The 451,550-nt window shown below is 61.3% G+C and carries 443 protein-coding genes, 2 tRNA genes, 2 other RNA genes, 8 pseudogenes and 2 riboswitches (2 of these 457 running past the window's edge); of the genes and pseudogenes, 206 read left to right on the forward strand and 249 right to left on the reverse strand.

Annotated features, from left to right (window positions below; all coding sequences use genetic code 11):
- A protein-coding gene (locus CUJ84_RS13600) for a FecCD family ABC transporter permease (protein ID WP_105006608.1) crosses the window boundary here: on the reverse strand, positions 1-621 show its 5' portion. The gene continues 420 nt to the left of window position 1, outside the view; 621 of the gene's 1,041 nt are visible here — the first part of the coding sequence; it begins with the start codon at positions 619-621; its stop codon lies beyond the left edge, outside the window.
- Positions 618-1,634 (reverse strand): ABC transporter substrate-binding protein, encoded by a 1,017-nt coding sequence (locus tag CUJ84_RS13605; protein ID WP_105006609.1) that lies wholly within the window; start codon positions 1,632-1,634, stop codon positions 618-620. Before CUJ84_RS13605 ends, CUJ84_RS13600 begins: the two co-directional genes overlap by 4 nt.
- A 175-nt stretch (positions 1,635-1,809) precedes the next feature.
- A riboswitch (cobalamin riboswitch) is annotated at positions 1,810-2,066 on the reverse strand.
- A gap of 227 nt (positions 2,067-2,293) precedes the next feature.
- Here CUJ84_RS13605 and CUJ84_RS13610 point away from each other — a divergent pair.
- Positions 2,294-2,788 (forward strand): tetratricopeptide repeat protein, encoded by a 495-nt coding sequence (locus CUJ84_RS13610; RefSeq protein WP_105006610.1) that lies wholly within the window; start codon positions 2,294-2,296, stop codon positions 2,786-2,788.
- A 66-nt stretch (positions 2,789-2,854) separates the two neighbouring features.
- Here CUJ84_RS13610 and blh read toward each other — a convergent pair whose 3' ends face one another.
- Together blh and CUJ84_RS13620 are read right to left on the reverse strand one after the other, a co-directional pair.
- On the reverse strand, positions 2,855-4,135 hold the full coding sequence (gene blh, locus CUJ84_RS13615; RefSeq protein ID WP_105006611.1) for a bifunctional sulfur transferase/dioxygenase Blh: 1,281 nt from the start codon (positions 4,133-4,135) through the stop codon (positions 2,855-2,857).
- Between the two features lie 182 nt (positions 4,136-4,317).
- Positions 4,318-4,686, reverse strand: a complete 369-nt coding sequence (locus CUJ84_RS13620; RefSeq protein ID WP_105006612.1) for a DsrE family protein — start codon at positions 4,684-4,686, stop codon at positions 4,318-4,320.
- A gap of 90 nt (positions 4,687-4,776) precedes the next feature.
- Here CUJ84_RS13620 and CUJ84_RS13625 point away from each other — a divergent pair, with 90 nt between their 5' ends.
- From CUJ84_RS13625 to CUJ84_RS13635, 3 genes are all read left to right on the forward strand, one after another.
- Positions 4,777-5,775, forward strand: a complete 999-nt coding sequence (locus CUJ84_RS13625; protein ID WP_105006613.1) for an AraC family transcriptional regulator — start codon at positions 4,777-4,779, stop codon at positions 5,773-5,775.
- A 126-nt stretch (positions 5,776-5,901) separates the two neighbouring features.
- Positions 5,902-7,374: a sensor histidine kinase gene (locus tag CUJ84_RS13630; protein ID WP_105006614.1), complete on the forward strand. Its 1,473-nt coding sequence runs from the start codon at positions 5,902-5,904 to the stop codon at positions 7,372-7,374.
- 1 nt (position 7,375) lies between these two features.
- Positions 7,376-7,720: a response regulator gene (locus CUJ84_RS13635; protein WP_105006615.1), complete on the forward strand. Its 345-nt coding sequence runs from the start codon at positions 7,376-7,378 to the stop codon at positions 7,718-7,720.
- 107 nt (positions 7,721-7,827) lie between these two features.
- Here the strand turns inward: CUJ84_RS13635 and CUJ84_RS13640 are convergent, their stop codons facing one another.
- From CUJ84_RS13640 to CUJ84_RS39370, 3 genes and pseudogenes are all read right to left on the reverse strand, one after another.
- On the reverse strand, positions 7,828-8,310 hold the full coding sequence (locus CUJ84_RS13640; RefSeq protein WP_199788711.1) for a cupin domain-containing protein: 483 nt from the start codon (positions 8,308-8,310) through the stop codon (positions 7,828-7,830).
- 45 nt (positions 8,311-8,355) lie between these two features.
- Positions 8,356-8,735: pseudogene (locus tag CUJ84_RS13645) on the reverse strand (VOC family protein).
- Between the two features lie 158 nt (positions 8,736-8,893).
- A pseudogene (locus CUJ84_RS39370) lies at positions 8,894-8,974 on the reverse strand (DUF1127 domain-containing protein); the annotation flags it as partial.
- Here CUJ84_RS39370 and CUJ84_RS13650 point away from each other — a divergent pair.
- From CUJ84_RS13650 to CUJ84_RS13660, 3 genes are all read left to right on the forward strand, one after another.
- Complete coding sequence (locus tag CUJ84_RS13650; protein ID WP_245457479.1) at positions 8,970-10,121, forward strand: tetratricopeptide repeat protein; 1,152 nt, start codon at positions 8,970-8,972, stop codon at positions 10,119-10,121. The pseudogene CUJ84_RS39370 and the gene CUJ84_RS13650 sit on opposite strands and share 5 nt — an antisense overlap.
- Before the next feature lie 108 nt (positions 10,122-10,229).
- Positions 10,230-10,766: an ATP-binding protein gene (locus CUJ84_RS13655; RefSeq protein WP_105006617.1), complete on the forward strand. Its 537-nt coding sequence runs from the start codon at positions 10,230-10,232 to the stop codon at positions 10,764-10,766.
- Positions 10,767-10,942: 176 nt separating this feature from the next.
- Positions 10,943-11,929: an aldo/keto reductase gene (locus CUJ84_RS13660; RefSeq protein ID WP_105006618.1), complete on the forward strand. Its 987-nt coding sequence runs from the start codon at positions 10,943-10,945 to the stop codon at positions 11,927-11,929.
- Positions 11,930-12,072: 143 nt separating this feature from the next.
- On the opposite strand, the gene CUJ84_RS13665 is transcribed toward CUJ84_RS13660, so the two are convergent.
- The gene (locus CUJ84_RS13665; RefSeq protein ID WP_105006619.1) at positions 12,073-12,492 is read right to left on the reverse strand and encodes a hypothetical protein; all 420 of its coding nucleotides are present in this window, start codon (positions 12,490-12,492) and stop codon (positions 12,073-12,075) included.
- 69 nt (positions 12,493-12,561) lie between these two features.
- Complete coding sequence (locus CUJ84_RS13670) at positions 12,562-13,032, reverse strand: hypothetical protein (RefSeq protein WP_105006620.1); 471 nt, start codon at positions 13,030-13,032, stop codon at positions 12,562-12,564.
- 145 nt (positions 13,033-13,177) lie between these two features.
- Between CUJ84_RS13670 and CUJ84_RS13675 the strand changes: the two genes are divergently transcribed.
- On the forward strand, positions 13,178-13,846 hold the full coding sequence (locus tag CUJ84_RS13675; RefSeq protein WP_105006621.1) for a response regulator transcription factor: 669 nt from the start codon (positions 13,178-13,180) through the stop codon (positions 13,844-13,846).
- Positions 13,843-15,219 carry a sensor histidine kinase gene (locus CUJ84_RS13680; protein ID WP_105006622.1) on the forward strand — a complete coding sequence of 459 codons (1,377 nt, stop codon included), beginning with the start codon at positions 13,843-13,845 and terminating at the stop codon, positions 15,217-15,219. Before CUJ84_RS13675 ends, CUJ84_RS13680 begins: the two co-directional genes overlap by 4 nt.
- A 59-nt stretch (positions 15,220-15,278) precedes the next feature.
- Here CUJ84_RS13680 and CUJ84_RS13685 read toward each other — a convergent pair.
- Positions 15,279-15,651, reverse strand: a pseudogene (locus CUJ84_RS13685) (phosphodiester glycosidase family protein); the annotation flags it as partial.
- 84 nt (positions 15,652-15,735) lie between these two features.
- On the opposite strand from CUJ84_RS13685, the gene CUJ84_RS13690 reads away from it, so the two are divergent.
- The gene (locus CUJ84_RS13690; RefSeq protein WP_105006623.1) at positions 15,736-16,344 is read left to right on the forward strand and encodes a hypothetical protein; all 609 of its coding nucleotides are present in this window, start codon (positions 15,736-15,738) and stop codon (positions 16,342-16,344) included.
- 465 nt (positions 16,345-16,809) lie between these two features.
- Positions 16,810-17,829: a cell division protein FtsZ gene (ftsZ, locus tag CUJ84_RS13695; protein ID WP_105008187.1), complete on the forward strand. Its 1,020-nt coding sequence runs from the start codon at positions 16,810-16,812 to the stop codon at positions 17,827-17,829.
- Between the two features lie 119 nt (positions 17,830-17,948).
- Here the strand turns inward: ftsZ (CUJ84_RS13695) and CUJ84_RS13700 are convergent, their stop codons facing one another.
- Positions 17,949-18,161, reverse strand: a complete 213-nt coding sequence (locus CUJ84_RS13700) for a hypothetical protein (RefSeq protein ID WP_003560596.1) — start codon at positions 18,159-18,161, stop codon at positions 17,949-17,951.
- Positions 18,162-18,451: 290 nt separating this feature from the next.
- Between CUJ84_RS13700 and CUJ84_RS13705 the strand changes: the two are divergent.
- Positions 18,452-18,571: pseudogene (locus CUJ84_RS13705) on the forward strand (cell division protein FtsZ); the annotation flags it as partial.
- A gap of 109 nt (positions 18,572-18,680) precedes the next feature.
- On the opposite strand, the gene CUJ84_RS13710 reads toward CUJ84_RS13705, so the two are convergent.
- Both CUJ84_RS13710 and CUJ84_RS13715 read right to left on the reverse strand, forming a co-directional pair.
- Positions 18,681-20,222, reverse strand: a complete 1,542-nt coding sequence (locus tag CUJ84_RS13710; protein WP_105006624.1) for an Ig-like domain-containing protein — start codon at positions 20,220-20,222, stop codon at positions 18,681-18,683.
- Between the two features lie 334 nt (positions 20,223-20,556).
- Complete coding sequence (locus CUJ84_RS13715; protein ID WP_097619014.1) at positions 20,557-21,381, reverse strand: helix-turn-helix transcriptional regulator; 825 nt, start codon at positions 21,379-21,381, stop codon at positions 20,557-20,559.
- A gap of 91 nt (positions 21,382-21,472) precedes the next feature.
- On the opposite strand from CUJ84_RS13715, the gene CUJ84_RS13720 reads away from it, so the two are divergent.
- A complete protein-coding gene (locus CUJ84_RS13720) occupies positions 21,473-22,363 on the forward strand; it encodes an SDR family oxidoreductase (protein ID WP_105006625.1) in 891 nt (296 codons plus the stop codon).
- Between the two features lie 100 nt (positions 22,364-22,463).
- Here CUJ84_RS13720 and CUJ84_RS13725 read toward each other — a convergent pair whose 3' ends face one another.
- Both CUJ84_RS13725 and CUJ84_RS13730 read right to left on the reverse strand, forming a co-directional pair.
- Positions 22,464-22,673: a hypothetical protein gene (locus CUJ84_RS13725; protein WP_105006626.1), complete on the reverse strand. Its 210-nt coding sequence runs from the start codon at positions 22,671-22,673 to the stop codon at positions 22,464-22,466.
- A gap of 1 nt (position 22,674) precedes the next feature.
- Entirely contained in the window at positions 22,675-22,875 is a 201-nt protein-coding gene (locus tag CUJ84_RS13730; protein ID WP_018242661.1) for a hypothetical protein, read from the reverse strand.
- Positions 22,876-23,070: 195 nt separating this feature from the next.
- On the opposite strand from CUJ84_RS13730, the gene CUJ84_RS38325 reads away from it, so the two are divergent.
- Positions 23,071-23,241 carry a hypothetical protein gene (locus tag CUJ84_RS38325; RefSeq protein WP_018242662.1) on the forward strand — a complete coding sequence of 57 codons (171 nt, stop codon included), beginning with the start codon at positions 23,071-23,073 and terminating at the stop codon, positions 23,239-23,241.
- A gap of 184 nt (positions 23,242-23,425) precedes the next feature.
- Here the strand turns inward: CUJ84_RS38325 and CUJ84_RS13735 are convergent, their stop codons facing one another.
- Positions 23,426-25,855 (reverse strand): VCBS domain-containing protein, encoded by a 2,430-nt coding sequence (locus CUJ84_RS13735; RefSeq protein ID WP_105006627.1) that lies wholly within the window; start codon positions 25,853-25,855, stop codon positions 23,426-23,428.
- Positions 25,856-26,087: 232 nt separating this feature from the next.
- Between CUJ84_RS13735 and CUJ84_RS13740 the strand changes: the two are divergent.
- A pseudogene (locus CUJ84_RS13740) lies at positions 26,088-26,405 on the forward strand (3-beta hydroxysteroid dehydrogenase); the annotation flags it as partial.
- A 272-nt stretch (positions 26,406-26,677) separates the two neighbouring features.
- On the forward strand, positions 26,678-27,610 hold the full coding sequence (locus CUJ84_RS13745; RefSeq protein ID WP_105006628.1) for a hypothetical protein: 933 nt from the start codon (positions 26,678-26,680) through the stop codon (positions 27,608-27,610).
- 46 nt (positions 27,611-27,656) lie between these two features.
- Here the strand turns inward: CUJ84_RS13745 and CUJ84_RS13750 are convergent, their stop codons facing one another.
- The 3 genes from CUJ84_RS13750 to CUJ84_RS13760 all read right to left on the reverse strand — a co-directional run bounded on the left by CUJ84_RS13750 (position 27,657) and on the right by CUJ84_RS13760 (position 29,683).
- Positions 27,657-28,100 carry an SRPBCC family protein gene (locus CUJ84_RS13750; protein WP_105006629.1) on the reverse strand — a complete coding sequence of 148 codons (444 nt, stop codon included), beginning with the start codon at positions 28,098-28,100 and terminating at the stop codon, positions 27,657-27,659.
- 218 nt (positions 28,101-28,318) lie between these two features.
- Positions 28,319-28,732 (reverse strand): GFA family protein, encoded by a 414-nt coding sequence (locus CUJ84_RS13755; protein WP_047623313.1) that lies wholly within the window; start codon positions 28,730-28,732, stop codon positions 28,319-28,321.
- Between the two features lie 258 nt (positions 28,733-28,990).
- Complete coding sequence (locus CUJ84_RS13760) at positions 28,991-29,683, reverse strand: type 1 glutamine amidotransferase domain-containing protein (protein WP_105006630.1); 693 nt, start codon at positions 29,681-29,683, stop codon at positions 28,991-28,993.
- Between the two features lie 222 nt (positions 29,684-29,905).
- Here CUJ84_RS13760 and CUJ84_RS13765 point away from each other — a divergent pair, with 222 nt between their 5' ends.
- Positions 29,906-30,328: a TetR/AcrR family transcriptional regulator C-terminal domain-containing protein gene (locus tag CUJ84_RS13765; RefSeq protein WP_245457480.1), complete on the forward strand. Its 423-nt coding sequence runs from the start codon at positions 29,906-29,908 to the stop codon at positions 30,326-30,328.
- A 236-nt stretch (positions 30,329-30,564) separates the two neighbouring features.
- Positions 30,565-31,035 carry a DUF4168 domain-containing protein gene (locus CUJ84_RS13770; RefSeq protein WP_105006631.1) on the forward strand — a complete coding sequence of 157 codons (471 nt, stop codon included), beginning with the start codon at positions 30,565-30,567 and terminating at the stop codon, positions 31,033-31,035.
- Positions 31,036-31,158: 123 nt separating this feature from the next.
- On the opposite strand, the gene CUJ84_RS13775 is transcribed toward CUJ84_RS13770, so the two are convergent.
- Complete coding sequence (locus tag CUJ84_RS13775; protein WP_105006632.1) at positions 31,159-31,545, reverse strand: ectoine synthase; 387 nt, start codon at positions 31,543-31,545, stop codon at positions 31,159-31,161.
- Between the two features lie 130 nt (positions 31,546-31,675).
- On the opposite strand from CUJ84_RS13775, the gene CUJ84_RS13780 reads away from it, so the two are divergent.
- The 7 genes from CUJ84_RS13780 (at position 31,676) to CUJ84_RS13810 (ending at position 39,457) form a co-directional block, all read left to right on the forward strand.
- Positions 31,676-32,554: a LysR substrate-binding domain-containing protein gene (locus CUJ84_RS13780; RefSeq protein WP_105006633.1), complete on the forward strand. Its 879-nt coding sequence runs from the start codon at positions 31,676-31,678 to the stop codon at positions 32,552-32,554.
- Positions 32,555-32,777: 223 nt separating this feature from the next.
- Positions 32,778-34,433: a putative bifunctional diguanylate cyclase/phosphodiesterase gene (locus tag CUJ84_RS13785; protein ID WP_105006634.1), complete on the forward strand. Its 1,656-nt coding sequence runs from the start codon at positions 32,778-32,780 to the stop codon at positions 34,431-34,433.
- 75 nt (positions 34,434-34,508) lie between these two features.
- On the forward strand, positions 34,509-35,018 hold the full coding sequence (locus tag CUJ84_RS13790) for a hypothetical protein (protein WP_105006635.1): 510 nt from the start codon (positions 34,509-34,511) through the stop codon (positions 35,016-35,018).
- Positions 35,015-36,187: a class I SAM-dependent methyltransferase gene (locus CUJ84_RS13795; protein WP_105006636.1), complete on the forward strand. Its 1,173-nt coding sequence runs from the start codon at positions 35,015-35,017 to the stop codon at positions 36,185-36,187. Before CUJ84_RS13790 ends, CUJ84_RS13795 begins: the two co-directional genes overlap by 4 nt.
- A complete protein-coding gene (locus CUJ84_RS13800; protein WP_105006637.1) occupies positions 36,184-38,547 on the forward strand; it encodes a SpoIIE family protein phosphatase in 2,364 nt (787 codons plus the stop codon). Before CUJ84_RS13795 ends, CUJ84_RS13800 begins: the two co-directional genes overlap by 4 nt.
- Positions 38,548-38,550: 3 nt before the next feature.
- The gene (locus CUJ84_RS13805) at positions 38,551-39,111 is read left to right on the forward strand and encodes a slr1658 superfamily regulator (protein ID WP_105006638.1); all 561 of its coding nucleotides are present in this window, start codon (positions 38,551-38,553) and stop codon (positions 39,109-39,111) included.
- Positions 39,112-39,118: 7 nt separating this feature from the next.
- Positions 39,119-39,457, forward strand: coding sequence for a slr1659 superfamily regulator (locus tag CUJ84_RS13810; protein ID WP_105006639.1), 339 nt, complete (start codon positions 39,119-39,121; stop codon positions 39,455-39,457).
- A gap of 164 nt (positions 39,458-39,621) precedes the next feature.
- Here the strand turns inward: CUJ84_RS13810 and CUJ84_RS13815 are convergent, their stop codons facing one another.
- A complete protein-coding gene (locus tag CUJ84_RS13815; RefSeq protein WP_105006640.1) occupies positions 39,622-40,059 on the reverse strand; it encodes an Lrp/AsnC family transcriptional regulator in 438 nt (145 codons plus the stop codon).
- A 139-nt stretch (positions 40,060-40,198) separates the two neighbouring features.
- On the opposite strand from CUJ84_RS13815, the gene CUJ84_RS13820 reads away from it, so the two are divergent.
- The 6 genes from CUJ84_RS13820 (at position 40,199) to CUJ84_RS37965 (ending at position 47,097) form a co-directional block, all read left to right on the forward strand.
- Positions 40,199-41,254 (forward strand): ornithine cyclodeaminase, encoded by a 1,056-nt coding sequence (locus CUJ84_RS13820; RefSeq protein ID WP_105006641.1) that lies wholly within the window; start codon positions 40,199-40,201, stop codon positions 41,252-41,254.
- Between the two features lie 8 nt (positions 41,255-41,262).
- Positions 41,263-42,195, forward strand: a complete 933-nt coding sequence (gene ctlX, locus CUJ84_RS13825) for a citrulline utilization hydrolase CtlX (protein WP_105006642.1) — start codon at positions 41,263-41,265, stop codon at positions 42,193-42,195.
- 155 nt (positions 42,196-42,350) lie between these two features.
- Positions 42,351-44,552 carry a M48 family metallopeptidase gene (locus tag CUJ84_RS13830; RefSeq protein ID WP_105006643.1) on the forward strand — a complete coding sequence of 734 codons (2,202 nt, stop codon included), beginning with the start codon at positions 42,351-42,353 and terminating at the stop codon, positions 44,550-44,552.
- 191 nt (positions 44,553-44,743) lie between these two features.
- Positions 44,744-45,391 carry a hypothetical protein gene (locus CUJ84_RS13835; RefSeq protein WP_105006644.1) on the forward strand — a complete coding sequence of 216 codons (648 nt, stop codon included), beginning with the start codon at positions 44,744-44,746 and terminating at the stop codon, positions 45,389-45,391.
- 916 nt (positions 45,392-46,307) lie between these two features.
- The gene (locus CUJ84_RS37960; RefSeq protein ID WP_027683919.1) at positions 46,308-46,568 is read left to right on the forward strand and encodes a hypothetical protein; all 261 of its coding nucleotides are present in this window, start codon (positions 46,308-46,310) and stop codon (positions 46,566-46,568) included.
- 292 nt (positions 46,569-46,860) lie between these two features.
- Complete coding sequence (locus CUJ84_RS37965) at positions 46,861-47,097, forward strand: hypothetical protein (RefSeq protein WP_158686935.1); 237 nt, start codon at positions 46,861-46,863, stop codon at positions 47,095-47,097.
- A gap of 182 nt (positions 47,098-47,279) precedes the next feature.
- Here CUJ84_RS37965 and CUJ84_RS13850 read toward each other — a convergent pair whose 3' ends face one another.
- The 5 genes from CUJ84_RS13850 to CUJ84_RS13870 form a co-directional block, all read right to left on the reverse strand.
- Positions 47,280-49,412, reverse strand: a complete 2,133-nt coding sequence (locus tag CUJ84_RS13850; protein ID WP_105006646.1) for a beta-galactosidase — start codon at positions 49,410-49,412, stop codon at positions 47,280-47,282.
- Positions 49,413-49,429: 17 nt separating this feature from the next.
- Positions 49,430-50,575, reverse strand: a complete 1,146-nt coding sequence (locus tag CUJ84_RS13855) for an ABC transporter ATP-binding protein (RefSeq protein ID WP_105006647.1) — start codon at positions 50,573-50,575, stop codon at positions 49,430-49,432.
- 46 nt (positions 50,576-50,621) lie between these two features.
- Complete coding sequence (locus CUJ84_RS13860; protein ID WP_105006648.1) at positions 50,622-51,473, reverse strand: carbohydrate ABC transporter permease; 852 nt, start codon at positions 51,471-51,473, stop codon at positions 50,622-50,624.
- Positions 51,473-52,357, reverse strand: a complete 885-nt coding sequence (locus CUJ84_RS13865) for a carbohydrate ABC transporter permease (protein ID WP_024320897.1) — start codon at positions 52,355-52,357, stop codon at positions 51,473-51,475. The genes CUJ84_RS13860 and CUJ84_RS13865 overlap by 1 nt, the downstream gene beginning before the upstream one ends.
- A 132-nt stretch (positions 52,358-52,489) precedes the next feature.
- Positions 52,490-53,764, reverse strand: coding sequence for an ABC transporter substrate-binding protein (locus CUJ84_RS13870; RefSeq protein ID WP_105006649.1), 1,275 nt, complete (start codon positions 53,762-53,764; stop codon positions 52,490-52,492).
- 195 nt (positions 53,765-53,959) lie between these two features.
- On the opposite strand from CUJ84_RS13870, the gene CUJ84_RS13875 reads away from it, so the two are divergent.
- The 3 genes from CUJ84_RS13875 to CUJ84_RS13885 all read left to right on the forward strand — a co-directional run bounded on the left by CUJ84_RS13875 (position 53,960) and on the right by CUJ84_RS13885 (position 56,470).
- Complete coding sequence (locus tag CUJ84_RS13875; protein WP_105006650.1) at positions 53,960-55,177, forward strand: ROK family protein; 1,218 nt, start codon at positions 53,960-53,962, stop codon at positions 55,175-55,177.
- Between the two features lie 114 nt (positions 55,178-55,291).
- On the forward strand, positions 55,292-55,678 hold the full coding sequence (locus CUJ84_RS13880) for a cupin domain-containing protein (RefSeq protein WP_105006651.1): 387 nt from the start codon (positions 55,292-55,294) through the stop codon (positions 55,676-55,678).
- A gap of 264 nt (positions 55,679-55,942) precedes the next feature.
- A complete protein-coding gene (locus CUJ84_RS13885) occupies positions 55,943-56,470 on the forward strand; it encodes a cupin domain-containing protein (protein ID WP_105006652.1) in 528 nt (175 codons plus the stop codon).
- Between the two features lie 76 nt (positions 56,471-56,546).
- On the opposite strand, the gene CUJ84_RS13890 is transcribed toward CUJ84_RS13885, so the two are convergent.
- Positions 56,547-57,284, reverse strand: coding sequence for a phosphotransferase family protein (locus CUJ84_RS13890; protein ID WP_105006653.1), 738 nt, complete (start codon positions 57,282-57,284; stop codon positions 56,547-56,549).
- 593 nt (positions 57,285-57,877) lie between these two features.
- Here CUJ84_RS13890 and CUJ84_RS13900 point away from each other — a divergent pair.
- Positions 57,878-58,492, forward strand: a complete 615-nt coding sequence (locus CUJ84_RS13900) for a 3'-5' exonuclease (protein ID WP_105008189.1) — start codon at positions 57,878-57,880, stop codon at positions 58,490-58,492.
- A gap of 18 nt (positions 58,493-58,510) precedes the next feature.
- Here CUJ84_RS13900 and CUJ84_RS13905 read toward each other — a convergent pair whose 3' ends face one another.
- A complete protein-coding gene (locus tag CUJ84_RS13905) occupies positions 58,511-59,374 on the reverse strand; it encodes a DMT family transporter (protein ID WP_105008190.1) in 864 nt (287 codons plus the stop codon).
- 102 nt (positions 59,375-59,476) lie between these two features.
- On the opposite strand from CUJ84_RS13905, the gene CUJ84_RS13910 reads away from it, so the two are divergent.
- Complete coding sequence (locus CUJ84_RS13910; protein WP_105006655.1) at positions 59,477-60,886, forward strand: PLP-dependent aminotransferase family protein; 1,410 nt, start codon at positions 59,477-59,479, stop codon at positions 60,884-60,886.
- A 267-nt stretch (positions 60,887-61,153) separates the two neighbouring features.
- Here the strand turns inward: CUJ84_RS13910 and CUJ84_RS13920 are convergent, their stop codons facing one another.
- Positions 61,154-61,555 carry a response regulator gene (locus CUJ84_RS13920; RefSeq protein WP_003560657.1) on the reverse strand — a complete coding sequence of 134 codons (402 nt, stop codon included), beginning with the start codon at positions 61,553-61,555 and terminating at the stop codon, positions 61,154-61,156.
- Positions 61,556-61,565: 10 nt separating this feature from the next.
- Positions 61,566-63,311 carry a sensor histidine kinase gene (locus CUJ84_RS13925; protein WP_105006657.1) on the reverse strand — a complete coding sequence of 582 codons (1,746 nt, stop codon included), beginning with the start codon at positions 63,309-63,311 and terminating at the stop codon, positions 61,566-61,568.
- Between the two features lie 85 nt (positions 63,312-63,396).
- Here CUJ84_RS13925 and CUJ84_RS13930 point away from each other — a divergent pair, with 85 nt between their 5' ends.
- Positions 63,397-63,933 (forward strand): GNAT family N-acetyltransferase, encoded by a 537-nt coding sequence (locus CUJ84_RS13930; RefSeq protein ID WP_105006658.1) that lies wholly within the window; start codon positions 63,397-63,399, stop codon positions 63,931-63,933.
- Between the two features lie 174 nt (positions 63,934-64,107).
- Positions 64,108-64,479 carry a COG4315 family predicted lipoprotein gene (locus CUJ84_RS13935; RefSeq protein ID WP_105006659.1) on the forward strand — a complete coding sequence of 124 codons (372 nt, stop codon included), beginning with the start codon at positions 64,108-64,110 and terminating at the stop codon, positions 64,477-64,479.
- Between the two features lie 582 nt (positions 64,480-65,061).
- Here the strand turns inward: CUJ84_RS13935 and CUJ84_RS13940 are convergent.
- The 3 genes from CUJ84_RS13940 to CUJ84_RS13950 form a co-directional block, all read right to left on the reverse strand.
- Positions 65,062-65,976 carry a phosphotriesterase family protein gene (locus tag CUJ84_RS13940; RefSeq protein WP_105006660.1) on the reverse strand — a complete coding sequence of 305 codons (915 nt, stop codon included), beginning with the start codon at positions 65,974-65,976 and terminating at the stop codon, positions 65,062-65,064.
- A 216-nt stretch (positions 65,977-66,192) separates the two neighbouring features.
- Positions 66,193-66,849 (reverse strand): Vgb family protein, encoded by a 657-nt coding sequence (locus CUJ84_RS13945; protein ID WP_105008191.1) that lies wholly within the window; start codon positions 66,847-66,849, stop codon positions 66,193-66,195.
- A 45-nt stretch (positions 66,850-66,894) separates the two neighbouring features.
- Complete coding sequence (locus tag CUJ84_RS13950; protein ID WP_105006661.1) at positions 66,895-68,115, reverse strand: helix-turn-helix domain-containing protein; 1,221 nt, start codon at positions 68,113-68,115, stop codon at positions 66,895-66,897.
- Positions 68,116-68,233: 118 nt separating this feature from the next.
- On the opposite strand from CUJ84_RS13950, the gene CUJ84_RS13955 reads away from it, so the two are divergent.
- Together CUJ84_RS13955 and CUJ84_RS13960 are read left to right on the forward strand one after the other, a co-directional pair.
- Positions 68,234-69,031 (forward strand): DUF899 domain-containing protein, encoded by a 798-nt coding sequence (locus CUJ84_RS13955; RefSeq protein ID WP_105006662.1) that lies wholly within the window; start codon positions 68,234-68,236, stop codon positions 69,029-69,031.
- A gap of 5 nt (positions 69,032-69,036) precedes the next feature.
- Positions 69,037-69,399, forward strand: a complete 363-nt coding sequence (locus CUJ84_RS13960; RefSeq protein ID WP_105006663.1) for a hypothetical protein — start codon at positions 69,037-69,039, stop codon at positions 69,397-69,399.
- Positions 69,400-69,482: 83 nt separating this feature from the next.
- Here CUJ84_RS13960 and CUJ84_RS13965 read toward each other — a convergent pair whose 3' ends face one another.
- Positions 69,483-70,130 carry a metallophosphoesterase family protein gene (locus tag CUJ84_RS13965; protein ID WP_105006664.1) on the reverse strand — a complete coding sequence of 216 codons (648 nt, stop codon included), beginning with the start codon at positions 70,128-70,130 and terminating at the stop codon, positions 69,483-69,485.
- 371 nt (positions 70,131-70,501) lie between these two features.
- Between CUJ84_RS13965 and CUJ84_RS13970 the strand changes: the two genes are divergently transcribed.
- Positions 70,502-71,524, forward strand: a complete 1,023-nt coding sequence (locus CUJ84_RS13970; RefSeq protein ID WP_105006665.1) for an LLM class flavin-dependent oxidoreductase — start codon at positions 70,502-70,504, stop codon at positions 71,522-71,524.
- Positions 71,525-71,673: 149 nt separating this feature from the next.
- Here the strand turns inward: CUJ84_RS13970 and CUJ84_RS13975 are convergent, their stop codons facing one another.
- Positions 71,674-72,123: a potassium channel family protein gene (locus CUJ84_RS13975; protein WP_105006666.1), complete on the reverse strand. Its 450-nt coding sequence runs from the start codon at positions 72,121-72,123 to the stop codon at positions 71,674-71,676.
- Positions 72,120-73,226: an AI-2E family transporter gene (locus CUJ84_RS13980; RefSeq protein WP_105006667.1), complete on the reverse strand. Its 1,107-nt coding sequence runs from the start codon at positions 73,224-73,226 to the stop codon at positions 72,120-72,122. The genes CUJ84_RS13975 and CUJ84_RS13980 overlap by 4 nt, the downstream gene beginning before the upstream one ends.
- A gap of 180 nt (positions 73,227-73,406) precedes the next feature.
- Between CUJ84_RS13980 and CUJ84_RS38785 the strand changes: the two are divergent.
- Positions 73,407-73,520, forward strand: a pseudogene (locus tag CUJ84_RS38785) (LLM class flavin-dependent oxidoreductase); the annotation flags it as partial.
- A 45-nt stretch (positions 73,521-73,565) separates the two neighbouring features.
- Here CUJ84_RS38785 and CUJ84_RS13985 read toward each other — a convergent pair.
- Positions 73,566-74,390, reverse strand: coding sequence for a helix-turn-helix transcriptional regulator (locus CUJ84_RS13985; protein WP_105006668.1), 825 nt, complete (start codon positions 74,388-74,390; stop codon positions 73,566-73,568).
- A gap of 97 nt (positions 74,391-74,487) precedes the next feature.
- Here CUJ84_RS13985 and CUJ84_RS13990 point away from each other — a divergent pair, with 97 nt between their 5' ends.
- Positions 74,488-75,411, forward strand: a complete 924-nt coding sequence (locus CUJ84_RS13990) for a phytanoyl-CoA dioxygenase family protein (protein ID WP_105006669.1) — start codon at positions 74,488-74,490, stop codon at positions 75,409-75,411.
- Positions 75,412-75,606: 195 nt separating this feature from the next.
- Positions 75,607-76,542 carry a LysR family transcriptional regulator gene (locus CUJ84_RS13995; RefSeq protein WP_105006670.1) on the forward strand — a complete coding sequence of 312 codons (936 nt, stop codon included), beginning with the start codon at positions 75,607-75,609 and terminating at the stop codon, positions 76,540-76,542.
- Here CUJ84_RS13995 and CUJ84_RS14000 read toward each other — a convergent pair.
- The 3 genes from CUJ84_RS14000 to CUJ84_RS14010 all read right to left on the reverse strand — a co-directional run bounded on the left by CUJ84_RS14000 (position 76,529) and on the right by CUJ84_RS14010 (position 79,605).
- Complete coding sequence (locus tag CUJ84_RS14000; RefSeq protein WP_105006671.1) at positions 76,529-77,773, reverse strand: MFS transporter; 1,245 nt, start codon at positions 77,771-77,773, stop codon at positions 76,529-76,531. The two genes, CUJ84_RS13995 and CUJ84_RS14000, sit on opposite strands and share 14 nt — an antisense overlap.
- Positions 77,770-78,414: a winged helix-turn-helix domain-containing protein gene (locus CUJ84_RS14005; protein ID WP_105006672.1), complete on the reverse strand. Its 645-nt coding sequence runs from the start codon at positions 78,412-78,414 to the stop codon at positions 77,770-77,772. The genes CUJ84_RS14000 and CUJ84_RS14005 overlap by 4 nt, the downstream gene beginning before the upstream one ends.
- 72 nt (positions 78,415-78,486) lie before the next feature.
- Positions 78,487-79,605 carry an adenylate/guanylate cyclase domain-containing protein gene (locus CUJ84_RS14010; RefSeq protein ID WP_105006673.1) on the reverse strand — a complete coding sequence of 373 codons (1,119 nt, stop codon included), beginning with the start codon at positions 79,603-79,605 and terminating at the stop codon, positions 78,487-78,489.
- A gap of 284 nt (positions 79,606-79,889) precedes the next feature.
- On the opposite strand from CUJ84_RS14010, the gene CUJ84_RS14015 reads away from it, so the two are divergent.
- The gene (locus tag CUJ84_RS14015) at positions 79,890-80,114 is read left to right on the forward strand and encodes a hypothetical protein (RefSeq protein ID WP_011652655.1); all 225 of its coding nucleotides are present in this window, start codon (positions 79,890-79,892) and stop codon (positions 80,112-80,114) included.
- A 115-nt stretch (positions 80,115-80,229) separates the two neighbouring features.
- On the opposite strand, the gene CUJ84_RS14020 is transcribed toward CUJ84_RS14015, so the two are convergent.
- Together CUJ84_RS14020 and CUJ84_RS14025 are read right to left on the reverse strand one after the other, a co-directional pair.
- The gene (locus CUJ84_RS14020; RefSeq protein WP_105008192.1) at positions 80,230-80,538 is read right to left on the reverse strand and encodes a GCG_CRPN prefix-to-repeats domain-containing protein; all 309 of its coding nucleotides are present in this window, start codon (positions 80,536-80,538) and stop codon (positions 80,230-80,232) included.
- 232 nt (positions 80,539-80,770) lie between these two features.
- The gene (locus CUJ84_RS14025) at positions 80,771-81,217 is read right to left on the reverse strand and encodes an SRPBCC family protein (protein WP_105006674.1); all 447 of its coding nucleotides are present in this window, start codon (positions 81,215-81,217) and stop codon (positions 80,771-80,773) included.
- Positions 81,218-81,459: 242 nt separating this feature from the next.
- A riboswitch (FMN riboswitch) is annotated at positions 81,460-81,602 on the forward strand.
- Positions 81,603-81,680: 78 nt separating this feature from the next.
- On the opposite strand from CUJ84_RS14025, the gene CUJ84_RS14030 reads away from it, so the two are divergent.
- Complete coding sequence (locus tag CUJ84_RS14030; RefSeq protein WP_018242719.1) at positions 81,681-82,115, forward strand: 6,7-dimethyl-8-ribityllumazine synthase; 435 nt, start codon at positions 81,681-81,683, stop codon at positions 82,113-82,115.
- Between the two features lie 175 nt (positions 82,116-82,290).
- Complete coding sequence (locus tag CUJ84_RS14035; RefSeq protein ID WP_105006675.1) at positions 82,291-82,980, forward strand: VOC family protein; 690 nt, start codon at positions 82,291-82,293, stop codon at positions 82,978-82,980.
- A gap of 142 nt (positions 82,981-83,122) precedes the next feature.
- On the opposite strand, the gene CUJ84_RS14040 is transcribed toward CUJ84_RS14035, so the two are convergent.
- Entirely contained in the window at positions 83,123-84,007 is an 885-nt protein-coding gene (locus CUJ84_RS14040) for a LysR family transcriptional regulator (RefSeq protein ID WP_105006676.1), read from the reverse strand.
- A 122-nt stretch (positions 84,008-84,129) separates the two neighbouring features.
- Here CUJ84_RS14040 and ampC point away from each other — a divergent pair, with 122 nt between their 5' ends.
- Positions 84,130-85,287 (forward strand): class C beta-lactamase, encoded by a 1,158-nt coding sequence (ampC, locus tag CUJ84_RS14045; RefSeq protein WP_105006677.1) that lies wholly within the window; start codon positions 84,130-84,132, stop codon positions 85,285-85,287.
- Positions 85,288-85,410: 123 nt separating this feature from the next.
- On the opposite strand, the gene CUJ84_RS14050 is transcribed toward ampC, so the two are convergent.
- Together CUJ84_RS14050 and CUJ84_RS14055 are read right to left on the reverse strand one after the other, a co-directional pair.
- Positions 85,411-86,187: a DUF1194 domain-containing protein gene (locus CUJ84_RS14050; protein ID WP_027683875.1), complete on the reverse strand. Its 777-nt coding sequence runs from the start codon at positions 86,185-86,187 to the stop codon at positions 85,411-85,413.
- Between the two features lie 113 nt (positions 86,188-86,300).
- A complete protein-coding gene (locus CUJ84_RS14055) occupies positions 86,301-87,203 on the reverse strand; it encodes a LysR family transcriptional regulator (RefSeq protein WP_105008193.1) in 903 nt (300 codons plus the stop codon).
- Between the two features lie 192 nt (positions 87,204-87,395).
- On the opposite strand from CUJ84_RS14055, the gene CUJ84_RS14060 reads away from it, so the two are divergent.
- Entirely contained in the window at positions 87,396-88,121 is a 726-nt protein-coding gene (locus CUJ84_RS14060) for an SDR family NAD(P)-dependent oxidoreductase (protein WP_105006678.1), read from the forward strand.
- A complete protein-coding gene (locus CUJ84_RS14065; RefSeq protein ID WP_105006679.1) occupies positions 88,115-88,603 on the forward strand; it encodes a RidA family protein in 489 nt (162 codons plus the stop codon). Before CUJ84_RS14060 ends, CUJ84_RS14065 begins: the two co-directional genes overlap by 7 nt.
- A gap of 159 nt (positions 88,604-88,762) precedes the next feature.
- Here the strand turns inward: CUJ84_RS14065 and CUJ84_RS14070 are convergent, their stop codons facing one another.
- Complete coding sequence (locus tag CUJ84_RS14070) at positions 88,763-89,302, reverse strand: Pycsar system effector family protein (protein WP_018482908.1); 540 nt, start codon at positions 89,300-89,302, stop codon at positions 88,763-88,765.
- A gap of 128 nt (positions 89,303-89,430) precedes the next feature.
- On the opposite strand from CUJ84_RS14070, the gene CUJ84_RS14075 reads away from it, so the two are divergent.
- Both CUJ84_RS14075 and CUJ84_RS14080 read left to right on the forward strand, forming a co-directional pair.
- Complete coding sequence (locus tag CUJ84_RS14075) at positions 89,431-93,147, forward strand: FecR domain-containing protein (RefSeq protein WP_105006680.1); 3,717 nt, start codon at positions 89,431-89,433, stop codon at positions 93,145-93,147.
- A complete protein-coding gene (locus CUJ84_RS14080; protein ID WP_105006681.1) occupies positions 93,147-95,129 on the forward strand; it encodes an adenylate/guanylate cyclase domain-containing protein in 1,983 nt (660 codons plus the stop codon). Before CUJ84_RS14075 ends, CUJ84_RS14080 begins: the two co-directional genes overlap by 1 nt.
- A gap of 108 nt (positions 95,130-95,237) precedes the next feature.
- On the opposite strand, the gene CUJ84_RS14085 is transcribed toward CUJ84_RS14080, so the two are convergent.
- The 3 genes from CUJ84_RS14085 to CUJ84_RS14095 form a co-directional block, all read right to left on the reverse strand.
- Positions 95,238-95,624 (reverse strand): hypothetical protein, encoded by a 387-nt coding sequence (locus CUJ84_RS14085; RefSeq protein WP_105006682.1) that lies wholly within the window; start codon positions 95,622-95,624, stop codon positions 95,238-95,240.
- A gap of 177 nt (positions 95,625-95,801) precedes the next feature.
- A complete protein-coding gene (locus tag CUJ84_RS14090) occupies positions 95,802-96,338 on the reverse strand; it encodes a GNAT family N-acetyltransferase (RefSeq protein ID WP_105006683.1) in 537 nt (178 codons plus the stop codon).
- A 44-nt stretch (positions 96,339-96,382) separates the two neighbouring features.
- Entirely contained in the window at positions 96,383-97,135 is a 753-nt protein-coding gene (locus CUJ84_RS14095) for a nucleotidyltransferase domain-containing protein (RefSeq protein WP_105008194.1), read from the reverse strand.
- A gap of 284 nt (positions 97,136-97,419) precedes the next feature.
- Between CUJ84_RS14095 and CUJ84_RS14100 the strand changes: the two genes are divergently transcribed.
- Complete coding sequence (locus CUJ84_RS14100; protein WP_105006684.1) at positions 97,420-98,115, forward strand: fumarylacetoacetate hydrolase family protein; 696 nt, start codon at positions 97,420-97,422, stop codon at positions 98,113-98,115.
- Positions 98,116-98,125: 10 nt separating this feature from the next.
- Positions 98,126-98,656, forward strand: a complete 531-nt coding sequence (locus tag CUJ84_RS14105) for a gamma carbonic anhydrase family protein (RefSeq protein ID WP_105006685.1) — start codon at positions 98,126-98,128, stop codon at positions 98,654-98,656.
- Positions 98,657-98,696: 40 nt separating this feature from the next.
- Here CUJ84_RS14105 and CUJ84_RS14110 read toward each other — a convergent pair whose 3' ends face one another.
- Together CUJ84_RS14110 and CUJ84_RS14115 are read right to left on the reverse strand one after the other, a co-directional pair.
- Positions 98,697-99,407 (reverse strand): methyltransferase family protein, encoded by a 711-nt coding sequence (locus tag CUJ84_RS14110; protein WP_105006686.1) that lies wholly within the window; start codon positions 99,405-99,407, stop codon positions 98,697-98,699.
- A gap of 225 nt (positions 99,408-99,632) precedes the next feature.
- Positions 99,633-100,034 carry a hypothetical protein gene (locus CUJ84_RS14115; protein WP_105006687.1) on the reverse strand — a complete coding sequence of 134 codons (402 nt, stop codon included), beginning with the start codon at positions 100,032-100,034 and terminating at the stop codon, positions 99,633-99,635.
- Between the two features lie 331 nt (positions 100,035-100,365).
- Between CUJ84_RS14115 and CUJ84_RS14120 the strand changes: the two genes are divergently transcribed.
- Positions 100,366-100,737 carry a hypothetical protein gene (locus CUJ84_RS14120; protein WP_105006688.1) on the forward strand — a complete coding sequence of 124 codons (372 nt, stop codon included), beginning with the start codon at positions 100,366-100,368 and terminating at the stop codon, positions 100,735-100,737.
- 93 nt (positions 100,738-100,830) lie between these two features.
- On the opposite strand, the gene CUJ84_RS14125 is transcribed toward CUJ84_RS14120, so the two are convergent.
- From CUJ84_RS14125 to CUJ84_RS14145, 5 genes are all read right to left on the reverse strand, one after another.
- Positions 100,831-101,223: a DUF5071 domain-containing protein gene (locus CUJ84_RS14125; protein WP_105008195.1), complete on the reverse strand. Its 393-nt coding sequence runs from the start codon at positions 101,221-101,223 to the stop codon at positions 100,831-100,833.
- A gap of 5 nt (positions 101,224-101,228) precedes the next feature.
- Complete coding sequence (locus tag CUJ84_RS14130; protein ID WP_105006689.1) at positions 101,229-101,645, reverse strand: ester cyclase; 417 nt, start codon at positions 101,643-101,645, stop codon at positions 101,229-101,231.
- Positions 101,646-101,913: 268 nt separating this feature from the next.
- A complete protein-coding gene (locus tag CUJ84_RS14135) occupies positions 101,914-102,312 on the reverse strand; it encodes a Fur family transcriptional regulator (RefSeq protein WP_018074265.1) in 399 nt (132 codons plus the stop codon).
- Positions 102,309-103,124, reverse strand: a complete 816-nt coding sequence (znuB, locus tag CUJ84_RS14140) for a zinc ABC transporter permease subunit ZnuB (RefSeq protein ID WP_105006690.1) — start codon at positions 103,122-103,124, stop codon at positions 102,309-102,311. The genes CUJ84_RS14135 and znuB overlap by 4 nt, the downstream gene beginning before the upstream one ends.
- A complete protein-coding gene (locus CUJ84_RS14145) occupies positions 103,117-104,016 on the reverse strand; it encodes an ATP-binding cassette domain-containing protein (protein WP_105006691.1) in 900 nt (299 codons plus the stop codon). Before CUJ84_RS14145 ends, znuB begins: the two co-directional genes overlap by 8 nt.
- Before the next feature lie 102 nt (positions 104,017-104,118).
- Between CUJ84_RS14145 and CUJ84_RS14150 the strand changes: the two genes are divergently transcribed.
- The 3 genes from CUJ84_RS14150 (at position 104,119) to CUJ84_RS14160 (ending at position 106,680) form a co-directional block, all read left to right on the forward strand.
- Positions 104,119-105,156, forward strand: a complete 1,038-nt coding sequence (locus CUJ84_RS14150; protein WP_105006692.1) for a zinc ABC transporter substrate-binding protein — start codon at positions 104,119-104,121, stop codon at positions 105,154-105,156.
- Between the two features lie 142 nt (positions 105,157-105,298).
- Positions 105,299-106,504, forward strand: a complete 1,206-nt coding sequence (zigA, locus tag CUJ84_RS14155) for a zinc metallochaperone GTPase ZigA (RefSeq protein WP_105006693.1) — start codon at positions 105,299-105,301, stop codon at positions 106,502-106,504.
- Positions 106,501-106,680 carry a hypothetical protein gene (locus CUJ84_RS14160; RefSeq protein ID WP_105006694.1) on the forward strand — a complete coding sequence of 60 codons (180 nt, stop codon included), beginning with the start codon at positions 106,501-106,503 and terminating at the stop codon, positions 106,678-106,680. Before zigA ends, CUJ84_RS14160 begins: the two co-directional genes overlap by 4 nt.
- Positions 106,681-106,834: 154 nt before the next feature.
- On the opposite strand, the gene CUJ84_RS14165 is transcribed toward CUJ84_RS14160, so the two are convergent.
- A complete protein-coding gene (locus CUJ84_RS14165) occupies positions 106,835-107,146 on the reverse strand; it encodes an RcnB family protein (protein ID WP_003560769.1) in 312 nt (103 codons plus the stop codon).
- Positions 107,147-107,513: 367 nt separating this feature from the next.
- Here CUJ84_RS14165 and CUJ84_RS14170 point away from each other — a divergent pair, with 367 nt between their 5' ends.
- Both CUJ84_RS14170 and CUJ84_RS14175 read left to right on the forward strand, forming a co-directional pair.
- Positions 107,514-107,897: a VOC family protein gene (locus CUJ84_RS14170; RefSeq protein WP_020050706.1), complete on the forward strand. Its 384-nt coding sequence runs from the start codon at positions 107,514-107,516 to the stop codon at positions 107,895-107,897.
- Between the two features lie 242 nt (positions 107,898-108,139).
- Entirely contained in the window at positions 108,140-109,471 is a 1,332-nt protein-coding gene (locus CUJ84_RS14175; protein WP_027683853.1) for a hemolysin family protein, read from the forward strand.
- A gap of 99 nt (positions 109,472-109,570) precedes the next feature.
- On the opposite strand, the gene chrA is transcribed toward CUJ84_RS14175, so the two are convergent.
- Positions 109,571-110,992 carry a chromate efflux transporter gene (gene chrA / locus CUJ84_RS14180; RefSeq protein WP_105006695.1) on the reverse strand — a complete coding sequence of 474 codons (1,422 nt, stop codon included), beginning with the start codon at positions 110,990-110,992 and terminating at the stop codon, positions 109,571-109,573.
- Position 110,993: 1 nt separating this feature from the next.
- Entirely contained in the window at positions 110,994-111,809 is an 816-nt protein-coding gene (locus CUJ84_RS14185; protein ID WP_105006696.1) for a chromate resistance protein ChrB domain-containing protein, read from the reverse strand.
- Between the two features lie 328 nt (positions 111,810-112,137).
- Between CUJ84_RS14185 and CUJ84_RS14190 the strand changes: the two genes are divergently transcribed.
- Positions 112,138-112,446, forward strand: coding sequence for a hypothetical protein (locus CUJ84_RS14190; protein ID WP_105006697.1), 309 nt, complete (start codon positions 112,138-112,140; stop codon positions 112,444-112,446).
- A gap of 242 nt (positions 112,447-112,688) precedes the next feature.
- On the opposite strand, the gene CUJ84_RS14195 is transcribed toward CUJ84_RS14190, so the two are convergent.
- From CUJ84_RS14195 to CUJ84_RS14220, 6 genes are all read right to left on the reverse strand, one after another.
- The gene (locus tag CUJ84_RS14195) at positions 112,689-112,991 is read right to left on the reverse strand and encodes a hypothetical protein (protein ID WP_105006698.1); all 303 of its coding nucleotides are present in this window, start codon (positions 112,989-112,991) and stop codon (positions 112,689-112,691) included.
- Between the two features lie 176 nt (positions 112,992-113,167).
- Positions 113,168-113,464, reverse strand: a complete 297-nt coding sequence (locus CUJ84_RS14200) for a hypothetical protein (protein ID WP_105006699.1) — start codon at positions 113,462-113,464, stop codon at positions 113,168-113,170.
- Positions 113,465-113,587: 123 nt separating this feature from the next.
- Positions 113,588-113,663: transfer RNA gene (locus tag CUJ84_RS14205), tRNA-Lys, on the reverse strand.
- A gap of 231 nt (positions 113,664-113,894) precedes the next feature.
- Positions 113,895-114,806, reverse strand: a complete 912-nt coding sequence (locus CUJ84_RS14210; RefSeq protein WP_027683847.1) for a PhzF family phenazine biosynthesis protein — start codon at positions 114,804-114,806, stop codon at positions 113,895-113,897.
- Positions 114,807-114,971: 165 nt separating this feature from the next.
- Positions 114,972-115,745 (reverse strand): DNA mismatch repair protein MutT, encoded by a 774-nt coding sequence (locus CUJ84_RS14215; protein WP_105006700.1) that lies wholly within the window; start codon positions 115,743-115,745, stop codon positions 114,972-114,974.
- The gene (locus CUJ84_RS14220) at positions 115,742-116,851 is read right to left on the reverse strand and encodes an endonuclease/exonuclease/phosphatase family protein (RefSeq protein WP_105006701.1); all 1,110 of its coding nucleotides are present in this window, start codon (positions 116,849-116,851) and stop codon (positions 115,742-115,744) included. Before CUJ84_RS14220 ends, CUJ84_RS14215 begins: the two co-directional genes overlap by 4 nt.
- A gap of 198 nt (positions 116,852-117,049) precedes the next feature.
- On the opposite strand from CUJ84_RS14220, the gene CUJ84_RS14225 reads away from it, so the two are divergent.
- Positions 117,050-117,418, forward strand: coding sequence for a DUF4189 domain-containing protein (locus tag CUJ84_RS14225; protein ID WP_105006702.1), 369 nt, complete (start codon positions 117,050-117,052; stop codon positions 117,416-117,418).
- A gap of 546 nt (positions 117,419-117,964) precedes the next feature.
- Here CUJ84_RS14225 and CUJ84_RS14230 read toward each other — a convergent pair.
- The 3 genes from CUJ84_RS14230 to CUJ84_RS14240 are packed head-to-tail and all read right to left on the reverse strand — an operon-like array spanning position 117,965 to position 121,651.
- Positions 117,965-118,984 carry an ABC transporter ATP-binding protein gene (locus CUJ84_RS14230; RefSeq protein ID WP_105006703.1) on the reverse strand — a complete coding sequence of 340 codons (1,020 nt, stop codon included), beginning with the start codon at positions 118,982-118,984 and terminating at the stop codon, positions 117,965-117,967.
- Positions 118,972-120,666: an ABC transporter permease gene (locus tag CUJ84_RS14235; protein ID WP_105006704.1), complete on the reverse strand. Its 1,695-nt coding sequence runs from the start codon at positions 120,664-120,666 to the stop codon at positions 118,972-118,974. Before CUJ84_RS14235 ends, CUJ84_RS14230 begins: the two co-directional genes overlap by 13 nt.
- A 7-nt stretch (positions 120,667-120,673) precedes the next feature.
- Positions 120,674-121,651 carry an ABC transporter substrate-binding protein gene (locus CUJ84_RS14240; RefSeq protein ID WP_105006705.1) on the reverse strand — a complete coding sequence of 326 codons (978 nt, stop codon included), beginning with the start codon at positions 121,649-121,651 and terminating at the stop codon, positions 120,674-120,676.
- 105 nt (positions 121,652-121,756) lie between these two features.
- On the opposite strand from CUJ84_RS14240, the gene CUJ84_RS14245 reads away from it, so the two are divergent.
- The 3 genes from CUJ84_RS14245 to CUJ84_RS14255 all read left to right on the forward strand — a co-directional run bounded on the left by CUJ84_RS14245 (position 121,757) and on the right by CUJ84_RS14255 (position 124,252).
- Positions 121,757-121,987, forward strand: a complete 231-nt coding sequence (locus CUJ84_RS14245) for a hypothetical protein (protein ID WP_105006706.1) — start codon at positions 121,757-121,759, stop codon at positions 121,985-121,987.
- Positions 121,954-123,012 carry an aldo/keto reductase gene (locus tag CUJ84_RS14250; protein ID WP_105006707.1) on the forward strand — a complete coding sequence of 353 codons (1,059 nt, stop codon included), beginning with the start codon at positions 121,954-121,956 and terminating at the stop codon, positions 123,010-123,012. Before CUJ84_RS14245 ends, CUJ84_RS14250 begins: the two co-directional genes overlap by 34 nt.
- A 202-nt stretch (positions 123,013-123,214) precedes the next feature.
- Positions 123,215-124,252, forward strand: coding sequence for a DUF2278 family protein (locus tag CUJ84_RS14255; protein WP_105006708.1), 1,038 nt, complete (start codon positions 123,215-123,217; stop codon positions 124,250-124,252).
- Positions 124,253-124,279: 27 nt separating this feature from the next.
- Here CUJ84_RS14255 and CUJ84_RS14260 read toward each other — a convergent pair whose 3' ends face one another.
- Entirely contained in the window at positions 124,280-125,500 is a 1,221-nt protein-coding gene (locus CUJ84_RS14260; RefSeq protein ID WP_105006709.1) for a PLP-dependent aminotransferase family protein, read from the reverse strand.
- Positions 125,501-125,800: 300 nt separating this feature from the next.
- Between CUJ84_RS14260 and CUJ84_RS14265 the strand changes: the two genes are divergently transcribed.
- The 5 genes and pseudogenes from CUJ84_RS14265 to CUJ84_RS14285 all read left to right on the forward strand — a co-directional run bounded on the left by CUJ84_RS14265 (position 125,801) and on the right by CUJ84_RS14285 (position 128,521).
- Positions 125,801-126,901 carry a branched-chain amino acid aminotransferase gene (locus tag CUJ84_RS14265; RefSeq protein WP_105006710.1) on the forward strand — a complete coding sequence of 367 codons (1,101 nt, stop codon included), beginning with the start codon at positions 125,801-125,803 and terminating at the stop codon, positions 126,899-126,901.
- 92 nt (positions 126,902-126,993) lie between these two features.
- Positions 126,994-127,250: pseudogene (locus CUJ84_RS38790) on the forward strand (PIN domain-containing protein); the annotation flags it as partial.
- A 123-nt stretch (positions 127,251-127,373) separates the two neighbouring features.
- Positions 127,374-127,625, forward strand: coding sequence for a ribbon-helix-helix domain-containing protein (locus CUJ84_RS14275; RefSeq protein ID WP_003560816.1), 252 nt, complete (start codon positions 127,374-127,376; stop codon positions 127,623-127,625).
- Positions 127,609-127,944: a type II toxin-antitoxin system RelE/ParE family toxin gene (locus CUJ84_RS14280; RefSeq protein WP_105006711.1), complete on the forward strand. Its 336-nt coding sequence runs from the start codon at positions 127,609-127,611 to the stop codon at positions 127,942-127,944. Before CUJ84_RS14275 ends, CUJ84_RS14280 begins: the two co-directional genes overlap by 17 nt.
- The gene (locus CUJ84_RS14285) at positions 127,934-128,521 is read left to right on the forward strand and encodes a class I SAM-dependent methyltransferase (RefSeq protein WP_105006712.1); all 588 of its coding nucleotides are present in this window, start codon (positions 127,934-127,936) and stop codon (positions 128,519-128,521) included. The genes CUJ84_RS14280 and CUJ84_RS14285 overlap by 11 nt, the downstream gene beginning before the upstream one ends.
- A 49-nt stretch (positions 128,522-128,570) precedes the next feature.
- Here CUJ84_RS14285 and ilvC read toward each other — a convergent pair whose 3' ends face one another.
- A complete protein-coding gene (gene ilvC, locus CUJ84_RS14290; RefSeq protein WP_105008196.1) occupies positions 128,571-129,590 on the reverse strand; it encodes a ketol-acid reductoisomerase in 1,020 nt (339 codons plus the stop codon).
- A gap of 49 nt (positions 129,591-129,639) precedes the next feature.
- Entirely contained in the window at positions 129,640-130,305 is a 666-nt protein-coding gene (locus tag CUJ84_RS14295; protein WP_197727754.1) for a TetR/AcrR family transcriptional regulator, read from the reverse strand.
- Positions 130,306-130,446: 141 nt separating this feature from the next.
- On the opposite strand from CUJ84_RS14295, the gene CUJ84_RS14300 reads away from it, so the two are divergent.
- Positions 130,447-130,926, forward strand: coding sequence for a hypothetical protein (locus CUJ84_RS14300; RefSeq protein WP_199788712.1), 480 nt, complete (start codon positions 130,447-130,449; stop codon positions 130,924-130,926).
- A 22-nt stretch (positions 130,927-130,948) separates the two neighbouring features.
- Complete coding sequence (locus CUJ84_RS14305) at positions 130,949-131,314, forward strand: DUF4087 domain-containing protein (RefSeq protein WP_105006714.1); 366 nt, start codon at positions 130,949-130,951, stop codon at positions 131,312-131,314.
- An 11-nt stretch (positions 131,315-131,325) separates the two neighbouring features.
- Here the strand turns inward: CUJ84_RS14305 and CUJ84_RS14310 are convergent, their stop codons facing one another.
- The 3 genes from CUJ84_RS14310 to CUJ84_RS14320 form a co-directional block, all read right to left on the reverse strand.
- Positions 131,326-133,008 carry a hypothetical protein gene (locus CUJ84_RS14310; RefSeq protein WP_105006715.1) on the reverse strand — a complete coding sequence of 561 codons (1,683 nt, stop codon included), beginning with the start codon at positions 133,006-133,008 and terminating at the stop codon, positions 131,326-131,328.
- A complete protein-coding gene (locus CUJ84_RS14315; protein ID WP_105006716.1) occupies positions 133,008-134,063 on the reverse strand; it encodes a glycosyltransferase family 2 protein in 1,056 nt (351 codons plus the stop codon). Before CUJ84_RS14315 ends, CUJ84_RS14310 begins: the two co-directional genes overlap by 1 nt.
- A 91-nt stretch (positions 134,064-134,154) precedes the next feature.
- Positions 134,155-135,063 carry an AraC family transcriptional regulator gene (locus CUJ84_RS14320; protein ID WP_105006717.1) on the reverse strand — a complete coding sequence of 303 codons (909 nt, stop codon included), beginning with the start codon at positions 135,061-135,063 and terminating at the stop codon, positions 134,155-134,157.
- Positions 135,064-135,268: 205 nt separating this feature from the next.
- Here CUJ84_RS14320 and CUJ84_RS14325 point away from each other — a divergent pair, with 205 nt between their 5' ends.
- Complete coding sequence (locus CUJ84_RS14325) at positions 135,269-136,315, forward strand: NAD(P)-dependent alcohol dehydrogenase (protein ID WP_011652713.1); 1,047 nt, start codon at positions 135,269-135,271, stop codon at positions 136,313-136,315.
- A gap of 104 nt (positions 136,316-136,419) precedes the next feature.
- Here the strand turns inward: CUJ84_RS14325 and CUJ84_RS14330 are convergent, their stop codons facing one another.
- The 4 genes from CUJ84_RS14330 to CUJ84_RS14345 all read right to left on the reverse strand — a co-directional run bounded on the left by CUJ84_RS14330 (position 136,420) and on the right by CUJ84_RS14345 (position 141,627).
- Positions 136,420-137,502: an acyltransferase family protein gene (locus CUJ84_RS14330; RefSeq protein WP_075224068.1), complete on the reverse strand. Its 1,083-nt coding sequence runs from the start codon at positions 137,500-137,502 to the stop codon at positions 136,420-136,422.
- A 129-nt stretch (positions 137,503-137,631) separates the two neighbouring features.
- Positions 137,632-139,578, reverse strand: coding sequence for an elongation factor G (locus tag CUJ84_RS14335; protein WP_075224069.1), 1,947 nt, complete (start codon positions 139,576-139,578; stop codon positions 137,632-137,634).
- 210 nt (positions 139,579-139,788) lie between these two features.
- Entirely contained in the window at positions 139,789-141,054 is a 1,266-nt protein-coding gene (locus tag CUJ84_RS14340; RefSeq protein WP_075224070.1) for an NAD(P)/FAD-dependent oxidoreductase, read from the reverse strand.
- A 108-nt stretch (positions 141,055-141,162) separates the two neighbouring features.
- Entirely contained in the window at positions 141,163-141,627 is a 465-nt protein-coding gene (locus CUJ84_RS14345) for an Lrp/AsnC family transcriptional regulator (protein WP_075224071.1), read from the reverse strand.
- Positions 141,628-141,784: 157 nt separating this feature from the next.
- Between CUJ84_RS14345 and CUJ84_RS14350 the strand changes: the two genes are divergently transcribed.
- The 5 genes from CUJ84_RS14350 (at position 141,785) to CUJ84_RS14370 (ending at position 146,011) form a co-directional block, all read left to right on the forward strand.
- Positions 141,785-142,504 (forward strand): aspartate/glutamate racemase family protein, encoded by a 720-nt coding sequence (locus CUJ84_RS14350; RefSeq protein ID WP_075224148.1) that lies wholly within the window; start codon positions 141,785-141,787, stop codon positions 142,502-142,504.
- A 218-nt stretch (positions 142,505-142,722) separates the two neighbouring features.
- Complete coding sequence (locus CUJ84_RS14355) at positions 142,723-143,640, forward strand: bifunctional helix-turn-helix transcriptional regulator/GNAT family N-acetyltransferase (RefSeq protein WP_075224072.1); 918 nt, start codon at positions 142,723-142,725, stop codon at positions 143,638-143,640.
- 61 nt (positions 143,641-143,701) lie between these two features.
- Positions 143,702-144,325 carry a TetR/AcrR family transcriptional regulator gene (locus tag CUJ84_RS14360; RefSeq protein WP_075224073.1) on the forward strand — a complete coding sequence of 208 codons (624 nt, stop codon included), beginning with the start codon at positions 143,702-143,704 and terminating at the stop codon, positions 144,323-144,325.
- A 110-nt stretch (positions 144,326-144,435) separates the two neighbouring features.
- Entirely contained in the window at positions 144,436-145,644 is a 1,209-nt protein-coding gene (locus tag CUJ84_RS14365) for an MFS transporter (protein WP_075224074.1), read from the forward strand.
- A gap of 133 nt (positions 145,645-145,777) precedes the next feature.
- The gene (locus CUJ84_RS14370) at positions 145,778-146,011 is read left to right on the forward strand and encodes a DUF6429 family protein (RefSeq protein WP_075224075.1); all 234 of its coding nucleotides are present in this window, start codon (positions 145,778-145,780) and stop codon (positions 146,009-146,011) included.
- Positions 146,012-146,059: 48 nt separating this feature from the next.
- On the opposite strand, the gene CUJ84_RS14375 is transcribed toward CUJ84_RS14370, so the two are convergent.
- The gene (locus tag CUJ84_RS14375; protein ID WP_018074220.1) at positions 146,060-146,476 is read right to left on the reverse strand and encodes a winged helix-turn-helix transcriptional regulator; all 417 of its coding nucleotides are present in this window, start codon (positions 146,474-146,476) and stop codon (positions 146,060-146,062) included.
- Between the two features lie 123 nt (positions 146,477-146,599).
- On the opposite strand from CUJ84_RS14375, the gene CUJ84_RS14380 reads away from it, so the two are divergent.
- The gene (locus CUJ84_RS14380; protein WP_075224076.1) at positions 146,600-147,505 is read left to right on the forward strand and encodes an SDR family oxidoreductase; all 906 of its coding nucleotides are present in this window, start codon (positions 146,600-146,602) and stop codon (positions 147,503-147,505) included.
- A 357-nt stretch (positions 147,506-147,862) separates the two neighbouring features.
- Here the strand turns inward: CUJ84_RS14380 and CUJ84_RS14385 are convergent, their stop codons facing one another.
- On the reverse strand, positions 147,863-148,615 hold the full coding sequence (locus CUJ84_RS14385) for a pyridoxine 5'-phosphate synthase (RefSeq protein WP_075224149.1): 753 nt from the start codon (positions 148,613-148,615) through the stop codon (positions 147,863-147,865).
- Between the two features lie 450 nt (positions 148,616-149,065).
- On the opposite strand from CUJ84_RS14385, the gene CUJ84_RS14390 reads away from it, so the two are divergent.
- Positions 149,066-149,758: a MerR family transcriptional regulator gene (locus tag CUJ84_RS14390; protein WP_018074217.1), complete on the forward strand. Its 693-nt coding sequence runs from the start codon at positions 149,066-149,068 to the stop codon at positions 149,756-149,758.
- 117 nt (positions 149,759-149,875) lie between these two features.
- Here CUJ84_RS14390 and CUJ84_RS14395 read toward each other — a convergent pair whose 3' ends face one another.
- Both CUJ84_RS14395 and CUJ84_RS14400 read right to left on the reverse strand, forming a co-directional pair.
- Positions 149,876-151,003, reverse strand: a complete 1,128-nt coding sequence (locus CUJ84_RS14395; protein ID WP_018074216.1) for an ATP-dependent DNA helicase — start codon at positions 151,001-151,003, stop codon at positions 149,876-149,878.
- Between the two features lie 73 nt (positions 151,004-151,076).
- Positions 151,077-152,000: pseudogene (locus tag CUJ84_RS14400) on the reverse strand (LysR family transcriptional regulator).
- A 131-nt stretch (positions 152,001-152,131) separates the two neighbouring features.
- On the opposite strand from CUJ84_RS14400, the gene CUJ84_RS14405 reads away from it, so the two are divergent.
- The 4 genes from CUJ84_RS14405 (at position 152,132) to CUJ84_RS14420 (ending at position 155,547) form a co-directional block, all read left to right on the forward strand.
- A complete protein-coding gene (locus CUJ84_RS14405; RefSeq protein ID WP_105006718.1) occupies positions 152,132-152,584 on the forward strand; it encodes a carboxymuconolactone decarboxylase family protein in 453 nt (150 codons plus the stop codon).
- A gap of 85 nt (positions 152,585-152,669) precedes the next feature.
- Complete coding sequence (locus tag CUJ84_RS14410) at positions 152,670-153,425, forward strand: SDR family oxidoreductase (RefSeq protein WP_075224079.1); 756 nt, start codon at positions 152,670-152,672, stop codon at positions 153,423-153,425.
- Between the two features lie 69 nt (positions 153,426-153,494).
- A complete protein-coding gene (locus CUJ84_RS14415) occupies positions 153,495-153,911 on the forward strand; it encodes a cupin domain-containing protein (protein ID WP_018074212.1) in 417 nt (138 codons plus the stop codon).
- A 154-nt stretch (positions 153,912-154,065) separates the two neighbouring features.
- Positions 154,066-155,547 carry a cyclic nucleotide-binding domain-containing protein gene (locus CUJ84_RS14420; RefSeq protein WP_105006719.1) on the forward strand — a complete coding sequence of 494 codons (1,482 nt, stop codon included), beginning with the start codon at positions 154,066-154,068 and terminating at the stop codon, positions 155,545-155,547.
- 17 nt (positions 155,548-155,564) lie between these two features.
- On the opposite strand, the gene CUJ84_RS14425 is transcribed toward CUJ84_RS14420, so the two are convergent.
- Both CUJ84_RS14425 and CUJ84_RS14430 read right to left on the reverse strand, forming a co-directional pair.
- Positions 155,565-156,053, reverse strand: a complete 489-nt coding sequence (locus CUJ84_RS14425) for an RrF2 family transcriptional regulator (RefSeq protein WP_075224081.1) — start codon at positions 156,051-156,053, stop codon at positions 155,565-155,567.
- A 133-nt stretch (positions 156,054-156,186) separates the two neighbouring features.
- Entirely contained in the window at positions 156,187-156,780 is a 594-nt protein-coding gene (locus tag CUJ84_RS14430) for a MarR family winged helix-turn-helix transcriptional regulator (RefSeq protein WP_075224082.1), read from the reverse strand.
- A gap of 144 nt (positions 156,781-156,924) precedes the next feature.
- Here CUJ84_RS14430 and CUJ84_RS14435 point away from each other — a divergent pair, with 144 nt between their 5' ends.
- The 5 genes from CUJ84_RS14435 to CUJ84_RS14455 all read left to right on the forward strand — a co-directional run bounded on the left by CUJ84_RS14435 (position 156,925) and on the right by CUJ84_RS14455 (position 159,597).
- Positions 156,925-157,260: a cupin domain-containing protein gene (locus tag CUJ84_RS14435; RefSeq protein ID WP_105006720.1), complete on the forward strand. Its 336-nt coding sequence runs from the start codon at positions 156,925-156,927 to the stop codon at positions 157,258-157,260.
- A gap of 45 nt (positions 157,261-157,305) precedes the next feature.
- Complete coding sequence (locus CUJ84_RS14440) at positions 157,306-157,722, forward strand: VOC family protein (RefSeq protein WP_075224084.1); 417 nt, start codon at positions 157,306-157,308, stop codon at positions 157,720-157,722.
- Positions 157,723-157,887: 165 nt separating this feature from the next.
- A complete protein-coding gene (locus CUJ84_RS14445) occupies positions 157,888-158,268 on the forward strand; it encodes a COG4315 family predicted lipoprotein (RefSeq protein ID WP_075224085.1) in 381 nt (126 codons plus the stop codon).
- 34 nt (positions 158,269-158,302) lie between these two features.
- Positions 158,303-158,818, forward strand: a complete 516-nt coding sequence (locus CUJ84_RS14450) for an RNA polymerase sigma factor (protein WP_020397660.1) — start codon at positions 158,303-158,305, stop codon at positions 158,816-158,818.
- The gene (locus CUJ84_RS14455; protein WP_075224086.1) at positions 158,815-159,597 is read left to right on the forward strand and encodes an anti-sigma factor family protein; all 783 of its coding nucleotides are present in this window, start codon (positions 158,815-158,817) and stop codon (positions 159,595-159,597) included. The genes CUJ84_RS14450 and CUJ84_RS14455 overlap by 4 nt, the downstream gene beginning before the upstream one ends.
- Here CUJ84_RS14455 and CUJ84_RS14460 read toward each other — a convergent pair.
- From CUJ84_RS14460 to nthA, 3 genes are read right to left on the reverse strand one after another with little or no spacing between them, the layout of a single operon-like run.
- Positions 159,592-159,969, reverse strand: coding sequence for a nitrile hydratase accessory protein (locus CUJ84_RS14460; protein WP_075224087.1), 378 nt, complete (start codon positions 159,967-159,969; stop codon positions 159,592-159,594). The genes CUJ84_RS14455 and CUJ84_RS14460 overlap by 6 nt on opposite strands.
- Complete coding sequence (gene nthB / locus CUJ84_RS14465) at positions 159,956-160,615, reverse strand: nitrile hydratase subunit beta (protein ID WP_003541276.1); 660 nt, start codon at positions 160,613-160,615, stop codon at positions 159,956-159,958. The genes CUJ84_RS14460 and nthB overlap by 14 nt, the downstream gene beginning before the upstream one ends.
- The gene (gene nthA / locus CUJ84_RS14470) at positions 160,612-161,265 is read right to left on the reverse strand and encodes a nitrile hydratase subunit alpha (protein ID WP_105006721.1); all 654 of its coding nucleotides are present in this window, start codon (positions 161,263-161,265) and stop codon (positions 160,612-160,614) included. The genes nthB and nthA overlap by 4 nt, the downstream gene beginning before the upstream one ends.
- Positions 161,266-161,362: 97 nt before the next feature.
- Here nthA and CUJ84_RS14475 point away from each other — a divergent pair, with 97 nt between their 5' ends.
- Positions 161,363-162,637: an SDR family oxidoreductase gene (locus CUJ84_RS14475; protein WP_105006722.1), complete on the forward strand. Its 1,275-nt coding sequence runs from the start codon at positions 161,363-161,365 to the stop codon at positions 162,635-162,637.
- Complete coding sequence (locus tag CUJ84_RS14480; protein ID WP_105006723.1) at positions 162,637-163,113, forward strand: DUF2269 family protein; 477 nt, start codon at positions 162,637-162,639, stop codon at positions 163,111-163,113. The genes CUJ84_RS14475 and CUJ84_RS14480 overlap by 1 nt, the downstream gene beginning before the upstream one ends.
- Here the strand turns inward: CUJ84_RS14480 and CUJ84_RS14485 are convergent.
- Positions 163,105-163,698, reverse strand: a complete 594-nt coding sequence (locus tag CUJ84_RS14485; protein ID WP_018074200.1) for a LysE family translocator — start codon at positions 163,696-163,698, stop codon at positions 163,105-163,107. The two genes, CUJ84_RS14480 and CUJ84_RS14485, sit on opposite strands and share 9 nt — an antisense overlap.
- A gap of 244 nt (positions 163,699-163,942) precedes the next feature.
- Between CUJ84_RS14485 and CUJ84_RS14490 the strand changes: the two genes are divergently transcribed.
- Entirely contained in the window at positions 163,943-164,791 is an 849-nt protein-coding gene (locus CUJ84_RS14490; RefSeq protein WP_018074199.1) for an aldo/keto reductase, read from the forward strand.
- A gap of 100 nt (positions 164,792-164,891) precedes the next feature.
- On the opposite strand, the gene ilvN is transcribed toward CUJ84_RS14490, so the two are convergent.
- Together ilvN and CUJ84_RS14500 are read right to left on the reverse strand one after the other, a co-directional pair.
- Positions 164,892-165,464 (reverse strand): acetolactate synthase small subunit, encoded by a 573-nt coding sequence (gene ilvN / locus CUJ84_RS14495; protein WP_003541288.1) that lies wholly within the window; start codon positions 165,462-165,464, stop codon positions 164,892-164,894.
- Positions 165,465-165,547: 83 nt separating this feature from the next.
- Positions 165,548-167,338 carry an acetolactate synthase 3 large subunit gene (locus tag CUJ84_RS14500; RefSeq protein WP_018074198.1) on the reverse strand — a complete coding sequence of 597 codons (1,791 nt, stop codon included), beginning with the start codon at positions 167,336-167,338 and terminating at the stop codon, positions 165,548-165,550.
- 323 nt (positions 167,339-167,661) lie between these two features.
- Between CUJ84_RS14500 and CUJ84_RS14505 the strand changes: the two genes are divergently transcribed.
- Positions 167,662-169,686 carry an ATP-binding protein gene (locus tag CUJ84_RS14505; RefSeq protein WP_105006724.1) on the forward strand — a complete coding sequence of 675 codons (2,025 nt, stop codon included), beginning with the start codon at positions 167,662-167,664 and terminating at the stop codon, positions 169,684-169,686.
- On the opposite strand, the gene CUJ84_RS14510 is transcribed toward CUJ84_RS14505, so the two are convergent.
- Both CUJ84_RS14510 and CUJ84_RS14515 read right to left on the reverse strand, forming a co-directional pair.
- Positions 169,671-170,597 carry a dihydrodipicolinate synthase family protein gene (locus CUJ84_RS14510; RefSeq protein ID WP_105006725.1) on the reverse strand — a complete coding sequence of 309 codons (927 nt, stop codon included), beginning with the start codon at positions 170,595-170,597 and terminating at the stop codon, positions 169,671-169,673. The two genes, CUJ84_RS14505 and CUJ84_RS14510, sit on opposite strands and share 16 nt — an antisense overlap.
- A gap of 21 nt (positions 170,598-170,618) precedes the next feature.
- Positions 170,619-171,233, reverse strand: coding sequence for a LysE family translocator (locus tag CUJ84_RS14515; RefSeq protein ID WP_105006726.1), 615 nt, complete (start codon positions 171,231-171,233; stop codon positions 170,619-170,621).
- A gap of 148 nt (positions 171,234-171,381) precedes the next feature.
- Between CUJ84_RS14515 and CUJ84_RS14520 the strand changes: the two genes are divergently transcribed.
- On the forward strand, positions 171,382-172,890 hold the full coding sequence (locus CUJ84_RS14520; RefSeq protein WP_105006727.1) for a PLP-dependent aminotransferase family protein: 1,509 nt from the start codon (positions 171,382-171,384) through the stop codon (positions 172,888-172,890).
- On the opposite strand, the gene miaA is transcribed toward CUJ84_RS14520, so the two are convergent.
- The gene (gene miaA, locus CUJ84_RS14525; RefSeq protein ID WP_105006728.1) at positions 172,887-173,783 is read right to left on the reverse strand and encodes a tRNA (adenosine(37)-N6)-dimethylallyltransferase MiaA; all 897 of its coding nucleotides are present in this window, start codon (positions 173,781-173,783) and stop codon (positions 172,887-172,889) included. The two genes, CUJ84_RS14520 and miaA, sit on opposite strands and share 4 nt — an antisense overlap.
- Here miaA and serB point away from each other — a divergent pair.
- Complete coding sequence (gene serB / locus CUJ84_RS14530) at positions 173,782-174,672, forward strand: phosphoserine phosphatase SerB (RefSeq protein WP_105006729.1); 891 nt, start codon at positions 173,782-173,784, stop codon at positions 174,670-174,672. The two genes, miaA and serB, sit on opposite strands and share 2 nt — an antisense overlap.
- A gap of 333 nt (positions 174,673-175,005) precedes the next feature.
- Here the strand turns inward: serB and CUJ84_RS14535 are convergent, their stop codons facing one another.
- The 5 genes from CUJ84_RS14535 to CUJ84_RS14555 all read right to left on the reverse strand — a co-directional run bounded on the left by CUJ84_RS14535 (position 175,006) and on the right by CUJ84_RS14555 (position 180,452).
- The gene (locus CUJ84_RS14535; RefSeq protein ID WP_105006730.1) at positions 175,006-176,736 is read right to left on the reverse strand and encodes a Do family serine endopeptidase; all 1,731 of its coding nucleotides are present in this window, start codon (positions 176,734-176,736) and stop codon (positions 175,006-175,008) included.
- A gap of 198 nt (positions 176,737-176,934) precedes the next feature.
- Entirely contained in the window at positions 176,935-177,891 is a 957-nt protein-coding gene (gene hflC / locus CUJ84_RS14540) for a protease modulator HflC (protein WP_105006731.1), read from the reverse strand.
- Between the two features lie 3 nt (positions 177,892-177,894).
- The gene (gene hflK, locus CUJ84_RS14545) at positions 177,895-178,977 is read right to left on the reverse strand and encodes an FtsH protease activity modulator HflK (RefSeq protein WP_003560923.1); all 1,083 of its coding nucleotides are present in this window, start codon (positions 178,975-178,977) and stop codon (positions 177,895-177,897) included.
- Positions 178,978-179,125: 148 nt separating this feature from the next.
- On the reverse strand, positions 179,126-179,644 hold the full coding sequence (locus CUJ84_RS14550; protein WP_105006732.1) for a dihydrofolate reductase: 519 nt from the start codon (positions 179,642-179,644) through the stop codon (positions 179,126-179,128).
- 13 nt (positions 179,645-179,657) lie between these two features.
- The gene (locus CUJ84_RS14555; protein ID WP_105006733.1) at positions 179,658-180,452 is read right to left on the reverse strand and encodes a thymidylate synthase; all 795 of its coding nucleotides are present in this window, start codon (positions 180,450-180,452) and stop codon (positions 179,658-179,660) included.
- Between the two features lie 111 nt (positions 180,453-180,563).
- On the opposite strand from CUJ84_RS14555, the gene ssrA reads away from it, so the two are divergent.
- From ssrA to CUJ84_RS14575, 4 genes are all read left to right on the forward strand, one after another.
- Positions 180,564-180,926: a transfer-messenger RNA gene (ssrA, locus tag CUJ84_RS14560) on the forward strand.
- Positions 180,927-181,053: 127 nt separating this feature from the next.
- Complete coding sequence (locus tag CUJ84_RS14565; protein WP_003541317.1) at positions 181,054-181,569, forward strand: SspB family protein; 516 nt, start codon at positions 181,054-181,056, stop codon at positions 181,567-181,569.
- Positions 181,570-181,619: 50 nt separating this feature from the next.
- Entirely contained in the window at positions 181,620-181,814 is a 195-nt protein-coding gene (locus tag CUJ84_RS14570; protein WP_027683783.1) for a DUF4169 family protein, read from the forward strand.
- Positions 181,815-181,965: 151 nt separating this feature from the next.
- The gene (locus CUJ84_RS14575; protein WP_105006734.1) at positions 181,966-182,190 is read left to right on the forward strand and encodes a ribbon-helix-helix domain-containing protein; all 225 of its coding nucleotides are present in this window, start codon (positions 181,966-181,968) and stop codon (positions 182,188-182,190) included.
- A 105-nt stretch (positions 182,191-182,295) separates the two neighbouring features.
- On the opposite strand, the gene CUJ84_RS14580 is transcribed toward CUJ84_RS14575, so the two are convergent.
- The 3 genes from CUJ84_RS14580 to CUJ84_RS14590 all read right to left on the reverse strand — a co-directional run bounded on the left by CUJ84_RS14580 (position 182,296) and on the right by CUJ84_RS14590 (position 188,818).
- Positions 182,296-186,006 carry an AsmA family protein gene (locus CUJ84_RS14580; RefSeq protein ID WP_105006735.1) on the reverse strand — a complete coding sequence of 1,237 codons (3,711 nt, stop codon included), beginning with the start codon at positions 186,004-186,006 and terminating at the stop codon, positions 182,296-182,298.
- A gap of 202 nt (positions 186,007-186,208) precedes the next feature.
- The gene (locus CUJ84_RS14585; protein ID WP_105006736.1) at positions 186,209-187,621 is read right to left on the reverse strand and encodes an FAD-binding oxidoreductase; all 1,413 of its coding nucleotides are present in this window, start codon (positions 187,619-187,621) and stop codon (positions 186,209-186,211) included.
- 162 nt (positions 187,622-187,783) lie between these two features.
- Complete coding sequence (locus tag CUJ84_RS14590) at positions 187,784-188,818, reverse strand: aldo/keto reductase (RefSeq protein ID WP_105006737.1); 1,035 nt, start codon at positions 188,816-188,818, stop codon at positions 187,784-187,786.
- A gap of 92 nt (positions 188,819-188,910) precedes the next feature.
- On the opposite strand from CUJ84_RS14590, the gene CUJ84_RS14595 reads away from it, so the two are divergent.
- Positions 188,911-189,813: a LysR family transcriptional regulator gene (locus CUJ84_RS14595; protein ID WP_105006738.1), complete on the forward strand. Its 903-nt coding sequence runs from the start codon at positions 188,911-188,913 to the stop codon at positions 189,811-189,813.
- A 252-nt stretch (positions 189,814-190,065) separates the two neighbouring features.
- Positions 190,066-191,160 carry an AbrB family transcriptional regulator gene (locus CUJ84_RS14600; RefSeq protein ID WP_105006739.1) on the forward strand — a complete coding sequence of 365 codons (1,095 nt, stop codon included), beginning with the start codon at positions 190,066-190,068 and terminating at the stop codon, positions 191,158-191,160.
- Positions 191,161-191,219: 59 nt separating this feature from the next.
- Here the strand turns inward: CUJ84_RS14600 and CUJ84_RS14605 are convergent, their stop codons facing one another.
- The gene (locus CUJ84_RS14605; RefSeq protein ID WP_105006740.1) at positions 191,220-192,134 is read right to left on the reverse strand and encodes an AraC family transcriptional regulator; all 915 of its coding nucleotides are present in this window, start codon (positions 192,132-192,134) and stop codon (positions 191,220-191,222) included.
- Between the two features lie 45 nt (positions 192,135-192,179).
- Between CUJ84_RS14605 and CUJ84_RS14610 the strand changes: the two genes are divergently transcribed.
- A complete protein-coding gene (locus CUJ84_RS14610) occupies positions 192,180-192,587 on the forward strand; it encodes a DUF2000 family protein (RefSeq protein WP_105006741.1) in 408 nt (135 codons plus the stop codon).
- A 49-nt stretch (positions 192,588-192,636) separates the two neighbouring features.
- Here CUJ84_RS14610 and CUJ84_RS14615 read toward each other — a convergent pair whose 3' ends face one another.
- From CUJ84_RS14615 to CUJ84_RS14665, 11 genes are all read right to left on the reverse strand, one after another.
- Complete coding sequence (locus CUJ84_RS14615) at positions 192,637-193,302, reverse strand: OmpA family lipoprotein (RefSeq protein WP_012758248.1); 666 nt, start codon at positions 193,300-193,302, stop codon at positions 192,637-192,639.
- 275 nt (positions 193,303-193,577) lie between these two features.
- Complete coding sequence (locus CUJ84_RS14620; RefSeq protein WP_105006742.1) at positions 193,578-194,576, reverse strand: flagellin; 999 nt, start codon at positions 194,574-194,576, stop codon at positions 193,578-193,580.
- 314 nt (positions 194,577-194,890) lie between these two features.
- Positions 194,891-198,046 (reverse strand): efflux RND transporter permease subunit, encoded by a 3,156-nt coding sequence (locus CUJ84_RS14625; RefSeq protein WP_105006743.1) that lies wholly within the window; start codon positions 198,044-198,046, stop codon positions 194,891-194,893.
- The gene (locus CUJ84_RS14630) at positions 198,043-199,254 is read right to left on the reverse strand and encodes an efflux RND transporter periplasmic adaptor subunit (RefSeq protein ID WP_105006744.1); all 1,212 of its coding nucleotides are present in this window, start codon (positions 199,252-199,254) and stop codon (positions 198,043-198,045) included. The genes CUJ84_RS14625 and CUJ84_RS14630 overlap by 4 nt, the downstream gene beginning before the upstream one ends.
- A 267-nt stretch (positions 199,255-199,521) precedes the next feature.
- Positions 199,522-200,436 carry an adenylate/guanylate cyclase domain-containing protein gene (locus tag CUJ84_RS14635; protein WP_105006745.1) on the reverse strand — a complete coding sequence of 305 codons (915 nt, stop codon included), beginning with the start codon at positions 200,434-200,436 and terminating at the stop codon, positions 199,522-199,524.
- 177 nt (positions 200,437-200,613) lie between these two features.
- The gene (locus tag CUJ84_RS14640) at positions 200,614-201,027 is read right to left on the reverse strand and encodes a type II toxin-antitoxin system VapC family toxin (RefSeq protein ID WP_105006746.1); all 414 of its coding nucleotides are present in this window, start codon (positions 201,025-201,027) and stop codon (positions 200,614-200,616) included.
- Positions 201,024-201,287: an antitoxin gene (locus CUJ84_RS14645; protein WP_105006747.1), complete on the reverse strand. Its 264-nt coding sequence runs from the start codon at positions 201,285-201,287 to the stop codon at positions 201,024-201,026. Before CUJ84_RS14645 ends, CUJ84_RS14640 begins: the two co-directional genes overlap by 4 nt.
- A gap of 127 nt (positions 201,288-201,414) precedes the next feature.
- Positions 201,415-202,962, reverse strand: a complete 1,548-nt coding sequence (locus CUJ84_RS14650) for a SpoVR family protein (protein WP_105006748.1) — start codon at positions 202,960-202,962, stop codon at positions 201,415-201,417.
- Positions 202,959-204,233 carry a YeaH/YhbH family protein gene (locus CUJ84_RS14655; protein WP_105006749.1) on the reverse strand — a complete coding sequence of 425 codons (1,275 nt, stop codon included), beginning with the start codon at positions 204,231-204,233 and terminating at the stop codon, positions 202,959-202,961. Before CUJ84_RS14655 ends, CUJ84_RS14650 begins: the two co-directional genes overlap by 4 nt.
- 12 nt (positions 204,234-204,245) lie before the next feature.
- Positions 204,246-206,189, reverse strand: a complete 1,944-nt coding sequence (locus tag CUJ84_RS14660) for a PrkA family serine protein kinase (protein WP_018242831.1) — start codon at positions 206,187-206,189, stop codon at positions 204,246-204,248.
- A gap of 410 nt (positions 206,190-206,599) precedes the next feature.
- Entirely contained in the window at positions 206,600-207,076 is a 477-nt protein-coding gene (locus CUJ84_RS14665) for a VOC family protein (protein ID WP_105006750.1), read from the reverse strand.
- Between the two features lie 246 nt (positions 207,077-207,322).
- Between CUJ84_RS14665 and CUJ84_RS14670 the strand changes: the two genes are divergently transcribed.
- Complete coding sequence (locus CUJ84_RS14670) at positions 207,323-209,800, forward strand: ATP-dependent helicase (protein ID WP_105006751.1); 2,478 nt, start codon at positions 207,323-207,325, stop codon at positions 209,798-209,800.
- Positions 209,801-209,826: 26 nt separating this feature from the next.
- Here the strand turns inward: CUJ84_RS14670 and CUJ84_RS14675 are convergent, their stop codons facing one another.
- A complete protein-coding gene (locus CUJ84_RS14675) occupies positions 209,827-210,174 on the reverse strand; it encodes a hypothetical protein (protein ID WP_003560970.1) in 348 nt (115 codons plus the stop codon).
- Positions 210,175-210,572: 398 nt separating this feature from the next.
- On the opposite strand from CUJ84_RS14675, the gene CUJ84_RS14680 reads away from it, so the two are divergent.
- The 3 genes from CUJ84_RS14680 to CUJ84_RS14690 all read left to right on the forward strand — a co-directional run bounded on the left by CUJ84_RS14680 (position 210,573) and on the right by CUJ84_RS14690 (position 212,800).
- Positions 210,573-211,070 (forward strand): EF-hand domain-containing protein, encoded by a 498-nt coding sequence (locus CUJ84_RS14680; RefSeq protein WP_105006752.1) that lies wholly within the window; start codon positions 210,573-210,575, stop codon positions 211,068-211,070.
- Between the two features lie 338 nt (positions 211,071-211,408).
- Positions 211,409-212,035, forward strand: coding sequence for a bifunctional nicotinamidase/pyrazinamidase (pncA, locus tag CUJ84_RS14685; RefSeq protein WP_105006753.1), 627 nt, complete (start codon positions 211,409-211,411; stop codon positions 212,033-212,035).
- A 99-nt stretch (positions 212,036-212,134) separates the two neighbouring features.
- Positions 212,135-212,800, forward strand: coding sequence for a dihydrofolate reductase family protein (locus CUJ84_RS14690; protein WP_105006754.1), 666 nt, complete (start codon positions 212,135-212,137; stop codon positions 212,798-212,800).
- Positions 212,801-212,900: 100 nt separating this feature from the next.
- On the opposite strand, the gene CUJ84_RS14695 is transcribed toward CUJ84_RS14690, so the two are convergent.
- Complete coding sequence (locus tag CUJ84_RS14695) at positions 212,901-213,164, reverse strand: DUF2164 domain-containing protein (RefSeq protein WP_105008197.1); 264 nt, start codon at positions 213,162-213,164, stop codon at positions 212,901-212,903.
- Between the two features lie 131 nt (positions 213,165-213,295).
- Here CUJ84_RS14695 and CUJ84_RS14700 point away from each other — a divergent pair, with 131 nt between their 5' ends.
- On the forward strand, positions 213,296-214,027 hold the full coding sequence (locus CUJ84_RS14700) for an AzlC family ABC transporter permease (RefSeq protein ID WP_105006755.1): 732 nt from the start codon (positions 213,296-213,298) through the stop codon (positions 214,025-214,027).
- A gap of 3 nt (positions 214,028-214,030) precedes the next feature.
- On the forward strand, positions 214,031-214,339 hold the full coding sequence (locus tag CUJ84_RS14705) for an AzlD family protein (protein ID WP_105006756.1): 309 nt from the start codon (positions 214,031-214,033) through the stop codon (positions 214,337-214,339).
- A 30-nt stretch (positions 214,340-214,369) separates the two neighbouring features.
- Here CUJ84_RS14705 and CUJ84_RS14710 read toward each other — a convergent pair whose 3' ends face one another.
- Positions 214,370-216,205, reverse strand: a complete 1,836-nt coding sequence (locus CUJ84_RS14710) for an aminopeptidase P family protein (protein WP_105008198.1) — start codon at positions 216,203-216,205, stop codon at positions 214,370-214,372.
- Positions 216,206-216,484: 279 nt separating this feature from the next.
- On the opposite strand from CUJ84_RS14710, the gene CUJ84_RS38330 reads away from it, so the two are divergent.
- The gene (locus tag CUJ84_RS38330) at positions 216,485-216,658 is read left to right on the forward strand and encodes a hypothetical protein (protein WP_012758267.1); all 174 of its coding nucleotides are present in this window, start codon (positions 216,485-216,487) and stop codon (positions 216,656-216,658) included.
- A gap of 259 nt (positions 216,659-216,917) precedes the next feature.
- On the opposite strand, the gene CUJ84_RS14715 is transcribed toward CUJ84_RS38330, so the two are convergent.
- Positions 216,918-217,796, reverse strand: coding sequence for a 50S ribosomal protein L11 methyltransferase (locus CUJ84_RS14715; protein WP_105006757.1), 879 nt, complete (start codon positions 217,794-217,796; stop codon positions 216,918-216,920).
- Positions 217,797-217,864: 68 nt separating this feature from the next.
- The gene (locus tag CUJ84_RS14720) at positions 217,865-218,467 is read right to left on the reverse strand and encodes an SCO family protein (protein ID WP_105006758.1); all 603 of its coding nucleotides are present in this window, start codon (positions 218,465-218,467) and stop codon (positions 217,865-217,867) included.
- 324 nt (positions 218,468-218,791) lie between these two features.
- Here CUJ84_RS14720 and CUJ84_RS14725 point away from each other — a divergent pair, with 324 nt between their 5' ends.
- Entirely contained in the window at positions 218,792-219,262 is a 471-nt protein-coding gene (locus CUJ84_RS14725; protein ID WP_003541378.1) for a chemotaxis protein CheW, read from the forward strand.
- A 109-nt stretch (positions 219,263-219,371) separates the two neighbouring features.
- Here the strand turns inward: CUJ84_RS14725 and CUJ84_RS14730 are convergent, their stop codons facing one another.
- The gene (locus tag CUJ84_RS14730) at positions 219,372-219,866 is read right to left on the reverse strand and encodes a CreA family protein (protein WP_027683758.1); all 495 of its coding nucleotides are present in this window, start codon (positions 219,864-219,866) and stop codon (positions 219,372-219,374) included.
- A 76-nt stretch (positions 219,867-219,942) separates the two neighbouring features.
- Positions 219,943-220,533 (reverse strand): 3'-5' exonuclease, encoded by a 591-nt coding sequence (locus tag CUJ84_RS14735; RefSeq protein WP_018494798.1) that lies wholly within the window; start codon positions 220,531-220,533, stop codon positions 219,943-219,945.
- Positions 220,534-220,816: 283 nt separating this feature from the next.
- Between CUJ84_RS14735 and CUJ84_RS14740 the strand changes: the two genes are divergently transcribed.
- The gene (locus CUJ84_RS14740) at positions 220,817-221,353 is read left to right on the forward strand and encodes a GNAT family N-acetyltransferase (RefSeq protein ID WP_105006759.1); all 537 of its coding nucleotides are present in this window, start codon (positions 220,817-220,819) and stop codon (positions 221,351-221,353) included.
- 31 nt (positions 221,354-221,384) lie between these two features.
- Here the strand turns inward: CUJ84_RS14740 and ligA are convergent, their stop codons facing one another.
- The 10 genes from ligA to aqpZ all read right to left on the reverse strand — a co-directional run bounded on the left by ligA (position 221,385) and on the right by aqpZ (position 234,229).
- The gene (ligA, locus tag CUJ84_RS14745) at positions 221,385-223,541 is read right to left on the reverse strand and encodes an NAD-dependent DNA ligase LigA (protein WP_105006760.1); all 2,157 of its coding nucleotides are present in this window, start codon (positions 223,539-223,541) and stop codon (positions 221,385-221,387) included.
- Between the two features lie 127 nt (positions 223,542-223,668).
- Positions 223,669-224,196 (reverse strand): DUF6886 family protein, encoded by a 528-nt coding sequence (locus CUJ84_RS14750; protein WP_105006761.1) that lies wholly within the window; start codon positions 224,194-224,196, stop codon positions 223,669-223,671.
- 98 nt (positions 224,197-224,294) lie between these two features.
- Positions 224,295-225,968 carry a DNA repair protein RecN gene (gene recN / locus CUJ84_RS14755; RefSeq protein WP_105006762.1) on the reverse strand — a complete coding sequence of 558 codons (1,674 nt, stop codon included), beginning with the start codon at positions 225,966-225,968 and terminating at the stop codon, positions 224,295-224,297.
- 5 nt (positions 225,969-225,973) lie between these two features.
- Positions 225,974-226,843, reverse strand: coding sequence for an outer membrane protein assembly factor BamD (locus CUJ84_RS14760; RefSeq protein ID WP_027683752.1), 870 nt, complete (start codon positions 226,841-226,843; stop codon positions 225,974-225,976).
- Between the two features lie 257 nt (positions 226,844-227,100).
- The gene (gene lpxC / locus CUJ84_RS14765; protein ID WP_003561008.1) at positions 227,101-228,057 is read right to left on the reverse strand and encodes a UDP-3-O-acyl-N-acetylglucosamine deacetylase; all 957 of its coding nucleotides are present in this window, start codon (positions 228,055-228,057) and stop codon (positions 227,101-227,103) included.
- A 263-nt stretch (positions 228,058-228,320) separates the two neighbouring features.
- The gene (gene ftsZ, locus CUJ84_RS14770; protein WP_105006763.1) at positions 228,321-230,039 is read right to left on the reverse strand and encodes a cell division protein FtsZ; all 1,719 of its coding nucleotides are present in this window, start codon (positions 230,037-230,039) and stop codon (positions 228,321-228,323) included.
- Between the two features lie 55 nt (positions 230,040-230,094).
- Positions 230,095-231,426, reverse strand: coding sequence for a cell division protein FtsA (gene ftsA, locus CUJ84_RS14775; RefSeq protein WP_003561012.1), 1,332 nt, complete (start codon positions 231,424-231,426; stop codon positions 230,095-230,097).
- The gene (locus tag CUJ84_RS14780; RefSeq protein ID WP_105006764.1) at positions 231,423-232,355 is read right to left on the reverse strand and encodes a cell division protein FtsQ/DivIB; all 933 of its coding nucleotides are present in this window, start codon (positions 232,353-232,355) and stop codon (positions 231,423-231,425) included. The genes ftsA and CUJ84_RS14780 overlap by 4 nt, the downstream gene beginning before the upstream one ends.
- Positions 232,343-233,269: a D-alanine--D-alanine ligase gene (locus CUJ84_RS14785; RefSeq protein WP_105006765.1), complete on the reverse strand. Its 927-nt coding sequence runs from the start codon at positions 233,267-233,269 to the stop codon at positions 232,343-232,345. The genes CUJ84_RS14780 and CUJ84_RS14785 overlap by 13 nt, the downstream gene beginning before the upstream one ends.
- A 273-nt stretch (positions 233,270-233,542) precedes the next feature.
- Positions 233,543-234,229, reverse strand: coding sequence for an aquaporin Z (gene aqpZ, locus CUJ84_RS14790; RefSeq protein WP_028732837.1), 687 nt, complete (start codon positions 234,227-234,229; stop codon positions 233,543-233,545).
- Positions 234,230-234,449: 220 nt separating this feature from the next.
- Here aqpZ and CUJ84_RS14795 point away from each other — a divergent pair, with 220 nt between their 5' ends.
- The gene (locus tag CUJ84_RS14795; RefSeq protein WP_105006766.1) at positions 234,450-235,763 is read left to right on the forward strand and encodes an MFS transporter; all 1,314 of its coding nucleotides are present in this window, start codon (positions 234,450-234,452) and stop codon (positions 235,761-235,763) included.
- A gap of 114 nt (positions 235,764-235,877) precedes the next feature.
- Positions 235,878-236,807 carry an NAD-dependent epimerase/dehydratase family protein gene (locus CUJ84_RS14800; protein WP_105006767.1) on the forward strand — a complete coding sequence of 310 codons (930 nt, stop codon included), beginning with the start codon at positions 235,878-235,880 and terminating at the stop codon, positions 236,805-236,807.
- A gap of 3 nt (positions 236,808-236,810) precedes the next feature.
- On the opposite strand, the gene murB is transcribed toward CUJ84_RS14800, so the two are convergent.
- The 18 genes from murB to CUJ84_RS14890 form a co-directional block, all read right to left on the reverse strand.
- Complete coding sequence (gene murB, locus CUJ84_RS14805; protein WP_105006768.1) at positions 236,811-237,785, reverse strand: UDP-N-acetylmuramate dehydrogenase; 975 nt, start codon at positions 237,783-237,785, stop codon at positions 236,811-236,813.
- Positions 237,782-239,197 (reverse strand): UDP-N-acetylmuramate--L-alanine ligase, encoded by a 1,416-nt coding sequence (murC, locus tag CUJ84_RS14810; RefSeq protein WP_027683743.1) that lies wholly within the window; start codon positions 239,195-239,197, stop codon positions 237,782-237,784. Before murC ends, murB begins: the two co-directional genes overlap by 4 nt.
- On the reverse strand, positions 239,194-240,318 hold the full coding sequence (murG, locus tag CUJ84_RS14815; RefSeq protein WP_105006769.1) for an undecaprenyldiphospho-muramoylpentapeptide beta-N-acetylglucosaminyltransferase: 1,125 nt from the start codon (positions 240,316-240,318) through the stop codon (positions 239,194-239,196). The genes murC and murG overlap by 4 nt, the downstream gene beginning before the upstream one ends.
- Before the next feature lie 6 nt (positions 240,319-240,324).
- Positions 240,325-241,479: a putative lipid II flippase FtsW gene (ftsW, locus tag CUJ84_RS14820; protein WP_018242862.1), complete on the reverse strand. Its 1,155-nt coding sequence runs from the start codon at positions 241,477-241,479 to the stop codon at positions 240,325-240,327.
- A 1-nt stretch (position 241,480) separates the two neighbouring features.
- Positions 241,481-242,893 carry a UDP-N-acetylmuramoyl-L-alanine--D-glutamate ligase gene (murD, locus tag CUJ84_RS14825; protein WP_105006770.1) on the reverse strand — a complete coding sequence of 471 codons (1,413 nt, stop codon included), beginning with the start codon at positions 242,891-242,893 and terminating at the stop codon, positions 241,481-241,483.
- Positions 242,894-242,900: 7 nt separating this feature from the next.
- The gene (gene mraY, locus CUJ84_RS14830; RefSeq protein WP_027683740.1) at positions 242,901-244,001 is read right to left on the reverse strand and encodes a phospho-N-acetylmuramoyl-pentapeptide-transferase; all 1,101 of its coding nucleotides are present in this window, start codon (positions 243,999-244,001) and stop codon (positions 242,901-242,903) included.
- Between the two features lie 22 nt (positions 244,002-244,023).
- On the reverse strand, positions 244,024-245,457 hold the full coding sequence (locus tag CUJ84_RS14835) for a UDP-N-acetylmuramoylalanyl-D-glutamyl-2,6-diaminopimelate--D-alanyl-D-alanine ligase (RefSeq protein WP_105006771.1): 1,434 nt from the start codon (positions 245,455-245,457) through the stop codon (positions 244,024-244,026).
- Positions 245,454-246,974 carry a UDP-N-acetylmuramoyl-L-alanyl-D-glutamate--2,6-diaminopimelate ligase gene (locus tag CUJ84_RS14840; RefSeq protein ID WP_105006772.1) on the reverse strand — a complete coding sequence of 507 codons (1,521 nt, stop codon included), beginning with the start codon at positions 246,972-246,974 and terminating at the stop codon, positions 245,454-245,456. Before CUJ84_RS14840 ends, CUJ84_RS14835 begins: the two co-directional genes overlap by 4 nt.
- A gap of 6 nt (positions 246,975-246,980) precedes the next feature.
- The gene (locus tag CUJ84_RS14845) at positions 246,981-248,741 is read right to left on the reverse strand and encodes a peptidoglycan D,D-transpeptidase FtsI family protein (RefSeq protein WP_105006773.1); all 1,761 of its coding nucleotides are present in this window, start codon (positions 248,739-248,741) and stop codon (positions 246,981-246,983) included.
- Positions 248,741-249,268 carry a cell division protein FtsL gene (ftsL, locus tag CUJ84_RS14850; protein WP_105006774.1) on the reverse strand — a complete coding sequence of 176 codons (528 nt, stop codon included), beginning with the start codon at positions 249,266-249,268 and terminating at the stop codon, positions 248,741-248,743. Before ftsL ends, CUJ84_RS14845 begins: the two co-directional genes overlap by 1 nt.
- 1 nt (position 249,269) lies before the next feature.
- Positions 249,270-250,295 (reverse strand): 16S rRNA (cytosine(1402)-N(4))-methyltransferase RsmH, encoded by a 1,026-nt coding sequence (rsmH, locus tag CUJ84_RS14855; RefSeq protein ID WP_105006775.1) that lies wholly within the window; start codon positions 250,293-250,295, stop codon positions 249,270-249,272.
- Positions 250,296-250,312: 17 nt separating this feature from the next.
- Positions 250,313-250,750 (reverse strand): division/cell wall cluster transcriptional repressor MraZ, encoded by a 438-nt coding sequence (mraZ, locus tag CUJ84_RS14860; RefSeq protein WP_245457482.1) that lies wholly within the window; start codon positions 250,748-250,750, stop codon positions 250,313-250,315.
- A gap of 410 nt (positions 250,751-251,160) precedes the next feature.
- Positions 251,161-251,558: RNase P RNA component class A (gene rnpB / locus CUJ84_RS14865), an RNA gene on the reverse strand.
- A gap of 156 nt (positions 251,559-251,714) precedes the next feature.
- Positions 251,715-252,890 carry an NAD(P)/FAD-dependent oxidoreductase gene (locus tag CUJ84_RS14870; protein ID WP_105006776.1) on the reverse strand — a complete coding sequence of 392 codons (1,176 nt, stop codon included), beginning with the start codon at positions 252,888-252,890 and terminating at the stop codon, positions 251,715-251,717.
- Positions 252,891-252,995: 105 nt separating this feature from the next.
- On the reverse strand, positions 252,996-254,186 hold the full coding sequence (locus CUJ84_RS14875; protein ID WP_105006777.1) for an NAD(P)/FAD-dependent oxidoreductase: 1,191 nt from the start codon (positions 254,184-254,186) through the stop codon (positions 252,996-252,998).
- Positions 254,187-254,284: 98 nt separating this feature from the next.
- Complete coding sequence (locus CUJ84_RS14880) at positions 254,285-254,812, reverse strand: lytic transglycosylase domain-containing protein (protein ID WP_105006778.1); 528 nt, start codon at positions 254,810-254,812, stop codon at positions 254,285-254,287.
- Between the two features lie 261 nt (positions 254,813-255,073).
- Positions 255,074-255,835, reverse strand: a complete 762-nt coding sequence (locus tag CUJ84_RS14885) for an N-acetylmuramoyl-L-alanine amidase (protein ID WP_105006779.1) — start codon at positions 255,833-255,835, stop codon at positions 255,074-255,076.
- Complete coding sequence (locus CUJ84_RS14890) at positions 255,832-256,539, reverse strand: J domain-containing protein (protein WP_018242874.1); 708 nt, start codon at positions 256,537-256,539, stop codon at positions 255,832-255,834. The genes CUJ84_RS14885 and CUJ84_RS14890 overlap by 4 nt, the downstream gene beginning before the upstream one ends.
- A gap of 409 nt (positions 256,540-256,948) precedes the next feature.
- Here CUJ84_RS14890 and CUJ84_RS14895 point away from each other — a divergent pair, with 409 nt between their 5' ends.
- The 3 genes from CUJ84_RS14895 (at position 256,949) to CUJ84_RS14905 (ending at position 259,904) form a co-directional block, all read left to right on the forward strand.
- Positions 256,949-258,160 carry a pyrophosphate--fructose-6-phosphate 1-phosphotransferase gene (locus CUJ84_RS14895; RefSeq protein ID WP_105006780.1) on the forward strand — a complete coding sequence of 404 codons (1,212 nt, stop codon included), beginning with the start codon at positions 256,949-256,951 and terminating at the stop codon, positions 258,158-258,160.
- Between the two features lie 57 nt (positions 258,161-258,217).
- The gene (locus CUJ84_RS14900) at positions 258,218-258,853 is read left to right on the forward strand and encodes a LysE family translocator (protein WP_027683729.1); all 636 of its coding nucleotides are present in this window, start codon (positions 258,218-258,220) and stop codon (positions 258,851-258,853) included.
- Between the two features lie 115 nt (positions 258,854-258,968).
- Positions 258,969-259,904, forward strand: a complete 936-nt coding sequence (locus CUJ84_RS14905) for a lytic transglycosylase domain-containing protein (protein ID WP_105006781.1) — start codon at positions 258,969-258,971, stop codon at positions 259,902-259,904.
- 29 nt (positions 259,905-259,933) lie between these two features.
- Here CUJ84_RS14905 and CUJ84_RS14910 read toward each other — a convergent pair whose 3' ends face one another.
- Complete coding sequence (locus CUJ84_RS14910) at positions 259,934-261,358, reverse strand: serine hydrolase domain-containing protein (RefSeq protein ID WP_105006782.1); 1,425 nt, start codon at positions 261,356-261,358, stop codon at positions 259,934-259,936.
- A gap of 220 nt (positions 261,359-261,578) precedes the next feature.
- Here CUJ84_RS14910 and CUJ84_RS14915 point away from each other — a divergent pair, with 220 nt between their 5' ends.
- The 5 genes from CUJ84_RS14915 to CUJ84_RS14935 all read left to right on the forward strand — a co-directional run bounded on the left by CUJ84_RS14915 (position 261,579) and on the right by CUJ84_RS14935 (position 266,751).
- Positions 261,579-262,823, forward strand: a complete 1,245-nt coding sequence (locus tag CUJ84_RS14915) for a DUF3419 family protein (protein WP_105006783.1) — start codon at positions 261,579-261,581, stop codon at positions 262,821-262,823.
- Positions 262,820-263,494: a class I SAM-dependent methyltransferase gene (locus CUJ84_RS14920; RefSeq protein ID WP_028732849.1), complete on the forward strand. Its 675-nt coding sequence runs from the start codon at positions 262,820-262,822 to the stop codon at positions 263,492-263,494. The genes CUJ84_RS14915 and CUJ84_RS14920 overlap by 4 nt, the downstream gene beginning before the upstream one ends.
- A gap of 125 nt (positions 263,495-263,619) precedes the next feature.
- A complete protein-coding gene (locus tag CUJ84_RS14925) occupies positions 263,620-264,417 on the forward strand; it encodes a glycoside hydrolase family 25 protein (RefSeq protein ID WP_018242881.1) in 798 nt (265 codons plus the stop codon).
- A gap of 81 nt (positions 264,418-264,498) precedes the next feature.
- Positions 264,499-265,716, forward strand: a complete 1,218-nt coding sequence (locus tag CUJ84_RS14930) for a lytic murein transglycosylase (RefSeq protein ID WP_105008200.1) — start codon at positions 264,499-264,501, stop codon at positions 265,714-265,716.
- A 129-nt stretch (positions 265,717-265,845) separates the two neighbouring features.
- Entirely contained in the window at positions 265,846-266,751 is a 906-nt protein-coding gene (locus CUJ84_RS14935) for a DMT family transporter (protein ID WP_105006784.1), read from the forward strand.
- Between the two features lie 480 nt (positions 266,752-267,231).
- Here CUJ84_RS14935 and metF read toward each other — a convergent pair whose 3' ends face one another.
- The 4 genes from metF to CUJ84_RS14955 form a co-directional block, all read right to left on the reverse strand.
- The gene (gene metF, locus CUJ84_RS14940) at positions 267,232-268,134 is read right to left on the reverse strand and encodes a methylenetetrahydrofolate reductase [NAD(P)H] (RefSeq protein WP_105006785.1); all 903 of its coding nucleotides are present in this window, start codon (positions 268,132-268,134) and stop codon (positions 267,232-267,234) included.
- Position 268,135: 1 nt separating this feature from the next.
- Positions 268,136-269,161: an ArsR/SmtB family transcription factor gene (locus CUJ84_RS14945; RefSeq protein WP_020050858.1), complete on the reverse strand. Its 1,026-nt coding sequence runs from the start codon at positions 269,159-269,161 to the stop codon at positions 268,136-268,138.
- A 166-nt stretch (positions 269,162-269,327) separates the two neighbouring features.
- Positions 269,328-270,977, reverse strand: coding sequence for an energy-dependent translational throttle protein EttA (gene ettA / locus CUJ84_RS14950; RefSeq protein WP_012758311.1), 1,650 nt, complete (start codon positions 270,975-270,977; stop codon positions 269,328-269,330).
- 98 nt (positions 270,978-271,075) lie between these two features.
- A complete protein-coding gene (locus tag CUJ84_RS14955) occupies positions 271,076-271,816 on the reverse strand; it encodes a ribonuclease T2 family protein (RefSeq protein ID WP_018494817.1) in 741 nt (246 codons plus the stop codon).
- Positions 271,817-271,974: 158 nt separating this feature from the next.
- Here CUJ84_RS14955 and CUJ84_RS14960 point away from each other — a divergent pair, with 158 nt between their 5' ends.
- From CUJ84_RS14960 to CUJ84_RS14975, 4 genes are read left to right on the forward strand one after another with little or no spacing between them, the layout of a single operon-like run.
- Complete coding sequence (locus CUJ84_RS14960; protein WP_105006786.1) at positions 271,975-272,904, forward strand: alpha/beta fold hydrolase; 930 nt, start codon at positions 271,975-271,977, stop codon at positions 272,902-272,904.
- 33 nt (positions 272,905-272,937) lie between these two features.
- Positions 272,938-273,894: a DMT family transporter gene (locus tag CUJ84_RS14965; RefSeq protein WP_105006787.1), complete on the forward strand. Its 957-nt coding sequence runs from the start codon at positions 272,938-272,940 to the stop codon at positions 273,892-273,894.
- Positions 273,895-273,911: 17 nt separating this feature from the next.
- Positions 273,912-275,114 carry a CaiB/BaiF CoA transferase family protein gene (locus tag CUJ84_RS14970; protein ID WP_105006788.1) on the forward strand — a complete coding sequence of 401 codons (1,203 nt, stop codon included), beginning with the start codon at positions 273,912-273,914 and terminating at the stop codon, positions 275,112-275,114.
- Positions 275,115-275,127: 13 nt separating this feature from the next.
- Positions 275,128-276,786, forward strand: coding sequence for a thiamine pyrophosphate-binding protein (locus tag CUJ84_RS14975; protein WP_105006789.1), 1,659 nt, complete (start codon positions 275,128-275,130; stop codon positions 276,784-276,786).
- Positions 276,787-276,832: 46 nt separating this feature from the next.
- On the opposite strand, the gene CUJ84_RS14980 is transcribed toward CUJ84_RS14975, so the two are convergent.
- The 3 genes from CUJ84_RS14980 to CUJ84_RS14990 form a co-directional block, all read right to left on the reverse strand.
- Positions 276,833-277,177: a RidA family protein gene (locus tag CUJ84_RS14980; RefSeq protein ID WP_003541466.1), complete on the reverse strand. Its 345-nt coding sequence runs from the start codon at positions 277,175-277,177 to the stop codon at positions 276,833-276,835.
- A 72-nt stretch (positions 277,178-277,249) separates the two neighbouring features.
- Positions 277,250-277,588 (reverse strand): TIGR01244 family sulfur transferase, encoded by a 339-nt coding sequence (locus tag CUJ84_RS14985; RefSeq protein WP_018074112.1) that lies wholly within the window; start codon positions 277,586-277,588, stop codon positions 277,250-277,252.
- 71 nt (positions 277,589-277,659) lie between these two features.
- Positions 277,660-278,499 (reverse strand): aldose 1-epimerase family protein, encoded by an 840-nt coding sequence (locus tag CUJ84_RS14990; protein ID WP_105006790.1) that lies wholly within the window; start codon positions 278,497-278,499, stop codon positions 277,660-277,662.
- 358 nt (positions 278,500-278,857) lie between these two features.
- Here CUJ84_RS14990 and CUJ84_RS14995 point away from each other — a divergent pair, with 358 nt between their 5' ends.
- From CUJ84_RS14995 to CUJ84_RS15010, 4 genes are all read left to right on the forward strand, one after another.
- Positions 278,858-280,258 (forward strand): L,D-transpeptidase, encoded by a 1,401-nt coding sequence (locus tag CUJ84_RS14995; RefSeq protein WP_105006791.1) that lies wholly within the window; start codon positions 278,858-278,860, stop codon positions 280,256-280,258.
- Between the two features lie 236 nt (positions 280,259-280,494).
- On the forward strand, positions 280,495-281,463 hold the full coding sequence (locus CUJ84_RS15000; protein ID WP_105006792.1) for an aliphatic sulfonate ABC transporter substrate-binding protein: 969 nt from the start codon (positions 280,495-280,497) through the stop codon (positions 281,461-281,463).
- A 21-nt stretch (positions 281,464-281,484) separates the two neighbouring features.
- The gene (locus CUJ84_RS15005; protein ID WP_105006793.1) at positions 281,485-282,324 is read left to right on the forward strand and encodes an ABC transporter permease; all 840 of its coding nucleotides are present in this window, start codon (positions 281,485-281,487) and stop codon (positions 282,322-282,324) included.
- Between the two features lies 1 nt (position 282,325).
- Positions 282,326-283,081 (forward strand): ABC transporter ATP-binding protein, encoded by a 756-nt coding sequence (locus CUJ84_RS15010; RefSeq protein ID WP_105006794.1) that lies wholly within the window; start codon positions 282,326-282,328, stop codon positions 283,079-283,081.
- A 58-nt stretch (positions 283,082-283,139) separates the two neighbouring features.
- On the opposite strand, the gene CUJ84_RS15015 is transcribed toward CUJ84_RS15010, so the two are convergent.
- The 6 genes from CUJ84_RS15015 to CUJ84_RS15040 all read right to left on the reverse strand — a co-directional run bounded on the left by CUJ84_RS15015 (position 283,140) and on the right by CUJ84_RS15040 (position 290,776).
- Positions 283,140-283,838 carry a ParA family protein gene (locus tag CUJ84_RS15015; RefSeq protein WP_105006795.1) on the reverse strand — a complete coding sequence of 233 codons (699 nt, stop codon included), beginning with the start codon at positions 283,836-283,838 and terminating at the stop codon, positions 283,140-283,142.
- Between the two features lie 229 nt (positions 283,839-284,067).
- Complete coding sequence (locus tag CUJ84_RS15020) at positions 284,068-285,219, reverse strand: iron-containing alcohol dehydrogenase (RefSeq protein ID WP_105006796.1); 1,152 nt, start codon at positions 285,217-285,219, stop codon at positions 284,068-284,070.
- Positions 285,216-286,601, reverse strand: a complete 1,386-nt coding sequence (locus CUJ84_RS15025) for an aldehyde dehydrogenase family protein (RefSeq protein WP_105006797.1) — start codon at positions 286,599-286,601, stop codon at positions 285,216-285,218. Before CUJ84_RS15025 ends, CUJ84_RS15020 begins: the two co-directional genes overlap by 4 nt.
- Positions 286,602-286,809: 208 nt before the next feature.
- Positions 286,810-288,177 (reverse strand): glutamine synthetase family protein, encoded by a 1,368-nt coding sequence (locus CUJ84_RS15030; RefSeq protein WP_105006798.1) that lies wholly within the window; start codon positions 288,175-288,177, stop codon positions 286,810-286,812.
- 145 nt (positions 288,178-288,322) lie between these two features.
- The gene (locus tag CUJ84_RS15035) at positions 288,323-289,885 is read right to left on the reverse strand and encodes an amino acid permease (protein WP_024320756.1); all 1,563 of its coding nucleotides are present in this window, start codon (positions 289,883-289,885) and stop codon (positions 288,323-288,325) included.
- A 120-nt stretch (positions 289,886-290,005) separates the two neighbouring features.
- Entirely contained in the window at positions 290,006-290,776 is a 771-nt protein-coding gene (locus CUJ84_RS15040) for an N-formylglutamate amidohydrolase (protein WP_105006799.1), read from the reverse strand.
- A gap of 179 nt (positions 290,777-290,955) precedes the next feature.
- Between CUJ84_RS15040 and CUJ84_RS15045 the strand changes: the two genes are divergently transcribed.
- The 6 genes from CUJ84_RS15045 to CUJ84_RS15070 all read left to right on the forward strand — a co-directional run bounded on the left by CUJ84_RS15045 (position 290,956) and on the right by CUJ84_RS15070 (position 296,449).
- Entirely contained in the window at positions 290,956-291,828 is an 873-nt protein-coding gene (locus CUJ84_RS15045; protein ID WP_105006800.1) for a MurR/RpiR family transcriptional regulator, read from the forward strand.
- A 190-nt stretch (positions 291,829-292,018) separates the two neighbouring features.
- Positions 292,019-293,122, forward strand: coding sequence for an ABC transporter substrate-binding protein (locus CUJ84_RS15050; RefSeq protein ID WP_024320753.1), 1,104 nt, complete (start codon positions 292,019-292,021; stop codon positions 293,120-293,122).
- A gap of 71 nt (positions 293,123-293,193) precedes the next feature.
- On the forward strand, positions 293,194-294,087 hold the full coding sequence (locus CUJ84_RS15055; protein WP_105008201.1) for an ABC transporter permease: 894 nt from the start codon (positions 293,194-293,196) through the stop codon (positions 294,085-294,087).
- Positions 294,084-294,872, forward strand: coding sequence for an ABC transporter permease (locus CUJ84_RS15060; RefSeq protein WP_026171051.1), 789 nt, complete (start codon positions 294,084-294,086; stop codon positions 294,870-294,872). Before CUJ84_RS15055 ends, CUJ84_RS15060 begins: the two co-directional genes overlap by 4 nt.
- Before the next feature lie 12 nt (positions 294,873-294,884).
- Positions 294,885-295,946, forward strand: a complete 1,062-nt coding sequence (locus CUJ84_RS15065; RefSeq protein ID WP_105006801.1) for an ABC transporter ATP-binding protein — start codon at positions 294,885-294,887, stop codon at positions 295,944-295,946.
- 197 nt (positions 295,947-296,143) lie between these two features.
- On the forward strand, positions 296,144-296,449 hold the full coding sequence (locus CUJ84_RS15070) for an NIPSNAP family protein (RefSeq protein WP_012758329.1): 306 nt from the start codon (positions 296,144-296,146) through the stop codon (positions 296,447-296,449).
- 74 nt (positions 296,450-296,523) lie between these two features.
- Here the strand turns inward: CUJ84_RS15070 and CUJ84_RS15075 are convergent, their stop codons facing one another.
- From CUJ84_RS15075 to CUJ84_RS15095, 5 genes are all read right to left on the reverse strand, one after another.
- A complete protein-coding gene (locus tag CUJ84_RS15075) occupies positions 296,524-297,525 on the reverse strand; it encodes an ABC transporter ATP-binding protein (RefSeq protein ID WP_017988986.1) in 1,002 nt (333 codons plus the stop codon).
- A 10-nt stretch (positions 297,526-297,535) separates the two neighbouring features.
- The gene (locus CUJ84_RS15080) at positions 297,536-298,549 is read right to left on the reverse strand and encodes a Gfo/Idh/MocA family protein (protein ID WP_245457560.1); all 1,014 of its coding nucleotides are present in this window, start codon (positions 298,547-298,549) and stop codon (positions 297,536-297,538) included.
- Between the two features lie 47 nt (positions 298,550-298,596).
- Entirely contained in the window at positions 298,597-299,436 is an 840-nt protein-coding gene (locus CUJ84_RS15085) for a carbohydrate ABC transporter permease (RefSeq protein ID WP_027683700.1), read from the reverse strand.
- A gap of 9 nt (positions 299,437-299,445) precedes the next feature.
- A complete protein-coding gene (locus CUJ84_RS15090) occupies positions 299,446-300,393 on the reverse strand; it encodes a carbohydrate ABC transporter permease (protein ID WP_003561123.1) in 948 nt (315 codons plus the stop codon).
- 215 nt (positions 300,394-300,608) lie between these two features.
- Complete coding sequence (locus CUJ84_RS15095; RefSeq protein ID WP_105006803.1) at positions 300,609-301,868, reverse strand: ABC transporter substrate-binding protein; 1,260 nt, start codon at positions 301,866-301,868, stop codon at positions 300,609-300,611.
- Between the two features lie 524 nt (positions 301,869-302,392).
- Between CUJ84_RS15095 and CUJ84_RS15100 the strand changes: the two genes are divergently transcribed.
- Both CUJ84_RS15100 and CUJ84_RS15105 read left to right on the forward strand, forming a co-directional pair.
- Positions 302,393-303,277 carry an N-acetylglucosamine kinase gene (locus CUJ84_RS15100; protein ID WP_105006804.1) on the forward strand — a complete coding sequence of 295 codons (885 nt, stop codon included), beginning with the start codon at positions 302,393-302,395 and terminating at the stop codon, positions 303,275-303,277.
- Positions 303,274-304,038 carry a GntR family transcriptional regulator gene (locus tag CUJ84_RS15105; RefSeq protein ID WP_011652849.1) on the forward strand — a complete coding sequence of 255 codons (765 nt, stop codon included), beginning with the start codon at positions 303,274-303,276 and terminating at the stop codon, positions 304,036-304,038. The genes CUJ84_RS15100 and CUJ84_RS15105 overlap by 4 nt, the downstream gene beginning before the upstream one ends.
- A gap of 134 nt (positions 304,039-304,172) precedes the next feature.
- On the opposite strand, the gene metH is transcribed toward CUJ84_RS15105, so the two are convergent.
- The gene (gene metH, locus CUJ84_RS15110; protein WP_105006805.1) at positions 304,173-307,946 is read right to left on the reverse strand and encodes a methionine synthase; all 3,774 of its coding nucleotides are present in this window, start codon (positions 307,944-307,946) and stop codon (positions 304,173-304,175) included.
- A gap of 271 nt (positions 307,947-308,217) precedes the next feature.
- Between metH and CUJ84_RS15115 the strand changes: the two genes are divergently transcribed.
- Positions 308,218-309,477 carry an AGE family epimerase/isomerase gene (locus CUJ84_RS15115; protein ID WP_105006806.1) on the forward strand — a complete coding sequence of 420 codons (1,260 nt, stop codon included), beginning with the start codon at positions 308,218-308,220 and terminating at the stop codon, positions 309,475-309,477.
- A gap of 9 nt (positions 309,478-309,486) precedes the next feature.
- On the opposite strand, the gene CUJ84_RS15120 is transcribed toward CUJ84_RS15115, so the two are convergent.
- From CUJ84_RS15120 to CUJ84_RS15155, 8 genes are all read right to left on the reverse strand, one after another.
- Positions 309,487-310,110, reverse strand: coding sequence for a DUF2799 domain-containing protein (locus tag CUJ84_RS15120; RefSeq protein ID WP_105006807.1), 624 nt, complete (start codon positions 310,108-310,110; stop codon positions 309,487-309,489).
- Between the two features lie 132 nt (positions 310,111-310,242).
- Positions 310,243-310,740 carry a heme-degrading domain-containing protein gene (locus tag CUJ84_RS15125; RefSeq protein WP_027683693.1) on the reverse strand — a complete coding sequence of 166 codons (498 nt, stop codon included), beginning with the start codon at positions 310,738-310,740 and terminating at the stop codon, positions 310,243-310,245.
- 191 nt (positions 310,741-310,931) lie between these two features.
- The gene (locus tag CUJ84_RS15130) at positions 310,932-311,543 is read right to left on the reverse strand and encodes a flavin reductase family protein (protein WP_105006808.1); all 612 of its coding nucleotides are present in this window, start codon (positions 311,541-311,543) and stop codon (positions 310,932-310,934) included.
- Between the two features lie 4 nt (positions 311,544-311,547).
- A complete protein-coding gene (locus tag CUJ84_RS15135; RefSeq protein ID WP_105006809.1) occupies positions 311,548-312,291 on the reverse strand; it encodes an aspartate/glutamate racemase family protein in 744 nt (247 codons plus the stop codon).
- A gap of 1 nt (position 312,292) precedes the next feature.
- Complete coding sequence (locus tag CUJ84_RS15140) at positions 312,293-313,114, reverse strand: ABC transporter permease (RefSeq protein WP_105006810.1); 822 nt, start codon at positions 313,112-313,114, stop codon at positions 312,293-312,295.
- A gap of 1 nt (position 313,115) precedes the next feature.
- Entirely contained in the window at positions 313,116-314,030 is a 915-nt protein-coding gene (locus CUJ84_RS15145; protein ID WP_018242921.1) for an ABC transporter permease, read from the reverse strand.
- Between the two features lie 274 nt (positions 314,031-314,304).
- A complete protein-coding gene (locus tag CUJ84_RS15150; RefSeq protein WP_105006811.1) occupies positions 314,305-315,603 on the reverse strand; it encodes an ABC transporter substrate-binding protein in 1,299 nt (432 codons plus the stop codon).
- A gap of 52 nt (positions 315,604-315,655) precedes the next feature.
- A complete protein-coding gene (locus tag CUJ84_RS15155) occupies positions 315,656-316,744 on the reverse strand; it encodes an ABC transporter ATP-binding protein (protein WP_105006812.1) in 1,089 nt (362 codons plus the stop codon).
- Positions 316,745-317,011: 267 nt separating this feature from the next.
- Between CUJ84_RS15155 and CUJ84_RS15160 the strand changes: the two genes are divergently transcribed.
- Positions 317,012-317,722, forward strand: a complete 711-nt coding sequence (locus CUJ84_RS15160; protein ID WP_027683687.1) for a GntR family transcriptional regulator — start codon at positions 317,012-317,014, stop codon at positions 317,720-317,722.
- 63 nt (positions 317,723-317,785) lie between these two features.
- On the opposite strand, the gene CUJ84_RS15165 is transcribed toward CUJ84_RS15160, so the two are convergent.
- On the reverse strand, positions 317,786-318,199 hold the full coding sequence (locus CUJ84_RS15165; RefSeq protein WP_105006813.1) for a DUF4174 domain-containing protein: 414 nt from the start codon (positions 318,197-318,199) through the stop codon (positions 317,786-317,788).
- A gap of 199 nt (positions 318,200-318,398) precedes the next feature.
- Positions 318,399-318,782 (reverse strand): hypothetical protein, encoded by a 384-nt coding sequence (locus CUJ84_RS15170; protein ID WP_018446599.1) that lies wholly within the window; start codon positions 318,780-318,782, stop codon positions 318,399-318,401.
- Positions 318,783-319,136: 354 nt separating this feature from the next.
- On the opposite strand from CUJ84_RS15170, the gene CUJ84_RS15175 reads away from it, so the two are divergent.
- Both CUJ84_RS15175 and CUJ84_RS15180 read left to right on the forward strand, forming a co-directional pair.
- On the forward strand, positions 319,137-319,343 hold the full coding sequence (locus CUJ84_RS15175; protein WP_105006814.1) for a hypothetical protein: 207 nt from the start codon (positions 319,137-319,139) through the stop codon (positions 319,341-319,343).
- Between the two features lie 24 nt (positions 319,344-319,367).
- Positions 319,368-319,607 (forward strand): DUF2934 domain-containing protein, encoded by a 240-nt coding sequence (locus CUJ84_RS15180; protein ID WP_105006815.1) that lies wholly within the window; start codon positions 319,368-319,370, stop codon positions 319,605-319,607.
- A 97-nt stretch (positions 319,608-319,704) separates the two neighbouring features.
- Here the strand turns inward: CUJ84_RS15180 and CUJ84_RS15185 are convergent, their stop codons facing one another.
- Both CUJ84_RS15185 and CUJ84_RS15190 read right to left on the reverse strand, forming a co-directional pair.
- Entirely contained in the window at positions 319,705-321,630 is a 1,926-nt protein-coding gene (locus CUJ84_RS15185) for a DUF5054 domain-containing protein (protein ID WP_105006816.1), read from the reverse strand.
- Positions 321,631-321,969: 339 nt separating this feature from the next.
- Positions 321,970-322,164 carry a hypothetical protein gene (locus CUJ84_RS15190; RefSeq protein WP_003541553.1) on the reverse strand — a complete coding sequence of 65 codons (195 nt, stop codon included), beginning with the start codon at positions 322,162-322,164 and terminating at the stop codon, positions 321,970-321,972.
- A 123-nt stretch (positions 322,165-322,287) separates the two neighbouring features.
- On the opposite strand from CUJ84_RS15190, the gene CUJ84_RS15195 reads away from it, so the two are divergent.
- From CUJ84_RS15195 to CUJ84_RS15205, 3 genes are all read left to right on the forward strand, one after another.
- Positions 322,288-323,013 carry a LuxR family transcriptional regulator gene (locus tag CUJ84_RS15195; RefSeq protein WP_027683682.1) on the forward strand — a complete coding sequence of 242 codons (726 nt, stop codon included), beginning with the start codon at positions 322,288-322,290 and terminating at the stop codon, positions 323,011-323,013.
- 291 nt (positions 323,014-323,304) lie between these two features.
- The gene (locus tag CUJ84_RS15200; protein WP_105006817.1) at positions 323,305-323,970 is read left to right on the forward strand and encodes an acyl-homoserine-lactone synthase; all 666 of its coding nucleotides are present in this window, start codon (positions 323,305-323,307) and stop codon (positions 323,968-323,970) included.
- Positions 323,967-324,170 (forward strand): hypothetical protein, encoded by a 204-nt coding sequence (locus tag CUJ84_RS15205; protein ID WP_012758356.1) that lies wholly within the window; start codon positions 323,967-323,969, stop codon positions 324,168-324,170. Before CUJ84_RS15200 ends, CUJ84_RS15205 begins: the two co-directional genes overlap by 4 nt.
- Positions 324,171-324,292: 122 nt before the next feature.
- On the opposite strand, the gene CUJ84_RS15210 is transcribed toward CUJ84_RS15205, so the two are convergent.
- On the reverse strand, positions 324,293-324,661 hold the full coding sequence (locus CUJ84_RS15210) for a response regulator (protein ID WP_105006818.1): 369 nt from the start codon (positions 324,659-324,661) through the stop codon (positions 324,293-324,295).
- A 199-nt stretch (positions 324,662-324,860) separates the two neighbouring features.
- On the opposite strand from CUJ84_RS15210, the gene CUJ84_RS15215 reads away from it, so the two are divergent.
- Both CUJ84_RS15215 and CUJ84_RS37970 read left to right on the forward strand, forming a co-directional pair.
- Positions 324,861-324,936: transfer RNA gene (locus CUJ84_RS15215), tRNA-Ile, on the forward strand.
- A gap of 456 nt (positions 324,937-325,392) precedes the next feature.
- Complete coding sequence (locus tag CUJ84_RS37970) at positions 325,393-325,905, forward strand: hypothetical protein (protein WP_158686936.1); 513 nt, start codon at positions 325,393-325,395, stop codon at positions 325,903-325,905.
- Between the two features lie 62 nt (positions 325,906-325,967).
- Here CUJ84_RS37970 and CUJ84_RS15225 read toward each other — a convergent pair whose 3' ends face one another.
- The gene (locus tag CUJ84_RS15225) at positions 325,968-326,285 is read right to left on the reverse strand and encodes a hypothetical protein (protein ID WP_105006820.1); all 318 of its coding nucleotides are present in this window, start codon (positions 326,283-326,285) and stop codon (positions 325,968-325,970) included.
- 834 nt (positions 326,286-327,119) lie between these two features.
- On the opposite strand from CUJ84_RS15225, the gene CUJ84_RS38795 reads away from it, so the two are divergent.
- Complete coding sequence (locus CUJ84_RS38795) at positions 327,120-327,314, forward strand: hypothetical protein (protein WP_105006821.1); 195 nt, start codon at positions 327,120-327,122, stop codon at positions 327,312-327,314.
- A gap of 102 nt (positions 327,315-327,416) precedes the next feature.
- Here the strand turns inward: CUJ84_RS38795 and CUJ84_RS15235 are convergent, their stop codons facing one another.
- The gene (locus CUJ84_RS15235; protein WP_105006822.1) at positions 327,417-327,608 is read right to left on the reverse strand and encodes a hypothetical protein; all 192 of its coding nucleotides are present in this window, start codon (positions 327,606-327,608) and stop codon (positions 327,417-327,419) included.
- 254 nt (positions 327,609-327,862) lie between these two features.
- Between CUJ84_RS15235 and CUJ84_RS38335 the strand changes: the two genes are divergently transcribed.
- The gene (locus tag CUJ84_RS38335) at positions 327,863-328,009 is read left to right on the forward strand and encodes a hypothetical protein (protein ID WP_003561157.1); all 147 of its coding nucleotides are present in this window, start codon (positions 327,863-327,865) and stop codon (positions 328,007-328,009) included.
- A gap of 100 nt (positions 328,010-328,109) precedes the next feature.
- Here CUJ84_RS38335 and CUJ84_RS15240 read toward each other — a convergent pair whose 3' ends face one another.
- Complete coding sequence (locus CUJ84_RS15240; protein ID WP_105006823.1) at positions 328,110-328,556, reverse strand: GNAT family N-acetyltransferase; 447 nt, start codon at positions 328,554-328,556, stop codon at positions 328,110-328,112.
- Positions 328,557-328,753: 197 nt separating this feature from the next.
- On the opposite strand from CUJ84_RS15240, the gene CUJ84_RS15245 reads away from it, so the two are divergent.
- Positions 328,754-329,494 carry an SIMPL domain-containing protein gene (locus tag CUJ84_RS15245; protein ID WP_105006824.1) on the forward strand — a complete coding sequence of 247 codons (741 nt, stop codon included), beginning with the start codon at positions 328,754-328,756 and terminating at the stop codon, positions 329,492-329,494.
- A gap of 639 nt (positions 329,495-330,133) precedes the next feature.
- On the opposite strand, the gene CUJ84_RS15250 is transcribed toward CUJ84_RS15245, so the two are convergent.
- The 7 genes from CUJ84_RS15250 to CUJ84_RS15285 all read right to left on the reverse strand — a co-directional run bounded on the left by CUJ84_RS15250 (position 330,134) and on the right by CUJ84_RS15285 (position 334,975).
- Positions 330,134-330,493 carry a hypothetical protein gene (locus CUJ84_RS15250; protein WP_105006825.1) on the reverse strand — a complete coding sequence of 120 codons (360 nt, stop codon included), beginning with the start codon at positions 330,491-330,493 and terminating at the stop codon, positions 330,134-330,136.
- 177 nt (positions 330,494-330,670) lie between these two features.
- Positions 330,671-330,976, reverse strand: a complete 306-nt coding sequence (locus CUJ84_RS15255) for a hypothetical protein (protein WP_105006826.1) — start codon at positions 330,974-330,976, stop codon at positions 330,671-330,673.
- Positions 330,977-331,184: 208 nt separating this feature from the next.
- Entirely contained in the window at positions 331,185-331,607 is a 423-nt protein-coding gene (locus CUJ84_RS15265) for a secondary thiamine-phosphate synthase enzyme YjbQ (RefSeq protein WP_105006828.1), read from the reverse strand.
- 135 nt (positions 331,608-331,742) lie between these two features.
- Entirely contained in the window at positions 331,743-332,096 is a 354-nt protein-coding gene (locus tag CUJ84_RS15270) for a DUF1428 domain-containing protein (RefSeq protein WP_105006829.1), read from the reverse strand.
- A 116-nt stretch (positions 332,097-332,212) separates the two neighbouring features.
- A complete protein-coding gene (locus CUJ84_RS15275) occupies positions 332,213-332,884 on the reverse strand; it encodes a DUF922 domain-containing Zn-dependent protease (RefSeq protein WP_199788713.1) in 672 nt (223 codons plus the stop codon).
- Positions 332,885-332,887: 3 nt separating this feature from the next.
- Entirely contained in the window at positions 332,888-334,108 is a 1,221-nt protein-coding gene (locus CUJ84_RS15280) for an MFS transporter (RefSeq protein ID WP_105006831.1), read from the reverse strand.
- A gap of 147 nt (positions 334,109-334,255) precedes the next feature.
- Entirely contained in the window at positions 334,256-334,975 is a 720-nt protein-coding gene (locus CUJ84_RS15285; RefSeq protein ID WP_105006832.1) for a Crp/Fnr family transcriptional regulator, read from the reverse strand.
- Between the two features lie 133 nt (positions 334,976-335,108).
- On the opposite strand from CUJ84_RS15285, the gene CUJ84_RS15290 reads away from it, so the two are divergent.
- Positions 335,109-335,354 (forward strand): DUF6894 family protein, encoded by a 246-nt coding sequence (locus CUJ84_RS15290; protein WP_012758369.1) that lies wholly within the window; start codon positions 335,109-335,111, stop codon positions 335,352-335,354.
- 166 nt (positions 335,355-335,520) lie between these two features.
- Here CUJ84_RS15290 and CUJ84_RS15295 read toward each other — a convergent pair whose 3' ends face one another.
- From CUJ84_RS15295 to dnaG, 17 genes are all read right to left on the reverse strand, one after another.
- A complete protein-coding gene (locus CUJ84_RS15295; protein ID WP_105006833.1) occupies positions 335,521-335,754 on the reverse strand; it encodes a DUF6894 family protein in 234 nt (77 codons plus the stop codon).
- A gap of 189 nt (positions 335,755-335,943) precedes the next feature.
- Entirely contained in the window at positions 335,944-336,342 is a 399-nt protein-coding gene (locus CUJ84_RS15300) for a DUF427 domain-containing protein (RefSeq protein WP_105006834.1), read from the reverse strand.
- A 99-nt stretch (positions 336,343-336,441) separates the two neighbouring features.
- Positions 336,442-337,134, reverse strand: coding sequence for a B3/B4 domain-containing protein (locus CUJ84_RS15305; RefSeq protein WP_105006835.1), 693 nt, complete (start codon positions 337,132-337,134; stop codon positions 336,442-336,444).
- 3 nt (positions 337,135-337,137) lie between these two features.
- Positions 337,138-338,034, reverse strand: a complete 897-nt coding sequence (locus tag CUJ84_RS15310; RefSeq protein ID WP_105006836.1) for a DMT family transporter — start codon at positions 338,032-338,034, stop codon at positions 337,138-337,140.
- Positions 338,035-338,117: 83 nt separating this feature from the next.
- Positions 338,118-338,924, reverse strand: a complete 807-nt coding sequence (locus tag CUJ84_RS15315) for an AraC family transcriptional regulator (protein ID WP_105006837.1) — start codon at positions 338,922-338,924, stop codon at positions 338,118-338,120.
- A gap of 79 nt (positions 338,925-339,003) precedes the next feature.
- Positions 339,004-339,801, reverse strand: coding sequence for an APH(3') family aminoglycoside O-phosphotransferase (locus CUJ84_RS15320; protein ID WP_105006838.1), 798 nt, complete (start codon positions 339,799-339,801; stop codon positions 339,004-339,006).
- 89 nt (positions 339,802-339,890) lie between these two features.
- Positions 339,891-340,052, reverse strand: coding sequence for a hypothetical protein (locus tag CUJ84_RS38340; protein ID WP_199788714.1), 162 nt, complete (start codon positions 340,050-340,052; stop codon positions 339,891-339,893).
- 109 nt (positions 340,053-340,161) lie between these two features.
- A complete protein-coding gene (locus CUJ84_RS15325) occupies positions 340,162-341,244 on the reverse strand; it encodes a DUF930 domain-containing protein (RefSeq protein ID WP_105006839.1) in 1,083 nt (360 codons plus the stop codon).
- A gap of 35 nt (positions 341,245-341,279) precedes the next feature.
- On the reverse strand, positions 341,280-342,017 hold the full coding sequence (locus CUJ84_RS15330) for a DUF930 domain-containing protein (RefSeq protein ID WP_105006840.1): 738 nt from the start codon (positions 342,015-342,017) through the stop codon (positions 341,280-341,282).
- Positions 342,018-342,192: 175 nt separating this feature from the next.
- Positions 342,193-342,486: a GYD domain-containing protein gene (locus tag CUJ84_RS15335; RefSeq protein WP_064651886.1), complete on the reverse strand. Its 294-nt coding sequence runs from the start codon at positions 342,484-342,486 to the stop codon at positions 342,193-342,195.
- Between the two features lie 320 nt (positions 342,487-342,806).
- Positions 342,807-344,864, reverse strand: a complete 2,058-nt coding sequence (gene rpoD / locus CUJ84_RS15340; RefSeq protein ID WP_017989039.1) for an RNA polymerase sigma factor RpoD — start codon at positions 344,862-344,864, stop codon at positions 342,807-342,809.
- Positions 344,865-345,434: 570 nt separating this feature from the next.
- Positions 345,435-345,782 (reverse strand): GFA family protein, encoded by a 348-nt coding sequence (locus CUJ84_RS15345; protein ID WP_105006841.1) that lies wholly within the window; start codon positions 345,780-345,782, stop codon positions 345,435-345,437.
- A gap of 9 nt (positions 345,783-345,791) precedes the next feature.
- The gene (gene tdh, locus CUJ84_RS15350; protein ID WP_105006842.1) at positions 345,792-346,829 is read right to left on the reverse strand and encodes an L-threonine 3-dehydrogenase; all 1,038 of its coding nucleotides are present in this window, start codon (positions 346,827-346,829) and stop codon (positions 345,792-345,794) included.
- Positions 346,830-347,017: 188 nt separating this feature from the next.
- Complete coding sequence (locus CUJ84_RS15355) at positions 347,018-348,205, reverse strand: glycine C-acetyltransferase (RefSeq protein WP_105006843.1); 1,188 nt, start codon at positions 348,203-348,205, stop codon at positions 347,018-347,020.
- Positions 348,206-348,371: 166 nt separating this feature from the next.
- Complete coding sequence (locus CUJ84_RS15360) at positions 348,372-349,100, reverse strand: class I SAM-dependent methyltransferase (protein ID WP_105006844.1); 729 nt, start codon at positions 349,098-349,100, stop codon at positions 348,372-348,374.
- 171 nt (positions 349,101-349,271) lie between these two features.
- On the reverse strand, positions 349,272-351,140 hold the full coding sequence (gene recQ, locus CUJ84_RS15365) for a DNA helicase RecQ (RefSeq protein ID WP_105006845.1): 1,869 nt from the start codon (positions 351,138-351,140) through the stop codon (positions 349,272-349,274).
- Positions 351,140-353,149, reverse strand: coding sequence for a DNA primase (gene dnaG / locus CUJ84_RS15370; protein ID WP_105006846.1), 2,010 nt, complete (start codon positions 353,147-353,149; stop codon positions 351,140-351,142). The genes recQ and dnaG overlap by 1 nt, the downstream gene beginning before the upstream one ends.
- A 670-nt stretch (positions 353,150-353,819) precedes the next feature.
- On the opposite strand from dnaG, the gene CUJ84_RS15380 reads away from it, so the two are divergent.
- Positions 353,820-354,710, forward strand: a complete 891-nt coding sequence (locus CUJ84_RS15380) for a hypothetical protein (protein WP_105006847.1) — start codon at positions 353,820-353,822, stop codon at positions 354,708-354,710.
- A 3-nt stretch (positions 354,711-354,713) separates the two neighbouring features.
- Here CUJ84_RS15380 and CUJ84_RS15385 read toward each other — a convergent pair whose 3' ends face one another.
- Positions 354,714-355,169 (reverse strand): GatB/YqeY domain-containing protein, encoded by a 456-nt coding sequence (locus tag CUJ84_RS15385; RefSeq protein ID WP_012758386.1) that lies wholly within the window; start codon positions 355,167-355,169, stop codon positions 354,714-354,716.
- 273 nt (positions 355,170-355,442) lie between these two features.
- Between CUJ84_RS15385 and carA the strand changes: the two genes are divergently transcribed.
- The gene (gene carA / locus CUJ84_RS15390) at positions 355,443-356,648 is read left to right on the forward strand and encodes a glutamine-hydrolyzing carbamoyl-phosphate synthase small subunit (protein ID WP_105008202.1); all 1,206 of its coding nucleotides are present in this window, start codon (positions 355,443-355,445) and stop codon (positions 356,646-356,648) included.
- Between the two features lie 128 nt (positions 356,649-356,776).
- Positions 356,777-357,097: an antibiotic biosynthesis monooxygenase family protein gene (locus tag CUJ84_RS15395; RefSeq protein ID WP_105006848.1), complete on the forward strand. Its 321-nt coding sequence runs from the start codon at positions 356,777-356,779 to the stop codon at positions 357,095-357,097.
- A gap of 10 nt (positions 357,098-357,107) precedes the next feature.
- Here the strand turns inward: CUJ84_RS15395 and CUJ84_RS15400 are convergent, their stop codons facing one another.
- The 3 genes from CUJ84_RS15400 to CUJ84_RS15410 all read right to left on the reverse strand — a co-directional run bounded on the left by CUJ84_RS15400 (position 357,108) and on the right by CUJ84_RS15410 (position 360,948).
- Positions 357,108-358,511, reverse strand: a complete 1,404-nt coding sequence (locus tag CUJ84_RS15400; RefSeq protein WP_105006849.1) for an MATE family efflux transporter — start codon at positions 358,509-358,511, stop codon at positions 357,108-357,110.
- Between the two features lie 142 nt (positions 358,512-358,653).
- Positions 358,654-359,898 (reverse strand): TCR/Tet family MFS transporter, encoded by a 1,245-nt coding sequence (locus tag CUJ84_RS15405; RefSeq protein WP_105006850.1) that lies wholly within the window; start codon positions 359,896-359,898, stop codon positions 358,654-358,656.
- Between the two features lie 138 nt (positions 359,899-360,036).
- Positions 360,037-360,948, reverse strand: coding sequence for a LysR family transcriptional regulator (locus CUJ84_RS15410; protein WP_105006851.1), 912 nt, complete (start codon positions 360,946-360,948; stop codon positions 360,037-360,039).
- A gap of 110 nt (positions 360,949-361,058) precedes the next feature.
- Here CUJ84_RS15410 and CUJ84_RS15415 point away from each other — a divergent pair, with 110 nt between their 5' ends.
- Positions 361,059-362,054: an aldo/keto reductase gene (locus tag CUJ84_RS15415; protein ID WP_105006852.1), complete on the forward strand. Its 996-nt coding sequence runs from the start codon at positions 361,059-361,061 to the stop codon at positions 362,052-362,054.
- A gap of 56 nt (positions 362,055-362,110) precedes the next feature.
- Here CUJ84_RS15415 and ypfJ read toward each other — a convergent pair whose 3' ends face one another.
- Positions 362,111-363,031 carry a KPN_02809 family neutral zinc metallopeptidase gene (ypfJ, locus tag CUJ84_RS15420; protein ID WP_105006853.1) on the reverse strand — a complete coding sequence of 307 codons (921 nt, stop codon included), beginning with the start codon at positions 363,029-363,031 and terminating at the stop codon, positions 362,111-362,113.
- Between the two features lie 77 nt (positions 363,032-363,108).
- Positions 363,109-363,639, reverse strand: a complete 531-nt coding sequence (locus CUJ84_RS15425; RefSeq protein ID WP_105006854.1) for a DUF2306 domain-containing protein — start codon at positions 363,637-363,639, stop codon at positions 363,109-363,111.
- Positions 363,640-363,686: 47 nt separating this feature from the next.
- Between CUJ84_RS15425 and CUJ84_RS15430 the strand changes: the two genes are divergently transcribed.
- Positions 363,687-364,463, forward strand: a complete 777-nt coding sequence (locus CUJ84_RS15430; protein WP_105006855.1) for a LytTR family DNA-binding domain-containing protein — start codon at positions 363,687-363,689, stop codon at positions 364,461-364,463.
- Positions 364,464-364,836: 373 nt separating this feature from the next.
- Positions 364,837-368,325 carry a carbamoyl-phosphate synthase large subunit gene (gene carB, locus CUJ84_RS15435; protein ID WP_105006856.1) on the forward strand — a complete coding sequence of 1,163 codons (3,489 nt, stop codon included), beginning with the start codon at positions 364,837-364,839 and terminating at the stop codon, positions 368,323-368,325.
- A gap of 76 nt (positions 368,326-368,401) precedes the next feature.
- On the opposite strand, the gene CUJ84_RS15440 is transcribed toward carB, so the two are convergent.
- Together CUJ84_RS15440 and CUJ84_RS15445 are read right to left on the reverse strand one after the other, a co-directional pair.
- The gene (locus tag CUJ84_RS15440; protein ID WP_105006857.1) at positions 368,402-369,856 is read right to left on the reverse strand and encodes a UdgX family uracil-DNA binding protein; all 1,455 of its coding nucleotides are present in this window, start codon (positions 369,854-369,856) and stop codon (positions 368,402-368,404) included.
- Positions 369,856-371,088: a putative DNA modification/repair radical SAM protein gene (locus CUJ84_RS15445; RefSeq protein WP_105006858.1), complete on the reverse strand. Its 1,233-nt coding sequence runs from the start codon at positions 371,086-371,088 to the stop codon at positions 369,856-369,858. Before CUJ84_RS15445 ends, CUJ84_RS15440 begins: the two co-directional genes overlap by 1 nt.
- A 253-nt stretch (positions 371,089-371,341) precedes the next feature.
- On the opposite strand from CUJ84_RS15445, the gene greA reads away from it, so the two are divergent.
- Both greA and CUJ84_RS15455 read left to right on the forward strand, forming a co-directional pair.
- A complete protein-coding gene (gene greA / locus CUJ84_RS15450; protein WP_003541639.1) occupies positions 371,342-371,818 on the forward strand; it encodes a transcription elongation factor GreA in 477 nt (158 codons plus the stop codon).
- A gap of 27 nt (positions 371,819-371,845) precedes the next feature.
- Complete coding sequence (locus CUJ84_RS15455; RefSeq protein ID WP_105006859.1) at positions 371,846-372,904, forward strand: glycosyltransferase family 4 protein; 1,059 nt, start codon at positions 371,846-371,848, stop codon at positions 372,902-372,904.
- 73 nt (positions 372,905-372,977) lie between these two features.
- Here the strand turns inward: CUJ84_RS15455 and CUJ84_RS15460 are convergent, their stop codons facing one another.
- Positions 372,978-374,312, reverse strand: coding sequence for a dicarboxylate/amino acid:cation symporter (locus CUJ84_RS15460; protein ID WP_027683619.1), 1,335 nt, complete (start codon positions 374,310-374,312; stop codon positions 372,978-372,980).
- Positions 374,313-374,538: 226 nt separating this feature from the next.
- On the opposite strand from CUJ84_RS15460, the gene CUJ84_RS15465 reads away from it, so the two are divergent.
- On the forward strand, positions 374,539-376,407 hold the full coding sequence (locus tag CUJ84_RS15465) for a sensor histidine kinase (RefSeq protein WP_105006860.1): 1,869 nt from the start codon (positions 374,539-374,541) through the stop codon (positions 376,405-376,407).
- Between the two features lie 4 nt (positions 376,408-376,411).
- Positions 376,412-377,758, forward strand: coding sequence for a sigma-54-dependent transcriptional regulator (locus CUJ84_RS15470; protein WP_105006861.1), 1,347 nt, complete (start codon positions 376,412-376,414; stop codon positions 377,756-377,758).
- A 30-nt stretch (positions 377,759-377,788) separates the two neighbouring features.
- Here the strand turns inward: CUJ84_RS15470 and CUJ84_RS15475 are convergent, their stop codons facing one another.
- The gene (locus CUJ84_RS15475) at positions 377,789-378,256 is read right to left on the reverse strand and encodes an Lrp/AsnC family transcriptional regulator (RefSeq protein WP_105006862.1); all 468 of its coding nucleotides are present in this window, start codon (positions 378,254-378,256) and stop codon (positions 377,789-377,791) included.
- Positions 378,257-378,487: 231 nt separating this feature from the next.
- Here CUJ84_RS15475 and trxB point away from each other — a divergent pair, with 231 nt between their 5' ends.
- The 6 genes from trxB (at position 378,488) to CUJ84_RS15505 (ending at position 384,425) form a co-directional block, all read left to right on the forward strand.
- Entirely contained in the window at positions 378,488-379,462 is a 975-nt protein-coding gene (gene trxB / locus CUJ84_RS15480) for a thioredoxin-disulfide reductase (protein WP_003541649.1), read from the forward strand.
- Positions 379,463-379,484: 22 nt separating this feature from the next.
- Positions 379,485-380,381: a LysR family transcriptional regulator VtlR gene (locus tag CUJ84_RS15485; RefSeq protein ID WP_018446649.1), complete on the forward strand. Its 897-nt coding sequence runs from the start codon at positions 379,485-379,487 to the stop codon at positions 380,379-380,381.
- A gap of 553 nt (positions 380,382-380,934) precedes the next feature.
- Positions 380,935-381,228 (forward strand): ArsR/SmtB family transcription factor, encoded by a 294-nt coding sequence (locus tag CUJ84_RS15490; protein WP_018484589.1) that lies wholly within the window; start codon positions 380,935-380,937, stop codon positions 381,226-381,228.
- A 1-nt stretch (position 381,229) separates the two neighbouring features.
- Positions 381,230-382,396, forward strand: coding sequence for an MFS transporter (locus CUJ84_RS15495; RefSeq protein WP_105006863.1), 1,167 nt, complete (start codon positions 381,230-381,232; stop codon positions 382,394-382,396).
- Positions 382,397-382,421: 25 nt separating this feature from the next.
- Positions 382,422-383,546 (forward strand): alkene reductase, encoded by a 1,125-nt coding sequence (locus tag CUJ84_RS15500; RefSeq protein ID WP_105006864.1) that lies wholly within the window; start codon positions 382,422-382,424, stop codon positions 383,544-383,546.
- Between the two features lie 78 nt (positions 383,547-383,624).
- A complete protein-coding gene (locus tag CUJ84_RS15505) occupies positions 383,625-384,425 on the forward strand; it encodes an aminoglycoside phosphotransferase family protein (RefSeq protein ID WP_105006865.1) in 801 nt (266 codons plus the stop codon).
- On the opposite strand, the gene CUJ84_RS15510 is transcribed toward CUJ84_RS15505, so the two are convergent.
- Positions 384,422-385,444 (reverse strand): NAD(P)H-binding protein, encoded by a 1,023-nt coding sequence (locus CUJ84_RS15510; protein ID WP_105006866.1) that lies wholly within the window; start codon positions 385,442-385,444, stop codon positions 384,422-384,424. The two genes, CUJ84_RS15505 and CUJ84_RS15510, sit on opposite strands and share 4 nt — an antisense overlap.
- A 94-nt stretch (positions 385,445-385,538) precedes the next feature.
- Between CUJ84_RS15510 and CUJ84_RS15515 the strand changes: the two genes are divergently transcribed.
- Entirely contained in the window at positions 385,539-386,438 is a 900-nt protein-coding gene (locus tag CUJ84_RS15515; RefSeq protein ID WP_105006867.1) for a LysR family transcriptional regulator, read from the forward strand.
- Between the two features lie 95 nt (positions 386,439-386,533).
- A complete protein-coding gene (locus CUJ84_RS15520; RefSeq protein ID WP_105008203.1) occupies positions 386,534-387,049 on the forward strand; it encodes a GrpB family protein in 516 nt (171 codons plus the stop codon).
- A 2-nt stretch (positions 387,050-387,051) separates the two neighbouring features.
- Here the strand turns inward: CUJ84_RS15520 and CUJ84_RS15525 are convergent, their stop codons facing one another.
- The gene (locus CUJ84_RS15525; RefSeq protein WP_017965291.1) at positions 387,052-387,333 is read right to left on the reverse strand and encodes a DUF2188 domain-containing protein; all 282 of its coding nucleotides are present in this window, start codon (positions 387,331-387,333) and stop codon (positions 387,052-387,054) included.
- 231 nt (positions 387,334-387,564) lie between these two features.
- Here CUJ84_RS15525 and CUJ84_RS15530 point away from each other — a divergent pair, with 231 nt between their 5' ends.
- A complete protein-coding gene (locus CUJ84_RS15530) occupies positions 387,565-388,662 on the forward strand; it encodes a calcium:proton antiporter (RefSeq protein WP_105006868.1) in 1,098 nt (365 codons plus the stop codon).
- A 109-nt stretch (positions 388,663-388,771) separates the two neighbouring features.
- Here the strand turns inward: CUJ84_RS15530 and CUJ84_RS15535 are convergent, their stop codons facing one another.
- From CUJ84_RS15535 to CUJ84_RS15545, 3 genes are all read right to left on the reverse strand, one after another.
- On the reverse strand, positions 388,772-389,641 hold the full coding sequence (locus CUJ84_RS15535) for a 3-deoxy-manno-octulosonate cytidylyltransferase (RefSeq protein ID WP_105006869.1): 870 nt from the start codon (positions 389,639-389,641) through the stop codon (positions 388,772-388,774).
- Between the two features lie 47 nt (positions 389,642-389,688).
- Entirely contained in the window at positions 389,689-390,594 is a 906-nt protein-coding gene (locus tag CUJ84_RS15540) for a glycosyltransferase family 8 protein (protein WP_105006870.1), read from the reverse strand.
- Positions 390,595-390,864: 270 nt separating this feature from the next.
- The gene (locus tag CUJ84_RS15545) at positions 390,865-392,067 is read right to left on the reverse strand and encodes a pyridoxal phosphate-dependent aminotransferase (protein WP_027683605.1); all 1,203 of its coding nucleotides are present in this window, start codon (positions 392,065-392,067) and stop codon (positions 390,865-390,867) included.
- A gap of 384 nt (positions 392,068-392,451) precedes the next feature.
- On the opposite strand from CUJ84_RS15545, the gene CUJ84_RS15550 reads away from it, so the two are divergent.
- From CUJ84_RS15550 to CUJ84_RS15560, 3 genes are read left to right on the forward strand one after another with little or no spacing between them, the layout of a single operon-like run.
- A complete protein-coding gene (locus CUJ84_RS15550; protein WP_105006871.1) occupies positions 392,452-394,839 on the forward strand; it encodes a marine proteobacterial sortase target protein in 2,388 nt (795 codons plus the stop codon).
- Complete coding sequence (locus tag CUJ84_RS15555) at positions 394,829-395,602, forward strand: class GN sortase (RefSeq protein WP_105006872.1); 774 nt, start codon at positions 394,829-394,831, stop codon at positions 395,600-395,602. The genes CUJ84_RS15550 and CUJ84_RS15555 overlap by 11 nt, the downstream gene beginning before the upstream one ends.
- A gap of 58 nt (positions 395,603-395,660) precedes the next feature.
- Positions 395,661-396,803, forward strand: coding sequence for a PQQ-dependent sugar dehydrogenase (locus CUJ84_RS15560; RefSeq protein ID WP_105006873.1), 1,143 nt, complete (start codon positions 395,661-395,663; stop codon positions 396,801-396,803).
- 104 nt (positions 396,804-396,907) lie between these two features.
- Here CUJ84_RS15560 and CUJ84_RS15565 read toward each other — a convergent pair whose 3' ends face one another.
- Both CUJ84_RS15565 and CUJ84_RS15570 read right to left on the reverse strand, forming a co-directional pair.
- Positions 396,908-397,294: a hypothetical protein gene (locus CUJ84_RS15565; protein ID WP_105006874.1), complete on the reverse strand. Its 387-nt coding sequence runs from the start codon at positions 397,292-397,294 to the stop codon at positions 396,908-396,910.
- Between the two features lie 143 nt (positions 397,295-397,437).
- A complete protein-coding gene (locus CUJ84_RS15570) occupies positions 397,438-397,908 on the reverse strand; it encodes a DUF3052 domain-containing protein (protein ID WP_105006875.1) in 471 nt (156 codons plus the stop codon).
- A gap of 104 nt (positions 397,909-398,012) precedes the next feature.
- Between CUJ84_RS15570 and CUJ84_RS15575 the strand changes: the two genes are divergently transcribed.
- From CUJ84_RS15575 to CUJ84_RS15585, 3 genes are all read left to right on the forward strand, one after another.
- A complete protein-coding gene (locus CUJ84_RS15575; protein ID WP_105008204.1) occupies positions 398,013-398,903 on the forward strand; it encodes a DMT family transporter in 891 nt (296 codons plus the stop codon).
- Positions 398,904-399,391: 488 nt separating this feature from the next.
- A complete protein-coding gene (locus CUJ84_RS15580; protein WP_003561293.1) occupies positions 399,392-399,607 on the forward strand; it encodes a cold-shock protein in 216 nt (71 codons plus the stop codon).
- A 141-nt stretch (positions 399,608-399,748) separates the two neighbouring features.
- Positions 399,749-400,222: a BA14K family protein gene (locus tag CUJ84_RS15585; RefSeq protein WP_199788715.1), complete on the forward strand. Its 474-nt coding sequence runs from the start codon at positions 399,749-399,751 to the stop codon at positions 400,220-400,222.
- Between the two features lie 147 nt (positions 400,223-400,369).
- On the opposite strand, the gene CUJ84_RS15590 is transcribed toward CUJ84_RS15585, so the two are convergent.
- On the reverse strand, positions 400,370-401,263 hold the full coding sequence (locus tag CUJ84_RS15590) for an oxidoreductase (protein WP_105006877.1): 894 nt from the start codon (positions 401,261-401,263) through the stop codon (positions 400,370-400,372).
- 34 nt (positions 401,264-401,297) lie between these two features.
- On the opposite strand from CUJ84_RS15590, the gene CUJ84_RS15595 reads away from it, so the two are divergent.
- Complete coding sequence (locus CUJ84_RS15595) at positions 401,298-401,756, forward strand: winged helix-turn-helix transcriptional regulator (protein WP_105006878.1); 459 nt, start codon at positions 401,298-401,300, stop codon at positions 401,754-401,756.
- Between the two features lie 101 nt (positions 401,757-401,857).
- Here the strand turns inward: CUJ84_RS15595 and CUJ84_RS15600 are convergent, their stop codons facing one another.
- The 3 genes from CUJ84_RS15600 to CUJ84_RS15610 are packed head-to-tail and all read right to left on the reverse strand — an operon-like array spanning position 401,858 to position 404,452.
- Positions 401,858-403,234, reverse strand: a complete 1,377-nt coding sequence (locus CUJ84_RS15600; RefSeq protein ID WP_105006879.1) for an ATP-binding protein — start codon at positions 403,232-403,234, stop codon at positions 401,858-401,860.
- Between the two features lie 24 nt (positions 403,235-403,258).
- A complete protein-coding gene (locus CUJ84_RS15605; RefSeq protein WP_003581129.1) occupies positions 403,259-403,960 on the reverse strand; it encodes a response regulator in 702 nt (233 codons plus the stop codon).
- Positions 403,961-404,452 (reverse strand): MarR family winged helix-turn-helix transcriptional regulator, encoded by a 492-nt coding sequence (locus CUJ84_RS15610; protein ID WP_027683597.1) that lies wholly within the window; start codon positions 404,450-404,452, stop codon positions 403,961-403,963. It lies immediately after the preceding gene.
- A 297-nt stretch (positions 404,453-404,749) separates the two neighbouring features.
- On the opposite strand from CUJ84_RS15610, the gene CUJ84_RS37975 reads away from it, so the two are divergent.
- Genes CUJ84_RS37975 through CUJ84_RS15620 form a run of 3 tightly spaced genes read left to right on the forward strand, consistent with a single transcriptional unit; the run spans position 404,750 to position 405,576 of the window.
- Positions 404,750-404,971 (forward strand): hypothetical protein, encoded by a 222-nt coding sequence (locus CUJ84_RS37975; RefSeq protein ID WP_158686937.1) that lies wholly within the window; start codon positions 404,750-404,752, stop codon positions 404,969-404,971.
- Positions 404,923-405,216 (forward strand): hypothetical protein, encoded by a 294-nt coding sequence (locus tag CUJ84_RS15615; RefSeq protein WP_105006880.1) that lies wholly within the window; start codon positions 404,923-404,925, stop codon positions 405,214-405,216. Before CUJ84_RS37975 ends, CUJ84_RS15615 begins: the two co-directional genes overlap by 49 nt.
- An 18-nt stretch (positions 405,217-405,234) precedes the next feature.
- Positions 405,235-405,576, forward strand: a complete 342-nt coding sequence (locus tag CUJ84_RS15620) for an aminotransferase class IV (RefSeq protein ID WP_210208129.1) — start codon at positions 405,235-405,237, stop codon at positions 405,574-405,576.
- A gap of 38 nt (positions 405,577-405,614) precedes the next feature.
- Here the strand turns inward: CUJ84_RS15620 and CUJ84_RS15625 are convergent, their stop codons facing one another.
- Positions 405,615-405,884: a hypothetical protein gene (locus CUJ84_RS15625; RefSeq protein ID WP_003541697.1), complete on the reverse strand. Its 270-nt coding sequence runs from the start codon at positions 405,882-405,884 to the stop codon at positions 405,615-405,617.
- Between the two features lie 182 nt (positions 405,885-406,066).
- A complete protein-coding gene (locus tag CUJ84_RS15630; protein ID WP_026188479.1) occupies positions 406,067-406,684 on the reverse strand; it encodes a DUF1236 domain-containing protein in 618 nt (205 codons plus the stop codon).
- A gap of 287 nt (positions 406,685-406,971) precedes the next feature.
- Here CUJ84_RS15630 and CUJ84_RS15635 point away from each other — a divergent pair, with 287 nt between their 5' ends.
- Positions 406,972-407,667: an MBL fold metallo-hydrolase gene (locus tag CUJ84_RS15635; protein WP_105006882.1), complete on the forward strand. Its 696-nt coding sequence runs from the start codon at positions 406,972-406,974 to the stop codon at positions 407,665-407,667.
- 81 nt (positions 407,668-407,748) lie between these two features.
- On the opposite strand, the gene CUJ84_RS15640 is transcribed toward CUJ84_RS15635, so the two are convergent.
- From CUJ84_RS15640 to CUJ84_RS15655, 4 genes are all read right to left on the reverse strand, one after another.
- Positions 407,749-408,090, reverse strand: coding sequence for a tRNA-binding protein (locus tag CUJ84_RS15640; RefSeq protein WP_105006883.1), 342 nt, complete (start codon positions 408,088-408,090; stop codon positions 407,749-407,751).
- Positions 408,091-408,100: 10 nt separating this feature from the next.
- Positions 408,101-408,928, reverse strand: coding sequence for a pyrroline-5-carboxylate reductase (gene proC, locus CUJ84_RS15645; protein WP_105006884.1), 828 nt, complete (start codon positions 408,926-408,928; stop codon positions 408,101-408,103).
- Between the two features lies 1 nt (position 408,929).
- Positions 408,930-409,430, reverse strand: coding sequence for a YbjN domain-containing protein (locus CUJ84_RS15650; protein WP_003541709.1), 501 nt, complete (start codon positions 409,428-409,430; stop codon positions 408,930-408,932).
- Positions 409,431-409,819: 389 nt separating this feature from the next.
- Positions 409,820-410,080, reverse strand: a complete 261-nt coding sequence (locus CUJ84_RS15655; RefSeq protein ID WP_105006885.1) for an accessory factor UbiK family protein — start codon at positions 410,078-410,080, stop codon at positions 409,820-409,822.
- A 202-nt stretch (positions 410,081-410,282) separates the two neighbouring features.
- On the opposite strand from CUJ84_RS15655, the gene lgt reads away from it, so the two are divergent.
- The 6 genes from lgt (at position 410,283) to CUJ84_RS15685 (ending at position 416,265) form a co-directional block, all read left to right on the forward strand.
- Positions 410,283-411,131, forward strand: a complete 849-nt coding sequence (gene lgt, locus CUJ84_RS15660; RefSeq protein ID WP_105006886.1) for a prolipoprotein diacylglyceryl transferase — start codon at positions 410,283-410,285, stop codon at positions 411,129-411,131.
- Positions 411,132-411,150: 19 nt separating this feature from the next.
- Positions 411,151-412,251, forward strand: a complete 1,101-nt coding sequence (locus tag CUJ84_RS15665; RefSeq protein WP_105006887.1) for a class I SAM-dependent methyltransferase — start codon at positions 411,151-411,153, stop codon at positions 412,249-412,251.
- Positions 412,252-412,362: 111 nt separating this feature from the next.
- A complete protein-coding gene (pgeF, locus tag CUJ84_RS15670; RefSeq protein ID WP_027683589.1) occupies positions 412,363-413,157 on the forward strand; it encodes a peptidoglycan editing factor PgeF in 795 nt (264 codons plus the stop codon).
- A 5-nt stretch (positions 413,158-413,162) separates the two neighbouring features.
- On the forward strand, positions 413,163-414,314 hold the full coding sequence (locus CUJ84_RS15675; protein ID WP_105006888.1) for a M24 family metallopeptidase: 1,152 nt from the start codon (positions 413,163-413,165) through the stop codon (positions 414,312-414,314).
- 91 nt (positions 414,315-414,405) lie between these two features.
- The gene (locus CUJ84_RS15680) at positions 414,406-415,227 is read left to right on the forward strand and encodes a hypothetical protein (RefSeq protein ID WP_105006889.1); all 822 of its coding nucleotides are present in this window, start codon (positions 414,406-414,408) and stop codon (positions 415,225-415,227) included.
- Positions 415,228-415,332: 105 nt separating this feature from the next.
- A complete protein-coding gene (locus CUJ84_RS15685; protein ID WP_003561319.1) occupies positions 415,333-416,265 on the forward strand; it encodes a ribose-phosphate pyrophosphokinase in 933 nt (310 codons plus the stop codon).
- A gap of 324 nt (positions 416,266-416,589) precedes the next feature.
- On the opposite strand, the gene CUJ84_RS15690 is transcribed toward CUJ84_RS15685, so the two are convergent.
- The gene (locus tag CUJ84_RS15690) at positions 416,590-418,137 is read right to left on the reverse strand and encodes a hypothetical protein (protein WP_105006890.1); all 1,548 of its coding nucleotides are present in this window, start codon (positions 418,135-418,137) and stop codon (positions 416,590-416,592) included.
- Positions 418,138-418,519: 382 nt separating this feature from the next.
- On the opposite strand from CUJ84_RS15690, the gene CUJ84_RS15700 reads away from it, so the two are divergent.
- The 5 genes from CUJ84_RS15700 (at position 418,520) to CUJ84_RS15720 (ending at position 423,684) form a co-directional block, all read left to right on the forward strand.
- The gene (locus tag CUJ84_RS15700; protein ID WP_105006892.1) at positions 418,520-419,128 is read left to right on the forward strand and encodes a 50S ribosomal protein L25/general stress protein Ctc; all 609 of its coding nucleotides are present in this window, start codon (positions 418,520-418,522) and stop codon (positions 419,126-419,128) included.
- 184 nt (positions 419,129-419,312) lie between these two features.
- Positions 419,313-421,664, forward strand: coding sequence for an EAL domain-containing protein (locus CUJ84_RS15705; protein ID WP_105006893.1), 2,352 nt, complete (start codon positions 419,313-419,315; stop codon positions 421,662-421,664).
- A gap of 25 nt (positions 421,665-421,689) precedes the next feature.
- Complete coding sequence (locus CUJ84_RS15710; RefSeq protein WP_105006894.1) at positions 421,690-422,403, forward strand: substrate-binding periplasmic protein; 714 nt, start codon at positions 421,690-421,692, stop codon at positions 422,401-422,403.
- Positions 422,404-422,495: 92 nt separating this feature from the next.
- On the forward strand, positions 422,496-423,227 hold the full coding sequence (pth, locus tag CUJ84_RS15715; protein ID WP_105006895.1) for an aminoacyl-tRNA hydrolase: 732 nt from the start codon (positions 422,496-422,498) through the stop codon (positions 423,225-423,227).
- 4 nt (positions 423,228-423,231) lie between these two features.
- Entirely contained in the window at positions 423,232-423,684 is a 453-nt protein-coding gene (locus CUJ84_RS15720; protein WP_105006896.1) for a GNAT family N-acetyltransferase, read from the forward strand.
- Between the two features lie 31 nt (positions 423,685-423,715).
- Here CUJ84_RS15720 and clpS read toward each other — a convergent pair whose 3' ends face one another.
- Positions 423,716-424,027, reverse strand: a complete 312-nt coding sequence (clpS, locus tag CUJ84_RS15725) for an ATP-dependent Clp protease adapter ClpS (RefSeq protein ID WP_105008205.1) — start codon at positions 424,025-424,027, stop codon at positions 423,716-423,718.
- Between the two features lie 265 nt (positions 424,028-424,292).
- On the opposite strand from clpS, the gene ychF reads away from it, so the two are divergent.
- A complete protein-coding gene (gene ychF, locus CUJ84_RS15730; protein WP_105008206.1) occupies positions 424,293-425,396 on the forward strand; it encodes a redox-regulated ATPase YchF in 1,104 nt (367 codons plus the stop codon).
- A gap of 194 nt (positions 425,397-425,590) precedes the next feature.
- On the opposite strand, the gene CUJ84_RS15735 is transcribed toward ychF, so the two are convergent.
- A complete protein-coding gene (locus tag CUJ84_RS15735) occupies positions 425,591-426,688 on the reverse strand; it encodes a hypothetical protein (RefSeq protein ID WP_105006897.1) in 1,098 nt (365 codons plus the stop codon).
- Positions 426,689-426,769: 81 nt separating this feature from the next.
- Here CUJ84_RS15735 and CUJ84_RS15740 point away from each other — a divergent pair, with 81 nt between their 5' ends.
- Positions 426,770-427,261 (forward strand): MaoC family dehydratase, encoded by a 492-nt coding sequence (locus CUJ84_RS15740; RefSeq protein ID WP_027683577.1) that lies wholly within the window; start codon positions 426,770-426,772, stop codon positions 427,259-427,261.
- On the forward strand, positions 427,258-427,725 hold the full coding sequence (locus CUJ84_RS15745) for a MaoC family dehydratase (protein ID WP_105006898.1): 468 nt from the start codon (positions 427,258-427,260) through the stop codon (positions 427,723-427,725). The genes CUJ84_RS15740 and CUJ84_RS15745 overlap by 4 nt, the downstream gene beginning before the upstream one ends.
- A gap of 24 nt (positions 427,726-427,749) precedes the next feature.
- Here the strand turns inward: CUJ84_RS15745 and CUJ84_RS15750 are convergent, their stop codons facing one another.
- From CUJ84_RS15750 to petA, 4 genes are all read right to left on the reverse strand, one after another.
- Positions 427,750-428,292 (reverse strand): adenine phosphoribosyltransferase, encoded by a 543-nt coding sequence (locus CUJ84_RS15750; protein ID WP_003541749.1) that lies wholly within the window; start codon positions 428,290-428,292, stop codon positions 427,750-427,752.
- A 115-nt stretch (positions 428,293-428,407) separates the two neighbouring features.
- Complete coding sequence (locus CUJ84_RS15755) at positions 428,408-429,292, reverse strand: cytochrome c1 (RefSeq protein ID WP_105006899.1); 885 nt, start codon at positions 429,290-429,292, stop codon at positions 428,408-428,410.
- Positions 429,293-429,317: 25 nt separating this feature from the next.
- Complete coding sequence (locus CUJ84_RS15760; RefSeq protein WP_105006900.1) at positions 429,318-430,586, reverse strand: cytochrome b; 1,269 nt, start codon at positions 430,584-430,586, stop codon at positions 429,318-429,320.
- Positions 430,587-430,600: 14 nt separating this feature from the next.
- Positions 430,601-431,179, reverse strand: a complete 579-nt coding sequence (petA, locus tag CUJ84_RS15765) for a ubiquinol-cytochrome c reductase iron-sulfur subunit (RefSeq protein ID WP_003561343.1) — start codon at positions 431,177-431,179, stop codon at positions 430,601-430,603.
- Between the two features lie 284 nt (positions 431,180-431,463).
- Between petA and CUJ84_RS15770 the strand changes: the two genes are divergently transcribed.
- Positions 431,464-432,396 (forward strand): endonuclease/exonuclease/phosphatase family protein, encoded by a 933-nt coding sequence (locus CUJ84_RS15770; RefSeq protein WP_105006901.1) that lies wholly within the window; start codon positions 431,464-431,466, stop codon positions 432,394-432,396.
- Here the strand turns inward: CUJ84_RS15770 and CUJ84_RS15775 are convergent.
- Entirely contained in the window at positions 432,352-434,265 is a 1,914-nt protein-coding gene (locus CUJ84_RS15775) for an ABC transporter ATP-binding protein (RefSeq protein WP_105006902.1), read from the reverse strand. The genes CUJ84_RS15770 and CUJ84_RS15775 overlap by 45 nt on opposite strands.
- A gap of 162 nt (positions 434,266-434,427) precedes the next feature.
- Between CUJ84_RS15775 and CUJ84_RS15780 the strand changes: the two genes are divergently transcribed.
- Positions 434,428-434,658, forward strand: a complete 231-nt coding sequence (locus tag CUJ84_RS15780) for a CopG family ribbon-helix-helix protein (RefSeq protein ID WP_003561346.1) — start codon at positions 434,428-434,430, stop codon at positions 434,656-434,658.
- 112 nt (positions 434,659-434,770) lie between these two features.
- Here CUJ84_RS15780 and CUJ84_RS15785 read toward each other — a convergent pair whose 3' ends face one another.
- Positions 434,771-436,627 carry an ABC transporter ATP-binding protein gene (locus CUJ84_RS15785; RefSeq protein ID WP_105006903.1) on the reverse strand — a complete coding sequence of 619 codons (1,857 nt, stop codon included), beginning with the start codon at positions 436,625-436,627 and terminating at the stop codon, positions 434,771-434,773.
- 385 nt (positions 436,628-437,012) lie between these two features.
- Here CUJ84_RS15785 and CUJ84_RS15790 point away from each other — a divergent pair, with 385 nt between their 5' ends.
- Both CUJ84_RS15790 and CUJ84_RS15795 read left to right on the forward strand, forming a co-directional pair.
- Positions 437,013-437,474, forward strand: coding sequence for a tRNA (cytidine(34)-2'-O)-methyltransferase (locus CUJ84_RS15790; protein ID WP_027683570.1), 462 nt, complete (start codon positions 437,013-437,015; stop codon positions 437,472-437,474).
- Between the two features lie 216 nt (positions 437,475-437,690).
- Positions 437,691-439,337: a Na/Pi cotransporter family protein gene (locus CUJ84_RS15795; protein ID WP_105006904.1), complete on the forward strand. Its 1,647-nt coding sequence runs from the start codon at positions 437,691-437,693 to the stop codon at positions 439,335-439,337.
- A 3-nt stretch (positions 439,338-439,340) separates the two neighbouring features.
- On the opposite strand, the gene CUJ84_RS15800 is transcribed toward CUJ84_RS15795, so the two are convergent.
- Positions 439,341-439,601 carry a hypothetical protein gene (locus CUJ84_RS15800; protein WP_003561352.1) on the reverse strand — a complete coding sequence of 87 codons (261 nt, stop codon included), beginning with the start codon at positions 439,599-439,601 and terminating at the stop codon, positions 439,341-439,343.
- A gap of 178 nt (positions 439,602-439,779) precedes the next feature.
- On the opposite strand from CUJ84_RS15800, the gene hemF reads away from it, so the two are divergent.
- From hemF to CUJ84_RS15815, 3 genes are all read left to right on the forward strand, one after another.
- A complete protein-coding gene (hemF, locus tag CUJ84_RS15805) occupies positions 439,780-440,691 on the forward strand; it encodes an oxygen-dependent coproporphyrinogen oxidase (protein ID WP_105006905.1) in 912 nt (303 codons plus the stop codon).
- Positions 440,692-440,794: 103 nt separating this feature from the next.
- A complete protein-coding gene (locus CUJ84_RS15810) occupies positions 440,795-441,064 on the forward strand; it encodes a hypothetical protein (RefSeq protein WP_003561356.1) in 270 nt (89 codons plus the stop codon).
- A 114-nt stretch (positions 441,065-441,178) separates the two neighbouring features.
- Complete coding sequence (locus CUJ84_RS15815) at positions 441,179-441,364, forward strand: DUF1059 domain-containing protein (protein WP_027683567.1); 186 nt, start codon at positions 441,179-441,181, stop codon at positions 441,362-441,364.
- On the opposite strand, the gene CUJ84_RS15820 is transcribed toward CUJ84_RS15815, so the two are convergent.
- From CUJ84_RS15820 to CUJ84_RS15830, 3 genes are read right to left on the reverse strand one after another with little or no spacing between them, the layout of a single operon-like run.
- The gene (locus CUJ84_RS15820; RefSeq protein ID WP_105006906.1) at positions 441,365-442,618 is read right to left on the reverse strand and encodes a CCA tRNA nucleotidyltransferase; all 1,254 of its coding nucleotides are present in this window, start codon (positions 442,616-442,618) and stop codon (positions 441,365-441,367) included.
- The gene (locus CUJ84_RS15825) at positions 442,615-443,265 is read right to left on the reverse strand and encodes a CoA pyrophosphatase (protein ID WP_033180167.1); all 651 of its coding nucleotides are present in this window, start codon (positions 443,263-443,265) and stop codon (positions 442,615-442,617) included. Before CUJ84_RS15825 ends, CUJ84_RS15820 begins: the two co-directional genes overlap by 4 nt.
- Positions 443,262-443,885, reverse strand: coding sequence for a DUF1285 domain-containing protein (locus CUJ84_RS15830; RefSeq protein WP_105006907.1), 624 nt, complete (start codon positions 443,883-443,885; stop codon positions 443,262-443,264). The genes CUJ84_RS15825 and CUJ84_RS15830 overlap by 4 nt, the downstream gene beginning before the upstream one ends.
- A 158-nt stretch (positions 443,886-444,043) precedes the next feature.
- Between CUJ84_RS15830 and CUJ84_RS15835 the strand changes: the two genes are divergently transcribed.
- The 5 genes from CUJ84_RS15835 to CUJ84_RS15855 are packed head-to-tail and all read left to right on the forward strand — an operon-like array spanning position 444,044 to position 451,290.
- On the forward strand, positions 444,044-445,054 hold the full coding sequence (locus CUJ84_RS15835) for an AAA family ATPase (RefSeq protein WP_003541786.1): 1,011 nt from the start codon (positions 444,044-444,046) through the stop codon (positions 445,052-445,054).
- Between the two features lie 13 nt (positions 445,055-445,067).
- Positions 445,068-445,988 (forward strand): DUF58 domain-containing protein, encoded by a 921-nt coding sequence (locus tag CUJ84_RS15840; protein WP_105006908.1) that lies wholly within the window; start codon positions 445,068-445,070, stop codon positions 445,986-445,988.
- Positions 445,985-448,798, forward strand: a complete 2,814-nt coding sequence (locus CUJ84_RS15845; RefSeq protein WP_105006909.1) for a DUF4159 domain-containing protein — start codon at positions 445,985-445,987, stop codon at positions 448,796-448,798. Before CUJ84_RS15840 ends, CUJ84_RS15845 begins: the two co-directional genes overlap by 4 nt.
- Before the next feature lies 1 nt (position 448,799).
- On the forward strand, positions 448,800-450,869 hold the full coding sequence (locus CUJ84_RS15850; RefSeq protein WP_105006910.1) for a hypothetical protein: 2,070 nt from the start codon (positions 448,800-448,802) through the stop codon (positions 450,867-450,869).
- 4 nt (positions 450,870-450,873) lie between these two features.
- The gene (locus CUJ84_RS15855) at positions 450,874-451,290 is read left to right on the forward strand and encodes a GNAT family N-acetyltransferase (protein WP_027683561.1); all 417 of its coding nucleotides are present in this window, start codon (positions 450,874-450,876) and stop codon (positions 451,288-451,290) included.
- A gap of 205 nt (positions 451,291-451,495) precedes the next feature.
- Here CUJ84_RS15855 and CUJ84_RS15860 read toward each other — a convergent pair whose 3' ends face one another.
- Positions 451,496-451,550: the 3' portion of a GNAT family N-acetyltransferase gene (locus CUJ84_RS15860; RefSeq protein ID WP_105008207.1), read on the reverse strand. 509 nt of this gene lie beyond the right edge of the window; only the last 55 of its 564 coding nucleotides appear in the window; the start codon falls outside the window, past its right edge; the stop codon is at positions 451,496-451,498.

The raw sequence follows: 451,550 nt of genomic DNA on the forward strand, positions 1-451,550 counted from the left end.
ATCGGGCCAGCGCACGCCGCTGAGCGAACCCAGCAGCCAGAACAGGATGCCGCGCGCCTGCTCGGCATTCGCCGATGTCGTCACGATGTAGGAGGTCAGCGCATTGAAGAGCTGCGAACCGGCGACGCCGCACAAGATGATGCGCTCGCCGGTTCCCCCCGCACCCGTCGCCAGGATGCCGACCAGCAGAAAGGCAATGACCGCACCGATAAAGGCGCCGCTCGACAGGCCGAGAACACCGTAGCCGAAGCCGAGGATCATCACGCAGACGGCCCCCGTCGAGGCGCCGGCGGAGATGCCAAGCACGTAGGGTTCGGCCAGCGGATTGCGCAGCAGCGCCTGGAGGATCGCGCCGGAAAGCGAGAGCGACGCGCCGACGCTGGCCGCGACGAGCGCGCGGCTCAGACGATAATCCCAGACGATGCCCTGGTGGATGCGGCTGAGCTCGAAATCCGTTCCGAACAGGCGGTTCGAAACCGCCTCCGCCGTCGTCGCAAGCGGGATGGCGATCTCGCCGATCGAAACGGCAAGACTGATCATCAGCCCGAGCATGAGAAGCGCGGCCATGGTGAGCGCAGAAAGCGCCCACCATCCCTGTTGCCTGACCGATATTGCCTTCACTGCGCCAGGCCGAAGGACTTGATGCCGTTCGCCAATGTCTCGATACCGTCGATCGTGCGGATCGTCGGGTTCATCGACTGCGCGTCCATCATCACGAAGTGCTTGTTTTTGACCGCGTCCAGCTCCTTGGTCACAGGATCATTCTCGAGGAAATCGACCTTGACCTTGGGATCGTCAGCGGCGTAACGGCGACGGTCCATGGTCGCCAGCACGATCACGGTAGGGTTCGCCTGGGCGATGGTTTCCCAACCGACCAGCGGCCATTCCTCTTCGGTGGTGACGACGTTCTTCGCACCGATCGTCTTCAGGATATAGGCGGGCGCGCTGTTCTTGCCGGCAATGAAGGCGTCGCCGTTGACGTCCTTGCTGGAGAACCAGAAGACGACGGGCAGGTTCTTGCCCGACGCGCCTGATATCGAAGCGACGGCATCCGCCTCGCGCTTCTTCAGCTCCGAAATCAGCGCATCGCCGCGCTCCTTCACGTCGAAAATCTCCGAGAGCTCGGTAATTTCCCGGTAGATCAGCTCCATCGTGAACAGCTCCTTGCGCACGCCGTCGCCACCATCGGTGTTGACCTTGGCGACGCAATCGGCCGGCGCGAGATAGGTATTGATCCCGAGATCCTCGAACTGCTCCCGCCTGCCGACGGAGCCTTGCGCGCCGACATGCCATTCGAACTCGGCCGCGACTAGGTCGGGCTCCTGCCCGACGACGGATTCGAAGCTCGGATCGTTGTCGGCAAGCCGCTTTATCTTGCTGTTGGCCTCGGCATATTGCGGCAGGACTGGACCGACCCAGACGGCCGTTCCGGCGATCTTGTCGGCAAGGCCGAGCGAGAAGAGAACTTCCGTCATGCCCTGGCCGATCGAAACGATCCTCGCCGGCGCCTTTTCGAAGGTCACCTGCTGGCCGCAATTGGTGATGGTCAAGGGATATTGGGTCGCGGCAAGGCTTGGTGCCGCAAGGCCGGCGAGCCCGAAGGCAAATGTCATGGTGGCGAGAATCTGGCGCATGGAAAACCTCGATGAGGGGAAAAATCACGGCCGTTCCGCGCATGTGCGCGGACCGAAAGCACGCTTAGGCGCACTAGCCGCAGGAGGCCCAATCGAGACGGATGCATGCCGGAATTCGGCGAAGGTTCAGCAGGTCAATCATATCTGTTCCTTTCCGAGCATCCCCGCCCGGTTGATTGGATCGTGATTGACGGCAGGTCTCCTGGCTTGCGGATATCTGTCGCTTCATCCGCCTTCCCGCGCGATAGTTCGCAGTGGCAGGCCATAGGCCCTTCAGAGATGGCCAGTCGCTGGCCATTCCTGAGATGATCGACAATCCGCTTACAGTTGCGGGGGCAGCCACGGTCTCGGTCCCTACTGGGTAATCCTCACCGTGTTCCCTATTAATCCCCTTGGAGTCATCTTCAGGGAACCGTCGCACCCAGTTACGTTGCCTGCCCGCCTGACGTCAATGATTATTGCGGAGGATCGTGCCGGCCCACCGCGGCCAATTGCGAGAGCTCGAAGCAAAACTCGCGAGCGCCGTCGCGCAAAAGCTATCGTCTGCGGCGCTGACGCCAGCGCCGGGGCATCCGTCGGCGTGCGTCACGACGGATTGCGGAAGGCAGGCCCACGACATAGCTTTGGCGCCACCGATTTCAACGAGGTCTGATGTAGCAATGAGCAATCCGGATAGCGCCGATCTCGCCGCAGCCAGGATAGACGCAATTCGCCAAGCAGCCGAGCAAGGCGATGCACAAGCACAATTTGAATTAGGCCACATCACCGCACGAGGTGAAGGTGTCACCGGGGATAAAGCCGAAGGCGCAAGCTGGATTCGGAAAGCCGCCAGTCAAGGCCATGCCGACGCACAGTATTTATTGGGCTTGATGAGAGAAGACGGCAACGGTTGCGATATCGATCCAACAGACGCCGTGAGATGGTACGGCCAGGCCGCAAATCAGGATCATGCCGGTGCACAATACAGGCTAGCCCAAATGAAAGAGCACGGCGTGGGCTGCGAGATCAATTTGACAGAGGCTTTCAAATGGTACCGTCGTGCAGCGCTTCAGGATTACCCTGATGCAAGAGAAGATCTGCTCGATTTATGTCGTGCACATCCAGACCTGCCGCTTCCAGTATCAGAATTGCTCGATGGCAAAGGTCGTTCCTGATACCCAGCCCTTTGTCCGGCGGCGCAATCGTCCAGACGCCGTCGCCGCCCGCTATTCACTCCGCCCCTACAACGCATCCAGCGGAATCTTCAAATACCGCCGGCCGTTCTCCTCCGGCTCGGGCAACCGCCCGCCGCGGATATTCACCTGTAGCGCGTGCAGCATCAGCTTCGGCTTCGGCAGCGTGCGGTCGCGCGCCTGGCGCAGCGCGACGAAGCCCGCCTCGTCGATGCCTGCGATATGAGGATTGGCGCTTTTCTGGGCGGTCACCGTGCTTTCCCAGCGCGGGTGGCGGCCGCCAGGCTGGTAGTCGTGGCCGGAAAAGAGGCGGGTCTCCTCGGGTAGCGTCAGGATCGCCTGGATCGTGTGCCAGAGGGCGCTAGCACTGCCGCCCGGAAAATCGGTTCGCGCCGTGCCGGAATCCGGCGTGAACACGGTGTCGTGCACGAAGGCGGCGTCGCCGATCACATAGGTGATCGAGGCAAGGGTATGGCCGGGCGAAAACATCACGCGGGCTTTAAGCGCACCGATCTCGAACGTGTCGCCATCGGCAAACAGCCGGTCCCATTGCGTGCCGTCGGTCGCGAGCGCCGGCCAGTTGTAGATCTCCTTCCAGAGCGTCTGCACGTCGGTGACATGGGCGCCGATCGCCGTCGGCGCGCCGGTCTTCTCATGCAGATAATGCGCGGCGGAGAAATGATCGGCATGCGGATGCGTGTCGAGGATCCACTCGACCGTCAGCCCTTCACTTTTGATATGAGCGAGGATTGCGTCGGCATTGGCCGTTCCCGTCGCCCCCGACATCTCGTCGAAATCGAGCACCGGGTCGATGATGGCGCAGCGTTTCGTTGCCGGGTCGGAAACGACATATTGCACGCTGCAGGTGCGGGGCTCGAAGAAGGCCTTCACATGGGCCACCTGCCCTGACCGCTTTTCCAGCCAGCGGCGCGCGCCGGCAAGATCGAAACCGAGGTTTTGACCGAAGGCCTCGACATCTCCGGGCTTCATCCGCCCGTCGAGCACCTCGCCCAGCGCATAGAGCGTCAACGCCCGCGTGCCGCTCTTGCAATGGGCGACGACCGGTCCCTTGGCCTCGGCCATCGCCGCCTGGAAGGCGCGAATATCGGCCTCGGTGATCTCGGCCCCCTTCACCGGCACGAAGCCGTAGGCGAGCCCGGCGGCAGCGGCGGAAGCCTTTTCCGCGGTATTGCCCGGCTGCCCCGGCTCCTCGCCATCCGGCCGGGCATTGATGACGGCGGCAAAGCCATCAGCCGCGAAGGCGGCAAAACCTGCGGCGTCGGGCTGCCCCGCCACCGATATCAGCTCATTGACCCTCACGGATGTCATCGAAGCCCCCGCGCTGCCCGCACCAGGCATTCTCGCACGTATATCGATACAATCTCACAAGTATATTGCCGAACGCAAGAATAGGCGGCTGGTATTCCTCTGCACCCCTCGCCGATCCGCAAAGCCTGACGAAACCTGCGGGAGACGCTGCCCAAACTCCCGCCCATCCCGACGGCGTATCGTCAAAACGACAGCGTCGCAGCACCTTCCTTGATCTCGGCATGCATGGCGCTGGCGCCGACGATGACGACGCCGTCGAGCAAGTCTTCCTGCGTATACCCGCGTGAGGTCACGCAGGGCGGACAAACCCAGATCGTGCCGCCGCGCTGCTGAAAATTCTCGATCAGGCTCGACAGCGGATCAAGCGGCGGCACATGCGTCATGCGCTGGCCGCCCTTGCGCACTAGGTCGATCCCGGTGCTGGTGAGGAATATCGAGACCTTCAGCCCGGCGGTGATGCCGCCATTGGCAATGGTGAAGGCGACGGAGGACAGTTCGGATTCGATGCCCTTGGTGACGAGCACGAGCAGTTTGTCGCTTTGAGTTTGCATAGTATTCTCCCGTTTGTCAGGGTGAACGGCGTTCGCCCGGTTTGAACGAGATGATGATAGGAGGGTGCGCGGGGCGCGTATTTGGCCGGAATGCGTGAAGCCTTGTCCGAAAATCCAGACTCTGCGGGCGGTGTCGCGCGCGACGACGTGCTGTCGGCGCTGCTGTCGACGATCCGCCTTTCGGGATCACTGCAGTTCTGCTTCATGCCGACGGGCGAGTGGCAGACCGATGCCACGCCGGCCTTAGCGAGCCTTTCGGCGAAGGCTTCGGGCACGATGCCGTTTCACATCGTTGTGGAGGGCCACTGCTGGCTGAAGACGGAAGGTGAAGAAACCGATCTCGAGGCCGGCGACGTGCTGGTCTTTCCCTTCGGCACCGGACATCAGCTCGGCGCGGGAAGAGACGGGAAGCTGGTGCTGCCGACCCGCGACCTGCCGCAAAAGCCGTGGCGTGAGATTCCCGTGCTCCGCTACGGCGACGAGACACAAGGCGTACGGCTGCTTTGCGGCTATCTGCAATGGGATGGCCTGAGCTTCGCGCCGCTGCGCCAGGCACTGCCGAGGCTGATCCATGTGAGGACACGGGCCGCCAATGACGGCGACTGGCTGCGCGCCACCATCCGCCAGATGATCGAGGAAGTCGACAGGCCCCGCGCCGGCGGCGTCTCGATGCTGCCGCGGCTGACCGAAATCATCTTCATCGAGATCCTCCGCCATCAGATCATGATGGCAGAGCCAAGCTCGGTCGGCTGGCTGGCAGCCCTCGCCGACCCCTCGCTCTCGCGATGCCTTTCCCTCATTCACGACGATCCCAGGCGTGGTTGGTCGCTGGAGCAGTTGGCGGCGGCCTCCGGCCTGTCGCGCAGCGCCCTTGCCGAACGCTTTCAGGCAATGCTCTCGACATCACCGATCCGCTATATCAGGGACTGGCGGCTCTACCTCGCAAGTGTCGCACTCGCCACATCAGGCCGGCCGATCGCGGCGATCGCTTACGAGGCCGGCTATGCCACCGAAGCCGCCTTCAACCGCGCCTTCTCCCGCGCCTTCGCCACCCCGCCGGCCGCCTGGCGGGCGATGGCGCGAGCGTAGAGGGGTGATCGGCTCAATAAGCGCCAATGCTCAAGAGAGGTTGGTAGGAAGATGCCGCGACATCCATGGGTGGAAAAAATCAAAGGATGCGCTAATTATAAAGACCATCAAAATTTGGAGCGAGCCTTGGATTCCGAATCCCCTCAGCCACTCACAGCTCGCTTTCCTGTCGGTGGCGGGGAAATTGGCCGGCTGATCCAGACTCGCGACTGGAGCAAAACATCGCTCGGTCCGCTCGACCTCTGGCCGCAAAGTCTGAAAACGGCCACCAACATGCTCCTGCTTTCACCCGTGCCGATCGTTCTTCTCTGGGGCGAAGACGGTGTGATGATCTATAACGATGCCTACTCCGTGTTCGCCGGCAGCCGTCATCCGGATCTTCTCGGTTCCAAGGTCCGCGAGGGCTGGAGCGAAATTGCCGACTTCAATGACAATGTGATGAAAGTCGGACTGTCAGGGAAGACACTTGCCTACGAGAATCAGGAACTGACGCTGTTGCGCCACGGCAGTCCGGCTCCTGCCTGGATGAACCTCGACTATTCGCCCGTCCTCGACGAAAGCGAAAAACCCGCCGGCGTGATCGCCATCGTCGTCGAAACCACGAAAAGCGTCCTTGCCCAGCGTCGGCTGCGCGAGAGCGAAGAGCGGTTCAGGGCGTTCACAACAGCGACGACCGACATCGTCTACCGGATGAGCGCCGACTGGAAGGAGATGCAGCAGCTCGACGGACGCAACGTTCTCGCCGACACGGCCAATCCCACTGTCGCCTGGCAGGAGGCCTATCTGTTTCCCGAGGACATTCCCGCAATCGAGGCGGTGATCGACGAGGCCATCGCAAGCAAGGGTGTTTTCGAATGCGAGCACCGCGTCCGCCGCGCCGACGGCAGCACCGGCTGGGTTCTGTCACGGGCCGTTCCGGTCCTGAACGACGCGGGCGCCACCGTCGAATGGTTCGGGGCCGCGACCGATATCACCGAGCGGCGACGCAAGCAGCAACAGCTGGAACTCGTCGTTCATGAGCTCAACCATCGCGTCAAGAACAATCTGGCGATGGTGCAGGCCTTTGCGTACCGCACCTTCCGGGACGCCGAAGACATTCCTCGCGCGCTGGACAGTTTCACCGCGCGGCTGGTGTCACTCGGCCGCGCCAATGATCTGTTGACGGGAGAGCTGTGGAGCAGCGCCTCCTTGAAACAGACGCTCGACCAGGCGACCGTTCCGCATCGGCCGGACGGCGGGCGATGGGAGCTCGCCGGAGACGATATAAGGGTGTCCGCAAAGACGGCGCTGGCGCTGACCATGGCCTTTCATGAACTCGGCACGAATGCCGTGCGCCACGGCGCATGGTCGAATGATGGCGGCGCCGTCCGCGTCAAATGCTCCCTCCAAATCATCGACGACGGAACGCAACGCTACCGCATAGATTGGGACGAACATGGCGGACCGCGTGTCGAGCAGCCGAAGAGGAAGGGATTCGGCACGGTCCTCATCCAGCGTGGCCTTGCCGCGGAGACCGGAGGCAGCGTGGATATCTCGTTCGCCGAAACGGGTTTTTCCTTCCGTCTCGACGCTCCGGCAGACCGTCTCCGGAATGAATGACATGGCCAAGCGCGTCCTTGTCGTTGAAGATGAAATGACCATCGCCATGATGATCGAGGACATGCTCATGGACCTCGGTCACGAAGTGGTGGCAACAGCCGCGCGCTTGCCCACGGCGCTGGAGGTTGCCGGCGACGGTCATCTTGATTTCGTCATTCTCGATGTGAACCTCGCCGGGCATCAGTCATTCCCGGTGGCGGCAATCCTTCAGCAGCGCGGTATCCCGTTTGCCTTCGCAACCGGATATGGGCCAGCGGGTATCGATCCCGCCTTTGCCGGCCGACCGGTGCTGACCAAGCCGTTCACAACTGCCGATCTTGCCGCAGTCATCGAAACTGTCGGCTGAGACCCAAGAGGGCCGACGCCCAAGTCCAAGAGCCGCCCCAATGAGACGTGTTGTGGCGGGCGATGGCGCAGGGCTGAACTGGATCCGATCGACACCCTGATGATCGATCAGCGCGGTTGCGGGCCTGTCAATCCGAGCGCCAGCGTGATGTCGTTGATGATCCCCAGTCGCGCTTCGATCACCGCGATTTTCTCAGGCGTATCGGCACCAAAAGCCTCGATATCGATGAACATTTGCTCGCAGCCGCCTGGCGTGACCGTGCCGAACATCTGGCCGGGTTCGTCGCCTATGTTTCGCCAGCTGTGCGGTACATGTGGCGGCAGAACGACGACGGTTCCCACAGGCGCGTCGAACGCCTCGTCGCCGCATTGGAATCGATAGAGCCCGCGGATGACCCGAAAGACTTCCGTCTCCCGGGTGTGCGTGTGCGGAGCCGGACCGTGACCGGGCGGCGTGAAGGTTTCCCACATCCCGAGCGCGCCGCCGGTCTCGGCGGCCGTGGCATGGATGACGATCCTCGCACCAAACGGCGTCCTCGCCACGCGCTCCTTGCCGGGCAAAGAGACGACGACGTTCCTGAAACTCGACATATACACCTCCCTCTTGATTACAGGCTTTGGGCCACGCTCACGTCGTCACCCCTGCGGCGCCGGCACGTCGATCATGGCTTCGATATTGTATCCGTCGGGATCGAGAACAAAGCAGGCATAATAGTTCTCGCTATATTGCGGCCGCGGGCCGGGCGCCCCATTGTCCACAGCACCGGCTTCGAGCGCGGCCCGATAAAACGCGTCGACCTCCGCCCTGCTTTGGACCCGGAAGGCAACGTGCAGACGCTCAGAGGCGGCTTGTCGTCGGTGTGCTGTATCTCGAACAGGCTGCCGCCGACATCGAAGGCCCAAAACACGCCCTCCTTTCCGAAGGAGAGGCGATACCCCAGAGGTTCGAAAGCGCGCTCATAGAACAATTTGCTCTTCTCAAGGTCACCCACTGCGATGGTGATATGATCGATCATGCCGTGCCCTCCCTATCGTTCCAGCGCCCCATCATAGTTGAATCCCGGCAGCGCAAAAACAGACAAAACCACTCGATATCCTGCCAACGCCGCCCGCCGTGAGCTCTTTCCGGCCGCTCGACCAGCAGCCGGTGCGTCCGCGCGGTGGTACGTTCCGACTATCGCATCGACATCAACTTCGTCATCAGCCCTGCCTTGATTTCGAGCACGGGTCGATTGACCTGGGGATGACCGATGTCATCCCGGGGAGCCGACGGCATCGTCGAGGACATCACCATCGCGCTTGCTCAATTCCGCCACCTCTATGTCATCGCACGGAATTCGAGCTTCACCTACAAAGGTCAGGCGGTCGATATAAAGCAGGTCGGGCGTGAACTGGACGTACGCTATGTTGTCGAAGGAAGTGTGCGCCGCACGGGTGACCGTCTGCGCATTGCCGGGCAGCTCATCGACACGTCGGCCGGTACACATCTTTGGGCCGATCGTTTTGACGGAACCCTGGCGAATGTCTTCGATCTTCAGGATCAGGTCGCCTCGAGCATCGTCGGCGCCATAACGCCAAAAGTGGAGGAGGCTGAGATCGAGCGTGCCAAACGCAAGCCGACCGAGAGCCTCGACGCTTACGACTACTATCTCCGCGGCCTGGCGGCCTTCGACCGGACGATCACCAACAGATCGGTCATCGACGAGGCCTTGCGGCTTTTCATGAAGGCGATCGAGCGTGACCCGGAGTTTGCCATAGCCCATGCACGGGCGGCACGCTGCTACGCTACGCGAAAAAGCAACGGCTGGATGCTCAATCCCGCAGACGAGACTGCCGAAGCCACCCGGCTGGCGAGGAGAGCGGTCGAACTCGGCTGGGACGACGCGGTTGCGCTCACCTACGGCGGATATGTCATCGGTTATGTCGGCGGCGACCTCGACGACAGTGCGGCCTGCATCGATCGCGCAGTCTTTCTCAATCCGAACTTGGCGGCGGCGCTCGGCGTCAGCAGCTGGGTGAAGGCGTGCCTCGGCGAGCCCGATAAGGCCGTCGAACACGCAGCCCTTGCCATGCGCCTCAGCCCTTTGGATCCACGCCTGTTTGCCTGGCAGTTCAACACCGGGCTCGCGCATTTTTGCGCCGGTCGCTATGAAGATGCTGCCGCCTGGGCAGGAAAATCGCTACGGCACCAGCCGAACTACCCGAGCGCGATGCGCGTGATGGCGGCGGGCCAGGCCATGGCCGGGCGGCTTGCGCAAGCCCGCGAAACCATCGCCCGCCTGTGCCTGATGGACCCCGCCCTCCGACTTTCCAATCTCGCCGACGTACTGCCACCATTCCGGCGACCGGACGATCGCAATCGATATATCGAGGCTCTCAGGATGGCGGGACTGCCGGAGTAGCTGCCGCTTCAGCGGCTTCTTCAGAACGAAGGGGGTCATGCCGGGTTATTGCCGACCCCCTATCGGCTAATTGCGAGACGATGCTGCTTCGTGCGAAATTGCCATGCTATGAAACACACGGGCGAAGTTCTCATTCTCACCGGGCCGCCGGGCTCCGGAAAAACCACGACGGCCGAGGCGCTCGCCAGCGAGCCCGGCTCGCCGAAGGTCCATCTTCATTCCGACGACTTCTGGCATTTCATCAAGAACGGCGTGATCCCACCCTATCTGCCGGAAGCACATGAACAGAATATCGTTGTCGTCGACGTGTTGACGAAGGCGGCGGCAGGCTATGCCGGCGGCGGCTACTTCGTCGTCGTGGACGGCATCGTCGGGCCGTGGTTCCTGGAACCGTTCCGGAAAATCGCGGCACCCCTCCACTACGTGATTCTGCGTCCGCCGCTCGATGTCGCCATCCGGCGCTGCCGGGAGCGTGGCGGCAACACGCTGACCGATCCCGGCCCTATTGCAGAGCTCCATCGACAGTTCTCATCGCTGGGTGCGTTTGAGAGACATGTTCTGTCGACGGATGGGCAAGACAGGAAAGAGACACTGGGCGCGGTTATCGAAGCCGTGCAGAGCGGAGCCTTCCGGCTGGCGTCATGACGTCAAGCCATCGGCCTTCAGCGCAAACGGGCGCTCGCAGCCCCTTGCAATTCGCCGCTTCCCAGTTCACCGGGAGACATTCATGAGCCCAACTCATAAGCCTATGCCGATATCACCGGCTAATCGATGCCAGCCTTTGCCCTTAGGTTACGATCAAACCTGAGGAGGACATCCGCATGATCAAACGCAAGCTCGGCCAAAGAGGCCCTGATGTATCGGCGATCGGTTTCGGCTGCATGGGGCTGAACTATCATCGCGGGCCGGCGATGGAGCGCGGCGACGCCATTGCGCTCTTGCGGGCCGCGCATGAGCGAGGCGTAAGCTTCTTCGACACGGCAGAAGCCTACGGGCCGTTTACCAACGAGGATCTCGTCGGCGAGGCGCTGGCGCCGATCCGTGATGGGGTAGTGATCGCGACGAAATTCGGCTTCAAGGAGGGCCGGCCGGAGGTCGGCCTGGATAGCCGGCCGGCTCGCATCCGTGTGGTCGTCGAAGAAGCCCTCAAGCGGCTACGCACCGATCGCATCGATATCTTCTACCAGCATCGGGTCGACCCTGCCGTGCCGATCGAAGAGGTGGCAGGCACGGTCAAGGATCTGATCGGCGCCGGCAAAGTGCTGCATTTCGGCCTATCCGAAGCTGATGCCGGTTCCATCCGCCGCGCCCATGCCGTCCAGCCGGTCACCGTCTTGCAAAGCGAATATTCGCTCTGGTGGCGCAACCCGGAACGGGAAGTCCTGCCCGTCGTCGAAGAGCTCGGGATCGGCTTCGTGCCCTATAGCCCGCTCGGCCGCGGCTTCCTCGCCGGCAAGATGGACGAGAACACCAGTTTCGAAGGCGGCAACGACCACCGCAAAACCAATCCGCGCCTCTCGGCCGAAAATCGCAAGGCAAACCAGCCGGTGGTCCATGCGATCGAGGCGATCGCCGCTCGCAGAAACGCGACCGCAGCCCAGGTCGCTATCGCCTGGCTGATGGCCCGCAAGCCCTGGATCGTCCCCATTCCCGGCACCACCAAGCTGCACCGGCTGGAAGAGAATATCGCTGCCGCCGACATCACCTTCACATCGGAGGAACTGACCGAGATCGATGCGGTCTTCTCAAACATCGAGATTCACGGCGACCGCTACTCGGGAACATCGGCAGCCCGCGTCACGCGGTGAGCCGACGCCCCTCAGTCGCCGACCGTAAACCCCATGGTTTGACTTCGACGGCGGTGTCACGGCCCCGAGAAACCCATAAAACCGCCCGCGAGAAAACGCGGGCGGCTGCATCATCGTGTGGCACCCGCCTCAAGCGCGGATGATCAGTCCTGCCCCTGCAGGCGGTCCATCACCTGCAGCAGCAGATCGGCGCAGGCCTTCATCGGTTCGTCCTCAGCACATTTGAGATCGATCCGGGTGTTCCCATCCTCGATCCGGAAATGCGCTGCCTTGGACGGCGGTGGCGGTGGCGGGCGATGACCACGGAAGCCCATGTCGCCACGGAAGCCCATGTCGCCTCTCCGACCATGCCAGCGGTAATCGGGGCGATCTCCCGGCCGCGCATCCGGCCCGCCCATCATCGGCCCGTCGTCATCAGGAGCAGACGGAGACGGCGGCGGCGGCGAGCCGGGTTCGGCCGCTTCGGGCGGAGTGCCGGCGGATGGCGGAGCGGGCGGCTGTTGGGCGAAGGCGGTGCCGGCCAGTGCGGCAAGGGCAAGACCTGATAGGAGAAGTCGTTGCATGGGAAGCGTTCCTTTCGGAGTTATAGGGCGTGTCTGTAAACACCGCAGCGCGGCTTTGGTTCATGCCGGTCAGGGCCTGTGATCGAAATCTGCAAACCGTCTGTGCGGCGGGCCTTTCGGCGGACGCAGCGCTTCGGTGCGTCCGTCCTGGCGAACGAGGTAGCTCGCATGCACGAAGCCGTCGTCGAAGCGTCCCTGGACGGTGACGGCTTCATCCCGGGTGACGAGAGCGCCATCCTCGCCGGCCCGGCCGGTTTCAACAAGCGCCTTGCCGCTCTCGTCCTGCAGCACGAACTTGTTGCCGTAGATCTCTGCGACCTTGCCCTTGATGGTGACGAGGCTGGTGGCCGGCATCGCCGAAATCGCCACCGGCGTCAGCGGCGCCATTTCGGGCGTGGGACGCATCATCTTCACGGCGCTCGCGCCCCCGGCCGCACCGATGACAAGCGCCACGGCCGCGGCGATCACGGGAACCGCCAGCCGGCGCCGCACGGGCGTTGCGCGCTCGGCATGTTCGTTGTCCTGGTCTTTATCAGGCATATATCTGCTCCTTGCTTCAGTAATGGCGGCAATCTAGCCGCCCCGCCCCCTCGCCTGCCTGAACCTCTCCGTTCAGATTGAGTTAAGCTCGGCCCGATAGTTTTGACCCGTCCCCAGAGATACCCTTCGATGAAAGCCCTGCCCCATGCGCGTACTGCTCGTCGAAGATGACGAAGACCTGAGCGGCCGGATCGCCGCCGTGCTGCGATCGGAGAATTTCGTCGTCGATATCGCTCGCAACGGCGAGGGCGCTCTCCATGCGGGCCTGACCGAACTCTTCGATGTCGCCATCCTCGACCTCGGCCTGCCGAAGATCGATGGCGTCAGCGTGCTGAAGGGCTGGCGCGAGGGCAACCGTAACCTGCCGGTTCTGGTGCTGACGGCGCGCGACGGCTGGCCGGATAAGGTCTCGAGCTTCAAGGCCGGCGCCGACGATTTCCTCGCCAAACCGTTCAAGGTGGAGGAACTGGTGCTGCGCCTGCGCGCCCTGGTGCGCCGGGCGTCCGGTCACGCCGCCGCGCGGCTTACCTGCGGCGCGCTGGTCTTCGATGCGCAACTCGGCACCTTCGAGCTCGACGGCCTGCCGCTGAAGCTGACGGCGCTGGAGTGGCGGGTGCTCTCCTGCCTGATGCTGCGCAAGGAGATGATCGTCGACCGGCGCGAACTCACCGAGCGCGTCTATGACGGCAATGCCGAAGTCGACTCCAATTCCATCGAAGTCATCATCGCCCGCCTGCGCAAGAAGCTCGGGGCCGATCGGATCGAGACGGTGCGCGGCCGCGGCTATATGCTGACGGCAGCAGCGGCGCCATGAAGGCTCCCTCCCTCAAACCGAGATCGATCGCCGGCCGGCTGCTGATGTTCTCGGGCATCTTCGTGACTCTGGCGCTCGTTATCGCCGCCATCGTGCTCTGGCTGGCGCTCAAAACGGTGGTGCGCGAGCAGGTCGACCAGCGCCTCGACACCCAGATCGGCGCCCTTGCCGGCGCAGTGACGCGCGACGCTGAGGGACGGATCGCCCTGTCCGCGCCGCTCGATGCGCCGCCCTTCGATCGCCCCTCATCCGGCTGGTACTGGCAGATCGACGACGGGCAGCAACGCCTGACCTCCCGCTCCCTGATGAACGGCACGATAGACGCACCGCCGCCCCGGCAGGATCTGCGCCATGTGCTGATGGGCATGCCGACATCCGGCAGGGGCGGTGATCGCGGAAGAGGACCGCTCTATCTTCGCCAGGCCATCCGCAGCATCGACGGCATGACGCTGACGATCACCGCGACGGCGCCGATGATTGCCCTCGTCGGCCCGGCGTTCCGCGCACTCTTCTGGCTGGTGCCCTGCATGCTGCTGCTCGGCCTCGTGCTGATGGCCGGCACGCTCTGGCAGATCCGCTTTGGTCTCAGACCGCTGAAATCCATGGCGGCCGACATCGATGCCATCAACCGGGGAGAACGCGCCCGCCTGCCGGATGAAGCGACCGTCGAGCTTGCGCCGCTCTCTCTGAAAACCAATGCGCTGCTGGTGTCCAACGAAGAGAGGCTTGCGGCGACGCGCATGCAGTTCGCCAATCTCGCGCATGGCCTCAAGACGCCGGTGGCGAGCCTGCGGCTGGCGCTCGACGAGCAAAACGATCCCGAAGGCGCATTGCGTAGCCTCGCAGCCCGGATCGACAACAGGATCAAGCATCACCTCGCCGCCGCCCGCCGGGTGATGGCCTCATCGGACAATGTCGCCAGCACCGACGTGGCAACATCGGTCGCTGATCTCCACCGGGCGATCGGCCAGATTCATGCCGAACGCAAGATCGCCTTCGACACCGATATATCAGAGGGCCTGCGCGTCGCCTGCGACGAAAGCGATGTCGAGGAAATGCTCGGAAACCTGATCGACAACGCCTTCAAATGGGCCGCCTCCCACGTCACCCTCCGCGCCCACCGCGACGGCCCAACCGCCCGCATCACCATCGAGGACGATGGGTCGGGAATACCGCCGGATCGGCTGGACGCCGTACTGCTGCCGGGTGTGCGGGAGGATGAGCATGTGCCGGGCAACGGGTTCGGGCTGAGTATCGTGAGCGAGCTGGCGGGTTTGTATGGTGGGTCGCTGGTGCTGGAGGCGAATGGGGCGGTGGGGTTGCGGTGTGTGTTGTGTTTGCCGGTGGCGGCGGGGTTGGTTCCTGCGAGATGACGACAAGCTAACAAATGGCATCATTCGTTCAGATGAGCTCCACCCGTGACAATGCTGTAGAGGAAGATAGGGTTCAGCTTGTTGCCGATGACGAGCATCGGGCCGGACTGGGTGGCGAAGCGGACGCTCTGCCTACGCTTCAGAAATTCATCGGTCGGCAGTATCGAAGCGCCCGCGTCACCGATAGAGAATATGCCGTTCGGCTTCTTGAAGAAATTCGGGACCTGGCCGGCGGAGCCTTCGGGCTTGGCCGTATCGGCGTTCTTCCAGAACAATCTGAGGTCGGCTTTGTCGGCGTCCACGGTACAGACGATGTATCCCGCCCCTTCGAAGGTCTCCTGCTCGCACTGCGCGGCATCGGCCTGACGCAGGGATGTCATCGTTATGGCCAGCATCACGGCCGCGATCAGCTGGCCGTTTCAGATAGGTCAACAGTGCCACCCCTCTTCTTCAAATCGCCATCTATCCTGCGTGTTATTGTTGATCAGGGAATCAAAAAATGACCGGTAGCTAAACGTGGCAGAATCGGAAAAACGTGATGACAAGTTTACGTGGACATATGCAATCTGGTTTTTGCCGTACCTGGCGCAAATTTGGCTATGGTGGCTGGCCCCCAAATGGGACTGGTGGATCATCGGCCTTATCACTCTCGCGCTGACCGTGATCGCCATCGCCGGTTCCATCTGCATCAACTTGGCGCGGCGGCGCTGGTGGCGTGTCGTGTCGCTCTTGATCACACCCCTTCCGTGGCTAGTCATTTTTTACATCGTTGCTGTTACCGGCATAACGCCCGACAGCGTTCGATTTGCTTTGAACAAGCAAGCGTATCTGGCAGAGATCGAACGAACCGATGTGACGAGCGGTGAGCCGCGATTCAGGACATTTGCATTGGACAGTATGTTCAAGGCGACAACATCCACGACGCTTGTGTACGATGAGAGTGATGAGATTGCCCTGCCCAGCGGCGAGCAATCCGCCGCCTGGCAACAGCGAACCCAAAAATTGTGCTCGGAAAAGAAAGAATGCGTCAATCTCTATCCTGGTTCGGACTGGCCTTTCAGCGTCAGCAAGGTTGGCGAACACTTCTATATTGTGTATCAAAACTTCCTTGACGCGTTTCCCTAGCGACCGATCGTCATTGCCGGGACAAGGCCGGCTGTCCTGCGATCGGCGTCCTGTCATCGGTGCTTCTGCGTCTTCCAGTTTTGCGCTTTCCACCGCGGGTCGGCTCGCGATCGCGAGGAAGCCGTCGCAAAGACGCGCGCGAGAAAAGCGGTCCGGTTCGCGTAAGGGAGTCCTGTCACGGCCGCCACCTCGCCGATGGGGCAGGAAACGCACGATAGCGTTTTATCTCGATGGGATGCCCGCTTTTGGCGCAAGGCTGCTTTCGCGACCTATCCCTGAAGCGTAATTCTCAGCTCCCGGCATAATGCTCCCTTCCTCAAAGCCACAACCAAGCCCCCTTCCCGATAACCGCTCCCACCGACACGTCTTTCGCCTCGCCTCTGCCTTGTTGCTCGCGTATCCTGACGCCCGATTCGCCGTCCGCAAACGAGGGTGGGCATGAACGAAGCATCAAAGGAGAGCGCGATGACGGACGCCAAGAGCGGCATTTCTGGACTACGGCCGCATATTACAGTCATTGGCGTCGGCGGCGGTGGTGGCAATGCGATCAACAATATGATCGCGGAAAAGCTGGCGGGCGTCGAATTCGTCGCTGCGAACACGGATGCTCAGGTGCTGGCCACCTCCAAGGCGACGCGCCGCATCCAGCTCGGCGCGAATGTGACGGAGGGTCTCGGCGCCGGTTCGTTGCCGGAGGTCGGCCATGCGGCTGCCGAAGAGTCGCTCGATGAGATCATGGATCACCTGGCCGGCTCACACATGTGCTTCGTCACCGCCGGCATGGGCGGCGGCACAGGCACGGGTGCTGCACCTGTCATCGCCCGCGCTGCGCGTGCCGCCGGCATCCTGACGGTCGGCGTCGTCACCAAGCCCTTTACCTTCGAAGGCAACCGCCGCATGCGGATGGCGGAAATCGGCATCGAGGCGCTTCGCCAGGCCGCCGATACGGTCATCGTCATTCCCAATCAGAACCTCTTCCGCATTGCTGATGCGAAAACGACGTTCGCCGATGCCTTCATGACGGCCGACCGTGTGCTCTATGCGGGCGTCGGCTGCATAACCGATCTGATCGTCAAGGAAGGCCTGATCAACCTCGATTTTGCTGACGTGAAGTCGGTCATGCAAGGTATGGGCCGCGCCATGATGGGCACTGGCGAAGCCTCCGGTGAGAGCCGCGCGATGAAGGCGGCGGAAGCAGCAATTGCCAACCCGCTTCTCGACGATATCTCGATGCGGGGCGCCAGGGGCGTGCTGATCTCAATTTCCGGTGGTTCGGATATGACGCTATTCGAAGTTGACGAGGCGGCAAGCCGCATTCGTGACGAAGTGCAGGAAGACGCCGATATCGTCGTCGGCGCGATCTTCGACCGCAGCCTCGACGGCAAGTTCCGTGTCTCGGTGGTAGCGACCGGCCTCGAAGGCGCACCGCTGTCCGCATCCGCGCCTCACGCCGCCGAGCAGGTTCAGACGCGCACGCTGCAGTAGCGCAGCGGCGCGATCCGAGCACGACAGCCTGCCGCGTATTTTCAGACGCGCGGCGCTGTCGTGCTTCAATGTCCTGCGCTCCGGGGAAATCGCCGCCATCACCGGTCGTTGATTCGCGATCACCTGTCGTTGATCGTGGGAAGGTGCGTTTCGACCTCTACGCGGCGCTTGTCATCCAACGGCTCAATGTGCTTCTGCCAGAAGGCCTCGGCCTCCGGCGTGTCATCATCCCAGTGGCGGATCTTGACGATATTGTCATCGATCTTGGCCAGCCGTTTGCCGCCAAGCCGCAGGTATTCGTCCGCCAGTTCTTTCGATCGGGTCGTTTGCATGTCGTGCTCCTCCATAGGCGAACCGAAAGGCCGATCGTCATTACCGGGTTGGCCGGCAATCGGCATCCCCGTTATCGGCGCTTCCGCGCCTTCCAGGTAAACAGTACGGCGGGTTCATGGTTCCAATTCATCGGCCGAAACCGGTCCACTCGGCCGGCTGAAGGCGTCGGCCGCCATCCATGTTCCGCACGGCCCACCGCTCTTGCTGCCGGAACAGCCGGAGACGCCTCGTACTGGCTGGAGAGCGGCCTTGTCCGAAACGGCAAGACTGCATACGTCGGGGCGATCTCGACCGCAGCCTCGACGGCAAGTTCCGCGTTTCAGTGGTAGCGACCGGCCTCGAAGGCAGCCCTCTGCCCGCATCCGCGCCTCACGCCGCCGAGCAGATCCAGACGCGCACGCTGCAGTAAGCGCAGCTGCAATTCTGCTGAGTTGTGTTTACGAAGGCTCCGGCCAGCTAAACGCCCCGCCGTAAAGAGAACGGGCGGGGCGGCGTCGGCATTCGGCCAGCAAAGACCGTCAGGCGAAGAGTATCTCCGAGATATTGTGCACCACGGAGATTTCGTCGATCCCGGTGTTGGTGATGTAGAGATTATCCGCCGCTGAGTCATAGACCACGTTGGTGATCAAGTCGTCTCCCGGTATGGCGATGTTGACGTCAACCGTTGTCTTGACCCCGGTTTCGAAGTCGAAGGCCGTGCCGATATGCTCGCTGCTGGAGGAATCGCCGAAGAAGAACGTGCCGTCGACGGCAAAGCCGTATCCGAGCCCGCCCGCCGCGAAGGTCTTGGATTCGATCGGGCTCAGCGTTTCGGGATCGATTTTGGAGACCTGCCAGGTGGAATCATTGATGCGGCCGACGACGTAGATGCCGGTCGAATCCTGCATCGTATTGACGGCCGTGAATCCACCCCAGTCGAACGTACCCGCCCCATTCTCGCCGATAAGACCCGGGATCGGGTCGCTCCGCTGATCGAGCGATCCGTCGGCGGCATCCCATTTTGCGAGATAGGTCTGATCGGGGAAAGGGTCCTCCTCGCCTCTCGCCTCGTTGGTTCTTCCGACGATCTCGCCGCCGCGGACCGAAAAATAGGTTCCGCCGATGTCATATTCGCCCTTGTCATAGTCGCCGAGAGAGATGGCGCCGCTGGCGTTGTCGGCTTCAAATGCCGCGGCGTTGTCGTAAATGCTCACCATGGAATCATCTGGGAAACCATGGCCGGAACTGACGTAATACTTGCCGGTTAGCGGATCGATCGCGACCCCCTGGAGTTCGTAATGGTCCAGGAAGGGGCGCACCACATCCGCCTGGGCCTCGACATGATTGGTGTTCAACGACTTTCCGTCCGTCACGCCGTCGACGGTCAGGGTGATCACGCCGGCATCCGCGTGACCGGCGCCGTCAGAGACCTTGTAATATTGGAGTTTCTCGGTGACATGCTCGCCATCATCGAGGCCCGCCTTGACGGCCGGATTGAGATCGTAGGTGAAGCTTCCATTGCTTGCGAAATGGAAGGTGCCGAATTCACCCGCCACGTCGGTCGTCTGCCCTTGCCCCTGACCGGCAGGAATGCTGGTGCCCTCGACCGAGCGCAGGAAGAGCGTGCCCGCCTCTCCCGCGTGATCATTGGCGAGCACGTTGCGGGCCATCTCGCTTCCTTCGCGGAAGGAGAAGGCGTCGTCGACCGCGACCGGCGGGCTCGTGACCCCGTGAATGTCGAGCGTGAAATGGCCGACATCGGTGTTGCCGGCGCCGTCGGAGATCTTGTAGCCGATCGTCTCCGTCAACGTCATTCCGTCAACGAAGCCCGCCTTGGCGGCCTCGTTCAGCGTATAGGTATAAGAGCCGTCGGCCTTGACGTGAAACGTGCCGTATTCACCCTCGATATCGGTGATCTGCCCGGCCGTCTTGGCGAGAACCCGCTCGCCATCGAAGAAGTTGAGGAACATGTTGCCGGAGCCCCCGGCCAGATCATTATCCAGCAGATTGCCCGAGATCACGTCATTCTCGGAAGCGCTGCTGACATCATCGACCGCCACAGGTTTTGTAAGAACTGTCATGGATATCTCCTTCAAGATCCATTCGCCTTGGTCTATCGGGAGGAAAGCAGCTGACACCGGCACGGTCAATGAATTTTCTAGCAGGAGTAGTATTTTAGCTTTTCACAGCTTTGTCATGCCTTGGGGGTTCGCCCCAGGCGGATGCCGCCGACGCAGACAGCACCATCAAGACCGACGCGGCGACCAAGACCGCGGCACGATATGAATTCATTGAAATCCCCCAACCCCCGCGCAGCATCAATCTTGCGCGCGTCGATGCACAGGATGACGGCAGATTTGTCCGGTTTGAGGCGATGATGACCGCTATATCATCGATCAACCAATTGCCCTCGTCTCAGCCCACCAAGCCCCTGATCTTCGCCGCATCCGCGGCCGTCGCCGGGTTGTATACCACCATGCTGAGATCCGGCCGGCCATCCACCTGGAAGGCGGAATATTCGAAAGCGAGTGGGCCGAGGATGGGGTGTTTGATGTGCTTGGCGCCCTCGCCGTGGCTACGCACGTCGTTGTCGCGCCACATCGCCAGGAATTCGGGGCTCTTGCGGCAGAGTTCATCGACGAGGGGCTCGACTTCAGCTGCCGCCCCCGCGCGGGCCGCATCCACGCGGAAAGCGGCGACGACGAAGCGGGCGACACTTTCCCAGTCGTATTGCGCGGCGCGTACGCGCGGATCGAGGAAGATGAAGCGCAGCACGTTGCGCTCTTCCGGCGGCAGCGCTCCGTAATCGGTTAGAAGCACAGTCGCCGCCCTGTTCCAGGCAATGACGTCCCAGATGGCGTTGCGGATCAGCGCCGGGCTCGGGTCGAGGGCATCGAGCACGCCCTGCAACCTCGGCGTCACGCCTTCTTGCCTGTGGTAGCGCACCTCGGGCGGCCGGCCGAGGCCGATGAGGAAGAGATGCTCGCGCTCGACATCCGTCAGCATCAGCGCGCGAGAGATCCGGTCGAGCACGTCGGCAGACGGCGCACCGCCGCGCCCCTGCTCCAGCCAGGTGTACCAAGTCGGGCTGATATTGGCGCGGCTCGCCACCTCCTCGCGCCGCAGACCCGGCGTGCGCCGCCGCTCCCCCGCAAAACCGAGGGCCGCGGGATCGAGCCTGACGCGGCGACCCTTCAGATAGGCGCCGAGCCGGTTATCCGAGGTGACGAATTCACCCATCCTGTTAGCCTTTATACCATGATAATATCACTACTTTACCATGATACAGGCAGAGCCGATATGTGTCTCCGGCAAAAACTGGAGATATCACATGCGCGTATTCGTCACTGGAGCCACCGGCTGGGTCGGCTCGGCCGTCGTCAATGAATTGATCGCCGCCGGCCATCAGGTGCTCGGCCTCACCCGCTCGGACAAGGGAGCGGATCAACTGGCGGCAGCCGGTGCTGCGGTCCATCGCGGCACGCTCGATGACCTGGAAAGCCTGAAGAGCGGTGCGGCCGAGGCGGACGCCGTGATCCACACGGCTTTCAACCACGATTTCTCGAAATTCGCCGAGAACTGCGCCGCCGACCGGCGCGCCATAGAGGCGCTCGGCGAAGCCCTCCAAGGCTCCAATCGTCCGCTGCTGGTCACGGCCGGCCTCGGCTTTGCCCCCGGCCGCGTTGGCACCGAGAAGGATCCGCCCATGCCGACGTCGGAGACCTACCCTCGCGCCTCAGAAATCACCGCGGTATCGCTTGTCGCCCGCGGCGTGCGCGCCTCCACCGTCCGGCTCCCGCCCTCGGTGCATGGCCATGGCGATCACGGCTTCGTGCCGATCCTGATCGATCTGGCCCGGCGCAAAGGCGTCTCGGCCTATATCGGCGAAGGGCAAAACCGCTGGCCGGCCGTGCATCGGCTCGATGCCGCCCGCGTCTATCGCCTGGCGCTGGAGCGCGGCGCCGTCGGCGGCCCGTTCCTGGCAGTCGCGGAAGAGGGAGTTCCCTTCAGGCAGATCGCCGAGGTCATCGGCCGGCGGCTCAATGTGCCCGCCGTCTCGCTCTCACGGGAAGAAGCGGCCGAGCATTTCGGCTGGTTCGCCATGTTCGCCGGCTTCGACATCCCGACATCGAGCGAGCATACCCGCGCGCTGCTCGGCTGGCAGCCGCAGCAGCCCGGCCTCCTCGCCGATATCGACCATCCGGCCTATTTCGGTGGGTAGCGTAACCGTGCCCGCATATAAAAATGGAGCATTTCCGTGACTGGAGAAAACGGAAATGCCTGCCGGCTTGGCTCGTGAGGAGAACCAGCGACAGCCCGAGCTAGTGCGACCGGCTCTCGTTCCTATCGGCGGGATCGTAATTAATGTCCCAATCCTTCTCAGGCTTTTTCTTGCCGGGCGGGTTCTTGTTTACCGTCGCATCCTCGGAGCCGGTGATGACGGTCGGCTTGGCGCTGGCGACGCCGGTGCTCTTCCGGTCGGCCCGCGACGTGGCGAACTGGCCGGTCGCGTCTTTCTCGGGGTTGGCCATGTCAATCGCCCTTCTGCTTCAGCGCATCGCCGAGATCTCTGGTCTCGGGGTCGCGATTGTTTTCGCCATGCGCGTCACGGTCGCGATCCGGATCATCCTTGGCCTTCATGTAGCCGCGAGGCTTATTCCCCCTCGGCCCTTCCCAGCGGGGTGACTGGTCGGTCGTGCCGGGGGCGCCGTCTTTCGGTGTCGTCATGCCCATGTTCGTTTCTCCATGTTGAATTCGAACAACAGGCAAAACCCCGAACTGTTCCCGCCCAGCCTCACAAATGCCAGCCAGTCGGCCGATCTTTTGCTCTCACCGAACAGCCAGCCCCGGCGGTTGGCGCAGAAAAATATGGAACAGTGTCGGCCTCCATCGGTTGACCACAGGTCGACCTCAAATATGGAGCCGAAAATGAGCAAGACCAACGCCCGTGAACTTCAGAAACGCGCCGAACAGCAGGTCAAGAACACCAGCGCCGGCGGCCACCTCGGCGGCACCTATTTCGGCCAACAGCCGGACGGAAAAACCGCCTCGGACAGCAGCAATGACAGCGCCAAGGCACGGCCCAACGACGGCAATTGAGGTCGGCAGGCTGCCGCAACGCGTGTGACCTGATGCTATCCACCACCCGATGAATCCGTCGCGCCCAGCGCGCGGGGCGCACAAACGTCCGGGACCTCCCCGTCAGGCCCGAGTACGTACGCCGCAGGCGAGGTCTCCATTGGGCTGCGTCTGCGGTGAATGCTGGTCGTGATCACAGACCGCCTCAGCTAAACAAGAAGTCGCCCGAGTTGAAATTTGTAAGCCCGCTGAGGGTGGTGATGTTGTCGAATTCAGCAACCAGCACCGCGCCGCCGGCTGAACTTGGGTTCTGATCGTAGTAGACCGCCGCATGGCCGAGATCCGTGTTGTGGAACACGAACAATGCCCCTGTGGTTATGTTGCTGTAACCATTGATGGTGCTCTGGACGGTTGCGTTCGTGACGCTCACGTCCGTTTTGACGGCAACCTCCGTTCCGGCAACATTGATCGTGCCGTTGTTTCCCACCTTCACATTGTCCACGCTTGTATTGTTGTTGCCGACGGCGAACTCGAACGTGCCGCCTCCGACGTCCAACTGGAACCTGTCCACGGTTGTGCTATTCGTCCCAGCGTTAAAGTCAGTCATATGGTTCGTGGTGGTGGCAAACTTTTGGAAAAAGAAGGTATCATTTCCCACGCCCCCGGTCAGGGTGTTGTTGCCAGCACCACCGTTTAGGGTGTCGTTGCCGTCTTGGCCGAAAAGAGTGTCGTCACCTCCGAGCCCGAACATCATATCGTTACCGCCACCGCCGTAGAGCATATCGTCGCCCGTTCCACCGGTCGGATTGTCCACTGAGTTGCCATTGCCACCGGTGATAATCGTGAACGTCTCGGTCTTTTCGAAGGCCGGGCCTATAGGATCACCGGTCTGCGTTGCCGTTACCGTCACTGAAAATGTACCGTTCGTCGATAGCGCATCCGAATGAAGCGTATTGCCGGTAATCGAAAACAAGCCCGGATTCGACTGCGAGGCAATGCTGAAGCTGAATCCACCTGCGTCGGGATCAGTCGCCGTCAGCAGCCCACTGAACTCAAAACTATTGAAGTTAACGCTATCCGCCGGAACGACAGGCGTCAGCTTAATGTCGGTCGGCGCCTGCCTAGCTGGACCATCATCTGCGCCGGTGATGGCGACGACGATGTTGTGGCTGGCCGTGCCGTCGAGCGAGCTGACGCTCAGCGTGTCGCTGACGGCGTCGCCCTGGTTGAGCGCCTGCGTCGCGGCCCGGTTATTGTCGAGCGTATAGGTCCAGCTGCCGCTGGCGGCATTGAAGGTGAAGCTGCCATAGATGCCGTTGAGGGAGGCCGGGGCGGCAAACGCCGCCTCGCCGTCGTCGACATCGCTGACCGTCAGCTTGCCGGAGGCATTCGGATCGCCGCTGCCGGCCGCACCCGCCTCGACCGTCGCCCGATCGTCGGTGACCGTCGCATCGACGACGATCGAAGCCGCATCGTTGGCGCCGGTGATGGCGACGACGATGTTGTGGCTGGCCGTGCCGTCGAGCGAGCTGACGCTCAGCGTGTCGCTGACGGCGTCGCCCTGGTTGAGCGCCTGCGTCGCGGCCCGGTTATTGTCGAGCGTATAGGTCCAGCTGCCGCTGGCGGCATTGAAGGTGAAGCTGCCATAGATGCCGTTGAGGGAGGCCGGGGCGGCAAACGCCGCCTCGCCGTCGTCGACATCGCTGACCGTCAGCTTGCCGGAGGCATTCGGATCGCCGCTGCCGGCCGCACCCGCCTCGACCGTCGCCCGATCGTCGGTGACCGTCGCATCGACGACGATCGAAGCCGCATCGTTGGCGCCGGTGATGGCGACGACGATGTTGTGGCTGGCCGTGCCGTCGAGCGAGCTGACGCTCAGCGTGTCGCTGACGGCGTCGCCCTGGTTGAGCGCCTGCGTCGCGGCCCGGTTATTGTCGAGCGTATAGGTCCAGCTGCCGCTGGCGGCATTGAAGGTGAAGCTGCCATAGATGCCGTTGAGGGAGGCCGGGGCGGCAAACGCCGCCTCGCCGTCGTCGACATCGCTGACCGTCAGCTTGCCGGAGGCATTCGGATCGCCGCTGCCGGCCGCACCCGCCTCGACCGTCGCCCGATCGTCGGTGACCGTCGCATCGACGACGATCGAAGCCGCATCGTTGGCGCCGGTGAGCGAGATCGAGACATTTGCCTCGCTCAGCGTGCCATTGCCGAGCCGTATCGCGTAGACGAAACTATCTTTGAGGATTTCACCGGCAGACAGCGTGTTGATATCCGCGCCCGAGGCCGCGATGCCGCTTCCATCGCTAAGACGGTATTCAATCTTTCCATTATTGATCCTGACCCAATTGCCGAGCAGGGTCTTCTCCCAGGCAGATGCCCCATTCGCTCCGACGTCTTTCGCAAGAAGCTCGTAGTCGGTGGTAATTGGATTGCCATCTCCGTCGTCGATCGAGAAGAGGGATTTGGCATTCCCGCCAAGATCATTCGACATCACGTCGAGGGTTATGGTTTTGGTGGCCGCATTGTAGAGCTGGAGACTGAGCAGTTGGTCTTCTGTCCAGATGTAAGAGTCATCCTTCGCCTGCGGCGTATTGGAGAAAGAAGTCGTGCTGCCGCCGCCGGTGCTTTGCGTACCCATCAAAATAACCCCCCATAATACAAAACAAGTAACCCGGCATTGATTCAAGACTAGTAAACCAGCATGACACGAGTTGAACATGCTGTCGTGCCGATATTATCGGCAACAATGCCCATTTTTCTTAAATCAGAACCGGAATACTCCCCATCCCTAATAAAGTGTTAACACATATACTGTGAAATGAAAGACGATTTTCTTGCGATGGTAAATTTATCCAGGAATTCGCTGCGAGAGACGCGTGCGCGCCTCCACCGTCCGGCTCCCGCCCTCGGTGCATGGCCATGGGGACCACGGCTTCGTGCCGATCCTGATCGATTTGGCCCGGCGCAAGGGCGTCTCGGCCTATATCGGCGAAGGGCAAAACCGCTGGCCGGCCGTGCACCGGCTCAACGCCGCCCGCGTCTATCGGCTGGCGATCGAGCGCGGCGCCGACGGCGGCCCGTTCCTGGCAGTCGCGGAAGAGGGAGTTCCCTTCAGGCAGATCGCCGAGGTCATCGGCCGGCGGCTCGATGTGCCCGCCGTCTCGCTCTCACGGGAAGAAGCGGCCCAGCCGCCATCTCGGCGGCACATATTTCGGGCAGCAACCGGACGGAAAAACCGCCTCGTCGACCAACAACGATAGCGCCAAGGCGCGGCCGAACGACGGAAGCAAATAAGCGCCGCAGACCTTACCTCACCTAGCTCCTGCGCCCAGGGATCTGGGCGCCTCCTCTGCTTGAGCCATCCACCTCGCTATTGATCGGCGACGCCTCCGCGCTAGCTTCTGCTCGCGGGCCGAGCAGCCGCGGGGGATACGATCTTTGGGCGAAGGCGGAGGGCGACGTGGCATCCTATTCGATTGACGATGCGATCCGGGAACTTGCGCCGGCTCTCGGCAAGGCGCCGGCGGGCGCGGTCAGCGGCGAATGGACAGCCACCACGATGCAGGCGGGGCATTCCTCCCGGACGGGCGGTTACCGCGATGCCGAAGGAAACTATGTCCCGGAGGCATCCCGGCATCCACTCGATATCATCTCCGATGTCGTCGAAAAGCTGGGTGCATCAGGGGTGCCCCCCTTTAACAAGGTGATAATCCGCTGGAAGAAGCCGAAGTTTCCATTCATGCGGGGAGAGATCACACTCGAAACCGATTATGATCGAACGATCGTGCCGCGCGGCCCCGACGACCCGATCTACGAAACCGCAGCCGCTGCGCGGCGCGTCTTCTGGCAGAGCCACGGTACAGTCCAGGAGGACTTTGCCGCTGAGCGCGGAACGGCCAACATTCACGCCCAGACGAAATGGTTCGGCCCGCATCGCCGCATCCTCGCCATCCATGCGCCGGGAAGGCTGACTCTTGCCACCGACGGGCTGTCGACCCCCTGGGCCGGCATATCCGAGCCGGAGAACGGCGTCGAGTGCGAGCTTTTCATGGAATTCGACGCCGCGAGACTGGATGCGGCCGGAATCGAAAACTGGGCGAACCTGTTGATCAACATCGGCGACCTCGTGGCAGACGGTTATCGCGTCGCTCGCGATGTCGAGAAGCACGGCGCCATCCTGTTCTGCCGGCTGACCGAAGATTACCGCCCGATGACCCGCATCATGCTCAGCCGCGACGCAGGCCGGATCGACAGTCTGCCTTTCGGCTCCGTACCGCTGATCCGGGCAACGCCGATCGCGGAAAGCGAAATCGAGGGGCAGGACCTTTCCGACGACTGGGGCGCTGCAGCCGCCCGCAAAGCCCTGGCCAAACGCGGCATCGGCAGTAGTTGATGTCGCCGATGCCGGACGGTTGTCGTCCGGCCGGCGCGATCTTGCGCTATTCCTGGATGTCGGGTTCGACGACCCTGGCGAGGTTTCGCAGCGACTCCTGCCAGCCGAGATAACAAGCCTCGGGCGGAATGACATCAGGCACACCTGCCTGCACGATATCCACCTCGGTGCCGACCGAAACCTTCTTCAGCGTCACGCTGACTTCCATTTCGCCAGGCAGGTTGGGGTCGTCGAACCTGTCGGTGTAGCGCAGGCGTTCGCCCGGGACGAGCTCGAGATATTCGCCGCCGAACGCGTGGCTATTGCCCGTCGTGAAGTTGCGGAAGGACATTCTGAATGTGCCGCCGACAACCGGCTCCGAATGGTGCACGGTGCAGAGGAAGCCGTTCGGCGGAAGCCACTTGGCAAGCGCGTCCGCCTCCAGGAATGCGCGATAGACTTTCTCCGGGGTGGTAGCCAGAACGCGGTGCAGGCGTATGGTACTCGGCATGGTCGTGATCCTTTTTGGATTTACGGAATGGACGAACCTAGGACGGGCGTGGCTTGGCCGATCCGACACCGGATCGAATTTTTCTTCAAGAAAAATGCTTAACGCGTGTCGCGCAAAACTGTGCAGCGGTTTTGCGATAACGATATGCGTGGAAACAAAGACCTAAAGCGCAAGGAGCGAATCTGAAAGATTGCGACGCGCATTAGGTCTATCGCGGCTCAGCCAGGCATGCCATCGAACTGCGGAAGATCGAGCGGCCTTGCCCAGGCCAGCCGGCGCCGGGTGAACATTTCGACCCCAGGCTTGATCAACTCGGGCCGGTCGAGGCTGCCGAGCGTCACGAAGACGAGGCCGGGGAAGCTCTCGAGGTTGCTGCTGAATAACCTCGCGCCGCAATCGGGGCAAAAGTTGCGGTCGAGCCCCTTGCCTGAATCGGCGATGTAATGAAACGCTTTCGGGCTGCCGCTGATCACGGTGAAATCTTCCTGCGGCACGGCGAAGAACGTGGCGGCCTCGCCGCCCGTTGCCCTCTTGCAATCCAGGCAATGGCAATTGGCGACAAAGTTCGGGTCCGTGTCGAAGGCAAATCTCACCGCGCCGCAGGCGCATTGCCCGGTATATTTCCTGGTCATGTCAGATGCCTCCCATCCCGTGTTCGAACGTCGTGCAATTGGCTCTCCACCGCCTTAGAGCGCCTTTCGGACGCACAAAGGACGCCTAACTCTTTAACTCTTTCAATCCTCGCATCGTGCTTTCCGACAATCGATTTTCGGGCCGATGCGCTGGTGCCGCAGACGTCGTCGAAACCCGCCTGCGGCCGGCGTCGGCACAAGCCGAATGAAGAGATCTCGACCTCCCTGGGCAGCAATCGTGCCCAGGGGCTGAAGTGCTTAAGCCGCGGCTTGCTTTCCCAAGGCATCAAGCAGCGTTCGGGCGCCCTGCTTTGACGAGGCCGGGTTTTGGCCGGTGATCAGCAGGCCATCCTGGACGACATGCACGCCCCAATCCGCCGTCTTCGAAAACTTTGCGCCCTGCTCTTTCAGGACGTCCTCGAGCAGGTAGGGAACGACTTCGACCAGGTGCATGGCCTCTTCTTCGGAATCGGTGAATCCCGTGACGGCCCGGCCCTTGGCGATGGGCTTTCCATCCGGCGCTTTCACATTCGTCAGGATGCCGGGTGCATGGCAAACGAGCGCCACAGGTTTTCCCGCCGAAAGCATGTCCTCGATAAGCGACAGCGCATTGCGGTCGTTCGTCAGATCCCAAAGCGGGCCGTGCCCGCCGGGGAAGAACACGCTGTCATAGTCCGCCTGGTTGATGTCGGACAGCCTCAGCGTGTTGGCGAGCGCACCCATTGCGGCCGCGTCTCGTTCGAACCGTCTCGTGTCTTCCGTCTGGAAGGCCGGCTCATTGCTCTTCGGATCGAGCGGAGGCTGGCCGCCCTTCGGCGAAGCGAGTGTGATATCGACCCCGGCGTCGCGGAAAACGAAATAAGGAGCAGCAAGCTCCTCGAGCCAGAATCCCGTCTTCTTTCCAGTGTTTCCCAACTGGTCATGCGATGTGAGAACCATGAGAATTTTCATTGCTCAGCTCCTTCAAGCCGGCCGGCGGACAACGCCATCGGCACCCGGATTTACGGTGAATACTGCCTGCAGATCTCATGCTGAAACCGGAGAGGACATAGAGCGGCTGCGCTGCGAAACAAGCTCTCCCGCACGGTGTTTGCTAGAATTGCTTTAGCCGAAGCCTAACCAGACAAACAGAGGTCGCGCGCGACATCCGTTCCCTGGGCTGAGCCGACAGATGTGTCAAAGGCATTTGAAAAGTCTGACCGGCTTTCCCGGCCCACGCTGGATGATGCGCTTGGCTTCCAGATCCAATTGAACAGCCTTCAACCACCATCCTGTTCTAAATTAAATAGTTGGAGCATGTTGTCGTCCGAAAACCGATCACACTTTTCGGCCAAGGTGCTTTACGCACGCGGCCCCGCACGGGCGCTCGAGGTCATGGGCAGCGCTTTCGAACAATTTGCCGGCAAGAAACTGCTGCAGCTCTCCGATTCAACCGTCGCCGCGTCACAGTTCAACTGGCTGGTGATGGCCGATCCCGTTAACCGGGTGATGATGCTGGGCGATGCGACCATTCCGACGAAGCAGGAGATTCACCGGCACGCCGAGGCCGCCGTCGCCACGTTCCTGGCGGCATTTCTGCATCCAGATCAGCGATGAATGTCGCCCAGGTCCAAGCATAACAGAATCCGGCAATGACTGGAATTTCCTGCACCACTCGACATGCCGACGGTCACAAAGCTGCCGCTCAATCGTCAGCAAATCGCCCCCTTACCGCCGCACCGTGCCCTCTTAAAGGTTCCATCGTCGCGACCTCGCTTGGCCTTCGAGGGCTGAGCGATTTGACCGAGGCGGTCCTGCTGCCAACCAAATCATGCACTTGAAGAGGAACGAATATGATCACTCGTTACACATCTGTCGCAACATTGAGCGCTGCGGCCTTCAGTCTGCTTGCTTTCAGCCCGGCATCCGCTGTCGACATGGCCCAGGCGCAGCAGCAGCCGGCACAGACGCAGCAGCCGGCGCAAGGCCAGACGCCGATGCAGGGACAGCCCGGCGGCAGCGGTGCGACAGCAGCCGTCAGCGATCAGAAAATCGAGGCCTTCGCCGTTGCCTATCTGCAGGTCGACAAGGTGAGGCAGGAATATTCGGCCAAGATCGGCGCGACGAAGGACGAGACTGCCAAGCAACAGCTGCAGGAGGAGGCCAAGAAACAGATGGTCGACACCGTGAAAGCTTCTCCCGACATCTCTGTCGAGGAATACTCGTCGATCCTGACGGCCGCGCAGAGCGATCCGGCTCTGGCCAAGAAAGTTCTGGAAAAAATCGGCACTCCGCCGCCGGGCCAGCAGCAGCCGCAGCAATAGGCTGCGCGCGGCGCCGTAAGTCGCCACGAATAGGCAGCGGACGCCTGGCCGTTCGCGCCGGAAGCAGAGCCCGCCATTTGCCGGGCTCTGCTTTTCACCTCGCTACATCGACGACGGGATCACTCAATATTCTGAGCCGCTGTTGTTGTTCAGATCGTGCCGTTCGGTTCCCGCCAGCGGAGGATTGAAGATGCTGACGAGAATAAGGTCCTGATCCTTGCCGCCGCGCAGATAATGGCGGTCGTGCTTGTCCAGCACATAGATATCACCGGCGCGGATCGGAAAGACGTTGCCGTCCATATCCTCCACTTCGCCCTCGCCCTTGATGCAATAGCAGGCCTCCAGGTGATTGCGGTATTGAAGCAAGGCCTCGCTATTGGCGCGAACGACGGTATGGCAAACCGTAAAACCCATGCCGTCGTCTTTGGTCAGCAAGCGGTGGCTCGTGCCGTTGCCCCAGTCGACGAAACGCTCGGTGAGCTCCACCTCCTTCAGATTTCTGACGAACATCGCCTATTCTCCTGATAAATTATTGAAGATGTAGCGATGATTCATTTTTATCGCTCACGACAATTAGCTATTGAAATAGCTGATATTTTCAAATGATGATTCTTGCGTCATCTGTGAGGAAATTTTACAAATGCAATTGCCGCCATTGAACGCCCTGCGCGCCTTCGAGGCCACGGCCCGCCTGATGAGCCTTTCGAAAGCGGGTGACGAGCTGCACGTTACCCATGCGGCGATCAGCCATCAGATCAAGCATCTGGAGACCTGGCTCGGCCGCAAGCTGTTACAGAAATCAGGCCGCGGCGTTGCGCTGACCGCAGCCGGCGGCGAATATTACCGCGCCGTATCGGGATCGCTGGCGGCGATCGCGCATGCGACCGGCAACTTGCGGCGCGATCACAACATGCGGGCCATCACCGTCGGCTGCATTCCCTCGATCGCATCTCGCTGGCTCGTCCCGGCCCTGCCCTCCTTCCAGGAGAGCGACCCCGATCTCGACGTCAGGATCGTCTACGCGCGCGCCGAAGACCGCTTCGACGACGAGAGCCTGGACGTGCTGATCACCATGGGCGAGGATCTGAGCGGCGGCAGGGAAAGCCGCCTGCTCTTCTCCCGCCGCAACCAGCCCGTCGCCAGTCGCCATTACCTTGCCAAACGCAACTGGACGATCGACGACGTCTCGCTCGCCGGCGCCGATCTGCTGCACGACGAATCCGTCGACGGCTGGAAGGAATGGTTCCGCAGGGCCGGCCAGAAAGCGCCGGAGCCGCTTCGGGGGCCGATATTCCAGGATTTCAACATGCTGGCGACGGCCGTCATCGCCGGCCATGGCGTGGCGCTCTGCCCTGTCGAGGTGTTCCGCCGCGAGATCGAACGCGGCGATCTGCTGGTGCTTTCCGACATCGCGACGGCAGAGAACCAGGGCTATTACGTCATATCGAACAGCTGGGCGAAAAAGCCAGTCCGCCGCTTTATCGACTGGTTCATGACTGAGTGCGGATCGGGCGTGTGAGATCCCCTGCCCGCAGTTCGTCGAAGGGTCGCAGCCGAGACGATGGATGCAAATGGGTCGCGGTAATAAAGACGTTGCATAAGCCCATCCGAGCGCGAGTTGGGCAGAGGTTGGGGATTGTTAATCAGAAATGCCTAATGTAAATCTTGGCGTGCACAAGTTGTGCGGGAGCTGATTTGCTACAATATCTGGTTATGACATGAGACTAGGGAGGGCCTCGGACATGCAGAAAATTCATGCGGCCCCCTCGGCGCTCGGACAAACAGAGGCAAAAGCTTCGAGCTCGATCGACCGGCTTTTGTTCTTTGACCGCGATTTCAATCCCGTCGAGAATTTGCTCGGCAATGAGCTGCCTGCTTCTGTCAAACCAGCTGCGTCGTTTTGGGAGCATTTTCCAGAATTGGACAAATCGGCAATTACGCTCGCCCTCCGTTCATTGGGCGACAGTGCCCAGCCTTTGCAAATATCGGGGGATCTTGGCGCGCCAGCGTCGCACGGACTGACGATCTATCGGATCGGAGATCTGTTTGCCGTGGTTCGGTCCGAGGAATCTGCCGACGATGAGCGCGCAACCCTTTTGCATCTGGCCACCCACGATCCGCTCACTGGATTGCCGAACCGACGCCAGTTCAGCGAGGACCTCGCTGTGTTGTTACGGGAGACCGCAGGCTCGAACGAGACTCTGTCCCTGATGCAACTCGATCTGGACGATTTTAAACCCGTTAACGACACGCTTGGGCATCCGGCCGGCGACAAGCTTCTTCAGCTCGCTGCAAGCCGCATTCAAGAGTGCCTTACCAGCGACGACAGAGCCTATCGACTGGCGGGTGACGAATTCACCGTCATATCAAGGGGCCTGGGACATCCCGCCAAAGGGCATCGGCTAGCAGAAGCTTTGGTTGATGCATTCAAAAAGCCCTTCACGATAGATGGCATCGCACTATTTGTCGGTACCAGCATCGGCATATCTGCTGCTCCACCGGACGGTACAACTCCGGAGCAGCTGATGAAGGCGTCCGACGTCGCACTCTACGCCGCGAAAAAGGACGGGCGCGGTCGCGCAAGACCCTTTGATCCGTCAATGCTTGAGTTGCTGGAACAACGCGAACTGCTGCGCCGCAGCCTTCGCATGGCCTTGGTCCAAGAACAATTTTCTATTGAGTACCAACCCATCGCCGAGGGCGGCAGCATTGTCGGCTTCGAAGCATTGCTCAGATGGAACCACCCTCTACTTGGAAAAATCCCGCCAACGGCATTTATTCCGATGGCCGAGGCCGATGGAATGATGCCGGAAATAGGTGCATGGGTTTTGGAGCAGGCATGTCGCGAGGCAATGAAGTGGCCGCAGAATTACATCGTCGCGGTCAATTTGTCGGCGGCTGAATTCTTGACAAGCGGACTCACTGATCGGGTATCCCAAACGCTAGACTTGATCGGGTTGCCGCCCGACCGTCTAGAGCTTGAGATAACCGAAAGCGTGCTCCTTGAGCGGACCGTCAACAATATCGACACCCTGAATACTCTCAACGTGCTAGGGATACGAATCTCGCTTGATGATTTCGGGACCGAATATTCTTCCCTGAGCTATCTGAAGACATTCCCTTTCGACACGATCAAAATCGACAAATATTTTATCACCGACCTCGAAAGCGATCTGAAAGGCCAGGCAATCGTCCGCTGCATCGTCAACCTCGCGCATGACCTCGATATGCAGGTGACGGCCGAAGGGGTTGAGACGCCAGGTCAGGCGGAATGGTTGCGCAGTGTAGGCTGCGACAGACTTCAAGGCTATTTGATTAGCAGGCCGCTTCCGGTCGAGGCGATCGGCGAGTTCATCACCCGGGCGGAAACATCCGTAAGCCCTGCGCTACCACAGTGAACAACCGATTTTCGCCGCGCCTTTAGCGATTGCATGCATCAACCTGACGCCCCAGGCAAAAGAAGGGAGGCTGTATTGGAACAGGAAGCAGCTAGCTTCGATGACCATGCTTTTGCGCCGATGGTATCGCTGGAACTGAACGTTGCCATGTTCAAATCCCGATGGCAGTTTTGCGACAGGATTACGGAATATCTCTCAGACATTCTCGGCCAAGGTCACAGCGATCCCGCTCGATATTCCAATTTTCTTTCCATCGCGACGAACGAGCTCATCGAACTTGCTTTCCGTTCAACGAGCGAGCCGGGAAGGATAAGTTTCAGTCTCTATCGGAGCGCCACAGTCAATCGGCTGAGAATTGCGTTTCCTGGCGAGGAAACATTTGGCCGCAAGCACGCCAATGCAAGATCAAGCGAACGCCAACCTGTCCCCGGCGCCGGTTCTGGATACTTGGTGATGAAGTCCGACGGGACGGTTTTGCTCAGTGATTTGGCCGCAATATTCCGCGCCACGATCCGAATTGAGAAAGACGGCGGACAAGGGATACAAATCATTGCGGATTTCCCCTCGGCTGAGGACTTCCGATGAGCCTGCTTCCCCTGCCCTTCACTGTTCATTTCGATCCGACAAATCAGGAGCTGTTGCTGTCTGGCAAGATGCGGCCCGAAAGCGCCGCTGAGATCGCCGATGCCCTCAAGCTGGTGCAGCAAAGTTTGGAAAAATACAGCGGGGTCATCTACCTCAATGTCAAACGTCTGACGCACATCAACATGACTGCCTTCGCCACTCTGTCCGATATCCTCACGGCAAGCTGCCGGACCAGGCCGGAGCGGAAGATTGTCATCATCACGTCGAGTGTGGTGGCATGGTCGACCTCTTTGTTCGAGACGCTGGCGGCATCACAACCAAACTTGTCGGTTGAAGTCTACGATTCGGCATTTTATCCGGGCCAGAGCTTTGTCGAGGACGAGACTTTCATCCCCATTCTGCGCACCCAGACGAAAATGACATGGAGGCACGAACGTGAACTGTTGCCTCACCACGGCCTGCGCAACGGTCTTGTCATTGCGGATATCTGTTGCGGAATTGGTGATTTCGCGGCCTTGGTTCAAAGGGAATTCAAACCGGCACGCCTTGTCGCGCTGGATCATTCCGTGCGCAGCCTCGAATATGCTCGCAGGGTCGCTGCCGACTTCGATCTACAGGGAATCGAGTACACCTATGGTGACGCCTCCCAAATGCTGCTGCGAGACAATCAATTTGACTTTGTGACCTGCCGACATTCGCTGCAGATTTTCAACCGTCCCGAGATGCTGCTGCGGGAGCTCTATCGCATCTGCAAGCCTGGCGGCCGTGTCTACATCACGAACGAAAAAAATTCGCATTGCCTGGGCGAACCACATGCTGAAACAATAAGATGGACTTACGAGGAGGTCGCCAAACTGTTCAGGTACTTCGACATGGATGTCGAGATGGGGCCGAAAAGCCGCCATCTCCTCGCCGACGCGGGGTTCGATAGTATCAGGGTCGATTCCTTTATGGTCACGAACCTGGACGAGGATCCCCAAGACTTCGCAGACATCATCGAAGCTTGGGAAAATGTCTACGCAGGTGAGATGGCCGTTCGAAGGGGTGACTCATTGGATTTCATTCGCAGGTTCCGGCAGGGATTCAAAGATCATGTCTTTGCTGCTCTTCACCCTAAGGGTTATGCAGGCTGGCCGATCTGGGCAGCTTCCGGCCGAAAGCCGCTGTGATGGACAGAAGCTCATCGAAAAGACCGGCAAGACTAGGTTCGTTTCGGGCAAAGTTCATCTTGGTTGTCGGTGGAGCTGTCCTCTTTGATCTGCTGGTCAGCGGCGGACTAGCACTTTGGAATGTTCAGAGGCTGTCGCGCGACGCCACCCTCGAAGTCGGACAGGGTCTGGAAGCAGCAAGCCAGGAATACATCCGCACATATGCCGATTCCACCGCAGCCCAGGTGAGTTTGCTCCTGCGGCAGGTTCATAGCGACGTCGGCACCTTGGCAGGTGTGCTCCAGGCGCAAATCGACGATCCCGAGCGTAATTCCGATGTCGGCGCGGCGATCGCGCGCACATCGCCTGGCAGCGTCAGCCTTGTTTACGACGAGAAGGGAAAATGGTCTCAGAACCTGCCCGGCTCCGCTTCGGTTGTGAGCGTCTGGGGTTACTTGCTTGGACCTGACCATCGGCCGAAACCCGACATCCAGCGCGATCTAGAGACGAGCGCGGTTCTCGACATCGTTGCGCCGAGCCTGCTGCAGCACGGCGCTTCCAAGCTGCAGATGTACTACATCGGACCGAAAGAACGGCCAATCTTCAGGACGGCGCCTTACACCGACCAGGCTCAGACCTTCGATCGCCTTTATTCGGGGCACAACGAAGCCGATTTCTGGGACTTCTTTTTCCCCGGGCTTTACGAGTCCTGGCAGAGCTGGGCCAAGGACGCGAAAACGCGGTCGGTCGCCGACGATATCACGCAGACCGCTCCATATACCGATGCCATTACCGGAAAGCTGATCGTCAGTTTCTTTCATCCATTGTGGACAGCCGACCGGCAGGATGTCGCCGGGACGGCCGGCGCGGACATCACACTCGACCAGCTCGCGCAGATTGTTGAGAATGTGAAAGTGGCCCAGTCCGGCTTTGGATTTCTCGCAATGTCCGACGGAAACGTTGTGGCGATCAACAGCACAGGAGAAAAAACCCTCGGTCTGCGTTCTGCGAGCGATGCGAGCGGAGCCAGCGCCTTGACCGGCCTGGAGCGCTCCCTAAAGGGAAGCTCCCAGCCTGCCATCGCCAAACTGGCTCTTGACCGAGAACAGGGCATTCAGCACCTGCTGTTGCAGCAGGACGGCAACGAGGTCCCCTATATCGCTATCGTCAAGAAACTGCCGGCGACCAATCTCTGGGTCAGTGGCCCGGTTCGGCAAGAGGCGATGTTGCTGGGGGTGGTTGTGCCCGAGCGAGAAATCGATGCCTCGCTCTATGCGGCCCAGGCCAAGATTTCCGAAGCGACGAACCGGATCGTGCTCTACCAAATTCTGGCGATCCTGATGTCCCTGCTGATCGTGACGATCGCGGTCTTTGCGGCCTCGAAACGAATAACCAGCGGAATCAGCGCCCTGGCAGGGGCCGCCAAACGGATTCAGGCGAAGGATTATTCCGTCAGAGTGGCCATCACAAGCAGGGACGAAGTCGGTGAGGCCGGTGAAGCCTTCAATCGCATGGCCGAAGAGATCAGCTATCACACCGAAAATCTCGAGCAGCTCGTCGAAGAGCGAACCGCTCAAATCGAAGATGCAAAGGAAGAGATTTCGACCCTGAACGCGCAGCTCCAGCGTGAAAATCGACGTCTCGGAACAGAGCTGGCCGTCGCCGAGAGAATCCAGCTCATGGTTCTTCCGCTGCATCAGGAGCTTGAGGAGTTTCAGGCCCTCGAGATCGCAGCCTATATGAGACCGGCGGAAGAAGTCGGCGGCGATTATTATGACGTGTTGAAAAGCGGAAATCGGTTGAAGATTGGCATCGGCGACGTCACCGGACACGGGCTCGAAAGCGGCGTCTTGATGTTGATGGTTCAGTCCGTCGCCCGCGCCCTGCAGGAAGCCGGAAACACCGATGCAGTCAAATTTCTCACAGACCTGAACAGCGCCCTGTTTAAAAACATAGTGAGGACGAAAATCGATAAGCATCTCACTCTGGCGTTTCTTGACTACGATGGAAAAGAGATGATCCTGTCGGGACAACACGAGGAAGTTGTCGTCGTGCGGGCGAACGGCAAGGTCGAGCGCATAGACACCATGGATTTGGGCATACCGATCGGGCTGGAAGCCGATATTTCTGCCTTCATTAAAACCCGTGAAATAGCGTTCGAGAAGGGGGACCTCATACTCCTGCATACGGACGGCGTAACAGAAGCCGAAAACGACGCGGGAGAACTGTTCGGCATCGAACGTCTGTGCCGCGAAGCACTTCGCCTGAAGGATCAGAGCGCTGAGAAAGTCGTTTCCGGAATTATAGCGACATTAATGCTCTTTATCGGATCGCAGAAGATTTACGACGACATCACGCTTCTCGCAGTGCGACATAGGTGAGACATGACGCCAACGGTATACGGTATGGAATCTCTGGCGGGCATAAGCCTGGGTTCGGGCACTCGCCTCACGTTAAGCGATGGACCGCTTCAGCTTGGATGGAAGCACTCAGGAATGACTGCGGACTTCATAGCGGAAGTCATGGCCCTGCCCTATTCACGGTCAAGGAAAGACTACGTGCAGGCGCATCATGACATCGGATATCTCAGCAATGAGTTGATCGAAAATGCCGTTAAGTTTCGACAGCCTGGGGAGATCCTCATTGAAGCCGGCATATTCGACGGAACCTTTTTAATAAGGGTCAAGAACACGATCGATGGCGTGACATCATCTCGCTTTCAGCAACTGCTGGATCGCCTTCAGTCGAAGGATCCGGGGGAACTTCTTCTTGAGCAAATCGAAACCAATGCCATATCGGCAGCAAGCGGTTCGGGCTTGGGCTTGCTCACTCTTCTGAGCGACTACGACGCAAAAATGGCATGGGCATTCGAAGGGAATAATGATCAGCGTATCGTACTGACGACGACTGCAGCTGTGGCGATGCCGCCCTCCTCCAATCTGTGAGCGAAGAATGGAAATCAGCGACGAAAACTTCCGCGTATGGGATGAGAAAAACGAGGTGTATTTCGATGGCGTATTCCGGCTGGCGGGACCGGACGCCTATGCGCCGATTTACTCATTGGTATTCGGCCTGCTCCATGAGGGGCACAAACAGGTGACGTTCAACCTGACGGGTCTCGAATTCCTCAATTCCTCTGGCATAAATCTCTTGGCTAAGCTGACTATTGAAGCCAGAAAGATGGGCGACCTCCTGCTCGTTGTCAAAGGCACCAATCAATATCCTTGGCAAGCGAAGTCCCTCCCGAATCTCAAGAAACTACACCCGCTTCTCGATTTGCGCTTGGCATGATCCTCTTTCGGGGGGGAAGAGCCAATTCACACCTCGACGCGCCATCATAAATCGAAGTCAACGCCACCAGCCGCCGGATTTGAGCAGCATCCTTCGGCTTCTTCGCCATCCCCCGCAGCGCCGGCCCGTCGTGATGGCGTTCCCCGCGGCCCGCTCGGCAGCCCTCAGACGCTGCTGAGGAGGAGACTGGTCTCGCTGTTTGCGACACCGTCGATCATGCGCACCTCGCGCAGAACCCGGTCGAAGTCGGCAAGGCTTGCGGCCCGGATATCGGCGACAAGGTCCCAGTTGCCGTTGGTCGTGTGCAGCGCTGAAATCTCCGTCAGGCCACGGAGCTTTCGTATGACCTGGGTCGTCGATTTGCCGACAACCTCGACCATCATCACGGCACGCACGGCATTGACGTCGTAGTCCTCCCGCACCCGGACGGTGAAGCCGAGCAGCGTACCCGTCTCGATCAGGCGATCCAGCCGGTTCTGAACTGTGCCGCGTGCGACGCCGAGTGCATCGGAAAGCTTGCTTAAGGAAGCGCGCCCATCGGCGCGGAGGTGAGCGATAATCCGGCGATCCAGATCGTCGGGTGCGTATTTCGCGATGGTCATATTGCCTCCTTGATAAATTCGCGCAAATGGGCTGAACGAATTGTACAATTTCCTGCCGGAATTAGCACAGGTTTGAGCTTTCGGCCAACATGTGGGGCGGTTAGTCTTTCTCCTCGAGCATATGCAGGAGGAACTCAGCATGTCGTCGCCCCTTCCATCGGAAAAAGCTCTCGTACCCTTCGTCAGCGTCGAGAACATGATGCGTCTTGTCCACCATATCGGCATCGAAACCGTTTTGACCGAACTTACCGACGTCATCGAGGCGGATTTTCGCCGCTGGGGATCCTTCGACAAAACCCCGCGCGTTGCCTCTCACTCCGGCGAAGGTGTGATCGAGCTGATGCCGACCTCGGACGGCGAAATCTACAGCTTCAAATATGTGAACGGCCATCCGAAGAACATGGCGCAAGGCCTGCAGACCGTGACGGCTTTCGGCCTTCTGGCGGAAGTTTCGACCGGCTATCCGGTGTTGCTCACCGAAATGACCCTGCTGACGGCGCTGAGAACCGCCGCGACTTCAGCCATGGCCGCGCGGCACCTCGCACCCAGGGGTGCCCGCACGATGGCCATGATCGGCAATGGCGCCCAGGCGGAATTCCAGGCGCTTGCCATGAAAGCCGTCTGCGGCATCGATCACATCAGGCTCTACGACATCGACCCGCTGGCGACGGAAAAGATGGTCCGCAACCTTACAGGCACGGGGCTGATGGTGACCGCCTGCAGCTCGTCCCAATCGGCTATCGAAAATGCCGATATCATTACGACCTGCACCGCCGACAAGCAGTACGCGACGATCCTGACCGACAATATGGTTGGCTCCGGCGTCCACATCAATGCCATCGGCGGCGACTGCCCGGGCAAGACCGAGCTGCACCGCGACATCCTGTTGCGCGCCGACACCTTTGTCGAATATCCGCCACAGACCCGCATCGAGGGCGAGATCCAGCAGATGGATGCCGACTATCCCGTCACCGAACTCTGGCAGGTTGTGACGGGACAGGCGACCGGTCGCCGCGATGCCAGTCAAATCACCCTGTTCGACAGCGTCGGTTTCGCGATCGAGGATTTTTCCGCTCTTCGTTATGTCCGTGACAGGCTCAGGGGGACCGGGCTTTACCAGGACCTCGATATCATCGCCGATCCGGACGATCCGCGCGACCTGTTCGGCATGTTGCAGCGAGCAAGGCAGGCATAGGAGCACGGATGATGCCGAGACACGTCACATATTCCGTACAGGCGCCCACTGCAGTCGTCATGGTCCGGCCGCACCACTTCACCGTGAATACCGAGACCGCCATCGACAACCTGTTCCAGTCCAGCCCGGATACGACGGAAGACCTTTCAATGGCGGCCTATGACGAAATCACCCGGGCGGCCGATGTGCTCAGAAGCCATGGCGTGAACGTGCATCTCTTCAACGACACCAGCACCGAGACGCCGGATTCGGTTTTTCCCAACAACTGGTTTTCCACCCATGCCGGCGGTCATGTGGCGATCTATCCGATGAAGGCCGTCAGTCGCCGGCGCGAGCGGCGCTACGACGTCATCGAAATGCTGAAGAGCCAGTATCGGGTGCAGGAGGTGATCGACTATTCGGGCATCGAGCCGGACGGACTGTTTCTCGAGGGCACCGGCGCCATGGTTCTCGATCACATCGATCGGGTGGCCTATGCCGTCCGCTCCGATCGCACCGATCCGATCGCGCTGGAACGCTTCTCGACCCACTTCAACTTCGAGCCGATGGTATTCGACGCACGCGATGGAAACGGCGTCGCCGTCTATCACACCAATGTCCTGATGTGCATCGCCACCGACTTCGCCATGATCGGACTGGAGATGATGACCGATGCGGCAAGACGGCGGGAGGTCGTTCTAAGACTGGAGCGCTCCGGCCGCGGCGTCATCGCACTTACCAACGATCAGATCGCCTCTTTCGCCGGTAATGCTCTCGAACTCCAGGGAAAGGCGGGGCGCATCCTTGCGCTCTCAACCACGGCGCTTGCATCGCTGAACCGGGATCAACGCGGGACGATCGAAGAAAGTGCCGAACTGGTCGCGCTTGATATCCCTACCATCGAGCGCGCCGGTGGATCGGTCCGCTGCACGCTCGCAGGCATCCATCTGACGCCACGATGATTGCGTGATAGCGCTGGAAATTTTGCGACAGTCGTTTGACACTCTCGTGAAACTCAGCGAGGCATCTTGCATGAGGTCGACATCCTTTCGATAGCGGGCGCGCGGCCAAGTTTTTGACCTCGCAGATGGGGGAGGAAAATTTGGGGGGAACACGCATGGGCCAAACCAGCCGCCAACAAGGAACCCGCAAAATTGCAAGCCTTGGCTTGGCGGCATGGGTGCTGCTGCTACCGATCGCACTGGTCTCTTTGGGGCTTTGGCAGACACAGCGTGCAGCCGAAACGCTTGAACATGCGCGCCGTTCTTCGGTCGAACTCTCGACGACCCTGGCTCAGGTGAAAAACATCGCGGCATCCGATCCAACAGCCATTCTGACCTTCCAGGGAGCGGGCGAGCCCACCTCCATTGCCGCCCTGGTCGCCGTTTCTCAAATCGAGGAAGCCCTTTCTCAAGCTGACGAGGAGCTGGAAATCTCCCAGATCCGTCGGCCACTGGTTTGGGGAACGATCGGCGGAGCCGGGCTTGCGTTTTTTGGCGGTGCGTTTGGACTGATGGCGGCCGGCATTTCCGGGATCCGCGCGCGCGCCTCCCAACGCCAACTGATCACGAGCTTTCAACGTCTGCGGTCGCTCCTTCCGTTCATTCTTGCGACCGTTGTGATCGGGTTTTCTATCGGCGTCATTTCGGCGACCCTCTTCGAAGCAGTCAGCATGGGCCTTTGGGCCGATTTCACCACGGGCAGTGCCAAGCTTTTCGCGGTCGCCGTCGTCCTCGCCGTCATCGCAGCCTACAGCGCCTTCATGGCGCTGCGCGGCTTGAAGAATGTCTTTGCCCTGTTCACACCCGAGCCGCTTGTCGCCTCGGGACGAGTCATCGAAGAAACGGAGGCTCCGAAACTTTGGCGTTTCGTGCGTAGCCTGGCCGAGCGGCAAAAGGCTTTGTTGCCTGACACGATCATCGTCGGCCTCAGCCAGGGCTTTTTCGTAACGGAGAGCCAGCTGCGTCTCTGGCCTGAGGACAGGCTGGTGACCGGACGGTCGCTCTATCTGCCTGCGGCCTATCTTGATCTTCTCGACCAGGCCGAAATCGCGGCAATCATCGGCCATGAGCTCGCCCATTTTTCCGGCGAAGACACCACCTACAGCCAGCAGTTCACCCCGATTTATGCGGGCCTCTGGCGTGCTCTTGCAGCTCTTGGACGCGCCGACGGTGGTCGCTTCGTCCTGTATCCGGCGGTGAAGCTCGGCTTTCACGCCATGCAGCGGTTCGATCATGCCGTCGCGCACTGGAGCCGGCTGCGAGAATTCGATGCTGACCGTAGCGGCAGCCTGCTGGCGACGCCGGCGAACGCCGCCTCGGCTCTCATCCGCACGGGGACTATCGCTCCGGCCGTCGCCTATGTTCTTGATCGCGCATATGCCGGACCGGATGATAACGATTCCGATGATGCCTGGCCTGACCTCGTCGCACAGACGACGGAACTGGTCACCACCAATGGATGGAGCGATCCGATGCCCCTCCTGGAAGATCGGCAACCGCACCCGACCGACAGCCATCCGCCGACGATCCAGCGGATATCGGCCCTTGGCGTGGAAATTGGCGATAACCTCCTGCAACGAGCGATGCGTTCGCCGGAGCCTGGCGCTCGCTCCTTTGCGGACGATCTGTTTTCGAATTGGGCCGGACTATGTCGTCTGTTGAGCAGGGATTTCATCGATGACGCGCGCATGATGCGTGACCGGCGGCGCGAAGTGCTCGAAAAGGTGGTTGCCGGGGTCTCGCAGGAAACTGTTGTCTACGACAACATCAAGCCGATGATCTGGACGATGGTGATCGTCGCCATGATCTTCGCCGGATTTGGCCTGACAGTCGTCTTTCTCAGCGGCCAATTGGGCCTCGGCTACGATGAATTCGCCCAGTCACTGATCGCCGCGATCACCGCCGTCGGCGCTGTCACCTCCCTTCTCTATGCGGCCTTTCTCTATCGGAGCGCGGCACGACCGCTCATGGTGCTGACCCCGGATGCATTGTTCGCCTCCAGACTGGACCAGCCGATTGCCTGGACGGATGTTGCCGGCTACGCGGTCCACGCATCGGGCCGTTTTGCCCTGCGCCTCTGGCTCAATCAGGATGCGCCACTGCCAAAAAAAGATTGGCGTGCGATCTATAGTAAAATCGACCGTCGGCAGCGCATCATCACCCTGGGTGCCTTGGGAATTAAAGGAATGAAGGCGGCCGATTTCAGCACACTCGTCGGCCGGTATCACGAAGCTGCCTACGCCCGACAGGAGCTCGCCGCCGCTACGTTGCACCCGTCCCGCGATGCGTCCGCAGACGAGACAGTCGGAAAACACTGAGCAGCAATCAGCTCAACCGATGGCCGCTTCAGGCGAAGAAGGAATCGTTAAGCATTTCAGGTCGTCTAAGACCATTGCCGGGGCCGGCATCGGACCTCGGTCCGATGTGCAATGGGCGATCACCGTCTAACCTCTCGTATCTACTCAAGCCGTGTATCCGCACGGCGCTTGATCCGACTTGGAGGAAAACAATGCGGATAGCAACCTTAGCGTCCCTGGCCGCGCTCTCGCTGGCTCTTGCAGCAAGCCCGGCAACGATTGCCGGAATCGATATGACCGCACTGGCAAAGAGCGGTGGAAACGGTGGCGGCAACGGAGGGGGCAATGGCGGCGGTCACGGCGGCGGCAGTGGAAACAGTGGCAACCATGGCAGCAGCAGCCAGGGTGGCAGTTCGACCCACGGCAACTCCAAATCTCAAGGCGTGAAAGGCAAATCCACCGAGGCGGCAAGCAAGTCGAAGTCCGCGAAGGCCGACGAGACTAAAATCGGCACGAAAGAAAAAAACCTGTCGGCGCAGCTTGCGGGTCTGAACTCCTTGAAGCGGAACTATAAGGCACTGATGCATACGTCGGATCCCCGCATGACTGCCATCGCGGCCTATGCCGTGGCTTATGCCCAGTATGAACTCGACAACGGAATCGAGCCTGCAGCCGATGACCCTCTGTTGGGGGATCAGGCGCTGGAGGACGCATTGGCTTCAGCGACGAAAACCGGTGAAGTCAGCCCGGCGGTTTTGGACGAAGCCAAGACCATCTTGGGGGTTGGCGACGCAAACGGGAAGATCGATCAAATCCGCACCTCTCTGGAGAACGCCGCGCCGGCGACATCAGACGAATAGCCGAGAATTCAGTTGCGAGCGGTGTGGAGCTGACAAGTATGGCTCCGCACTAAACTACGAAGAGCATTTCCGTTTTGTTTGAGTACGGAGATGCTCTTTTTTTGGCAATTTCAGACGCAGAACCCTCTGCTGGAACTGCCCAAGACGTCGCTACCTTCACAAATTGATAGATTGCTCGAGAGCGGAACACACGGTGTCCCCGTTAGGGGTGGCGGGTGTGCCCGAGGTTCCGGCAGCGCTCGCTTCTTTTGTTGCCGCTGGACATGCTGCGCCTCTATCGAAGGCGAACGGTTTTTTTCGGCGCGTTCTGCGATTTCGCTGATCGTATTTTTCTCGAAGGTGCGTCTGGTCTTCTCAAGCGCATCGCGGCCGGATATTTTGGCGTTTGAACGTGTTGAATTCCAACCTTTCGGTTGAGAGCCAGGTGAATTGTTGGCAGAATTAAATTATAATACTATTACACTCGGAATACAATTGATTGAAAAAGGATGTATTATTTGGAGATTTTATCCATTTTAATTTCGCCTGGCTCGATAATTTCAATATTTTTATTTATTAACGCTTACTAATACCTACGTGAACGCATAAAGAACTTTCGAGCATTCCTGACGTCGCGAGCTGTGTTTTCTAGACTTCACGCCTGATTTGGAACGAAGGCGGATCAAAACGAGTTCCAAGAACAGCTGAGTTGACGCCGGTTATGGCTCTGCCTCACCATCCCCCGTCTCCACGGCGGAATATTATCGAGTGGCGCCCTGGTCGCTCTCGATGCATCGTCGGCGGCGTGATGCCACGTTCGCCGCTGCGGGCATCATTGCAAACTGCAGCTATCGTAACCACGTTAGAGGTGACGGCAGCCATGTCACGGGCGCTGCTGTTTGAGGGCAATTACCCTAGCCCCAGGAAGGAGGACGTCATGTCTTCCACTCATTTGTCAGAAATTGATGATCCAACCAACATCGGCCTTATCAGGACGGTCCTTCGAAGTGCCGGCTTTCGGGGCAGCCATGCTGTTGCAGACCCGGAAGAAAAGCGTGCCGCGCTTACCTTTCTCAAATCGGAATTTCGAAATGGCGTATCTTCGGAAAACGAATTGTTGTCTGCGCTGAAACGTCGAGACGATCTTTTGCCACCGGCACTTCGCCGAATGCAGGGGATATCGCAGACGGCGTCGTGATCGCCTGAAAAACAGGCGGTGACGAGATGACCCTGTCGTTTCCAAATTCGGCGCGCGGTTACGACGAGACGAAGCAGCGCATTCGCTTCTGTCGGCCATGACCGCAAGTTTCAAGCGAGCGTGCAAGCATGAGCGTGCACGGAACCGCATTCGAGCAGGCAGCAACACGCTCCCTGCCGGTGCGACCGCTCGACCTTTCGTAAACACGGAGCTTGTGAAGGCGCGCGAAGCACTCATGAAGCCGCATTTAAACTATCTCAGTTTCGATCTTCGGACTGTGCTATGATGAGCAATGGCAGAGTTCTCCGCACTTGAAGCAGCCACACGGCGGGTCACCGATGATCGAATCCAGATCGCGGCCCAGGAAGCCGAAATTGCCGGGGGCGTTCTCCGGGGCGAACCTACGTCTTTGGCTCGAGAAAAGCTCAAGAGCTGTTTGCAAAATCTTCGATTTCACATCTTTGCGCGTGACCTGATCCAAGCAAGGATAAGCGTAGATCAACACCTGCCGCCCATTGCGAGGACATGAGTTCCACGAAACTGCATTAAACGACGACCTGTAAATTCATTGCGTTCCCGCCTTCCTTCCCCAGACTGGTGCTCCACGATGATGACCGGTATGGAGCCGAAGGGCCTCAGGCACGTTCCCTCGCCCCATAGGGGAGAGGGTTGGTGTGAGGCAGCTCTCGGGCTTCGACGGCGCGCGCAAGCTCATCCCTCCAGTTCGACGATCGCACAGCCATAGCCTTCGAGATCGAGCCGGCCGGCAACTGGCTTTTCGTCATTTAGGAGATCGCGCCCGGAGGGGACGCCGCCGATGGCGGCCGGCTGGTCGGTGTAGTTCTGAATGAAGAGCAGCCGGCGCTCATCACTTATCCGCATGGTCACCTCGACGCCCTCGGGAAGTTCGCCGATCAGCGGCTCGATGCCGACGGGTGCAAATAGCCGCCCGGCAAGCGCTGCCGTCAGATCCGGCGTGAGATAGGTGCCGACATAGACCACCTGCCCCTTACCGACCTTGCGCGACGTCGCCATCGGCTGGCACTCGGCATAACGGTTCGACCAGGCCGCGACCACTTCGACATCGCCGTCGGTCGCAAGGTTTTCATAGAAGTAGCCGGCAGCCAGTTCGCGGTTGCCGATCTTGAAGCGGCGTTCGCGCCGATGTGATTCCGCCGGCTTGTTCGGTGGAATGACAAGCCCGCCCGAACGTTCCATCACATCGAAGAGCCCGTTGGCGCCGGGCGCGACAAGACGGCCGAAATCCTCGACGCGTACGCCTGTGAGCTGCGACAGCGAGGTGCCGGGCGCCGTCTCGCGGATGACGTGGTTATCCTCGTTGCGGGTACCGGTGCGCGCGCCGATGACGACGGTGCCGCCCTGTTCGGCAAAGGATTTCAGCCTTTCGGTCCATTCGTCCTTCCACATCACCCAGTGGGGCACATAGAGCAGCTTCAGCTTCGAGAGATCATCCTCGGGATGAATGAAGCCGCAGGCGATACCGCGATCGTAGCAATATTGGTGCAGCAGGATCGCATCGTCCTGCGGGCTCGGCAGGCCGATCGGATAGGTCTTGTGGGCTTCCTGATTGTCGAAGTCGGAGCCGGCGATGCCGACATCCATGCGCACATAGGTGCCGAGGATCTTGGGCGCCAGCGCGGTCATCTCGGTGGCGAAGCGCTTCGCCTCGTCATAACGGTGGCGGGCGATGTCGTCATGGTCGATGATGCCCATCCAGTAGATCTCGGCGCCGAAATGCGCCGGGCGCCAGCGGAAGAACATCAGACCGTCAGCGCCATGGGCGACAGAGGAAAGTGCCATGCGGCGCAGTTCGCCCGGCTCCGGCGTCAGCGTGCAGAAACCCGGCTGGCTGCCGAAGCCCGATTGCTGCTCGGGAACGATGTAGTTGCCGGAAAAACCGCGGCAGATATCGAGGTGCAGCGCCTGGACCTTGGCGTGGTTTCCAAGCCGCTGGAACTCGTCATAGAGCATCGGATAGATATCGTAGCCGACGAAATCGAGATCGGTGGTGAACTGGCCGCGAAAGTCGATATCCCTGAGGCCCCCGAGATTGTGGAAGACGAACCAGGAGGGTTTCACGGCGCGCAGGATCTCCACCTGGTCATGCTGGAAGCGCGCCGTCGAAAAGGCCAGGAAGCGGTGATAATCCTGGAGGTGGCCGGGGCTCGGGAAGGTCGGGCCAAACTCGATCGGCAGCACCACCTGGTCGAAGCTTTCATAGGCCGTCGCCCAGAAATCGCCGCCCCACGCCGTGTTGAGCTTGCCGATCTCGCCATATCTGCCGGCAAGGAAGGCCTGGAATTCGGTGAGCGTCGCCTTGGAAAAGCTCTCCGGCATGCTGGTGTTCAGCTCATTGTCGGTCTGCCAGCCGACGACAAAAGGATTGTCGCGATAGTGCTCGGCCATTGCCCGGGTGATACGCCGGCTGTGCTCGCGAAAGACGGGGCTCGCCGTGTCGCAATGCTGGCGCGAGCCATGGCTCATCGGTCGGCCCTTGCCGTCGACCCTCAGAATCTCTGGATGCGCCACGGTCAGCCAGCGCGGCGGCGTTGCCGTCGGCGTGCACATGATCGTGTCGATGCCATAGCGCCCAAGCATGGCAATGGCGCGGTCGAACAGATCGAAATCGAAGGTGCCGAGCTTCGGCTCGAGAATATGCCAGGCGAATTCGGCCATTCTGACCACGTTGAAGCCGGCCTTCGCCATACGCTCGGCGTCGCGTTCCCAATAGCTTTCATCGACATGTTCGGGATAGTGCGGCGCGCCGACGAGAAAGCGGTCGGTCTTGACGGGGTTCCATACGGAGAGGGTCTTGTCGGACACGGTGGTCTTTCCTGTGTTTATCTTTCGAGGATGGTCTTGCGGGTGCTGATGGTGCGTCCGTCGTCGGACGAAAAGAGATAGAGTTCGCTGGCATCGAGCTTCAGCGCCACGTTCTGGTCAGTGGCAAAAGGCGCGACGTAGCTGAGCTGCACCGTGATGTTGCCGGTGCCGCTTTCCGACGCGATGGTCCTGAGATTTCCGGCATCGATGTAGAGAATGGTTTCGCGCCCGAGATGCTCGACCAGTCGGACCGCACCGTTGATCGCCCCGCCTTGGGCAGCGTCAGCGACCACCGATATGTTTTCCGGCCTTACACCGAGCGTCAGGCTGGCGCCTTTCGGCAGCACTGCGGCCTCCGCCAGTTCGACAGTCACCGGCACCAGGCCCGGCGCCGAAACTGTGATATTGCGGCCGGACACCTCATCGACGGTAACGCCGAGGAAGTTCATTCGCGGGGCACCGAGAAAGCCCGCGACGAAGAGGTTGTCAGGGTTGCGGTAGAGTTCGAGCGGTGCGCCGACCTGCTCGATTACTCCCTGGTTCAAGACGACGATCCGGCTCGCCATGGTCATGGCTTCCACCTGGTCGTGGGTGACGTAAACCATGGTGGCGCCGAGTTCGGCATGCAGGCTGCTGAGCTCGACGCGCATCTGGGTTCGAAGTGCGGCGTCGAGGTTCGACAGCGGCTCGTCGAAGAGGAAGACGTCGGGCGAACGGGTGATTGCCCGGCCGATCGCCACGCGCTGTCGCTGGCCGCCGGAGAGCTGCTTCGGCCGCTTCTCCAGCTGGTCGGTGATCCTCAGGATCTTGGCGGCGCGCGCCACGGCCGCCTCGATCTCGGCCTTCGGGCGCTTGGCCATGCGCAAACCGAAGCCCATGTTCTCCGCTACCGTCATATGCGGATAGAGCGCGTAGGACTGGAAGACCATGGCGATGCCGCGGTCCCCAGGCTCCTGTTTGCTGACGTCGCGGCCGTTGATCAGGATCTGGCCGGAGGAGATCTCCTCCAGGCCGGCGATCGACTTCAAAAGCGTGGACTTGCCGCAGCCGGAGGGGCCGACCATGACGATGAACTCACCCTGCGCCACGGAAAGATCGATGCCGCGCAGCGCATGATAGGCGCCGTAATTCTTGTTGATCTGTCGGAGTTCGAGACTGGTCATACGTCCTGGCTCTCTGCTGTTGAAACTTGGAACTTTAGGAGATCGCTCATCCCTTCACCGCTCCCATCGTCAGACCAGCGATGAAGTGGCGCTGCATCAGGAAGAACATGACGACGGGCGGCACGGCGACGACGATGGTGCCGGCGGAAATCAGGTTCCACGCCGACACCCATTCGCCGCGAAGATTGGCAAGGCCGGCGGTAACAGGCTTGACGGAGTCGCTGACGGTCAGCACCACGGCCCAGAAATAATCGTTCCAGATGAAGGTGAAGATCAGGATGGCGAGTGCGGCAAGCGCCGGCCGCACCAGCGGGATCGCCACATGCACCAGCGTCTGAAAGGGAGATGCCCCCTCGGCTCGCGCCGCCTGGAACAGCTCGTCGGGCAGTGCCGCGATGAAATTGCGCATGAACAGCGTCGCAAAGCCCGTCTGGAAGGCGACGTGGAAGATGATCAGCGCCGCCGTGGTATCGATCAGATCAAGCCGGACCATCAGGTCGCGCACCGGGATCATCATGATCTGGTGCGGCAGGAAATTGCCGCCGACAAACAGCGCGAAGATCAGCATGTTGCCGGGAAAGCGGTAACGCGACAGCACGTAGCCGGCGAGCGTGCTCAGCACCAGGACGCCGATCACCGAGGGAATGGTGATCGTCAGGCTGTTGAGGAAGTAGCGAGCCATCGGTGTCTGCGTGAAGACCGCCGTATAATTGTCGATGACGCCGATGCCGGTCGGCCATCCCCACAGATTGCCGCCCATAACATCCTCGGTCGAGCGGAACGAAGTGAGGATGATCGCAAACAGCGGGCAGAGCCAGAGCAGAAGGACGATCACGACGGCGAACACATAGAGGCGGCGCTGCCAGATGGCGGCATCGGGAATGGGACGAGGATACATCAGCCTCCCCTTTCTTCGGTATGGATAATGCGGCTGAGGTACCAGACGATGAAAGCGGCCATGATCACGAACAGCACGGAGGCGATCGCCGCGCCGTAACCGAAGCGGTAGGAGAAGATCGACTGTTCGAACATCTGGTAGGCGAGAACCGAGGACGAACCGAAAGGGCCGCCGTTCGTCATGACCGACACCATGTCGAACGAACGCAGGGCGCCGACGACAGTGACGGCAATGGCGATGAAAGTGACTTGGGTCAGCTGCGGCAGCACGATGTGCCACAGCATGTTCCAGCCCCTCGCCCCGTCGACGCGCCCGGCACCGATCAGCTCTTCGCTGAGATTGTTGAGACCGGCGAGATAAAGCACCATGCAGAAGGTGATCTGCGGCCAGAGTGCTGCAATCACGATGGCGAAAGTGACGAAATGCTCGTCGGAGAGAACAGCCGGCGCCGTCGCCCCGAAGGCCTTGAAGATCAGCGCAAGCAACCCGAACTCCGGCGTATAGACCCAGGTAAACACCACGCCGACCGTCACCGAGGCGAGCACCAGCGGAATGAAGAACAGCGACTTCAGAAAGCGCATGCCGCGGATTTTCTGGTTGACCAGCAGCGCAATGGCGAGCCCGATCGGCGGTGCCGCCATGAACATCACCAGCCAGATCAGGTTGTTCTTCAACGACACGTAGAATTGCGGGTCGTCGTAGAGTTCGACGTAATTGCCGAAGCCGATCCACACCATCGGGCCGAAGCCGTCCCAGTCGTGCAGGCTGATCCAGAGGCTCCTGACGGCCGACAGCAGGATGACGGTGAAGAACAGCAATATCGCCGGCGCGATGAGTAAAGTCGGGGTGAGCCACCAGCGCTGGCGGCGCCATAACATCAACATCTCGAGAACCTCATTAATACAGGAGCAGACTCATGCGTGCTCCGGGAGCAGAGGCGCACCTCCCCAAGGGGTGGAGGCATACAGCCTCCACCCCTTGGAAGCAGCGGTTCGCCGCCGCCCCTGGGAGAGCTGCTAGATCTTGTAGATGCGCTTGCGCGTGCCCTCGAGGCGCGTCAGGATGGCCTTGCGCCGGTCGGGTTTGGCCATGAACTCCTGGAAGCCGACGAGGCCGGCCTGCGCCATATCGGGATCGCTGTCGCGGTCGTAATATTGCGACGTGCCCTGCACCGTCTTCATCGTCTCGACAGCGACGTTAACCAGCGGGTCCTTGCTTGGCGGCAGGTCGTGGCGCGGCGGCACATTGCCGCCCGGCTCCAGATAGGCCGCCAGATTCTCCGGCTTGTAGAAGTAGGCGAGGAATTCGCGCGCGCCCTGCTTGTTCTTGGCCTTGGCGGGAATGTGGATCGAGTTGACCGAGAATTCCTCGTAGTGGCCGACCTTGGCGTCGAGCACCGGGAAGGTCGCGTAAGAGAGCTGTGGCAGATCTTCGGCGGTGAAAGCTGAGCGCAGGAAAGCGCCGAGGTTCATCATGCCGGCCTTCTTCTGCGCCAGCAGCGCTGCAGCCTCCTGCCAGCCGAAGGACGTATGGTTCTCCGTGAAGAACCCCTTCGAAATCATCGCCTCCCACTGGTCGAAAACCGCTGTCAGCGAGGGATCGAGATAGCTCATCTCGCCGTTCATCAGCGCCATATGCTTGTCGAGGCCGTTGATGCGAAGATTCATCTGGTCGAACCAGCCGGCCGCCGGCCATAATTCCTTGGTGCCGATCGCGACCGGCGTGATGCCCGCGGCCTTGCACTTGTCGCCATAGGCTATGAACTCTTCGGCCGTCGTCGGCACGGTTAGGCCATGCTGCTCGAACACATCCTTGCGATAGAACATGCCCCAGAGCGTGCCGCCGGTGGGGAGGCCGTACTGCTTGCCGTCTTCGGTGACGGCCCCTGCCGTCGCGCCGAGCACGTCCTTATATTTCTCTTTCTCGAAAAGGTCGGAGATATCGTCGAAGAGGCCGCGCTTGACGAAGGCGCGCATGCGGTTGCCCGAAAACCAGGAGCAGACGTCGGGCGCGCCGGCGACGAGATAGTTGCGAATGGCCGTCTTGTGGGCCTCGTGGTCCATATTGTTGATGACGACGTTGACGCCGGCTTCCTTGCTGAAGCCCGCGGCAATCGCCTTCAGCGCATCGAGTGCGGCACCATTGTTTTCGGCGGAGATCATCGTGACCTCCTGGGCCTGCGCGATCGCCGGGATCGGAAAGCTGCCGGTGACCGCTGCGGCGGAAACCAGCCCCGCGCCTTTCAGGAAGCGTCTGCGGGTGGTCGACGGAAATTGCTTCAAAAATGTCATTGAATTCCTCCCAGTTGATCGATCAACATCTCCCGACCGTCGCCTCCTCCATGAAACGACCGACCAGGCATTCAACGCTACGATCCGCTCGGCGATTCCAGCGATAATCCGCTTGGCTGAGTTGATCCGCGGCCGAACTTATGCATAGATCTTTGCAGCTCGCAATAATTAATTTACAAAATTAAGGAATGCATCGTGAAGTTAAAAGGCGACCAGACCACGGCGAGAGCCATGAACCGACGCCTCATCCTCAACCTTCTCCGGCGCGAGGGGCCGAGGAGCCGTGCCGACATCGCGACGGTGATTGGTTTAAGTCCTGCGGCCGTCACCTTCGTCGTCGCCGACCTTCTGGAGGAAGGCATCGTCATCGAAGGGAAGACCGTACCCGGCCTCACCGGCCGCCGTCCGATCCCGGTGGATATCAACTACGAACACGCGCTTGCCGTCGGCTTTAAGCTGATGGTCGATTCGCTAGAGTGCGTGGCGACCGACCTTGCCACCAACCCCGTCGCCGCCATGCGGGTAAGCCTCGACGGCCATGACCCGGATAAGGTGGCCGACCTGCTGGCGGGCACCGTTCCCGAACTGGTGAAGCTCGCCGGCCGGCCCGACGCCAAGCTCGCCGGCATCGGCATCTCCATGCCGGGCGTCATCAACCACGAACAGACGGCTTGCGTGCGCAGCTACCGATTCAAATGGGACAATGTCCCTCTCGCCTCGCTCGTCGCCAGCCGCGTCCATGTCCCGGTCTGGCTGGAAGACGACACCAACGCCTATGCCATTGCCCAGCAGCTCTTCGGACTCGGCCGCCAGCATCGTAACATGGCCGTTCTCGCCGTCGGCGTCGGCATCAGCTGCGCGCTTGTCATCGACGGCAAGCTCTATCGCGGCGCCAATGGTGCTGCCGGCAAATTCGGCCACACTCTCTATGAGGAGAATGGCCGGCTCTGCGAATGCGGCAAGCGCGGCTGTCTGATGGCCTATCACTCCCAAATCTCGATGCTCCGGCGCTGGCGGGAGGCGACCGGCCGCGAGGAACTCGGTCTGCCGGAATTGTCGGGCGCGCTCGCATCAGGCGATGCCACCGCCCTCGCCCTCGTTGCCGATTCCGGCCGCGCCCTCGGCACCGCCCTTGCCAATCTCGTCAACATTACCGATCCCGAAGTCATCGTCGCCGGCGGCGAAGCCGTTTCGCTCGGCGACCCTTTCCTGACGCCGCTGCGCGAAGCGCTTTCCGCCCGGACCTTCCGAACCGCCCCGCCCCTCTTGCCCGACTGGGAGGACAATTCCTGGGCTCGGGGTGCCGCCGCCCTGGTCACCCAGAAAATATTTGACTTCGAATCCTCCGGCGGCATCACGGACATCGCCAGTCTCGTCGGCGTCAGAACCGCGGGCTCATCATCGGCGGCGTAGTGATACACTGGCTTACAAAAATGCGGGTTTGCCGACACATCCCTGGTTCAATCATCGACTTAAATCCCGATACGGCCAACCGGTCGGAAATGGTCAATCAGGAAGGATGACGACATGAAAATGATCCAGGCTATCGCGCTCGCCCTTGTTCTCGGCGGCGCAGCCGCAGCACACGCAGAACAGCCGCTGCAGCGCACCGATCTCATCAAGAACGATATCGATGTGCCCGGCCACGAGGCCGTTCAGGTGCGCGTCGATTTTGCGCCCGGCGTTCTCGCCCCCAGTCACACGCATCCCGGCGAGGAGATCGCCTTCGTCATCGAAGGAACGCTGGAATACCAGCTCGAGGGCAGGCAGCAGGTTACCCTTAAGGCCGGCCAATCCTTGTTCATTCCCACCGGCGTCGCTCACTCTGCGAAGAATGTCGGCAGTGGCAAGGCGTCGGAACTGGCAACCTACATCGTCCGCAAAGGCGCGCCGCTGGTCGTGCCTGCCAAGTGAGCCGTTCGTATAACCAGTGATCAGGCTGAGCACCACCTTTCTTGCCATTCCTGTTCTCGCAGGAATGGAGGAAACGTGGGTTTGGCTGCCCATTGATAAGAATTCGCTTTGCCGCGCCACCCTTCGGACCCCGTTTGCCGGGAGAGGGTTACCAACCATGCTACTTGCGTGCGAGCCGCCGTTTCGCCCTTGCGGTCGCCTTCCATTCACGGCAGCATGTCCGTGTCCTCAATCATCTGAAGCTCTCACATCAGGAGGATTACCATGGCAACGTCTGAGCGCCCCTCCTTTGTCGTCCACTGGAGCGAGATCGAACAGCCTGGCGACTCGCATTATGACGATGACGACGAGTTGATGAGCATCGGTGCGCCTTTCGGACGCTATTTCGGGCTGGCGAAATTGGGCATTCATCACGAGCGCTTGCCGCCTGGCCGGCGCACATCCTTTCCGCATGCCGAGAGCGCCGAGGAAGAATTCGTCTATGTTATCGAAGGCGCGCCCGACGTCTGGCTCGATGGCCACCTGCATCGGCTGAAGCCCGGCGACGCCGTCGGATTTCCTGCCGGCACCGGGATCGCCCATAGTTTCCTCAACAACACGCAAGCCGAAGTGCATCTCCTCGTCGTCGGCGAGCGCCATAAGGCCGAGAACCGCATTTTCTACCCGCTCCACCCTCACCGCAGACCGCTGCATAATGATTGGTGGGATGACCATCCCACCCATGCCCTCGGTCCGCACGATGGAATGCCGGATCTGGTGCGGGAAGCAAAGGGCCGAGGAAACAGCGGATAGATCAGCCGGGCCGATAGCCGGCCGCAATAGCGCTTCGCGCAAAGCGGAGAGCAACGCTTGGCTGGAACTTCGACAATTATGGGCTAAGGCCAGCCAACCGCAACAGCTCGTCATTTTCGTGCGCAACGCCTTCCGTCAGCCGGGCGGCGGCAATCGGGGGAAGCCAGGCCAGAATGTTGCTGACCTCCGATCCGGTGACCGAGGCGTAAGCTTCGACATAGCCCATCGCCCGGTCCGGCATCGCATGGTGCAACAGGACGTATGTTCGGCAAACATCGGCCAGAGGATTGCCACAGCAGGCGTCGAGCCAGTCGACGATCATAAACCCCTGCCCCGACCCGTGAATATTCCAGGGGTGAAAATCGCCGTGACACACCCTGTCGCCATCCGGAAGGGTATCGAGTTCCAACAGGAGCCGCTTTCTGGACGCAGCATCCAGCCCCTCGGCTCGCCGGATCCTGGCAGAAAGCCTGGCCATGAGAGACGGCAACCCGTCGCCGGGTTTTTCGTGAAGTCTTCGATGCAGTTGCGCCATGTCTTCAAGCGGCGCTCTTCCTGCCGTCGAGACGAATTGGTCGGCAAAACAGGAGCTGGGCGCGCGATCCATCAACACGCCCCAGCGCCCATCGAATTCGCCGACCGCGTGGACCTTGGGCGCCGGCAGCGCGAGCCTCTCAAGGATCGACAGGTTCGCGGCTTCCCTGAATGACGACGCCGTGGAGGCGGCTCGCCTGTACAGCTTCAGCGCCAAGGCGCCATATTCGAAGACCTCGGCCTCTTTACCCGAACCAAGGAGCCGACCGATTTCGGTCATTGCGGTGCCTCAATTTCTGATTTCAGCAAGATTGCATGGTGATCTCGCGAGAAATGCCGCGATCACTGCCATCGCAGTTTGCCACGGTCGACCAAAACAGGTGAGCGAAATTGCCGAGGCAGCACCTGCAGGTGGCACAGTTGGCCAGCGACTATAGCTTTCGGAGAGATGCTGGGCCGCTTGCGTGAGTTTACCGCCACGCTGCAGGATAGCGTTGCACTGGCCGCCTCGGCCAAAGTCCCGTCATTTGCATAGTCAGGCTGGTTGGATAAACTCCACGCTCGGGACCACTATCCAGGAGGGACAGTTCGTGATTTGGCTCATCGTGTTGCCCTTCGCAGGAGTCTTTATCGCCGCCTTGATCATGAAGCGAGGGATCAGACTTTGGATATCCATCGCAATCGCGAGCTTAGCAATATTGGTTGGGGTGATCTGCCTACACACCTTCGCCGTCGAGCCAAGCTGTCGGATTGATGAACAGGAATGTGTGGGAGCGACGGCGATTGCGTGGCTCATAGCCTTTATTTGGAGTGCTCCATGTGTTGGATTCCTCCTTAAACTTATCGGCCAAATTCGTGAGGGTAATGTCGCCGATGAAAACCGCCATCATATTCGACTGTGAATTTCTTTGCCTGGAAGGCTCACAACGCAGATTTTGGTGCGCGGCCCACGATCCCGATCCTGTCATTGCGCAGATCGGAGCTATCAAGCTCGGCCTTGAGGGCGAGTTTCCGATCCTCGATACGTATAAATCCTACGTCCGACCCATCGATCGCTTCGGCGAGAGGTATCCACTCGATCCTTATTTCACCAATCTGACCGGTATCACCGAAGAGGATATCGACGCCCATGGCGTGGCGTTGCAGGATGCCCTTTCCAGCATCGACAGCTTCTCGGGCGGCGCCCGGTTTTGGTCGTGGGGCAAGGACGAGCTGAACATGTTGGCCATCAGCTGCTATGTCGCCGGCATTCAGCCTTCCATCCCCGCCCGCCGCTTCGACAACGCCGTCAAGCTTCTCGTCGCTGCGGGCATGCCGATCGAGGATTTGGCAAAGACGCCCAGCAACAAACTGGCCGACTATTACCAGGTCGAACATCCTCCATTGCGGGGACATGACGGGCTCGACGACGCTCTGTCGATATCATACACGCTGCAGCATCTGATGAAGATTGGGAAATTGCTACCCGAGGTTTTCGACCGAATCTGAGGACAGAGAGAGCTTCACCTACCGCGCAAACTTGCGGGCGCCGGCGACGCAGAGGATGACGGCAACGGTCACGGCGAGCATGGCCCAGGTCACGGGCTCGTGCAGCAGGGTTGTGGCGAGCGCCAGCCCGAAGAACGGTTGGAGCAACTGCAGTTGGCCGACGGCAGCGATGCCGCCCTGCGACAGGCCGCGATACCAGAAGATGAAGCCTATCAGCATGGAAAACAGCGAGACATAGGCAAGGCCGAGCAGCGCCGGCGCTTCGATGCCCGAGAAGGTCTCCGGCCGATGGAAAAGCGCGACCGCGACCGTCACCGGCAGCGACAGCACGAGCGCCCAGGAAATCACCTGCCACCCGCCGAGGGTGCGTGAAAGCCTGCCGCCTTCGGCATAACCGAGGCCGCAGACGACGACGGCCGCCAGCATCAACAGATCGCCGACCGGCGAGGCCGTCAGGCCCTGCGTCAGTGCAAATCCCGCCACCAGCGCGCTGCCGAGGACGGAAAAGAGCCAGAATGCCGGCTTCGGCCGTTCTCCGCCACGGATCACGCCGAAGATCGCCGTCGCGAGTGGCAGCAGGCCGATGAAGACGATCGAATGGGCTGAGGTGACATGCTGCAGCGCCAGCGCCGTCAGCAGGGGGAAGCCGACAACGACGCCCAACGCCACGACGGCCAGGGAGAGAATATCACCTCGGCTCGGCCGCTTCTCTCTGAAAGCAATCAGCAGGCCAAGGGCGAGGAAGCCGGCGATCGCCGCGCGCGCCACGGTGAGAAAGACCGGATCGAACTGCATCACCGCCACGCGCGTCGCCGGCAGCGATCCGCTGAAGATCACCACCCCGATAAAACCATTGATCCATCCCGATGCCATGCGGTCCAACTCGCGCTCCATGACGCGCTGCACTCCTTCATTCTCTAGCTCTTATCGGCCAACACGGATGGTTATGACAGTCACAGTCTGATACAATTTCGCGAAACTGTAATGGTGCAGGAAGCAATACGGATGAACGAAGGACGCACGCGCGTGGAGATGGTCGCCGCGACGATCAGGCAGCGCATCGCCGGGCGCAGCCTGACGCCGGGCGCAAGGCTACCCTCTGTTCGAGGGCTGGCCGCGACGTTGAAGCTGTCGACATCGACAGTCGTCGACGCTTATGAGCGGTTGGTCGCCGAAGGCGCGATCCTGGCAAGGCCGGGCTCGGGATTCTACGTCGCCAACCAGGCAGCGCCCTTTGCGCTTGCCGAGGCCGGGCCGAAGCTCGACCGCGCCGTCGATCCGTTCTGGATATCGCGGCAATCGCTGGAGGCTGATGAAACCGACCTGAAGCCCGGCTGCGGCTGGCTGCCGCCCTCCTGGCTGCCGGGGGACGGCATGCGCCGCGGGCTGAGAACACTTGCCCGAGCCGACGGGCCGGCGCTCGCCGATTACGGCTCGCCGCTCGGCTTGCCGCAACTGCGCCAGCTAATTTCCCGCCGCATGGGTGAACGCGGGATCGAAGCCTCTCCCGACCAAATCATGCTGGCCGATTCCGGCACGCAGGCAATCGATCTGCTCTGCCGTTTCCTGCTGGAACCCGGCGACACCGTGCTGGTCGACGATCCTTGCTATTTCAATTTCCATGCGCTGCTGCGCGCCCATCGGGCAAAGATCGTCGGTGTGCCCTACACGCCGTCCGGTCCCGATATCGAGGTGTTTGCGCAAGTCGTCGCCGATGAGCGTCCGCGGCTCTACATCACCAACTCCGCCATCCACAATCCGACCGGCGCAACGTTGTCTCCCGTTACGGCCCACCGGGTTCTAAAACTCGCCGACCAGTTCGACTTGACCATCATCGAGGACGATATCTTCGCCGATTTCGAATATACGCCGGCGCCCCGCCTTGCCGCCTTCGACGGGCTCGAGCGGGTCATTCACATCGGCAGCTTCTCGAAGACCCTGTCGGCCTCGGCCCGCTGCGGCTTCGTCGTGGCGAAACCGGAATGGATCGACGGCCTGACCGACCTGAAGATCGCCACCTCCTTCGGCGGCGGCCGGCTGACGGCGGAACTGGTGCTGAACGTCTTGAGCGACGGCAGCTATCGCAAACACATGGAGACGCTGAGACACCGGCTCTCCCGGGCGATGAGCGAGGTCTCGGCCCGGCTGAAGAATCTCGGCATAACGCCCTGGCTGGAGCCTCAGGCCGGAATGTTCCTCTGGTGCCGGTTGCCCGATGGCATCGATGCGGCTGACGTGGCGCGCGCCGCACTGGAAAAGAGGATCGTTTTGGCTCCCGGAAACGCATTCAGCCTGTCGCAATCGGCAACGAATTTCATGCGTTTCAACGTGTCCCAGACACTCGATCCAAGGGTGTTCGAGGTGCTGGGCGATATCCTGGCAGGAAGAGGATAATGGAAGGTGGGCCGTCGCGGATCGAGCGCGCTCTTCTCGCGTCGTCCAACCCCTCTTTTGAGGGCGTTATCCAGCAAGGCTGACTGTTTAGGAGCGGCATTCACCAACGACCCTCATCCTGAGGCGCGTAGCCCACGGGGCGAAGCCTCGAAGGACACGTCGCAGCGCTGCTCCTTGCATCCATCTGACGTTTGCGCACCCGCCTCGCCCTTCGAGGCCCGTGCGGGGCGCCTCAGGGTGAGGCTCTCTTGATCCCGCCGTCGATCATCAGAACGACCGGTGGACCGCCTTGTCGTTGGCAAGACGCGTCACGCAGCCTTCGAGCTTGGCGAGCAGCAGATCGAAGTCGAGCGGCTTCGTCAGATAGTCCGCCGCTCCGCCGCGCAGGCCGGCCAGCGTGTTTTCCCGGTCGGTCAGTGCCGTCAGCAGGATGAAGGGAATGTTGGAGAGCTCGGGGTGGTTGATCTGAATTTCCGCCAGAAGCTGGTGCCCGTCCATGACCGGCATCGAAATATCGCTGATGACGATATCGGGCCATTTCGACAGGATCATTTCCAGTCCCTCGGCGCCGTTCGAGGCCTCGAGTGTCTTGTAGCCGGCTTCGCTCAATTCTTCGACGAGCAGGTTCCGGATCTCGACTTCGTCTTCTATGCACAGGACTGTAACCATGAGCTCTTCCTTAAGCTGCGACTTGTTGATCCGACAATAGAAACTCTATTGGCAGAAGAATGGTGAATGTTGTGCCTTTGCCGAGCTCGCTCGTCACCTCGACGGTGCCGCCATGCAGTTCGACGACCTGCTTGACGACGTTGAGGCCGATGCCCGTTCCGGCAATGCCCGTCGCGCTGCGGGCGCGATAATAGGGCTGGAATAGCTTTGGCAGATCCTCCGCATCCATACCGATGCCACTGTCGGAGATGGCGATCTCCACCGTCTTCTCGTCGGCCCGGGCGCGAACATGAATGTCAGGCGCGTTGGGCGAATATTTGACGGCGTTCGAAATCAGGTTGGTGAAGACCTGCTCCATGGCGCTGCGGTCAAACGTCAATACATCCGGTATCGGCGCGAGATCGAGATGGAACACATGCGAGCGGCTGAGGTGGCGCTGCCTGTCGCAGCAGCTGACGAGCAGGGCTTTCAGATCGCCTTCGCTGCGCTTTAGCGTGATCTGTCCGGTTTCGAGCCGGCCGCTGGCGAGAATACTCTCCATCAGATCCACCATGCGCACGACCGCACTGCGGATCACGCCGGCTTTTTCGTGAACGTAATCACCGCTGACGTTGGTCGTCGAGCGGCAGAGCCGCTGGGCAGCGGCGTCGATGATGGCGAGCGGGGTGCGAAACTCGTGCGAGGCCATGGCGACGAACTGCCGCTGAAGCGCATTCACCTGCCGTTCGTGCACCAGCAGGCGGTCCAGTTCCTCTCTCTGCCTTTCGATCTCGGCCGTTCGATCGGCCACCATCTCTTCCAGATGGTCGCGGTGGTGGGTGAGCTGCGCCTGGCTGTCCAGCAGGGTCAGCGAGGTGCGATGCAGACCTCGTCCAAGCCAGAACACGACGGTGATCAGCAGCGCCAGGCAGCCGAGCCCCGCCGGCGCGATCTGCTGCAGCAGCATGAAGCCGGGCCGGATAGGCGGCCACACGAAATAGCCGATCGTGCCGCCGTCATGGGACGACACAGGCACTTGCGCCCGCTCGTCCTCACCTTTCGAAGGCGCGAAATGCAAGCCTTCGAGCAGCGCGTGATGCGCGATACTTTCAGCGGTCTTTCCATCGATGAACTTGACCGAGATGGCGATGAATTCCTGGCCCGCCTCGATCTGCATCCTGGCCGAGCTCGGCAGAATGGGACGCGCGCTTGTTATCGCCGGCCTGTTGCCGATCATGATCGTCCGAACCGTGGCCAGTTGACCAAGTGCTTCGGCGCCGGGTTTTGCAGCCCGCTCAACGAGAGCGGCGCGCATCTCTCCGGCAAGAGCGGTCATTTCATGGCCGTCGTCGTCACCGAGCCGCGGCGGCGTGGCATCCGCGCCGTCACGGAACGCAAACATCAGGCGATTGGTATCGTCGAAGATATAGGTTCTGTCGTGCCCGAAATACTGGCTCGTCCACCGACCGACATTGTCGAGCAGCCATTCATGGTTTCGCTGCTTGGCATAGAGGAAGGCATCATCCCATTTGGTGACGCTTTCCTGCTCCCGGGGAAGTGCCGCGATCTGCTCTTCCAGTCCCTGCCGAACGAAGTCGGCCTGCCGGCGCAACGAGAGATCATCGACCTTCACCGCGGCGAGCCACGCAAATCCGCACAGCAACACAGCCGCCGCGCAGGTGAGCGTCACCAGGACGAATGTAATGTGGGATGTGAGCCCGACCTTCAATACCTGCAACCTTTTGATGGCGCCCGCTGCCGAGAAGTTGACACGCAAAGGTTGACGGACCGTGAATTATGCGCTCCCGTGCGGGTCTGCGGCAGGTCTCCCATAGGCATCGCAATCGTTGAAGGAGAAGCACATGAATGCAGCAGCATCGTCGGATAAGTCAGGCATCAGAATCGAGCCGATCGCTGCCGCCCATATCGACAGCTTTCATCATGCGCTCGACGTCGTCGCGCGAGAGAAAAAATACCTGTCCATGCTGGAAGCGACTCCCCTGCCGCAGACGCGTGAGTTCGTGATGGGCATGATTGCAAAAGGCAATCCGCAATTCGTTGCCACCGCTCAAGACCAGGTCATCGGCTGGTGCGACATCAGCCGGCATTTTTTCCCATCGCACGCCCATCGCGGAAACCTCGGAATGGGGATCCTTCCCGCATATCGGGGCAAGGGTCTCGGACGCATGCTCATCGAGACCACATTGAGAGCCGCGCAGAAAAGCGGTTTTGCAAGGGTTGAACTCGATGTTTATGAAGACAACGCCCGTGCTATCGCTCTCTACGAAAAGATGGGATTTGCACGCGAAGGCATCGTCCGACGTGCGGCACGCATCGACGGTCGGTTCATCGATGCGATCAGCATGGCGCTTTTGTTCGACGAGCGCGGCGCAGCATAGATCCAGGTATTGCCGAGAATTTTTGAACGAGTCCAACTGACTCCCGTGCCCCGGATGTTTGGCCTGTCGTGTTCGTCCCCCCGTGGATGGAACTGCTTTCATAGTTGGGCGTTTTTGTCAGTTAGATCGGGAACTGCTGGCATTCCGCCGGCACTGCCGAATGGGAGAAAAATCATGAGAACGATATTGATCGCGATAGGTGCGTTAACTGCTTTAGCCGGGTCTGCTTTTGCGGCCGAGCCTGCCACGACGGTAGACACGAAAATGGGCAAGGTCCTGGCTACTGAAAAGGGCATGGTCCTTTACACCTTCGACAAAGATACAAAAGACAAATCCAACTGCGATAAGGATTGCCTGAAGAAGTGGCCGGCGTTCCACGCCGGAGCCAAGGCAAAGGCAGAAGGCGAATGGACGCTGGTCAAAGCTGCGGATGGCAAAGAGATGTGGGCCTACGAGGGCAAGCCGCTCTACACCTATGTCGAGGATAAGAAAGCCGGTGAAGCCAACGGCGATGGCGTTGGGGGAGTTTGGCACGCGGCCAAATAGCTGAACCGGCGACCGTTTGAACGGGCGGTCGTCGGATCGCCTTGAACCGCAAGACCGACCTCTGGAACTACATATCCCTTCTCTACGGCTTTCGCCGACAAACCCGGCCTCCGCCGAATGCTGCACCATTCCTCGCGACATCATCCACTAGATTCCAAATGCTGGTCAGAAGCAGAGATCGGGGACGCAGATAGTATGCGGTCTTTAGTTTGCGCTGCAGCCCACTCGAGAAAAAGGTTGTAGCAACCGCCAACAAGGTCGGCTCGGCGATCGGTAATCCGCTGAAACGCAGGGACAGCCTTATGGGCCGCGTAGTCCATCCATTCATTTAGATTTATGTCCACTCGCCAAAGTTCTCGGAATTGCTTGTAGAACTCGCGGCGAATGTCGTGCTTGTGGCCTGGCCGCTTCGATTTATTACCAGAGGAATGCAGCTCACCTTCATAAAACCACCTAAATCTCACTTACCAGCCCTCCCATCCTATTTATCTTTCTTGAGGCACAACCAGCTGGGACGGAGCCGCCAACGCGCTGATTTCGAATGCTGATATAGTGCGGGCCTCTTTCGCCCGGCCCCTCGCTCTATCGGGCGAAAGCCTCGAACGGATTGTCGTGGGTCAGGCGCATCAGGGTTCCGTCGTCTATGCCGCGCCGTTTCAGCTCGGGCAGCAAGACTGTGGAAAGATGGGTGTACGGTTTGGGTATCCCGCCCATCGGCAGCGCCGGATCGAACCAGCCCCGGTCATGGCTCAACAACAGGCGATCGCCGCAGCCCGCCTCCAGCGCCTTTATCACCAGCTCTGCTACCTCGTTGTCTCCGCCCCGGCCGACATGGTCATACTCGATCCAAGCGCCTCGCTCGGCGACGGCGACATTAAGGGCGAAGTCCTTTTCTTCCTGCGTGTGGATGGAGATGAACCTGTCGGCCTTGTAACCTTCCGCCTCGATGACATCGAGCTGATCCATGACGACCCGTCCCCTGATCGTATGACTGCCGATGACGGCGCCTGTCTGCTCTGCGGCGCGCGCGGCTGCCCGTAAGATTTTCGTCTCGAGCGCCGTCATGCCGTCATCGCCGGCGCTGAGCTTGATCCAGCCCGCCTGGAACCCGGCCTCGTCGATCTGCTCCGTCAGCTCGCGAAGCATCCACGCTTCCAACTCTTTCTCGGAAGCCTGGCGGACCCATTCGGGAATCCAAGGCTCGCGGTAATTGCCGGTGGGAACGACGATCGGAAAATCCGTCGCGAGCGATACGGCAAGATCGATATCCGCACGGCGTCCAACGCCGCCCGTCGAGCATTCGACCAGTGCCGTCACCCCGAGCTTCTTGATCCGCTCGATCTCAGGGGCCATCAGCCGGACGACGTCTTCGATGTCTGCTTCGGCATAACCGGGCTGGTCCGGCGTCCTGAGGTCGACGAAGACGTGCTCGTGCGGGAGGATCATCCCAAGTTCGGATTTGCTCTTAGGCCCGAGCGTCGTGCGCAGATATTTCAAAGTCTCTCCCCCACGATCATACCGGCTTTGCGTAAAGGCCTCGACCGACACTGCCGCGAAAATAGATCGTCACGTACCGAAATCAATCGCTCACTCGGTTGAAATTCCCACAACTTGCCCCTTGGTGTCGACTTCCAACTTGGCGCCCGGATTGTTGGCGAGCAGACTGTCACTGGGGAGAGATATGCCGCATCGGCCTCTTCGGCGTCGCATCGGCTACTTCCCCTTCCCCTCCTTGCCCTGCGCCGGCCGGCTGATCGCCCGCACCTTGCCGCTGCCGCCACCGCCGCAGAAAAAGCAGTCGCCGCCGTCGGATTCGAGGCCGGAGACGCCGGTACCCTCGGGCATCTCCAGCCGCTCCAGCACCTCGCCGGTTTCGGGGTCGATGCGCCTGACGTCGCTGTCGTCGCCTTCCCAGGTGCCGTGCCAGAGCTGGCCGTCGACCCAGGTGACGCCTGTCACGACGCGGTTGGATTCGATGGTGCGGAGGATCTTGCCGGTTTCCGGGTCGATCTGATGGATCCTGCGGCCGCGGTGCTGGCCGACCCAGAGCGAGCCTTCGGCCCAGGCAAGGCCGGAATCGCCGCCATTGCCGGGCGCCGGGATGGTAGAAAGGATACGGCCGGTCTTCGGGTCGATCTTGTGAATGACATCCTCGGCGATCTGATAGAGGAACTCGCCATCGAAGGCCGTGCCGGCATGGGATGCGACCTCGATCGAGCGCACCACCTCGCCGCTTGCGGGATCGAGCGCATTCAGCCTGTCGCCCGAGGCGAACCAGACGTGTTCACCGTCGAAGGTGACGCCGTTGACGCGCTCGGCACCGGGAAAGGGTCCATATTCACGGATGATCGTCGCAGCCGATTTTTTCATCTCTTCCATCCTCAAAACGCGGGTCATCCCGATCGTTGGCCTATACTAATCACTGGGCAGCGGTCCCGGGAGTAACAAGATCGTCGGGAAACCGGGTAGTGGCGGGCTCATCCAGCGCCGCGCCCGCCCGCGCCCGAAGAATTGCACCTTGCCCTCTCCGGCAAGTGAATCCAGCGCCCGCTGTACCGTGCGCGGACTGGCGCCGAGCGCGATCGCCAGCGCCGAACTCGACCACGCCTCGCCATCGGCGAGAAAGGCGAGCACCGCCCCATGCTGGCCTTCCACCAGCGGCGCCAGCACGGCGGTCTCTCCGGCACGGCGCGGCGAAAGCGCAAAGCCGCGTTTCGTCGCCGAGACCTCCGCCAGTCCCCGCAGTTCGGCACGCAGCCGGCCGATCTCGACCCGCAGCCGGGCACGATGCGATTCATCGGCATGTTTGCCGCGGAAGGCGCGCGCGATGAGCGTGCCGCGTACCACATCTGCGGGCCAAGCTTCGGCAAGCGTCCGGGCGAGCGTGAAGAGCACCGGCCGCGTTGCCAGCGACACCGAAAGCTGATCGTCGCGCACGATATGGCGGCAGGCATCGACGACGAGCGTGCCCGAAGCTAGCAGCTCTTCCACCTCCTCGAGCAGCAGCGGGCTTTCCCGCCAGCGCGAGATCAGCCGCGCCACCGGCGCGTTGAGCACCTGGGCGGCATTTTCCACCTCCGCCGTCAATACGGGCATACCGGCCTCGTGCGCCGCCTGCCTCGCCCGATCGAGAGCCTGGTGCGCCGCTTTCGTCTGCAGGCGCCGGATCGCGATGCCCGCGACCACCAGCTCATGAGCGGCCCTTGCCGCCGGCGGCAGCGGCGTCGGATCGAGTATTTCGAGCGCCCGCTCGGCCTCGTCGAGCCGGCCGATCAGCACCAGCCGGCGAAGCTCGACATTCCTGGCATGGGCGGCATTGACGCTGTCGCCATGCGCTTCGAGCACCTTGCGCGCCGCCTCCAGCGCCTTGGGTGGCCAGGTGAGATCGCGCGAGACGAGCGCGATCTCGGCCTCGGCGACCACGCAGCGGGCCCGCGCCATCGCCTCCCGCGGGCCGAAGGCGCGCGCCGCACTCTTCAGCAGCGTCTTGGCGCGGACGAGATCGCCGAGCTGCGCCATCGCGATGCCGCGCAGCGCCAACGCCGGCGCATCGTCACGCAGCGCCACCCGCTTCAGCGCACCGAGCGCATCTCCCACTGCCAGCGCCCGCGCCGCCGCCGTGATCAGCGAGTCCATTCAAATCCCGTCACACTTGTCACTCCCACCATTCCCCACCTGGCCTTAGATTTGTCGTCGACCGGCAAGCAAGCCTGCGCCGGATGCTACGACGAGAGACAGGCAAAGGAGAAGACCCATGACGGCACAGCTGAACGCAACACGCCAGCAGTGGCTGGCAGCAAGGCTCGATCTGCTTGAGGAGGAGAAGGAACTGACCCGGCAGAGCGACGCGCTGGCGATGAAGCGCCAGCAATTGCCGCGTGTGAGGATCGACAAGCAATATCGCTTCGACACTGACGGCGGCAACGTCTCGCTGAAGGATCTTTTCGGCGGCCGCTCGCAGCTTCTCGTCTATCACTTCATGTTCGGGCCGGATTATACCGCGGGATGCCCGTCCTGTTCGTCGATCGCCGATGGCTTCAACGGCTTCTTCGTTCACCTGGAGAACCACGATGTCGCCTTTTGGGCGGTCTCCCGCGCGCCGTTGGCAAAGCTCGAAGCATTCAAGCGACGGATGGACTGGAGCTTTCCCTGGGCGTCGTCCTTTGGCAGCGACTTCAACGGCGATTTCAGCGTCTGGTTCTCTGCAGAGCAGCAGCACCAGGGCGAGGTAGACTATAATTACCGCCGCGAACCACCCGCCCCCCAACCGCTCGCCGCAAGGACTGTCCAGGAGTGGCAGCCCCGCGACAGCGAGGCGCCGATCACCCAGATCGCCGCCATGACCGGCACCGATGTCCCCACCTATACCCGCGACCGCCCGGGTGTCAGCGCCTTCGAGCTCATCGACGGCGCCGTCTACCACAGCTATTCCAGCTATGCGCGCGGACTGGACGGGTTATGGGGCATGTATCAATGGCTCGACCGCGCCCCCAAGGGCCGCAACGAAACCGGCATCTGGTGGCGCCACCGCGACCGGTACGGCAAGGAGTGACGCCGATGCTGCTCTCCGCCCACACTCCAAGCAGAGGAGACGGCTACGCCGCTCTCAACGCCGCCGAATGGCTCTCGCTGGCTGCCGCCGCAGACGGATCAGCTGGTAAGCCGAGCGGTGGCATGGGTAGCCCAGGCGGCCGGATCGCCGGCCGCGTCGCCGATTGGCTGTCGCTCGCAGCCGCTCCGACATTCGTGATCATGGCGGTGCTGACAGCCACGACCGGCAGCGCCGACATGATCTGCATGACGACGCCGGATGCCTTCCCGATCGGCGGAATGGTGCCCATGTACCTGCTGATGAGCGGCTTCCACCTGGCGCCCTGGCTGCGGCTCGCCGCCGGCTGGCGGGGCTTGAGCCGGAGGTGATGATGCCAAGCGCCGCCGGATCTCCGCTCAGCCGCGCTCCGCACCTTCGTCTCCGGCTTGCGTCCCGACCAACGCGCCCAAGTTCATGCCCTCACCTTGATAAAGTCGATCGGCCCGCCGGCAATCTCGTCATCGAACACCGCGCAGGAAAGCTTGCCGCCGAAGACGCAGCCGCTGTCGATGTTGGTGCGGTTTCCTGTCGTCACCGGGTTGGACAGCGACGGCGTATGGCCGTGGACCAGGTGCTTGCCCCAATAGTCGCTGGACTCACCGGGAGGGAACCGTAACCAGAGAAGATCGTGCTCGCTCTGCTGCTCCAGCGGAAATGCTGGATCGACGCCCGCATGGACGAAGATGCGATATCGATCAACGTGCGTGAGGGGAAGATCGGCCGCCCATTGCAGATGCTGAGGCAGAACTCTGCCGCCGTAGGACATTTCGGTTTCAAGTCCGCCGATGCCGATGCCGATCCACACGTCTCTGCTGTCGCTATCGGCATAGGCAGCGACCATCAGGTCCTCATGATTGCCTTTCAGGCAGATCCATCGCCACGGGTCCGATGGACCGGCGATGATCCGGTCGAGGACGCTTTTGCTGTCAGGCCCGCGATCGACATAGTCGCCAAGGAAGACGACCGTCCCTTCAGGCGCATAGGCCGCGATCCGATCGATCATCCTGTTCAGCGGATCGATACAGCCGTGGATATCGCCTATGGCAAACGTGTAGCCCATGTTTCAAGCTTCTTGATTGCAATGCGACGGCCCGCGGCCAAGGTTGAGACGATGCGCCAGGACTTGGGCGGAGGCTCACGCCGCTCGCCGTCCGCCGCATCATAACAAACGAAAGCTCGCCGCCATCGCGAAAACCGACTCGTTCTCAGGCATTTATAGCGATTGGCTCTCCCTTGGCTTGAGTTCGGATATGGTCATCGCAGGCGATTGTCTCTGCTTCCGCTTGAGGAAATCGGCCGGCGGGGGTCATCATTCAGCAAGTGTCCAGCCCGGCTGGCGCGCGCACCCATCCGGTTACGATTGTCTTCCGGGCCGAAACTGTGCGATGACCGGTCGACCCCAGACACAACGGATCAAGGTGTGGCATCGGTATGAAGAAGATCGGTTTCCTCTCGTTCGGGCACTGGACGCCCTCGCCTCAATCGCAGACGCGCTCGGCCGGCGATGCGCTGCTGCAGTCGATCGACCTTGCGGTGGCGGCCGAGGAGCTCGGCGCAGACGGGGCGTATTTTCGCGTGCATCATTTCGCCCGCCAGCTGGCCGCACCCTTCCCGCTGCTATCAGCGGTCGGCGCTAGAACCAATCGGATCGAGATCGGCACTGCCGTCATCGACATGCGCTACGAAAACCCGCTCTACATGGCCGAGGATGCCGGTGCGGCCGACCTCATTGCCGGCGGCCGCCTGCAGCTCGGCATCAGCCGCGGCTCGCCCGAACAGGTGATCGATGGCTGGCGCCATTTCGGCTATGCCCCACCCGAAGGCCAGAGCGAGGCCGACATGGCCCGCCACCACGCCGAAGTCTTCCTCGAAGTGCTGCGCGGCGAAGGTTTTGCCAAACCGAACCCGCGGCCGATGTTTCCAAACCCGCCCGGCCTCTTGCGCCTCGAGCCGCATTCGGAAGGCCTGCGTGAGCGGATCTGGTGGGGCGCAAGCTCGAATGCCACCGCCGTCTGGGCGGCCAAGCTCGGCATGAACCTGCAGAGCTCGACGCTGAAGGACGATGAGACGGGGGAGCCCTTCCACGTCCAGCAGGCCGACCAGATCCGCGCCTATCGCGAGGCCTGGAAAGAAGCCGGCCACACGCGCCAGCCGCGCGTCTCGGTCAGCCGCAGCATCTTCGCGCTGGTCGACGACCGCGACCGCGCCTATTTCGGTTACGGCAACGACGAGGGCGACAAGATCGGCTTCATCGACGAGAAGACCCGGGCGATCTTCGGTCGCAGCTATGCCGCCGAACCCGATGCCCTGATCAAGCAGCTCACCGAAGACGAGGCGATCGCCGGGGCCGACACGCTGCTGCTCACCGTCCCCAACCAGCTCGGCGTCGAATACAACGCTCATGTCATCGAAGCGATCCTGACCCATGTCGCGCCTGCGATGGGTTGGCGTTAGTGTCCCTTCCCGGCAAGCCGTCTTCGTCGGCAAGGCTCCAGCACTCTAAAGCGCGTCGCGTTCGACCGGATTCATGCGACGCGCTTTAGATCTTTATTTTTATGCATGTCGTTGTCCCAAAACCGCTGCACACTTTTAGGCGACCTGCATTAGGGCTCATGCGCGGTTCGATTTGTCGCTGTCAATTTCCCCGTGGCGTGTTGGATAGCCGAGAAAAACAGGGCCGTCGTGATCCCGAACATCATGAGCCCATTGGCTGCCTGCAGCGGCCCAAGCAGCCGGATACGGCCATCAAGCACCACGTCGCCATAACCAAGCGATGTGAAGGTGACGCCGGAAAAATACATGGCTGTTTCGAAGTCCTCGAAGGCGCCGAGCGCACGATATAACAACGCCCAGAAAACGACCTGGAAGATATTGCCCAGCATGAGCACGATCATCAGAATCGAGAATTGCAGGAAGATCCTTCGCCAGGGCTTTCGGCCGATGGGTTGCGTGCGCGCATGAGCAAAATAACGCGCGGCCAGCACTGAAGCCAGTGCCTGGAGCGCGAGGCATATCGACATCGCAAGCAGGCCGAGACCAATAACTGTGATCATGGGGCCGAACCTTCGATCTGGGGTCCGTCCTCGGCCGGGCGCTGTTGCAGCCATTCCATCAGCAGCACGAAGCCGACGGCCAGCAGCACGGGGCCGACAAATATACCGAGAAGGCCGTCGGCTATCATCCCTCCGATGACACCGACCAGGATGACCGGCATTGGCACGTCCGATCCACGGCCGAACATCAATGGTTTGAGCAAATTGTCGCTCAGCCCGGCGACCAAGGACCATATGGCGAAGATGATTGCCGGTGTTGTCGCTTCCGTGGCAAAAACATAGGCCATGACGGGCAATGTTAGCAGCAGCGGCGGTATCTGCACGACTGCCAAGAGAAACGTGACGAGCGTCAGAGCGCCGGCCGCCGGAACGCCGATGGCGAAGAAGCCAATGCCAACGAGCATCGACTGGATCGCCGCCACGCCGACCACGCCGACCGCCACGCCTCGGATCGTTGTGGCGGTCAGGTGGATGAGCCGGCCCCCCCGCGCCTTGCTGTTGGTGACGAGTTCCAGCAGACTGAGGGCGAATGCCGCAGCACCGCTGGCGTAAGCGACAAGCACGGCGGCGATCGCAATGGAAAGTACGAAGGAAAACCCGCCGGCGGCCAGGCCGCCAGCGAAGGATGCGAGCCACGCAGCAGGCTTGCTCAATATCTGGCCGTATTGGCGGAGCGCCGAAGGTAGGTTGGCGACAGCGAGCAACCAGCCCTCTGAAAACTTTGCTCCGATCACCGGCAGGTCGGCAAGCCACGTTGGAGGCGGCGGAATTGTCAGGCTGTGGTTCTGCAAGCCGGAAACAAGCGAATAAATGGAAGACCCAAGCGATGTGACGACGAGGAACATGGGCACCAGCACGACGGCAACGCCGACCATCCCGATGAGAAATGCCGACCAGCGATTGCCGAGCCGGCCGGACAGGCGCAGATGCAAGGGATGAAGCATAACCGCCAAGATTACCGACCAAAGCAGAATGCCCATGAACGGCAAGATGATCCTGGCACAGACATAGACCAGAAAGGCGACCAGTCCCAGTTGAACCGCCGCATGGATGACGGACGGTCTCGACGGCGCAAGGTCGACATGCGAGGCGCTGGAAGCCATTTTCCCCTCCCGGTCCGGAACCTCCGCGAATGAGCGAAGCCGGACGTTCACGGATCGGACAACGAAACCTTCCACCCGGTATCGGGCCTGCACTTAATGGTGCGGCGAAATTTTTGCCTAAGCGATGAAAGATCCTCTCCAACCCTTCGTCATCATACATGACTTCGTGAACACAGGATACGCCGGCCGCGCGTCTCGGTCTGCCGCAGCATCTTCGCGCCGTTCGACGAAGGCGACCGCGCCCATTTCGCCTGCGGCAACGACGATGGCGACAAGATCGGCTTCATCGATGAGACATTCCCCGGCGCTCGGCTGGCGCTGACGCCAGCTGCCGGACTCTCAAACCCGCGGATGCCTCGCGCGGAATTCGCGAGGACTGCAGCCTTCGCGTTCGTGAAAGACACGCGAAAAATAAAACGGATCATCCAGGCCGATCATGGCGGCCACCGTTTCGATCTTTTCGTCGGTGGTTGCCAATAGGTGTTTGGCATGGTCCATGCGCGCCCGAAGCTGAAATGCCTTGGGAGGCAATCCGGTTTCGAGCGTGAACCGCCTGCGCAGCGTGGCCGGCGACATCCCGTGCTCGGCGGCAAAGGCTGCGAGGTCCAACGGTTGCATCGCCCGCCGCCGTAGCGTTTCCACTATGCCGGCCATGTCGGGCCTGTCCTGGTGTCGATCGGCCGCGCCGCTTGCCTGTCTGGCGGCTGATATGACGATATGATGCAGCATCAATGCCGCCGATGCCTGTCCGAGATTGGTATCGTCCAGCAGATCGGCATGAAGCTTGCCGAAAAGCCGCACCACCTCATCGAGATGATGCAAGGCGACGACGGGATGTCGCTCCGAGATGATCCTCAGCCTCACGAAGTCCCGCATGAAAGATCCTTCGAAAAGTGCCCAGCGCTCGTCCCAGCCGCCCGCGTCGGGGCCATAGGAATGCACGCGGTTCGGAAACAGCCAGAATAGTGCAGGTCCGGTCAGGCTCAGGCGGCCGCTGGCGGCGGTTTCCAGCCAGCCCTGCCCGCGCTCTACCAGAACGACGGCGAAACTCGGTAGTTTCCGCTCCGTCACCACGCGGCGGGCCTGCTGCCTGCCGCTGCCGGTGACAGCAAGTCCGCCGGCAGCGGCAAGCGGCGTTCTATAGATGGCTTCGGTGTCTCTCATGATGAGCGAAAAGTCCAGTTATGAATTTTCCCTATGTCGGTTGGCCCGCCGGATCAGGTAATTGATGACAAGCCAACTCAAGCGACGGAGGAGTGAAATGTCAATTGCTGCGGAGGTCATGCAGGTCAGAAAGCCGGAATTTTCCCTTGCCGCCCATGGCAAAACCTTGCCCGTGGAGCGGATGGGCTGGCTCACGCCGACCGATCCCGCCATCGGCGTCGACGCCATCCGCCGCCGCTACCAGGACGATGGTTATGTCTGGCTGAAAGGTCTTCTGCCGCGGGCCGATGTCATCGATTTCCGTCGCTGGGTCTTCGAACATCTCGCCGAAACCGGACTGGTCGAGCCCGGCAGCGATTTTTCTCTGGGCATCGCGTCTACCGGTGGCTTCGACAGGAGCCTGGCGGACCGGCGCCTGATGTCGCTCGTCCGCTCAGCCGCCTATGAAGGCTTCTGTGCGCAACCGCCGCTCGCCCGCTTCATGGACGATTTCCTGCAGGGCATCTCCTATCTGCACAAGCGCAAGCTCATGCGTTTCGTCCAGCCGGGATCGCCGACGGCCACGCCCGCCCACTATGATCTCGTCTATCTCCGCGGCGGCACCAGCCGCCTGGTGACGGCCTGGATTCCAATCGGCGACATCCCCACTGAGATGGGCGGCCTGGTTTACCTCGAAGGATCGCACGCGCTAGGCGTCAAAATGGAAGCCGAGTTCCAGGCCACGAGTGGCGATCTTTCTCCGGAAGAGCGGATCAATGCCTATAACAGCCACATGGCGGAAGGCGGCTGGGTCTCGAAGGATCTCCCTGATATGGCCGAGCGCTTCGACACCCGCTGGCTCGCGGCCGATTATGAGGCCGGTGACGTGGTGCTCCACTCGCCCTACATGATCCACGCCTCGACCACCAATCAGGACCGCAGCCGGCGGCTGCGCCTCTCCACCGACATAAGATATCAGAATGTCGACGACGAGATCGACGTCCGATGGAACAACCACTGGAGCCTCGGCGACATGCTGTAGCCCGGCTTTCCAGCGCCCATCTTTGACCTGCGATCCGGTACGATGGCTGTTATCGCAGGTTGATTGGCGAAGGGACGTCTACATAAAAGCGAAGCGTGGGGACCTTACTGCCCCGATGGGCGTTGATGGTCCGGGCCTTGAACGATCCCATGACTGCCCGACTTATTGACGTAGCCAAACCTCTCGAGTTGCCTCATGCCGCGTACGAACCTGAACGATATCCTGATCTTCATGGCCGTCGTCGATGCGGGGAGCTTTATCGCCGGCGGCCAGGCCATGGGCCTGTCCCGTTCGGCGGCAGGCAAGGCGGTCATCCGCCTGGAAGACCGGCTCGGCGCGCGCCTGCTCAACCGCACGACGAGGACGCTGAGCCTGACCGACGAAGGCCGGATGTTCTACGAGCGCGGGCTGCAGATCCTTGCATCGGTCGACGAGGCGGAGGCGAGCGTGGCAGGGCAGAACAGCACGCCGCGAGGCGTTCTCAGGCTCACTGTTCCCGATGCCTTCGGGCGGCTCGTCATGCTGCCCCTGCTTGAAAAATATCTTCGGGCCTGGCCCGACATCCAGGTCGAAGTGAGCTTCACCGATCGCCCGATCGACATCGACAAGGAAGGCTTCGACCTGGCGATCCGGATCAGCGCGACGACGACGTTGGATACCCGCCTGGTCTCGCGCGTCATCGCCAGCTACAAGGCGCGGCTCTGCGCCTCGCCGTCGTACCTTGCCGAGCGCGGCGAGCCGGGCGATATCGACGATATCGCGGCCCACGACTGCCTGATCTTTGCCAGCCGCAATCAAAGGCAGGGCTGGCGCTTTCGCGGTGAAGGCGGTCCCTGGGTCAAAGCGCAAGGGCGCAGCCGTCTGAGGCTCGACAGCCTAGAGGCGATCCGCGACGCCGCCCTGGCGGGACTGGGGATTGCCCTCCTTCCCGATTTTCTCGTCGCCGACGATCTCGTCGCCGGGCGCCTCCGGCAGGTCCTGCCCGGCCTCGAAACTGACGACGCAAAGATCGTCGCTCTCTATCCCGACAAGCGCCTGCTGGACCCACGTGTCCGCCGCTTCATCGATCTGATGGTCGAGGAGCTTGGGGACCAGGGCCAGGCACGCAACCGCGACGCTAGCTCTGGGTGATAGGCTTGTCGAAGCCGCGGAAGCTCTTCAGCGCCAGGGGAAAGAGGGTTGCGGCGAGATAGGCGAGCCCAGTGAGCGAGAGCGCCGCGGCGAGGCCGATCATGCTGATCAGGGCGCCGCCGACGAAGCCGCCGAAGGGGATGAGCGCGAAGCAGAGGGCGGCGTTCATCGCGGTGACGCGGCCGGTCAGCGGCTTGGGGATGCGCTCGAAGATCACCGCCGACAGGATCGGGTTGAGGAAGCCCGAGGCAAATCCTGCGATTGCCAGGGTGAGGAAGATGAGGGGGAGTGGCGCATCCAGCGCAATAACGAGAAAGCGCGGAAATCCGGTCAGCAGGAAGGCCACGGTATAAACCATCAGACGCGGCATCCGCTCGCCGATCGCAGCGGCAATCGCAGCGCCTGCGATCGAGGCGCCGGTGAAGGCCGAAAACATCGCCCCCAGCAATTCCGGGCCATGGCCTGAGCTCTGCGTCCAGACGGGCAGCAGTACCGCGTGATAGGCCTGGTCCAGCAGGTTGGTGGTCGCCACCATGATGACGATGCTGACGAGCACCGCATCGCCGCGCAGAAAGCGCCAGCCTTCCCTGAGGTCGCCGAGATAGGAGGACATCCCGCCCGGCCGGGCCTCGGGCATGCCGAGCGGCTCGGGGACGCGCCGCAATCCGGGGATGCCTACTCCCACAATCAGCGCAGCAGCGGCGAAAGTGACGGCGTTGACGACCAGCGCCTGGCCCGAGCCGATCAGGCCGATCAGCGCGCCGGCACCGGCCGCACCCGCCGTCGAGGCCAGCCGCTCGATGGCGCCAACGAGGCCGGTCACCCGCTCGAGCGGCACGGCCGCCAATTCGGCAATATCAGGCACCATCGCCTGTTTGGCAGCATCGGATGGACCGCGCAGCACACCCATGGCAAAGACGACAGGCAGCAGCAGCGGCATATCAAGCAGGCCGAGCCAATCGAGGAGCGGCACCAGCATCACCACGGCCACCGAGGCGGTGTCGCAGACGACAGCGATGCGTTTCGGGCCGACGCAGTCGATCAACGGGCCACTGAGCGCCTTGGCGGCGACATAGGGCAGCATCTCCATCATCGCGGTCAGCCCGGTTAAAACGGGGCTGCCCGTCGTGCTCAGCACCAACCAGGGAATAGCGATGGTCGACAGCCGCGTGCCGGAAAGCGAAAGCGTCTCGGCCGCGGCAAGCGCCAGGAATGGCCCACCCTTCCTCATGATCCATCATCCCCCTCGCGATGCGGGAGCCGGCCCGGATAGGGAAAGGCGTGCAGCATGATCGAGAAGGGAACCATATCCGGGGGTGTCAGCTCCCCCAAAGGCGGAGCCACCCGCATCGCTTCGAGAATGATATCGGTCAGCCGCCTGGTCAGGGCTTCGGCCTGTTCCGCCGTCATCGGGATGATGATGTCGCTGGCCGTACTCGCCTTGCGCCATTCCGCCGGCAGCTCGGCATATTCCTCCAGCGCCTGCTGCATCTGGCCGACCTGTAGGGAGAGTATCGCCTGGTTGAAGGCGAGATCGAGATCCAGCGCTTCGCCCTCAACCTCGCTTGCCGGCACCGAGGTGAGCTCGTGGCTGGCGCGCCACCAGCGGTCGCGCCGCGAAGCATGCGGCGCTTCCTCGATGAAGCCGTACTGGGCGAGCTGACGCAGATGATAACTGGTCGCGCCGCTATTCAGCCCGAGCCGCGCCGCAAGCTGCGTCGCCGTGGCGGGTCCATCGACCCGCAGCATGCCGAGCATGCGCAGCCGAACAGGATGCGTCAGCGCCTTCAGCGCGGTGGGATCGGGCACGACGCGGTTGACAGTGCGGGGTGCGGTGGCGGACCGAGCAGGCTGCGGGCGCGGATTTTTCATGCCGCAAACCTACTATTGCAAAGATATCTTTGCAAATCTTTCTTTGCATAAATGCAGGCGCCCTGCGGCTGCTCAGTCCCCCGGCAGGGTGAAGACCGCGCAAGGGTCGGCGATGCCGCGCAAGGTGTGCTCTCCGAGCGGCATCAGGGTCGCCGCGGTATTCGCCGCCACCGCGCCCGAGATTAGCACGCTTCGGCCGAGCGGCTTACACAGCCCTTCCAGCCGGCTGACCAGATTGACGGCGGAGCCGATGGCGGTAAAGTCCAGCCGGTCGGCAGCGCCGATATTGCCCCACAGGATCTCGCCGAAATGCAATGCTGCGCCGAAGGGCAGCGGTGCCAGCCCCTGCGCCTGGCGCACCTGATCGAGATGGGCCATGCCGGCGCGGCTGGCGGCGACCGCGCGCAGCGCGGCCTCGCAGGCCTCGCGATCCCCTCGGGCTGCGTCGCCCTCGCTCGACGTAGCCGTGACCGGAAAGATCGCAAGCACGCCGTCGCCGATGAACTTCAGCACCTCGCCCCCGAAGGCATGCACGGCGCCTGCGACACGGTCGAACCAGGCATCCAGTGCGGTGATCATCAGGTGAGGCTCGGTCACTTCGGAGAGCGCGGTGAAGTCGCGCAGATCGGCGCAGAGAAGGGCTGCGCGGATGGTCTCGCCGGTGCCGCGGGCAAGCGCGCCGGCCTGCACCCGGGCAGCGCTGCGCCGGCCGAGATAGGCTTCAAGCAGCGCGGCCCGCGCCTCCCGCGCCGCCAAGGCGGCAAGCGGGGCTGCGGAAAAACGCGCGACTTCGTGCAGCAGGCCAGCCTCGGCCGGGCCGAATGCGCTGCCCCCTGCCCCGTTTGCAACCCCTGCCCAGCCGAGCAGCGGGCTGTCCAATGCCTGATTATCCCCCGCAGGCCCGATCCTGGCCTCCCATACCGGCCCGAGCCCGGCCAGCCACTCGCGCCCAGCCTCGCTCTGCGGCGCCGCGGCAAAGGCCAAAGCCTCGATGACAGCACCAGTCTCGGCCCGCCACAGCCAGGTGCGCCGCGCGATGATTGGATGCGGCACCGAAAGTGTCAGCGCGCCGCCGGAAATCGGCAGGCCATCCGCCAGCAGCCGGCGCCCGAGCTCGGCGAGAAACCGTTCGGGACCAGACGAGGCGCCGGCCTCGTCAACCAGCCAGGCAAGGGGGGATGGCAGATCCATAGCTTAACATCGCACGCTCGCCGGGGCGGCCGCAAGGACATCCCCGGAATGACCGCTTGCGGTCATTCCGGGTTCGACAAGCCGATATCCCGCCTGTCCTCACGGACATCCCGCGGGTGTCCGTGAGGACATTCCCATCGACTCAACCTGCCCCCCCAAAAAGGACGTCCACTCCCTGTCGAAAAACCATTCGCAGTGGTGGAAAACAGAAAATAAACACTTTAAACTTGCGCGACTTTAATTCCATTATAGGGCCGTTCGTCATCGTGTGATTGAGGGGTACGATGGGCACGATATTCTGGCCGAAAGATCCGCTGGATGGGAATGACATGACGCTGCTGACGTCGATCCTTCGGCGATGGTGCGAAAGGTATCAGGTCGAGCTGACGGCGGAGGAGAGCAGCCGCAAGGCGAAAGAACTCGTCGAATGGTTCGAATTCGGCGTCAAGGATCCCGTCGAGCTCGAGGAATTGATCGACGACAAGCACTGGCTGGTCAGCAGGATCTGATCCTCTCGGGGAAATCGGGAAAACGCTGGCTGTCGGCGTCGGCGAAGCTGTTTCATGAGAAAAGGCCGGGCGAAAATCGCTCCGGCCTTCGTCCATCTACATCTAAGCGAGACCTTTAGTCATCATCCCGCCAACGCCGGTCGCGATCCCAGCGCCTCTCATGGCGCCAGCGCGGGCCATCCCAATCCCGGTGACGCCGCTCCCAGCCCCAGCGGGGCGGACCACCGTAGAAAGCTACCGGCGGCGGGCGTCTCCAGTTTCGCCGGCATTCACCCCAGCGCGTCAGATGCCATCCGCGACCGCAGGCGTAGTCGACCTTGGTGACATTGCTCTGAACAGTGATTGTCCCCATCGGCATCGCCTCAGCTGTGCCGATCGAGAGGCCGCCAACGAGCAAGGCGGCCGCGATAGAAAGTGCTTTCATCGAGAACTCCATTTTCAATCCAGCCGTCCCCACTTTATGGCCGCTAAATTGAACTGGAGATGAACTGCGTGTTCATGTTTGATGCCAGAGCATGGCGCCGAAAAGCATGAGCCGTTTTCGGACGACATCATGCTCTAACTCGTTAATTTAGAACAGGATTCAGATTTTAGGCCGACTCGACATAAAATCATCCTGTTCTGTCAGCACGCAATCTCGAAGGCGGAAAAGCCGGCTACGTCCTGCCGTAAAAAGGGTCGGGACCTGGATTGCGCCCGGCGGCGACTTCGGTCAGCCGCCCGAGGTAATGCGCCCAGCCTTCCGCATGGCCGGCGCATTGATCGGCGCTGGGCAGGCCGCTATGGGTGAGCCGCAGCAGCGTTCCGCCGCCCTGCTCGATCAGGTCGATCTCGACCAGGCTCGACCCCGGCGGCACCACTTCGCTGCCGTCCCAGCCGAAGCTGTAGGCAAGGCGGTGAACCGGAACCACCTCACGAAACGAGCCGCGCGCAAAGCGGGCGCCGGTGACGTTGACGAGATAGAGCCCGCCGGGTTGCGGCTCGACCTGCGCTTCCGTTCCCATCCAGCGCAGGATCTTCTCCGGATCGGTCATCAGCGCAAACACCGCAGCCGGCGGCGCGGCGATATGCGTCTCGCGGTGCACGACGAAAGATTCTGGCATCACTCTCTCCCATGGTTGCCACGGCCCCGCGCAGGCGGAGACAGCGCGTCCTGTCTTGTCGTGGCATTCTGACCTGGATGTCCTCACAGAGAGCATGTAGGCGCAAGCCCCTCCTCCGCAAGAGGGATTGCCCATTGGCATCGGCGAACGAGCGAAATCGCCGCTTGCGGAGCCCTGATCCAGCCCCGGCCGCGAAAGCATTTCGACCTATTGCCAGCCCGTCACCTTCCCCCTATTGTTCGCGCCGTTCTCAGGGCGGGGTGAAAGTCCCTACCGGCGGTATGCAATTTTGATTGCCAGCCCGCGAGCGCCTTCTCAGGAAGGGTCAGCAGATCAGGTGAGATGCCTGAGCCGACGGTCATAGTCCGGATGAAAGAGAACGTGCGTTCCTGCCGCCCTTGCGGCTGTCGGGAACGTTCGTGATCGCCTTGGGTGATGTGTCTGTTCGCCAAAGGAGATTACCGTGACACCCACCCGCTACGCCTTCGTCAAAGCCAGCTGGCACGCCGACATCGTCGACCGCGCCCTTGATGGCTTCTACCAGCTCGTTCCGCCCGAGCAGGTCGACGTGTTCGATGTTCCCGGCGCATTCGAGATGCCGCTGCTTTCCCGCGATCTTGCGGCAACCGGGCGTTACGGCGCCGTCATTGCCGCGGCCTTCGTCGTCGACGGCGGAATCTACCGCCACGAATTCGTCGCCCAGGCCGTTGTCGATGGGCTGATGCGCGCCGGCATGGATACGGGCGTGCCGGTACTGTCGGTGTCACTGACGCCGCATCAGTATCAGGAAACCGAGCACCACAAGCAGATCTACCGCGCGCACTTCGTCGAGAAAGGCCGTGAAGCGGCAAAAGCGGCTCTGACGATCGGGAAAACGCGCGCCGCTCTTGCCGCGTAGTCAGCGGTTCGACGAACAGAAGACGGCGGGAACAGTCCCGCCGCTTCGATACAAATCCGCTACACGGGCCAAATCAGACAGAATAATTGATTCGACGGCCTCCCCGCGCTGTGGTCCACTGGCCACTGACATGTATCGCCATTCTTAACGCATCCAAAACCCCAAGGAGCTGAAGATGAGCAATGCAATGCGCAGTGAACCCCCAATTGAAAATTCGAGAACACGGCCCGTCGACACCAAGCTCGAGGTGGTCGTCATCCCCGTTTCCGACGTCGACCGCGCCAAACGTTTTTACGACGGCCTGGGCTGGCGGCTCGACGCCGACTTCGCCAATGATGCCGATTTCCGTGTAATCCAGTTTACCCCGCCCGGCTCCGGCTGCGCGATCATCTTCGGCAAGAACGTCACCGCAGCAGCCCCCGGTTCCGCCCAGGGGCTCTACCTGATCGTCTCCGACATCGAGGCCGCCCGCCGCGATCTTATCGCCCGCGGCATCGAGGTCAGCGAAGTGTTCCATGACGCTGCCGGCGTCTATGCCGGCAAGGACGAACCCTATCTGTTCGGGCGACTGCGGATCGCTGGCCGCGATCCCGATCACCGCAGCTATCGCTCCTTCGCCTCATTCAAGGATCCCGACGGCAACGGCTGGCTGTTCCAGGAAGTCACCACGCGGCTGCCGGGGCGCATCGACGCCGACGAGACCAAATTCACGACGTCGACCGAGCTTGCGTCAGCACTGCGCCGTGCGGCAACCGCCCACGGTGAACACGAGAAGCGAAACGGCGGCAAGCACGACGAGGGCTGGCCGGACTGGTACGCCGAATACATGGTCAGCGAACAGGCCGGCAAGCAGCTGCCCTTATAGGTAAAGGCGGCGACATCCTCTGAGAACCAAGGCGTTTCCGTATGGCGCGCCATACCGAAACGCCTCCTCGTGTCTCTGCCTCACCAATCTCACCGATCTCCTTGCCGACGTCAGGTCGAGGACCGGGATCCGCCAGACGCGGTTATTGAGATGTGGAAGACATCTGCGACCTTATCCAATCGGAAAATGCGAGCATGGCTGCTGTTGGCGGCCTTGATTGAAGTCGGGTCAACCAATAGCTCCCCAATGATATGGTCGTGGGAAAAGGCTGTCTTATAGCCCCTGATGACAGATGCCTGGCAAACATTGACGGTGGCGCCAGAGCGATTCCCAGTCCCTGCAGAGCCGCCTCCATCATGGCGACGGAAGAGTCGAAAACGATACCTGCGTTGACCTGCGTCGCCGGAGGAACATCCGCTGCCTCGAACCAGGTACTCCACTCGTCCGCCCTGTAGCTCCGCAAAAGCGTCGCCTCGACCAGGTCAGCAGGCGATCTTAAACGATCCGCCAGTTTGGGGATGCACAGAGGTGAAAGCGGAGCGTCGAACAGACGCAGCGCTTCTGTGCCATGCCAGGAGCCGCTGCCGAAGCGAATGGCAAAGTCCAGTCCCTCAGCGGCCATGTCGACGCGATTGTTGTTTGTCGAAATGCGCACATCGATGAACGGATGCTGCTGTTGAAAATCTAAAAGCCTTGGCAACAACCAGCCGACAGCAAACGTTCCAACCACGCCCAAAAACAGCAATTCCCGAACCTGCCCGGCTTCAATCCTGTCCAGCGTGACCGCCATTTGATCGAAGGAATTGGTCAAGGTCGGCAAAAGAGCTTCGCCTTCCGCGGTGATTTTCAAGCCTCTCGGGAGGCGCTGGAAAAGGGCAACCCCCAATCGCTTCTCCAGGCTTTTCACCTGCTGGCTTACAGCGGCCTGGGTAACGCAAAGCTCGATCGCGGCGCGGGTGAAGCTGAGATGTCTCGCCGAAGCCTCGAAGGCCCGCAAACCATTCAAAGGGAGGAATTGCCGAACCATCTTAGCCCTAGATTTTCTTTTATCTCCTCCGAGATATCATCGTTTGCGGCCGCAAAACAGTGCCATTAAATGCCGTCCTCATGCGCTCCAGCGCTGACTAAGCTGCTTCTAGAGGATCAAAAATGAAGCGTGATTGGATAGGAATTTTATCGGCGGCCCTGGTCGCGACATGCATCTCCACAAATGGCTTTGCGGCTGACGAGCTGAAACTGAAAGCCATCTCGGACAGCGCGATCAAACCGGCCATGGATAAATACGGCATCCCGGGCATGGCCGTTGCTATCACCGTTGACGGAGAGGATCACATCTTCAACTACGGCACCGTGTCGAAGGACACCGACAAGCCCGTCACTGCGGCCACCATGTTCGAACTCGGGTCAATCAGCAAAACGTTTACAGTGACCCTCACATCCTATGCTGAGGTGACCGGCCGACTTTCGCTGTCGGATAAGGCAAGCAAATATCTTCCATCGATGAAGGGAAAGCCGTTCGGCGATGTCACGCTGATGAATTTGGGCACGCACACGGCTGGCGGATTTCCGCTGCAAGTTCCCGATGACGTCAAAACCGAAAAACAACTGATCGACTATTTTGAAGCCTGGCGTCCTTCACACGAGGCTGGAACTCATCGAACTTACGCCAATCCAGGCATTGGGATGCTTGGCTATATAACGGCGAAAAGCATGGGAGATGGTTTCGTTGCCTTGATGGAAGGCAAATTGTTTCCCTCCCTTGGATTGAAAAGCACGTTTATTGATGTGCCGAAATCGCGGATGGCCGACTATGCCCAAGGCTACAAGCGAAGCGGTGAGCCGGCTCGCATGACACCTGCCATTCTTTCGTCCGAGGCCTATGGAGTGAAATCCACAGCAAGCGACATGATCCGGTTCATCGACGCGAACATGGGTCTGATCGAGCTGAACGAGAAGCTCCAGCAGGCGATCACGAATACGCACAGGGAATACTTCGATGTCGGCGCAATGACCCAAGACCTTATTTGGGAGCAGTATTCCTATCCCGCGACGCTGACGACGTTGATGGAAAACAATTCCAGCGCGATGCTGAAGACCATTCCCGTCAAGCAACTGACGCCCGCAATGGAACCCCGCGACGACGTATGGATCAATAAAACCGGCTCAACGAATGGTTTCGGCGCATATGTCGCGTTCATCCCGAAAGAGCGAGTTGGCATCGTCATCTTGGCCAATAAAAACTATCCCAACGAGGATCGCGTCTCTGCCGCTTACCAAATACTGACTGATATAACTTCGGCGCGCTGACCCGGTAGAGCATGATGCCGAAAAGTGTGCGCGGTTTTCGGACGACATCGTGCTCTAACTATGTAATTCAGAACAGGATTGAGATTTTAGGCCGACCCGGCCTAAAATCATCCTGTTCTGGCATCAGCGGTCGAAGATGTCTCGCCACTGCTTCTCACCGATCAGGCAGTCAGTGCCCGCCTCAGCGCCGGCGATCTTCTGCACCATCGCCGGCTGGGAAAGGTCGCTGATCTCCAGCACCAGCTTGCGGCGCACGGCAACGGCGAAATCCTCGATCTTGCGGACCGGCAGCACGAAGGCGCCGGGACCGCCGATCACGCAATCCGCATAATATTTGTCGAGCCCGTTGGGCGCATCGGAGGGCCGCAGCATGATGGCGAGGCCGTTGATGATCATGCCTGCTTCCACCGCCTTGTCGCGGGCGGGGGTGACGGGATCGCCGGAATTGTTCGGCCCATCGCCGGAGACATCGATCACCTGCCGCCTGGACTGAAAGGGACTGGAAACGATCATGCTGGCGCCCTGGGCGATCGCGGTGGAGATCGATGTGCGCCGTTGCGTGGCAATCGGTCGGGCTTCGAGCTTGTCGGCAAAAGCGATCGCATCCCCTTCGGTCTCGATCACCTGCCAGTCGATCACGGAATCCTGGACGACATAGCCTGCCCATTCGAAATAGCTGATGGCGATGCGGCCGGTCAGCCCGCCCTTCACCGCGTCGATGAATTCCTTGTGCTTGAGCGCCTCGACATAACCTTCGCGCTGGATGCCGATCTCCTCGAAATCCATTGACCGCGAGGTGTCGACGGCAAGCACGAGGGTCACGTCGACCTCGCTTCCGCCCGCCTGCGCGGCCGGGGTAATACCTGTAAGCCCCATAAGCACCGCAAGTGTCGTCAGCATTGGCCATCCAATCCCTGCGCCATCCAAGCCAGCAAACTCTAACACAGCTTGGCCGACGCAGGATGCTCGCCCGCGCGCACGGCTTCAATTTTCGGTGATGGATTGGAAGGCCTTCAATGCAAGCGAAGCCACAAGGGGGTCTTCCATGCCTTCAGCGCATCGAGAAAGACCTGTAATCGGGAAGGCAGGAAGCGGCGCGTGGGATAGACGGCGTGCACGAAAATTTCCTCGGACGACCAGTCCGGCAGCAGGCGGATGAGTTCGCCTCTTCTGATCTGTTCGTCGCAATAGGTCGAAGGCAGCAGGCCGATGCCGTGTCCACGATAGGTGAAGGCGCTCACCGCATCGAAATCCCGGCTCGATACCGGCCCCGACACATGCAGGCGAACCGTTTTGCGCCCGCTCACCAGATGCCATTCCGCTTCGCCGTTGCGGCCGTTCAAGAGAACGCACTGATGATCCTTCAGGTCTTCGGGCTTCAACGGAAGCACCCTGCCCTTCAGGTAGTCCGGTGCGGCGACCAGATAGCGCACGCTCTTGCCGAGCCGCTGCGCGACGATGGTCGAATCCTTGAGATCGCCGAAGCGGATGCCGAGATCGATGTTCTCCGCGATCAGATCGAGGAACAGGTTGGTGACGAAGAGATCGACCTGGATCTTCGGATAAGTCTTCAGGAAGGCCGAGACGAATTCGTAGAAGACTTCCTGCCCGAAGATGACGGGCACGGAAATCTTCAGCAGACCTTCCGGCTTTCTCTGTGTCTCGCTGAGCATCTGTTCAGCATCGAGGAGATGGGCGAGCGGCTCGCTGCACCTGTTGCAAAAGGCCAGGCCCTGCGCGGTCAGGCTCAGCTTGCGGGTCGTCCGCTGCAGCAGCGTCACGCCCAGTTGCTCCTCCAGCGACGTCACCTTCCGGCTGACGGTCGATACCGGCATGCCGAGGGAATGGGCAGCGCGGCTGAAGCTGCCGTACTGCGCCACCTTTACGAAAACGGCGATGTCGTTCAGATCAGCCATGCGGGATTTTTGCATGCATGCAAAAGAGAATCCAGATATTTCCATCTAATCGGGTAATGGAGTTTTCGCCATATTCACCTTGCGAAAACAAGACAATCCGATGGAGGCGCATTCGCAGCAGCCCCATCTCGAGCGACCCAGCCTTCGCAAATGCAAGGCCCGCGTTGCCCGAACCAGTGTATGGAGATCAGCATGACTACGAAAAAAACAGTCATCGTCACGGGCGCCTCGCAGGGTATCGGAGCCGGCCTCGTCAACGCCTTCATCGAGCGCGGCTATAATGTCGTCGCCACCTCGCGGCAGGTCAGCGCTTCGAACGCTTTCCAAGCCTCCGACAGGCTGGCGCTCGTCGACGGTGACATTGGCGATGCCGAAACCGCAGCGTGGGTGGCAAGGACCGCAATCGACCGGTTCGGCTCGATCGACGGCCTCGTCAACAATGCCGGCATTTTCTTGGCCAAGCCGTTCGTCGATTTCACCATGGACGACTTCAAAAAGTTGTCCTCGACCAATCTCGAGGGCTTCATCCACCTGACCCAACTGGTCGTCGGACAGATGCTCACACAGAAAACCGGCGGCAGCGTCGTCAGCATCACCACGCCATTGACCGATCATCCGATCGCCGGTTTCTCCGCTTCGGTGTCGATGATGACAAAGGGCGGTATCAACGCCATCTCCAAGAACCTGGCGATGGAATATGCGAACGAAGGAATTCGCTTCAATATTGTAGCTCCCGGTGTGGTGGACACGCCGCTGCACAAGGACAATCCGAAAGATTTCTTGAAGACGCTGTCGCCGATGGCAGGCATATCAAACGTCGAGGAGATCGCCGACGCAGTCGTCTTCCTCACCGAAGCGCCGCGCGTAACCGGGGAGGTGCTGCACGTCGACGGCGGCGCACATCTGGGCAGATGGTAGACCATGCGAAAGCGCAGGCAGCCGGCACGGAACGACGGCTGCAGGAACTCGGCATTACGCTTCCCCCGCCGCCGACACCCTTCGGGGCATATGTCGAAGCGATAAGGACCGGCAACCTGGTCTTCTTCAGCGGGATGCTGCCGGTCGTCGGCCATGAGCCGCGCTATATCGGCCGCGTCGGCGGTGCTCTGACGGCCGAAGACGGCAGGAAGGCGGCCGAAACGGCAACGCTGAGCGCGCTCGCAGCCGCCAGGGACTATCTCGGTTCACTGGACAGGGTCGTCAGGGTCGTCAAGCTCGGCGTCTATATTGCGACCGAAGGCGATTTCCGCGACCATCCGAAGGTTGCGGACGGAGCATCTGAAATGCTGCTTGCGGTCTTCGGCGAGGAAAAGCTCTCAGGCCGCGTCGTGCTCGGCGTAGCCAGCCTGCCCCTCGGCCTGCCGATCGAACTTGAGCTGGTCCTCGAAGTCGAGGATTGAAAGTAGCAGGGCGCGCTTCGGCCCGCCCTGCTCACCGCCCCTGCATTCTTGGCTTCGCTTGCGCTCAGCGCATTCGCGGCTTTGCCGCTCACCCCCTCATCTGCGACGGACGCCTTGAGCGGCAAGCGAAAGGCAAATGAGGGTGTTAACAACCCACCCTCACACCGCCACCAACAGCAGCACGTAAGCGATCACACTCACCATCAGCCCGCGGAACGCGAAGGTAACGCAGCGATATTTGTTGCGGGCGATGGTGGAGAGGATGTTGGCGTTTTCGAGATATTGGTCGAAGAGATAGCGCTCGTCGCGCCTGAGTGCCGCCTCGAAGAACATGTCGCGATGGCCGGGCCAGGCGCCCCAGAACAGCGAGGTCGAGCTGTCCAAACGGCGCGGCAGCACGACGAGAATGGCCGACAGGATGGAAAAGACCGAAGCTGCGGCAAGCAGGCCCGAGAACAACATGCCACCCGGCGTCCCGCCGATATAACGTGCCGGGCTGAAAACCGCCCTAACCTCGCTTGAACTCACCAGGAAGGCGAGCATAAAAGTAAAGATATAGGCGGCCTTTTGATCGGAAATCTTGATCTGATCATAAAATATGTCATTGATTTTCTTGATATGGTCGAAATACTCGACACCAACATCCATGCTCGACGGCTTGCTCAGCATGATCTCAGTTGCACTTTCGAAGTCGCTCACGTGATTACTCCACCCTCAAGTGTTTCCCTGATATTACACTTGGATAGGAAAGCAAGAACACGTGTGCAGCGCGCTTGACTTTTCTTTTCTACACGGACAAAGGGGAAGCGGGGTATGGGGTTGAAGTCATGCGGGGGCATTCCAAACACATCTTTCGCGCAGGGGTGGCGCTGGCGCTTGCTCTGCCTGCTTTCGGGCCGCCGGCAATGGCCGATCCCGTGCAGCGCGCGACCCCGGTCGCCGGATCCGTCATCGCCCGCAAGACCGGCGAGGAAGTCCGCTTTATCGACGTGTCGAACTGGCGCGTCGTTGATATCCATCAGGATCTCCTGACCGGCGACGTGCTGCGCACCAACGCCAATGGCCAGCTCGCCATCGTCTTTTCCGACCACACCCAGGTCCGCCTCGGCCGCAATTCCTCGCTGCAGGTCAAGAAGATGGCCGCGAGCGGCGACACGACGCTGGAACTGCAATCAGGAACGATCTGGGCGCGCGCCGAGCGCGGCGGCCAGGGCCTGACGGTGGAGACGCCGGCGGCGGCGGCCGCCATCCGCGGCACCGACTGGACCATGACGGTCGAAGGCAACAAGACCTCGATGATCGTGCTCGAAGGCCGCGTGGCGCTCACCAACCCGCAGGGCAGCGTCGAGGTGAACGAGGGCGAAGGGGCGGTCGCCACGATCGGCCAAGCGCCGAGCAAGATCATCAGCGTCAATCCCGATGACCGCCAACAGATGCTCTTCTATCTGGACCTGCGCGACGGCTTCGACTTGATGCCGACTTCGCCTTTGCGGGCCGACCGGATGGCGACCGAACGTCGCCGCCTGCTGGCGCTGCTGCCGGAGCGCCGCACCAACGAAGATTGGCTTGAACTTGCCGAAGTGCAGAGCGCCTTCGATGGCCGCCAGGCTGCAGCCGCAACGCTGAAGAATATCCGCGGCCGCAAACTGACAGCAGCCCAGCAAGCGCGCGTCGACCTGATCGACGCCACCATCGCCGGCTCGGAAAAGCGTTATGGCGATGCCGCCAGGCTCTTCCAGAAGGCCCTGCCGCATCTCGACCCGACACGCCGCAATTTGGCGCAATATGGCGGCTATTTCGCCCGTTCGCTGGCCGATCCCGCCCATGCCGAACCGCCGCCGGCTAACACCACCGGCCCCTATGGCGCGATCATGGAAGCCTATACGACAGGCTTCCTGAAAAACCCGCGCGCAGCGCTCGAGATCATAAAGAAAGCGGAACAGCGCTATCCCGATGATCCGACCCTGCCGGCGGTCCGCGCCCAGTTGGCGGAACTCACCGACGACCGTGAGCAGATGAAGGAAGCGATAGAACGCTCACTGGCGCTCGACCCCGACCATCCGATGGCGCTCTCCGCCCGCGCCGGCTACAAGGCAACCTATGAAAGCGATATCAACGGCGCTCTCGCGGACCTGAACCGCGCCATCGCGCTTGCCCCCGGCGCATCAGGCACGCTGAATTCGCTCGGCCTGCTGCAGAGTTCGCGCAATGCCAATGGCGAAGCGGAAGAGGCCTTCAAGAAGGCAATCGAGCTCGATCCGCAGGACCCGCTGCTGCACGCGAACCTGGCGATCCTCTATCTCGACCAAGCGCGCATGAAGGAGGCCAAGCGCGAAATCGACACCGCGATCGCGCTCGATCCGTCTTTCGATCTCGCCCTGCTTGCCCGCGGCCGCTACTACCTGCAGTCCGGCGAGCGCGACAAGGCGCTGGCAGACCTGCTCGCCGCCAGCACCGCCAATCCCGCGCATTCGCAATCACAGTTCATGCTTGCCGCCGCCCATTACGAAAAGGGCGACCGGCTTCCGTCCGAGCAGGCGCTCGACAACGCCAACCGTCTCGACGATGACGATCCGGTCATCTCGTCCTTCCGCACCGCGATCGATATCGACGACTACGATGCGGATGGCGCGATCCGCAACGCGCAGGAATTCCTGCGCCGCTCGCGCGCCCGCGGCGGCGATTACAGCGGCCTCGGCGCCAATGCGAGTGCCGGTTCGACACTGAACGACGCCTTCCGCCTGCAGGGATTGGATGCCTGGGGCCGCTATTACGGCGATGCCGTCTTCGATCCTTTCAACGGCACCGGTTATATCGATCAGTCGATCAAGGGCAGCATCTTTCCTTTCGTCAACGCGACCAGCTTCAGCGACGACAATATCATCCAAAACCGCGGCAACGCGTCGAGCTACTCATCCTTCATCCAGGGCCTGTTGCTTTCGCCGCACATGCTTTCCGGCCGCTCGCGCTCGGTAACCCTGTTCGATGTGCCCTTCATCGAAGGCTCGCTCGGCGGCGGCATCAACAGCGTCGACGGCCACACGAGGCGCATCGGCGAAGCCGATATCCAAGGCTATTCGAACGAGACCATTCCGATCAGCTTCTATGGCAACCTGACCTGGGAAGAGCTGGCGCTCGACCGCGATTATCGGGATTTCGGCGGTGTCCAGACGGATAACAAGCTGCTGAGCGCCAACGGTTATCTGACGGCAACGGTCACGCCTGATGATCGCGTGGTAGCCTTCGTCAACCACGGCAAGAATGACGGAACTCTAAACGCGTTATCGTCAAACACCGGCTTCATGGAACTCGTGTTCCGTGTGCCTGTCCCGCTGCCTCTCTACACAACAGAGGAGACGGTACGAGAAAGCACATATGCCGGCATCGGCTGGAGCCACACGTTTGCCTATGAAAACGTGTTGAATGGAGCACTGCTTTATTCAGGAAGCAAATCGAATACGAGCAGCGTGCTTGATGTCGACCTGGACCCAGTGTTTATCGGCAGAGGGGTTCCCTTTATCATACCCTTTACCAACGTCACTCAGAAGACCGAATCCCAAACCTACATCGGCGCGTTGAGCCATTCCATAGGTGCCGGACCGTTGACATTTCGCTACGGCATCGAAGGCGGCTGGATGGATGCCAACAGCACCGTCGATGCGACACTCCTGGGCTTGACAGCTCCTCCCGATCGTACCGAGAACACCATCGATATCGGCCGCGGCTATCTCGATGTGCTGCATGAGATCACGCCGGACCTCAAGGGCGAATACGCCTTGTTCGCCACGCGCCTGGAGGGCGACGGCATCGATATCAGCCGGCTGGAGCCGCGCTTCGGCCTCGCCTGGGCGCCGGTTCAAAACCACTGGCTGCGTGCTGCCTTCATGCGTCAGAGCTTTGATATTGGAATTCCGACCCTTGCCCCCATCGGCGTCCTCGGGCTTCAGGCCAACCAGTTTTCCGCCAATCCGCAGGGCTACACGGATACGGTCGCGCTGCAGTGGGATGCCGAATGGACCGACCGCTTCTTCACCTCCGTCGAGTATCAGCACCAGGAACTGCATGATTTCTCGATCGATTTTCCGCTGATCTCGCTTCCCTCAGACACCAGCCTGCCGATCTCGCGCGGCAGCATCGATCGCGCTGCCGTCACGGCAAACGTCGTGCTCGGCCATGGCTTCGGCCTTTCGGCTACCTATGCCTATATGGATTCGGAAAACAGGGATCCGCTCGAGCCGATCTATGGCGGCCCTCTTCCCTTCATACCGCAGAATTCCGGACAGATTGCGCTGACCTGGGTCAACGAAGCCAAGGTCAAGGCGACGGTCGCCGCCAACTATATCGGCGAGCGCGACGGCAATCGGTTTGGCACCAAGCTCGACGATTACTGGAGCCTTGACGCCCACCTGGTCTGGGAACCGTTCGACAAGCGCATCGAGCTGGAGGCGGCCGCCTATAACCTGCTCGACGAGGACTTCGAGATCACCCCCGGTGTTCCCGGCTGGGGCCGCGCCTTCAAGGGCACGCTCAAAGTCCGCTTCTGATGCGGGCGCAGAAAAAGCCTCGGCAGCTCAGACCGGCCGGCGGACAGGCCGAAAGCCGCCGCCTCCGTCTGCTGGTGCTGTCGCTTACCGTCCTGGTCGCCATCTCGCTCCTGTCGCGCCTGCCTGCCTGGTCGCTGCTGGAGCTCAGAAGCTTCGACTATCTCTCGACCATCGATGATCCCCGTCCGCCACCCGGCGGACCCGTCATCGTCGCGATCGACGAACCCTCGCTTGCCGACATCAATGCGCAATGGCCCTGGCCGCGCAGCCTTCACGCCCAACTCGTCACTCAGCTGCGCGCCGCCGGCGCCAGCGTCATCGGCCTCGACATCATCCTGGCCGAACCCTCGACCCCGGAGAACGACAACGAGATCACCGGCGCCGTAGGCCCGGATGTCGTCCTGGCCGGCGACGAGACGTTGATCGAGACGCCGCAGGCCTCGCAACTGATCCGTGCGACACCGCTGCCGCAGCTGACCGAAGCAGGTGCCGTGACTGGCATCGCCTCCGTCGAACTCAGCGGCGACGGCACCTTCCGGCGCATTCCGGGCTATGAGGACGGCTTTGCCGCCATGCTGGCCAAGGTCGCCGGCGTGGCCCCCGAGACTCTGCCCGCTGGCCGGCTCATCCAGTCCTTCGGCCCGGCCCGCAGCTATCCCACCGTCTCCTACTACCAGGCGCTCGACCCGCAGAACCTGCTGCCGCCGGATTATTTCAAGGACCGTGTCGTGCTCGTCGGCCTCAGCCTGCAGAATGCGCCGGCGATCGACAAGGGTGGCGTCGATGCCTTTGCGACGCCCTACACCGTTCATACCGGCAAGCTCGTCTCCGGCGTCGAGATCCAGGCGACGATCTACGACAATATCCGCAGCGGCCTGTCGATCGCGGAAGCCCGGCTGCCGACGGTCGCTGCCTGCATCCTGATATCGGTGCTGCTGGCCGCCACCACCGTCTGGCGCTCGACGGGATGGCTGACGATCGTGACGAGCGCGGCGGCGCTGCTCGCCTTCGCCGCCGTCAGTGCCGCCGGTATGCGGCTAGCCCATATCTTCGTCTCGCCGCTTGGCCCGACGGTCGCCTATATCTCTGTCGTCTTCGGCCAGGCCGCCTTCGATTTTGCCGAGGAGCGCCGCAACAAGCGCCAAATCACCCGCGCCTTTGCCCAATATATCTCGCCCGATCTCGTCAGGCGCCTGTCGAGCGATCCCTCGCAGCTGAAGCTCGGCGGCGAGCGGCGCACCCTCTCAGTGCTTTTCTCAGACGTACGCGGCTTCACCACCATCGCCGAGACGCTGAAGGACGACCCAGAGCAGCTGACCGGCCTGATCAACCGGCTGCTGACGCCGCTTTCCGACGTGGTGATGGACCATGGCGGGACGATCGACAAATATATGGGCGATTGCATCATGGCCTTCTGGAACGCGCCGCTCGACGATCCCGATCATGCCCTGCACGCCGTCAAAGCCTCGCTTGCCATGCAGGCGGCGATATCGAGCCTTAACCGCGAGCTCGAGCAAGAGGCGGCAGCGCGCGGCGGCAGGCCACATGTGTTGAAGATGGGCGTCGGCATCAACACCGGCGAATGCATCGTCGGCAATATGGGCTCGACCCGCCGCTTTGACTATTCCTGCCTCGGCGACAGCGTCAACCTCGCCTCCCGCCTCGAAGGCGCCTCGAAGAATTATGGCGTGGCGCTGCTGCTCGGCGAGGAGACCGCAAGGCTGGTCGCCGGCACCTACATCGTGGTCGAACTCGACCGCATCATCGTCAAGGGCCGCACCGCGCCCTCGCCGGTCTATACCGTCGTGCACAAGGCCGAAGCCGAAGCCCTCGCCGCCCACCAGTCCTTTATCGAAGCCAAATATGCCGGCACGCTGACGCGGCTCGACCTCGCCTTCAACAGGCTGGCGGCCGAGATCCCCGAACTTGCCCTCTACTACGCCATCGTCCTCGATGCCCTGGCTGCCGACGGCCAGGAATGACGGTCATCGGCTTTCTGCCTGCCCAAAACGGCCACTGATGTAGGCCTTTAGGAAACTATGGCCACTCAACTTCCGTGAGAGAATGCCGCTCTTTGGTGCCGCCTCGGGCTATTGAGAGTCATGGGACCTAACTTCGAGGATCAACTTTCCGGAAACCAATTTTTCGATCGCCTCCATGCTTTCAACGCCCGTTGCGCTTGCCGGAATTGCAATGTGAAGCGGCTGTCCAGAAAATAGAAACGGGTCATTGATGTGTGGCGATACGACAACGTTTTTGTTGATTAGGACATCTATGTCCTTACCGACGTGGCGCACGGTGAACTCAGACAAATCTCTGGAGCTGTCCGACATAAGATTTAGCCAAATTCGATCCCCTTGGCTTGACGGCGCAGCTATCTCTCCACCCGCGACCTGCAGCTTAACCGTTTCTGCTGTCGCCAAACTCGACCATGAGATTGAGCACGAAAAGACTAGCGTGGCTATAATTGCCTTCATTCCATCTCCCACTTCAAGCGGTGTCTCAAGCTCGCGCTACACAACTTGAAACAAGCAAACTGCTTCATAGAAGATCGTTCGTGTCGAACAATCTGGCTTGCGAGCTATCACGATGACCGCAAATGGCGCGACCCGCCATCCCAAACCGTGCAAGGAAGGGCTGGAGGCGTTTGGTGGCTAACTCCGAAATTCCCCGAGGGCGTACATGTTGGTCGGCGCGCCATGCAGGATCACCTCCCGCTCGAAGTTGAAGCCACATTTCTCGAGAATGCGTATTGAAGCGGCATTGGCGGTACGAAACAATCCGATCACCCGCTCCGCATGCAGATCATCAAAGGCAAACACCAGGGCTTCCCTCACCAATTCCGTGGCATATCCCTGCCCCCAGCTCTCGGGTTGCAGATGATAGGAAAGGTTGAGGCCGTCGAATTCCTTGGAAACGGTCACGCCGCCGAAACCGATCAACGCACCGTTCGCCTCAACGGCCCAGCGCCCAAACCCGTGATCTTTCCAATGCCCGATGTCGCGCGCAAGCCGCGCTGCACTTTCCTCCGGTGAGTCCGGGCGCGGCACCGGTCGGTGTGCGACCAATTCCGGCCGCGAAAAAAGTCGGTTCAGGAAATCGATATCCCGTTCCACGGGAATTCTGAGGCGCAACCTGGCGGCACGCCTTACCGCCGACGGCAAGGCACCCTTGAATTCGTTCTCAAGCATCTGCCATCCAATTTTCAAAACGCGGCAATGTGACTGATACCAAATTATTCCAGGCGGCGCGCTTCCAGCGGCGCATCCTGCCTGTATCCCTCGAAATAGCGGCCGCCATGTAGGGCAAGCTCCCGATCGGCCAAAGCCAGAAGTCGGATGCCATCCCCCGCTGCCGCCAGTCTGAACGCCGCGTTGAATTCGGCTGCCAGTTGCGCGTCGAGCTTCTTCATCATGCGCGGCGCCCACTTTCCCCGGCCAGCCCACGCGCCACGCCCGAGGAGGATCAGGTCGGCGAGCTTCTGATAGAGCAGCGCGGCGATGGCGGCGATCTCTTCGGGCGGGCGCGTTCCGCGCAGATCGTCGGCCAGATCGGTGACCTGATAGCGCAGCAAGTCGTAGTCTGCCCCGGCAAGAGGCTTGGGTCCGGCCGCCAGCATACTTGCCGCCTTTGCCTGGATGATGCGCGCGCTGTCGATATCCGATCCCATTATACAGCCCGTCGCGACCATGTTGGCCATGATCGGATAGCCGCTCTCGGCATCCTGATGGAGATAATGCGCCAGCGTCTGCGGATCGTGGACGAAGGCCTCGACCGGGAAACCTTCCTCAGTGAACGATTCCCGCCAGGCTTTTTCGAGCGACGGGAACACGACAACCAGATCGATATCCGAAAACGCGGTCCCTTCGCCGCGCATGATGGAACCGGCCACATAAGTGAAAGCAGCCCCGGCAAAGCGGCTGGCGACACAGCGGCGGGCAGCGGCCAGCGCCCGCTCCGCAAGAATATGCTTCTGGATATCGTCCACGATCTCGTCCTCGAATGCGGACACGGGCGGGAACAAAAAACCCGCTCGTCTCCGGCGGGTTGGTCTTAGCAGCGATGAACGGATTTCAGTTCACGCGTCTACCACCCACCGTGGCGCGGTGGTCGTAGACGTCATCGAAACTACAAAAATCCTGCTCATGGCCAAGGTTAACCCGCGACCGCGACAGCGTCAATGCGCCGAAGCCGGACGCCAAGGACGGCTTTCCCGCCGCGATGTTTTGCGTCTAAGATGGCGCAAGACTCGTAAACAGGAAGAACCCACCAATGTCCGATCCCGTCACCGTCATCCCGCTTCCGCAACCGGTGTTGCTGCCGGTCGAGGGCAGCGCCGAACGTTTTCCGGTGCGCCGCGTCTATTGTGTCGGGCGTAACTATGCCGACCATGCAATCGAGATGGGCCATGATCCCAGCCGCGAGCCGCCCTTCTTCTTCCAGAAGAATGCCGACAACCTGCTGCCGGCGGGCAAGGCCTTTCCCTACCCGCCGCTGTCGAACGACGTGCATTACGAGGTCGAGTGCGTGCTGGCGCTGAAATCGGGCGGCGCGAACATTAAGGCCGCGGACGCGCTCGACTGCATCTACGGCTATGCCGTCGGCATCGATTTCACCCGCCGCGACCTACAGGGCGAGGCAAAGAAGCTCGGTCGTCCCTGGGAGGTCGGTAAGGCCTTCGAACATTCCGCCCCTGTCTCGTCGATCATCCCCGCAAGCCGCCTCGGCCACCTCGCTCAAGGCAAGATCTGGCTGGAACAGAACGGCAAGCGCGTGCAGGACGGCGATCTCAACCAGATGATCTGGAAGGTACCGGAGATCATCGCCGAACTGTCGAAGCTTTTCACCCTCGCGCCTGGCGATATCATCATGACCGGCACGCCCGCCGGCGTCGGCGCAGTCGCCAGGGGCGATCGCATCAATTGCGGCATCGACGGCGTCGCCACCCTATCGGTCGAGGTCGTCTGAGGAGAAAGCGATGCCCGTCTACGCGCTTGGCGGATCGACGCCGAAACTGCCCGCCGCCGGCCTCTATTGGATCGCACCGGACGCCAATATCATCGGCCAGATCGAGCTCGGCGAGAATGTCGGCATCTGGTTCAGCGCCGTGCTGCGTGGTGACAACGAGAAGATCACCGTCGGCGAAGGCACCAACATCCAGGAAGGCGTGATGGCCCATACCGACATGGGCTTCCCGCTGACGATAGGCAAAGACTGCACCATCGGCCATCACGCCATCCTCCACGGCTGCACCATCGGCGACAACACGCTGATCGGCATGGGTGCGACCATCCTGAACGGTGCGAAGATCGGCAACAACTGCCTCGTCGGCGCCAATGCGCTGGTGACGGAGGGCAAGGAATTCCCCGACAACTCCCTAATCGTCGGAGCACCTGCCCGCGCAGTGCGCGTGCTCGACGAGGCGGCAATCGAAGCCATCCGTCGCTCGGCAGAAAACTACGTCGCCAACTGGCAACGCTTCGCCAGGGATCTCAGGCAGATCGGGTGATTGGGTAACTCGGCGGCGGGTGGCGAAGCACCCTCTCCGCTCACCAGACTCCCGGAATCCACCGCCAGCGCACACGCGCCATATAGTCCGCATAACCTTCGAGGCCCTTACGCAGTTCGGCTTCCTCGCCGAGCGTACGGCCGAAGAGGACAATGATGAGCAGGCCGGCGGGGATCAGCGCGTAGAGCGATCCAAGCGACAGCGCCATGCCGACGCTGAGCACAATAGCGGTTGCGTATCCGGGATGGCGGATGGCGGCGTAGGGTCCGGTGTCGATGACCTTGTGGTCGCGGTCGGTCTGGATGCGCACCGTCGGCTCGAAATGCCGGTTGACCGATTGCGCCCAGGTTAGGCCGAGATAACCTGATGTCATCAGGAGATAGCCGATGAGAACGACCCAACCGGGTTGCGGTGCCCAATGGAAACGCCCGTCGTCGAACGCGCCGACCGGAAGAATGGCGGCAAAGAGAATGATTGTCAGCGTCGCCACCACGGCGTCCCAGGGCCTGGTGCCTTTCTGATATCGGCTGCGCGCCGCAAACAGCTCCGGATTTGTCCGCCAGATCCAGATGAACGCGACACATGTCAGTGCAAGGAAGAGGCCGAGAAAGATCCAGCCACGCGGCCAGTCAAGCGTACCGGCCGGCCAGAATAGCGCGGCAAACATCACGGCAATGGTGACGGCGAGCGAGCCGAGCGATGGCGCCGCCGCTGCGAACAAGTGATTGGGCCGAGTGTCTCGCTCTGTCATGACCGCTCTCCGTTCACCAGGAACGAGCTGTCCGCTCCCAACGGATGGCGCCGAAGTCTAATACGACCGCACCGGGTTGAAGAGACGGAACGCACCCCAATGGCAGCGTAGCGAACGAAAGCTGCCCTTGATCGCAGCGACGCTTTTGAATCCAGCATTCGAGATATCGGAGAAATTCTGCCGTCGCAGCAATGATGGCTGAGGGCAGATTTCGGTAAGAACCGCCTACTCGGCGGCTTCCAGAAACTGGCTGTTTCGCGAGGATGAGGCAAGAGCCTGAACCCTGGCTTCGGCCTTGGCGATCAGCTGATAGAATTCGTCCTGTGCTTCGACATCCAGCTGAATGACGGCATTGACGTCATCCGGCGTATCGCAAACGCAGGCGACCGCCGAAATGGGACAGATGCCGCCGGGATAACGCTTGCCGGTGCCCGTATAGGCGCGGCGGGCCCAACGCTCGGAATAGACCGTCTCTTCCCGCTCGAGATGCAGGATCGTTCCCTTGCAGGCGGTCACGATAGCTGCCTTGCCGTAAGCGAACCAATGATAGTTCAGCCTCCGGAGAATATATTTGCCGGTGATATCCTCGCCAGCCAGTTCGGCAGGGTTTTCAATCATTCTAATCATGACGGCTTCCTCAACGTTTAAACAATATCCGTCATGTCTTCGCGCGCAGCAAGTCAAAAAACGCTGCTTTTGGAGACACTTAGTCACAAAGTGTTTCCGATTCTTACATTAACCACGCGTCGAGCACCCCCTTGCGCGCACAATTCTTCGTCGAGTTTCCCGCAACCTGCTACCGATTTCGTCATTGTCCGAGGTGGCGGTCACGTCGATGTCCCCTTGTGTTTTTCGGCGCGGGCTCGATATGTCTCCCTGATTGGTCCGAAGACCGCGCCGTTTTTCATCCCACGAAACGGCCGGCTGTTTCGCCAGTTGGTCACCGCAGGAGAATTTCATGGTCGACGCGATCAACCCCATCTCCGCCACCGCGCCGTCCGAACCCACCAAGGTCGGCACCAGCACCTCGATCGGCTCCGAACCGGACAATGCCTGGGTCGCCGCCCGCCAGTCGCAGATCACCGCCGATCAGTTGGCAGCGAAGAAAGCCGCGGAGAAGGAAGCCGCAACCGGTCTCATCCCGCACGCGGATCTGATCGTCGAAAACGAGGAGAATCCGCAAAAGCGGCACGGGCATGCGGCATCGAAAGAAGGGGAAGAGCCCGGCGAACGGGCGGAACAGCCGGTCTTGTCAGGCGAAAGCGATCGGATCGGCACCCGCAATTTCGACGACGATACGCCCTTCGGCGAACGCGTCGCCATCATCTGATCAAGAGCGCACCAAAATCGCGCCTCCAAATCAGATTGATGGCATTCATCCTCAACTTGGCCTGAGAAGACAAAGCAAAAGCGCTGCTAGACGCTATAAATACAAGCGCTGCAGCGCTTCACGGGCCAACTTGTCCACCCCTTCCAACTGGTCCGTCTTGCTCGGTCGATCTACCAGCCTCTGGAGGTCGTTCTCAAGCGCTCGAAGAACTTCGACCGACAGTTTTTCGACAATCAGTTGAAAGCAGAAATACTTTTGAGAGGAATCCTTTCCTCGGAGAACACGCAACAGCGGATCAACAATTGGCTCTCCAAGTGTGACGAGAAAACGAGCCAGGGGTTGGGCAATAGGCCAGTTACCGTCCGCGGTCCACGCCAGCAAGTCATCAAGGATCGGAGCGATCGCAGGATAACCAGCGCTCTCGATACCAGAAAGAGCGGCAATGTCGTGCTTATCACGAGGGACGAGGCTCTCTGCATCGAACACGACAATCACTCCATCTCGTTGGGCCTCTGCCCACCTCGAAGCTGGGCTTCGATTGCCACTTTGTCGATGACCGACCAGACCTCGACGATCCTACCGCCGCGAAATTCGTAGATGACGTTCTCGGTGAAGGAAAGGCGCCTGCCGTTCACATCGAGGCCGAGGAATTTTGCCTTCGGCCTGCAATCGAAGCCGAGCCGGCAGGCGATGTATGGCGGATCGCAAAGGAGCATCAGCACCTTGAAATAGAGATCGGGAATCTCATCGAAGTCCCGCTCGAGCATGGCGACGTAGCCCGACAGCCCAAGGCGCCGACCGTTATGAACTGCATCGTCGCCGACGAACTGCCCGAGATTGGGCCAGTCCTGCCTGTTCAGGCAGGCAATGTAGCCGCGATATATCTCCGCGAGTTCGGTTTTCGTCACGCGATCGTCCCTGGCTTTAGTTCTGCGGCAAAGATAGCGCCGGGATCTGCACTTGCCAGCGGCGAGCGTGCCGCCTCGAGAGTTTCAGTTCAAGAGAACTCGCCTGCACGCCCGGCAAGGGCGGCAATGACGGTTCCGGCAAGGGCGGCTCTGAATCTAAGCCGGACTAACCCGATCGCTTTGTGATCGCTCCTAATACCGTCGGGACCCGGCGGGCTCTGCCATCGCAATAGTCCGCGAGGCGATCGTCTAGCGAACGCGAGGAAGCTTACGCCGCGCAGGCCTCACACAAACCGCGGATCTCGATCGTCGTCTTTTCGGGCTTGAACTTCTGGCCCCGCACCCATTCCATCAGCCGGTGGTCGACCTCGTGGTCGTGGAACTCCATCACCTGGCCGCAGCTTTCGCAGATGGCGAAGGCGACGATGCCGTGGCTGTGGCAGTCGTCGCCCGGATGGGCGCAGGCGACGAAGGAATTGATGCTTTCGAGCCGGTGCACGACGCCATATTCGAGTAGCTTCTCCAGCGCCCGGTAGACCTGCAGCGGCGCGCGAAAACCGTGGTCGCGCAGCTTATCGAGGATGGTGTAGGCGCTGAGCGGCCCTTCGGCCTTTTCGAGTACGTCGAAGACCAGCGACTGGTTCTTGGTCAATTGCGGTGTCGTCATGAGCCTTGTCCTTGCATGACCGCGCGGTGGCGCCTGACGGGAAGCAGGCTGAGAATGAAGAGGATCAGCGCCGCGACCACGATCGAGGGCCCCGACGGCGTGTCGTAGGTGAGCGAGCCGAACAGCCCGCCGACGACGGCGACCGCTCCAATCAGCGAGGCGAGCACCGCCATGATTTCCGGCGTCGGCGAGAAGCGCCGCGCCGCAGCCGCCGGAATGATCAGCAGCGAGGTGATCAGCATGATGCCGACGATCTTCATGGCAATGGCGATGACCACGGCCATCAGCAGCATGAAGAACAGCCGCGCCCGCTCCGGCTTCAGCCCCTCGGCCTCGGCGAGCTCGGCATTTACGGTCGCGGCCAGGAGCGGCCGCCAGAGCCAGGCCATTGCCACGAGCACGAACAGCCCGCCGCCCCAGATCAGCGCGATGTCGGTCGTGGAAACGGCAAGGATATCGCCGAACAGGAAGGCGATGAGATCGATCCTCACCCAGCTCATGAAGGCGACCATGACAAGGCCGATGGCCAGTGTGGCATGCGAGAGGATGCCGAGCAGCGCATCGGCCGACAGCGCCTGGCGCTTCTGCAGGAAGAGCAGCAGCACCGACACAAGGGCGGCGACGGCAAAGACAGCCAGCGTCAGGTTGAGTTCGAAGAGCAGCGACAGTGCGACGCCGAGCAGCGCTGAATGGGCGATCGTATCGCCGAAATAGGCCATGCGCCGCCAGATGATGAAGCAGCCGAGCGGCCCTGTCGTCAGCGCCAGACCAACGCCGGCAAGGATGGCGCGCACGAAGAAATCGTCAAGCATGGCGCTCTCCCTCCGCATGCGTGTGCGGATGGGCATGGTCGGCATGATCGTGACCATGTTCATGACCGTCATGCGCATGATGGCCATCATCGGGGTGGCAATGATCGGTCACCGTGCCGTCGGCATGTTGCACACGGCCGTCCGGCAGATGCGTATGATCGTGGTGATGGCTATAGACGGCAAGCGTCTGCGCCGCCCGGCTGCCGAACAGCTGCACATATTCCGGGCTGCGGCTGACGGCTTCGGGTGTGCCGCGGCAGCAGACATGACCGTTGAGGCAGATGACGGTGTCGGTCTCGGCCATGACCACGTGGAGATCGTGTGAGATCAGCAGGATGCCGCAGCCAGTCGCATTGCGGATCGACTTGATGAGGTCGTAGAGCGCGATCTCGCCGGAAAAGTCGACCCCCTGCACTGGCTCGTCGAGCACCAGCAGATCGGGCTTTCGTGCAATGGCGCGCGCCATCAGCGCCCGCTGGAATTCGCCGCCGGATAGATGCTGGACCTCGGCATCGAGCATATGGGCAATGCCGGCGGATTCGAGCGCCGAGAGCATATCGCGCTCCGGCAGCGGTCCTGTCAGCGTCATCAGCCGGCGCACCGAAAGCGGCAGCGTCCAGTCGATCGACAGCTTCTGCGGGACATAGCCGACCTTGAGGCCGGCCTTGCGCTCCACCCTGCCCTCATCAGGCTTCAACACACCGATCGCTGCCTTGGCGCTGGTCGACTTGCCCGAGCCGTTCGGCCCGATCAGCGTGACGATCTCGCTGCGCGCGACGGAAAAATCGACCCCCCGCACAAGCCAGCGGCCGTTGCGCAGAATGCCGACATCTTCAAGCGAAACCAGCGGTTCGGCCCTGATACCAGCGGGGGTCTTTGCGGGAGAGAGCATCAAATTTTCCGAAAGTGCTGTTGCGTCCTGCTATTGCACACGTTATAGCATAACGCAATTGATGTAATAACATAACAATTGTAATTCAAGCGGAGCCTGCTGATGAAACGTGCCTTGGGGCCTGCCCTTAGAATCCTGGCCCTCAGAATGCCGGCCCTCGCAATCCCGGCCCTCGCAATCCCCGCCCTTCTCTTCGCCGGCATTATGCGAGCAGCCGACGCGCCTGTCGTCGTCACCTCGATCAAACCGATCCATTCGCTGGTTTCGGCGATCATGCAGGGGGTCGGCGAACCCGAGTTGATCGTCGATGGCGCGGCCTCCCCGCATACCTACAATCTGAAGCCATCGAATGCCCGCGCCCTGCAGGAGGCCAAGGTGATCTTCTGGGTCGGCCCCGGCCTCGAGGCCTTTCTCGAAAAGCCGCTGCAGGCGCTCGGTCGGGATGCCAGCATCGCCGAACTCGACAATGCCCCCGGCCTCGTCAAACTGCCCTTTCGCGAAGGCGGCGCCTTTGAGCCGCATGACGACGGCGACGAGCACGACAGTGCTTCCGCCACCCCAGAGCACGAACACGATCACGCCGAAGCCACGCATGGCGCCGAAGCTGACCACGACCACGGCACATTCGACACGCATCTCTGGCTCGACCCGATGAACGCCAAGGCCATGGCGGCGATGATCACCACGACGTTGGTCGCCGCCGATCCTGCCAATGCACTGACCTATCAGGGCAACGCCAAGGCACTGGACGACAGGCTGGATGCGCTCGACACCGAGATCAAGGGTGTCGTCGCTCCCGTCAAGGGCAAGCCCTTCATCGTCTTCCACGATGCCTACCAGTATTTCGAGCACCGCTACGGCATCCGCGTCGCCGGCTCGATCACCGTCAGCCCGGAAACCATTCCCGGCGCCGAGCGTGTTTCGGAAATCCACCGCAAGGTCGGTGAACTCGGCGCCACCTGCGTCTTTGCCGAACCGCAGTTCGAGCCGCGCCTCGTCAATGTCGTCATCGAAGGCACGCGCGCCAAGTCAGGCGTGCTCGATCCCGAAGCGGCAACACTGAAGGCCGGTCCCGATCTCTACTTCACCCTCATGCGCGGCATCGCCAACAGCATGAAGGACTGCCTCTCCAGCGCATGACTCTTGCGCCGCTCCGCGCGTCCTGCCGGACACGCGACGCTCCGGAGAGCTGAGGCGGAAAGAGGCGGACAACCCCGTTCCGTCTTTTTTCGGCACAATGTATGTAATGATATAACATTAATTAAGATCTTATGAGGTTCTCATGGATAACAGACTTCCCGTCACGGTGCTTTCAGGCTTCCTCGGCGCTGGCAAGACGACACTGCTCAACCATGTGCTGACCAATCGCGAAGGCTTACGCGTCGCGGTTATCGTCAACGACATGAGCGAGGTGAATATCGATGCCGCCCTGGTGCGCGACGGTGGCGCCAATCTCTCCCGCACCGAGGAGCAGCTGGTCGAAATGACCAATGGCTGCATCTGCTGCACGCTCCGCGACGACCTCTTGAAGGAAGTCCGCCAGCTCGCCGATCAGGGCCGCTTCGATTACCTCTTGATTGAATCGACCGGCATCGCCGAACCCCTGCCCGTCGCCACCACCTTCGAATTTCGCGACGAGAATGGCCAAAGCCTTTCCGACGTCGCAAGGCTCGACACCATGGTGACCGTCGTCGACGCTGCCAATCTGCTTGCCGATTATGCCTCGGCCGACTTTCTCGCCGACCGCGGTGAATCGGCGGGCGAGGGCGACAACAGAACCATCGTCGACCTGCTGGTCGAGCAGATAGAATTCGCCGATGTCGTGGTGCTGAACAAGATCGGCACGGCAGCCAAGGACGAGCGCGACGCCGCGCGCAAGATCGTTACCGGCCTCAACCCGGATGCACGGCTGATCGAGGTGGATTTCGGCAAGGTCGGCCTGAAAGACGTGCTTGGCACTGGCCGCTTCGATATCGACAAGGCCGAGACCCATCCGCTCTGGTACAAGGAGCTGCACGGCTTCCGCGACCACGTGCCGGAGACAGAGGAATACGGCATCCGCTCCTTCGTCTATCGTGAGAAGCGGCCCTTCCATCCGGCAAAGCTGCAGGCCTTCCTCGACAGCCCATGGCCAGGCGTCGTGCGCGCCAAGGGCTTCTTCTGGCTGGCGACACGCCCGCACCATGTCGGCGAGATCAGCCAGGCGGGCGCGATCGTGCGCACCGGCAAGATGGGCCTCTGGTGGGCGGCAGTGCCGCGCGAACAATGGCCTGAGGAACCGGCCTTCATGCGCGCCATCGGCCCCTATCTCGACCCCGTTTGGGGCGACCGCCGCCAGGAAATCGTCTTCATCGGCGCCGATCCGATGGACGAAGCCTGGATCAGGAAAGAACTCGATGCCTGTCTTGTCAGCACGGATACCTTCGCGCCCGAGCGCTGGCGCGACCTGCCCGATCCTTTTGCCAGCTGGGCCAGGCAGGCGGCATGAAGGCGAAGGCAATCAAACGCTATTTCTGCGTCTGCACCGAATGCGAGCCGCTGCCGCCGATCGAAGGGCTTCATCCGCTGACGCACGGGCAGGACACCGACGCTGAAGTCGGAAGACCAAGAGGTTCTCTCGGCATCATTGCCGAACGGGTCATGCCTTCAGGCAGGCAACCCTAAAGCGGGTCATAACCGCCGCCGGCTCTTCCTCCTCTCCTTCATTCCTATGCTCGTCACAGGAGTGAAGGAGAGGAGGAAGGGTGCGAAACGGCTAGGCGCCCCTCCCAGAGTCAAAAAAGCGGCCGAAGCCGCCCTTTCCTCATTTATCGACCGCTCAACGGCCGGCAATAATGCTGGAGATGATGCCGCTGGTGACGCCGATCAGCAGGTAGTCGTTATCGGCCCGCACCCAACGATAACCGCGGGGCGGAGGCGCCAGCCGGTAGCGGCGGTAGTCGTTGACATCGGAGAACCGGCGACGTTCGCTGGCGTTGACGCGGTATCCCTTCTTCCAATGCGACCGGACGACCACCTTCTTCTGCACGACGACGTGGGGACGGCGATGATCGTCGGCGCTGGCCTGGGAAACAACCATCGGGGAAAGAAGGAAGGAGGCCGAAAGAAGAGCTGCAAAAATCTTTTTCATGTGGGGTTCCTCGTGTTGGGCACGAGACCAAACTAGGGCCGAAAAGATGAACTGAAACTGAAATAAAAATTAAACTTTTGTAATGGAATCCGATAGCTACGGGTCGAAGTTTATATTTTAGATTAAACTTATACACGGTGATCGAGGTTTTGGCTTCCTGCTGCTGGCGACAGGCGGCATGCTCTCGATTCGATCTAGTCTCGCCTAAAGGTGCTCAGCGATTTGGCATAACGAGATACATAAAAAAACTTGAAACGGGCGCATAATCGAGTTTCGAAGCGACACATCTTGGGAACAGGAGAGTTCAGGATGTCCCCCGCGAGGGGACGATCAGATCAACACAACGAAGACCACAATGGAGGAAAACATGCCCGGTATCAGCATGCGCTACATCGTCGACGACGTCGACGCGGCAGTGGAATTCTACACGAGACATCTCGGCTTCTCCGTCGCACTTCGTCCCGCGCCGAGTTTCGCCATCCTGACCAAGGACGGTTTTCGTCTGTTCGTCAGCGGCATGACGGGACCCGGCGGAGCATCTCAAGCAATGCCCGACGGGCGAAAGCCGGAGCCTGGCGGATGGAATCGTATCCAGATCGAGGTCGGAGACCTGGAGGCGAAAGTCACCGCACTGCGCCAAGCCGGTGCGCGCTTCCGCAACGAGATCGTGCAGGGCATTGGCGGCAAGCAGATCCTGCTCGATGATCCGGCCGGGAACCCGATCGAACTCTTCGAAGCGCCCAAGAGGTGAATGGGGCGACGTCGGTCATGCGGTTCACCAAGCGTTTTACGCTTCGCATCGGTGAACCGCACGCATGATCTCGGTCATGCGGTTTGCCACGCATTTTGCGGCCAGCATCGCAAACCGACGCAGTATTTCGATTGCGGCAGCCCGGCTTCGGCATCTCTCGCCCCAGGACTAGCCGGAACGCCTTGCCACCGGTGTGCGAGCGTGTAGTTTCGGATTCCCATCAATTCGAAGGCAGGGAAAACATGTCCGATTCCGCCGGCGGGCTCTCCGACTATGTTGGGATACTAGCCGTGTTTCTTCTCGTCGCCGCCAATGGCTTCTTCGTTGCCGCCGAATTCGCCCTGGTGTCGGTCAGGCGTAGCCGCGTCGCCGAACTCGCTGCGGCAGGCCGCATGAACGCCTCGGCACTTCAGCGCGCCGTCGACAATCTCGACTCCAACCTTGCAGCCACCCAGCTCGGCATCACCATCTCGTCGCTCGCCCTCGGCTGGGTTGGAGAACCGGCGCTTGCGCACTTGATTGAGCCGCTGCTGTCCTGGCTCCCCGGGCAATGGGCGACGGCGGGCGCGCATACTGTTGCCGTCGTCATCGCCTTCGTCATCATCACGGCCCTGCATATCGTGCTCGGCGAGCTCGCGCCGAAGAGTCTGGCGCTTCAGCGCAGCGAGGCCACTTCGCTTGCCGTGGTGCGCCCACTCGGTCTGTTCCTGGTGCTGTTCAAGCCGGCGATCTTTGTCCTGAACGGTATGGGCAACATGGTGCTGCGGGGTGTGGGTCTTCGCGCCGGAACCGGCGAATCGTCGTTCCATTCGCCGCAGGAGCTCAAGCTGCTGGTCGCCGAGAGCCAGGAGGCCGGCCTTCTCAACCAGGTGCAGCAGCAGCTCGTCGAGCGGGTGTTCAATATCGGCGACAGGCCGATCTCCGACATCATGACCCCGCGTCTCGATATCGAGTGGTTCGACGCCGACGACAGCGAGGCCGAAATCCTGAAGACCATCCGCGAATGCAGCCACGAACAATTGCTGGTCGCCCGCGGCTCGATCGACGAGCCGATCGGAATGGTGTTGAAGAAGGATCTTCTCGACCAGGTTCTTGATGGCGGCAAGGTCCGACCGATGGAGGTGATCAAGCAGCCGCTGGTGCTGCATGAGGGCACCTCGGTCGTCCGCGTGCTCGACAGTTTCAAGGCCTCACCCGTTCGCCTCGCCATCGTCATCGACGAATATGGCAGCCTGGAAGGCATCGTCACCCAGACCGACCTGCTCGAAGCCATCGCCGGCGATCTGCCGGGATCCAACGAAGAGCCCGACATCGTCGTCAGGGAAGACGGGTCGCTCCTGATCGATGCGATGATGCCGGCCTTCGACGCCTTCGAACGGCTGGGCCTGCGCGATCGTCCGGATGCCGATTTCCATACGCTGGCGGGTTTCGCGCTGCATCAACTCCAGCACATCCCCGAAGCCGGCGAAACCTTCGTCTTCGACAACTGGCGCTTCGAAGTGCTCGACATGGACGGCATGCGCATCGACAAGATGCTCGCGACGCGCATTCCCGCAGATGGGGCGGAGGCCTAGCACATCGGCCCGAAAATCGGAAGCGATTTTCGGAAAGCACGATGCGTAGATTCAAAGTGTTAGAGCATCCTTTGTGCGTCCGAAAGGACGCACAGCGCTCTAATTCACCGCCAGCGTCCAGATCATCCCTGCGGCCGCGCAGGCTAGCAGCGTCGCGATCACGGAAGCCTTAAAGCGGAAGATCGCGACGGCAGCGGCGGCAGACAGCGCCATTGCCGCCGGCACGGCCGATTGCAGCACGGGGATATCGAGCCGCAAGCCGCCCAGGGGGACGGTCGCAACCTCGGCAAACAGCGTATGCAGGGCAAACCAGATAGCGAGGTTGAGGATGACCCCGACCACCGCCGCCGTTATGGCCGACATCGCGCCGGCGAGCGCGATGTTGCCGCGCAGTTTTTCGATGAACGGCGCGCCGAGGAAGATCCACAGGAAACAGGGCACGAAGGTGACCCAGCTCGTCAGTATCGCCGCAAGCGTTGCAGCAAGCATCGGGTTCAGCGCTCCCGGATCCCGGTAGGCACCCATGAAGCCGACGAACTGGACGACCATGATCAGCGGCCCCGGCGTCGTCTCGGCCATGCCGAGACCATCCAGCATCTCGCCAGGTTTCAGCCAGCCGAAATGCTGCACGGCCTCCTGAGCGACATAGGCAAGCACGGCATAGGCCCCGCCGAAGGTGACGACCGCCATCTTGCTGAAGAACAGGCCGATCTCGGTAAAGACGTTGTCAGCACCGAAGGTTGCGTAGAGCGCCGCGAGTGGAGCGAGCCAAAGGGCGATCAGCACGGCCGAGATACGCAGTGACCAGGCGAGATTCGGGCGCGCATGCGCCGGTATGCCTTCGCCGAGCGCCGACTCGGCATCCGACAGCACCGCGCCGCTTCCGGCCTTGTGGCCGCCGCCCGTCTGGAAGGCGGCAAGCCCGAACCTGCCGCCGAGGAAGCCCGCAATGCCGGCGGCGAGCACGATCAGCGGGAACGGGACATGGAGAAAGAAGATGGCGATGAAGGCCGCGGCTGCGATACCGATCATGACGCGATTCTTGAGCGCACGGCCGCCGATGCGGATGACGGCCTGCACGACGACGGCGAGCACCGCAGCCTTCAGCCCGAAGAAGAGGCCCGCGACGATGCCGACGTTGCCATAGGCGGCGTAGATATAGCTGAGACAGAGGATCGACAGGAACCCAGGCAGCACGAACAGCAGGCCGGCGACGAGACCGCCCACTGTCCGATGCATCAGCCAGCCTATATAGATGGCGAGCTGCTGCGCCTCGGGTCCGGGAAGCAGCATGCAATAGTTCAGTGCATGGAGAAAACGGTGCTCGCCGATCCAACGCTTCTCATCGACGATGATCCGGTGCATGACCGCGATCTGGCCGGCGGGGCCGCCGAAACTCAGGGCGGCGACGCGCAGCCACACCCTGAAGGCCTCGCCAAACGAGACGCCGTGATGATGCCCCTCTCCCGCGTCTTCCTCGGCCATTTTGCCGCCGGGAGCACTATCCGTCATCTCGACCATCTCATGCCCTCTTCTTTGGCGCGGGCCAATTGTGGGTTTCCTCGGTCGCATCGCGGCACCAGCGGTAAAAAGCGTCGTAGAGAAGCATCCCGGCCTCGAGCTGCTCCAGATCGTCGGAATACATCCTTGAGAGGCCGAGCGATGCCGCAAGCAGACCCCCCGCCTCAGGCGCGAGGTCGAGCCTTGCGGTATCTGCCGCTCTGACGATCTCCGCCAGGCGCAGAAGCGGTTCCGACGCCAGTCCGAACTCTTCGATCATGACATCGAAAGTGCAGAATTCGCCGCGATGGCTCCAGAACACGTCTTCGATATCGAAGGGCGTCGCCCCGAAGCGCTCGCCGACGGCCAAAACCTCGGGTGCCGGCACGAACAGGAACACGGCGTTCGGATCGACGAAGCGCCGGATCAGCCAGGGACAGGCGATGCGATCGATCTTCGGCCGCGCCCGCGTCACCCAGACGGTACGCCCCTCCATGTCGCGACGCGGCAGCTTTTCCTCGGGCACGGCCGGTCCGCCTGCGATCCAAGCTTCGAAGCCACCTTCGAGGCTCTCGGCGTCGATCCCGGCATGGCGGAGATAGGCGGCGACGCCATGGCTGAGCTTGCTGCCCTTCTGGCAGACCACGATGACGGCTTCGGCATCGACGCCGCCAACCCAGGACGCGACGTCGGCATGGGCGCGCCGGATCGAGCCCGGCACCAAACGCGGATCGAGCGCAAAGTCCTCCTCAGTGCGAACATCGATAATACAAGGCGCACCGGGGGTTCCGATGAGGCGGCTGAGCTTGTCGGGAGAAATTTCGAGAAATGACGGCATGACGCGTCCCTCCGTTGATCGGTTTTACTGGACGCGATTCTTCAGCATGACGCCTCGTGGGGTGATCGCGACCCCATGCAGAAATCATGCGCAAACAGACCCCGTCGTGTCAAGCGCACGCTTGCATCGAACGGGCACGCACAATGTTGATGTCGAGACGCAATTTACTTCCGTGGGAGGCCCTTCGCCTCGGGGGCCGAGCGGCATTGGCTGCCGATTCTGGCCGGCGGCAGCCCGGAAATCCCTGATAACAACCGCTTCCCTGCACCCATATGGAACAAAAAGCCCGCTTCGCCATTATTGTTTCACCGAAAGAGGAGAAAGTACCATGACGTACGACCCCAATAATGCCAACGACCCGAACCGCCCGCTGAACCCAAATCTGGATCTGCGCACCACGCCGAGCACGCGCAGCAATAATACGTGGGTTGTCTGGGTCGCTGCATTGGCCGTGATCGCTGTCGCTGCATTCGCCTATTCGCAGTGGAGCACCCCCGGCACTTCCCCGGACACGACAGCCTCCACGACCCAATCCGAGCCGGCGCCGGCCAAGCCGATCGCTCCGACCGACAACAGCGCAACGCCCGCACCGGCACCGGCACCGGCCACTCCGCCGGCTGCCCCTGCCCAGCAGTAACACCTGCTCGGTCGAAGGAAGCCGGCCAGGTGCTGGCTTCCTTCCTGCTGCGAGCTCTTGAATATGTTTAAGCAAACCCTATTTAAGGGATACTGAATCTGTCTCTAACGGCTGACCACGGAGGTACTGGCAGCCGTTATCGAGACCGGTCGAGGAAGGTCGGTGCGAATTTCGCCCGGCCTTTTTTCTTGACCTCGTCATCCATGCCGAACAGCCGTATTGGCAACGCCTGGATCGGGATATTATTTGGGAATCCTGTTATAGAAGGACTGCGGATCGTAGACGCACTCGTAGTCGAGTAGGCAAAGCTTGCCATTGGCATCCCTCACCCGTGCGGTGTCGTACTTGTCGCCGAGATTGCATCTGGCCGGCGGATAACGGAAGCTGCGGCCGCCAAAGCCCATCCGCACAAAAACCGCCTTGTCCTCGCGGATGATCTGCGCAAGCTCTTCGCAACTGTGATCCCTCGCATTGACCTCCACCGCCTCGACGGCAAGACCTGCGGACGGAAACAACACTGCGACGGCCAGAACAACGCTTTTCATGGAAACTCCTGAATGTGAGAGAGCGAAGTTAGGGCATCGCACCCGATGCCGCCAGTCCGGAAACCCTACGAACTGTACGCCTGAGCACAGCCGCATGCACTTCCCGCTCGCTGCCTGTCTCAACCGGAAGCGCATCGTGCTTTGTGCGTCCTTTCGGACGCACAAAGCACGATGCGCTAGGGAAAATTATAAGGCGACGCGGGGTCAAAGACGCAGGCATAATCAAGGATGCACTGCTTTCCACCTGCATCGCGCAAACTGGTTGTGGTGCGCTTATCGCCCATGCTGCATTGGGCGGGCGGATAACGGAAGCTGCGACCGCCCAAACCGACGCGGACAAAGACCTTTTTGTTCTGGCGGATGATCTGCGTAAGCTCGCTGCAGCTATGCTCGCTCGCTTTGACGTTCATGACGCCTGCGCCAAAGGCCGGTAACGGCAGAGACAAGGCAACGATTAGAATGACGCCTCTCATGGGACCCTCCCAGCGCGCAGATCACTGCGGCCAGCCCTTTGGGCAAGGCTAGCGATGCCGCCTGCTTCCAGCAGGCCGGAAAATCCGGCCTGAATTCGAATACATCAATCTTTTCAAGAGATTTGGTGGGTGATGTAGGGCTCGAACCTACGACCCGCTGATTAAGAGTCAGCTGCTCTACCAACTGAGCTAATCACCCGTTCGCGCTTGGCTGCGCGGTGTGACGGGGCGTATAAACAGGATCGGCAGGCTTGTCCAGCGCATAGGCGAAATTTCTTTGGTTAATCGCGAAGATTTTTCGGCATGGCTGAAATGCAGCACATAACCCGAAAATCGGAATCGAATTTCGGAAAGGATTATGCGCCGATTCAAAGTGATAGCGCGTCCTGTCGGACGCGCGGCCTATCCGACGCGCGGCGGTCTAGTGAAATCAAAGGTCGAGCGTGCCGCTGGCCAGCCGCACTGCCTGGCCGCCGATCCGCGCGTTGGAGATCGCCCCGCCTTCGACATCGATATGCAGGTGGATGAAGGATGGGCGGCCCATCTCGACGCCCTGCTCGATCATGATCGGGTGATGCCCGTCTGTCAGCCGGTCGAAATGGTGGATCGCGCCGGAGAGTGCGGCCGCCGCCGAGCCGGTGGCCGGATCTTCGACGATGCCCATGCCGCTTGCGAACATGCGCGCATGGAACTTTGCCACGTGGTTGACGCCGCCGCGGCAATAGACATAGGCCGAGGCAAGCGCGCCATCGACGAAGGGCACGATCTTTTCCCAGAGCTGCGGATCGAATTCCACGCGCTGCGTGGCTCCGACATCGTGCACCGGAATGAGCAGGAAGGGAACGCCGGCGCTCCAGACCGACGGGACGTGATTTTCGAAACCGATCTCGGTCACCTTCAGCGATAGCGCATCGGCGATGCCGAGCTTGTCGAGCGGCATGATGGCCGGCTGCGATTTGCGCGGCAGGTCGAATTCGGCAAAGCTCGCCTCGCCCTCTCTCAGCCGCACCGCGCAACGCACCGGCCCGACATTTTCCTCCAGCACCGTGACGAGATCGCGCGTCGCAGCACCGTGCGCCCGTTCGGCCAGCGCCACCGCCGTGCCGACCGTGGGATGGCCGGCAAACGGCAGCTCGCGCCCAGGCGTGAATATCCTCAGACGTGCCGCATAGGCGGGGTTGGTCGAAGGCTGCACGAAGACCGTCTCCGAGAGATTGATCTCCCGGGTGATCGCCTGCATTGCCTCGTCGCTGAGATTGTCTCCGTCGAAGATCACCGCCAGCGGGTTGCCCGCAAGCTTTCGATCGGTGAACACGTCATAGACGCTGTAGCTTCGCGCCACATCGGCCTCCTTGAATCGTCATCGCGCCGCCAACCTGCCCGACCGGGCGAGCGAGTGCAAGGCGCTAAAACGCGTCATGTCAACCGGATTCACATGACGCGCTTTCGATCTTTACGTGATGCATGTCGTTATCCCAAAACGCTACAGGGTTTTAGGCGGCATAGATCAACGCCGCTCGGCCTTGCCGAAATACCAGTCGATCACGGGCAGCATGGCGATATTATAGGGGTGCGCCGCGTGATCGGCCGAGCGGATTGCCGCCGCACCCGCGATCTCCTTGTCCTCGGCGACGTGCATGTGGCTCTCGATCCGTTCGACCATCTCGTCCGCCGTCATATCGAAGCGGAAGAGCCGCAACAGCGTCACCGTTCGGTTGGAATAACTGGCGAAGAGCCCTTGCCCCGCCACCGAACGGCCAAGATCCAATCCGGTTTCCTCATGGACCTCGCGGCGCATGTTCGCCTCGATGTCGCAGCGCCCGTCGACGATATCCTCGGGCTCCAGCGAGCCGGCGGCGAAATAGACCTGGCCGGGATTGGCGGTATGGGCACCCATGCGGATCGCCACCAGCGCGCCGTCCGAGGTTTCGAGCACCGGATAGGCGAAGATGTGAACGCCGCCCTGACGCTGCGGCTGTCGGCGCCACCACATGAAGGCGGAAAAGGGAATGACGTGGCCCTCGCCCGCAATCCCGTTTTCACTGAGGGAGAGCCGTTGCTGAAACACCATGCGCCCGTCGAACAGCGCCGAATTGGCGGCAGTCTCCCGCGCCCAGTTCTCGCGGATCGCTGCTTCCTCGGCGGCGACCAAGGGATGGGGACCGGGCAGGATGCGCAGATCCACGCCGGCAATGGGGAAGACCGTGGCCTCCGGCGGCCAGCCGGTGAAATCATCGGAAAAATTGCTGTTGGTGAAATTCGCGTTCAAATTCGCATTCATGGGAGATCCAGTGTCATGACGACGGGGCAGTGATCGGACGACTTCGGCCTGTCCCAGCCGGTGCGCGGGTAACGCTCCACCTCCTGCCCCGGCGGGAAGATGGTGCGGTAAGGCTGGCCACTGCGGATGATTTCCGGCAGGCGGCCGACATTGTGGGCGGCGAGTGCTGGCGAGAGCCAGAGATAATCGAGTTGGCAAAGCCACTGCTCCTGCGGCCCGCGCGCGTGATAGAGCGTCCAGCGGTCGAGAGCCGTGCGGCGGCGCACCACATTTTCGGCAAAGCCATCACGGCTGAAAACGTCGAGTGCGCTTTCGGCCTCATCCTGATGCTCGAAACGATAGCCGGCGCCCCGGCGGCCGATGACATCGACGCGCTCCTGATAATCGTTCATGTCGCCACAGATAGCGAAGCTTTTCGTGCCGGCCTGATCCGCCCCGAAGCGGGCCTCGATGATGCGGCGAACGGCGCGCGCCTCGGCGCGGCGGATCGGCATGGTCGATTGCCGCCCGTCCAGTCCGTCGCGCGGATTGCCCATGGACTTGAAATGCACGACGTAGAGCGAAAAAGGCCGGCCGCCGATCAGAAGATCGAGTTCCAGGCAATCGCGCTTGAAGATCTTGTCGTCGATGCGGTTGGTGAGTGCCAGCTCCTCGTCGAAGAGATCGAGATCGCGATAGGTCGTCATCGCATGGCTTTTGATGTCCCTGAGCTCGATTTTCTGGCCGTCACGCGTTTCCTCGCGCATCAGGACGGCAACATCGATACCGCGGCTGTCATTGCCTTCGACAAGGTATTTCTGCCGGTAACCATTTCCGACCATCCGGAAGAGATAACCGTATTCGAAGGCCTGAAGGGCAGCCATGTTGTCGATTTCCTGCAGGCAGAGGATATCGGCATCCGCGTCGGCGATTGCGAGCGCCGTCATCTGCCGCGTGTCGTCGGTCGCCGCGATCACGCGGGCCTGCTCGAGCTGCTGGTAGACGCCCTCGCTCGACACCTGGAAAAGCTTGATGACCCGGTCCTGGCGCAGCTGGTTGCGGAAGCCGGTGAAATCGAAGCGGGTCAGGAGATTTTCGACATTGAAGGTGGCGAGGCGAAGCGACATGGGAAGGATCCGGTTGCGGGGAGTACCTTAACCAGCAGAAGCCGCAGGAAAAGATGGCAGGGCCAAGAAATATGCGGACAACCACCCCTCTTGCAGCCCCGGACGCGATTGCCTGTGACTTAGGCCGCTGACATTCTCCCGCAAGCCCCGAATAATTCGTCCCAGACGACATTCACCAGTTCCGGCGCGGGGCATTTCATGAAACGGATTTCTGCATCGCTTGCGATTGTGACTGTCCTCGCCGGCGCCGGCCCGGCACTTGCCGACAGCTATGGTGCCATCGCCTATTCGCCATCAACAGGCGCTCTCGGCTGGTCCTATGCCCATGACAATCGCGGCGACGCCGAAACCGTTGCTCGGCGCAATTGCGACAGCAGCGCCAATGACTGCCGGATCGCCATCTGGTTCCGCAATGCCTGCGGCGCGGTGGCCGTCGGCCATCGCGGCGGCTGGGGCTCCGGCTGGGGTTACGACAACCGTGAGGCCCAGCGCCAGGCAATCCGCAGCTGCAGAAAGCAAACCGGCAGCTGCCGCGTCATCCGCTGGCAGTGTTCGGAGAACGAATAAGCCGGCTAAGCCAAAGCAATGGCTATCCGAGCCACAAGGCAAGGCACGCCGACGAACAGGTCGCCTCGACGCGTTTTTCAGCGGCGCTTAGATCCCGCCGGGCGGGCTTGAGGTGGCGCCATCGTGAGGTTGGCTGTGCCCGCCATCAGAACTGCTCGACGAGCTCCCGTTGCTCGAACCGCCATGTAATTCACTTGGCCTAAATGTCGGGGTTTTCCATTCGTCGCCCCGTTTCTGCCGCTCTAAAGATGGGCATCCCTGAAGAACGCTCGCCGCAGTTAAAAGGACCGCCGAAAGCACGAAAACGGATCGGATACGCCTTACTTGAATTGGCATGCGAGTATGGTCCCTCAATAAACGATTGTCGCGCGGGCTTTATTTGACCCATAGCGCTCGTAGTAATTTAGCCGTTTGCTTCCATCACGGATTACTAGAACGGAGATATTCAACTTTTTGGCGATTCGAAAGAAGGCACCGGCGACTTTCAACCTAATATCGTCGGGCTTCAACTGGAGCGGCACCGTAAAAGTGTAGCGCCCGCCTCGATCAAAGCCGCCACCCGCCGCGGATGACAACACGAACCGCCTCGCCCGGCACGACAGCCACGCGGCTGAAGGCGCGCAGTGTCTGGCTGTTGCCGAGCGTGAGTTTCACAGCATAACGCTCGCCCTCGAAAAGCACGGATTCGACAGCTGCCGGAGCCCCCTCGCCGCCGATGATCACATCCTCCGGCCGTACCAAGATATCGGCGCCATCGGTATTGGCGGCCTGCAGCGCATCCTGCAGTTCGTCCCACTCCAGATGGCGTTCACGGTTCACAACCGGCAGCGTGAGAATGGCCCCTCGCCCGATCAGCCCACCAACGACGCGGCCTTCCGGCCGGGCATAGATTTCGGCGGGAGCCGCCACCTGCAGCAGCCGCCCTTCCGACATGACCGCAACGTCGGTCGCAAGCGCCATCGCCTCGCTCTGGTCGTGGGTGACGTAGATCATCGTCGCGCCCGAACGCTGGTGGAATTCGCGGAAAGTCTCCTCCATCTCCTGTTTCAGGTGCCGGTCGAGATTGGCAAGCGGCTCGTCGAGCAGCACCACATCAGGCGACGTCACCAGGCAGCGGGCGAGCGCCACGCGCTGACGTTGGCCGCCGGAGAGGTCGGCCGGGCGCCGTTCGGCATAATCGGCAAGCCGCACCGTGCCGAGCGCGTCACGCACCTTCGTCCGGTAGGCCTCGCCCGAAATGCCGCGCACCTTGAGGGGATAGCCGACATTGTCGGCAACGCTCATATGCGGCCACAGCGCATAGGACTGGAAGACCATCGCCATGTTGCGCCTTTCCGGCGGCAGCGACTGCGCGGCATCGGCAAGCAGCCGCTCGCCGAGATGGATCGAACCGTCGCTCGGCGTTTCGAAACCGGCGATCATGCGCAGCACCGTCGTCTTGCCGCAGCCGGAAGGCCCAAGCAGCGCCAGGAAGCCGCCCTCGCGCACCTCGAGCGAAAAACCGCTGACGGCGGCCCGGCCTGTACCGAAATCCTTGCCGAGCTGGTTGAGGATCAGCCTCGCCACGGGACCACTCCTTTCGGCAGTCGTTTGGCCAGAAGCTCAAGCAGCAGCATCAGCGCGACGACCATGATGACGACGAGCACCGAGAGCGCCGAAGCAAGGTCGGAACTACCGCTGTCGTCGAGATTGTAGATGGCGACGCCGAGCGTCTGGGTGCCGGCCGACCAGAGCAGCGCCGAGATCGTCAGCTCGTTGCAGGCGATCAGGAAGACCAGGATGACCGAGGCGCCGGCGGCCGGCGCAATCAGCGGAACGATGATATCGGCAAGCCGGCGGAAGAAGCCGGCGCCGGAAAGCCGCGCCGCCTCCTCGAGCGCCGGATCGAGCTGATGGAAGGCGCTGACCACCGGCTTCAGGCTGACAGCGAAGAACGAGGAGAAATAGGCGATCAGGATGATCCAGATCGTGCCGTAAAGCGAGATGTGCAGGATCGGGATGGGTGCAGCGAACACCAGGATGAAGGAAACGGCCATGACGATGCCGGGCAACGAATAGGGTATTTCGATCAGGCTGGAAACGATGCGGGAAACCACATCCTTGCGCCGCGTCAGCGCATAGGCCGCAAGCACTGTCACCACAAGGAGACAAAGCGCAGTGGCGCCGGCAAGCGACAGCGAATTGATAAAGGCGGTGCGCGTCACCGCCTGCCGGAACAGGATCTCTTCAAAGGCATGCAGCGACATCGTCTTGAAGGTGAGCGGCACGCCATAGGCCGGCACCAGCGCGCCGGCAACGAGCGCGAAGAATGGCGCGGCCAGCATGAAGAACAGGATCGCCCAGACGAGCGGCGTGAAGGCAAACCGCCAGGCGCCGAGTTCGAAGGCGGCACTCGCCCCGGATAGCCCGATGACGCGGTAGTCACGACCGCGCAGCGCCCGGTCCTGGATCATCAGGCCGACGACCGAGATGACGGCGATGATCGCCGAGAGCACGGCGACGTCGCCGAAGGTACGGCTGGTGAAGGCGGAAAACTTGGTGAAGATCAACGTCGGCAGCGTGAAGATCGAGGCGGGAATGCCGAGAATGGCGGGAATGCCGAAATTGCCGGTGCAGGAGACGAAGGAGATCGCCGCTCCCGCGATGATGCCGGGCAGCGACAGCGGCAGGATGATGTCGCGAAACACCCGCAGGCTGGAGGCGCCGGAAAGCCGTGCTGCCTCGACGCCGTCGCGGGGCAGCGTCATCAGCCCGGCCCGAAGCGCCAGGAAGACCAGCGGCGCATGCTGCACGCCATAAAGCAGCGCGATGCCGCCCACCGAATAGAGCGGCTGCGGCGAGCCGAGCGGCGGGGCGATATGCAGCGCCTTCAGCAGCGGGCTGGAGGGGCCGGACATCTGCACCCAGGCAAGCGCCGTCACCTGCGGCGGAATCATCATCGGCAGCACGAAAAAGAAGCTCAGCGCCCCCTTGGCGCGGATATCGGTCAGCGTCAGCAGGAAGGCGAAGAGGCAGCCGATGACAAGCGAGATCACCGTGCCCAGAATGGCCGTGATGACGGTGTAATAGGTCGCCGACCACAGCGAGGCTTCGCCGAGAACCGTCACCACGCCGCCATCGGCAAAGGCCGCTATCCCGACCATGGCGAGGCGGGCGAGCGGCAGCACGCTGAGGATCAGGACGACGATGACGACAAAAGGAAACAGCCAGACGGGCTGGCTGTTTCCGGTTTTGATGTATCCGTGCATGAAAGGATCAGTTCGAGCCGTAGATGCCCGAGAAGGTCTTGAGATCCTGGTCGGTATTCCTCAGAGCGTCTGCGGCCTTGATCGGCAGGACCTTGATGGTGTCGCGCGCGGGGAAGCCTACCGGCAGCTTCATGCCGTTGCGGGCCGGGATGTAGCCGAGCTTCAGGAAGCCTTCTTGACCCTTTTCGGAGAGCACGTAATCGACGAATTTCTTGGCGGCATCGGCGTTCTTGGTGCTGGCGAGGATGCCGACCGGCTCGGTGACGGCCGAAACGCCTTCGCTCGGGAACACGAATTCGACGGGCGCGCCCTTGGCCTTCTCGCGGATCGGCAGGTAGTCAACGACCATGCCATAGGCCTTTTCGCCCGAGGCGATCGACTTCAGCACGGCGCCGTTGCCGCCGGCAGCGATCGCACCGTTTTCGGCAAGCGACTTGTAGAAGTCCCAGCCGAGGCCGGGAACGGCGGCAAGCGTCTGGGCGTGGATAAGGGCCGCACCCGAGGCAAGCGGGCTCGGCATGGTGACGAGGCCCTTGGCTTCCGGCTTCGTCAGGTCCTTCCAGCTCGCAGGCTTCATCGCGGCCGAGGTGTTGTACATGATGCCTGTGGTGATCAGCTTGGTCGAGTAGTAATAGCCGTCGGCGTCATAGAGGGCCGCATCGTACCCTGCTGCTTCCGGCGACTTGTAGGCGAGGAGCTTACCGTCTTCCTTGAGGCGCTCCAGCGTCACCATGTCGGCGATGAGGAGAACGTCAGCGACCGGATTGCCGGCATGGATCTCGGCCTGGAGCTTCGCCATGATCTTCGGCGTTCCGTCGCGCACCCAGTCGACCTTGATATCGGGATTGGCGGCCATGAAGCCATCGACCGTTGCCTGCGCGTCCTCGTTCGGCTGGCTGGTGTAGAGAACGAGGTTTGCGGCCGAAGCCGGAATGGCAAACAGGCTCGCAGCGACAAGTGCTGCGGCGGAAACGATCGTTTTCATGGGAAGGATCCTCGATTTCGATACCCCTCCCTTATTAGGGGTCCTTTACAGAGATGTGACAGCGCGCCGCAGCCCACCAGAGCCCCGGTTTCACAACCTTCCGTGATGTCCACCGGCTTTGCCGACAATCGGGCCGATCGCCTTTCCCGCAATCTCGCCGGCGTCGTCTTCAACCCTGTGAAAGAGCCGATCATCTGGTATCCTCGCGAGCAAGCGATCTCACGCAGGCGTGAACACCCGGCAATTTGCCATCGCCTGGCTTTGCGCTACGTCAATCACGTTTCGATGAAGGAGGAATTTCAATGGAATATCGTCTGCTCGGCCGTTCAGGCCTGAAGATTTCGACTTTGACCATGGGCACGATGACCTTCGGTGGCGTCGGCTGGGCAAAGACCGTCGGCGATCTCGGCGTTTCCGAGGCCCGCAAGATGATCGATATGTGCATCGATGCCGGCATCAACCTGATCGACACCGCCAATGCCTATTCCGACGGCGAATGCGAAAACATCATCGGCGATGTACTCTCCGGCAAGCGGCCGCAGGGTGTGCTGCTCGCCACCAAGGCCCGCTTTCGCATGGGCGACGGCCCGAACGACCAGGGCCTGTCGCGCTACCACCTCATCCGCGAATGTGAGGCGAGCCTCAAGCGCCTGAAGACCGATGTCATCGACCTTTATCAGGTGCATGAATGGGACGGCCAGACGCCGCTGGAAGAGACGATGGAAGCACTCGACACCCTGATCAGGCAGGGCAAGGTGCGTTACGTCGGCTGCTCGAACTATTCCGGCTGGCACATCATGAAGGCGCTTGGCATCGCCAATGAGCATAGGTACCAGCGCTTCGTCAGCCAGCAGATCCACTATACGCTGGAAGCCCGCGACGCCGAATACGAGTTGCTGCCGATCTCGATCGACCAGGGCCTCGGCGTGCTGGTCTGGAGCCCGCTGGCCGGCGGCCTGCTGTCAGGCAAGCATCGTCGCAACCAGGCAGCCCCCGAAGGCACACGCCAGTTCGCCGGCTGGACCGAACCGCCGATCCGCGATGAGAACCGCCTTTGGAACATCGTCGAGACATTGGCCGCGATCGGCGAAGAGCGCGGTGTCTCGGCGGCACAGGTGGCACTCGCCTGGCTCATCGGCCGCAAGGCGGTAACCTCGGTCATCATTGGCGGCCGCACCGAAGCCCAGTTCCGCGACAACATCGCTGCCGCCGAGTTGAAACTCACGGGCGAGGAGCGCAAGCGCCTCGACGCGGTCAGCTTGCCGCCGGTGATCTATCCCTATTGGCACCAGTTGAACACGGTTAGCGACAGGCTTGGTGAAGCCGATCTCGAGCTTTTCGGTCCGCATCTCCAGCAATAGGCGATAGCAGATCAAGCATTGCACGGCGGAAGACAAAGCATGTCGCGCAAAAGTGCAGCGGTTTTGCGACCACGACATGCTCAAATCAAAGACCTAAAGTGTGGCAGGCGAATCTGAAAGATCGCGTCATACTTTAGCCGTCATAAAAGATGCACTTTCGCCGTGTTATCGTCAAACCCCGCTACCCGCCGCGAGGTTCTCGATGCTGAAGAATTACAAGGTCCTGAAGGGTACGGCGAGCGCCCTTGCCCTCGACGACGACATCGATCCCCATATCGAAATCCGCATCGAGGCGAACGGCGTCAGCTACCGTATCGCGCTCAACGTCCGCTCCAAGGAATCGCCGCACGACCTGCTCTACGCCAATGTCGTCGATTTCAAGCATCCGGCGTTGACGGAGGCGCTCGAAGCTCTGCCGATGGGCCTGACCGACATCCGCAAGGACCGTCCGGAGCTTGCAATCGATTATGTCCGCGGCGGGTTGATCGAGCGCGAAGACATGAATGTCGCGCCCTTCCAGCTCTCCGGCCCGAAGAACGACCTGCGTGATTTCATCGAGCCGATCGTCCAGGAAGGCATTACCGATTCCGACGTGCATTTCTACGCCTTCGGCGAGGCCTGGGGGCCTGAGAACAACAAGCCCGACCAATATTTTCGTTTCGAGCCGGGCAACGGCATTCACGACGTCCACATGAACCAGGGCGACGGCGGCAGCTTCAAGGCCACCAACGGCCCGAACCAGGACGGCGCCCTGCTCGTTCATTTCAATGATACCGACGAATGGGCGGCGATCTTTCTCTGCTTCCAGTCGCAGAACTGGAACACCGATGCGGCAACCGGCCATCCGGTTTCCGACAGCCGCGGCGGCCAGGGCCGCGGCGAAGGCACGCGCCGACCGCAGCCGATCGTCGCCTCGTCGCTGCGCATCGTCGCTGCGCTGATCAACCCGGTGAACGGTGAAGGCGGCACCGAGGCCGAAACGGTGACGATCATCAACCGCTCCGACATGCAGGCGTCACTCGACGGCTGGAAGCTGGAGGACGAAAACGGCAGGACCCAGACGCTATCGGGATCGCTGAGCGCGGGCGAGCTGCGCACCATAGCGCTCAATGCCGCGGGCCTGCAGCTTGCCAACAGGGGCGGCGACATCATCCTGCGCAATGCCGAGGGCGCCGTGGCCGACCGGGTCGGCTACGGCAAGAGCGAGACGGCGAACGAAGGCTGGACGACGATCTTCTGATCGGCGCCCGCCCCTCGCCAGCCTGGATCAGCTGCCGATTTCGGCCGAGATCAGCGCGCTCAGGCGGCCGATGCCATCCTCGATCATCTGCTCGTTGGCGCAGGAGAAGCTGACACGGAAGGTGTTGGCGCCGGAACCATCGGCGAAGAAAGCCTTGCCGGGCACGAAGGCGACCTTGGCGGTTTCGAGCGATTTCGCCAGCAGCTTGGCGCCGTCCATGCCCTCCGGCAGCGTGATCCAGATGAACATGCCGCCTTCCGGCTTCGTCCAACTGGTGCCTTCAGGCATGTATTTCTCAAGTGCGGCCAGCATGCAGTCGCGGCGTTGGCTGTAGGCGGTTTTGATCTTGGCGACCTGCGCATCGAAGAAGCGCTCGGCGACATCTGATATCGCCATCTGGTTGATCGTCGAAGAATGCAGGTCGGCTGCCTGCTTCATCAAAACCAGCTTGCGGATGACGGGCGCATTGGCGACGATGAAGCCGACGCGAAGGCCGGGCGCCAGCGTCTTCGAGAAGCTGCCGCAATAGATCGTGCGCGTATCGTTGATATGGCCCTTCTCGGCGATCTCGAGCGCCAGGATCGGCGGGATTGGATCGCCGTCGTAACGCAGCGACTGGTAGGCCGCATCCTCGATGACGGCGATGTCGAGATCTTCTGCCAGTGCCAGGACCTTATTGCGGCCGTCGAGATCGACGGTTTCGCCGGTCGGGTTGGAGAAGTCGGCGGAGAGATAGGCGAACTTCACCTTGCCGCCGGCAGCGGAAGCGGCCGCACGGTAAGACTCGGGCGTCCGGTTGCCGTTCGGCGTCAGCTGATCGTAGGCCGGTTCATAGGCGTTGAAGGCCTGCAGCGCGCCGAGATAGGTCGGCCATGTCACGAGCGCGGTGTCGTTTGGTGATAGGAAGAGTTTGCCGAGATAATCGAGGCCCTGCTGCGAACCGGAGACGATGAAGACATTGTCGAGTTCGCAAGGGATGCCGAGAGCGGCCATCTGCCCGAGCAGCCATTCGCGCAGCGGCTTGTAGCCTTCGCTGACCGAATATTGCAGCGCCGAATTGACGGCAGCACCGTCAAAGATATCGGCATAGGCCTGCTTGAACTCCCGATCCGGAAAGAGCGCCGGATCCGGAATGCCGCCGGCAAAGGAGATGATGTCCGGCCTGTCGAGAAGCTTCAGGAGCTCACGGATTTCGGATGCGCGCATGCGCGACGAGCGCGACGCAAACATGGTGTCCCAGTTCAGCATGGGGTTTCCTCGTATTTTCTATACCGTCGACAAACCATGCGGCAGAAATTATGTCAATAATGCTGACCTATTTTCTTGTCATGGTGACAAGTTGGAAATCTTATATTCCAAAGCTTTGGTGCGAGATTAGCGAACGTCTTTGCGACGGCGCTCGATCCCGAATTTGCTGCTCGACGTCAGCCGCATCGAGCGATTATTCCTCTGGTCAAAGCCGAAACCGGCTGATTCAGACCTTTCCAAGACCAGCACGGCGGCGGTAGTGTCGCCGCCACTATTCAATTTACTATCAAGGTGCCAGCAATGACCGTGACGTCGGCCTCTCCTGAAATCAAAATCGAACTCCACAAGTCTCCCGTCTCGGACGCCGATCGAATCCAGGCACTGGAGACGCCCGGCTTCGGCAAGGTCTTCACGGATCATATGGTCCTGGCACGATGGACCGCCGACAAGGGCTGGCACGATGCGAAGGTTACGCCGAGGCGCCCCCTGGAGCTCGATCCTGCGAGCGCCGTGCTGCACTACGCTCAGGAAATCTTCGAGGGCATGAAGGCCTACAAGGCAGACGATGGCCGGATTCTGCTCTTTCGGCCTGAAGAGAACGCACGCCGCTTCGCGCAGTCGGCGACCCGCATGGCGATGCCTCCAGTGCCCGAAGAACTCTTCCTGAAGGCGGTCGAAGAACTGGTCCGCGTTGACAAGGCCTGGATTCCGTCCGGCGACGCCAGCCTGTATCTTCGCCCCTTCATGTTCGCCAATGAGGCGTTTCTCGGCGTTCGTCCGGCTCAGGAATATGTCTTCTGCATCATCGCCTCTCCGGTCGGCGCCTACTTCAAGGGTGGCGCGAAGGCCGTCTCCCTTTGGGTCGAGACCGAATACACCCGTGCAGCCAGCGGCGGCACCGGCGCTGCAAAATGCGGCGGAAACTATGCAGCCAGCCTCGTGGCGCAAGCCGAGGCGTCGAAGAAGGGTTGCGATCAGGTCGTCTTCCTGGACGCTGCAGAGCATCGCTGGGTCGAAGAACTCGGCGGGATGAACGTCTTCTTCGTGATGAACGATGGATCAGTGGTGACCCCGCCCCTTGGCGGCACGATTCTGCCGGGCATCACCCGGGCCTCAGTCATCGTGCTCGCCGAAGAAAGGGGCTTGCGCGTCGAGCAGCGTCCCTACTCATTCGCGGAATGGCAAGACGACGCTGCCAGTGGCAGGCTCGTCGAAGCCTTCGCTTGCGGCACTGCCGCAGTCCTGGCGGGCATCGGCCTGGTTCGACATGCCGGCGGCGAGTTTCTGGTCGGAGATGGAGAGACCGGCAAGTTGACCAGCGAACTGCGCCAGCAGCTCGTCAGTCTGCAGAAGGGCGTAACGAACGATGAGCACGGCTGGACCCGCCTCATCCCGACCTGAATTCCGGACGTTCCACGCGAACGGCGGCGTCAACACCGACATGGTGGGCGCCGCTCTCCGCCTCGCCCGCAAAGCCGTCGGGCTGGCGGTATATTCCGCTTGAGCTTTCCAAATGGCTGGCACGCGAAAAAGACGAGGAAGCCGTCGACAGCTTCATCGCTTATACTGCGACATATATGGTTGTTTTGCTCGACACGACGCCCGCCGTGCTGCCGAAATATCGGCAACTCATAAACTCGCCACCGCCGATGCGATCATATATGCGACCGCGGAACGCCATGATGCCGATATCCTGACCTGCGACGCCCATTTCAAGGATCTCGAACGCGTCATCCATATCGATAAAAAGACTTATCCGTATGTGACCCAAGCCCTCGACGGCAGAGCACAACGCTTCTATCACAAACTGGGAAATGATAATCTGGCATCTGGAATGGCTGAAAACCGGCATGTGCAGGCGGCACCGAATCCAATGGCGAAAATGACGATCTCGCTTCCGGATAATCTGGCGGAATACGTCGAAAACCGTGTCGCAAGCGGCAGATACAGCAGTGCCGGTGCGTTCCTGGCGGAGCTCATTCTGAAGGATCAGCTCCATCACAAGCTTGACGACGAAGAACTGCGCAACATCCTGAGGCAGGCTGAGGAAAGCGGCCCGAGCGATCGACGCATTCCCGACATCCTGTCGGAAACAAAGGCGAAGCTGCGTGATAACAACCTATAGGCTGACCCGAACCGCGGACGCCGTGCTATCAGGCATCGACGAATATGCTTGCCTCAACTTCGGCGAGGCGCAGGCAGACGCCTATCTTTTCGACTGGGACAGGATTTTCGTACTTCTTTCCCACGCTCCTTCTATGGGAGAAGAGTGCGACGAACTCGGCGCTGGCCTTCGCCGCCTCCTCCACATGCGCCACGTCGCCTTCTACCGGGTGACATCGGAAGGGATTGTCGTCATTGATATCATCGACGCGGACCGGCTTCCCGAAAGACATCTTCAATCCCACCGACACCCGCGATCGGCCGAACAGCATGCCTCTTGACTGCACCCCCACCTTCTACGAGGAAAATGCCGAGACATATGCCAACCGGCCGCGCAGCCTGCCAAAGCAGCGGCTCGATGCCTTCCTCGCCGGGTTTGCGCCGGGCGCGGCAATTCTCGAACTCGGCTGCGGCGGCGGGCAGGACAGCGCCTACATGCTGTCGCAGGGTTTCGACGTTATGCCGACGGATGGCTCGGCCGAGCTTGCAAGACAGGCAGAAATGCTGATCGGCAGGCCGGTCAGGGTCATGCTGTTCCAAGAGCTCGACGCCGACAGCGCCTTCGACGGCGTCTGGGCGCAGGCAAGCCTTCTCCACGTCCCGAGGGCCGAGTTGCCCGATGTCTTCGCCCGCATCCGGCGCGCCCTGAGGACGGGCGGCATCATTCATGCGACCTTCAAGGCAGGCGATGCGGAAGGCCATGACGGCTTCGGGCGGTATTACAACTATCCCTCCGCCGAATGGCTATCGGAGCTTTTGACGAACGGCGGCTGGCGGAACATCGCCATTAGCGAGAGCGACGGCGGCGGCTATGACGGCAAGCCGACCCGCTGGCTTATCGTGAGCGCAGAACGGTAAAGGCCGGAGCTTTCGCCCCGGCCTTAAACTGCAACAGCTCAAAAGCCGCTTAGTTGACCGACTTGTCGACCAGCTTGTTCTTGCCGATCCAGGGCATCATGCCGCGCAGCTTGGCGCCGACTTCCTCGATCTGGTGGCTGTCGTTCAGGCGCCGGATGCCCTTGAAGCGCGAGCCGCCGGCGCGGTATTCCTGCATCCAATCGGACGTGAACTTGCCGGTCTGGATGTCCTTGAGGACGCGCTTCATCTCGGCCTTGGTCTCGGCGGTGATGATACGCGGGCCGGAGACATATTCGCCCCACTCGGCCGTGTTCGAGATCGAGTAGTTCATGTTGGCGATGCCGCCTTCATAGATCAGGTCGACGATCAGCTTCACTTCGTGCAGGCACTCGAAATAGGCCATCTCAGGCGCGTAACCGGCTTCAACAAGCGTTTCGAAACCGGCGCGGATGAGCTCGACCAGACCGCCGCAGAGAACGACCTGTTCGCCGAAGAGGTCGGTTTCGCACTCTTCGCGGAAGTTGGTTTCGATAATGCCCGAACGACCGCCGCCGACGCCGCAGGCGTAGGAGAGCGCCAGTTCAAGCGCATTGCCGGAAGCGTTCTGGTGAACGGCAACGAGGCAGGGAACGCCGCCGCCCTTCTGGTATTCGCCGCGAACGGTGTGGCCCGGGCCCTTCGGTGCGATCATGACGACATCGACCGTGGCCTTCGGCTCGATCAGGCCGAAGTGAACGTTGAGGCCGTGGGCGAAGGCGATCGCCGCGCCATCGCGGATATTCGCCGCGATTTCCGACTTGTAGATGTCGGCCTGCAGTTCGTCGGGCGTTGCCATCATCATCAGGTCGGCCCAGCCGGCGGCTTCGGAAACCGTCATGACCTTGAAGCCATCGGCCTCGGCCTTCTTGACGGTCGGCGAACCGGCCTTGAGCGCGATGACGACGTTCTGGGCGCCGCTGTCCTTGAGGTTCAGTGCGTGGGCACGGCCCTGCGAACCGTAGCCGATGATGGCGACCTTCTTGGCCTTGATGAGGTTGAGATCGGCATCACGATCGTAATAGACGCGCATTTGAAGTTCCTTCCCTTTGCTTGTCTTGTTGACTGTCATTAAAGCGGAATCAGCCGAGAACCGGCATCTCCGCCAGAACCTTGTCCGTGCCATAGAGCCTGAGGAAGGCGGTCACCGCCCTCTCCGCCTGGCGCGCGGTATCCTTGAGGCCTGGCTCGCCGAGCAGCATGCGCACATGCAGGTCGGAGACGATCAGGCCGTAAAGCGTGTGATAAGCCTCGTCGGCATCGGAAAAACGCAGGAGCCCTGCTCTCTTTCCGGCATCGATCAGCGCCATGGCGCGCCGGTCGATCTGGCGACGGCCGCGCTCGAGCAGCAGCTTGCCGAGCTTCGAACCGTCGCGGTTCGACTGGCCGATCGCCAGCCGGTTCAGCGCCAGCGAGACGTCGCCGGCGAGCACTTCCAGCAGGTCACGCGCAAAAATGACGACATGGTCGTGCAGGCTCGCCGCCGTCAGCCGCTCTCCGTTGCGTTCGAAGGTGCGCACCTTACTGGCCTGATAGGCAATCATCGCCGATAGCAGACCGTCGCGATCGCCGAACCACTTGTAGAGGCTTTCCTTCGAGCAATTGGCGGCACGCGCGACGCCCGAAGTCGTCAGCGCCTTCTCGCCGCCATCGACGAGCAGTCGCAGCGCCTGCTCCAGAACGGCGTTCTGGCGCGGCGAAAATTCGCTCGGCTCTGCGGTATCGACGGACACGATCATGGCTCCCATATACGTACCGTACGGTACGGTTCGTGAGGTTTATGCGATAAACCGATCAGGTCGTCAAGAAGTCCAGATAGATTTTTTTAATACGTGAAACCGCGATGAAACACCAGAATTGGATAGGCGCGAATCCTCGGCGATCGCATAATGTCGCGCTATAGCATTTGCCCGGAGGCTTCGATGTCACGCCTGTCTGCAGCTCTTCTCCTGCTCGGAGCAATCCTCCTTGACGGCTCAAGCGCTCTCGCGCAGGCCGACAGCGATGTCTATAACCGCATCGAGGAACTGCACGGCGATGCCGCAGGCTTCGACCGGCCGCTGCGTCAACTTGTTCGGGCGATGCGCTCAGGCGACGCCGAAACCATCGCCGGCCTTGCCGAATACCCGCTGACGGTCAAGGCCAACGGCGAGACCTACGACGTCGAGAATGCTGAGGATTTCATTGACAATTTCGACGATCTCGTGACGCCCGAGACGCGCCGCGCCGTAGGACGCCAGCAATACGAAGATCTCTTCGTCAACAGCGACGGCGTCATGCTGGCCGGCGGCGCCGTCTGGATGGGCGCGGTCTGCGACGACACCGCCTGCGAGGCGAGCCATTGGGCGATCATCGCGATCAATAACTGAAATCTGGCGATGAGGAAAGCAGATGAAATACCCGATAACAGCCGCAGTCATCACCGCAGCTCTCACCATCGCCGCAAACGCACAGGCGGCCGAAACGCGCTGCGGCTGGATCGAGAATCCGACGCCCGCCAACTGGTGGCTGGAGGACGCGGAGAACACCTGGACGATCATGACCCAGGGCGACGATGCCGGCGAGGTGGAAGGCATGGAGCTGATCTCCGACATCTCCGAACATGAGTATGTGAGAACCAACGGCAATTACGGCTACGCCTGCGCCTGCATGAGTGTGGAGACGGACGGCAAGGAGCGCATCACGAAAATCCTCTCCTTCCGCCAGCTAAAGCTCGCCAAATGCCGTGCCGACAAGGCGCTGAAATTCCCCGGCTGATGAGCCGCGGCTTATAACGCCGTGGCGCAACCTGCCGGGATGGCGAAAGGCTCTGCCGGCACCGCCTTGTTGATCCTGTAAAGCTTGGCGAATCCGGTATCCTCGACGAGCGCCAGGCCGGCCGGCATGAAGGTGCCAACATAGCGGTCGGGAATATCGGCGTTGGCGACGAGGACGAAATCGAAACGACTGCCCCAATCCGACAGATAGGGTGTGAAGTCTCGATATTGCTGCATCATAGTCGGGCATGAAAGCACACCAATCGACAGCAGATTGCCCTCGGGAACCGCGATCTCGGACCAGGGCGACAGAACGGAAAGCGGCTGTTTGCCCTTTGCCGTGAAGAGCGTCGGAACGAAAGCATGCGAGAAAGGCACGGCAAGCGTCGGCAGGTGCCGGAAAGTATCCAGTCCCCAGGCAAAATGCCGATTGGAGTGGGCAAGACCGCTCACCGTCTCGGGTTCGTGTCCCAAAGGCAGCACGGCGGCACCGGCCGGCACCCTTTTGAGCACAGCCTCGACGGCAGCAACATCCTTCTGTGCCAGCCACCAGTTCCAACCCACCCAGCCAGTGCGGCCGAAGACCGCGAAATTGATGACGAGCGCTAGCAGCAGCGCATGCCGGCGTGTGAGATTGGCAAACGGGCACATCATCGCCATGGCGACCAGCGCCGTCATGATCGGAAAGCGCCAACTGATCCATCCAGTGCCCAGCATGTGGCGCGGTGAAACACAGGAGAGCAGCAGCAGGCAGCAGGCGGCGACGGCAAGCCCCGCATGGATGCGGATATCACCCGCACGTATGGCGCGTGTGCAGATGAGGATCAGCGGTAGAATCAGCACGACATCCACTACCGGGACATAGGTCGTGATGGCGGAGAACAGATTCATGAGGATCAGTACGACGCCGTCGTTCCAGACAAGGCCAAGGCCGTTGCCACCGGCGTTGGGCAAAGCTGCCGTGTGAAGGTAGAGCGCGAGCGGCGGCAGGACGCAGGCGCCAAGCGCCAGCACCAACCGGCCGGCGAGCCTCATCAGACCCGGCTTCGATCGCACTATGTCGATGCGCCAGGAAAATTCGAGGCCGCAGACGATCGCCATATAGAAGCCAAGTGCGAAGATGTGCATCACTGTGAACAGCAGCGCGGCGGCGAGCCGCCAGGCAAAAAGCAGGGCGGGATTTCTACCCTGCAGACGGAGATCGATGCAGGCAAAGCCGAGCGCCATGCCGAGACCGATCTGGAAGTTGATGAAGCCACCGATCATGGTGGCGCACCAGCCGAGCGACAGCATCGCGGTCTGCCAGTGGTGCCGACCACCGAAAAGCGCGCGGTGCAGGCCGATCGCCCCGAGCGGCGGCAGCACGATCGCCAGGAAAAGCAAAACCCGCGCAAGCCTGTCGGCGCCGACAAGCGGCCCCAGCCAGGTGGCCAGAACGTCGATCCCGACATTGGTGAAGGTGCGGTTCCAATCGACCGCATAGATCTCAGGAAACGGTTGCTCGTCTATCCCGCCCGAAAGGAGCCAGATACGGGCGTAGTGATTGGCGTAATCGAGAACCGGTGGAAAGGGAAACAGGAGGACCAAAGCCGCGGCAAGCCCGACGAAAGCAACGATCGCAACGGTAGAGTCCTGCCTGGCAATCAATTTCTCAGGCCCCACAGCGGCCAAAGCAGGCGCAGCAATCCGGTCCATTATCCGATCCGACTGCTCCTTTGCGACCGCGGCTCACCGGATGCAAAGGCCGCATCCAGCGCCGTGCGCCTGTCGCTGGCGCTCATCTCCGAGAAAGCGATCGACAGTTCTGCGTGTTCACTGCCGCGCACGATCGTCTCGACCATGAACATCGGCCGCTTCTTGCTCTCCTGTACCAGACGACCGAGATACTCGCCGATGATGCCGATGCAGATCAGCTGGATGGCGCTGAAGGCGCTGACGGCGGCCATGATCGACGACCAGCCGGTGACCGTTTCGCCTTCGAGCCAGCGAACGAAGGTGTAGACAAGCAAGGCGATCGCGACGCCCGCGCTCATCATGCCAAGCCATGTGCTGATGCGCAGCGGTGTCGTTGAAAAGCTGGTGATCGCATCCAGGGCAAAATTGATCATCTTGCGCAGAGGATATTTCGTCGTGCCGGCAAAACGGGCGTCACGCTCGTAGGGAAGAGCCACCTGCCTGCCGCCGATCCAGCTGACCATGCCACGGATAAAGCGATCGCGCTCCGGCATCGCCAGCAGGATATCGACGACGCGCCGGCGCATCAGCCGGAAATCACCGGTATCACGCGGGATGGTCACGGAAGCGAGCTTGGACAAAGCGCGATAGAAAAGCGAAGCGGAGGCCAGCTTGAACCAGTTTTCGCCCTGGCGGCGCGTGCGCTGGCCGTAAACGACGTCGGCGCCGCGCTCCATGATCGGCATCATCATCAAGAGCAGCTCGGGCGGATCCTGAAGATCGGCATCGATCAAAAGCACGCGCTCGCCCCGCGACGGGGAAAGACCCGCCGTCGATGCCAGCTGGTGGCCATGATTGCGCAGAAGACGAACGCCGAGCACCTGCGGCACATCAGCCGCCAGATCCGAAATGATCTCCCAGGTGCGGTCGGAGGAGCCGTCATCGACGAGAATGAGCTCGAAGGCATCGCCGGCAACGCTATGAGCGGCGGCGGCAGCGCGGCGGCAGAACTCGCGCAGCCCTTCTTCCTCGTTGTGACAAGGCGCGACGATGGAAAGAAATGGGACTTGCGCCATGCTGACGTCGGTGCCTGCTTGATGTTTGGCGCCAGACTAGCGACGAAACGTCAAACATCCTTTAACGATTGGCTACCGGTCGCAAGGCCGACTATTCCGCCGCCATGACGTCGCGGGCGCCGTCGACATCGCGGGCCGGCGAGGCGCCGTAGAGGCGGCTGTATTCGCGGCTGAACTGCGACGGGCTTTGATAGCCGACGCGGTGACCGGCCGTGCCCGCATCGAGCCGCTCCACGAGCATCAGACGGCGCGCCTCGTGCAGGCGAAGCTGCTTCTGATACTGCACCGGCGTCATCGCCGTGACCGACTTGAAGTGATGATGGAAGGACGACACGCTCATGCTGACGCGGTCGGCAAGGTCTTCGATGCGCAATGGCCGCGCGAAATTCTCCTTCAGCCATGCGACGGCGCGCGCGACCCTGTTGCTGTGGCTGTCTGCAGTGGCGATGTTGATCAGCCGCGCGCCATCCGGCCCGGTCAGCACCCGGTAGAGGATTTCCTGTTCGATCAGCGGCGCCATGGCAGGAATGTCGCCTGGACGATCGAGCAAGCGCAGCAGGCGGACGGCAGCATCCAGGAGCTCCGGCGGAGCGACGTTCACCGCCATCCCGCGCTGCCCGTCAGTATCGGCGGCCGGGCGCGGAATATCGATGCGGCTGAGCAACTCCAGCAGCTTTTCGGAATCGATTGCCAGTCCCAGGCAGAGATGCGGAACCTCAGGGCTCGCCTCCGTGACGCGCCAGGCGACCGGCAGGTCGAGCGAGGTCAGCAGATAGTCCCCAGTCCCGTAGCTGATAAGTTCCGTGCCGAGGCGCAGGCTCTTGGCTCCCTGCAGTACAAAGGCAAAACACGGCCGGTAGCTGCTGTGCAGCGGATCGCTGGGCTTGGAGCGACGGCTGATGTGAAGATTGCCGATATCAGTCGCGAACTCGCCGTCACCAGCCGCGAAGCGCATCGCGATATCGACAATTTCCTGATAGGGGCTGAAGGGCAAAGTCATGCGGCAACTCTTTCTGTCAACTGTCTGACGCCGGCGATACCGTTCTTATCTAGAGTGCCTTGGCCATTTCGCAAACAGGCTGGCGTCTCACTTTTGCAGGATCGTGCAAAAAGCTGAGAGGATCGCTCTAACCCTCTGCCGCAGTTCCGGGCAATAGTCCACCATCTCTTTCAACCCCCGCCCACAATCGAAAAGGATGGTTCCCATGCCTATTGCAAGAGGCTACGCCGCGACCGACGCTTCCAAACCGCTGACCCCTTTCACTTTCGAACGCCGCAACCCGAACCCCGATGACGTCGTTATCGACATCAAGTTTGCCGGCATCTGCCATTCGGACATCCACACTGTCCGCAACGAATGGAAGAACGCCGTCTATCCGATCGTGCCGGGCCATGAGATCGCCGGCATCGTCTCGGCTGTCGGTTCCGATGTGACCAAATTCAAGGTCGGCGATCGCGTCGGCGTCGGCTGCTTCGTCGATTCCTGCATCGGCTGCGCCGAGCGCGACCTTGATCGTGAACAGTATATGCCGGGGCTCGCCGGCACCTACAACGACTTCGAAGCCGACCGCAAGACACGGACCCAAGGCGGTTATTCCGACTCGATCGTCGTTAGGGAAGGCTATGTCATGTCCATTCCGGACAATCTGCCGCTCGATGCCTCCGCGCCGCTGCTCTGCGCCGGCATCACGCTCTACTCGCCGCTGCGCCACTGGAATGCCGGCCCCGGCAAGAAGGTCGCGATCGTCGGTATGGGCGGTCTCGGCCATATGGGCGTCAAGCTCGGCGCCGCCATGGGCGCCGATATCACCGTTCTCTCCCAGAGCCTTTCCAAGAAGGAAGATGGGCTGAAGCTCGGCGCCAAGGAATATTACGCCACCAACGACCCGGAAACCTTCACGAAACTCGCCGGCACTTTCGACCTGATCATCTGCACCGTCAGCGCTGAAATCGACTGGAATGCCTATCTCGGCCTCCTGAAGGTGGATGGCTCCTTCGTGGTGGTCGGCGCGCCGGAGAACCCGATCCCCGTACATGCGTTCTCGATCATCCCCGGCCGCAAGAGCATTTCCGGCTCGATGATCGGCTCGATCAAGGAAACCCAGGAAATGCTCGACTTCTGCGGCGAGCACAACATCGTCTCCGAGATCGAGAAGATCAACATCCAGCAGGTCAACGAAGCCTATGAACGCGTCCTGAAAAGCGACGTCCGCTACCGCTTCGTCATCGACATCGCCTCGCTGGCGGCTTGAAAAACGAGAGGCGGCTCCTTCGGGGGCCGCCCACCCGTTCCAGGGTGCCTGTGACGTCGGCCGTGTCGAAGTGCGCGTAGTCCCCTGTTGTAAATCCTGGGCGACTAGATGGGCCTCCAACGAAGCCACAACTTTCGGCCAGGCGACTGTATCGAGATGGCAATGAGGTGCGCCATCATCAATGACAGGGGCAGAACGAATACCACCAACGGAATTGCGTCTCGGTGGCATTCACCGCCCCAGGAGGTATTTCCGAGCCCCAGATAATTGCGCAAAGCAAAGCAGTCGCCCACTCCATACGTTGCGAGAAGAATAAGCAGCGGTACGTGCACGAGGTAGAGAGGATAGGATATCTCTCCCATCCAAGTGGCGATGCGTTCCCACCGTGCATTTCTTGCCAGACCCAAGCCAAACCAGATAATCATTGGGTGAGCGGCAAATGTCAGGAGCAGATAGTATTTTCTCTCGGTGAGGACGAATTCCGAATAAAGCGCCGTGAGAGCGGCCACCAAAATCCAGCCGGGCCAGGCAGCAAGCCTGATGCGGAAGCCTCGTCGCCAAAGACAACTGATAAGCACTCCGCCATAGAAAGATGCTAGCACCCGGGGAAAGCCCCCGACAATATCGCCCCAAACAGAGCCCGGCGGGTACCGAAAGTACCACAACGCAACGACGAACGCCGGCGCCGATAACACGACAATAGAAACGGTCAACCGAAGACGAGCCGCAGTGAATAGAAAGACCGCGTTGGCCACGACTTCAAAGAACAACGACCATGCCGGGCCGTTCAAGGGCAGAATGCCGAGAACAGTATCTGACGGCGCTGGAAGGATGAGCAGGCTGGTAACGGAGGAAACGGCAAAAGCGCTGACGCTCCAGTTCTCAAGATGACCAATCAATGGGAAAACCGAAACAGCGCCTAGTAATGTGCAAACCAGGTAGACGGGATACAATCGCGCAATACGGTGACTAATGAAATTTCGACGGCCGCCCGCCTGTGACAGGCTCTCGCCGTATCTTTCCGCCAAAACGAAGCCGCTCAACATGAAGAAAAGATCGACAGCAGCATAAGCGACGGGAAATACATTACTGCAATGATAGACGAGTACGAGTATTGCAGATGCCCCGCGCAACAAATCGAGCATCCAGAAACGATGCTTCTCCTCAGCGGATACGTCACTTGTCATGCAAATATCTCACGCTCTACTCCAAGCTGGCGAGCTACAATTATTAGATGCAGAGACCTTTGGCGAGGGGATAGCTCTGTATCGATGTTCACTATACACCGTCAGACCAGCTGAGGACGAGGGCTGTACTTAATTGGGGACGCCCCGCAGACGCAGCAGATATTCGGTACTGTTAAACGGATCGGCGCCGGAGCGCCAGCGCAAGCGCGGCTCGCCGGCGACCGGGGCGTAGTGATCGAAGGAGGTTTCCATGGTTCCCGCCCCACTCGTCAGGCCCGGCAATTGCCGCTGAACGCTTTGGATGACCTGAGACGCCATGGTGCCCTCGAGCCGGGCGACGCCATCGGCGATCACCGAATCCATCGTCGTCGCTGCCGATTTCGCAAGCAATGTAAGCACACCGCTCAAGCTCTCCATGGGCGTTTCGAGATGAAAGCGGTCGATCGGCTCGCAGAGGACGGTCTGCGCGGCCGATAGCGCCATTGCCAGCACCCATGGCGTCAACTGCCGGAAATCGGCGGCGGTGCTTGCGGGCGAGCTGTGCCGGGCTGCCGTCATCGCTACGTGGCAATCGATGACCTGCCAGCCGAAAATCCCCTGCTTCAGCGTTTCGAACACCGTCTCCTCGACCGCTCGATAGAAGGCTACAGGCATCTGGCCGACATCCACTTCGAGCGCAAAGCTGTTGCCCGCCCCGGGAGGGCGCGGCTCGATGCGCAGGCCGACGGTTGCCAGGAAGGGATTGGGCTCCTTGAAGAGGATCTGCAGGCCGGCCCCGGTCCCGACGGGCCTCTCGACCAGGATGACAGTGCTTTTCTCGAACCTTGCCTCAAGGTTGAAATCCGTCAGCAGGGTCGATTGGATAACCTCCTTCTGCACCTCGCCGTAGAGCGACACGAAGACTTCGTCCGCCTCCTCGTTCCGGCGCAGATTGATCAAGGGATCCTGTTCGGCCATCTGGTTCAGCGCCAGCCAGAGCGCCGCCTTGCCGGAAGGCCTTCGGGCAAGAACCCGGGTTTCGAGCGTAGGTGGCGCGAAGTGGGCCTGCCCGCTGGCGGGATCTCCGCCCACCGCATCCCCGATGCGGGCACCGGCAAGGCCGCTGATGCGCGCAATCTGCCCGGCGCGGAGGCTCTCGGCGCCATGAACCCGGCCGGCCTCGAACACATGGATCGCGGTCACCCGTTCCGGGCCTCTGGGCAGGTCCAGATATTGCCGGAGCCGCACCGTGCCTGAGGCCAGGTAGATGTAGGAGAGCTTTTCCCCGCCCCAGCCGCGTTCGATCTTGAAGATCTTGCCCGCGACCGGACCATCTGGATTGGGGCGCCGCTCGGGCAGGATCTTCGCAATGGCCGATGCCAGGGCGGGGATGCCGACGCCGGTCATCGCGGCTCCTGCGAAGACGGGATGCACGAGGCCGCTCGCCACCTGATCGGCCAGGCAGCGCCCGAGCCTTTCCTCCGTCAGCCAATCGGGAGCGAGTACATAGTCATCGAGCAGCGCCTCATCGTTTTCCCCGAGGGTCTCGCAGAGCGCCGAAAAGAGTGGCTCGTCTCCCAGAGCAAGCGTCTCCACCCGGACAAGCTTGGCTCCCGCATCGATGACCGAAGACATGGCGATGGGGCGGACCGCCAGCTGCGCGGCAAGGGCCTCGACAACCTCTTGATATCGCGCGCCGAGACGATCGACCTTGTTGACGAAGAAGATGAAGGGAACGCCAAGCCGCCGCAGCGCCCGCACCAGCACCCGCGACTGGGCCTGTACGCCTTCGACCGCCGAAACGACGACGACAGCGGCATCCAGCAATCCGAGCACCCGCTCGACCTCGGCGATGAAATCCGGGTGACCGGGTGTGTCGATGAGATTGACGATCCTGTCGCCGATCGTGAACGACACCACCGCGGCTCTGATCGTGATGCCGCGTTGCCGTTCGAGCTCGAGAGTGTCCGTCTGTGTATTGCCGGTATCGACGCTGCCAAGCTTGTCGATGACGCCGGCGTCAAAAAGCAGTCTTTCGGTAAGGCTAGTCTTGCCTGCATCCACATGGGCGAGGATGCCCAGATTCAAAGTGCGCATGAACCACCAACTTCTCAGAATTTCGAATGTGATTTTCGTGAGAAGTGAATCGGCGCATTGGAACCTCTACTCGCTGTAGCTACGGCTGGATGCGTAACCCCCGGTGGTATCCGGAAGACGCCGGGCAAACCCTAAGGGCGGATCCGAAGATATGTCAAGTTTGGCTATATCGCTGCTTCGAGGCTTAGCCTCTGGTGGACCGAGAAGAGCCTAGCTCTCCTCCCGCATCGTCTCCCGCTGGGTGATCAGCCGGGCGCTGTGCTGGCCGCTCAGATAGATCCACAGCCAGCTCCAGGCGACGGAGAAGCGCGAGCGGGTGCCGATCAGGAAGTAGATATGGGCAAGACCCCAGATCCACCAGGCGATCCAGCCCTTCAGCTTGATCGGACCGAAATCGATGATCGCCGCACTCTTGCCGATCGTCGCCAGGCTGCCCTGATGCCAGTAACGGAAAGGCGTCGGCGCGGGTTTGCCGGATATGCGGGCGCGAATGACCTTGGCGACGTAACCGCCCTGCTGCTTGGCGGCGGGCGCAATGCCCGGCACAGGCTTGCCGTCCTCGCGCATGACGGAGGCGGTATCGCCGACGACGAAGACGTCGGGCAGACCCGGCGCACTCAGATCCTTCTCGACCACGACGCGCCCTGCCCGGTCGGCGGCAACGCCGAGCCACCGCGCCGCCGGCGAGGCGGTGACGCCGGCTGCCCAGACGATCGTCCGGCTGGCAACGAAGGTCTCGCCGATCTTCACGCCGTCGGCGTTGCATTCGGTCACCGGCTTGCCGAGATGAATCTCGACCCCGAGTTTCTCCAGCGCCTTCTGAGCATAGGCCGAAAGCTCTTCGGCGAAGGTCGGCAGCACCCGCGGCCCAGCCTCGACCAGCACGACGCGGGTCTTGCGCGTATCGATGTTGCGGAACTCCTTGGGCAGCGTGAAATGCGCAAGCTCGGCAATGATGCCGGCCAGCTCGACACCGGTCGGCCCGGCCCCGACGATGGTGAAGGTCAAAAGCGCATCGCGCACGGCCAGATCGCTCTCCATCTCCGCCTTCTCGAAGGCAAGCAGCACCCGCCGGCGGATCGTCGTCGCATCCTCCAGCGTCTTCAGGCCGGGCGCCACCGGCTCCCATTCGTCATGGCCAAAATAGGCATGCGTCGCTCCGGTCGCCAATACCAGCGTATCGTAACCAAGGGTCATGCCGTTGCGCAAGAAAACAGTCTTCGCGCCACTGTCGACGCCCGTGACCTCGCCGAGCAGCACCGTCACGTCAGGCCGGTCGGCATAGAGGCGGCGGATCGGCCAGGCGATCTCGGAGGTGGAGAGAATGGTGGTCGCCACCTGATAGAGCAGCGGCTGGAAGAGATGGTGATTGCGCCGGTCGACCAGCGTGATCTTGACGCCGGCACCTTTCAACCCGTTGACGAGCTGCAGCCCGCCGAAACCGCCGCCGACAACGACGACATGATGATCGCTCATGACCTACCCCTTTGCGCCATTTCGCTCAAAGCCAATGTGGCCTTCGCCGCGAAGGTTGCAACTGTCGTTTCGGCATACCTCCCCTGCATCCCGGTCGGTGGAACTGACTCAATCGGCATACCCGACGGGGATCGCCGTGCCGCCCTTCAGAAGCTCCATCGAGATCGAGGCCGAGACGTCGAAGAGCTCGATCTTCCGCACGATCTGCTTGTAAATCACATCGTAGTGTTCGACGCGCGGCAGCACGATCTTCAGGATATAATCGTGATTACCGGTCAGACGGTGCGCCTCGACGATCTCGGGAATGTTACTGATGATCCTGCGGAAGCTTTCCGTCCATTCGTCGGAATGGTGCGCCGTCTTGACCAGAGCGAAAACTGTCGTCGGCACGCCCATCTTTTCCCGGTCGAGCACGACGATACGCCGGGCGATATGGCCGCTCTCCTCCAGCCGCTGGATGCGCCGCGAACAGGCCGACACCGAAAGAGCCACGCGCTCGGCAAGATCGGTCACCGATATGCCCGCATCCTTCTGCAACATGTCCAGAATGCGTCTGTCGCGATCATCAAGCATGTGTGGAACATAATCCTCTCGCCTCTTTTTTGCATGATTTCATAAAATGACGCAAAATCCCATCACCAATCTGACACGAGAGACAAACAACGCAAACACGCCGCGCCGGGATTGCGGCATCATTTTCGAAGTTCAGAAGCATGGAGAGCATGAAGAAATGGAAACGATCGGCCTTATCGGCGGCATGAGTTTCGAAAGTTCGGCGGTCTATTACCGTGTCGTCAACGAGATGGTGCGTGACCGCAAGGGTGGCCTCGCCTCGGCCGAGCTCATCCTCCATTCGGTGAACTTCGAGGAGATCGTCGCGCTTCAGAAGGCCGGTGACTGGGATATGGCCGCCCGTCGCCTCGCCGACGTGGCTCTGCGCCTGCAGATCGCCGGCGCCGGCTGCATCCTCATCTGCACCAACACCATGCATCTGATTGCCGACAAGGTCGCAGAGAAGATCTCTGTGCCACTGATCCACATCATCGACGAGACGGCGAAATCGCTGCATGCGGCCGGCCGGAAGCGCCCGTTGCTGCTCGCCACTCGCTACACGATGGAGCACGGCTTCTACAGCGACCGCATGAAGAGCCATGGTGTTGATATCATGGTGCCAGATGCTAGCGACCGCACGGCCGTGCACGACATCATCTTCAACGAACTCTGCGCCGGCAAGGTGCTCGACAGCTCGCGCGACAAGCTCATGGCGGTGATTGCACGCGCCATCGACAACGGCGCCGACAGCATCATCCTCGGCTGTACCGAAATTTGCCTGATCCTCGATCCCGACCATTTGCCGCTGCCAGGCTTCGACACCACGGCGATCCATGCGCGAGCGGCGGTCGATTTCGCGCTCGGTGCAGACGAGACCGCGGAAGAGGAAGCGGCCTGACATCACCGAATTAGTTGACTCAGTCCATTAAATGCAGGACAAGAACTCCATCTGGAGATTCTTGTCAGCTTGTTGACAAACCTCGCTCTTGACTCGGCGTCATCCTCGGCCTCGTGCCGAGGATCTGCTGCAGATGCTCGGGACAAGCCCGAGCATGACGAGAGAGTAGTTGGCCGACTTTATCAGCGGTCTGACAAGATCTCCATTTGGAGATCATCATGTCTAACCTATCGCTCATCGAAACCGCCCGCGATTTCAACCGCTTCTATACGAACTTCCTCGGCCTCCTGAACAAGGCCTATCTCGACACGCCCTTCACGCTGACCGATGCCCGCATCCTCTTCGAGATCGGCTCGCATGAGGGCATCAGCGCTGTAGCGCTTGCCCGCGACCTGCAGCTCGACGCGGCCTATCTCAGCCGCATCCTAAAGCGTTTTCGCGCCGAAGGGCTGATCGAAACCAGCCCCGATCCGGCAGATCTTCGCAGCCAGGTCATCATTGTCACCGATCAGGGACGAGAGACGTTCGAGGAACTCGGCCGACGCTCCAATGCGCAGATCGCCGCCCGTTTCGATCGCTTGGCGGCTGGCGAGCCGGAGGCCGCCGTCTCCGCCATGCACACGATCCGCGCGCTGCTCGATCCGGCGGCGAAGCCCGCGCCGGCCATCATCCGCGCCCACCGCGCCGGCGATATCGGCTGGATCGTTCAGAGCCAGGGCCGCTTCTACGCAGAAGAATATGGCTGGGATCTGCGCTTCGAGGCGCTGGTCGCCGAGGTCGCCGGAAAATTCCTCGCCAATTTCGATCCGGCCAAAGAATATTGCTGGATCGCCGAACGCGGCGGCATCAATGTCGGCTCGGTCCTCGTCACCAATGGCGGCGACGGCATCGCCAAGCTCCGCCTGCTCTATGTCGACAAATCAGCCCGCGGCCTCGGGCTCGGCAAATTGCTGGTCGACGGATGCATCCACTTCTCCAGGGATAAAGGCTACCGTGAACTCTCGCTCTGGACCAACGACATGCTGGAGACCGCCCGCGCCATCTACGTCAAGGCGGGCTTCCGGCTTGTTTCCGAGGAGGGACATCGCATGTTCGGTCCCGAGGCAAACGGCCAGAACTGGGTGCTTGATCTCTGAATTTGCTGCGTCGCAAAAAATTCGCTTGATTTGGAAACGAACATTTCCTAATTAGGCAACCATGAACACGGCGACCATTAAAGATCAAGAAAAGACCCGCGGCCGCGGCCGGCCCCGCGAATTCGACGCGGAGGCGGCCCTCGATGCCGCCCTTCGCGTTTTTTCCGAGCGTGGTTATCATGCCGCCTCGATCAGCGAACTGACCGAAGCCATGGGCCTTGCCGCCGGCAGCGTCTACAAGGCGTTCGGGGATAAGCGCGGCATCTTCCTCGCCGCCTTCGACCGCTATCGCGCGGTCCGCCGCGGCATGCTCGATGCCGAACTCGCCAAAGCCGAGACCGGCCGTGACAAACTCCATGCGCTAATCGCCTTCTTTGCGGCCTCCTCCCACGGCGAAACCGGCAGGCGCGGCTGCCTCGTCGTCGGCAGCACCGGCGATCTCGCCCTCTTTGATGGCGAGGCGGCCGAGCGTGTTGCCGCCGCCTTCATGGCTGACGAGGCCCTGCTGGCCGATCTGATCCGCCTCGGCCAGTCCGACGGCTCGATTTCTCCAGACCTCGATAGAGCAGCCACCGCGCTTGCACTTCTCTGCATCACCAAAGGCATGCGCGTCATCGGCAAGGTGGATCGCAGCGGCGAAGAAATGGCGGCCGTCGCCGAAGCCGCGATGAGGCTGGTGACCTGACATTAAGCCACTCTCCCGGAGCGGTAAGTCGCTGCACGGCCCGAAACGGGTGGCCGGAGGCAAGACGATTTGAGATCATTCCTTTCAATCTTTGAATACCGGAGTTTCTGATGAGCATTTCAGCCACCACGCCGGATGAGGCCATTCCCAGGGCGCTATCCCCTTGGCTAACCTTCCTTTTCGCCGCCGCCTGCGGGCTGGTGGCCGCCAATCTCTATTACGGCCAGCCGCTGGCCGGCCCGATCAGTGCCGATCTCGGCTTCACGCCTGCCGCCACCGGTCTGATCGTCACGCTGACGCAGATCGGCTACGGCCTCGGCCTGCTGCTGATCGTGCCGCTCGGCGACCTCACCGAAAACCGCCGTCTGGTGTTGATGCTGATCGCCGTCTCCGCAGTCGCGCTCATCGGCGCGGCGCTGTCATCGACGCCCACGGCCTTCCTCGTCGCCTCGCTCTCTATCGGTCTTTCATCGGTCGCAGTTCAGGTCCTGGTTCCCTTCGCTGCCAACATGGCGCCGGATGCAACGCGCGGCCAGGTCGTCGGCAACGTCATGAGCGGCCTGCTCTGCGGCATCATGCTCGCCCGCCCCTTCGCAAGCTTCGTCGCCGAGGCCTCGTCCTGGCACGTGGTCTACTACGTCACCGCAGCGCTCATGCTCGTGCTCGCCGTCGTCTTGCGCATCAACCTGCCGGTTCGCCTGCCGAAAACGAAGCTGCGCTATGGCGAGCTGCTCGCCTCGATGGGCCATCTGGCGCTCACCTCGCGCGTGCTGCAGCGCCGGGCGCTCTATCAGGCCGGCATGTTCGGCGCCTTCAGCCTGTTCTGGACGACGACGCCACTGCTGCTCGCAAGCCCAACCTTCGGCCTGACGCAGAACGGCATCGCCCTCTTCGCCCTCGCAGGTGCTGCCGGCGCCGTCGCTTCGCCAATCGCGGGCCGGCTTGCCGACCGCGGCATGACAAAGATCGCCTCGACGATTGCCATGCTGCTCGGCATGGCCGCCTTCCTGATCAGCCATTTTGCAACAGACGGCTCGCTTGCCGCCCTGCTGCTTTTGACGGCAGCGGCGATCCTTCTCGATTTCGGCGTGACCACCAATCTTGTCTGCGGCCAGCGCACCATCTATGCGCTGAACCCGGAACACCGCAGCCGGCTCAACGGGCTGTTCATGGCGACCTTCTTTGCCGGCGGCGCGCTCGGCTCGGCGCTCGGCGGCTGGGCCTATGCGACCGGAGGCTGGACGATGACAGCGTGGATTGGCTTCTGCTTCCCGGCGCTGGCCTTCCTGCTGTTTCTGACGGAAGGACGCGGCAAGTAAAGCGCCATCAGAATCCAGGATCGAACGTCTAAAACCTTGACAGAGCCAACTTATAGATGACCACATCCAGGAAGCAGCGTATGCATCCGTTTGAGAGCCGCAGAATTTTCGCCTTTTTGCATGGGATTCCGGCATGGAGATAGACGAAGAGAAAATCGACGATGCTGTGCTCGCATTGTTATGGCTGACGCTGCATGACGGAGACCACGCATGGAAGGGTTTTGACTGGGGCGTGATGGACCGTTTGCATCAGAAGGGTCTGATTGCAAATCCCGCAGGCAAGGCCAAGTCTGTCGTTCTGAGCGACGAAGGTTTGCGAAGATCGGAGGAATTGTTCCGCGCTCTCTTCATGCGGCCGACGGAATAATCGCTGTTTCCGTTTCCAAAAACGCGGAATTCGCCTTTATCAACGGTACTAGCCGCTGACGGAATCGAAATGTGAACGGGCGGCGCGAACGGCATCGTGGTTTGCTTCCGCCCAGTTCAGAAGCTGCGAGAGCGGCTGGTAGAGCGAACGTCCGAGTTCGGTCATCGAATATTCGACGCTCGGCGGCTTGGTCGGGAATACCTCGCGGTCGATATAACCATCCCTCTGCAGGTCGCGCAGCGTCTGCGTCAGCATGCGCTGCGAAATATCGGGGATCATCCGCCGCAGCTCGCCAAAGCGATAAGGCCGATCCGCCAGCACCTCGAGTAGCAGCGTCGACCATTTGCCGCCGATCTGCTGCATCATGTCCCTGACCGGGCAATTGCCGAAATCGAGGCCGGCGAGATCGATCTCGCGCCGCGCCCCCGGCACCCTGTTCTTCAGACTAACGACCGCACCGCTCATCTGCTGGTTCCCTTTTGGTAACGTAGAGCTGAAAAACTGCCTCCTTTACACTGCCTAGTCAATTCCTATTCTAGTGTTACTCTCTTTTCGAGACCACCTGCACACCACAGAAGGAAACGACGTATGAGCGAAATCATCCTGGTCACCGGCGCTGCGGGGCAGCTCGGCCAGCGTGTCATCCATCACCTCATCGAGACCTACAAGGTTGCCCCCGGCAACATCGTCGCGGCGACGCGCAGCCCGGAAAAGCTCTCCGAACTCGAAAAGAAGGGCGTCGTCACCCGCAAGGCCGATTTCGATGACGCGGCAGGCCTGGAGAAGGCTTTCGCCGGCGTCGACCGGCTGCTGATCATCAGCACCGATGCGCTGGACACTCCCGGCAAGCGCCTCGCCCAGCACAAGGGCGCCGTTGCAGCGGCCGTCAAGGCTGGCGTCAAGCACATCGCCTACACCTCGATGCCGGCGCCGGACGATTCGCTTGTCACCTTCGCGCCCGATCATCTCGGCAGCGAAAACGCCATCAAGGCAAGCGGTATCGCCTATACGATCATCCGCGATGCCTGGTATCACGACAACTATCTGCACGGCATGCCTCACAATCTGCAGGGCGGCAAATGGTACAGCGCCACGGGCGACGGCAAGATCTCCACCATCTCGCGTGACGACTGCGCCCTGGCGATCGCCGCAGCCCTTGCCTCCGGCACATCCGAGAGCGCCACCTATACGGTGACCGGCACCCAGTCGCTGGACAGCCGGCAGATTGCCGCCATCGTTTCCGACGTCGCCGGCAAGCCGCTCGAAGTGATCGACGTCACCGACGAACAGCTCGGCCAGGGCATGCGCGGCGCCGGACTTCCCGGTTTCGTCGCCGATATGCTGGTTTCTGCCGACGCCAACACCCGCGCCGGCAAGTTCGACATCGTCACCGAAGACTTCACCAAGCTGACCGGCAAACAGCCGCAGCCGCTGAAGGATTTCTTCGTGGAGCACAAGGCGGCGCTGACGACTTCAGGCAATGCTGCGCATTGAAGCCTTTCGCTGTGTCCCTGCGCTAGTCGCAGGGATGAGCGAACTTCGATTCTGGATTCCTCATCAGGTCAGATGAGTCGCTCACGGCGCAGCCGCGCCGTGGCTGGATTCCTGTGACAGGCACAGGAATGAGGGAGGGTGAATTAAACGCCTTCGCCAAAATTTCCCGTCGACATTGAGACAACGGTTGATGGGAAGCGCTACCTCTCCCATCCTCATTCCTGTGCCTGTCATAGGAATCCAGCGCGCCCAAGTCCTTGGGCGCGGGAGACTCTTCCTTCAAGACGCACTGTCTGACTCAGGGCCCAAAACGTAATAACCCGCTTCCAGTCAAAGCGTTGAAGAAAACGACCTTCCTCAAACCACCTGCCCGCAAGCCCGGCAGAAGCGCCGCACCGTTTCCGCCATGCCGTATTCCAGCGCATCGGCGGTCAGCCCATGGCCGATCGAAACCTCGGCAAGAGCGGGAATGCGCTTCACCAGCGCCGGCAGGTTTTCCACTGTCAGATCATGGCCGGCATTGACGGCGAGGCCGATTGCGACGGCTGCATCCGCGGTCCGTCCAAGCGCTTCAAGGATCGGGCCTGCCCGCTCCGGCGCATCGAAGCAACCGCCATAGGGGCCGGTATAGAGTTCGATCCGATCGGCGCCGACCGCCTTGGCGATCTCAACCGCCTGTGCGTCCCCGTCACCATCGGCAAACAGCGACACCCGGCATCCCATCGTCTTCAGCCGCGCGACGGCATCGGTCAGGAACGCCTGGTGCCTGCGGAAATCCCAGCCGTGATCGGAGGTCGCCTGGGCGGGATCGTCAGGCACCAGCGTCACCTGCTCGGGTGCCGCGCCGGCGCAGAGTTCGAAGAATTCCTCTGTGGGATAGCCCTCGATATTGAACTCGGCCTTGGGGAATTCGTCGTCGATCAGGTTGCGGATCACAGGCAGGTCGGAAAAGCGGATGTGCCGCTGGTCGGGGCGCGGATGCACCGTCAGCCCGCTCGCACCGGATTTCAGCGCGATACGCCCGAGCGCTTCGACGCTCGGCCAGGGCAGGTCGCGCCGGTTGCGCAGCATGGCGACGGCGTTGAGGTTCACGGAGAGCTTGGCGGGCATGGCGAGATCCATCGGTCACGGAAATGGGAGGCCTGCTTTTAAGCCAAGTGCTCCGCGATGGCCAACGAGATTCACAAATGGATGCGATGCCAATCGCTGATGGGCACCGAAATTACGCTGGGCATTTGCCGCACGCCTACCGCAGATAGTAAATCCCGTCACCTTTGAAGAGGACCGCGAGATCCCGCAGTGCAGCACATGTTTTTGTGCAACACACCCAAGAACCCGGCAAAATATGCCGGTAAAGTTGCTATCCCATTTAAAAGAGATTATTTTTAGCACTTATAAAAAAGATCGTTCACGCATAACGTGGACATCGTATCGCGTAGAGTACGCCGCGTACTGCTTCTTTCCCACTGAGAAGAACGCCTAGAGGAAACCCCACTCGCCGCGCATGGGAAGCAACTGGCAAAACCGCATGAGGTGCAACAACATGCCCCAGGAGGGTTCATGCCAGACGGTTCCAAACGCCTGTTTGCCACCGCCGGTATCGCTTCGGAGGCCCGATCGAAATATCGGTTCCTGCCTTCGGCCGCGCTACCGCCGGATCTACCGGACGGTCCGGTGCCCATTGCCGACATGGCAAACGCATTCGGCGTCACACACAGGACACTGCATTTCTATGAAGAGAAAGGGTTGATTTCAGCCAACCGCATCGGTCTGATGCGGGTCTACGGACAGGACGACGTGATGCGCATGGCCGTGATCACGGTCTGCCGCGATACAGGCATGCCAATCGCCGTCATCCAGGAACTGATGGACGAACTCCGCAACGCTGATTCGCAGGAAGCGGCCGAGACGATCTTCCGCGAGGCCCTGCAGGTGCGCAAGCGCGAACTGACGGCCGAGATGTCGACGCTGCACCGCCAGCTCCAGCAGGTCGGCGACCTCCTGGATTACGACGGCAGCATCGAGGAGCCGCCGCTGAACGACAATCAGGACAGCGCAAGCCTGACCCCGCAGGAGCGGCGTTGCCTGGAACTGATGGCGGAGGGTTATTCCACCCAGCGCATCGCCCGGGCGCTCGACCTGAAACATGACGAAACCCGTGACCTGGAGGCCGGAATCATCCTGAAATTCCGCGCCAACAACCGCTTCCAGGCCATCGCCAAGGCAGTTCTGCTCGGCATCGTGCAGGCCTGAATCACGCCCCCGACGGCCGCCACCGTCTCCTCTTTCTTCTGCCCGATCAGCAGATACGATCTGGTCACGGGTGCGACCGGGATCACGAGTGTGATCGAGATCCCGGATGTGATCGGGTCAGCGGACGATCGTCAGCGTCTCCGCCGCGCGCGTGATCGCAGTGTAAAGCCAGCGTTCCCGGGTATCGCGAAACGCCCAGCTCTCGTCGAAGAGCACGACATCATTCCATTGCGAACCCTGCGCCTTGTGAACGGTAAGCGCATAGCCGTAGTCGAACTCGTCATAGCGCTTGCGGGTGTTCCAGGGGATCTCACCTTCGACATCCTCGAACGCCTGTTTCAGCAGCTTGATCTTGGCAGCTCCCCGGTCCATGTCATCGTCTTCGGGGCGGACGAGCAGATTGATGCCGGGCTTCGTCGTTTCCTTGGATGAGGTCATCACCTGCCAGAGCGAACCGTTGAGCAGGCCCTTGGCCGGATCGTTCCGCAGGCAGACGAGCTTGTCGCCGGTCTGGGGATAATCGGCATTGAAGCCTTTCAGCTCGCGCAGGCGCTGATTGTAGCGCCGACGCGTCCTATTGGTGCCGACGAGCACCTGATCGGCGTCGAGGACCAGTTGCTGCGTCACCTCGTTCTTCGAGATCACCTTGGCCGTGCCGTAGTCGCCGTACATCACCTCATTGCCTTCGCGCACCTGCATGGCGAGCTTGATGATCGGATTGTCGCGCGCCTGGCGGTGGATATCGGTGAGCAGGTAGTCCGGCTCCTGATTGGTGAAGTAGCCGCCGCCTGTCACCGGCGGCAGCTGGCCTGGATCACCGAGCACCAGGATCGGCGTGCCGAAGCTCATCAGATCCTTGCCGAGTGCTTCGTCGACCATCGAGCATTCGTCGACGATGATCAGCGCCGCTTTCGCGACCGGGCTTTGCCGGTTGATCGAAAACATCGGCGCAATCGACGTCTTGCCTGTTTCCTCGTCTTCCACCGCCTCCTCGCCGCGCGGCCGATAGATCAGTGAATGGATTGTCCGGGCGTTGGAGGCGCCGCGCGAGCGCAGCACCTGCGCCGCCTTGCCGGTGAAGGCAGCAAAAAGCACGTCACCGTCGACGTTCTCGGCGAAGTGCTTGGCAAGCGTCGTCTTCCCTGTCCCGGCATAGCCGAACAGGCGAAAGAGTGGCGAGCGCCCTTCCTTCAGCCATTTCGAAACAGCCTTCAGGGCTTCGTCTTGTTGCGGCGCAAATTGCATGATCGCAGGACTTGGCAGGATTCGCGGGATTTAGGCAAGGCGGAAAACGGCAAATCGCCCGGCCAGTCGATCATCAGTTCCACTGCGGGTCCGCGCCGCTCGCGCACATCGACTGGTCCTGCCCAATAGCGTCGATGAGAAAATCCAGAACCGTCTTGACGCGCAGCGGCATGTTGCGCCGCGAGGGATAGACGACGGTAACCGGCAGCCGGCTCGGCTGGAAATCCTTCATCACGAGGACTAGCCGGCCGGCGGCGATATCGGGCATGGCGATGATGTGCGAAAGCACCGCAAGACCCGCTCCAGCAAGGGCTGCCCGGTGAATGGCGACGGCATTGCAGGCGGTCAGCCGCGGCGAGATCCGGACCGATATGTCTTCCGAACCGTTCGAGAACGACCACGAACAGGCATCGCCGGCTCTGCTGTAGCACAGGCATTCATGGTCTTTGATCTCCTTCGGCGTCCTCGGAGGCGCCTTGCGGGCGAGATAGGCGGGCGAGGCGACGAGGAAAGCCGTCGTCTAGCCGATCCGCCGGCAAACGAGACTGCTGTCTGCGACGGAACCCAGACGCACCTCAAGGTCCATTCGCTCCTCGATCATGTCGGAGCTTTGCTCCCTGAATATCAGCTCCACCGAGAGTTTTGGATGGACGGCGAGAAGAGCGCCCAGCCGATCGCTGAGATAGAGGCCGAGCGGTGCTGGAACGCTCAACCTGACCTTTCCGGAGGCCATGGCACCATCCGATCCGGCGGCATCGCCGAGCTCCTCCACCGCTTCGAGAATTCTCATCGCCATCGGCAGCATCCGTTCGCCCTCCGCCGTCAGCGACAGGCCGCTCGTCGTGCGATGCAGCAGGCGGGTGGCGAAATGGCCCTCGAGGGCTGCGACCTGCCGCGAGACCGCCGGCTGCGTCACGTCGAGATCATGCGCCGCCGCCGAGAACGAACGCGTCTCCACGACGCGCTGAAAAGTCCGCAATGCCGAAACGATATCCATCCCCTGTCCCTCATACTTTTGCGCATAGGCTTTATGCGGCCAGACTAAGCGAGAATGGCTTTACAGTCCAGCAATTAAGGATATCTTTTATCCATAAGGATACTAAATATCCTTAATTAAAGGAGAGACAGATGACCCAGCGACTGAACTACGCCCAGCAGTCCCCCGAGCTTTTCAAGAAATTCATGGAATTCAGCATGGCGCTGAAGAGCAGCGTGATCGACGAGAAGCTGCAGGCCCTCGTCGAGGTCCGCGCTTCGCAGATCAATGGATGCGGCTTTTGCCTGGATATGCACGTGAAGCAGGCCAAGATCCTCGGCGAAACCGAACTCCGGCTTTATCACGTCGCCATCTGGCGGGAATCGACCCTGTTCATCCCCCGCGAGCGCGCAGCGCTTGCCTGGACGGAGGCTCTGACGAAGTTGCCGGAAGGCGGCATTCCCGATGAGATTTACGAACGGGTTCGCGGCCAGCTTTCCGAGAAGGAAATCTCGGACCTGACTTTCGTCGTCATGGCGATCAATGCCTGGAACCGCGTCAATGTCGGCTTCAAGACCGTACCCGGCGCGGCCGACAAGGCTTAAAGGCCGGCCTGAACTAAACCGCGCAATTCATTGAGAAGATTCACCTTTGACGCTGCCGCACCGCGGCAGCGAACGGAGATCTGTTATGAAAATCGTTGTCATCGGCGGAACCGGCCTCATCGGTTCGAAGACTGTCGAACGCCTGCGCAAGTACGGCCACGAAGTGATCGCCGCCTCGCCGAACTCCGGCGTCAACACGATCACCGGAGAAGGATTGGCGGAGGCGCTCTCGGGCGCCGAAGTCGTGCTCGACCTCGCCAATTCTCCGTCCTTCGAAGACAAGGCCGTGCTCGAATTCTTCGAGACCTCGGGCCGCAATCTTCTCGCTGCCGAAAAAGTGGCCGGCGTGAAGCATCATATCGCCCTTTCCGTGGTCGGCACCGGGCGTCTGCAGGAAAGCGGCTATTTCCGCGGCAAGCTCGCCCAGGAAAAGCTGATCAAGCAATCCGGCGTTCCCTACACCATCGTTCACTCGACGCAATTCATGGAATTCCTCGGCGGCATCGCCCAATCGGGGACGGTCGGCCAGACGGTCCGCCTGTCGCCGGCCTATGTGCAGCCGATCGTTTCCGACGACGTCGCCGATGTCATGGCGGATGTGGCTCTCGCACCGCCCACTAATGCGACGATCGAGATATCAGGTCCGGAACGGGCGCGCCTCAGCGAACTCGTCGCCCGGTATTTGAAGGCCATGAAAGATCCGCGCACCGTCGAGGCCGATGCGGAGGCGAAATATTTCGGCGCGAGACTCAACGACCAGTCGCTCGTTTCGGACAACAACCCGCGGCTCGGCTCGATCACCTTCGAGCAGTGGTTCGCCAAGTCCGCCCAGCCGAAGTGATCCGACTTGCCCTTAGGACGCGGCCGCTGGGGCGCGTCCTGCCCAAACCCTGCAACCATGGAGATTCCGATGATCAGAACATCATTCCTCGCCGCTGCGCTCGCCCTTCTGGCAGCCACGGGCGCCAGCGCCGATGAGAGCAGCAAAGCTGCCAAGGTGACGCTCGTCTATGAACACGAACTTCCGAACGTACCGGGCAAGAGCATCAAGGGCGTGCTGGTCGAGTACGGCCCAGGCGGCTTCTCCGACGGCCACACCCATCCCGATACGGCCTTCATCTACGCCACCGTGCTCGAAGGAGCGATCCGCAGCCAGGTCAATGACGGTCCCGTCAAGGTCTATCATGCCGGAGAGAGCTTCTCCGAAATGCCGGGCGACCGCCATGGTGTCAGCGCCAACGGCAGCGAGACGAAGCCCGCCCGCCTGCTCGCCGTCTTCGTCGTCGATACCAAGCAGAAAGAGCTGACCTATCCGCTCAAGAAGTGATGATCCGCTTACAGCGCCGCGCGTCTTTTCAGACGCGCAAAGGACGCTGTAACACTTTGAATCGATGCGCTAGCCGCCTGCGCAGGCCTGATGCTTGCGCGGGCGGTCGAGATGCTGAATCATGGGCGGCTCGCCCGATTCCGGAGACAGAGAGATGATTGACGACGTGCTCTTCGGTAAACCGCTGATATCCCTCATTACAGTTGGATTCGCCGGGATCATCGTCTGGTATCTTCTCTCCCGCCAACGGCCGACGACGCGACTGGTGGTGCAGATCCTCTTCTTTGCGGTAATGACGTTGATCCTCGTCATCAGCGGCATCGAACCCCACCGGTTTCAAGGATATGAGTCCGAGGACCCGAAGGCCCTGCTCGTCATCGTCGCGAAATCGCTCTGGTGGATCCATCTGGCATGGGCCGTCATCGGTTTCATCAGGCTGTATCTGGTACTGGAGGGCAGTCCGCGAGAAGCCCGACTGCTCCAGGATCTCGTCATCGGGGTCGTCTATATCGGCATGGCCCTATCGGTTATGGCCTTCGTCTTCGGTGTGCCGATCGGCACCCTCGTCGCGACCTCGGGCGTGGTCGCCATCATTCTCGGTTTGGCGCTCCAGAATACGCTGGCCGACGTCTTCTCCGGCATCGCGCTGACACTCGGCCGCCCATACATCATCGGCGACTGGATCCTTCTCAGCGACGGCACGGAGGGGCGCGTCGTCGAAAGCAACTGGCGCGCGACACACATTCTGACCAGCGCAAACAATGTCGTCGTTCTGCCGAACAGTTTTCTGGCAAAGCTCGGCCTGACGAATGTAAGCCGGCCTGACGAGACCCATCTCCTGGTCCTCACCATCCGCATCGCCCCGACGCGGATGCCGGCATCGGTCCGGAACGTCATGGCAACGGCGCTTGCGAGCTGCAATTCGATCGTGCGCGAGCCGCCGCCGGTCGTGGCACTGAAGGGGCTGGATGCCACGGCGCTGGAGCTCGAGTTGCAGTTCCGGGTGACGAGCCCGAGCCAACGGGTGACGGCACGAAACGAGGTACTCGATCTCGTCTATCGTCACTGCAAATCAGCCGGCCTGCTTTTGGCTGTTCCGGCGGCGGCCTCAATCCTGGCGGGCGATCTGCCGACCGAAGAAAGCGCACGGCCGCCCCGTGTGACGCCGCTCGAACTGATCGAGGCCATTCCAATCTTTGCGACGCTGACATCAGATGAAAAGCAGAAACTCGCCGAGACCACGGCTGTGCGGGAATTCCGCAAGGGCGATGTCATCGTGCGGGAGGGCGAGATGCTCCCGTCGCTGATGATGGTGCGGGCAGGTATCGTCGCGGCGCGGCACGGAGATGAGGAACGCGGACGGCTCGCGCCGGGCGATTTTTTTGGAGAGACCGGACTACTCGCCGGCCTGCGGGAAGTCTGCACCCTGGAGGCTCTGACCCCCGTGACCGCGTATGACATCGATCAAGAGGCCTTCGCGCCGCTGCTAAGCGAACGCCCCGCGCTGGCGGAAGAAATCGCCGACCACCTCGCCAGCCGCGCCGAGCGTTTCCGCAACGGCACCTCTTTGCCCCCGGAACATGCCCGCAGTGCACATGCCATCCTGAAGACCATCAGGACCATCTTCAAGGCGTAGAGATCGGCACCCCCCGCTCAGCCGGCGCGCTTGAGCACCCATTCGAACGTGCTCCGCCAAATGTCGGACGGCACTTCCTCGGACAAGGTGCCGACCAGATCGGAAAGCCGGACGCGCCTTAGCGTATCCCGCCAGGCCTCGTCGGCCTCCCACATGATGCGCGCGACCGCGCATGGCTTGCTGTCGCAATATCCTTCCGGTCGGCAGGGATTGTTCGCCCGGATGTTCGTACAGGTAAAGCTGCGGGCCTTCCCCTCGACCGCCTCCACGATCTCGAGAAAATTGATGTCCGAGGGGGGCTTGGCAAGCCTGTAACCGCCACTTGGGCCGAGCGTGGTCTCGACAAGCGATGCTTGCGAAAGGCTCTGCAGTGCTTTGGAGAGATATTCCTTCGGCAGACCATGAAGCTCCGCGAGCGCCTTGGTGGAAAGATACCTGCCCTCTGGCAGGCCCGCGAGAATGGCGCAGCAGTGAAGCGCCCACTCGACCTGGCTTTTCAGGATCATTCAGCAACTCGTGTGATGGCTGGCTCTGCCGATGGAATTAAGGATATATCATATCCGAAAACGAACTCGATGTAAACGAGCTGCAAAGGTAGCGTGTTGTTGCCTGAACGGCGATGCGGGCTCCGATCTCCCCTCAGCTCGCGTTCTCGTCCTCCCCGCGCGCCTGCTCATTTTCAATTCCGGCGATCAGCTTGCGCAGCAGCGCAGCGAGCGCCTCGCGCTCGTTTCCGTCAAGAGCCTGCAGAAACGAAGCTTCGCTCGCCATGTCGGTGCGGAAGGCCTTTTCGGCGAGTGCAGCACCCGCCTCGCTCAATGCCACCAGCACGCTGCGCCCATCGCGCGGTGATTTCTCCCGGCGGATCAGTCCCGCCTTCTCCAGCCGGTCAAGCCTGTGGGTCAGGCCTCCCGAGGAGATCATCAGCGCCGAATACATCTCCGTCGGGGTCAGCCGGTAAGGCGCTCCGGAACGGCGAAGCGTTGCGATCACGTCGAACTCGCCGCGGTCGAGGCCAAAATCGGCAAATGTCGCCTCGATGCTGGGGCGCACCAGGTTCGACAGCCGAAAGGCCCGCCCCAGGATCGCCATCGGCTCGGTGTCGAGGTCGGGCAGTTCCACCGCCCATTGCCGGCGCAGCCGGTCGACATGGTCATCCCCGGAGCGGTCACCGTCCCTGGGGCGGTCGCGGTCCCCCCGGCGGTCGCGGTCCCCTTCAGTCCCATTCATCATTCTCTGCCTCATATGCCACCACAGCCGAGACATACACCTTCCATTCGAGTCAAGGAAGATATCTTGACAGGAAGATACTTTTAAGAATATATCTTCTCACGAAGATACTTTGCATTCGCAAACGGCACGAGCGGGAGGCACGTGATGTTCAGGATAGTTCGCCACCAGGAGCCACAACCCTATCAGAGCCGGACGGTCCGCTTCGAGGGCCGCGACTACGGCGGCGAGATCTCGCTCTTCATTGTTGACAAAGAACCGGGTCAGGGGCCGGGCCTGCATGTCCACCCCTATTCAGAGACCTGGGCGGTCAGGAAGGGCGAGGCCGAATTCACCGTGGGTGAGACCACGACCCGCGCCTTTCCAGGCGATATCGTCGTCGTGGCCGCCAACGTTCCGCATCGTTTCGAGAATGTCGGCATGGGACGGCTCGAAATCGTCTGCATTCATGCCAGTGACACGATCGTGCAAGAGTTCTTGTGAGGCGAGACTGTCCCCTGGAAAACAACCGAAGAGGAGGAAACTGCAATGCCCAAGATGATCTTTGTGAACCTGCCGGTGAAAGACATTGCTGCTGCGACCCGCTTCTACGAAGCGATCGGATGCACGAAGAACGAACAGTTCAGCGACCATCAGGCGTCGAACATGGTGTGGTCCGACGCCATCATCTTCCACTTGCTGACGCGCGATTTTTTCGCGACCTTCACGCCGAAGCCGGTTGCCGAAGCGCAGAAGACCAGCGAGGTCCTATTAGCCCTGGCACAGGACAGCCGCGAAACGGTGGACGCCATCGTCGAAGCGGCAGCAACCGCCGGCGGCAAGGCCGATCCGCGCGCCCCAACCGACATGGGCGGGCTCTACAACCGCGCCTTCGAGGATCCCGATGGCCATATGTTCGAGGCGGTCTGGGTCGACATGGCGGCAGTGTCCACCACCGGAGAATAGCGGCAACACCGGCCACATTGATCTGCGGCATGGCATCAGGTGCGGCGGGCTTCCATCCGCCTCACTCGTCTTAAAAACTTTTCCCACCCATGGAATAAAACCGCCTCGGCTCGTGTCTCATGTCAGGTATCGCAAGACTGCGTGCCCAATCTGAGGAGAGACACCATGAAATCCGTGAAATTCCTGTCCGTCGTGGCGGCTGCCGCCTTTGCCGCGACCGCTGCTTTTGCCGCCCCTCCTGTCAAAACGGTCGAATCCGAAAAGGGCAAGGTCCTTGCCGGCGAAAACGGCATGACGCTCTACACCTTCAAGAAGGACGTGAAGGGCGTTTCCAATTGCAACGGCGATTGCGCCAAGAACTGGCCTCCGCTGATGGCTGCTGGTGATGCCAAGGCCGATGGTGCATATTCGATCGTCGATCGCAAGGATGGCATGAAGCAATGGGCCAAGGACGGCATGCCGCTCTATTTCTGGGTCAAGGACAAGAAGATGGGCGACATCACCGGCGATGGCGTCGGCGGCAACTGGGATCTCGCCAAGCCTTGATCGCCAAGACCCCGATCACAAGCGAGTTGCCGGCGTGAAAACACCCGCACCCGAAACTTTCGAGGGCCAGATCCTGGCCCTCCTGCCCTCGCTCAGACGCTATTCGCGCAGCCTGACGCGCTCGGATGCCGATGGCGAGGATCTGCTCCAGGATTGCGTCGAGAAGGTTCTCACGCGCCGCAGCCAGTGGCGTGGCCTCAACCTGCGCGGCTGGGTCCTGACCATCATGACCAATCTCTATCGCAACGGCCGGCGCGGCAAGGCGCGCGACAGCCTCGTCGAACTCGACGCCGCAGTTGACCTGGCCGCGCCTGAAGTGCCGGCCGATCCGCAGGAGCGCGCGCGGCTGGACGATGCGCTGAACAGCCTTTCGGAGGAATACCGCGCCGTGCTGATGCTTGTCGTTATTGAGGGATACACCTACAGCGAGGTCGCAGCCGCGCTCGATATCCCCATCGGCACCGTCATGTCCCGCCTGTCACGCGCCCGCCAGCGTGTCGCCGAGCGGCTGAAAGCCGACAATATCATTACGCTTCGGAGACCGAAATGAACGACACCAACCCGAGCGTAACCGAAGCCGACCTTCACGCCTATGCCGACGGCCAACTGCCGGAAACGGCACGCGCCCGCATCGATGCCTTCCTGGCAGACAATCCCGACGAGGCGGCGATGGTCGCCGAATGGCAGGCGCAGAATACAGGCATCCGATCGCTGTTTGCAGGCTATGAAAAAACAAAGGAAACCGATGCTCTCCTGGTTTCGCCGCCGCGCGGCATCTCTTCCGGGCGGAAACGTGCGGCGATCGCCGCAGCCGCCCTCCTCGTCTTCGCGCTCGGCGCCATCAGCGGCCATTATGGTCCGGCCCTTCTGGAAAAACCGGAGCTGCAGCTTGCCGGCTCCGAAACCCTGCCCAAACAGGCTGAGGCCGCCTTCATGGTCTATGCCGCCGAGGTTCGCCACCCCGTCGAAGTCTTCGCCAACGAGGAGGCCCATCTGGCCACCTGGCTCGGCAAACGCCTGGCGATAGAGAATCTCAAGATCCCGAACCTGCAGTCGCTCGGCTTCAAGCTGGTCGGCGGCCGCTTGCTGCCGGTCGATGGCAGGCCGGGCGCCATGTTCATGTATGAAAACCAGGCCGGCGAGCGACTGACCGTCCTGGTCGGCCGCAACACGGAAAATCGCACGACGAGTTTCCGCTTCGCCTCATCCGACAATCTCGAGACCTTCTACTGGATCGACGGCGAACTCGGCTACGCCGTCACCGGCGAAATCTCCCGCGAGACACTGCGGGAGGTAGCCGAGGAGTGCTACAAGCAATTCCCGTCATGAGGATCCGCGCGAGGGATCGTTGCCGAGCTCGATCGGCCGTCCGTGCGGTGTCGCTACCGCCGCCCGCTGCCAACTCTGTTGCAGTGCCAGGATCGTTTCCACATCGGCGATGCCGTTGTCGACGATGAGGTCGGAGAGTGCCGCCACCCAGCAGTCAAAATAGTCGCTGCCATCTTCAGCCCGGCCAGGCTTGTGCAATTGCGCGGAAAGCGTTTCAGCCCATTCGCTCCAGCTGAACAGGCCCTTTGCATGCAGGTGCACGGTCATGGCAAAGGCTTCGGCGGCCCATGGCTCGGGAAAGACCGGCTCGCCCTCCGATGACCTCGGCAGGCTGGGCGATTGAGTCAGCGGCGACATTTCATGCAGGCTCAAGATAGCTCTCCCAGGCATCGATCGACACGGTCAGCGTCCGATCGGCATCCTCGCCCCAGATCTCCGCGCCATCGAAAACGACCGTATAGAGCCATTGCGGGCTCTCGCCCTTGCCATGCGCGTTGTCGTCGGGAAAGACGAACGAACCCTGCACCGCCTCGACCACACCGGTCCTGGCCCTGGCATAACGCGGCAGGCGCGTATGCGTCGCCGGATTGAAATTCTTCGTCCTCACCGTCTCACCGACCACGAAGAGCGGCGCTGCCTCGACGGGACGATCGCAAGGCCCACCCTTGGCCAGCACGGCGGGCACCATGTCCGCCTTCAGCACCCGCTTCGGCACCGCGCCGTCTTGCAGCTTCCGCCCAGAAAGCAGCTCCTCATGCGTCGCAAAGCCGTGCCGTTCGAGCAGCTTGTCGATGCCGCGGATCCAGATCTCGTAGTAGCTGGCGGCGAGGTAATCGGCCGGCGGAATATTCTCGCGCGCATGCCGGCTTTCATCGATCGTCCATGCGCCGAAAGCGCCGCAGGAAAGGGTAATTCCGAGCGCCCGCTTTTCCCATTCGGCATGGAAATAGGGCTCGTCCTTTTCCGGCGCGACAGGACCGAAGCCCATCTGCCCGCCGAGATCGTGCGGTCCGTTCATGTGGCGCTCTCCGGCTTGCGGGCAACGGCCGTGCCGATCATCGCATCGCGGCTGACGAGGTCGGCGAGCGTCTGCTCGTCCATTCCCTCTGTCCCTTCGGGCCGCTCGGGAATGACGAGATAACGCAGCTCCGCCGTCGAATCCCAGACGCGGACCTTCTTGTCCTCCGGCAGCGTCAGCCCGAATTCGGCCAGCACGCCGCGTGGATCGATGACGGCGCGTGAGCGATAGGCCGGCGCCTTGTACCAGACCGGCGGCAGGCCGAGCACCGACCACGGATAACAGGAGCAGAGCGTGCAGACGACGAGGTTATGGGTCTCGGCCGTGTTGAAGACGGCGCGCATGTGCTCGCCCTGCCGGCCGGTGTAACCGAGGCTTGATATCGCCGCCGTCGCATCGCGCTTCAGCCAGTCGGCGAAATCGGCATCGCTCCAGGCTCTGGCGACGACATGGGCGCCGTTTCTCGGTCCCACCTTCGTCTCGTAGGTCTCGACGATGGCATCGATTGCCGCCGGATCGATCAGCCCCTTCTCCGTCAGCAGCGTTTCCAGCGCTTTCACGCGCGCCTGCATGTCGGAATAATGATTGTCGTGATCATGCCCGTGGGCGTGCTCATCTCCGTGAGCATGGTCGTCGTCATGGTCGTGCAAGGCGAAGCCCTCCCGAAACTGCCCGCTCTTTCTAACATATGCTGCAGGCCCGCCAAGCCATTCTATGTCTCATGCGCTTTTCCGCTAATCTCCTGCCATGAACATCCTGATTCTCGGCGCAACCGGCTTTATAGGCTCCGTCGTCGCGGCCCGGCTCGTTGCCGACGGCCACGTCGTCACCGGACTCGGCCGCAATCCCGGACGTGCCCGTTTGAAACAGCCGGCAATCGACTGGCGGCGCGCAGATCTCTCGCACATGACGAAACCAGCGGATTGGGATGATATCCTCAAGGACCAGCATGTCGTCGTCAATTGCGCCGGCGCCCTGCAGGACGGCCTGTCGGACGATTTGTCGGCCACCCAGGCTGAGGCGATGTTGGCGCTCTATTCCGCAGCCAAACGCTCATCACGCCCGCTCGTCGTGCAGATATCGGCACGGACGGCGGGAGCGGCTAGCGATCTTCCCTTCCTCGCCACCAAGCGGCGGGCCGACGAGGCACTGGCTGCAAGCGGTCTGGCTTATCTCATCCTGCGCCCTGCCCTCGTTCTCGGCCGCAATGCCCATGGTGGCTCGGCGCTGCTGCGGGCGCTTGCCGCCTTTCCCCTGGCGCTGCCGCTGGTTCATGCCGAAAGTCCGGTCGAAACACTTTCGGTGAACGATGTGGCGGAAGCCGTGTCGCGGGCGGTCTCCGGCGGCATCTCCGGCGATATCGATCTTGCCGCCAACGAAGTTCTGACGCTCGCCGAGCTCGTCCGTCTTCACCGCCACTGGCTCGGCCTGCCGCCCGCCCGCGTGTTCCCTCTTCCCGGCTGGCTTACCAGGCCGGTGACGTGGCTGGCCGATTTGTCAGGCCTGCTCGGCTGGCGTTCGCCGCTGCGCTCGACAGCGATGACAGTGATGTCGGAAGGTGTGCAAAGCTCGAAATCAGGAAGCAGCCTTGCTGCGACATCCGCGGTCGCAGCGCTCTCGGCCAATCCCTCCGGCGTGCAGGATCTCTGGTTTGCCAGGCTCTATCTTCTGAAGCCGCTCGTCATATCAGGCCTGTCTGGCTTCTGGCTGCTGTCCGGTCTGATCCCGCTGCTGGCGCTGGAGAAGACGTCCGCTCACTTCCTGCCGTTCATGGCTGAGGCCGCGGCAACGGTGCTGACGCTTGCAACCTGCCTGACCGACATCGCTCTCGGTGCTGCCGTCCTCCTTCGCCCGCTGGCGAAACGTGCCCTTCTCGGTATGCTGGCCGTGTCGTTCGCCTATCTTGCCGGCGCCAGCCTGCTCGAACCCGCACTCTGGCTCGACCCGCTCGGTCCCCTCGTCAAGGTGCTGCCGTCGATCCTGCTGACACTCACCGCACTTGCCACCCTGGATGAACGCTGATGCTTGAGCAATGGCTGCTGCTTGCTCATGTCATCGGTGCGACCGTACTCTTCGGCACCGGCACCGGCATCGCCTTCTTCATGGTGATGGCGCACCGAACGCGCGATCCCCGGTTGATCGCCCATGTCGCCAGCACGGTTGTCATCGCTGACACGATCTTCACCGCCACCGCAGCCCTTCTCCAGCCGGCAACCGGCTATCTGTTGGCCCGGTCGATCGGCTGGGACCTGTCGGAGGGATGGATTGCGCTGTCGCTGCTGCTTTATGTCGTGACCGGCCTGTTCTGGCTGCCGGTCGTCTGGATCCAGATCCGGCTGCGCGATCTCGCCCGGGCCGCAGCGGCGGCGGGAAAAGCCCTGCCACCGGCCTATTTCAGCCTCTACCGCATCTGGTTCGCCTGCGGCTTTCCGGCCTTCTCAGCCGTCATCGGCATTCTCTGGCTGATGCTAACGAAGCCGTCGATCGCTCTATTTTAGCATCGGCCAGAGGCTTAGCACCAAGAGTGTCGCCATGCTGATATTGAACCATTTCAGCCGCACCGGATCGGAAAGCCACTCCCTCAGCGCCGAGCCGAAGCCTGCCCATGTCGAAACGCTGGGCACATTGACCGCCGCGAAGGCGAGACCGACGATCAGCACGCTCACGAGGTAGAGTTGCGGATTGGTATAGGTCGCCATCGCGGTGACCGCCATCACCCAGGCTTTCGGGTTGACCCACTGGAAGGCGGCCGCCGCGAAGAAGGACATCGGCTCGACGCCGCTCCTGCCTTCGCTGAGTGAGCGCGACGAGGCGATCTTCCAGGCGATCCAGACGAGATAGGCACCGCCCGCAAATTTCAGCGCCGTATAGACCATAGGCACCGTGTGCAGCAGCGCGCCGAGCCCAAGGCCGACGCCGATGAGCAGTGAGAAGAAACCGACGCCGATGCCGAACATATGCGGGATCGTCCTGCGGAAGCCGAAATTCACGCCCGATGCGAAGAGCATCATATTATTCGGCCCCGGCGTGATCGAGGTCGTGAAGGCGAACAGAACGAGGGCGAGAAATGTATCCAGCGGCATGCGACCTCCCGAAGCCAGCTTTTCCGCGGCCCGTTTATTTAGGTCAGGATAACTGTCCTAAACCGCCGATACCATTGCGTCATTGTCATGGTGACAGGATTACTTGAAAGATGCAGACCCGGCCCAATCTCTTGCCGACTGCATAATTCCCTAAATCGCCATCGATTTAAGGATAAAATCATGCAGCCATTCAAAGTGCTACAGCGTCCGTCTCAAGGACGCGCGGCGCTGTAGGAAGAAACCCATGCAGAACGACCCGATTCCATCGATCACATTTCCGAACGGCACTGAGGTGCCGGCGCTCGGCCAGGGCACCTGGGCCATGGGCGAGGATGCCGGCCATGCCAAGGCCGAAATCGAAAGCCTCAAGGCCGGCATCGATCTCGGCATGACGCTGATCGACACCGCCGAAATGTACGGCGACGGTGGCGCTGAAGAGATCGTCGGCCAGGCGATCAGGGGGCGGCGCGACGAAGTCTTCATCGTCAGCAAAGTCTATCCCTGGAATGCCAGCCTGAAAGGCACGATCGAAGCCTGCGAGCGCAGTCTCGAACGGCTCGGCACCGATCGTATCGATCTCTATCTGCTGCACTGGCGCGGCAACTATCCGCTCACTGAGACTGTCGCGGCCTTCGAAACGTTGAAGGCATCGGGCAAGATCGGCGCCTGGGGCGTCTCCAACTTCGACACCGACGATATGGAGGAATTGCTTAGAGTGCCCGATGGCGCCAATGTCGCCGCCAACCAGGTGCTCTACAATCTCTCCCGCCGCGGCATCGAATTCGATTTGCTGCCCTGGTGCCAGAGCCGCGGCATTCCCGTCATGGCCTATTCGCCGATCGAACAGGGAAATATCCTGCACCATCCCGAGCTGATCCACATCGCCAAGGCCTATCAGGCAACACCTGCCCAACTGGCGCTCGCCTTCCTGCTGGAACGCGACGGCGTCATCGTCATCCCGAAGACCTCGAATGCCGAACGCGCGGCGGAGAACCGCGACTGCGTCTCGCTTGATATCACCGACGACGACTGGGATGCCCTCGACGCCGCCTTTCCGCCGCCCACAAAGAAAAAACCGCTGGAGATGCTCTGACCTTCAGCGGCTTTCCCGATTATTGCAGCATCGGACTTACATGCCCAAGCTGTAATCTTACATGCCTTGGCGGTAATCTTACATGCCCGGGCTGTAATCTTTACATGCCCTGCACGCCGCGATTCATCGCCGCAATGCCGGTACGGCACACCTCGATGAGGCCAAGCGGCTTCATGATCGCCACGAACTGGTCGATCTTCGACGATTTGCCGGTGATCTCCAGAATGAAGTGACCGACCGTCGCATCCACCACCTTGGCATGGAAGGCATCGGCAAGGCGCAGGGTCTCGGCGCGCATCTCGCCCTCGCCGATCACCTTGATCAGTGCCACTTCGCGCTCGATCGGCCGGTCCTGGCCGAGTTCGCGGGCACGCACCGTCAGGTCGACGACGCGATGCACCGGCACGATGCGCTCGAGCTGCGCCTTGATCTGTTCCAGCACCTGCGGCGTGCCGCGTGTGACGACGGTGATGCGGGAAAGATGCGCCTGATGCTCGGTCTCGGAGACCGTCAGGCTCTCGATATTGTAGCCGCGGCCGGAAAATAGGCCGATGACCCGGGCAAGAACCCCCGGCTCGTTGTCGACGAGAACCGAAAGCGTGTGGCTTTCGACGGCCGCCGTTTCCGGCGAGATGAAGTAAGCGGAGCCCGTGGGCTGTAGGTGAGCGTTCATGGTCCTGAGTTTCCTCTTCCCTGCCGCATAACCCCGAAAATCGGAAACGATTTTCGGAAAGGATTATGCGCAAATTAAAAATGTCAGACGAGCGCGCGACCCTTGGCATCGATCGCATTGGCGACCGCTTCGTCGGTGGCTTCGTCCGGCAGCAGCATTTCGTTATGGGCCTTGCCCGAGGGGATCATCGGGAAGCAATTGGCGAGATTGGCGACGCGGCAATCGAAGATGACAGGCTTTCTGACCTCGATCATCTCCAGAATGGTGTCGTCGAGCGCATCCGGCTTTTCGCAGCGCAGGCCGACGGCGCCATAGGCTTCCGCCAGCTTGACGAAGTCGGGCATCGCCTCGGTATAGGAATTCGACAGGCGGTTGCCGTGAAGCAGCTGCTGCCACTGGCGCACCATGCCCATATACTGGTTGTTCATGATGAAGATCTTGATCGGCGCATCGTGCTGGATCGCCGCCGACATTTCCTGGATGCACATCTGGATCGAGGCGTCGCCGGCAATGTCGATGACGAGGCTGTCGGGGTGGGCGATCTGCACGCCGAGCGCTGCCGGCAGGCCGTAACCCATCGTGCCGAGACCGCCCGAGGTCATCCAGCGGTTCGGCTGCTCGAAACCGAAGAACTGCGCCGCCCACATCTGGTGCTGGCCGACTTCGGTGGTGATGTAGGTGTCGCGATCCTTGGTATGCGCAAAGAGCCGCTCCAGCGCATATTGCGGCATGATGACGTCGCTGCTCTTCGTATAGGCGAAGGAGTTGCGCGCGCGCCAGCGGGCGATATCGGTCCACCAGTCTTCCAGGCGACCCTTCTCCGGCTTCTTCGGCAGCGCCCGCCACAGGCGGACCATGTCTTCGAGGACATGGCCGACATCGCCGCGGATGCCGATATCAACACGGACGTTCTTGTTGATCGAGGACGGATCGATATCGATATGGATCTTCTTCGAATTCGGCGAAAAGGCATTGAGACGGCCGGTGATGCGGTCGTCGAAGCGGGCGCCGATGCAGACCATGACATCGCAGTCGTGCATCGCCATGTTGGCCTCGTAGGAGCCGTGCATGCCGAGCATCTTCAGCCAGTTCTTGCCTGAAGCAGGATAGGCGCCGAGGCCCATCAGCGTCGAGGTGATCGGGAAATCGGTGAGCTCGACCAGCTCGCGCAGCAGCTTGGAAGCCTCGGGGCCGGAATTGATGACGCCTCCGCCGGAATAGATGATCGGACGGCGCGCATTCGCCATCAGTTCGATCGCGGCATGGATCTGGTTGAGGTCGCCCTGGATCTTCGGCTGGTAGCTCTTCTGGATCGCGTAATCGGCGGGCGGTGTGTAGGTGCCGGTCGCAAACTGCACGTCTTTCGGAATATCGACTACGACGGGGCCCGGACGGCCGGACTGGGCGATGCGGAAGGCCTCGTGAATGACGGCGGCAAGCTGGTTGACATCCTTGACCAGCCAGTTGTGCTTGGTGCAGGGCCGGGTGATGCCGACCGTATCGCATTCCTGGAAGGCGTCGGAGCCGATCAGTGGGGTCGGAACCTGTCCGGTCAGGCAGACGAGCGGGATCGAATCCATCAGCGCGTCCTGCAGCGGCGTGACCGCATTGGTAGCGCCCGGACCCGAGGTCACCAGCATGACGCCGACCTTGCCGGTGGAGCGGGCGTAACCTTCGGCCGCATGGCCTGCCCCCTGCTCGTGGCGGACGAGGATGTGCTTGACATCCTCCTGCTGGAAGATCTCGTCGTAGATCGGCAGGACCGCGCCGCCCGGATAGCCGAAAATATGTTCGACACCGTTGTCCTTCAGCGCCTTGAGAACGATCTCCGCTCCCGTCATCCGATTGCCTGCCGCCTGATTGTCCGTGCTCATCTGTCTGTTCCGTTTGATGCTGGGATTGCGTTTGTGGCCGGAAGCCCGAATTTCGGGCATAAAAAAAGGCCCCTGAGGAGCCTGTCATCTAGCGCATGGGTGGCTATCGCCGGATGGTTACACCATCCTGCCCATGCGCTTTCCCACCACGATAAGAGCCGTTGCGATTTTCATGGTCGGAAGTGATAGACAGAAAATTTCGCAGCGTCAACGCATGCCGCAATAAAAAACTGCCCCACGCCTGCATCCCCGAAAATCGATAGGATGAAGGATTTGTTAAAGGATCGACTTTATTCTTCTACGCTACCGCAGGGAGTAGCCCTTTGCTCAACAACGACTTGCGCACGCCTGGCAAGGCAGGCGAGCATGATCGCCGCGATGGCCATGCGCCGGGAAATCGCTTTCTCGGCCGCGTCGTCGCATGCAGCGGTTCGCGGGCGACGATTGCCGCCGTTGCCGAACAGGGCGGCACCGACCTGACCGAACTCTGGTCCGTGGGGCGGTTGATTTCGATCAGCGTCGGCCGCAACCGCGTCGTCGCGCTCGTCTATCAGATGAACACCGGCAGCCATGCCTGGGGCGAAGGCGAAGACAATATTTTCAAGATCGAGACCGAGCTGCTTGGCGAAGTCCGTGTCGACGAGGACGGGCGCGAGGAATTCTCGACCGGCATCTCGCGTTATCCCTATCTCGGCGCCATCGCCCACCGTATCCGTTCCGCCGACCTGATGCGCATCTACGATGCCGGCGAAGGTACAACCGCCGTCATTGGCAAGCTGACGCAGGACGAAAGCATCGATGCGGCGATCCATATCCCCACGATGCTCTCCAAGCATTTCGCCGTCGTCGGCTCCACCGGCGTCGGCAAGTCGACGGCCGTGTCGCTGCTCCTGCACAAGGCAATCGCGGCGGATCCGAAGCTGCGCGTCCTGATCCTCGATCCGCATAATGAATTCGCCGCCGCCTTTCCCGAGCACGCCGTCACCATCGATACCGATACGCTCGACCTGCCCTTCTGGCTGATGCGGCTGGAGGAATTTGCCGAGGTCGTGTTTCGCGGCCGCCCGCCGGTGCCCGAAGAGCTCGACATGCTGCGCGATATCCTGCCGGAGGCCAAGCGCGCCTTCCGCGGCAGCGACAACTCGCTGGTGCGCCGCACGACGGAAAAGAGTTCGATCACCGCCGACACGCCGGTTCCCTACCGCATGGCCGATCTACTGGCGCTGATCGACGAGCGCATCGGCCGCCTGGAAGGCCGCTCGGAAAAGCCCTTCCTGCGGTCGCTGAAGATGCGCCTCATCGCTGCGATCAACGATCCGCGCTATCACTTCATGTTCTCCAACAATACGATCAGCGACACGATCACCGAAACCATCGCGCAGATCTTCCGCATCCCCGGCGAAAACCGGCCGATCTGCACCTTCCAGCTTGCGGGCATTCCCTCCGAGGTCGTCAATTCGGTCGCCTCCGTGCTCTGCCGTATGGCCTTCGAGGTGGCGCTGTGGAGCGACGGCGCCATCCACATGCTCGTCGTCTGCGAGGAAGCTCACCGCTATATCCCCTCCGATCCGAGCCTCGGCTTCGTGCCGACGCGCCAGGCGATCGCCCGCATCGCCAAGGAAGGTCGCAAATACGGCGTCTCGCTCGGCATCATCACCCAGCGCCCCGGCGAGCTCGATCAGACGATCCTGTCGCAGTGTTCGACGCTCTTTGCCATGCGCCTTGCCAACGACCGCGACCAGGAAATCATCCGCTCGGCCATTCCGAACTCGTCGATCTCGACGACCAGCTTCATCTCCTCGATCGGCAATGGCGAAGCGATCGCCTTCGGCGAGGCGATCAGCGTGCCGATGCGCATGCGCTTTTCCCGCGTCGACGAAAAGCTCCTGCCGAAGGCGAGCAGCGCCAACAGCAAGAACAGCGAAGAAGATCCGGATACGGTCGATCTGCGCAAGATCGTCACCCGCATGCGGGCGGTGACCGTCGGACCCGACATTTCGAATTTCCAGCAGAGCTATGCCGCGTCCGCGGCAGACTTCGACGAGGCTGATCCAGCCGACGAGGATCTCGACGCGAAGCAATACACGCCGCCCGTCTCTTCCGCCGCGCCGCTCGAATCCTACCGCCGCGAACTGCTGCCGCAAACACCGCGGCTGGACCCCGCCACGTCACCCGCGATCGATCCCAGGCTGGACGCGCTCCGTCGTGAGATGCGCCGCGATGAGCCGGTCTTTGCCCGGCCGGCACCGCCGACGGATCAGCCCGCAGTCTCCCGCCGGGAGCCCGGCACATCGCTGCGCGAAAGCATTCTGAAAAAACCGCTGAGCAGCCTTTACAACAAGGAATAAGCCTTCCACTCACTCTCCAGTGCGATCAGAGGCTCGACGGCCTCGAGCACCCTTTGCCGGTCCATCGGTCCGAGCGGCAAGAGAGGGCGTGGGAGCTCTGCCCTGGCGAGTGAGAGAAGGTCGATCAGCGTATAGATCACGCGAAGGCTTCCGAACGCCTTGAACGTTTGCCAGAGCGGCTCGAGAAGACCATCGAGCCGACGCACTTCGCCGTCCTCGCCTGCAATCGCGGCCTTGGTCAGGGCAGAGGCTACGCGCGGAAGCAAGCCGCCGATGACGCTGTACCAGGCGTCGGCACCTGAAAGCAGCGCTTCGGCAGCGCCCCAGTCGCCGCTGTAGCCGATCGCAAGCTTGGTCTTCTCACGCAATGTCGCCAGTTCGCCTGCGCAATCGCCGTCAACTGGCAGAGGCATCTTCACCGCCCTGATCGTCTCGATGTCAGACAGGCGCTGCAGAAGATCCCGGCTGAAGGTGAAGTGGGTCGTGCCGGGATTGTTGTAGATGCAAAGCGGCAGCTTCGCCGCATCTGTGACGGCAAGAAAATGCTGATAGGCCTCTTCCTGAGTAAGCGGCGTGTAGGACACCGGCGCAAGCAGAAGCGCATCCGCACCAGCGGCCTCCGCATCCCTCGCCAGGGCCTGGGCGTGGTCTGTCCTCAGAGCACCGACACCGACGACGATCGGAACGCGACCGCGCACGCACTCGACCGCAGCCTGAACGGCTCGCCGTCGCTCCTCGCATGTGAGAAAGGCGTAGATCCCGGTACTGCCGAGAAGACCTACCGAAGCGACGCCGGCATCACACAGGCGTTCCAGCAGGCGGCAGAGAGCTTCGGTATCGACCCGGCCGTCCCGATCGGCGGGCGTTGGCGGAAAGGCCGAAAGACCATGAAACGGAGAGGCGACGGACATGATGCGATCCTGAAAAGACGGTCAATGTGAGAACAGCAGACGCGATCCGGCGCCCGCGAAGAAGACGGCGAGACTTCCCTCGATCCATCGCCGCGCACGGGCGTAGCCGCGCACCATCGGCGCCGTCGAGAAGAGCACGGCATAGCCGGTAAATATCAAAACTCCGAGCAGCACGCAGCCGCCGAAAGCTGTGACGGCCATCTCCGGCGAAGCGCCCGGCTTGAGGCCGAGCGACATGATCGCGACCCAGGCCAGAACCGCCTTCGGGTTGCCGAGATGCATCAGAACGCCACGACGATAGAGCATGCCGAGTTGCGCGGCGGATCGAACGACCTCGCTTGCCGGCATATCCGACGTAGCTGCCGAGCGGGCCGCCCTCCAGGCGAGCCAGAGGAGGTACAGCCCACCTCCGATTTTGAGAAGCAGCAGGGCATGAGCATAGCGGACCAGGAGTGTCGAGATGCCGGTGACCGCGACCAACCCCCAGCATGTCGACATCGTGATAACCCCGGCGGCAAGAACCAGCGCCGGTCGACGCCCTTGCCGCATCGCCACGTTCATGATGGCCATGTTGCTTGGTCCAGGACTGCCTGCAGCGATTGCGTAGGCGATGTAGACGACGAGAAGATCCTGCATTTACCTGTTTCCAGAAGTTTGCGCACACGCACGGCACACCCGAAGACGAAGAGTGCGCCATCGCGAAGCCACCAATTCGCTTCCTTTTCCTCAATAATTGGTCCATCATGAAGCGCCATTTTGAAGAATTTCAATAGACCATTTTGCGATGTCCAAACGGCGCAGCATCATCGAGATACCATCGCTGAACGCGATCGATCGAACGGCTAATGTCGGTCGCCAGCTTGCGCAGGCCCTGCGGAACGCAATCGCCCGCGGTGAGCTGAGGTCGGGAGAACGCCTTCCTTCGACGCGTAGCCTTGCGACTTCGCTGAAGATCGCGCGCGGCACCGTCGTCGAGGTGTTCGATCAGTTGACCGCCGAAGGCTATCTCGAAGCGCGGGTCGGAGCCGGAACCCGTGTTGCCGCTGATCTGATGGACGCCACGCCAGCGCCCCGGCCTGCACCGGCAGCGTCGTCAACCGCGGATGCTGTCGATCTGCCGTCCCAGGTTGGCCGGCTGATCGCCATCGCCCGTGCGCTCACCCCGCACCCGCCCGTTCCCTTTGCCATCGCCGTCCCGGCTTCCGGCATTGCGCCGGACGACAACTGGCGCCGTCTCGGCAACCGCGTGCGCGCGTCGCGACAGGCCGCACCTTCGGGTTACCACGACCCCATGGGCTTGCTCGAATTAAGGCTTGCCATTGCCGACCACGTCCGGCGCGCGCGGGCCGTTCATTGCGAGCCGGAACAGGTCATCGTCACATCAGGCACCCAGCAAGGCCTCTATATGGCGGGCCGGGTCCTTCTCTCGCGTGACGATCCGGTATGGGCCGAGGACCCGGCCTATCCCGGCCTGACGGCCGTGCTCGACGATCTCGGCGTCCGGACGCACCGCCTGCCGGTCGATGCACAGGGAATGAACGTGGAACGCGGCCTCGAGCTATGTCCGCAGGCGCGCGCCGCATTCGTGACCCCTTCGCACCAATATCCGATCGGCATGCCGCTCAGCATGGCCCGGCGCAATGCCTTGATCGCCTGGGCCGACCAAAATCGCGCCTGGATTGTCGAGGACGACTACGACAGCGAGCTGCGTTATGCCGGACACCCATTTCCCTCTATGCAGGGATTGCGTCCGTCACGCGTCATCTATCTCGGCACGTTCAGCAAGGTGCTCTTTCCTTCCCTGCGCCTCGGCTACGTCATCGCCCCTCCTCCGCTCGCAGAAGCCTTTGCCGGCGCCCGCGCCATTCTCGACCGGCATTCGCCGATCGCCGAACAGCACGTTCTGGCGGCCTATATGCGGGAAGGCTATTTCGAAGCGCATATCCGGCGCATCCGTGGCCTCTATGCCGAACGCCGCGCTGTTCTGCTTTCGGCGCTCGAGCGGGCCTTGCCTGAGGGCTGCCGCGTTCAGGAGAGCGACCAGGGCATGCATATACTTCTATGGCTGCCCGAAGAGGTCGACGACATGCAACTCGCCGCAAGCGCCCTGTCGGCAGGCCTCGCCGTGCGTGCGATCTCTCCGATGTATGCCGCGCGGCCGGCGCGCCCCGGCCTGATGCTGGGCTTCGGCGGATTTCTGCCGGACCAGCTACAGGCGGCGGTTGGCGAACTCGTCAAACTGCTGAGCCTGCAGATGGCTGGAGCGGGAGACCTGCAACAAACTGAAGCCTAAACCGTCAGCCGTTCCCAGCTATCGTCCATCTGGTTGCGGAACCATGTCATTTGCCGCTTGGCATATTGCCGCGTCGCCGCAGCCCCCTTTTCCAGCACCTCGTCGCGCGTCATCTCGCCCCGGACCATCGCCGTAATCTGCGACACGCCGATTGCCTTCATCACAGGCGCCTCGGCCGGCAGATCGAGCGCAAGCAGCGCCCTTACCTCATCTTCCGCGCCTTGCTGCAGCATTTTTTCGAAACGCCCGTTGATGCGCTGATGCAGTACCGCCCTATCCGGCAGCACGACGATCTTGCGGGCCTCATCGGCGTCGATGATCACCGGTCCCGACTGGCCCTGGAAATCGGCGATCGACCGCCCCGTCGCCTTCACCACCTCCAGCGCCCGGACGATCCGCTGCCCGTCCTGGCGGTTGAGGCTTGCCGCCATGGCGGGATCTGCCGCGGCGAGTTCGCCATAGAGCCCGTCCGGGCCCTCCTCCAGCAGCCGCGTCCTGAGGGTCTCCCGCAGCGCCTCCGGTATCGCGGGCATATCGGAGAGACCACCGGTCAACGCCTTGAAATAAAGCCCTGTGCCGCCGACGAAGACCGGCAGCCGCCCGGCGACCCTGAGCGCCGGCAGCAATGCCGAGACATCCCGCAGCCAGGCGCCGGTGGAATAGGCCGCACCGGCCGGCACGTGGCCGTAGAGATGATGCGGCACGCCCTGCATCTCCTCTTCCGACGGGCGCGCGGTGAGCACCCGCAGCGTGTCGTAAACCTGCATGCTGTCGGCGTTGATGACCGCGCCGTCATGGCGCTTGGCCAATTCGACGGCGAGCGCGGACTTGCCGCTGGCGGTCGGCCCGGTTATCAGGATCGCGTTCACTGTGCTCAGAAGGTTTTCCATCATGGCCCTCGTTGCCACGCTTGTTGCCAATCCGTCAAATCCCGTGCTGACACCCGCGATCGCCGAACAGGCGGCGGAGGCCGTGAAGGCTTCCGGTCTCTACTGGCTGGCTGATGGCATAGCCTGCGACATCGCGCTGCGCGACGGCACCGATGCGCAAGCGGCAGAGGCCAATATCCTTGCCGTCATATCAAACGCGCCGATCGACCTCGTCATCCAGGAGCAGGAGACCCGCCGCAAGAAGCTGCTGATCGCCGACATGGATTCGACGATGATCGGCCAGGAATGCATCGACGAACTCGCCGCCGAAGTCGGCCTGAAGGAGAAGGTCGCGACCATCACCGCCCGCGCCATGAATGGCGAGATCGCCTTCGAGCCTGCCCTGCGTGAGCGTGTCGCCCTGCTGAAGGGCCTGCCGATATCGGTCGTCGACGAGGTGATCGCCAAGCGCATCACGCTCACGCCGGGCGGCCCGGAACTGCTTGCCACCATGAAGTCTAAAGGCTATTACACCGCGCTTGTCTCCGGCGGCTTCACCGTCTTCACCAGCCGCATCGCTGCTACCCTCGGCTTCGATGAAAACCGCGCCAACACGCTGCTCGAAGACGGCGGCATTCTCTCCGGCTTCGTCGCCGAACCGATCCTCGGCAAGCAGGCGAAGGTCGATGCGCTGAACGAGATTTCGGCTCGCCTCGGCATTTCGCCGGAAGAAGCGATCGCCGTCGGTGACGGCGCCAACGATCTCGGCATGCTTCACCTCGCCGGCGCCGGCGTCGCCCTCCACGCCAAGCCGGCAGTCGCTGTCGAAGCACAGATGCGCATCAACCACGGCGACCTGACCGCCCTGCTCTACATCCAGGGCTACCGGAAGACGGATTTCGTGACGGCTTGAAAGCGATACCAGCGACATTCCCGAAATCGGGGCTGATCGCTGGTGGCTCGTACGGAAGGGCAACCTCCATAAACCTGCCAAAGAGCCTGTCACCTCCGGACCGCTAGGCCAACGGTCCCGTTTCGAAAGGCCGCCCGGCGCACCCTCTCCGCCCTCATTCCTGTGCTCGTCACAGGAATCCAGCCGCCGCGCGTCTGCGCGGTGAGTGACTTACGTCAGGAGAGAAGGGTCTTCTGCGCCCAAAGACTTGGGCGCACCGGATTCCTGTGACAAGCACAGGAATAAGGGAGAGTTGGAGACCACAGCGGCAAATTCACTGCCGCCGTAGCTCCCTTATTCCATCGGCACAGCCACGAACCGCAGATCGCCATTCGCCGATGCGATCATCAGCTGGGCGTTGCGGCGGCCTTCCTGTTTCAGCGCCTGCACCTTGGCGGCGACGGCATCCGGTGACTTCATGAACTCCTGCGCCACCTCGACGATCACATCGCCGGGCTTCAGCCCCTTTTCGGCCGAGGCGGAGCCGGGCGTCACCTCTGTCACGACGACGCCGTCGACGCTCTCGGCGATGCCGAAGGCCTTGCGCGTCTCAGCGCTCAAAAGCGACAGCGACAGCCCGAGCACGTTCTTCGGCGTTGCCGCATCCGGCGACACCTGGCCCTTATGCTGGTCGGGCGTACCCGGTGCGGGTTGGGCCTGATCGCCGGTGTCAGGCTGGTCCATGTCGTTGTTCTCGCCGGGATCCGGTGTGATGACGCCGTCATCCTGCGAGCCATCAGGCGCCGCATCGTCGGATGCAGCCGCCTGGTCGCTGTCCTCAAGCCGGCCAAGCTTCACCTTGACGGTCTGCTCCTTGCCGTCGCGCAGCACCACCACGTCGACTTCCTTGCCGACCGTGCTTTCCGCCACGACACGCGGCAGGTCGCGCATTTCGCTGACGGTCTTGCCGTCGAATTTCAAAATGACGTCGCCCGCCTTGATCGAGCCGTCATCAACCGGTCCACCCTTGATGACGCCGGCGACCAGCGCTCCCTTTGCAGTGTCGAGCCCGAGGCTGTCGGCGATATCGTCTGTCACCGGCTGGATGCGCACGCCGAGCCAGCCGCGCCGCGTCTCGCCATATTCGCGCAGCTGATCGACGACGCCGGAAGCAAGCTCCGACGGCACCGAGAAGCCGATGCCAATCGAGCCGCCGCTCGGCGAAATGATCGCCGTGTTGATGCCGATCACTTCACCCTTCATGTTGAAGAGCGGGCCGCCGGAATTGCCTTTGTTGATCGCCGCATCCGTCTGAATGAAGTTGTCGTAGGGGCCGGCATTGATGTTGCGGCCGCGCCCGGAAATGATGCCGACCGTCACCGAACCGCCGAAGCCGAACGGATTGCCGATCGCCATCACCCAGTCGCCGATGCGCATCGTGCTGGAATCGCCGAATTTCACGGATTTTAGCGGTGCCTTCGGCTCAACCTTCAGCACCGAAAGATCGGTCTTCGTATCGGTGCCGATCAGCTTCGCCTTAAGCTTCGAACCATTGGCGAAATTGATCTCGATGTCGTCGGCGCCCTCGATCACATGGTTATTGGTGACGATATAGCCGGCAGGATCAATAACGAAGCCGGAGCCGAGCGAGCTGACATTGTGGTTGCCGCCCTTGTTGCCCTGCTGCTTGTTGAAGAAATCGTTGAAGAATTCCTGGAAAGGCGACCCGTCGGGCGCGCGCGGCGCCGGGCCTGCGCCCTCATCGTCCTTCACATTCTGCGAGGTCGAGATGTTGACCACCGCGTCGAGCAACCCCTCGGCAAGGTCGGCGACCGAAGCCGGGCCGTTATTGGGCACGACGGCCTGGGTCGGGGCGGCCTGCTGCGGTGCGGCGGGTGCGGCAGGCGTAGGAGCGGGAGCAGCCGTTTCCGGAGTAGCCGGAGCGGGCGCGGCAACCCCGGGCGCTGTCGTCTCAGCTGCGGTTTGGGCGTACGCGACCCCGTTCATGCCGGCATGCGCAAGAATTGCAGCGCTGGCCATAAGCGCGAGCGTTCGTCTGAAGGGCGAGCGAATCGTGGGGGCCATCAAGCTTCCTCATAAGGGGTACATGCGCACATTGAGCACCAGCATAAGGCGGAATGATGGAGGGCGAAATCACCTTTTCGCGAAATCCCCGTGCAATGTGACGTGCCCTCGCAAAAGCCTAATTATCGCGACCATTCCACGAAAAAAGGGCCGGCACTCGGGCCGGCCCTTTCAGTATTATCGGGGGTATCCCCTACTTCAATTCGTCGGCTGGGCAGGTGCCCCAGGCGCTGCCGGAGCCGGTACTGCCGGGCTTGCTGGCGACGGATGCAGGGTGCCGGCGGCATTGTCGAAATAGCGGAAAAATTCCGAATTCGGCGACAGCACCAGCGTCGTGTCCTGCGACGAGAGAGCGGAGGAATAGGCCGCCATCGAGCGGTAGAACTCGAAGAAGGCTGGATCCTTGCTGAAGACCTCGGCGAAGACGCGGTTACGTTCCGCATCGCCCTGGCCTCGAAGGATTTCCGCATCGCGCTGCGCGCCTGCGGTGAGCTCGACAACCTGACGGTCGGCGACGGCTCGGCGCCTCTGGCCTTCCTCATTACCCTCGGCACGGATGCGCTCGGCCTCGGCAAGGCGTTCCGAACGCATGGCATTATAGGTGTTCGGCGCAACCTCCGGCGAAAGGTCTGTGCGGCGGATGCGAACGTCGTCTATATGCAGGCCGAGATTTTCGGCATCTGTGCGCAGATCGTCGCGAATCTCCAGCATCATCGCGACACGCTCTTCCGAGAGCGCCGCATTGTAGTCACGCAGACCGTAGACGCGGCGAAGCGATGAATCGAGCTGCGCTCTCAACCGCGCTTCCGCAGCTTCGCGATCGCCCGATACCGTTTCGCGGAAACGGCGGACATCCGAGATGTTGTAGATCACGAAGGCATCGACGTCGAAGGTCTGGCCGTCCTGGACCTGAACCCGGATATTGTCGAGATCGAGCCTCAGCGCCTGCTTTTCGACCAGCTGAACGCGGTCGGCATCCATGAAGCCGAAGGGCAGCTTGAAATAAATGCCAGGCTCGGTCTTGACCGACTGGATCTGGCCGAAACGGACGACAATGGCCTGCTCACGTGCATTCACCACGAAGATGGACGAATAGAGCCCGACCAAAACGATGGCGAGGATGAGAAGAATGATGGGAAGTCTGTTCGATGTCATGACTCAACCTCCCTGCTGCGCCGGTTTGCCGAGCTCATTGAGCGGCAGATAGGGCAGGACGCCCTGCTTCTCGTCGATGATGACCTTCCGGGAATTCTTCAGCACCTGCTCCATCGTTTCCAGGTACAACCGCTTGCGGGTCACGTCGGGCGCCTTGGAATATTCGTCGTTGATCGCCGTGAACCGCTGCGCTTCACCTTCCGCTTCCTTCACGACACGGTCCTTGTAGGCGGCTGCATCTTCACGGATTCGCGCCGCATCGCCTCGCGCCTGGCCGAGCTTCTGGTTGGTATAGCGATTGGCCTCTTCGATCGTGCTATCGCGGTCACGGCCGGCACGCTGCACTTCTTCGAAAGCATCGGCGACTTCCCGCGGCGGCGCCACGTTCTGGATCGTCACGCCGGTGACGGTCACGCCCGCGCCGTAGCGGTTCATCGTGTCCTGCAGGATATTGAGCACATCCACTTCGATCGGCTGGCGATTGCTGCGGAAGGCGTCCTGCGCCGGACGCCGGCCGACGATTTCACGCATCGCACTGTCGGAAACCTGCTGCAGCGTCTCTGCCGGATTTTCGACGTTGAAGAGATAGGCCTTCGGATCGCTGACGGTGTAGAAGACAGCGAACTGCACGTTGATAACGCTCTTGTCGCTGGACAGCATCAGGCCGTTCGAAGACGATGCCGAAGTCGCCCCGATGTTCAATTGCTGTACGGTCACCTTGACCGTCTCCACGGTCTCCATCGGCCACAGGTGGAAATGCAGGCCCGGCATCGAAATCTCGTCCTTCGGCTTGCCGAACCGCAGTTCGACGCCGCGTTCGTCCGGCTGCACGACATAGATGCACTGGATCAGCCAGAAGACGGCGACGATCGCCGCGACGATCACTGCCACGCCGCCATTGAAGCCGCCGGGAATGATGTTGCGCAGTTGGTCCTGGCCGCGCCGGATGATATCTTCCAGATCAGGCGGTCCGCCCTTGCCGCCGCCACCGCGCGGCCGGTTCGGCCCCTGTCCCCATGGTCCCTGATTATTACCGCCGCCGCCGCCCCAAGGGCCGCCGCCGCCATTCTGATTGCTCCAGGGCATCAAAACCTCGTTGTTCGTTAAGTCTCGACGCATCCGAAACCGTGGGGGCTGACCGGCGGACGCGTTGGTGACCGTTATAGGTATCGCCGCATCGGCTTTCAACGCAGCGTGAGAAACTTGGTCAATTTAATTGGAAAATAGTTCATTTTCAGGCGTGACGGCGTTCGTAGACGACGAAACGCGTGGGATAGCTGTCCTTTTCGCCGGCCGGAACCGCGATCGCCTCCCCCGCCTGCCAGATATCGGGATCGATCGCGGGAAACGCCGCGTCTCCGTCGAGATCGGCCTCGACATGCGTGATGCACATCCGGTCGGCAAGGCCGATCGCCTGGACATAGACCTGCCCGCCGCCGATAATGCAGATCTCGTCGACGCCGGTTTCGAGCGCCAGCCTGTCGACTGCCGTCATCGCCTCGGGCAGCGAATGGGCCATGGAGACATCAGGATGGTCTATCGCCGCCTGCCGCGAGATGACGACGTTCGGCCGTCCCGGCAGCGGCTTGCCGATCGAATCGTAGGTCTTGCGGCCCATCACCACAGGCTTGCCCAATGTCAGCGCCTTGAAGCGTTTGAGATCGCTCGAAAGCCGCCACGGCATGTCACCGTCACGGCCGATAATGCCGTTGCGAGCAACGGCGGCGATAATGGTCCTGCGGATCTCGGCCATGGAATATCCTGGATCAGACGGCGATCGGCGCCTTGATGCTGGCATCGGCCTCGTAGCCGATCAGCTCGAAATCGTCGAAGGTGAAGCCGAAAATGTCCTTCACCTCAGGACTGATGCGCATGAACGGCAGCGGCTTCGGCCGGCGCGCAAGCTGCAGCTTCGCTTGGTCGAAATGGTTGTGATAGAGATGGGCGTCGCCGAGCGTGTGGACGAAATCGCCAGGCTTCAGTCCGGTCACCTGTGCCACCATCATCGTCAGTAGCGCGTAGGAAGCGATATTGAACGGCACGCCGAGGAAGATATCGGCCGAGCGCTGGTAGAGCTGGCAGGAAAGCTTGCCATCAGCCACATAGAACTGGAACAGGCAATGGCAGGGCGGCAGCGCCATTTCGTCCACTTCGGCCGGATTCCAGGCCGAGACGATGTGGCGGCGCGAATTCGGATTATTGACGATGCCTTTGACGAGATTGGCGATCTGGTCGATATGGCCGCCGTCGGGCGCTGGCCATGAGCGCCACTGAGCGCCGTAAACGGGCCCGAGATCGCCGTTTTCATCGGCCCATTCGTCCCAGATCGAAACGCCGTTCTCCTTGAGATAGCGGATATTCGTCTCGCCCTTCAGGAACCAGAGAAGCTCGTGGATGATCGAGCGCAGATGCAGCTTCTTCGTGGTGAGGACGGGGAAGCCCTCTTCCAGGTCGAAGCGCATCTGGTAGCCGAAGACCGAGCGTGTGCCGGTGCCGGTGCGGTCGCCCCGGTCGGAGCCCTTTTCCATCACATGATTCAAGAGATCGAGATATTGCTTCATGTCGCGCTGATTCCGTTTTGGCTAATTTAAACCTTCGACAGCGGGAAACCAATCACCGCCGGGCATTTTCCTAATGTTTCTGATGGGTCGCATAACGCTTTTATGACGTTTGCCCTTTCCTTGGGCCGAGGAAACCACTATATCACCCATGCCGGCTTTCGGGCCGGCTATGGCGATAAATGAGCGGTGTAATAAACCTATTGGACCCGGGGGCGGTACCCGGCGCCTCCACCAAAAACCGGCGGTCTCGAAGGCCGGCTTTTGATGGGGGCGAAACAGGATCGACAAGGGTGTAAAGATCGTCTTTTTGCTCGGCATTGTACCGCCGTTATCGGGCTAAAATTGTAGTTGCAAACGACAACTATGCGGAAGCTCGTCTCGCTGCTTAATCGCGGTGTGACACTTCAATCAAAGTCCTAGTGGTTCGCACCTCTAGGCGGGGTCCGAAGGCACCTGGCAACAGAAGCCTTCACCTTCTCCCTGCCGCCGAAATCATGTATGCTGCTTAAAAACGTGACTCGGCTCCGGTCTTTCCCAAGGCGCCCGGACGTGGCATACAACCTTGTGAAAAGACTCCGAACCGACGAAAGACAGGAAAAGCATGGGGCAGGATCATATCCGCTACGACATTCTGGCACAGGATGCACTTCGCGGCGTCATCCGCAAGGTATTGGCGGAAGTCGCAGCCACGGGCCGCCTGCCCGGTGATCATCACTTCTTCATCACCTTCCTCACGGGCGCGACCGGCGTGCGCATCTCCCAGCACCTGAAGTCGAAATACCCCGAGCAGATGACTATCGTCATCCAGCACCAGTTCTGGGACATGAAGATCACCGAGACGCATTTCGAGATCGGTCTTTCCTTCTCAGACGTTCCGGAAAAGCTGGTCATCCCATTCAATGCGATCCGCGGCTTCTACGATCCCTCCGTCAACTTCGAGCTCGAATTCGACGTGCCGCTCGCCGATGGCGAGGAATTGCCGTCCGGTGAAATCACCGCCTATCCGGTGGATGCGGCTGGAAAGCCCGATGACGCCGCGGGCGCAAAACCCGCCGACGGCGAGGAGAAAAAACCGGGCTCCGTCGTGTCGCTCGACTCCTTCCGCAAGAAACAGTGATTTGAAGGGAGGCCGAGCCTCCCTTTTTCATAGGGAATTCAGGCAAACGCATGAGCGCCGAAATCATCAATCTGCGCCAGTTCCGCAAGAAGCAGGCTCGCTCCGAAAAGGAAAAGCAGGCCGAACAGAACCGCATCTCCTTCGGCCGCGCCAAGGCCGAAAAGCAACTGACCCGCAGCCTGAACGACAAGGCCGAGAAGGCCCATCGCGACGGCCGGATCGAGACCGATGACGACGGCGCGTGAGGGTTTCACGCAAAGCTTGAAATGCCGGAATGGATTCTGCGATCAGCCACTTGCGCGGTTTCCCTGAATCGATCTGCCAATCCACGCATGATTTGACACAATGTCCTGAGCGCGTCCTCGCGGCGCTCTAACCGGGATGTGAAGGCGCTCCATGATCCGCAAGCATTCGGCGACATTGCACGGTCATCGCACCAGTTTCTCGCTTGAAGACGAGTTCTGGGCCGAGCTGAAGATGATTGCCGCAGGCCGTTCGATACCACTCGCCGCCCTGATCTCCGAAATCGACGACCACCGCCCGCCGGATAGCAACCTGTCCTCGGCGCTGCGCTTGCATGTGCTTTCCTGGCTGAAGGCCGGCGGCGACCGCCGGCCGTGACCCGGGCCTGATGCATGTTTCACAAATCCGCGGGGCGATTTGGGACGCAAAGTCAATGAAAACAAAGATCTGAAGCGCCTTGCATGAATCAAATTCTATGCAATCTCACTGCGCCTGAACGCCCGGCAACTGGTCGAAATTGAGCGGACCCGGCTGTGCTTGCCCGCTGCGCCGTGCCGCTTCCGCCTCGGCGGCAGCCCTCGCCTGCGCATCCGCCTTCGCTTTGGCTTCCGCCGCGCGTGCAGCCTCTGCCTCGGCAACAGCTTTCTCAGCGGCTGCTTGCTGCGCCAGTGCACGCAGCCGCGCTTCCTCCGCCTGCCGTTGTTTCTCGAGCTCGGCCGCCTTGATGCGCTCGGCGTCGTTGAACCGGTAGAGCGCCACCTCGCGGCGCAGCCGCTGTTTTTCGAGCACAATCGCCTGCAGCCGTTCGACCCGCCGGCGCTCGCGCTCAAAAGCGCGCAGCGACAGATAGCTGGTGATATCGGTCACATCCATCGTCTTGCCGGGTGACGGCAGCATGCCGGAAAAATTCAGCTTGAGCGCCGGCTCGGCGCCGGAAAGCGCTTCGCTGCCCGGATTGAACCCGACACCCAGGGTCGCGCTGACCCGCTCTTCCGGCAGCGCGATCTGCGCATCGGCGGTGATGCGGGCGAGATCGTTGGCGACGGTGACATTCTGCACCCTCAGCGTCCCGTCAGCGATGTTGAAGGGGACGCCGAGCGGCGGCAGCTTCGCCTCGCCGTTGCTGAGCAGCGTCTCAATGATCGGGTGCACCTTGCCGGCATTGATCTGCTCCTGCATCGTATCGGTCGCGGCAAGCAGCGGCGGAAGGATGGCAAGGTTCAGCCCGCGTATGCTGGTATCGCCAAGCCTCAGTTCGCCCGAACCATTGAGCGAGCTGGCGATCTCGCCGATCGTCTTGCCCGAGGCCTCCATCGACAGCGACAATCCGAACTTGCCGTTGGCGATCGGCGCACCGTCGCGCAGCCAGACGACGCCGGAAAGATCGGAATCGGCAAGCGCAAGCTTCGTCTGCAGGAAACCCGTGCCGTTGGCATTGGTGAAGAGCAGGTTGCCGGAAAGCTTTCCGCCGTCCCAGTTGCCCGCCATGTCGTTAAGCTGCAGCTCGTCGCCCTTGTAGGCGACGTTGCTGGTGAAGTCGGACACCGCCGTTTCCGGCAGGCCGGGCCAGAACTCCTTGGCCGTCAGCTTCACGTTGACGTCGAGATCCTTGAAGATGGGCAGCCCCAGCGGCGCCGTCGTCAGCTGACCGTTGGCGGGATCGACGATCTGGCCGAACACCGCCTCGCCGAGCCAGCCGGCATCGGCCTTGGAGAGCGTCAGCCCGCCGCTCGCGGTCGTCTTCGCAGCTTTCCGGTCGAAGCTCAACGCGCCTGAAAATTCGTTGTCGGCCGCATGGCCCTTGAGATCCGAAAAGGCGATCTTGTCGCTATCGACGGCGGCATTGACCTGCAGGCCGAACGGCAGCCCGGTTCCGGTCTGCGGCAGGGCGATGCCGTTCATGATGAGATAGGGGTCGATATCGGCACTGTCGAGCGAAAGCGCGATCTGACCGTTCATAAAGGTCTCCGGCCGGACATCGACCTTGCCGTTGGCGGTGAACGAGGTCCGGTCGGTTGCAAAGCTCAGCGCCGCATCGGCGGGATCATTGCCCGATACCTTCACCTTCAGCGTCAGGCGGCCGTTGGCCCCGACATCGACTGGCAGCGGATCGAGTCCAGCCTGGCCGAACAGGATGGACGGCACGGCATTTTCGAGCGTCGCCTCAAGGCTCGTCGTGCCGTTGCCGGTCAGCGCCAAGAGATCGGACATGCGGTAATCGAGATTGACGCGGCTGCCGTTCGAGACACCGGCAAGCGTCACCGTCAGCGCGTTGCCCTCGTCGCCGCCGAGCGTCAGCGCGCCGCGAAGCGCCGTATTGCCGTACCACCCAGCATTGCGCACCAGCCGGTCAAGCACCGGGTGATGCGGTAGGTGCTCGCGCAGCATGGTAAAGAAGCCGCCGGGGTCGGCCGATTTGAAGGTGATTTCACCCGCGCCCTTGTAGTCGAGCAACGAGCCTTCCGCCCTACCCGTCGCCGTCAGCTCTGCGCCTGCGATATTCTTGATCGACAGCCGGTCGACGGCAAGCGCCCCATCGGCAATCGTAAAGGTGGTCTCGACATTCTCGGCGTCGACGCCGAAGGCCGTGAACTTATCGGCCTTGAGCTGGGCAGCGATCTTGTGGTCGAGCACGTTATCGCCGGCATCCGGGCCGGTCATGAGCCCGCTCAGCGCCTGCAGCGCGTCCAGATCGAGCGTATCGCCGTTCAGCGCCACCGACAACGTCGGCGTCTGGCCGGAGATCGCCTGGCGCTCCAGCCGACCCTTCAGCGTCGCCGGTCCGATGGCAATCTCGAGATTTTCAAAACGCTGCAATTCGTGCGTCAGGCTGACATTGGCGGAAAAGCCCGCCTGCCGCAATTGCCGGATGGCCGGATCGACCGAGCCGGCAAGCCAGGAGGCAAGCCCCGTCGGCTGGCTGGAGGCCACCACGATCTGGCCATTAAACGAAGCTTCGCCCTGAAGCAGCAGCTTGCCCTTGCCTTCCACCTGCGTGCGCCCCGGCAGCGTGCCGGTGGCGCTATCGATCATCCAGCCAGTGCCGGCCGGTTCGAGCTCCAGCTGCACGTCGCGCAGCGTCGTATCGCCGGCGACGATCGCCGGCAGTTTGACGCTCGCCTTGCCCGGCACCTGCGGGATCGGCACCTGCCGGACGACATCGATCAGCGAATTCAGCCGTTGGCGCGCCGAAACAGCGGGATCCCGTGTCGTCTTGCCCGCCGAGCCCTGGTTGCCGATGCGGTTGACGTCGATCTGCTGCCCATCGGCGGTCAACAGGAACTCCGGCGCATTGCCGGTATCGAGCGTCGCCTCGCCGGTTATGACATAGGGATCGTCCGTCGGGCCGATCTCCATCCGGTATTCGGGAATGCGGATGCGTTCATTGGTGAGCTCGAAGCGGCCCTTGACGCGCGGCGGCTGCTCTTTTTTGTTGGCGGGCTTGGCGCTGTTGCGGGTCTCGATCGCTGCCGAAAGCTGGCCTTGATAATTCGGCTTGCTGTCGACGAGCTTCAACTCACCGTCGAGATCGACGCTGACGGGATGCTCGTCCGGCGAAAGCCTCGTGCGCATGCGCAGCACGCCCTTCTCGTCCGGCTGGCTGCTCGAGATCGAGAAGCCGCCATGCTCGCCGTCAAGCGCAGCGTCGCCCTCGATGCGCCAGGGGCCGGCCAGCGACTTTGCCGACATTTCCGCATTGAGGCCGGTGATACGACGCGAGCGGCCCGACTGGTCGTCGATGAATTCGACCTCGCCGCCGCTGACATGGACGTTTTCGAGTACGACTGTCCTTGCCGGTATTTCCGCGCGGCTGCCGCGCATCCAGTCGAGCGTGCCGTCCTTCAGCAATCTCAAGCGCACCTTCGGATTGACGATGCGCATGTCGAAGATCAGCGCTTCACCCGACAGGAATGGTGCGAGCTCAGCATCCATGGAGAACTGCTCGACCTTGACGATCGGCGTACCGTCAGCTTCCTGGCCGACGCGCACGTCATGCAGCGTCACCGATGGAAACGGCAGCAGGCGCGCATCCACCGTGCCGTAGACCGTGACTTTCTTGCCAATGATGCGGCTTGCCTGATCCTCGAAATTCTTGCGGAAATCCGTCCAGTCGATGAACAGCGGCGCAAGCAGCGCCACAAACAGCACTACGACGATCACTCCCCCCAGAAAGACGAGGAACCGGCCTACCAATGCAAAGCGTCTCCATTCGGGATTCTGTTGCCGACACTAGAGCATGATGCCGAAAAGTGTGAGCGGTTTTCGGACGACATCATGCTCTAACTCTTTATTTGAGAACAGGATTCAGATTTCAGGTTGAGCCGGCGCAACATCATCCTGTTCTAGCGCTATTCATGCCGGGGGCAAGGCCCAAGTTCATGAGAATATTCCGTTTTCAGCCATGGTGGAAAATCTTGCCGGGATTGAAGATATCGTCTGGATCGAGCGCCTGTTTCACCTGTCGCATCAGATCCACCGCGCCGCCGAGCTCCTGTTCCAGAAACGCCATCTTGCCTTGCCCGATCCCGTGTTCGCCGGTGCATGTCCCGTCCAGGTCGAGCGCCCGCTGGTTGAGTCGCTGCACGAAGCTCTCAGCCCTGGCGATGTCTTCGGCACTCCTGTCGTCGAACAACAGCAGCACATGGAAGTTCCCGTCGCCGGCATGGCCGACGATCGGCCCCAACAGCCCGTGCTCCTCGATATCCGCCTGCGTTTCGGAAACACAATCGGCGAGCCTCGATATCGGAACACAAACATCGGTCGAAAGTGCGGCAAGCCCAGGCGCCAGCGCCCTTGCGGCCCAATAGGCGTCGTGGCGCGCCTTCCAGAGCTTCGTCCGATCCTCGGCATTGGCCGTCCACAGGAATTCGCCGCCGCCGCATTCCGCCGCGATCTCGGCAAAGGCTGCCGATTGCAACGGCACCGTCTCGTCGGTGCCGTGGAATTCGAGGAACAGCGTCGGGCTTTCGGCATATGAGAGCTTGGAATAGGCGTTGCAGGCCCGCATCTGCACCGTATCGAGCAGCTCGATGCGCGCCACCGGAATGCCCATCTGGATCGTCATGATGACGGCATCGCAAGCGGCCTTGATGCTTGGAAAGGCACAGGCCCCTCCGGCGATCTTCTGCGGAATCGCCTGCAAGCGCAGCGTCACCGAAGTCAGGATGCCGAGCGTGCCCTCGGCGCCGACGAAGAGCCGCGTCAGGTCGTAGCCCGCCGAGGATTTGCGGGCGCGCCGGGCCGTGCGGATCTCCTCGCCATTGGCGGTGACCGCGGTGACGGCAAGCACATTGTCCTTCATCGTTCCGTAGCGCACCGCATTGGTGCCGGAGGCCCGCGTCGAGGCCATGCCGCCGATCGAGGCGTTGGCGCCGGGATCGATCGGGAAGAACAGGCCGGTATCGCGCAAGTGGATGTTCAGCGCCTCGCGTGTCACACCCGGTTCGACGGTGCAGTCGAGATCTTCGGGATTGACCTCGAGCACCCGGTTCATGCGGCTGAAATCGATCGAAATACCGCCATTGGCGGCATTGACCTGGCCCTCCAGCGAGGTGCCGACACCGAAGCCGATCACCGGCACCTTGTGGGTCGCACACACCCTGACCGCTACCTTCACGTCCTCGGCGCTCTCGGCGAAGAGCACACCGTCCGGCAGCTGCGGCGGGATGTAAGTGGTCGTATGGGCATGCTGTTCGCGGAAGGACTGGCCGGTCTGAAAACGTTCGCCGAAGCTCTGCTTGAGAATACCAAGCACCGCGGCAATTCCGGCCTCGTTGCGTGTGCCCGCCTTCGCGTCCTTCAGCGCCATCCCTTTGATCTCCCTGCCATTCCGCAGAAACCATATCGTGTTCCGCAGCTCAGGCTGGGTATGCGGCAAGTCAAAGCGGCTGTCCAGTTAAGATTGGCAGAAGATTTCATTCCCCTTTTGTTATAGGCCGGTGGCTATAGCCAGATCCGCCGCCCTCGCACCTCAGACAATCGGCGGATTGAGCCGCGCAAAACCCTCCTGCCGCCGATAGGGAAAATAGGGATAGGGCGCAGTGACAGTGCTGACCGCGTCGAGCCTTTCGATCTGCTCCTTCGACAGGCTCCAGCCGCTCGCGTCGAGGTTCTGCCTGAGCTGTTCCTCATTGCGGGCGCCGATGATGACGCTCGATACCGTCGGCCGGCCGAGCAGCCAGTTGATGGCGATCTGCGGCACCGTCCGGCCGGTTTCCAATGCGATGGCATCCAGAAGCTCGACGATGTCGAATAGTTTCTCGTCGTCGACAGGCGGGCCGTATTGCGCCGTCTCGTGCAGCCGGCTTGCCTTGGGCAGCGGCTGGCCGCGGCGGATCTTGCCGGTCAGCCGGCCCCAGGCAAGTGGGCTCCAGACGAGGGCTCCCACACCCTGGTCGGCACCAAGCGGCATCAACTCCCATTCGTAGTCTCGCCCCGCCAGCGAATAATAGACCTGATGGGCGACATAACGCGGATAGCCCCAGCGCTCGGCGGCGGCAAGCGACTTCATCAGTTCCCAGCCGGCAAAATTGGAAACGCCGACATAACGGATCTTGCCTGCAGCGACGAGCCCGTCGAGCGTCGACAGCACCTCCTCGACCGGCGTCGAGGCATCGAAGGCGTGAAGCTGCAAGAGGTCGATATAGTCGGTCCCGAGCCGGCGCAGCGCATCCTCGGTCGCGCGGATCAGCCGCGCCCGCGACGTTCCCCAGTCCTGCGGCCCCTCGCCCATTGGCAGCGCCGTCTTCGTCGAGATCAGCACAGCGTCTCGCCGGCCTCGGATCGCCTGGCCGAGCACCTCCTCGGAAGCGCCGGCCGAATAGACGTCGGCCGTGTCGAAGAGATTGACGCCGGCTTCGAGGCAGATATCGACAAGCCGCCGCGCTTCCTCGGCATCGGTATTGCCCCAGGCGCCGAACAGCGGCCCGCTGCCGCCGAATGTGCCCGCGCCGAAGCTCAAGACCGATACTCTGAGGCCGGAGGCACCGAGATTTCTGTAGTCCATGGATCTGTCTCCTGTATTTCCTATCAGATAGACCTCGGTCGCCCGATGATATAGATTGCCTAAAAGCAAATCATCTGTGACTTAAATTCATCATGAGCCGTCAGGACATCAATCGCTCCGGCGAAATGGAAGTCTTTGTCAGCGTCGTCGAGCGCGGTGGCTTTTCCGCGGCCGCCACGGCCCGGCGCATGACGCCGTCGGCTGTCAGCAAGCTCGTCGCCCGGCTGGAGACCCGCCTCGGCGCCCGCCTCGTCAACCGTTCGACCCGCAGGCTGCAACTGACGCCGGAAGGCTGCGCCTTCTACGAGCGCAGCATCGCCATCCTTGCCGATATCGCCGAGGCTGAACGTCAGGTCTCGACAGGCGAACAGGCCTCAGGCCGCATCCGCATCAACACCAGCGGCTCCTTCGGCAACCATGTGCTGGCGCCGCTCGTGCCTGCCTTCATGGCGCTTCATCCGGCCGTGACACTGGATATTTCCCATACCGACAGGATAGTCGACCTGATGGAAGAACGCGCCGATGTCGCGATCCGCGCCGGCCCGTTGAAGAATTCCAGCCTGATCGCCCGCAAGCTTGGCGCCACCAGCAGGATCATCGTCGCGTCGCCGGATTATCTATCGCGCCACGGCGAACCACGCTCGACCGCCGATCTCCGCCGCCATTGCCGCATCGGCTTTTCCTACGCCCGCGCCGTAGAGGGCTGGCCGCTGCGCGAGGACGGCGAAACGCTGATGATCCCGATCACCCCCGGCGTGCAGGTGGGAGACGGCGAGGCGATGCGCCACCTCGCTTTATCAGGCGCCGGCCTTGCCCGCCTTGCCGCCTTCACCGTGCGCCCCGATATCGAAGCCGGGCGCCTGGTGCCGGTGCTCGAAGAGGCCAATCCCGGCGATCTCGAGGAGTTTTACGCCCTCTATATGGGCCAGGGCGGCCTACTGCCGGCGCGTGTACGCGCCCTGCTTGATTTTCTTGCCAGCCATGTGCGTTTCTGACGATACCCCGCCCAAACCGTGCAGCGGCTTCGGAGGGAGACATACAAAACAATGGCTTAGAGCGGCCGCATGAATCAAATTCGCATTCCAGGGCGCTGGGAAGTCAGATTTCGCAATTGACCGCCCGTCTTCCACCCGCCTATACCGGACCCGCGCCAGCCGGCTCTTGTAGCCGGCCTTTCTTCGTCATGCCGGAGCCCCTCCCATCTTCAGCCTCAGGGCTTGGCGCCGGCCAGGAAAGACACGGGGATCATGTCATTCAGCGACGCAAGCCGCCTGCTGCGGGATGCCGGCCTGCCGAAATGGGCGCTGCTGCTCGCGCTTTCCACTGCTCTCGTCGTCTTCCTCCAGCTCTTCGCCCTGCCGGCCTCGCTGCTGATCGGACCGATGGTCGCGGCAATCGCACTGGCGCTGACTGTCGGCAAGGGAAAGCTTCGCGTGCCGTTCTGGCCGCTGCAGGTCGGCCAGGTCCTCGTCGGCCTGATGATGGCGCGCACCATCACCCCTGACATTCTCGGCACCATGGCGAAGGACGCGCCGCTCTTCCTGCTGTTCATCTTCTCGGTCATCGCCATCGCCACCGGCCTCGGCTGGCTGCTGACGCGCTGGCAGGTGCTGCCGGGCACGACCGCAGTCTGGGGCTCCTCGCCGGGCGGCGCCTCCGCCATGGTCATCATGTCGGAAGCCTATGGCGCCGATGGCCGTCTCGTCGCCTTCATGCAGTATCTGCGCGTCGTCTTCGTCGCCGTCGGCGCCTCGGTGATCTCGCGCCTGTGGGTGGCAGCCGACGGCACCGAGCCGCCGCCGCTTGTCCTCTTTCCCGAGATTGACTGGCCGGCCTTTGCAGCGACGATGGCTTTTGCGGTCTTTTGTGCCTATGGCGTTTGGCGCCTGCGCCTCCAGGGCGGCACGATCATCGTGCCGCTCTTTCTCGGCGCCTTGCTGCAGGGCATGGGCCTCCTGAAGATCGAGCTGCCGATGTGGCTGCTCGCCATCGCCTATGCGCTGGTCGGCTGGAGCATCGGCCTGCGTTTCACCCGCTCGATCCTCAAGCACGTGGCGCGCGCCCTGCCGAGGGTATCGGCCTGCATCGTGCTGCTGATGGCGCTCTGCGGCTGTATGGCGGTGGCCCTTCACGTCTTCGCCGGCATAGATCCGCTGACCGCCTATCTCGCCACCAGCCCCGGGGGCGCCGATTCCGTCGCTATCATCGCCGCCTCCAGCGATGTCGACGTGCCCTTCGTCATGGCGATGCAGACCGGCCGCTTCCTGGTGATCCTGATGATCGGCCCGATGCTCGCCCGTTTCATCGCGCGCCGTTCCGGCCTTGCGGAAAATCCCGCCTGATGCATGTCGCCCAAAAGTGCGATGCGGTCTTGGGATAACGACATGCGTAAATCAAAGACTTAAAGCGCGTTGCATGAATCCGGATTGACGTGAGGCGCTTTAGAGCGCGGCGCCGAGTTATGCGCGAGCGCTGCCCATTGGCCGGGGGTCATGCCGTAGGCCTTCTTGAAATGGCGGTTGAGATGACTCTGATCGGCAAAGCCGGTCGCCGCCGCCACATCGGAAATCCCCTCGCCCGCGCCGATCATCGCCCGCGCCCGCTGCAGCCGCCGCATCAGCAGGTAGCGATGCGGGCTGGTGGCGAAGGCCGCCCGGAAATGCCGCGACAGCGCGAAACGGTCGAGCCCCGTTACCGCTTCCAGCTCTAGAGAATGCACTGCCCGGGTCGCATGCGCCTCAAGATAATCTCGCGCCGTCTGCGCCTGCCGCCAGGCGATACCGCCGAGCGGCCGGCGCGGCATACGCGCATGCCGCGACAGCCCGCCGGTCACTCGCGATACGAAATCGTCGACGAAAAGCTCGTCCAGTTCGCGGTCGAGTTCGCCGAGTGCTGCCAGCAGCACGCCCGCCAGCGCGGGATCGCCGATAACGGGTTCATCGACAAAAGGCAGGCCGACGCCATCCGCTTCCAGGCATTCAAGAAGCAGCGACGGCTCCAGATAGAGCATGCGGTACTGCAGCCCGTCCTCGGTCCCCGCCCCGCCGTCATGCTCCTCATCGGGATGCAGCACGATCACCTGCCCCGGCATGCTGAAGCGCCGCTCGCCGCGATAGCGGAAGGTCTGAACCCCCTTCAGAGTCACGCCGAGTGCATAGGTATCGTGTCGGTGCGGCTCGAAGGCATTGCCTGAGAACTGCGCCTCGATGCGCTCGATGCCGGGAAAGGCCGGCGCAGCCAGGATGGCGTTGCCGGTTGGTCCCGCGCACAAACGTTCAAGACCTTCGAAGACCTGCGGATGTAAATCCTGGTTCAACGCGCCCGATACTCCATAACCCGTAAATAGGTGAAAGACCGTCTCATGTTTGATACCAAAATTGCCGTCGTCCTGCGAAACAATCTTGCCGGCTGGCAGAAGCTGAACGTCACCGCCTTCCTGATGACAGGCATCGCCGGCCGACATCCGGAGATCATCGGCGAAGCCTATCGGGACCGCGCCGGTAATCTCTACAATCCGCTATCGATCCAGCCGATCATCGTGCTCTCCGCCGACGAGGCGACCATATCAGCCGTTCATCACCGGGCGCTGGAGCGCGATATCACCAGTTCGTTGTTCATCGAGGAGATGTTTGCGACCGGCCACGACGCGGCCAACCGCGCCGTCTTCGCCGAATTTGCGCCCGAAGATGCCAAGGTGGTCGGCATTGCGCTGCGCGCCGAAAAGAAGATCGTCGATAAGATCACCAAGGGCGCGACGATGCAGCATTAACAAAAACGGCCGGGCTAAGCCCGGCCTCTTCAAAGGCAGACAATCGGGTTCAGCCCTGCGTGATCGGTGCGATCTGGATCTCGACGCGGCGGTTCTGCGCGCGGCCGGCCTCGCTCGCATTGGATGCGACGGGTTGCGACGGGCCGAAACCGACCGCGGAGACGCGGCGCTGGTCGATGCCCTGGCCGCCGAGATAATCGGCAACCGACAGCGCGCGGCGCTGCGACAGATCCTGATTGTGCTGCAGGCTGCCGGTTGAATCCGTATGGCCGTTGACGTCGATTAGCGTGCGGTTGAACTTGCGCAGCACGATCGCCACCGAATTCAGCGTCGGATAGAAGCCCGGCTTCACCGCGTCCTGGTCGACGTCGAAGGTGATGTTCGAGGGCATGTTGAGGATGATGTTGTCGCCGTTGCGGGTCACCGAAATGCCGGTGCCTTCGAGCTGGGCGCGAAGCTCGGATTCCTGCTGGTCCATGTAATTGCCGATCGCACCGCCGGCGAGAGCCCCAACGCCCGCACCGATCAACGCCGCATTGCGCTTGCCGTGGCCGCCGCCGCCGACAGCCACGCCGACGAGCGCGCCGCCGAGGGCGCCAAGCGCGGCGCCGCCGGCCGTATTGGAAACCTTCTGTTCACCGGTATAGGGATCGGTCGTCGTGCAGGCGCTGAGATAGCTTGCGGCAATAGCTAGAAGTACGAATTTCTTGATCATGGACAGGACGGTCTCCGTTCGACTGATCCGAGCAAATGGCAAGGATTGCGGCAAGAAAATGAAGATGTTCCCTTGATAGGGGAATTTCAGGCGCCGAAACAGAAGCGATGTTGCGGGAATGCGCAGATATCACCAGTTTTAGCGAGTAGTGCGCCTTGCGCGACGGTATGGCAGAACGATAGCCTCTGCGGCCAGCGCGACAATCCGCCCTCATGGTCAGGAGGCCGAAAGGGCCGTCTCGAACCACGAGGGCGCATGGCTGGGTGATCGCACTCTTAGAAATTCTGGAAGAGCTGCCGCACGGTGTCGTAAGTTGCGTTGGCGATGTTCAGCGATCGCAGGCCGAGCTGCTGCTGCGTCTGCAGCGCCCTAAGCTTGCTGGACTCTTCCTCCATGTCGGCATCGACAAGCCGTCCGATGCCGGCGGTGATGTTGTCATGCAGTTTGGTGGCGAAGTCGTTCTGCAGGTTGATGCGCTTTTCCAGTGCGCCAAAGGCCGAACCGACCGTCGTCAGCTGCGTCAGCGCTGCATCGACGACGCTGATCATTTCGCTGACCTGTCCTTTCGTCGTGCCGGCCGAGAGCGAAATCACCACCTGCCCAGTGGTCGTGCCGTTCTTGCTCTGCATCAGCACATAGTCCTGCGAGGAGCCGAGCTCGGTGGCGAAATAGGCCGATGTCAGCACACCGTATTCGCCGGAACCGGTGGCGCGATCGTCGATCAGGTAGCGCGCGTCCTTGGAGGACGTGCTCCCGGTCGGCGTCGTGTCGATATGGTAGCTCAGCATGCCGACCGAGATCGTGCCGTCGGCGTTGCGGATGAAGGAGGCCGGGATCTGGCGCGGCTGCGTCGGCGTCGCGTCGTTGTTGAGAACCACCCAGTTGTCGCTATTGAAGGTCGCCGCCTCGGAGACACTGCGCAACTGCTCCTGCAACTGCTTGATCTCTTCGTTGACCTTGTTCTTGTCGACCCCGTCTTCGGTCGCTGCAACCAGCTTGGCTTTGATCTCCGAGACGACGTCGATGACGTTCTGGACGCCGGTATAGGCCGTACCCATCGTCGCCGCGGCCATGCCGAGCGCATCCTGGATTGCCGAAACCGCCTTATTGTCGGTTCGCGCAGTGGTGGCGATCGACCAGTAGACGGAATTGTCTCTGGCCTCTGCGACACGCATGCCGGTGGTAATGTGGTTTTGCGTGACGGCCATGTTCCGATTGATATCGCGCAGCACATGAAGCGCCGCGTCTACGGAAACGCGCTGATAAATACTCACAGGAACTAGACTCCAAAAACACAACAGACGCAAACTGTACAAAAATGAACCGTCCGCGCGGACTCTCATGTCCGGGGTCGCTGGAATTCCAGCGCGTTGCGGCCTCCAAGAAACGAAGAAGACCAGTCGGTTACTGATAACAATCATTGCCGTTTATGCTTAACAAACGGCTAAACTTCAGAAGTAATTTAGCTTATTTCGCAAGGTTTCATACACCAAGAGAAACGCCACCGGATTACAGCGCCGCGCGTCTTTTCAGACGCGCAAAGAACGCTGCAGCAGGTTCGAGCAGCGTTCAAAATCGGATGAAAGCCTTATTCGGCGGCCTGTAACTGCTCGTCGTCGGGCGCAGCGCGCGCTCGCGTGGCGACCGACATCTCTTCGTGCAGGCGCGCCTCCTCATGGGCGTGCGGCTTGGCGAAGCGGGCAAGCAGCAGATAGGCGACCGGCGTGATGAACAGCGTCACTAGCGTCGCGAAACCGAGACCGCCGACGATCACCCAGCCGAGCGCAACACGCGCTTCGGCGCCCGCGCCATGGGCAAAGACCAGTGGCACGCCGCCGAGGATGGTGGCGATCATCGTCATCATCACAGGGCGAAGGCGTAGCGCACAGGCCTTCTCGATCGAGGACCGCACATCCTCGCCCCGGTCGCGCAACTGATTGGCGAATTCGACGATCAGGATGCCGTTCTTCGCCATGACGCCGACCAGCAGCACGAGGCCGATCTGGCTGTAGATATTGAGGCTGGAGCCGGTGATGATCAATGCGAAGACGGCGCAGGCAAGGCCGAGCGGCACCGTCGACATGATGATCAGCGAGGACAGCACGCTTTCGAACTGTGCGGCCAGCACCAGGAAGATGATGACTATGGCGAAGCCGAAGGTCAGCGCCATGCCGCTCGAATTCTCTTCGAGCGTTGCGGCTTCGGCGAGCGGCAGCAGGCGTGAGCCCGGCGGCAGCAGCGGCTCGGCAAGTTCCGTCACTTGCTTGACGGCATCGCCGAGCGACATGCCGTCCGTCACACCGGCGGTGATCGCCACTGAAGCGAGCTGCTGCTCGCGGTTGAGCTGCGGCGCGACCGAACCTTCCTTCATCGAAGCGATGACCGACATCGGCACGATCTTGCCGTCGCCGGTTTTCAGGAACACGTTTTCGAGGTCGGTCGGGTCGTCGATCGGCCGTGTCGTTGAGGTCAGCAACACCGGATAGGATTCGCCGTCGACGAAGACGTCGACCACCGAACGCCCTTCGAGCAGCGACTGGATCGCCGTCGAAAGCCCTGTAATATCGATGCCGGGATCGGAAGCGCGCTCGCGGTCGATCGTCACCGACACCTGCGCCTGGCTGGGCTCGTTGGTCAGGCGCGGCGTGTTGTATCGGCCGGTGGCTTCGAGCGCCTGCACCAGCTTGGCGGCCGCCGCCGTCAGCGCCTCGTGATCATTGCCGATCAGCGCCATCTGCAGGCCGCTGCCGGCGCCGCGGATGCGCAGGCTGTTGGAGGAGATGGCGTTGCCGCGCAACGCCGGCACCCGGGAGGCCGCCTGGTTGATGTCGCCGACGATCTCGGTCTGCGTCCGCTGGCGCTCTCCCCAGGGAGCAAGCGTCAGCACCATGAAGCCGCTGTTCAGCGAACCGCCCTGGCCGGAGATCGAGAAGACGTTGCGGATGTCGCCGCTATCGACCATCGGCTGCAGATATTCCTCGACGAGCTGCATCTTGTCGCGGGTATATTCGAGGCTCGATCCCTGCGGCGTCGTCAGCCGCATCATCACCATCGACCGGTCCTCTTCAGGCGTCAGCTCGCTCTTGACGGTCGAGAAAGCGACGAGTGCCGCACCGGCAAAGATCACCGAGAACAGGATGACGACGAAGGGCGCGTTGAGACAACCGCGCAGCGCCCATTTGTAAAGATTGGCAAGCGCTCCGCCGAAACGGCCCAGCACGCCGTGATCCTCGAGCATCGGCTTGGTCAGCATGCGCGAGGCAAGCATTGGACACAGCGTCAGCGCCACGATCGACGACAGCCCGACCGAAAAGGCGAGCACGAAGCCGAATTCGCGGAAGAGGCCGCCGACCTGGCCAGGCAGGAATGAGAGCGGAATGAACACGGCCGCCAGCGTCGCCGTCGTGGCGACGACGGCGAAGAACACTTCGCGCGTGCCGAGCACGGCCGCAGCCCGTGGTCCCATGCCCTCGGCGCGCCGGCGCACGATATTTTCGAGCACCACGATTGCGTCGTCGACAACAAGGCCGGTCGCCAGCACGATCGCCAGCAGCGTCAGAATGTTGATCGAGAAGCCGACCATGTAGATCGCCGCCAGCGTGCCGATCAGCGCCACGGGCATGCTGACCGCCGGGATCAGCGTCGCCCGCCAATCGCGCAGGAAGAGGTAGATGACGGCGGTGACGATGACGGCGGCGAGCACGAGCGCCAGCACCACCTCATGGATCGCGCCCTGGATGAAGACGGCGTCATCGCTGGTGATGGCGATCGTCGTGCCCTCAGGCAGCGTCTTCGACAGCTGGTCGACGGCGGCCTTGACGCCGGTCGAGATATTCAATGTGTTCGATTGCGCCTGGCGGATGATGCCGAGGCCGATGCCCGGCTTGCCGTTGGAGCGCAGCGCCGTTTCGCCGTCGCGTGGGCCGAGCGTAACGGTCGCGACATCGCCGAGCCGGACGCGGTCCTGCAGGATGACGTTGGAAAAATCGGCCGGCGTCTGCAGGTTGGCGGTGGCGCGCACGACGATGTCCTGCGTGTTGCTCTTCAGCGAGCCGGCCGGCACGTCGAGCGCGGAATTGTCGAGCGCCTTCGTCAGGTCGCCGATGGTCAGCCCGCGGCTGGCGAGCGCGCCCTGGTCGACGTCAACGCGGAAGACCTTCTCCTGGTCGCCATATTCCTCAACGTCGGCAACGCCATCGACGGAGGCGAGGCGATCGATCACCTCGTTTTCGACGAGTTGGGTCAGGTCGTCCATGTTGAGCTTGGTGGAGGTGACGGCCAGCCGCATGATCGCCGAGGAATCCGAATCCGCCTTGACGATCTGCGGCGCATCCGCCTCGTCGGGCAGGTTCTGGGTGATGCGGCCGATTGCGTCGCGCACGTCGTTGGCGGCGACGGCGAGATCGATTGCATCAGAGAATTCGAGCGTCACCCGACTCTGGCCGAAGGAAGAGGTGGACGAGATCGACTTCAGGCCGCTGACGCGGGCAACGGCGCCCTCGATCACCTTGGTCAGTTCCTGGTCGATTGTCTGCGGCGATGCGCCGTCAAAGGTGGTGCGCACGGTGACGACGGGACGGTCGACATCCGGCAGTTCGCGCACCTCGACGCCGACATAGGCGGCAAGGCCGGCAACGACCATCAGCGTGTTGAACACCAGCGCCAGGATCGGCCGGCGAACGAAAAGTGCGGTGAAGCTTTGCTTGCCCGAGGCCCTGTCCTGATGAATCTCGGTCACGCTCATTGGGTGGCGACCTCCGCAGTCGCGGCGACGTCGGCGCTCACACGCACCGCCCCGCCCTCACGCACGCGCTGCAGGCCCTGCGTCACGATCTTGTCGCCGTCCTTGAGGTCGGCTTTAACGAGCACGAAATCCGGATTGCGCTGCACGATGCTGACCCGCACCTTGCGCGACTTGTCGTCATTGACTTGCCAGACGAAAGACCCTTGTGAATCCCACTGCACGGAGACCGGATCGACCGCCGGATATTTGTCGCCGGCAAATTTCATGCTGACGCTGAAGGACATGCCGGCGCGCAACTCATCCGAACCATTGTCGATCTTGGCGCGCAGGCGAAGCGTACGGCTTGCCGCGTCGATACGATTGTCGACGGCTTCGACCACGCCGGAAAACACCTGTCCCGGCCGTGCCACCGACATCGCCTCGACCGGCTGACCGACCGACACAGTATTGGCGAAACGCTCCGGCACCCAATAATCGACGAGGATTTCCGACCGGTCGTCGAGCGTGACGATCGGGATGCTCGTCGTGACGTTGTCGCCGATATTGACCGGCACGATGCCGACGATGCCATCGATCGGCGCGGTGATGTTGCGCCGTGCGAGATTGAGCTCGGCGGCCTGCAGTTGCAGCCGCGCGCCCTGCTCGGCAATCTCGGAATCGAAGACGTCCATGCGCGACACGCTGGACTTGATATTGTGATAGAGGTTGGACTTCTCGACGGCGGCCTTGACCGCCACATCCGCCTGGCCGCGGGCGATCACCTGCTCCTCGCTATCGAGCTTGGCGAGCACCTGCCCGGCCTTCACCCTATCGCCCGACTTGATGAGGATTTCGCGGATCGTGCCCGACGCCTGCGGCGTGACCGCCACCGAGCGGATCGCATCCCCCGTGCCGATGGCGTTCAGTCGGTCGTTGACGACGCCCTGGACGACGGCCTGCGTGGCGACGAGAATGGCGCTGTTGCGCCCGCCGCCATTGCGGCGGTTCTGTCCCTGACCCTGTCCTTCGCCGCGCTGCTGCCCTTGCGCCCGGGGAGGAGCGTCGGCATCCGCCGTCTCCTCAGCCTTCGGCGCGATCTTGGAAACGATGCTGTCTGGAATACCTGCATCGCGCATCGTATCGCCGGCGCCGGGCACAAAGAAAACCCACGCGGCAAAGCCGGCAATAATGACGATGAGCGACAGTATAAACTGCTTCCAAAAGGCCATTCACGTCTCCAGAGGGACTCGAGGTTGGACCAGGGTCGGTCGAAAGAGGCGCTGCGGGATCAAGATTCCCGTCTGATGCGACAATATCGCGCGTTTACAGCTTACCGGCAAGCATAAGCAGCCGGCATTACCGATTTGTAATATCAGCAAAGAATGGAAATAACCCGGCCGCTCACTTTTGCTTGAACGGACACTCGCCCATGTCTTTGCACTGCCGATTATCGGGCGAGATATCGCACAAAATCTTTGACGATGCGGGTTGGATGTCTATCGGCGCATCGACCATCGCACGCCCATGACCGCCGCAATGCCCAGTATCGGCCACATCGCCCAGAACTGCCCCGTCCAGGTGAAGAGGTTGATGCCGGCAATGCCGAGCGCCACGATCGCCAGCGAGGTGATCCTGCGGTTGAACTGGGTCTGGTCGCGGTTCCAGGCGAGCGCCGCGACGACGGCCAGTGCAAGCACGGGAAAGCGCGCCCAGAAAACGCCCTGCCATGACAGCAGATTAATGCCGATCAGCACAGCGGCGATGACGGCGAGTACGCCATACAGCCTGCGTCCGCTGGGTGCCGGCCTTGCCTCGGCCACAGTCGCCGCCGGCTGCGGCTGCGGCCGCGCGGGGCCGGATCGCTGAGCAGACGGCGTCTCGTCTTTGGCATCGCCGATCTTCACCGCATAGCTCGGCACGCCTTCATCGACGTTCTTCACCATCAATGGTCCGAGAAACTCGAAACCAACAGCCACCTTGTTGCGGACCTGGTCGTAGACGGTACTTGATATGACGATGCCGCCGGCCGCAGCCGACGCCTGTAGCCGCGCCGCAATATTGACGCCGTCGCCATAGATGTCGTCACCTTCGACGATCACGTCGCCGAGATTGATGCCGATGCGGAAGAGCATGCGCCCGTCGGCCGGGCGGCGGGCGTTGAAACCCGCGAGTTCGTTCTGGGTGTCGACGGCTGCGCGCACCGCCTCTACCACGCTCGGGAAATCGGCGATCAGCCCATCGCCCCAGGTATTGATGACGCGGCCGCCATGGCTTTCGATGAGGCGCCCCATCGCCTCCCGGCAGCGCTTCAGGCTCGCAAGCGTCCCCTCCTCGTCAGCCCCCATCAGCCGCGTATAGTCCTGCACGTCAGCACAGAAGATCGTCGTCAGCTTGCGCCGCGTTTCACTCATGGTCTCTCGTCTCCGCGCTATCCGCCCCCGGGAAAGATCGCTGCAAAGGCTGAAACTGGTCGAGATCAAGTGGGCGATTGCAACGGCGGTAAACTACTAAGGCTTTGTGTTCGTTACCACCGATAATTGCTGATCGTCGACCCGCGTTTTCCGGGCATGAGAGGCGGCGTGGACGATTCAGCTTCCTTCATTCGTCCAGTCATCGACCTTCAAAGGCTCCGAAACGCGAGCAAAAGCCTTGTCGCGCGTGACGAGGGTTGCGGCAGTTGCAACGGCATGAGCGGCAATCATCATATCGAGGGGCGCCAGAGTCACCCCTTTGGCTTCGCAGGCAACGCGCAGGTCGCCATAAGTTCGCGTGACATCGTGATCCCAAGGGAGAACGTCGACCCGGAGCAGGAATTGGCTGATCCGTTCTGACAGCGCCTTCGGATAGCCTCGCTTAGCAAGACCGTAGAGCAACTCCCCTTCGGTGATCGATGAGATGACGATGTCTTCCATCGGAAGCGCGGCCAACCTTTCGATGATCTCCGGCCGATCGCCCTTGATGACATGGCTCACCATATTGGTATCGAGCATCCAGGCTGTCATTCCTTCCAGCCCTCGAATGGATCACGATCATGCGAAGGCTGGCGACGGTCGTCTGGCCCCAGGAAATCGTCCGGAACCTGATCCTTGCCATAGAGTTCAAAGAGGCCATCCCATGAATCCGGCTTGCGTGACAGAATGACATCGCCAGTCTTCGGATCACGACGGACGAACACCTCGCTCCCCTCGAAGCGGAACTCCGCAGGGAGCCTGACCGCCTGGCTGCGGCCGGTCGTAAAAATCTTGGCTGTTCTCGTTGCCATGATGGCCTCCGCGTCGCGATAGCTATCATGATATATAGCGCCAGTCGACAGCGAGCAAGAGCATCACCCGAACCAACTAACAATTCCCGAGCCCTCTAAGTCCGGCGCTTAAAGAAACGCTGGATCACTAAACGATCTTGCGCGGGCTCGCCGTGTGTTCTCTCGCCACCGTGCTGGAACTGTCGATTTCCTGAAGCAATACGTCATAGCCCCAGAGATCGGCGAGATGCTGCAGGACGAGCTTCGTGTCATTTTCCTGAAGATAGCAGCCATTCATCATGATGTGTTGCAGCAACAGTCGGCGGTCGCCGGCGAGATCGACATCGACAATATCGATTGCCGGATCGGTCCAGCCGATATCATATTCGCGGGAGAGCTGGCGGCGGATGCGCAAGTATCCACGCTCATTATGGATCGCCGAAACCAGCACCCCCTCGGTCTGTTCCGGATCGTCGTAGAGATGGAACAGCCGCAGCTGCCGGATCAGGTTCGGGCTCAGGAACTGGCTGATGAAGCTCTCGTCCCGATAATTGGCCCAGATATCGCGCAAGACCGCCATCGCATCGCCTCGTCCAGCGATATCGGAAAACCATGTGCGGTCCTCTTCCGTCGGCTTCGTGACGATCCTCTCGATATCCTGCATCATCGCGAAACCAAGCGCATAGGGGTTGAAGCCCGAGAATCGCCGGTCGTCATAGCTTGGCTGGAACACGACGTTAGCGTGCGACTTCAGGAATTCGAGGAAGTTTCCGTCGCTGATCTGCCCCCGCTCGTGAAGCCGGTTCATGATCTGGTAGTGGACGAAAGTGGCGGTTCCCTCGTTCATCACCTTGGTCTGCCGCTGGGGATGGAAATATTGCGCGACGTGGCGGACGATGCGAAGGATCTCGCGCTGCCACGGCTGCAGCCGCGGCGCCGATTTTTCAAGAAAATAAAGGATGTTGTCCTGCGGAAGACCGAGGGCGGCGCGGCGCTTTTCCAGGCCGATGTCACCCGCTTTGCGGGCCTTGCCGACCGGAACCGTGCGCCATAGGTCGTTGAACATCTGCTCCTCGTGGGCGCGGCGCTCCTGCTGCCGCTTCTCCTCCTGGCGAAGATCGATCGTGGTCTTGCCCGCGTATCGATGCACCCCGTGCGACATCAACGCATGGGCTGCGTCGAGCGTTCGCTCGACGGCCGTTTCGCCGTAACGTTCCTCACAGCGGGTGATATAACCCTTGGCGAAATCGAGGTAATCGAGGATGCCCTCCGCATCGGTCCAGAGCTTGAAGAGATAGTTGTTCTTGAAGAAGTGGTTGTGGCCGAAGGCCGCATGCGCGGTGACGAGCGTCTGCATCGTCGCCGTGTTCTCTTCCATCAAGTAGGAGATGCAGGGCGAGCTGTTGATGACGATCTCATAGGCAAGGTCGCGCATCCCGCGGCGGTAGAAGGTTTCGTGATGCGCGAAGTGTTTGCCGAAGGACCAATGGCGGTAAAACAGCGGCATGCCGGTCGAGGAATAGGCATCGAGCATCTGCTCCGAGGTGATGACTTCGATCTGGTTCGGGTAGACGTCGAGGCCGAGTTCGTTAAGTGCAATGTCCTCGCAAGCGTCGTGGATGCGCTGGAGTGTTGAAAAGTCCCAGTCGGCACCCTCGAACAAAAGCCGCTCTCTTGGTCTCATCGTCGTGGTCATGGCGTCACCTTCGACTGTGCGTCACGTTTCTGGAAGAGATCATGGAAAACAGGGAAGATTTCGTTTCGCCGGCAGACCTTGCGCATCGAAAGCGGCTGCTGCTCGGAACGGATCCCGTCATAGAGCATCCAAAGCGGTGAGCGAGATATTGAGGAGTCACCGCCTTCTTCGCCGACCTCGATATAGGCGAAATACTGGCACAGCGGCAAAATCTCCCGCAGCAGCTGCCCGCTCAGGTTTCCGTCCGAGTGGGCGTTGTCGCCGTCCGAAGCCTGAGCACCATAGATATTCCATTCCGCCGGATCGAAACGCGCCGCGATGATCGCCCGCATTGCCGCAAGGGCGCTGGAGACCAGCGTGCCGCCCGTCGCCGGACCATAGAAGAACGTTTCCTCGTCGACTTCCTCGGCCTTGTCGGTATGGCGGATGAAGACGATCTCCACTTTCTTGTAGCGCTTCGACAGGAAGAGGTAGAGCAGCAGGTAGAACCGCTTCGCCAAGTCCTTCATGTGTTCCGACATGGAGCCGGAGACGTCCATCAAGCAGAACATCACGGCCTTCGCCACAGGCTTCGGCTCGTTTTCGAAGCGGCGATACCGCACGTCAAGCGGATCGATATAGGGAATGCGCCGGCTTTTTTCCGTCAGGGATTTGAGTTTTGCCTCAAGCGCCAGACGGGTCTCGTCGTCCTCGCATTCCTCGATCTGCCGCTGCAGGGCTTCGATCTCTTCGCGGCGCGGACGGCCAAGCGCGACACGGCGCATCATCGCAAGCCTGGTCGTGCGACCGACGGCGATGTTGGACGGCGATCCCGACACGGAATAGCCGGCACGGAAGGGAGTTTCCTCCTCGGTTTCGGCCAGACGCCGCTTGGCAAGGTCGGGCAGTTCCAGATCATCCAGGAACACATCGAGGAATTCCTCGCGCGTCAGCACAAAACGGAAGCCGTCTTCGCCGTCGCCTTCACCCGCATTCTTGGGTTTTCCGCCCCGACTCCCCGGCGGGCGCGGAAGAATGTCGCCTTCAACGAAGGCCCTGTTTCCAGGCAGGATATGATCGCGGATGCCGCCGTCGCCCCTTCGCAAGCTCGGTTCGGCCATTCCATCGATCGGCAGGCTGATTTCCCCGCCGTCGAGCACATCGCGAATGTTCCGGTTTTGCAGAGAACGCTTTACCGCTTGCTGCACGGCGCCTTTCATGCGCCGAAGAAACCGTTGCCGATTTTCCAGACTTTTACCGCGCGGATTTAGCCGACGGTCGACAATGTGCATATTGGCTCCACATTAACTTGCCTGTTTGACGCGCATGTACCATTCGACGAGGCGCCGAACCTGCCTCTCCGTGTAGCCCCGCGCAGCCATGCGCGAGACAAACTCGCTGTGTTTCTTTTCTGTTTCCGAATCCTTCTTCGAACCGAAGGAAATGACCGGCAAAAGATCCTCGACCTGCGAGAACATTCGCTTTTCGATGACTTCCCGGATCTTCTCGTAGCTCGTCCATGACGGATTCTTTCCGCCGTTGGCTGCCCGCGATCTCAAGCAGAACTTGACGATTTCGTTGCGGAAATCCTTCGGATTGGCGATTCCCGCCGGCTTTTCGATTTTCGTCAGTTCCTGGTTGAGGAGCTCACGATCGAGAAGCTGGCCGGTATCGGGATCCTTGAAGTCCACGTCTTCGATCCAGGCATCGGCATAATCCACGTAGCGGTCGAACAGATTCTGTCCGTAATCCGCATAGGACTCAAGATAGGCCTTCTGAATCTCATTGCCAATGAACTCTGCGTAACGTGGCGCAAGATCGGCCTTGATGAACTCCAGATATCGCTTCTCGACATCGTCGGAAAACTGCTCGCGGCGGATCGACTGCTCCAGCACATACATCAGATGAACCGGATCGGCGCCAATATCCGTGGTGTCGTGATTGAAGGTGGAGGCGAGCACCTTGAAGGCGAAGCGGGTCGATATGCCGTCCATGCCTTCGTCGATGCCGGCGGCGTCCCGATATTCCTGGACACTGCGGGCGCGCGGATCCGTCTCCTTCAGGCTCTCGCCGTCATAGGTGCGCATCTTCGAGAAGTACGTCGAATTCTCATGTTTGCGCAGACGCGAAAGCACGGAGAAGCGGGCCAGCATTTCGAGCGTCGCGGGGGCGCATGGCGCATCGGCCAGTTCCGATCCCTCGATCAGCTTTTCGTAGATCTTCTGCTCTTCCGTGACGCGCAGGCAATAGGGCACCTTGATCACGCAAATACGGTCGATGAAGGCCTCGTTGTTCTTGTTGGCCTTGAAGGTTTGCCATTCCGCTTCGTTTGAATGTGCAAGGACGATGCCGGAGAAAGGTATGGCGCCGATATTCTCGGAGCCGATATAGTTCCCCTCCTGCGTCGCCGTCAGCAGCGGATGCAGCATCTTGATCGGCGCCTTGAACATCTCGACGAATTCGAGCACGCCCTGATTGGCGCGGTTGAGGCCGCCCGAATAGCTGTAGGCATCGGGATCGTTCTGGGAATAGGTCTCCAGCTTGCGGATATCGACCTTGCCGACCAGCGACGAGATATCCTGATTGTTCTCGTCTCCAGGCTCGGTCTTGGCGATAGCGATCTGGCGCAACCGCGAAGGCTGTACCCTGACGACACGGAAGCGGGAAATATCACCCCCGAAATCGTCGAGCCGCTTCAGGCACCACGGGCTCATCAGTCCGCTCAGGCGTCGCAAGGGAATGCCGTATTGCTCCTGCAGGAGCGATCCCATCGTGTCCGGGTCGAACAGATTGAGCGGACTTTCGAAAACGGGGCTGATCTCGTCACCCGCCTTCAGCACGTAGATCGGATGAAGCTCCATCAGCAGCTTCAGCCGCTCCGCCAGCGATGACTTGCCGCCGCCGACCGGGCCGAGCAGATAGAGGATCTGCTTGCGCTCCTCGAGCCCCTGCGCCGCGTGCCGGAAGAAGGAAACGATGCGTTCGATTGTCTCTTCCATGCCGTGGAAGCCGACAAAGGCCGGATAGATCCGGATGGTCCGGTTCATGAATATCCGACCGAGGCGCGTGTCCCTGGCGGTGTCGACCATCTGCGGTTCGCCTATCGCGGCGAGCAGGCGCTCGGTCGCATTGGCATAGGCAAGCGGTTCCTTTTTGCAAAGGTCGAGATACTCCGCGATCGACATATCGGTTTCGCGACGCGCATCATAGGTGCGGGTGAACGCATCAAATACGGATTCACTCAGCATGGGCCCTCCATTCAAGGTTAATGCCACAGGCTCTAGGTCGTCATACCAAGGAGATGGACACGACATTCCTAAGAATCAATAGTTTCGCAGGTATATTCCACGCTCACCGGCTGTTTCTGGCAATGCACAAAAACGTGCATGCACCGGTTATTTTTTTACTCTCCGAAACTGTTGCTTATTGTAGTTGAGAAGGGTGCCATCGCGGTATCAGCACATTTCGCGACGTGACAGAAAGATGAAAAAGGTGTGCAATGTCGCCCGTGATTCGAGCACTGGAGAAATCGACGATTGGCAGCCAATCTGCGCAAAGTCGATGCAGGACAGCGTGTGCCGATCCGCTCCAGACATGATGGAAACGGACGCATCGCGACTATGCGCCCGTCATCGTGATCATGCGCTACCGGCGCGACTCAGCCGTTGAATGCCTTCTCCAGAGCGGCGACATCGATCTTGACCATGCCAAGCATCACTTCGGTTACGCGCCTGGCCCGCTCGCGGTTGCTGTCGGCGATCATTTCGGACAGCATGCGCGGCACGATCTGCCAGGAGAGACCCCAGCGGTCCTTCAGCCAGCCGCAGGCCTCCGGCGTGCCGCCATTGGTGAGGAATGCCTCCCATATCCGATCGATCTCGGCCTGGCTTTCCACGAGAATCGCGATCGAGAAGGAATGGTTGAAGCTATCGAGCGGGCCGGCCTTCATCGCCAGGAAGGCCTGGTCGGCGAGCGTAAACTCGATCAATTCGACACTGCCGGGAGGCCCGCTCGGCGTTTCCGCCGGCAAAATGGTGGTGCGGCCGATCCTGGAGTCCGGGATAACAGACACATAGAATTCGACGGCTTCGCGTGCTTCCTCGGCGAACCACAGATTTGAAACGACCTTCGGCATGAAACGGCCTCCTTGTTGACGGTGTTGATCCGGACTGCTGTCCGATGACCCAAGGACGCCCCACCGGCGCTTGTTCCGACAGGCCGCGATCCGAAATTTTAGCCCCGCTCGCCCGCGTGACGACCATAGCCGCGCTCTGCGGCGGCATTGGTGCCCGCAACCTACCGCCCGGGATAGCGGCGGCTCGGGAATGAAAGCAGAACATCTTTTCTGGTCTTTCCTTCCCGAATCACTACATTACGCGCCATGAGCAATAGTTTCGACGATATGCCCTTCTTCGACGAAGAGCCGGGCGAGATGGCGCGCAAGCCGCAGCCGCCTGCCGCACCCGCCGAAAGAGCGCCCGTCGCCAGCGGCATCGCGGCGCGCGCCATGGCGGCTCGTGACGGCGGCAAGCGGCCGGATTACCTCGCCGGGCTGAACCCCGAGCAGACCGAGGCCGTCGAAACGTTGGAAGGCCCCGTCCTCGTGCTGGCCGGCGCCGGCACCGGCAAGACGCGCGTACTGACGACCCGCATCGCCCATATCCTCAACACCGGCCGTGCCTTCCCCTCGCAGATCCTCGCCGTCACCTTTACCAACAAGGCGGCCCGCGAGATGAAGGAGCGCATCGCGCTGCTCGTCGGTGGCGCCGTGGAAGGCATGCCCTGGCTCGGCACCTTCCATTCGATCGGCGTCAAACTTCTGCGCCGCCACGGCGAGCTCGTCGGCCTCCGCTCCGATTTCACCATTCTCGACACTGACGACGTCGTCCGCCTGATCAAGCAGTTGATCCAGGCCGAAGGCCTCGACGACAAGCGCTGGCCGGCCAAGCAGTTCGCCGGCATGATCGATACCTGGAAGAACAAGGGTCTCGGCCCCGCCGATATACCCGAGGGCGACGCCCGCGCCTTTGCCAACGGCCGCGGCCGCGATCTCTATGTCGCCTATCAGGCCCGCCTGACGACGCTGAACGCCTGCGATTTCGGCGATCTGCTGATGCACCCGATCGCGATCTTCCGCAAGAATCCCGACCTCTTGAAGGAATATCACGGCCGCTTCCGCTATATCCTCGTCGACGAGTACCAGGACACCAACACTGCCCAATATATGTGGCTCAGGCTTCTCGCCCAGCGCCCCAAGGGCGAGTTGCAGAACGTCTGTTGCGTCGGCGACGACGACCAGTCGATCTATGGCTGGCGCGGCGCGGAGGTCGACAATATCCTGCGCTTCGAAAAGGATTTTCCCGGCGCCAAGGTCATCAAGCTCGAGCGCAACTATCGTTCGACCGAACATATCCTCGGGGCCGCTGCCCATCTGATCGCCCATAATGAGGGCCGCCTCGGCAAGACGCTGTTCACCGACCGCTCCGATCCAGACGACGCCAAGGTGCAGGTCCACGCCTCCTGGGATTCGGAGGAGGAAGCCCGCGCCATCGGCGAGGAGATCGAGCAGCTCCAGCGCGGCAAGCATCTGCTGAACGACATGGCGATCCTCGTGCGCGCCTCCTTCCAGATGCGCGAATTCGAAGACCGCTTCGTCACCCTCGGCCTCAACTACCGTGTCATCGGCGGCCCGCGCTTCTACGAGCGCCTGGAAATCCGCGATGCCATGGCCTATTTCCGCCTGGTCGCCCAAGCCTCCGACGACCTCGCTTTTGAGCGCATTATCAACACGCCGAAGCGCGGCCTCGGCGATACGACGGTGCGCGCGCTGCACGACTATGCCCGTGCTCGCGACATTCCGATGCTTGCGGCTGCAGCCGACATCATCGAGACGGACGAGCTGAAGCCGAAAGCGCGAAAAGCCCTCTTCGACGTGATTCAATCTTTCCGCCGTTGGCAGGAACTGCTTGAAAACACACCGCATACCGAACTTGCCGAGCAGATCCTCGAAGAGTCCGGCTATACCGATATGTGGAAGAACGATAAGAGCGCCGAAGCGCCCGGCCGCCTTGAAAACCTCAAGGAACTCATCCGCTCGATGGAAAGCTTCGAGTCGATGCGCGGCTTCCTCGAACACGTCTCGCTCGTCATGGATGCCGAGACCAACGAGAACCTCGACGCCGTCTCGATCATGACGCTGCACTCGGCCAAGGGCCTGGAATTCGACACCGTCTTCCTGCCCGGCTGGGAGGAAGGTCTCTTTCCGCACCAGCGTTCGCTGGATGAGAGCGGCCGCGCCGGCTTGGAGGAGGAACGCCGCCTCGCCTATGTCGGCATCACCCGCGCCAAGCACCGCTGTCACATCTGGTTCGTCTCCAACCGCCGCATCCATGGCCTCTGGCAATCGACCCTGCCCTCGCGTTTCCTTGACGAACTGCCGGTCACCCATGTCGAGGTCGCCGAAATGGAGCAGAGCTACGGCGGTTACGGCCGCGGCGGCTACGGCCAGTCGCGCTTCGACAAGGCCGAACCCTTCGCCAACTCCTATTCCACCCCCGGCTGGAAACGCGCCCAGGCCAACAAGACCGATGCTACCCGAGACAACTGGGGCACCCGCTCCGGCCACGCCGTCGAACGCATCGGCTACGGCGAAAGCGGCCCGAAGGGGCGCACGATCGAAGGCGAGCTGGTGGCGAAATCGACCTCATCGGAACCGTCGAGGTTCACCCTCGGCGACCGCGTGTTCCACCTGAAATTCGGCAACGGCAACATCACCGGCATCGAAGGCAACAAGCTGACGATCGAGTTCGACCGGGCGGGACAGAAGCGGGTGCTGGATGGGTTCGTCGAGCGCGTGTGACCTCGCGTCAGCACGACGCGAAACGCTCACCCAAGCATCCGCATCCTTCCGAGCCCGAGAATATCGTTGACGAGGGCGATGCCCATTCCCGCAGCGACTATCCCCAATCCGATCAGAAAGAGCCGACGCGACCGATCATATTTGACGGCGATGAGTGAGTCGCGCGCCAGCAGATCGGCGAAGACCTTCACCTGGATGGCGATGCCGACGACGAGGAACAGCATCGGCAGGATATCGATGCGGCTCCAGTCGTTGGGATTGGAAACCCAGACACTGATAAAATTAAGGGAGAAACCGAGGATGATCCCGGCCGCCGTCAGCGATCCGTTGCGGAACGTCGCATCGATCTTTTCGTCTGGATCTGGCTCGGACATGGCTTCGCTCCGGCTTGCTGCTGAGGCAAGAAAGGCAGAAATCGCGGCAGGGAGCAAGATCGGCTTGGCATAGCGCTTCGGGAAGGCGGACGAAATGCCGCAGCGGCGGAGAGCTGGTATATCGCCCATCGCCCCTTCCGCAAGCCGCGCCGGCGCGATCTCCTGCTATCGCAGGCATGCGCTTCCGCTCGCCGGAACCCATCGATCGCCAAAAAAGCCAATAATTCCAATGAAACAGTTTTGGTAACCGAAAGGTTAACGTGCGTCGCCCCGTGCCGTCAATCGCACTTCTGCCCTGTCAAAACGTCGCTTTGACGCCTTGCGCAAATCAGCTTAGCCCAAAGGCTGCCCGCCCATGAAAGGCAGGCTTCACGACGAACTTTTCAAAGGAGGTTCAAGTGACCAGTGTTTCATCTCTCGGCAGCACAGTAACCCAGTACCAGTCTCCGCTTTCCAGCCTCGACAAGAATGGCGACGGCGTCATTTCGGCCGACGAGTTGGCCGCCGCCTCGCAGTCCTCGACATCGGGCACGGCGTCGACCGACAGCGACGACAGCAGCACCGACATCGTCAAGAAGATCACCGCCGACATTCTGTCGCTGATGCTGTCCATGCAGAAAACCGACAGCAGCGACGATCAGGGCGACGGCAGCGATCAGAGCGACGACGATTCCAAGGGCGTCTTCGCTGCGATGGATACCAATGGCGACGGCAAGTTGACCGAGTCCGAATTCCTCGCCGCCGATCCGAACAGCATCAAGACGTCAGGTGATAGCGATCCGCTCCTCACCAAGGTGCTGAGCGACATGCAGACGGCCCTTCAGGCCTACCGCAATACCTACGGCGCTTCCGCCGCAGCAGGCGATTCCGCAGCCGAAGACGCGGCGGCGGTCTAGCCGGCCGAGATCCGGGCTCTGCCGGGGGAGCCTCGATCCATTGATGTCGCGCAAAAGCGTCCTACGCAGGCAGATCGATTTGCCGGCAATTGCCACCGTCGCGGGCCGTGTCTGCGATCCGGAAATCATGCTCGAGCCGTCCCCATCCCTCCGCTCCATTTCAACACGAGAACCGCCGCCAGCTATCGCAATGATTGCATTAGAGCATTCTGTTTCAACGACTTACTACCGCTAGTGCCAGAATTAACACTTGCGCGTCCGCGCCTGGAAATCCACTAGTTGATCCATTCAGTGTGCTTGGCGTCTTACACTGCAATAAAACGAAGGGATTGGCCTTGATGAAAGCGCTGCTGCTCGTCGATATTCAGAACGGCTTCTGTCCGGGCGGCAATCTGCCGGTGCCAGAGGGCGACAAGGTGGTTCCCGTCGCAAACAGGCTGATCGACAGCGGCAAATACGATTTGATCGTCGCCTCGCAGGACTGGCATCCGCCTGGACACGGCAGCTTTGCCTCCGCCCATCCGGGTGCCGCCCCCTTCGAGATGGGGGAACTGTCGGGCAAACCGCAGATGATGTGGCCCGACCACTGCATTCAGGGTACGCTTGATGCCGAACTGCATCCCGAGCTCAAATCCGAAGAGATCGACCTGATCCAGCAGAAGGGCGAGAATCCCTATATCGATAGCTATTCGGCCTTCCGCGACAATGACCGCGATGCCTCGACCGGCCTTTCCGATTTCCTCGAGGACCAGGGCGTCACCGACCTTGACGTCTGCGGACTGGCAACCGACTATTGCGTCAAATTCTCTGCGCTCGACGCGCTGGAGATGATGCCTGGTGTCCACGTGCGCTTCATCAAGGATGCAAGCCGCGGCATCACACCCGAAGGCGTCACCGCCGCCATCGAGGAAATGCGGGCGCATGGCATCGCGATCATTGACAGCGCCAGGGTCCTCGCCGGCTAGTTTAGCTCGGATAACGCCCGAAAAAATCGCATCGAATGTCGGATCGGTGCAAGTCAATCCGTCCTTGGCTCTGAACGCACCAATAGTGGGAGTTGAGAGATGAGAAAGTTAGTTGCTGCCGCCTTCGTGAGTTTGGACGGCGTCATGCAGGCGCCCGGCGGGCCGCGGGAGGATCCGACCGGCGGCTTCACTCAGGGCGGCTGGACTGTCAACTATTGGGACGAGCCGATGGGCCAGTTCATGGGCGGGATCTTTACCGACCCCTTCGAACTGCTGCTTGGCCGCAAGACCTACGAAATCTTCGCCGCGCACTGGCCCTTCGTCGGGAAAGACGATCCGATCGGCAAGGTCTTCAACGCCGTGACCAAATATGTCGCGACCACGTCCACGCGGCCGTTCACCTGGGCAAATTCCGTTGCCCTGCGCGGCGATGCAGCTGCCGAAATCGCCCGGTTGAAGCAGCAGGATGGCCCCGTCCTCCTGACACAGGGCAGCAGCGGCCTGTTGCAGACCCTATTGGCGCATGACCTGATCGACGAGCTCCGGCTTCTGACTTTCCCGCTCGTGCTTGGCCCGGGCAAACGCGTGTTCGGTCAAGGCGCCAAGCCGGAGGCGCTGAAGCTCACCGCCACCACGGTATCGACGACAGGCGTCATCATGAGCGTCTACGAGCGTGCTGGCGCAATCAAGACAGGCTCGTTCGAACTGGCGCAGCCCTCGGAGGCCGAAATCGCCCGCCGGGAGCGGATGAAGCGCGAAGGCTGAATGCCTCTGCATTCTGCGATTGCTGGCCGCGACGCCACCGCGTCCCGTTATGGGCTGCAGCGCAGCGCGCCCTTTTTAATGCGCAAGGAACGCCGTAAACCTATGCAGCAGTGCCCTTGTTCTTGTCGTCTCGCTCCAGCAGATAGATGTCCTCGGCCAGGTCCTCCATCTTCCTCAGAAGCGCGGCATGCGCATCGCGAAGGCCCTGATTGTAATAATGGGCGCCGATCTCGTCCGCGAAGAAATCGAGCAGGAATTCCGCCGGCAGCACGCCAATCGGCTGGTCGAGCTCGGCCTCGAAATAGCGGCGAATGCTGGCAACGATCGTCGCCTTCGCCTCCTTCGAAAATTCGATCTTCTTCATCATTGCCTCTTTGCCAAATGCGATCGGGACTTTGATGGTTCAGCAAAATCGATTGGTCAATCAAGGAAATTCAATTGCCGTTGAAAGCCATAGACCATAAGGGAAACCTGAATTCCAACAGGAAAGATCGTATGAATCGCGCCGACTTTGTTGAAGGTTTGCGGGGTGGCTCCGCCGTTGCGCTGGCATCCGCGCCCTTTGGCGCTCTCTTCGGAGCGCTTGCGGTCGAAAACGGCTTGTCGCTCTCCGAAACCGCCTTCATGAGCGCCACCGTCTACGCCGGCGCCAGCCAGATGGTCGGCATCGAACTCTTCGGTCACAATGTCCACGCCTGGCTGATCGTGCTGTCGATCCTCGCCGTCAATTTCCGCCACGTGCTCTATTCGGCGGCGCTGGCGCGCTACATCGGCCATTTCACGCCGGTACAGAAATTCTTCACCTTTTTCCTGCTCGTCGATCCGCAATTCGCCGAAGCGGTAAAGCGCGGCGAGTCCGGCCGGCAACTCACCTTCGCCTGGTATTTCGGCTTCGCCATCATCATCTACATTCCCTGGGTGCTGATCAGCGTCGCCGGCGGCATGCTCGGCGGCTTCATTGGCGATCCCAAGGCCATCGGCCTCGACATCCTGCTACCGGCTTATTTCCTCGGCATCGTCCTCGGCTTCCGCAAGCGAGACAATTTCCTGCCGGTGGCGCTCGTCAGCGCGGTGGCTTCCGTGCTCGCCTACCGCTATGTCGGCTCGCCCTGGCATGTCAGCCTCGGCGCCGCCGCCGGCATCGTGCTCGCCGCCGTGCTGCCTTTACCGCTGCAAGAGCCTGATCTCGAAGCCGACGCCCTTCAATCCGAAGTGCACGAGGTCTGAGTCATGGAATTCGATCTTCACATGGCGCTCGTCATCCTCGCCGCAGCAGCAGCCACCTTCGCCACCCGCATCGGCGGCTATATCCTCATCACCCGAATGAAGAGCATTCCCCCACGCATGGAAGCGGCGCTGAATGCCGTACCGGCCGCCGTGCTGACGACGCTGGTTGCACCCGCCTTCTTCATCGGCGGCTGGGAATCGAAGCTGGCGCTGATCGTCGCCCTCTTCATTGGCCTGCGCTTCACCCATACATGGATGCTGGTCGCCGCCTGGATCGTCGTGATGGTCTGGCGCCATGCCGGCGGGTTCTGAGCACCGGCACGGGGCCGGCGCCCAGACATCTTAGTATTCCAGCGGCAGCGTCGCGTTTTCGAGCCACGCCCTGACATCGTGATCATGGATCAGCGGCATCAGCGCCTCGCAGGTGCGGCGATGATAGTCGTTGAACCAATGCAGCTCGTCATGGGTCAGCAGCTCGGGAATGACCAGGCTGCGGTCGATCGGGCAGAAAGTCAGCGTCTCGAATCCGAGCATCGGCGCATCGCCGCCCTCGATCTCTTCGGCCCCGCGCACATAGATCAGGTTCTCGATGCGGATGCCGAAGCTGCCGGGCCGGTAATAGCCCGGCTCGTTCGAAAGGATCATGCCGGGCAGCAGTTCCTGCGTCGAAAGCCTGGAGATGCGCTGCGGCCCCTCATGCACCGAAAGATAGGAGCCGACGCCGTGGCCTGTGCCGTGAGCGAAATCGGCGCCGGCCCGCCACAGCGCGATGCGCGCCAGCGGATCGAGATCGCAGCCGCGCGTGCCCTTCGGGAAACGCGCGGTGCTGATGTCTATCATCCCTTTCAGCACCAGCGTGAAGAAGCGCCGATGCTCTTCCGATACCGAGCCGATGCCGACGGTGCGGGTGATGTCGGTCGTGCCGTTGATATATTGCGCGCCGGAATCGATCAGGAAGAGTTCGCCGGCCTCGATCATCCGGTTGGTCTCGGTCGTCACGCGGTAATGCATGATCGCCGCATGTTCGCCGGCGCCGGAAATCGTGTCGAAGGAAATGTCCTTCAGCGGGTTCTGCATGCTCTGGCCGACGCGGGCGCGCGCCGCTTCGAGATGCTCGGCAGCTGCGATCTCGCTCACCGTGCCGGGCTTCGTCTGCGACAGCCAATAGAGGAATTCCACCATCGCCGCACCGTCCTGCAGATGCGCGGCGGCCGAGCCGTTAATCTCGACGTCGTTCTTCACTGCGCGCGGCAACTTGGCGGGATCGGCGCCCTCCACCACGTCGCCGCCCGCCTTGCGGATGATCTCCGCCAGCGCATAGGAGGCGATATCAGGATCGATCAGCACGCGGCCGCCATCCCTCGAAACGGCAGCCAACCTCTCCTCCAGCGCCGAGGGCGGCAGCTGCGTACAGAACTGCGCAAGATAGGCCTCCGGCTCGATGCCGGTCTTGCGCTTGTCGAGGAAGATCTCGGCCCGGCCGTCGGCATGGATGATGGCGCGCGCCAGCGGATGCGGCGTGTGCGGCACGTCGGCGCCGCGGATATTGAAGGTCCAGGCGACAGAAGAGGGATCGGCGATCAACACCGCCGCAAGATTCTTCTTCGAAAGATCGGCGGCGATCGTCGCGATCTTCTCTCTCGCCAGCACGCCGGCCTGCGCGACGTTCTGGATGCTGACCGCGCCGAGCGGCTCGGCCGGCCGGTCGCTCCAAAGCCTGTCGAGCGGATTGTGCGGCAGGAAGACCAGCGTGCCGCCGATCTGCGAAAGGGCTCTTTCCAGACGGCGCACCTCGGCACCCGCATGCAGCCAGGGGTCGATGCCGAGCCGCAAGCCATTGCTGCCGTTTGCGGCAAGCCAGACATGCGGCGGCTCGTTGACGAGATCGCCGCCCGAAAAGACCGAACCGTCGACCTGTTCGGCAAGCTGCGTCACATAGCGCCCGTCGACGAAGACGATCGCCTGCGTGCGCAGGATGAGCGCAATGCCCGCGGAACCGGTAAAGCCCGTCAGCCACGCGAGACGCTCGGAGCCTGCAGGAACATATTCGCCGTTGAACTCGTCGGCTCGCGGCACGAGGAAGGCGTCGATGCCGAGCGAATCGAAACCGGCCCGCAGCGCCGATACACGATCCCTGCCGAATTGCGGCGTGGAGGTAACCTCGAAAGACTGGAACATGCTGGAAACCCGAATGATTGATACGAATCCGGTTAATGGGATGCCGGTCATGTTAGCGAAATTTCAACCGATGGGGAGAAAAAGCGACCAAACGAGTCGAAACCTCTGGGGCCGCTCAACATTTTGACAGAACTGTGACGCCAAACGTTAATTTGGCACGCTTTATGCATTGGCCGCATGGCTCCCATGAGCGAAACCCTCTGCCTCCGCATTTCAGAATAGCTATATAGGCGTCATCGAACGGTTCGCGATGAACCTATAAAAAAAGGAATTCTTGAAATGACCGCCTCTCTCTCGCGCTTCGCATATAGCAGCCCGGTGCAGGCTGGCGAACGCCAGACCGTGCGTCACGTGATCGGCGCCCGCCGCCCGCAGAATGAGGACAGCCTCAAGCTGCTCGGCGCCGGCCAGCGGGCCACGCGCCACAAGGGCGCCCTCAGCTACGCGTTCTAAGCCTGAAAGCCAGTCCGTCTCCTCCCTCCCGGACCGGCCTATTGGAATGCAGTAGAGCCCGCTCGAGCGCTCCTCCCCTTGAGCTCGCGGGCATTGACCGGATAGACCGGTCTAAGGCGGTGCCATCGGCACCGCCTTTTTTGTTGTTTTAGGATCGGATGCATGCCGCCCAAAACTGTGCAGCGGTTTGGGGATAACGACATTGCATAAAAACAAGGACCTAACCGCGTTGCATGAATCAAATTCTATACGACACGCCTTAGGGTCGGTCGAAGTGGATGGTCACCCAGCCGTTGCGCCAGATGGTTCTGACATGGCGAAGCCTCGCGCCGCTATAGGCGGCAATCACCTTCCAGCGCTGCCCGGCAAGGATGCCGGAGAGAATGACCGATCCGCCAGGCGCAAGGTGCGTCGCAAGCTTTGGTGCCATGCGGATCAGCGGCCGGGCGAGAATGTTGGCGATGATGAGATCGAAGGGACCGTGCTCGGAAAAGGCCGTCGAATGAAAGCCCGGCGCGGTCCTGGTGACGATGCCCGAGGCGATGCCGTTGCGGCGCACGTTTTCGGCCGCCACCTTCGTCGCGATCGGATCGATGTCGGTCGCAAGCACTGGTATGTTCCTGAGCTTGCGCACCGCAATCGCCAGCACGCCGCTGCCGGTGCCGATATCGAGTGCGTTGCGGACCGGGCGCGAGCGCACCACGGAATCGATCACCTCGAGGCAGCCGGCCGTCGTACCGTGATGGCCGGTGCCGAAGGCCTGGCCGGCATCGATCTCGATGGCGATATCGCCGGGGCGGACCTTGTCGCGGTCATGCGAACCATGCACCAGGAAGCGCCCTGCCCTGACGGGCTTCAGCCCCTCCAGCGATTTCACCACCCAGTCGACATCCGGGATGACTTCCCGCTGCAGTCGGGCATCAGGGAAAGAGGCCTTCAATGCATCTTCGACGCGGGAATGCACTTCAGCCTCGTCCTCGGCCATCATATAGATCGAGGCTTCCCAGATATCCTTCTTCTCATCGATTTCGGTGGTGCCGATGGCAAAGTCTTCTTCGCCGAAGACCGCGCTCAGAAGGTCGAGGATCTCTTCGGCCTTGCTTTCGGTCGTCGTCACGTAAAGGCGGATTTCACTCACGATAGGCGGTCTTTCCCGTTTCCGTTGCCCGCCATCGGTCGAGCCAACGCCCCGTCACGCTGAAACCATCACCCCTTGTTGACGAGATTCTCCAGCTTCTTTACCGCCGTGTCCGGGTTTTCGCCATAGGCGATCGTTCCGGAAAAGCGCCCGGCCGAATCGAGCAGGAAGACCGAGGCGGTGTGATCCATCGTATAGTCGCCATTCGGATCCTTCTCGTCGACCGGCACCTTCTTGGCGTAGACGCGGAAACCCTTGATAACCTCGGCGATCCTGTCAGGCGCGCCGGAAATGCCGGTGATGCGCTTGGAAACGTTGGAGACATATTCGTTCATGATCTCGGGAGTGTCGCGCTCCGGATCGACGGTCACGAAATAGGCCTGCAGCTTGTCGCCCTTCGGATCGACCTTCTCCATCCAGCCATTCAGCTCGAAAAGCGTCGTCGGGCAGACTTCCGGGCAATGGGTGAAGCCGAAAAACAGCGCCGTCGGCTTGCCGCGCAAAGCCTGCTCGGTGATCGGCTGTCCGCTTTGGGAGATCAGCGTGAAAGGCACGCCGAAGGGAGCTTCCGCCACCACATCCTTCGACTTCGTCAGGTTGAGCGTAAACGCTCCGAGAAACCCGGCCAGTATCAGGACACCGACCCAGACGGCGATGCGGAATGTCTTCATTGGCATGATCCTCGATCCAGGCGGATATCTGCTGCCCACCCCTTGCCCCGCGTGATTATAGCCTCGACCGGACGCGCGCAATTCAAGAATATGTTTTCTGACTGGTGATAAATTGTCTCACCGATAGAAACTGCAACGGCAACGAAATCCGACCTCAGGAATCTGCGCGGATCAAAAATGGCATGTTTGTGAATAGCTTGCCTTTAGAGCGACGGGTAATCTGAAAATACATATCGTTAGGAAAGACTTAAGCCGTCACATCTATATTTAACAGCAGTTCTGCATCGCCTCTCCCGCCGGGGACAACTGGGAAGAATTCTGACCATGAACAACAATAACGCCATCAAGCAGTCGGGCGCTTATCTCGAAATCGTTTCGTTCCACCTGGGCGATCAGGAATTCTGCATCGACATCATGGCCATCCGCGAAATCCGCGGCTGGGCACCAGTGACGCCGATGCCGCACACCCCGCCCTACGTCTTGGGTCTCATCAACCTGCGCGGCGCCGTGATCCCCGTTATCGACATGGCCTGCCGCCTCGGCATGAAAATGACCGAGCCCTCCGAGCGCTCGGCGATCATCGTCACCGACATCGCCGGCAAGCTGGTCGGCCTGCTGGTCGAGCAGGTTTCCGACATGATGACCATCAAGAGCGAAGACCTGCAGCCGCCGCCGGAAATCATCCCGGAAGCCCAGCGCGCCTTCTGCCGCGGCATCGTCGCGCTCGAAAAGACCATGGTCTGCTTCTTGAATCTCGACACGGTCATTGCCGACGAACTGACGCAGGCCGCCTGAGGGCTATCCATATCTGGCATTCGAAGGCCCGGCTCGTCCGGGCCTTTTTGATTTTGCAATGGGCGAAAAAGGCAGGCGGCGCTCTTTCCAAAATCTCACCGCAGAAGGCCTATTGCGGCTTCCCATTCTTCCAGACAACGTTCTGCCCATAGAGCGGAATGGTCGAGATCGACATCTTCGCCGAACCGTCGGTCAGTTCGCGCGAATGGGCGAGATAGATCAGCGTGTCGTTCGTCTTGTCGTAAATGCGGTTGACGACCAGCGTCTTCCAGATCAGCGACATGCCTTGGCGGAACACCTCGCTGCCATCCTTGGACAGGTCGATATTACCGATCTCGATCGGCCCGGTCTGCCGGCAGGCGATGGAATTATTGGATGGGTCCTCGAACCAGTTGCCGTTCTTGAACCGGTCGATCAGGCTGCGATCGAAATAGGTGACGTGACAGGTGATGCCCTTGACCTCAGGGTCGGAGACCGCCTCGACAATGATGTCGTTGCCGATCCAGTCGACCCCGACCTTGCCGACGACTTCGGCTGAGGCAGCACCTGCGGAAAGGACGGAGAAGGAAAAGGCGGCGAGGAGAAGATTGCGCAGTCTGGACATGGCGGCTCCCTGAATAATCCGCATTTTAGATAAGCATGCACCCATGCTTTGCAAGAAATGGGGCTCGCTGTAGGGCTCAGCCTTTCCGGCAGGTGCAGGGCTCGTAGGCCCGCGCAGTCAGCCGGCCGGGCCTCATGCCGATCAGCGCCGGTATCGCGTGAACGGCGTTGGCCTTGACGGCTTTCGCCATCTCGATCGCCGCGGCCGCGCAGACCACAGCATCCTCGGCAGCGTTGTGGTGCACGAAACGCAGGCCGAGATGCTCGGCGATCAGGTTCAGCCGGTGCGACAGGAAATGCGGCCAGATTCGCTGCGCCATCTTTAGGCTGCAGAGATAGGTAAGCTCCGGATAGGATTGCCGGTAGAGATCGAGGCTCGCCCGCCAGACGCTGAAATCGAAGGCAGCATTGTGCGCGATCATCGTCGCGCCGCGAAAATCTTCCTCGAACTCGTCCATCACCTCGGGAAACTCGGGCGCATCTTCGACATGCTCCGGCCGGATGCCATGGATTGCGATGTTCATCCCGGAAAAGCGCATCTCCCGCGGCCGGATCAGCCGCTCCTCGACGCGCGTCACCCTGCCCTCCTCGATCCAGGCAAGGCCGACGGAGCAGGCGCTGCCGCGCTGTTCGTTCGCCGTCTCGAAGTCAATCGCGATGGTCTTCAAATCAGCAACCCGAATCGTTTCTTCTGGCACAGGAATACCGCCCCGCTTCCGGCCGCGCAAATTCGACACGACGCATGGTTGACTTTTTAACCCGCATATCGAAACTTGCCGCCATGATCGGTTCAGTAACCATGGCAGCGCTTATCCATCACACCACGACCCTTGAAGGGTACGCGGGAGCGATGGCGCGTTAGCAGCGATCCGATCATCATCCCGAAACCCTGCCGAGGCGAGCAGGGTTTTCGGAAACCGGCTCTCCTCCCGACACCGATGGAGAGCATGAATGTCCGAAAACGAAGAGAATGAACCTCGCGGCCGAGCGCGCCTGCCGGATGGTGTCCTCGTGCGCGCCGTCCGCCTGTCCGATGCGGAGGAGATCACCGATCTCATAAATCTGCCGGGCTACCGGGCCGGCACCTTGCGGCCGCCCTACCAGCCGGTCGAGGAGGTTCGCAAACACATGGAAAACCCGTCGCCGGGCGCGCTCAACCTGGTCGTCACCAAAGCTGGCAAGATCGTCGGCAATGGCGGCCTCAACCGCCTTTCAGGCCGTAGGCAGCACGCCGCCAGTATCGGCATGGGTGTGCATGACGACTTTACCGGCCGCGGCTTCGGACGGATCCTGCTCGGGGCGATGGTCGACGCTGCCGATGACTGGCTCGATATCAAACGGCTGGAACTGACTGTCTACACCGATAACGATGTCGCCATCGGCCTCTACCGGAAATTCGGTTTCGAACAGGAAGGCCTGCTAAGGGCTTTCGGCTTTCGATCAGGGGAGTATGTCGACGCCTATACGATGGCGCGGCTCAGGCTATGAGAAAACGGGCTGGCGGCTTGCCGTCAGCCCCTCACCCGCTGATCAGTGCCAGCCATTCGTCCTCGTCCATCGTCTGCACGCCAAGCTCGCGCGCCTTGTCGAGCTTGGAGCCAGCACCTGGGCCGGCGACGACGATGTCGGTCTTCTTGGAGACCGATCCCGCCACCTTGGCGCCGAGGCTTTCCGCCCTCGCCTTCGCCTCGTCGCGGGTAAACTTTTCCAGCGAGCCTGTGAAAACCACGGTCTTGCCGGCAACCGGGCTACCTGCCGTCACCGGCTGCTCGGCTTCCTCTGGCGTCACCTCCTCGATAAGCCGGGTGATCACCTCGACATTGCGCGGCTCCTTGTAGAATTCGACGATAGCCCGCGCCACGACCTCGCCGATACCCTCGATGGCGTTGAGATCGATCCAGGCGTCGCCGGCAAGCGTCTCGGCCTCCCGCATCGCCGTCTCAAAGGCTGCATAGGTGCCGTAGGAGCGCGCGAGCAGCTTCGCCGTGGTCTCGCCGACATGACGGATGCCGAGCGCGTAGATGAAGCGGTGGAGCGCAATGCTGCGCCGTTCGTTAATCGCCGCATAAAGCTTGCGGACGCTGACCTTGCCGAAGCCGTCAATATTCTCCAGCTTGGTCAGCGATTGCTGCTGACGCTTCTCCAGCGTGAAGATATCGGGCGCAGTGCGGATCTGCAGCGACGCGTCCTCGTTTTCGAAGAAGAAGTCGATCTGCTTCGAACCGAGCCCTTCAATATCGAAAGCGTTGCGCGAAACGAAGTGCTTCAAATGCTCCGTCGCCTGCGCCCGGCAGATGAAGCCGCCGGTGCAGCGGGTGACCGAATCGAGCTTGCCGGTCTTCTCATGTCTTTCACGCACGGCATGCGAACCACAGACCGGGCAAGTCTTCGGAAATTCATAGGGTCTGGCCTCTGCCGCACGTTTCTCCATGACGACGTCGAGTACCTGCGGAATGACGTCACCTGCGCGCTGCACGATGACGGTATCACCAATGCGGATATCGTGCTCGTCGTCGCGGATGCGTTCGCCGCTATTGCCGATGCCCTGGATGTAATCCGCGTTGTGCAGCGTCGCATTGGTGACGACAACGCCGCCGACCGTGATCGGCGTCAAACGCGCCACAGGGGTCAAGGCGCCAGTGCGGCCGACTTGGATGTCGATATTCTCGACGATCGTGAAAGCCTGTTCGGCCGGAAACTTGTGCGCCGTCGCCCAGCGCGGCGAACGCGAGCGGAAGCCGAGACGAGCCTGCAGCTCGAGACTGTCGACCTTGTAGACGACGCCGTCGATGTCGTAGTCGAGATCCGGGCGCTCGAGGCCGATCTCGTCATAATGTGCCAGGATGTCGGCGACCGAGTTCAATCGCTTCATCAGCGGATTGACGGGAAAACCCCAGTCCTTGAAGGTCTGAACCATACTGAACTGTGTGTCGGCGGGCATCTCCGACATCTCGCCCCAGGCATAGGCGAAGAATTTCAGCTTGCGGCTCGCCGTCACCTTGGCGTCGAGCTGGCGCAGCGATCCGGCCGCGGTGTTGCGCGGATTGACATAAGTCTGCTTGCCCTCCGCCTCCATCTGCCGGTTCAGCGCCAGGAAATCGCTCTTGGCCATATAGACTTCACCGCGGATCTCCACGACCGCGGGCACGCCTTTCGGCAGCTCGTTGGGGATCTCTGCGATGGTCCGGATGTTGGCGGTGACGTTCTCCCCCGTCGTGCCGTCGCCACGCGTCGCAGCTGTCACCAGCCTGCCATTCTCGTAACGGATCGACATCGAGAGACCGTCGATCTTCGGCTCGGCGGTAAAGGCGATCGACTGGTCGGGCAGCCGGCCGAGGAAGCGATAGACGCCGGCGACGAAATCCTGCACGTCCTCCTGCGAGAAAGTGTTGTCGAGCGACAGCATCGGCCGCGCATGGATGACGGGCGAGAAGGTGACGGAGGGCGCTGCACCGACATGCCGCGATGGGCTGTCTTCGCGGATCAACTCGGGAAACCGCGCTTCCAGCGCATCATTGCGGCGCTTCAGCGCGTCGTAATCGGCATCCGAAATCTCCGGCCGGTCCTTGCCGTGGTAGAGCGCATCATGATGCGCAATCTCCTTTGCCAGCCGTTCAAGCTCGGCGGCAGCCTCTTCGATCGTCAACGTGTCGACGGCGGAACCTTCGGTGGACATGGAACATCACTCCAGAGAATCTGGTCAGAAAATCTGGATTGTTTTTAGAGCAAAATTGCCGGATGAAAAGAGAGGCCGCGGTCCTTCGAAAGGAAGATCGGTCTACCCGGCCCATTGTCTACCCGGCCTATTCCCAATCCCTGGCATTGCGCAGCCGGATGCCGCTGACATGCAGGCTGGTGCTCCAGAGGTTCTTCAACGGCCGCAGGCTATCGACCAGCCGAAGCTCCACCCCGCGCGGCGCAAATTCCTGATCGAGCCGCAAGATGGTGGTCCTCTCCATGGGAATGACGCGTCTGCGGGCTACCCACATGCCCGCATCATCCAGATTCTCGAAGTCCTCAGTCGGCATCTCATAGCGATGGATCGTCTCTGCCGAAAGCCTTTCCAGCCACTGGCGCTCGATAAAGGCCGCAGCCCGCCGGTCGCCGAGCCAGTGCCGCCGCTCCGTCTCCAGCGTCTCGGGTTTCGCCCATAGCAAGATGCGGGGGCAGTCACGTGGAAAGAGATACATGAAGTCATGATCGGCATCGATTGCCCAGACGAGCGGACCGTTCAGCCATTCCCGGCCGGGCGCGCGGGCGGAGGGAATGCGAACCGGGCGTGGCTCGAACGCTACGATACCGGGATCGTCGCTGAAATGGAAAAGTCGCATGACTTGAGCTCGCCGCCGATCCGGAAGCTTCAGCGCATATCGCGATGCGCGGTGATTGTCATCCCGCCGGCCCGGGCGGAAAGAGCATCGGAAGAAAATCAGCCGTTGCCGGCCAGCAGCCGCTTCGCCGCCGCCCTCGCCTCTTCGGTCACCGAAGCCCCGGCCAGCATACGGGCGATCTCCTCGGTGCGGTCCTTCTGCGCCATCGTCGCGACGCGGGTGGCGATCTTTTCCGAACCATCGGCCGCCGGCCCCTTGGAGATCAAGAGATGCGTGGCGGCCCGCGCCGCGACCTGCGGCGCATGCGTAACCGACAGCACCTGCACCCGCTCAGACAGCCGCTTCAGTCGCTGGCCGATCGCATCGGCCACCGCACCGCCGACGCCGGTATCGATTTCGTCGAAGACCAGCGTCGGGGCCGATCCGCGATCGGCGAGCGCCACCTTCAGCGCCAGCAGGAAACGCGAGAGTTCGCCGCCCGAGGCGACCTTCATGATCGAGCCTGGTCGCGTGCCCGGATTGGTCTGGACATGGAACTCGACGACGTCGATGCCCTCGGCGAGCGCCTCCCCCGCATCCGTGCTGATTTCGACCATGAAACGGGCGCGTTCGAGCTTCAGCGCCGGCAGCTCGGCCATGACAGCCCCGGCCAGCGCGGTGCCGGCATGATGGCGCTTGTCGGACAGCGCGCGCGCCGCCGCATCGTAATTTTCCCGCGCCAGGCCGACCTCGGCTTCGAGCCGCGCAAGCCGCTCCTCGCCCGCGTCGAGATCGGCAAGATCGGCGATCATCCGCACGGCAAGCGCCGGCAGCTCGGTGACGGGCACGGAATATTTGCGCGAGGCGGCCCTGAGCGCGAAAAGCCGCTCTTCCACCCGCTCCAGCTCTCTCGGATCGTATTCGGTCTTGCGCAGTGCCGCCTCGACTTCCATCTGCGCGTTGGAAAGCTGATCGAGCGCGGCATCGAGCAGCATCACGGTGTCTTCGAGCAGTCCCGGCGCCTCATGGCTCTTACGCTCCAGCCGGCGCACCAGCGAGGCGATATGGGGCACCGGCGAGCCATTGCCGTTCAGGAATTCGGATGCCTCGGCGATATCACCGGCGATTCGCTCGGCCTTCATCATCTTCTGCCGGCGATCGGCGAGTTCTTCCTCCTCGCCATCCTGCGGCGAGAGCTTCTCGAGCTCCTCGACCGACGAGCGCAGATAGTCAGCTTCGCGCGCCGCGCTTTCGACCTTCTCCCGGTGCTTCTTCAGCGTCCGCTCGCTGTCGCGCCACAGGCGATACAGCCGGGAGACCTCCGAAACCTCATCGGTGAGGCCGGCAAAGGCATCGAGCAGAGTGCGGTGGGCATTGGTGTCGACAAGGGCGCGGTCGTCGTGCTGTCCGTGGATTTCGACCAGCATCTGACCGGCCTGGCGCATCAGCTGCACGCTGACCGGCTGGTCGTTGACATAGGCCTTGGTGCGCCCGTCCGCCGATTGTTGGCGGCGGAAAATCAGGTCGCCCTCGTCATCGATGCCGTTTTCGCGCAGGAGTGTGCGGGCGCCGTGTTCCATGCCGACGTCGAACACCGCCGTCACCTGGCCTCTGTCCTCGCCATGGCGCACCAGGTCGCCGTCGCCGCGCCCACCGAGCGCCAGCGACAGGCTGTCGAGCAGGATGGATTTGCCCGCCCCGGTCTCGCCCGTCAGCACGGAGAGGCCGGTCTCGAAGGCAAGATCCAGCCGCTCGATCAGGACGATATCGCGGATCGAAAGCTGGATCAGCATTGGCCTCAGGAACCGAGAAGAAGTTTCTTGCCCGCTGCTGCGATCCACGAGCCCTTGTTTTCACGCGGCTCGGCACCGCCGCTCTGCAGCAGCTTGTAGGAATCAGCATACCACTGGCTGTCGGGATAATTGTGACCGAGAACGGCAGCGGCTGTCTGCGCCTCGTCGACGATACCCATGGCGTAATAAGCTTCGACGAGACGCGCCAGCGCCTCTTCGATCTGGTTGGTATTCGGATATTTCTCGACGACGATGCGGAAGCGCGAGATCGCGGCGAGATATTCCTTCCGCTCCATGTAGTAGCGGCCGATCTGCATCTCCTTGCCGGCGAGCTGATCGCGCGAGAAGCGGATCTTGGCCTGTGCATCGTCGACATATTCGGAGTTCGGATAGTTGTCGATGACGGCCTGCATCGCCTCGATCGTCTTGGCCGAGGCGCGCTGGTCCTGCGTCACGTCGACGATCTGCTTGGAATAGGTGAGACCGATGAGATATTGCACATAGGCAGCATCCTGGGACTTCGGATATTGCGACATGTAGCGGTTGCCGGAAGCAAGCGCATCGTCCAAACGGCCCTGGCGGTATTTGACGAAGGTGCTCATCACAAGCGCCTTGCGCGCCCATTCGGAGAACGGGTTTTCGCGGTCGATCGCGTCGAACTTGCGCGCCGCTTCCGCCATGTTGCCAGCCTTCATATTGGCAAGGCCCTGGGTGTAGAGCACGTCAGGCGGATCGGTTTCGAGACCGAGCTTGGTGATGTCGATGTCGGGATCCGACTGGCAACCGGAGATCGAGGCACCTGCGCTGAGCACCAGAAGCGATGCGAACAAAGCGCGCGCTGTCTTCATCATACCTTCAGATCCTGCATAACCCATTCGAAAGAACCCCACTGCTGCCGCTCTCTCCACGGCAGCCACGCCTCGCTGGCGTTTCTAGCCACAAATGTGCATCAAGAGCAACGCAATGATAAGGCATTAACGCATTTTTGTGGCAGCAGCCGCAGAATGATCGGCTTTTCAACTTCTTCCCGACCTGTGGCGGCCAAGCATCGGTCTATTGCCGCAGACACGGCCGGACATAAAAAAACCGCCTCCGGGAAAGAGGCGGCCTGGTCTTGAGAATATGCTGGAGGTCATGCCGACCAGGGAGCGAATTCCGAAGCACTGACAGCAATCAGTTCGCGGGCAGCGACACGTTGGCGCGGCGTCGACGTCTCCACAACCTCGTAGGCGGAGGGATCGGCGAGCAGCGCCTTCAGCGCATTGGCATTCATCTTGTGACCGCCGCGATAGGAACGGTAGCAACCGATGAACTGGACGCCGGCAAGCGACAGATCGCCGACGGCATCGAGCGTCTTGTGGCGGACGAACTCATCCTTGGCGTAACGCAGCCCTTCGACGTTGATGACGGTGTTATCGTCCGAGATGACGACGGAATTTTCAAGCGAGGAGCCGAGCGCGTGGCCCGACGCCCAGAGACGCTCGACATCGCGCATGAACCCGAAGGTGCGGGCGCGGGAAAGCTCGGTCTTGAAGACGGCGGCGGTCATGTCGCCGGCCCACTTCTGCCGGCCGATCAGCGGGCAGTCGAAATCGATCTCGACTTCGAAGCGCGTACCGTCATAGGGGCGGAATTCGCTCCAGGAGCCACCATGCTCGATCCGCACCGGCTTGGTGATACGGATATAGCGGCGCTTGACACCGAGCGAGACGAGACCGACCTGCTCGATCGCCTCGACGAAGGGCAGCGAGCTGCCGTCCATGATCGGCATTTCGGAGCCCTGCACCTCGATCACCACATTGTCGAGGCCAAGCGCATAGACGGCGGCCATGACATGCTCGATCGTCGCGACCGAATGGGCGGGTGAGAAGCCGAGTACGGTGCAGAGGTCAGTATTGCCGACCTGCGAGGAGACGGCCTTGAGTTCGGTGATGTCGCCATTGTCATGCAGGCGCTGGAAAACGACGCCGGTGTCCGATTCGGCCGGGTTCAGGGTGATCGAGACTTCTGCGCCCGAATGCACTCCGATGCCCGAAAGCGTCACGGGACGCGATACCGTCGTTTGAAAACCCAGCAAGCCAATTGCCATAAATTCTGCCTTTTATTCTTCCGTACCGGCGGTCTGTCCGATCGGCGCGGTCATCGTTCATTCTGCGGAAGGAGCGTGTCGAAAGGTCTCCTAGGGCAGTTTCGTTGCGACCATACTTACGTGCGCCGGCGCTCCAATCCAAATCACTGTTTCTTTCGCTTTGTTACGAAGTCAGACGATTGAAATCGCTTGCGAATCACAGGCTGAAAAACAGCAATGCCCGGGACCGTGATCCCGGGCATGAACGGTGCCGAAGCACGCACTCAATTCGACTGGCGACGCAGGAATGCCGGGATTTCCAGCTGGTCGTCTTCCTGCATCATCCGAGCCTGCGGAACCGCGCGGCCCTGGTCGTCGAGGTTGCCGCGACGCGGTGCGTAGAGGCTTGCTTCCGGCGACAGCGGACGGCGCTGCTGCGAAGCGGCCGGCGGTGCAGCGGTCATGTCGGCGGCGACGGCGTCGTCGTCACGGCGGCCAAGCGAATTGGTGATTCGCTTAAGCAGGCCCATCGGGCCGCGCTCCTCCGCCGCATGCGCGGAAGCCGGCTGCGTGCGGTGGTCGAGTTCGGCCTGGACGACCGGCGGGAAATCCTCGACCTTCGGCATGCGCACCGGTTCGGGCGCCTGGCGGATGGTCGGCTCCTGCCGAACCGGCTGCTGCTGGACCGGCTGGCTTATGACCGGCTGGCTCATGACGGGCGCCGGGGCCTGCTGCTGGACCGGTGCCGGACGCATTGCCGGAGCTTCCGGTGCAGGCGCGAAGATCTTGCTCTGCGGACGGAAGGTTTCCTGCTGTACTACCGGCTGCTGCAGCGGTGCGGCAGCACGCGGGGCCGGAATTTCGAGCTCGCGTTCCATCTCGGCTTCGCGGATGGTCTGCGCGATCGGATCCATGGCCTTAGGTGCCTGCATCACGGGGGCAGGCTGAACTGCGGCCGCTGCCGGAGCAACAGCCGCGGAGGGACGGATAGCGGGCCTTGCCGCCGGCTGGAGGTTGCGCTCGGCGGCTTCGTTCATCGCCCGGTCGATGCCGGTTGCGACGACCGAGACGCGGATGATGCCTTCGAGCGATTCGTCGAAGGTGGCGCCGAGGATGATGTTGGCGTCAGGATCGACTTCCTCGCGGATGCGGGTCGCGGCTTCGTCGACTTCGAAGAGTGTGAGGTCGCGACCGCCGGTGATGGAGATCAGCAGGCCCTGGGCGCCCTTCATCGAGGTTTCGTCGAGCAGCGGGTTGGCGATCGCAGCCTCTGCGGCCTGCAGCGCGCGGCCGGAGCCGGAAGCTTCGCCGGTGCCCATCATCGCGCGGCCCATCTCGCGCATCACCGAGCGGACGTCGGCGAAGTCGAGGTTGATGAGGCCTTCCTTGACCATCAGGTCGGTGATGCAGGCAACGCCCGAATAGAGAACCTGGTCAGCCATGGCGAAGGCATCGGCGAAGGTCGTCTTGTCGTTGGCAATGCGGAAGAGGTTCTGGTTCGGAATGACGATCAGCGTATCGACAGACTTCTGCAGTTCCTGGATGCCCATCTCGGCCAGACGCATGCGACGCCCGCCTTCGAAATGGAACGGCTTGGTGACGACGCCGACCGTCAGGATGCCCTTGTTGCGGGCGGCCTGCGCGACAACGGGAGCAGCACCTGTGCCGGTGCCGCCGCCCATGCCGGCGGTGACGAAGCACATATGCGTGCCGTTCAGGTGATCGACGATTTCGTCGATGCACTCCTCGGCGGCCGCGCGGCCGACTTCCGGCTGCGAGCCGGCACCGAGGCCTTCGGTAACGTTGACGCCGAGCTGGATGATGCGCTCGGCCTTCGTCATCGTCAGCGCCTGCGCATCCGTGTTGGCGACGACGAAGTCGACACCCTGGAGGCCGGCGGTAATCATGTTGTTGACGGCATTGCCGCCACCGCCGCCAACGCCGAACACGGTGATGCGCGGCTTCAGCTCTGTGATGTCAGGCTTTTGCAGCTTGATGGTCATGGTACCTGTTCCTTCTCTCTCTGGCCGCATCGCCACGCCGGCCAATTACTCAATTTCAGAAACTTTCCTTCAGCCACTGGCCCATGCGGGCTATGCGGCTGTTATTTCCCCCAAGCGACATGAGCAGACCGCTCTGTGACGCATGTGTCTCCATGTCCGCGACCTGCGGATAGATCATCAGGCCGACGGCCGTCGAAAAGGCCGGGCCCTTGGCCGCCGTCGGCAGCCCCGAGACGCCCATCGGACGGCCGATGCGGACGTTGCGGGCAAGGATGCGCCGCGCCACGTCGGCAAGGCCGGTCAGCTGGCTCGCCCCGCCGGTCAGCACGACGCGCTTGCCGACGATCGGGCTGAAACCGGAGCGCTGGATACGGTCGCGGATCAGTTCCATCGTCTCTTCGATTCGGGCCGATACGATGCGCGAAACCAGCGCCCGCGGCACCTGCGACGGCTGGTCGCGATCGTCCTCGCCGATCGGCGGGATCGAGATCAGCTCGCGTTCGTCGGAGGAATTCGAAAGTGCCGAGGCATGCACGACCTTGAGCCGCTCCGCATCCTCGATGCGGGTCGAAAGACCGCGCGCCAGGTCGGTGGTGACGTGATGGCCGCCGAGGCCGACGGCGTCCGTATGAACGAGCTTGCCTTCGGCAAAGACCGAGATCGTCGTCGTGCCGCCGCCCATGTCGATCGCCGCGCAGCCGAGTTCGACTTCGTCGTCGACGAGAGCCGCAAGACCCGATGCATAGGGCGTCGCGACGATGCCCTCGACCGACAGATGCGCACGATTGACGCTGAGTTCGAGGTTTTTCAGCGCCGAGCGCTCCGCCGTCACCACATGCATGTCGACGCCGAGTGCATCGCCATACATCGCCAGCGGATCGCGGATGCCGCGCTCGCCGTCGAGCGAGAACCCGGTCGCCAGCGAATGCAGCACCGAACGGTCCTGGCGCAGCGACTGCTGGCAAGCGGCCGACAGCACTTTCTTCAGATCGTTGAGCTCGACTTCCTGGCCGCCGAGGTCGATCGTCGCGGTGTAGATGTCGCTGCCGAGCCGGCCAGCCGTCAGGTTGACGATCAGGCTCTCGACGGTCAGTCCCGCCATGCGCTCCGCCGCGTCGACGGCAAGGCGGATGACGCCTTCCAGCGCATCAAGATCGGCGATCACGCCGGTCTTGATGCCGCGGGAACGCTGGTGGCCGATGCCGATGATCTCGATATTGTGCGTGCGGCCCGGCAGGATCTGGCTTTCCTCGCGCGGCGTCAGCCGGCCGATCATGCAGACGACCTTGGTCGAGCCGATGTCGAGCACCGAAACGACATGTGACCGCTTCGACGAAAGCGGCTTCAGGCGCGGCAATCCGAAATGGGATGAACCGAACAAGCTCATATATTCTGCCCCGCCTTCTTCAATTCCTTCGTACGCTCCGTCACTGCCGTCTGCCTGCGGACCGCCGCCTCCGGCGTCAGCTGGATCGCGGCTCTGTCGGACAGCCTGAGATCGACTGCGGCAATGTCCCGCTCCAGGAGCTGGTGCTCCTTGTCGAACTTCGAAAGCGTCGCCAGTGCCTGGTCGATACCGTCTTCCGGCAGCTTGACGACGACGCCGTTGTCCATGTGCAGATCCCAGCGACGCCCTGATATCCAGACATAGGCCTTCACGCGGGCCTTCACGTCGGGCCACTTCGAGAAGGCATCGTCGAGCGAAGCCGCCGCCGTTTCGGCATCGCGGCCGACGACGAGCGGCAGCGCCGAAAACTTGTTGTCGCGCAGCGGCGCAATGACACTGCCGTTCTTTTCGATCAGGGAAAGCTCCTGCCCGTGCTGCCAGATCGCATAGGCCTGGCGCTCCTTGAGCTTCACCTCGATCGTTTTCGGATAAATCTTGCGCACCTCGACATTTTCGACCCAGGGAAGCTGTGCGATCTTCCGGCGGGCGGCATCGACGTCGAGGGCGACCAGCGAGGTCGTGCCATCAAGGCCGATCAGCTGCAGGATCTCGATTTCGGAGGTCTCCGAATTGCCGGAGACCTTGACGTCCTCGATCGCAAAACCCGCCGCCGTCGTCGTCGCCTGCGCGACGGCCTCGGTGTGGCCGCCAAGCGACATGCCGTAAAACCCCGTCGCAGCCAGGAAGGCGAGCGCCGAGACCGTGCCCGTATGAACAGGAATATGGATGCGGCCGCTGCAGAGGCTGATCAGGAAGCGCGTGACGCGGCGCAGCGGACGCGGCAGCACGAACCGCTCTTCGGCTTCCATGATCGGAAGCACGGCATGATGGCTGGGGCGCCCTATCCTCTTGACCGTCAACGCAAACAAGACGCGTCCTCCACCATCCATCGGAGAAACTGACCAAACGAATAGCCGGCATGGCCGGCCATTTCGGGCACGAGCGAGGTTGGGGTCATACCTGGCTGGGTATTGACCTCCAGCCAGATGATTTCGCCGTCTTCGGAGAAACGATCGTCGTAACGAAAGTCGGACCGACTGACGCCGCGACAACCGATTGCCTGATGCGCCCTTAGGGACAATGTTTGTATTTTTTGGTAAATATTCGGTGAAATTTTCGCGGGGATGACGTGTTTTGAACCGCCTGCCGCATACTTGGAGTCGTAATCATAAAAATTGTGTCCCTGCGGCACCACTTCCGTGACACCGAGCGGAGTTTCACCCATGATACCGCAGGTGAGTTCGCGACCGTAGACATAGCGCTCGACGATCACCTCCTCGCCGTAACGCCACTCGGGCGAGCTGACGATCTGCGGCGGATGCGCCTGATCTTCCGTGACGATGACGACGCCGAAGCTCGACCCCTCGCGGACGGGTTTTACCACATAGGGTGGCTTCATCGGATGCGTCGAGGGAAAGGCGAAACGGTTGATCACCTGCGATTCGGCGACCGGAATGCCGGCAGCGGCGGCAACGAGCTTCGCCTTGTCCTTGTCCATCGCCAGCGCCGAGGCAAGCACGCCCGAATGCGTATAGGGGATTTCGAGATATTCGAGGATGCCCTGAATGGTGCCGTCCTCGCCGAACGGGCCGTGAAGCGCATTGAAGACGACATCGGGTTTCAGCGCGGCAAGTTTCTCGGAAACGTCGCGCGCGACGTCGATGCATGTCACGTCGAAGCCTTCCGCTTCGAGGGCTTCTGCGCAAGCCTTTCCCGAGGAAAGGCTGACGGGCCTTTCCGAGGAAAATCCGCCCATCAGGACAGCGACATGCTTGCGACTCATCAACACCCCCAAAAATAACTTTCATTTTCGAAATCGACGCTTGCGCGAAGCTGTCTGCGCCGTTTCAGGCCTTTGTCCGACCTGGGTGCATTAGAGCATCATTATGGTTAATGAAGTGTTTACTTTCGTTAACTCCATCTTGCCGCGCCCATGATTTTTTAACCTTCGCGTCTTCGGGAGTGTCGGAGCGAAGGTGCCCACCGATCCGTGAAAACAGAAAAGCCCGCGCGGTTTTTCCGCGCGGGCTCAATGAGATAGTTCGATCTCTTGCAGTCAGTCGGCGTCGTCGAGGAATTTCCAGACGAGTCCGCCGAGCGCGCCGCCCGCAAGTGGCGCAATCCAGAACAGCCAGAGCTGCTGCAGCGCCCAGCCGCCGACGAAAAGCGCCTGGCCGGTGGAACGCGCCGGATTGACCGAGGTGTTCGTCACGGGGATAGAAACGAGATGGATCAGCGTCAGTCCGAGGCCGATCGCAAGCGGTGCGAAGCCGGCAGGCACCCGGCTGCTGGTCGATCCCAGGATGATGATCAGGAAGAACATGGTCAGCAGCACTTCGATCAGCAGCGCCGAAAGCAGTGAATAACCACCCGGAGAATGATCGCCATATCCGTTGGCGGCAAAACCGCCGAGTTCGAAACCCGCCTTGCCGCTGGCGATGAGATAAAGCAGCGCCGCCGCGGCGATGGCGCCGACAACCTGCGCGACGACATAGGGAACGAGGCGCGCCGCGGGAAACCGTCCGGCAACAGTTAGGCCAAGCGAGACTGCGGGATTGAAATGACCGCCGGAAATGCCCCCCACGGCATAGGCCATGGTGAGCACGGTCAGACCGAACGCAAAGGCCACGCCGACAAAACCGATCCCAAGCTCGGGATAGGCCGCGGCCAGCACGGCGCTGCCGCATCCGCCAAAGACCAGCCAGAACGTGCCGAGAAACTCAGCAACTAGACTCTTTTGCATGCTCGCCTCCTTAACCTCAACCGAGAGTTTAAATGAATCCGTTACAATTCGATTCCGGTCAAGCGCGCGGACATTGCCGCGGCAAGCTTCACGCAAGGATCAAGAAACGGGTTGGAGATGCGGTACGCGCGGCGCGAGAAGACGTTTTCTCAGACCTGAAATTGCGTTAAGACCCACCGGCCTCCCAAGGCGCTCCATAAAAATACTGATTGGAATGAAAATGACAGACGCGATCTCCGCATCGCCGACTCCCGCCTCGAACAGCGCGCAAGTCAATTCCCCGGCTCGCGTTCTCATCGCCAGCCTTGTCGGCACCACCATCGAATTCTTCGACTTCTACGTCTACGCGACGGCAGCCGTCCTCGTCTTCCCGCATCTCTTCTTCCCGGCAAGCGATTCGAACGCCGCAACGCTGCAGTCGCTGGTCACCTTCTCGATCGCCTTCTTCGCCCGCCCCATCGGCGCCGTGATTTTCGGTCATTTCGGCGATCGCATCGGCCGCAAGGCGACGCTCGTCGCCGCGCTGATGACGATGGGGCTTTCGACCGTCTTGATCGGCATGCTGCCGGGCTATGATGCGATCGGCATCGCCGCGCCACTGTTGCTGGCGCTTTGCCGCTTCGGTCAGGGCCTCGGCCTCGGCGGCGAATGGGGCGGCGCCGTCCTGCTTGCCACTGAAAACGCTCCTCCCGGCAAGCGCAGCTGGTACGCCATGTTCCCGCAGCTCGGCGCGCCGATCGGCTTCATCCTTTCCTCCGGCTTCTTCCTCATCCTGGCGGAAACGATGAGCAACGAGGATTTCCTCGACTACGGATGGCGCATTCCCTTCATCGCCAGCCTCGCCCTCGTCGCCGTCGGCCTCTATGTCCGCCTGAAGATCGCCGAGACGCCGGAATTCCGCAAAGCCGTCGAAAAGCACGAGCGCGTCGCCGTGCCGATCGAAGTGGTTTTCCGCGGTCATCTGCGCAGCCTGATCCTCGGCACCTTCATTGCTGTGGCGACCTTCGTGCTGTTCTACCTCATGACGGTCTTCACGCTCTCCTGGGGCACGACACCCTTGGAAAAGGGCGGGCTCGGTTATACGAGAGAGCAGTTTCTGGTCGTCCAGCTTGTCGGCGTCGTCTTCTTCGGCCTGACGATCCCGCTCTCCGGCTGGCTCTCCGATCTCTATTCGCGCCGCACCATCCTGACGCTGACGACGATTGCCATCGCGATCTTCGGCTTCTTCTACGCGACGCTGTTGACCAGCGGTCTGACAGGCGCCTTCCTGTGCTCGATCATCGGCCTCGCCTTGATGGGCTTCACCTATGGTCCGATCGGCGCTGCCCTTGCCGCGCCCTTCCCGACCATGGTGCGCTACACCGGCGCCTCGATGACCTTCAACCTCGGCGGCATCTTCGGCGCTTCACTCGCTCCTTATATCGCCACCTGGCTCGCCACCCATTACAGCCTCGATTATGTCGGCTACTATCTCGCCGCCTCGGCCGTGATCTCACTGGTCTGCATCCGGCTGTCGGGCCGCGAGGAAGTCTGAACCTCGAGCAGCAAGTGAACAACAAGCCGCGACGGCCAACGTCGCGGCTTTTTTATTGATGCCGTGAGCACTTCCGGTTAACCGGAGCACTCACGGCAAAACGGGGAACAGATCATGCGATGCCTCATTACCGGCGCAGCCGGCTTTGTCGGTGGGCCTCTCGTCGAAAGACTGCATAGAGAGCGGATATCCGAGCTCGCGGTGACGACGCGATCTGCAGCCGCCAGCTTCCCGACATCAGTGCGGCATTTCCCCATCGAGATAACAAGCGAAACCGATTGGACAGCGGTTCTCGAGGGTATTGACGTCATCGTCCATCTCGCCGCTCGTGTTCACATCATGAACGACCGCGCAGCCGATCCGCTTGCGGAATTTCGTCGGATCAACACCGCCGCCACTCTGAGCCTCGCCGAGCAGGCCGCCCGCGCGGGCGCAAAAAGGTTCGTCTTCATCAGCAGCATTAAGGTCAATGGTGAGGAGAACGATCGGCCCTTCCGGCACGACGATACGCCAATGCCGATCGATCCCTATGGCATCTCGAAGCTGGAAACTGAAATCGGGCTGCATGAAATCGCCGCCCGAACAGGCATGGAGGTCGTCGTCATTCGCCCGCCGCTCGTCTATGGACCCGGTGCGAGGGGCAACTTCGCCCTGCTTGTTGGACTTGTCCGGAAGAAGATACCGCTCCCCTTCGCGTCGCTGAAGAACCGCCGAACACTGGTCGCGCTGCCAAATCTCGTCGATCTGATCATCACCGGGATGAAGCATCCCGGGGCAGCCGGCCAGACCTTTCTCGCAGGCGATGGAGAAGATCTTTCGACTCCAGGGCTTATTGAAGGGATTGCCGCAGGCCTGGGTGTCAAACCGATGCTGCTCCCCTTTCCCCCCGCCTTGTTGCTGATGGGCGCGAGAGTCACGGGAAAGGACGCCGTCTACCAACGTCTTTGTGGCTCCCTCCAGGTCGACATATCTCGTGCCCGCGACGTGCTCGGCTGGTCGCCCCTCGTCACGCCGCGCGAAGGCCTGAAGCTTGCGGTGAAGTAACCGTTATTCGCTTGTCACACCGTGGAACGGACGCACCTCACGGCCGGGCATGAAGACGCCGAGGCGTTTGATTTCCCATTCGAGCTTGATGCCGTCTTTTTCGAAGACCTCGCGGCGCACCTGTTCGCCGAGATATTCGAGGTCGTAGCCGGTCGCCTGCCCCATGTTGATCATGAAATTGCAGTGAAGCGCCGACATCTGCGCGCCGCCGATGACGAGGCCGCGGCAGCCTGCCTCGTCGACCAGCTTCCAGGCCGAATGGCCGGCCGGGTTCTTGAAGGTCGAGCCGCCGGTCTTTTCACGCACCGGCTGCACCGTCTCGCGATGATTGCGCACGGCGTCCATCTCGGCGCGGATCTGGGCGCGCTCTTCCGGATAGCCCTCGAACAGCACAGAGGTGAAGATCAGATCCGTCGATGCTGTGGAATGCCGGTAGGAATAGCCCATCTCGGCATTGGAAAGCACATGCTTGTCGCCCTTGCGGTCGACCGCATGGACTTCGATCAGCCGCTCGCGCGTCTCCACGCCGTTGGCCCCGGCATTCATGCGCGCCGCGCCACCGATGCCGCCAGGAATTCCGTAGAAGAAATGGAAGCCGCCGATGCCGTTGTCCATCGCCATCGCCGCCACATGTTTGTCAGGGCAGATGGCGCCGGCCAGGATGCGGTTTTCGCCGGCAAGCTCGACGAAGCCGAACCCCTTGGCCGACAGGCGCAACACGACGCCGGGAATGCCGCCGTCGCGTACCAGGATGTTGGAGCCGACGCCGACCACCGTCAGCGGCACCTCTTCCGGCAATATCTTCAGGAAGGCGATGAGGTCGTCGATGTCGTGCGGCTGAAACATCAGCTCGGCCAACCCGCCAGCCCTGAACCAGGTGACACGGTCCATCGGGGCATCCGGCGTGATACGGCCGCGGATATCCTTTACACCCTCTCCGAGAGACGCGAGAAGCTTTTCCCCATTCACCTGTTTCATACGGACTTTCCCGATAGGCCTTCCAGTTGCTTGGGCAGCGCCGCCGCCCAGGATGTGATGCTCCCAGCCCCCAACAGAACCACGAAATCGCCAGGCTTTGCAACCTCCGCGACCATCTGCGGCAAAAGCTCCGCCGAGCTTAGAAAGCGGGCGTCGCGATGGCCACCGGATTTTATGCGCGAGACCAGCGACACGGAATCGATACCCTCGATCGGATCCTCGCCCGCCGCATAGACGGGTGCCAGGAAGATGCTGTCGGCATCGTTGAAGCAGGCGGCGAATTCCTCGAACAGGCTCGCAAGACGGCTAAAGCGATGCGGCTGGTGGACGGCGATGACGCGCCCCTTGCAGGATTCTCGAGCGGCGCGCAGCACCGCCTTGATCTCGACCGGATGATGGCCGTAATCGTCGAAGATCTGCACCCCGTTCCATTCGCCGGTCAGCGTGAAGCGGCGCTTGACGCCGCCGAAGGAGGCAAGCCCCTTGGCGATATCGGCGCTCGATATGCCGAGCCGGTTGGCAACGGCAATCGCCGCCGTCGCGTTGGAGATATTATGCCGTCCGGGCATCGGCATGACCAGCCCCTTGAGCTCAATCACCTGGCCGGTGCGGCGGCGGCGAATTTCGACGTCGAAGATCGAGCGCGTGCCGTCGATGCGGACATTCTTGAAGCGCACGTCGGCCTGCGGGTTCTCGCCATAGGTGATGATCTTGCGGTCCTCGATGCGGCCGACCAGCGACTGCACCTCGGGATGGTCGAGGCACATGACGCCGAAGCCGTAAAACGGCACGTTCTCGACGAACTGCCGGAAGGCGGCGCGCACGGCGTCGAAATTGCCGTAATGGTCGAGATGTTCCGGGTCGATATTGGTGATGACGGCGACATCGGCCGGAAGCTTCAGGAAGGTGCCGTCCGATTCGTCGGCCTCGACCACCATCCACTCGCCCTCGCCCATGCGGGCATTGGTGCCGTAGGCATTGATGATGCCGCCATTGATGACGGTCGGGTCGAGCCCACCGGCTTCGAGCAGTGTAGCGACCAGCGAGGTGGTCGTCGTCTTGCCATGCGTGCCGCCGATGGCGATCGCATTGCGGAAGCGCATCAGCTCGGCCAGCATTTCGGCACGGCGCACCACCGGCAGCAGCTTTTCGCGCGCGGCGATGAGCTCCGGATTGCTCTTCTTGATCGCCGTCGAGACGACCACGACTTCGGCCTCACCCAGGTTTTCAGCTCGGTGACCGACGAACACCTCAATGCCCTTGTCGCGCAGGCGCTGGACATTGGCACTGTCGGCCTGGTCCGATCCCTGCACCTTGTGGCCGAGATTATGCAGCACCTCGGCGATACCGCTCATGCCGATGCCGCCAATGCCGATGAAATGGACGAGACCGATCGTCTTCGGCAGTTTCATGCGCGTGTCCTCTTGAATTCCGCAATTGTCCGTCCGGCGGCAATAGCCTCAACCATGTCGGCAAGCAAGTTTGCGGCGTCGGGTTTCCCGGCGAGTTTCGCCGCCGCGGCCATGTGCGAAAGCTTTTCCGGATCGTTCATCACAGCCGTCAGGATCGCCGCGATCTTCTCCGGCGAAAGCTCCGACTGGGCAATCACCTTCGCCCCGCCGGTCGCAGCGAGTGCCGCGGCATTCGCCGCCTGGTCGTGATCGAGAGCGTGCGGGTAAGGCACGAGCACGGCAGGCCGCCCGATGACGGAGATTTCCGAAACCGTCGAGGCGCCCGAACGGCAAATGACGAGATGCGCCCGCGCCAGCCTCTCGGCCATGTCGGTAAAGAAGGGTGCGATATCGGCCCCCATCTCCAGCTTGGCGACGCAGCCGCTGACCATCTCCATGTCCTCGGGACGCACCTGCTGGGTGATGCGCAGCCGCACGCGAAGCGCGTCGTCGAGCAGGCTGATCGCCGTCGGCAGCGCCTTGGAAAAATATTGCGCGCCCTGGCTGCCGCCGAAGACCACGAGGTTGAAGGCCTCACCCGGGCGCGACGGCGTGTAAGGCACCTCGGCCGCGGCAATGATCGCCGGGCGGACGGGATTGCCGGTCGTCACCGTCTTGTCGGGAAAGGCAGCGCCGCCCTCCGGCAGGAACCCGCCAGCAATGGCTTGCACGCGGGTTGCTAAGGCCTTGTTGGCGCGGCCCATCACGGCGTTCTGCTCGTGGATCATCGACGGCACGCCGAGCCGGGTAGCGGCAAGCAGCGGCGGCACGGTGGGATAACCGCCGAAACCGACGACGATGACCGGTTGCAGCCGCTGGATCAGCTTCTTTGCCGCCCGCATGCCGCTCCAGAGCGTCCACAGCGAGCGGGCGACGGCAACCGGGTTCTTCGAGCCGATCGTCGCCGACGGCACGACATGGATCTCCTCGGCCGGGAACTTGCCGGCATACCGCTCGGCCCGGCTGTCCGTGACGAGATGCACCGAATAGCCGCGCTCCTTCAGCTTGAAGGCCAGCGCCTCCGCCGGGAACACATGGCCGCCGGTTCCCCCGGCGGCAAGCAGCACGATGCCTTTGCTCATGATCTTCTACTCCGCCGGCATGCCGTGCGGGACGCGGAAGAGGCTCCGGTCCTGCGCGCGTTTTTCCGGTCGATGGCGCGTCAGCGCCAGAATGAAGCCGGCGGTGACGCAGATCGCCACCATGGACGAGCCGCCATAGGAAATCAGCGGCAACGTCATGCCCTTCGCCGGCAGTAGTTCGAGATTGACGCCGATATTGATGATCGACTGGATGCCCATCTGCAGCACCAGGCCGGCGACGGCGAAGCGGTTGAAGTCGTTCCGTTCGCGATAGGCATGCGAGAGGCCGCGCAGCACCAGCACGGTAAACAGCGCAACGAGCGCCATGCAGAAGACGATCCCGAATTCCTCGGCCGCGACCGAGAAGATGAAGTCGGTATGCGCATCCGGGATAATGCGCTTGACGATACCCTCACCCGGTCCCTGGCCGAACCAGCTGCCGCGGATGATCGCCTCGCGCGCGGTGTCGATCTGGAAAGTATCACCCTCGCCGGTCATGAACTTGTCTATTCGGCCGGCGACGTGCGGGAAGACGTAATAGGCGCTGAGCAGGCCGCCGGCGCCGCCGATGCCGAGCAGCATGATCCAGATCCATGGCATGCCGGCCATGAAGAACATCCCGCCCCAGACGGCCGTGGTCAGGATGGTCTGGCCGAGGTCCGGCTGTGCAATAAGAAGGGCCGCAACGATGCCGAACAGGATGATCGCAAAGAGATTGCCGGGGATTTCCGGCTGACGCGCATGTTCGGCAAACAGCCAGGCGCAGACCACGACGAAGGCGGGCTTCATGAATTCCGACGGCTGGATGGAAAGGCCGGCGATCCAGATCCAGCGCCTGCCACCCTTGACCTCCTGCCCGACGAACAGCACCAGCACCATCATGGCGACGGAGATGATCAGGATCAGGATCGCGGTTCGCCGCACCTGCCGCGGTGTCAGGAACGACAGCCCGAGCATGACGCCGATCGAGGGGATCATGAAGGCCGCATGGCGCTTGACGAAGTGGAAGGGTTCGAGCCCGATGCGCTCGGCGACCGCAGGAGATGCCGCAAACGACAGCATGAAGCCGATGCCCATCAGGAAGATGAACATCGCCAGAAAGAAGCGGTCGATGGTCCAGAACCAATCGGCCAGAGGCCCACGTTCCGCGCGGCTTACCATGTCATTTCTCTCCTGTTGCCGGACCGATCAGCATCGCAATCCCGTCAAGGGCTGCCACGTGGCCGACGAAGGCTTCGCCCCTGACTTCGAAGTTCTTATACTGGTCGAAGCTTGCGCAAGCCGGGGATAACATCACCGCCGAAGCAGCGCTCTCGTCGCGTTCGGCATCGGCGGCCGCATGCGCGACGGCGCGCTCCAGCGTGCCCGAGATCTCGTAAGGCACGGCCTCGCCGAGCGTCGCGGCGAATTCCGCCGCCGCCTCGCCGATCAGATAGGCCTTGGCGATGCGCGGGAAATAGGGAGCGAGCGTCGTGATGCCGCCAGCCTTCGGCAGGCCGCCGGCGATCCAATAGATGCGATCATAGCTCGAAAGAGCCGGTGCTGCGGCATCGGCATTGGTCGCTTTGGAATCGTTGACGAAAACGACGCGGCCACGCTGACCGACCGGCTGCATGCGGTGCTTCAGTCCGGGAAACGAGGCAAGGCCGCTACGGATGTCGTCGGCGGAAACCCCGACGGCGAGGCTGGCAGCGACAGCGGCGGCGGCGTTCTGCGCATTATGGCTGCCGCGCAGCGTCTGGATGCCGTCGAGGTCGGCGAAAGGCAGCATGGCGCCGCCGGCGGCCTGGATGAGCCTGGTCCCCTCGGCATAGATGCCGCCGGCCACCACGTTGCGGCGCGAAATGCGGACCACCTTGACACCTGCCCGCTCGACGCGGTCGGCGATCAGGGCCGAATGGCTGTCGTCGACGCCGACGATCGCGACATCGCTGCCGGCGACCAGCCTTTCCTTGATATCGGCATAGTGCTGCATCGTGCCGTGACGGTCGAGATGATCGGGCGTCAGGTTAAGCAGGATGCCGGCCGACGGGTTCAGCGTCGGCGCCAGATCGATCTGGTAGGAGGAGCATTCGACGACATAATAGCGCTCGGCCTTCGGCGGATCGAGCGTCAGCACCGCCGTGCCGATATTGCCGCCAAGCTGCGTGTCGTAGCCAGCGGATTTCAGGATATGGGCGATCAGCGCCGTCGTGGTCGACTTGCCGTTTGTGCCAGTTATGGCGATGAATGGGCAATCCGGCGCATGGGCGCGGCGCTCGCGTACGAAGAGCTCGACGTCGCCGACGATATCGACGCCGGCCGCGCGCGCAAGATCGACAGTCCAGTGCGGCTTCGGATGGGTGAGCGGCACACCGGGCGACAGCACGAACAGCGCCTGCTGGCTCCAGTCGATGTTGTGCAGGTCCTCCGTCTTGATGCCTTCGGCCGCAGCCTTGGCGACGCTGTCGGGATTGTCGTCCCAGGCGGTCACCTCGGCACCGCCTGATATCAGCGCCCGGGCGGTGGCAAAGCCGGAGCCGCCGAGCCCGAAGAGCGCGACCTTCCTGTCCTTGAGCGTCGTGACCGGGATCATCGCCGCCTCACCGGAGCTTCAGCGTCGAAAGGCCGAGCATGGCAAGGCCGACAGCAACGATCCAGAAGCGGATCACTACCTGGCTCTCGGTCCAGCCCTTCTTCTCGAAGTGATGATGGATCGGCGCCATCAGGAAGACGCGCCGGCCAGTCATTTTGAAGAAGCCGACCTGGATGATGACGGACAGCGTCTCGATGACGAAGAGGCCGCCGATGATCGCCATGACGATCTCGTGCTTGGTGGCGACGGCGACGGTGCCGATCGTGCCGCCGAGTGCCAGCGACCCCGTGTCGCCCATGAAGATGGCAGCCGGCGGTGCGTTGAACCAGAGAAAGCCGAGGCCGGCGCCGATGACGGCGCCGAGCACGACGGCGAGCTCGCCGGTGCCGGGCACGAAATTGATCTGCAGGTAGTTGGCAAACACCACGTTGCCGGCGAGATAGGCGATGACGCCGAAGGAGGCGGCAGCGATCATGACAGGCACGATGGCAAGTCCGTCGAGACCGTCAGTCAGGTTGACGGCATTGCCGGCGCCGACGATGACGAAGCCGCCGAAGACGACGAACATGATGCCGATATTGATCATGAAGTCTTTGAAGAAGGGAAAGGCGATCGAGGAGCCGAAGGTCGAACCGGCAAGCCCCGAGGCAAGGGCGGTGCGCATCATGAAATAGACGGCGATGCCGGCAATGACGAATTCGATGCCGAGACGCGCCTTGCCGGAAAAGCCCATGTGGCTCTGCTTCGTGACCTTAAGATAATCGTCGTAGAAACCGATCGCGCCGAAGCCCAGCGTCACCAGCAGCGTGGCGACGACATAGACGTTGGAAAGATCCGCCCAGAGCAGCGATGCGCCGACGATCCCGGCGAGGATCATCAGCCCGCCCATGGTCGGCGTGCCGGCCTTCTTGAAATGTGTCTGCGGCCCGTCGGCGCGGATCGGCTGGCCCTTGCCCTGCCGGATGCGCAGCGAATTGATGATCGTCGGCCCGAACAGGAAGACGATCAGTGCTGAGGTGAAGAGAGCAGCCCCCGTGCGGAAGGTAATATATCTGAACAGGTTCAGAAATTTGAAATATTCCGACAGTTCGACAAGCCAGATCAGCATTCAGGGCCCCTTGTTTACCCAATCAAAATTCGCGTTGCGTGTCGGCAAATGCCGGGAACTTGTCAAGGAGCGCGGCGACGATCTTGCCGAAACCGATGCCCAGAGACGATTTCACCATCAACACGTCGCCTGGCGCGACCGAGTTCAAAACATAGTCCGTCAATTCGTCCGTGTTCTCGCGATATTCGACGTGGACGCTTTCCGGCAACGATTCCTTGAGCCCAGCCATCTCGGCTCCAGCCAGCCAGACATGCTCGATGCCGGCCGCAAGCAGGGGCACGGCAAGGTCGGTATGAACCTTCTGCGCATACTCGCCCATCTCCAGCATGTCGCCGAGCACGGCGATACGGCGTCCGCGGCCGGTCGGCTCGGAGGCCGCCAGCAGCGCGATCGCCGCGCGCATCGAAGCCGGATTTGCATTGTAGCTTTCGTCGATCAGCGTGAAGCTGCCGCCGCCGATTAAAAGCCGGTGGCGCTTGCCCCTGCCCTTTTCCGGCCTCAGCGTCGCAAGCGCTTCGATCGCCTTCTGCATATCGGCGCCGACGATCCTGACGACCCCGAGTGCTGCGAGCGCATTCTCGGCGATATGGCGGCCCGGCGCGCCGAGCGCGACTTCGAGCGTCTCGCCACCAATCGTCAGCCACAGCGTCGAATTCTCGTCGGAGCCATTGAATTCTGCGAGCCGGAATTCGGCCTTGGCATGCTGGCCGAAGGAATGGATATGCTCGATGCCGAGCGATTGCGCCGTGCGGTCGAGGAAATTGAACTGGTCGTTGTCGCGATTGAGCACGACATGGCCGCCGGGTTCGAGCCCCTCGAAGATCTCGGCCTTGGCAGCGGCAATTTCCTTGATGTTCTTGAAATTGCCGAGATGCGCCGGCGCGATCGTCGTGATGATGGCGACATCGGGACGGATCATCCCCACCAACGGCCGGATCTCGCCGGGATGGTTCATTCCGACTTCGAAGACGCCATAATCCGTATCCTCAGGCATGCGCGCCAGCGTTAGCGGCACGCCCCAATGATTGTTGAAGGAGGCGACGGAGGCGTGGACCTTGCCGGAAGGCGCCAGCACATGCCGCAGCATTTCCTTGGTGGTCGTCTTTCCCACCGATCCGGTCACCGCGATGATCTGGGCCTGCGAGCGCTCGCGCGAGGCAAGGCCAAGCCGGCCAAGTGCCGCGAGCACGTCTTCCACGACGATCATCGGCACCGTCAGGCGGCCCATGGCGGGAAGTCTCGCCTCGCTGACAACGAGAAGGGAGGCGCCGTTCGCCGTCGCCATCGATGCATAGTCGTGACCGTCGACACGGTCGCCCTTGATCGCGAAGAAGGCTTCGCCTGGGGTAATCGAGCGGCTATCGATGGAAATACCGGTGATACCTTCGGGCGGAGTGCCGAAGGGGCGCCCCGCCATTACTGCGATCATGTCTTCGGTCGTCCAGAGCCAGCTCAAGATTTCAGGTCCTCCAATGCCTTGCGCACCTCCGCATGATCGGAGAACGGCAGGGTGACGCCGCCGATCGTCTGCCCTTCCTCATGCCCCTTGCCGGCGACGATCAGCGTATCGCCGGATCTCAGCATGCCCACAGCCTCGCGGATCGCTGTGGCGCGATCGGCGATTTCCGAGGCGCAGCCTGCTGCCGCCATGATCTCCGTCCGGATCGAGGCCGGCTCCTCCGAACGCGGATTATCGTCGGTGACGATAACGACGTCGGCAAGCCGGCAGGCGATTTCGCCCATGATCGGCCGTTTGCCGCGGTCACGGTCGCCGCCACAGCCGAAAACGACGATGACGCGACCGGTGGTGAAGGGTCTGACCGAGCCCAGAACGTTTTCCAACGCATCCGGCTTGTGGGCGTAGTCGACATAGGCGAGCGCCCCGTCTTTTGTATGGCCGACGAGTTCGAGACGGCCGGACGCGCCGACGAGTTTCTCGAGCGCGGCCATCGCAACATTCGCCTCAACGCCGGTCGACATGGCAAGCCCTGCGGCGACCAGCGCGTTGGCCACCTGAAAATCGCCGGCCAGCGGAATGTCCACCTCGAAGATCTCGCCGCCGATATGGATCTCGGCCATCTGCTTGTGGCGGAAGTGCTCGACGCGTTTCAACGAGAGGTAATCGCCCTTTCGCCCGACGGTACGAATGTCGTGACCGGCATCGGTCGCCGCCTTGATCGCCTGCGCCGACCACGGATCGTCGGCGAAGATTACCGCCGGCGACCCCTTCGGCAACAGCGTATCGAAAAGCCGCATCTTGGCGGCCATATAGGCCTCGATCGTGGGATGATAATCCATGTGGTCTCGGCCGAGATTGGTGAAGGCGGCGGCAGCAAGCTTCACGCCATCAAGCCGGCACTGGTCGAGGCCGTGGCTGGAGGCCTCCATCGCGGCATGCGTCACACCCTCTCCGGCAAGTTCCGCCAGCAGCGCGTGCAGAGACACCGGATCGGGCGTCGTCAGCGAGCCATATTCGTTGCGCGTCGGCGAGACGACGCCAGTCGTGCCGATCATCGCGGCCGCGTGGCCCGCATGCGCCCAGATTTGCCGGGTGAAAGAAGCGACGGAGGTTTTGCCCGCCGTGCCGGTGACGGCGACCATGGTATCGGGCTGCCTGCCGTGGAAACGCGCTGCGGCGATGGAAAGGAAACGGCGCGGCTCCTTGACAGCAAGCACTGGGATCGAAGCATCGACGGCTTGCGAGGCGATCGCGACGGCAGCGCCACGGCCGGCGGCATCCGCGATGAAGCCCGCGCCGTCCGCCTTGGTGCCGGCGACAGCGACGAAGGCATTGCCCGGCGTCACCTTGCGGCTATCCGAAGACAGGCCTGAAATATCAAGCAAGCCTGCCGGGCCTTCGAGCTGTGCTTCAAGTTCCGGAAACTGATCTCCGGCCAAGTCTCGCAATTTCATCGAATGCACTTTTCTCTCTTGAAGCCGGTTCACCCCTCGCGAATCGGCGTCGATATTCATTCACACTCAATAAGACACCAGCAAGGCCGATCCGCCCTCCCCGAACTTCGGCTCGATACCGAGAATGGGGGCCGCGCGGCTGATGATCTCGCGGGCGATCGGGCCGGCGGTACCGGCGGAGATCGTCCCGCCATAGGCCTTCTCGCCGGTCTTCGGCTCGTCGCAGAAGGTGATCACGGCATATCTGGGATCGTTGATCGGGAATGCGGCGATGAAGGAATTGAAATTCAAGGTCGCCGAATAACGCCCGTTCACCACCTTGTCGGCCGTGCCGGTCTTGCTGCCAACGGAAAAGCCCGGCACGCGGGCGACGCGCCCGGATCCCTTGTAGCCGTTGAAGTCAAGCAGATAGCGGATCTCGTCGCTGGTGGTCTTCTTGATCACCTGCGTGGCGATCTGATCGGCCTGTTCGCGTGTGCGCGGCAGGAATGTCGGCTCGATCAGCTTGCCGCCGTTGACGAGAGCGGCAGCCGCCACCCCTGTCTGCAGCGCCGTCGTCGAGACGCCATGGCCGAAGGAAATCGTGATCGAATTGATCTTCTTCCAGACGCGCGGCTGGCTCGGCATCTTCACTTCGGGCAGCTCGGTCTGCATCTTCGTCAACAGGCCGAACTTGGTCAGATAGTCCTTCTGCGCGTCGATGCCGACGATGTCGATGACGCGCGCCGTTCCGATATTCGAAGAATATTGGAAAATTTCGGGAACGGTCAGCCAGCGGCGCTGCCCATGAAAATCGTGGATGGTGAAGCCGCCGATATAGATCGATTTGCTGGCATCGAAACTGTCGGTCATCTTCACCTTGCCGCTATCGAGCGCCATGGCCAGCGAAAAGGTCTTGAAAGTCGAACCCATTTCGAAGGTGCCGTTGGTCATCCGGTTGAGCCAACCCTCCTTGGCGCCTTCCTGCGGATCGTTCGGATCGAAATCCGGCGCCGATGCCATCGCCAGCACTTCTCCTGTATGCACGTCGATGACCGCGGCACCGGCGCCCTTGGACTGAAAGTTGTTGACGGCGTTGACGACCGCGTCCCGGACGATGTTCTGCACGCGCAGGTCGATCGATAGCCGCACTGGCTCGAGCGGCTGGTCGCTGGTCATGCCGACCGAGGCGAGATCGGCAAGCCCCTGGTCGTCGATAAATTTCTCCATGCCGGCGACACCGCGGTTGTCGATGTTGACGTAACCGAGGATATGCGCGGCGGTCGAGCCGCCCGGATAGAAGCGGCGCTTCTCCGGCCGGAAGCCGATGCCGGGAATGCCGAGCGCCAGGATCTGGCTCTGCTGCTTCGGCGTCAGCTGCCGGCGCAGCCAGGCGAAATGCGAGGTCTTGACCGACAGCTTCTTATAAGTGTCCCTGACGTCGAGCTCGGGCAGCACTGTCGCAAGTTTCTCGACCGCCTCGTCGGCGTCGACGATCTTGTTCGGTTCGGCAAACAGCGAGACGGTGCGGATGTCGGTCGCCAGCACCTCGCCGTTGCGATCGAGAATGTCGGGGCGCGAGGCCATCAGCCGGTCGGGCGGCAGAATGCTGGAGACGACCTCCTGATCCTTCATCGCATATTCGACGAGACGGCCGCCGATGACGGCGTAGACACCCATGAAGCCAAGGATCAGCAGGCCGACGCGGCTTTTTGCCTGCCCCGATTTCTTCTTGCGCGATCCCTCGATCGCCAGGCCGGCGGGGGAAGGACCGCCGAACCGGTTATAGACGCCGGCGGAGAAATGCGCCTGGCTCTTCAAAACCATGATCCGGGAAAGAAACGACATTATTCCTCCACCGATCCGGTTTCGATCTGGTCTGCATCCTCTGCCTCGCCGCGTGGCGCAGGCATCGGAATGGGCTGCGCCTTGGCAGTGGCTTGCGCGCCCTTGGCGGTGTCTGGCGCGCCTTTGGCGCTGGCCACGGTCGCACTCTTGGCGCTGGCCACAGTCGCGCCTTTGGCGCTGGCCACGGTCGCGCCTTTGGCGCTGGCCTTGGCCTCCGTCACGTCAGGCACGGGAACCTCGGATTTCAGCATCGGCAATTCCTTGGCATGCACGAGCGCCGTCGATTCCGTCGGCTGCAGCTTCAATTCGTCATTATAGGCCTTGACCAGCCGTTCCAGCCGGTTCGGCTGCGATTGCAGCGCCCAGTCGGCCTTGAGAAGGTCGATCGTGTCCTTCTCAAGCTTGATCTCGGCTTCGAGGCGATGAACCTCCTCGAGCTTCAATTCAGCGCGGTGCTTGATCGTGTAGGTCACGGCGGCGGTGGCCGTCATGACGCCAATGAGCACGAGATCGAACGTTTTCAGCATATCAACCACCAAGCTTTCCGAGACTGGCAAGATTGGGAAACCCGAAGAGCGACATATCCGCGGCTTCGGCGGCGGCGTCCGTCCTCAGGCCGGCGCGCAGCTTGGCGGAGCGGGCGCGCGGATTGATCTCGGCCTCCGCCTCGCTTGCCGAAACCATCGGCTTGCCGATAGCCGCAAAGGTTGCCGCCCGCTCATGCGCGACCGGCAGATGCCGCGAACCCGACGCCTTGCCGGCGCGGTCGGAGAAGAATTTCTTGACGATGCGGTCTTCGAGCGAATGAAAGGTGACGACGACAAGCCGCCCGCCCGGCTTCAGCGCCGTTTCCGCCGCAAACAGCGCCTGCGCCAGTTCGCCGAGCTCGTCGTTGACGAAGATGCGCAATGCCTGGAAGACGCGCGTTGCCGGATGGATCTTGTCCTTCATCTTGCGCGGCGTAACGAGCTCGATGAGACCGGCGAGATCGCGTGTCGTTTCAAATGGCTTTTCGGCGCGGCGCTTCTCGATCGCATGCGCGATGCGCGGCGCCTGGCTTTCCTCGCCGAGAAAATGGAAGATGCGGATGAGATCGGCGACCTTGGCGCGGTTGACGACATCGGCGGCCGACACACCTTCGGCCGACATGCGCATGTCGAGCGGTCCGTTCTTCTGGAAGGAGAAGCCGCGCTCGGCCTCGTCGATCTGCATGGAGGAGACGCCGATATCGAGCACGACACCATCGAGCCCGCCCTGCGGCGCATGATCGGCGAGATGCGAGAATTGCGAATGAACGAGCTTGAGACGCCCACCGTGGGCGGCGATCATCGCCTGCCCCGAAGCAATCGCCGTCGGATCGCGGTCGAGCGCAATCACCTCGGCGCCGGCCGCAAGGATGGCCGAGCTGTAACCGCCCGCACCGAATGTACCATCGAGGATGAGTTTGCCGGGCGCGGGCGCCAGCGCCGCAATAACTTCTTCGAGAAGAACAGGAATGTGACGAACCGGTCCGCCACCGGCATCAGTTGAACCTCCGCCAGGATTCGCCACCATTCCATTCCCTCGTTCTTTCAGGAACGCTTGCCCGCCAGCTTGCGCTCCCCTCGTGCTTGCGCCTGTGCGGCCACAAAAGCCTGCGGCTGCCAGAGCTGAAAATGATCCGCCCGACCGACGAAGGTCACTTCGTCCGAGATACCGGTGAAGCCGCGAATGAAATCCGTGACCATCAGCCGCCCCTCGGCGTCGAGCTTCATGAAGACCCCGCCTCCATGAATGAGAAGCGACATCTCGTTCGCATCCGGCGAAAACGGATCCTCCGCAGCAATCTGCCGTTCGAATCTTTCGAGAAGATCCGGACCGCCGATGCTGATCGCCGGAAACACAAAGTCCTGGAAGCAATAGAGCTCCTGAACATTGCGCTGCGCCAGCACGGAACGAAACGCCGAAGGCACGGAAACCCTGCTCTTGGCATCGATCTTGTTGGTCGCGTTCGAAAGGAAGCGGTTCATGACACGAAACATCCGTTCCCGCAGGGATCCGGACCAAAAGACGCCCGAAACTCCCGATATCAGGCACAGCTTCGCAAGCCGGATGAGCAAAAACCCCTCCGACGCTTCCGGAGAGGAAGGCGCCTTTGCTTTGCGATGAATGGGCAGGTGATTGCCCTGGTGCAGTGCGCATTTGGGATAGCATGGGACCATATGGGCGTCAATGGGATGCGCCCATTTTGCAACGGACGCATGATCAAAAATTTATAAGCCGTTAAGTTTAACAAAGGGTTAGCATCGCCATCTTACAAACGACACGTACTGGTGGCTCCACGAGAAAAATCCACCCGGGGGTGCATGAACATCCGCTTGATAACAGTCGGTTTCAGCGACTTACGGTGAAAATCCGGCCGACGCGCCGCAAGATGTTAATCGCCAGTTGGCCTGTAAGCCGGGTTCTGTAAGGCTCCGGCGTGAACCGGAACGTGGCAGCCATTCCTCTGGGACAGCGTTCGCACGCTGCCTCGCGCAACCCACCCGGATGACTGGCCTGGAAACCGGCCGGAAGGCCTTTCGGCCTGCCGCATCATCCCTATTCGGTCTTGCTCCCGGTGGGGTTTACCGTGCCATTTCCGTTGCCGGAGATGCGGTGGGCTCTTACCCCACCCTTTCACCCTTACCTGTCATGACAGGCGGTTTGCTTTCTGTGGCACTTTCCCTGAGGTCGCCCTCGCCGGACGTTATCCGGCACCGTGTTTCCGTGGAGCCCGGACTTTCCTCACCCTACCGCCTTTCGGCATTGGTAAAGCGCGGCTGCCCAGCCAACTGGCAGGGCTCCCATAAACGAGAGAGATCGCAATTGCTATCGAAATAAATGATATCGCTTAGAGCAATTCCAGCAAAAGTACGCAGCGGTTTTGCGTCCGCAATTGCGTAAGAACAAAAGAGCGAGCACTTCCGTGATTCGCAGAAAAACGGAAATGCTCTAGCGAAATTGCGGCGTGAAATCCGTGGAATAGCCCTCTTCGCTGATTCCGCCTGATAAAAGCAGCTCGGCCCCAAGCCGGCCGATTTCGTCCGAGCTCTTGGCCGACGTGCCGGCGCAGCCCGTCAGCACCGCGATCTCGGGCGAGGAGGTATAGCCAATCATCGGATAGCCGCTTTCCGTATGCGACACGACGCAGGCCGCCGTCGAAATCGAAAGCGGCACGATATTGGGCACAAGACCTTCAACGATGCGTTTGAGATGCGCGCGCACCGTATCGCGCCCCTCGGTCTTGAACCAGGCGCGCATCCCCGCGTCGTCGCTGAGCACCAGATCGTCAGGATCGCCGCCGATCTTCAGATAGAATTTGCCGTCGGGATAGCGGATCGGCGGCAGCAGGTAGATATCGATGCCGGGCGCCCTGAGAATGAGCGACGGCATCGCGGCCAGGCGCACCGCGTCGGCCTCGCTGACTTCAAAGAGCGTCACGGTCCGGGCATAAACCGTCATGGCAACCGGCCGCGGCAACAGATTCTTCGCAATGGAAAATCCGCCCGCTGCCAGCAGCACCTTTGCACCGCGATAAGTGCGGCCACCGGCCGTCTCGACAACAGCCGACCCACCCTCGCTCCTGATCGAAACAACGTGATCGCGGATGACGGCAGCACCTGCCTTTTCCGCCAGCAGCGATTGGGCTTTCACAAGCTTGCGCGGACTGATATGGCCGGCCCCCCTCGCCTCGAAGACGCCCGTACCCCCATCAGGAAAGGCGAAGAAGGGAAAGGCGGCCTTCAGCCCGGCCTCATCGAGAAGGCTGGTTTCGACGCTCAGCGAAATGGCGGCCCGCCGGGTCTTCTCGATATAATCGCCTCCGGTCGGCGCGACGACGACGCAGCCGACCTCCCGATAGAAATCGATACCGCTGTCGCGGGCGATCTCGCCATAACGGCCGATCGAGCGGTTGGCGAGCAGTGCCCAATTGCGGTCGGGATCGATGGTACGAGTGATGCGCCCCTCGTCATAATGGCTGGCGAAGACGCCCTGATGCGCCTTGCGATCATCAGGCTCGTCCGGGCCAATCACCGCGACACCGTCCACTTGGCGCGCCAGATGCCGCGCCGCCGCTGCCCCCATCAGCCCGCGGCCGACGACGATGTATTTGAAATCGACTGCCATGCTCTTTCCTCTCAACAGCCCAGCGCGTCTTTTCAGACGCGCAAAGGACGCTGCAACACTTTGAATTGCTGCATAATTCCTTAAGTCGATTCCGATTATAAGGAATTACGCAGCAGCGAAAACCGGCGTCAGTGCGCCGCCGAAATCCACTTCGCCGAGCTGCCCTTCCGCCAGCAGCACGGCCCCTAAGCGGCCGAGCTCGTCGGAGGATTTGGCCGCGACGAAATTGCCGCCGGTCAGCACCGCGATGCGCGGCGACTGCGTAAATCCAGCATAGGGATAACCGGTCGGCGTGAAATTCGCCACACAGGGCGCCGATGTGACAGGGCAGCCGGCAAGCTCCGGCATCAGCTGCAGGGCGACACGCGAGAGATGATCGCGCTCGGCAGCATTGCCGTCGGAACGGAACCACGCGCCGGCATCCTCCAACTGGCTAAAGGAAAGCGCCTCAGTGTCGCCACCGAGCTTCAGATAGGTCTTGCCGTCGGGATAACGCACCGGCGGCAGGATATAGATGTGATCCTCTTCCCGGTCACCGAGCACGATCGTCGACGGCATGCCGCCGAAAACCGCCATCTCGCGCTCGCCGAGTTCGTAGAACGCGACCGTGCGCGCCATAACCCTGGTATCGACCGGACGCGGCAGCAGAGCATGGAAATTGCTGAATCCGCCTGCGGCCACCAGCACACGTTCGGCGCTGTAGCTTCTGCCGCCAGCCGTCACCTCGACATGGGAACCCGCATCGCTCACCGATGTTACGGTGGCCTCGATCAGCGAGACGCCGCCCTGTTCGGCAAGCTTGGCTTGCGCGCGCACCAGCGCCCGCGGGTTGATGTACCCAGCGCGTTTGCGCTCTAAATATCCGCTGAAATCAGAATCGACATTAAGATAGGGAAAACGTTGGCCGAGTTCCGACCGCGCGATGGTCTCGATATCGCTGCCGAGTGTCCGGCTGACGGTCAGCGCCCTTTTGATATAGTCCTGCTCGCCCTTCTCAGGAACGGCAAAGAGGCAGCCGACCTCCGAATAGAAGGAAATGCCGCTCCTTGCCTCGATCTCGTGGTAGCGGTCGAGTGAGCGGGCGGCGAAGGTTCCCCAGGCAAGATTGCCGTCGAAGGTGCGGGTGATGCGCGCTTCGTCGTAGTGGCTGGCGAAGACCCCGTAATAAGCTTTGCGCTCCTCAGGCTCGCGCGGGCCGATGAGCGCGATGCCGTCGGCCGTCGAGGAGAGATGCCGTGCGGCGGCGGCACCCATCATGCCGCGTCCGATGATGATAAACCTGAAATCGACTGCCATATCCCACCTCGTTTCAAGGTGGGATATCACGGCAAGCGCACTGATTCACATTGCAAAATTGCCGCAAGGAAATTTCGTCGGGACGCGTCGGGCTATGCTCAGTCGAGCATCGCCAGGACCTTGCCGCAATAGGTCTTCGACACCGGGTTCATGCGCGTGGCGGCATGGCCGGCATTGTATTTCAGGATGGTGTTGCAGGTCTGCCCGCCGCCGAGCTGATGGGCAGCCGCCAGATACTTCATGCCGTATTTGATGTTGGTCTCCGGATCGAACAGGCCCTTCTTCGAGCCGGAATAACCCATCATCCGCGCCGTCGCCGGCTTGATCTGCATCAGGCCGACTTCACCGGCGCTGCCGCGGGCGTTCGGATTGAAATTGCTCTCGACGCGCACGACAGCCTGGGCAAGCGCGACGGGCACGTCGTATTCAGCGGCATATTTGTTGATCAGTGCGGCATAGGGAATGCTCGTGGAAAAATCCGGCATGGCATAGCCGCTCTGGCGATCGACGGTTTTCAGCGAGATGGTTTCGGCCCGGACACCCCAGTCATCGCCAGCCAAGGCAAAACTATATCCCGCCAGCAGCATGCCAACGCATGCCGCAGCACCAACAATCATATTCTTCATGTAGTCTCTTCACTCCGACCCAAAGAATTGCAGGACTGCGCGCCTCGCTGTCATCCGGTCACACGCAACCAAGAACTGGTCGCGTTCCGCAGCAATTCTTATCGTTTCATTTGGCGCTCATGGTTACACTTGAAAAAGCCGCGAGCGCTGTTCAGCGGGCGTTCTTAGACCATCGCAATGAGGAGATAATAGGGAAATGATGTGGCGAGGCGGTTTTCTCGCCGGTCGTCAGAAAACCCTCCTGATATCCGGCTCTTCCGGTCAGGAATAACGCGGCAGCGCCGACAGCAGCCGGTGCAGCGTGTCGATCGTCGAGAAATCGGCGATGCCATCTACCCGTTGGGGCCGGAAATGGCGCTGGAAAGCTTCCACGTCGCCTGCCGTCTTTTCGGAGAATTCACCCGTGATTTCAGTGCCGTAACCATAGAGTGACAGCATCGATTGCAGCGCCTCGACAGGCTGGCCTGTATCGCCGCGCTGGAAGAAGCGCCCGCCGGTGATCGTTGCCGGCTCGACCCAGTGCCCGATGCCCGCCCCGTGGAGCGCGGCCCAGGGGAATTTCTCACCCGGATCGACCTTGCGGATCGGGGCGACATCGGAATGCCCGAGCACCCGTTCCGGCACGATCGACCAACGTTTGACACAGTCGCGACACAATTCGATCACCGCGGCGATCTGCTCTTTCGGATAATCAGGGAGCCCGCCGGGATGGCCGGCATTGGCGATCTCGATGCCGATCGACAGAGAATTGATGTCCGTCTCGCCGTGCCAGCTGCTTTTCCCCGCATGCCAGGCACGCCGTGTTTCCGGCACGAGCTGCACCACCTCGCCGTTCTCATGCACAAAATAGTGGCTGGAAACCTGGCTCTCGGCGCGACAGAGCCAGTCGAGCGCGCCATCTGCCGTCGGCATGCCGGTATAGTGCAGCAGGATCATATCGGGATGGCGCCCGTCCGCCCGCTCGCCATGGTTCGGCGAAGGCTGCACGCGGGCGCTGCTGCAGTCGGCCTCGAAAGAGGTCATGCGGCGCGGCGTTCCTTCTCGATCGCCTCATAGGCGGCGTTCAGCGCCGCCATGCGCTCATTGGCGATCACATGGAATTCCTTCGGCACGCCGCGCGAGATCAGCCGGTCGGGATGATGTTCGCTGACGAGGCCGTGGTAGCGGCGGCGGATGGTCGGGAAATCGTCCGAAGGCGAGACGCCGAGCACCTTGTAGGGATCGCCGCCGGATGAGACGTGTCGGGCGGCGATCTGCTCGAACCGGGTCTCGCTCATCTCGAAGATCTCGCCGATATGACGCAGGAAATTCAGTTCCTTCTCGTGGATCAGCCCATCGGCCTTGGCGATGTGGAAGAGGCCGTCGAGCACGTCTTCCAGCACCGTGCAATTGGCTGCGCAAGTAACGCAGAGCGTGGAAAGCCGTTCGGCATAGGCTTCGTAGCCGGCGACGTCCTGGCGCGCGAGGTTGTAAAGCCTGGCGACGTTCTTTGCCTGATCCTGCGGGAATTCGAAGATTTCGCGGAAGGCTTCGACCTCCTTCTCGCTGACGATGCCGTCTGCCTTGGCCATCTTGGCCGACAGCGCGATGATCGCCACGGAGAAAGCCACTTTACGCCGGGTCTCGGGATCGCCTTCGAAAACCGTGCGGATAGCCTCGACCACCGCAGACAGTGCATTGCCTGCGGTATTGCCAATGGCATTCAACAGTTTTTCCCAGAAGGACATCGAAAATCTCACACACTTGTCAACTTATAGAGAAACAGCTTGACCAAAGAATCGTAGCCTTTGCAAGGCGACTATTGGTCGTAGGGCCGAACACAGTTTTCACGATTTGGTAATTGTCGCACCGCAGCAAACGATTCATCGCCCCGCTTCGTCTTGCCTTAGGGCCTGGCTAGCGGTCGCCGCCCCCGGCCAGGCACGTAGGCTGCCGAGCGCGCGATGGAAATTTCCACAACAGTTCCCGACAGGCAGACCGGGCTTGAAACGATTATATCCGCACTTCCAGTCGCCTTTGCAGTCCAGCACGGCAGAAAGGCGCATTTTTCGTAAATTCTTTACTTTACAGGGCCCTTTCCCTGCCGCATCCATGCGCTAGCTAACGCTGCCGCACCGAAACACCGTAGGAGGGATCATGGCCAAACAGAAAGTCGCAATGCTGACCGCCGGAGGCCTGGCGCCCTGTCTTTCATCCGCCGTCGGCGGCCTCATCGAACGCTACAGCGACATCGCGCCCGATCTCGACATCGTCGCCTACAAGTCCGGCTACCAAGGCGTGCTCATCGGCGACAGCCTCGAGATCACCCGCGAGATACGCGAAAAGGCGCCGCTGCTGCACCGCTACGGCGGCTCGCCGATCGGCAATAGCCGCGTCAAGCTGACCAATGCCGCCGACTGCGTCAAGCGCGGCCTAGTCAAGGAAGGCGAGAACCCGCTGCGGGTCGCCGCCGAACGCCTTGCCAATGACGGCATCACCATTCTCCACACGATCGGCGGCGACGACACCAATACCACGGCCGCCGACCTTGCCGCCTACCTCGCCGCCAACGGCTACGATCTCACCGTCGTCGGCCTGCCGAAGACTGTCGACAATGACGTCGTGCCGATCCGCCAGTCGCTCGGCGCCTGGACGGCCGCCGAAGTCGGCGCGCTTTTCTTCGACAATGTCAGCAACGAGCAGACTGCCGCCCCCCGCACCCTCGTCATCCACGAGGTCATGGGCCGCCATTGCGGCTGGCTGACGGCCGCCACCGCCCGCGCCTATCTCCAGCGCACCAGCCCCAATCAGTATGTCGATGGCTTGATGATGGACGCACGTCTGAAGAGCATCGACGCCGTCTACCTGCCTGAGATGGCCTTCGACCTCGACGCCGAGGCCGCCCGCCTGAGGGAAAGCATGGACCGCAACGGCCATGCCACGGTCTTTGTCTCGGAAGGCGCATGCCTCGACGCCATCGTCGCCGAGCGCGAAGCCGCCGGCGAGACCGTCAAGCGCGATGCCTTCGGCCATGTGAAGATCGACACCATCAATGTCGGCGCATGGTTCCAGAAGCAGTTCGCCAATCTCTTGAACGCCGAGCGTTCCCTCGTGCAGAAATCAGGCTATTTCGCCCGCTCGGCGCCTGCCAACGGCGACGACCTGCGGCTGATCCAGAGCATGGTCGATCTCGCCGTCGAAAGCGCGCTCAATAAAGTCTCCGGCGTCACCGGCCATGATGAAGGCCAGAACGGTAAATTGCGCACTATAGAATTCCCGCGCATCAAGGGCGGCAAGGCTTTTGACCTTTCAACGGCATGGTTTGCCGAAGTCATGGACAATATAGGCCAGAAATACAAAGAAGCGTGATTGACGGATGGTTAATATGATGTCTTTGCTTGTTCCCGAGGAATAGGAGGAGACACCATGTCACTTGAAGCTTGGCTCGCTTTTGCGGCGGCATCCGCCATCATGCTGGCCATACCGGGACCGACGATACTGCTCGTCGTTTCCTATGCGCTCGGTCATGGACGCAGGACGGCGTTTGCGACGGTGGGCGGCGTGGCGCTCGGTGACTTCACCGCGATGACCGCTTCTCTCTTCGGTCTCGGTGCCGTTCTGGCCGCCTCCGCGACCCTCTTCACCGTGTTGAAGTGGATCGGCGGCGCCTACCTGATCTGGCTGGGAATCAAGCTCTGGCGGGCTCCCATCATCGGCGAACCGATTGCCGACAACGACAATCTGCCAGAGGAGAAGTCGGTCAAGATCTTCCTCCACGCCTATGTTGTCACCGCCCTCAATCCGAAGAGCATCATCTTCTTCGTCGCTTTCGTGCCGCAGTTCCTCAATCCGGCCCTGCCCTTCCTCGGCCAGATGGCGATCATGGAAGCGACCTTCCTCGTGCTGGCGATCCTCAACGCTTCCACCTACGCCTTTCTTGCCCATGCCGCGCGCGGACTGATTCGCAAGGCGAGCATCCAGCGCGCCGTGAACCGAACCGGAGGCACTCTGCTGATCGCTGCAGGTGCCGTAACGGCCGGGTATCGCCGTATTGCAGCCTAGTAATATTCCGTGGTTGCCGGAATGCCACGAATAGGTTAATGGGGTCGCCAGGGCTTAAGGATTTTGGTAACTTTTATACGCTGCCGGGGCGGCGCGATTTCACGAAAGTGGCGGAATGGTAGCGATCGGATTATCCGGCCTGAAACGCAGTCTTGTCGTTTCCACGATACTCTGCGGCGTGATGACGGGATGTTCGAGCGTCGAATACACGTCCCAGGCCGAACTGACAGCCGCCCAGACGGTCGTGCCGATGCCGAAACCCGGCGAAGATGCAACACTCGCCGCGATCCCGACAGCCGAAGGCGCAGCTGTCGCTGGCGCCACCCTTCCTCAGGCATCATCCCCCTCCCTGACCGCAACGGCGATGCCGGCCGTGCCAACCTCCCAGCCTGCCGATCTCGCCATGCAGGCAGGCATACAGCCGGCAGCCTACGCGCAGATTCCGCTGACGCCCGAGATGACGGCGATCCAGTCGGTCGTGCCGACGCCGCGTCCGGGAGCGCCCGCGCAGCCGACGACGCAGCTTGCCTTTGCCGCGACACCGCAAAACAGCGCGCTTGCAGCACTTGCCGCAGTTGACACCACGCCACGCGCCAGCATGGATTACGGTTTCGACGAATCCGGGCCGATCGATCCGCCGACGGCGCCCCCGATGTTCAGCGACGACGACAAAGACGATGCGCCGACGGTCGAGAAGAGCTTCGTCACCAAGCTCATCGCCAAATATTCGAAGGTCTACGAGATTCCCGAGACGTTGCTCCACCGCATCGTCCATCGCGAGAGCCGCTATAATCCGAAGGCCTACAACAAGCGCGGCTATTTCGGCCTCATGCAGATCAAGTACAACACCGCCAAGTCCATGGGCTATGACGGTGCCCCGGGCGGCCTCTTCGATGCCGAGACCAACATCAAATATGCCGCGAAATATCTGCGCGGCGCCTGGCTCGTCTCCGACAGTAAGGAAGACGATGCCGTCCGCCTCTATGCGCGCGGCTATTATTACGACGCCAAGCGCAAGGGCATGACCGACATCGCCCAAGGTAATTATTGAAACCTGGAGATAACGGCTGAAGCCCCGGCCTATGGCTGCGGCTGTGTCTGCCGTTGCGATCCCGCCTGCTGTTGCGGCCCACCCGGTTGCGGCAATGCAGCCAGGATCGCCTTGAGCAGCACCTGCGGCTGGTAGTCGAGCCGGCTCGGCGTCAGGCCAAGCCTGACGACCACCAGATTGGCGGAAGGCACGATCGCCACGCTCTGCCCGTCATGCCCCGTCAGCCAGAACGTATCCTCCGGCAGCCCGAACGCGGCGCTTGGGCCGCCAGGAGCGAGCCAGGCTTGGCCTTGCGTATAACGCCCGTTCGACGCTGCCGTCGGGGTGCGCATAGCGCCGACGAAACCCTCCGGCAACAGCCGCTGGCCGTTCCACACGCCATCCTGCAGCAGGAACTGCCCGAAGCGCGCCCAGTCATGCGCCGTCGCATAGAGATAGGAGCTTCCGGCAAACGTGCCGCGCGCATCGAGTTCGAACACCGCGCTCGTCATGCCGAGCGGCGAAAACAATGCATCGTGCGGATAGGAAAAGGCCGCTTGCGCATTGCCGACCCTGTCCATCCAGATGCGCGAGAGCAGCACGGCCGTGCCGCTCGAATAGCGAAAGCGTTGGCCGGGTGCCGCCTCCATCGGTGCATTGGCCGGCAGCGATACCATGTCGGGATCGAGATAGAGCATGCGCGTCACATCGGCGACGTCACCATAGTCCTCGTTGAAGGCAAGGCCGCTCTCCATGCCGAGCAGGTCGGAAACCTTGATTCTGGCGCGCGCATCGTTCTTCCACTGCGCCAACAGATTATCATCGTCGAAGGAGATCTTGCCGCCGAGCATCAGCCGGCCAAGGACCGCCGCATTCACGGTCTTTGTCATCGACCAACCGATTAGCGGCGTCTTTGCCGAGAAGCCGGGGCCATAGGCCTCAGTGACGATACGGCCATTGCGCACTACGACGATCGCCCGCATTGCCGGGCCGGCAACTCCGGCATCGGCAAGCAGCGCAGCGACCTTCCCGTCCGCCGGATTGTCGATGCCCTCGCCCTCCGGCCACAATGCGTCATTCGCCTGCATCTTGGCCGGCGGATCGAAGGGCGCCGCATTCGCCGCCGCCTCGAAATTACCGTCCGGCACGCTCGCGCAGCCGAAAGCGCCGCGATAGAGCGCATAACTCGGCGCAAACAGTCCCATGAAGCGCGCCGTCACGCGGTCGTTGTCGCGGTCGACGCTGACACGCACCAGCCGCAGCAGCGGATTTCCGGGCGCCTGGACATCGTCATGAAGCACATCCTCGGCCCCCCGGCCGGCGATGAAGACATTGGAGCAGACGATCTTGGCGGCATAGCCGTCGCCGACGCTAAGCAGTTCCGGCGGCCGGATGAAGAGCCAGCCGGCGGCAGTGATGACGAGGAGAACGAGAAGGAGAGCAAGCGCCTTCAGGATACGCAGGACAAATCGCATGGCATTCCTCCATGCCGGTAGAGAAGCAGGAATCACACGCGCCGGAAAGGGGCCGAAGCGAAGAAGGCCCATCGTCCCGATCACTTTCCCAGGAGAGCCATCCCGGTCGCTCGCCCGAGGAGGTCGAAGTCTCCCCGGAATGGCGCCCCCCACAGCCCGCGTCATCAAACTGTAGCAGAGGCGCGCTACACGCCCTGAACGCTAAAAAGGTGACAGACTCATGTCAGAATTTGCACCGGATGCCGGCTTCCGCAAGAACCGGAAACTCAAGGACGCCCTTCTCCGCCACAAGGCTTTTTCGAAGGATGGCTTTTCCGAGCGTCTCTTCGGCCTTCTCTTCTCCGGCCTCGTCTATCCGCAGATCTGGGAGGATCCGGATCTCGACATGCAGGCGATGGAGCTGAAGCCCAACCATCGCATCGTCACCATCGGCTCCGGCGGCTGCAACATGCTCGCCTATCTCTCCAAGGCGCCGGCCTCGATCGATGTCGTCGATCTCAACCCGCACCACATCGCGCTGAACCGTCTGAAGCTTGCCGCTTTCAAGAACCTTCCAGGCCATGCCGATCTCGTCCGCTTCCTGGCGATGCCGAACGAGAAGTCGAACAGCCGCGCTTACGACCAGCATCTCGCCGCCCGCCTCGATGAGGCGACCCGCAGCTACTGGAACGGCCGCAAGTTCGGCCGCCGCCGCGTCACCGTCTTCGACCGCAACATCTACGAGACCGGCCTGCTCGGCCGCTTCATCGGCGCGGCCCACCTTCTTGCCCGGCTGCATGGCGTCAAGCTGCGCGAGATGACCAAGACCCGCTCGATCCGCGAGCAGCGCCAGTTCTTCGACGAGCAGATCGCACCGCTCTTCGAAAAGCCGGTCGTGCGCTGGATCACTGGTCGCAAGAGCTCGCTCTTCGGCCTCGGCATTCCGCCGCAGCAATATGATGAACTTGCAAGCCTTGCCGCCGATCATTCGATCGCGCCGGTGCTGAAGCACCGCCTGGAAAAGCTCGCCTGTCATTTCCCGATGAGCGACAATTACTTCGCCTGGCAGGCCTTCGGCCGCCGCTACGGCACCGAAGCGGAAGGCCCGCTGCCGACCTATTTGAAGTCGGAGCACTATCAGGTGATCCGCGCCAACGTCGACCGCGTCAACGTCCACCACGCAAGCTTCACCGAGCTTCTGGCCCGCGAGCCGGCCGCCTCGCGCGACCGCTACATCCTGCTCGACGCACAGGACTGGATGACGGATGAGCAGTTGAACGACGTCTGGACGGAAATCACCCGCACGGCGCGTGAAGGCGCCCGCGTGATCTTCCGCACCGCCGCCGAAAAAAGCATTATCGAAGGCCGCCTGGCTCCGGCGATCCGCGACCAGTGGGATTACTTCCAGGAGAAGTCGCTTGAACTGACCGCGCTCGATCGCTCGGCAATCTACGGCGGCTTCCACATTTACGGGAAGAAGGCGTGAGCAAGGTCGGCACTGAGACGGCAGGAAAGAGCGATGAACATGCCAGCCTTATGGATGGCATGTACCGCTACCAGCGCCATATCTACGACCTGACCCGCAAATATTATCTTCTCGGCCGCGACAGCACGATCCGCAATCTCGACGTTCCCGAAGGCGGCACCCTGCTTGAAGTCGGCTGCGGCACCGGGCGCAACATGGCCTTCGCCCACAGGCATTTCCCGACCGCCAAGCTATTCGGCCTCGACATTTCCCAGGAAATGCTGATTTCGGCACGCAAGACCTTCGCCACCAAAGCGACGATCCCGGAATTCCGCGTCGCCGATGCCACGGCCTTCACGCCGCGCGAATTCGGCGTCAGCGGCTTCGACCGTATCCTGATTTCCTATGCCCTGTCGATGATCCCGGACTGGGAGCGCGCCGTCGATGCATCGATCGCCGCACTCAATCCCGGCGGCCAGCTGCACATCGTCGATTTCGGTCAGCAGGAAGGCTTGCCGGCCTGGTTCCGGCGCATGCTGCAGTCCTGGCTTGCGAAATTCCACGTCACCCCGCGCCCCGATCTGCGTGAGGTTCTAGAAGCGCAAGCCCATGAAAACAACGCGATATTGTTGTTCGATACCGTCGGCGGCGGTTATGCCTGGCGGGCTGCCATTATCAGCAAGCGCTTATAATTCGCTTGAAACTAACCGATTTTTTACGTTGATATGGTGAAAAGAGGGTTATCCTCTGCTGACTCGTCTTTTTCGAAGGTCAGGTTGTGGGGCAAAAAGATCATTCGAGTTACGACGGGACGCCCATGCGCCGGCTTTTGTTTTGCGTTTTGCCCCTGGCCATCATGCTAGCCGGCTGCACTTCTTCCGGTTATGACTATCTCGAAACGGCATCGATCAAGCCAAAGACGCGCTTCAAGGATACCGATCCGCAGGATTTCGGTCCGAAGCATCCGCAACAGAACCAGGTTCACGGCATCGATATCTCCAAATGGCAGGGCGATATCGATTGGGCCACGGTAAAGAATTCCGGTGTCGCCTTCGCCTTCATCAAGGCGACGGAAGGCAAGGACAGGGTCGATCCGCGCTTCGACGAATACTGGCGCGAAGCCCGCGCCGCCGGCATCCCGCACGCCCCCTATCATTTCTATTATTTCTGCTCTTCGGCCGATCAGCAGGCAGACTGGTTCATCCGCAACGTACCGAAGGAGGCCATGCGCCTGCCGCCGGTGCTCGACGTCGAATGGAACGCCGAATCGAAGACCTGCCGCTACCGACCCGACGCTGAAACGGTGCGCGCCGAAATGCAGCGTTTCATGGACCGGCTGGAGGCCTATTACGGCAAGCGCCCGATCATCTATACCTCGGTCGATTTCCATCGCGACAATCTCGCCGGCTACTTCCAGGATTATCATTTCTGGGTCCGCTCGGTGGCAAAACACCCCGAGGTGACCTATTCCGACCGCCGCTGGGCCTTCTGGCAATATACCTCGACCGGGGTTATTCCCGGCATCAGTGGGCCGACCGATATCAATGTTTTTGCCGGCAGCGCAAAGAACTGGAACAATTGGGTCGCGGCCGTTTCCAAGGATAGAAATTCTTAGTAACGTCTTGCGATGTTTCTTGCTTCCGTCACATTCGTCTGTGAAAGCGACGGCAATCTGTTTGATATAAGGACCGCATCCATGCACCGCTCGCTCGCAAGCCGCTCTGCACTCGCCCTTCTGTTTGCCCTCGCCCTCGCAGGCGGCGCGGCCGCCCAGCAGGCGCCAGACGCAGCCCCGGCAGCGCCCTGCGGCGGCGATCTGTCCGCCTTCCTCGAAGGCGTCAAAAAAGATGCGGTCGCAGCCGGCGCCAGTGCGGCAGCCGCCGACGAGGCCTTTGCCGGCGCCGAGATCGATCCCAAGGTGCTGAGCCGGGATCGCGCCCAGGGCGTCTTCAAGCAGACCTTCCTCGAATTCTCCCAGCGCACAGTCAGCCAGGCCCGCCTCGACATCGGCCGCCAGAAGATGAAGCAATATGCCGACGTCTTTGCCCGCGCCGAGCAGGAATTCGGCGTCCCCCCGGGCGTCATCACCGCCTTCTGGGCAATGGAAACCGATTTCGGCGCGGTCCAGGGCGATTTCAACACCCGCAACGCCCTGGTGACGCTGTCGCATGACTGCCGCCGCCCGGAACTCTTTCGCCCGCAGCTGATCGCCCTCGTCGAGATGGTTCAGCACGGCGACCTCGACCCCGCCACCAATACCGGCGCCTGGGCCGGCGAGATCGGCCAGGTGCAGATGTTGCCGCGCGACATCATTGCCTATGGCATGGATGGCGACGGTGACGGTCATATCCGCCTGAAGCAGAGCGGCCCGGACGCCATCCTGACGGCGGCGAAATTCATCCAGCATCTCGGCTTCGAGCGCGGCCAGCCCTGGCTGCAGGAAGTGACCCTGCCCGATAATCTGCCTTGGGAAAAATCCGGTCTCGGCGGCACGATGAAAGCGGGTGAATGGTTCGCGCTGGGCGTCAAGCCGCGCGACGGCAATACCGCCTTCGGCAACCTCGAAGGCGACCTCGTTCTGCCGCAGGGCCGCATGGGACCGGCCTTCATCGCCTATCCCAATTTCAAGATCTATCTCGAATGGAACAAGTCGTTCATCTACACGACTTCGGCCGCCTATTTCGGGACCCGCCTTTCGGGCGCCGAGCCCTATCTCAAGGGCGTGCCGGAACAGGGGCTTGCCAGCGACCAGATGAAGGCGCTGCAGACCAAGCTGCAATCGCTCGGCCATGATGTCGGCGAGATCGACGGTATCCTCGGCTCCGGCACGCGTGTCGCGATCCAGAAGGAACAGCAGCGCCTCGGCATGCCGGCCGACGGCTGGGCGACGCCTGCCCTTCTCAACGCTCTCTGATCCCCGTTAGAGCTCACCGCCGCCCGCTTCGCAAGAAACGGGTGGCGCGATCCGCTGCCTGCGCTAAAGCATCAAGCCGAAACCGGTGCCGGTTTTCGGCAAAACAACGGCTTGCGTGGAGGAATCGGCATGGACAGCAGAATGAATGCCTGGACCTGGGGTCTACTGGTCCTGCTCGGCCTGATCTGGGGCGGCTCCTTCTTCTTTGCCCGCATCGCCGTCCAGCACGTACCGCCGCTGACCCTCGTCTTCTTCAGGCTGCTGCTCGCAGCGCTGGCGCTGCATATCTATATCGCCGGCCGTTTCGACTTCTATGCGATCCTCAAGGCCCGCTGGCGCGAATTCCTGATCCTCGGGCTCATCAACAATGCCCTGCCGCATGCGCTGATCTTCTTCGGCCAAACCCGCATCGGCGCCGGTCTTGCGGCGATCCTGAATGCGACGACACCGATCTGGACCGTGCTGATCGCCAACTACTTCACCTCAGACGAGAAGCTGTCGCCGGCAAAGATCGCCGGCTGCCTTGTCGGCCTGGTCGGAACGATCGTGCTGATCGGGCCCGGCATGTCGGCCGGTGGCGAAGCCCCGCTCTGGGCGCTGCTTCTTCCCGTGCTTGCCGCCATCTCTTATGGTTTTGCCGCCACTTACGGCAAACGCTTCAAGAATGTTCCCGCCCCTGTCACCGCAGCCGGCCAGTTGACCGCCTCCTCACTGATTGCGCTGCCGCTGTCGCTACTGGCCGATCGTCCCTGGGCGCTTGCCGCACCACCGCTCGATGCCCTCCTCGCCATCCTGGCGCTGGCACTGCTGTCGACCGCCTTCGGCTACATCCTCTATTTCCGGATCATGGCGTCAGCCGGTGCCACCAACGCCTCGCTCGTCACCCTGCTGGTGCCGCCGAGCGCCATCCTTCTTGGCGTGCTCTTCCTCGGCGAAAGGCTTGCACTGGGTGAATTCGCCGGCATGGCGCTGATCGGTTTCGGCCTCGTCATTCTCGACGGCCGCGCCTACCGCATGCTGGCGAGAGCTGTTTGAACCGGTTGCGAATTTCGTATGTTTTCAACCGGTTGTCCATCCGCCATGTTTTAGACGCATAGGTAAATCCATGGTCGCCCGATTTAACGGCATGTTAAATTGTGTGAACAAAAATTTGTTGAAAATTATTGATTTATATCAAAGGCTTGCAAGACCCCTATTCGACTTATCCACCGAACCGTTCTGCAGCGCAGCATAAGATCTGCTTCCCAACCGACATATTTCAGACATATTATTGGCCGGTTAACGCGAGGAGACAGACATGGGACTCACGCAATCCTTGAATGTTCTGTTGGTCAGTGCAGCGTTTGCTTTCGTCTTGTCCATGCTCTTCATCTGAGCTGGCCGACGAAAGTGTAATGACTGATAGTGCCTAAACTCCTGAATAGCTGATCAATCCGCCAACGAAAAAGCGCATGTCCCGCCCGACATGCGCTTTTCACTTTTACGGCGCCGCGCGTCTTTTCAAACGCGCAAAGATCAGGCGGCTGCGCCCGCACTTTTTGTTTCCCGGCGGGATATGCCGAGATTGTCGAGCACGGCGGAAACCAGCGGCGCACGATTCATCGTATAGAGATGGAAATCATGGATGCCGCGCCGGACGAGATCCTCGATCTGTTCGGCAGCGACTTCGGCGGCAACCTTCGCCCGCTCCTCGGGCTTGTCGTCGAAGCCTGCGAAGCGCTCGTCGAGGAAGGCAGGGATGATGGTGCCGCAGGCGCCGGCAAAACGCTTCAGCTGCGTCAGGTTCTGGATCGGCATGATGCCGGGCACAACAGGGATCGAGATGCCGGCACCGCGCACCCGCTCCAGGTAACGCTCGAAATTGTCGTTGTCGAAGAAGAACTGCGTCAGTGCCCGGTCGGCGCCATTGTCGGCCTTGCGCTTCAGCATGTCGATATCGGCCGCCGTATCGCGGCTTTCCGGGTGTTTTTCCGGATAGGCGGAAACCGAAATCTCGAAATCACCGATTTCCTTCAGGCCGGCCACCAGCTCCGCCGCATTGGCGTAACCGCCGGGATGCGGCTGGTAGGGCGCACCAGCGCCGCCAGGCGCATCGCCGCGCAGCGCTACGAAATGCGTCACGCCGGCTTTGCGGAACGTGTCGACCACCTGATGCGTCTCTTCCTTCGTCGCGCCGACACAGGTGAGATGCGAGGCGGTGGCAAGCGGCGTCTGCGACAGGAAGCGCGTGACCGTGGTCAGCGTCGGCGCTCTGGTGGTGCCGCCGGCGCCATAGGTTACCGAGACGAAATCCGGGTCCCAGTCCTGCAGTTCGCTGACGGTATGCCAGAGCTGCCCTTCCATCTCCTCCGATTTCGGCGGGAAGAATTCGAAGGAGACCCTGATGTTGCGGCCGCGCGCATCGTTTTTCAAAACCATGTCATACCCTCCCGGCAAATGTAGGTTCGGCGCCTTCGCTCGTCTGCGAAGCCATGAGGCGCCTCGGATCGCGCGCGAGCCAGACGGTGACCGTCAACCCCTGCCCGCTTTGCTGACCCGGATGAAGATCGACGACCTGCTCGACGTCGAGCCCGGCCTTGCGCAACCAGTCGGACATCGCCTGGTGCGAAAAACCGAGACGGACATGCGCATGCTCGTCGCGGAGATATTCGAGCGTGTGCGGCGCAAGGTCGATGACCACGAGCCGGCCGCCCGGCCGGAGCATGCGCGCCGCTTCCGCGATCGCAATCTCCGGCTGATCGAAGAAATGCAGCACCTGATGGATCGTCACCAGATCGAAATCCTGTCCCTCGAACGGCAGGTTCAGGATATCGGCGTGGCGCACGGTGGCCTTGGTGATGCGGGACTTGTCGAGATTGGCGCGCGCCACGCTCAGCATGTCGCGGCTGGCATCAACGCCGGTCGCCCGCCGGTAGAGCCCGGACAGGAGTTCGAGGATGCGGCCGGTGCCGGTGCCGAGATCGAGCAGCGAGTCGATCGGCTGGCTGCCGAGCAGCCGGATGACGGCGGCGTCGACCTCCTCATCGGCCGCATGCAGGCGGCGAAGCTCGTCCCATTCGGCCGCGTTGCGGCTGAAATAGGCCTGCGCCCGCTCGGCGCGCTGGCGCTTGACCTGCGAAAGCCGCTCGCCGTCGCGAAGGATGGTCGGATCGTTCTCGGAAACATGCTTGAGCAGCGCCCGCACCAGCATGGCGGCCTTGCCGTCCTGCTTCAGGCGGAAATAGGCCCAGGCGCCCTCCTGGTAGCGTTCGATCAGTTCGGCCTCGCCGAGCAGCTTCAGGTGACGGGAGATGCGCGGCTGGGATTGGCCGAGAATTTCGGTAAGATCGGTCACCGTCAGGTCGCCGCCGTCAAGAAGCGCCAGAAGACGCAGGCGCGTGGGCTCTCCGGCCGCCTTCAAGACGTCCACCAGCGCATCCAGTCCAAGCTTCAAGGGTTCGCTCATCTTCGATCCAATCAAGATATAAAGATATCTTTATGTGATTTGAAAAGCGGTGGCAAGCGAGAATTCGCTCTCTCCACGAAATTGCCTGCTCAAATTGCGACAGAGCCAGACATGAAAAAGCCCCGGCCGAACCGGGGCTCTCGCAAGCGAAAACAGCTGGAATAATTCAGCGCGTCAGACGCTTGTGGGCCTGGCTGCCCGGGTTAAGGGCGTCGGGGCCAAGGCGGCGCACCTTGTCCTGTTCATAATCCTCGAAGTTGCCTTCGAACCATTCGACATGGCCGTCGCCTTCGAAAGCGAGGATATGCGTCGCCAGACGGTCGAGGAACATGCGATCGTGGCTGATGATGATGGCGCAGCCGGCGAAATTCTCAAGCGCGTTTTCCAGGGCACCCAGCGTTTCCGTATCGAGGTCGTTGGTCGGTTCGTCGAGCAGCAGAACGTTGCCGCCGGCTTTCAGCATCTTGGCAAGGTGAACACGGTTGCGCTGACCACCCGAGAGATTGCCGACCTTCTGCTGCTGATCGCCGCCCTTGAAGTTGAAGGCGCCGCAATAGGCACGGGAGTTCATGTCGAATTTGCCGAGCTTGATGATTTCGGCGCCGCCGGAGATTTCCTCCCAGACCGTCTTGTCGGCCGCAAGGGTGTCACGGCTCTGGTCGACATAACCGAGATGCACGGTCTCGCCGATGCGGATCGAACCGCCATCCGGCGTTTCCTGGCCAGTAATCATCCTGAATAGCGTCGTCTTACCGGCGCCGTTCGGGCCGATGATGCCGACGATGCCGCCCGGCGGCAGCTTGATCGACAGATCGTTGATCAGCGTGCGGCCCTCGAAGCCCTTGGTGATGCCGTCCATCTCGATGACCACCTGGCCGAGCCGCTCGCTGACCGGGATGATGATCTGCGCGTCGCCGGGACGCTGCTTCTCGGCGGCATCCACCAACTGCTCGTAGGACTTGATACGCGCCTTGGACTTGGCCTGACGGGCCTTCGGGCTGGAAGCGATCCATTCCTGTTCGCGGCTGATCGCCTTCTGGCGCGATGCGTCTTCGCGGCTTTCCTGCAACATGCGCTTGGCTTTCGCCTGCAGGTAGGCCGAATAGTTGCCTTCGTAGGGAATGCCACGGCCGCGGTCGAGTTCGAGGATCCAGCCGGTGACGTTATCCAGGAAGTAGCGATCGTGGGTAATCATCATCACGGCGCCCGGATAGTCGCGCAGATGTTTTTCGAGCCAGGCGATGGTTTCGGCGTCCAGGTGGTTGGTCGGTTCGTCGAGCAGCAGCAGATCCGGCTGCGAAAGCAGCAGGCGGCAGAGCGCGACACGGCGTCGCTCACCACCCGAAAGGCTGGTGACATCGGCGTCACGCGGCGGGCAGCGTAGCGCTTCCATCGCCATTTCGACCTGGCTTTCCAGATCCCAGAGGTTCTGGCTGTCGATGACGTCCTGAAGCTTGGCGCCCTCTTCCGCCGTCTCATCGGAATAGTTCATCATCAATTCGTTGTAGCGATCGAGGACAGCCGTCTTCGAGGCAACGCCTTCCATGACGTTCTCGAACACCGTCTTGTTTGCATCGAGGTGCGGCTCCTGCTCTAGGTAGCCGACCGTCGCACCTTCGGCGAGCCAGGCTTCGCCGGTATATTCCTTGTCCTGGCCCGCGATGATGCGCAGTACGGTGGATTTACCCGCGCCGTTCGGACCGAGGATACCGATCTTGGCATCGGGGTAGAACGAAAGGTGGATATTCTCCAGGATCTTCTTGTTGCCATAGGCCTTGTTGAGGCCTGACATATGATAGATGAACTGACGTGCCATGATGCGCTGCTCCGGGCGGGAAACTTCGATTGTGCCGCTATGTAGGCGAAACAGCGCCTGCGGGCAACGTCGAAACCCGGTTTACTCAGGAATTCCGGTCAAAAGCCCGCAGCGTCGACGACGCCTTCGTCGCAGCCGAACGAGGTTTTTCCAGCGCCCTGGATCAGATCGGCAAGCCCGGCACTTTTCGCCGAAGCCGCTCCGGCAGCTTCCGAAAGCCCGATCGTCAGCTCGCTGATCATCCTGATATTGCCGGCCCGCCGGCAGCTCATCTTGACACGATCGCCGGCACCCGGCCCGAAGCTCTTGTCGAAAGCCGCCTTGATCGCTTCGGCCTTGACCGGCTTGCCGATATTGGCAGCGAAGAGATCGCGCACGGCCGACGCGTTGAGTGCGCCCACGAGATGCACACCGACGCCGAAATAGTCGTCGGCACTCATCTTCGTGCAGGTGCCGTGCTTCACCCATTCATGCCGTTCCAGGCCGGATTGCGTGCCGGGCATCGCCTTGGCAAGCGCCGTCTTCGTCTCCGCTGCAAGCGTGACCTCCGGCAGCTTGTTCCAGTCGCCGTCCTTGTCGGCGGTCTTCTGATCGGCGCTTACGCCGCAATAATCCTGCCGCATCGGCCAGAGCCCGTGCAACGAGAAGTTCGTCGCGTCAGGGCGCTCGCCGGTCTGGCTCGCGCATTCAGCCTTCTTCTGGTTTGTCTGGCAAAAAGCCGGCTGCCAGCTTGCCGCCAGAATGAAGCGGGTGCGCCCGCCGGCCTCCTGCGCCACGGCAGCGCCGGCAATAACCATCGACACAGCGAACGACAAAGTACGCAACTGCATGCTGCTCATTTCAACCCCCAAAAAAGAACAATACAGGAACAAATAAGCATGAAGATTGAAAGGCCGCAACCCTGAATCGCAACAAGGCCGCAATTTGTTATCGAATAATCAAGCGCCCATGTTGCAATTACCCGGCGATCTGGTCTGTTGCCGCCGGGAGGATCCACATGTTTGCTGAAACGCAAAGGCTCGTCGTGCCGGGGGCGTCGCTGGCCTATCACCATGCCGAGGCCGAAGCTGCGGCCCGCGGCATCCTATTGATATCGCATGGCTTGGCCGAGCATTCGAAACGATACCGCTCCTTTGCCGAGGCGATGGCAGTGCGCGGCTATCACGTCTATGCCCACGATCATCGCGGCCACGGCGAGACGACGGCACCCGATGCGCCGATCGGCCGCTTTGCCCGGCGCGGCGGGGTCGAAAGGGTGATCGGCGACGTCATCGCCATGCGCGGCCATGCGGCCTCCCGCCATCCCGGCCTGCCGGTGATCCTCTTCGGCCATTCGATGGGCGGCCTCATCGCCCTCAATGCTGCCGTCACGGCTCCGGCCGACTTCCACGCAGTCGCCGTCTGGAATTCGAATTTCGCCGTCGGTCTTGCCGGCCGCGCCGCCCAGGCGATCCTGCTTGCCGAGCGCATGGTGAAGGGCTCCGACGTACCGAGCGGCCTGCTGCCGAAGCTTACCTTCGGCGCCTGGGGCAAATCCATTCCCGGCCGTCGCACCGAGTTCGACTGGCTGTCGCGCAGACCTGATGAAGTCGATAAATATATCACCGATCCACTCTGCGGCTTCGACGCCTCAGTCTCCCTCTGGCTCGATCTCTTCGACCTGACCTTCCGCGCGCCGCAAAAGATCCATCTCGACCGGCTGCCGCGGGGCATGCCGATCCATCTCGTCGGCGGCGGAGAGGACCCGGCGACGGAGCGTGGAAAAGCCGTGCTCTGGCTGTCAAATCATTTGAAAGGCCGGGGCTTCTCTCGTATCAGCACTCAGATATATCAGGACATGCGACACGAAACGCTGAATGAGATCGGCGCGGATGCGGCGATCGCAGCCTTCGCCGAGTGGTGCGACAGGGCCGTCGCGAGATCCTGAGCGACCAATATCCTTAGTCACAGGGATTTCATCATGAACAGCACCTCCGCCCGCCCCGTTTCGTCCGCCTCCGACGTGACGATGGGGCTTGTGCTGATGGTTCTCTCGGTGATGGTCTCGCCGCTCATCGATATTTTTGCCAAGCTTGCGATCACGACCGTGCCATCCGGGGAGATCACCGCCGGCCGTTTCATCGTCCAGGCGCTCTGCATGCTGCCACTCGTGATATGGCGGCGCAGCTTCGCCGATTTCTCCTGGCGACAGAGCTTGTTCCATGCCATCCGCGGCGCGATCATCACCGTCTCGATGATCTCCTTCGTCACGACTCTGAAATATATGGCGGTCGCCGACGCAATCGCGATCTTCTTCGTCGAGCCGATCATGGTGACGATCCTCGGTGGCATCTTCCTGAAGGAGACGATCGGCTGGCGGCGTTATACCGCCTGCGGCGTCGGCTTTTTCGGGGCGATGCTGATCATCCAGCCGAGTTTCGAAGAGGTCGGCTACATCGCGCTTCTGCCTGTCGTCAGCGCGCTCTGCATCGCCATCTTCGTGCTGATGACCCGCGCCCTCTCGCGGAGGGAAGACCCCTGGTCGATGCAGTTCCAGATGAGCATCTGGGGCCTGGTCTTCTGTGTCCTCCTGCTTTTCCTGGGTCAGGGAACCGGCTCCGACCTCTTCGATCCGGTCATGCCGGAAGGCCGCGCCTGGTTCTATGTCGCCGGCGTCGGCGCCATGGCCGCAATCACCGGCATCCTCGGCGTCTATGCCTATCGCGCAGCACCGGCCTCGACGCTGGCACCGCTGCAATATCTCGAGATCGTCTCGGCAACGATCTTCGCCTGGTTGGTCTTCGGCGACTTTCCGGATGCGGTCAAATGGCTCGGCATTGCCATCATCGTGGCATCTGGCTTCTACATCCTCTGGCGCGAGCGCCGCTTTGCTTCAAAGCCTGTATCCGATACATCTGAGGTGACGCTGGCACCGTAGACATTGCCGGGAGGAACATGACAGAGACCGTGACGAAAAAGCCGCCGCTTGCCGGTATCCGGGTGATCGAGCTTGCCCGCGTGCTCGCCGGCCCCTGGGCGGGACAGATGCTCGCCGATCTCGGCGCCGACGTCATCAAGGTCGAAAATCCCGACGGCGGCGACGATACGCGCCAATGGGGCCCACCCTTCGTCGAGGGCGCCGACGGCGAGAATCTCTCGGCCGCCTATTACCACGCCGCCAATCGCGGCAAGCGCTCCGTCACCGCCGACCTGAAGAGCCCCGAGGGCCAGGATCTCGTCCGCCGCCTCGTCTCCACCGCCGATGTGGTCATCGAGAATTTCAAGCTCGGCGGCCTCGTCAAATACGGGCTCGATTATGACAGCCTGCGTAAGTTGAACCCGAAGCTCGTCTATTGTTCGATCACCGGCTTCGGCCAGAACGGCCCTTATGCCAGCCTCGCCGGTTATGATTACATCGTCCAGGGCATGTCCGGCTTCATGTCGATCACCGGCGAACCGGGCGGCCAGCCGATGAAGGCAGGCGTCGCCATCGCCGATATCTTCACCGGCATCTATGCCGTCTCGGCAATCGAAGCCGCCCTGATCCACGCCCTGAAGTCAGGCGAAGGCCAGTTGGTCGACATGGCCCTGCTCGATGTACAATCGGCCGTGCTCGCCAATCAGAACATGAATTACCTGGTTTCCGGCGAGGCACCGACCCGCCTCGGCAATGCCCATCCCAATATCTCGCCCTACGAGGTCGTGCCGACGGCGGACGGGTACCTCATTCTCGCAGTTGGAAACGACGGGCAGTTCCGTCGCCTCTGCACCATCCTCGGCCTGGAGGCCATCGCCGGCGACGAGCGTTTCGCCACCAACAAGGCCCGCGTCGGCAATCGCGGCGAAGTGCGACGCCTCGTCTCCACCGAGACGTTGAAATGGCAGAAGGCGGATCTGCTGAAGGCCTGCGAGGAGAATGCGGTTCCATCAGGCGCCATCAACACGATCGAGGAAATGTTCGCCCATCCGCAGATACAGGCCCGCGGCCTGCGCATCGACCTTGCGGATGCCGCCGGCACCGTGATCCCCGGTGTCAGGACGCCTGTGGTGCTGTCGGAGACGCCGCTGCGTTATGTCAGGCCGAGCCCGCGTCTCGGCGAACACCAGGTAGAAATTATGGCGGAACTCGCCGAGCGCGAGAGGAAGGCATCGTCATGAAGAAGGCATTGTCATGAAGAAGACGGGCGGAGAACTGATCGTCGAGGCACTGAAGGCGAACGGCGTCAAGCGCCTCTCATGCGTGCCCGGCGAGAGCTTCCTCGCCGTGCTCGACGCGTTGCGTGACAGCGATATCGACGTCCTCGTCTGCCGCCAGGAGGGCGGAGCGGCGATGATGGCGGATTGCTGGGGCCGGCTGACCGGCGAACCCGGCATTTGCATGGTGACCCGTGGCCCCGGTGCCACCAACGCCTCCGCCGGCCTGCATATATCAAAGCAGGACTCGATCCCGATGATCCTCTTCATCGGCCAGGTGCAGCGGGAAGCACGCGAGCGCGAGGCCTTCCAGGAGGTCGAGTTCCGCCGCGCCTTCACCGAATTCGCCAAATGGGTGGGTGAGATCGACGATGCCGCCCGTATTCCCGAATTCGTCACCCGCGCCTTTGCGGTCGCCACCTCCGGCCGGCCCGGCCCCGTCGTGCTGACGCTGCCGGAAGACATGCTGCGCGATGAGGTCGAGGCACCCCGCGCCAGGCACTATGCCAGCGTCGAGGCCCATCCCGGCAGCCGCCAGATTGACGACTTCTATCTCCGCTTGCTGAAGGCCGAGCGGCCGATGGTAATCCTTGGCGGCACACGCTGGGATGCCGATGCCGTCGCCGATTTTCAGAGCTTCGCCGAGCGTTTCCAACTGCCCGTCGGCTGCTCCTTCCGCCGGCAGATGCTGTTCGATCATCTTCATCCCTCTTATGCGGGCGATGTCGGGATCGGCATCAATCCGGCATTGGCAAAAGAGATCAAGGAGAGCGACCTGCTGATCCTCCTCGGTAGCCGCATGTCGGAAATGCCGTCCTCGTCCTATACGCTGATCGATATCCCCTACCCCCAGCAATCGCTGGTGCACATCTACCCCGACCCTTCCGAGCTCGGCCGCGTCTATCGCCCGGATCTTGCCATTTGCGCGGCACCTGCCGATTTCGTCGCCGCGCTCGCCGATCTGGAAGCGCCGGCCGAACCGCACTGGACCGAGCGCACCGCGGGCCTGCACCAGGCCTATCTCGCCTGGTCGACGCCGCCCTTGAGCGGACCAGGCGCCGTCCATATGGGGCCGATCATGGAATGGCTGGAGGCCAATACCAGGCCGGAGACGATCTTCACCAATGGTGCGGGCAACTACGCCACCTGGGTGCACCGCTTCCATCGTTTTCGCCGTTTCAACACCCAAGCCGCCCCCACCTCCGGCTCGATGGGTTACGGCCTGCCGGCGGCGGTGGCTGCCAAGCGGCTGTTTCCCGAGCGCGAGGTCATCTGCTTTGCCGGCGACGGCTGCTTCCTGATGCACGGCCAGGAATTCGCCACCGCCATCCGCTACGACCTGCCGATCATCGCAGTCGTCGTCAACAACGGCATCTACGGCACGATCCGCATGCATCAGGAACGCGAGTATCCCGGCCGCGTCAGCAGCACCGATCTGACCAATCCCGACTTCGCGGCCCTTGCCCGCGCCTATGGCGGCCACGGCGAGACGGTGGAAACGACAGCGGAATTCGCCCCCGCCTTCGAGCGGGCACGCGCCAGCGGCAAGCCTGCAATCATCGAGGTCAAGCTCGATCCCGAAGCGATCACGCCGACACGCACGCTCTCGGAAATCGCGCAAACAAAAAGCCGGTGAGCACGCGCAGGTGCTCACCGGCTTCAGGTAATCGCAACGGTCCGACTTAGTCGAGTGCGGCCGTGATGATGAACTCGACCTTGTATTTCGGCGCAGCGAGCTTGGCTTCGCTGGTGGCGCGGGCCGGCGGATTGGCCGGATCGATCCAGCCTTCCCAGACGGCGTTCATCTCGGCGAAATCGGCGATGTCGGCGAGATAGATGATCGTCTGCAGGATCTTCGACTTGCTGCTGCCTGATGCAGCCAGCAGGCGGTCGACTTCGGCAAGCGAAGACTTGCACTGATCGGTGACGCTTTCGCCCTCGCCGACCTGACCTGCGAGATAGACCGTATTGCCGTGAATGACGGCGCCGCTCATGCGCGAGCCGACGTCGATACGCTTGATACTCATTATGGTCTCCTGAGTGAATGGAAGGTGAAGGCGCTGAGGTTCAACGCCGGAAAATCGGCACCGGAACGGGGCTCAATTACGGATATGGTGGGTCTTCTGGTAGATCGCCGTCGAGCGTGCGCCAGAGCGGCAATAGCCGAGCATCGGCCGCGGGAATTCATCGAGCGCGTCGACCATGCCCTGCACGGCTTCCTCGGTCACGCCCATCGGTCCAACCGGCACATGGGCGATCTCGAGGCCGAGCTCCTTGGCGCGCGCCTCGATGACGGAGAACGACGTCTGGTCGGGACTTTCGTGGTCGGGGCGGTGGCAGACGATCGATTTGAACCCCAGCGCCTTGATCTCGTCGAGTTCCTCCAGCGTGATCTGGCCTGAAACCGAATATTCATCGTCGATCTGGCGAATATCCATCGTCTTGTCTCCTCAAAAATCGTGGGCTGAAGGTCTACGACGGAGGTCTGCCAGCGTCAACAACACTTCGCTCACCGAAAGGTAAAGGTCAGCGCATAGCTGCGGCTCTCGCCGGGCGCCAGCATATTGAACTCACCAGCGGCCTCAAGCTCATCGCGCGATATCCAGCGATGCGAAACCGGCTCGATACCGATGATATGGGCCGGCGTCTTCTGGTTTCGCCAGACCTGCAGATGGGGCAACGTGTCGGCGCGGAAGCGCACACACAGCGTCCTGCCGCCGATTGCAGCGATCGGTCCGAGGCGGACCTCCGCGAAACCCTCCTCCGTCGCCGGCGCCGCGACGCAGAAGATGCCGCCCGGCTCCTCCCCGAACGCCCAGGGGAAACCGCCATTCTCCAGCATCCGGCCTTCGAGCCGCGTGCCCTCGTCCAGCCATTTGCCGCCAGTGTTTATGTGGTACATCAGGAAGGTCGGCATCGTCCGATCGCTCGTATTGACGACCCGGTCCTCGAGCCGCACCTCGCCGGTCGCCCCGTCGATCCGCCACAGCCGCTCGATGCGCTGCGGCAGTCCTTCGACGGTGGTGATGTCGATATCGGCGCGGCATTCGGCATTGCCGTTCTCGAACTTCGTCCACAGCACCTTTGCCGCATGGCCGGAGGCCGATCCGTGCAGCGGATAGACCTTGCCGTCATCCCGACCGGGAATCGGCTGGCGGTGGCGGATATGATCCGGCCCGCAGGTGAACAGGAAGCCTTCGAGCGAGTGATCGATTCGCGCATCACCGTCGTCGGGAATGGCGCGTTTCGGCGCGATATCGACACCGTCGACGATGCATCCACCGATATCCAGCACCGATGTTTCGTCCAGCATCAGGCGCGGCCCGCTTGCGGCGGCAAATTCGATCATCACGGTCTCCTCGGGGAATTATCGGCCCTTAGAGCGCCGTGCGTCCTTTCGGACGTACAAAGACGCTCTAACACATTGAATCGACGCATCATGCTTTCCGAAAATCGATTCCGCTTTTCGAAAAGCATGATGCGCTAGCGTTAGGTTTCGCGCCGCCATTCGTCAATCAGCGCCATCCCATCTTGTGTTTTTGCAGCAACCGTGGATTTTGCGGAACTGACACAAGGACGCAAACGTTTATGAGTAAAAGGAAATCTTAGTGATTTTCATATTTTGTTCAGCACGGTTTCATAAATTCCACACTAGCGTCAAAATTCGCAGGTGTGTGTCTGCCCAGTCACTGTTCGAGGTATGAGACGTGAATCGCTTTTTGAAGTCGGCATTTTGCTTCGCGGCCGTCCTGGCTGCCCTTGCGGCTACACCGCCGGAGGCAGGCGCGCAGCAGTTCCGCGACCGCCGCCAGAGCGATATCGTACTTGTGACGCCAAGCGGCGAAATCCTCGATTATGTTCCAGCTGGCTATATCTACGCGCGGGACCGGAGTGGCAATCGCGTGTTGATTGACGGCGATGGCAACGTCGTTGCCACCGAGATGCGCGCGCGGGGCTACTATCCGCCGCGGCCGGGCCCGCGCGAGGTCTATAACGACCAATATGGCAACGACCCCTATTATTCCGACAACAATCCCGATGGCGATACACGTTATTCCGAGCGCGGCGCCGTCACCGGCGGCATTCCGCGTGATGCCGCGATCGAACGCCGGCCGCTCGGCGAGCAGCCCTATCCCGATGATAACAGCATCGGCAATCCACAGCCTGGCGACGACTATGCCTCGATCGACCCGGACCAGCAGATCCCGCCCGCCGACCAGCCGAAGGCAGCACCCGATGAGCCCGTCATCACGCTGAAGAACAAGTCGAAGCCCGAGATCGTCGCATTGCAGGTCTTCCTCGATCGCGCTGGCATCTCTCCGGGCGTCATCGACGGCCATATGGGCTCGAACGTCACCAAGGGGATCTATGCCTATGACCAGATGACCGGGTCGAAGCTCGATCCCAACGACACCGATGCCATTCTGGAAGAGCTGCGCATGAATGGTGGCCTGCCTGTCATCAGCTACACGATTACGCCGGCCGATGCTGCCGGCCCCTTCGTTGCCGAGATCCCGGAAGACTATTCACATAAGGCGCTGTTGCCGTCGCTGGCTTACACCTCGACCACCGAGATGCTCGCCGAGCGTTTCCACATGGATGAGGCTTTCCTCAAGGAGATGAACCCCGGCGCCGACTTCACCGTTCCCGGCACCGTCATCAAGGTCGTTAATCCGGGCGAGCCGAAGAGCGGTGAAGTCGCCCGCATCATCGCCGACAAGGGCCGCAAGCAGGTCTTCGCCTATGACGGCGCCGGCAATCTCCTCGCCGCCTACCCGGCATCGATCGGCTCCACCGACACGCCCTCTCCGTCAGGCTTGGTGAACGTCGAGCGTGTCGCCTTCAATCCCGGTTATACCTATAATCCGAAGATCAATTTCCAGCAGGGTGCCAACGACAAGATCCTCAACATCCCGCCCGGCCCGAACGGCCCCGTTGGCACCGTCTGGATGGCGCTCTCCAAGCCGACCTACGGCATTCACGGCACGCCCGAACCCTCAAAGATCGGCCGCACTCAGAGCCACGGTTGTATCCGTCTGACCAACTGGGATGCGACAGAGCTTGCCAAGATGGTCAAGCCGGGAGTGACGGTCGAATTCGTCGACTGAACATACCATCGCGTCTTCAGGCGGAATGATCGCAAAGCGAACAGACAACAATGTTACGCGACTGGATCGACCAACACGCGGCTGGATCGGTGCTGCCCCGCACTTTGACACAACAATCTAGCGCGGGCCGCGACGGCAGTTCAAAATTGCTCTCCCGTACCAAAGTTTGGAACTCGAAAGCGCGCCAAAAAGCTAGTAAATCTGTAGATTTCACTTCCTAACATTTTGGAGGTCGTATGAAATCGCTTGTTCGATTGGCTTTAAGCGTTTTGGCGGGTTTGGTCGCAGTCGGCACGGCGCAGGCTGCCGATGTCTCGGAAATTCGCGTGGACTGGGCGACCTACAACCCGGTCAGCCTCATTCTGAAGGATGAAGGCATCCTGGAAAAGGAATTCGAAAAGGATGGGATCAAGATAACCTGGGTCCAGTCCGCAGGCTCCAACAAAGCCCTGGAATTCCTGAATGCCGGCTCCCTCGACTTTGGTTCGACGGCGGGTGCGGCTGCATTGATCGGCCGCGTCAACGGCAACCCGATCAAATCCATCTATGTGTATTCGCGTCCGGAATGGACCGCGCTCGTAACACGCAAGGATACCGGCATCGCCAAGGTCCAGGACCTCAAGGGCAAGTCCATCGCCGTGACGCGCGGCACCGACCCGCACATTTTCCTGGTGCGCGCCCTCGCCGATGCAGGTCTGACTGAAAAGGACGTTTCGCTCGTTCTGCTACAGCACGCGGACGGCCGCCTTGCGCTGAAGCGGGGCGACGTCGACGCTTGGGCCGGCCTCGATCCGATCATGGCCTCCGCCGAGATTGAAGATGGCGATGTGCTGTTCTATCGCAAGCCGGAAAACAACAGCTGGGGCGTGCTTAACGTGCGCGAAGAGTTTGCTACCGCGCATCCTGATCTCGTCAAACGCGTGCTTGCTTCCTACGAGAAGGCGCGCATTGAAGCTCTGAAAGATCCGACCGAGCTCAAAGCCGCCCTCGTTGCCGCCACCAAGCTGCCCGACACGGTGATAGAGCGCCAGCTGGAGCGCACGAACCTCACATATTCCGTGATCGGCGATGCACAGCGCGAGACGATCGAAGCAGCGGGTCTCGCTTTGCAAAAGGCCGACGTCATCAAGGCGGATGTCGATGTCGTCAAGACCGTATCGGAGCTGGTCGATCCCAGCTACGCCTCGGCCGCTCTCGGCCAGTGAAGCGATAGAAAGAACGTTTCCATGTCCTTGGTGCACATCGCGCTGTCATGGCATAATGCGGAAGCAGGAAGGGAGACCCGGCAGCGCCGGGTTTCGCCTTTCGATCGCCCGATTGTCGGAATCGTGTTTCCGGTTGCGTTGTTTGCCGCCTGGGAAATCCTCGTTCGTGCGGGAATAGTCGGAGGTCGTTTGATGCCCCCGCCCTCGAAAATTCTCTATACGGTCTATGCGCTGGCGGCCTCCGGCGATCTGGCAACGCATGTCGGCGCGACGCTGCGCAGAGTGGCGATCGGCTTCGCCTTCGGGTCCCTGGCGGGGACCGCTCTTGGGGCGCTGACCGGGTACTCCAAACCGCTCGCACGTCTGCTGGATCCGACCCTGCAGGCTCTGAGAGCCATTCCCTCCATTGCCTGGGTGCCGCTGTTCATCCTGTGGTTCGGTATTTTCGAAGCCTCCAAAGTCGCCCTGATTGCCGTTGGCGTCTTCTTCCCGGTCTATCTAGGAGTCTATGGCGCCGTCGTCGGCGTCGACAGGCGCATCGTAGAGGTCGGTCGCGTCTTTCGGCTTTCGGGCTTCGAGCTCATTCGTCTGATCCTGCTGCCGGCGGTCCTTCCGGACTTTATCCTTGCCCTGCGCGCAGGCCTGGGCCTCGGTTGGATGTTCGTCGTTGCGGCGGAATTCATGGGCGCATCCGAAGGTCTGGGATATCTTCTGGTGGATGGTCAGCAACTCGGAAAGCCGGATCAGATCCTGGCGGCTATTTTGATCTTTGCCGTTGGCGGCAAGGCGACCGATAGCCTGCTTCTGATTGCGAGCGCGCCGTTCCTGCGCTGGCGCGACACCCATGCGAGCGGGATCTGACATGCTTGACATCCGCTCCCTATCCAAGATCTATCCCAACGGAATACATGCTCTGCAAGACTTCTCCCTCAGTATCGGCAAGGGAGAGTTGGTCGCGGTCATCGGAGGATCGGGTTGCGGCAAGAGCACCCTTCTGAGACTGTTGTCGGGCCTCGAAGCCCCTACACAGGGCGAAATCAGCTTGGAGGGACGGCTGCTGACAGAGCCGGACTCGCTCGTGAATATCGTCTTCCAGGAGCCCCGGCTCTTTCCATGGCTGACAGTCGCGGACAATATCGGTTTCGGCCTGCGCCATCTGGCAAGCAGCGAACGGGATGAGCAGGTGTCGACGGCCCTGGAGAAGATTGGCCTTCGCGGCTACGAGAAGCGCTGGATAAAGGAGCTGTCCGGCGGGCAGGCGCAACGCGTGGCCTTGGCGCGAGCACTCGTGACGAAGCCGGCCGTTCTGCTATTGGACGAGCCCTTCTCCGCACTCGATGCGATGACGCGTGTCGAACTCCAGGATCATCTGATCAATCTATGGCGCGTGAATGCCACGACGATGCTGCTCGTCACGCACGATATCGAAGAGGCAGCCTTTTTGGCGGATCGCGTCGTCGTGATGCGCCCCTGGCCGGGACGCGTTCTAGAGGTGGTCGATATAGGCCTGCCGCGACAACGCAATCGCATGTCGAACGAATTGGCCGAAGTCAAAAGGCGTCTTTCCGACCTTCTGGCTCATTCTCTCAATGATGGCAGCCGCACGGCAAGCGCCTGAAAAATGAAATGCGTCGCGGAGCGAACCGGACGCACTTCGTTCGAGGATGCGGGAACTGTCAGGCTGCCGTCGCCATGCGGGCGGACGCCACCAGCCTCACCGGCAGTTTGCGCATCATTTCCTCGGCAAAACAGGTGGCATTTTCGCGGGCCTTGTCGAGGTTGCTGACGCGCGTCGGATCAATCGTGTGCAGCGTGCCGCCGCAGTCGAAGATGTCGCGAAAGGCGGAGCGTTCGATGATCGCCGTATCGAGCACCGGCACATGCCGCTCGCTGAGCAGTGACTTGACGACTTGCAGCGCCCGCGTCGTCACCATCGAATTGACGCGGGTGAGCACCACCGAATGGCCGATCTTGATGCCGGCCTTCTCGTCCAGATACTGCAGCAGTTCGAGCACCTGCGCACCGCCGCGCGCATCCATCGCACAGCCCTGAATGGGGATCAGCACGTGGTCGGACAGGCCAACGGCAGTGGCAAGCAGCGGATTGCGCGCACCCGGCAGGTCGACGATGAAATAGTCGGTATTGTGCTTGTTCTCGCTGATATGCACCGGCAGCGACGCGGTTGTGACGAAATCGATCACCGAAAGATTGGGCACATGACCTGATATTTCGTGCCAGCGCGAAATCCAGTGCTGCGGGTCGGCGTCGAGAATGGTGACGCGATAACCTTTGCGGGCAAGCTCGGTCGCGAGCAGCAGAACAGCGGTCGTCTTGCCGGCGCCGCCCTTGGTATTTGCGAATGTGATGACAGGCATGTTCGGTCCTCGGAAGGAATGGTGCGAGCCGGAATCGCTCTTTTACGCACCGTCGGAGCATCGTGCGGTTAATTCATTCTTTCTAATCATGGTTAACAAATTCGAAAGACGCGCGGCGAAATTGCAGCCGGTATTTTTCACATCCCTAAAAATAGGGATGCCGCCGGAACGAAAAAGGCCTGGGAAACCGAGGTTTTCCAGGCCAGTCTGTTGGTCCGCTCTTAAGTCGTCAGAAGCAATCTTTGAATAGTGCCTTGGTATTTTCAAGCGTCAGCGCAACCGGGTTGCCGCCGGCGCTCGGATCTTCGATCGCCATGGCCGATAATTCGTCGATGCGGTCGGCAGCGATTCCCATCGCCGATAGCGTCTCCGGCACGCCGAGTTCGGAGCGGAGCTTCAGCACATAGTCGTAGAACCCGTCGAACCCGCCCGAGATGCCGAGATAGGCGGCGGCGCGGCCGATCTTCTCCTCGATCACCTTGCGGTTGAAGCGCAACACCGCCGGCATTACCACCGCATTGGTCATGCCGTGATGGGTGTTGTAGACGGCGCCGATCGGGTGCGACAGCGCGTGGATGGCGCCGAGCCCCTTCTGGAAGGCGACCGCGCCCATGGCGGCGGCCGACATCATGTTGGCGCGGGCTTCCAGATCCGTGCCTTCCCTATAGGCGCGCGGCAGGAATTCCTTGACGAGGCGCATGCCTTCCAGCGCGATGCCGGCCGACATCGGGTGATAGAAGGGCGAGGAATAGGCCTCCAGGCAATGAGCGAAGGCATCCATGCCGGTGCCGGCCGTGATGATCTTCGGCATGCCGACCGTCAGTTCCGGATCGGAGATGACGACGCCAGGCAGGAACTTCGGATGAAAGATGATCTTCTTCACATGGGTTTCGGAATTGGTGATGACGCTGGCGCGCCCGACTTCCGAACCGGTGCCCGCCGTCGTCGGCACGGCGACGATCGGGGCGATGCCCTCCAGGCTCGCGCGCGTCCACCAGTCGCCGATATCTTCGAAGTCCCAGACCGGCCGCGTCTGGCCGGCCATGAAGGCGACGCACTTGCCGAGATCGAGGCCGGAGCCGCCACCGAAAGCAACGACGCCGTCATGGCCGCCGTCCTTGAAGGCCCTGACGCCGGCTTCGAGGTTCTTCTCGTTCGGGTTCGGATCGACATCGGCAAAGATCGCCCGGCCGAGACCGGCATCTTCGAGGATATCGAGCGCAGTCTTGGTGATCGCCATCGAGGCAAGGCCGCGGTCGGTGACGAGCAGCGGCTTCTTGATGCCCAGACTCTTGCAGGCGTCGGCCAGTTCCGTGATGCGGCCCCGGCCGAGCTTGACCGATGTCGGGTAGCTCCAATTTGCGGTGATGTTGCTGCTCATGCTGTGACTTTCTTCAGATGGAAGGATTTCGGGCGCGTCAGATTTTGGAAGCCGATGATCGACAGCGAGCCGCCGCGGCCGGTCTCCTTGACGCCGGTCCAGCAAAGTGCCGGGTCGAGATAGTCCGCGCGGTTCATGAAAACGGTGCCGGTTTCGATCTCGCGGCCGAACCGCCCTGCCCGCTCGACATCTTTGGTCCAGAGCGAGGCCGTCAGCCCGTACTGGCTGTCATTCATCAAAGCGAGTGCCTCCTCATCGCTCTTCACCTTCATGATGCCGACCGCCGGACCGAAAGTCTCTTCGCGCATGAAGGCCATGGAGTGGTCGACGTCGACGAGAATCTGCGGTGCAAGATAGGCGCCGCCGTCATCCTGGGGGAAAAGCTTGGGATCGACAAGCGCTTTGGCGCCCTTGGAAACCGCATCGGCGATCTGCTCGCGCACCACCTTGGCGAAGCGCTTATGTGCCATCGGCCCGAGCGACGTATCGGGATCGAGCGGATTGCCGAGCTTGTAGTTCGACACCCAGGCAACCGACTTCTCGACGAAGGCGTCATAAAGCGATTCATGCACGTAGATGCGCTCGATGCCGCAGCAGCACTGGCCGGAATTGTAGGTCGCGCCGTCCATCAGCGTGTCGACGGCTGCTTCGAGATCGGCGTCCTCCATGACATAACCCGGATCCTTGCCGCCGAGTTCGAGGCCGAGACCGGTGAAGGTGCCGGCGGCGGCCCGCTCCATCGACCGCCCGCCTTCGACCGATCCGGTGAAGTTGACGAAATTGAAGCTGCCGGCGGCAATCAGCGCCGACGTCGTTTCGTGATCGAGGAAGACGTTCTGGAACACATCTTCGGGAACGCCGGCTTCGGTGAAGGCCTGCACCAGCCGCTCGCCGACCAGCAGCGTCTGCGAGGCATGTTTCAGCACCACGGTATTGCCGGCCATCAATGCCGGCGCAATCGTGTTGATCGCCGTCATATAGGGATAGTTCCACGGCGCGACGACGAAGACGACGCCATGCGCCTCGCGCTCGATGCGGCGCTCGAAACGCTCGCTCTCCTCGACGACGAGAGGCGCCAGCGCATCCGCCGCGATCGAAGCGACATAGTTGGAGCGCTCGTTGAAGCCCTTGTATTCGCCGCCATACTTGACCGGCCGGCCCATCTGCCAGGCAAGCTCCGGCACGACGACGTCGGACATCTCGTTCAGCCGCGCAGCACCCTTCAGCACCAGTTGCACACGCTCTTCGAGCGGCCGTTTCGCCCAGGCCTTCTGCGCCTTGCGGGCGCGCGCCACCACGTCCTTGGCGGCATCGAAAGAAAGGGCGGCACGCTCGGCATAGACCGACCCGTCAACCGGTGAAATGCATTGGATCATTACCATGATCGATTCCTGTCCTCGTATTCTTCAAAATCTTTGCGAAGGCCGTAGCCCCCTCATCCGCCTGCCGGCACCTTCTCCCCGTAAACGGGGCGAAGGGGATATGCCGCACCGGCTTTCCCCAACATCGACGCTGCGTTTGGCACGTCCCCTCTCCCCGTTTTTACGGGGTGAGGGTTAGGGTGAGGGGCAGGCAAATCGCAAATGCCTATTAAGCCCTTTCGAAACCGCGCGCCACTTCCCAGTCGGTGATGCGGCGGTCGTATTCTTCCTGCTCCCATTCGGCAGCGCGGGTGTAATGGTCGATCACGTCGTCGCCGAAGGCTTTACGCAGCATCGCCGATTCCGTCATCTCCGTCGTGGCCGCACGCAGCGTACGCGGGATCTCACGAACGCCCTTGCCGCCATAGGCGTCGCCGACGAAGGGGGCTTCGAGTTCGAGCTTGTTCTCGATGCCGTCAATGCCGGCGGCAAGCAGCGCGGCGAAGGCGAGATAGGGATTGAGATCGGAGCCGCCGACGCGGCATTCGATACGAATTCCCTTGGTCTCCTCGCCGCAGAGCCGGTAGCCGGCGGTGCGGTTGTCTTTGCTCCAGATCGCCTTGGTCGGCGCAAACGTGCCGGCCATGAAACGCTTGTAGGAGTTGATGTAGGGCGCCAGGAAATAAGTGATCTCGCTCGCATGGGCGAGAAGCCCGGCGACGTAATTGTGCATCAGCGGCGACATGCCGTATTTGCCGGTATGGTCGAAGAACAGCGGCTTTTCCTCGAGGCTCCAGAGCGACTGGTGGATATGCGAGGAACTGCCGGCGGCATTGTAGTTCCACTTGGCGAGGAAAGTGATGGCTTTGCCCTTTGACCAGGCAATCTCCTTGCAGCCGTTCTTGATGATCGCGTGCCGGTCGGCCATGGCGAGCGCATCGGCGTAGCGCACATTGATCTCCTCCTGGCCGGCCGAAGCTTCGCCCTTGGAGTTCTCGACCGGGATGCCGGCGCCCTGCAACCCGGTGCGGATCGCCCGCATCACCTCTTCCTCCTTGGTGGTCTGGAAGATGTGGTAGTCCTCATTATAGGCGCTGGCGAGCTTGAGGTTGCGGTAGCCGGAAGCCTGCGCCGCCTCGTAGCTTTGGTCGAACAGGAAGAATTCGAGCTCGGAGGCCATGTAGGCCTTCATGCCCATATCCTCGAGCCGCTTCACCTGCTTCTTCAGGATCGCGCGCGGCGAGTGGGCGACCTCCTCGTGCGTATGATGGTCAAGCACGTCGCAGAGTACCAGCGCAGTGCCTTCGAGCCAGGGAATACGACGCAGCGTCGCAAGATCCGGCTTCATCGTGTAGTCGCCGTAGCCCTTCTCCCAGCTCGTCGCCTTGTAGCCGGAGACGGTCTCCATCTCCATGTCGGTGGCGATCAGGTAGTTGCAGCTGTGCGTTTCCTTCCAGGCGCTCTCGACGAAATATTCCGCCTGGAAGCGCTTGCCCATCAGCCGGCCCTGCATGTCCACCTGGCAGGCCAGAACCGTGTCGATGCGCCCTTCGGCAACATCCTTCCTGAGATCGTCGATTGTGTAGCTGCTGCTCATGATTGATCCGCCTGAATTGGATTGACAAAATCGGGGCAACGAAATCGCATGCGCTCGGCCGGACTTTGCGGCCCGATGCCTTTTCGTTGAACCGTGGTGGGGCCGCAGGATGCGGCCCCACCATTTGAGAGGGAAGCCTCGATGCTTAGTTTTCGCCGCTTTCGCCGACGGCTGCTTCGGCGGCCGCGATGTCGGCCTGGCGCTTCGCCACTTCGGCGCCGATCGGCGGCCCCTTGAAGCGCCGGCTTTCGAAACCGAACCAGACGATCGCGGTGAGCACCAGGAAGCCGACGGTAACGTAAAGCGCAATACCGTTCGGCGGCTGGATGCCGAGAATGAAGATCAGGATCATAGCGATGATCGTGAGCACGGCAAAGAGCTTGAAGACGCCTTCGCCGAGGTTCCATGGACCCATCTTGTCCCACTTCGATGTGCCCCAGGCGAAGAGGCCGAGCGTGATCGGAATCGCGAAGGAGAAGAACAGGAAGATGACAGTGCACGAGACAACGATCGTATAAACCGGCGTCTCACCGATTTTCATGAAGTCGAGTGAGGTAAACCAAACGAAAAGTACCGACAGGATGGAGCCAGTCCAGATCGCCGCCACCGGCGTGCGGTATTTCGGGCTGACCTTCGACAGCGCCTTTGATGCCGGCAGACCGCCGTCACGCGAGAAGGCAAAGATCATGCGCGAGACCGAGGTGACGGTCGCAAGACCGCACAGCCACTGGCTGACCAGGATCGCAAGATAGAGAATGTCCTTGACGATCGGGTTCACCTGGCTGTCCATTGCCCAGAAGAACACGTTCCAGCCCTGCTTTGCCGCATCGTCCATGTTCGGCAGCATCAGAACGAAGGCGCACAGCATGATGTAGCCGAAAAGAGCCGACCACAGGACGGAGGAGACCATGCCGCGCGGAACCGATTCGGCAGCCTTGACGGTCTCTTCCGATGTATGCGCCGAGGCGTCATAGCCGGTGATGGTGTAGATCGGCAGCAGCAGGCCGAGAAGGAAGACCCAGGCGCCCGAGGTGGAAGGCCAGACGTTGCCGCCGACTTCGCCGGAATAGTTGGCAAAAGTGAAAAGACGGCCGATCTCGTAGGAGGGCGCTGCGATGAGGCAGACGGCCGACAGCGCGATAGCGGTCGCGAAGATGAGATAACCCGAGAAATCGGTCAGCTTCGCGGTCAGTCCGATGCCCATGTGGTTCACGAGCGCCTGCGCTCCGGTGATGACCACGAGGAAGATGATGCGCACTGCTATCGTGTCGGTCAGTCCGAAATAGCTGGTGCCGAACGACCCCATGAAGAAATAATAGGTGCCGACATTGATGGCGCCCAGCACTGTGACGAGACCGAGCAGGTTGAACCAGGCGGTCACCCAGCCGGTGAAACGGTTTCCGAGGATCGAGCTCCAGTGATAGAGGCCGCCGGCCGTCGGATAGGCCGAGCTGATCTGCGCCATGCCGATGGCGAAGACGAGCGAGATGAAGCAGCCGACCGGCCAGCCGATGCCGATGGCGGCGCCGCCGGCACCCGAGGTCGCCTGCGCCAGCGAATTGATGCCGCCGGAGAGGATGCAGATGATGGAGAACGACACGGCGAAGTTCGAGAATGAACTCATGCGTCGTTCGAGTTCCTGGGCATAGCCCATGGAATGCAGGATGTGCACATCCTGCTTCTTGTCCAGTTCGGTATAGTCCGACATGACTTCCCCCTGTTCACGATCGACCGCGGGATTGCGGGCCGATTCAGTGCCAATTGCCCGCGACATTTGCGCCGTGCGGACGTCCGCAGTTAAACTGCTCCCTCGGGTCTTCTTTTTATGTCAGGCGTCCAGGCTTTGCTGGAGCAACCCTTTCAGATAGTCGGCCATGACCCCTTGGCCGATATCGTCTGCGATGAGGTCATTGCGGACCTCGATCATCACATTGCGCAAGCCGTTCGAAAGCCCGTGCAGGATCAGCGTGTGGGTCACACCGTCCTCGGGCCCGTAAGGCTCGTTGCGTTCTGTCCTGTAAAGCGGCGCCTCGGCCGCAGCCTCCAGCATACGGTCGGCAAGCCGGCTGTCCTCATCGTGCAATATGCCGAGTTCGACGGCGCGTTCGCAGCCATGATAGACCGGCGTGAAGCTGTGCATCGTCACGATGATGCTGTCCTGCCCCCTCGCCCGGCGATCGCGGATCAGCCCGCGAATGGTGTCGTGGAAAGGCACGTAGAGCGAGTCGGTGCGCGCAAGCCGTTCTTCGAGGCTCAAATCCTTGTTGCCGGGAATGGCGTAGATCTCGCTGGTCTCCGGCATGGCGCCGGGTGAACTGGGCGGCCGGTTGCAGTCGTAGATAAGCCGCGAGAACCGCTGGTAAACGAGCGTCGCATCGAGCGCTTCCGATATGTTGCGGGCGACCGCAAGCGCGCCCGGGTCCCAGGCAATGTGACTGGAGAGCGCTTCGCTGGGCAGGCCGAGATTTCCGAAAACGGCCGGAAGCGCATTCGAAGCGTGCTCGCAGATGAGAAGCACCGGGCTCTGGCCACGGATGCGCTCGATCCCGACGCAGTCGCCGTCCGCTTCGCTGAGGATTTTCGACCGGGCCAGCACCAAAGGCGCCACTCCTTATCCCTTAACAAATTCCTTATGAAGAAAAGAATTCTTCAGGTTCCGGTCACTGTCAAGCGTCGACTGAAAATTTCTTTTCATGACAGTAGTTGACATGGATTATGACAGCGTTGTTAACTTTGAGTGGGAAAGTGGCGCCAGACCATCCCGGGGAGCATAGTTAAGTGACAGTTGCGTCGAAGACGGTTTCGGACGTCATACACTCGCATTTGGGGGTGTTGACGCGTGCCGAGAAGCAGCTTGCCGAAAGCCTGCTGGACAATTATCCGGTCTCCGGGCTCGGCAGTATAACCACCATCGCCGAAAACGCCGGCGTCTCGACGCCGACCGTCGTGCGCATGGTGCAGAAGCTCGGCTTCAAGGGCTATCCGGACTTTCAGGCGCATCTGCATCAGGAAGTCGAGGCGACGATCTCGAACCCGATCGCCAAGCACGACCGCTGGGCGCAGAACGCCCCGGGCACCCATATTCTCAACCGTTTCGCCGATGCGATCATGGGCAATCTGCGCCAGACGCTGACCGATCTCGACACCGCGACTTTCGACAGCGTCGCCGCGTTGCTCTCCGACCGCAAGCGCGGCCTTTATTTCGTCGGCGGCCGCATCACCGGCGCGCTTGCCGAGTATTTCTTCACCCATATGCAGGTCATCCGGCCGGCAACGACGCTGCTATCGTCGAACTCCAGCAGCTGGCCGCAATATGTCCTCAACATGAATGCCGGCGACATCCTGATCATCTTCGACATCCGCCGCTACGAGCAGGAGATGGTGAGCCTCGCCACCGCCGCCCGCAAGCGCGGCGCCGAAATCGTCGTCTTCACCGACCAGTGGGGCTCGCCCGCCGCCAAGCTCGCCAGGCATGCTTTTCGCGTCCGGATCGAGGCGCCGTCGGCCTGGGATTCCTCCGTCGTCACCCTTTTCATCGTCGAAGCACTGATCGAAGCCGTTCAGAATTCGACCTGGGACGAGACGAAGGAGCGCATGAAGACACTGGAAGGCCTGTTCGAGCAGACCAGGCTTTTCCGTAAACCCGGCTAGGAGGACAAGACTAAAACAGAAGAAAAACAATGACGGATTTTCACGGAACCATGGCGCGCTGTCGCAAATGAAACATTGCCGCAACCGCCTGCTATCTAGGGTGAAATGAACGTCATCCAATCGTCATACAAGCTTCACGTAAGCTCATTAACAGCATCGCCAGACACTGAAAACCCGAAGGAGAACAACAGTGATCTCTAACATTTCTCGACTACTGTCGCTTTCTACTGCGATGATCGTTGCTTCGACTGCGATTGCCGCTGCCGAGCCGAGCGCTGAACTTATCGCCGCCGCCAAGAAGGAAGGCACGCTGACGACGATCGCTCTTCCGCACGACTGGTGCGGCTACGGCGAGGTCATTGCCGGCTTCAAGGCCAAGTATGGCCTCGAGGTCAACGAGCTCAACCCGGATGCGGGTTCGGGCGACGAAGTCGAAGCCATCAAGGCCAACAAGGGCAACACCGGCCCGCAGGCTCCTGACGTCATCGACGTAGGCCTCTCTTTCGGCCCGTCTGCAAAGAAAGACGGCCTGATCCAGCCTTACAAGGTCTCCACCTGGGACTCCATCCCGGATACCGCCAAGGATGCCGAAGGCTACTGGTACGGCGACTATTATGGCGTTCTCTCGTTCCTCGTGAACAAGGATCTCGTCAAGGAATCGCCGGCCGACTGGGCCGACCTGAAGAAGAGCGACTACGCAAACACCGTCGCCCTCGCAGGCGATCCGCGTACCGCCAACCAGGCTGTCCAGGGCGTCTATGCGGCCGGTCTTTCCGCATCCGGCGGTGACGCTGCCAAGGCCGGCGAAGAAGGTCTGAAATTCTTCGCCGAATTGAACAAGAACGGCAATTTCGTGCCGGTCGTCGGCAAGGCGGCTCCGTTCGCCCAGGGCTCCACGCCGATCATCGTTGCCTGGGATTACAACGCCCTCTCCTGGGGCGAAAGCCTGAAAGGCAATCCTCCGTTCGAGGTCGTCGTTCCGAAGACCGGCGTCGTTGCCGGCGTCTACGTCCAGGCTATCTCCGCCTTCGCTCCGCACCCGAACGCTGCGAAGCTCTGGATGGAATACCTCTATTCCGACGAAGGTCAGCTCGGCTGGCTGAAGGGCTATTGCCACCCGATCCGCTTCAACGATCTTGCCAAGAACAACAAGATCCCGAAGGAACTGCTCGACAAGCTGCCGCCGGCTGCAGCCTATGAAAAGGCTGTTTTCCCGACACTCGAAGAGCAGTCCGCTGGCAAGGAAGCCATCACCAAGAACTGGGATTCCGTTGTCGGCGCCGCCGTCAAGTAACCTCTGATCCTGCCTCCCCGCCGCAAGGCGGGGAGGTTTTCTCACTCCGACGCCCCAGGATGAGCTTTTCCATGAGCACCGTTTCAACGCCTATGGTGCGCAGTGCCCCCTTGATCAACAGAGATCGCGTGATCGACTGGCTGGGCATTGCACCCTTCATCATTTTCTCCCTGCTGTTCCTGATCATCCCCACGCTTTATCTTGTGGCGGGCGCATTCCTGACGCCCGAGGGCGATTTGACGCTGAAGAACATCGGTGATCTCTTTACCCCATCCATCATGAGCGCCTACTCGATCAGTATCCGTGTGTCGGTAGCGTCGGCTCTGGGCGGTGCGCTGATCGGCTTCTTCCTCGCCTGGGCCGTCGTGCTCGGCGGCCTGCCCGCGTCCGTGCGTTCGACGCTGCTGACCTTCTCCGGCGTCGCCTCGAATTTCGCCGGCGTGCCGCTTGCCTTCGCCTTTCTCGCAACGCTCGGCCGCACCGGGCTTGTGACGATTTTCCTGCGCGAATGGTTCGGCTTCAATCTCTACGGCACCGGCTTTAATCTGCTGTCCTTCCTCGGCCTCACCATCACCTACATGTATTTCCAGATCCCGCTGATGGTGCTGATCCTGACGCCGGCCCTCGACGGCATGAAGAAGGAATGGCGCGAAGCCTCGCAAATCCTTGGCGCCACCAACCGCCAGTACTGGACCATGGTCGCGCTGCCGATCCTTTGGCCGAGCCTGCTCGGCACGACGTTGCTGCTCTTCGCCAACGCCTTCGGCGCCATCGCCACCGCTTTCGCGCTGACCGGCAGCTCGCTGAACATCGTGCCGATCCTGCTCTATGCGCAGATCCGCGGCGACGTTCTGCACAATGCCAACCTCGGTTACGCCATCGCGCTCGGCATGATCGTCATCACCGGCGTCTCCAACGTCCTTTACCTCATGCTGCGCATGCGCGCCGAACGGTGGCAGAAATGAAAGCTCAACGTCTCGGAGCCTGGATCGCCGTCATTCTGGGTGCATCCTATTTCGTCATCCCGTTGATCGGCACAATCGAGTTTTCGTTGCGCATGCGCCGCGGCGAATACAGCCTCGATGCTTATGAGTCGGTCTTCTCCGACATTCAGTTCCGCGAGACCTTCGGCTATTCCATGGCGATGGCGTTGCTCACCATCGTCTTCGGCATGCTGCTCGTCGTACCGACGGCCTATTGGGTGCGGCTGCGCCTGCCGCAGATGCGTCCGGTCGTCGAATTCATCACCCTGCTACCGCTCGTCATTCCGGCGATCGTCATCGTCTTCGGTTACCTCAGGATGTATAATTCGTCGTCCTACCTGCCGCTGACGGGTTCAACGACCGGCACCAACATCCTGCTGGTCTTCTCCTATATCACCCTGTCCCTGCCCTACATGTACCGCGCCGTCGATACCGCCATGCGCGCCATCGACGTCCGCACGCTGACGGAAGCGGCCGAAAGCCTCGGCGCCCGCTGGACGACCATCATGTTCAAGTGCATTTTCCCGAATGTCATGAGCGGCGTGCTCTCAGGCGCTTTCATCACGCTCGCGATCGTCATGGGCGAATTCACCTTTGCCGCACTTCTGAACCGTCCGGCCTTCGGTCCCTACCTGCAGCTCGTCGGCGCCAACAAGGCCTATGAGCCTTCGGCGCTTGCCGTCATCGCCTTCTCGATCACCTGGCTCAGCATGGGCCTGCTCAACCTCGTTTCCCGCTTCGGCAAAGCCGCCCCGGCAAAGGCTTAAGGTATCTGGCTCATGTCTTTTCTCACGCTGAACAACATTCAGAAATCCTTCGGCCCTGTGCAGGTCGTCAAGAACTTCAACATGACGATCGAGAAGGGTGAGTTCATCTCCTTCCTCGGGCCGTCAGGCTGCGGCAAGACAACCGTTCTGCGCATGATCGCCGGCTTTGAAACGCCGACCGGCGGCACGCTGACCATCAACGGCAAGGATCAAAGCTCGCTGAAGCCGAACCAGCGCAATATCGGCATGGTGTTCCAGGCCTACGCGCTGTTCCCCAACATGACGGTACACGACAATGTCGCCTTCGGTCTCAAGGTCGCCGGCGCCCCAAAACCTGAGATCGACGCCCGCGTCAAGGAAATGCTCGGCCTGATCAAGCTCGATCACCTGGCCGACCGCTTCCCCTATCAGCTGTCGGGCGGCCAGCAGCAGCGAGTCGCCCTTGCCCGTGCGCTCGCCGTCAAGCCGCAGGTGTTGCTGCTCGACGAGCCGCTCTCCGCACTCGACGCCAAGATCCGCGTGTCGCTGCGCGAGGAAATCCGCCAGATCCAGCAGCAGCTCGGCATCACCACGGTCTTCGTCACCCATGATCAGGAAGAAGCCCTGTCGATCTCCGACCGCATCGTCGTCATGAATGCCGGCAAGGCCGACCAGATCGGTTCGCCCTTCGAGATCTACAATACGCCGGCAACGCGCTTCGTCGCCTCCTTCGTCGGCACGCTGAACCTCATCGAGGCCAAGGTCGTCGATCCAAATACCAACCGCATCCAGATCGGCGATCAGGGCATAACGCTGAAGCAGTCGGTCGCGGCCCACAAGGCCGGCGAAACCATTTCGCTGGCGCTGCGTCCAGAAGCCGGCTCCCTCTCCGACAGCGTCAAGAGCGACACGGCGCTGACAGGTCAGGTCGTTTCGGCCCATTTTCTGGGGTCGGTCATCCGCACCCGCATGAATGTCGGCGGCAACGTCATCTCCTTCGACATGTTCAACAGCCCGGGCACCAACCCGCCACAGGCCGGCGAAACGGTAACGCTGCGCTTCATGGCAGCCGACCTGCTGATCATCCGCGATTAATCCGCTAACGCAGATCTGACCTGGAAGGCGCCGCCGAGGCGGCGCTTTTTTCATTTCAGGCCGGCCGACCTGTCAGCAAACGTGATGCAGCCATCACCGCAAAACACTTGAACTCTGCCCGCTCAGTGCCAGAAGTTGAGCGAACCAAATGCGCCGGGCAGCCCTCTGTCCGGCATTTTACGCGATGGGATATGTCAATGATTACCTGCCACCTGCGTTATGTGATCGATCCGTACAAGCTTGCCGAATTCGAGGAATATGCCCGGCTCTGGATCCCGATCGTCAACAGGATGGGCGGCACCCATCACGGTTATTTCCTGCCGTCCGAAGGCGCCAACAACATTGCCGTTGCCTTGTTTTCCTTCCCGAGCCTTGCCGCCTACGAGGACTATCGCACACGCATGGCAAGCGATCCGGAATGTCAGGCCGCTTTCGAACTCGACAAACGCAACCGCAGTATCGTCAGCTATGAACGCAGCTTCATGCGGCCAGTACTCGGCTGATCGAACCGCGCACGACCGGAAATGAAAAAGCCCCGCCAGGCTGGCTGGCGGGGCTTTTTCGTTCTGTCATGCGCTTATCGGATCGCCTGGTCGTCGACGTCGAAGCGGTGCACATGCGCCTGGTCAGGCGTCGCATAGACGATCTCGTCCGGCTCATACTGGTGCTCGCCGAACAGGCGCGCGGTCAACAGGCCGCATTGATCAGATTCCAGATAGATGATCGTGTCGGCGCCGAGATGCTCGACATGCACGACCTTCGCAGCCCAAGTCCCCTGTTCGCGCGACAACGTCAGGTGTTCGGGACGCACGCCGATCGTCTTGGCGCTGTGATCGCCGACCTTCTCGGCCGCGATGAAATTCATCTGCGGCGAGCCGATGAAGCCGGCAACGAAGACATTGGCCGGTCGTTTGTAGAGTTCCATCGGCGAACCGATCTGCTCGATCGCGCCGGCATTCAGCACCACGATCTTGTCGGCAAGCGTCATCGCCTCGACCTGGTCGTGGGTGACATAGATCATCGTCGCCTTCAGGCTGCGGTGCAGCCGGGCGATTTCGAGGCGGGTCTGGACGCGCAGCGCCGCATCGAGGTTCGACAGCGGTTCGTCGAACAGGAAGAGTTCCGGCTCGCGCACGATGGCACGGCCGATGGCGACGCGCTGGCGCTGGCCGCCGGAGAGCTCGGCCGGCCGCCGCGCCAGGTAGGGTTCCAGCGAAAGCATGCCGGATGCCTTGCCGACACGTTTGTCGATCTCGTCCTTGGCGGTGCCGGCCTGCTTGAGACCGAGCCCCATATTGTCCTTGACCGTCAGATGCGGATAGAGCGCGTAGGACTGAAACACCATGGCGATGCCGCGCTTGGCCGGCGGCGTCAGCGTCTCATCGCGGCCATTGATGACGACAGCGCCCGACGTAACGTCTTCGAGGCCTGCAATGCTACGCAGCAGCGTCGATTTCCCGCAGCCTGACGGCCCGACGAAGATGACAAATTCGCCGTCCTTGACCTCGAGGTCGATGCCTTTCAGCACCTCATGCGTGCCATAGGTCTTGCGGATGGATTTGAGTTGAAGCGATCCCACTGTCTTTCCCTTACAATCTGACCGGCTGACCGGTACGCACGCTCTCGTCGGCGGCAAGGCAGATGCGTAGCGACGCCACCGCATCCGCCATATGGCGGTCGAGGTCCAGATCCTCGCGGATCGCCCTCAGCATGAAGGCCTGTTCCAGGTCGCAGAGCGCCTGATGGCCGGGTTCGCCTTCCATCGTCATGTCCTGGTCGGGTCGGATGAACTTGCCGTCAGGTCCCGTCTCGGCCGTGTGCAGACGGATCACCGAGGTCTTGGTGTGCGTGTCGATATCGTCGGACTTGGCGTTCGGATCCATGACGATCGACACGGCGCCTTTCGGCGACATCACATCCTTCACGAAGAAAGCGGTTTCCGAGATCATCGGTCCCCAGCCGGCCTCGTACCAGCCGATCGAACCGTCCTCGAACAGCACCTGCAGGTGACCGTAATTATACATGTCGGCGGCGATCTCGTCGGACATGCGCAGCCCCATGCCGCGCACCTCGACAGCCTTGGCGTCGGTGATCTGGCACATGACGTCGACATAATGCACGCCGCAATCGACGATCGGCGAGGTGGTGCGCATCAGCGATTTGTGCGTCGCCCAGGTCGGGCCGCTGGACTGCTGGTTGAGGTTCATGCGGAAGACGTAAGGCGGGCCGAGCTTGCGCGCCTCTTCAATCAGCTTCATCCAGGAAGGATGATGGCGAAGGATATAACCGATCACCAGCTTGCGCCCCGCCTTCCCCGCTGCTGCGACGACGCGTTTGGCATCGGCGACGGTGGTTGCCAGCGGCTTTTCCACGAAGACATCACAGCCGGCCTCGAAGGCGGCGACCGCATAATCGGCATGGCTGTCGGAGTAGGTGTTGATCGAGCAGAGGTCCGGCTTCAGCTCGGCGAGCGCCGTCGTGAAGTCGGGATGGATCGTATAGCCCTGCAGCTCGGGCTCCAATTGCGGCGTCGAGCGGTTGACGAGGCCGACGATCTCAAAGCCCGGATTGTTGTGATAGGCGAGCGCGTGGCTGCGGCCCATATTGCCGAGGCCGGCAACGAGGACACGGATCGGCTTTTCGGATTGGCTCACTTGACGGCTCCTGACGTGATGCCGCGGATCAGCTGCCGCGAGAAGATGACGTAGAGGACGAGGATCGGCAGGATCGCCAGCGACAGCGCCGCCAGCACCGCGTTCCAGTTGGTGACGAACTGGCCGATGAAGATCTGCGAGCCGAGCGTCACCGTCTTGGTGGCCTCGGAGGGTGCGAGGATCAGCGGGAACCAGAGATCGTTCCAGATCGGGATCATCGTGAAGACGGCGACCGTCGCCATGGCCGGGCGCACCAGCGGCAGCACCAGGCGGAAGAAGATCGCATATTCGGAAAGCCCGTCGATGCGCCCGGCATTCTTCAGATCGTCCGAAACCGTGCGCATGAATTCCGACAGGATGAAGATCGCCAGCGGTATGCCCTGCGCGGTATAGACGAGGACCAGCGCCGTCAGCGTATTGACGAGGCCGGCCGCAACCATACCCTGCAGGATCGCCACCGTGCCGAGACGGATCGGGATCATGATGCCGATCGCCATGTAGAGACCAAGCAGCATATTGCCGCGGAAGCGATACTCCGAGAGTGCAAAGGCCGCCATGGCGCCGAAGAGCAGCACCAGCAGGATCGAGACGATCGTGACGATGAAGCTGTTCTGGAAATAGATGGCGAAATCGCCCTGCCCGAGCACCGTCTGATAGCCGACGAGGCTGAAGGTCGATGGCGTCGGGATCATCAGCGGCTCGCGGAAGATCGAGGCACGATCCTTGAACGAGTTGACGATGGTCAGAAACACCGGAAACAGCGCGACCAGCGTATAGGCGCTGAGCGCCAGATGCACGAGGCCGGTGCGGATGGGAGATGTGCGTGCCTTGGACATGCGCGCTCCTCAGAACTGGTAGCGACGCATGCGCCGCTGGATGACGAAGAGATAAAGCGAGACGCCGGCGAGGATGATGAGGAACATCACCGTGGCAATCGTCGCGCCCATCGAGCGGTCGCCGAGCTGAAGCTGGAAACCGAAGAAGGTGCGGTAGAGCAACGTGCCGAGAATGTCGGTCGACATGTCAGGCCCGGCAAGTGCCCCCTGCACGGTGTAGATCAGGTCGAAGGCGTTGAAATTGCCGACGAAAGTCAGGATCGAGATAATGCCGATCGCCGGCAGGATGAGCGGCAGCTTGATTTTCCAGAATTGGGCCCAGCCGGTGATGCCGTCGCATTCGGCCGCCTCGATCACCTCTTCGGGGATGCTCAGCAGTGCGGCATAGATCAGCATCATCGGAATGCCGATATATTGCCAGTTCGAGATCAGCGACACCGCGATCAGCGCCGAACCGGACTTACCGAGCCAAGGTGCGAACAGGAATTTCAAGCCGATAAGATCGAGCATCCAGGGAGCCACGCCCCAGATCGGCGAGAGGATGAGCTTCCAGATGAAGCCGACAATGACGAAGGAGAGCAGAGTCGGCAGGAACATCGCCGTGCGATAGAAGGCGACGCCGCGCAACTTTGGCACCGAAAGCAGGGCGGCAAGGGCCACGCCGATCGGGTTCTGCACGCACATATGGATGGCAAAGAAGATCAGGTTATTGACAAGGGCATTCCAGAAATCGCGCGCCCAGCGCGCATCGCCGAACAGCACTTTGAAATTCGCCAGTCCGACGAAGGCCGGTTGCCCGTCGACCGTATTGTAGAGCGACAGCCGAAGAGTTTCGATGAGCGGCAGCACCATGACCGCGGAATAGACGATCAGGGCCGGCAGCATGAAGACGAAAATGTGCCAGCGCACCGGGCGCTTGATCGGGACGATATCAGCCGCGTTGTCGGTTTCGCTCATGGCTTTTGCCTGTTCTTGTCGACTGGCTGCAAGGGCAGCACAGGTGGAAAACGTTGCGCCTCACCCTAACTCTCTGCCACCTGGGAAGAGAGGGAACACGCCCTGTTGAGATGCTATCGGGCTGGGAGGTCGCTGCGAGTCTCCTTCTCCCCGCGAGCGGGGAGAAGGTGGCCGGAAGGCCGGATCAGGGGCTGCAAACGCCGCCCCTGATCACATCACTTGGCCGGCTTGAACCAGCTGTCGAGGCCCTTCTGGAGCTTTTCGGCAGCAACCGCAGGCGTATCCGTGCCGTTGATCACATTGGCCGATTCGACCCAGGTCTCGTTTTCGAGGTTCGGCGTGCCGCGCGACAGGATCTGATAGGTCGAGCGCACCGTCGACTTGTACGGGCCGCGCCAGGAAACGAATTCCTGAGCGAGCGGATCGGACATCTTGACCGGGTTGGAATTCAGGCTGAAGAAGCCCGGCAGCGCGTTGGCGTAGATATCGGCGAACTCAGGCGAAGCGACCCAGCTGAGGAACTTCTTGGCTTCCTCGGCATGCGTGCTCTTGGTGTTCAGGGCGACACCGATATCCGGATGGTCGGAGATGTAGCCCGTGTCGCCGGCCTTCGGAACCGGCGGCGGGAAGGCGCCCATCTTGAACTGTGCCTGGCTGTTGAACAGCGAGATTTCCCACGAGCCGGCCGGATAGATCGCGGCACGACCGAGCGTGAACAGGTTCTGGCTGTCGGAGTAGGTCTGCGCTTCGAAGCCGTCGCCGAGATAGGGCTTCCACTTGGCAAGCTCTTCATAGGGCTTGACCCAGTCGGCGTCGGTCAGCTTCTGCTTGCCGGCGATCAGGGCGGCGCGGCCGTCCTCACCCTTCCAGTAGTTCGGGCCGATATTCTGGTAGCCCATGGTAGCGGCTTCCCAGAGGTCCTTCGTGCCCATGGCGAGCGGAATGTAGGTGCCGTCGGCCTTGATCTTGTCGAGCGCTGCGTAAAACTCGTCCTGGGTCTTCGGCACGGAGATGCCGAGCTTGTCGAAGGCATCCTTGTTGTAGATGAAACCGTGGATGACAGAAGCCATCGGCACGCAGAAGGTCGACTTGCCGTCATCGGTGCTCCAGGCAGCCTTGGCGACCGGCGAGAAGTTCTCCATACCAGGCAGGCTGGTGATGTCGACGAGCTGCTTCTTGTTGAAGAGTTCGAGCGAAGCGTCGAACGGACGGCAGGTGATGATATCGCCTGCGGAGCCGGCATCGAGCTTGGCGTTCAGCGAGGCGTTGTATTCGGTCGGCGCGGTCGGCGAGAAGACGATCTTGATGCCCGGGTTCTTGGCTTCGAAAGCCGGGATGATCTTTTCCTGCCAGATCTGCAGGTCGTCGTTACGCCAGCTTTCGACCGTCAGCGTGACGTCGGCGGCGTGGACGAGACCCGCTGAACTCAGCAGACTGGAGGCAAGCAGCAGGCTTTTCAGAGCAGTGTTTTTCATTTCCCTCTCCTGTTTTAAGCGCCGCAAGGCGCTGTTTTCGATCTGAAACAAGCAATTGGCGTGTTTGAGGTAACACCCAACGCCCCTTGGAGGACCGCCAGCAATGCCGGTCCCGAAAGCTCGACGGACACGAAGGCGGATCGCCTGCGTCCGGACTGCGCGCCTTCCCGGCGGCTGCACCGGGGACGGCGAAATGATGGGGAAAGCCGATAGATGCCCGAATTCGCCACCAGCTTGATGGGCCGGGGGTCGTTCTCTCGATCATCCTCGAAGCGGTTCCGGCTTGGCTTAATGCCGGTTTTCGTGGGCTTCGAAGTGCTGTTCCCTTTTGCCGAATTAATGCCAAAAAAATACCAATTGTCCAGCCGAATTTAACTTTTCGGCGGGAGAAAATTCATTAAAAAATTTAATCAAGCAAAATCAATAAGATAAAAAGATTGATTTTCTCCCTCATTCCCACTTGGTAAATGGTATTTTTTTGGTATTGTATTAAAAAACATGGGGACGGCATATTCGGAGGCCCGATGACGGAGCTTGCAATCGGCATAGACGGCGGCGGAACGAGCTGCCGGGCCGCGGTCGCGGACAGAAACGGCAATATCATCGGCCGCGGCAAATCAGGCGCCGCCAACATTCTGTCGGATCTCGAAAACTCTCTTCTCAATATCATTGAATCCGCCCGGCAGGCGCTGCGCGATGCCGGGCTTGCTGCTGAAACCGTTTCCTCCGTCGCAGCCGTCGTCGGCGTCGCCGGCGCCAATGTCGGGGATTACGGCAGGCGAATCGAAAAGGCTCTCCCCTTCGCCGAGGGCCGCGTCGTCACCGATGCGCTGATCGCCCTGCAGGGCGCGCTCGGCGATGCCGACGGCATCGTCGGCGCCTTCGGCACCGGCTCGGTCTATAATGCCCGCAGGGATGGCCGGCTGAACGGCATCGGCGGCTGGGGTTTTGTCGTCGGCGACCAGGCAAGCGGCGCCCGCCTCGGCCGCGACCTGCTGGAACGATCGCTGCTCGCCCATGACGGGGTGCGCCCGGCATCGCCGATCACCGAAGCGGTCATCACCGAATATGGCAACGATCCGGAGCGCATCGTCGAATTCGCGCATTCGGCAAGACCAAAGGATTTTGCCCGTTACGCACCGATCGTCTTCGAACATGCGGCCAGGGGCGATGCCGTCGCGGTCGGCATCGTCACGGATGCGGCAACGGCGATCGGCGAAAGCCTCGACGCGCTGCTCTGGCCCGAATGCCCGTCGATCTGCCTGCTCGGAGGTCTTGCCGAAGCCTATGAACCCTGGCTTTCCGAACGCCACAGGCCGCTGCTCGCCAGACCGAAGAACGATGCCTTGCACGGCGCAGTGGAACTTGCGGTGAAGCTCTTGAACAACAAGCAGAGAGGTGCGGCATGAGCGACGACCTCGCTACCATCCTGTCCCTGGAGCGCTTGCAGGCTGCCGGCACCGGCCCGCTCTACGTCAAGCTGCGCCGCATGCTCGAAGAGGCCGTGCGCACCGGCACGCTCGGCCACGGCGATGCGCTGCCGCCGGAACGCGACATCGCCGAATTCGCCGCCGTCAGCCGCGTCACCGTGCGCAAGGCGATCGACGAACTTGTCGCCGACGGCCTGCTGGTGCGCCGCCACGGCTCGGGCACCTTCGTCGCCAAGCCGGTCTCCAAGGTCGAGCAACGCCTATCGCAGCTCACCTCCTTTACCGAGGACATGGCGCGCCGCGGCATGTCCTCCCGCTCCGAATGGCTGCACAAGGGCATCCATACCCCCTCGCCCGATGAGATGATGATCCTTGGCCTCGGTACCGACGTTAAGGTTTCGCGCCTCTCCCGCCTGCGCATCGCCGACGACCAGCCGCTGGCGATCGAGAACGCCAGCGTCTCCGGCGAATTCCTGCCCGATCCCTCAGCCGTCACCAATTCACTCTATGCTGAACTCGAACGCCTCCAGGTTCGCCCCGTGCGCGCCGTGCAGCGCATCTCCGCGACCAACATGAAGGAAGCCGACGCCCAGCTTCTCGGCGTCTCCGTGGGTGCGGCCGGCCTGTCGATCGAGCGTATCTCCTATCTCGGCTCAGGCCGCGCCGTCGAATTCACCCGCTCGCTCTATCGCGGCGACGCCTATGACTTTGTCGCGGAGCTGACGATTGCGGTGACTTGAACCGCAAAGCCGACATCATCGGTTCAAAAGAAAAATATTCTTGATTTTCAAAAGCATGAAGCCGGGAAGTGAATCACTTTCCGGCTTCCGCGTTTCTTGAATCACTTTATCAGCGGACGACGCCAAACGGCTGGTTACGCCGCATCCTCGATCTCGGTTTCGGTCTTGCGCGGCACATAGTTCAGCACCGGCCCGAGCCAGCGCTCGATCTCGGAAACCTCCATGCCCTTGCGGGCCGCATAGTCTTCCACCTGATCGCGCTCCACCTTGGCGACGCCGAAATAATAGGAGTCGGGATGGCCGATATAGAGGCCGGAGACCGAGGAGCCCGGCCACATCGCATAGCTCTCCGTCAGCTTCACGCCGGCCGCTTTTTCAGCATCGAGCAGCTTGAAGAGTGTCGCCTTTTCGGTGTGATCGGGCTGTGCGGGATAACCGGGCGCCGGGCGGATGCCGGCATAGGCTTCGGTGATGAGATCCTCCTTGCTGAGCGTCTCGTCCTTGGCATAGCCCCAGTATTCGCGTCGTACCTGCTCATGCATGCGCTCGGCAAAAGCTTCGGCGAAGCGATCAGCCAGCGCCTTGACGAGGATCGACGAATAATCGTCGTTCGCCCGTTCGAAACGCTCGGCGATGGCGATTTCCTCGATACCCGCCGTCACCACGAAGCCGCCGACATAATCCTGAACACCGCTTGTGACAGGCGCGACGAAATCGGAGAGCGCCACGTTCGGCCGCCCGTCCCGCTTCGAAAGCTGCTGGCGCAGCGTATAGAAGGTCTCAAGCTCCTGTTTCCGGGTCTCGTCCGTGAACAGTCGGATATCGTCGCCGACGGCGCCGGCCGGCCAGAAGCCGATGACGGCGCGCGGACGGAACCACTTCTCGTCGATGATCTTCTTCAGCATGGCCTGCGCATCGGCCCAGAGCGCGCGCGCTGCCTCGCCCTGCTTCTCGTCTTCGAGAATGGCGGGGTAACGGCCGCGCAACTCCCAGGTCTGGAAGAACGGCGTCCAGTCGATGTATTTGGCAAGCTCGGCCAGATCGTAATCCTCGAACACCCGCGTGCCGAAGAATTGCGGCTTCACCGGTTGGTAGGCAGACCAGTCGATCTTGGGGGCATTCTCGCGAGCCCGGGGCAACGGCAGTCGCACCTTCTCGGCCTCGCTGCGCGCATGGGCGGCCGCCACCTTGGCATATTCGGCTCTTACATCGTCGACATAGCCCTGCCGTGCCTCCGGCGAAAGCAGTGCGGATACGACGCCGACGGCACGGCTGGCATCGGTCACGTAGACTGTTTGCCCCTTGTTGTAGCCCGGATGGATCTTCACGGCCGTATGCACGCGGCTGGTCGTCGCCCCGCCGATCAACAACGGGATCTCGAAACCCTGCCGCTCCATTTCGGCCGCGACATGCACCATCTCGTCGAGTGACGGCGTGATCAGGCCGGAAAGGCCGATGACGTCGACCTTTTCGGCGATCGCCGTTTCGAGGATCTTCGTCGCCGGCACCATGACGCCGAGGTCGACGATCTCGTAATTATTGCAGGCAAGCACGACGCCGACGATATTCTTGCCGATATCGTGCACGTCGCCCTTGACCGTCGCCATCAGGATCTTGCCGGCCGACCGGCGTTCATCGCCGCCGTTGAGGCGCTTTTCCTCTTCCATGTAAGGCAGCAGCACGGCGACCGCCTGCTTCATCACGCGCGCCGACTTGACCACCTGCGGCAGGAACATCTTGCCCGAGCCGAAGAGATCGCCGACGACATTCATGCCGGCCATCAGCGGCCCTTCGATAACGTGCAGCGGCCGGGCGGCCTGCAGGCGCGCCTCCTCGGTATCGGCCTCGATATATTCGGTAATGCCGTTGACCAGCGCGTGTTCGAGACGCTTCTCGACGCTCCATTCGCGCCAGGAGAGATCCTGGACACGGCCTTCCCTGGCACCGGCGCCACGGAAACGCTCGGCCACTTCGAGCAGCCGCTCGGTGCCGTCAGGACGGCGGTTCAGTACCACGTCCTCGCAGGCCTCGCGCAGCTCAGGATCGATGTTGTCGTAGACGGCAAGCTGGCCGGCATTGACGATACCCATGTCCATGCCAGCCTGGATGGCGTGGTAGAGGAACACGGCGTGCATCGCCTCGCGCACCGGCTCGTTGCCGCGGAACGAGAAGGACAGGTTGGAGACGCCGCCGGAGATATGCACCAGCGGCATGCGCTCGCGGATCGTCCGCGTCGCCTCGATGAAATCGACACCGTAATTATTGTGCTCTTCGATGCCGGTCGCGACCGCGAAGATGTTCGGGTCGAAGATGATGTCCTCGGGCGGGTAGCCGATCTTCTCGGTCAGCAGCTTGTAGGCGCGCGTGCAGATATCCACCTTGCGCTCGTAGCTGTCCGCCTGCCCCGTCTCATCGAAGGCCATGACGACGACGGCGGCACCATAATTGTGCAGCAGCCGCGCCTGGGCGAGGAAATTCTCCTCGCCTTCCTTCAGCGAGATCGAGTTGACGATCGGCTTGCCCTGGACGCGCTTCAGGCCGGATTCGATGATCGAAAATTTCGACGAGTCGATCATGACAGGCACACGGGCGATGTCAGGCTCGGCGGCGATCAGGTTGAGGAACTCGACCATCGCCTTTTCGGAATCGATCAGGCCCTCGTCCATATTGATGTCGATCACCTGGGCGCCGTTTTCGACCTGGTCGCGGGCGACATCGAGCGCCGCGTTGAAATCGGCATTGGTGATCAGCTTGCGGAAGCGGGCCGAGCCGGTGACGTTGGTGCGCTCGCCGACATTGACGAAGGGAATATCCTTCGTCAGTTCGAAGGGTTCGAGGCCCGACAGCGACATGAAGGGGCGATGCTCGGGAATCGGCCGTGGCTTGTACTTGGCGACGGTCTCGGCGATCGCCTTGATGTGCTCGGGCGTCGATCCGCAGCAGCCGCCGACGATGTTGACCAGGCCTTCGCGGGCGAAGCTGTCGATCTGCGCCGCCATCAGCTCCGGCGTTTCGTCATACTGGCCGAATTCGTTCGGCAGGCCGGCATTCGGATAGGCGCAGATGAAGGTGTCGGCAACACCTGAAAGCTCCTGCAGATGCGGGCGCATCGCATTGGCGCCGAGCGCGCAGTTGAGCCCGATCGTAAAGGGATTGGCATGCCGCACCGAGTTCCAGAAGGCCGACGGCGTCTGGCCGGACAGCGTGCGGCCGGAAAGGTCGGTGATCGTGCCCGAGATCATCACGGGCAGGCGCACGCCCTTGGCCTCGAAGCGCTCCTCGCAGGCAAAGATCGCCGCCTTGGCGTTCAGCGTGTCGAAGATCGTCTCGATGAGGATGATGTCGGCGCCGCCGTCGATCAGCCCGTCGATCTGCTCGCCGTAAGCGGAACGCAGATCGTCGAAGGTGACGGCGCGGAAACCGGGATTGTTGACGTCGGGCGAGATCGAGGCGGTGCGGTTGGTCGGCCCGATGGCGCCGGCGACGAAGCGGCGGCGGCCGTCCTCGCGCTCGGCGCGCTGTGCCGCCCGGCGCACGATCTCGGCACCTTCCTTGTTGAGGTCATAGACCGCACCTTCCATCTCGTAATCGGCCTGCGCGATGCGGGTCGAGGAGAAGGTGTTGGTCTCGAGAATATCGGCGCCGGCCTTGGCGTATCTGTAATGGATCTCTTCGATCGCATCCGGCTGGGTCAGGATCAGAAGGTCGTTATTGCCCTTCTGGTGACAGGCGCAGCCGATGAAGCGCGTCCCGCGAAACTGGTCTTCGTCATAGCCGAGCCCCTGGATCTGCGTGCCCATGGCGCCGTCGAGAACAAGGATGCGCTCGCTCGCGGCTTGTTTCAAAGCTGCGAACACTTCACTGCCGTCACGTTTGCCCGTTTCCGGACCAAAGAGATTGTCAAACACGGGAGGGCTCCTTGACGTCGTAAGACCAGGCTTCCAAATCACATAAAGATATCTTTATGTCAATATATGCCTATCGATTTCATGCTTTGCAAGTCTACAGCGCCGCGCGTCTCCTAAGACGCGCAAAGGACGCCGTAGCAGTTTGAATCTTCGCATCGTGCTTTCCGAAAATCGATCCCGATTTTCGGGTCGATGCGATAGCCAGATGACAGGCTTGCCCGACCTCTATATAGGCGTTTGCGACGCTTGTGCACGAAATCGGAGGAGCAACATGGCACCCGCAACCGGCAACGCCGTGCTTGGAAACTGGACGACCCGCGCCTATCATCGCGGCTGGCTGCTAACCCAGGCGAACGGTCTCTTCGATTTCTTCCAGCACAATTCGGTCAATCCCAAGGGCGGCTTCTACGATCTCGACGACGAAGGCGGACCTCTCGACGCCGAGGGCCAGGTTCGCGGCATCCATATCGCGGCGCGCGCTGTGCATTGCTTCTCGATCGGCGCCTTGCTTGGCCGTCCAGGCGCTGCCGATGTCGTCGACCACGGCATGGATTATATCTGGAACCATCATCGCGACCGGAAAAATGGCGGCTATTTCTGGTCCCTCAACAATAATGGTCCCGTCGATTCCAACAAGCAGGGCTATGGCCATGCTTTCGTGCTGCTGGCCGCCTCAGCCGCAAGGACGATCGGCCATCCGCTTGCCGACGGCATGTTGGCCGATATCACCGAGATCCTGAACACGAAGTTCTGGGAAGAAAAGCACGGCGCGATCGCCGAGGAATTCACCGCCGACTGGCAGCCGCTCGATGGCGGCGCCTATCGTGGCCAGAACTCCAACATGCACCTGACCGAAGCGCTGATGGCGGCCTTCGAAGCCACCGGCGACCGGGACTATCTGGCCAAGGCCGAAAGCATCGCCGATCTCGTCATCCGCCGCGTCGCCGGTTCGGTGGACTGGCGCGTTGCCGAGCATTTCGACGCCGAATGGAATCTCGACAAGACGTACTATCATCCGAACGAAATGTTCCGCCCGGCCGGCACGACGCCCGGCCATTGGCTGGAATGGGCCCGCCTCATCCTGCAGCTCTGGGCGCTCGGTGGCAAACGGACCGAATGGATGCCGGATGCGGCCAAGGCGCTCTTTGCGCAATCCATGGCGCTCGGCTGGGACAACGACAAGGGCGGCTTCTTCTATACGCTCGATTGGGACGACAAGCCCGCCAAGCGCAACAAGCTCTGGTGGCCAGCCTGCGAAGGTGCGGCCGCTGCACATTTCCTCAACGAGCACCTGCCGAGCGATTTCCATGAAGAGAGCTACCGCAGGATCTGGAACGTGATCGAGCGCGCCTTCATCGACCACAAGAACGGCGGCTGGCACGAGGAGCTGACGGAAGATCTCGTTCCCTCGCACTCGCTGTTCCCCGGCAAGGGCGATATCTATCACGCCCTGCAGGCCTGCCTCATCCCGCTCTTCCCGGCAACGGGCAGCCTGACAAAGGGCATCGCCGAGGCCGGCGGGAAGCTCTGAGGTCGGGGATCAGTAACCCGGCGCCGGCAGTTCGGCAGTCGGGTTCCGCTGGAACCATTCGACATCCTCGTTGACACGGTCGAGATCGTCCTGCACGTCGCGCTGGTCGCGGCGGATGTCGTGCTTGTCATCTTCCAGATCTTCTATCCGCCGGCGCAGTTCCGACCGGTCGCCGTCCTTGGCATCTCGCAGCTTGTCGGAAAGCTCGTCGATATCAGTCTCCTTATTGCTATAATCGCTCTGCATCGAGCTGAGCCGCCCCTGCAATTCGTGCTGCTTGCTGCCGAGGCCGAAGCCGCGCAGGAAACCAGGCGCGGTCGCGGGCGGGCAGACATTGGCGTAGCCGCTGCCCGCCTGGCCGCGCGCAAGCCCGCTGAGCGGCGTGCAGTAGCGCACCAGGCCGGCCTGATATCCCTGAAACCAAATCGTCTGATCGGGCACGATCTTCACCCGCTCGCAGGATTTCGCATGTGCGGCGAAGCGCTGTTGCGGCTCGTAGCCCGCCGCGCCGTCGCTCTCGCCGATCACGCTCCAGTCGGCGGCAACGCATTCCTCCTTGGAAAGCGTGTTGCAGGAGGCAAGGAAAAGGCCGAAGCCGATGGTGGCGGCAAGCGCAAGGAACAAGCGGATCATGGCGTCCCGGGTAAGATGAGGAGTGCGATGCCGCAGCTTAGCCGCAGGACAAGCCCGCGTCACCGGAGCGGCGACGCGAATTTGTAGTTTTCATGGCTTTTTTCTGTCGAAATTACGGCAGGAGAAACCGTGTCAGAGCGGCGCGGCGAGCCGCAGCGTATCCAGATCCTTCGCGAGCATCAGCGCCAGCGCTTCGACCGCGAGATTATGGTCGTCGCGCTGCGGCAATCCTGAGACGGTGACGGCGCCGATGCAGCCGGTGCCCTTGACGTTAATCGGGAAACTGCCGCCATGCGGCGCATAGTCGGCGCCGGAAAGTCCGTTATCCTCGACCGTCTTGCCATCCTTCTGCAGCTTCAGGCCGGAGGCATAGCTGCTGCGGAAATAGCGCAGCACCATATTGCGCTTGCGGCGGACCCAGTTGACGTTATCAGGCGTTACACCCGGGAGTGCCGCATAGAATACCGGCATCGAATGCAGGGTCACATCGATCGCGATGCCGAGGCCGCGCTCGGTGGCGAGTTCCTGCAGGAGCTTGCCGAGCTGCCATGCCGTCGTCAGGTCGAAGGCGTCGAAACTCAGGACTTTCTCCTGCTCCGCGATCCGGCTGAGATCGTCCTCGATTGTCATGGGTAAAGCGCTCCTCTGCCGTGATGATCCGTTGCAGACCATTCTTGCGGGAGCCGAAAAAGTAAAGCAAAAACTTAGGGCTATCCCTGGAGCAATTCCAGCAAAACTGCGCAGCGGTTTTGCGTCCGGAATTGCGCGAAGACAAAGAGATGAGCATTTTCGTGACTCGAAGAAAACGGAAATGCTCTATGTCAGAGCTTCGGCGTCAGCATCTCGAAACGGTCGCGGATGGTGGCGCAGGTATCGCCGCCGAGCCTTGCAATGGCATCGACGGCTGACGGATCGACATGCAGCCTTTCCGGATCGACGACCCCGTCGCGGTAATGCGCATAGACGATCTCGCCCATGACGATCTGCCGCGAGCGGCCGAGCTCCAGCGTCACATGCCGCCGGCATTCGAAAGCGGCCGGCGCCTCGGCGATAAAGGGCGAGGCCACCTTCTCGCCCGGCATTGCCGTCAGGCCGGCCTCCTTCAACTCGTCGACGCCGCGCGGATATTTGGCGCCGCAGACATGCATCGCCTCGGCGATCGCGAAGGAGACGATATTGACCGTGAACACCTCGGTCATGCGGATATTGTGGCCGGTGTCCTTGAACGACATGTCGGCATGGTTCTCGACGCCGATCGCAAGGATCGGCGGATCGGCCGAAAGGCAGTTGAAGAAACTGAAGGGCGCGGCGTTGATCCGGCCATTCTCGTCGACCGTCGTCACCAGCGCGATCGGGCGCGGAATGATCGTGCCGATCATCAGCTTGTAGCGTTGGCGCTCGGTGAGCTGCTTGAAATCGAAGGAAACGGACATCGGTTCAGCCGGCCGCCCGGATCGGCGAGAAATCCCTCATCGCCCCGGTGAAGGGTTTCGGCAGCGGCGATGCATAGGAGCCGCGCTTGCTGGTGGAAAGTCCGAGCGACACCAGCGCTTCGGCCTGCTTGACGGCGGCCGCGACGCCATCGACGACAGGCACGCCATAGATCTCCTGCAGCTCTCGCGCCAGATCGGTCATGCCGGCACAGCCGAGCACGATCGCCTCGGCGCCGTCTTCCAAAAGCGCCCGCTCGATCTCGGCCCTGAGCTTGCCGATCGCGCCCGAGGCCGGATCTTCCAGCTCCAGCACCGGGATGTCGGAGGCGCGTACCGTGGCGCGGTCGCCCATGCCGTAGCGGCGCACCAGATTGTCGATCAATACCCGCGACCGCTCCAGCGTCGTCACCACGGTGAAGCGCTGCGCCAAGAAGCCCGCCGTCACCACCGCGGATTCGCAAAGCCCGAGGATTGGCACATCGGCGAAGGTTCGTGCCGCTTCGAGCCCGGTATCGTCGAAGCAAGCGATAACGGCCGCATCATAGCCCGCCGGCTGCCGGTCCTTGAGTTCGGCGAGCAGACCGGGGATCGCCAGCGCGCCGTCGTAATGTCCTTCGATGGAGACCGGCCCCATGCGCGAGGTGGCCGCGATGATCTCCGTGCCTGATGCCGCCACCGCACGCGCGGCAGTCGCGGCCTTGTCGGTCATGGAGGCCGTGGTGTTCGGATTGACGATGAGGACGCGCATGTCAGTTTATCTTTGCCTGCCGCCGGCTGAGCATCGTCATGATGCCGAGCGCGAGGAGAATGATGGTGAAGGAAAACAGCGTCGTCACCGTGCCGAGCGCATAAAGCACCGGCGTCGTGACGTTGGTGGTCATGCCGTAGATTTCGAGCGGCAGCGTGTTGTAGGTGCCTGATGTCATCAGCGTGCGGGCGAATTCGTCGTAGGAGAGCGTGAAGCCGAACAGGCCGACGCCGACGAGGCTCGGCGCGATCATCGGCAGCACGACATGGCGGAACGTCTGCCAGGAGCTGGCGCCAAGGTCACGCGCAGCCTCTTCATAGGCCGGCGAGAAGCGGTTGAAGACGGCAAACATGATCAGCACGCCGAACGGTAGCGTCCAGGTCAGATGCGCGCCGAAGGCGGACGAATACCAGGCGGGCTTCAGCCCTCCCTCCTGGAAGACGACGCCGATGCCGAGCGAGATGATGATCGACGGCACCACGAGGCTGGCGACCGTGGCGTAGAACAGCGCCGTCGAACCTCGGAAACGGCGCCGGAAGGCAAGGCCGGCGAGCAGTGAAACCACGACAGTCACCGCCATCACCATCAGCCCGAGAGTGAAGGAGCGCCGGAACGAGGCACCGAAATCGCCGACCGCCTGCTTCTCGAACAGATTGAAGAACCAGTGCGTGGAAACGCCGTTCATCGGGAAGGTCAGGCCGCCATCCGGCCCCTGGAAGGAGAGGATCAGGATCGCCGAAAGCGGGCCGTAGAGGAACAGCACGAAGATGATGAAGAAGATCGCCAGCAGGTAGAATTCCAGGCCGCGTTTTTCGTGGTTCATCTCAAAGCTCCTTGCGGATATCGACGACGCGCAGGATGGCCGCGACCATCAAGAGCACCACCGCAAGCAGCACCACGGCGTTGGCGGCAGCCGCCGGATATTGCAGCAGCGACATCTGGTTCTTCATCATCAGCGCCACCGAGGCGCTCTGGCCACCGGACATCACCTGCACCGTCGAAAAATCAGCCATGACGAGCGTCACGACGAAGATCGTGCCGATCGCCATGCCGGGCTTGGCAAGCGGGATGACGACGTTCCACAGCACCTGCCAGCCGGAGGCGCCGGCATCGCGCGCCGCCTCGAACAACGACCGGTCGATGCGCATCAGCGTGTTGAAGATCGGCGTCACCATGAACAGCGTATAGAGATGCACCATGGCAAGCACGACGGCGAAATCGGAATAGAGCAGCCATTCGATCGGCTTCGGGATGATGCCCATATTGATCAGCGTCGAATTGACGAGGCCGTTGCGCCCAAGCACCGGGATCCACGAGATCATGCGGATGATGTTCGACGTCATGAACGGCACGGTGCAGACCAGGAAGAGGATCATCTGCGTCGAAGTCTTGCGGATGTGGAAGGCCAGGAAATAGGCGACCCAGAAGCCGATGACGAGCGTCAGCGACCAGACGATCGCAGTGAATTTCAAGGTGTTGAGATAGGTCTTCCACGTCACCCACGAACCGAGCGTGTCGGTGTAGTTCATCGTCAGGAAATCGGGATAGAGACCGGCAAAGTCGTAGTCCCAGAAGCTGACGACACCGATCATGGCGATCGGCAGCAGGAAGAAGAAGCCGAGAATGACGAACAGCGGCGTCGCCTGGAGATAGGATATCGCCGATGGGGAAAGCCTCAGTCCGCGCCCGCCGCGCGCGCCCTGGCCATCCTCCTCCGTTTCCGCTGCGATGGTCGCCATGATCCGGTTCTCCGTTGTCTCATTGTCAGGCGTGACGACCGAGGGCTCGTGCCCGCCCCCTCATCCGCCTGCCGGCACCTTCTCCCCGCTGGGGCGAAGAGATTCGCGGCGGCGCCTCGGCCACCGCGAACCTTGCATTCGTCTCGCGACGCGGCCACGGACTCCCTCTTCTCCCCAGCGGGGAGAAGGCGGCCCGAAGGGTCGGATGAGGGGGCGGAGCGAAGCGACGTCTTCAGCACCAGCGAAAGACAGCGCCTGCCCGCCCCCAAAGGGATCAGGCAGCGATGAACTCGTTCCAGCGGCGGACCATGTAGCGGTCCTCGTCCATGACGGAGTTCCAGCAGGCGACCGCGCCCATGCGGGCTTCGAAGGAGCCACCGTCGCGAACGGCGCCGGCCTTCTCCATCACCTTGCCCTCGGGAGACAGGATATCGCCGGCTGCCGGCTTGCCTTCGATCCAGTAGCCCCATTCGTCGGCCGACATGAATTCCTTGGCGGTGTCCATGCAGGCGGAATAATAGCCCTGGCGGTTGAGGTAGCCGCCAACCCAGCCCGATGTGTACCAGTTGATATATTCATAGGCGGCATCGAGCTGCGCGCCCTTGAGGTGCGAGGCAAGGCCAAGACCGCCACCCCAGGCGCGGTAGCCTTCCTTGAGCGGCTGGAAGGTGCAGGCGATACCCTTCGAACGGACGGCGGCGACGGCCGGCGACCACATCGACTGGATGACCACTTCGCCTGAGGCCATCAGGTTGACGCTTTCGTCGAACGACTTCCAGAAGGCACGGAACTGGCCGTCACCCTTGGTCTTGATCAGGAAGTCGATCGTCTTGTCGATTTCTTCCTTCGTCATGTTGCCCTTGTCGGCATATTTGATCTTGCCGGAGGCTTCCATGATCATCGCCGCATCCATGATGCCGATCGACGGGATATTGAGGATCGCGGTCTTGCCCTTGAAGGCCGGATCGAGAATATCGGCCCAGCTGGTGATCGGACGGCCGGTGAGGTCGGGGCGAATACCAAGCGTATCGGCATTATAGATGGTCGGAACCATCGTCATCCACTGCGTCGGCTCCTTGGCGAACTTCTTGGAACCCTGCGCCTCGACGAAGCCGACCGTGTGCGGCGCCGTACCCTGGGCGATGACGCTCTCCGGCTTTAACTTGCCGTTGATGAACAGCGGCACGATCTTGTCGTAATATTTCAGCTTCTTGACGTCCATCGGCTGCATGACGCCGGTCGGGAACACCTTCTTGGCGATCCAGTATTCGATGTCGGCAATGTCATAGCTGTCAGGCTGGGTGACGGCGCGCTGGGCGGCGGCGTCGGAATCGGTTGCCGTCATCTCCAGCGTGATGCCGAGATCGGCCTTGCACTTCTCGGCGATGGCATTGATGTTCGAAACGCCGGTGCCGAACTGGCGAAGCGTGATGTTCGACTGCGCCCAGATTGTGGGAAAGCCGGTAATAGCGCCGGAGCCGGCGATGGCGCCGACGGCGGCAGCACCCGTCTTCAGCAGCGTGCGGCGGGAAAGCCCCTTTTCCGCTTTGGTCGATGTCGTTTCAGTCGTCATGTCAGTTCCCCTTTTCTTGGATAGAAGGTTCAGTGTTCTTGATGGTAATGGCTCACGCGGAAGTGCGGCCGAGAAGCACGGCATCGTCGAGCGCCCAGCTGAGCGAGACGGTGTCGCCGACGGCAACCGGCCGGGCGAAATAGTCGCCGTCGTCGGCAATGACGGTGAAGTCGTCGCTGCCGGCGCCGATAACGGTGATCTTCACGGAAGAGCCGCGATATTCGATGTTGGAGACGATGCCGTCGAAGCCGAGCGTCCATTCGGTCGCCACCTGCAGGCGGACGCGGTCGGTGCGGATACCGATATCGACGGGCTCGCCGACTTCCCTGCCCGTCCCGCGCACGGAAAAGCTCTGCCCCTCAGGCACGGTCATGACGAGCACGCCGTTCTCGCTTGATGTCACCCGGCCGGACAGCACATTGTGGTCGCCCATGAATCGGGCGACGAAGGCGGTCGCCGGCCGCTCGAAGACCTCGCGCGGGGCGGCCGCCTGCTCGATCCGGCCGTCATTCATGATGACGATGACGTCGGCGAGCGCCATCGCCTCTTCCTGGCTATGGGTCACGTGCACGAACGTGATGCCGAGCGACTTCTGCAGCTTCTTGAGTTCGGCGCGCATGCGGATCTTCAGGAACGGATCGAGCGCCGACAGCGGCTCGTCGAGCAGCAGCGCTTCGGGATCGGTAATCAGCGCGCGCGCCAGCGCCACGCGTTGCTGCTGGCCGCCGGAAAGCTGGGCCGGACGCCGGTTGGCATAGGCCTCCATCTGCATCAGCTTCAGCATCTCGAGCGCCTTGGCCTGCCGCTCTTGCTTATCGACACCCTTCATCTTCAGGCTGAAGGCGACGTTGTCGATCAAATCGAGATGCGGGAAAAGCGCGTAGGACTGAAACATCATCGCCGTGCCGCGCCTGGCCGGCGGAAAATCGGTGACGACGACATTGCCGAGCCTGATATCGCCCGACGAAATGCTCTCGTGGCCGGCAATCATGCGTAGCGTCGAGGTCTTGCCGCAGCCCGACGGGCCGAGGAAGCAGCAATAGGAGCCGGCCGGAATCTTCAGGCTGATCGCATGGACCGCCGTCGTCGCGCCATAGACCTTCGAAACGGATACTATATCGATCTCTGCCGCTTTCGACATCATGCCTTCCCCTGTTCGGAAAAGACAATGCATCTGCCGTGCCAAATTCCGCTGCTCGCACCAAGCCATTGCGAATTAAAGATTTTGTCGCTACCGAACTTGCGAGAGCAAATTATAGGCACAAGGGTATCTGCACATGATTTAGGCTATCGTGCGCAATTTGTGCAGAAAATCGTATACAATATTGCCGTCATTTCGGGCACAAATTCCGTTTAACTTTTGCCGCGAACACGGATATGGTTTCTCGTCATCAGGAAATCGATTTTCATGAAATCCGCCGCCAAGGCTCAGCAAGCCGAAGACTCCGCCGAAACAGGCGCGCAACAGATCCGCGATGCCATTCGCGAAGCGATTGTCGAGCGCAGGCTCTCGCCCGGCACCAAGCTTTCGGAGAGCGATGTCGGCAATCTCTTCAACGTCAGCCGCACGCTAGCGCGTGCCGCCCTGCAGGCGCTGTCTTATGAAGGCCTAGTCAGCGTCGAGAAGAACCGTGGCGCTTTCGTCGCCTATCCCTCGCCCGAAGAAGCTCGCCAGATCTTTTCCGCCCGCCGCCTGGTCGAACCCGGCATATTGCGCGAGGCCGCGGCGCGGATTACGCCGGATGACATCGCGCATCTGAGGCAGCTTTTGCTGGAAGAAGGCCGCCTGATGAGCGAGCGCGGCCAGACGGCGCGCCGCGCCGAAATCAAGGCATCGGGCGATTTCCACCTGATGCTGGCGGCCATATCGGGAAACTCAATCATGCAGCGCTTTATGGAGGAACTCGTCGCCCGCTCCTCCCTGGTGATTGCGCTTTACGGCCAGTCGACCGCATCGAGCTGCGGCCATTCCGAACATGGTGACATCATCTCGGCGATCGAAGCCAACGAACTCGACCGCGCCTGCCAGCTGATGCTGCATCACATCGCCCATATCGAGGCCGATCTCGACCTGCGCGAACGCAAGAGCCTCGGCCTCAAGGAAGCCTTCGAACTCTGAACATGCGAAGACGCGGGGCGCGGCTGCTTCACCGCGCCCCGCTTCAAACCGAATCTCGAAACACTACCAAGGCGTCTTCTTCGGCAGCAACTCGAAAGCCGCGAAGATATCCTCCGCGGTCATTGGCTCGCTCGAGCGCAGCTTCACGGTTCCGTCGCGTCCGATCAGGATCAACCCGAACTCGCCGGACGGCGGCCCCTGCAGCCGCTCGCGAATATCGTCGGCATCGAGTTCCCAGTCATCGTCGAACAGCGTAAACGCGCCGCCGCCGGCAATGCTGAACACTTCGACGTCTTCTTCGATGAGGCGCATATGCGCCTTGCGCAGCCATTCGTCCTGAACGAGTGCACGGTCGTCTTGGGCATCGGCGAAGATGATCAGCACCCGCTTCTTGTCGCGAAACTGCTCGAGCGATTGCGGAAGGTCAGGCTCACGCCTGGGTGTGCCGATGATTTCCTGAACGATGGATTTTAGCATGGTACTTATTCCTCGCCCGTCACGACTGCATAACTCCTTAGATCGGGATCGATTTGAGGATAAAATTATGCGGCAATTCAAAGTGCCACAGCTGCGCTGTAGCGGCGGGCCGTGCTGCCGAATTAAACGGTTGGGAATGGGTGAGGTTCCGCCAGGAAGCAGAAAAGGATCGCAGCCATGGCCGCGATCCTCATCCTTGTCAGTCGCGGCTCTGGTCTTCGGACGCGTGGGCCGAAACGGCAACGAGATCCACGGCACCGGTGGCGAGAAGGCGCTTGCGCACCAGCACGCGCATGACGCGCGCCGCCGTCGAGAAGGTCATCTGGTCGAGCGGGCCTTCGCCCTCCCACGGCTTGGTCAGCCGTTCAGTGACGGCGCCGACAATGTTCATCGGCACGATGTCGGTGCATTCGCGCATGGCTTCGAAAACGAAGCTGATTGGAATGACCCTTCCTTCGTGGGTCACGATCGGCTCGGTCAATTCGCTGTCCCATTCCTCAAAGGCATAGAGCGCTTCGCGAAACAGCTGCTGGAGGGTAAACGGCGCGTGGCCGTTATGAAGTGGCGGCAGTGCATTCATCATGTCTGTCTCCTCTTGTTGGATTGAAGCCAAGTCCTCCGGTATCGGTCGGCATCTACGCGGGGAACGAATATTGCCCCTGCGGACCGAATAACACGATTGATTCTATAGAGTAACGTGCCGGGGATAAAGTCATTTATCCGACGTCGCGAAAGCCGATTTTATAAAGCCCTGATATTTCTGCATTTTTTAGTCGAATTTTTCTCGGACACCATCAACCTTAAAAATCTATGCCACCCGCTTGAGATCGCCCCGGAATGGCACGACGAGGCGAAAAAACCCTGAAAATTCACGGAACTTTTGTCTCTGTAATTTGTTTTGTTCTCACATTCGCAAAACAGTCTGGGGTTATCACCAATGACGCAAATCCATGAACCGGAGCGCCGAAGCAGAATCCTGCGCGGCCGCCCCTATAGCCTTGACGAATTCGCCTCCAAATATGGCCTGCACGGCGATCAGGCCGAAAGTCTTTTCACCCGTTTCGGACCCTCCTCGATCGAACTCGACCTGCTGATGGCAGCCAAACGCCGGCCGCCGGTTATGCAGGACAAAATTGCCGAATAACACTTTTGACGAATGGAATGGACAATGAGCGCCAGACGCCACGAATGGATCAACAAAAGAGCTTACGCGATCTGGGAGGAACGGGGCCGCCCTCATGGCCGCGACGACGAACACTGGCGCCAGGCGGTTGCCGAACGCGATGCGCTGGAGCGCACGAAGGCCTCTTCCGACGGCCGCGAGGTGCTGGTGAAATTTCGCCCGAAGCCGCAGCGGCCCGAAGCGCCGCCCGCCAGCTGGAATGGCCAATCGGCAAGCGTCGGCTGAACCCCTTCTTGCATCGGCCCGGACGGCTCAATCCGTACCGGGTCGAGCGACTCAATTACTGCGGGATCGCATCACTCAATCCCCCGCCAGGACTGACTCAGTCGAGCCTCAGCCGGAAGCGCGCTTGAAAATCTCCCTGCCACCACATCGGGAAATTGGTTCCCCATTTATTGTTGTGCAGATTGAAGCGGATGCCGGCGGTGAAATCCGGCAGCGTCCTGCAAAACGTCATGAAATCTGAGCTTTGCGGTGCAACGAGTGGCGCATCGAAGGTTTCGATCGTCAGCGGACCATCGGCAAGATCGCCGCGTGCCGATGTCACCGCCTGCAATTGTCCGCCGCCACTCGTCGCAATATCCCCCGATCGATGCCAGAGGCCCATCTTGCGGAAATTCCAGTCCGCGGCACGATCAGGCGTGAAGGAGAGGAAGCTTGCCTCCGGCATGCGGTTGGCCGGCTTGTCAAGCAAGGTCAGGCGCAGGTCGAGGCGATCGCCCTCGGCAGTGAAATGCAGCATCACATGCGGCGGCGCGCCATATGTCTCCACGGCTTCGGACGGCATCGACAGAAGAATGCCCGCCTCATCAGTCGCTTCCAGCGCCGGCAGAAAAACCTTCGAAAGTGCCGCCCCTGACCGGGCAAGCCCCGGCTTGTCATGGTCGAGCACCGCCCATTCCTGGCGATGGGTCAGGTAGGTTTCCATGTGCCTGATAACGTCGCCGGCATCGTAGCTCTCGTATCGATAGGCGATCAGTGCGCCGTCGCGGCCGGAGATCGTCCTGCCGGAAGGCGAGGTAATTTCGGCGACATCGCCGCTCGCGCCGTCGAGCGCGATCGACCAGCCACCGGCCTGCAAGCGGAGCTCCCGCTCACCGCCCTTGACCACCGCAGGCGCGGCGAATTCGGCAAGCACGGCCTGGGCCGCCTTCCGGTCCGTCTCATCGAGCTCCGCGACCGCCTGGTCGAGATAGGCCCGCTGCTCGTCCCACGAGGCTTCGGTATAGGCAAAGCGATAATCGGATCGGCGTGCGGCCTCGAAATCGGCCCGCGACCACGCCTTGTCGTCGCGCAGATAGGATTTGATATCGACGCCGCAGGTATGCTCGGCCACCATCGCCAGTCCGCGCCCAAAGGCGAGGCGGCGCGCGTCGAGCCCATCCGTCGCGAAACGGTCGTAGAGCCGCTGCAGCGCGAGGAACCGCGCCGTCTTCACCGGATCGCTGCCGCTGCCATGGATCCAGCTGTCGCCGAGTTCCAGCTCGACAACGGGGAAGCGCTCACGCTCGCTCCAGAGAATGGCACCGTAATCCTCGAGCGTCGCCGCGCGGATGACCGCATCCGGCTCGCGCGCGCGTAATTCGCGATAGGCCTCGGCCGTCTGCGGCACGCTCTGCGGCCCCATATTGTCGTTGGTATGGGCAAAGCTCAGCCCGTCCTCGAAACCGTCGGGGAAACAGGTCTCGCCATAGGAGCGCTGGTACATGACGACCACCTCCTCGCCGCCAGGCGCCCGCCAGCGGAAAATGTCGGGCACATCAGGCGGCGGTGAGGCCGTATTGACGCCGAGATGCAGGAAGCGGATTCCCGCCTCGGAAAGCAGCGGCACCATGCCGAGCGTATGGCCGGGCACATCGGTCATCTTCGCCGCGATCGTCGTCTTGCCGAAGCGCCGGTCGAGCTCCTGCGAATAGGAAAGCCCGGCCCGGAAAAGGTCAGGCGACATCAGCTCGGTATGCGTGGTGAACGGCAGGCCGTGCCAGCGGATCAACCCGCGCTCGATCGCCTGTTCCAGCGCTGCCACCTCTCCCGCCGAGCGCGAATTCAGATGGTCCCAGATCAGCCAGGCGCCCGTCGTCCAGATGAATTTCGGCTCGTCGGGATTTTCGGCATGAAAATGCCTGGCCGTTTCGATCGCCTGCGGAATGAAGCGCTCGTGATATTGCCGGCGGACCTTCTCGGCATGGTCGGTAAAGCCGATATCGAGATGGGTCTTGAAGACCAGATGCACGCGCTTTTCAGTCATTCCATTCCACGCATCGGTGATGACAGTCGAAACATTCTGCAGCCAGTGGCGGCACAGGTGAGGAGTGTAACCGTTTCCACAAACACCATTGCTCCTGCCGCAAATTCTTCGTCAACCCGTTTTGGCACAAATCGATGAAATAGTGCGGGTTTATTAACCGTATATCCGAAAACGCTATGGTCCGACGCTTTCATCGTAGAAGCGAATCGCGACAAGAATGAAGACGTGTTCATCGATAGTTATATAGAAAGGCGGCGGGACTTCCTTGCTGCCGCGCCCGGGTGGTGCGCTGTTTAGCCAAGGAGAAAAGCCTGAGCCGTTCTTCCGCAAGGCTGATTGTCAGAAGGCGTTGGTTTCCTGGCAGAGCGCCCGGTGAACCTCGGTCCAGAACAGCGCCAGCGGCGTGTCGCCGTTGCGTTCGGCAACGAGCGCTCGGATCAGCGCTTCGGAGCCTGCCATATCCTGCCAGCTGGATTTCAGGCCCTTGGCCGCCTGTTGGCATTCGGCAATCTCGAATGGTCTCTTGCTGTCCATATGAGGTCTCCTCATGACAGGCGCTAGCAGATGGGGCCCGGATTGTCATTCCCCGCATATGTGGGGATGCCTTGTATTTGTGACGGCCCTCGCGGTAGGATTGAGGGGATTGGGGCAGTGGAAATGATTGAAAATACCTACAGCGAAAAGTTCGAGTCCGCTTTCGAACAGATCAAGGCTGCGGCCAACGTGGACGCCGCCATCCGCATTCTCCAGGCGGAATATGGCCTCGATTTCGTCACCTACCATCTCGCCCAGACGATCGCGAGCAAGATCGATTCGCCCTTCGTGCGCACCACCTACCCGGATGCCTGGGTCTCCCGCTACCTGCTGAACAGCTATGTGAAGGTCGATCCGATCGTCAAACAGGGCTTCGAACGCCAGCTGCCCTTCGACTGGAGCGAGGTCGAGCCGACGCCGGAGGCCTATGCCATGCTGGTCGACGCTCAGAAACACGGTATCGGCGGCAATGGCTACTCCATTCCCGTCGCCGACAAGGCGCAGCGCCGCGCCCTCCTGTCGCTGAACGCCCGCATACCGGTCGAGCAATGGACCGAACTCGTCCGCCGCTGCCGCAACGAATGGATCGAGATCGCCCATCTCGTCCACCGCAAGGCCGTCTACGAGCTGCATGGCGAGAACGATCCCGTGCCGTCATTGTCGCCGCGCGAGATCGAGTGTCTGCACTGGACGGCCCTCGGCAAGGACTACAAGGATATTTCGGTGATCCTGGGCATATCCGAGCACACCACGCGCGATTATCTGAAGACTGCCCGCTTCAAGCTCGGCTGTGCCACGATCTCGGCCGCCGCCTCGCGGGCCGTGCAATTGCGCATCATCAATCCCTAGCGCATCGGCCCGAAAATCTGCATCGATTTTCGGAAAGCAGGCAAAGTGTTGGAGCGTCCTTTGTGCGTCCAAATGGACGCACGGCGCTCTAAAGCGCGTTGCGATCTTTCAGATTCGCGGCTCGCGCTTGAGTTCTTTGTTTTGACGCATGTCGTTATCGCAAAACCGCTGCACACTTTTGCGCGACATGCTCTGATCCCCTCATCTGAGGGGGCCCATCTGAGGGAATTTCCGATCCGGTCCGCCTGAACCATTCTGCCTCTCACGAACTTGAAAACGCTGGAGGGCAAAATGTTCGTTATCATTCAGGCACATGAGTATCAGAAATACGCTGCCGTACTTGACCAGATGTTTCGCCTGCGCAAGAAGGTCTTCGCCGATACGCTCGGTTGGGATGTTCCTGTCATCGGCCCTTACGAACGTGACAGCTACGATTCGCTCGCCCCCGCCTATCTCGTCTGGTGCAACGACAGCCGCACCCGTCTTTATGGCGGCATGCGCCTGATGCCGACGACGGGCCCGACCCTTCTCTACGACGTCTTCCGTGAGACGTTTCCCGATGCGGCCAGTCTTATCGCCCCCGGCATCTGGGAAGGCACGCGCATGTGCATCGACGAGGAGGCGATCGCCAAGGATTTCCCCGATATCGACGCCGGCCGCGCCTTCTCCATGATGCTGCTTGCGCTTTGCGAATGCGCGATCGATCACGGCATCCATACGATGATTTCCAACTACGAGCCCTATCTCAAGCGCGTCTACAAGCGCGCCGGCGCCGAGGTGGAAGAACTCGGCCGTGCGGACGGTTACGGCAAATATCCCGTCTGCTGCGGCGCCTTCGAAGTATCGGACCGAGTGCTGCGCAAGATGCGCGCCGCCCTCGGCCTCACCCTATCCCTTTATGTCAGGCACGTGCCGGTTCGCTCGGTCGTGACCCAATTCCTGGAGATGGCAGCATGAACCGCCTCGCTGAAACCGCCACGCAGACCGCAATTCAGAAGGATATCGGCGCGCTGGAGCGCCATGTTCTCGCATCCCGCGACATCGCCACGCAGATAGGGGATCCGTTCCTCTCCTATCTCCTCTCGATGGCGCTGTTCACGATCTACGAGAAGAAGGCCCATCATGAGAACGAGGCGCTGAGGAGCAGCTTCAGCTGAGGGTGTGGTTCCCCTCCGCCCCGCCTGAAGACGAGCATGTCTCCCGGCGCCTCGCGCGCAGCCGCAAAAACAGTCCCCGTTTTGCGGCTGCGCGCCCCTGTCCTGTCGTCAGGGTATTGCCGTTACGTCATCAGGGAATTGATGGTCGAAATCAGTGCGTCGTGCATGTAGGGCTTCGGCAGGAAGGCGGTATTGGCGGGCAGCGCCATCGGATCGAGCCGCACCATGCCCGAGGTGATGATGATGCCGATGTTCGGCCGCATCGCCCTCACCCGCTTGGCAAGCTGGAGACCGTCCATCGACCCGGCCATGTTGACGTCGGTGAACAGGATATCGACATCCTGCCGCCCCTTCAGCACCACCAGAGCCTCGTCGGCATTCGCCGCCTCCAGCGCCACATGGCCGACCTCCTCCAGCACATCGAGGATATTGAACCGGATCAGCGGTTCGTCCTCCACGATGAGCACCACGGCACTGTTCGAAGCCACCATCTGCGATCGCCCTCTTCATGCGGAATGTGAATTGGATAAGTGTAGCCCGCGCGAGAAGGTTCCAGTGGCTGCCCACGAAATATGCATCGTCCACAGATGCTTGCGCTCACCGCTTGTGGCTCCCGCGGATTTGCGTTAGAGCGAAACCGATGCTGTGGGAACCATTGCCCCGGCATCGCGGTGCCGCTACCGGCGCCAAGGGCCTGTAGCTCAATGGTTAGAGCCGGCGGCTCATAACCGCTTGGTTGGGGGTTCGAGTCCCTCCGGGCCCACCATTTCGTTTGAAATCAATTGTAGCCGGACGCGAAATTCCGGAATTTTGACACGTAAATCCGGAATTTCTGATTATTTCAAAAGTCGTCTCAAAGCGCCGTCGAGCCGGCTTTGAAATCACTTGCCTTCCGGCGTAACGCAAACGCCGACACCTCCAAGTGGATTAGATGCGAAAGATCCAAAGGCCAGTCTCAAAGTGCATCTTCTGCGACATTCGCTACGCCAACTCGAAAGAAGACTACTGGCCTAAGTGGCTCCAGCCATACCTGCTCAAAGCCCACACACACACTGTGTTTGCGACCCGGGGAAGTGAACCCTGGAAAATCAACGCGCGACTCAGGGGTGCTCCGACGGTACAGAAAATCGAAGTTGTCTGCGAATGCTGCAACAATGGGTGGATGTCTCGCATTCAAAATTCTGCAAGCGCGCACTTAAAGCCCTATTCGAGCATTAGGACAATGTCTCAGACGGTGCAGGAAATCATCGCGATTTGGGCGACCATGTTCACGATGGTAATCGAATTCTATGATCCGAAGCTTGCCATGGCTACCGACCAGGATCGGCAGGCGATGCCATTCAAGGGAAAAAGCTTCAGCAAACCGCCTCCAGACTGGCGAATCTATATGGCTCGACTTCGAAGCAACGAGGAGGCCGATTGGTACCACACCGGCGGCTGGGTGCAGTTCGAAGAGGATAAGCTCGACGACAGATTTTTGTTTACGAGGATCCATTTTGGCACCGTTGGATTGATTGTTGTGCGTTTACCAGGACAAGACCAAGCCACCTATCCGGGCCTAGATGAAGACTGCCACCAGCTCGGATTGCACAGGATTTGGCCCTCACAGTTGGGAATGATCGAGTTCGGACGAGGCCTAACCGCTACGCAGTTTCTCTCCATTGCATGGGACATGCGGCAAACATTGTTAGATATAATTAACGACGTTGCCGGCGATACTGCCGACAGTCTGTGAACTCAGGCGAGCCACGCCGTTGCAGCGAAAGTAAGCAAGATCTTCGGAAACCAATCTCCGACTTAGGCCGCGAACACCCCGCTGTCTCTCACGTATTTGTAACCGGCCTGTAGCGGATGCAAACCGCCGCTGCTGGTCATGGGTGTGTAACCGACAGGGCACCTCCAAATTCCGGAATTCCGTGCCGTGCTGACGACATCCGAAACATCGTAATAGCCATCAAGATTGGCTATTCCACCGGCGCGCACTGCATCATTAATTGTCGTGATCTTCGGCGTGACCGTGGCATCGGCAGTTTGCCCGATCGTGGTTGCGAAATTGTCGTTCGACGTTGTGACAGGCGTCGTTGTCGTCTGATAGATTTTGACCCCTGGCGCCACCGACGCTTCCTCGTTCGATTGGCAAATCCCATTTTAGACCGGAAAATACCTGCTCGAACCGTCTGGCGAAATAATCAAACTTCGAGGTGGCTTCATCTAGTGTGTACACATGAACTGCACCGCTTCGCCCTCCATTCATTGTTTTTGTAACTAAGTGATCGGCCGCGTAATTTAATATTGGCGACTCGATGGGCTTCTCGTCAGGCATCGTTCTAACCTTGTATAATCAACTCGGCAGCGGCGACACCTTTTCCGCCGGCAACTGAATATGTCAATTTGATAGGTCCAGCGCAGAAGCCGAATTTCCCTGTCGCAGGTTGTTCTCCCTATAAACTTAAGTTCTCTCCTGGTTGGAAGGACTTGCGACAGGACTTCTGCCTTGTTTTCCAAAGCCCTGTTCGTTGCCGCTTGCTGTTTTTTGCCGTGAAACCCAAGCGTTTCAATGCGACCTGACCCGGTGCGCGCCGGATCTGGCATCCGCGCCTCAAGGCGCCTTCTGCCAATGCAAGCTGCTGGCGAAGATGGCGGATGTTCGCCGATCGGGCTTAACCTTCGCTCTGGATTCATGACCGCACCGAGCCTCCAACCACTCCAGATCTGCAGTCAATCGGGTGAATGGGACCCCTTCGACAGGTTGCGGCTCCCTATATCGCCGTTGTCCAAACAAACGACATCTGTAGGTGTGGCCGAGGCAACCTTGATCGTGGCAGCGATCGCTGGCGAACGGGTTTTCAGCCAATAACAAAATCTTGATCGACAACGACAGTTATCGGGATGCCTCATCGGCCCTACTTGCCAGAATTATTCAGACACTTTGGACAGTAGGGTGGGGAGATGCTTCAAACTCACAAACTATCGGCAGCCATAACAGCCGTCTTCGTCATTGCCATTTCGGCATCGGCCTGCACCACGAGCCCAAACGCCTCGATGCAAACGGGTTCGGTCGGGTATACCGCTCGGAGCGCTGACTTTGACCTCCGGCCTGCCTGCCGCGATGGATTCGGCAATGATCGTCCGTGCAGCTATTAGCGCTGGAAAATTAGAAGTCTGATTGCCGCGATAGCCCGCTACGGCGATGGCCAGTAGCACACGACTTCGTCCGGCGGCATCATGCCCAATCGGCGCACATTTCTAATAGCTACAAGAACGCCCATCGCTCGGCCTGAACCCACCCCCACACGCCGGATTAAGCGGCTGACGCTCATAATAACCGCCGCCGATCGACGACGTCTGGTCGAGGCTTCCGGACGATGTGCAGGCCGAAGTGATCGCGGCAAGGCTGATCAGCGTTCCGGTCGCGATAAATGCGAAAAATCGGTTCATCTGAGCTTCTCCTTCGGAGGGGCATGGTTTTACCCCAAGCGGGCAATCTACCACCCACGGCGAATACCGACGAGGATTTATAGCGCCCGGCCGCCCTCGGCGGCTCGTTCTAACGTCAATGTGATCATCTTTTAGGCCGGCCGCTCTCCAGCCATGCACTGTCGCATAACTGTCATGCTAAATTGCCCATTGTTACGGCAGCCTGGGCAAAATATATGCTGCCGGCTAACAAAAAAAAGAATGAGTGAACTGCCATGAGTGCCATACATAAACTTTTCAACCGCAATCTCCTGACCCGCTTCGTCGCTGGTCTCGGTGCGGTTCCCCAGCGCATTCGCGACGCACGCGAAGAGCGCAAGCCCGCCATCCATCCGTCCTTCATGGACGATTTCGGCGCCTAGTAGGACAATTGGCGAGTCAACAGACTCGTCTGCTCCTGCGATTACGTCCTCCAATGTCATTTCAGTTGATATCTGATGGGAAGCCGCCAGCGGCTTCTGATCAAGTTGCGGCGGAAAATTCCTTGCGGAACCAGATCCGGTCGACGGGCAGGCCTCCCGCATGCCCGCTGATCCTGCCGAATTCGACATATCCGAGCTTCGGGTAAAAATCCGGGGCCTGGGTCGAGAGCGTGTCGACGCAGGCCGCGACCGCGGCGCGGCGGCGCCCTTCTTCTTCGGCCGCCGCCATCAATTTCGTGCCGATGCCGCTCAGCCGCAGCGATTTTGCGACCCACAGATTGCCGATGAAAAGAACCGAGAAGGAAACGGACGCCGTTATTCCGGCGATAAGCCCTCCGTCCTCCCGCCAAACGATGGCAAAAGCCTCGCGTCTGATCTCAGCGCTCTCGTTGAAGGCGTTCAGGCCGTCGGAAATCGCGGTGGCGATCTCGGACGGGACGGGATCGAGTGTTTCGAACATTGCTTCCTCGTCGTCGATGGTCGCCATATGATAGCGAGCCGTCGGTTCCGGTCCAGCCGTTTCGGCTCTTAAGGGTCGGCGGGCGTCCTCCAGGTTCAAGCTCCGATGCAGGCATCCCTGACATTTTTTTCTCGCGACACATGCGCCTGTCTTTTCCGCCGCAATAGCTTCACAATCAACCGACAGAAAGCTCTTCCGGGAAACGACAACCAAGGAATGAAAGCATGGCGCCGATCTATACCAGAACAGTCCTGATAACCGCCCTTTTGGCGCTGCCGCTCGCCGCCGCAGCGCCCGCCTTCGCGCAGGAGATGAAGCCGCGCGAGCCAGTGATTTCGGTGACCGGCGATGGCGAATCGTCCGCCGCTCCCGATATGGCCATCGTCAATCTCGCCGTCGTCAAACAGGCGAAAACCGCCCGCGAAGCGCTCGATGAGAACAACAAGGCGATGAACGACGTGCTTGCCGCGCTGAAGAGCGGCGGCATCGCCGAGCGCGACCTCCAGACCTCCGGATTTTCCATCCAGCCGCAATACAATTATCCGCAGCCGGTCGATGGCCAACAGCAGCAGCCGCAGCTGATCGGTTACCAGACCATCAATTCGGTCACCGTCAGGCTGCGCGATCTTGCCAAGCTCGGCGCGGTGATCGACCAGTCCGTCAGCCTCGGCATCAACCAGGGTGCCGATATCCAGTTCACCAACGACAAGCCGGACGCCGTGATCGAAGAGGCACGCAAGGCCGCGGTCGCCGATGCCGTCAAGAGGGCAAAGACGCTGAGCGAAGCCGCCGGCGTCAAGCTCGGCCGCATTCTCGAGATCAACGAGAATGTGCCGCGCGCGATGCCGCAGCCGGTCTATCGCGCCACGATGATGAAGGAGGCCTCCGACGCTGCCGTTCCCGTCCAGGGCGGCGAGAACAATTACAATGTCAGCGTCACCGTGACCTTCGCGATCGAGCAGTAAAATGAAAGCGCCGCGCATCTTTTCAGGCGCGCGGCTCAAACTGCTGACAAATTCGGCCAATGACCTTCGTCATGCTCGGGCTTGTGCCCCTGCCTCCGGTTGATAGGCAGCAAATCCTCGGCACAAACGCCGATGCTGTCCGGTTAAAAAATTTAAACCGGGCACATGATATTGATTCAACTCGATTTCAGCAGGGGTTCAATGTCATATTCGACTCCTCGGCCTAAGAGATCGCCGATGCCGGCCCCTCATCCGGCTGCCGCCACCTTCTCCCCGCCTGCGGGGAGAAGGGGATATGCCGCGACCTCTCCGTTCCCCACTCACCTCTCACAGGGCACGTCCCCTCGCCCCGTTTACGGGGGTCCGAAGGACGGGTCGAGACGAGTGGCTCGACCCCGGTAGGTTAGGGTGAGGGGCAGCCATTGGCGCGAACCAGACAGGCGTGGCACAAGGCCGAGGATGACGCCGGGGAAAGAGCGAGGTTTTCATAAAATGGAGCGCCGCGCGTCTTTCCAGACGCGCGGCGTTGTAAAAAAGACTTTCACATAAAGAAAACCGCCCTTGCCGATCCGGGGAGACTGGCAAAGGCGGTTCTTAGCCGCCGCATCGGGGAGACGGGGCGGCGTTTTCTTCTAACGATTAGCGGCGCAGAGCGGGGCAGCCGCGCACATTGCCGAAGCTCATTTCATCTTGGCCGCGACGCGTCCAACCCTGGACGATCACACGGCGCGGCGTGATGTCGACGACCCGGGCGCGACGAAAGCCGTAATCGCGAGCAAGGTTTTCGGCGAGCTGCGGATTGCAGCCGCGCGACGGGCGGCCGTAGCCCGGAGGCGGACGGTCATAACCCGGAGGCGGACGGCGGTAATCCTGCGGCGGGCCACGGTCCTGATCGCCAATAATGATATTCAACTGGGCGGCAGCCGGGGCCACCGTGCCGGCCAGGGTACCGGCTGTCAGCATGACGGCAAGACCCGCCTTTGCCAGAAACTGCATCATCGAAAAACCTTTCGTTTGAAAGTCGGGCCGGTCAAGCCGCCCTCCCCATTAGTCCGCATTACGCCGAAGCGTCATTTGGGAATCACTCATACAGGTCAGAGAAGAGACGGCTGAAAGTGTCAGCGTCAAGGCAAAAACGGACCGGAAGCGCCGCATCGGCACCTCCGGCCGCAGTCCTCAGCGCCGGATCAGCGGGCAGCCGCGGACATTCGCGAAGGTGATCCTGTCCCAGCCGCGGCGGTCACGCCCTGCGACGACGACAACGCGCGGCGACATGCGGGTGATATGGGCTCTCCGCAGGCCGAAATCACGCGCCTTGCGCACCGCATGCATCGGCGAGCAGCCGCGGATCGGGCGATGGTATTGTGCCTCGACGACGAAGCTCGTCTGCGGCCCCGCGGCGGCCGCCGTGGAAACAGTAGCAGGAATGGTGCAGAGGGCGAGCAGAGCGGCAAGCGAAGCCTTGGTCAGGAAATGCGTCATGGGATGTCTCCGTCGATTGAATTCCAAGCTCTCCCTTCAGGGATTGTGTCGACAGTAGACGTTGCAAAATGAATGGTGTTCGAACCGGGCATTCAGTTTGCGTTCACAAGCATGATGCCGAAAAGTGTCAGCGGTTTTTGGAAAACATCATGCTCGCCTTCTTCGATTTAGATCCGGATGATCATCCGGATCTGGAATTAATCCGGTTTCAGGTGCTGAGATGCAGCACGATTTCGCGCCGGTGCGGCCGGTCGCGATGTTCGTAGAGATAGAGCCCCTGCCAGGTGCCAAGCATCAGCCGCCCCCTGGCAACAGGAATGCCGATCGAGACCTGCGTCAGCGCCGCCTTGATATGCGCCGGCATGTCGTCTGGCCCCTCGGCCCTGTGTACGACCCAGTCCATGTCAGGATCGGAGGCCGGCGGCACGAGGCGGCGGAAGAAGGAGAGAAGATCGGTGCGCACGTCGGGATCGGCATTTTCCTGGATCAGCAGCGAACAGGATGTGTGGCGCACGAAGACGGTGAGAAGCCCCTCCTCCCGCCCCGACGCGTTGACGAAAGCCTCCGCCTGATCGGTGAATTCGTAAAGGCCTTGTCCGCGTGTGGCCAGGGTAAGGATCGTTTGGGGCAAGGCGCTCTCCCGCTTCGAGATGAAATCTCTCGCGAGTTGGCGCCCTGCTTGCCGCAAGTCAAGCTCGCGTGGGCAAGTCAAGCTTGCCGGGGCAAAGTCAAGGTTGCCGGGGCAAAGTCAAGCTTGCGCGGGCGATCAGAGTCTGAGCATCATCTCGAAGCCGCCATAGATCATCCGCTTGCCGTCGAACGGCATCTGCCAGCCGTCGCCCTTGAGCCTCGGATCGTCCATCACCTTGGCATTGATATCGTCACGCTCCTGGCGCGAGCCGTAGACGATCCAGGAAAACACCACCACCTCGTCCTCCTTCGCCTGCACGGCCCGGGGAAAGGAGGTCAGCTCGCCATAGGGAACGTCGTCGCCGATGCATTCGACATATTCGAGGGCGCCATATTCCTTCCAGATCGAGCCGGCGAAGGTCGAGAATTCCTTGTAGGCCTCGATATTCGCCTTCGGAACCGCCACGATGAAACCATCGACATAGGACATCTCGCTCCTCCTTTGCGTGTCTGCGCCCGGTTATCACGGAAGAGATAGGAGACTTGCCAAACGGGCCCAGTCTGCTGCCGAGCGGCTACCGCGCGCGCTTATCGGCCTCCTGGTGATCAGGGACCATTGACCAGCTTGAGGATGAGCTGCTGGATATTGCCGCCATCACCCATTTCGATCTTGTCGAAGTCGCGGCCGCGCTGGCGTTGTCTTTGGGAGATCTCACCAAGGCGGCGGGTCAGCTCGATCCTGATCTTCTTGCAGTCAGGATCGTCGGCAACGGTGAGGCCGATGCTCATCGCCTCGATTTCCTTGACCATCTCCTTGATGGTCTCGCCATGCACCCGCTCATGCGCCTGCACACCTGATATGAAGGCCTCCCAGCTGCTCTTCACGGCGGCCGGCAGCGCAGCAGAAGGTTTCGGCAGCGTATAGCTGATGATGAGCTTCGGCCGGTTGGTCACGATAACGCAGGCATTTCCCTGCGGTTCGTATTTCCTGGTCCAGGTCAGCTTGAACGTCGTATGCGCGATTGCCCGGCCGAAGCCGCCCGTCTTCGGGCCACGCTCGCCGATCGATTCATAAAGCCCGGCGCCCGAGGTGCCTGATATCGAATAGGGCCGCACCTCTTCGACCGCCTGCCACTCGGCCAGCGCCACCGCCGGCACCGACGTGAAAACCGCCGCAAGCACATAGGATAGAAAGTTTGTCGTCATGCGCGGCTCCGCCGAATGAAGTTTCGGGCCGAACCTAACGGGAGCGGTAGCCGCTTTCAACGCGTCATGCATGTGTTAGCCCTGCAGCGTCTTGACCTTGCTGAGATCGGGGAAGAGCCGCATCCACAGGAGCACGACGACGATCGTGCCGAGCCCGCCGACGATGCCGGTGGCGACCGGCCCGAGCGCCGCCGCCATCATGCCGGATTCAAATTCGCCGAGCTGGTTGGAGGTGCCGATGAACAACGAGTTGACGGCGCTGACGCGGCCACGCATCTCGTCCGGCGTCAGCAGTTGCACCAGCGAGCTGCGCACGACGACGCTCACCGTATCGGACGCGCCGATGACGAGCAGCGCGACGACGGAAAGCGCGATATTGGTCGACAGCGAGAAGACGATGGTGGCGACGCCGAACACGGCGACGGCGGCAAGCATCTTGCGCCCGACATTGCTGCTCAGTGGCCGGCGGGCAAGCACGATCGACATGGCGAGCGCGCCGACCGCCGGGGCCGCGCGCAGAAAACCGAGGCCCCGTGGACCGGCATGCAGGATATCGCTGGCGAACATCGGCAGCAGCGCCGTCGCGCCGCCGAGCAGCACCGCGAAGAGATCGAGCGAGATCGTCCCGAGCATCACCGGCCGGCTGCGGATGAAGGAGACGCCGGCAAAGACCGAGGCGAGCGTCACCGGCTCGCGCTTGGCAGGGCTCCATTGCATGCGGATCGAGATGACGTTGAAGCTTGCAACGGCAAAGAGCAGCGCGGATATAGCAAAAGGCGCGACGAGGTGGAGGCCATAAAGCAGGCCGCCGAGCGAGGGGCCGATGATCATCGCCGTCTGCATCAACGAGGTCGAGGTTGCGACCGCCTTCTGCAACATCGAGGCCGGCACGATGTTCGGCAGCAGGGCCGCCATGGTCGGCCGCTCGAAGGCGACGACGGCGCCGAGCACCGTGACGGCAGCAAGGATGCCGGCCGGCGTCAACCATTGCTGCCAGGTGGCGATCGCCAGCACCAGCGCCGTCACCGCCTCGATCACCTGGCAGACAAGCCCGATGCGCCGCCGGTCGAACCGGTCGGCGACATGGCCGACGACGAAGGTCAGCACCGCCATCGGCAGGAACTGGCAGAGGCCGACGAGGCCGAGCGCAAAGGCGCTGTGTGTCCGGTCGTAGATCATCCACCCCATGGCGATGCCAATGGACTGGAAGGAGAGCGAGGAAAAAACGCGGGAGGCGGCGAAGTTCAGATAGCCGGGGTGGCGAAGAACGCTCCCCGGTCCTTGGGATATGTCCATTGCGATGTCACCGGCCGGCTGCGGTCGCGCCAGCCTTTATAAGAGTTTTAAGAAGGTCGAGGCGGTGTTCTGCCCGAATGGTCGAATTGTCAATCGCAATGAAGCGCCGTCACCGGATTGTGTGATACCTCGACCTCTAACCCTGTCTTAGCGCGGCTCCCTGAAGATGCTGAGATAGCCAGGATCGAATTCGGCGATTTCCTGCAGCCGTTCCCAGTCGACGATGGTGATCGTCCGGTTCTCCCAGGTGAACACGCCCTCGCGCCTCAGCGCCTGCAGGGTCTTGTTGAGGTGGACGACCGAGACGCCGAGCACGTCGGCCATCTCGATCTGTGTCAACGGAAACTGGAAACTCGCGCCGCGCGTCCGTTTCACCACCTGCAGCCGCACGAAGAGTTCGCATACGAGATGGGCAATGTGGGCGCGCTTGGAGCGCCGGCCCATGGCGACAATCCACTCGCGGTGGATGGCGCCATCGACCAGCGTATCGAGCCAGAGCAGCCGGGTCAGATGCGGCATGCCCTCGGTGATCGCCTTGAGATCGGCATGATCGGCGAACGCGACATGGCAGGACGACAGCGCGACGATGCCGTGGTCCATCTTCTTGATCGGGAAAGCATGCAGATCGACGAAATCGCCGGCGACATGCAGCGCGGTGATCTGGCGGCTGCCATCGGCCATCACCTTGTAGCGCGCCGCAAAACCGTCGAGCAGCAGCGTGCTGTAGCCCGGTCGGCTCCCTTCGGAGACGAGATCCTCCCCGGCAGCAAAATACCTGTCTTTGACGATGATCGCTCTGAGATGGCTTTGCTCTTCGGCCGACAGCACATCGCGACTGCCAAGATTCAGCAGCAGGGATTCAATCACGGGCTTGCCCGCCGATATCGCAAGAGTTCCTGACCACTTCGATGCGACCTGTATTTTCTATAAGAATCAATGCCTAGCCTCGGGAACAATTGTCTTCATCTGTGATTTCTCCCTGTGACCCGCAGGAAAGAACATGGCTCGCTACTATTTCGATCTACACAATGGGGAAGGTCCGACACGCGACGAGCACGGTACCGAGCTCAAATCTCGCGAAGACATTCCAAAAGAGCTGACCCGCATCCTGCTGGATGTGGCCCGCGACGAACTGCCCGCGGGTGATCGCATGACGATCGCCATCACCGTTCGCGACGAGAGCGGCGATCCAGTCACGGTTGCCAGCCTCGTCTTCAACAATGAATGGCTCGACGTCTTACGATAGCGGCCGTCGTTTAAGGGCTGCCGGTCACTCCTACGCATCAATCCGACTCGGTCGATTGACGCGACGCTAAGACCCGCCTTCATAGCCGGCAATTAAATTTGACATAGTCTTTTGATTGCTTGGGCGCGATCGACAGCCATTCACAGGGCCGGCAGGCCTCTCACGGCTATTTCGGAATTTCTTCGAGAATGAGCCGGATTTCCGCAAGCGGTCTACGGCTTTCATCGAAGAGTTCCACCGACATCATATTCAAAGGTGCAGCCGGCAGGCCTTCGGCGGCCATCTCCGCCAACACCCGCCGTGCCTCCGCTTTCGCGACCTCGATGGATTCAAAATCATATCCCGTCTCGGTCACCCCAGCACCATCACGATCGACAAGTTGAAAGTAAAATTTCGGCACGACACATTCCCCGCCAGAACAGGATGACTTTAGGCCGGGTCGGCCTGAAATCTGAATCCCGTTCTAAGTTAAAGAGTCAGTGCATGATGTCGTCCGAAAACCGCTCACACTTTGCGGCATCATGCTCTGGTCGACGTCAACGATCCGGCGGCGAACATGTTCCCTCGGAACGGCTTTCAACGTCATGCCTTAGAAAGCGCCGGCTTCCGGAGAGGCCATTTCCTCGATACCGTCGACGCGGTCGGGATAGAAGGCGAGATGATCCTTGATGCTGCTGACCGCGGCATTCGGCGCCTCGTAAGTCCAGACGGCATTCTTCGAGCGCTCGCCGCCCGGAATGATGCTGTAATAGGAGGCGTCACCCTTATAGGGGCAGTGGCTGCTATGGTCGGTGCGCTGAAGCAGCGACATGTCCACATCCCTGCGCGGAATATATTGCACCGGCGGATAGGAGGCCTCGCACAGCGTCAGCGCATCGTGCGTATCGGCAATTGTCTTGCCCCCGAGCGTGACGACGACGCGGGAGGGATTGTGCTCGACGGTGATCGGATGATCCGGCCCCGGAATCTTGAACGACTTGTCTGACATCGGGTTCGTCTCCAGAAGCTATCGATCGCATGGAGATAGGGCGGGCATGCGGCCGGCCCAAGGCCCCGAACGCAGCTTTCCCTGAAATGCTGCGCGCCCTTAGAACTCGAAACGCGGCGATACAAAGCTCAGCATCGCCGTTTTCGGCGCCGCCGGCCAGTGTCGCGCAAGCGCATCCGCAACTGTCTCGACCAGCCTGGCGATGTCATCGCCGGCGGAGACGTGCAGGGCCTCGGCAACGATCAGCACCGAACGTGTGGTCTCCCGCACCGCCGAAAGCCCGCTCTGCCGGTTCGTCCAGCGCCGCGCATGTGCCCTGCCCTCCGCGTCTGCGAAGATCACCTCGTTCGCCTCCGGATGTTCGATTTCGCCGCCAAAGGTCAGATAGGTCTCGTCACCCCCAGCTCGCCGGACTTCGAGATCGCCAGCGATCTTTTCAGTATCGAAGACGGCGATCGGAATGGCGAAGGCGAGCGAAATCGCATTGCAGAGATCGATGAGCGGATGCAGGCGCGGCAGCGCATGTTCCTGGCGGAAGCGGCGCAGTAGCGCCTCGGAAGCGCAGCGATATTGCGTCGGCTTCAGGCCCATGCGGGAAAAGCCGCGCCGCCAGGCCTGGATTTCGGGGAATTCGCCTTCCTGCGCTTTGGCCAGCCGGGCCTCGGCGATTGCGCTGAAGCTTGCGATCGCCGCCTCGACATCGGCGTCCGCATGGATGCCTCCCGCATGGAGCGCGCCGGCGCGAAGCTCCGGAAAGGCCTGCCACATGGCATCGGAATGGCTGAACTGCATGGTCTATCTCCCCTCGGCAAGTTTCACGGTACGGCGCCCGGCAAAGGCAAGCCCAAGCACGGCCGCAAGCACGCAGCCGATGCCGGCGATCTGGCTGAGCCCGACCGGCTCGCCAAGGATGATGAAGGCAAGCATGACGGCGGAAACCGGCGCCAGCGCGGTGAAGAGCGCGGCTTCCGTGCCGCTCACTCTTTCTGCCCCCGCATACCACAGCAGAAATCCGCCGACGGTCGGCACCAGCGCATAATAGACGACGGCGGCGACAGCGCTTGCCGAAATACCATCTGCGAAAGGCGCTTCGAAAATGGCCGGGATGGCGGCGACGATGAAACCGATGCCGGCCATCAGCGTCGACTGCGCAAGCGGCGCAATTTCCGTCTTCAGTCTTTTGTTCAGCAGGATGAACAACCCCTCGCAGACGACGGCCAGGAAGATCAAGGCATTGCCGGTCAATGATCCGCCTGCCGCATCCGGCGTGAAGGCGATCGAAAGCACGCCCGCCGTTGCAAGTGCCACGGCAAGAAGCAGGGCACGCTGCGGCCGTTCGCGCAGCAGCAGGATGGAGATTGCCGCCGACACCACCGGCAGCGTGCCGATGATGACGCCGGCATCGGCCGCCGAGGTCAGGCTGAGGCCGGAGATCAGCAGCGTCGTATAACCGACGCTGCCGGCCCCGGCCTGAATGACAAGGATGAGACGGTCTTGCCGGGAAAACCTCGGCAGCCGCGCGCCGGTCCCCCACATCAGCAGGAGAAGGACAGGAAAGGCGATGGCGAAGCGCAATGCGGTGGCGCTGAACGGCGGCAGACCCGACGCGATCAGTTTGCTGGCGATCACAGTGCTTCCGACCGTTAGCATCGCCAGCGCCAGATAGACATAACCTTGAACCTGCCTCGACATTCAGCGTCTCCTGTTGAATGCGCCGAGAAAACAGCAGGGATGGATCAGGGTCTTGAACGAAATTGCAGGTGCAAAGCAGCTGCTCAGAGAAAGGCGCCGGCATAGAGGCGCGGCGACAGGCCGTATTTGCGCACGAAGACCCGCGTCATGTGGCTCTGGTCGGCAAAGCCGCTGGCAAAAGCCGCTTCCGCAAGCGGCATGCCCTGAGCGATCAGCCGGCGGGCGATATGGATGCGGGCCTGGACGAGATAGGCATGCGGCGTCAGGCCGGTTGCCTTGGCAAAACCGCGCAGCACCTGGAAGCGGCTGAGCCCGCTTTTCCTGGAGAGATCGGCGAGCGAGACGGCGACAAGCGGATCGTCGTCGATCAGATCTCGAGCCGCGCGGATCGACGCCGGCACCAATGGCCGCTCTTCGGTACCAGAGCGCTCGCGCATGACATCGGCGACGAGTTGCAGAAGCAGTTGCTCGCAGAGCAACCCATCCGTCGCCCCGCCGCCGGTCACCGCGCCAAACAGCGTTTCGAAGCGGGCGGCAATCGCCGCATTGCGGATGACAGGATGCGGGATTTCCGATCGCCCTACCCCGCTTTCGGTGATCTCTTGCGACAGACCACTGACGATGGCGGGATCGAAATAGAGGATGCGCCACGACCGCCCCTCGCCGATCGGCGCGCCGTCATGCACTTCGTTCGGATTGACCGTGATGATGTCGCCGGCCTCAGCCTCCACCATGCCACGACCGCTGAGCGACGACTGCGCCCCGGCGGACATCAGGCCGATGCCGAACTGCTCATGCGTATGGCGCGCAAAGCTGTGATGCGTTTCCGCTTCCACCGCTTCGACGCCAGATAGCGCCGAGCGCAACATCCTGAACTGGTTTTTCGCCATTCTCTGTCCGCAGATCCGTTCGCCGGACACTCTGCCAGCCACAGTGAGATGACGCAATCATTGCGGCCAAACCGGCTGCCTAGAAGAACTCGTCGAGCAGCTGGTAGTAGTCGAGCCTCGCTGGATCTGGTGCCGTCAATTCGTAACGTTCGAGGAAGGACTGCACCAGCGCCTCGCCGAAATTGTGGGCGATGCTGCGGCAGGCGAGCGCGATATCCTGATAGCGGTCGGCGACGCCGAGACGGCTGCAGTCGATATAACCCGAAAATCCCTCTTTCGACGCGACGAAATTCGGCAGGCAGGCGTCGCCATGGGTGACGACGAGATCCTCGCGGCCAGGCCTCCCGCTTTCGAGTTCGACAAACAGTGCCTCAGCACTCTTTCCAAGCCGCGTCTCATCGAAATCGGTCTCGTCGACGATGCCGGCCTGCATCCGCGCTTTTGCCGTCGCGATACGTGCCTCCAGCCGGTGATCGAAGGGGCAGGATGCGATCGGCAGGCGATGCAGGTCAAGAAGTGCCGCAGCCAGCAGTTCAACCCGCGCAAGCGGCGTCAGCACTGGTGCACTGGCGAGATCACTCCCGGGCAGCGCGCTGATCAGCAACCGGTTGCGCGCACCGTCGCTATCCTCTGCAATGATATCGGGACAGGGCAGACCGGAAGCCTTGACCCAGCGAAGCCTGGCCGCTTCGTCGGCGAGTTCGCCAAAAGCACCGACCTCTTCGACCTTCAGATAAAGCGTCGGCAATCCTGGAGCTTCCAGCCGGAAGACACTTGCGGCCGAGCGGCCGAGCGCATCGCGTTCGAACCGGTAACCAGCCAGACGGGCATCGAGCGCGCTCGCCGACGGCGGTTGATCCTCTTGGAAAATCGACATGATATCTAAGCCATCCCGACAAGGCGGGGCACTGCAAGCGGCGCGATCGGTCAGCGCACATTGGCAGACTGAACGAGCCCTCCGCGACCTTAATGAACGGTTTCGCCGGGCGCGGCTTCAAGAAGGATTTCGAAAGCCTCTTCCAGAGCAGCCACCAAAATATCGGTCAGCTCGTCGCCCTTGTTTTCCAGGAACAGCGCACTGACGGCTTCGTCCTGATGCTCAAAAAAATGCTCGATCTCGTTCGACATATCATTTGTCCCTTCTTCACCGGAATCATCGCGGCGCTGGGAAGAAGCTAGGTGCGGTTCCTTGCGCGTGGCTTGTTGTGAAGCTGCGACACGATAGAGGTTCCGAGGACTAGTCGCGGATATGGTACTTCGCATATTGGCTGCGAGGGATCAATCCGTCGACCTTGTGTGCAAACGACACGACTTTCGTGGCGGCTTCATCCACCTCGCAACGGAAACGAACGTGATACCAGCCTTTGGCTGTGCCAAAGGCTTCATCATCCGCAATGACAACGGTGCCGCTTGACAACGGACGATTAGGCAATGCGAACGGAGAATATCTCGGTGAACCGTTAGTGAGTTGGCCCCCAAGCTCAGTGGCGCAAAGCGTAGCCACTCGATCTTTGCGGGGAAGACCGTCGATCGCAGTTTGCGCAATAGAACCGCCATCTGCGGTCCGTGAAAACAGCGTTTTGGCGTTAGGCAGATCATTATTCTTACCAACCGCCTTCGGCTCTTCACTGGGCTTCTGCTCCGGCGGCTTGGCCGGTTCGATACTGGTCTTGGCGTCGCCAGATACTTCTGCCGACGGCCCGTTACGCTCAGGAGAAACGTCAGCCGTCGCAACCTCGGGAAGCTTTACATCATCTGGGACGGGCTTTGACGGAAGCGTCTCGGTCTGCGGCTTTTCCGCAGCAGCCTGTGCGGGCATTTGTTCCGACTCAGAATCGCGCTGTGGCGGTGCCGTTGCAGGCTTTGCTTCGCCTTGGGAGGAATTGCCCGCCAATGACTTTGCGGGACCGCCATTCTTATCACCAAACTCGATGACAGGGCGAAAAGTCGGCACAGGCGCCAGCTTCGCCTGCTCGGGAGCTTTCTCAGCCGGAGGTGGAGGTAGAGGCTCCTTCTTGGCCTCCTCCGGCGGCTTCGGCTCTGGTGGCTTTTCTTCGGGTTTGGGCTCCGGCTTTTTCTCCTCCGGCGGCGGGACGAGTTCCACCTTCACGCTCTCGTCTTCGGGAGGCTTCGGCTCGATCTTCGGCAGCCCGAAAATGAGAAGAGCAACGATAGGAATATGGGCAGCAACGGACGCGACGACGCCCCAGCGGATTTCAGGCCGCTGCTTTCCCGTTTCGTGCTGCGTTTCCGCCGGTTCTACGTCTTCTTCTGTCACAGCAGCGATGTGGCCTCTAAAACCGGCAGCATCAAGCCACAAAAGAAAAAAACCGCGTGATCGAGCAGCGATGAGGGTTATTGGTCGGCCGCTCCATCGTCGGCCACCAGATTGTGCTCCTGCCATTCATCTCGCGGAATGGCATCGCCGACGAGAAAGGCAAAGGACACGATCTTGCCGGAGCCGGCATCGAGCTCGCATTTGAACTGGATGTTGTACCACTTGCGTTTGCTGCGGAAGGCGCCGCCCTTCACCTCGACATTGTTACCACTGACCTTCTCCGCCGCCATGGCATAGGGCGCAAGCGCATCCGGCGCCATGGCCGGCTGCGCCCGGCGGATCTGCTCCAGTGCCTCCAGGTCACAAAGCTGCAGATTGCGCTCGCTGCCGGCAAGGCCACGTAGCGCCTCGCGGGCGCGGCGGCTGCGCGGATCGGCAAGGACCTTCTCGGAAAACAGCTGTCTTGCCTCGACGAATTCCATCGGCTTTGGCGCCGGCGCAGTGATCGGTGCCGCGAGGGGCATTGCCGCAGTAGGCGGATTATTTGCAACCGGCGCCGCCGGTTCGGCTTCGGGTTTTGCCGCCTCAGGTTTTGCCTGTTCCGGCAAAGGCGCCTTGGCGGGCTCGGGCATTTTCAGCGATTCCACGGCCTGAGGAACGATCTCCACCGAGAGACCGTCATCTAGCAATGGCAGCGGTGGCTCGGCCTTCGGCAGCAGCAGCAGAAGGAGCAGGATCGCGATGGCATGCAGCGCGAACGACGCCGCAGCGCCCCGCCGGATCCCGTCATCCCATTTGCCCGCCGCCAGTTCCATCGGTCAGGAAGCGGCTGTCGGACGATCGATGACGATCATGAAACTGAGGAGCGCTTTCATCATGAGCTTGCCGAAAAGTCGGGCCGGAGCCTGCCGCGGAAATTGAAGCACGCCGCGACACTGCCAGCGCAGCCAATGCTCCGCAACCTTCAAGATCGACGATCGCCGTTTCCGGCTACCCGAGCGAGCCGATGAGATCCCGGTAGGCGGCCTCAGGGAATGCCTTCAGCGTCTCCGTGCGGACATTGCCGCCCATCGCCAGCGAGAGGGTAAAATGCGCCATGACGGCGTCATCGGGCGCCTCGCAGACGGCGACCATGTCATGCCCGCCCATCGTCAGATAGAACTGGTTGAAGGAGCCTCCGACGCTGGTGAGCAATTTCTTCGCGGCATCGAGCCGTTTTGCCGAGTCGCGCACATTGCGGATGCCCTGATCCGTCCAATTGATCAAAAGAATGTAAGTGGTCATGTCGCACCTCCCAGAGCGTGATGCCGAAAAGTGTCAGCGGTTTTCGGGCGACGTCATGCTCTATTTCTTTGATGTGGATCCGGATTCAGATTTCAGGCCCGTCAGGCCTGAAATTATCCGGATCTAGCGGAGGATTGGTTGACACAGGCACACGTCGGCCCTCGCTCGCGCGTTGCGATCGATGCCTTCCCCCGTGGCCGGATTATAGGCTTGTCACCATGGAGGGACAAGAAAGACGCCGGGATCATTGGTATTAATCACAAAAGCAAAAGCCGGGCATGAAGCCCGGCTTTTCCAATCAGAACGGCGTGGCCGAAGCCTTAGCTGTCGAGGAAGCTTCTCAGCTTTCTGGAGCGGCTCGGATGCTTCAGCTTGCGCAGCGCCTTCGCCTCGATCTGCCGGATACGTTCGCGGGTGACCGAGAACTGCTGGCCGACTTCTTCGAGCGTGTGGTCGGTGTTCATGCCGATGCCGAAGCGCATGCGCAGAACACGTTCCTCGCGCGGCGTCAGCGAGGCGAGAACACGGGTCGTCGTCTCGCGCAGGTTCGCCTGGATCGCGGCATCGATCGGCAGCAGCGCGTTCTTGTCCTCGATGAAATCGCCGAGATGCGAATCCTCTTCGTCGCCCACCGGGGTTTCGAGCGAGATCGGCTCCTTGGCGATCTTCAGGACCTTGCGGACCTTTTCGAGCGGCATGGCAAGCTTTTCAGCCAGTTCTTCCGGCGTCGGCTCGCGGCCGATCTCGTGCAGCATCTGGCGCGACGTGCGGACGATCTTGTTGATCGTCTCGATCATGTGCACCGGAATGCGGATCGTGCGGGCCTGGTCGGCGATCGAACGGGTGATCGCCTGACGGATCCACCATGTCGCATAGGTCGAGAACTTGTAACCGCGGCGGTATTCGAACTTGTCGACCGCTTTCATCAGGCCGATATTGCCTTCCTGAATGAGGTCGAGGAACTGCAGGCCGCGGTTCGTGTACTTCTTGGCGATGGAGATGACCAGGCGAAGGTTCGCTTCGACCATTTCCTTCTTGGCGATACGCGCTTCGCGCTCGCCCTTCTGCACCATATGGACGATGCGGCGGAATTCCGAGATCGAGATACCGGTTTCAGTCGCCAGATTCTGGATTTCCTGGCGAATGTCGCGGATCGTCGTGTTTTCGCCCCTGGCGAATTCCTTCCAGCCGCGGGCGGCCAGATTGCCGATCGACTTCATCCAGTTCGGATCGAGCTCGGCGCCCTGATACTGCTCCAGGAAGGAGTCGCGCTTGACGCCATAGGATTCGGCCAGACGCAGCAGGCGGCCCTCGTTGGAAACGAGGCGCTTGTTGATGTCGTAGAGCTGCTCGACGAGGGCGTCGATGCGGTTCTGGTTCAAGGACAGAGACTTGACGGCCTTGATGAGCTCATCTTTGAGTTCCTTGTAACGGCGCTCCTGGGCAGTGGACAGCGTGCCGGAAGCCGACAGGCGCTGCTCGACCTGCTGGTCCTGCAGCTTGCGCAGCTTCTTGTAGGTCTCGGCGATCGTATCCAGCGTCTCCATCACCTGCGGGCGAAGCTCGGCTTCCATCGCCGCCAGCGAAAGGTTGGATTCGTCCTCGTCCTCTTCCTCCTCCTCGGGAGGCAGGCCTTCGCCGCCGACATCGGTGATGTCGTCGTCGCCGGAGCGGGCGCGACGGGTCTTTTCCTTCTCTTCTGCGAGTTTGCGATCGGCTTCGATCTTCTCCGGGCTCTGGAACTGCGGCGCAGCCTTGGCTTCAGGGCCGGAATAGGTCGTTTCGAGATCGATGATCTCGCGCAGCAGCGTCGTGCCTTCGTTGAGTTCGTCGCGCCAAATGATCAACGCCTGGAAGGTCAGCGGGCTCTCGCAGAGACCCGCGATCATCGTCTCGCGGCCGGCCTCGATGCGCTTGGCGATCGCGATTTCGCCCTCGCGGGAAAGAAGCTCCACCGAGCCCATCTCGCGCAGATACATGCGAACCGGATCGTCGGTACGGTCGGTCGGCTCTTTTTTCTTGGCGGTCGCAAGCGCCGTGCCGCTCGAAGGCGCGAGTTCACCGCCTTCGCTCTCCTCGTCGCCGCCGGCATCGTCGTCATCGCTGCCGCCGGAAGCACCGGCTTCCTCGGCTTCCTCGTCTTCGATGACGTTGATGCCCATGTCGGACAGCATCGACATCGTGTCTTCGATCTGCTCGGACGTCACTTCTTCGGACGGCAGGACCGCGTTAAGCTCGTCCATGGTCACATAGCCGCGCTTCTTGGCGGCTTTGATCATCTTCTTGACCGCGTCGTCGGAAAGATCGAGAAGAGGGCCGTCGCTTGCGCCGTCGCGTTCGACTTCCGCTTCTTCGTTCTCTTTGACCTTGGTTGCCATTTATATCGTCGCCTTCCTGACGCTATCCAATCTCGCTACGGTGAACGGGCTGTCTCAGGGCCTGACGCGCCGCACGCGCCGCCCTCGAATCACCTTTGCCCACCTAACGGGATGACATTTAAAGCCTGATTAACCACGATTACCGGCACCGGACAGCAAAGCTTTCTTGCTCTTGGATTTCCGGCCATGGTTGCGCGATCCGCCTTGACCCAGTTCACCATTCAACAAGTCGAACGGTGATTCCCACATTTTTTGTTCTCGTCAAGCTTTTCCAGAGAAAAAGCCCACAAAAATACGGAAAAAGCCTTATCCACAGGCTTTGAACCACGGCAGCGATTGCGAACCCTTATTTAAGATGCGGCGAACAAAAGACAAGGGCAGCAAATATTTTGCCCGCCGCAGCAGTTGTTTCGATCATCTTCGCAGTTGTGCAGACGGTATATGCAGCTTTAGAGCGCCGTGCGTCCTTCGGACGCACAAAGGACGCTCCAACACTTTGAGTCTGCGCATCGTGCTTTCCGAAAATCGATTCCGATTTTCGGGCCGATGCGCTAGCCTGAGAAATTGTGGCTAACGCGCCGCGCCATCATACGCCGTCACCGTCAGCGCGCCGATATCGACCGCGGGAATACAGCGCAGATTGATCGAAGCCATTGCCGCGCCGTTCGGACCCACAGCCTCGCCGAACGGTGCGATGCCGCAATTGGCGCAGAAGTGATGGCGAATGACATGCCGGTTGAAAGTATAGGTCGAGACATTGTCCTCCGGCGTTTTCAGCACCAGCTTCTCGCGCGGCACGAAGGCAAGAAGTCCGCCCCGCCTGCGGCAGAGCGAACAATTGCAGTCGAGCGCCTCGGTGAATTCGCCTTCGACCTCGAAAGCCACATTGCCGCAATGGCAGCTTCCTTCATAGAGCATGTCGTCCCCTCACATCCAATCCATCACAACCTTGCCGGAATTGCCCGACCGCATCGCCTCGAAGCCGTCGCGGAAATCGTCGATGCCGATCCGATGGGTGATGATGGGCGCCAGATCGAGGCCGCCCTGGACGAAAGCGATCATCTTGTACCAGGTCTCGAACATCTCGCGGCCGTAGATGCCCTTGAGATTGAGCATCTTGAAGATCACCTTGTTCCAGTCGATCTCGAAGCCCGCCGGCGCGATGCCGAGAATGGCGATCTTGCCACCATTGTTCATCTTGTCGATCATGTCGCGGAAGGCAGGTGCGGCCCCCGACATTTCGAGCCCGACGTCGAAACCCTCCGTCATGCCGATCGCCTTCATGACGTCGGTGAGGTTTTCCTTCGATGCGTCGACGACGTGATCGATGCCGAGCTTGCGCGCCAGCTCCAGCCGGTGCGGATTGATATCGGTGATGACGACCTTGCGGGCGCCGGATCGCTTGGCGACGAGCGCGCCCATGATACCGATCGGCCCGGCGCCGGTGACGAGCACGTCCTCGCCGACGAGATCGAAGGAAAGCGCAGTGTGCACCGCATTGCCGAACGGATCGAAGATCGCGGCGATCTCGTCGGAAATATCATCCGGGATCGGCACGACATTGCTTTCGGGAATGCAGACGAATTCGCCGAAGGAGCCCGGCCGGTTGACGCCGACACCGAGCGTATTTCGGCAGAGATGCCCCCTGCCCGCCCGGCAGTTGCGGCACTTGCCGCAGACGATATGCCCCTCACCGGAGACCCGCTCGCCGACATGATAGCGGGTGACCGCCGAGCCGATCTCGGCGATCTCGCCGGAGAATTCATGGCCGACCACCATCGGCACCGGAATGGTCTTCTGTGCCCACTGGTCCCAGTTCCAGATATGGACGTCGGTGCCGCAGATCGCCGATTTCTTCACCCGGATCAGCACATCGTTCGGCCCGACCTCGGGCACCGGCACATTCTCCATCCAGAGCCCGACTTCCGGTTTCGCTTTGACCAGCGCCTTCATCATATTCGACATTTCTGTATTCCTTGGCCCCGTATCTGTCGTAGCCCCTCATCCGCCTGCCGGCACCTCTCCCCGCACGCGGGGCGAAGGGATATGCCGCACCGGCTTCCTTCCCCTTGACGCTGCCTTTGGCAGGTCCCCTCTCCCCGCTGGCGGGGAGAGGGTTAGGGTGAGGGGCAAACCCTATTCTCAAATCCCACTCAAATCACACCCAGTTCCCGCCCTGTCTCGGCAAAGGCCGCGATCGCCCGCTCCACATCCGCTCGCGAATGCGCCGCCGACATCTGTGTGCGGATGCGGGCCTGGCCTTTCGGCACGACGGGGAAGGAGAAGCCGATCACATAGATCCCCTTCTTCAGCATCAGGCCGGCCATATCCTGGGCGAGTTTGGCGTCACCCAGCATGACGGGGATGATCGGATGGCCTTCGCCGGCAAGTGTGAAGCCGAGCTTGGTCATCTCTGTGCGGAAGAGATCCGCATTGTCGGAAAGACGCTTGCGCAAGGCATCGCCGTTTTCGATGAGGTCGAACACCTTGAGCGAGGCAGCGGCGATGACGGGCGCCAGCGTGTTCGAGAACAGATAGGGCCGCGAACGCTGCCGCAGCCAATCCACAACCTCTGCATTCGCCGAGGTATAACCGCCCGAGGCGCCGCCGAGCGCCTTGCCGAGCGTGCCGGTGATAATGTCGATCCGGCCCTCGACGCCGCAATATTCCGGCGAACCGCGACCGTTCTTGCCGACGAAGCCGACCGCATGGCTGTCATCGACCATGACCATCGCGCCGTATTTCTCGGCGAGATCGCAGACACCGCCCAAATTGGCGATGATGCCGTCCATCGAGAAGACGCCGTCGGTGGCGACCAGTTTGAAGCGGCTGCCTTCGGCCTTTTTCAGTTCCTCTTCGAGTGCTGCCATGTCGTTGTTGGCGTAGCGGAAACGCTTGGCCTTCGAAAGCCTGACGCCGTCGATGATCGAGGCGTGGTTCAGCGCGTCCGAGATGATCGCGTCCTCTTCCGAGAGCAGCGTTTCGAAGAGACCGCCATTGGCATCGAAGCAGGAGGAATAAAGGATCGTGTCCTCCATGCCGAGGAAAGAGGAGATGCGCGCTTCGAGCTGCTTGTGCTCCTCCTGCGTGCCGCAGATAAAGCGGACCGAGGCCATGCCGTAGCCGTAGCGGTCGAGCGCCTGCTTGCCGGCCTCGGCCAGTTCCTCGTTGTCGGCAAGGCCGAGATAGTTGTTAGCGCAGAAATTCAGCACCCGCTCGCCGGTGGAAATCGCGATCTCGCCCGCCTGCTTGGAGCTGATGACGCGCTCGGATTTGTAGAGGCCGGCATCCTTCAGCGCTGAGATCTCGTTGCTGAGATGGGAGAGAAATTGCGAGGTCATGGACGGCCTTTCCCAGAGATTTCCCTACAGCGCCGCGCGTCTTATCAGACGCGCAAAGGACGCTGTTACACTTTTAATCTGCGCATCGTGCTTTCCAAAAATCGATTCCGATTTTTGGGCCGATGCGCTACCGCCGGGTTAGCATATCGCCGCCGGCTTGTCTTCTTCAGCGCTGGACCGCAATCAGCAGGAACATCGGCCGGTCCAGTTCCTCCGCCCAATCGGGATTGTCGTGGAGTTCATCTTCATTCGGGCTCCACTCCTCGACATGGCGAATGGCAAAACCGGCCGCGTTCAAGGTGTTGAACGTCGTGCCGAGCTTGCGGTGTTGCTTGACCACACCCTTGGCGAGCCAGTCGGTGGTGCGCGGACCTTCGACGGAATAGCGATCGAGCGGCCAGATACGCCGCCCCTCGGCATCGGTTGCCCAGGCGGGATTGGTCGGCGCCATGAAGATCGGATGCTCGATGGTGAAGACGAAATGCGATCCCGGCAAAAGCGCGCGATAAACCGTCGCGACCAGACCGGCGAAATCCTCGATATAATGCAGCGCCAGCGAGCTGTAGGCGAAATCGAAAGAGGCTTGAGCAAGCGTGAGATGCTCGAGATCGGCGATCTCATAGGTGATCGCTGCTTCAGTCGTATCGGCCCTCGCTCTGGCGATCATCTTTTCCGAGATGTCGAGCGCAAGCACGCTTGCAGCACCCTGGCTCACGGCGAAACGCGAAAACCAGCCGAAGCCGCAGCCGAGATCGACAACACGCTTGCCGGCAAGATCGGGCAGCAGCGCGCGCACGGCCGGCCACTCGGATGCTCCGTCAAGCCCGTGGACGGATCGCCTCATGCCGCTATATCCGGTGAAAAATTCCGGTCGGTCGTAGATATTCTGGGCCATCGGCGCTCCTCCCTACTGCATAATTCCTTAAATCGGCATCGATTTCAGGAGAAAATTATGCAGCAATTCAAAGTGCTACAGCGTCCTTTGCGCGTCTGAAAAAGACGCGCGGCGCTGTAGAGGCAGCACTACCATGCCCCCTCGCCCGATCTCAAGGATCAGACGGGTCCGTTAGCCGTTGTCCTGCGCCAGAATGATCTCCAGGAAGGCATCGCCGTAGCGTTCGAGCTTCGCCTGCCCGACACCTGATATGGCGAGCAGTTCCTTGCGGCTGCGCGGCTTCTCGGTGGCGAAGGCTATCAGCGTCGTATCGGGAAAGACGACATAGGGCGGCACGCCGAGCGATTTCGCAATCGCCATACGCTCGGCCCGCAGCGCCTCGAAGAGACTGCCGTCTGCGCCTGATAGTCCCGATTTGCGCTCGCTGCGCTCCGCCTTCTTCGTGCGCCGTTCCGAGGCCGGCCGATCCTTGCGGAAGAACACCTGCCGCTCGTGTTTGAAGACAGCGCGCGCCTCCGGCTCCAGCTTCAGCGCCCCAAAGGCCTCGTGGTCGACGCGGATCAACCCCATGGCGAGCAGCTGGCGGAAGACCGACTGCCAAACGCGCGCCGGAATATCCTTGCCGGCGCCGAAGACCGGCATTTCGGCATGACCGAAACGTTCGGTCTTTTCGTTGACGTTGCCAAGGAGCACGTCGACGACATGGCCAGCGCCGAAACGCTCGCCGGTGCGATAGATGGCGGCCAGCGCCTTGATCGCCGCCTCCGTGCCCTCCCAGGTCTCGACCGGCTTCAGGCAGGTGTCGCAATTGCCGCAATGGCCGGCATGCGCCTCACCGAAATGGGCAAGGATCGCCTGGCGGCGGCAGGAGGCGGTCTCGCAGATCGCTAGCAATGCGTTGAGCTTGGCGCGTTCGACCCGTTTGATCTCCGCGGCGGCATTGCCCTCATCGATCATCCGGCCGCGCTGGATGACGTCGGCCATGCCATAAGCCATCCAGACCTCGGACGGCAGGCCGTCGCGTCCGGCACGTCCGGTCTCCTGATAATAGGCCTCGACGGAACCCGGCAGATCGAGATGCGCGACATAACGCACGTTCGGTTTGTCGATGCCCATGCCGAAGGCAACGGTGGCGACCAGGCAAAGATTTTCTTCTTTGAGGAAGGCATCCTGATTGGCGTCACGAACGGCCCTGTCCATGCCGGCATGGTAAGCAAGCGCGCGAATGCCCTGCCCGTTCAGCCATTCGGCCGTATCCTCGACCTTGGCGCGCGACAGGCAATAGACGATGCCGCTGTCGCCCTTGTGGCCGGACAGGAACCGCAACAGCTGCTGGCGCGGCTGGTCACGCTCGACGATCTCATAGGCGATGTTCGGTCGGTCGAAGCTGGTCGTGAAGATCTGGGCGGCATCGAGCCCCAGCCGCTCGATGATGTCGTCGCGTGTGTGCGGATCAGCCGTCGCCGTCAGCGCCACACGGGGCACACCGGGATATTGCTCGCCGAGCCGGCCGAGCGCGCGATATTCCGGCCGGAAATCATGGCCCCATTGCGAGACGCAGTGGGCCTCGTCGATGGCAAACAGCGCGATCTTCTCGTTGGCGATCAGCTCGCGGAAACCATCGGTCAGAATACGCTCGGGCGTGACGTAGAGAAGGTCGAGCTGGCCCGCCGAAAGCGCGCGGCGAACCTCGACGAACTCCTCGCGCGACAGCGACGAGTTGAGCGCGGCTGCCCGGATGCCGAGCTGCTTCATCGCCTCGACCTGATCGCGCATCAGCGCAATCAGTGGCGAAACCACGATGCCGACGCCATCGCGGCAGAGCGCCGGGATCTGGAAGCACAGCGATTTGCCCGCACCTGTGGGAAAGAGCACGACCGCATCGCCGCCGGAAACCACGTGCTCGACCACCTGCTGCTGCTTGCCGCGGAAGGAGGAATAGCCATAGACCTGCTTGAGAATCTCGAGCGGCGAGCGGCCGGAAGAAAACAGCGCGCCGGAAGCGGAAAAACCCGGTTCATTCCGTTCAGTCAGCGACATCAGTGGTTCGCCGCCCCTTTGACGCGGCCGGAAAGCACGCCGAAGCCATCGATGATCGCCTCCTGGTTCTCAAGGCGCACCCCTTCGAAATGCACTTCCTGCTGCGCCCGCATCAGCTGAACGATCGCCTCGCCGTCGCCGGCTTCGGTCGCCAGCGCGATCTCGCGCTCGAGCTCGATCTTCTGCCGGCGCAGCGCCTTCGCCCGCTTGTGGGAGGCCAGCGCCTGGCGGTATCCTTCACGCGCATCTTCCATCGCCGCCTCCTCGGTCGCGATCCACAGCCGGGCATTGCGCACCTGCTGGTCGAGGCTCTTGATGAGCGGGCCGAAGCCTTCGAATTCCAGCCTTTCGGTCAGATATTCGCGCGTCAGATGCGGGCCGGCGACGGCCGCGGCTGCCCCCAGCATCGCCGACCAGAGCCGCTGCAGCTCGCGGCTGTCATATTCGATCGCGGCGATCTCGTCATAATCGTCGATCATCAGCGAGGGGTGATTGACGACGGTCAGCGCCAGCACGCATTCCCGCAGCGCCGTATTGTTCTGGTGGCCCCGCACCGGGCCTGACCGGGCGAGCCTTTCGGAAATGACGCTCGGGCTTTTCGGCCCTGCCTTGCCGGCATTGTCGCGGCCCGTCCGGTAATTGCCATTGCCGTTGAAGCCGCCGCGGCGATCGCCATTGTTGCGGTTCTGGAACTGCGGCTGGAAGAAGGCATTCAGCCGGTCGCGAATATCCTGCTGGTAGTGACGGCGCACGTTCTCGTCGGCGATGACCGCGACCAGTTGCTTCAGTCGCGCCTCCAGTTCGGCGCGCGCCTCGGGCGTGTCGAACTTGCCGGTGCTGATCTCCCGGCTCCAAAGCATCTCGGAGAGCGGCTTTGCCTGGCTCATCACCTTGTCGAAAGGCGCGCGCCCGTCATCGCGCACGAGATCGTCCGGATCCTTGCCGTCGGGCAGAAGCGCGAAGCGAACAGAACGGCCGGGCTTGAGATGCGGCAGCGCCAGTTCGGCGGCGCGATTGGCGGCGCGGATGCCGGCGCCGTCGCCGTCGAAGCAGAGCACCGGTTGCGGCACCATCTTCCAGAGCAGCTCGAGCTGGTTTTCGGTGAGCGCTGTGCCGAGCGGCGCAACGGCATTCTCGATGCCCGCCTGATGCAGCGCGATCACGTCCATATAGCCTTCGACGGCGATGATGGTGCCGGTCGCATTGTCATCTTGAGGATCGCCGCGGCCCGGTCCCTGGATCGCGCGCCGCGCACGGGCGAAATTGTAAAGAACATTGCCCTTGTGGAAGAGCTCCGTCTCGTTGGAGTTCAGATATTTCGCCGGCGCGTCGGCCGACATGGCGCGGCCGCCGAAAGCGATCACCTTTTCCCGCGATGAAAGGATCGGGAACATGATGCGGTCGCGGAAACGATCGTAGGAAACCGGCACGTTTTCATGGACGACCAGACCGCAGGCCTCGATCTGATCCTTGGAGACACCCTTGCCGGCGAGGAATTCCTTGAGCGCATTGCGGCTCTCGGGCGCATAGCCGAGACGGAAGGTCTCGATGGTGCGCCCCGTCAATCCGCGGTCGCGCAGGTAGGCGCGCGCCCTCGCCCCATTCGCCGTCTGCAGCTGATCCTGGAAAAATTGCGTCGCCATTTCCATGACGTCGATCAGCGAGCCGCGCTCCTTTTCGCGCTTCTCCATCACAGGATCGGCAAGTGGCATAGGCACGCCGGCCATATCGGCGATCTGCTGCACCGCTTCGGGAAAACTCAGGCCCTCCAGCTCGGTGAGAAAGCGGAAATGGTCGCCGGTGACGCCGCAGCCGAAGCAGTGATAGCGGCCCTTTCGGTCCTCGCAATGGAAGCTCGGCGATTTCTCGCCGTGGAACGGGCAGCAGGCCCAGTAATCGCCGCGCGACACGTTTGTCTTGCGCTTGTCCCAGCTGACGCGACGCGCAATCACGTTCGAAATCGGAACGCGGTCGCGAATATCATCGAGAAAGGTGTTGGAAAAGCGCATTTATACCTCTTGATCAGCCTTCATATAAGCTGCTTTGCCGCTCCACGCCATGAAACTTGTCATGAAAACCCGCTATTCACAGGCTATGCGGCCATCATTGCCGCCTCCGGTTATCCAATCAACAACGCGTTATCGCCCCCTGCGACAGGGTGCGACATTATTGTCCCTTCGGAGCCGGAATTCTGCCGTCAGAAAAGCTTGAGCAGGAGCGGCGACCTCTAACAGAATTGAGAGAAAATCTTTTGGAAACAAAAGATTATCCCCTCAGATGATTGCTCCTCATCATCCCTAGCGCCACCTCCCGAGGATCCGCTTCGACGCCTCCCAAACCGCCGATTCCGGCAATTATTATTTTTTTGTAATTTGAATAAGCCGCCGCGCCGCAATAGGTTCGATCTCAACAAAGCGATCCCCGAGCGAAGCACCATCCCTACCCCCGGCGCCGCTTCGCAAGGGTGCCTTTGCAAATACCCTCCGGCTTGGGCTTCGGCCCTGCGTGCCGGTGGACGCAAAGAGCAAGAAGGCAGGAGCGCCCCCAGCTCCTGCCTTCTTAAATTTTTGGCTCTCCTGCGACAACTCTCCCTTTAAAATTAACCGCTTATCGATAAAATCGTTGACAGGCGGCGCTTGCATGAAAGATGTATGCGCCGAACTCCCTGGACCTCTCCAAATGGCTTTTACCGCGGATAATCTTGCAGCAGACGATCGCTTTCTCGCTGCCATCCTCCATTGCGCCGATCAGATGCTCGCCATCTATCGCGAGAGCCCGCGCATCGCTTCGATCTTCGCCGCGCAGCAGCGCTGGCTGATGGCCCATGCCGGCTTTGCGCTTCACTACGGTTATTCCGACGACGGGAAGAGCGGCGGCCTCTATTCCGGCCGCTTCATCGATTTTGCGGTCAGGAACAACATCGCCAGCCGCAACACGGCCGCGGCCTTCATGCAGGAAATGCTGGCCTATCGCTTCCTGCGACCGGTTCCCGGCCCCGATAAGCGCACACGCTACCTCGAGCCCACCGAAATCGCCGAGCAGCATTTCACCCGATGGCTCGTCGCCCATATGATGATCCTCGACAGCCTCGACGGCGGTGAGCGCGCCGATAAGATCACCGCCAACCCCTCGGCGATGATGGCAGCGATCCAGCCACTGATTGCAAGGGCGATCATAGGAAGTGAAGCGGTGCGTAATCCGGGCGCCACCTTCAACCTCTTCAACTGGGCAAATTCCGGCGGGCTGGTGATGGACTACCTGATCTCGCGCCTTCCCGAATTTCCAAGGACGGCGGACCGCGTCGTGCTTGGCCCTCTGTCGCTCAGGGAAATCCGCGAACAGTTCATGATCTCCAACACCCATCTGAAGCGGCTTCTGATGCAGGCAGCGACCATGGAGAGTATCGGCTGGACCGAACCCTCCCGCAAGGGCGACTTCTGGCTGTCGGCCCATTTCATCCGCGAATATTGGAATTATCAGGCGGCGAAATTCGCCATCATCGATGCCGCCGCCGAAGCGGTGCTCGGGCCTGCGGTCCGTGACGAACCGCAGGCAAGACGGGTTATCTAAGGCTTATCCGTTCAACAGTTCCTTGACGGTCGCCGATGCCTTGGCGAAATCCATCTGGCCGGCATAACGCTCCTTCAGCGCCGCCATTACCTTGCCCATGTCCTTGGCGCCCGCGGCACCGGTCTCGGCGATGATCGCCGAGACATTGGCGCGCACTTCGCCGTCCGAAAGCTGCTTCGGCATGAAATCCTGGATGACGATGATTTCGGCGCGCTCCTTGGCGGCAAGCTCCGGCCGGGAATTCTCCTCGTAGATCTTTGCCGATTCGTCACGCTGCTTCACCATTTTGGCGAGAATCTGCAGGATCTCGTCGTCGCTCGCCTGCTCCTTACCGGTGCCGCGGTTGGCGATATCGCGGTCCTTGACCGCGGCCTGAATCAGCCGGACGGTGGAAAGCCGCTCCGCATTCTTGGCCTTCATCGCCTCTTTCAGCTGGGTGGCGAGTTGATCGCGCAGCATGGTCTTCACTCCTGTTTTGATGCCGCTTCATAAACCACGCTGATGCGGGGGATCAAATAAATTGCGCGGTCATTGCGATAAAGCGCAGGAAAACGGCCGCAATCTCGGCTACAAAGATTGACCGCAAGCGATTGCGTGGCTATTTACCGCCACCTGCACCAAAATTCGTGATCAGGCCTGAAGCGCGCGGCATTGCCGCGTCCACGCGCCTGCGAGATCAAAAGGCGGCGAGCCGCGGCAACGCGCGCACCGAACGCCGGAAACGGGATGAAGATGACCGCGACAGCACCCTGGACAATCGAGAAGCCGACCGCCCTGCTCGTTCTTGCCGACGGCACGGTCATCGAAGGCAAGGGCATCGGCGCCACCGGCAAGGTGCCTGCCGAAGTGGTCTTCAACACCGCGCTGACCGGCTATGAGGAGATCCTGACGGACCCCTCCTATCTCGGCCAAATCGTCACCTTCACCTTCCCGCATATCGGCAATATCGGCACCAACGATGAAGACATCGAGGATTTGACCCCTGCCGCCCGCCATGGTGCCGTCGGCGTCATCTTCAAGGCCGATATCACTGACCCCTCGAACTACCGCGCCGCCAAGCACCTCGACCAATGGCTGAAGGCCCGCGGCGTCATCGGCCTTTGCGGCATCGACACACGCGCGCTGACCGCCTGGATCCGTGAGAACGGCGCCCCGAACGCGGTGATCGCCCACGACCCGAACGGCGTCTTCGACATCGAGACGCTGAAGGCCGAAGCCAAAGCTTGGAGCGGCCTCGAAGGTCTCGACCTCGCCAAGATTGCCTCGTCGGGCCAGTCCTCGCAATGGACCGAAACGCCGTGGGTGTGGAATGAAGGTTACGGTGAACTCAAGGCGACGGACGCGAAATACCACGTCGTCTGCCTGGATTACGGCGTCAAGCGCAACATCCTGCGCCTGTTTGCCGGGCTCGGCTGCAAGGTGACTGTCGTGCCTGCCGCAACGAGTGCCGAAGATGTGCTCGCCATGCAGCCGGACGGCATCTTCCTGTCGAACGGCCCGGGCGATCCGGCGGCAACCGGTGAATATGCCGTGCCTGTGATCAAGACGCTTGTTAAGACCGATATCCCGGTCTTCGGCATCTGCCTCGGCCACCAGATGCTGGGCCTCGCACTCGGCGCGAAGACCGAAAAGATGCATCAGGGCCACCACGGCGCCAACCACCCTGTCAAGGACCATACCACAGGCAAGGTCGAGATCGTCTCGATGAACCACGGCTTCGCGGTCGACTCGAAGTCGCTGCCAGATGGTGTTGAAGAGACTCATATTTCGCTTTTCGACGGCACCAATTGCGGCCTGCGCGTCCTCGGCAAGCAGGTCTTCTCCGTCCAGCATCATCCGGAAGCCTCTCCCGGCCCGCAGGACAGCCACTATCTCTTCCGTCGCTTCATCAACATGGTGCGCGAGAAGAAGGGCGAACCGGCGCTCGCCGAACGCTGATTTCAAATAATGCCCGTTTAGATGAAGGCCCACCCAAGTGGGCCTTTTTCTTCATTCGTATATTGACCTCAACTTATCTTGAGGAATTACAGATCTGCCTGCAAACATCTGATGCGGGAGAAAACCGGATGAACGGCGTTTTCTACAGGATCGACAAGTTCGCCGTGCCACCTCCGGCGCGCGACGAGTTCCTGATGCATATGGTGTGCACACATACATTGCTGCAGACGCAGCAAGGCTTCACTCGCCACTCTGTCCTGGAACAGGTCGCAGGCCCCGGCGAATTCAACTTCGTGACGATCGCCGAATGGGAAAATGCCGAGGCGTTCGAGCAGTCGCAGGCAGCGGTCACCGCCGCGCAGGCGACGGCGAACCTTAGTCCGCAGGAAATGTTCGAACGGCTCGGCATCCGCGCCGATATCGCCGGCTACAAGCCGGTCGCAGCCTGATCAGGAGATATCAGGCGCTGGCCGTCACTCCTTCGCGGCGAAGGAGAAGGTAGAAGCGCGCGCAGAGCATGACGGCGGCGGCTGCCAGCCCGACGAGGAAGCCGAACCAGATGCCGATGCCGCCGAAACCCAGCGGGAAGGCAAAGGCCCAGGCGAGGAAGAAGCCGATCGGCCAGTAGGCGATCAACGCCATGATCATCGGCACGCGTGCGTCCTTGAGGCCGCGCAGCAATCCGTTGGCGATCACCTGTAGCCCGTCGACGAGCTGGAAAAGCCCGGCAACGACGATCAGCGGCCCAGCATAGGCAAGCACCTCGGGCGCCTCGGCCGAATTGACGTCGAGGAACCAGCTGCCGAGGAATTGCGGCATGGTGGCAAAGAGCACCGAACCCACCGCCGAAATGGCGCAGGCGAGGATCAGCACCATGATCGAAGCGCGCACCAACCCCTGATAGTCGCCCTGCCCGTGCGCGACACCGACGCGCACCGTTGCCGCCTGGCTGAGGCCGAGCGGGATCATGAAGGCGATCGAGGCCCATTGCAGGGCGATGCCATGAGCGGCAAGCTCGATCGTGCCGATATGGCCCATCAGGAGCGAAGCCACCGTGAACAGGCTGACCTCGGCAAGGATGGTGACGCTGATCGGGAAACCGAGGCGGATGACCTCCAGCAGCGCATGCCAGTCGGGCTTCCAGAACCGCACGAAGATCTCGTAGCGCCGGGTCTCCTCCCGTCGCTGCACGAAAGCCAGGATGAAGAGGAAGCCGGCCGTCTGCACGACGACCGAAACGATCGCAGCACCTTCGAGCCCCATCGCCGGAAAGCCGAAATGGCCGAGCACGAGCATATAGGCGAAGATCGCGTTCATCACCAGCGTGGCGATGGTGACGTTGAGGATGATGCCCGCCTTGCCGATGGCGCTGACCAGCGCGCGCATGACGTTGAAGAGCAGCGCCGGCAGCACGCCGAACTGGCCGATCATGATGTAGCCGTGGGCGAGCTTGGCCACCTCGGGCTTCTGCTGCGCAAAGAGAAGGATCTGCTCCGAATTGAAGAAGGCCGGCTGCATGATGACCCAATAGGCGATCACTACCCACAGACCCATGCGCAGCGACCGGCGCACCGAGACGACGTCGCCGCGGCCATAGGCCTGCGCCACCATCGGAATGACGGCGATGGCAAAGCCCGAGCCGAAGATCAGGATTGTGAACAGGAACTGTGCCGCAAGCACCATCGCCGCCAGATGCTCGGCGCCGAGGCGGCCGACGATCATCACGTCGGTGGTGTTGATGCCGAGTTGGGCGAGTTGCGCGCCGATCAGCGGAATGCCGAGCGCCAGCGTTGCACGGAAATGTGCGCTCCAACGATTATCTGCTGTCGGCGCAAGTCTGCGCGCGTCGATCGGCGTGTCCATGACACCAGTCCTGTGATTGAAATATGCGTCGCCGCAGCTTGCGGCGAAATATCATCCGGACTTAGATCAAAGCTCCGCAAAGAACTACCCCAAATGAGGCAGATGATGAAAAATTCATCATCACATCAGCGTTTCTGATCGATCAACCTGCCGCTTCCAACGCCTCGGCCGACTCACGGATCCGGACCCGAACGAGGAACACGCCGGCGGCCACCAGGATGAATAGGGCGGCGGCAAGATAGGGCGCGCCGGCAAAGGTGACCGGCGCCTCGGGCCGCGTGAAATAACCGAACATCTGCGTGAAGATCAGCGGCCCGGCGATGGTGGTGATGCTGCTGAGGCTGGTGAGCGCGCCCTGCAGCTCGCCCTGCGCCGAGGGCGGCACCATGCCGGCGGCAATGCTGCGCAGCGGCGGATCAGCGACGTTTTCCATGACAGTCGCAACGATGATGACATAGACGACCCAGCCCTCCCAGGCGAAGGCATAACCGGTGAGACCGACGGCCGAGAAGCAGAGGCCGAGAAGAGCGGTCTTCCACTCGCCGAGCACCGGCACGATCCGCGGCAGAACCAGGCCCATGACGATCGCGGCGCCGATGCCGTAAATACCGAGCGACAGGCCGATCTGTCCTTCGCTCCAGCCGTAGCGATAGGTCGAGACGAACGCCCAGACCGAGGGATAGACGGCATGTGCCAGGAAGAACAGGAACATGACGAGGCTGACCCAGCCGATGCCGGGATAATGGCGCATCTGGCGCAAAGCGCCGAGCGGGTTGGCGCGTTTCCACTCGAACCGGCGGCGGTTCTTCGCCTCCAGTGTCTCCGGCAGCAGGAAGCAGGCGGCGATGAAATTGACAAGCGATAGCGCGGCCGCGCCGAGGAATGGCACACGCGGGCCGAATTCGCCGAGGACACCGCCGACGACGGGGCCGATGGTGAAGCCGACGCCGAAGGCGATGCCGATCAGCCCGAAATTCTTCGCCCGGTTCTCCTCCGTGCTGATATCGGCGATATAGGCCGAGCAGGTGGCGAAACTGCCGCCGCTAATGCCGGCCAGCACGCGGCCGACGAACAGCATCCAGAAGCTGGTGGCAATGCCGCAGATGAAATTGTCGATCGCGAAGGTCAGCACCGAAAGCAAAAGGATCGGCCGGCGGCCGAAACGGTCGGACAGATTTCCGAGCAGCGGCGCGAACAGGAATTGCATGCCGGCATAGACCAGCATCAGCCAGCCGCCGTCGATCGCCGCGTCGCTGACGCTGCCGCCGGTCAGTTGCTCCAGATAGGCGGGCAGCACCGGCATGATGATGGCGATGCCGATAATGTCGAGGAAGAGGATGATGAAGACCAGGAAAAGGCCGCGGCGAACGAATTTAGGGTCAAGCATGAGGCATCTCTACAGCGGTTGGTTCTGAAAAGACGATCTCATCGCCGAGAAAATGACATAGCTCAGAAAAGAAACCGAAACAATCCGTGAACATTTCAAAGTTTTTGATAATGCTCAACGGGAACTTTGTGAGAGGCCTCAACCGGAGGCCGCGCGCTGCCGATCCAGCTTCAGAAAATCGATGAAAGCGCGTAACGGTGCCGGCATATGCCGTCGGCTGGCGTAGTAGAGATATGGGCCGGAAAATTCGCTCACCCAATCGTCGAGGATAGCGACCAGTTGACCGGAGGCGAGGCTCGGTTCCAGAAGCTCCTGGAATGAGCCGATGATGCCCAGTCCCGCGATCGCCGCGGCAAGCTCCACCTCGATTGAATTGGAAGTCAGCGCACCGCTCGGCGAGATGGCCAGAGTCTCGCCGCCACGCTCGAATTCCCAGGTGAGCGCGGCCCCGCTGAGGAAACGGTGCCGGATACAGTTGTGCTCCAGCAGATCACGCGGATGCTGCGGTACGCCCCTTTCCTGGAGATAGGCCGGCGAAGCGGCGGTGATGTAGCGCTGCCGGCGCGGGCCGATCGGTACAGCGATCATGTCGCGCTCGATCCGCTCGTCATAACGGATGCCGGCATCGAAACCGGCGGCGAGCACGTCGATGAACGTATCCTCGGCGACGATCTCCAGCTCGATCTCGGGATAAAGCTTCAGGAACCGGCAGGCAATGTCGGGCAAGAACAGCCGCGCCGCGATCGTCGGCACATTGAGCCGCAGCGTGCCGGCCGGCCTGTCGCGGAAACTGTCGAGCGCGCCGAGTGCGGCCGCGACCTCACTGAGCGCCGGCGCCAGCTGCGCCAGCAATCGTTCGCCGGCGGCCGTCGGCGTGACGCTGCGCGTCGTCCGGTTGAGCAGGCGCACGCCGAGCCGCTCCTCCAGCCGCCTGAGCGACTCGCTCAGCGAAGACGCTGAAACCCCGCGCTTGCGGGCGGCGGCGCGGAAGCTTCGCTCCCTTGCAATTGCCGTGAAGGCATCCAGATCACTCAGGGGAAGATCGTTCATTGTGCATTTTTCCGTACGGCCCGTTCGACACTATCCGGATTGTCGCACAAATGCGAAAGCGGTAAAACGGCGTCCGGCAGCGCCACCCGGCACAGAAGAAGGAGAAGACAATGCAGACCTATCGTTTGGGAAAGACCGGACCCGATGTCTCGGCCATCGGCCTCGGCTGCATGGGCATGTCGGGCATGTATGGCCCCTCCGATCGCGCAGAAAGCATCGCGACGATCCATGCCGCGCTCGATGTCGGCATCAACCTGCTCGACACCGGCGATTTCTATGGCATGGGCCATAACGAAATGCTGATTGGCGAGGCATTGAAAGGCCGCAGGCGCGAGGACGCCGTCGTCAGCGTCAAGTTCGGCGGCCTGCGCGATCCCGTCGGCGGCTGGAGCGGCTTCGACGCCCGCCCGGTCGCGGTGAAGAACTTCCTCAGCTATACGCTGCAGCGCCTCGGCGTCGACTATATCGACATCTATCGCCCCGCCCGCCTCGATCCGAACGTGCCGATCGAGGACACGGTCGGCGCCATCGCCGACATGGTCAAGGCAGGTTATGTCAGGCATATCGGCCTGTCGGAAGTCGGCGCCGACACGATCCGCCGCGCCGCCACTGTTGCCCCGATCGTCGACCTGCAGATCGAATATTCGCTGATCTCGCGCGGCATTGAGGAGAAGATCCTGCCAACGACACGTGAACTCGGCATTTCGATCACCGCCTACGGCGTGCTCTCGCGCGGCCTGATCAGTGGCCACTGGCAAAAGGGCCAGGGTGGGACGGCCGGCGATTTCCGCGCCTACAGCCCGCGCTTCCAGGAAGGCAATATCGAGCAGAACCTCGCTCTGGTGGAGAAGCTGCGTGGGATTGCCGAGGCAAAGAGCGTCTCTGTCGCCCAGATCGCCATCGCCTGGGTCGCCGCCAAGGGCAAGGATATCGTCCCGATCATCGGCGCTCGCCGCCGCGACCGGCTGACCGAGGCGCTCGGCTCACGCGCCGTCGACCTGTCGCCAGACGATTTCGCCATCATCGAACGCGCCGTGCCGAAAGACGCGGCCGCAGGTGGGCGTTATCCCGAGCATATGCTGCAGCATATGGACAGCGAGAAGTAAGCAAAGATGGAAGGGGCTGCGATGTGCTTTGTGCCATGCGCCCCTTCATCTTCTCCTCAAATCGGGCCGGAGAACGTATCGCAGGCTGACAGCTGGCCGCTGTCGAAGCCACGCTTGAACCATCTGACGCGCTGCTCCGAGGTGCCGTGGTTGAAGCTTTCCGGCACGACGTAACCCTGTGACCGCTTCTGCAGCGTGTCGTCGCCGATCTGCTGGGCGGCGTTCAGCGCCTCCTCCAGATCGCCTGACTCCAGCAGGCCCTTCTGCTGGGTATATTTGCCCCAGATGCCGGCGAAGCAATCGGCCTGCAACTCGACGCGCACCGACATTTTGTTGGCCTCGGCCTCGCTCATGCGCTGACGAGCCTGGTTGAACTTCGGCAGGATGCCAAGCAGGTTCTGCACGTGATGGCCGACCTCGTGAGCAACGACATAGGCCTCGGCGAAATCGCCCGACGCGCCGAAGCGGTCGGAAAGCTCCTGGAAGAATTCGGTATCGAGATAGACCTTGTGGTCGCTGGGGCAGTAGAACGGGCCTGTTGCAGATGATGCGGAGCCGCAGGCCGATGCCGTCGAGCCCGAGAACAGCACGAGGCGTGGCTCCTCGTAATTCTGGCCCTGCGCCTGGAAGATGCCCTTCCAGGTATCTTCGGTCTCGGCAAGAACGGTGCGCATGAAAGCAGTCATCTCGTCATTGGCGGGCGTGCGTGTTCCGCCGGACTGGCTCTGCTCGTAGCCGGGACCGCTCGTCGTGCCGCCGGTATCGAGCACCTGCATCAGGTCGATGCCCATCGCCTTGAAGATAAAATAGATGACGACGAGAAAGATGATCGTGCCGATGCTGAGGCCGCCGCCGGCGCGGCGAACGCCGCCGCCGGAGGGGAAATTAAAGCCGCCGCCGCGGCCGAAACCGCCACCGGTCGGATCGCTGCGGCGATCCTCGATATTATCGGACTGACGCCGGCCTCTCCATTCCATCTTCGCTCTCCCCGGCAATGCCTGTGCTTGCACTCAAGGAATCTATATATCCGTCGGCGGCCGGAATTCCAGCGACTTCATCGGGCAATCAGGCCCCCGCGTCGGCGGCGCAGCACGATTGCGACCAGGATCGAGCCGATCACCGCCGCGGCAAGGGCCGCCGGCCATTCTGCGCCGGTGAAGACGACCGCATGCATGATCCGACCAGGCACGAAAGTGAACAGGCCGGCAAAGACGATGCCGCCGAAATAAAGGCCGGCGACGATGCGCTTGTGCAGACGGATATCGCCGCGACGAGCCGCCGCAATCGCATTCCAGCTGCCGAACAATGTTGCGATCGACAGAAGATGGATCGGGCTGAACCCGTAGAAGAGATCGAGCTCATGAATGAAGAAGCTCGAAATCGCCGTTACAACCATCAGCGCCATCCAGATCCTGCCGAGCAGCCGGTGCAGCGGCGTGCCCTTCGGGCGCAGCAGGATATAGGCGCCGAGAAGTGCCGCCGGCGTAACGGCGGCAACATGGATCTGAACGGCGAGCGGGGCGTCGAGGAGCGGTTCGAGGGTCATGAGCGGCATCCGGTTGAATTCGATCGCTCTTTCCGACAAGACTTCATCTTCCTCAATCCGAACCGCGCAAACGGCAGGAAAACTTCGTGATTCACCCCTTCTTGCAATCCACGCTTCGCGAATTGCAGGTCTTTCTCCACTCCCGGCGTTTCTGGGGAACCTTTGCCGCGATCGTCCTGCTCTTTGCCGTCACCGGTCCCTACGGCACGATGCAAAGCATGGCCTTCGGCGAACGCCTCGGCTACTGGCTGAGCCTGCATGCCGTCGCCTGGGCGATCGCCATCCTCTGCGCAGTCACGGCCGAAAGGCTGCTGCACGGGATGGTCGCGTCCATGTTCGCCCGCATGATGGCGGGCTCGCTCGCCGCCGCCCTGCCGATCGGTTTTGCCATCGGCCTCGTCGATTATGCCTTCACCGGCGAAACGACGACGCTGCAAAGCGGCCTGCAGCGCGCGCTTTTTGCGTTGCCGCTCTGCGCCCTCTTCTGCCTTTTGACCTACATGGCGATGAGCCAGAAAATCGCCGAAGCCGCAGTTCCTGAGGAAACCAGCCCCGGCACCTCGATCCTCGACCGGCTGAAGCCTGAGAATCGCGGCTCGCTGCTGCGCCTTTCCGTCCAGGATCACTATACAGAGGTGGTGACCAGCCGCGGGCGCGAACTGGTGCTCTTGCGTTTTGCCGACGCGCTGAAGGAAACCGCCGCAACGCCGGGCCTTCGCGTACATCGCTCGCACTGGGTGGCCGACGCCCATGTCGAAAGCCTGAAACGCGACAATGGCAGGCTGCTGATCCTCACCCGCGACGGCACGAAAATCCCGGTCAGTCGCAGCTATGCCGAGAATGTGCGCCGCCGCTTCACGTAAAGAAGACGCGCTACTGCATAATTCCTTAAATCGGAATCGATTTCAGGAGAAAATTATACAGCCATTCAAAATGCTACAGCGTCCTTTGCGCGTCTGAAAAGACGCGCGGCGCCGTAGGCGCTTGACGGGACTCCCGCTTTCGCTCTTCCGGAAGCAGGGCGGCGGCGAAATCCGGCTGGCGGTCGTGTCTGATGGGAAATAGTCTTTCGCGCCGTGTTGGATTCCTGTCGATTCCGCGATTTATGGGGTTCCGTTTGCAAATACATTTGCCTATAAGCCGCTTCTAGCCTGAAAAGACCCAGCATGCGCGACCCGACCCGGTGATCATCCCACCCTGGCCGGCTTTCTGCGCAGCCAGAAAACGGAAGCACTCATGCCGAAGCGCCAAGATATCAAATCGATCCTCATCATCGGCGCGGGACCGATCGTCATCGGCCAGGCCTGTGAGTTCGACTATTCTGGTACCCAGGCCTGCAAGGCGCTGAAGGAGGAAGGCTACCGCGTCATCCTCGTCAACTCCAACCCGGCGACGATCATGACCGATCCGGGTCTTGCCGACGCCACCTATGTCGAGCCGATCACCCCTGAGGTCGTCGCCAAGATCATCGCCAAGGAGCGCCCGGATGCGCTGCTGCCGACCATGGGCGGCCAGACGGCGCTGAACACCGCCCTTTCGCTGAAGCGCATGGGTGTGCTCGACCGCTACAATGTCGAGATGATCGGCGCCAAGCCCGCCGCCATCGACATGGCCGAAGACCGCGCGCTGTTTCGCGAGGCAATGGCCCGTATCGGGCTGGAAACGCCGCGCTCGATGCTGGCGAACGCCACCGACATCAAGGACCTCGACCGCAAGACGCACGAGGCCGAACGCGTCAAGCTGCGCGAAAGCCTCTCGGGATCCGACCTCGACAAGGCGCTGGACGAGCTGGAAAACCAGTGGAACCTCGGTGAGAGCGATCGCAAGCAGCGTTACATGAGCCATGCCATGGCAATTGCCGCCCAGGCGATCGACCATGTCGGCCTGCCCGCCATTATCCGTCCCTCCTTCACGCTCGGCGGCACCGGCGGCGGCATCGCTTACAACCGCTCGGAATTCTTCGAGATCGTCGGCGGCGGCCTCGATGCCTCGCCGACCACCGAAGTGCTGGTCGAAGAATCGGTGCTCGGCTGGAAGGAATATGAAATGGAGGTCGTCCGCGACAAGGCGGACAACTGCATCATCATCTGCTCGATCGAGAACATCGACCCGATGGGCGTCCATACTGGCGATTCGATCACCGTCGCGCCGGCGCTGACGCTGACGGACAAGGAATACCAGATCATGCGCAACGCCTCGATCGCGGTGCTGCGCGAGATTGGGGTCGAGACCGGCGGCTCGAACGTCCAGTTCGCCGTCAATCCGAAGGACGGCCGTCTCGTCGTCATCGAAATGAACCCGCGCGTCTCGCGCTCGTCGGCGCTCGCCTCCAAGGCCACCGGTTTCCCGATCGCCAAGATCGCCGCCAAGCTGGCGATCGGCTATACGCTCGACGAACTGGATAACGACATCACCGGCGGCGCAACGCCTGCCTCCTTCGAACCGTCGATCGACTACGTCGTCACCAAGATCCCGCGTTTCGCCTTCGAGAAATTCCCCGGCGCCTCGCCGGTGCTGACGACCGCGATGAAATCGGTCGGTGAAGTCATGGCGATCGGCCGCACCTTCGCCGAATCACTGCAGAAGGCACTGCGCGGCCTCGAAACCGGCCTGACCGGCCTCGACGAGATCGAGATCCCCGGCTTTGAAGAGGGCGAATCCAGCCAGAACGCTATCCGCGCCGCAATCGGCACACCGACGCCCGATCGCCTGCGCATGGTCGCCCAGGCGCTACGCCAGGGCATGAGCGAAGCTGAAGTCCACGAAGGCTGCAAGATCGATCCCTGGTTCATCGCCGAACTGAAGGCGATCGTCGAGATGGAGGCTCGCATCCGCGAGCACGGCCTGCCGCAGGATGCCACAAACCTGCGCATGCTGAAGGCCATGGGCTTCTCCGACGCGCGTCTGGCGACGCTGACCGGCAAGCGCCCGAAGGAAGTCGCCGAATTCCGCAACAAGCTGAATGTCCGCCCTGTCTTCAAGCGCATCGATACCTGTGCGGCCGAGTTCGCCTCGCCGACCGCCTATATGTATTCGACCTATGAGACGCCTTTCGTCGGCGCCGCCCGCTCCGAGGCTGAAGTCTCCGACCGCAAGAAGGTCGTCATCCTTGGCGGTGGCCCGAACCGTATCGGCCAGGGCATCGAGTTCGACTATTGCTGCTGCCACGCCGCCTTCGCGCTGAAGGATGCGGGTTATGAGGCGATCATGATCAACTGCAACCCGGAAACCGTCTCGACCGATTACGACACGTCAGACCGCCTCTATTTCGAGCCGCTGACGGCCGAGGACGTGATCGAGATTCTGCGGGCAGAACAGGAAAAGGGCGAAGTCGTCGGCGTCATCGTCCAGTTCGGCGGCCAGACGCCGCTGAAGCTTGCCGAGGCGCTGGAAAAGAACGGCATCCCGATCCTCGGCACCGCGCCTGACATGATCGACCTTGCCGAGGACCGCGACCGCTTCCAGAAGCTCCTGATGAAGCTCGACCTTAACCAGCCGAACAACGGCATCGCCTATTCGGTTGAGCAGGCCCGCATGGTCGCCACCGAAATCGGCTTCCCGCTGGTCGTGCGTCCCTCTTACGTGCTTGGCGGCCGCGCCATGCAGATCCTGCATTCGGAAGGCCAGCTGCAGAGCTACCTGCTTGATACCGTGCCTGAACTGGTGCCTGAGGATATCAAGCAGCGTTACCCCAACGACAAGACCGGCCAGATCAACACTCTGCTCGGCAAGAACCCGCTACTCTTCGACAGCTATCTCAGCCACGCCATCGAAGTCGACGTCGACTGCCTCTCCGACGGCACCGACGTCTATGTCGCCGGCATCATGGAGCATATCGAGGAAGCCGGCATCCATTCCGGCGACAGCGCCTGCTCGCTGCCGCCGCGCACGCTCTCCAACGAGATGCTCGACGAGCTGGAGCGCCAGGCCAAGGCGATGGCCAAGGCCCTCAACGTCGGCGGCCTGATGAACGTCCAGTTCGCCATCAAGGACGGCACCGTCTACGTTCTCGAAGTCAATCCGCGCGCCTCGCGCACCGTGCCCTTCGTCGCCAAGACCATCGGCGCGCCGATCGCCAAGATCGCCGCCCGCGTCATGGCCGGCGAAAAACTCGATGCGACCTTCGCCGCCTACGGCGAAAAGCCCGATCCGCGCAAGCTGAAGCACATCGCCGTCAAGGAAGCCGTCTTCCCCTTTGCCCGTTTCCCCGGCGTCGACACGCTGCTCGGCCCGGAAATGCGCTCGACCGGAGAAGTCATCGGCCTCGATACCGATTTTGCACTGGCCTTCGCCAAGTCGCAGCTCGGCGCCGGCGTCGAGTTGCCGCGTGACGGCACGGTCTTCGTCTCCGTGCGCGACGCCGACAAGCCGCGCGTGCTGCCGGCGATCAGCATCCTCGTCGAACAGGGCTTCAAAGTGCTGGCGACCGGCGGCACCGCCCGCTTCCTCGCCGAAAACGGTATCACCGCCACCAAGATCAACAAGGTGCTGGAAGGCCGTCCGCACATCGAGGACGCGATCCGCAACCGCCAGGTCCAGCTCGTCATCAACACCACCGATGGCAACAAGGCGATCTCGGACTCCAAGTCGCTGCGCCGTGCGACGCTGATGCAGAAGGTGCCCTATTACACGACGATGGCAGGCGCCGAGGCCGCCGCCCAGGCAATCAAGGCGCTGAAGGCCGGTAATCTGGAAGTACGGCCGCTGCAGAGCTACTTCGCCTGAGATACGGAACGCCATCGCTCGATCAGCGATGGCGCCAGCCTTGCCATTGGAGCATCGCCGGGGCTTCGGAATCAGTTTATGCAGCCGCAAGCATAAGGCGCTGAATTGTCAGCATATCTTCGCGAAATCGTGCCAGTTCCTCCGCTTTCAGCCGCTCGTCGGGAATACGCAGCAGATAGGATGGATGCACCGTCACGAAGAGCGTTCGCCTCTCGTCGATCGCGATCGCTTTCCCCCTGACATCCTGCAGCCGCTGTTTCGTATCGGTCAGCGCCGAAAGCGCCGTCGCCCCCATCGCAACGACCAGCTTCGGCTTGATCAGCGCCATCTCCAGATTGAGCCACCAGCGGCAATGCTTCACCTCGCTCATATTGGGCTTCTGATGGATGCGACGTTTGTCGCGCGGCTCATATTTGAAATGCTTGACGGCATTGGTGACGTAAAGCATTGAGCGGTCGATGCCCGCTTCTGTGATCACTTGATCGAGAAGCCTGCCGGCGGGACCGACGAAGGGGCGCCCTGATATATCCTCCTGGTCGCCCGGCTGCTCGCCGACGAACATCACCTCGGCATTGCGCGGACCTTCCCCGAATACGGTTTGTGTCGCCTTCGCATGAAGCGGACAACGGGTGCAGGCCGCAGCTTCAGCGCGTAGCGCTTCCAGCGTGCCCGCCGGCGCTTCGGGCTCGGCCGGAATAGTGCGCGCGGCTTCCTGCAGGCGATCGTGAAAGGGCAACGACTGGGTCGCCTCCCGTCCGGCCATGGCCCCCACCTTGCTCTCCGCCGATGCGATCAGCCCAGGGATGAGATCGGCTTCCGGCAGGTTCTTCCAGTATTTTTTCGGCATCTCCGCCTGCATCGCCTTCAGCTTCAACCGCGCCGGATTGAAAATGCTGGCGTAGTAGGTGCGCCAAAGTTCATCGGCAGCATCGGTGAGATTGGGTTTTCCGCACGGCTCGTCGCTGATCGTCAGCCGCTCGCCGTCCCAGGCGGCAGACCCCTCGGGCGTGGCGATCAGCCAGTCCATATCGGTGAAGCGCCGTTGGAAAAAAGGCGCTGTGCGCCTGACGATATGGTGATCCGGCTCGAACCAGGCGAGGAATTTTCGACGGTCGGCCGATACCGCACCAACCTCCTTGAAGCGGACGAAGGCCGTCATCTTGTGCGCGTCGCGTTGAACGTTTTTCGCCATCAGCCTGGCGCGGGCGACGTCCTCGTCGGAAGCCACTTCAAGCAGTTGCCGGTCCAGTTGCAGCCGCCAAAGCAGGCGGTAAAGCAGGGAAAAGCGCGCCGGGTCGGAATGGCAGAGAACTGTCTCCACAAGCTCGATGAAGGCGGGCGGCACCGTCATCGGCTTGCGTGCCATGACAGGCGCCGGCGGCATGGCGTCGCGTTGAAACGCAAGGTCCGGCTCCGCGCCTTTTTCGCACCAATCGATCTCTTCCGGCAGGATGCCCGCAGCCGCGAAAGCGCGCGCGGCGTCGCGCCATTCGGCAAGCTCCCCGCGTCCTGCTAGCACGACCCGGCGCATCACAGCAGCGACAATTGTTCGGGTTGCGGTTCGAACATGGCGCGAAGGTCGGGGCGCTCGATCAATCGGCGCGGCGACCAGCCTTCCGCCGAGATGAAGGACTGAACCTTCTTGATCGAAATGCCGAGCCGCTGGAGATCGTCGAGCCGCAACCGGCGAAAACGCCGGGCCGAAACGATCGCTTTGACTGTCTTGGTGCCGAGACCGGGCACGCGCAGCAACCGCTCGCGCTCGGCCCTGTTGATATCGACGGGAAATTCGGCCCGGTTGGCGAGCGCCCAGGCAAGTTTGGGGTCGAGGGTGAGATCGAGCATACCGCCCGCCTGGTTCGCGGTGATCTCGTCGATGCCGAAACCGTAGAATCGATAGAGCCAATCAGCCTGATAGAGCCGGTGTTCCCGCATCAGCGGCGGCTTGATCAGCGGCAGATTTTTCGACGAATCCGGAATCGGGCTGAAGGCGGAATAATAGACGCGCTTCAGCCCGTAGCTGCTGTAAAGCCGGCCGCTGGTCGCAAGGATCGTCGCATCGTTCGCGCCATCGGCGCCGACGATCATCTGTGTGCTCTGGCCGGCCGGCACGAAACGCTGACGCTTCTTCGTCCGCAGCGTCGGTTCGCCGGCGGCCTCGATCTTCCGCCTCAGATCTCCCATCGATCGTCGGATATTGGCAGGCTTCTTTTCCGGCGCGAAGCGGGTGATGCCGTGATCCGTCGGCAACTCGATATTGAGCGACAGCCTGTCGGCATGAAGCCCCGCCTCCTCGATCAGACGCGGCGACGCCTCAGGGATCGATTTCAGATGGATATAGCCGCGGAAATTATGGGTCACACGCAGTTCGCGGACGATGCGGACCATCTCTTCCATGGTGTAATCAGACGATCGAATAATGCCAGAGGAAAGGAACAGGCCTTCGATATAGTTGCGGCGGTAGAATTCCAGCGTCAGCCAGATGACCTCATCGGGCGTAAAGCGCGCCCGTTCGACATTGCTCGACGAGCGATTGACGCAATAGGCGCAGTCGTAGATGCAGAAATTGGTCAGCAGTATTTTCAAAAGCGAAATGCACCGCCCGTCCGGGGCGTAGGCATGACAGATGCCGGATCCCTCGGTCGAACCGAGTCCGCCACTTGCCAGGGAATCACGTTTCACCGTGCCGCTGGAAGCGCAGGAAGCGTCATATTTCGCGGCATCGGAAAGGATGGCCAAGCGTTCTGTGAGCGACTTCTTCATTAGTATGTTCGCTATATGTTCTTGTATGTAAAGTCAATCAGGACGGTCCGATTTCTGCCCATTTTAAAGTCGCACCACCTGATATCGGGGCGAGCCGCGTTTCTTTTATGCGAATTTTCTGGAAATCGGCCTTGGCGATCTGCTATAAGCGTCCGACTAAGATTGTGGCACGGTTCCGAAGCTCCCCTTCGGGACCTGTTTTCTTTTGTGTTCGCCGCTGATTGTGCGGACACAAGGATTGAAGGACAGAAAAATGGTTGAAAAGGTACCGATGACACCGGGCGGTTTCGTCAAGCTGCAGGAAGAGCTGCGCTGGCGTCAGCAGGAGGAGCGCCCCCGAATCATCGAGGCGATCGCCGAAGCCCGTGCTCATGGCGACCTTTCCGAAAACGCCGAATACCACGCCGCCAAGGAAGCCCAGAGCCACAATGAAGGCCGCATCAGCGAGCTGGAAGACCTGACGGCACGCGCCGAGGTCATCGACCTCACCAAGATGTCGGGCGACAAGATCAAGTTCGGCGCCAAGGTGAAGCTCATCGACGAGGACACCGAGGAAGAAAAGACCTACCAGATCGTCGGCGACCAGGAAGCCGACGTCAAGGCTGGCCGCATCTCCATCTCCTCGCCAATCGCCCGTGCGCTGATCGGCAAGGAAGTCGGCGATTCCATCGAGGTCAACGCGCCGGGCGGCTCCAAGGCCTACGAAATCCTCCAGGTTTCCTGGGGCTGATCGCCCCCGAGCCGCGAGACCCCTCCCTTGCCTGATATCCGTGACGTCGAGATCATTGCGCCCAATTTCAAGCGCCGGCTCTCCGGCGTCACGTCGACGATCGTCCAGCTCATCCCATGCCAGATCCGGCTCGGCATCAAGATCGCGACACTCGGCCCCGGCCTGCCGGAGGACCTGCCGAAACTTAAGTGGCGGCAGCTCCTTGGCCTCTGGCGCCCTCCGGCGCGCCGGCGCCGGCGTGTCTGGCACGCTCGCCGCAACAACGAGATGGCCGTCGGCATCCTGCTTCGCCATCTCACGCGCATGCCGCTGAAGCTTCTTTTTACCTCGGCCGCGCAACGCCGCCACACCGCCTATACGAAATGGCTGATCCGCCGCATGGATGCCGTCATCGCGACCAGCGACCGTTCCGGCTCGTTCCTCGAGGTGCCGCACACGGTCATCCAGCACGGCGTCGACCTTGCCCTGTTCCATCCGCCGGAAACTGCAGAGGACGGCATCGCCGCCACCGGCCTGCCCGGCCGCCATCTCGTCGGCTGCTTCGGCCGTGTGCGCCATCAGAAAGGCACTGATCTTTTCGTCAGGGCGATGATCGAACTGCTGCCGCAGCATATTGAGTGGACGGCAGTCGTCTCTGGCCGCGTGACGGCGGAGCACGTGGCATTCGCTGACAAACTCAAGGCGGATGTCGCCGCCGCTGGGCTGAGCGACCGTATCCTCTTCCTCGGCGAAGTGCCTGACATCAAGATCTGGTATCGCCGCCTGACGCTTTACGTCGCCCCCTCCCGCAACGAGGGTTTTGGCCTGACGCCGCTCGAAGCCATGGCCTCGCGGACTGCGGTGGTGGCATCGGATGCGGGCGCCTATGCCGAGCTCATCGTCACGGGCGAGACGGGTTCGGTCGTCGTCGCCGGCGATGGCGAGGCGCTGACGCGGGCAATCGCGCCCTATATCGCCGATCCCGCTCTGGCGATCGCACATGGCGAGAATGCGCTGCGGCATGTCAGGGCGAATTTCGCGCTGGAGAAGGAAGCGAGCGCGATCGGCGCCGTTTATAACAGCCTTCTCGGCGACAATCGCAGCTGAAGCAGAAAAGAGAAACGGCCCGTTGGATGACGGGCCGCTGCAGGGATTCTAAGGATAAGGGGATAGCGGCTGACTATTCGGCCGGCTGCAGCCCGGCAGCCGAAGTATCCTCTCCGGTCTGGCCGCCCAGTGCCGCAGCAAGCTGCGCCGTATCCAGCTCGTTTTCCCAACGTGCGACGACGATCGTCGCCACGGCATTGCCGACGAGGTTGGTCAGCGCCCGGCATTCCGACATGAAGCGGTCGATGCCGAGGATGAGCGCCATGCCGGCGACCGGCACGGATGGGACGACGGAGAGCGTTGCGGCAAGCGTGATGAAGCCGGCACCGGTGATGCCTGCGGCACCCTTCGAGCTCAGCATCGCCACCAGCAGCAGCAGGATCTGATCACCCCAGGAGAGATGGATGCCGGTTGCCTGAGCAATGAACAAGGCAGCCAGCGTCATGTAGATGTTGGTGCCGTCAAGATTGAAGGAATAGCCTGTGGGGATGACGAGGCCGACGACCGAGCGCTTGCAACCGGCCTTTTCCATCTTGTTCATCAGTCCCGGAAGCGCTGCCTCCGAAGACGAGGTGCCGAGGACCAGCAGCAGTTCTTCCTTGATGTAGCGCAGCAGCGCCACGATCGAGAAACCGTTGTAGCGGGCAACAGCACCGAGAACGACGAGCACGAAGAGCAGAGAGGTGACGTAGAAGGTGCCGATCAGCATGGCGAGGTTGGCGATCGACCCGACGCCGTATTTGCCGATGGTGAATGCCATGGCGCCGAAGGCGCCGATCGGGGCAGCCTTCATCAGGATGGCGACGAGCTTGAACACGGGCGCCGTCAAGGCATTGAGGAAGTTGACGACCGGTTCGCTCTTTTCGCCGACCATGGCGAGCGCAATACCGAAGAGCACCGAGAAGAACAGCACCTGCAGAATGTCGCCATCGGCAAAGGCGCCGACGATCGTCGTCGGGATGATGTTGGTGAGGAAGCCGACGATGCTCTGCTCATGCGCCTTGGCGGCGTAGCTGGCGACGGCAGCCGGGTCCAGCGAGGCCGGATCGATGTTCATGCCGGCGCCGGGCTGGACGACATTGGCGACGATCATGCCGATGACGAGCGCCGCCGTCGAGAAGGTCAGGAAGTAGAGCATCGCCTTGCCGGCGACGCGGCCGACCTTCTGCAGGTCGCTCATGCCGGCAATGCCGGTCGCAACCGTCAGAAAGATCACCGGTGCGATGATCATCTTGACGAGCTTGATGAAGGCATCGCCGAGCGGCTTCAGCTGGGTGCCGAATTCGGGATAGAAATGGCCGAGAAGGATACCCGCAGCGATGGCCACGAGAACCTGAACGTAAAGATGGCTATAAAAGGGCTTCTTGCCCTTGCTGCCTGCGACTGCATCGAGTGGTGCTGCGATCATGATGTCCTCCTAATGGCTCGTCCGGAACAAACTCCGGCCTCCCGAGCCGTTCGCTTCAAGTCCAACAGCTCAGCCGTTGTTGCCACCTCCTTCGCAATCGGCGTGCCAGTTTTAAGCCGCCCCTTCAACAGATTGAATTTATTAAGGAAAAATTTACGGAACTGCTGATGGGCTAATTAAGCAATGCGGAAATCCGCACAAATCCCTTTGCGTTTCGTGCAGAAAAATGCACAAATCCGCCATGTCCGTGTCGCAGAAATTGTGGCCTTCCCTACCCGTGCAACACCGCATCCGCCGGATGTGGTGGGCCTATGCCGTGCTCGCCCTCGTCGCTGTAGTCGCAAGCCTGTGGGCCAGCGGCGAGATCGGCCGGCACCGGGCGGAGGCTGCCCTCGAGGAACAGGCCCGCATGGATGCGAGGCTGAATGCGGCGTTGCTGCGCACGGTCCTCGAAAAATACCGGGCGCTTCCCTTCGTGCTATCGCAGGACACCGCGATCGCCGCGGCACTGGCAGGCAGCGATGTCGGCACGTTCGACCGGCTCAATCAGAAGCTGGAAATGCTGGCAGCGGGCACCAAAGCCGCCGTCATCTATGTCATCGACAAGGACGGCATGGCGGTTTCGGCCAGCAACTGGCGCGAACCGACGAGCTTCGTCGGCAATGACTACCGCTTCCGGGAGTATTTTCAGGGGGCGGTCGAACGAGGACAGGCCGAGCACTTCGCGCTCGGCACGGTCAGCAAGAAACCGGGTCTCTATATCTCCCAGCGGATTTCGGGCAGCCATGGCTTGCTGGGTGTCGTTGTGGTCAAGGTCGAATTCGACGACGTCGAGGCGGATTGGAACGCCTCAGGCACCCCGTCCTACGTCGTTGACGAGCGCGGCATTGTCCTCATCACCAGTCTTCCGTCATGGCGGTTCATGACGATCGGCCGAATCGCCGAAGACCGGCTGACGGCGATCCGCGAAAGCCTTCAATTCGGCGATGCGCCGCTTCAACCCTTGCCACTCGATATGGTCCGAAACCTCGGCGACAGTCTCGATGTCGTCGAGATCGTCATGCCTGGCGATGCCGGGAAAACCAGGTTCCTCGATGTCGCAACGTCGGTTCCGGCGAGCGGATGGCATTTGCAGCATCTGGTGGCACTGGGGCCGTCCGTCGATGCGGGGATTCGCGAAGCCCGCATGCTGGCCTTGCTCATACTCTTGCCGCTGCTGGCCGCAGCAGCCTTCCTCTTGCGCCGCCGCCATACGATCGCCCTGCGAATCTCTCGCGAACAGCAGGCGCGGGAGGAACTGGAACGGCGGGTAATCGAGCGAACGCTGGATCTCAGCCAGGCGCGGGACCGGTTGCAGGCTGAAATCATCGGCCATAAGAGCACGGAGCAGAAGCTGCAAGCCGTGCAACAGGATCTGGTGCAGGCCAACCGGTTGGCCATCCTGGGTCAGGTGGCCGCCGGCGTTGCCCATGAGATCAACCAGCCGGTGGCGACCATCCGTGCCTATGCCGATAATGCCCGCACCTTCCTCGATCGCGGCCAGACGGCGCCTGCCGGCGAAAATCTCGAAAGCATTGCGGCGCTGACGGAGCGCATCGGTTCGATCACCGAGGAGCTGAAGACCTTTGCCCGCAAAGGCCGCGGCAGCGCCGAACCAACCGGATTGAAGGACGTCATCGAGGGGGCGGTGATGTTGTTGCGCAGCCGGTTTGCCGGCCGCATGGATACGCTCGACATCGACCTGCCGCCCGACGAACTGCAGGTGATGGGAAACCGGATCCGCCTCGAGCAGGTGCTCATCAACCTGCTTCAGAATGCCCTGGAGGCGGTGGCACCGAAGGCCGGAGAGGGTCGCGTCGAGATCAGAACATCAACCGATGCAGGGATGGTAACGGTGACGGTCGCCGACAACGGCCCCGGCATTCCGCCGGAGATCCGCAAAGGCTTGTTCACGCCATTCAACACCTCGAAGGAAAGCGGTCTCGGCCTTGGCCTCGTCATCTCCAAGGATATCGTCGGCGACTATGGCGGCCGGATGGAGGTTGCAAGCGACAGCGACGGAACCCGGTTCATCGTTCAGTTGAGGAAGGCTTGAGGTCATGGACACACTGATGCCCGTTGCGCTGATCGACGACGACAAGGATCTGCGCCGTGCCACCGCGCAGACGCTCGAACTCGCCGGATTTTCCGTTTCCGCCTATGACGGTGCGAAAGCCGCGCTGGCGGACCTGCCGGCGGACTTTGCCGGCCCCGTCGTCACCGATATCCGCATGCCCGAGATCGACGGACTGCAACTCTTCGCCACGCTGCAAGGGATGGATGTCGACCTGCCGGTGATCCTGATGACCGGCCACGGCGATATTCCGATGGCCGTTCAGGCGATCCAGGACGGCGCCTATGATTTCATCGCCAAGCCCTTCGCAGCCGATCGGCTCGTGCAGAGCGTGCGTCGCGCAAGCGAGAAACGGCGGCTTGTTCTGGAGAACCGCATGCTGCGGAAAGCAGCCGAAGATGCGCAGGAGAACTTGCCGCTGATTGGCCAGACGCCTGTCATGGAAAACCTCAGAAACATTCTTCGCCACATCGCCGATACCGATGTGGATGTGCTCGTCGCCGGCGAAACGGGCAGCGGCAAGGAAGTGGTTGCCCAGATCCTGCATCAGTGGAGCCACCGCCGGAGGGGCAATTTCGTGGCGCTGAATTGTGGCGCCCTGCCCGAAACTGTCATCGAAAGCGAGTTGTTCGGCCACGAAGCCGGCGCCTTTACCGGCGCCCAGAAGCGCCGCACGGGCCGCATCGAACATGCAAGCGGCGGCACGCTGTTCCTCGACGAAATCGAAAGCATGCCGGCCGCCACGCAGGTCAAGATGCTGAGAGTGCTGGAGATGCGCGAGATCACGCCGCTCGGCACCAATGAGGTGCGCCCGGTCGATCTTCGCGTCGTCGCGGCTGCCAAGATCGACCTCGGGGATCCCGCGGTCCGCGGCGATTTTCGCGAGGATCTCTATTACAGGCTGAATGTCGTGACGATCTCCATTCCGCCGCTGAGAGAACGCCGCGACGATATTCCGCTGCTGTTTTCCCACTTCGCCGCTCGCGCCGCGGAGCGCTTCCGTCGCGATGTCCCACCGCTTTCACCCGACGTGCGGCGGCATCTCGCCTCGCACACATGGCCGGGCAATGTCCGCGAGCTCTCGCATTATGCCGAACGCGTCGTGCTTGGCGTGGAAGGCGGCGGAGCGGCAGCGGTCCCTCCCCAGCCGACGGCTGCGACGCTGCCGGAACGGCTGGAACAGTACGAGGCGGAGATCATCCGTGACACGCTGTCGGCCAATGATGGTGACGTGCGCCGCACCATCGAGGCGCTCGGTATTCCGAGAAAGACGTTTTATGACAAACTTCAGCGCCACGGCATCAACCGGGGCGGCTATATCTCGCGCAAGTAATCGCGATGACGGTCTATCTGCCGAGTGGCTTTAGACTTCCACCAGTCCGAGCTTCTTCACCTGCCGGATCGTCAGCATGGTACGCACGGTATCGACATGTTCGTTCGCCGTCAGCACCTCGATGACGAAATCCTGAAAGCGGGTGAGGTTCTCCGCCACGCAATGCAGCAGGAAATCGCTGTCGCCCGAGACCATCCAGGCCTGGCGCACCAGTGGCCATTCGGCGGTGGCAGCGGCGAAGGCCTTGAGATTGCCTTCCGACTGGTGCTTGAGGCCGACCATGCAGAAAGCCACGAGGTCGAAGCCGAGCTTCGGGCTGTTCAGCATCGCGTGGTAGCCCTCGATGATGCCGGCTTCCTCGAGCTTGCGCACGCGGCGCAGGCACGGCGGCGCCGAGATGCCGACGCGATCGGCGAGCTCCACATTGGTCATGCGGCCATCGCCCTGCAGTTCCCGGAGGATCTTTATATCGATGACGTCGAGTTCCGCACGCCCCACATCATTGCCTTTCTTTAATTCTCCGCGGGGAGCTTCTATATAAAGCCGCGGAATACGCAAGAAAGTTTCACACCGGTGACGGATTCTTGCACATCTGGGCAATTTGCCTTGTTGGTAACGCAAGGCTGCCCTTGAATAAAAGCATTGGACGTTCATAAATGGCGGATGGACCGCGAAACGGCCGCAATCGCCACTTAGCCGCCGCCCTCCCGCCAGTCGAAAGGAAATGACATGCCTGCCCGCCACACCAAGGTGCTCATCATCGGTTCCGGACCCGCAGGCTATACTGCCGCGGTCTATGCCGCGCGCGCCATGCTGAAACCGGTTTTGATCGCCGGTCTCGAACAGGGCGGCCAGCTGATGATCACCACTGATGTCGAGAACTATCCGGGCTTTGCCGATCCGATCCAGGGTCCCTGGCTGATGGAGCAGATGCTGCAGCAGGCAAAACATGTCGGCGCCGAGATCGTCAACGACCTCGTGACCGAAGTCGATATGAACCAGCGCCCCTTCGTCGCCCGCACCGACAGCGGCCAGGTCTGGACCGCCGATACGCTGATCATTGCGACCGGCGCCAAGGCCAAGTGGCTCGGCATCGAGAGCGAGCAGCATTTCCAGGGCTTCGGCGTTTCGGCCTGCGCCACTTGCGACGGTTTCTTCTATCGCAACAAGGATGTGATCGTGGTTGGCGGCGGCAACAGCGCCGTCGAGGAGGCGCTCTATCTCTCCAACATCGCCAAGTCGGTCACATTAGTGCACCGGCGCGACTTCTTCCGAGCCGAGAAGATCCTGCAGGAACGCCTGTTCTCCAAGGACAATGTCAAGGTTCTGTGGAATACCGAAGTGGCCGAAATAACCGGCACACCGGCCAAGCCGCCAATGCCGCAATCCGTGTCCGGCGCGCGCCTGCGCGACACCCGCACGGGCACGATCACCGACATGGTGATCGATGGCGTCTTCGTCGCGATCGGCCATGCGCCGGCAACCGAACTCTTCAAGGACAAGCTGAAACTGAAGGACAATGGCTATCTCTGGACCGCGCCGGATTCGACTGCGACCAGCCTGGACGGGGTCTATGCCGCGGGCGACGTGACGGATGATACGTTCCGCCAGGCGATCACTGCCGCCGGCTTGGGGTGCATGGCTGCACTTGAAGCCGAGCGATATCTGACGGGCCACATGCCCGTCGCCGTGGCCGCGGAGTAAGATCGGCATGAGGGGTGGGGGAATGCCATTGGATTGGGACAAGCTGCGTATTTTTCACGCAGCTGCCGAGGCGGGTTCGTTCACGCATGCGGCGGATAAACTGCATCTGTCCCAGTCCGCCATCAGCCGCCAGGTCAGCGCGCTGGAGCAGGATGTCGGCACCAAGCTGTTTCATCGCCATGCGCGAGGACTGATTCTGACGGAACAGGGCGAGCTGCTTTACCGCACCGCCCATGACGTGCTGCTGAAGCTCGAAACCGTGAAGATGCAGCTCACCGAAACGACCGAGACGCCATCCGGCAAGCTGCGCGTCACGACGACCGTCGGTCTCGGCCAGGGCTGGCTGACCGACAAGATCCAGGAATTCCTGCAGCTTTATCCCGATGTGCAGATCCAGCTGATCCTCGACAATGAGGAAGTGGATGTGAACATGCGTCATGCCGACTGCGCGATCCGCCTGCGCCAGCCGCAGCAATCCGACCTCATCCAGCGCAAGCTCTTCACCGTGCACATGCACGTCTATGCGGCCCCCTCCTACATCAACCGCCACGGCGAGCCGCAGAAGGTCGAGGATCTCGACAATCACCGCATCATCACCTTCGGCGAGCCGGCGCCGAGTTACCTGCTCGATGTCAACTGGCTTGAGGTCGCCGGCCGCTCCTCCGATAACAAGCGTATTCCGCATCTGCAGATCAACAGCCAGACCTCGATCAAGCGCGCCGCCCTGCTCGGAATCGGTGTCGCCTGCCTGCCGGATTACATCGTCGGCCGCGACCCCGGCCTGATCCAGCTGGCGATCAATGCCGACGTCCCCTCCTTCGACACCTATTTCTGCTATCCCGACGAGATCAAGAACGCCGCCAAGCTGAAGGCTTTCCGCGATTTTATCGTCAGCAAGGCCAGAAACTGGAACTTTTGAGCCCGGTTTTATTGATGAATTGCCGACTATGCAGAACGTGCATGACTGGCATGCACAAATGAGGGTTGCCGTTTGCCCAATAAACCACCATATCGCACATAGCTGATGCACATGGTGGCTTTTCCTCCCAGTTCCACCGCATTAGCTGTTCCCCTCTGGAGGTTTTTGACCTTCACACTTATAAGGGCCCTGGTTTTCCAGTGGCCCTCTTTTTTTGCCCTTGCTTCCTCGATAAATGCCGCACCGCAAAAAAATTGTGCGGCGCATAGCAGACATGCACAAAAAAGCATTGAAACCTGCTCAAGGAAGCACCATATCTCTCTCAGCTGATGCATCTTGTGGTTTCTCTCCCAGTACCACCGCATTAGCTGTTCCCCTCTGGAGGTTTTTGACCTTCACAATTATAAGGGCCCTGGTTTTCCGGTGGCCCTCTTTTTTTGCCCAAAATTTGCGCACTCGCTAAACACCACGGCCTCACGCCTCCGTGATTTGCATATCGAAGTCCGACGATCAATATATCGGTTAAACACGATTTATGGTTCGGCGAATGACGATGGACAAAGACGAAATTATCAAGGCCCTCGCCCATCCCACCCGGATGGACATTCTGAGTTGGCTGAAAAACCCCGAGGAACATTTCCCCTCGCAGGAGCATCCTTTTGAAATGGGCGTCTGCGCCAGCCAGTTCGAGCGCTGCGGCCTGTCGCAGTCGACGGTCTCGGCCCATCTCGGCACGCTGCATCGCGCCGACCTCGTCACCACCAAACGCGTCGGCCAGTGGATCTTTTATAAGCGCAACGAAGAAACGATCGCCGCCTTCCTCAAGCAACTGACGCAGGATCTTTAGAATGCCCCTCGCCCTCCTCGTTCTCGCCTTGAGCTCGTTTGCAATAGGCACCACCGAATTCGTCATCATGGGTCTGTTGCCGGAGGTCGCCGCCGATCTCTCGGTCAGCATCCCGCAGGCCGGATGGCTGGTCACCGGTTATGCCCTTGCGGTCGCGATCGGCGCCCCTGTGATGGCCATTTCAACTGCGAAGCTGAAGCGCCGCACTGCGCTGATTGCGCTGATGGCATTCTTCATCGCCGGCAACCTGCTTTGCGCTCTGGCGAGCGACTACTGGGTGCTGATGATCGCCCGAGTCGTTACGGCACTCTGCCATGGAGCCTTCTTCGGCATCGGCTCGGTGGTTGCCGCCGGCCTCGTCGCCGAGGATCGCAAGGCCCGCGCCGTCGCGCTGATGTTCACCGGCCTGACGCTCGCCAATGTTCTCGGCGTGCCGCTCGGCACCGCGATCGGCCAGGCCTATGGCTGGCGCGCCACCTTCGGCGTCGTCACCGTCATCGGTATCGTCACCATTCTCGGCCTAATCGCCATCCTGCCCAGGGATAAGCAGCAAGAAAACGGCAGCATCCTGCGTGAGATCGCAGCCCTCAGGAATGGCCGCTTGTGGCTGGCACTCTCCACCACCGTCTTCTTCGCCGCCTCTATGTTCGCTCTCTTCACCTATATTGCGCCGCTGCTGCGCGACGTCACCGGCGTTTCGCCGGAAGGCGTCACCTGGACGCTGTTTCTGATCGGCCTCGGACTGACCATCGGCAACCTCGTCGGCGGCAAGCTTGCCGACTGGCGGCTCGGCGCGACGCTTGCCGGCGTCTTCGCCGCAATCGCCATCACCTCGATCGCCTTCAGCTATACGAGCCGCTTCTTCATCCCGGCTGAAATCACCCTCTTCCTTTGGGCGATGGCAAGCTTTGCCGCCGTGCCGGCACTTCAGGTGGGCGTCGTCGGCTTCGGCAAAGACGCCCCGAACCTGGTTTCAACAATCAATATCGGCGCCTTCAACACCGGCAATGCGCTCGGCGCCTGGGTGGGCGGCCTGGTCATTGACGCCGGCTTCGATCTTACCCGCGTTCCGCTCGCCGCAGCCTTGATGGCCCTGATCGACCTCGGCGCGACAGCGCTCACCTATCTCTCCGCCAGGGGCCGGGCCGCCCTCGCCCCTGCCGAGTGATCCTCCCGCAAAAGAAAGGACCAACATGGCCAAGCTTTTCGACCCCACGAAAGTCGGCGACATATCAGTCAAGAACCGCATCGTCATGGCGCCGCTCACCCGCAACCGCTCGCCGGGCGCAATCCCCAATGATCTCAACGTCGAATATTACCGCCAGCGCGCCACCGCCGGCCTGATCATCACCGAAGCAACCGCGATCACCCATCAGGGCCAGGGTTATGCCAACGTGCCTGGTCTCTACACCAAAGAGGCTCTCGACGGCTGGAAACGCGTCACCGACGCAGTCCATGCATCAGGCGGCAAGATCGTCGTCCAGATGTGGCATGTCGGCCGCATCTCGCACACAACGCTGCAGCCGAACGACGGAAAGCCGGTTTCATCGACCAACCGCGTCGCCAAGGCCAAGACCTATCTGGTCAACGCCGACGGCACCGGCAGCTTTGCCGACACCTCCGAGCCGCGCGCGCTCGAAACGGCCGAAATCCCCGGCATCATCGAGGATTACCGCAAGGCTGCCCGGGCGGCGATCGACGCCGGTTTCGACGGTGTCGAGATCCACGGCGCCAACGGCTATCTGCTCGACCAGTTCATCCGCGATGGCGTCAATGACCGTACTGATGCATATGGCGGTTCGATCGAAAACCGCACCCGTCTGACCTTCGAAGTCGTCGATGCCGTGGTCAAGGAAATTGGTGCCGGTCGCACGGCGATCCGCATCTCGCCGGTGACGCCGTCCGGCGAAAGCTACGATTCCAATCCGCAGGCGACCTTCGCAAATGTCGTCGAAGGACTGGCCAAATACGACCTCGCCTATATCCATGTCATCGAAGGCCAGACTGGCGGCGACCGCGACTACAAGCAGGGCGACAATCCCGCCTTCGATTACAAGGCACTGCGCCAGACTTATGAAAAGGCCGGCGGCAAAGCCGACTGGATGGTCAACAACGGCTACGATCGCGATCTGGCGATTGAAGCCGTCGAAAGCGGCCGCGCCGATCTCGTCGCCTTCGGCAAGCCTTTCATCGCCAATCCCGATCTCGTCGAGCGCCTGGCACACAATCTGCCGCTCAACACGCCCGACCAGTCGACCTTCTACGGCGGCACCAGCAAGGGCTATATCGACTATCCCATCCTCGAAAAAGTCGCCTGAGCCTTTTGGAATGCAAACCGCGAAATCCCGCCGAAAGGCGGGATTTCCATTTTCGATGCATCTTTGTAGCGTGTGACCATGTTCGATTCTTATCTCCATCGCTGGTCGCTGATATCAGACGGTGAACCCATCATCACACATTCCAGCCGCCTGCTGCCGGTCCTCTGGCAGAACAAGCCAGCCATGCTGAAGGTGGCGGCCGATATCGACGAACGATATGGCGCGCTGTTGATGAAATGGTGGGACGGCGACGGCGCAGCCTATGTCTACGCCCATGAAGGCGACGCGGTGCTGCTTGAAAGGGCGACGGGGAAACGCTCGTTGCTTGCCATGGCGATGAACGGCGAGGACGACGAGGCAAGCCGCATCCTCTGCCGGACAGCGGCGCGGCTGCATGCGCCGCGAGAAAAACCGCTTCCCGATCCCATACCCCTCACCCGCTGGTTCCGCGATCTGGAGCCGGCAGCAGGCAAGCATGGCGGCACGCTTACCGATTGCTCGGCGATCGCCAACGTCCTCCTTGCAGATCAGCGTGATGTCACCATCCTCCACGGCGACATCCACCACGACAATATCCTCGATTTCGAGGCACGCGGCTGGCTGGCAATCGATCCGAAGCGGCTCCATGGCGAGCGCGGCTTCGATTTCGCCAATATCTTCGCCAACGAGGAACTGCCTGTCATCACCGACCCCGCCCGTTTCCGCCGCCAGCTCCCCATCGTCTCGGCAGAGGCGAAGCTGGAGCCGAAGCGGCTGCTGCAATGGATCGCCGCCTATTCCGGTCTTTCCGCCGCCTGGTTCCTCGGCGATACGAACATTCAGCAGACAGAAACCGCCCTGACGGTCGCCCGGATCGCACTGGCTGAGCTTCGGACTTAACCCGCATTCTGAGGCGAATGCCCGATAAGGGCGGCCGCCGTGTCACGATGCGGTTCGGGCAGGCAGCCAAGCGCCACGAGCGAAGCCCTGACCGCCTCGTCGATCGGCGTTTGCGGTTCCTTACCGAGTTCGGCCGTAAGCCTGGTATTCCGCATCCGCACCGGCACCTTCCAGAGATAGCGCATCTCCTTGACCTCCCGCATCACAGGAACGAAAGGAGCGGCAAGTGGCACGATCCACCAGGGGAAGTTGCCGATCTTCGCCTTACCGCCGACGACGCGCTTGATCGCTTCGGCCATCTGCATGCCGTCCGCATCCCAGAAGCCCTCCATATGATAGACGGCGAAAGCCGGCAGCCGGTCGGCCCGCTCGACGAGTTGGGCAATGGTTTCTGCCATGTCTGGCAGGTAAGCCCATTGATGACCCATGCCGCGCCATGCTGGGTTCCTGATCGTACCGACCGGCTTGCCTGGGGTCACGAGACCGGACGAAAACCAGCTATTGGCCGTCGTGCCTGGACCGAAGAAATCCCCTGCCCTGACGATGATGGCGCCGGCGCCGGACTGCGACGCGGCCTTCAGCCGCTTCTCCATTTCGACGCGGATCGCCCCCTTCTTCGTCAGCGGATTCTGCGGGCTTTCTTCCGTCGGCGCCGGCAGGGCATCGGGACCAAAATTATAGACGTTGCCCGGCAGCACGATGCGCGCGCCGACGGCGCGAGCAGCGGCGATGGTATTGTCGAGCATCGGCAGCACCAGCGTTTCCCAGTCGCGATAGCCGGGCGGATTGACGGCATGGACGATCAGGCCGACGCCTTCAGCCACCCTCAGGACGTCACCGGCATTCATCGCATCGCCCTGCACCCATTCGAAAGCCGGCTCGCTCCTCGACGCCTTGGCGGCGTCACGGTTCAGCGCCCGGATGCGCCAGCCGCGCGCAAGCAGCTTGCGGGCAACCGCGCCGCCGATACCGCCGGTGGCGCCGAGAACGAGGGCCGTCGTCTTCATTTCGCTGTTCATGACAATCATCTCCTTCGATCGGATGAGAGGATCATGCCATCAGAATGGCATAAACGAAATTGACGAAATAAATGCATCCACTATACATAAATATATGAACGTCGAACCGAGCTGGGATTTCTACCGCAGTTTCGTGACCGTGCTCCAGCAGGGGTCGCTTTCGGCCGCCGCCCGTGAACTGGGGCTGACCCAGCCGACCATAGGCCGCCATGTCGATGCTCTGGAACTGGCGATCGGCGCCGAACTCTTCACCCGCTCACCGAACGGGCTGCTGCCGACCGACGCCGCATTGGCACTGAAGCCCTATGCCGAAACGCTGGCGGCAACCACCGCCGCCCTTTTGCGCACCGCATCCGGTGAGCGCGATCGCGTGGCGGGAACGGTCAGGATCAGCGCCAGCGAGGTCATCGCCGTCGAAGTGCTGCCCGGGATTCTCGGACCGCTGCAGGAGACTTATCCGGAACTTCAAATCGAGCTCTCGGCTTCCGATACGATCGAGGACCTGGTGAACCGCGAGGCCGATATCGCCGTGCGCATGGCCGAGCCACAGCAGGGTGCGCTCGTCGTGCGCCGCATCGGCGATATCCCGCTCGGCTTTCACGCCCATCGCCGCTATCTCGAACGATACGGCATTCCGCAGACCCTGGCTGACCTTGCAAACCACCGGCTCATCGGCTTCGACCGGCAGACGGCCTATGTCCGCATGGTGATGAAACGTTATGCGGTGCCTGGCATCGAATTCACCTTCCGCTCCGACAGCAACCTCGCCCAACTTTCGGCGATCCGTGCTGGCGTTGGCATCGGCATCTGCCAGACAGGGCTCGCGCGTGAAAATCCCGACCTTGTTCACATCCTGCCTGATACCTTCAGCATACCGCTCGGCACGTGGGTGGCGATGCATGAGAGCCTGAAGTCTTCGCCGCGCTGCCGCGCTACCTTTGATGTATTGGTCAAGGGGCTTCAGGGCTATTACCGATATTCGACCAGCGCATAATCGCGAAAATCAGAATCGATTTTCGGAAAGAATCATGCGCAAATTTCGAAGCGATAGAGGCTCCTTAACGCGTCGAGCACCCCAGCGGGATGGAAATGATAACGCACAGCCCGGTTGAACTCGTGCCTCACGATCCGCAATGGCCGCAAGCCTTCCAGCGCATCCGCGACAGGCTGCTGGTCTTGCTGCCGCAAGCGATCTCCATCGATCACATCGGCAGCACGTCCATACCGGGCATGACAGCCAAGCCGCTTATCGATATCGACATCGTTCTTCCCGGCCTCGGGCATATCGAGGGCGCCACACGCGTGCTCCTGGCAGAAGGCTACGAGCCACGCGGAAACCGCTATGATGACGAGGTCTGGGCTTTTCTATCGAGAGGTTCAGTGCCGACGGAACGGGTCTACCTTTGCCCTTCCGGCAACGGCACGCATCGAAACAGGCTGGCTTTCCGGGATTATCTCATCGCGCATCCGCAAGCGGCGGCCGATTATGCCGCGCTCAAACGCAGGCTGGCAGCCGAATTCAGGATGGACGGCGACCGCTATACTGCGCATAAGCGCGAATTCGTCGATGCGATCGTCGCGCGGGCATTGACGGGCGATGCTTAACTTCAGATGCCTTGCGAGGCCTCGGCCGTACGGTCCTTCCACAGGCCGTCCACCACCTCGGTTTCCGGCCGGTCGCCACCCTCGGCATATTCCTCATGCCATTTGCCGTTCTCGTCCTGCCAACTGATCTCGGCGGAATCGCCGCCGACCTGCTGTTCGGCCGCGACGATGCGCGCAGCTTCGAGCGCCTCGGCATGGGTCGGGAATGCCTCGGAATAGACACCTCCCAGCCTGTAGGCCCAGCCGCCGTCATGCGGCACGACTTCGTAGACCACCTTGATCATGCATCCGTCTCCTCATCTTCTTGTTGCGCATTCGCACGCTTCCGGACAGGATCCGGATCATCGCGGCCGCTTGACGAGAATTCGAGGACGCCGCGATCTGCTTTCCGGCCCCGATGACGTTCAGTATTCCATTAAACGCTGAAGACTGCAAATGGCACTCGACCGGGGCTCGCTTGATAGGCGAAATCAGCGACTTAGATTAAATGCATGAATCGGAATAGGAGCTGAGGCTTGGGGTTCGCGTCACGCTTTAAAGAGGAAAGGTTTCTGGTCGCCGCACTTGTCGTTGCAGCGATCGCCTATCTCTTGGAACACGCCGTGATCGGGATGGGGCGCGGCGTCGCGCTGATTGCCGCCGTCGCCCTGGTCGGCACCATCGTGCTCGCCTCGATCCGCGTCGCCCATCATGCCGAACTGCTCGCCGTCAAGGTCGGCGATCCCTATGGCACGATGATCCTGACGCTTTCGGCCGTCGCCGTCGAAGTCATCATCCTCGCCATCATGATGGGCGGCGAGAGTTCGCCGACGCTGGTGCGCGACACGATCTACTCGGCCCTGATGCTCGATATCAACGGCATTCTCGGCCTGGCCGCCCTGCTCGGCGGCCTCAAGCATGGCGAACAGCCCTATAACGACAATTCCGGCAAGACCTACGGCGTGATGATCCTTACAGCCATGGGTATTTCGATGATCGTGCCGGAATTCGTGCCCAGCGACAAATGGCACTATTATTCCGCCTTCACCATCGTTGCGATGATCGCGCTCTACGGCCTCTTCCTGCGCATGCAGGTTGGCCAGCACAGCTATTTCTTCAGCTACAGCTACCCGCGCTCCGAACGGAAGAAGGAAAGTCCGGACGAGCATGGCCCCGACGAGTCGGCGGCGATCTCGATCGCCACCATTCTGGTCGGCGTCGTCATCATCGGCCTGCTGGCGGAGTTCATGGCCGCCTTCATGACCGAAGGCCTGCGCGACAGCGGCGCGCCGATCGCCGTGACCGCCGTGGTCGTAGCAGCGATTTCGGCCGCCCCCGAGATCCTGACCGCATTAAGGGCGGCACTCAGGAACCGCATGCAGGCGACGGTCAACATCGCCATGGGCGCCTCGCTGTCGACGGTCATCCTGACCGTGCCTGTCATGGAGGCGATCGCGCTCTATACCGGCCAGCCCTTCATCATGGCGATGACCCCGGTGCAGACGGTGATGGTGGCGATCACGCTGATTGCCGCCGCGATCAACCTCAACGACGGCGAGACCAACGCTATCGAGGGCATGACGCATTTCATCCTCTTCGCCACCTTCGTCATGCTGACGGCGCTGGGACTTTGACGGCTTCCCTTCTCCTGACGGGGAATGGAGAGCAGCCATCCGCGCGCGGAAAATCAGCTCAAAGAGTTAGCTTCTTGACAGCCGCGCCTTTGGAGAGGGCTTTCGACAGTCATTCCTTCGACTTTTCGAGGAAACGCTGCTTGCGGGTTTTCGGCTTGAAGCGCCGGAAGAAACCTTCGATGGCGCGGATCGATTTGGTGACGGACATCAGCCTGTCGATCTGGCCGTTCGCATTGTGGAGCCGTTCCGACAGAACTTCAGCCGCGGTCATCGCGATCTCGATCGGCGGCACCTGTGGGAAGCGTTTGGCGAGTGCCGCATAGGGGCTGACGTCCACGCCGCCCATCATCGAGATCGTGCCCATCCTGGCAAAGAGACGCAGGAAGATCTGCTCGAACGTCCAGTCGTGCACGTCGAAGACCTTCCACTTCTCGCTCCTCTTGGCCGAGAAGCCGGCAAGCAGGATCTTGCCCGGCAGTTGCAACTCGGCGAGCCAAAGCGCCATCGCAAAGCCGCTCGTCGCGATCTTGTCGGTCGGATAGAGATCGCCGAGCATTTGCGTCAGATCGAGATGGCGGGTTCTGGCGCCTTTGAAGCCGCTCTCGTCACTGAAGTTCTCCTCCGGCGAGACGCGAATGTTGACGACACCCAGAAAATCGTCGCCGGCAAAGAAACGCAGGACATCCACCACCTCGCGCCGGTGGACGATATTGGCGCCCATCACACCGCTGCGGGCAATCAGCACCGCATGGCCGGCGAAGGGTTCGTCGAGCACCTTATAAACATTGTTGAAGAAGACGTAGAGCGCCGTCTCCGGCAATTCGCTTCGCAGCCGTCCGAAATCGACTGCTTCGCTGTTTGCCACCAGCACGATGTGGGAATAGGGTGACAGCAGCGCCTTCCACGCCTCCGGCGTCAGGACGTTGAAGCCGCCATCTGCGGCGGCGGCACTCTGCGTATCACTGGAGATTGCTTCCATACCGGCTCACATGCACTTTCCAAGGACGATGCGCTCTGACCGCCTTACTAGCTGTTGCTGAAATAGGCGCGCGTTCGTGCCAGCCGCGTCAGCCCGCCGATGCGCTTTCCCAAATGCGAGAAGAAACCCGCAACCCGACCCGCCATCGACGGCTGCCTGCAGAAAGAGGCCCACGGTGTGTTGCTGAGATCCTCGATATAGTGCTTGGCCATCCGCCGGTGCACCCAGGGCACGGTGGCCTGCCACGGCTTTTTCCGGCCGGTGAAATGAAGGATCGCCGGCCGGGCGACGAAGGGCAGCAGGCCCGTCTGCGTGTTCCAGCGCGGATCGAGCACCAGCCAGTCGCCGTCGAAGGTGACATTCAGCGCATCCTGGTCGTTATTCTCGAAGAGATGCGACCGCTCCTCGAAGATCTCCCGTGTCCTGGCAAAAAGCTGCCTCTCCCGGCAGGCCGACCAGTCGAACAGCAGCACGCCGGCATTGAAGTAGCGACCGTCCGCGCGCATGCCGATCTTCCGCTGTCGGGCACCGGCCTTCTCAGGAAAGGCCATGACATAATCGTCGACCGCAGCAAGCGCTTTGCCTTGAAGATTTCTCGTGAAGAGTTCGTCGACCGGTGAAACCGCCAACACATCGGCGTCGAGATAGAGCAGGCGCTCGATATGATCGGGTATATGCAGATCCATGTAGAGTCGCGCCAATGTCGCGCCCGACCAGCGGCCCCGCGCCTGCAGCGCCGTATCCGGCGTATTGTAGGGCAGCACCCTGATCGCCATGTCATGCAGCCGCGCGAAATTTCCCACTTGGGCGATCTCGTTCGGCTTGAGGTCGATGCCGAGAAGCAGGAACTCCACGGCAAGACCCGAGAGATTGCGCTTGACGGAAAGCAGGGTGCAGCAGGCGGCAGGCAGCATGTTGACATCCGAACAGACGATCACGGCACTCTGCTGCAAAATCCCGGCCTCCCGAAGCGGCAACTTAAACTTGATGCCGGATATCTAGTTGGTTTGATGCCAACCCGCAACCGCAGATCACCCGCCGGACCGTCACTCTGCGTCACGTTTTGAATCGGATTTCAACGACTTGAGAGGCAAAGCGGAATCAACTCCGCAGCATGTTGAATCGGGATGTGAGCTACTATCGCAGCGCCAGCCCAACGTCACGGCAAACAAAAAGGCCCGCCGTCGCCGGCAGGCCTTCGATCGGTATTTTTGAAAACCCGCTTACTTGCAGGCGCCGCAGAAGCGCTGGATGCGGCGGCAGGCTTCCTCGAGCTGCTCCTCCGAAGTCGCGTAGGAGATGCGGAAGTTCGGGCCGAGGCCGAAGGCCGAACCATGAACGACGGCAACGCCTTCCGTTTCCAACAGTTCGGAAACGAAATCCTCGTCCGTCGCGATGACCTTGCCCGACGGAGCCGTCTTGCCGATCAGGCCGGCGCAGGACGGATAGACATAGAAGGCGCCTTCCGGCACCGGGCAGACGATCCCCTTGGCCTGATTCAGCATCGAAACGACGAGATCGCGACGGCCTTCGAAGATCTTCTTGTTCTCGGGGATGAAGTCCTGTGTGCCGTTCAGCGCTTCGACAGCCGCCCACTGGGCGATCGACGTCGCACCCGAGGTCTGCTGCCCCTGGATCATGTCCATGGCCTTGATGAGCTGGATCGGGCCGGCCGCATAGCCGATACGCCAGCCGGTCATCGCATAGGCCTTGGAGACGCCGTTCATCGTCAGCGTACGGTCGTAGAGCTTAGGCTCGACTTCCACAGGCGTGACGAACTTGAAGTCGCCATAGGTCAGGTGCTCGTACATGTCGTCGGTCAGCACCCAGACCTGAGGATTCTTCATCAGCACATCCGTCAGCGCCTTCAGCTCGTCATGCGTATAGGCCGCCCCCGTCGGGTTGGACGGCGAGTTGAAGATGAACCACTTGGTCTTCGGCGTGATCGCCTTTTCGAGATCGGCCGCCTGAAGCTTGAAGTTATGCTCCTGGGTGGCCGAAACGAAAACCGGCGTGCCGCCGCACAGTGCCACCATCTCAGGATAGGAAACCCAGTAAGGCGCCGGGATGACGACTTCGTCGCCGGGGTTCAGCGTTGCCATGAAGGCGTTGAAAAGGATCTGCTTGCCGCCGGTGCCGACGATCGTCTGCTCCCAGGAATAGTCGAGGCCATTCTCGCGCTTGAACTTGGCGGCGATCGCCTTGCGCAATTCCGGGATACCGGAAACCGGCGTGTACTTCGTTTCGCCGCGATTGATCGCGTCGATGGCCGCCGTCTTGATATTATCGGGCGTATCGAAATCCGGCTCACCTGCGCCGAGGCCAATGACGTCACGTCCTTTGGCTTTCAGCTCGCGCGCTTTCTGGGAGACGGCGATGGTGGCTGAAGGCTTCACACGGGAAAGAGCATCGGCAAGGAAAGCCATGATAACGGTCCTAATGGTTGAAACGGGCAGAAAGCCGGGACCGGAGTTCTGCGGTTAGCTCTATGTCCAATGTATGACGGCATTTCAAGCGGAAAGGCGTCATGGTGGCATGATTCTTATTGATCGGTTCGCCGCGTCGCCCGCCCGGCATGCCGCGCCCTTGGGAGAGGCTTGCGTCACCTGGTCGAAACGCCAGGCGCAGACCTTGAATCAATCTCTGAAGTCACACGGATTTATCCCCTGAAATCAGAGGCATCGTCGAATTCGGCCAACGCCACGAATAAGCCGCAACAAATGCCGCGCCACGCCGCAATTCGGTCGCGAGCGCGCCGAGATCGAAGCCGCATCATCCGGCATCCGAAATTGGTTATTGAGGGTATGCCAATGTTTCTGGAAGATGAGTTTGCCATAGGGCGCATTCGCGCGCGCCGAATTTCCGTTTCAGTCCTTGTTGCCGTCACCGCTTTTGCCGCCTGCATCGCCGCGATGCTAGGGCTTGCCTCCGCCGCCCGCGCCGCCGAGACGCCGCAGGCATCCGTCCAGCTCGCAGCGCTTGTCCGGCCGAACGATGTCCGCAGCGGCTCGCTGCTCTTTCCGTCGAAGGAGCCGGGCTTCTATGTCGAAGCGCCGCGGCTGAAGAGTGATGTCGCCATCGATGTCTCCGGCCCGATTGCCAGGGTAAAGGTGACGCAACGCTTCCAGAATCCGAGCCAGGGTTGGGTCGAGGGCACCTACGTCTTTCCGCTGCCGGAGAATTCCGCCGTCGACGCGCTGAAAATGCAGATCGGCGAACGTTTCATCGAAGGCCAGATCAAGCCACGCCAGGAAGCCCGCGAGATCTACGAGCAGGCCAAGGCCGAGGGCAAGAAGACGGCGTTGCTCGAACAGCAGCGGCCGAACATCTTCACCAACCAGGTCGCCAATATCGGTCCCGGCGAAACCATCGTCGTCCAGATCGAATATCAGCAGATGATCCACCAGTCGGGCGGCGAGTTCTCGCTGCGCTTCCCGATGGTCGTCGCCCCGCGCTACAATCCGGCGCCGATCGTCCAGACCGTCGAGTTCAACAACGGCGCCGGTTTTGCCACACCGCGCGACCCGGTGGAAAACCGCGACAAGATCGAAGCCCCCGTGCTTGATCCGCGTGAGAACGCCAGGATCAATCCGGTTTCGCTGACCGTCGACCTCAAGGCCGGTTTCCCGCTCGGCGACGTCAAATCCTCCTTCCACGCGGTCGATATCAGCCAGGACGGCGACCAGGCGAGAACGATCAGCCTGAAGGCGGACTCCGTTCCCGCCGACAAGGATTTCGAGCTCACTTGGAAGGCAGCCCCGGGCAAGATGCCGAGTGCCGGCCTCTTCCGCGAAGTGATGAACGGCAAGACCTACCTGCTCGCCTTCGTCACCCCGCCCACTGCCCCGGATGCAGCAGCACCGCCGGCAAGACGCGAGGTGGTCTTCGTCATCGACAATTCCGGCTCGATGTCCGGCCCGTCGATCGAGCAGGCAAGGCAGAGCCTGGCGCTTGCGATCTCCAAGCTGAACCCCGACGACCGCTTCAACGTCATCCGTTTCGACGATACGATGACCGATTATTTCAAGGGTCTCGTCACTGCCACCCCTGACAATCGCGAAAAGGCGATCGCCTATGTCAGAGGCCTGACAGCCGACGGCGGCACGGAAATGCTGCCTGCCTTGCAGGCTGCGCTGCGTAACCAGGGACCGGTCGCAAGCGGAGCGCTGCGCCAGGTCGTGTTCCTGACGGATGGCGCGATCGGCAACGAACAGCAGCTTTTCCAGGAAATCACCGCAAACCGCGGCGATGCCCGCGTCTTCACCGTCGGCATCGGCTCGGCGCCGAATACCTATTTCATGACCAAGGCCGCCGAAGTCGGCCGCGGCACCTTCACGGCGATCGGCTCGACCGATCAGGTGGCAAGCCGCATGGGCGAGCTTTTCGCCAAGCTGCGGAACCCAGCCATGACCGATATCGCCGCAACCTTCGAAGGCATCGCAGCCGAGAATATCACGCCGAACCCTATGCCGGACCTCTATAGCGGCGAGCCTGTCGTGCTGACCGCGCAACTGCCCGAGAATAAGCCCGCCGGTAAGCTGCAGATCATCGGCAAGACCGGCGACCAGCCCTGGCGCGTGGAGATGAATATCGCCAATGCCGCCAATGGCGACGGCATTTCCAAGCTCTGGGCGCGGCGCAAGATCGACGATTTCGAGGCGCGCGCCTATGAACGTCAGGATCCGGCCGCGCTCGACAAGGATATCGAGACCGTGGCGCTCGCCCATCACCTCGTCTCCCGCGTCACCAGCCTGGTCGCCGTCGACGTCACCCCGTCTCGCCCGGTCGATCAGCCGCTCGGCTCAACCAAGCTGCCGCTCAACCTGCCGGAAGGTTGGGATTTTGATAAGGTCCTCGGCGAAAACCCCGCCCCTCTTGGCGGCGCGGAGCGCCATGGCTCGGTTACGCCGGCAGGAAACGCCGGACCGGAACAGGCTGCGGCCGAAACACAGGATCTCGCCGCGTCGCCTGAGATCGCAAACATGATGGCCGCAGCCCCGACCGCCAAGGCCGCCACCATGATCGCGCAAAAAAGCACGACCGTGAACCTGCCGCAGACGGCGACGCGCGCCGACGAGCAGATCATCCGCGGGCTGACCATGTTGCTCCTCGCGCTGACGGCGGCAAGCGGGCTGGCCGTCTGGCGGCGGCGCCTCAAGGGCATTATCGCAGTCGGAGCCAAGCGAAATGGTCTCTAGGCTTTCTGCAAACCAGAATGAGGAAGCGGCCGAATTCGAGCCGCTTCCGACCTATCTGGAACTCGCCATGGCCGCCGCCACGGCCTATGACCGGCCGAAGATGCGCCAGAAGAAGGGTTTCTTCCTCTGGCGTCTTTCCTCGATCGAAAAAGCAATCGCCTTTGCCATCGCCGGCCTTGCCCTCTATGGCCTGGCGCTGATCGGCGACGGCTTCCTGCTGAAGGCGAAGGCGGAGCTTTCCCAGATCCTGCTGAAACGCGCCTTCGCCGCCGAATTGCGGGGCGAAGAAACAAAACCTTGGCCTTGGGCGGATTTCACCACCGAGGCCAAGGTGCGTGCCCCGCGCCTCGGCAAGGAGGCGATCGTGCTCTCCGGCGCCTCCGGCGAAGCTCTCGCCTTCGGTCCGGCCTGGCTCGTCAACACGCCACAGCCGGGCGAGGAAGGCACCTCCGTGATTGCCGCCCATCGCGACACGCATTTCCGCTGGCTGCAATATATAAGGCCCGGCGATACGATTGAAGTCACGCGCCGCGACGGCAAGCTGTTGACCTTCAAGGCCGGCGAGGGTCGCATCGCCCCGTGGGATGCAAGCGGCATCGATCCCTCCTCCGATGGCCGCCGCCTGGTGCTGACCACCTGCTGGCCCTTCGACGCGACCGAACGCGGGCCGTTGCGCTACATCCTCGAGGCGGAACTGGTCGATGGCCAGGCGACAGGCTCGGTTCAACCGGTAAACACAAAGCCGTTATTGCAGACCGAATGAGGTTGAAGCTCTCCCCTGCACGCTCCACGTTCAGCCTGGAGAGACGACAGGGAAGCCAATGAAGAGAGTGTCTACCCTCCATTTCGCCGCCGCGCTGATCGTGTTCGGCGCCGCATCCGCCAATGCCGCCGATACCGTCAACACGCAGGGTCCAACCGTCCGTGTCGAAAAACTCGCCGACGGTCTCCAACATCCCTGGGCGGTCGAGGTGTTGCCCGATGGCGCCTATCTCGTCACCGAGCGGCCCGGCCGCATGCGGATCGTCCGCGACGGCAAGGTCTCCGAGCCGATCGGCGGCGTGCCCAAGGTCAGCGCCCGCGGCCAGGGCGGCCTGATGGACGTGGCGCTCGCTCCGGACTTTGCGACCAGCCGCAAGCTCTATTTCACCGCCGCCATCGCCAACAGCCAGGGCTCCGGCACCGAAGCCTTCAGTGCCACGCTTTCCACTGACGAGAAGACGCTCGATGCCGTGACGCCTGTTTTCACCATGCGGCGCTTCACGTCAGGCAATATCCAGTACGGCTCGCGCATCGCGATTGCCCGTGACGGCTCGCTGTTCATCAGCGTCGGCGACCGCGGCGACCGCCGTCGCTCGCAAGACTGGCAGGACGATGCCGGCTCGATCATCCACATCAATGCCGACGGCAGCATCCCTGCCGACAATCCGTTCAAAGACGGCGGCAAGGCGCTGCCGGAAATCTGGTCGAAAGGCCACCGCAACCCGCAGGGGATCACCTTCGACGCCGAGGATGGCAAGCTCTATACCGTCGAGCACGGCGCGCGCGGCGGCGACGAGATCAACCAGCCCGAGGCCGGCAAGAATTACGGCTGGCCGATCATCACCTATGGCCGCGACTATTCGGGTGCCGAGATCGGCGAAGGCACCACCAAGGAAGGGCTGGAACAGCCGCTGCATTATTGGGATCCTTCGATCGCGCCCGGCGCGCTTGTCGTCTATCGCGGCGCCATGTTTCCGGAATGGGACGGCAATTTCATCGTCGCGGCGCTGAAGTTCCAGCTGCTCTCACGCATGCAGCGCGACGACGGCGGCGCCTCTGTCGCCGAAGAGCGCCTGTTCGAGGGCGAATACGGCCGCATCCGCGACGTCATCGTCGCGCCCGACGGCGCCCTGCTGATGGTGACGGATGAGGACAACGGCGCGCTGTTGCGCCTCTCGCGCGCCGAAGCCGACAACGGCTGAGATCACGAGAGGATGAGAAACGGACTGAAGGTGGAGACCCAGCAAGCCGGAATCGAACGCCGTCATCGATCTCGACAGCGAACTGGGACACCAAACTCGAGCGTCTATTTACAACTATATTCCCAAATGAAGTATTGAGGATGCCTTGCATCCGGATCCTCATCTTGTTCCGGGTCTTTGCTCAACCATATGCCGCCAAGCGAAGAGACCCCGTTCTGGCAGCTCTTTTTGATCAACTTCGCCACCATCTCGAAGACCTGCAAATGACGATCCCGAAACGACATATTCGCTAGCGGGCCACCGTATTTTTCTCCGTTATGAATGACTTCGATCCTTCGATCTTTGGAACCTAGAGCAGTGACCGAATAATTGAATTTCGAGCCGCTAAGCTGTGTTGTTCCACTATCTATAGCGTCGCGGGCATTCGCGGGTTCTATGGCAATGATCAGAAGTCCCCACAACGCGATATACTTTAAATATCTAAAATACATGAGAGCCGCTCCGCCTACATTCGACCGATGGTATGGTCTTCATCCAATTACACAATCAAACAATTTTTCGTGGCGCCCGCAATGGCGCGCTGATGCGCCTCGCGCGCCGAAGACAACAATAGAAGACAACAATAGTTGAGGGGTCACAGCAGGCCGCGCAATTCCTTGCGGATGACGAATTTCAGCCCGGACCAGATTTCATCGACGGCGCAGACCTTGATGTCGACGAGACCCATCGGAAGCAGAACCTCCCGCAGCACGTCTTCAGTGATATCAGTCGGCACCCTCGAACTCTTCTTAGGCCAGGAGATCCAGACCATGCCATTCGGAACCAGAACAGGCAGGAGCGCAGGCGCGGTCCGCTCTAGCACGGCCCGTTCGGTCGTAAAGAGATGCACATAGTCGAATACCCGTGCGGGCGTCTCCGGAAGTGCCCGAACGACCGAGGCAAAGCCGTCGAAACGGTTGATATCGCCGATCGTTTCAGGAACGCTGAGAAGAGCCGCCGCCTGCCCACGCGCAAGGCCGAGCTTCCTGGCCAGCGGTGTGCCGGAATAACCGACCGCCTTGGGCGCTGCCGTGTCGTCAGCCTGCGGCCTCTCTTCGCCTCGCATGCCTTCACCTCCGCCAATCCGCGTGAAGTCTTCGCCCTTGCCGAAAAGAAATGCAACTGCTAACCGCTTCGGCACATCACCGCCCTTCCCTCATCGAGGATGACATGACGCGCGTTCAGGCGAACCTCCTCCTATTGCTTGCAGCCGCCATCTGGGGCGGCGGCTTCGTCGCGCAGTCGACGGCGATGAAGGCGATCGGCCCTTTCTGGTTCATCGGCCTGCGTTTTGCCGTAGCCACGCTGGCCGTGCTGCCCTTCGTCCTTTTCGAAGCGCACAAGGCAAAGGAGAAGACCAGCGCACGCCATGCGAAGCTCTATATCCTGATCGGCCTTGCCCTTTTCGGCGGTGCAGCCACGCAGCAGGTCGGACTGCAGACGACGACGGTGACGAATTCCAGCTTCATCACCGGCCTCTATGTCGTCTTCGTGCCGCTGATCGCCGTGTTCTTCCTGCGCCGTGCCCCGCATTGGATCATCTGGCCGGGCGCGCTGATGGCTGTCACCGGCATCTATCTCCTGTCCGGCGGCCATCTCTCGGCGCTGACGCCAGGCGATCTGCTGACCGTCGTCTGCGCCGTCTTCTGGGCGATCCAGATCACCCTTGCCGGCACGACCGTTTCGGAGACCGGAAGGCCGCTCGCGCTCTCCGCAGTGCAATTCGCCGTCACCGCAGTCTGTGCGCTGGCCGTTGCCGCAGCCGTCGAACCGGTCAGCCTTTCGGCGATACAGGCCGCGGCGCCGGAGATCCTTTATGTCGGCATCTTCTCCTCGGGCGTTGCTTTCGTGCTGCAGGTGATCGGCCAGCGCTACACGACGCCCTCCCAGGCCGCGATCTTCCTTTCTTCCGAAGCACTCTTTGGCGCCTCGCTCGCCGCCCTGCTGCTCGGCGAGACGATGCCGGTAACAGGCTATGCAGGTTGCGCGCTAATGTTTATCGCTATGCTTGTAGTCGAACTCGTGCCGGGACTGACCCGGCGGCGCTTGCCAGCCGCGTGAACACGCGTCCAAATATGGGTGAGTCACGCATCGGAAAAAAAAATTGATTTGCCGCGAGAGACGCGTTCACGTTGCATTTTTGGGAAAATCTGCTCGGAACTTATATTGCAGACGATATAAAACGTTAATCATTCCCTATCAGCGAAGGAAATTTTGCATTTTTTCGCAAATTGGATATCGACAGGGGTGTGCCCGCAACGACACGCTAAAAAACTTTTGCTTGCCAAAATCCTTTAAACGCAGCACTCTCAGCGCGTTCGGGCATTTTGCGAGCATGGGAAGTCCTTAAGTATTTGCGCGCCGGGAACGCTAATATCCCGGTCAGCCGGTTCCGAAAATGGCGGGCGAAAGTCCTGCCTGGAACAGGCCGAGGTAGAGGGGACCTTTTTCTCAAATTTCAAGAATTGCCTGCCAACACCTCCCCGCAAGGAGGCAATGCTATGATGCTGCCCGTGTGGATGGCGGGCAGAGAGAAAAGGACCTGAGGCATGGCAGAGACTGGCACTGTAAAATTCTTCAATACCGACAAAGGCTTCGGCTTCATCAAGCCGGACCGGGGCGGCGCCGATATCTTCGTTCACATTTCTGCCGTTCAGGCCTCTGGCCTGGCCGGTCTGACGGAAAACCAGAAGGTAAGCTTCGACACGGAGCCGGATCGCCGCGGCAAGGGCCCGAAGGCCGTCAATCTGCAGATTGCGGGCTGAACCCTTAACAAGGCTGGCGAGTTCGAGTTGAAGCCCGGCAGCAATGCCGGGTTTTGTCGTTCAGCCTTCGTTCAGCTACAAATCTGTACTACTCTCATCATCGAGAAAGGGGCCGGCGTTCGGTTCCCGGGATTAGGATTTATGCTTATGAACAGGCTCGCCAAGACCCTTCTGCTGACGGCAACCGCTGCAGCACTCACGCTTTCCGCCATCGGTGAAGCGTCGGCCCGCGACCGCCACTGGCGCCACGGCAATCACGGCAACAACGATGCGTGGGTCGGCGGCGCCGTCGGCCTTGCCACCGGCCTGATCGTCGGTTCGGCCATCGCCAACGCCAATAATGGTCCGGTCTACGAAGAGCGCCGCTACATCGACCCGGCCTACGAGCCGGATTATTACGAACCCGCTCCGGTCTATCGCGCCCCGCGCCGCGTCTATGTCGATCAGCCGCAATATGTTGAGCAACCGCGATATTATGCGCCCGTCCGCACAGCAGTAGAGCCCTGGTCGCCGCAATGGGAGCGCTATTGCTCCTACCGCTACCGCTCCTTCGATCCGCGCAGCGGCACCTATATTGGCAATGACGGCCGCAGCCACTTCTGCACCGCCGGCTGATCCCTCGATTATCCCCAATGCCAAGCGCCGCTTTTCAGCGGCGCTTTTGTTTTGCCTGGGTCAACCGGCCTTCTTGTTCCCAGAGCATGATGCCGAAAAGTGTGCGCGGTTTTCGGACGACATCATGCTCTATTTCTTTGATTTAGATCAGGCTTCAGATTTTAGGCCGATCGGGCCTAAAATCATCCTGATCTGGGGCATGGACTCGGCCTCGGCATCAAAATCGGTCGAGACGCTCACGGTGCGCCACATCCGATCGGCTTCGATGCGCGCCGCATCCGCCTTTTCGACATTGCGTACCGCATCGCTGCCGAGCAGCAGCCGGAACGGCGGCTCTTCGAGACCGGCAATGTGGATGACGACTGCAGCCGCTCTGGCAGGATCACCGGGCTGGCGACCATCGTACTCACGCTGGAAGCGCACCGTAGCGCCGACCGTCTCCGCATAGTCCTGCCGCCCTTCGGCAAGCACCGTCGAGGAGCCGGCGAAATCGGTCCTGAAGCCGCCGGGCTCGATCACCGTCACCCTTATGCCGAACGGCGCGACCTCTTTCGACAGTACCTCGGAAAAGCCCTCGACACCGAATTTCGCCGCCGAATAGGCGCCACGCCCGGCAGGTCCGATCCGGCCGCCGACGGATGAGAACTGGATGATGTGCCCCGCCCCCTGCCCGCGCATCAGGGCGATGACCGCCTTGGTCATGATGATCGTGCCGAAGAGATTGGTCTCGATCTGGGCGCGGAAATCGGCAAGACTGGTATCCTCGATCGAGCCGACATTGCCGTAGCCGGCATTGTTGACGAGCACGTCGATGCGCCCGAACCTCTTCACACCAGCCTCGACTGCCGCCGCTGCCGCCGCCTCGTCGGTCACGTCAAGCGCCAGCGTCAGCACCTGATCGCCATACCGCTCGGAAAGATCGGCAAGCTGGCCGGGATCGCGCGCAGTCGCCACCAAATTATCGCCGGAAGCCAAAACCGCCTCCGCCAGCGCCCGTCCAAGACCGCGCGAACTCCCTGTTATCAACCAGACTCTGAACATCGGAAACCCTCCTTCTTTGGTTCCCGGCTCATGTATGGTCTACTGTATCCAATCGAAAGAAGGTACCCAGACGATCCATACTCACCTTGAGGTAACTGACTTGACCAGTGACATCTTCGATTTCTGCAGCAGCATGACGGACGAACAGGATGGGCGGGCCCGTGAACTGATCGAGCGAGCGGCGGCGAAATGGCCGCTGCGCATCCTGCATGTACTCTCCGATGCCGGCGCGCCCTTGCGCTTCTCGCGCCTTATGGAGAGGGTCGAGGGCATCAGCCAGAAAGTGCTGACGCAGACGCTGCGCACCCTCGAAAGAGATGGCCTCATCATCCGCACGCTGTATCCCGAAGTGCCGCCGCGCGTCGAATATGAGTTGACGCCGCTCGGACGCGACCTCCTCATGCAAGTCGCCGCGCTCTGGCGCTGGATCGTCGAACACCTGAATGATTTCGATGCGCGCAAAGCCGTCAAGCTGACGGCCGCCGGCGTCTAAAGCGCGTCGCAATCTTTCAGATCCGCTCCTCGCGCTTTAGCTCCTTATTTTTACGCATGTCGTTATCGCAAAACCGCCGTACATTTTTGCGCGACATGCCTTCAGGCCGGAATGCGGATCGTTGCCCTCAGCCCGCCGAGCGGGCTGTCGCTGAGCGTGACGTTGCCGCCGTGGCTGCGGGCAATGTCGCGGGCGATCGCAAGGCCGAGGCCGGTGCCCGACGCATCCAGGTTGCGCGCCGTATCCAGCCGGAAGAATGGCTTGAACACGTCCTCGCGGTTCTTTTCCGGAATGCCCGGCCCATCATCGTCGAAGACGACGGTCAGCCATTTGGCGTTGTGCTTGGCCTCGATGTCGAGCCTATTGGCATAACGCCGAGCATTCGAGGCAAGGTTGGTGACGAGCCGCATGAAGGCATTCGGCCTGACGGATATGTCGTCATCGCCTTCGATGGAAAACCTGAATTTTTTGCCGTGCAGGGCGAAATCGGATTCCAGCTTCGCGAAGATCTCACTGAGTCTCAGCTCGCCGACATCCTCTTCGACCTCGCCGCGCGCAAAGGCCATATAGGCCTCCAGCATAGTCTGCATGTCGTTGACGTCATCGTTCAGTCCATGCAGGTCGGGATTGTCGCCAGCGAGTGCCAGTTGCAGCTTGAAGCGGGTGAGGATGGTGCGCAGATCATGGCTGACGCCGGAGAGCATCGCGGTGCGCTGTTCGATCTGCCGTTCGATTCGCTCCCGCATCAGAATGAAGGCAAGACCGGCGCGCCTGACCTCGTCGGCGCCGCGCGGATAGAAATTATCGGGCTTCTGCCCCTTGCCGAAGCTTTCAGCCGCTCGCGCCAAGGTCAGGATCGGCCGGATCTGCCCGCGCAGGAAGAGGATCGAGATGCCGATCAGCACCAGCGAGGTGCCGACCATCCAGACGATGAAGATATGGGTGTTCGACGCATAGGTCTGGCTGCGCTTGGTCAGCACCCGCAGGATCTTGTTGTCGAGTTTGATGCGGATCTCGACGAGGTTTGAATTGCCGACCGTGTCGATCCAGAAAGGCCGGTGGATCTCGTCGGTGATCTCGTCGCTGAGGATGCCATCGAGAATCGAGAAGAAAGGCTTGACCCGCGGCGGCGGCAGATCGCCGTCCGGCTCGATCGAGATCTGCAGGCTGAGCTGGTCGCGAGCAATGCGGATGATCTCGCTATAGTCCGAGTTTTGCGGATAGGTCTCAATGATTTCGATGATGGCGGCGATGTCACGGGTGACCGCAAGCGACAGCCGCTCCGTCACCATTTGCCAGTGGCGCTCCATGAAGACAGCGGCGACGACGGATTGCAAGAGCACCATCGGAATGATGATGATCAGCAGCGAGCGCGCGTAAAGCCCGGTCGGCAGCCGGCGGCGCAGCCAGCGGACGATCCAGCGCCAGCCCGGCGCAGAAGTGCGGTCTTCCCGCCGCAAGCTGTCGATCGTCACCATCTGCGCCGGTCCCGAACCTTGAGTTTAGTCGATGCTCAGCCTGTATCCGATGCCGCGCACGGTCTGCAGCCAGACGGGATTGGCGGGATCATCCTCGATCTTACGCCGCAGCCGGTTGATCTGCACGTCGATCGTCCGCTCGCCGACTTCGGTATCGTTGCCAATCAGTTCATGGCGGGGGATCGTGTCGCCGGCGCGCCGTGCAAAGAGCAACATGATCTCCTGCTCGCGGTCGGTGAGCCGGATCACCTCGCTGGCTTTCTTCAGCTCCTTGCGGGTCAGCGAGAAGGTGTAAGGGCCGAACATCACTTGTTCGATCTTCGGTCCCTCGCCACCGGCGTTGCGGCGCAGGATGTTGTTGATGCGCAACACCAGTTCGCGCGGGTCGAAGGGCTTGGAAAGATAGTCGTCGGCACCCGCCTCGAGGCCTTCGATGCGGTTGCCCGATTCTGCCAGCGCCGTCAGCATGATGATCGGGACGTTCTTGATGGCGCGAAGCCCGCGGGTGACGTCGATGCCGGATTCGCCCGGCATCATCACATCCATGATGATCAGGTCGAAATCGAGACCCGCAAGCTTGCGCTGCGCTTCGGCGCCATCGGCGGCGACGGTAACGCGGAAGCCGTTCTCGGCGAGATAACGATTGAGCAGCGCGCGGATGCGGGAGTCGTCATCGACCACCAGCAAATGCGCCGCATCGTCGGAAATACCTGTCTTGACCGCCATTCAATCCGCCTTCTGTCTGTCCCGCATGCCGCTGAGGAAAGCTTTTACGCCCTCCCGCACCTCCGCAGAAGCCCCTTCGAATGCCCGCTCAATGCGGCGCGATTGCGGCTCGGCAAGGGCAAGCGCCAGCTCTCGTCCCGATTTCGTCGGATAAAGCTTGCGCTGCCGCCGGTCCTCGGGACCTGCCACCTGGCGAATATAGCCTGAATCGATCAGCTGTTTCAGCACCCTTGCGAGGCTCTGCTTGGTGATCTTCAAGGTATCGAGAAGATCGGCCACCGTCATGCCGGGATTGCGGTTGACGAAATGCACTACGCGATGGTGCGCCCGGCCGAAGCCGCTCTTTTCGAGGATGGCATCCGGATCGGAAACGAAGTCGCGATAGGCGAAGAAGAACAGCTCGATGATCTCGAAATCGATGATATCAGTATCTTCCATCGGCGTGGCCAACGGCTCTGGCCTGCTTACTTTCGGGCCGGTCTGTCGTGACACTCGGCATTCCTTTCTCTTTCCGCGCGCTGCGTGAAACTTTCGCGAAGATATGTCAGCTTTATTGACATAAATTTGGCGTCAGCTTCCGCGAACTCTGCGGGAGGCCCGCACGGTCTCCTCATTTCCCTGGCACTTACCTGGAAACTAAGGCCCGTCCGGCACTCCGACGTAACACGCGATTTCCCCCTGCGTCTGTGGATAAGACGTAATAGGGACAACAATCAACAGGCATAGCGCATGAAGCGCCGGAGGAGTTAAGGATGGTTTCAGTTCCTTTCGACCAGTTGGACGGCGGATATGGTTCAACGGCGAGTTCGTCGCCTGAAAGACGCCAAGATCCACGTGCTGACCCACGGCCTGCATTATGCCAGCGCCGTCTTCGAAGGCGAGCGCGCCGATGGCGGCCGGGTGTTCAAGCTCACCGAAGATACCGGTGTCTGCACAGATCCGCTGAGATCCTCGGTTTCAAAGTGCCCTACTCCATCGACGCACTCGACGCGGCGACCGTCGACCTCCTGAAGCGCCAAAGGTTCCAGGATGCCTATATCAGGCCGATTGCCTGGCGCGGCAGTAAGATGATGGGTGTTTCGGCACGGGCCAACCGCATATGGGGCAGCCATTTCAACCCGACCGAAAAGCTGAAGGGCATCCGCCTCGATATCGCCGAATATCGCCGCCCCGATCCGAAGACGGCGCAGTGCGCCTCTAAGGCTGCCGGTCTCGACATGATCTGCACCATTTCCAAGCACGCCGCCGAAGCCTAGGGCTACGCCGATGCGATGATGCTTGATCATCGCGGCCAGGTCGCCGAAGCGACCGGCGCTAACATCTTCTTCATCAAGGACGGCGTCATTCGCACGCCAACCCCGGATTGCTTCCTGAACGGCATCACAGACTGTCATGGAACTCGCCAAACGCCGCAGCATCCAGGTGATCGAACGCGCGATCCTGCCGGAGAGCTTCCCGGCTCCAGCGAGTGCTTCCTCACCGGCTCGGCTGCGGAAGTGACCCAGTTTCCGAAATCGCCCGTACCGCTTCACGCCGTCGACGATCTCCGAAATGCTGATGAACGACTACATGAAAGAAGTCTATTCGGCGGCGATCGCCGCCGAATAAGACCCTGACACAATCGGTCCGACCGGATAAAAGCCTGCCGGGCCTTTTACCTATGCGCCCGTGCCATGACCAGTCCGGCGAGCGTCGAGAGAATGCCGCCGCCGATCAGGCCGCCGATGCCGTCGGCGATCAGGCCGGTCATGGCCGCTTCCCCACCGACCATGCTGAGTAGCATACCGCCGGCAACGCCGCCGATCGCACCTGCGATCGTACGGGCGACGACGTTGATCGCCTGCTGCTTCAAAGCGGCGCTCGCGGCGTTGCCGCCGATTGCACCGGCAATCAATTGTGTGATGAGCGGAAGTAGGGCTTCCATGATTTCCTCCTCTGGCGATCTCCCCGATCGCCCAGCTACGCCGATCTTTGGCGTATTAGCATTTTATCATATTTCGGAGGAAAGCGTTAAGAAAAATCAACCGATGCGGGATTAAGGCAGGGAGAAGCGTGCCGGAACGAGGCGGTCCGACGTCCGCCTCGCCTCAGTTTCTGTCGATCACGTCATTGATAGACGTAGACGATCCGGCGCGTACCGGGATCGACCAGCACCGGCCGATCGTTGATCCTCGTATAGCGATACTCGTAGTCGGGAATCGTCTGGAAGGTGACGTCCGCAGGCACTTCCGCGCCGACGACGACATCGCCGCCAAGCTGCACCGTCTCGCCCGGATTGGTGTCGATATAGGTGCGCACCGTCTCCGGCGGGGTGATAGTCTCGACCGACCCGACAGGGCCGAGCAACTCATCGCCCGGCGCCGGCTGCGGCTCGGCCGGAACGACACTCGCGGTCGACTCGTATGTCACGCTGGGAACGCCGATCTCGGTGCGGTGCTGCTCGACGATGACAGAGCTGCCGCCGTGATCGACCTGCAGATAATCGGCATAGACCCAGCCGCGCATGCCGTTGACGTCGACTCGGCACCAGCGGCTGCCTTCGATGCAACCGTCGAGGACTGCGGTGGAGCCGCGGGTGGCAAGACCGACCGAGGGATATTGCGGGCCGGGGCCAGCACGGACGTTGAGATCGTTGACCGTCGTCGCCATCATCTCCGCCTGCGCAAGACCGGCGCTAGCCATCAGCACCGCGCCTGCCAGCAGAATGTTTCTCTTCAAGGTCATGTGAGCGTCTCCTTGGTTTCGATGGGCTGACAACGCACGGGGTTCCACGATGTTCCCCTGTGCTCCGCCGAGCGAAACGCTACTTGCGGGGTATTTCATGCAAATGTTTGGAAGAATTGAGAAAAGCTCCATTTTCTCGCCCTGCGACGATGGCGAAGAGGGCATAAATTCTTGTTGCAGTCCGTCTTTTTACCGTGAGGCACACCGCCAATGTCACAAGATTCCGGCTGTCCTTGCCGCGGTTTCGGACTATACCCGAAGCAGCAGAGACACCAAGCGAGGCACTTATGGGCATGCTCCAGGCCGGCATCATTCCGGTGACACCCTTCCAGCAAAACTGCACGATCTTCTTCGATCCCGATACCAAGGAAGGCGTCGTCGTCGATCCCGGCGGCGACGTGCCGCTCATCCTGCAGGCGATCGCCCAGAACGGCCTGACCATCAAGGAAATCTGGCTGACACACGGCCATCTCGACCATGCCGGCGGCGCCAGTGAATTGAAGGAAGCTCTCGGCATCGACGTGGTTGGCCCGAATCAGGACGACCTGCCGCTGCTGCAGCGGATCGAGACCCAGGCCGCGAAATACGGCATATCAGGATTGCGTAACGTCGTGCCCGACCGCTGGCTGAATGACGGCGACAAGATTTCTTTCGGCGCCCACGAATTCGAGGTCTATCACACGCCCGGCCATGCCCCCGGCCACGTCATCTATTTCAACCGTGTGCAGAATTTCGCCCATCTCGGCGATGTCCTCTTCAACGGATCGATCGGCCGCACCGACCTGCCGGGCGGCGATCATCAGCAACTTCTCGATTCGATCCGCGACAAGGTATTGCCGCTTGGCGACGACGTCGGCTTCATCTGCGGCCACGGCCCCGGCAGCCGCATCGGCGACGAGCGGCGCAGCAATCCATTTCTGCAGGAGATCAGGTCTCGTGGAGGATCCGATGCCGGCACATCAGGCGAAGCCCCGAACAACTAATGCATGTCGCCCAAAAGTGCACAGCGGTTCGCGTCGCATGAATCCGATTCGACCCGACGCGCTTTAAGTGTGAGCTTGAGCTCACATCATCTTTCGGCCGTTCGGGACCGGCTGTTCGACGGCAGCAAGCACGATCGCGCCGTTCTCGTCCTCGAATCCCAGCGTCAGCACTTCAGAGCGGAATGGTCCGATCTGGCGCGGCGGGAAGTTGACGACGCCGAGCACCTGCCGGCCCAGCAGGCTTTCCGGCGTATAATGCACGGTGATCTGCGCTGAGGATTTTCTGGTACCGATGTCAGGGCCGAAATCGATCACCAGCTTGATCGCCGGCTTGCGCGCCTCCGGAAAGGGACTGACCTCGATGATCGTGCCGACGCGAATGTCGACACGCTCGAAATCGGCGTAGGTGGTCTCTTCGGCCATATGGTCTCCGTCAGCCGGCCAGTTCCTCGGCCCGCTTGCGCGCCGCCGCGAGTGCTGCGTCGAACAAGGGCTGCATGCCGTCTTCGGCCATCAGCACGGCGAGCGCCGCCGCCGTCGTGCCACCGGGAGACGTTACATTCTCCCGCAGCCGCGAAGCGTCGTCGGGGGACTGGTGCATGAGTTCACCAGCCCCCGCGACTGTTTCCCGCGCAAGACGCATGGCGAGGTCCGCCTGCAGGCCGAGTTTACGGCCTGCCTCCGCCATACATTCGACGAGATAGAATACATAAGCCGGACCGCTGCCCGAAAGCGCCGTCACGGCATCAATATCGGCTTCCGCCGGCACCCATTCGACAGGGCCCGAGACGCGTAGAAGGGAATGCACGTGTTCGCGCTGCGGATCGCTGACCCCTGAATTGGCAAAGGCGCCGGTGACGCCACGCCCGACCATAGCCGGCGTGTTCGGCATGGCTCGCACCATGGCGGCCTTGCCGAGATGTCTCTCGAGGAAACCGAGCGTCTTGCCGGCTGCGACAGAGACGACGACCGTGTCCGGCCCGACGGCACTCTTCACCGCCGGCAGCACTGTCTCCATCACCTGCGGCTTGACCGCCAGGAACAGCACACCTGCCTTCAAATCCGTGGGAAGCGCGGTCAGATGGGTCGCGCCGGCCTCGCTAATCGTCGCCAGCATCGCCGGCGACGGACCGGGATCGACGACGATGACGGCCGAGCCCGGAACGCCACTCTTCAGCCAGCCGGAGAGCATCGCCCCGCCCATATTTCCGGCGCCGATCAGAACGACGGGATGTGTCGAGGAGAAAGCCTTCGTCGGCATCTCAAGCCTCGCCGACCGTTTCGAACAGCACGGCTTCCATCGCCTTCGTCGCTTCCATGCCGGACCAGACGACGAACTGGAATGCCTGGAAATAGGCCTCGCAGGTGTCGAGCGCACTGGAAAGCAGCACCTCAACCTGGCGATTGGTAGGCTCCGCACCGCCGGCAAGCAGCAGCGATTGGCGGAAAATGACGACATCTTCCTGGCGCCACAGGTCGAAATGACCCATCAGCACCTGTCCGTTGATCGCCGAGAGCAGCTTGACCACCTCGTTGACCCTGATGTCGGGAACTTTGATATCAAAGGCGCAGCCAAGATGCAGCGCCTCGAATTCCTCCATCCAGGAGAAGGAGACGTGGTAGTCCGTCCAGCGCCCCTCGACCGTCATCGCGATCTCGTCCTCGCCAGACCGTTCGAACGACCAGTCGTTGTTGGAGGCAACGTACTCGATCATGTCGACCGGGTTCGACTGACGCTCGACTTCCAATTCCATCAGGTTCATGCAGCACCTTCTTAACCGGAACGAATGCGACCTAACTTGGTGTACGAACACAAGAAAGACACACGCAAATACCGGAAACCACCACTCGGATGATCGTTGAACCGCTGCCAGACTTAACGCAGATAACCTGCCCGGAGCTTACCAAGTCGCTTCGAATCATCATTTAAAATCAGTGTATAGCGCCCCTTGCCCCCTGCCAGCCCCCCGAACGGAAAATAGGACCGGCCACTGTGGAAAGGCTCTTCGAAATTCAATTCAGAAGGGAGAATAAGCGACTCTGCGAATTGGCTTTTTTGGCAGTGTCCACAGGTGGAAAACTCACCTGGTTTTTTTACGGAAGATGCGGCGTGTGGCATGAAGGCAACGCCGCATCTGTGTCGTACCGGGACTTAAACGCCCTCGCCGGCAAGCTTTGCCTCGAGTGCTGCGATGCGGGCGGCAAGCGCCTCGTTCTCGTCGCGTGCCTTGATCGCCATCTCGCGCACGGCCTCGAACTCCTCGCGCTTGACGATGTCCATGCTGTTCAGCCAACGCTCGGCCTGAGCGTTGAAGGCGGTTTCGATCTCCTTGCGGACGCCCTGGGCGGCACCGGCCGCATCGGTCATCAGCTTGGCGAATTCGTCCATGATGCGGTTCGTTCCGGTCGTCATGGCGTTTTTCTCCCTTCGCATGAGGTGAATTCAGCCCTTCGGGGCCTCAAGAGTTGAGGTAGGGCTTCACCATCGACGATGCAAGCGCTTTGCACGGGATAAGCTTGCCGGAACCGGCCGGGAACGCGCCATCACGAACAATGGACTTGACCGTCCGGGATCGCAGCGGCATGTTCCGCGCAACTCAACAGGTGGGAAAACCTTGCCGATAGCAGCCGATCTCCTTGCCATCATGCCTTTCCCGGATATCGATCCGATCGCCTTTTCGATCGGTCCGCTGGCGATTCACTGGTACGGTCTCGCTTACGTCGCCGGCATCCTGCTCGGCTGGGCCTATGCACGCCGCCTCGCCGCCAACGAAAGTCTCTGGCCCGGCAATGTCTCGCCGATATCAAGGACGCAGCTCGACGATTTCATCGTCTGGGCAGCGCTTGGCGTCGTCCTCGGCGGCCGTCTCGGCTATATTTTCTTCTATGATCTCCCCGCCGTCCTGCGCAGTCCCGTCCGTGCGCTGGAGATCTGGAACGGCGGCATGTCCTTCCATGGCGGCCTGACCGGCACGACGATCGCCATGATCCTCTTTGCTCGCCGCAACGCCATACCGATCTGGAGCCTGTTCGACATCGTCGCCACCGTCGTTCCCTTCGGCCTGTTTTTCGGCCGCATCGCCAATTTCATCAATGGCGAGCTGTGGGGCCGGTTGACCGACGTGCCCTGGGCCGTGGTCTTCCCGACCGGCGGCCCCTTCGCCCGCCATCCGAGCCAGCTTTACGAAGCCGGCCTCGAAGGCATCGTGCTGCTCCTGGTGCTGGCCGCCCTGGTCTACGGCATGCGCGCGCTGAAGAGCCCCGGCTTCATTACAGGCGTCTTCGTTTGCGGTTATGCGCTGTCGCGCATCTTCGTCGAATTCTTCCGCGAGCCTGATGCCCAGCTCGGTTACCTCCTCGGCACGAACTGGCTGACCATGGGCATGGTGCTCTCCTCCCCGATGATCCTACTCGGCCTCTGGGCGATGCTGCGGGCCCGCCGCCAGGCTGCGCTGCAGCTCTGAAAACGGCAGGACGCGCGACATGACCACCGCTCTAGGCGAAAAGATCAAGGCGATCATCCAGGCCAACGGCCCGATCAGCGTCACCGATTATTTCTCGCTCTGCCTCGCAGACCCCGAACACGGCTATTACCGCACCCGCGAGCCCTTCGGGCGTTCCGGTGATTTCGTCACCGCGCCCGAGGTCAGCCAGATCTTCGGCGAGATGATCGGCGTCTTCATCGTCCATGCTTGGCAGCGCCACGGCACACCGACGGACGTCCGCCTCGTCGAGATCGGCCCCGGCCGCGGCACCATGATGGCCGACATGCTGCGCGTCATCTCCCGCATCGCTCCACCGCTTTTCGACGCCATGACCGTGCATCTCGTCGAAACCAGCGAGCGCCTGCGCGACGTCCAGAGCCAGACGCTCGAACCCCACGGCGAGAAAATCACCTGGCACGATGGCTTCGACGAAGTACCGCCCGGCTTCACGCTGATTGCCGCCAACGAACTCTTCGACGCCATCCCGATACGCCAGTTCGTCCGCATGCCGACGGGCTTCCGCGAGCGCATGGTCGGCATTGACGTCGATGGCGAGCTGACCTTCGCCGCCGGCGTCGCCGGCCTCGATCCCTCCTTGCTGCCCGAACCGGTGCAAAACCTGCCGGTCGGCACGCTCTTCGAGATCTCGCCTGCCCGCCAGGCAGTGATGATGGCGATCTGCGAGCGGCTGCGCGCCTTTGGCGGCACGGCGCTTACGATCGACTACGGCCATCTCGTCACCGGCTTCGGCGATACGCTGCAGGCCGTGCGCATGCATGAATTCGACCCGCCGCTCGCCCATCCAGGTGAAGCCGATCTGACGAGCCATGTCGACTTCCAGCAGCTCGCCGAAACGGCGCTTGCGGCCGGCCTCCATCTGAACGGCGCCCTGCACCAAGGTGATTTTCTGACCGGCCTCGGCATCCTCGAGCGCGCAACCGCTCTCGGCCATGATCGCGAGCCGCACACCCAGCAGGTCATTCAGGCGGCGGTCGAAAGGCTTGCCGGCGCCGGTGAAGGCCGGATGGGCGAACTCTTCAAGGTGATGGCGGTGTCCTATCCCGCCATCGATCTCATGCCCTTTCGTCCGGTGGATTGACAGGGCGCACGCGGCTGGTTCAACATCCGCCCGAAACAAGAACTTGAAGCGCGCCGCATATGCGATGCGCTTGGGATAATAACAAACCCCTCGAAAACCCCGGAATCACAGATGCAGGACGCGGCCTCTCCCGCACCGATCGAAAGCGCGCTGCTGAACCAGGCGGCGGGCAGCACGATCCGGCACGGTTATTTCACTCGGGCCGGCGGCGTTTCCGAAGGGCTGTATCGCGGCCTCAATGTCGGCCTCAGTTCCAGCGACGAACGCGACAAGGTTCTGGAAAATCGCCGTCGCGTCGCCGCCTGGTTCGGCTTGCCGGTCGAGCGGCTGGCAACCGTGCATCAGGTCCATTCCCCCGATGTCGTGACGATCGGCGCCGACTATGACGGCATCCGCCCCGACGCCGATGCAATGGTGACGGCAGCCCCTGGTATTGTGCTTGGCGTGCTTGCCGCCGATTGCGGACCGATCCTGTTTGCTGACCCGGACAATCGCGTCATCGGCGCCGCCCATGCCGGCTGGAAGGGCGCGTTGACGGGCGTGCTCGAAAATACCGTCGCCGCCATGGAGGCGCTGGGTGCGGACCGCGGCAGCATCGTCGCCTGCCTCGGCCCCTCGATCAGCCAGGCAAGTTATGAGGTCGGTCCCGAATTCGTCGAGCGTTTCGTCGCCGAAAACCCGGGCGACGAGCGCTTTTTCGTGCCTTCCGCAACGCCCGGCCACGCCATGTTCGACCTGCCGGCGCTGACCGTCGACCGGCTGACGAAAGCCGGCGTGCGGGCCGAAAGCCTCGGCCTCTGCACTTATCCGGACAACGAGCGCTTCTTTTCCTACCGCAGGACGACACATCGCAAGGAGCCGGATTACGGCCGCCAGATTTCCGCGATATCAATCAGGGAGACATGAGCAGAATGGCACTGCACTTCGAAAAGGCCGAATTCGCAAGCCGGCTTGCGCGCCTCACCGAGAAGATGAAGGAAGAAAAGCTCGACGCCTTGCTGCTCTTCGCCCAGGAAAGCATGTACTGGCTGACCGGCTACGACACCTTCGGCTACTGCTTCTTCCAGACGCTGGTCGTCAAGAGTGACGGCACCATGGCGCTGATCACCCGCTCGGCCGATCTTCGCCAGGCCAGACATACCTCAATCCTCGAGGACATCCATATCTGGGTCGACCGGGTCAACGCCGACCCGACGCTCGACCTGAAGAACCTGCTGGTCGAGATGGATCTGCTCGGCGCCCGCATCGGTGTCGAATACGATACGCACGGCATGACCGGCCGCGTCGCCCGCCTGCTCGACGCGCAATTGACCACCTTCGGCCAGATCGTCGACGCCTCCTACCTCGTTAGCCGCCTGCGCCTGATCAAGAGCCCGACGGAGGTCGCCTATGTCGAACGCGCCGCCGTTCTCGCCGACGATGCGCTCGATGCTGCGATCCGCCTGACAAAACCCAGCGCCGACGAGGCCGATATCCTCGCCGCCATGCAGGGTGCAATCTTTTCCGGCGGCGGCGACTATCCCGCCAACGAATTTATCATCGGCTCCGGCGCCGACGCGCTGCTCTGCCGCTACAAGGCCGGCCGCCGCAAGCTCGACGCCAGCGACCAGCTGACGCTCGAATGGGCCGGCGCCTATGCGCATTACCATGCCGCCATGATGCGGACGATCGTCATCGGCGAGCCGACGCATCGCCATCGCGAGCTTTACAACGCCTGCCGCGAAACCATCGAGGCGATCGAGACCGTGCTGAAGCCCGGCCAGACCTTCGGCGATGTCTTCGACATGCATGCCAGGATCATCGATGAGCGCGGCCTGGCCCGCCACCGGCTGAATGCCTGCGGTTATTCGCTCGGCGCCCGTTTCTCGCCCTCCTGGATGGAGCATCAGATGTTCCATGTTGGCAATCCGCAGCCGATCGAACCGAACATGTCGCTCTTCGTGCACATGATCATCGCCGATTCCGATACGGGCACGGCGATGACGCTCGGCCAGACTTATCTGACGACAGCGGATGCGCCGCGCGCCTTGTCGCGCCATCCGCTCGATTTCATCGGGCTTTGACCGGTGAGAATCCGGAATTGACAGACGACCGTCCCCACCCGCATAAATTCGGGTGGGGCTGATTGCGATTGTTGGAAGGACGGATCAAGGGATGACGCGAGCTGCGATTGTGCCCACGCTCCTGTTCGTCATGGCTCTGCTGACCGCCTGCAATACTACCGATGCGCTGACACCGCAGGTCGATATCGGCGATTCCTCCGGCCGCGCGTCGTCGAGCCCGGTGACGCAGAGCGAAGCCGAGCGTTTGGCGGGCACCCGCCAGCCGAGTTTCTCGGGAAGCTCGCAGCAGGGCGGCTACCATCCAGCCTATGATCAGTCGCAGCAGGCCTATCGGCCCGGCACCGGCGCGCCGCCGACGACGATGCAGGAGCAGGCAGACGCCCTGTCGAGGAACAGCTCCTCGCCAGCCGCCTCCGCCCCGATCGACGGACAATCGCTGCCACCGCCGGCGGCAAGTGGCAGTCTTCCCGCACAGTCGGCTCAGCCGGCCGAGGCGCAACAGCCGCAGCAGACCGCCGCCCTCCCCTCCAGTTCCTCCTCCGTTCGCGGCAGTACCGTGCGCTTCCTGCCGATCATCGGGGCGCCGGTGCAAGCCGTGACACCGCTCTCGCGCCAGCTCGGCACCGAGGCGCGCGCGCACGGCCTTTCCATCAAGAGCTCGAACGATGCGAGCAGCGATTACATCCTTAAAGGTTATCTCTCCGCCTTCAGCGACGACGGCAAGGTTACCGTGGTCTATGTCTGGGACGTTCTCGACAGCGGCGGCGCCCGCCTGCACCGTATCCAGGGGCAAGAGAGTGTGCCGACGGCCGCGGCCGATCCCTGGGCGGGCGTTCCAGCCTCGGTGATGCAGCAAATCGGCTCAAAAACCATCGCGGAATTCTCCTCCTGGCGGCAGACTCAAGGCGGTTAGTCACAAACTTTTTGCAAATATAGGAGCCTGTGGCGCCTTTGCCCTTGCATTCACGGGGAAGCTGACTAAAAAGCGCGGCTATCAGCGCATAACAGGCGGACCAAAATGAAGGTTTTCGCAGGCAATTCGAACCGGCAACTCGCCGAAGCGATCTGCAACTATCTCAATGTTCCCTTGGGGAAAGCCAGTGTTCGAAGGTTTGCCGATCAGGAAATCTTCGTGGAAATCCAGGAAAATGTGCGCGGTGAGGATGTTTTCCTCGTGCAGCCGACCGCCTTTCCTGCCAACGACCATCTGATGGAACTGCTGATCATGATCGACGCGATGCGTCGTTCGTCAGCCCGCCGCATCACCGCCGTCCTACCCTATTTCGGCTATGCCCGTCAGGATCGCCGAGCCTCCGGCCGCACGCCGATCTCCGCCAAGCTGGTCGCAAACCTCATTACCGAAGCCGGCGCCGACCGCGTCATGACGCTCGATCTCCATGCCGGGCAGATCCAGGGCTTCTTCGATATCCCGACCGACAACCTCTTTGCCATGCCCGTGCTGACCCGCGACATCAAGAGCCACTATGACCTCAGCAACGTCGTGGTCGTCTCGCCCGACGTCGGCGGCGTGGTTCGCGCCCGCGCGCTCGCGAAGCGCCTGGACTGTCTTCTTGCCATCGTCGACAAGCGTCGCGATCGGCCGGGTGAATCCGAAGTCATGAACATCATCGGCGACATTGCCGGCAAGGACTGCCTGTTGATCGACGATATCGTCGATTCCGGCGGCACGCTCTGCAACGCGGCCGACGCGATGCTGTCCAAGGGCGCATCCAGCGTCACCGCCTATATCACCCACGGCGTTCTCTCCGGCGGCGCGGTCACCCGCGTCACCTCCTCGAAGCTGCGCGAACTCGTCATCACGGATTCCATCCAGCCGACCACGGCCGTGCTATCGGCCCACAATATCCGCGTCGTAACGACGGCGCCGCTGATCGGCGAAGCCATCAGCCGAACGGCTCAGGAAGAGTCCGTCTCCAGCCTCTTCGATTAAAAGAGCCGGCGTTCGACCGGCTCTTTCAATGTCTACTTCAGATGGACCAAACTATTACCGGGCATGCTCTCCGAGCCGCGTGAATTGCTGACCGTTGATTGCCGCGGAGACACGTTCGCAAACCGCCGTCCCGATCGTTAGAGCAATTCCAGGAAAAGTGCGAAGCGGTTTTCCGTCCGGAATTGCGTAAAACAAAAGGCTAGAGCGGTCCTGCGCTTCCGTTAAAAGCTGTACTGCTCTAGTCTCGGCGAGGCTTGTGACGCAAGACGCAAAAAAGCCGGCACAAGGCCGGCCTCTCTCATTTCTGATCCCAATTGATAACGCTCAAGGCTGCTGCGGCGGCGCAGGTACCGCGTCCTGACCCTGATCCGGTTCCTGCGCGTCTGGCTCCAGCCCCTGATCTTGATCCTGATCAGGACCATCCGGCCCCTTGATCTGCTGGCCATTGACCGCCACGGAACCATCGCGACTGATGCTGATGTCCCAGCGCGAGCGCCCATCTGCATCGGTCTTGGCAAACCCCTTCACCATCATGATGCCGAAGGAGACCTGGTTGAGGTCGGGATCCGTCTTGGCAAGTTCCTGAACCGCAGCGATCGTCTTGTCGAGATCGCGGGCAAGGATCGTCGCCTCCATCGAATAGTCTTTCTGGGTATCGACCCGTCCCTCGATCTTGCCGGTCATGTCGACGTCGTAGACATCGGACTTGGCGCTGACCTTCGGAAATTCGACGGCGAGCCGGCCATCGCGGAAGAGCTTCTTGCCCATCTCCTCGCCGCTCGTCTCCGGCGCCTTGTCATTCAAATCCATCGCCATGAGCGCGTCGCCGAAGGTTGCGAAATCCAGATTCGGCATGGCGAGCTGCAGATCGAAATTGGTCGGCAGGAAAGGCGAATAGCTTGCCGGCATCAGCGGGCTGTCGAAGCTGATGTCCTGCGCATTGATGCCGAAGCCGAAACGCATAGCGTTGCTCGGCCCGTCCACAGCCAGATTGTAACCGAACGCCTTGACGCCGCCATTGCCCAGCTGGCTGCTGACGGTCAGATTATTGACCCCGATTGTCTCGCTGAACGAGGCAAGAATCGGAAAGGCTTGCTTGAGCATTCCCTTTATCTTGTCGCTGTTCTCTGGGCTTAGTTCCTTCTCCTCGAGATGGTCGAGAATGAAAAGGACGATCTCGCGGATTTGCTTGGCCGGCAGGCCGTTCACCTTGGCATCGAAATCGATCGAGTCGGCACGGATTTCAACGGGCGGCATTTGCAGGCCGGAAACCTGCTCGACGAAAGTCGACATCGAGCCGCTGCCCGCAAAATCGATACGCCCGTTGCCGCCTGCGCTGTCCGTTGAAGTCAGCTTTTGGTCCATCCCTGCAAAGCTGGCATGGACTTCCTCGGTGTCGGACTTGCTGGTGACCTTGATGTCCCTGGCGGCGAAGGTGCCGGAGCGCAGATAGCTGATCGCCGGATCGAAGACGCCGGTGTAGACAAGCGAAGCGATGGAGTAGGAGAAATCCGTCGGCTTCTGGTCGGGACCCTTGAAATGGCCGGAGACGTTGAGCTTGTTGTCACCCTCGATGTTCCAGAGCCCGCTGTCGAGCGGCGTAGCGAACATCGAGAACGGCGTCAGCCCGTTGATCGCAAATGTCGCCGGATCGGCCTTGGCAAGCAGCTTCGCCAGATCGTAAATGATCTCGTAGCGGGAGCCAGCCGGATTGACGGTAAGCATGCCGCTCTTCGCAAGATCCTCGGGAAGCAGCTTCGTCAGATTGTCCTTGACCGCATTGGCGCCATCCTGATTGATCTCGACACCCTGAGCCGTGGTGACAAGGCAAAGTGCCAGCAAGCTCGTTGCCGTGACAAGTTTGAGACGCATAGTCCGATTTCTCCTCAGCCCCTTTTTGAATGCGGCCATCCAAAGATGCGAAGCGCGCCGATGTCAACCTCAGCTGTGGAAGAGAATGGCAATTTTGCCGTTCATACCGCCGCGTATTTCGGGCCGGCGAGAACATCGCCTCCTCCTATGCGGCATTCGGCTTACCGTTGACGATCGACGCGATGCTCGAAGGCGGTTTCGAACCGGAAAACAGCCCGAATCCGCAACTTGCGTTTCCGATCGACTTATAATATAGGCCACCGGTCCGTGTAGACACCCTTGGAGGCAACGCGGATGAGGTCGGGTCATACCGCCTCCGGTTCGTCGGAACAAGGCTTTGGCCCGCCGCCGAACTCTCCAAATAACCTCGAAAGGAATAGCCATGAGCCAGGAAACTTACGAGCTCAAGGCCGAGGCGCGCGAACGGGTTGGTAAGGGGTCCGCCCGTGAACTTCGCCGCAACGGTTTGATTCCCGCTGTCATCTATGGTGACAAGCAGGCCCCCATTGCCATCGCTCTCAACACCAATGAGGTGACGAAGCGCATTCACGCCGGTGGTTTCATGACCACCGTGGCGACGATCGAAGTCGACGGCAAGAAGCACAAGGTTCTGCCGAAGGACTACCAGCTCGATCCGGTCCGTGACTTCACGTTGCATGTCGATTTCCTGCGCGTCTCCGGCAACACCCAGGTGACCGTCGAAATCCCCGTTCACTTCATCAACGAAGAGAAGTCCCCGGGCCTCAAGGTCGGCGGCGTTCTGAACATCGTTCGCCATGAAGTCGAAGTTCATTGCCCGGCCGATGCGATCCCTGAATTCTTCAACGTTGACCTCAACGGCAAGAAGATCGGCGACAGCATCCATATTTCGGAAGTCACCCTGCCGAAGGGCGTCACTCCGGTCATCGACCGCGACTTCACGATCGCGACCATCATTGCCCCGGCTGGCGGCATTGACGAGACTGCCGCGGAAGGCGACGCCGAAGCCTGATCGCTTCGACGAATTTGTAAAGCATATGGCCCGCTTTCCCCTGGAAAGCGGGCTTTTCATTGCCCGGAAATGCCCCGTTTCAGCAACATTTAACAAATTCGTGAAAGCATGCTCCGTCAGCTGCGAAGAAGCCCGCCTCAACGCGCGACAGTAAATATGGCCGGCCTGGGGAGTAGACGGAACCATGAACAATTCCGTTGAGAACAGATTTTTTGCGATAGTTTGTGGAGCGCTGCTCGTTTTTGTCGCTCCCCTCTTTGTTCTCTTCCTTTTTCTTTCCTCGGAACGGGCCGACAAGGAAATACGCGACCATATCTCCGTTCTTCTTGTCGCCAATGCCCAGGCGCTGGCCAAACCCCTGTGGGACCTCGATGAGGACAGCGTTACCCAGATCAGCGCGACGGTCGTTTCCCAGGGCGCCATCGTCAAGGTCGAAGTGCGTGACCAGTCAGGCCAGCTCGACGTCAGCCAGTCCACCATTCCGCGCTCCTTCGACGGCAAGCTGGTGCAGGTGTCGCGCGCCATCATCTACAACACCGTCGACGGTCCGAAGAACCTCGGCAGCATCAGCGTCTATTATCCCGCGCTCGGCCTGTTTTCCGGCCTGAAGCAGGAGGAGGTCGTCTTCATCTCGATCTTCATCTTTGCGGTATTGACCGTTTTCGGCACGGCGCTGATCGGCAACCGCTTCTTCGTCATCCAGCCGCTGATGCGGCTGACGGCGGCGATCGAAGCCACCCGCCAACTGGGCTCGCGCCATCATGTCGACTGGCAGTCGAACGACGAGATGGGACGACTTGCCCATAGCTTCAACGAGATGCAGACCAAACTCGAAAGCGAGGAAAAGGAGCTGAAGTTCGCCCACCGCCGCGCCACCGACATCTACAATCTGACTCCCGCCATGCTCTTCTCGCTCGACGAGGAGGATCGCATCACCGCCGTCAGCGATTATTGGCTGCTTGCCACAGGTTATAACCGCGCTGCCATCATCGGCCGCAACTTCGCCGATCTCGTCACCCCCAGCACCCGCGACAAATTCGTCAAGCGCCGCCGGGCCGAAAGCGGCTTGACCGTCACCGTCAAGTTTGTCTGCCTGGACGGCCGCACCATGGACGTCCTCATCACGGAATCGGAGGCGGGAGCCGGCGCTCACGACCGCCTCTCGCTATCGGTCATGACCGATGTCACCGAACTCAAGGCCTCCGAGGACCGCAACCACCGCCAGGCAATCACTGATCACCTGACCGGGCTTCTCAATCGCCAGGGTTTCGAAGCCGTCCTCGACAACAAGATCGCCGCCGCCGACGCCGCCGGCCAGGAACTCGCCTGCCTCTTCGTCGATCTCGACCGCTTCAAGTGGATCAACGACAATATGGGCCATGCCGCCGGCGACATGGCGCTGGTCGAGCTCGTTGAGCGCCTGAAGGCCCATCTTGCCCCCTCCGACGAGGCAGCCCGTCTCGGCGGCGACGAATTTGCCATCCTGCTGCCGGCGAAAGATGCCGAAAGACGCGCCAGGGTGATGTGCGAGCAGATTGCCTCGATCTTCGAAACGCCATTCGCCCCCGACATGCATCTGAGCGCTTCCGTCGGCATCGCCATCTATCCGCATCATGCTGCAACCGCGGCCGAACTGCTGCAGAAATCCGACATGGCGATGTATGCAAAGAAACGCGACGGCAAGAACGGCGCGCAGCTCTTCGACAATGCCATGCTCGACCGTGCCCGCAGCCGCGCCGAAATCGAGGCCAACATCGAAGCCGGCCTCGTCGACGACTGGTTCGAGGCCTTCTTGCAGCCGATCGTCAACCTGAACGGCCGCGGGATTGCCGGTTTCGAGGCGCTGATGCGCCTCAACCATCCGCAGAAGGGCTTGATGCCGCCGGCCGAGATCATCAGCGTCGCCGAGGAGACGGCAAAGATTGTCCGGGTCGGCAACGTCATCATGGAAAAGGCGATCGCCAACCTCGCGAAAATTTCCCGCATCTCAGGCATGCAGGATACTTATCTCGCCATCAACTTCTCGCCGCTGCAGTTCGAGCCGGCGCTGCCGGCCCGTCTTGCCGCCTTCGTCGGTCGTCACGGTATCCGGCCCGAGCGCATCGTCGTCGAGATCACCGAAGCCGTGCTGATGCACGACAACCCTGAGATTCGCATGATCGTCACCGAGCTTCGCCGCTTCGGCTGCCGCATCGCGCTCGACGACTTCGGCACCGGCTATTCGTCGCTGAGCTACCTCAACCGCTTCCCTGTCGACATCATCAAGATCGACCAGTCCTTTACCCGCGCGATCAACGACGGCGACGACGACGTGCGCCAGAAAAGCCGCATGCTAATCGAAGGCATCACCACGCTCTCCCACAAGATGAATTGCACCGTCATTGCCGAGGGCATCGAGACCGAAGAGGAATGCCGCACGCTGCACCAGATGGGGCTTGACTATGGTCAGGGCTACCTCTTCCGCCGTCCGCAGCACGCAGCCACGCTGATCGAGGAACTGATGGCCTCGCAATCGGCCGTCGCCCGCGCCTCGTAAACGAAGAACGAAGGAGATGATGCCGATGAAAAAGCTCCTGCTTCTCGCATGCCTGGCGCTGCCCTGCACCGCCTATGCGCAAAGCGTGACCTTCACGACCGAGGATTATGCCCCCTTCAACTACCGCGAAGGCAAGGAGATCAAGGGCGCGACCGTCGAGCAGGTCGAAAAGGTAATGGCGGCGATCGGCGTCGACTACACGATCGAGATCATGCCCTGGGCGCGCGCTTTTACCCTTGCCCGCACGGCGCCGATGACCTGTGTCTTCGCGACCGCCCACAACGGCGCGCGCGACCCGTTGTTCAAATGGGTCGAGCCGCTGCTCATCGACCGCAACATCCTGATCACCCGCAAGGGTTCGGGCGTCACCGCCAGCAATCTGGACGAAGCGAAGAAATATACGGTTGGTACTCAGCGCGAGGATTACACCGAGACGATCCTGAAGGAGAAGGGCTTCGCCAAGCTCGATGTCGCCAGCGACTTCAACGCGACGCTGCGCAAACTGCTTGGCGGACGCATCGACATGATGCCGATCTCCGAACTCTATTTCGAGAAGCTGAAGGTCGACCAGCCGGTGGAGATAGTGACCGTGCTCTCCTCCCAGCCGATGGGCATCGCCTGCGAGAAGAACTTTCCGGCCGATCTGCTCGCCAGGATGCAGGCTGCCCTCGACAAGCTGATCGCCGATGGCGACCAGAAGCAGATCTTCCTGAAATACGGCATGAACCTCTCGGAATGACCCTGCTCGACGGGCTGCTGCCCTTTCCGCTTGACTTTGCTTTCGTTTCGCGGTGGTGAACGGCGGGAAGTTCTAGCGAGGGAAGACAGGCCATGCTGATCATCGCGGGTCTCGGCAATCCCGGCGGCAAATACGCCGGCAATCGCCACAATGTCGGCTTCATGGCCGTCGACGCCATCCATCGGCGCCACGGCTTCTCGCCCTGGTCGAAGAAGTTCAGGGCCGAGATCGCCGAGGGCGAGCTCGCCGGCGAAAAGGTGCTGCTGATCAAGCCGCAGACCTTCATGAACCTCTCCGGTGAGTCCGTCGGTGAGGCGATGCGCTTTTACAAGCTCCAGCCCGCTGACCTTGTCGCGATCTACGACGAACTCGACCTTCCCCCGGGCAAAGCGCGGCTGAAGACCGGCGGCGGCCATGGCGGGCACAACGGCATCAAGTCGCTGGACGCCCATTGCGGCAGGGAGTACCGGCGGCTACGCCTCGGTATCGGCCATCCCGGCGTCAAGGAAATGGTGCAGAATCATGTGCTCAGCGATTTCGCCAAGGCCGACAAGGCCTGGCTGGAACCGCTTCTCGACACGCTCGCCGACAATGCCGACATGCTGGTGCGAAACGAGGATTCGCAGCTGATGAACAAGATCGCGCTGGCGCTCGGCGACAAGGCCGAGGAGGAGAAACCGCGGAAGGAAAACAAGAATACTGAAAAGAAGCCGACCGGCCAGTCGCATATCCATCAGGCCCGCAACCACAATCAGCCGAAGCTGCTGACCACCGGGCCGATGGCCGAGATGTTGAAGAAGATGTTCGGCAACAAGGGCGACTGAAGCCATGACGGACCGGGACTTCATCATCCGCCCTGCTGCCCGCGGCGATCTCCCCGGTCTCATGATGCTTTACCGTCACCTGAGCCCGACCGATCCGGTTCTCGACGAGGCACTTGCCGAGGAACGCTTCTCCGCCATTCTGGCGCAGCCGGGCATGACCGTGTTCATCGGCTATGCCGGTGATGTCGCCGCCGCAACCGTCACAAGCGTCGTCGCGCCGAACCTGACGCGCAGCGGCGCTCCTTATGGGCTCATCGAAAACGTCGTCACCCACGCCGATCATCGCAAGCGCGGTTACGCCAGCGCCGTTATCCGCCACGCGATCGCAGACGCCTGGAACGCAGGCTGCTACAAGGTGATGCTGCTCACCGGCTCCAAGAATCCGGCCACGCTGCGCTTCTACGAGAATTGCGGCTTCGTCCAGGACAAGACCGGCTATCAGATCCGCCGGCGCTGAGCCCCTCTTCGGGACTGCCCCGGCAAAGCGCCTATTCTTCCGGCTCTGTGGTGAACATCAGCGGAAAGCCCATGCCCTTGGCAAGGTCGATGCCTTCCTTGGCCTTGGTCTCGGCGATGTCTCTTACGCAGACCACAACCACACAGGAACCGAGCTTGTGCGCCGTCATCATCACCCGGTAGCCGGTCTCCTCGCTCATGCGGAAGACGGACTTCAGGATCATGATCACCAGTTCGCGCGGCGTATAATCGTCATTGACCAGAATGACCTTGTAGAGCTTCGGCTTATCCAGCTTCGGCTTCAACTTGGTCTTCGGTTTCAGGGCAATGTCATTGTCACTCATCGGAAAAATCCACCCGTTGATGACATGGAAAAGGCGGAGAAAACGTCCGCCGACAATATATTGCACCGTAAACGCGGCAGTTCAATGACGTAAATATCACTGAGCGGAAAGCAGGAGGCAATCCCGGCCACGTTTTTCGAGAATCGCCGCAACCTTCCTGTCATCCGGAGAGCCGTCGACCTTCAATTCCTGTTGCGAACCCTTGACCCAGGGCGGCCATTCCCGCATAGGCAGGGCAAAGTTACAAATAGATATGGATCAAGCCATGGGCTTCAAATGCGGTATCGTCGGGCTGCCGAATGTCGGCAAATCGACCCTCTTCAACGCGCTCACCAAGACGGCCGCCGCACAGGCGGCGAACTATCCCTTCTGCACCATCGAGCCGAACACCGGTGAAGTCGCCGTTCCCGATCCGCGCATGCGCAAGCTTGCCGACATCGCCAAGTCCAAGGAACTGATCCCGACCCGCATCTCCTTCGTCGATATCGCCGGCCTGGTGCGCGGCGCCTCGAAGGGTGAAGGCCTCGGCAACCAGTTCCTCGCCAATATCCGCGAGGTCGATGCTATCGTGCATGTGTTGCGCTGCTTCGAAGACAGCGACATCACGCATGTCGAGGGCCGCATCAATCCTGTCGCCGATGCCGAGACGATCGAGACCGAGCTGATGCTCGCCGACCTCGAAAGCCTGGAGCGCCGCACCGAGCAGACGCGCAAGCGCGCCACCGGTAAGGACAAGGATTCGGTAGCTATGCTGCCGATCATGGAAGCCTCGCTGAAGCTGCTCAACGAAGGCAAGCCGGTGCGCACGCTGCTATCGACGCTCGATGCCGAGGAGATCGTCATCCTCAAGAGCCTCAATCTTCTGACGTCGCATCCGGTGCTTTACGTCTGCAACGTCGCCGAAGGCGATGCTTCGACCGGCAATGAATTCACCGAAGCCGTCGCCGTCATGGCGAAAGAACAAGGTGCCGAAACCATCACCATCTCGGCGGCGATCGAGGCTGAGGTCGCCCAGCTTCCCGAAGAGGAAGCCAAGGAATTCCTCTCCGCCCTCGACCTTGACGAGTCGGGCCTCGACCGACTGATCCGCGCCGGCTACAAGCTGCTCCACCTCATCACCTATTTCACTGTCGGCCCGAAGGAAACGCGCGCCTGGACGATCGAGCGCGGCACTAAGGCGCCGCAGGCCGCCGGCGTCATCCATTCGGATTTCGAGCGCGGTTTCATCCGCGCCAATACCATCGCCTATGACGACTACATCAAGTACAACGGCGAAGTCGGCGCCAAGGATGCCGGCAAGGCGCGCGACGAAGGCAAGGAATACGTCGTCCAGGACGGCGACGTCATCCATTTCCGCTTCAATACCTAAAGCAATTCCAGGAAAAGTGCGAAGCGGTTTTCCCAGGCAAAGCGCGAAGCAATTTTGCCGGGAATTGCGGGAAAACAAAAGGTTAGAACGATTCTGCGCTTCCATGAAAAGCTGAACCGCTCTAACCGGAAACCGCTGCTATCCCAACCAATGCTTGTCGCCCAAACCGTTCAGCGAATTGGGCGACATAAGTTTTACGGGGTCGCCGCTAAGACAGCAGGTGGCAGTCTTTGCGAAATGGCGGCCGGCAGCGCCCGCAGCACGATGCGGCGCAGCGGCATCCAGCCCGTTCCGATGATGAGCACGATCGCCCCAACGACGATCAGCGTCGTGAAGATATAGGTATCGACCGTCGCGCTCCCCTGCCGGAAAATGCCGTAGATCGCAAAACCGAGCGACAAAAGCCCCGATGTGACGAAGGCCCGCCGGTCGATGACGAGGCCGACCAGCATCAGCACCGCCACGCTGATGACGACGACCGGCGTCTTGATCGACACCGTCTGGGCAACATCGAGCAAATTGCCGTCGAACGAAATCAGCAGTCGTACGCTGAAGAGCAGCGCCGGGGCCGCACCGAGGTGAAGCCAGAAGGCGACGTCGGAGCGTGTCGTCCGGCGCAACCGATCACCGATGTCGAAATAGAGCGCCGTCGCAAACAGCCCGAGCGCGCAAATGAGGGCGACGATCGCCAGCACGATGGGATGGTTGCCGAAAAACGCAGGATCGCCGCTCGCCCATTGCACGAGCCGCAAAAGCAGGGTGAGGACGAGTGCCAGGGCCGACATGATGCAGAGCGCCAACGCCAACGGCACGCGATAGCGGGCATAGTAGAGGCCGAGAATGATCGGGAAGCCGGCGGCGAACTGCGTCATGTCCGCCCCGATGTCATTAAAGAAGGCTGTTCCCGGCTTGAAGAAGAAGGACATCAGCAGGAATGTCCAGCAGAACAGCGCAATCGTCAGGCTGACGGCCGGCAGGGCAAGCCGCTGGCGGCGCACCAGGATTTCCGAAAGCACGATGATTGCAGGCAGCACGGCATAAAGTGCGGCAAGCCCCCAGAGGCCGCCGAGCGCCACGACGACACCGATGGTGATGAGCACATCGTGGAAGCCGCGCACGAAGCGCGGCGTTTCGGTATCCGACCATGCCTGCCCCTCGGCTGCGATTGCCGGCTGCGCTTCGGTGACGGCCACGCCGCGCTCGATGAGAAACGGCAGAAGCCGCCCACCGGCCTCCGGCGAGATCAGCTCTTGGCGCACAGCCTCATCGAGTATCGACCTTAGTTCCGTCATGCCGGTTTATCTCCCCGGAATCATTGAGCCCGCGCGGATGCTATTGTAAGCATTGTGCCCTGGATATGGCGGGAGGAGCGAATGTCGGCAGAAAAGCTTTCCTTCGAGGATTTCCAGCCCGGCCGCTGCTTCTCGCTCGGCCCAAAGCTGGTGACCACCGAGGAAATCATTGAGTTCGCAAGCGAATTCGACCCGCAGCCGATGCATCTCGATGAGGCTGCTGGTCGCGCCAGCATTCTCGGCGGGCTTGCCGCTTCCGGCTGGCATACCTCTTCGATGTTCATGCGCATGATGGCCGAGAGCTATGTGCTGCATTCGCTCTGCGAGGGTGCGCCGGGCGTCGATCTGATGGAATGGCGAAAGCCGGTGCTTGCCGGCGACACGCTGTCGGGCCGCTCGACCGTGCTCGAAGCCCGGCCGATGCGCTCGCGCCCCGGCATGGGCATCGTCAAGTTTCGCCACGAGGTGGAAAACCAGCGCGGCGAACTCGTCTGCGTCTCGGAGAACTCGGTCATGTTCGGCATGCGCGTCCGGCCCGCAGATATCGGCATAAGCCCGGAGACATCTGCATGAGGATGTCCGAGCTTTACGCAGTTGGCGAAAAGGCCGAGATCGGCAGCTACACCTTTACCGAGGAAAACGTCATCCGCTTCGCGACGCGCTACGATCCGCAGCGTTTTCACGTCGACAAAGAAGCCGCCAAAGACACCCTCTTCGGTGGCCTCTGCGCCTCGGGCTGGCACACCACCGCCGCCTGGATGCGGACCTTCCTCGCCTTTTGGGAAAAGCAGAGCGCCGCACTCGCACAAAACGGCCTGACGTCGCCGAACCTCGGCCCGTCACCCGGCTTCCAGAAACTGCAATGGCTGCGGCCAGTCTTCGTCGGCGACGTCGTCACCTATTCCGTCGCCTTCCTCTCCAGCCGAGCGCTCGCGTCGCGACCGGGCTGGCACCTCAACACCATCCTCTGCGAGGGGGTCAATCAAAACAGCGATCCCGTTATCCGCTTCGAAAGCGGCGTGCTCGAATTCGACTGACACTGCAGGCAGGAGGACGAAGGCTCAGTGGCCGGAGAATTCGACCAGCGTGTGCACGACGACGCCGAGCTCTTCCAGCTTCCTGCGGCCGCCAAGGTCCGGCAGGTCGATGACGAAGCAGGCGCCGACCACTTCCGCGCCGATCTGGCGTAGCAGTTTCGTCGCGCCGACCGCCGTGCCGCCGGTGGCGATCAGGTCGTCGACCAGGATCACCTTCTCACCGGGCTGGACAGCATCGCGATGCATCTCCATCTCATCGACGCCATATTCCAGGCTGTAGGCGATGCGCACGGTCTCGTGCGGCAGCTTGCCTTTCTTGCGGATCGGTACGAAGCCTGAGGAAAGCTGGTGTGCCACCGCGCCGCCGAGGATGAAGCCGCGCGCCTCCATGCCGGCGATCTTGTCGATCTTCGTGCCCGCATAGGGCTGCACGAGTTCGTCGACCGCCCGGCGGAAAGCCCGAGGGTTTCCGAGCAGCGTGGTGATGTCACGGAAAATGATGCCGGGCTTGGGATAGTCGGGAATGGAGCGGATGCTGGCTGCGAGCTCCGAAGTCGTATTGTTCATGGAAAATCCATATCTGCGAACGCATGAAATTGGCCGCACCCTATCAATTGCCAAGGGCGGAACCAACAAAAAAGGCGGCCCGTAGGCCGCCTTTCGAAATCCGGCGGGGAACCGCTCAGTGTTCCTTATTGGCGTAGACCGAGCGCTTCGTCAGGTAGATCAGCACCGTGAAGATCGCCAGGAAGATCATGACCATGAAGCCGGTGCGCTTGCGCTCCTCAAGATGCGGCTCTGCGGCCCACATCAGGAAGGCGGAGACGTCCCTCGAATACTGGTCGACCGTCGCCGGCGCGCCATCGTCATAGGTCACCTGCCCGTCGGAGAGCGGCTTCGGCATGGCAAGGACGGCTGCAGCGTGGAAATAAGGGTTGTAATGTGAGCCCTGCGCCACCTGGAAGCCGGCTGGCGGCTCTTCATAGCCGGTCAGCAGCGCGTGGATGTAATCCGGGCCACCTTCCTGATACTGCGTGAAGATGTCGAAGACGAATTGCGGGAAACCGCGCTCGACCTCGCGGGCCTTGGCGATCAGTGAAAAGTCAGGCGGAGCCGCACCGTTGTTGGAAGCAGCAGCGGCCTCCGCATTGGGGAAAGGCGCCGGGAAGTGATCGGAAGGGACGGCCTTGCGGGTAAACATCTCGCCGGCGGCGTTCGGGCCGTCCTGAACTTCGTAATTCGCGGCAAAAGCCTTTACCTGCGCCTCGGAATAACCGAGCTCGTCGAGCATGCGGAAAGGCACGAGGTTCATCGAGTGGCAGGCGGAACAGACTTCGGTGTAGACCTTGAGGCCACGCTGAAGCTGGCCCTTGTCGTAATGACCGAACGGACCGGCGAAAGTCCATTCCTCCTCCTTCGGCTCCTTCAGCGGATAGTGCGGCGTCTCACTTTCCGCGTGATGGGCAGGAGCCGCGCCGTTGGCGGGCGTCGCCTCCTGGGCCAGCACGGCACTGCCGAGACTGGCAGCGAATGCGAACGAGAGAATGCTTGTAACAAGCGTTTTCATATTTCTATTCCCTTCCGTCGCTCGCTTATGCTTTGACCGCTGCGGTCTTGTTGCGCTTTTCGAGCACCGCTTCAGTGATCGAGTTCGGGATGCGGCGCGGTGTTTCCACCAGGCCGAGAACCGGCATCGCGACCAGGAAGAAAGCGAAGTAGAGGAGTGTGCAGATCTGCGAGATCGTGGTGAACAAGCCTTCCGCCGGCTGCGAGCCGAGCCAGCCGAGGATGATCGCATTGATCACGAACAGCCAGTAGAACAGCTTGTACCAGGGGCGGTAGACGGCGGAACGGACCTTCGAGGTATCGAGCCATGGCAGGAAGAACAGCACGATGATCGCGCCGAACATCACAAGCACGCCGCCGAGCTTGGAGTCGATCGGGCCGACGTTAAAGGTGATCGAACGCAGCATCGCGTAGAACGGCAGGAAGTACCATTCCGGAACGATGTGGGCCGGCGTCTTCAACGGGTCGGCCGGGATGTAGTTGTCGGCGTGGCCGAGGAAGTTCGGCAGGTAGAAGACGAAATAGGCATAGACCAGCAGGAAGACAGAAACGCCGAGCGCATCCTTCATCGTCGCATAGGGCGTGAAGCGCACCGTGTCGGTCTTCGTCTTGATCTCGATGCCCGTCGGGTTGGTCTGGCCGACAACGTGCAGCGCCCAGATGTGCAGGACGACGACGCCGGCGATCATGAAGGGCAGCAGGTAGTGAAGCGAGAAGAAGCGGTTCAGCGTCGGCTGGTCGACGGCGAAGCCGCCGAGCAGGAACTGCTGCACCCACTCGCCGACCAGCGGGAAGGCCGAGAAGAAGCCGGTAATAACGGTCGCACCCCAGAAGGACATCTGGCCCCAGGGCAGAACGTAGCCCATGAAGCCGGTCGCCATCATCAGCAGGTAAATGACCACGCCGAGAATCCAGAGGATTTCGCGTGGCGCCTTGTAGGAGCCGTAATAGAGGCCGCGGGCGATGTGCAGGTAGACCGCCACGAAGAAGAAGGAGGCGCCGTTGGCATGCATGTAGCGCAACAGCCAGCCGTGGTTGACGTCGCGCATGATCTTTTCAACGGAGTTGAAAGCCAGCGTCGTATCGGAAGCGTAGTGCATGGCGAGCGTGATACCCGTCAGGATCTGCACCACCAGCATGACGGCGAGCATGGCGCCGAAGGTGTAGGCATAGTTCAGGTTACGCGGAACCGGAAAGGCGATGAAGCTGTCATAGACCATGCGCGGCAACGGAAGGCGCGCATCGACCCATTTCTCGAGGCCGGTTGATGGCTCGTAGCTGGAATGGCCACTCATTAATCAGTCTCCCCTCAACCGATCTTGATCTTGGTATCGGACAAAAATGAAAAGGTCGGAATCGCCAGGTTCTGCGGCGCAGGACCCTTACGAATGCGGCCGGCCGTGTCGTAGACCGAGCCATGGCAGGGACAGAACCAACCATTATATTCGCCGGCCTGGCCGAGCGGCACGCAACCGAGATGTGTGCAAGTGCCGATCATGACGATCCAGTTTTCCTTGCCCTTGCCGCCCGAACGGTCAACACCCGTTGCCTGAGCGTCAACAGGAAGGTTTGCATTGCGCGCGATCGGATCCTTGAGGTCCGACAGCGGAACATCGGCTGCGGCCGTTACTTCTTCCGGGGTGCGGTTTCGGATGAAGATCGGCTTGCCGCGCCATTTGACTGTCAGCGACATGCCTGGCTCGAGGCTGGCAACGTCGACTTCGATGGAGGCGAGTGCGAGCGTCGAAGCATCAGGACGCATCTGATCTATGAACGGCCAAGCGACTGTAACGGCGCCGACGGCGCCTGCCATACCAGTGGTGAGATAAAGGAAATCACGGCGAGTGGGTTCGCCCATGCCCTCGCTTGTCGTTTCGTGTTCGCTCACGGCTAACATCCTCTGCGCAATTTTCGCGGAATTCCGCCCTGCCCCCTCTACCGGCGAATCTCTCTGGACACAATTCGGCCATAGATTCCCCGGCAATCCGGCGCGTTCTATGCTTGATCGCAAATTATGTCCAGCCTTGGCAAGGGGATGAGGGCACAATGTCGCGGGAAATTTCGGATGAATTTTTTAAGGCAAACACGCGCCTGCCATTATGTTGCATTGCAACAAAAATGCCCCCGTGATAGGCGCAGTCGCAGCCATGCCAGCGAGCCGGACCGGAGCGGATGAGAGACACGATTTTTTGCGTATTCAGCGTCCTCACGACGCTCGTTCTCGCCATCGTCTCCCTGCGATACGTCACCGATTTCTATCTGCTGTCTTTCTTTTACAGCTTCCAGGTCCATCTGGCGGTAGCCGGCGCTGTGGCCTCGGTCGCTGCCCTTCTCGTCAAGCGGCACTGGTATGCGCTGCTGATCCTCGCAGTGTCGGTAGTCCTTGCCGTCCACGGTGTCGTGATGATGCGCGAATTCGTCGAGCCGGCTGTCGAGGAGAGCCGTCCCGCCCTCTTCAGGCTGATGTCCTTCAATATCGAGAACGATAATTTCGCAAACGGCCCTGACATCGCCGATATGGTCATTGCCTCAGGCGCCGACGTCGTCAGCATCCTGGAGGCCGAACCGCTGCTGTCGGAACTGCCGCGGTTGGTGAAGATCTATCCCTATTACATCGGCTGCGGTGTCGGCATGGAGCAATGCGATACGCTGGTGCTGTCGAAGCGTCCGCTGATCGAACCCCGTATCCGCAATCTCGGCCTGCTCTGGCGCAACAGGCTGACGATCTCGACGATCGATTTCGATGGCCAGAAGGTCAATTTCCTCGCCGCACATCTGACCAAACCTTATTACGACGAATTCCACGGCCTGGAAATCGAGGATCTCACAGAGATCATTCCCTCCCTTTCGGGACCGCTCGTCCTTGCCGGCGATTTCAATACGTCGATTCTGGCGCCCGACGTGCAGTATCTCATGCGCAGCCAGGGCTTGGGCACGGTATCGCTGGAGCCCGCGACATGGCCGATCCGCGCCGGTGCTTTCGGCATTCCGATCGATCATATCTTTACCCGGGCGCCGCTGCGGCTGAAATCGGTTCGCCGCATCGAGAACGGCTTCGGATCAAACCATTTTGGCCTCATGGCGGAATTCGTCGTCGACCCTTGAGCCCTCATCCTCATCCGTAGCGAGGAAGCCGCCGGACTGGCGCGCCCAAAGTTCCGCATAGAGCCCGCCGTGGCGAAGCAGTTCGTCATGGCTGCCTTCCTCGATAATCCGTCCGAGATCGACGACGATCAGCCGGTCGAGCGCGGCGATCGTCGACAGCCGATGGGCGATCGCAAGCACCGTCTTGCCTTCCATGATCCGATGGAGATTGGACTGGATCGCTTCCTCCACTTCCGAATCGAGCGCCGAGGTCGCTTCGTCGAGAACGAGGATCGGCGCGTCCTTCAGCATGACGCGGGCAATCGCGATGCGTTGCCGCTGCCCGCCTGACAGTTTGACGCCGCGTTCGCCGACATGCGCATCGAAACCTCTGCGGCCCTGCTGGTCCTGCAGGCGTTCGATGAAGTCGATGGCTTCGGCGCGCTCGGCGGCCTCCACCAGCCCCTCCTCGCCGGCATCGGGCCGTCCGAACAGGATATTATCGCGCACCGAACGATGCAGCAGCGAGGTGTCCTGGCTGACGACGCCGATCTGCATCCTGAGAGATTCCTGCGTCACGGCTGCAATATCCTGGCCGTCGATCAGAATGCGACCATCCTGGATGTCGTAGAGGCGCAGCAGCAGGTTCATCAGCGTCGACTTCCCCGCGCCCGAACGGCCGACGATCCCGACCTTTTCGCCCGGCCGAATGGTCAGAGAGAAATTCTCGACGACCGGCTGATGACCCTTGCCGTAGCGGAACGAAACATTGTCGAAGCGAATGCCGGGCTGCCGGATCACCAGGCTTTTGGCATCCGGCCGATCGACCAGCCCCAGAGGCTGGGAGATCAGCTCGGCGGCGTTCTGGATGGTGCCGAGATTGCGCATGATGCCGTTGAACTGCGTCATCAGCCGTCCGAGCAGGAAATTCAACCTGAGCACCAGTGCCAACGAGAATGCCACGGCACCGGAGCTGACCAGGCCGCGCAACCAGAGATCGACGCTCAACCCCGCCATCGTCACGATCATCAGGCCGGAGAGCAGCGCCATCGAGGCCCTGACGCCCGTGATGAACCGCGTAAAGCGCAGCACCGTATCCTGATAGATATCGAAACCCTGCCGCATATAGCGATCGCTCTCCTCGTCGCGCGCAAACAGCTTCAGCGTCTGCATGTTGCTGTAGGAGTCGACCATCCGGCCATTCAGCATCGATCCGGCTTCCGCCGTTTCACGGGAATGATGGCGGATCCGCGGAACGAAGTGGCGCGCCAGCAGGCTGAAGGCGCAAAGCCAGAACAGCACGACGGCAGCCAGGGAAAAGTCCAGTCGGGCGACGAGCACGAGCGTCGTTGCAGCATAGATGCCGACGAACCAGACGCTTTCCATCAGCGAGGTGACGAGATCACCGGTTGCCTGCCCGGCCGACCAGACTTTGGTGACGATGCGCCCGGAGAAATCACTCTGGAAGAACGACAATGACTGCCTGGAGACGTGGAGATAGGATTGCCAGCGTGCTAGATTGTAGAAGCCCGGCGTGATCACCTGCTGGTCGACGAGGGCAATCAGGAAGGCGACGACGAAACGCACGAGCCCGATAAGGGCGAGCATGCCGAACAATTCGCCGCCATGGGCGGCGAGAAGACCGTTCCAGCCGGCCCCAGGCGTGATGCTGCCGAGGATATCGACCAGGCGTCCGACGAACCAGAAGAGTGCAGCCTCGATTGCCGCCGATGTCCCACCCAGAACGAGCATGGCGACGAACGGCATCCTCGCCTGGCCGATATAGAACCAGATGAATCCGAGCGTCGAGCGCGGCGGCTGGAGATTGGCGCGTGGGCGGAACGGATCGATCCAGGTTTCGAACCGGCGGAGGATAGGGTTCAGCAACATAGAAGCGATATAGGCGGATTAGCCGGGCCGGCAAAGGGAATGAAAAGCGGACAGAATGTTATATTTTGGTAATTATCGGTAACATCGGCGGCATACCCATTGAATGCCCCCGAACTGGTCACAATCTCACGTTACAATCGCGCTTTACCGGAGACCACTTCCATGGAAACGAAAATGCTCGATGTGCATGTTCCGCTTCCGCTTGCAGAAAGGCTGGATGCCCTGGCATTCGCCCTGGGGTTGCCGCGCGACGAGATCATCGCCGAGGCCATTACAACCTGGATCGATCAAGAGGAGCACCGCCGCCTCGTCGCACTGCGCACGATCGCGGCCGCCAACACCATGGTCGTCGTCGAGCATCACCGCGTGATCGACTGGGCCGACAGTCTTTGAACGGATAAGAGGCAAACGCAGTCAGGTCTTCAGCAACCATCCGGCAAGCTTATAGCCATCCTAAGAATTCAAGAGGCCCTCCCCGCTTTCGCAGGGAGGGCCTCATTTCATCTTATTCCGCCGCCACTTCCGATTCCTCGGCGTGATCGGAGAGGAAGCCGCCGGACTGGCGGTTCCAGAGGTCGGCATAGATGCCGCCTCCTTCGACCAGCTCGCTATGCGAGCCCGCCTCGATGATCCGGCCCTTGTCGAGCACGATCAGCCGGTCCATCTCCGTCAGCGTCGAAAGCCGGTGGGCGATCGCGATCACCGTCTTGCCCTCCATCAGGGCGAAGAGGTTTTCCTGGATCGCCGCCTCGACTTCCGAATCGAGCGCCGAGGTTGCCTCGTCGAGCACCAGGATCGGCGCGTCCTTCAGGAAGACACGGGCGATCGCGACGCGCTGCCGCTGACCGCCGGACAACTTGACGCCGCGTTCGCCGACCTGTGCGTCGAGCCCCGCGCGGCCCTGCATGTCGACGAGGCCTTCGATGAACTCCCAGGCATTGGCGCGTTTGGCGGCCTCGATCACCTCGTCGTCCGTTGCTTCGGGACGACCATAGGCAATGTTGTCGCGGATCGAGCGATGCAGCAGCGAGGTGTCCTGCGTCACCACGCCGATCAGCGAGCGCAGGCTTTCCTGCGAGACGCCGGCGATGTCCTGCCCGTCGATGGTGATGCGGCCGGCCTCTAGGTCGTAGAAGCGCAGCAGCAGGTTCATTAGCGTCGTCTTGCCGGCGCCGGAACGGCCGACCAGACCGACCTTCTCCCCCGCCTTGATGTCGAGCGACAGGTTGTCGATGACGCCCTTGCTCTTGCCGTAGTGGAAGCGGATGCGGTCGTAGTGGATCGCGCCCTTCTTCGCCGTCAGCGTGGGTGCGCCCGGCTTGTCGACGATGTCGTGCTGTTTGCTCATCATCTCCATACCGTCATAGACCGTGCCGATATTCTCGAACAGCGCCGAGACTTCCCACATGATCCATTGCGACATGCCGTTGACGCGCATGGCAAGACCGATGGCGATGGCGATGGCGCCAACCGAGATCGCGCCGTTCAGCCAGAACCAGATCGACAGGCCCGAGATGACGAACAGCGCAACACAGTTGTTCACGTAAACGCAGATATGGAAGAGCGTCACCTTGCGCATCTGCTTGTGCACGGTCTGCAGGAACTCGTCCATGCCCTCCTTGGCATAGACCTCCTCGCGGCCCGCATGCGAAAACAGCTTGACGGTCGCAATATTCGTGTAGCTGTCGACCACGCGCCCGGTCATCATCGAGCGCGCATCCGCCTGCGCCGCCGCGATCTTGCGAAGCCGCGGCACAAAATAGGCGACGATGGTGATATAGACCGCGAGCCAGACAAGGATCGGGATCATCAGCCGCCAGTCGGCCGCTGCGATGACGATGATCATCGTCAGGAAGTAGGTGACGACATAGACGAAGACGTCGAGGATCTTCATCACCGTTTCGCGCACGGCAAGCGACGTCTGCATCACTTTGGTCGCGACACGCCCGGCAAACTCGTTGGCGAAGAACGACATGCTGTGGCGCAGCAGGAAGCGGTGCATCTGCCAGCGTGCGATCATCGGATAATTGCCGAGCATCATCTGATGCATGATCAGCGAATCGAGCCCGGCCGTCAGCGGCAGGCCGACCAGCACCAGCGCCGCCATCCAGAAAAGCTTGTGGCCTTCTCTCTCCAGGAATGTGGCGCGGTCGGCATTGGTCAGCCAGTCGACGATGTCGCCGAGGAACTGGAAGAGCGCCACTTCGCCGATCGCGATCAGCGCGGTGAGCACGGCCATCAGGCCGAGCCAGGGCGCAGCCGGTTTGCTGTAGTGCCAGCAAAAGGCAAAAAGACCTTTCGGCGGGGCGATAGGGTCCTCGCTTGGAAAGGGATTGAGTCGCTGTTCGAACCAGCCAAACATGAAATTGCTCCGAAACGTCACCGTTCCGGCTCCCGGCTTCGCGCCATCCCAGCGCTATGCAAGCACATATGGGAACCGAACGTTCAAGGGGCGAGGCTGAGACAGCCGCACAAGGGATCAAAAAAGGAATTCAGGGAAGAAATCCGCACTATCGGCGGAAAATCGCACCGCTTGGCATCACGGCCGGGAGGCGCACATACAGCAAAATATTCATTCTGGCGCTCCTTGCTGGCGATTAAAGATATGCACCGATAACGCGAAAATGAGGAATTTTCCAGCCCTGTTCTGCCAAATATTTCATCTTTTCGGGTCCAAACGCGCCCTGTTGCGTCGAAATCACAGTTGCATTAGGCCTTTGGCGGCGAGAGCGGGAAGACGGCGCATCATGACTTCACTGAGACTGGCACTCTATCAGCCGGATATTCCCGGCAACACCGGCACGATCCTGCGTCTTGCCGCCTGCCTTGGCTTTGCGGTCGATCTGATCGAACCAGCCGGCTTCGACATCTCCGACCGCAACCTGAAACGGGCCGGCATGGACTACATCGCCGCCGCCGCCCTCACCCGCCATGTCAGCTGGGACCGCTTCGAGGCATGGCGTCTGACCACCGGCCGCCGCCTGATCCTCGCCTCGACCAAGGCTGCGGAGCGCTACACCGATCTTGCCTTCCGCCCGGACGATATCCTGCTCTTCGGTCGCGAGAGCGCCGGCGTGCCGGATCAAGTGCATGAGAGGGCCGACGCCCGCGTCCTGATCCCGATGCTCGAAGGCCAGCGCTCGATTAACGTCGCCGTGTCGGCCGCGATGATCGTCGGCGAGGCGATGCGCCAAACCGTCTGGGCCTGACGGAGGCCGGCGCTGGTCGAGCAAAGCCCGCGGAGTTGCCGATCCGCTCCAGAATATGTCGCAAAATAGCGTTGTCTATCTGTCAAACCGGCGTATATTTATTAGCCGGGCAATCAAAAATTCAGTATTGGCCTCCATGATTCCAAGAAGTTGGAATGGCCATGCGAGGAAAACGGCATTTCTCCAGATCTGTGAAAGAAGAATAAAAACAACAAAATGGACTCTACAATCATCATGATCAACCTGTTCGGCGCAGTGGCTCTGCTGCTGTTCGGCCTCGCGCAGGTGAAGGATGGCGTATCCAGAGCTTTTGGCGCCCGCCTGAGAACGGGGCTGGCGACCGGCACACGCGGCAGTCTTCGTTCGTTCCTGTCAGGCCTCGTTGCAACCGTCGCGCTGCAGAGCTCGACGGCAACGGCGCTGATGACGGCCTCCTTCGTCGAGCGCGATCTGATCAAGCCGCGCATGGCGCAGATCGTTCTGCTCGGCGCCAATGTCGGTACCGCGATCACCGCCTGGATCGTTGCCACCGGCATCGAATGGCTCTCTCCTCTTCTGATTCTTGTTGGCATTGTGCTTTACCGCGGCCGTTCAAGCACCAGCCAGGGCGGCGGCACAGCGCTGATCGGCATCGGGCTGATGCTGCTGTCGCTGCACCTCCTTGGTCTTGCGACGGAGCCGATGCGCGCCTCCCCTGCTCTCGCCGCCTTCATCGGCCTGCTGGATGGCGCCCTGCCCGTGGCAATGATCGTCTCGGCAGCACTTGCCTTCGCATCCTCGTCGAGCCTTGCGGTGGTGGTGCTCATCCTGTCGCTCGCCTCGGCCGGCGTCGTCTCCGCCGAACTCGTCATCGTGCTCGTGCTCGGCGCCAATCTCGGCGGCGCAATACCGCCTGTCGTCGCGACATTGTCCGGTGCGGTTTCGGCGCGGCGCGTCACACTCGGAAATCTCGCCGTCCGCACGCTCGGCTGCCTCATCGCCCTGCCGCTGGCGGGTTATGGCGCGGAATTCATCCAGATGCTGCCCTTCGGTCCTGCCAAGCTGCCGGTCGATGCGCATCTTGCCTTCAACCTTCTGCTGGCGGCGCTGGCCTGGCCATTCTCCCGGCCGCTCGCCACCCTGATGGCCCGGCTGGTGCCGGATCAGGCCGAGCCTGACAGCGCCCCGAAATATCTGGATGCGCAGGAGCTTTCGACGCCGGTCGTGGCCCTGGCCAGCGCTACCCGCGAAGTGCTCGGCGTCGGCGACTTGATCGAGCGCATGCTGATCCGGGTCTCCGAAGCCTTCGAGCGTAACGACGCATCGAAGCTTGCCGAGATATCCGCCCTCGAAGAGCGCGTCGACCGGCTGCAGCAGGCGGTGAAGGTCTATCTCTCGAAGCTTGGCCGCGAGGGTCTCAGCGACGAGAACGCCCGCCGCTCCATCGTCGTCATCGATTATGCGATCAACCTCGAACATATGGGCGACATCATCGAGAAGGGTTTGCTGGAGCAGGTGGCGAAGAAGATCTCCCTCGGCCTGAAATTTTCCGAGGACGGTCACCAGGAACTGCGTAAGCTCTTCGATCTGACGATCGACAATCTGCGCGTCGCCCAGACGATCTTCGTCACCCGCGATTTCAATCTCGCCCGTCAGATGATGGAGGTAAAGGTCGAGGTGCGCCGGATGGAAAAACAGTCTGCCGAGCGCCATCTCGAACGTCTGCGCGACGGCCGCGCCGACAGCCTGCAGACGAGTTCGCTGCATCTCGACATGCTGCGCGACCTGAAGCGCCTCAACGCCCACATCGTCTCTGTGGCGCATCCGATCATGGACGAAAGCGGCCTCTTGATCGAAAGCCGCGTGCGCGCTGACGCGAAGTGACGGTCAGTCGGCCGAAGGCAGGCGGCGCATGGTGAATTCGATCTGGTCGCCGTCGAGCTGACGCCAGCTCTCCACCTCGGTCCAGTAGGCGGCTTTCGGATATTCGTCGAACCATTCGCGCGCCTTGGCCCGTGCGTCCATGAGGCCGAGGCAATATGTCTCACGCACGAAATGGTCTTTCTTGCTCGGGCGATTTTCCGCCCGATGTCTCGCTATCCTGCGCTTCAGGCCGTCGAAGGACGGAGGCCCTGGAACATTCTTCATCAAACCTACCTCCTCGGAAAAGGTAGTATCGAAATTCTTGATTTGCGAGTCGAATCTTGGAAGCGCTCGGCGGTGTTTGCCTCGGCTTGGCGAGATGCAGCGCCAGCTGCTAATCATGACATGCAATCAAGAATGAGCGAGTCGCCTCCGAAGGAGATGTCGACCGTCGGAGGCGTAAATGGAAAGACCGGAACTGCCGATCGGCTTGCCTGACGATATCGAAGAGAAGAAGGCTGCCGCCCGCAATTGGTTCGAGGGATTGCGCGATACGATCTGCGCCTCCTTCGAGGCGCTCGAGGATGAGTTGGCAGGGCCGCTTTCCGACCAGGAGCCCGGCCGCTTCGTCGCCAAGGACTGGTCACGCGAAAACGGCGCTGGCGGCGGTGGCCGGATGTCGATGATGGAAGGCCGCGTCTTCGAAAAAGTCGGCGTCCATACCTCCACCGTCTACGGCGAATTCGCCCCGGATTTCCGCGCCCAGATACCCGGCGCCAAAGACGATCCGCGTTTCTGGGCCTCGGGCATCTCGCTGATCGCCCATCCCGTGAACCCAAACGTTCCGGCCGTGCACATGAACACTCGCATGGTCGTCACCACCAGCCGCTGGTTCGGTGGCGGCGCCGACCTGACGCCGGTGCTGTCGCGCCGCCGCACGCAGGAGGACGAAGACAGCCAGCTCTTCCACAAGGCCATGGAGATCGCCTGCCGCAATCATGCCGTCGCCGATTACGATGCGTACAAAGCCTGGTGCGACGAATATTTCTTCCTGAAACACCGCAACGAGGCCCGCGGCATCGGCGGCATCTTCTACGACTGGCTGCATTCAAGCGAGGAAGCCGGCGGCTGGGACGCCGATTTCGCCTTCACGCGTGATGTCGGCCGGGCCTTCGCCATGGTCTATCCAAAAATCGTCTGCTCCAACTTCAATAAATTGTGGACAGAGGCCGATCGCGACGAACAATTGATCCGCCGGGGCCGCTACGTCGAATTTAATCTGCTGTATGATCGTGGCACGATCTTCGGCCTGAAGACCGGCGGCAACGTTGAATCTATTCTCTCTTCGTTGCCCCCCGTCGTCCGCTGGCCATGAAACTGTGATATCTCATCGATAAATTCGAGGTGATAGACCTTCACGAAAACTCAGTGCGTCCTAACTTTATATGTATGTGCGTAACAATCGGAGGAGGATTGTCATGACGATACAAAGTGGCTCGCCAGCGTCTACGGATGTCCAGGAAACATCCCGCACGATCGACACATCCGAGTTTCTGACGCGCATTGCCGAGAAACTGCGGACCAAGAGCGGCTCGGATCTGCCGCTGTCCTGCTTCATCGAGCAGGTCAAGCTGCAACTGGCCGGCGGAAAGTCGCCGGAACAGCTGCAGAACGAAGCAGCGGCCGCCAACAGCAACATGCCCGAGCACCTTTCGGATACTTACAAAGCCTGGGCGATGCCCGACTGATACTGCATTCGCCGGCTGGCATGTCGATGCCGGCCGGAACCTTCTCCCCTCCCGCACATTCATCAGTCGCGTGAAAGCGCGATTGTCGTTGTGTTCAGGATAGAGGAAAAGACCATGCGACTCTTCGAATGTGGCACACTTGTTCCGGGCTGCGCCTGGCATACACGGGCGGATAATGACGCCGAAGTGGTCCGCCGGGCCGTCGAGCACCTGAAAGACGCTCACGGCGAAACCACGATCCGCGAGAACATGGTGGATAATATCAAGGCTCGCATCCGCGACGAGGCGAACGCAGCCTGATTATTGCACGCGTTCCTGCAGCCGGGCGAGCAGCGCCGCCCGGTCGGAAACGAAGTTTTCCTCCACCCACTGGTTTTCCAGGCCGGCAAGCAGCTCGCCGACGCGCGGGCCGGACGCGATTCCTGCCGAAATCACGTCGCCGCCGTTCAGCGGAAACTGTGGCTTTTTCCAATGCATTGCCTTGTCCAGCAGCTTGATGAGCCGCGCCGACCGCGCCATTTCGTCGAAATCGCTTTCAGCCTTGCCGCGCGCAACCGCAAGCGCCAGCTTCAGCCGTGTCGTGATGCCGTCGGCGCCGTTGCGGTAAAGCAGCCGTTCGAAAGCCGCCGACGACATGTCGTCATTAACAGGCGCTGCCATTGCCCAGGCCTTGAGAGTGGCCGCTTCCGCATTCGAGAGCTTGAGCCGGACTGCGAGCGCCTCCATGCGCGCCGCATCGGGCGGCACGATCGCCGCAAGGCGCAGCAACGGATCGAGCGTCCAGCCGAGCGCCTTTTCGGTGGTGATCAGCGAAGGGATCGCATCGATCCCCCATCGTTCCGATTCCGGCAGGATTTCCGTCAGCACTGCCACCTGCCGCATCCAGAGCAGCGCCCGGCCGGGATCGTCGGCGCCAAGCAGCTTTCGCAGTTCAGACCAGACGCGTTCTGCCGAAAGCGTCGTCAGTTTCGAACGCGCGAGGGAACAGGCCTTCAGCCCCTCGGCATCCGGCCGCCCGGAACCGTAATAGGCAAAGAAGCGGAAGAAACGCAGGATGCGCAAATGATCCTCGGCAATACGCCTTGCGGCATCGCCGATGAAGCGGATGTTGCGCGTCTTAATGTCGTCTAGCCCGCCAACGAGATCAACCACCTCGCCCTTTGCATCGGCATAAAGCGCGTTGATCGTCAGATCCCGCCGTTCGGCATCTGCCTTCCAGTCGGTGCTGAAGGCAACCTTGGCATGGCGTCCGTCGGTCTCGACATCGGTGCGAAGCGTCGTCACCTCGAAGGGCTTGCCGTCGATGACGAGCGTCACTGTGCCGTGCTCCAGGCCGGTTGGGACTGCCTTGATGCCGGCCGCCGCCGCCCGCTCCATCACCGTCTCCGGCCTGAGTGTCGTGGCTATGTCGACATCATTGACCGGCAGGCCCATCAGGCTGTTGCGCACCGCACCACCAACCACCCGCCCTTCCGCGCCATCGGCGTTGAGAAGTGCTAAGATCCGGACGAGCGCCGGGTCGCGAAACCATGCTTGGTCGGCAAGGCCGGTCATGCATAAAGCCTTTCGTAAAGCGTGCGGACGATGCCGGCGGTGATGCCCCAGATCATTCTGGTTTCATAGGGCACGCGGTAGAAATGCCGGTCGATGCCATCGATGACACGCCTGTCGCGGGTGTGATTGGCAGGATCCATCAGGAAGGAAAGCGGGACCTCGAACACGTCGTCCACCTCGGCGGGGTTCAGCGTCAGCGCAAAACCAGGCGTGACGACGCCGAGCACCGGCGTGATGCGGAAGCCCGTCGAGGCAAGGTAATTCGGCAGCCGCCCGACGGTTTCGACGAAGGAACCGGCCAGGCCGATCTCCTCCTCCGTTTCGCGGATCGCCGCCATTTCGGGCGAGATATCGGCGGGATCGATCGAGCCGCCGGGAAAGGCGATCTGCCCGGAATGTTTGCGCAGCGTCGCCGTGCGCTTGGTGAAGATCACATGCGCCTCATCGCCGTCGTCGACGACGGGCACGAGCACGGCGGCGTCGCGCAGCTTGAAGGTCTCGACCTCGGCGACGATATCGGGATTGAGGATGTGGTCCCCGTGATCGCGCCAGGCATGGTCGACCGGCCCGCCGTTTTGGTTGAGCGCACGGCGGCGGAATTCGGCCGCGGAAAAAAGCGGGTAGCGGTGGGTGATCGCATCATTCATCGGCAAAGCGCATCCAGTTCGTCGGCCGGCATGACCGGGAAGACCTCGCCGGCGGAGCGGATCGCAAACATCGCCCGCCCCTCCACGTCGAAAGTCTCGCCGAGCGCGACCAGTTCATACATCACTGCACGCGACACCAGCGCCTCCAGCCGCCCGCGCACATGCAGATAGGGTTTCAATTCGGCATTCTCGCCCGCAATGGCAAAGCGCAGCCGATGCTCTCCTCCCGCCTCCACGACATCGCCGACATTGGTGCGGAAGGTCAGCACCTGCTGGCCTTGCCCTTCCGTCACGCTCATCTCCACGGCGATGAAAGGCGCGTCGACGACCCTTATACCGACCTTTTCCACAGGAGTTACGAGATAGGTCTTCTGATCGTCGTCTTTTCTTAAAACCGTCGAGAACAGACGCACCAGCGCCGGTCGGCCGATCGGCGTGCCCATGTAGAACCAGGTGCCGTCCGCCCGGATTTCCATGTCGATATCGCCGCAGAAAGGCGGGTTCCACCGCTCGACCGGTGGTAATCCTCGTTTTTTACCGGCATTTTCCTGAGACGCGCGCGAAATCAGTGCGGCAAGTCCCGCCGCATCCGCCTGTCCGCTGATTTCCTCGGCTGCCATTCTTCCGTCCCGGTTTGTCCTTAACGAAGTAAAGTCACGAGATAGTCATTCGCAACGAACTTGTCAGCCCGTCACATCTCCATAACTCTATCGGGTATGAGGCACATGTATAAGTCCGCCGATTCGCTGCCGAATGATTTCAGCCGTTGGAGATACGCATGGGTATGATGAAGACCGAAGCCAGCCTCGATGAAAAGGCGATCGTCGCCGCCGCCGAAAAGGCGCTCTCCGATATCGCCGCCATCCGCGGGGAAGTCTCGAAAGTGATCTTTGGTCAGGAAAGCGTCGTCGAGAACACCATTCTCGCTGTGCTCTCAGGTGGTCATGCCTTGCTCGTTGGCGTTCCCGGTCTTGCCAAGACCAGACTGGTGACCACGCTCGGCGAGGTGCTCGGCCTTGCCGCCAACCGCATCCAGTTCACGCCGGATCTGATGCCCTCGGATATTCTCGGCTCCGAAGTGATGGACCAGGACGACAGCGGACGCCGCTCCTTCCGTTTCGTCAAGGGCCCGGTCTTCGCCCAACTCCTGATGGCCGACGAGATCAACCGCGCCTCGCCGCGTACCCAGTCGGCCCTTCTTCAATCCATGCAGGAATATCACATCACGATCGCCGGCCAGCGCTATGACCTGCCTGCGCCCTTTCATGTGCTCGCCACGCAGAACCCGCTCGAGCAGGAAGGCACCTATCCCTTGCCCGAAGCCCAGCTCGACCGCTTCCTGCTGCAGGTCGACGTCAACTACCCCGAACTCGCCGCCGAGCGCCAGATCCTGCTTGAGACGACGGGCTTGGGCGAAACCCGGCCGGAAGCCGTCATCGATGCGCAGCGGCTGATCGAGATCCAGACCCTGGTGCGCCAGATGCCGGTGAGCGACACGGTCGTCGATGCCATCCTGGCGCTGGTGCGTTCCGCCCGCCCCGGACAGGGCAATGCCTCGACCGACAAGAACGTCGCCTGGGGTCCAGGCCCGCGCGCCGGCCAGGCAATGATGCTCTGCGCACGCGCACGCGCGCTCTACGAAGGCCGTCTGGCACCGTCTCTGGACGATATCTTCGCGCTCGCCGAACCCATTCTCCAGCACCGCATGGCGCTGACCTTCGCCGCCCGCGCCGAAGGCATGTCGGTGCGTGATGTCATCGCCGGACTGGTCAAGCAGGCAAAGGGATAAGGAAGCCGGACGCGTGGCATCTATCGGACAGATCGTCAATCCGACACCCGGCAGCGATGCCCTTTCCCGCGCCAGGCAGCGGGCCGCCCTGGTGCCGGACTGCCTGGTGGAAGCCAAGCGCATCGCCAACACGGTGATCGCCGGCTGGCATGGTCGCCGCAAGCGCGGCATCGGCGAGAATTTCTGGCAATTCCGTCCCTATTCCGAGGGCGAGAGCCTGTCGCGCATCGATTGGCGCCGCTCCGCCCGCGACGACCACACCTATGTGCGCGAGCGCGAATGGGAGGCGGCGCACACGATCTGGCTCTGGTGCGACATGTCGCCCTCGATGATGTACAAGTCCAGCTACGGCAACGTGTCCAAGGAAAGCCGCGCTCTGGTCATCATGCTGGCGCTTGCCGAAATCCTCGCCCGCTCCGGCGAGCGCATCGGCTGCCCCGGCATCATGGAACCCGCCTCCGCCCGCAACGCCGCCGAACGCCTCGCAGCCGCGCTCATGCACACGCCGCTGACCGGCGGCCTGCCGGAAACGGCGATGATCCGTGGCTGGAGCGACCTCGTCCTTATCGGCGATTTCCTCGACGATGCGCCGGCAATCATGGAACGGCTCGGCCCGCTTGCCCGCCGCGGCCTGCGTGGCCACGTGGTCGAGATATCAGATCCCGCCGAAGAGATATTCCCCTATAGCGGCCGCACCGAATTCACCGATCCGGAGAGCGGCGCCAAGCTCGTTTCCGGCCGCGCCGAACACATCCGCGAGGCCTATCGCAACGCCTACCTCGCTCGCAGGGACAGCCTCGGCCAGTCGCTGCGCCATCTCGGCTGGACCTTCGCGACCCACCGCACCGATCATCTTGCTTCGGAAGCGCTGGTCGCGGTGCACATGTATCTGTCCGGCATGCCGGCCAAGGCAACGCATGGAGGGCAGCTATGAACGCTCTTCCCTTCGCTTTCGCCTATCCCGCCATTCTCGGCGCGCTCGTTGCCTTGCCCGTCATCTGGTGGCTGCTGCGGCTGACGCCGCCACGTCCGAAGACCGAGGTCTTCCCGCCGCTGAAGATCCTCGCCTCAGTGCTGAAGCGCGAAGAGACGCCGGCGCAAAGCCCCTGGTGGCTGACGCTGCTGCGCATGCTGCTCGCCGCCACCATCATCCTTGCGATCGCCGATCCGGTTTTCAATCCGCGCACCAGTTCGCTCGCATCAGGTGGCCCGCTCGTCCTCTTCGTCGACAACAGCTGGGCGGCGGCACCCGACTGGGAGCGCCGCATCCAGACCGCCGACGCGTTGATAGACGATGCCGAATCCGCCGGCACACCTGTGTCTATCGCCTTCACCGCCGATCCGACCAACGACGCCGTGCCCGGCACCGCCGCCGCCGCCCGCGACAAGCTGCGCGCCGCCGAGCCGCGACCGCTGGTACCGGACCGTGAGCGCGCCTTCCAGGCGCTACGCGCCGCGCTGAACGGCATAAAGCCCGGCACCCTCGCCTTCCTGACCGACGGTGCCGCCACCAAGGCCGACGACGCCACGGTGCGCATGCTGGCCGAACTCCAGCCCGCTGATCTGCGCCTGATCGAAGGCGATGCAGCAAGGACAGTCGCGATCACCGCGGCCAACAATGCTGCTGATGCCATGACCGTCAAGGTCACTCGACTCAACACCTCGCAGGCCGCATCCGTGGCGCTGAACGCCGTCGATACCCAGGGTCGCTCGATTGCCAATGGCAGGGTGGATTTCCGCCCCGGCCAGAGTGTTGCGACAAGTTCGATCACAGCACCCTTCGAGATGCGCAACGATTTCGCCCGCGTCAGCGTCGACAATGGCGCGACGGCCGGCGCGGTCCATCTTCTCGACGACGCGTTCAAGCGTCGCCGTGTCGTCTTGCTGTCAGGCGAAGGAGGGGATGAATTCCAGCCGCTGCTCTCGCCGCTCTATTATATCCAGCGGGCACTGCAGCCCTATGCGGATCTGATCCAACCCGCCGATTCCGATCTCTCGGTCGCGATACCAAAACTTCTCGCCAACAATCCCTCCATCATCATCATGGCCGATATCGGCCGGCTGCCGGAGGAGACCTACGAACCTCTGACGCGCTGGATATCGAATGGCGGCATGCTCCTGCGTTTTGCCGGCCCGCGCATGGCGGCTGCTCCCGCGGACGATCCGCTGATCCCTGTCATCCTGCGCCAGGGAGAACGGGCGCTGGGCGGCACATTGTCCTGGAGCGAGCCGCAGTCGCTTGCCGAATTTCCGAGTTTCGGACCTTTCGCCGGCATAGCGCGTCCTGCCGATGTCGTCGTCAAGCGGCAGGTGCTTGCCGAACCGACGCCCGATCTTGCCGAACGCACCTGGGCGAGCCTGGCTGACGGCACGCCGCTCGTCACCATGAAGCAGATCGCATCCGGCCAGATCGTCCTGTTTCACGTCACCGCGGAAGCAACCTGGTCCGATCTGCCGATCTCAGGCACTTTCGTCGACATGCTGCGTCACCTCCTGCAGATATCGCGCTCGGGCGGCGTGACATCGGAGGCGCGCGGCAATGCGCGGGTCTCCGAAACCCTGCCGCCATTCCGTATGCTGACGGCCAAGGGCACGCTGGTCTCCGAGACGGGTTCGGCGCGGCCGCTCATCCCGCTGGCCGGAGCCGAACCGACGGCGAATTTCGACAATCCGCCCGGGCTCTACGGTTCGGAGGACGGTTTCACCTCCCTGAACGTGCTGCCCGAGAACGCCGAACTGAAGCCGCTCGACACAACAGGGACCAATGCCGCGCGCGAGGGCCTGATCGGCGGCGAAAGCTGGTCGGCAAAACCCGCGCTCTTTCTCGCAGCCTTTCTGCTGCTCCTGGCCGATAGCCTGATCGTCCTCTTCATGAATGGCGCGTTCTCGCGATTGCGCCCGGCCGTCCGCACCGCAGCGATGATCGCGATCGCCGTCGGCGCCGGCTTTCTCATGCAACCCGGCATACTTCACGCCGACGACTCCCAGCCCGGCGACGACCTCATCTTGCAGAGGCTTGATAACACGCACCTCGCCTATGTCGTCACCGGCGAACAGGACGTGGACAATATTTCCGAGCGCGGTCTCGAGGGTCTCACCCAGTTCCTGACTTTCCGCACGACGCTCGAGCCGGCACCGCCGGTGGGCATCGACCTTACCAAAGACGAGCTCTCCTTTTATCCGATCATCTACTGGCCGGTTTCGGCAACGGCGCCGATGCCATCGTCGGCGGCGATCAGCCGTATCGACGCCTATATGCGCAATGGTGGCACCGTGCTGTTCGATACGCGTGATCAGATCAGCGCATTGGACAATGGCGGCAATGTCAGCGCCAACGGCGAGAGACTGCAGGCAATCCTCGCCAATCTCGACATTCCGCCGCTCGAGCCGGTGCCATCCGATCACGTGCTGACGAAATCCTTCTATCTCCTGTCGAGCTTTCCCGGTCGTTATACCGGCAGCCCCCTCTGGATCGAGTCCCGGCAGGGCGGTCAGGGGCCAAGCGAAAAATCGGCCGCGACGGCCGATGGCGTTTCGCCGATCCTGATCACCGGCAATGATTTCGCCGGCGCCTGGGCGATCGACGACAACGGCGTACCGATACTGCCGACCGTGCCGTCCGATGAAACGCAGCGCGAATATGCCTACCGTTCCGGCGTCAATATCATGATGTATATGCTGACCGGCAACTACAAGACCGACCAGGTCCATGTTCCCGACCTCCTCGAACGGTTAGGACAATGAGATGACGTTCGACTTTTCGCCCTTCCTGCCCTGGTCGGTTCTGGCTGCACTTGCGGTCGTCAGCGCTGTTATCGCCGCCTTCGCGATCTGGCGCGGCATTCGCGGCGCCTGGATCAGAACGCTGGCAGCGCTCGCCATGCTGGCCGCCCTTGCCAATCCTGTGCTCCTGCAGGAAGACCGGGATCAGTTGTCGACGATCGTCCCGGTGCTTGTCGATCGAAGCCAGAGCCAGCAGACGCCCGATCGCGTCAAGATGACCGACGATGCGCTTGCGGCCTTGAAGGGACAGCTCGCGCGTTTCCCCCAGATAGAGCCCCGCTTCGTCGATGTCGAAGGCGACGTCAATTCCGACGTGCCGTCCACGCGCCTGTTCGACGCGCTGTCGGCCAACATCGCCGACGTCCCGCCCGCCCGTATCGGCGGCGCCATCATGCTAACCGACGGTGAAGTCCATGATGTTCCGGCCGCTAATCAGGCGCTCGGTTTCGACGCGCCGATCCATGGCCTCGTGACCGGCAAGCCCAACGAATTCGATCGCCGCATCGAAGTCATCAAGGGGCCGCGCTTCGGCATCGTCAACGAAGAGCAGCAGGTGATCTTGCGCGTCTTCGACGACGGCCCGAGCCCCGGCGGTACGGCCGATGTCACGGTGAAGCTGAATGGTGACGAGATCGCCACCCTGCAGGCAACACCCGGGCAGGATACGCCCTTCTCCTTCAAGGTTCCGGGTGGCGGCAGCAATGTGCTCGAATTCTCGGTCGCAGCGCTTCCTGGCGAAGTGACCACCGCCAACAACCGTGCCGTCCACGTCATCGACGGCATCCGCCAGAATCTCCGCGTCCTGCTTGTCTCCGGCGAACCGCATGCCGGTGAGCGCGCCTGGCGCAACCTGCTGAAATCCGATGCGTCGGTCGATCTCGTCCACTTCACCATCCTGCGTCCGCCCGAAAAACAGGACGGCACGCCGATCAACGAGCTGTCGCTGATCGCCTTCCCGACGCGTGAGCTCTTCGTCGACAAGATCAAGGATTTCGACCTGATCATCTTCGATCGCTACCAGCACCGTGGCGTGCTGCCGCTGCTCTATTACGATTACATCGCGCAATATGTCGACAATGGCGGCGCGCTGCTGATCGCCGCCGGTCCTGAGCACGCCGGCCCCGATTCCATTGCACTGACGCCACTTTCCTCGGTCCTGCCGGCAACGCCCACCGGAGAGATGATCGAGAAGGCCTTCTATCCGCGCCTCTCCGAGGAAGGCCGCAAACATCCCGTCACGCGCGGCCTCGACGGCTCGGGCGAGGACCCGCCGCATTGGGGCCGCTGGTTCCGCAGCGTCGATGTCGACCGGCCGCAGGGCGAAACGATCATGCTCGGCGCCGACAACCACCCGCTGCTGGTGCTGAACCGCGCCGGCCAGGGCCGCGTCGCCATGCTGCTTTCCGATCAGGGCTGGCTCTGGGCGCGCGGCTTCGAAGGCGGCGGTCCGAACGTTTCGCTCTATCGCCGTATCGCCCATTGGCTGATGAAGGAGCCAGCGCTCGAGGAAGAAGCGTTGACGGCGCGCGCTTCTGGCCGGACCCTTGAGGTCACGCGCCAGACGATCGGCGACAATCCCGGCAACGCCACCGTGCGTTACCCCTCCGGCAAGACCGAAACCCTGCCGCTCACCCAGTCCGAACCGGGCCTCTACAAGGCCGAGAAGAGGATGGACGAGATCGGCCTCTTCGAAATCCGCAACGGCAGGCTGTCGACGCTTGTCCATATCGGCGCCGTCGACGCGCCGGAATTCAAGGCGATGATCTCGACGACCGATGTGCTGCAACCAGTCGCCGACAGAAGCAAGGGTCTCGTCGCCCGCGTCTCCAATGCAAATGGCGCGATCTCGGTGCCGCCGATCCTGCCGGTACGCGGCCAGGTGCGCGTCTCCGACAACGATCGCATGATGATCCGCATGACCAGCGAGACGGTCTTGAAGGGCATCAACACGCTGCCGCTCTTTGCCGGGTTCGCCGGCGTCGGCATCCTGCTGCTCGCCTTCGGCGCCATGTGGTGGCGCGAAGGACGATAATCTCATGCCGGAATTCGAGCTGACCGCTTCGCCCTCGCCGGAAGAACTCGCGGCGATCACCGATGCGCTCTCGGCCTTCAACAACAGCGATGTCGGCCCCTCGGATCGCCGGCCGCTTGCGGTCCTCATCCGCGATACCGACGGTAAGGTGACCGGCGGTCTTTCGGGCTTTACCGCCTGGGGCTGGCTCTTCACCCAGATGCTCTATATTCCCGATACGCTGCGCGGCACCGGTATCGCGGGCAATATCCTCGCAAAAGCGGAAGAAGAAGCCAGGGCGCGGGGGTGCCGCGGCGCCTGGATCGACACGTTCAGCCCTCAGGCTTTGAGCGTCTATCTGCGTCAGGGTTATGAGATTTTCGGAGAGCTTAAGGATTTCCCGGAAGGCCGCACGCGCAGCTTCCTCCGGAAAAGCCTCTAGAGCGGTTCAGCTTTTACGGAAGCGCGGAACCGCTCTATCCTTTTGTTTTTACGCAATTCCGGACGGAAAACCGCTTCGCACTTTTCCTGGAATTGCTCTAGTGGATCGGCCCGAAAATCGGAATCGATTTTCGGAAAGCACGATGCGAGGATTGAAAGCGTTAGAGCGTCCTTTGTGCGTCCGAAAGGACGCACGGCGCTCTAAATCATTCGCGCCAGGCGATCGTGCCTTTCAGCCGCTCATGCACGCCCTCAGCGATC

The sequence above is a fragment of the Rhizobium leguminosarum genome (assembly GCF_002953715.1).
Lineage (GTDB): Bacteria > Pseudomonadota > Alphaproteobacteria > Rhizobiales > Rhizobiaceae > Rhizobium > Rhizobium leguminosarum_V.

Coding starts and splice junctions, on each gene's coding strand:
- CUJ84_RS13605 (WP_105006609.1), bottom strand. CDS start 1,634: ATGCGCCAGATTCTCGCCACCATGACATTTGCCTTCGGGCTCGCCGGC.
- CUJ84_RS13610 (WP_105006610.1), top strand. CDS start 2,294: ATGAGCAATCCGGATAGCGCCGATCTCGCCGCAGCCAGGATAGACGCA.
- blh (WP_105006611.1), bottom strand. CDS start 4,135: ATGACATCCGTGAGGGTCAATGAGCTGATATCGGTGGCGGGGCAGCCC.
- CUJ84_RS13620 (WP_105006612.1), bottom strand. CDS start 4,686: ATGCAAACTCAAAGCGACAAACTGCTCGTGCTCGTCACCAAGGGCATC.
- CUJ84_RS13625 (WP_105006613.1), top strand. CDS start 4,777: ATGCGTGAAGCCTTGTCCGAAAATCCAGACTCTGCGGGCGGTGTCGCG.
- CUJ84_RS13635 (WP_105006615.1), top strand. CDS start 7,376: ATGGCCAAGCGCGTCCTTGTCGTTGAAGATGAAATGACCATCGCCATG.
- CUJ84_RS13640 (WP_199788711.1), bottom strand. CDS start 8,310: ATGTCGAGTTTCAGGAACGTCGTCGTCTCTTTGCCCGGCAAGGAGCGC.
- CUJ84_RS13650 (WP_245457479.1), top strand. CDS start 8,970: ATGTCATCCCGGGGAGCCGACGGCATCGTCGAGGACATCACCATCGCG.
- CUJ84_RS13655 (WP_105006617.1), top strand. CDS start 10,230: ATGAAACACACGGGCGAAGTTCTCATTCTCACCGGGCCGCCGGGCTCC.
- CUJ84_RS13660 (WP_105006618.1), top strand. CDS start 10,943: ATGATCAAACGCAAGCTCGGCCAAAGAGGCCCTGATGTATCGGCGATC.
- CUJ84_RS13665 (WP_105006619.1), bottom strand. CDS start 12,492: ATGCAACGACTTCTCCTATCAGGTCTTGCCCTTGCCGCACTGGCCGGC.
- CUJ84_RS13670 (WP_105006620.1), bottom strand. CDS start 13,032: ATGCCTGATAAAGACCAGGACAACGAACATGCCGAGCGCGCAACGCCC.
- CUJ84_RS13675 (WP_105006621.1), top strand. CDS start 13,178: ATGCGCGTACTGCTCGTCGAAGATGACGAAGACCTGAGCGGCCGGATC.
- CUJ84_RS13680 (WP_105006622.1), top strand. CDS start 13,843: ATGAAGGCTCCCTCCCTCAAACCGAGATCGATCGCCGGCCGGCTGCTG.
- ftsZ (WP_105008187.1), top strand. CDS start 16,810: ATGACGGACGCCAAGAGCGGCATTTCTGGACTACGGCCGCATATTACA.
- CUJ84_RS13700 (WP_003560596.1), bottom strand. CDS start 18,161: ATGCAAACGACCCGATCGAAAGAACTGGCGGACGAATACCTGCGGCTT.
- CUJ84_RS13710 (WP_105006624.1), bottom strand. CDS start 20,222: ATGACAGTTCTTACAAAACCTGTGGCGGTCGATGATGTCAGCAGCGCT.
- CUJ84_RS13715 (WP_097619014.1), bottom strand. CDS start 21,381: ATGGGTGAATTCGTCACCTCGGATAACCGGCTCGGCGCCTATCTGAAG.
- CUJ84_RS13720 (WP_105006625.1), top strand. CDS start 21,473: ATGCGCGTATTCGTCACTGGAGCCACCGGCTGGGTCGGCTCGGCCGTC.
- CUJ84_RS13725 (WP_105006626.1), bottom strand. CDS start 22,673: ATGGCCAACCCCGAGAAAGACGCGACCGGCCAGTTCGCCACGTCGCGG.
- CUJ84_RS13730 (WP_018242661.1), bottom strand. CDS start 22,875: ATGGGCATGACGACACCGAAAGACGGCGCCCCCGGCACGACCGACCAG.
- CUJ84_RS38325 (WP_018242662.1), top strand. CDS start 23,071: ATGAGCAAGACCAACGCCCGTGAACTTCAGAAACGCGCCGAACAGCAG.
- CUJ84_RS13735 (WP_105006627.1), bottom strand. CDS start 25,855: ATGGGTACGCAAAGCACCGGCGGCGGCAGCACGACTTCTTTCTCCAAT.
- CUJ84_RS13750 (WP_105006629.1), bottom strand. CDS start 28,100: ATGCCGAGTACCATACGCCTGCACCGCGTTCTGGCTACCACCCCGGAG.
- CUJ84_RS13755 (WP_047623313.1), bottom strand. CDS start 28,732: ATGACCAGGAAATATACCGGGCAATGCGCCTGCGGCGCGGTGAGATTT.
- CUJ84_RS13760 (WP_105006630.1), bottom strand. CDS start 29,683: ATGAAAATTCTCATGGTTCTCACATCGCATGACCAGTTGGGAAACACT.
- CUJ84_RS13770 (WP_105006631.1), top strand. CDS start 30,565: ATGATCACTCGTTACACATCTGTCGCAACATTGAGCGCTGCGGCCTTC.
- CUJ84_RS13775 (WP_105006632.1), bottom strand. CDS start 31,545: ATGTTCGTCAGAAATCTGAAGGAGGTGGAGCTCACCGAGCGTTTCGTC.
- CUJ84_RS13780 (WP_105006633.1), top strand. CDS start 31,676: ATGCAATTGCCGCCATTGAACGCCCTGCGCGCCTTCGAGGCCACGGCC.
- CUJ84_RS13785 (WP_105006634.1), top strand. CDS start 32,778: ATGCAGAAAATTCATGCGGCCCCCTCGGCGCTCGGACAAACAGAGGCA.
- CUJ84_RS13795 (WP_105006636.1), top strand. CDS start 35,015: ATGAGCCTGCTTCCCCTGCCCTTCACTGTTCATTTCGATCCGACAAAT.
- CUJ84_RS13805 (WP_105006638.1), top strand. CDS start 38,551: ATGACGCCAACGGTATACGGTATGGAATCTCTGGCGGGCATAAGCCTG.
- CUJ84_RS13810 (WP_105006639.1), top strand. CDS start 39,119: ATGGAAATCAGCGACGAAAACTTCCGCGTATGGGATGAGAAAAACGAG.
- CUJ84_RS13815 (WP_105006640.1), bottom strand. CDS start 40,059: ATGACCATCGCGAAATACGCACCCGACGATCTGGATCGCCGGATTATC.
- CUJ84_RS13820 (WP_105006641.1), top strand. CDS start 40,199: ATGTCGTCGCCCCTTCCATCGGAAAAAGCTCTCGTACCCTTCGTCAGC.
- ctlX (WP_105006642.1), top strand. CDS start 41,263: ATGATGCCGAGACACGTCACATATTCCGTACAGGCGCCCACTGCAGTC.
- CUJ84_RS13830 (WP_105006643.1), top strand. CDS start 42,351: ATGGGCCAAACCAGCCGCCAACAAGGAACCCGCAAAATTGCAAGCCTT.
- CUJ84_RS13835 (WP_105006644.1), top strand. CDS start 44,744: ATGCGGATAGCAACCTTAGCGTCCCTGGCCGCGCTCTCGCTGGCTCTT.
- CUJ84_RS37960 (WP_027683919.1), top strand. CDS start 46,308: ATGTCTTCCACTCATTTGTCAGAAATTGATGATCCAACCAACATCGGC.
- CUJ84_RS37965 (WP_158686935.1), top strand. CDS start 46,861: ATGGCAGAGTTCTCCGCACTTGAAGCAGCCACACGGCGGGTCACCGAT.
- CUJ84_RS13855 (WP_105006647.1), bottom strand. CDS start 50,575: ATGACCAGTCTCGAACTCCGACAGATCAACAAGAATTACGGCGCCTAT.
- CUJ84_RS13860 (WP_105006648.1), bottom strand. CDS start 51,473: ATGTATCCTCGTCCCATTCCCGATGCCGCCATCTGGCAGCGCCGCCTC.
- CUJ84_RS13865 (WP_024320897.1), bottom strand. CDS start 52,357: ATGTTGATGTTATGGCGCCGCCAGCGCTGGTGGCTCACCCCGACTTTA.
- CUJ84_RS13870 (WP_105006649.1), bottom strand. CDS start 53,764: ATGACATTTTTGAAGCAATTTCCGTCGACCACCCGCAGACGCTTCCTG.
- CUJ84_RS13880 (WP_105006651.1), top strand. CDS start 55,292: ATGAAAATGATCCAGGCTATCGCGCTCGCCCTTGTTCTCGGCGGCGCA.
- CUJ84_RS13885 (WP_105006652.1), top strand. CDS start 55,943: ATGGCAACGTCTGAGCGCCCCTCCTTTGTCGTCCACTGGAGCGAGATC.
- CUJ84_RS13890 (WP_105006653.1), bottom strand. CDS start 57,284: ATGACCGAAATCGGTCGGCTCCTTGGTTCGGGTAAAGAGGCCGAGGTC.
- CUJ84_RS13900 (WP_105008189.1), top strand. CDS start 57,878: ATGAAAACCGCCATCATATTCGACTGTGAATTTCTTTGCCTGGAAGGC.
- CUJ84_RS13910 (WP_105006655.1), top strand. CDS start 59,477: ATGGTGCAGGAAGCAATACGGATGAACGAAGGACGCACGCGCGTGGAG.
- CUJ84_RS13920 (WP_003560657.1), bottom strand. CDS start 61,555: ATGGTTACAGTCCTGTGCATAGAAGACGAAGTCGAGATCCGGAACCTG.
- CUJ84_RS13930 (WP_105006658.1), top strand. CDS start 63,397: ATGAATGCAGCAGCATCGTCGGATAAGTCAGGCATCAGAATCGAGCCG.
- CUJ84_RS13935 (WP_105006659.1), top strand. CDS start 64,108: ATGAGAACGATATTGATCGCGATAGGTGCGTTAACTGCTTTAGCCGGG.
- CUJ84_RS13945 (WP_105008191.1), bottom strand. CDS start 66,849: ATGAAAAAATCGGCTGCGACGATCATCCGTGAATATGGACCCTTTCCC.
- CUJ84_RS13950 (WP_105006661.1), bottom strand. CDS start 68,115: ATGGACTCGCTGATCACGGCGGCGGCGCGGGCGCTGGCAGTGGGAGAT.
- CUJ84_RS13955 (WP_105006662.1), top strand. CDS start 68,234: ATGACGGCACAGCTGAACGCAACACGCCAGCAGTGGCTGGCAGCAAGG.
- CUJ84_RS13960 (WP_105006663.1), top strand. CDS start 69,037: ATGCTGCTCTCCGCCCACACTCCAAGCAGAGGAGACGGCTACGCCGCT.
- CUJ84_RS13965 (WP_105006664.1), bottom strand. CDS start 70,130: ATGGGCTACACGTTTGCCATAGGCGATATCCACGGCTGTATCGATCCG.
- CUJ84_RS13970 (WP_105006665.1), top strand. CDS start 70,502: ATGAAGAAGATCGGTTTCCTCTCGTTCGGGCACTGGACGCCCTCGCCT.
- CUJ84_RS13975 (WP_105006666.1), bottom strand. CDS start 72,123: ATGATCACAGTTATTGGTCTCGGCCTGCTTGCGATGTCGATATGCCTC.
- CUJ84_RS13980 (WP_105006667.1), bottom strand. CDS start 73,226: ATGGCTTCCAGCGCCTCGCATGTCGACCTTGCGCCGTCGAGACCGTCC.
- CUJ84_RS13985 (WP_105006668.1), bottom strand. CDS start 74,390: ATGAGAGACACCGAAGCCATCTATAGAACGCCGCTTGCCGCTGCCGGC.
- CUJ84_RS13990 (WP_105006669.1), top strand. CDS start 74,488: ATGTCAATTGCTGCGGAGGTCATGCAGGTCAGAAAGCCGGAATTTTCC.
- CUJ84_RS13995 (WP_105006670.1), top strand. CDS start 75,607: ATGCCGCGTACGAACCTGAACGATATCCTGATCTTCATGGCCGTCGTC.
- CUJ84_RS14000 (WP_105006671.1), bottom strand. CDS start 77,773: ATGAGGAAGGGTGGGCCATTCCTGGCGCTTGCCGCGGCCGAGACGCTT.
- CUJ84_RS14005 (WP_105006672.1), bottom strand. CDS start 78,414: ATGAAAAATCCGCGCCCGCAGCCTGCTCGGTCCGCCACCGCACCCCGC.
- CUJ84_RS14010 (WP_105006673.1), bottom strand. CDS start 79,605: ATGGATCTGCCATCCCCCCTTGCCTGGCTGGTTGACGAGGCCGGCGCC.
- CUJ84_RS14015 (WP_011652655.1), top strand. CDS start 79,890: ATGGGCACGATATTCTGGCCGAAAGATCCGCTGGATGGGAATGACATG.
- CUJ84_RS14020 (WP_105008192.1), bottom strand. CDS start 80,538: ATGAAAGCACTTTCTATCGCGGCCGCCTTGCTCGTTGGCGGCCTCTCG.
- CUJ84_RS14025 (WP_105006674.1), bottom strand. CDS start 81,217: ATGCCAGAATCTTTCGTCGTGCACCGCGAGACGCATATCGCCGCGCCG.
- CUJ84_RS14035 (WP_105006675.1), top strand. CDS start 82,291: ATGAGCAATGCAATGCGCAGTGAACCCCCAATTGAAAATTCGAGAACA.
- CUJ84_RS14040 (WP_105006676.1), bottom strand. CDS start 84,007: ATGGTTCGGCAATTCCTCCCTTTGAATGGTTTGCGGGCCTTCGAGGCT.
- ampC (WP_105006677.1), top strand. CDS start 84,130: ATGAAGCGTGATTGGATAGGAATTTTATCGGCGGCCCTGGTCGCGACA.
- CUJ84_RS14050 (WP_027683875.1), bottom strand. CDS start 86,187: ATGCTGACGACACTTGCGGTGCTTATGGGGCTTACAGGTATTACCCCG.
- CUJ84_RS14055 (WP_105008193.1), bottom strand. CDS start 87,203: ATGGCTGATCTGAACGACATCGCCGTTTTCGTAAAGGTGGCGCAGTAC.
- CUJ84_RS14060 (WP_105006678.1), top strand. CDS start 87,396: ATGACTACGAAAAAAACAGTCATCGTCACGGGCGCCTCGCAGGGTATC.
- CUJ84_RS14065 (WP_105006679.1), top strand. CDS start 88,115: ATGGTAGACCATGCGAAAGCGCAGGCAGCCGGCACGGAACGACGGCTG.
- CUJ84_RS14075 (WP_105006680.1), top strand. CDS start 89,431: ATGCGGGGGCATTCCAAACACATCTTTCGCGCAGGGGTGGCGCTGGCG.
- CUJ84_RS14080 (WP_105006681.1), top strand. CDS start 93,147: ATGCGGGCGCAGAAAAAGCCTCGGCAGCTCAGACCGGCCGGCGGACAG.
- CUJ84_RS14085 (WP_105006682.1), bottom strand. CDS start 95,624: ATGAAGGCAATTATAGCCACGCTAGTCTTTTCGTGCTCAATCTCATGG.
- CUJ84_RS14090 (WP_105006683.1), bottom strand. CDS start 96,338: ATGCTTGAGAACGAATTCAAGGGTGCCTTGCCGTCGGCGGTAAGGCGT.
- CUJ84_RS14100 (WP_105006684.1), top strand. CDS start 97,420: ATGTCCGATCCCGTCACCGTCATCCCGCTTCCGCAACCGGTGTTGCTG.
- CUJ84_RS14105 (WP_105006685.1), top strand. CDS start 98,126: ATGCCCGTCTACGCGCTTGGCGGATCGACGCCGAAACTGCCCGCCGCC.
- CUJ84_RS14110 (WP_105006686.1), bottom strand. CDS start 99,407: ATGACAGAGCGAGACACTCGGCCCAATCACTTGTTCGCAGCGGCGGCG.
- CUJ84_RS14115 (WP_105006687.1), bottom strand. CDS start 100,034: ATGATTAGAATGATTGAAAACCCTGCCGAACTGGCTGGCGAGGATATC.
- CUJ84_RS14120 (WP_105006688.1), top strand. CDS start 100,366: ATGGTCGACGCGATCAACCCCATCTCCGCCACCGCGCCGTCCGAACCC.
- CUJ84_RS14135 (WP_018074265.1), bottom strand. CDS start 102,312: ATGACGACACCGCAATTGACCAAGAACCAGTCGCTGGTCTTCGACGTA.
- znuB (WP_105006690.1), bottom strand. CDS start 103,124: ATGCTTGACGATTTCTTCGTGCGCGCCATCCTTGCCGGCGTTGGTCTG.
- CUJ84_RS14145 (WP_105006691.1), bottom strand. CDS start 104,016: ATGCTCTCTCCCGCAAAGACCCCCGCTGGTATCAGGGCCGAACCGCTG.
- CUJ84_RS14150 (WP_105006692.1), top strand. CDS start 104,119: ATGAAACGTGCCTTGGGGCCTGCCCTTAGAATCCTGGCCCTCAGAATG.
- zigA (WP_105006693.1), top strand. CDS start 105,299: ATGGATAACAGACTTCCCGTCACGGTGCTTTCAGGCTTCCTCGGCGCT.
- CUJ84_RS14160 (WP_105006694.1), top strand. CDS start 106,501: ATGAAGGCGAAGGCAATCAAACGCTATTTCTGCGTCTGCACCGAATGC.
- CUJ84_RS14165 (WP_003560769.1), bottom strand. CDS start 107,146: ATGAAAAAGATTTTTGCAGCTCTTCTTTCGGCCTCCTTCCTTCTTTCC.
- CUJ84_RS14170 (WP_020050706.1), top strand. CDS start 107,514: ATGCCCGGTATCAGCATGCGCTACATCGTCGACGACGTCGACGCGGCA.
- CUJ84_RS14175 (WP_027683853.1), top strand. CDS start 108,140: ATGTCCGATTCCGCCGGCGGGCTCTCCGACTATGTTGGGATACTAGCC.
- chrA (WP_105006695.1), bottom strand. CDS start 110,992: ATGGTCGAGATGACGGATAGTGCTCCCGGCGGCAAAATGGCCGAGGAA.
- CUJ84_RS14185 (WP_105006696.1), bottom strand. CDS start 111,809: ATGCCGTCATTTCTCGAAATTTCTCCCGACAAGCTCAGCCGCCTCATC.
- CUJ84_RS14190 (WP_105006697.1), top strand. CDS start 112,138: ATGACGTACGACCCCAATAATGCCAACGACCCGAACCGCCCGCTGAAC.
- CUJ84_RS14195 (WP_105006698.1), bottom strand. CDS start 112,991: ATGAAAAGCGTTGTTCTGGCCGTCGCAGTGTTGTTTCCGTCCGCAGGT.
- CUJ84_RS14200 (WP_105006699.1), bottom strand. CDS start 113,464: ATGAGAGGCGTCATTCTAATCGTTGCCTTGTCTCTGCCGTTACCGGCC.
- CUJ84_RS14215 (WP_105006700.1), bottom strand. CDS start 115,745: ATGAATGCGAATTTGAACGCGAATTTCACCAACAGCAATTTTTCCGAT.
- CUJ84_RS14220 (WP_105006701.1), bottom strand. CDS start 116,851: ATGTCGCTTCGCCTCGCCACCTTCAATGTCGAAAATCTCCTGACCCGC.
- CUJ84_RS14225 (WP_105006702.1), top strand. CDS start 117,050: ATGAAACGGATTTCTGCATCGCTTGCGATTGTGACTGTCCTCGCCGGC.
- CUJ84_RS14235 (WP_105006704.1), bottom strand. CDS start 120,666: ATGCACGGATACATCAAAACCGGAAACAGCCAGCCCGTCTGGCTGTTT.
- CUJ84_RS14240 (WP_105006705.1), bottom strand. CDS start 121,651: ATGAAAACGATCGTTTCCGCCGCAGCACTTGTCGCTGCGAGCCTGTTT.
- CUJ84_RS14245 (WP_105006706.1), top strand. CDS start 121,757: ATGTCCACCGGCTTTGCCGACAATCGGGCCGATCGCCTTTCCCGCAAT.
- CUJ84_RS14250 (WP_105006707.1), top strand. CDS start 121,954: ATGGAATATCGTCTGCTCGGCCGTTCAGGCCTGAAGATTTCGACTTTG.
- CUJ84_RS14255 (WP_105006708.1), top strand. CDS start 123,215: ATGCTGAAGAATTACAAGGTCCTGAAGGGTACGGCGAGCGCCCTTGCC.
- CUJ84_RS14260 (WP_105006709.1), bottom strand. CDS start 125,500: ATGCTGAACTGGGACACCATGTTTGCGTCGCGCTCGTCGCGCATGCGC.
- CUJ84_RS14265 (WP_105006710.1), top strand. CDS start 125,801: ATGACCGTGACGTCGGCCTCTCCTGAAATCAAAATCGAACTCCACAAG.
- CUJ84_RS14275 (WP_003560816.1), top strand. CDS start 127,374: ATGGCGAAAATGACGATCTCGCTTCCGGATAATCTGGCGGAATACGTC.
- CUJ84_RS14285 (WP_105006712.1), top strand. CDS start 127,934: ATGCCTCTTGACTGCACCCCCACCTTCTACGAGGAAAATGCCGAGACA.
- ilvC (WP_105008196.1), bottom strand. CDS start 129,590: ATGCGCGTCTATTACGATCGTGATGCCGATCTCAACCTCATCAAGGCC.
- CUJ84_RS14295 (WP_197727754.1), bottom strand. CDS start 130,305: ATGGGAGCCATGATCGTGTCCGTCGATACCGCAGAGCCGAGCGAATTT.
- CUJ84_RS14300 (WP_199788712.1), top strand. CDS start 130,447: ATGTCGCGCTATAGCATTTGCCCGGAGGCTTCGATGTCACGCCTGTCT.
- CUJ84_RS14305 (WP_105006714.1), top strand. CDS start 130,949: ATGAAATACCCGATAACAGCCGCAGTCATCACCGCAGCTCTCACCATC.
- CUJ84_RS14310 (WP_105006715.1), bottom strand. CDS start 133,008: ATGGACCGGATTGCTGCGCCTGCTTTGGCCGCTGTGGGGCCTGAGAAA.
- CUJ84_RS14315 (WP_105006716.1), bottom strand. CDS start 134,063: ATGGCGCAAGTCCCATTTCTTTCCATCGTCGCGCCTTGTCACAACGAG.
- CUJ84_RS14320 (WP_105006717.1), bottom strand. CDS start 135,063: ATGACTTTGCCCTTCAGCCCCTATCAGGAAATTGTCGATATCGCGATG.
- CUJ84_RS14325 (WP_011652713.1), top strand. CDS start 135,269: ATGCCTATTGCAAGAGGCTACGCCGCGACCGACGCTTCCAAACCGCTG.
- CUJ84_RS14330 (WP_075224068.1), bottom strand. CDS start 137,502: ATGACAAGTGACGTATCCGCTGAGGAGAAGCATCGTTTCTGGATGCTC.
- CUJ84_RS14335 (WP_075224069.1), bottom strand. CDS start 139,578: ATGCGCACTTTGAATCTGGGCATCCTCGCCCATGTGGATGCAGGCAAG.
- CUJ84_RS14340 (WP_075224070.1), bottom strand. CDS start 141,054: ATGAGCGATCATCATGTCGTCGTTGTCGGCGGCGGTTTCGGCGGGCTG.
- CUJ84_RS14345 (WP_075224071.1), bottom strand. CDS start 141,627: ATGCTTGATGATCGCGACAGACGCATTCTGGACATGTTGCAGAAGGAT.
- CUJ84_RS14350 (WP_075224148.1), top strand. CDS start 141,785: ATGGAAACGATCGGCCTTATCGGCGGCATGAGTTTCGAAAGTTCGGCG.
- CUJ84_RS14355 (WP_075224072.1), top strand. CDS start 142,723: ATGTCTAACCTATCGCTCATCGAAACCGCCCGCGATTTCAACCGCTTC.
- CUJ84_RS14360 (WP_075224073.1), top strand. CDS start 143,702: ATGAACACGGCGACCATTAAAGATCAAGAAAAGACCCGCGGCCGCGGC.
- CUJ84_RS14365 (WP_075224074.1), top strand. CDS start 144,436: ATGAGCATTTCAGCCACCACGCCGGATGAGGCCATTCCCAGGGCGCTA.
- CUJ84_RS14370 (WP_075224075.1), top strand. CDS start 145,778: ATGGAGATAGACGAAGAGAAAATCGACGATGCTGTGCTCGCATTGTTA.
- CUJ84_RS14375 (WP_018074220.1), bottom strand. CDS start 146,476: ATGAGCGGTGCGGTCGTTAGTCTGAAGAACAGGGTGCCGGGGGCGCGG.
- CUJ84_RS14380 (WP_075224076.1), top strand. CDS start 146,600: ATGAGCGAAATCATCCTGGTCACCGGCGCTGCGGGGCAGCTCGGCCAG.
- CUJ84_RS14385 (WP_075224149.1), bottom strand. CDS start 148,615: ATGCCCGCCAAGCTCTCCGTGAACCTCAACGCCGTCGCCATGCTGCGC.
- CUJ84_RS14390 (WP_018074217.1), top strand. CDS start 149,066: ATGCCAGACGGTTCCAAACGCCTGTTTGCCACCGCCGGTATCGCTTCG.
- CUJ84_RS14395 (WP_018074216.1), bottom strand. CDS start 151,003: ATGCAATTTGCGCCGCAACAAGACGAAGCCCTGAAGGCTGTTTCGAAA.
- CUJ84_RS14405 (WP_105006718.1), top strand. CDS start 152,132: ATGACCCAGCGACTGAACTACGCCCAGCAGTCCCCCGAGCTTTTCAAG.
- CUJ84_RS14410 (WP_075224079.1), top strand. CDS start 152,670: ATGAAAATCGTTGTCATCGGCGGAACCGGCCTCATCGGTTCGAAGACT.
- CUJ84_RS14415 (WP_018074212.1), top strand. CDS start 153,495: ATGATCAGAACATCATTCCTCGCCGCTGCGCTCGCCCTTCTGGCAGCC.
- CUJ84_RS14420 (WP_105006719.1), top strand. CDS start 154,066: ATGATTGACGACGTGCTCTTCGGTAAACCGCTGATATCCCTCATTACA.
- CUJ84_RS14425 (WP_075224081.1), bottom strand. CDS start 156,053: ATGATCCTGAAAAGCCAGGTCGAGTGGGCGCTTCACTGCTGCGCCATT.
- CUJ84_RS14430 (WP_075224082.1), bottom strand. CDS start 156,780: ATGATGAATGGGACTGAAGGGGACCGCGACCGCCGGGGGGACCGCGAC.
- CUJ84_RS14435 (WP_105006720.1), top strand. CDS start 156,925: ATGTTCAGGATAGTTCGCCACCAGGAGCCACAACCCTATCAGAGCCGG.
- CUJ84_RS14440 (WP_075224084.1), top strand. CDS start 157,306: ATGCCCAAGATGATCTTTGTGAACCTGCCGGTGAAAGACATTGCTGCT.
- CUJ84_RS14445 (WP_075224085.1), top strand. CDS start 157,888: ATGAAATCCGTGAAATTCCTGTCCGTCGTGGCGGCTGCCGCCTTTGCC.
- CUJ84_RS14455 (WP_075224086.1), top strand. CDS start 158,815: ATGAACGACACCAACCCGAGCGTAACCGAAGCCGACCTTCACGCCTAT.
- nthB (WP_003541276.1), bottom strand. CDS start 160,615: ATGAACGGACCGCACGATCTCGGCGGGCAGATGGGCTTCGGTCCTGTC.
- CUJ84_RS14475 (WP_105006722.1), top strand. CDS start 161,363: ATGAACATCCTGATTCTCGGCGCAACCGGCTTTATAGGCTCCGTCGTC.
- CUJ84_RS14480 (WP_105006723.1), top strand. CDS start 162,637: ATGCTTGAGCAATGGCTGCTGCTTGCTCATGTCATCGGTGCGACCGTA.
- CUJ84_RS14485 (WP_018074200.1), bottom strand. CDS start 163,698: ATGCCGCTGGATACATTTCTCGCCCTCGTTCTGTTCGCCTTCACGACC.
- CUJ84_RS14490 (WP_018074199.1), top strand. CDS start 163,943: ATGCAGAACGACCCGATTCCATCGATCACATTTCCGAACGGCACTGAG.
- ilvN (WP_003541288.1), bottom strand. CDS start 165,464: ATGAACGCTCACCTACAGCCCACGGGCTCCGCTTACTTCATCTCGCCG.
- CUJ84_RS14500 (WP_018074198.1), bottom strand. CDS start 167,338: ATGAGCACGGACAATCAGGCGGCAGGCAATCGGATGACGGGAGCGGAG.
- CUJ84_RS14510 (WP_105006725.1), bottom strand. CDS start 170,597: ATGTCCGTCGCCTCTCCGTTTCATGGTCTTTCGGCCTTTCCGCCAACG.
- CUJ84_RS14515 (WP_105006726.1), bottom strand. CDS start 171,233: ATGCAGGATCTTCTCGTCGTCTACATCGCCTACGCAATCGCTGCAGGC.
- CUJ84_RS14520 (WP_105006727.1), top strand. CDS start 171,382: ATGTCCAAACGGCGCAGCATCATCGAGATACCATCGCTGAACGCGATC.
- serB (WP_105006729.1), top strand. CDS start 173,782: ATGGCCCTCGTTGCCACGCTTGTTGCCAATCCGTCAAATCCCGTGCTG.
- miaA (WP_105006728.1), bottom strand. CDS start 173,783: ATGATGGAAAACCTTCTGAGCACAGTGAACGCGATCCTGATAACCGGG.
- CUJ84_RS14535 (WP_105006730.1), bottom strand. CDS start 176,736: ATGGCCCCCACGATTCGCTCGCCCTTCAGACGAACGCTCGCGCTTATG.
- hflC (WP_105006731.1), bottom strand. CDS start 177,891: ATGACATCGAACAGACTTCCCATCATTCTTCTCATCCTCGCCATCGTT.
- hflK (WP_003560923.1), bottom strand. CDS start 178,977: ATGCCCTGGAGCAATCAGAATGGCGGCGGCGGCCCTTGGGGCGGCGGC.
- CUJ84_RS14550 (WP_105006732.1), bottom strand. CDS start 179,644: ATGGCCGAGATCCGCAGGACCATTATCGCCGCCGTTGCTCGCAACGGC.
- CUJ84_RS14555 (WP_105006733.1), bottom strand. CDS start 180,452: ATGAAGCAATATCTCGATCTCTTGAATCATGTGATGGAAAAGGGCTCC.
- CUJ84_RS14565 (WP_003541317.1), top strand. CDS start 181,054: ATGGGGCAGGATCATATCCGCTACGACATTCTGGCACAGGATGCACTT.
- CUJ84_RS14570 (WP_027683783.1), top strand. CDS start 181,620: ATGAGCGCCGAAATCATCAATCTGCGCCAGTTCCGCAAGAAGCAGGCT.
- CUJ84_RS14575 (WP_105006734.1), top strand. CDS start 181,966: ATGATCCGCAAGCATTCGGCGACATTGCACGGTCATCGCACCAGTTTC.
- CUJ84_RS14585 (WP_105006736.1), bottom strand. CDS start 187,621: ATGGCGCTGAAGGACGCGAAGGCGGGCACACGCAACGAGGCCGGAATT.
- CUJ84_RS14590 (WP_105006737.1), bottom strand. CDS start 188,818: ATGGACTACAGAAATCTCGGTGCCTCCGGCCTCAGAGTATCGGTCTTG.
- CUJ84_RS14595 (WP_105006738.1), top strand. CDS start 188,911: ATGAGCCGTCAGGACATCAATCGCTCCGGCGAAATGGAAGTCTTTGTC.
- CUJ84_RS14600 (WP_105006739.1), top strand. CDS start 190,066: ATGTCATTCAGCGACGCAAGCCGCCTGCTGCGGGATGCCGGCCTGCCG.
- CUJ84_RS14610 (WP_105006741.1), top strand. CDS start 192,180: ATGTTTGATACCAAAATTGCCGTCGTCCTGCGAAACAATCTTGCCGGC.
- CUJ84_RS14615 (WP_012758248.1), bottom strand. CDS start 193,302: ATGATCAAGAAATTCGTACTTCTAGCTATTGCCGCAAGCTATCTCAGC.
- CUJ84_RS14625 (WP_105006743.1), bottom strand. CDS start 198,046: ATGAGCGTGACCGAGATTCATCAGGACAGGGCCTCGGGCAAGCAAAGC.
- CUJ84_RS14630 (WP_105006744.1), bottom strand. CDS start 199,254: ATGGCCTTTTGGAAGCAGTTTATACTGTCGCTCATCGTCATTATTGCC.
- CUJ84_RS14635 (WP_105006745.1), bottom strand. CDS start 200,436: ATGAGTGAAACGCGGCGCAAGCTGACGACGATCTTCTGTGCTGACGTG.
- CUJ84_RS14640 (WP_105006746.1), bottom strand. CDS start 201,027: ATGACAGCCTGGATGCTCGATACCAATATGGTGAGCCATGTCATCAAG.
- CUJ84_RS14645 (WP_105006747.1), bottom strand. CDS start 201,287: ATGGCAACGAGAACAGCCAAGATTTTTACGACCGGCCGCAGCCAGGCG.
- CUJ84_RS14650 (WP_105006748.1), bottom strand. CDS start 202,962: ATGACCACGACGATGAGACCAAGAGAGCGGCTTTTGTTCGAGGGTGCC.
- CUJ84_RS14655 (WP_105006749.1), bottom strand. CDS start 204,233: ATGCACATTGTCGACCGTCGGCTAAATCCGCGCGGTAAAAGTCTGGAA.
- CUJ84_RS14660 (WP_018242831.1), bottom strand. CDS start 206,189: ATGCTGAGTGAATCCGTATTTGATGCGTTCACCCGCACCTATGATGCG.
- CUJ84_RS14665 (WP_105006750.1), bottom strand. CDS start 207,076: ATGCCGAAGGTCGTTTCAAATCTGTGGTTCGCCGAGGAAGCACGCGAA.
- CUJ84_RS14670 (WP_105006751.1), top strand. CDS start 207,323: ATGAGCAATAGTTTCGACGATATGCCCTTCTTCGACGAAGAGCCGGGC.
- CUJ84_RS14675 (WP_003560970.1), bottom strand. CDS start 210,174: ATGTCCGAGCCAGATCCAGACGAAAAGATCGATGCGACGTTCCGCAAC.
- pncA (WP_105006753.1), top strand. CDS start 211,409: ATGAAAGCGCTGCTGCTCGTCGATATTCAGAACGGCTTCTGTCCGGGC.
- CUJ84_RS14690 (WP_105006754.1), top strand. CDS start 212,135: ATGAGAAAGTTAGTTGCTGCCGCCTTCGTGAGTTTGGACGGCGTCATG.
- CUJ84_RS14695 (WP_105008197.1), bottom strand. CDS start 213,164: ATGAAGAAGATCGAATTTTCGAAGGAGGCGAAGGCGACGATCGTTGCC.
- CUJ84_RS14700 (WP_105006755.1), top strand. CDS start 213,296: ATGAATCGCGCCGACTTTGTTGAAGGTTTGCGGGGTGGCTCCGCCGTT.
- CUJ84_RS14705 (WP_105006756.1), top strand. CDS start 214,031: ATGGAATTCGATCTTCACATGGCGCTCGTCATCCTCGCCGCAGCAGCA.
- CUJ84_RS14710 (WP_105008198.1), bottom strand. CDS start 216,205: ATGTTCCAGTCTTTCGAGGTTACCTCCACGCCGCAATTCGGCAGGGAT.
- CUJ84_RS38330 (WP_012758267.1), top strand. CDS start 216,485: ATGACCGCCTCTCTCTCGCGCTTCGCATATAGCAGCCCGGTGCAGGCT.
- CUJ84_RS14720 (WP_105006758.1), bottom strand. CDS start 218,467: ATGAAGACATTCCGCATCGCCGTCTGGGTCGGTGTCCTGATACTGGCC.
- CUJ84_RS14725 (WP_003541378.1), top strand. CDS start 218,792: ATGAACAACAATAACGCCATCAAGCAGTCGGGCGCTTATCTCGAAATC.
- CUJ84_RS14730 (WP_027683758.1), bottom strand. CDS start 219,866: ATGTCCAGACTGCGCAATCTTCTCCTCGCCGCCTTTTCCTTCTCCGTC.
- CUJ84_RS14740 (WP_105006759.1), top strand. CDS start 220,817: ATGTCCGAAAACGAAGAGAATGAACCTCGCGGCCGAGCGCGCCTGCCG.
- ligA (WP_105006760.1), bottom strand. CDS start 223,541: ATGTCCACCGAAGGTTCCGCCGTCGACACGTTGACGATCGAAGAGGCT.
- CUJ84_RS14750 (WP_105006761.1), bottom strand. CDS start 224,196: ATGCGACTTTTCCATTTCAGCGACGATCCCGGTATCGTAGCGTTCGAG.
- recN (WP_105006762.1), bottom strand. CDS start 225,968: ATGCTGATCCAGCTTTCGATCCGCGATATCGTCCTGATCGAGCGGCTG.
- CUJ84_RS14760 (WP_027683752.1), bottom strand. CDS start 226,843: ATGGGTTATGCAGGATCTGAAGGTATGATGAAGACAGCGCGCGCTTTG.
- lpxC (WP_003561008.1), bottom strand. CDS start 228,057: ATGGCAATTGGCTTGCTGGGTTTTCAAACGACGGTATCGCGTCCCGTG.
- ftsZ (WP_105006763.1), bottom strand. CDS start 230,039: ATGACCATCAAGCTGCAAAAGCCTGACATCACAGAGCTGAAGCCGCGC.
- ftsA (WP_003561012.1), bottom strand. CDS start 231,426: ATGAGCTTGTTCGGTTCATCCCATTTCGGATTGCCGCGCCTGAAGCCG.
- CUJ84_RS14785 (WP_105006765.1), bottom strand. CDS start 233,269: ATGAGTCGCAAGCATGTCGCTGTCCTGATGGGCGGATTTTCCTCGGAA.
- aqpZ (WP_028732837.1), bottom strand. CDS start 234,229: ATGCAAAAGAGTCTAGTTGCTGAGTTTCTCGGCACGTTCTGGCTGGTC.
- CUJ84_RS14795 (WP_105006766.1), top strand. CDS start 234,450: ATGACAGACGCGATCTCCGCATCGCCGACTCCCGCCTCGAACAGCGCG.
- CUJ84_RS14800 (WP_105006767.1), top strand. CDS start 235,878: ATGCGATGCCTCATTACCGGCGCAGCCGGCTTTGTCGGTGGGCCTCTC.
- murB (WP_105006768.1), bottom strand. CDS start 237,785: ATGAAACAGGTGAATGGGGAAAAGCTTCTCGCGTCTCTCGGAGAGGGT.
- murC (WP_027683743.1), bottom strand. CDS start 239,197: ATGAAACTGCCGAAGACGATCGGTCTCGTCCATTTCATCGGCATTGGC.
- murG (WP_105006769.1), bottom strand. CDS start 240,318: ATGAGCAAAGGCATCGTGCTGCTTGCCGCCGGGGGAACCGGCGGCCAT.
- ftsW (WP_018242862.1), bottom strand. CDS start 241,479: ATGGTAAGCCGCGCGGAACGTGGGCCTCTGGCCGATTGGTTCTGGACC.
- murD (WP_105006770.1), bottom strand. CDS start 242,893: ATGATCCCGGTCACGACGCTCAAGGACAGGAAGGTCGCGCTCTTCGGG.
- mraY (WP_027683740.1), bottom strand. CDS start 244,001: ATGCTGATCTGGCTTGTCGAACTGTCGGAATATTTCAAATTTCTGAAC.
- CUJ84_RS14840 (WP_105006772.1), bottom strand. CDS start 246,974: ATGAATATCGACGCCGATTCGCGAGGGGTGAACCGGCTTCAAGAGAGA.
- CUJ84_RS14845 (WP_105006773.1), bottom strand. CDS start 248,741: ATGTCGTTTCTTTCCCGGATCATGGTTTTGAAGAGCCAGGCGCATTTC.
- ftsL (WP_105006774.1), bottom strand. CDS start 249,268: ATGCTGAAAACGTTCGATCTCGTGCTCATTGGCGTCATGACGGCCACC.
- rsmH (WP_105006775.1), bottom strand. CDS start 250,295: ATGGTGGCGAATCCTGGCGGAGGTTCAACTGATGCCGGTGGCGGACCG.
- mraZ (WP_245457482.1), bottom strand. CDS start 250,750: ATGAACCGCTTCCTTTCGAACGCGACCAACAAGATCGATGCCAAGAGC.
- CUJ84_RS14870 (WP_105006776.1), bottom strand. CDS start 252,890: ATGGCAGTCGATTTCAAATACATCGTCGTCGGCCGCGGGCTGATGGGG.
- CUJ84_RS14875 (WP_105006777.1), bottom strand. CDS start 254,186: ATGGCAGTCGATTTCAGGTTTATCATCATCGGACGCGGCATGATGGGT.
- CUJ84_RS14880 (WP_105006778.1), bottom strand. CDS start 254,812: ATGAAGAATATGATTGTTGGTGCTGCGGCATGCGTTGGCATGCTGCTG.
- CUJ84_RS14885 (WP_105006779.1), bottom strand. CDS start 255,835: ATGACCTCTTTCGAGGCCGACTGCAGCAGCGCCCGCGTGCAGCCTTCG.
- CUJ84_RS14890 (WP_018242874.1), bottom strand. CDS start 256,539: ATGTCCTTCTGGGAAAAACTGTTGAATGCCATTGGCAATACCGCAGGC.
- CUJ84_RS14895 (WP_105006780.1), top strand. CDS start 256,949: ATGGCCAAACAGAAAGTCGCAATGCTGACCGCCGGAGGCCTGGCGCCC.
- CUJ84_RS14900 (WP_027683729.1), top strand. CDS start 258,218: ATGTCACTTGAAGCTTGGCTCGCTTTTGCGGCGGCATCCGCCATCATG.
- CUJ84_RS14905 (WP_105006781.1), top strand. CDS start 258,969: ATGGTAGCGATCGGATTATCCGGCCTGAAACGCAGTCTTGTCGTTTCC.
- CUJ84_RS14910 (WP_105006782.1), bottom strand. CDS start 261,358: ATGCGATTTGTCCTGCGTATCCTGAAGGCGCTTGCTCTCCTTCTCGTT.
- CUJ84_RS14915 (WP_105006783.1), top strand. CDS start 261,579: ATGTCAGAATTTGCACCGGATGCCGGCTTCCGCAAGAACCGGAAACTC.
- CUJ84_RS14925 (WP_018242881.1), top strand. CDS start 263,620: ATGCGCCGGCTTTTGTTTTGCGTTTTGCCCCTGGCCATCATGCTAGCC.
- CUJ84_RS14930 (WP_105008200.1), top strand. CDS start 264,499: ATGCACCGCTCGCTCGCAAGCCGCTCTGCACTCGCCCTTCTGTTTGCC.
- CUJ84_RS14935 (WP_105006784.1), top strand. CDS start 265,846: ATGGACAGCAGAATGAATGCCTGGACCTGGGGTCTACTGGTCCTGCTC.
- metF (WP_105006785.1), bottom strand. CDS start 268,134: ATGGTTTTGAAAAACGATGCGCGCGGCCGCAACATCAGGGTCTCCTTC.
- CUJ84_RS14945 (WP_020050858.1), bottom strand. CDS start 269,161: ATGAGCGAACCCTTGAAGCTTGGACTGGATGCGCTGGTGGACGTCTTG.
- ettA (WP_012758311.1), bottom strand. CDS start 270,977: ATGGCACGTCAGTTCATCTATCATATGTCAGGCCTCAACAAGGCCTAT.
- CUJ84_RS14955 (WP_018494817.1), bottom strand. CDS start 271,816: ATGAGCAGCATGCAGTTGCGTACTTTGTCGTTCGCTGTGTCGATGGTT.
- CUJ84_RS14960 (WP_105006786.1), top strand. CDS start 271,975: ATGTTTGCTGAAACGCAAAGGCTCGTCGTGCCGGGGGCGTCGCTGGCC.
- CUJ84_RS14965 (WP_105006787.1), top strand. CDS start 272,938: ATGAACAGCACCTCCGCCCGCCCCGTTTCGTCCGCCTCCGACGTGACG.
- CUJ84_RS14970 (WP_105006788.1), top strand. CDS start 273,912: ATGACAGAGACCGTGACGAAAAAGCCGCCGCTTGCCGGTATCCGGGTG.
- CUJ84_RS14975 (WP_105006789.1), top strand. CDS start 275,128: ATGAAGAAGACGGGCGGAGAACTGATCGTCGAGGCACTGAAGGCGAAC.
- CUJ84_RS14980 (WP_003541466.1), bottom strand. CDS start 277,177: ATGAGTATCAAGCGTATCGACGTCGGCTCGCGCATGAGCGGCGCCGTC.
- CUJ84_RS14985 (WP_018074112.1), bottom strand. CDS start 277,588: ATGGATATTCGCCAGATCGACGATGAATATTCGGTTTCAGGCCAGATC.
- CUJ84_RS14990 (WP_105006790.1), bottom strand. CDS start 278,499: ATGATCGAATTTGCCGCCGCAAGCGGGCCGCGCCTGATGCTGGACGAA.
- CUJ84_RS15000 (WP_105006792.1), top strand. CDS start 280,495: ATGAAATCGCTTGTTCGATTGGCTTTAAGCGTTTTGGCGGGTTTGGTC.
- CUJ84_RS15005 (WP_105006793.1), top strand. CDS start 281,485: ATGTCCTTGGTGCACATCGCGCTGTCATGGCATAATGCGGAAGCAGGA.
- CUJ84_RS15010 (WP_105006794.1), top strand. CDS start 282,326: ATGCTTGACATCCGCTCCCTATCCAAGATCTATCCCAACGGAATACAT.
- CUJ84_RS15015 (WP_105006795.1), bottom strand. CDS start 283,838: ATGCCTGTCATCACATTCGCAAATACCAAGGGCGGCGCCGGCAAGACG.
- CUJ84_RS15020 (WP_105006796.1), bottom strand. CDS start 285,219: ATGAGCAGCAACATCACCGCAAATTGGAGCTACCCGACATCGGTCAAG.
- CUJ84_RS15025 (WP_105006797.1), bottom strand. CDS start 286,601: ATGGTAATGATCCAATGCATTTCACCGGTTGACGGGTCGGTCTATGCC.
- CUJ84_RS15030 (WP_105006798.1), bottom strand. CDS start 288,177: ATGAGCAGCAGCTACACAATCGACGATCTCAGGAAGGATGTTGCCGAA.
- CUJ84_RS15035 (WP_024320756.1), bottom strand. CDS start 289,885: ATGTCGGACTATACCGAACTGGACAAGAAGCAGGATGTGCACATCCTG.
- CUJ84_RS15055 (WP_105008201.1), top strand. CDS start 293,194: ATGAGCACCGTTTCAACGCCTATGGTGCGCAGTGCCCCCTTGATCAAC.
- CUJ84_RS15060 (WP_026171051.1), top strand. CDS start 294,084: ATGAAAGCTCAACGTCTCGGAGCCTGGATCGCCGTCATTCTGGGTGCA.
- CUJ84_RS15065 (WP_105006801.1), top strand. CDS start 294,885: ATGTCTTTTCTCACGCTGAACAACATTCAGAAATCCTTCGGCCCTGTG.
- CUJ84_RS15070 (WP_012758329.1), top strand. CDS start 296,144: ATGATTACCTGCCACCTGCGTTATGTGATCGATCCGTACAAGCTTGCC.
- CUJ84_RS15080 (WP_245457560.1), bottom strand. CDS start 298,549: ATGGGCCGCAGCCACGCGCTCGCCTATCACAACAATCCGGGCTTTGAG.
- CUJ84_RS15085 (WP_027683700.1), bottom strand. CDS start 299,436: ATGTCCAAGGCACGCACATCTCCCATCCGCACCGGCCTCGTGCATCTG.
- CUJ84_RS15090 (WP_003561123.1), bottom strand. CDS start 300,393: ATGAGCGAAACCGACAACGCGGCTGATATCGTCCCGATCAAGCGCCCG.
- CUJ84_RS15095 (WP_105006803.1), bottom strand. CDS start 301,868: ATGAAAAACACTGCTCTGAAAAGCCTGCTGCTTGCCTCCAGTCTGCTG.
- CUJ84_RS15100 (WP_105006804.1), top strand. CDS start 302,393: ATGACGGAGCTTGCAATCGGCATAGACGGCGGCGGAACGAGCTGCCGG.
- CUJ84_RS15105 (WP_011652849.1), top strand. CDS start 303,274: ATGAGCGACGACCTCGCTACCATCCTGTCCCTGGAGCGCTTGCAGGCT.
- CUJ84_RS15115 (WP_105006806.1), top strand. CDS start 308,218: ATGGCACCCGCAACCGGCAACGCCGTGCTTGGAAACTGGACGACCCGC.
- CUJ84_RS15120 (WP_105006807.1), bottom strand. CDS start 310,110: ATGATCCGCTTGTTCCTTGCGCTTGCCGCCACCATCGGCTTCGGCCTT.
- CUJ84_RS15125 (WP_027683693.1), bottom strand. CDS start 310,740: ATGACAATCGAGGACGATCTCAGCCGGATCGCGGAGCAGGAGAAAGTC.
- CUJ84_RS15130 (WP_105006808.1), bottom strand. CDS start 311,543: ATGTCCGTTTCCTTCGATTTCAAGCAGCTCACCGAGCGCCAACGCTAC.
- CUJ84_RS15135 (WP_105006809.1), bottom strand. CDS start 312,291: ATGCGCGTCCTCATCGTCAATCCGAACACCACGGCCTCCATGACCGAC.
- CUJ84_RS15140 (WP_105006810.1), bottom strand. CDS start 313,114: ATGAACCACGAAAAACGCGGCCTGGAATTCTACCTGCTGGCGATCTTC.
- CUJ84_RS15145 (WP_018242921.1), bottom strand. CDS start 314,030: ATGGCGACCATCGCAGCGGAAACGGAGGAGGATGGCCAGGGCGCGCGC.
- CUJ84_RS15150 (WP_105006811.1), bottom strand. CDS start 315,603: ATGACGACTGAAACGACATCGACCAAAGCGGAAAAGGGGCTTTCCCGC.
- CUJ84_RS15155 (WP_105006812.1), bottom strand. CDS start 316,744: ATGTCGAAAGCGGCAGAGATCGATATAGTATCCGTTTCGAAGGTCTAT.
- CUJ84_RS15160 (WP_027683687.1), top strand. CDS start 317,012: ATGAAATCCGCCGCCAAGGCTCAGCAAGCCGAAGACTCCGCCGAAACA.
- CUJ84_RS15165 (WP_105006813.1), bottom strand. CDS start 318,199: ATGCTAAAATCCATCGTTCAGGAAATCATCGGCACACCCAGGCGTGAG.
- CUJ84_RS15170 (WP_018446599.1), bottom strand. CDS start 318,782: ATGATGAATGCACTGCCGCCACTTCATAACGGCCACGCGCCGTTTACC.
- CUJ84_RS15175 (WP_105006814.1), top strand. CDS start 319,137: ATGACGCAAATCCATGAACCGGAGCGCCGAAGCAGAATCCTGCGCGGC.
- CUJ84_RS15180 (WP_105006815.1), top strand. CDS start 319,368: ATGAGCGCCAGACGCCACGAATGGATCAACAAAAGAGCTTACGCGATC.
- CUJ84_RS15185 (WP_105006816.1), bottom strand. CDS start 321,630: ATGACTGAAAAGCGCGTGCATCTGGTCTTCAAGACCCATCTCGATATC.
- CUJ84_RS15190 (WP_003541553.1), bottom strand. CDS start 322,164: ATGGACAGCAAGAGACCATTCGAGATTGCCGAATGCCAACAGGCGGCC.
- CUJ84_RS15195 (WP_027683682.1), top strand. CDS start 322,288: ATGATTGAAAATACCTACAGCGAAAAGTTCGAGTCCGCTTTCGAACAG.
- CUJ84_RS15200 (WP_105006817.1), top strand. CDS start 323,305: ATGTTCGTTATCATTCAGGCACATGAGTATCAGAAATACGCTGCCGTA.
- CUJ84_RS15205 (WP_012758356.1), top strand. CDS start 323,967: ATGAACCGCCTCGCTGAAACCGCCACGCAGACCGCAATTCAGAAGGAT.
- CUJ84_RS15210 (WP_105006818.1), bottom strand. CDS start 324,661: ATGGTGGCTTCGAACAGTGCCGTGGTGCTCATCGTGGAGGACGAACCG.
- CUJ84_RS37970 (WP_158686936.1), top strand. CDS start 325,393: ATGTCTCAGACGGTGCAGGAAATCATCGCGATTTGGGCGACCATGTTC.
- CUJ84_RS38795 (WP_105006821.1), top strand. CDS start 327,120: ATGCTTCAAACTCACAAACTATCGGCAGCCATAACAGCCGTCTTCGTC.
- CUJ84_RS15235 (WP_105006822.1), bottom strand. CDS start 327,608: ATGAACCGATTTTTCGCATTTATCGCGACCGGAACGCTGATCAGCCTT.
- CUJ84_RS38335 (WP_003561157.1), top strand. CDS start 327,863: ATGAGTGCCATACATAAACTTTTCAACCGCAATCTCCTGACCCGCTTC.
- CUJ84_RS15240 (WP_105006823.1), bottom strand. CDS start 328,556: ATGGCGACCATCGACGACGAGGAAGCAATGTTCGAAACACTCGATCCC.
- CUJ84_RS15245 (WP_105006824.1), top strand. CDS start 328,754: ATGGCGCCGATCTATACCAGAACAGTCCTGATAACCGCCCTTTTGGCG.
- CUJ84_RS15250 (WP_105006825.1), bottom strand. CDS start 330,493: ATGATGCAGTTTCTGGCAAAGGCGGGTCTTGCCGTCATGCTGACAGCC.
- CUJ84_RS15255 (WP_105006826.1), bottom strand. CDS start 330,976: ATGACGCATTTCCTGACCAAGGCTTCGCTTGCCGCTCTGCTCGCCCTC.
- CUJ84_RS15270 (WP_105006829.1), bottom strand. CDS start 332,096: ATGTCCTATGTCGATGGTTTCATCGTGGCGGTTCCGAAGGCGAATATC.
- CUJ84_RS15275 (WP_199788713.1), bottom strand. CDS start 332,884: ATGCATGACGCGTTGAAAGCGGCTACCGCTCCCGTTAGGTTCGGCCCG.
- CUJ84_RS15280 (WP_105006831.1), bottom strand. CDS start 334,108: ATGGACATATCCCAAGGACCGGGGAGCGTTCTTCGCCACCCCGGCTAT.
- CUJ84_RS15290 (WP_012758369.1), top strand. CDS start 335,109: ATGGCTCGCTACTATTTCGATCTACACAATGGGGAAGGTCCGACACGC.
- CUJ84_RS15300 (WP_105006834.1), bottom strand. CDS start 336,342: ATGTCAGACAAGTCGTTCAAGATTCCGGGGCCGGATCATCCGATCACC.
- CUJ84_RS15305 (WP_105006835.1), bottom strand. CDS start 337,134: ATGCAGTTCAGCCATTCCGATGCCATGTGGCAGGCCTTTCCGGAGCTT.
- CUJ84_RS15310 (WP_105006836.1), bottom strand. CDS start 338,034: ATGTCGAGGCAGGTTCAAGGTTATGTCTATCTGGCGCTGGCGATGCTA.
- CUJ84_RS15315 (WP_105006837.1), bottom strand. CDS start 338,924: ATGGCGAAAAACCAGTTCAGGATGTTGCGCTCGGCGCTATCTGGCGTC.
- CUJ84_RS15320 (WP_105006838.1), bottom strand. CDS start 339,801: ATGTCGATTTTCCAAGAGGATCAACCGCCGTCGGCGAGCGCGCTCGAT.
- CUJ84_RS38340 (WP_199788714.1), bottom strand. CDS start 340,052: ATGTCGAACGAGATCGAGCATTTTTTTGAGCATCAGGACGAAGCCGTC.
- CUJ84_RS15330 (WP_105006840.1), bottom strand. CDS start 342,017: ATGGAACTGGCGGCGGGCAAATGGGATGACGGGATCCGGCGGGGCGCT.
- CUJ84_RS15335 (WP_064651886.1), bottom strand. CDS start 342,486: ATGACCACTTACATTCTTTTGATCAATTGGACGGATCAGGGCATCCGC.
- rpoD (WP_017989039.1), bottom strand. CDS start 344,864: ATGGCAACCAAGGTCAAAGAGAACGAAGAAGCGGAAGTCGAACGCGAC.
- CUJ84_RS15345 (WP_105006841.1), bottom strand. CDS start 345,782: ATGCTCTATGAAGGAAGCTGCCATTGCGGCAATGTGGCTTTCGAGGTC.
- tdh (WP_105006842.1), bottom strand. CDS start 346,829: ATGTCGAATATGATGAAGGCGCTGGTCAAAGCGAAACCGGAAGTCGGG.
- CUJ84_RS15355 (WP_105006843.1), bottom strand. CDS start 348,205: ATGACCTCGCAATTTCTCTCCCATCTCAGCAACGAGATCTCAGCGCTG.
- CUJ84_RS15360 (WP_105006844.1), bottom strand. CDS start 349,100: ATGGCCCAGAATATCTACGACCGACCGGAATTTTTCACCGGATATAGC.
- recQ (WP_105006845.1), bottom strand. CDS start 351,140: ATGTCGCTGACTGAACGGAATGAACCGGGTTTTTCCGCTTCCGGCGCG.
- dnaG (WP_105006846.1), bottom strand. CDS start 353,149: ATGCGCTTTTCCAACACCTTTCTCGATGATATTCGCGACCGCGTTCCG.
- CUJ84_RS15380 (WP_105006847.1), top strand. CDS start 353,820: ATGGCTTTTACCGCGGATAATCTTGCAGCAGACGATCGCTTTCTCGCT.
- CUJ84_RS15385 (WP_012758386.1), bottom strand. CDS start 355,169: ATGCTGCGCGATCAACTCGCCACCCAGCTGAAAGAGGCGATGAAGGCC.
- carA (WP_105008202.1), top strand. CDS start 355,443: ATGACCGCGACAGCACCCTGGACAATCGAGAAGCCGACCGCCCTGCTC.
- CUJ84_RS15395 (WP_105006848.1), top strand. CDS start 356,777: ATGAACGGCGTTTTCTACAGGATCGACAAGTTCGCCGTGCCACCTCCG.
- CUJ84_RS15400 (WP_105006849.1), bottom strand. CDS start 358,511: ATGGACACGCCGATCGACGCGCGCAGACTTGCGCCGACAGCAGATAAT.
- CUJ84_RS15405 (WP_105006850.1), bottom strand. CDS start 359,898: ATGCTTGACCCTAAATTCGTTCGCCGCGGCCTTTTCCTGGTCTTCATC.
- CUJ84_RS15410 (WP_105006851.1), bottom strand. CDS start 360,948: ATGAACGATCTTCCCCTGAGTGATCTGGATGCCTTCACGGCAATTGCA.
- CUJ84_RS15415 (WP_105006852.1), top strand. CDS start 361,059: ATGCAGACCTATCGTTTGGGAAAGACCGGACCCGATGTCTCGGCCATC.
- ypfJ (WP_105006853.1), bottom strand. CDS start 363,031: ATGGAATGGAGAGGCCGGCGTCAGTCCGATAATATCGAGGATCGCCGC.
- carB (WP_105006856.1), top strand. CDS start 364,837: ATGCCGAAGCGCCAAGATATCAAATCGATCCTCATCATCGGCGCGGGA.
- CUJ84_RS15440 (WP_105006857.1), bottom strand. CDS start 369,856: ATGCGCCGGGTCGTGCTAGCAGGACGCGGGGAGCTTGCCGAATGGCGC.
- CUJ84_RS15445 (WP_105006858.1), bottom strand. CDS start 371,088: ATGAAGAAGTCGCTCACAGAACGCTTGGCCATCCTTTCCGATGCCGCG.
- greA (WP_003541639.1), top strand. CDS start 371,342: ATGGTTGAAAAGGTACCGATGACACCGGGCGGTTTCGTCAAGCTGCAG.
- CUJ84_RS15460 (WP_027683619.1), bottom strand. CDS start 374,312: ATGATCGCAGCACCACTCGATGCAGTCGCAGGCAGCAAGGGCAAGAAG.
- CUJ84_RS15465 (WP_105006860.1), top strand. CDS start 374,539: ATGCACAAATCCGCCATGTCCGTGTCGCAGAAATTGTGGCCTTCCCTA.
- CUJ84_RS15470 (WP_105006861.1), top strand. CDS start 376,412: ATGGACACACTGATGCCCGTTGCGCTGATCGACGACGACAAGGATCTG.
- trxB (WP_003541649.1), top strand. CDS start 378,488: ATGCCTGCCCGCCACACCAAGGTGCTCATCATCGGTTCCGGACCCGCA.
- CUJ84_RS15485 (WP_018446649.1), top strand. CDS start 379,485: ATGCCATTGGATTGGGACAAGCTGCGTATTTTTCACGCAGCTGCCGAG.
- CUJ84_RS15490 (WP_018484589.1), top strand. CDS start 380,935: ATGGACAAAGACGAAATTATCAAGGCCCTCGCCCATCCCACCCGGATG.
- CUJ84_RS15495 (WP_105006863.1), top strand. CDS start 381,230: ATGCCCCTCGCCCTCCTCGTTCTCGCCTTGAGCTCGTTTGCAATAGGC.
- CUJ84_RS15500 (WP_105006864.1), top strand. CDS start 382,422: ATGGCCAAGCTTTTCGACCCCACGAAAGTCGGCGACATATCAGTCAAG.
- CUJ84_RS15505 (WP_105006865.1), top strand. CDS start 383,625: ATGTTCGATTCTTATCTCCATCGCTGGTCGCTGATATCAGACGGTGAA.
- CUJ84_RS15510 (WP_105006866.1), bottom strand. CDS start 385,444: ATGAACAGCGAAATGAAGACGACGGCCCTCGTTCTCGGCGCCACCGGC.
- CUJ84_RS15515 (WP_105006867.1), top strand. CDS start 385,539: ATGAACGTCGAACCGAGCTGGGATTTCTACCGCAGTTTCGTGACCGTG.
- CUJ84_RS15520 (WP_105008203.1), top strand. CDS start 386,534: ATGATAACGCACAGCCCGGTTGAACTCGTGCCTCACGATCCGCAATGG.
- CUJ84_RS15525 (WP_017965291.1), bottom strand. CDS start 387,333: ATGATCAAGGTGGTCTACGAAGTCGTGCCGCATGACGGCGGCTGGGCC.
- CUJ84_RS15535 (WP_105006869.1), bottom strand. CDS start 389,641: ATGGAAGCAATCTCCAGTGATACGCAGAGTGCCGCCGCCGCAGATGGC.
- CUJ84_RS15545 (WP_027683605.1), bottom strand. CDS start 392,067: ATGGCTTTCCTTGCCGATGCTCTTTCCCGTGTGAAGCCTTCAGCCACC.
- CUJ84_RS15550 (WP_105006871.1), top strand. CDS start 392,452: ATGTTTCTGGAAGATGAGTTTGCCATAGGGCGCATTCGCGCGCGCCGA.
- CUJ84_RS15555 (WP_105006872.1), top strand. CDS start 394,829: ATGGTCTCTAGGCTTTCTGCAAACCAGAATGAGGAAGCGGCCGAATTC.
- CUJ84_RS15560 (WP_105006873.1), top strand. CDS start 395,661: ATGAAGAGAGTGTCTACCCTCCATTTCGCCGCCGCGCTGATCGTGTTC.
- CUJ84_RS15565 (WP_105006874.1), bottom strand. CDS start 397,294: ATGTATTTTAGATATTTAAAGTATATCGCGTTGTGGGGACTTCTGATC.
- CUJ84_RS15570 (WP_105006875.1), bottom strand. CDS start 397,908: ATGCGAGGCGAAGAGAGGCCGCAGGCTGACGACACGGCAGCGCCCAAG.
- CUJ84_RS15575 (WP_105008204.1), top strand. CDS start 398,013: ATGACGCGCGTTCAGGCGAACCTCCTCCTATTGCTTGCAGCCGCCATC.
- CUJ84_RS15580 (WP_003561293.1), top strand. CDS start 399,392: ATGGCAGAGACTGGCACTGTAAAATTCTTCAATACCGACAAAGGCTTC.
- CUJ84_RS15585 (WP_199788715.1), top strand. CDS start 399,749: ATGCTTATGAACAGGCTCGCCAAGACCCTTCTGCTGACGGCAACCGCT.
- CUJ84_RS15590 (WP_105006877.1), bottom strand. CDS start 401,263: ATGTTCAGAGTCTGGTTGATAACAGGGAGTTCGCGCGGTCTTGGACGG.
- CUJ84_RS15595 (WP_105006878.1), top strand. CDS start 401,298: ATGGTCTACTGTATCCAATCGAAAGAAGGTACCCAGACGATCCATACT.
- CUJ84_RS15600 (WP_105006879.1), bottom strand. CDS start 403,234: ATGGTGACGATCGACAGCTTGCGGCGGGAAGACCGCACTTCTGCGCCG.
- CUJ84_RS15605 (WP_003581129.1), bottom strand. CDS start 403,960: ATGGCGGTCAAGACAGGTATTTCCGACGATGCGGCGCATTTGCTGGTG.
- CUJ84_RS37975 (WP_158686937.1), top strand. CDS start 404,750: ATGGTTCAACGGCGAGTTCGTCGCCTGAAAGACGCCAAGATCCACGTG.
- CUJ84_RS15620 (WP_210208129.1), top strand. CDS start 405,235: ATGCTTGATCATCGCGGCCAGGTCGCCGAAGCGACCGGCGCTAACATC.
- CUJ84_RS15625 (WP_003541697.1), bottom strand. CDS start 405,884: ATGGAAGCCCTACTTCCGCTCATCACACAATTGATTGCCGGTGCAATC.
- CUJ84_RS15630 (WP_026188479.1), bottom strand. CDS start 406,684: ATGACCTTGAAGAGAAACATTCTGCTGGCAGGCGCGGTGCTGATGGCT.
- CUJ84_RS15635 (WP_105006882.1), top strand. CDS start 406,972: ATGGGCATGCTCCAGGCCGGCATCATTCCGGTGACACCCTTCCAGCAA.
- CUJ84_RS15640 (WP_105006883.1), bottom strand. CDS start 408,090: ATGGCCGAAGAGACCACCTACGCCGATTTCGAGCGTGTCGACATTCGC.
- proC (WP_105006884.1), bottom strand. CDS start 408,928: ATGCCGACGAAGGCTTTCTCCTCGACACATCCCGTCGTTCTGATCGGC.
- CUJ84_RS15650 (WP_003541709.1), bottom strand. CDS start 409,430: ATGAACCTGATGGAATTGGAAGTCGAGCGTCAGTCGAACCCGGTCGAC.
- CUJ84_RS15655 (WP_105006885.1), bottom strand. CDS start 410,080: ATGACGACCGGAACGAACCGCATCATGGACGAATTCGCCAAGCTGATG.
- CUJ84_RS15665 (WP_105006887.1), top strand. CDS start 411,151: ATGACCACCGCTCTAGGCGAAAAGATCAAGGCGATCATCCAGGCCAAC.
- pgeF (WP_027683589.1), top strand. CDS start 412,363: ATGCAGGACGCGGCCTCTCCCGCACCGATCGAAAGCGCGCTGCTGAAC.
- CUJ84_RS15675 (WP_105006888.1), top strand. CDS start 413,163: ATGGCACTGCACTTCGAAAAGGCCGAATTCGCAAGCCGGCTTGCGCGC.
- CUJ84_RS15680 (WP_105006889.1), top strand. CDS start 414,406: ATGACGCGAGCTGCGATTGTGCCCACGCTCCTGTTCGTCATGGCTCTG.
- CUJ84_RS15685 (WP_003561319.1), top strand. CDS start 415,333: ATGAAGGTTTTCGCAGGCAATTCGAACCGGCAACTCGCCGAAGCGATC.
- CUJ84_RS15690 (WP_105006890.1), bottom strand. CDS start 418,137: ATGCGTCTCAAACTTGTCACGGCAACGAGCTTGCTGGCACTTTGCCTT.
- CUJ84_RS15700 (WP_105006892.1), top strand. CDS start 418,520: ATGAGCCAGGAAACTTACGAGCTCAAGGCCGAGGCGCGCGAACGGGTT.
- CUJ84_RS15705 (WP_105006893.1), top strand. CDS start 419,313: ATGAACAATTCCGTTGAGAACAGATTTTTTGCGATAGTTTGTGGAGCG.
- CUJ84_RS15710 (WP_105006894.1), top strand. CDS start 421,690: ATGAAAAAGCTCCTGCTTCTCGCATGCCTGGCGCTGCCCTGCACCGCC.
- pth (WP_105006895.1), top strand. CDS start 422,496: ATGCTGATCATCGCGGGTCTCGGCAATCCCGGCGGCAAATACGCCGGC.
- CUJ84_RS15720 (WP_105006896.1), top strand. CDS start 423,232: ATGACGGACCGGGACTTCATCATCCGCCCTGCTGCCCGCGGCGATCTC.
- clpS (WP_105008205.1), bottom strand. CDS start 424,027: ATGAGTGACAATGACATTGCCCTGAAACCGAAGACCAAGTTGAAGCCG.
- ychF (WP_105008206.1), top strand. CDS start 424,293: ATGGGCTTCAAATGCGGTATCGTCGGGCTGCCGAATGTCGGCAAATCG.
- CUJ84_RS15735 (WP_105006897.1), bottom strand. CDS start 426,688: ATGACGGAACTAAGGTCGATACTCGATGAGGCTGTGCGCCAAGAGCTG.
- CUJ84_RS15740 (WP_027683577.1), top strand. CDS start 426,770: ATGTCGGCAGAAAAGCTTTCCTTCGAGGATTTCCAGCCCGGCCGCTGC.
- CUJ84_RS15745 (WP_105006898.1), top strand. CDS start 427,258: ATGAGGATGTCCGAGCTTTACGCAGTTGGCGAAAAGGCCGAGATCGGC.
- CUJ84_RS15750 (WP_003541749.1), bottom strand. CDS start 428,292: ATGAACAATACGACTTCGGAGCTCGCAGCCAGCATCCGCTCCATTCCC.
- CUJ84_RS15755 (WP_105006899.1), bottom strand. CDS start 429,292: ATGAAAACGCTTGTTACAAGCATTCTCTCGTTCGCATTCGCTGCCAGT.
- CUJ84_RS15760 (WP_105006900.1), bottom strand. CDS start 430,586: ATGAGTGGCCATTCCAGCTACGAGCCATCAACCGGCCTCGAGAAATGG.
- CUJ84_RS15770 (WP_105006901.1), top strand. CDS start 431,464: ATGAGAGACACGATTTTTTGCGTATTCAGCGTCCTCACGACGCTCGTT.
- CUJ84_RS15775 (WP_105006902.1), bottom strand. CDS start 434,265: ATGTTGCTGAACCCTATCCTCCGCCGGTTCGAAACCTGGATCGATCCG.
- CUJ84_RS15780 (WP_003561346.1), top strand. CDS start 434,428: ATGGAAACGAAAATGCTCGATGTGCATGTTCCGCTTCCGCTTGCAGAA.
- CUJ84_RS15785 (WP_105006903.1), bottom strand. CDS start 436,627: ATGTTTGGCTGGTTCGAACAGCGACTCAATCCCTTTCCAAGCGAGGAC.
- CUJ84_RS15790 (WP_027683570.1), top strand. CDS start 437,013: ATGACTTCACTGAGACTGGCACTCTATCAGCCGGATATTCCCGGCAAC.
- CUJ84_RS15795 (WP_105006904.1), top strand. CDS start 437,691: ATGGACTCTACAATCATCATGATCAACCTGTTCGGCGCAGTGGCTCTG.
- CUJ84_RS15800 (WP_003561352.1), bottom strand. CDS start 439,601: ATGAAGAATGTTCCAGGGCCTCCGTCCTTCGACGGCCTGAAGCGCAGG.
- hemF (WP_105006905.1), top strand. CDS start 439,780: ATGGAAAGACCGGAACTGCCGATCGGCTTGCCTGACGATATCGAAGAG.
- CUJ84_RS15810 (WP_003561356.1), top strand. CDS start 440,795: ATGACGATACAAAGTGGCTCGCCAGCGTCTACGGATGTCCAGGAAACA.
- CUJ84_RS15815 (WP_027683567.1), top strand. CDS start 441,179: ATGCGACTCTTCGAATGTGGCACACTTGTTCCGGGCTGCGCCTGGCAT.
- CUJ84_RS15820 (WP_105006906.1), bottom strand. CDS start 442,618: ATGACCGGCCTTGCCGACCAAGCATGGTTTCGCGACCCGGCGCTCGTC.
- CUJ84_RS15825 (WP_033180167.1), bottom strand. CDS start 443,265: ATGAATGATGCGATCACCCACCGCTACCCGCTTTTTTCCGCGGCCGAA.
- CUJ84_RS15830 (WP_105006907.1), bottom strand. CDS start 443,885: ATGGCAGCCGAGGAAATCAGCGGACAGGCGGATGCGGCGGGACTTGCC.
- CUJ84_RS15835 (WP_003541786.1), top strand. CDS start 444,044: ATGGGTATGATGAAGACCGAAGCCAGCCTCGATGAAAAGGCGATCGTC.
- CUJ84_RS15845 (WP_105006909.1), top strand. CDS start 445,985: ATGAACGCTCTTCCCTTCGCTTTCGCCTATCCCGCCATTCTCGGCGCG.
- CUJ84_RS15850 (WP_105006910.1), top strand. CDS start 448,800: ATGACGTTCGACTTTTCGCCCTTCCTGCCCTGGTCGGTTCTGGCTGCA.
- CUJ84_RS15855 (WP_027683561.1), top strand. CDS start 450,874: ATGCCGGAATTCGAGCTGACCGCTTCGCCCTCGCCGGAAGAACTCGCG.